Annotated in this window: 455 protein-coding genes, 3 tRNA genes, 1 other RNA gene and 3 pseudogenes (2 of these 462 running past the window's edge); 310 read left to right on the plus strand and 152 right to left on the minus strand. The window is 44.0% G+C overall.

The window, feature by feature from the left end; all coding sequences use genetic code 11:
* The 31 genes from rpsJ to dsbD form a co-directional block, all read left to right on the plus strand.
* A protein-coding gene (gene rpsJ / locus NHB34_RS00300; protein ID WP_011901899.1) for a 30S ribosomal protein S10 crosses the window boundary here: on the plus strand, nucleotides 1-277 show its 3' portion. 35 nt of this gene lie to the left of the window's left edge; 277 of the gene's 312 nt are visible here — the last part of the coding sequence; its start codon lies off the left edge, out of view; it ends in the stop codon at nucleotides 275-277.
* Nucleotides 278-475: 198 nt separating this feature from the next.
* The gene (rplC, locus tag NHB34_RS00305; protein ID WP_353428514.1) at nucleotides 476-1,132 is read left to right on the plus strand and encodes a 50S ribosomal protein L3; all 657 of its coding nucleotides are present in this window, start codon (nucleotides 476-478) and stop codon (nucleotides 1,130-1,132) included.
* Nucleotides 1,133-1,143: 11 nt separating this feature from the next.
* Nucleotides 1,144-1,764, plus strand: coding sequence for a 50S ribosomal protein L4 (gene rplD / locus NHB34_RS00310; protein WP_114639433.1), 621 nt, complete (start codon nucleotides 1,144-1,146; stop codon nucleotides 1,762-1,764).
* A complete protein-coding gene (gene rplW / locus NHB34_RS00315; protein ID WP_215374667.1) occupies nucleotides 1,761-2,075 on the plus strand; it encodes a 50S ribosomal protein L23 in 315 nt (104 codons plus the stop codon). Before rplD ends, rplW begins: the two co-directional genes overlap by 4 nt.
* Before the next feature lie 2 nt (nucleotides 2,076-2,077).
* Nucleotides 2,078-2,908, plus strand: coding sequence for a 50S ribosomal protein L2 (rplB, locus tag NHB34_RS00320; RefSeq protein ID WP_068947694.1), 831 nt, complete (start codon nucleotides 2,078-2,080; stop codon nucleotides 2,906-2,908).
* Between the two features lie 19 nt (nucleotides 2,909-2,927).
* A complete protein-coding gene (gene rpsS, locus NHB34_RS00325) occupies nucleotides 2,928-3,206 on the plus strand; it encodes a 30S ribosomal protein S19 (RefSeq protein ID WP_011901904.1) in 279 nt (92 codons plus the stop codon).
* Nucleotides 3,207-3,213: 7 nt separating this feature from the next.
* A complete protein-coding gene (gene rplV, locus NHB34_RS00330; RefSeq protein WP_215317762.1) occupies nucleotides 3,214-3,546 on the plus strand; it encodes a 50S ribosomal protein L22 in 333 nt (110 codons plus the stop codon).
* A gap of 8 nt (nucleotides 3,547-3,554) precedes the next feature.
* A complete protein-coding gene (gene rpsC, locus NHB34_RS00335) occupies nucleotides 3,555-4,382 on the plus strand; it encodes a 30S ribosomal protein S3 (RefSeq protein ID WP_353427529.1) in 828 nt (275 codons plus the stop codon).
* A gap of 2 nt (nucleotides 4,383-4,384) precedes the next feature.
* The gene (gene rplP / locus NHB34_RS00340; protein ID WP_011901907.1) at nucleotides 4,385-4,798 is read left to right on the plus strand and encodes a 50S ribosomal protein L16; all 414 of its coding nucleotides are present in this window, start codon (nucleotides 4,385-4,387) and stop codon (nucleotides 4,796-4,798) included.
* Nucleotides 4,799-4,812: 14 nt separating this feature from the next.
* Nucleotides 4,813-5,007 (plus strand): 50S ribosomal protein L29, encoded by a 195-nt coding sequence (rpmC, locus tag NHB34_RS00345; RefSeq protein WP_068947697.1) that lies wholly within the window; start codon nucleotides 4,813-4,815, stop codon nucleotides 5,005-5,007.
* A 12-nt stretch (nucleotides 5,008-5,019) separates the two neighbouring features.
* Nucleotides 5,020-5,289, plus strand: a complete 270-nt coding sequence (rpsQ, locus tag NHB34_RS00350) for a 30S ribosomal protein S17 (RefSeq protein ID WP_011901909.1) — start codon at nucleotides 5,020-5,022, stop codon at nucleotides 5,287-5,289.
* 182 nt (nucleotides 5,290-5,471) lie between these two features.
* Complete coding sequence (rplN, locus tag NHB34_RS00355) at nucleotides 5,472-5,840, plus strand: 50S ribosomal protein L14 (protein ID WP_173954853.1); 369 nt, start codon at nucleotides 5,472-5,474, stop codon at nucleotides 5,838-5,840.
* Nucleotides 5,841-5,849: 9 nt separating this feature from the next.
* Nucleotides 5,850-6,158 (plus strand): 50S ribosomal protein L24, encoded by a 309-nt coding sequence (gene rplX, locus NHB34_RS00360; RefSeq protein ID WP_173954854.1) that lies wholly within the window; start codon nucleotides 5,850-5,852, stop codon nucleotides 6,156-6,158.
* 16 nt (nucleotides 6,159-6,174) lie between these two features.
* Nucleotides 6,175-6,717 (plus strand): 50S ribosomal protein L5, encoded by a 543-nt coding sequence (gene rplE / locus NHB34_RS00365; protein WP_173954855.1) that lies wholly within the window; start codon nucleotides 6,175-6,177, stop codon nucleotides 6,715-6,717.
* A 9-nt stretch (nucleotides 6,718-6,726) separates the two neighbouring features.
* On the plus strand, nucleotides 6,727-7,032 hold the full coding sequence (gene rpsN, locus NHB34_RS00370) for a 30S ribosomal protein S14 (protein WP_114661482.1): 306 nt from the start codon (nucleotides 6,727-6,729) through the stop codon (nucleotides 7,030-7,032).
* A gap of 24 nt (nucleotides 7,033-7,056) precedes the next feature.
* On the plus strand, nucleotides 7,057-7,452 hold the full coding sequence (gene rpsH / locus NHB34_RS00375; RefSeq protein WP_353427535.1) for a 30S ribosomal protein S8: 396 nt from the start codon (nucleotides 7,057-7,059) through the stop codon (nucleotides 7,450-7,452).
* Between the two features lie 10 nt (nucleotides 7,453-7,462).
* A complete protein-coding gene (gene rplF, locus NHB34_RS00380) occupies nucleotides 7,463-7,996 on the plus strand; it encodes a 50S ribosomal protein L6 (protein WP_353427537.1) in 534 nt (177 codons plus the stop codon).
* Between the two features lie 13 nt (nucleotides 7,997-8,009).
* Complete coding sequence (rplR, locus tag NHB34_RS00385) at nucleotides 8,010-8,363, plus strand: 50S ribosomal protein L18 (protein WP_173954858.1); 354 nt, start codon at nucleotides 8,010-8,012, stop codon at nucleotides 8,361-8,363.
* A 17-nt stretch (nucleotides 8,364-8,380) separates the two neighbouring features.
* Nucleotides 8,381-8,899 (plus strand): 30S ribosomal protein S5, encoded by a 519-nt coding sequence (gene rpsE / locus NHB34_RS00390; RefSeq protein WP_114639443.1) that lies wholly within the window; start codon nucleotides 8,381-8,383, stop codon nucleotides 8,897-8,899.
* Between the two features lie 23 nt (nucleotides 8,900-8,922).
* Nucleotides 8,923-9,111 carry a 50S ribosomal protein L30 gene (gene rpmD / locus NHB34_RS00395; protein ID WP_353427541.1) on the plus strand — a complete coding sequence of 63 codons (189 nt, stop codon included), beginning with the start codon at nucleotides 8,923-8,925 and terminating at the stop codon, nucleotides 9,109-9,111.
* 27 nt (nucleotides 9,112-9,138) lie between these two features.
* Complete coding sequence (rplO, locus tag NHB34_RS00400; protein ID WP_353427544.1) at nucleotides 9,139-9,579, plus strand: 50S ribosomal protein L15; 441 nt, start codon at nucleotides 9,139-9,141, stop codon at nucleotides 9,577-9,579.
* Between the two features lie 17 nt (nucleotides 9,580-9,596).
* Nucleotides 9,597-10,934, plus strand: a complete 1,338-nt coding sequence (gene secY / locus NHB34_RS00405) for a preprotein translocase subunit SecY (RefSeq protein ID WP_353427546.1) — start codon at nucleotides 9,597-9,599, stop codon at nucleotides 10,932-10,934.
* A gap of 4 nt (nucleotides 10,935-10,938) precedes the next feature.
* On the plus strand, nucleotides 10,939-11,157 hold the full coding sequence (infA, locus tag NHB34_RS00410) for a translation initiation factor IF-1 (protein WP_068320132.1): 219 nt from the start codon (nucleotides 10,939-10,941) through the stop codon (nucleotides 11,155-11,157).
* Nucleotides 11,158-11,191: 34 nt separating this feature from the next.
* Nucleotides 11,192-11,308: a 50S ribosomal protein L36 gene (rpmJ, locus tag NHB34_RS00415; protein WP_012357167.1), complete on the plus strand. Its 117-nt coding sequence runs from the start codon at nucleotides 11,192-11,194 to the stop codon at nucleotides 11,306-11,308.
* Between the two features lie 24 nt (nucleotides 11,309-11,332).
* Nucleotides 11,333-11,698 (plus strand): 30S ribosomal protein S13, encoded by a 366-nt coding sequence (gene rpsM / locus NHB34_RS00420; protein ID WP_353427549.1) that lies wholly within the window; start codon nucleotides 11,333-11,335, stop codon nucleotides 11,696-11,698.
* Between the two features lie 18 nt (nucleotides 11,699-11,716).
* Nucleotides 11,717-12,124, plus strand: a complete 408-nt coding sequence (gene rpsK / locus NHB34_RS00425; protein ID WP_173954862.1) for a 30S ribosomal protein S11 — start codon at nucleotides 11,717-11,719, stop codon at nucleotides 12,122-12,124.
* Between the two features lie 116 nt (nucleotides 12,125-12,240).
* Entirely contained in the window at nucleotides 12,241-12,864 is a 624-nt protein-coding gene (gene rpsD / locus NHB34_RS00430) for a 30S ribosomal protein S4 (RefSeq protein WP_353427552.1), read from the plus strand.
* A 23-nt stretch (nucleotides 12,865-12,887) separates the two neighbouring features.
* Nucleotides 12,888-13,868: a DNA-directed RNA polymerase subunit alpha gene (gene rpoA / locus NHB34_RS00435; RefSeq protein ID WP_173954864.1), complete on the plus strand. Its 981-nt coding sequence runs from the start codon at nucleotides 12,888-12,890 to the stop codon at nucleotides 13,866-13,868.
* A gap of 16 nt (nucleotides 13,869-13,884) precedes the next feature.
* Complete coding sequence (gene rplQ / locus NHB34_RS00440) at nucleotides 13,885-14,280, plus strand: 50S ribosomal protein L17 (RefSeq protein ID WP_353427555.1); 396 nt, start codon at nucleotides 13,885-13,887, stop codon at nucleotides 14,278-14,280.
* Between the two features lie 68 nt (nucleotides 14,281-14,348).
* Nucleotides 14,349-14,705, plus strand: a complete 357-nt coding sequence (cutA, locus tag NHB34_RS00445; RefSeq protein ID WP_353427557.1) for a divalent-cation tolerance protein CutA — start codon at nucleotides 14,349-14,351, stop codon at nucleotides 14,703-14,705.
* 2 nt (nucleotides 14,706-14,707) lie between these two features.
* The gene (dsbD, locus tag NHB34_RS00450) at nucleotides 14,708-16,387 is read left to right on the plus strand and encodes a protein-disulfide reductase DsbD (RefSeq protein ID WP_353427559.1); all 1,680 of its coding nucleotides are present in this window, start codon (nucleotides 14,708-14,710) and stop codon (nucleotides 16,385-16,387) included.
* 39 nt (nucleotides 16,388-16,426) lie between these two features.
* Here dsbD and hemB read toward each other — a convergent pair whose 3' ends face one another.
* Together hemB and yihA are read right to left on the minus strand one after the other, a co-directional pair.
* Complete coding sequence (hemB, locus tag NHB34_RS00455; protein WP_353427561.1) at nucleotides 16,427-17,455, minus strand: porphobilinogen synthase; 1,029 nt, start codon at nucleotides 17,453-17,455, stop codon at nucleotides 16,427-16,429.
* Nucleotides 17,433-18,098 (minus strand): ribosome biogenesis GTP-binding protein YihA/YsxC, encoded by a 666-nt coding sequence (gene yihA, locus NHB34_RS00460; protein WP_353427563.1) that lies wholly within the window; start codon nucleotides 18,096-18,098, stop codon nucleotides 17,433-17,435. Before yihA ends, hemB begins: the two co-directional genes overlap by 23 nt.
* 113 nt (nucleotides 18,099-18,211) lie before the next feature.
* Between yihA and NHB34_RS00465 the strand changes: the two genes are divergently transcribed.
* Nucleotides 18,212-18,910, plus strand: a complete 699-nt coding sequence (locus NHB34_RS00465; protein ID WP_353427565.1) for a c-type cytochrome — start codon at nucleotides 18,212-18,214, stop codon at nucleotides 18,908-18,910.
* Nucleotides 18,911-19,000: 90 nt separating this feature from the next.
* Here NHB34_RS00465 and lysA read toward each other — a convergent pair whose 3' ends face one another.
* Nucleotides 19,001-20,299 carry a diaminopimelate decarboxylase gene (gene lysA, locus NHB34_RS00470; protein WP_353427567.1) on the minus strand — a complete coding sequence of 433 codons (1,299 nt, stop codon included), beginning with the start codon at nucleotides 20,297-20,299 and terminating at the stop codon, nucleotides 19,001-19,003.
* On the minus strand, nucleotides 20,299-20,577 hold the full coding sequence (locus tag NHB34_RS00475) for a lipoprotein (RefSeq protein ID WP_353427569.1): 279 nt from the start codon (nucleotides 20,575-20,577) through the stop codon (nucleotides 20,299-20,301). Before NHB34_RS00475 ends, lysA begins: the two co-directional genes overlap by 1 nt.
* Between NHB34_RS00475 and cyaY the strand changes: the two genes are divergently transcribed.
* A complete protein-coding gene (gene cyaY, locus NHB34_RS00480) occupies nucleotides 20,498-20,929 on the plus strand; it encodes an iron donor protein CyaY (RefSeq protein WP_353427571.1) in 432 nt (143 codons plus the stop codon). The two genes, NHB34_RS00475 and cyaY, sit on opposite strands and share 80 nt — an antisense overlap.
* 13 nt (nucleotides 20,930-20,942) lie before the next feature.
* Here cyaY and aroB read toward each other — a convergent pair whose 3' ends face one another.
* The 4 genes from aroB to NHB34_RS00500 are packed head-to-tail and all read right to left on the minus strand — an operon-like array spanning nucleotide 20,943 to nucleotide 24,366.
* Complete coding sequence (gene aroB / locus NHB34_RS00485; protein WP_353427573.1) at nucleotides 20,943-22,025, minus strand: 3-dehydroquinate synthase; 1,083 nt, start codon at nucleotides 22,023-22,025, stop codon at nucleotides 20,943-20,945.
* An 8-nt stretch (nucleotides 22,026-22,033) separates the two neighbouring features.
* The gene (locus NHB34_RS00490; protein WP_353427575.1) at nucleotides 22,034-22,558 is read right to left on the minus strand and encodes a shikimate kinase; all 525 of its coding nucleotides are present in this window, start codon (nucleotides 22,556-22,558) and stop codon (nucleotides 22,034-22,036) included.
* 12 nt (nucleotides 22,559-22,570) lie between these two features.
* Complete coding sequence (locus tag NHB34_RS00495) at nucleotides 22,571-23,671, minus strand: secretin and TonB N-terminal domain-containing protein (RefSeq protein WP_353427577.1); 1,101 nt, start codon at nucleotides 23,669-23,671, stop codon at nucleotides 22,571-22,573.
* Complete coding sequence (locus NHB34_RS00500; protein WP_353427579.1) at nucleotides 23,668-24,366, minus strand: hypothetical protein; 699 nt, start codon at nucleotides 24,364-24,366, stop codon at nucleotides 23,668-23,670. Before NHB34_RS00500 ends, NHB34_RS00495 begins: the two co-directional genes overlap by 4 nt.
* Nucleotides 24,367-24,486: 120 nt before the next feature.
* On the opposite strand from NHB34_RS00500, the gene NHB34_RS00505 reads away from it, so the two are divergent.
* From NHB34_RS00505 to hisD, 16 genes are all read left to right on the plus strand, one after another.
* On the plus strand, nucleotides 24,487-26,823 hold the full coding sequence (locus tag NHB34_RS00505) for a penicillin-binding protein 1A (protein WP_353427581.1): 2,337 nt from the start codon (nucleotides 24,487-24,489) through the stop codon (nucleotides 26,821-26,823).
* Between the two features lie 12 nt (nucleotides 26,824-26,835).
* Nucleotides 26,836-27,540 (plus strand): transposase, encoded by a 705-nt coding sequence (locus tag NHB34_RS00510; protein WP_353427583.1) that lies wholly within the window; start codon nucleotides 26,836-26,838, stop codon nucleotides 27,538-27,540.
* 184 nt (nucleotides 27,541-27,724) lie between these two features.
* The gene (locus tag NHB34_RS00515) at nucleotides 27,725-32,470 is read left to right on the plus strand and encodes a glutamate synthase-related protein (RefSeq protein ID WP_353427585.1); all 4,746 of its coding nucleotides are present in this window, start codon (nucleotides 27,725-27,727) and stop codon (nucleotides 32,468-32,470) included.
* A 46-nt stretch (nucleotides 32,471-32,516) separates the two neighbouring features.
* On the plus strand, nucleotides 32,517-33,980 hold the full coding sequence (locus NHB34_RS00520) for a glutamate synthase subunit beta (protein WP_353427587.1): 1,464 nt from the start codon (nucleotides 32,517-32,519) through the stop codon (nucleotides 33,978-33,980).
* A 9-nt stretch (nucleotides 33,981-33,989) separates the two neighbouring features.
* Complete coding sequence (locus tag NHB34_RS00525) at nucleotides 33,990-34,838, plus strand: ABC transporter ATP-binding protein (protein ID WP_353427589.1); 849 nt, start codon at nucleotides 33,990-33,992, stop codon at nucleotides 34,836-34,838.
* Nucleotides 34,838-35,638 carry a lipid asymmetry maintenance ABC transporter permease subunit MlaE gene (mlaE, locus tag NHB34_RS00530; protein WP_353427591.1) on the plus strand — a complete coding sequence of 267 codons (801 nt, stop codon included), beginning with the start codon at nucleotides 34,838-34,840 and terminating at the stop codon, nucleotides 35,636-35,638. The genes NHB34_RS00525 and mlaE overlap by 1 nt, the downstream gene beginning before the upstream one ends.
* A 21-nt stretch (nucleotides 35,639-35,659) precedes the next feature.
* On the plus strand, nucleotides 35,660-36,142 hold the full coding sequence (gene mlaD, locus NHB34_RS00535) for an outer membrane lipid asymmetry maintenance protein MlaD (RefSeq protein ID WP_353427593.1): 483 nt from the start codon (nucleotides 35,660-35,662) through the stop codon (nucleotides 36,140-36,142).
* A gap of 29 nt (nucleotides 36,143-36,171) precedes the next feature.
* Nucleotides 36,172-36,900: a VacJ family lipoprotein gene (locus tag NHB34_RS00540; protein WP_353427595.1), complete on the plus strand. Its 729-nt coding sequence runs from the start codon at nucleotides 36,172-36,174 to the stop codon at nucleotides 36,898-36,900.
* A gap of 58 nt (nucleotides 36,901-36,958) precedes the next feature.
* On the plus strand, nucleotides 36,959-37,600 hold the full coding sequence (locus NHB34_RS00545) for an ABC transporter substrate-binding protein (RefSeq protein ID WP_353427597.1): 642 nt from the start codon (nucleotides 36,959-36,961) through the stop codon (nucleotides 37,598-37,600).
* Nucleotides 37,601-37,615: 15 nt separating this feature from the next.
* The gene (locus tag NHB34_RS00550) at nucleotides 37,616-37,873 is read left to right on the plus strand and encodes an STAS domain-containing protein (RefSeq protein ID WP_353427599.1); all 258 of its coding nucleotides are present in this window, start codon (nucleotides 37,616-37,618) and stop codon (nucleotides 37,871-37,873) included.
* 23 nt (nucleotides 37,874-37,896) lie between these two features.
* Complete coding sequence (locus tag NHB34_RS00555; protein WP_353427601.1) at nucleotides 37,897-38,649, plus strand: ABC transporter ATP-binding protein; 753 nt, start codon at nucleotides 37,897-37,899, stop codon at nucleotides 38,647-38,649.
* Nucleotides 38,646-39,455 carry an ABC transporter permease gene (locus tag NHB34_RS00560; RefSeq protein ID WP_353427603.1) on the plus strand — a complete coding sequence of 270 codons (810 nt, stop codon included), beginning with the start codon at nucleotides 38,646-38,648 and terminating at the stop codon, nucleotides 39,453-39,455. Before NHB34_RS00555 ends, NHB34_RS00560 begins: the two co-directional genes overlap by 4 nt.
* 23 nt (nucleotides 39,456-39,478) lie before the next feature.
* Nucleotides 39,479-39,727 (plus strand): BolA family protein, encoded by a 249-nt coding sequence (locus tag NHB34_RS00565; protein ID WP_353427605.1) that lies wholly within the window; start codon nucleotides 39,479-39,481, stop codon nucleotides 39,725-39,727.
* A 52-nt stretch (nucleotides 39,728-39,779) separates the two neighbouring features.
* Complete coding sequence (murA, locus tag NHB34_RS00570; protein WP_353427607.1) at nucleotides 39,780-41,054, plus strand: UDP-N-acetylglucosamine 1-carboxyvinyltransferase; 1,275 nt, start codon at nucleotides 39,780-39,782, stop codon at nucleotides 41,052-41,054.
* A gap of 31 nt (nucleotides 41,055-41,085) precedes the next feature.
* Complete coding sequence (gene hisG, locus NHB34_RS00575; RefSeq protein WP_353427609.1) at nucleotides 41,086-41,712, plus strand: ATP phosphoribosyltransferase; 627 nt, start codon at nucleotides 41,086-41,088, stop codon at nucleotides 41,710-41,712.
* Nucleotides 41,713-41,718: 6 nt separating this feature from the next.
* Entirely contained in the window at nucleotides 41,719-43,041 is a 1,323-nt protein-coding gene (gene hisD / locus NHB34_RS00580) for a histidinol dehydrogenase (RefSeq protein WP_353427611.1), read from the plus strand.
* A 30-nt stretch (nucleotides 43,042-43,071) separates the two neighbouring features.
* Here the strand turns inward: hisD and hisC are convergent, their stop codons facing one another.
* A complete protein-coding gene (hisC, locus tag NHB34_RS00585; RefSeq protein WP_353427613.1) occupies nucleotides 43,072-44,139 on the minus strand; it encodes a histidinol-phosphate transaminase in 1,068 nt (355 codons plus the stop codon).
* 116 nt (nucleotides 44,140-44,255) lie between these two features.
* Between hisC and hisB the strand changes: the two genes are divergently transcribed.
* From hisB to tatC, 10 genes are read left to right on the plus strand one after another with little or no spacing between them, the layout of a single operon-like run.
* Nucleotides 44,256-44,843 (plus strand): imidazoleglycerol-phosphate dehydratase HisB, encoded by a 588-nt coding sequence (gene hisB, locus NHB34_RS00590; RefSeq protein WP_353427615.1) that lies wholly within the window; start codon nucleotides 44,256-44,258, stop codon nucleotides 44,841-44,843.
* A gap of 47 nt (nucleotides 44,844-44,890) precedes the next feature.
* Nucleotides 44,891-45,547 (plus strand): imidazole glycerol phosphate synthase subunit HisH, encoded by a 657-nt coding sequence (hisH, locus tag NHB34_RS00595; RefSeq protein WP_353427617.1) that lies wholly within the window; start codon nucleotides 44,891-44,893, stop codon nucleotides 45,545-45,547.
* A gap of 29 nt (nucleotides 45,548-45,576) precedes the next feature.
* Nucleotides 45,577-46,338 (plus strand): 1-(5-phosphoribosyl)-5-[(5-phosphoribosylamino)methylideneamino]imidazole-4-carboxamide isomerase, encoded by a 762-nt coding sequence (hisA, locus tag NHB34_RS00600; RefSeq protein WP_353427619.1) that lies wholly within the window; start codon nucleotides 45,577-45,579, stop codon nucleotides 46,336-46,338.
* Complete coding sequence (hisF, locus tag NHB34_RS00605; protein ID WP_353427621.1) at nucleotides 46,338-47,096, plus strand: imidazole glycerol phosphate synthase subunit HisF; 759 nt, start codon at nucleotides 46,338-46,340, stop codon at nucleotides 47,094-47,096. The genes hisA and hisF overlap by 1 nt, the downstream gene beginning before the upstream one ends.
* A gap of 50 nt (nucleotides 47,097-47,146) precedes the next feature.
* Nucleotides 47,147-47,563: a phosphoribosyl-AMP cyclohydrolase gene (hisI, locus tag NHB34_RS00610; RefSeq protein WP_353427623.1), complete on the plus strand. Its 417-nt coding sequence runs from the start codon at nucleotides 47,147-47,149 to the stop codon at nucleotides 47,561-47,563.
* A gap of 47 nt (nucleotides 47,564-47,610) precedes the next feature.
* Nucleotides 47,611-48,012 carry a phosphoribosyl-ATP diphosphatase gene (locus NHB34_RS00615; protein ID WP_353427625.1) on the plus strand — a complete coding sequence of 134 codons (402 nt, stop codon included), beginning with the start codon at nucleotides 47,611-47,613 and terminating at the stop codon, nucleotides 48,010-48,012.
* 15 nt (nucleotides 48,013-48,027) lie between these two features.
* Nucleotides 48,028-48,384, plus strand: a complete 357-nt coding sequence (locus tag NHB34_RS00620) for a histidine triad nucleotide-binding protein (RefSeq protein ID WP_353427626.1) — start codon at nucleotides 48,028-48,030, stop codon at nucleotides 48,382-48,384.
* A 36-nt stretch (nucleotides 48,385-48,420) separates the two neighbouring features.
* Entirely contained in the window at nucleotides 48,421-48,642 is a 222-nt protein-coding gene (tatA, locus tag NHB34_RS00625) for a Sec-independent protein translocase subunit TatA (RefSeq protein ID WP_353427627.1), read from the plus strand.
* 55 nt (nucleotides 48,643-48,697) lie between these two features.
* Nucleotides 48,698-49,174 (plus strand): Sec-independent protein translocase protein TatB, encoded by a 477-nt coding sequence (tatB, locus tag NHB34_RS00630; RefSeq protein ID WP_353427628.1) that lies wholly within the window; start codon nucleotides 48,698-48,700, stop codon nucleotides 49,172-49,174.
* A gap of 29 nt (nucleotides 49,175-49,203) precedes the next feature.
* Nucleotides 49,204-49,974, plus strand: coding sequence for a twin-arginine translocase subunit TatC (tatC, locus tag NHB34_RS00635; protein WP_353427629.1), 771 nt, complete (start codon nucleotides 49,204-49,206; stop codon nucleotides 49,972-49,974).
* 5 nt (nucleotides 49,975-49,979) lie between these two features.
* Here the strand turns inward: tatC and NHB34_RS00640 are convergent, their stop codons facing one another.
* Nucleotides 49,980-51,452 (minus strand): sel1 repeat family protein, encoded by a 1,473-nt coding sequence (locus tag NHB34_RS00640; protein WP_353427630.1) that lies wholly within the window; start codon nucleotides 51,450-51,452, stop codon nucleotides 49,980-49,982.
* A 208-nt stretch (nucleotides 51,453-51,660) separates the two neighbouring features.
* On the opposite strand from NHB34_RS00640, the gene NHB34_RS00645 reads away from it, so the two are divergent.
* The gene (locus tag NHB34_RS00645) at nucleotides 51,661-52,911 is read left to right on the plus strand and encodes a porin (protein WP_353427631.1); all 1,251 of its coding nucleotides are present in this window, start codon (nucleotides 51,661-51,663) and stop codon (nucleotides 52,909-52,911) included.
* A gap of 118 nt (nucleotides 52,912-53,029) precedes the next feature.
* Here the strand turns inward: NHB34_RS00645 and NHB34_RS00650 are convergent, their stop codons facing one another.
* Both NHB34_RS00650 and NHB34_RS00655 read right to left on the minus strand, forming a co-directional pair.
* Nucleotides 53,030-55,477 carry a tetratricopeptide repeat protein gene (locus tag NHB34_RS00650; protein ID WP_353427633.1) on the minus strand — a complete coding sequence of 816 codons (2,448 nt, stop codon included), beginning with the start codon at nucleotides 55,475-55,477 and terminating at the stop codon, nucleotides 53,030-53,032.
* 9 nt (nucleotides 55,478-55,486) lie between these two features.
* Nucleotides 55,487-57,295, minus strand: a complete 1,809-nt coding sequence (locus tag NHB34_RS00655) for a tetratricopeptide repeat protein (RefSeq protein WP_353427634.1) — start codon at nucleotides 57,293-57,295, stop codon at nucleotides 55,487-55,489.
* A 137-nt stretch (nucleotides 57,296-57,432) separates the two neighbouring features.
* Here NHB34_RS00655 and NHB34_RS00660 point away from each other — a divergent pair, with 137 nt between their 5' ends.
* Complete coding sequence (locus NHB34_RS00660) at nucleotides 57,433-59,622, plus strand: tetratricopeptide repeat protein (protein ID WP_353427635.1); 2,190 nt, start codon at nucleotides 57,433-57,435, stop codon at nucleotides 59,620-59,622.
* 25 nt (nucleotides 59,623-59,647) lie between these two features.
* Here NHB34_RS00660 and mscL read toward each other — a convergent pair whose 3' ends face one another.
* Nucleotides 59,648-60,070 (minus strand): large conductance mechanosensitive channel protein MscL, encoded by a 423-nt coding sequence (gene mscL, locus NHB34_RS00665; protein WP_353427637.1) that lies wholly within the window; start codon nucleotides 60,068-60,070, stop codon nucleotides 59,648-59,650.
* A 137-nt stretch (nucleotides 60,071-60,207) separates the two neighbouring features.
* Between mscL and petA the strand changes: the two genes are divergently transcribed.
* The 7 genes from petA (at nucleotide 60,208) to NHB34_RS00700 (ending at nucleotide 65,354) form a co-directional block, all read left to right on the plus strand.
* Nucleotides 60,208-60,810: a ubiquinol-cytochrome c reductase iron-sulfur subunit gene (gene petA, locus NHB34_RS00670; protein ID WP_353427638.1), complete on the plus strand. Its 603-nt coding sequence runs from the start codon at nucleotides 60,208-60,210 to the stop codon at nucleotides 60,808-60,810.
* A 10-nt stretch (nucleotides 60,811-60,820) separates the two neighbouring features.
* Entirely contained in the window at nucleotides 60,821-62,221 is a 1,401-nt protein-coding gene (locus NHB34_RS00675; RefSeq protein WP_353427640.1) for a cytochrome bc complex cytochrome b subunit, read from the plus strand.
* A 31-nt stretch (nucleotides 62,222-62,252) separates the two neighbouring features.
* Complete coding sequence (locus tag NHB34_RS00680; RefSeq protein ID WP_353427641.1) at nucleotides 62,253-63,026, plus strand: cytochrome c1; 774 nt, start codon at nucleotides 62,253-62,255, stop codon at nucleotides 63,024-63,026.
* Between the two features lie 90 nt (nucleotides 63,027-63,116).
* Nucleotides 63,117-63,728: a glutathione S-transferase N-terminal domain-containing protein gene (locus NHB34_RS00685; protein ID WP_108468304.1), complete on the plus strand. Its 612-nt coding sequence runs from the start codon at nucleotides 63,117-63,119 to the stop codon at nucleotides 63,726-63,728.
* 21 nt (nucleotides 63,729-63,749) lie between these two features.
* Nucleotides 63,750-64,157: a ClpXP protease specificity-enhancing factor gene (locus NHB34_RS00690; protein ID WP_353427642.1), complete on the plus strand. Its 408-nt coding sequence runs from the start codon at nucleotides 63,750-63,752 to the stop codon at nucleotides 64,155-64,157.
* Between the two features lie 17 nt (nucleotides 64,158-64,174).
* A tRNA-Thr gene (locus NHB34_RS00695) sits at nucleotides 64,175-64,250 on the plus strand.
* Between the two features lie 180 nt (nucleotides 64,251-64,430).
* Entirely contained in the window at nucleotides 64,431-65,354 is a 924-nt protein-coding gene (locus NHB34_RS00700; RefSeq protein ID WP_353427643.1) for a hypothetical protein, read from the plus strand.
* A 6-nt stretch (nucleotides 65,355-65,360) separates the two neighbouring features.
* Here the strand turns inward: NHB34_RS00700 and NHB34_RS00705 are convergent, their stop codons facing one another.
* Nucleotides 65,361-66,689 carry an MFS transporter gene (locus tag NHB34_RS00705; RefSeq protein ID WP_353427644.1) on the minus strand — a complete coding sequence of 443 codons (1,329 nt, stop codon included), beginning with the start codon at nucleotides 66,687-66,689 and terminating at the stop codon, nucleotides 65,361-65,363.
* 89 nt (nucleotides 66,690-66,778) lie between these two features.
* Between NHB34_RS00705 and NHB34_RS00710 the strand changes: the two genes are divergently transcribed.
* Nucleotides 66,779-68,188: a tetratricopeptide repeat protein gene (locus NHB34_RS00710; RefSeq protein ID WP_353427645.1), complete on the plus strand. Its 1,410-nt coding sequence runs from the start codon at nucleotides 66,779-66,781 to the stop codon at nucleotides 68,186-68,188.
* Nucleotides 68,189-68,383: 195 nt separating this feature from the next.
* On the opposite strand, the gene rmuC is transcribed toward NHB34_RS00710, so the two are convergent.
* The 5 genes from rmuC to hemA all read right to left on the minus strand — a co-directional run bounded on the left by rmuC (nucleotide 68,384) and on the right by hemA (nucleotide 73,376).
* The gene (gene rmuC, locus NHB34_RS00715) at nucleotides 68,384-69,670 is read right to left on the minus strand and encodes a DNA recombination protein RmuC (protein ID WP_353427646.1); all 1,287 of its coding nucleotides are present in this window, start codon (nucleotides 69,668-69,670) and stop codon (nucleotides 68,384-68,386) included.
* 21 nt (nucleotides 69,671-69,691) lie between these two features.
* A complete protein-coding gene (grxD, locus tag NHB34_RS00720; protein ID WP_353427647.1) occupies nucleotides 69,692-70,000 on the minus strand; it encodes a Grx4 family monothiol glutaredoxin in 309 nt (102 codons plus the stop codon).
* A 108-nt stretch (nucleotides 70,001-70,108) separates the two neighbouring features.
* On the minus strand, nucleotides 70,109-70,960 hold the full coding sequence (gene prmC, locus NHB34_RS00725; RefSeq protein ID WP_353427648.1) for a peptide chain release factor N(5)-glutamine methyltransferase: 852 nt from the start codon (nucleotides 70,958-70,960) through the stop codon (nucleotides 70,109-70,111).
* Between the two features lie 19 nt (nucleotides 70,961-70,979).
* A complete protein-coding gene (gene prfA, locus NHB34_RS00730; protein WP_353427649.1) occupies nucleotides 70,980-72,059 on the minus strand; it encodes a peptide chain release factor 1 in 1,080 nt (359 codons plus the stop codon).
* Nucleotides 72,060-73,376 (minus strand): glutamyl-tRNA reductase, encoded by a 1,317-nt coding sequence (gene hemA / locus NHB34_RS00735; RefSeq protein ID WP_353427650.1) that lies wholly within the window; start codon nucleotides 73,374-73,376, stop codon nucleotides 72,060-72,062.
* 53 nt (nucleotides 73,377-73,429) lie between these two features.
* Between hemA and NHB34_RS00740 the strand changes: the two genes are divergently transcribed.
* A complete protein-coding gene (locus NHB34_RS00740; protein WP_353427651.1) occupies nucleotides 73,430-73,708 on the plus strand; it encodes a hypothetical protein in 279 nt (92 codons plus the stop codon).
* On the opposite strand, the gene NHB34_RS00745 is transcribed toward NHB34_RS00740, so the two are convergent.
* The 4 genes from NHB34_RS00745 to NHB34_RS00760 are packed head-to-tail and all read right to left on the minus strand — an operon-like array spanning nucleotide 73,697 to nucleotide 78,302.
* A complete protein-coding gene (locus NHB34_RS00745; protein ID WP_353427652.1) occupies nucleotides 73,697-74,470 on the minus strand; it encodes a uracil-DNA glycosylase in 774 nt (257 codons plus the stop codon). The genes NHB34_RS00740 and NHB34_RS00745 overlap by 12 nt on opposite strands.
* Nucleotides 74,471-74,478: 8 nt before the next feature.
* Nucleotides 74,479-76,284, minus strand: a complete 1,806-nt coding sequence (locus NHB34_RS00750; RefSeq protein ID WP_353427653.1) for a PDZ domain-containing protein — start codon at nucleotides 76,282-76,284, stop codon at nucleotides 74,479-74,481.
* Between the two features lie 10 nt (nucleotides 76,285-76,294).
* A complete protein-coding gene (locus tag NHB34_RS00755) occupies nucleotides 76,295-77,035 on the minus strand; it encodes a DsbC family protein (RefSeq protein WP_353427654.1) in 741 nt (246 codons plus the stop codon).
* On the minus strand, nucleotides 77,028-78,302 hold the full coding sequence (locus NHB34_RS00760) for a UbiH/UbiF family hydroxylase (RefSeq protein ID WP_353427655.1): 1,275 nt from the start codon (nucleotides 78,300-78,302) through the stop codon (nucleotides 77,028-77,030). The genes NHB34_RS00755 and NHB34_RS00760 overlap by 8 nt, the downstream gene beginning before the upstream one ends.
* A 40-nt stretch (nucleotides 78,303-78,342) precedes the next feature.
* Here NHB34_RS00760 and ychF point away from each other — a divergent pair, with 40 nt between their 5' ends.
* Nucleotides 78,343-79,437: a redox-regulated ATPase YchF gene (ychF, locus tag NHB34_RS00765; protein ID WP_353427656.1), complete on the plus strand. Its 1,095-nt coding sequence runs from the start codon at nucleotides 78,343-78,345 to the stop codon at nucleotides 79,435-79,437.
* A 77-nt stretch (nucleotides 79,438-79,514) separates the two neighbouring features.
* Here ychF and NHB34_RS00770 read toward each other — a convergent pair whose 3' ends face one another.
* Nucleotides 79,515-79,865 carry a hypothetical protein gene (locus tag NHB34_RS00770; RefSeq protein WP_353427657.1) on the minus strand — a complete coding sequence of 117 codons (351 nt, stop codon included), beginning with the start codon at nucleotides 79,863-79,865 and terminating at the stop codon, nucleotides 79,515-79,517.
* 161 nt (nucleotides 79,866-80,026) lie between these two features.
* Between NHB34_RS00770 and NHB34_RS00775 the strand changes: the two genes are divergently transcribed.
* Nucleotides 80,027-80,560 carry a hypothetical protein gene (locus tag NHB34_RS00775; protein WP_353427658.1) on the plus strand — a complete coding sequence of 178 codons (534 nt, stop codon included), beginning with the start codon at nucleotides 80,027-80,029 and terminating at the stop codon, nucleotides 80,558-80,560.
* Here the strand turns inward: NHB34_RS00775 and trpC are convergent.
* Genes trpC through rpe form a run of 5 tightly spaced genes read right to left on the minus strand, consistent with a single transcriptional unit; the run spans nucleotide 80,541 to nucleotide 85,203 of the window.
* Nucleotides 80,541-81,344: an indole-3-glycerol phosphate synthase TrpC gene (gene trpC, locus NHB34_RS00780; RefSeq protein ID WP_353427659.1), complete on the minus strand. Its 804-nt coding sequence runs from the start codon at nucleotides 81,342-81,344 to the stop codon at nucleotides 80,541-80,543. The genes NHB34_RS00775 and trpC overlap by 20 nt on opposite strands.
* 33 nt (nucleotides 81,345-81,377) lie before the next feature.
* Nucleotides 81,378-82,403, minus strand: coding sequence for an anthranilate phosphoribosyltransferase (gene trpD, locus NHB34_RS00785; RefSeq protein WP_353427660.1), 1,026 nt, complete (start codon nucleotides 82,401-82,403; stop codon nucleotides 81,378-81,380).
* 22 nt (nucleotides 82,404-82,425) lie between these two features.
* A complete protein-coding gene (locus NHB34_RS00790; RefSeq protein WP_353427662.1) occupies nucleotides 82,426-82,989 on the minus strand; it encodes an aminodeoxychorismate/anthranilate synthase component II in 564 nt (187 codons plus the stop codon).
* On the minus strand, nucleotides 82,973-84,478 hold the full coding sequence (trpE, locus tag NHB34_RS00795; RefSeq protein ID WP_353427663.1) for an anthranilate synthase component I: 1,506 nt from the start codon (nucleotides 84,476-84,478) through the stop codon (nucleotides 82,973-82,975). Before trpE ends, NHB34_RS00790 begins: the two co-directional genes overlap by 17 nt.
* Entirely contained in the window at nucleotides 84,478-85,203 is a 726-nt protein-coding gene (rpe, locus tag NHB34_RS00800; protein WP_353427664.1) for a ribulose-phosphate 3-epimerase, read from the minus strand. The genes trpE and rpe overlap by 1 nt, the downstream gene beginning before the upstream one ends.
* 49 nt (nucleotides 85,204-85,252) lie before the next feature.
* Here rpe and apaG point away from each other — a divergent pair, with 49 nt between their 5' ends.
* The 3 genes from apaG to NHB34_RS00815 all read left to right on the plus strand — a co-directional run bounded on the left by apaG (nucleotide 85,253) and on the right by NHB34_RS00815 (nucleotide 87,770).
* A complete protein-coding gene (gene apaG / locus NHB34_RS00805; protein ID WP_173954930.1) occupies nucleotides 85,253-85,627 on the plus strand; it encodes a Co2+/Mg2+ efflux protein ApaG in 375 nt (124 codons plus the stop codon).
* A gap of 159 nt (nucleotides 85,628-85,786) precedes the next feature.
* Complete coding sequence (locus NHB34_RS00810; protein WP_353427665.1) at nucleotides 85,787-86,935, plus strand: MltA domain-containing protein; 1,149 nt, start codon at nucleotides 85,787-85,789, stop codon at nucleotides 86,933-86,935.
* Between the two features lie 58 nt (nucleotides 86,936-86,993).
* Nucleotides 86,994-87,770 (plus strand): enoyl-CoA hydratase, encoded by a 777-nt coding sequence (locus tag NHB34_RS00815; protein ID WP_353427666.1) that lies wholly within the window; start codon nucleotides 86,994-86,996, stop codon nucleotides 87,768-87,770.
* An 18-nt stretch (nucleotides 87,771-87,788) separates the two neighbouring features.
* On the opposite strand, the gene NHB34_RS00820 is transcribed toward NHB34_RS00815, so the two are convergent.
* From NHB34_RS00820 to bioA, 4 genes are all read right to left on the minus strand, one after another.
* Nucleotides 87,789-88,985 carry a M20 aminoacylase family protein gene (locus NHB34_RS00820; RefSeq protein WP_353427667.1) on the minus strand — a complete coding sequence of 399 codons (1,197 nt, stop codon included), beginning with the start codon at nucleotides 88,983-88,985 and terminating at the stop codon, nucleotides 87,789-87,791.
* A gap of 99 nt (nucleotides 88,986-89,084) precedes the next feature.
* Nucleotides 89,085-89,804, minus strand: coding sequence for a dethiobiotin synthase (gene bioD, locus NHB34_RS00825; protein ID WP_353427669.1), 720 nt, complete (start codon nucleotides 89,802-89,804; stop codon nucleotides 89,085-89,087).
* Nucleotides 89,804-91,048: an 8-amino-7-oxononanoate synthase gene (locus NHB34_RS00830; RefSeq protein WP_353427671.1), complete on the minus strand. Its 1,245-nt coding sequence runs from the start codon at nucleotides 91,046-91,048 to the stop codon at nucleotides 89,804-89,806. The genes bioD and NHB34_RS00830 overlap by 1 nt, the downstream gene beginning before the upstream one ends.
* Nucleotides 91,045-92,391, minus strand: a complete 1,347-nt coding sequence (gene bioA, locus NHB34_RS00835; RefSeq protein WP_353427672.1) for an adenosylmethionine--8-amino-7-oxononanoate transaminase — start codon at nucleotides 92,389-92,391, stop codon at nucleotides 91,045-91,047. Before bioA ends, NHB34_RS00830 begins: the two co-directional genes overlap by 4 nt.
* Nucleotides 92,392-92,480: 89 nt before the next feature.
* Between bioA and bioB the strand changes: the two genes are divergently transcribed.
* The 19 genes from bioB to lpxC all read left to right on the plus strand — a co-directional run bounded on the left by bioB (nucleotide 92,481) and on the right by lpxC (nucleotide 113,485).
* Nucleotides 92,481-93,518 (plus strand): biotin synthase BioB, encoded by a 1,038-nt coding sequence (bioB, locus tag NHB34_RS00840; RefSeq protein WP_353427673.1) that lies wholly within the window; start codon nucleotides 92,481-92,483, stop codon nucleotides 93,516-93,518.
* Nucleotides 93,519-93,536: 18 nt separating this feature from the next.
* Nucleotides 93,537-94,163: a 2-polyprenyl-3-methyl-6-methoxy-1,4-benzoquinone monooxygenase gene (gene coq7, locus NHB34_RS00845; protein ID WP_353428515.1), complete on the plus strand. Its 627-nt coding sequence runs from the start codon at nucleotides 93,537-93,539 to the stop codon at nucleotides 94,161-94,163.
* Between the two features lie 283 nt (nucleotides 94,164-94,446).
* Nucleotides 94,447-94,875, plus strand: coding sequence for a division/cell wall cluster transcriptional repressor MraZ (gene mraZ / locus NHB34_RS00850; protein ID WP_173956651.1), 429 nt, complete (start codon nucleotides 94,447-94,449; stop codon nucleotides 94,873-94,875).
* Between the two features lie 12 nt (nucleotides 94,876-94,887).
* Nucleotides 94,888-95,838 carry a 16S rRNA (cytosine(1402)-N(4))-methyltransferase RsmH gene (gene rsmH, locus NHB34_RS00855; RefSeq protein WP_353427674.1) on the plus strand — a complete coding sequence of 317 codons (951 nt, stop codon included), beginning with the start codon at nucleotides 94,888-94,890 and terminating at the stop codon, nucleotides 95,836-95,838.
* The gene (gene ftsL / locus NHB34_RS00860; protein WP_353427675.1) at nucleotides 95,835-96,101 is read left to right on the plus strand and encodes a cell division protein FtsL; all 267 of its coding nucleotides are present in this window, start codon (nucleotides 95,835-95,837) and stop codon (nucleotides 96,099-96,101) included. The genes rsmH and ftsL overlap by 4 nt, the downstream gene beginning before the upstream one ends.
* Nucleotides 96,098-97,870, plus strand: coding sequence for a penicillin-binding protein 2 (locus NHB34_RS00865; RefSeq protein WP_353427676.1), 1,773 nt, complete (start codon nucleotides 96,098-96,100; stop codon nucleotides 97,868-97,870). The genes ftsL and NHB34_RS00865 overlap by 4 nt, the downstream gene beginning before the upstream one ends.
* 5 nt (nucleotides 97,871-97,875) lie before the next feature.
* A complete protein-coding gene (locus NHB34_RS00870) occupies nucleotides 97,876-99,426 on the plus strand; it encodes a UDP-N-acetylmuramoyl-L-alanyl-D-glutamate--2,6-diaminopimelate ligase (RefSeq protein WP_353427677.1) in 1,551 nt (516 codons plus the stop codon).
* Nucleotides 99,426-100,868 (plus strand): UDP-N-acetylmuramoyl-tripeptide--D-alanyl-D-alanine ligase, encoded by a 1,443-nt coding sequence (murF, locus tag NHB34_RS00875; RefSeq protein ID WP_353427678.1) that lies wholly within the window; start codon nucleotides 99,426-99,428, stop codon nucleotides 100,866-100,868. Before NHB34_RS00870 ends, murF begins: the two co-directional genes overlap by 1 nt.
* The gene (gene mraY, locus NHB34_RS00880; protein ID WP_353427679.1) at nucleotides 100,859-102,028 is read left to right on the plus strand and encodes a phospho-N-acetylmuramoyl-pentapeptide-transferase; all 1,170 of its coding nucleotides are present in this window, start codon (nucleotides 100,859-100,861) and stop codon (nucleotides 102,026-102,028) included. The genes murF and mraY overlap by 10 nt, the downstream gene beginning before the upstream one ends.
* A 13-nt stretch (nucleotides 102,029-102,041) precedes the next feature.
* A complete protein-coding gene (gene murD / locus NHB34_RS00885; RefSeq protein WP_353427680.1) occupies nucleotides 102,042-103,661 on the plus strand; it encodes a UDP-N-acetylmuramoyl-L-alanine--D-glutamate ligase in 1,620 nt (539 codons plus the stop codon).
* Complete coding sequence (gene ftsW, locus NHB34_RS00890; RefSeq protein WP_353427681.1) at nucleotides 103,658-104,929, plus strand: putative lipid II flippase FtsW; 1,272 nt, start codon at nucleotides 103,658-103,660, stop codon at nucleotides 104,927-104,929. Before murD ends, ftsW begins: the two co-directional genes overlap by 4 nt.
* Complete coding sequence (gene murG / locus NHB34_RS00895; protein WP_353427683.1) at nucleotides 104,926-105,999, plus strand: undecaprenyldiphospho-muramoylpentapeptide beta-N-acetylglucosaminyltransferase; 1,074 nt, start codon at nucleotides 104,926-104,928, stop codon at nucleotides 105,997-105,999. The genes ftsW and murG overlap by 4 nt, the downstream gene beginning before the upstream one ends.
* Entirely contained in the window at nucleotides 105,996-107,432 is a 1,437-nt protein-coding gene (gene murC, locus NHB34_RS00900) for a UDP-N-acetylmuramate--L-alanine ligase (RefSeq protein WP_353427684.1), read from the plus strand. The genes murG and murC overlap by 4 nt, the downstream gene beginning before the upstream one ends.
* A 13-nt stretch (nucleotides 107,433-107,445) precedes the next feature.
* The gene (locus tag NHB34_RS00905) at nucleotides 107,446-108,432 is read left to right on the plus strand and encodes a D-alanine--D-alanine ligase (RefSeq protein ID WP_353428516.1); all 987 of its coding nucleotides are present in this window, start codon (nucleotides 107,446-107,448) and stop codon (nucleotides 108,430-108,432) included.
* Nucleotides 108,429-109,286, plus strand: coding sequence for a cell division protein FtsQ/DivIB (locus NHB34_RS00910; RefSeq protein WP_353427686.1), 858 nt, complete (start codon nucleotides 108,429-108,431; stop codon nucleotides 109,284-109,286). The genes NHB34_RS00905 and NHB34_RS00910 overlap by 4 nt, the downstream gene beginning before the upstream one ends.
* A gap of 10 nt (nucleotides 109,287-109,296) precedes the next feature.
* Complete coding sequence (ftsA, locus tag NHB34_RS00915; protein ID WP_353427687.1) at nucleotides 109,297-110,526, plus strand: cell division protein FtsA; 1,230 nt, start codon at nucleotides 109,297-109,299, stop codon at nucleotides 110,524-110,526.
* A 50-nt stretch (nucleotides 110,527-110,576) separates the two neighbouring features.
* Nucleotides 110,577-111,920, plus strand: coding sequence for a cell division protein FtsZ (gene ftsZ, locus NHB34_RS00920; protein ID WP_353427688.1), 1,344 nt, complete (start codon nucleotides 110,577-110,579; stop codon nucleotides 111,918-111,920).
* A 112-nt stretch (nucleotides 111,921-112,032) separates the two neighbouring features.
* Nucleotides 112,033-112,533: a peroxiredoxin gene (locus tag NHB34_RS00925; protein WP_353427689.1), complete on the plus strand. Its 501-nt coding sequence runs from the start codon at nucleotides 112,033-112,035 to the stop codon at nucleotides 112,531-112,533.
* 37 nt (nucleotides 112,534-112,570) lie between these two features.
* On the plus strand, nucleotides 112,571-113,485 hold the full coding sequence (gene lpxC, locus NHB34_RS00930; protein WP_353427690.1) for a UDP-3-O-acyl-N-acetylglucosamine deacetylase: 915 nt from the start codon (nucleotides 112,571-112,573) through the stop codon (nucleotides 113,483-113,485).
* Nucleotides 113,486-113,494: 9 nt separating this feature from the next.
* Here lpxC and NHB34_RS00935 read toward each other — a convergent pair whose 3' ends face one another.
* Entirely contained in the window at nucleotides 113,495-113,998 is a 504-nt protein-coding gene (locus NHB34_RS00935) for a hypothetical protein (protein WP_353427691.1), read from the minus strand.
* A 53-nt stretch (nucleotides 113,999-114,051) separates the two neighbouring features.
* On the opposite strand from NHB34_RS00935, the gene secA reads away from it, so the two are divergent.
* From secA to NHB34_RS00965, 6 genes are all read left to right on the plus strand, one after another.
* A complete protein-coding gene (gene secA, locus NHB34_RS00940) occupies nucleotides 114,052-116,817 on the plus strand; it encodes a preprotein translocase subunit SecA (RefSeq protein WP_353427692.1) in 2,766 nt (921 codons plus the stop codon).
* 159 nt (nucleotides 116,818-116,976) lie between these two features.
* Nucleotides 116,977-117,435: a (2Fe-2S)-binding protein gene (locus NHB34_RS00945; protein WP_353427693.1), complete on the plus strand. Its 459-nt coding sequence runs from the start codon at nucleotides 116,977-116,979 to the stop codon at nucleotides 117,433-117,435.
* Between the two features lie 11 nt (nucleotides 117,436-117,446).
* Complete coding sequence (locus tag NHB34_RS00950; RefSeq protein WP_353427694.1) at nucleotides 117,447-119,573, plus strand: molybdopterin cofactor-binding domain-containing protein; 2,127 nt, start codon at nucleotides 117,447-117,449, stop codon at nucleotides 119,571-119,573.
* A gap of 84 nt (nucleotides 119,574-119,657) precedes the next feature.
* Complete coding sequence (argJ, locus tag NHB34_RS00955) at nucleotides 119,658-120,893, plus strand: bifunctional glutamate N-acetyltransferase/amino-acid acetyltransferase ArgJ (protein WP_353427695.1); 1,236 nt, start codon at nucleotides 119,658-119,660, stop codon at nucleotides 120,891-120,893.
* A 14-nt stretch (nucleotides 120,894-120,907) separates the two neighbouring features.
* Nucleotides 120,908-121,765 carry an ATP-binding protein gene (locus NHB34_RS00960; protein ID WP_353427696.1) on the plus strand — a complete coding sequence of 286 codons (858 nt, stop codon included), beginning with the start codon at nucleotides 120,908-120,910 and terminating at the stop codon, nucleotides 121,763-121,765.
* A gap of 10 nt (nucleotides 121,766-121,775) precedes the next feature.
* Nucleotides 121,776-122,192, plus strand: coding sequence for an NUDIX domain-containing protein (locus NHB34_RS00965; RefSeq protein WP_353427697.1), 417 nt, complete (start codon nucleotides 121,776-121,778; stop codon nucleotides 122,190-122,192).
* Here the strand turns inward: NHB34_RS00965 and zapD are convergent.
* From zapD to NHB34_RS00995, 6 genes are read right to left on the minus strand one after another with little or no spacing between them, the layout of a single operon-like run.
* Nucleotides 122,189-122,941: a cell division protein ZapD gene (zapD, locus tag NHB34_RS00970; RefSeq protein WP_353427698.1), complete on the minus strand. Its 753-nt coding sequence runs from the start codon at nucleotides 122,939-122,941 to the stop codon at nucleotides 122,189-122,191. The two genes, NHB34_RS00965 and zapD, sit on opposite strands and share 4 nt — an antisense overlap.
* A gap of 26 nt (nucleotides 122,942-122,967) precedes the next feature.
* Nucleotides 122,968-123,576 carry a dephospho-CoA kinase gene (coaE, locus tag NHB34_RS00975; protein WP_353428517.1) on the minus strand — a complete coding sequence of 203 codons (609 nt, stop codon included), beginning with the start codon at nucleotides 123,574-123,576 and terminating at the stop codon, nucleotides 122,968-122,970.
* A gap of 17 nt (nucleotides 123,577-123,593) precedes the next feature.
* Nucleotides 123,594-124,103, minus strand: a complete 510-nt coding sequence (locus tag NHB34_RS00980) for an A24 family peptidase (protein WP_353427699.1) — start codon at nucleotides 124,101-124,103, stop codon at nucleotides 123,594-123,596.
* Complete coding sequence (locus NHB34_RS00985; RefSeq protein WP_353427700.1) at nucleotides 124,103-125,149, minus strand: type II secretion system F family protein; 1,047 nt, start codon at nucleotides 125,147-125,149, stop codon at nucleotides 124,103-124,105. Before NHB34_RS00985 ends, NHB34_RS00980 begins: the two co-directional genes overlap by 1 nt.
* Complete coding sequence (locus NHB34_RS00990) at nucleotides 125,140-126,234, minus strand: GspE/PulE family protein (RefSeq protein ID WP_353427701.1); 1,095 nt, start codon at nucleotides 126,232-126,234, stop codon at nucleotides 125,140-125,142. Before NHB34_RS00990 ends, NHB34_RS00985 begins: the two co-directional genes overlap by 10 nt.
* Nucleotides 126,231-127,520 (minus strand): CNNM domain-containing protein, encoded by a 1,290-nt coding sequence (locus tag NHB34_RS00995; protein WP_353427702.1) that lies wholly within the window; start codon nucleotides 127,518-127,520, stop codon nucleotides 126,231-126,233. Before NHB34_RS00995 ends, NHB34_RS00990 begins: the two co-directional genes overlap by 4 nt.
* A 117-nt stretch (nucleotides 127,521-127,637) precedes the next feature.
* Here NHB34_RS00995 and NHB34_RS01000 point away from each other — a divergent pair, with 117 nt between their 5' ends.
* Entirely contained in the window at nucleotides 127,638-128,150 is a 513-nt protein-coding gene (locus NHB34_RS01000; protein WP_353427703.1) for a methylated-DNA--[protein]-cysteine S-methyltransferase, read from the plus strand.
* Here NHB34_RS01000 and NHB34_RS01005 read toward each other — a convergent pair.
* Nucleotides 128,147-129,133, minus strand: coding sequence for a phytoene/squalene synthase family protein (locus NHB34_RS01005; RefSeq protein ID WP_353427705.1), 987 nt, complete (start codon nucleotides 129,131-129,133; stop codon nucleotides 128,147-128,149). The two genes, NHB34_RS01000 and NHB34_RS01005, sit on opposite strands and share 4 nt — an antisense overlap.
* 107 nt (nucleotides 129,134-129,240) lie before the next feature.
* Here NHB34_RS01005 and NHB34_RS01010 point away from each other — a divergent pair, with 107 nt between their 5' ends.
* On the plus strand, nucleotides 129,241-130,656 hold the full coding sequence (locus tag NHB34_RS01010) for a sodium:solute symporter family protein (RefSeq protein ID WP_353427706.1): 1,416 nt from the start codon (nucleotides 129,241-129,243) through the stop codon (nucleotides 130,654-130,656).
* 112 nt (nucleotides 130,657-130,768) lie between these two features.
* Nucleotides 130,769-131,788, plus strand: coding sequence for a 2-dehydropantoate 2-reductase (locus tag NHB34_RS01015; protein WP_353427707.1), 1,020 nt, complete (start codon nucleotides 130,769-130,771; stop codon nucleotides 131,786-131,788).
* Nucleotides 131,789-131,885: 97 nt separating this feature from the next.
* Here the strand turns inward: NHB34_RS01015 and NHB34_RS01020 are convergent, their stop codons facing one another.
* Nucleotides 131,886-132,653: a fumarylacetoacetate hydrolase family protein gene (locus NHB34_RS01020; RefSeq protein ID WP_353427708.1), complete on the minus strand. Its 768-nt coding sequence runs from the start codon at nucleotides 132,651-132,653 to the stop codon at nucleotides 131,886-131,888.
* Between the two features lie 54 nt (nucleotides 132,654-132,707).
* Here NHB34_RS01020 and NHB34_RS01025 point away from each other — a divergent pair, with 54 nt between their 5' ends.
* Nucleotides 132,708-133,643, plus strand: coding sequence for a glycine/sarcosine/betaine reductase selenoprotein B family protein (locus tag NHB34_RS01025; RefSeq protein ID WP_353427709.1), 936 nt, complete (start codon nucleotides 132,708-132,710; stop codon nucleotides 133,641-133,643).
* Here NHB34_RS01025 and NHB34_RS01030 read toward each other — a convergent pair.
* Nucleotides 133,640-134,644, minus strand: a complete 1,005-nt coding sequence (locus NHB34_RS01030) for a polyprenyl synthetase family protein (protein ID WP_353427711.1) — start codon at nucleotides 134,642-134,644, stop codon at nucleotides 133,640-133,642. The genes NHB34_RS01025 and NHB34_RS01030 overlap by 4 nt on opposite strands.
* Before the next feature lie 75 nt (nucleotides 134,645-134,719).
* On the opposite strand from NHB34_RS01030, the gene rplU reads away from it, so the two are divergent.
* From rplU to proB, 4 genes and pseudogenes are all read left to right on the plus strand, one after another.
* Nucleotides 134,720-135,031: a 50S ribosomal protein L21 gene (rplU, locus tag NHB34_RS01035; RefSeq protein WP_011902040.1), complete on the plus strand. Its 312-nt coding sequence runs from the start codon at nucleotides 134,720-134,722 to the stop codon at nucleotides 135,029-135,031.
* A 19-nt stretch (nucleotides 135,032-135,050) separates the two neighbouring features.
* On the plus strand, nucleotides 135,051-135,311 hold the full coding sequence (gene rpmA, locus NHB34_RS01040; protein ID WP_114639550.1) for a 50S ribosomal protein L27: 261 nt from the start codon (nucleotides 135,051-135,053) through the stop codon (nucleotides 135,309-135,311).
* An 87-nt stretch (nucleotides 135,312-135,398) separates the two neighbouring features.
* Nucleotides 135,399-136,499 (plus strand): GTPase ObgE, encoded by a 1,101-nt coding sequence (obgE, locus tag NHB34_RS01045; RefSeq protein WP_353427713.1) that lies wholly within the window; start codon nucleotides 135,399-135,401, stop codon nucleotides 136,497-136,499.
* 33 nt (nucleotides 136,500-136,532) lie between these two features.
* A pseudogene (gene proB, locus NHB34_RS01050) lies at nucleotides 136,533-137,312 on the plus strand (glutamate 5-kinase); the annotation flags it as partial.
* 41 nt (nucleotides 137,313-137,353) lie between these two features.
* Here the strand turns inward: proB and NHB34_RS01055 are convergent.
* Both NHB34_RS01055 and NHB34_RS01060 read right to left on the minus strand, forming a co-directional pair.
* Nucleotides 137,354-137,932 (minus strand): CNP1-like family protein, encoded by a 579-nt coding sequence (locus NHB34_RS01055; RefSeq protein ID WP_353427714.1) that lies wholly within the window; start codon nucleotides 137,930-137,932, stop codon nucleotides 137,354-137,356.
* A complete protein-coding gene (locus NHB34_RS01060) occupies nucleotides 137,932-138,531 on the minus strand; it encodes an RNA pyrophosphohydrolase (protein WP_353427715.1) in 600 nt (199 codons plus the stop codon). Before NHB34_RS01060 ends, NHB34_RS01055 begins: the two co-directional genes overlap by 1 nt.
* Nucleotides 138,532-138,579: 48 nt before the next feature.
* On the opposite strand from NHB34_RS01060, the gene NHB34_RS01065 reads away from it, so the two are divergent.
* Complete coding sequence (locus NHB34_RS01065; protein WP_353427717.1) at nucleotides 138,580-140,322, plus strand: proline--tRNA ligase; 1,743 nt, start codon at nucleotides 138,580-138,582, stop codon at nucleotides 140,320-140,322.
* Nucleotides 140,323-140,341: 19 nt separating this feature from the next.
* Here the strand turns inward: NHB34_RS01065 and ffh are convergent, their stop codons facing one another.
* Entirely contained in the window at nucleotides 140,342-141,724 is a 1,383-nt protein-coding gene (gene ffh, locus NHB34_RS01070; RefSeq protein WP_353427718.1) for a signal recognition particle protein, read from the minus strand.
* A 20-nt stretch (nucleotides 141,725-141,744) separates the two neighbouring features.
* On the opposite strand from ffh, the gene ccsA reads away from it, so the two are divergent.
* The 5 genes from ccsA to NHB34_RS01095 all read left to right on the plus strand — a co-directional run bounded on the left by ccsA (nucleotide 141,745) and on the right by NHB34_RS01095 (nucleotide 148,494).
* Nucleotides 141,745-142,593 carry a cytochrome c biogenesis protein CcsA gene (gene ccsA / locus NHB34_RS01075; protein ID WP_353427719.1) on the plus strand — a complete coding sequence of 283 codons (849 nt, stop codon included), beginning with the start codon at nucleotides 141,745-141,747 and terminating at the stop codon, nucleotides 142,591-142,593.
* A gap of 3 nt (nucleotides 142,594-142,596) precedes the next feature.
* The gene (gene ampD / locus NHB34_RS01080) at nucleotides 142,597-143,415 is read left to right on the plus strand and encodes a 1,6-anhydro-N-acetylmuramyl-L-alanine amidase AmpD (RefSeq protein WP_353427720.1); all 819 of its coding nucleotides are present in this window, start codon (nucleotides 142,597-142,599) and stop codon (nucleotides 143,413-143,415) included.
* Nucleotides 143,416-143,691: 276 nt separating this feature from the next.
* Nucleotides 143,692-146,655 carry a ribonucleoside-diphosphate reductase subunit alpha gene (locus NHB34_RS01085; RefSeq protein WP_353427721.1) on the plus strand — a complete coding sequence of 988 codons (2,964 nt, stop codon included), beginning with the start codon at nucleotides 143,692-143,694 and terminating at the stop codon, nucleotides 146,653-146,655.
* Between the two features lie 45 nt (nucleotides 146,656-146,700).
* Entirely contained in the window at nucleotides 146,701-147,894 is a 1,194-nt protein-coding gene (locus NHB34_RS01090; RefSeq protein ID WP_353427722.1) for a ribonucleotide-diphosphate reductase subunit beta, read from the plus strand.
* A gap of 333 nt (nucleotides 147,895-148,227) precedes the next feature.
* A complete protein-coding gene (locus NHB34_RS01095; protein ID WP_353427723.1) occupies nucleotides 148,228-148,494 on the plus strand; it encodes a hypothetical protein in 267 nt (88 codons plus the stop codon).
* Between the two features lie 202 nt (nucleotides 148,495-148,696).
* Here NHB34_RS01095 and NHB34_RS01100 read toward each other — a convergent pair whose 3' ends face one another.
* The 7 genes and pseudogenes from NHB34_RS01100 to NHB34_RS01130 all read right to left on the minus strand — a co-directional run bounded on the left by NHB34_RS01100 (nucleotide 148,697) and on the right by NHB34_RS01130 (nucleotide 154,474).
* The gene (locus tag NHB34_RS01100) at nucleotides 148,697-149,656 is read right to left on the minus strand and encodes a carbohydrate kinase family protein (protein ID WP_353427724.1); all 960 of its coding nucleotides are present in this window, start codon (nucleotides 149,654-149,656) and stop codon (nucleotides 148,697-148,699) included.
* Between the two features lie 58 nt (nucleotides 149,657-149,714).
* Entirely contained in the window at nucleotides 149,715-150,371 is a 657-nt protein-coding gene (locus NHB34_RS01105) for a DUF3426 domain-containing protein (protein WP_353428518.1), read from the minus strand.
* Nucleotides 150,363-151,280: pseudogene (prmA, locus tag NHB34_RS01110) on the minus strand (50S ribosomal protein L11 methyltransferase); the annotation flags it as partial. The pseudogene prmA and the gene NHB34_RS01105, both read right to left, overlap by 9 nt.
* 25 nt (nucleotides 151,281-151,305) lie before the next feature.
* Nucleotides 151,306-152,670: an acetyl-CoA carboxylase biotin carboxylase subunit gene (accC, locus tag NHB34_RS01115; protein ID WP_353427725.1), complete on the minus strand. Its 1,365-nt coding sequence runs from the start codon at nucleotides 152,668-152,670 to the stop codon at nucleotides 151,306-151,308.
* A 73-nt stretch (nucleotides 152,671-152,743) separates the two neighbouring features.
* Nucleotides 152,744-153,211, minus strand: a complete 468-nt coding sequence (gene accB, locus NHB34_RS01120; protein ID WP_353427726.1) for an acetyl-CoA carboxylase biotin carboxyl carrier protein — start codon at nucleotides 153,209-153,211, stop codon at nucleotides 152,744-152,746.
* A gap of 36 nt (nucleotides 153,212-153,247) precedes the next feature.
* Nucleotides 153,248-153,697 (minus strand): type II 3-dehydroquinate dehydratase, encoded by a 450-nt coding sequence (gene aroQ / locus NHB34_RS01125; RefSeq protein ID WP_353427727.1) that lies wholly within the window; start codon nucleotides 153,695-153,697, stop codon nucleotides 153,248-153,250.
* A gap of 249 nt (nucleotides 153,698-153,946) precedes the next feature.
* Nucleotides 153,947-154,474, minus strand: coding sequence for a TlpA disulfide reductase family protein (locus tag NHB34_RS01130; protein WP_353427728.1), 528 nt, complete (start codon nucleotides 154,472-154,474; stop codon nucleotides 153,947-153,949).
* A 26-nt stretch (nucleotides 154,475-154,500) separates the two neighbouring features.
* On the opposite strand from NHB34_RS01130, the gene mpl reads away from it, so the two are divergent.
* From mpl to mtgA, 6 genes are read left to right on the plus strand one after another with little or no spacing between them, the layout of a single operon-like run.
* Nucleotides 154,501-155,898: a UDP-N-acetylmuramate:L-alanyl-gamma-D-glutamyl-meso-diaminopimelate ligase gene (mpl, locus tag NHB34_RS01135; RefSeq protein ID WP_353427729.1), complete on the plus strand. Its 1,398-nt coding sequence runs from the start codon at nucleotides 154,501-154,503 to the stop codon at nucleotides 155,896-155,898.
* A 50-nt stretch (nucleotides 155,899-155,948) separates the two neighbouring features.
* Nucleotides 155,949-156,683, plus strand: coding sequence for a 3-oxoacyl-ACP reductase FabG (gene fabG / locus NHB34_RS01140; protein WP_353427730.1), 735 nt, complete (start codon nucleotides 155,949-155,951; stop codon nucleotides 156,681-156,683).
* 2 nt (nucleotides 156,684-156,685) lie between these two features.
* On the plus strand, nucleotides 156,686-158,728 hold the full coding sequence (locus NHB34_RS01145) for an RNB domain-containing ribonuclease (protein WP_353427731.1): 2,043 nt from the start codon (nucleotides 156,686-156,688) through the stop codon (nucleotides 158,726-158,728).
* Nucleotides 158,700-159,599 (plus strand): TonB family protein, encoded by a 900-nt coding sequence (locus NHB34_RS01150; protein ID WP_353427732.1) that lies wholly within the window; start codon nucleotides 158,700-158,702, stop codon nucleotides 159,597-159,599. The genes NHB34_RS01145 and NHB34_RS01150 overlap by 29 nt, the downstream gene beginning before the upstream one ends.
* Nucleotides 159,600-159,620: 21 nt before the next feature.
* A complete protein-coding gene (aroE, locus tag NHB34_RS01155) occupies nucleotides 159,621-160,526 on the plus strand; it encodes a shikimate dehydrogenase (protein ID WP_353427734.1) in 906 nt (301 codons plus the stop codon).
* A 30-nt stretch (nucleotides 160,527-160,556) separates the two neighbouring features.
* The gene (gene mtgA, locus NHB34_RS01160; RefSeq protein WP_353427735.1) at nucleotides 160,557-161,324 is read left to right on the plus strand and encodes a monofunctional biosynthetic peptidoglycan transglycosylase; all 768 of its coding nucleotides are present in this window, start codon (nucleotides 160,557-160,559) and stop codon (nucleotides 161,322-161,324) included.
* 20 nt (nucleotides 161,325-161,344) lie between these two features.
* Here the strand turns inward: mtgA and pyrF are convergent, their stop codons facing one another.
* On the minus strand, nucleotides 161,345-162,193 hold the full coding sequence (pyrF, locus tag NHB34_RS01165) for an orotidine-5'-phosphate decarboxylase (RefSeq protein ID WP_353427736.1): 849 nt from the start codon (nucleotides 162,191-162,193) through the stop codon (nucleotides 161,345-161,347).
* Between the two features lie 73 nt (nucleotides 162,194-162,266).
* Between pyrF and corA the strand changes: the two genes are divergently transcribed.
* Entirely contained in the window at nucleotides 162,267-163,232 is a 966-nt protein-coding gene (gene corA, locus NHB34_RS01170; protein ID WP_353427737.1) for a magnesium/cobalt transporter CorA, read from the plus strand.
* A gap of 24 nt (nucleotides 163,233-163,256) precedes the next feature.
* Here the strand turns inward: corA and NHB34_RS01175 are convergent, their stop codons facing one another.
* Genes NHB34_RS01175 through thiL form a run of 3 tightly spaced genes read right to left on the minus strand, consistent with a single transcriptional unit; the run spans nucleotide 163,257 to nucleotide 165,366 of the window.
* Nucleotides 163,257-163,751 carry a CinA family protein gene (locus tag NHB34_RS01175; protein ID WP_353427738.1) on the minus strand — a complete coding sequence of 165 codons (495 nt, stop codon included), beginning with the start codon at nucleotides 163,749-163,751 and terminating at the stop codon, nucleotides 163,257-163,259.
* A gap of 8 nt (nucleotides 163,752-163,759) precedes the next feature.
* On the minus strand, nucleotides 163,760-164,350 hold the full coding sequence (locus NHB34_RS01180) for a phosphatidylglycerophosphatase A (protein ID WP_353427739.1): 591 nt from the start codon (nucleotides 164,348-164,350) through the stop codon (nucleotides 163,760-163,762).
* A complete protein-coding gene (gene thiL, locus NHB34_RS01185) occupies nucleotides 164,347-165,366 on the minus strand; it encodes a thiamine-phosphate kinase (protein WP_353427741.1) in 1,020 nt (339 codons plus the stop codon). Before thiL ends, NHB34_RS01180 begins: the two co-directional genes overlap by 4 nt.
* Nucleotides 165,367-165,471: 105 nt before the next feature.
* Here thiL and NHB34_RS01190 point away from each other — a divergent pair, with 105 nt between their 5' ends.
* Nucleotides 165,472-167,793 carry an NADP-dependent malic enzyme gene (locus NHB34_RS01190; protein ID WP_353427742.1) on the plus strand — a complete coding sequence of 774 codons (2,322 nt, stop codon included), beginning with the start codon at nucleotides 165,472-165,474 and terminating at the stop codon, nucleotides 167,791-167,793.
* Nucleotides 167,794-167,921: 128 nt separating this feature from the next.
* Nucleotides 167,922-168,542 carry a barstar family protein gene (locus NHB34_RS01195; protein ID WP_353427743.1) on the plus strand — a complete coding sequence of 207 codons (621 nt, stop codon included), beginning with the start codon at nucleotides 167,922-167,924 and terminating at the stop codon, nucleotides 168,540-168,542.
* 36 nt (nucleotides 168,543-168,578) lie between these two features.
* Here NHB34_RS01195 and NHB34_RS01200 read toward each other — a convergent pair whose 3' ends face one another.
* Complete coding sequence (locus NHB34_RS01200; RefSeq protein ID WP_353427744.1) at nucleotides 168,579-169,337, minus strand: 16S rRNA (uracil(1498)-N(3))-methyltransferase; 759 nt, start codon at nucleotides 169,335-169,337, stop codon at nucleotides 168,579-168,581.
* A 44-nt stretch (nucleotides 169,338-169,381) separates the two neighbouring features.
* On the opposite strand from NHB34_RS01200, the gene tkt reads away from it, so the two are divergent.
* Both tkt and gap read left to right on the plus strand, forming a co-directional pair.
* Nucleotides 169,382-171,376 carry a transketolase gene (tkt, locus tag NHB34_RS01205; protein WP_353427745.1) on the plus strand — a complete coding sequence of 665 codons (1,995 nt, stop codon included), beginning with the start codon at nucleotides 169,382-169,384 and terminating at the stop codon, nucleotides 171,374-171,376.
* Nucleotides 171,377-171,424: 48 nt separating this feature from the next.
* Nucleotides 171,425-172,453, plus strand: a complete 1,029-nt coding sequence (gene gap / locus NHB34_RS01210) for a type I glyceraldehyde-3-phosphate dehydrogenase (protein WP_353427746.1) — start codon at nucleotides 171,425-171,427, stop codon at nucleotides 172,451-172,453.
* Nucleotides 172,454-172,585: 132 nt separating this feature from the next.
* On the opposite strand, the gene fur is transcribed toward gap, so the two are convergent.
* Nucleotides 172,586-173,041, minus strand: a complete 456-nt coding sequence (fur, locus tag NHB34_RS01215; RefSeq protein WP_173955007.1) for a ferric iron uptake transcriptional regulator — start codon at nucleotides 173,039-173,041, stop codon at nucleotides 172,586-172,588.
* A 154-nt stretch (nucleotides 173,042-173,195) separates the two neighbouring features.
* Between fur and NHB34_RS01220 the strand changes: the two genes are divergently transcribed.
* From NHB34_RS01220 to hemL, 10 genes are all read left to right on the plus strand, one after another.
* Nucleotides 173,196-173,807: an outer membrane protein assembly factor BamE gene (locus NHB34_RS01220; protein ID WP_353427748.1), complete on the plus strand. Its 612-nt coding sequence runs from the start codon at nucleotides 173,196-173,198 to the stop codon at nucleotides 173,805-173,807.
* Nucleotides 173,808-173,913: 106 nt separating this feature from the next.
* Nucleotides 173,914-174,714: a 4-hydroxy-tetrahydrodipicolinate reductase gene (gene dapB / locus NHB34_RS01225; protein WP_353428519.1), complete on the plus strand. Its 801-nt coding sequence runs from the start codon at nucleotides 173,914-173,916 to the stop codon at nucleotides 174,712-174,714.
* 44 nt (nucleotides 174,715-174,758) lie between these two features.
* Entirely contained in the window at nucleotides 174,759-177,431 is a 2,673-nt protein-coding gene (gene leuS, locus NHB34_RS01230; protein ID WP_353427749.1) for a leucine--tRNA ligase, read from the plus strand.
* A gap of 19 nt (nucleotides 177,432-177,450) precedes the next feature.
* Complete coding sequence (gene lptE / locus NHB34_RS01235) at nucleotides 177,451-177,978, plus strand: LPS assembly lipoprotein LptE (RefSeq protein WP_353427750.1); 528 nt, start codon at nucleotides 177,451-177,453, stop codon at nucleotides 177,976-177,978.
* 29 nt (nucleotides 177,979-178,007) lie between these two features.
* The gene (gene holA, locus NHB34_RS01240) at nucleotides 178,008-179,069 is read left to right on the plus strand and encodes a DNA polymerase III subunit delta (protein ID WP_353427751.1); all 1,062 of its coding nucleotides are present in this window, start codon (nucleotides 178,008-178,010) and stop codon (nucleotides 179,067-179,069) included.
* Between the two features lie 22 nt (nucleotides 179,070-179,091).
* Nucleotides 179,092-180,369, plus strand: a complete 1,278-nt coding sequence (locus tag NHB34_RS01245; protein ID WP_353427752.1) for a glutamate-5-semialdehyde dehydrogenase — start codon at nucleotides 179,092-179,094, stop codon at nucleotides 180,367-180,369.
* A 55-nt stretch (nucleotides 180,370-180,424) separates the two neighbouring features.
* Nucleotides 180,425-180,850, plus strand: coding sequence for a CopD family protein (locus tag NHB34_RS01250; RefSeq protein WP_353427753.1), 426 nt, complete (start codon nucleotides 180,425-180,427; stop codon nucleotides 180,848-180,850).
* Between the two features lie 48 nt (nucleotides 180,851-180,898).
* Nucleotides 180,899-182,356 carry a THUMP domain-containing protein gene (locus NHB34_RS01255; RefSeq protein ID WP_353427754.1) on the plus strand — a complete coding sequence of 486 codons (1,458 nt, stop codon included), beginning with the start codon at nucleotides 180,899-180,901 and terminating at the stop codon, nucleotides 182,354-182,356.
* Nucleotides 182,357-182,437: 81 nt separating this feature from the next.
* A complete protein-coding gene (locus NHB34_RS01260) occupies nucleotides 182,438-182,608 on the plus strand; it encodes a rubredoxin (RefSeq protein ID WP_071464595.1) in 171 nt (56 codons plus the stop codon).
* 46 nt (nucleotides 182,609-182,654) lie between these two features.
* A complete protein-coding gene (hemL, locus tag NHB34_RS01265) occupies nucleotides 182,655-183,950 on the plus strand; it encodes a glutamate-1-semialdehyde 2,1-aminomutase (RefSeq protein ID WP_353427755.1) in 1,296 nt (431 codons plus the stop codon).
* 6 nt (nucleotides 183,951-183,956) lie between these two features.
* Here hemL and NHB34_RS01270 read toward each other — a convergent pair whose 3' ends face one another.
* Together NHB34_RS01270 and NHB34_RS01275 are read right to left on the minus strand one after the other, a co-directional pair.
* Nucleotides 183,957-184,796, minus strand: coding sequence for a symmetrical bis(5'-nucleosyl)-tetraphosphatase (locus NHB34_RS01270; protein ID WP_353427756.1), 840 nt, complete (start codon nucleotides 184,794-184,796; stop codon nucleotides 183,957-183,959).
* Nucleotides 184,797-184,834: 38 nt separating this feature from the next.
* Entirely contained in the window at nucleotides 184,835-186,307 is a 1,473-nt protein-coding gene (locus NHB34_RS01275; protein ID WP_353427757.1) for a deoxyribodipyrimidine photo-lyase, read from the minus strand.
* A gap of 75 nt (nucleotides 186,308-186,382) precedes the next feature.
* Here NHB34_RS01275 and NHB34_RS01280 point away from each other — a divergent pair, with 75 nt between their 5' ends.
* The 10 genes from NHB34_RS01280 (at nucleotide 186,383) to NHB34_RS01325 (ending at nucleotide 195,156) form a co-directional block, all read left to right on the plus strand.
* Nucleotides 186,383-187,201 carry a YdcF family protein gene (locus tag NHB34_RS01280; RefSeq protein ID WP_353427758.1) on the plus strand — a complete coding sequence of 273 codons (819 nt, stop codon included), beginning with the start codon at nucleotides 186,383-186,385 and terminating at the stop codon, nucleotides 187,199-187,201.
* A gap of 114 nt (nucleotides 187,202-187,315) precedes the next feature.
* On the plus strand, nucleotides 187,316-187,855 hold the full coding sequence (locus tag NHB34_RS01285) for a YqgE/AlgH family protein (RefSeq protein WP_353428520.1): 540 nt from the start codon (nucleotides 187,316-187,318) through the stop codon (nucleotides 187,853-187,855).
* A 1-nt stretch (nucleotide 187,856) separates the two neighbouring features.
* Nucleotides 187,857-188,267, plus strand: a complete 411-nt coding sequence (gene ruvX / locus NHB34_RS01290; RefSeq protein WP_353427759.1) for a Holliday junction resolvase RuvX — start codon at nucleotides 187,857-187,859, stop codon at nucleotides 188,265-188,267.
* Nucleotides 188,268-188,310: 43 nt separating this feature from the next.
* A complete protein-coding gene (pyrR, locus tag NHB34_RS01295; protein ID WP_353427760.1) occupies nucleotides 188,311-188,811 on the plus strand; it encodes a bifunctional pyr operon transcriptional regulator/uracil phosphoribosyltransferase PyrR in 501 nt (166 codons plus the stop codon).
* Nucleotides 188,811-189,779, plus strand: coding sequence for an aspartate carbamoyltransferase catalytic subunit (locus tag NHB34_RS01300; protein ID WP_353427761.1), 969 nt, complete (start codon nucleotides 188,811-188,813; stop codon nucleotides 189,777-189,779). The genes pyrR and NHB34_RS01300 overlap by 1 nt, the downstream gene beginning before the upstream one ends.
* A 21-nt stretch (nucleotides 189,780-189,800) precedes the next feature.
* Nucleotides 189,801-191,162 carry a hypothetical protein gene (locus NHB34_RS01305; RefSeq protein ID WP_353427762.1) on the plus strand — a complete coding sequence of 454 codons (1,362 nt, stop codon included), beginning with the start codon at nucleotides 189,801-189,803 and terminating at the stop codon, nucleotides 191,160-191,162.
* A gap of 32 nt (nucleotides 191,163-191,194) precedes the next feature.
* Nucleotides 191,195-192,115: a DUF6492 family protein gene (locus tag NHB34_RS01310; RefSeq protein WP_353427763.1), complete on the plus strand. Its 921-nt coding sequence runs from the start codon at nucleotides 191,195-191,197 to the stop codon at nucleotides 192,113-192,115.
* An 8-nt stretch (nucleotides 192,116-192,123) separates the two neighbouring features.
* Nucleotides 192,124-192,930, plus strand: coding sequence for a DUF5672 family protein (locus NHB34_RS01315; RefSeq protein WP_353427764.1), 807 nt, complete (start codon nucleotides 192,124-192,126; stop codon nucleotides 192,928-192,930).
* Nucleotides 192,927-194,276: an O-antigen ligase family protein gene (locus tag NHB34_RS01320; RefSeq protein ID WP_353427765.1), complete on the plus strand. Its 1,350-nt coding sequence runs from the start codon at nucleotides 192,927-192,929 to the stop codon at nucleotides 194,274-194,276. The genes NHB34_RS01315 and NHB34_RS01320 overlap by 4 nt, the downstream gene beginning before the upstream one ends.
* A complete protein-coding gene (locus NHB34_RS01325) occupies nucleotides 194,269-195,156 on the plus strand; it encodes a glycosyltransferase (protein WP_353427766.1) in 888 nt (295 codons plus the stop codon). Before NHB34_RS01320 ends, NHB34_RS01325 begins: the two co-directional genes overlap by 8 nt.
* A 2-nt stretch (nucleotides 195,157-195,158) precedes the next feature.
* Here NHB34_RS01325 and NHB34_RS01330 read toward each other — a convergent pair whose 3' ends face one another.
* Both NHB34_RS01330 and NHB34_RS01335 read right to left on the minus strand, forming a co-directional pair.
* A complete protein-coding gene (locus NHB34_RS01330; RefSeq protein ID WP_353427767.1) occupies nucleotides 195,159-196,067 on the minus strand; it encodes a hypothetical protein in 909 nt (302 codons plus the stop codon).
* Entirely contained in the window at nucleotides 196,021-196,803 is a 783-nt protein-coding gene (locus NHB34_RS01335; RefSeq protein ID WP_353427768.1) for a hypothetical protein, read from the minus strand. Before NHB34_RS01335 ends, NHB34_RS01330 begins: the two co-directional genes overlap by 47 nt.
* A gap of 102 nt (nucleotides 196,804-196,905) precedes the next feature.
* Between NHB34_RS01335 and rfbB the strand changes: the two genes are divergently transcribed.
* From rfbB to waaC, 5 genes are read left to right on the plus strand one after another with little or no spacing between them, the layout of a single operon-like run.
* A complete protein-coding gene (gene rfbB / locus NHB34_RS01340; RefSeq protein WP_353427769.1) occupies nucleotides 196,906-197,964 on the plus strand; it encodes a dTDP-glucose 4,6-dehydratase in 1,059 nt (352 codons plus the stop codon).
* A gap of 14 nt (nucleotides 197,965-197,978) precedes the next feature.
* A complete protein-coding gene (gene rfbD / locus NHB34_RS01345) occupies nucleotides 197,979-198,932 on the plus strand; it encodes a dTDP-4-dehydrorhamnose reductase (RefSeq protein WP_353427770.1) in 954 nt (317 codons plus the stop codon).
* Nucleotides 198,933-198,944: 12 nt separating this feature from the next.
* Nucleotides 198,945-199,865, plus strand: a complete 921-nt coding sequence (gene rfbA / locus NHB34_RS01350) for a glucose-1-phosphate thymidylyltransferase RfbA (RefSeq protein WP_353428521.1) — start codon at nucleotides 198,945-198,947, stop codon at nucleotides 199,863-199,865.
* Between the two features lie 14 nt (nucleotides 199,866-199,879).
* The gene (gene rfbC, locus NHB34_RS01355; protein ID WP_353427771.1) at nucleotides 199,880-200,443 is read left to right on the plus strand and encodes a dTDP-4-dehydrorhamnose 3,5-epimerase; all 564 of its coding nucleotides are present in this window, start codon (nucleotides 199,880-199,882) and stop codon (nucleotides 200,441-200,443) included.
* A complete protein-coding gene (waaC, locus tag NHB34_RS01360) occupies nucleotides 200,443-201,480 on the plus strand; it encodes a lipopolysaccharide heptosyltransferase I (RefSeq protein ID WP_353427772.1) in 1,038 nt (345 codons plus the stop codon). Before rfbC ends, waaC begins: the two co-directional genes overlap by 1 nt.
* Here the strand turns inward: waaC and NHB34_RS01365 are convergent.
* Nucleotides 201,469-203,103, minus strand: a complete 1,635-nt coding sequence (locus tag NHB34_RS01365) for a TolC family protein (protein ID WP_353427774.1) — start codon at nucleotides 203,101-203,103, stop codon at nucleotides 201,469-201,471. The genes waaC and NHB34_RS01365 overlap by 12 nt on opposite strands.
* Nucleotides 203,104-203,210: 107 nt before the next feature.
* On the opposite strand from NHB34_RS01365, the gene NHB34_RS01370 reads away from it, so the two are divergent.
* Genes NHB34_RS01370 through trmB form a run of 4 tightly spaced genes read left to right on the plus strand, consistent with a single transcriptional unit; the run spans nucleotide 203,211 to nucleotide 206,319 of the window.
* Nucleotides 203,211-204,056: an undecaprenyl-diphosphate phosphatase gene (locus NHB34_RS01370; protein WP_353427775.1), complete on the plus strand. Its 846-nt coding sequence runs from the start codon at nucleotides 203,211-203,213 to the stop codon at nucleotides 204,054-204,056.
* A 23-nt stretch (nucleotides 204,057-204,079) separates the two neighbouring features.
* Nucleotides 204,080-204,535 (plus strand): DUF2721 domain-containing protein, encoded by a 456-nt coding sequence (locus NHB34_RS01375; protein WP_353427776.1) that lies wholly within the window; start codon nucleotides 204,080-204,082, stop codon nucleotides 204,533-204,535.
* A 32-nt stretch (nucleotides 204,536-204,567) separates the two neighbouring features.
* A complete protein-coding gene (locus tag NHB34_RS01380; RefSeq protein WP_353427777.1) occupies nucleotides 204,568-205,503 on the plus strand; it encodes a UDP-glucuronic acid decarboxylase family protein in 936 nt (311 codons plus the stop codon).
* On the plus strand, nucleotides 205,504-206,319 hold the full coding sequence (gene trmB / locus NHB34_RS01385; RefSeq protein WP_353427778.1) for a tRNA (guanosine(46)-N7)-methyltransferase TrmB: 816 nt from the start codon (nucleotides 205,504-205,506) through the stop codon (nucleotides 206,317-206,319).
* A 20-nt stretch (nucleotides 206,320-206,339) separates the two neighbouring features.
* Here trmB and NHB34_RS01390 read toward each other — a convergent pair whose 3' ends face one another.
* The 4 genes from NHB34_RS01390 to ribBA form a co-directional block, all read right to left on the minus strand.
* Nucleotides 206,340-207,818, minus strand: coding sequence for an NAD-dependent succinate-semialdehyde dehydrogenase (locus tag NHB34_RS01390; protein WP_353427779.1), 1,479 nt, complete (start codon nucleotides 207,816-207,818; stop codon nucleotides 206,340-206,342).
* A 123-nt stretch (nucleotides 207,819-207,941) separates the two neighbouring features.
* Nucleotides 207,942-208,463, minus strand: coding sequence for a transcription antitermination factor NusB (gene nusB, locus NHB34_RS01395; RefSeq protein ID WP_353427780.1), 522 nt, complete (start codon nucleotides 208,461-208,463; stop codon nucleotides 207,942-207,944).
* Nucleotides 208,464-208,471: 8 nt separating this feature from the next.
* A complete protein-coding gene (gene ribH, locus NHB34_RS01400; RefSeq protein WP_353427781.1) occupies nucleotides 208,472-208,984 on the minus strand; it encodes a 6,7-dimethyl-8-ribityllumazine synthase in 513 nt (170 codons plus the stop codon).
* Between the two features lie 24 nt (nucleotides 208,985-209,008).
* Nucleotides 209,009-210,142, minus strand: a complete 1,134-nt coding sequence (gene ribBA / locus NHB34_RS01405; RefSeq protein ID WP_353427782.1) for a bifunctional 3,4-dihydroxy-2-butanone-4-phosphate synthase/GTP cyclohydrolase II — start codon at nucleotides 210,140-210,142, stop codon at nucleotides 209,009-209,011.
* A gap of 121 nt (nucleotides 210,143-210,263) precedes the next feature.
* Between ribBA and NHB34_RS01410 the strand changes: the two genes are divergently transcribed.
* The 6 genes from NHB34_RS01410 to NHB34_RS01435 all read left to right on the plus strand — a co-directional run bounded on the left by NHB34_RS01410 (nucleotide 210,264) and on the right by NHB34_RS01435 (nucleotide 213,772).
* Nucleotides 210,264-210,566, plus strand: a complete 303-nt coding sequence (locus NHB34_RS01410) for a hypothetical protein (RefSeq protein WP_353427783.1) — start codon at nucleotides 210,264-210,266, stop codon at nucleotides 210,564-210,566.
* Between the two features lie 37 nt (nucleotides 210,567-210,603).
* Nucleotides 210,604-211,128 carry a hypothetical protein gene (locus tag NHB34_RS01415; protein WP_353427784.1) on the plus strand — a complete coding sequence of 175 codons (525 nt, stop codon included), beginning with the start codon at nucleotides 210,604-210,606 and terminating at the stop codon, nucleotides 211,126-211,128.
* 119 nt (nucleotides 211,129-211,247) lie between these two features.
* Nucleotides 211,248-211,454 carry a hypothetical protein gene (locus tag NHB34_RS01420; RefSeq protein ID WP_353427785.1) on the plus strand — a complete coding sequence of 69 codons (207 nt, stop codon included), beginning with the start codon at nucleotides 211,248-211,250 and terminating at the stop codon, nucleotides 211,452-211,454.
* Nucleotides 211,447-211,995: a GspH/FimT family pseudopilin gene (locus tag NHB34_RS01425; RefSeq protein ID WP_353427786.1), complete on the plus strand. Its 549-nt coding sequence runs from the start codon at nucleotides 211,447-211,449 to the stop codon at nucleotides 211,993-211,995. Before NHB34_RS01420 ends, NHB34_RS01425 begins: the two co-directional genes overlap by 8 nt.
* Complete coding sequence (gene ribD, locus NHB34_RS01430; protein WP_353427787.1) at nucleotides 211,992-213,134, plus strand: bifunctional diaminohydroxyphosphoribosylaminopyrimidine deaminase/5-amino-6-(5-phosphoribosylamino)uracil reductase RibD; 1,143 nt, start codon at nucleotides 211,992-211,994, stop codon at nucleotides 213,132-213,134. Before NHB34_RS01425 ends, ribD begins: the two co-directional genes overlap by 4 nt.
* Nucleotides 213,135-213,154: 20 nt before the next feature.
* Nucleotides 213,155-213,772 (plus strand): riboflavin synthase, encoded by a 618-nt coding sequence (locus NHB34_RS01435; RefSeq protein ID WP_353427788.1) that lies wholly within the window; start codon nucleotides 213,155-213,157, stop codon nucleotides 213,770-213,772.
* A 3-nt stretch (nucleotides 213,773-213,775) separates the two neighbouring features.
* Here NHB34_RS01435 and queC read toward each other — a convergent pair whose 3' ends face one another.
* From queC to tolQ, 7 genes are all read right to left on the minus strand, one after another.
* The gene (queC, locus tag NHB34_RS01440) at nucleotides 213,776-214,519 is read right to left on the minus strand and encodes a 7-cyano-7-deazaguanine synthase QueC (protein ID WP_353427789.1); all 744 of its coding nucleotides are present in this window, start codon (nucleotides 214,517-214,519) and stop codon (nucleotides 213,776-213,778) included.
* Nucleotides 214,520-214,530: 11 nt separating this feature from the next.
* Nucleotides 214,531-215,262 carry a tol-pal system protein YbgF gene (ybgF, locus tag NHB34_RS01445; protein WP_353427790.1) on the minus strand — a complete coding sequence of 244 codons (732 nt, stop codon included), beginning with the start codon at nucleotides 215,260-215,262 and terminating at the stop codon, nucleotides 214,531-214,533.
* The gene (gene pal / locus NHB34_RS01450) at nucleotides 215,263-215,766 is read right to left on the minus strand and encodes a peptidoglycan-associated lipoprotein Pal (protein ID WP_353427791.1); all 504 of its coding nucleotides are present in this window, start codon (nucleotides 215,764-215,766) and stop codon (nucleotides 215,263-215,265) included.
* Nucleotides 215,767-215,875: 109 nt separating this feature from the next.
* Nucleotides 215,876-217,177, minus strand: coding sequence for a Tol-Pal system beta propeller repeat protein TolB (gene tolB / locus NHB34_RS01455; protein WP_353427792.1), 1,302 nt, complete (start codon nucleotides 217,175-217,177; stop codon nucleotides 215,876-215,878).
* 3 nt (nucleotides 217,178-217,180) lie between these two features.
* Nucleotides 217,181-217,993 carry an energy transducer TonB gene (locus NHB34_RS01460; RefSeq protein ID WP_353427793.1) on the minus strand — a complete coding sequence of 271 codons (813 nt, stop codon included), beginning with the start codon at nucleotides 217,991-217,993 and terminating at the stop codon, nucleotides 217,181-217,183.
* A gap of 28 nt (nucleotides 217,994-218,021) precedes the next feature.
* Entirely contained in the window at nucleotides 218,022-218,441 is a 420-nt protein-coding gene (locus NHB34_RS01465) for an ExbD/TolR family protein (protein ID WP_353427794.1), read from the minus strand.
* A gap of 27 nt (nucleotides 218,442-218,468) precedes the next feature.
* Entirely contained in the window at nucleotides 218,469-219,125 is a 657-nt protein-coding gene (gene tolQ / locus NHB34_RS01470) for a protein TolQ (protein ID WP_353427795.1), read from the minus strand.
* 82 nt (nucleotides 219,126-219,207) lie between these two features.
* On the opposite strand from tolQ, the gene glyA reads away from it, so the two are divergent.
* Nucleotides 219,208-220,452: a serine hydroxymethyltransferase gene (gene glyA / locus NHB34_RS01475; protein WP_353427796.1), complete on the plus strand. Its 1,245-nt coding sequence runs from the start codon at nucleotides 219,208-219,210 to the stop codon at nucleotides 220,450-220,452.
* A 26-nt stretch (nucleotides 220,453-220,478) separates the two neighbouring features.
* Complete coding sequence (gene nrdR, locus NHB34_RS01480) at nucleotides 220,479-220,925, plus strand: transcriptional regulator NrdR (RefSeq protein WP_068320514.1); 447 nt, start codon at nucleotides 220,479-220,481, stop codon at nucleotides 220,923-220,925.
* Between the two features lie 59 nt (nucleotides 220,926-220,984).
* On the opposite strand, the gene adk is transcribed toward nrdR, so the two are convergent.
* The 6 genes from adk to NHB34_RS01510 all read right to left on the minus strand — a co-directional run bounded on the left by adk (nucleotide 220,985) and on the right by NHB34_RS01510 (nucleotide 224,975).
* Complete coding sequence (gene adk, locus NHB34_RS01485) at nucleotides 220,985-221,650, minus strand: adenylate kinase (RefSeq protein WP_353427797.1); 666 nt, start codon at nucleotides 221,648-221,650, stop codon at nucleotides 220,985-220,987.
* A gap of 89 nt (nucleotides 221,651-221,739) precedes the next feature.
* Nucleotides 221,740-222,498: a 3-deoxy-manno-octulosonate cytidylyltransferase gene (kdsB, locus tag NHB34_RS01490; protein ID WP_353427798.1), complete on the minus strand. Its 759-nt coding sequence runs from the start codon at nucleotides 222,496-222,498 to the stop codon at nucleotides 221,740-221,742.
* 20 nt (nucleotides 222,499-222,518) lie between these two features.
* Nucleotides 222,519-222,698: a Trm112 family protein gene (locus tag NHB34_RS01495; RefSeq protein WP_353427799.1), complete on the minus strand. Its 180-nt coding sequence runs from the start codon at nucleotides 222,696-222,698 to the stop codon at nucleotides 222,519-222,521.
* An 84-nt stretch (nucleotides 222,699-222,782) separates the two neighbouring features.
* Entirely contained in the window at nucleotides 222,783-223,868 is a 1,086-nt protein-coding gene (lpxK, locus tag NHB34_RS01500) for a tetraacyldisaccharide 4'-kinase (RefSeq protein ID WP_353427800.1), read from the minus strand.
* A gap of 17 nt (nucleotides 223,869-223,885) precedes the next feature.
* Nucleotides 223,886-224,335: a biopolymer transporter ExbD gene (locus tag NHB34_RS01505; RefSeq protein WP_353427801.1), complete on the minus strand. Its 450-nt coding sequence runs from the start codon at nucleotides 224,333-224,335 to the stop codon at nucleotides 223,886-223,888.
* Between the two features lie 13 nt (nucleotides 224,336-224,348).
* Nucleotides 224,349-224,975 (minus strand): MotA/TolQ/ExbB proton channel family protein, encoded by a 627-nt coding sequence (locus NHB34_RS01510; protein ID WP_353427802.1) that lies wholly within the window; start codon nucleotides 224,973-224,975, stop codon nucleotides 224,349-224,351.
* 314 nt (nucleotides 224,976-225,289) lie between these two features.
* On the opposite strand from NHB34_RS01510, the gene xseA reads away from it, so the two are divergent.
* The 3 genes from xseA (at nucleotide 225,290) to NHB34_RS01525 (ending at nucleotide 227,931) form a co-directional block, all read left to right on the plus strand.
* Nucleotides 225,290-226,504 (plus strand): exodeoxyribonuclease VII large subunit, encoded by a 1,215-nt coding sequence (xseA, locus tag NHB34_RS01515; RefSeq protein ID WP_353427804.1) that lies wholly within the window; start codon nucleotides 225,290-225,292, stop codon nucleotides 226,502-226,504.
* An 80-nt stretch (nucleotides 226,505-226,584) separates the two neighbouring features.
* The gene (locus NHB34_RS01520) at nucleotides 226,585-227,634 is read left to right on the plus strand and encodes a nucleotidyltransferase domain-containing protein (protein WP_353427805.1); all 1,050 of its coding nucleotides are present in this window, start codon (nucleotides 226,585-226,587) and stop codon (nucleotides 227,632-227,634) included.
* Nucleotides 227,635-227,763: 129 nt separating this feature from the next.
* The gene (locus NHB34_RS01525; protein WP_353427806.1) at nucleotides 227,764-227,931 is read left to right on the plus strand and encodes a hypothetical protein; all 168 of its coding nucleotides are present in this window, start codon (nucleotides 227,764-227,766) and stop codon (nucleotides 227,929-227,931) included.
* 111 nt (nucleotides 227,932-228,042) lie between these two features.
* Here NHB34_RS01525 and murB read toward each other — a convergent pair whose 3' ends face one another.
* Entirely contained in the window at nucleotides 228,043-229,080 is a 1,038-nt protein-coding gene (gene murB / locus NHB34_RS01530; RefSeq protein ID WP_353427807.1) for a UDP-N-acetylmuramate dehydrogenase, read from the minus strand.
* 126 nt (nucleotides 229,081-229,206) lie between these two features.
* Between murB and NHB34_RS01535 the strand changes: the two genes are divergently transcribed.
* The 7 genes from NHB34_RS01535 to NHB34_RS01565 all read left to right on the plus strand — a co-directional run bounded on the left by NHB34_RS01535 (nucleotide 229,207) and on the right by NHB34_RS01565 (nucleotide 233,265).
* Entirely contained in the window at nucleotides 229,207-229,692 is a 486-nt protein-coding gene (locus tag NHB34_RS01535) for a YajQ family cyclic di-GMP-binding protein (protein ID WP_353427808.1), read from the plus strand.
* Nucleotides 229,685-230,620: a site-specific tyrosine recombinase XerD gene (xerD, locus tag NHB34_RS01540; protein ID WP_353427810.1), complete on the plus strand. Its 936-nt coding sequence runs from the start codon at nucleotides 229,685-229,687 to the stop codon at nucleotides 230,618-230,620. Before NHB34_RS01535 ends, xerD begins: the two co-directional genes overlap by 8 nt.
* A 51-nt stretch (nucleotides 230,621-230,671) precedes the next feature.
* The gene (gene plsY / locus NHB34_RS01545; protein ID WP_353427811.1) at nucleotides 230,672-231,304 is read left to right on the plus strand and encodes a glycerol-3-phosphate 1-O-acyltransferase PlsY; all 633 of its coding nucleotides are present in this window, start codon (nucleotides 230,672-230,674) and stop codon (nucleotides 231,302-231,304) included.
* Nucleotides 231,305-231,357: 53 nt separating this feature from the next.
* Entirely contained in the window at nucleotides 231,358-231,729 is a 372-nt protein-coding gene (locus NHB34_RS01550) for an MAPEG family protein (RefSeq protein WP_353427813.1), read from the plus strand.
* 14 nt (nucleotides 231,730-231,743) lie between these two features.
* Nucleotides 231,744-232,544 carry a GTP cyclohydrolase I gene (gene folE, locus NHB34_RS01555; protein WP_353427814.1) on the plus strand — a complete coding sequence of 267 codons (801 nt, stop codon included), beginning with the start codon at nucleotides 231,744-231,746 and terminating at the stop codon, nucleotides 232,542-232,544.
* Nucleotides 232,528-232,746, plus strand: a complete 219-nt coding sequence (locus NHB34_RS01560) for a hypothetical protein (protein ID WP_353427815.1) — start codon at nucleotides 232,528-232,530, stop codon at nucleotides 232,744-232,746. The genes folE and NHB34_RS01560 overlap by 17 nt, the downstream gene beginning before the upstream one ends.
* 210 nt (nucleotides 232,747-232,956) lie before the next feature.
* Nucleotides 232,957-233,265, plus strand: a complete 309-nt coding sequence (locus NHB34_RS01565) for a high-potential iron-sulfur protein (protein WP_353427817.1) — start codon at nucleotides 232,957-232,959, stop codon at nucleotides 233,263-233,265.
* 52 nt (nucleotides 233,266-233,317) lie between these two features.
* Here NHB34_RS01565 and NHB34_RS01570 read toward each other — a convergent pair whose 3' ends face one another.
* On the minus strand, nucleotides 233,318-234,409 hold the full coding sequence (locus NHB34_RS01570; RefSeq protein WP_353427818.1) for an acyltransferase family protein: 1,092 nt from the start codon (nucleotides 234,407-234,409) through the stop codon (nucleotides 233,318-233,320).
* A 48-nt stretch (nucleotides 234,410-234,457) separates the two neighbouring features.
* Here NHB34_RS01570 and NHB34_RS01575 point away from each other — a divergent pair, with 48 nt between their 5' ends.
* The gene (locus NHB34_RS01575; protein ID WP_353427819.1) at nucleotides 234,458-235,003 is read left to right on the plus strand and encodes an HPP family protein; all 546 of its coding nucleotides are present in this window, start codon (nucleotides 234,458-234,460) and stop codon (nucleotides 235,001-235,003) included.
* 17 nt (nucleotides 235,004-235,020) lie between these two features.
* Here NHB34_RS01575 and NHB34_RS01580 read toward each other — a convergent pair whose 3' ends face one another.
* A complete protein-coding gene (locus NHB34_RS01580) occupies nucleotides 235,021-235,161 on the minus strand; it encodes a hypothetical protein (protein ID WP_353427820.1) in 141 nt (46 codons plus the stop codon).
* Nucleotides 235,162-235,318: 157 nt separating this feature from the next.
* Between NHB34_RS01580 and NHB34_RS01585 the strand changes: the two genes are divergently transcribed.
* From NHB34_RS01585 to NHB34_RS01650, 14 genes are all read left to right on the plus strand, one after another.
* Nucleotides 235,319-236,803 (plus strand): mannose-1-phosphate guanylyltransferase/mannose-6-phosphate isomerase, encoded by a 1,485-nt coding sequence (locus tag NHB34_RS01585; RefSeq protein WP_353427822.1) that lies wholly within the window; start codon nucleotides 235,319-235,321, stop codon nucleotides 236,801-236,803.
* Nucleotides 236,804-236,806: 3 nt separating this feature from the next.
* Nucleotides 236,807-237,937 carry a GDP-mannose 4,6-dehydratase gene (gene gmd / locus NHB34_RS01590; RefSeq protein ID WP_353427823.1) on the plus strand — a complete coding sequence of 377 codons (1,131 nt, stop codon included), beginning with the start codon at nucleotides 236,807-236,809 and terminating at the stop codon, nucleotides 237,935-237,937.
* Between the two features lie 21 nt (nucleotides 237,938-237,958).
* Nucleotides 237,959-238,933 (plus strand): GDP-L-fucose synthase, encoded by a 975-nt coding sequence (locus NHB34_RS01595; RefSeq protein WP_353427824.1) that lies wholly within the window; start codon nucleotides 237,959-237,961, stop codon nucleotides 238,931-238,933.
* Nucleotides 238,930-239,937 carry a UDP-glucose 4-epimerase GalE gene (gene galE / locus NHB34_RS01600; protein ID WP_353427825.1) on the plus strand — a complete coding sequence of 336 codons (1,008 nt, stop codon included), beginning with the start codon at nucleotides 238,930-238,932 and terminating at the stop codon, nucleotides 239,935-239,937. The genes NHB34_RS01595 and galE overlap by 4 nt, the downstream gene beginning before the upstream one ends.
* Nucleotides 239,938-239,953: 16 nt before the next feature.
* The gene (locus NHB34_RS01605; RefSeq protein WP_353427826.1) at nucleotides 239,954-240,886 is read left to right on the plus strand and encodes a glycosyltransferase family 2 protein; all 933 of its coding nucleotides are present in this window, start codon (nucleotides 239,954-239,956) and stop codon (nucleotides 240,884-240,886) included.
* Between the two features lie 5 nt (nucleotides 240,887-240,891).
* On the plus strand, nucleotides 240,892-242,415 hold the full coding sequence (locus NHB34_RS01610; RefSeq protein WP_353427827.1) for an oligosaccharide flippase family protein: 1,524 nt from the start codon (nucleotides 240,892-240,894) through the stop codon (nucleotides 242,413-242,415).
* On the plus strand, nucleotides 242,412-243,200 hold the full coding sequence (locus NHB34_RS01615; RefSeq protein ID WP_353427828.1) for a DUF268 domain-containing protein: 789 nt from the start codon (nucleotides 242,412-242,414) through the stop codon (nucleotides 243,198-243,200). The genes NHB34_RS01610 and NHB34_RS01615 overlap by 4 nt, the downstream gene beginning before the upstream one ends.
* A gap of 3 nt (nucleotides 243,201-243,203) precedes the next feature.
* Nucleotides 243,204-244,211: a glycosyltransferase gene (locus NHB34_RS01620; RefSeq protein WP_353427829.1), complete on the plus strand. Its 1,008-nt coding sequence runs from the start codon at nucleotides 243,204-243,206 to the stop codon at nucleotides 244,209-244,211.
* The gene (locus NHB34_RS01625) at nucleotides 244,208-245,092 is read left to right on the plus strand and encodes an alpha-1,2-fucosyltransferase (protein ID WP_353427830.1); all 885 of its coding nucleotides are present in this window, start codon (nucleotides 244,208-244,210) and stop codon (nucleotides 245,090-245,092) included. Before NHB34_RS01620 ends, NHB34_RS01625 begins: the two co-directional genes overlap by 4 nt.
* Before the next feature lie 27 nt (nucleotides 245,093-245,119).
* The gene (locus NHB34_RS01630) at nucleotides 245,120-246,064 is read left to right on the plus strand and encodes an NAD-dependent epimerase/dehydratase family protein (protein ID WP_353427831.1); all 945 of its coding nucleotides are present in this window, start codon (nucleotides 245,120-245,122) and stop codon (nucleotides 246,062-246,064) included.
* Between the two features lie 5 nt (nucleotides 246,065-246,069).
* Nucleotides 246,070-247,194, plus strand: a complete 1,125-nt coding sequence (locus NHB34_RS01635; protein ID WP_353427832.1) for a glycosyltransferase family 4 protein — start codon at nucleotides 246,070-246,072, stop codon at nucleotides 247,192-247,194.
* Nucleotides 247,195-247,199: 5 nt separating this feature from the next.
* Complete coding sequence (locus NHB34_RS01640; RefSeq protein WP_353427833.1) at nucleotides 247,200-248,042, plus strand: glycosyltransferase; 843 nt, start codon at nucleotides 247,200-247,202, stop codon at nucleotides 248,040-248,042.
* A gap of 122 nt (nucleotides 248,043-248,164) precedes the next feature.
* Nucleotides 248,165-249,151, plus strand: coding sequence for a glycosyltransferase (locus NHB34_RS01645; RefSeq protein WP_353427834.1), 987 nt, complete (start codon nucleotides 248,165-248,167; stop codon nucleotides 249,149-249,151).
* A gap of 46 nt (nucleotides 249,152-249,197) precedes the next feature.
* A complete protein-coding gene (locus tag NHB34_RS01650; protein WP_353427836.1) occupies nucleotides 249,198-250,568 on the plus strand; it encodes a hypothetical protein in 1,371 nt (456 codons plus the stop codon).
* A 28-nt stretch (nucleotides 250,569-250,596) separates the two neighbouring features.
* Here the strand turns inward: NHB34_RS01650 and NHB34_RS01655 are convergent, their stop codons facing one another.
* Nucleotides 250,597-251,637, minus strand: coding sequence for a glycosyltransferase (locus tag NHB34_RS01655; protein WP_353427837.1), 1,041 nt, complete (start codon nucleotides 251,635-251,637; stop codon nucleotides 250,597-250,599).
* A gap of 66 nt (nucleotides 251,638-251,703) precedes the next feature.
* Between NHB34_RS01655 and NHB34_RS01660 the strand changes: the two genes are divergently transcribed.
* The 32 genes from NHB34_RS01660 (at nucleotide 251,704) to NHB34_RS01815 (ending at nucleotide 287,070) form a co-directional block, all read left to right on the plus strand.
* A complete protein-coding gene (locus NHB34_RS01660; protein ID WP_353427838.1) occupies nucleotides 251,704-252,909 on the plus strand; it encodes a hypothetical protein in 1,206 nt (401 codons plus the stop codon).
* 150 nt (nucleotides 252,910-253,059) lie between these two features.
* Nucleotides 253,060-254,337, plus strand: a complete 1,278-nt coding sequence (gene tviB, locus NHB34_RS01665; protein WP_353427839.1) for a Vi polysaccharide biosynthesis UDP-N-acetylglucosamine C-6 dehydrogenase TviB — start codon at nucleotides 253,060-253,062, stop codon at nucleotides 254,335-254,337.
* The gene (locus NHB34_RS01670; protein WP_353427840.1) at nucleotides 254,337-255,011 is read left to right on the plus strand and encodes an NTP transferase domain-containing protein; all 675 of its coding nucleotides are present in this window, start codon (nucleotides 254,337-254,339) and stop codon (nucleotides 255,009-255,011) included. The genes tviB and NHB34_RS01670 overlap by 1 nt, the downstream gene beginning before the upstream one ends.
* Nucleotides 255,008-256,012 (plus strand): Gfo/Idh/MocA family oxidoreductase, encoded by a 1,005-nt coding sequence (locus tag NHB34_RS01675; RefSeq protein ID WP_353427841.1) that lies wholly within the window; start codon nucleotides 255,008-255,010, stop codon nucleotides 256,010-256,012. Before NHB34_RS01670 ends, NHB34_RS01675 begins: the two co-directional genes overlap by 4 nt.
* Nucleotides 256,013-256,040: 28 nt before the next feature.
* Nucleotides 256,041-257,171 carry a DegT/DnrJ/EryC1/StrS family aminotransferase gene (locus tag NHB34_RS01680; protein WP_353427842.1) on the plus strand — a complete coding sequence of 377 codons (1,131 nt, stop codon included), beginning with the start codon at nucleotides 256,041-256,043 and terminating at the stop codon, nucleotides 257,169-257,171.
* Nucleotides 257,164-258,204, plus strand: a complete 1,041-nt coding sequence (locus NHB34_RS01685) for an NAD-dependent epimerase/dehydratase family protein (protein WP_353427843.1) — start codon at nucleotides 257,164-257,166, stop codon at nucleotides 258,202-258,204. The genes NHB34_RS01680 and NHB34_RS01685 overlap by 8 nt, the downstream gene beginning before the upstream one ends.
* A gap of 19 nt (nucleotides 258,205-258,223) precedes the next feature.
* Nucleotides 258,224-258,922, plus strand: a complete 699-nt coding sequence (locus NHB34_RS01690) for a GNAT family N-acetyltransferase (protein WP_353427844.1) — start codon at nucleotides 258,224-258,226, stop codon at nucleotides 258,920-258,922.
* Nucleotides 258,923-258,933: 11 nt separating this feature from the next.
* The gene (locus NHB34_RS01695) at nucleotides 258,934-259,935 is read left to right on the plus strand and encodes an N-acetylneuraminate synthase family protein (protein ID WP_353427845.1); all 1,002 of its coding nucleotides are present in this window, start codon (nucleotides 258,934-258,936) and stop codon (nucleotides 259,933-259,935) included.
* Nucleotides 259,932-260,651: a formyltransferase family protein gene (locus NHB34_RS01700; RefSeq protein WP_353427846.1), complete on the plus strand. Its 720-nt coding sequence runs from the start codon at nucleotides 259,932-259,934 to the stop codon at nucleotides 260,649-260,651. Before NHB34_RS01695 ends, NHB34_RS01700 begins: the two co-directional genes overlap by 4 nt.
* Nucleotides 260,652-260,653: 2 nt before the next feature.
* Nucleotides 260,654-261,583, plus strand: a complete 930-nt coding sequence (locus NHB34_RS01705; RefSeq protein WP_353427847.1) for a polysaccharide deacetylase family protein — start codon at nucleotides 260,654-260,656, stop codon at nucleotides 261,581-261,583.
* Nucleotides 261,505-263,427 carry an asparagine synthase (glutamine-hydrolyzing) gene (gene asnB, locus NHB34_RS01710; RefSeq protein ID WP_353427848.1) on the plus strand — a complete coding sequence of 641 codons (1,923 nt, stop codon included), beginning with the start codon at nucleotides 261,505-261,507 and terminating at the stop codon, nucleotides 263,425-263,427. Before NHB34_RS01705 ends, asnB begins: the two co-directional genes overlap by 79 nt.
* Entirely contained in the window at nucleotides 263,424-264,548 is a 1,125-nt protein-coding gene (locus NHB34_RS01715; protein WP_353427849.1) for an N-acetyl sugar amidotransferase, read from the plus strand. Before asnB ends, NHB34_RS01715 begins: the two co-directional genes overlap by 4 nt.
* A complete protein-coding gene (locus NHB34_RS01720) occupies nucleotides 264,538-264,918 on the plus strand; it encodes a hypothetical protein (protein WP_353427850.1) in 381 nt (126 codons plus the stop codon). The genes NHB34_RS01715 and NHB34_RS01720 overlap by 11 nt, the downstream gene beginning before the upstream one ends.
* Before the next feature lie 6 nt (nucleotides 264,919-264,924).
* The gene (locus NHB34_RS01725) at nucleotides 264,925-265,761 is read left to right on the plus strand and encodes a class I SAM-dependent methyltransferase (protein ID WP_353427851.1); all 837 of its coding nucleotides are present in this window, start codon (nucleotides 264,925-264,927) and stop codon (nucleotides 265,759-265,761) included.
* Nucleotides 265,754-266,680: a class I SAM-dependent methyltransferase gene (locus NHB34_RS01730; RefSeq protein WP_353427852.1), complete on the plus strand. Its 927-nt coding sequence runs from the start codon at nucleotides 265,754-265,756 to the stop codon at nucleotides 266,678-266,680. The genes NHB34_RS01725 and NHB34_RS01730 overlap by 8 nt, the downstream gene beginning before the upstream one ends.
* Entirely contained in the window at nucleotides 266,677-267,354 is a 678-nt protein-coding gene (locus NHB34_RS01735) for a class I SAM-dependent methyltransferase (protein ID WP_353427854.1), read from the plus strand. The genes NHB34_RS01730 and NHB34_RS01735 overlap by 4 nt, the downstream gene beginning before the upstream one ends.
* Before the next feature lies 1 nt (nucleotide 267,355).
* Nucleotides 267,356-269,215, plus strand: coding sequence for an asparagine synthase-related protein (locus NHB34_RS01740; RefSeq protein WP_353427855.1), 1,860 nt, complete (start codon nucleotides 267,356-267,358; stop codon nucleotides 269,213-269,215).
* Nucleotides 269,216-269,224: 9 nt separating this feature from the next.
* Entirely contained in the window at nucleotides 269,225-270,991 is a 1,767-nt protein-coding gene (locus NHB34_RS01745; RefSeq protein WP_353427856.1) for a hypothetical protein, read from the plus strand.
* 165 nt (nucleotides 270,992-271,156) lie between these two features.
* Nucleotides 271,157-272,461, plus strand: coding sequence for a phytanoyl-CoA dioxygenase family protein (locus NHB34_RS01750; protein WP_353427858.1), 1,305 nt, complete (start codon nucleotides 271,157-271,159; stop codon nucleotides 272,459-272,461).
* 27 nt (nucleotides 272,462-272,488) lie between these two features.
* A complete protein-coding gene (locus NHB34_RS01755) occupies nucleotides 272,489-273,580 on the plus strand; it encodes an FkbM family methyltransferase (protein ID WP_353427859.1) in 1,092 nt (363 codons plus the stop codon).
* Between the two features lie 59 nt (nucleotides 273,581-273,639).
* Nucleotides 273,640-274,485 (plus strand): class I SAM-dependent methyltransferase, encoded by an 846-nt coding sequence (locus NHB34_RS01760; protein ID WP_353427860.1) that lies wholly within the window; start codon nucleotides 273,640-273,642, stop codon nucleotides 274,483-274,485.
* Between the two features lie 39 nt (nucleotides 274,486-274,524).
* Nucleotides 274,525-276,264 (plus strand): ATP-binding cassette domain-containing protein, encoded by a 1,740-nt coding sequence (locus NHB34_RS01765; RefSeq protein WP_353427861.1) that lies wholly within the window; start codon nucleotides 274,525-274,527, stop codon nucleotides 276,262-276,264.
* Complete coding sequence (locus NHB34_RS01770; protein WP_353427862.1) at nucleotides 276,227-276,952, plus strand: FkbM family methyltransferase; 726 nt, start codon at nucleotides 276,227-276,229, stop codon at nucleotides 276,950-276,952. Before NHB34_RS01765 ends, NHB34_RS01770 begins: the two co-directional genes overlap by 38 nt.
* Nucleotides 276,953-276,982: 30 nt before the next feature.
* Nucleotides 276,983-278,950 (plus strand): acyltransferase family protein, encoded by a 1,968-nt coding sequence (locus tag NHB34_RS01775; RefSeq protein WP_353427864.1) that lies wholly within the window; start codon nucleotides 276,983-276,985, stop codon nucleotides 278,948-278,950.
* Between the two features lie 63 nt (nucleotides 278,951-279,013).
* The gene (locus NHB34_RS01780; protein ID WP_353427865.1) at nucleotides 279,014-279,967 is read left to right on the plus strand and encodes a glycosyltransferase family 2 protein; all 954 of its coding nucleotides are present in this window, start codon (nucleotides 279,014-279,016) and stop codon (nucleotides 279,965-279,967) included.
* Between the two features lie 85 nt (nucleotides 279,968-280,052).
* Nucleotides 280,053-280,787: a class I SAM-dependent methyltransferase gene (locus NHB34_RS01785; protein WP_353427866.1), complete on the plus strand. Its 735-nt coding sequence runs from the start codon at nucleotides 280,053-280,055 to the stop codon at nucleotides 280,785-280,787.
* A gap of 1,347 nt (nucleotides 280,788-282,134) precedes the next feature.
* On the plus strand, nucleotides 282,135-283,055 hold the full coding sequence (locus tag NHB34_RS01790; RefSeq protein WP_353427867.1) for a hypothetical protein: 921 nt from the start codon (nucleotides 282,135-282,137) through the stop codon (nucleotides 283,053-283,055).
* A gap of 33 nt (nucleotides 283,056-283,088) precedes the next feature.
* A complete protein-coding gene (locus NHB34_RS01795; RefSeq protein ID WP_353427868.1) occupies nucleotides 283,089-284,039 on the plus strand; it encodes an NAD-dependent epimerase/dehydratase family protein in 951 nt (316 codons plus the stop codon).
* On the plus strand, nucleotides 284,039-285,214 hold the full coding sequence (locus NHB34_RS01800) for a glycosyltransferase family 1 protein (RefSeq protein WP_353427869.1): 1,176 nt from the start codon (nucleotides 284,039-284,041) through the stop codon (nucleotides 285,212-285,214). Before NHB34_RS01795 ends, NHB34_RS01800 begins: the two co-directional genes overlap by 1 nt.
* A gap of 1 nt (nucleotide 285,215) precedes the next feature.
* On the plus strand, nucleotides 285,216-285,977 hold the full coding sequence (locus tag NHB34_RS01805; protein ID WP_353427870.1) for a glycosyltransferase family 2 protein: 762 nt from the start codon (nucleotides 285,216-285,218) through the stop codon (nucleotides 285,975-285,977).
* 473 nt (nucleotides 285,978-286,450) lie between these two features.
* Entirely contained in the window at nucleotides 286,451-286,699 is a 249-nt protein-coding gene (locus NHB34_RS01810; protein ID WP_353427871.1) for a hypothetical protein, read from the plus strand.
* Between the two features lie 170 nt (nucleotides 286,700-286,869).
* Nucleotides 286,870-287,070 (plus strand): hypothetical protein, encoded by a 201-nt coding sequence (locus NHB34_RS01815; protein WP_353427872.1) that lies wholly within the window; start codon nucleotides 286,870-286,872, stop codon nucleotides 287,068-287,070.
* Between the two features lie 92 nt (nucleotides 287,071-287,162).
* Here NHB34_RS01815 and NHB34_RS01820 read toward each other — a convergent pair whose 3' ends face one another.
* Genes NHB34_RS01820 through NHB34_RS01830 form a run of 3 tightly spaced genes read right to left on the minus strand, consistent with a single transcriptional unit; the run spans nucleotide 287,163 to nucleotide 290,012 of the window.
* The gene (locus tag NHB34_RS01820; protein WP_353427874.1) at nucleotides 287,163-288,245 is read right to left on the minus strand and encodes a glycosyltransferase; all 1,083 of its coding nucleotides are present in this window, start codon (nucleotides 288,243-288,245) and stop codon (nucleotides 287,163-287,165) included.
* Nucleotides 288,246-288,283: 38 nt separating this feature from the next.
* Complete coding sequence (locus NHB34_RS01825) at nucleotides 288,284-289,048, minus strand: recombinase RecT (RefSeq protein WP_353427875.1); 765 nt, start codon at nucleotides 289,046-289,048, stop codon at nucleotides 288,284-288,286.
* Nucleotides 289,038-290,012, minus strand: coding sequence for a lambda-exonuclease family protein (locus tag NHB34_RS01830; RefSeq protein WP_353427876.1), 975 nt, complete (start codon nucleotides 290,010-290,012; stop codon nucleotides 289,038-289,040). The genes NHB34_RS01825 and NHB34_RS01830 overlap by 11 nt, the downstream gene beginning before the upstream one ends.
* A gap of 71 nt (nucleotides 290,013-290,083) precedes the next feature.
* Between NHB34_RS01830 and NHB34_RS01835 the strand changes: the two genes are divergently transcribed.
* The 9 genes from NHB34_RS01835 (at nucleotide 290,084) to NHB34_RS01875 (ending at nucleotide 326,372) form a co-directional block, all read left to right on the plus strand.
* Complete coding sequence (locus NHB34_RS01835; protein WP_353427877.1) at nucleotides 290,084-290,317, plus strand: hypothetical protein; 234 nt, start codon at nucleotides 290,084-290,086, stop codon at nucleotides 290,315-290,317.
* 488 nt (nucleotides 290,318-290,805) lie between these two features.
* Entirely contained in the window at nucleotides 290,806-291,711 is a 906-nt protein-coding gene (locus NHB34_RS01840; protein WP_353427878.1) for a hypothetical protein, read from the plus strand.
* 235 nt (nucleotides 291,712-291,946) lie between these two features.
* Nucleotides 291,947-293,584, plus strand: a complete 1,638-nt coding sequence (locus NHB34_RS01845; RefSeq protein WP_353427879.1) for a calcium-binding protein — start codon at nucleotides 291,947-291,949, stop codon at nucleotides 293,582-293,584.
* A gap of 5 nt (nucleotides 293,585-293,589) precedes the next feature.
* Nucleotides 293,590-294,996 (plus strand): tetratricopeptide repeat protein, encoded by a 1,407-nt coding sequence (locus tag NHB34_RS01850; protein WP_353427880.1) that lies wholly within the window; start codon nucleotides 293,590-293,592, stop codon nucleotides 294,994-294,996.
* On the plus strand, nucleotides 294,989-296,488 hold the full coding sequence (locus NHB34_RS01855; protein WP_353427881.1) for a hypothetical protein: 1,500 nt from the start codon (nucleotides 294,989-294,991) through the stop codon (nucleotides 296,486-296,488). The genes NHB34_RS01850 and NHB34_RS01855 overlap by 8 nt, the downstream gene beginning before the upstream one ends.
* Nucleotides 296,485-297,927: an HlyD family efflux transporter periplasmic adaptor subunit gene (locus tag NHB34_RS01860; RefSeq protein WP_353427882.1), complete on the plus strand. Its 1,443-nt coding sequence runs from the start codon at nucleotides 296,485-296,487 to the stop codon at nucleotides 297,925-297,927. The genes NHB34_RS01855 and NHB34_RS01860 overlap by 4 nt, the downstream gene beginning before the upstream one ends.
* Nucleotides 297,928-297,956: 29 nt before the next feature.
* Nucleotides 297,957-298,253, plus strand: a complete 297-nt coding sequence (locus tag NHB34_RS01865) for a hypothetical protein (RefSeq protein WP_353427883.1) — start codon at nucleotides 297,957-297,959, stop codon at nucleotides 298,251-298,253.
* Nucleotides 298,254-298,428: 175 nt separating this feature from the next.
* Nucleotides 298,429-309,738 (plus strand): hypothetical protein, encoded by an 11,310-nt coding sequence (locus tag NHB34_RS01870; RefSeq protein WP_353427884.1) that lies wholly within the window; start codon nucleotides 298,429-298,431, stop codon nucleotides 309,736-309,738.
* Between the two features lie 107 nt (nucleotides 309,739-309,845).
* Nucleotides 309,846-326,372: a cadherin domain-containing protein gene (locus NHB34_RS01875; protein WP_353427885.1), complete on the plus strand. Its 16,527-nt coding sequence runs from the start codon at nucleotides 309,846-309,848 to the stop codon at nucleotides 326,370-326,372.
* Between the two features lie 7 nt (nucleotides 326,373-326,379).
* Here the strand turns inward: NHB34_RS01875 and NHB34_RS01880 are convergent, their stop codons facing one another.
* Nucleotides 326,380-327,411 carry an ionic transporter y4hA gene (locus NHB34_RS01880; protein WP_353427886.1) on the minus strand — a complete coding sequence of 344 codons (1,032 nt, stop codon included), beginning with the start codon at nucleotides 327,409-327,411 and terminating at the stop codon, nucleotides 326,380-326,382.
* Nucleotides 327,412-327,555: 144 nt separating this feature from the next.
* Between NHB34_RS01880 and NHB34_RS01885 the strand changes: the two genes are divergently transcribed.
* Nucleotides 327,556-327,927, plus strand: coding sequence for a CbiX/SirB N-terminal domain-containing protein (locus tag NHB34_RS01885; RefSeq protein WP_353427887.1), 372 nt, complete (start codon nucleotides 327,556-327,558; stop codon nucleotides 327,925-327,927).
* Here the strand turns inward: NHB34_RS01885 and cobA are convergent.
* The 7 genes from cobA to NHB34_RS01920 all read right to left on the minus strand — a co-directional run bounded on the left by cobA (nucleotide 327,841) and on the right by NHB34_RS01920 (nucleotide 333,730).
* Nucleotides 327,841-328,701, minus strand: coding sequence for a uroporphyrinogen-III C-methyltransferase (gene cobA, locus NHB34_RS01890; protein ID WP_353427888.1), 861 nt, complete (start codon nucleotides 328,699-328,701; stop codon nucleotides 327,841-327,843). The two genes, NHB34_RS01885 and cobA, sit on opposite strands and share 87 nt — an antisense overlap.
* A gap of 71 nt (nucleotides 328,702-328,772) precedes the next feature.
* The gene (locus tag NHB34_RS01895) at nucleotides 328,773-329,372 is read right to left on the minus strand and encodes a DUF934 domain-containing protein (RefSeq protein ID WP_353427889.1); all 600 of its coding nucleotides are present in this window, start codon (nucleotides 329,370-329,372) and stop codon (nucleotides 328,773-328,775) included.
* Nucleotides 329,365-331,101: a nitrite/sulfite reductase gene (locus NHB34_RS01900; RefSeq protein ID WP_353427890.1), complete on the minus strand. Its 1,737-nt coding sequence runs from the start codon at nucleotides 331,099-331,101 to the stop codon at nucleotides 329,365-329,367. Before NHB34_RS01900 ends, NHB34_RS01895 begins: the two co-directional genes overlap by 8 nt.
* A gap of 79 nt (nucleotides 331,102-331,180) precedes the next feature.
* Nucleotides 331,181-331,552, minus strand: a complete 372-nt coding sequence (locus NHB34_RS01905; protein WP_353427891.1) for a hypothetical protein — start codon at nucleotides 331,550-331,552, stop codon at nucleotides 331,181-331,183.
* Nucleotides 331,553-331,585: 33 nt separating this feature from the next.
* Entirely contained in the window at nucleotides 331,586-331,810 is a 225-nt protein-coding gene (locus NHB34_RS01910) for a hypothetical protein (RefSeq protein ID WP_353427892.1), read from the minus strand.
* A 32-nt stretch (nucleotides 331,811-331,842) separates the two neighbouring features.
* Entirely contained in the window at nucleotides 331,843-332,766 is a 924-nt protein-coding gene (locus NHB34_RS01915; protein WP_353427893.1) for an amidohydrolase family protein, read from the minus strand.
* Nucleotides 332,744-333,730, minus strand: a complete 987-nt coding sequence (locus NHB34_RS01920) for a tripartite tricarboxylate transporter substrate binding protein (protein ID WP_353427894.1) — start codon at nucleotides 333,728-333,730, stop codon at nucleotides 332,744-332,746. Before NHB34_RS01920 ends, NHB34_RS01915 begins: the two co-directional genes overlap by 23 nt.
* Nucleotides 333,731-333,917: 187 nt before the next feature.
* On the opposite strand from NHB34_RS01920, the gene pcaD reads away from it, so the two are divergent.
* The 4 genes from pcaD to NHB34_RS01940 are packed head-to-tail and all read left to right on the plus strand — an operon-like array spanning nucleotide 333,918 to nucleotide 336,646.
* Complete coding sequence (pcaD, locus tag NHB34_RS01925) at nucleotides 333,918-334,724, plus strand: 3-oxoadipate enol-lactonase (protein WP_353427895.1); 807 nt, start codon at nucleotides 333,918-333,920, stop codon at nucleotides 334,722-334,724.
* Nucleotides 334,725-334,766: 42 nt separating this feature from the next.
* Nucleotides 334,767-335,345, plus strand: coding sequence for a DUF308 domain-containing protein (locus NHB34_RS01930; RefSeq protein WP_353427896.1), 579 nt, complete (start codon nucleotides 334,767-334,769; stop codon nucleotides 335,343-335,345).
* Nucleotides 335,346-335,381: 36 nt separating this feature from the next.
* Entirely contained in the window at nucleotides 335,382-335,561 is a 180-nt protein-coding gene (locus tag NHB34_RS01935; protein ID WP_353427897.1) for a hypothetical protein, read from the plus strand.
* Nucleotides 335,561-336,646, plus strand: coding sequence for an acyltransferase (locus NHB34_RS01940; protein ID WP_353427898.1), 1,086 nt, complete (start codon nucleotides 335,561-335,563; stop codon nucleotides 336,644-336,646). Before NHB34_RS01935 ends, NHB34_RS01940 begins: the two co-directional genes overlap by 1 nt.
* Here the strand turns inward: NHB34_RS01940 and yjgA are convergent.
* A complete protein-coding gene (yjgA, locus tag NHB34_RS01945; RefSeq protein WP_353427901.1) occupies nucleotides 336,643-337,170 on the minus strand; it encodes a ribosome biogenesis factor YjgA in 528 nt (175 codons plus the stop codon). The genes NHB34_RS01940 and yjgA overlap by 4 nt on opposite strands.
* Before the next feature lie 29 nt (nucleotides 337,171-337,199).
* Nucleotides 337,200-337,433: a helix-turn-helix domain-containing protein gene (locus NHB34_RS01950; RefSeq protein WP_353427902.1), complete on the minus strand. Its 234-nt coding sequence runs from the start codon at nucleotides 337,431-337,433 to the stop codon at nucleotides 337,200-337,202.
* Between the two features lie 57 nt (nucleotides 337,434-337,490).
* Between NHB34_RS01950 and NHB34_RS01955 the strand changes: the two genes are divergently transcribed.
* The 6 genes from NHB34_RS01955 to NHB34_RS01980 all read left to right on the plus strand — a co-directional run bounded on the left by NHB34_RS01955 (nucleotide 337,491) and on the right by NHB34_RS01980 (nucleotide 345,073).
* The gene (locus NHB34_RS01955) at nucleotides 337,491-339,110 is read left to right on the plus strand and encodes a GMC family oxidoreductase N-terminal domain-containing protein (protein WP_353427903.1); all 1,620 of its coding nucleotides are present in this window, start codon (nucleotides 337,491-337,493) and stop codon (nucleotides 339,108-339,110) included.
* A 40-nt stretch (nucleotides 339,111-339,150) separates the two neighbouring features.
* Nucleotides 339,151-340,029, plus strand: a complete 879-nt coding sequence (locus NHB34_RS01960) for an EamA family transporter (RefSeq protein WP_353428522.1) — start codon at nucleotides 339,151-339,153, stop codon at nucleotides 340,027-340,029.
* Nucleotides 340,030-340,181: 152 nt separating this feature from the next.
* Nucleotides 340,182-341,366: an ABC transporter substrate-binding protein gene (locus tag NHB34_RS01965; protein WP_353427904.1), complete on the plus strand. Its 1,185-nt coding sequence runs from the start codon at nucleotides 340,182-340,184 to the stop codon at nucleotides 341,364-341,366.
* A gap of 141 nt (nucleotides 341,367-341,507) precedes the next feature.
* Nucleotides 341,508-342,386, plus strand: coding sequence for a branched-chain amino acid ABC transporter permease (locus NHB34_RS01970; RefSeq protein WP_353427906.1), 879 nt, complete (start codon nucleotides 341,508-341,510; stop codon nucleotides 342,384-342,386).
* 2 nt (nucleotides 342,387-342,388) lie between these two features.
* Entirely contained in the window at nucleotides 342,389-344,314 is a 1,926-nt protein-coding gene (locus tag NHB34_RS01975) for a branched-chain amino acid ABC transporter ATP-binding protein/permease (protein WP_353427907.1), read from the plus strand.
* 30 nt (nucleotides 344,315-344,344) lie between these two features.
* Entirely contained in the window at nucleotides 344,345-345,073 is a 729-nt protein-coding gene (locus NHB34_RS01980) for an ABC transporter ATP-binding protein (RefSeq protein ID WP_353427908.1), read from the plus strand.
* A 118-nt stretch (nucleotides 345,074-345,191) separates the two neighbouring features.
* Here the strand turns inward: NHB34_RS01980 and NHB34_RS01985 are convergent, their stop codons facing one another.
* Nucleotides 345,192-346,106 carry a DUF6662 family protein gene (locus NHB34_RS01985; protein ID WP_353427909.1) on the minus strand — a complete coding sequence of 305 codons (915 nt, stop codon included), beginning with the start codon at nucleotides 346,104-346,106 and terminating at the stop codon, nucleotides 345,192-345,194.
* Between the two features lie 215 nt (nucleotides 346,107-346,321).
* Here NHB34_RS01985 and NHB34_RS01990 point away from each other — a divergent pair, with 215 nt between their 5' ends.
* Nucleotides 346,322-346,567 (plus strand): DUF3820 family protein, encoded by a 246-nt coding sequence (locus NHB34_RS01990; protein WP_353427910.1) that lies wholly within the window; start codon nucleotides 346,322-346,324, stop codon nucleotides 346,565-346,567.
* Here NHB34_RS01990 and NHB34_RS01995 read toward each other — a convergent pair.
* Nucleotides 346,564-347,649 carry a DNA/RNA non-specific endonuclease gene (locus NHB34_RS01995; RefSeq protein WP_353427911.1) on the minus strand — a complete coding sequence of 362 codons (1,086 nt, stop codon included), beginning with the start codon at nucleotides 347,647-347,649 and terminating at the stop codon, nucleotides 346,564-346,566. The two genes, NHB34_RS01990 and NHB34_RS01995, sit on opposite strands and share 4 nt — an antisense overlap.
* 496 nt (nucleotides 347,650-348,145) lie before the next feature.
* On the opposite strand from NHB34_RS01995, the gene NHB34_RS02000 reads away from it, so the two are divergent.
* Nucleotides 348,146-349,129, plus strand: a complete 984-nt coding sequence (locus NHB34_RS02000) for a lytic transglycosylase domain-containing protein (protein WP_353427912.1) — start codon at nucleotides 348,146-348,148, stop codon at nucleotides 349,127-349,129.
* 95 nt (nucleotides 349,130-349,224) lie between these two features.
* Here NHB34_RS02000 and NHB34_RS02005 read toward each other — a convergent pair whose 3' ends face one another.
* Nucleotides 349,225-349,572: an FKBP-type peptidyl-prolyl cis-trans isomerase gene (locus tag NHB34_RS02005; protein WP_353427913.1), complete on the minus strand. Its 348-nt coding sequence runs from the start codon at nucleotides 349,570-349,572 to the stop codon at nucleotides 349,225-349,227.
* A gap of 55 nt (nucleotides 349,573-349,627) precedes the next feature.
* A complete protein-coding gene (locus NHB34_RS02010; RefSeq protein ID WP_353427914.1) occupies nucleotides 349,628-350,824 on the minus strand; it encodes an MFS transporter in 1,197 nt (398 codons plus the stop codon).
* A gap of 260 nt (nucleotides 350,825-351,084) precedes the next feature.
* On the opposite strand from NHB34_RS02010, the gene NHB34_RS02015 reads away from it, so the two are divergent.
* The 6 genes from NHB34_RS02015 (at nucleotide 351,085) to NHB34_RS02040 (ending at nucleotide 357,227) form a co-directional block, all read left to right on the plus strand.
* A complete protein-coding gene (locus NHB34_RS02015) occupies nucleotides 351,085-353,319 on the plus strand; it encodes an NADP-dependent isocitrate dehydrogenase (RefSeq protein WP_353427916.1) in 2,235 nt (744 codons plus the stop codon).
* Between the two features lie 134 nt (nucleotides 353,320-353,453).
* The gene (locus tag NHB34_RS02020) at nucleotides 353,454-353,864 is read left to right on the plus strand and encodes a BLUF domain-containing protein (protein WP_353427917.1); all 411 of its coding nucleotides are present in this window, start codon (nucleotides 353,454-353,456) and stop codon (nucleotides 353,862-353,864) included.
* 81 nt (nucleotides 353,865-353,945) lie between these two features.
* The gene (msrP, locus tag NHB34_RS02025; RefSeq protein WP_353427918.1) at nucleotides 353,946-354,908 is read left to right on the plus strand and encodes a protein-methionine-sulfoxide reductase catalytic subunit MsrP; all 963 of its coding nucleotides are present in this window, start codon (nucleotides 353,946-353,948) and stop codon (nucleotides 354,906-354,908) included.
* A 13-nt stretch (nucleotides 354,909-354,921) separates the two neighbouring features.
* Nucleotides 354,922-355,485: a lipocalin family protein gene (locus NHB34_RS02030; protein WP_353427919.1), complete on the plus strand. Its 564-nt coding sequence runs from the start codon at nucleotides 354,922-354,924 to the stop codon at nucleotides 355,483-355,485.
* A gap of 25 nt (nucleotides 355,486-355,510) precedes the next feature.
* Nucleotides 355,511-356,419 (plus strand): MBL fold metallo-hydrolase, encoded by a 909-nt coding sequence (locus NHB34_RS02035; RefSeq protein WP_353427920.1) that lies wholly within the window; start codon nucleotides 355,511-355,513, stop codon nucleotides 356,417-356,419.
* A 37-nt stretch (nucleotides 356,420-356,456) separates the two neighbouring features.
* The gene (locus tag NHB34_RS02040) at nucleotides 356,457-357,227 is read left to right on the plus strand and encodes an SDR family NAD(P)-dependent oxidoreductase (protein ID WP_353427921.1); all 771 of its coding nucleotides are present in this window, start codon (nucleotides 356,457-356,459) and stop codon (nucleotides 357,225-357,227) included.
* Here NHB34_RS02040 and NHB34_RS02045 read toward each other — a convergent pair.
* Nucleotides 357,224-357,772, minus strand: coding sequence for a DUF2889 domain-containing protein (locus NHB34_RS02045; protein ID WP_353427923.1), 549 nt, complete (start codon nucleotides 357,770-357,772; stop codon nucleotides 357,224-357,226). The two genes, NHB34_RS02040 and NHB34_RS02045, sit on opposite strands and share 4 nt — an antisense overlap.
* A gap of 104 nt (nucleotides 357,773-357,876) precedes the next feature.
* On the opposite strand from NHB34_RS02045, the gene NHB34_RS02050 reads away from it, so the two are divergent.
* The gene (locus NHB34_RS02050; protein WP_353427924.1) at nucleotides 357,877-358,605 is read left to right on the plus strand and encodes a 16S rRNA pseudouridine(516) synthase; all 729 of its coding nucleotides are present in this window, start codon (nucleotides 357,877-357,879) and stop codon (nucleotides 358,603-358,605) included.
* Nucleotides 358,606-358,630: 25 nt separating this feature from the next.
* Nucleotides 358,631-358,930 (plus strand): 4a-hydroxytetrahydrobiopterin dehydratase, encoded by a 300-nt coding sequence (locus NHB34_RS02055; RefSeq protein WP_353427925.1) that lies wholly within the window; start codon nucleotides 358,631-358,633, stop codon nucleotides 358,928-358,930.
* A 2-nt stretch (nucleotides 358,931-358,932) separates the two neighbouring features.
* Here NHB34_RS02055 and NHB34_RS02060 read toward each other — a convergent pair whose 3' ends face one another.
* Nucleotides 358,933-359,148: a hypothetical protein gene (locus NHB34_RS02060; protein ID WP_353427926.1), complete on the minus strand. Its 216-nt coding sequence runs from the start codon at nucleotides 359,146-359,148 to the stop codon at nucleotides 358,933-358,935.
* Nucleotides 359,149-359,317: 169 nt separating this feature from the next.
* Between NHB34_RS02060 and NHB34_RS02065 the strand changes: the two genes are divergently transcribed.
* The 3 genes from NHB34_RS02065 to NHB34_RS02075 all read left to right on the plus strand — a co-directional run bounded on the left by NHB34_RS02065 (nucleotide 359,318) and on the right by NHB34_RS02075 (nucleotide 362,732).
* Complete coding sequence (locus NHB34_RS02065) at nucleotides 359,318-359,815, plus strand: (2Fe-2S)-binding protein (protein ID WP_353427927.1); 498 nt, start codon at nucleotides 359,318-359,320, stop codon at nucleotides 359,813-359,815.
* 10 nt (nucleotides 359,816-359,825) lie between these two features.
* Nucleotides 359,826-362,036: a molybdopterin cofactor-binding domain-containing protein gene (locus NHB34_RS02070; RefSeq protein ID WP_353427928.1), complete on the plus strand. Its 2,211-nt coding sequence runs from the start codon at nucleotides 359,826-359,828 to the stop codon at nucleotides 362,034-362,036.
* A 150-nt stretch (nucleotides 362,037-362,186) separates the two neighbouring features.
* Complete coding sequence (locus tag NHB34_RS02075) at nucleotides 362,187-362,732, plus strand: protein-methionine-sulfoxide reductase heme-binding subunit MsrQ (RefSeq protein ID WP_353427929.1); 546 nt, start codon at nucleotides 362,187-362,189, stop codon at nucleotides 362,730-362,732.
* A gap of 34 nt (nucleotides 362,733-362,766) precedes the next feature.
* Here the strand turns inward: NHB34_RS02075 and NHB34_RS02080 are convergent, their stop codons facing one another.
* On the minus strand, nucleotides 362,767-363,390 hold the full coding sequence (locus NHB34_RS02080) for an SOS response-associated peptidase family protein (protein ID WP_353427930.1): 624 nt from the start codon (nucleotides 363,388-363,390) through the stop codon (nucleotides 362,767-362,769).
* Between the two features lie 70 nt (nucleotides 363,391-363,460).
* Between NHB34_RS02080 and NHB34_RS02085 the strand changes: the two genes are divergently transcribed.
* Complete coding sequence (locus NHB34_RS02085) at nucleotides 363,461-364,276, plus strand: peptidyl-prolyl cis-trans isomerase (RefSeq protein WP_353427931.1); 816 nt, start codon at nucleotides 363,461-363,463, stop codon at nucleotides 364,274-364,276.
* Between the two features lie 32 nt (nucleotides 364,277-364,308).
* Here NHB34_RS02085 and NHB34_RS02090 read toward each other — a convergent pair whose 3' ends face one another.
* The 4 genes from NHB34_RS02090 to fdxA all read right to left on the minus strand — a co-directional run bounded on the left by NHB34_RS02090 (nucleotide 364,309) and on the right by fdxA (nucleotide 367,096).
* The gene (locus NHB34_RS02090; protein WP_353427932.1) at nucleotides 364,309-364,797 is read right to left on the minus strand and encodes a dihydrofolate reductase; all 489 of its coding nucleotides are present in this window, start codon (nucleotides 364,795-364,797) and stop codon (nucleotides 364,309-364,311) included.
* Between the two features lie 20 nt (nucleotides 364,798-364,817).
* On the minus strand, nucleotides 364,818-365,612 hold the full coding sequence (locus NHB34_RS02095) for a thymidylate synthase (protein ID WP_353427933.1): 795 nt from the start codon (nucleotides 365,610-365,612) through the stop codon (nucleotides 364,818-364,820).
* Nucleotides 365,613-365,681: 69 nt separating this feature from the next.
* Nucleotides 365,682-366,725 (minus strand): NAD(P)/FAD-dependent oxidoreductase, encoded by a 1,044-nt coding sequence (locus tag NHB34_RS02100; protein ID WP_353427934.1) that lies wholly within the window; start codon nucleotides 366,723-366,725, stop codon nucleotides 365,682-365,684.
* A 47-nt stretch (nucleotides 366,726-366,772) separates the two neighbouring features.
* Nucleotides 366,773-367,096 carry a ferredoxin FdxA gene (gene fdxA / locus NHB34_RS02105; RefSeq protein WP_068322070.1) on the minus strand — a complete coding sequence of 108 codons (324 nt, stop codon included), beginning with the start codon at nucleotides 367,094-367,096 and terminating at the stop codon, nucleotides 366,773-366,775.
* 95 nt (nucleotides 367,097-367,191) lie between these two features.
* Here fdxA and NHB34_RS02110 point away from each other — a divergent pair, with 95 nt between their 5' ends.
* Complete coding sequence (locus tag NHB34_RS02110; protein WP_353427935.1) at nucleotides 367,192-368,205, plus strand: D-glycerate dehydrogenase; 1,014 nt, start codon at nucleotides 367,192-367,194, stop codon at nucleotides 368,203-368,205.
* Between the two features lie 85 nt (nucleotides 368,206-368,290).
* Here the strand turns inward: NHB34_RS02110 and NHB34_RS02115 are convergent, their stop codons facing one another.
* The 5 genes from NHB34_RS02115 to NHB34_RS02135 all read right to left on the minus strand — a co-directional run bounded on the left by NHB34_RS02115 (nucleotide 368,291) and on the right by NHB34_RS02135 (nucleotide 374,380).
* The gene (locus NHB34_RS02115) at nucleotides 368,291-368,584 is read right to left on the minus strand and encodes a hypothetical protein (protein ID WP_353427936.1); all 294 of its coding nucleotides are present in this window, start codon (nucleotides 368,582-368,584) and stop codon (nucleotides 368,291-368,293) included.
* Nucleotides 368,585-368,596: 12 nt separating this feature from the next.
* On the minus strand, nucleotides 368,597-369,913 hold the full coding sequence (gene glp / locus NHB34_RS02120; RefSeq protein ID WP_353427937.1) for a gephyrin-like molybdotransferase Glp: 1,317 nt from the start codon (nucleotides 369,911-369,913) through the stop codon (nucleotides 368,597-368,599).
* Nucleotides 369,910-370,512: a molybdenum cofactor guanylyltransferase MobA gene (gene mobA, locus NHB34_RS02125; RefSeq protein ID WP_353427938.1), complete on the minus strand. Its 603-nt coding sequence runs from the start codon at nucleotides 370,510-370,512 to the stop codon at nucleotides 369,910-369,912. Before mobA ends, glp (NHB34_RS02120) begins: the two co-directional genes overlap by 4 nt.
* Nucleotides 370,512-371,648 (minus strand): GTP 3',8-cyclase MoaA, encoded by a 1,137-nt coding sequence (gene moaA / locus NHB34_RS02130; protein ID WP_353427939.1) that lies wholly within the window; start codon nucleotides 371,646-371,648, stop codon nucleotides 370,512-370,514. The genes mobA and moaA overlap by 1 nt, the downstream gene beginning before the upstream one ends.
* 107 nt (nucleotides 371,649-371,755) lie before the next feature.
* Nucleotides 371,756-374,380: an Rne/Rng family ribonuclease gene (locus NHB34_RS02135; RefSeq protein WP_353427940.1), complete on the minus strand. Its 2,625-nt coding sequence runs from the start codon at nucleotides 374,378-374,380 to the stop codon at nucleotides 371,756-371,758.
* Between the two features lie 462 nt (nucleotides 374,381-374,842).
* Here NHB34_RS02135 and NHB34_RS02140 point away from each other — a divergent pair, with 462 nt between their 5' ends.
* The 3 genes from NHB34_RS02140 (at nucleotide 374,843) to sppA (ending at nucleotide 377,588) form a co-directional block, all read left to right on the plus strand.
* Complete coding sequence (locus NHB34_RS02140; protein WP_353427941.1) at nucleotides 374,843-375,868, plus strand: RluA family pseudouridine synthase; 1,026 nt, start codon at nucleotides 374,843-374,845, stop codon at nucleotides 375,866-375,868.
* Nucleotides 375,865-376,569 carry an HAD-IA family hydrolase gene (locus tag NHB34_RS02145; RefSeq protein ID WP_353427942.1) on the plus strand — a complete coding sequence of 235 codons (705 nt, stop codon included), beginning with the start codon at nucleotides 375,865-375,867 and terminating at the stop codon, nucleotides 376,567-376,569. The genes NHB34_RS02140 and NHB34_RS02145 overlap by 4 nt, the downstream gene beginning before the upstream one ends.
* Before the next feature lie 71 nt (nucleotides 376,570-376,640).
* Nucleotides 376,641-377,588: a signal peptide peptidase SppA gene (gene sppA / locus NHB34_RS02150; RefSeq protein ID WP_353427943.1), complete on the plus strand. Its 948-nt coding sequence runs from the start codon at nucleotides 376,641-376,643 to the stop codon at nucleotides 377,586-377,588.
* A gap of 40 nt (nucleotides 377,589-377,628) precedes the next feature.
* Here the strand turns inward: sppA and NHB34_RS02155 are convergent, their stop codons facing one another.
* Both NHB34_RS02155 and NHB34_RS02160 read right to left on the minus strand, forming a co-directional pair.
* Nucleotides 377,629-378,399, minus strand: a complete 771-nt coding sequence (locus NHB34_RS02155; RefSeq protein ID WP_353427944.1) for an SAM-dependent methyltransferase — start codon at nucleotides 378,397-378,399, stop codon at nucleotides 377,629-377,631.
* A 31-nt stretch (nucleotides 378,400-378,430) separates the two neighbouring features.
* Entirely contained in the window at nucleotides 378,431-379,039 is a 609-nt protein-coding gene (locus NHB34_RS02160; protein ID WP_353427945.1) for a Maf family nucleotide pyrophosphatase, read from the minus strand.
* A 126-nt stretch (nucleotides 379,040-379,165) separates the two neighbouring features.
* On the opposite strand from NHB34_RS02160, the gene NHB34_RS02165 reads away from it, so the two are divergent.
* From NHB34_RS02165 to nagZ, 17 genes are all read left to right on the plus strand, one after another.
* Nucleotides 379,166-379,741 (plus strand): DUF177 domain-containing protein, encoded by a 576-nt coding sequence (locus tag NHB34_RS02165; RefSeq protein WP_353427946.1) that lies wholly within the window; start codon nucleotides 379,166-379,168, stop codon nucleotides 379,739-379,741.
* A 105-nt stretch (nucleotides 379,742-379,846) separates the two neighbouring features.
* Nucleotides 379,847-380,026 carry a 50S ribosomal protein L32 gene (rpmF, locus tag NHB34_RS02170; protein ID WP_011902241.1) on the plus strand — a complete coding sequence of 60 codons (180 nt, stop codon included), beginning with the start codon at nucleotides 379,847-379,849 and terminating at the stop codon, nucleotides 380,024-380,026.
* Nucleotides 380,027-380,107: 81 nt separating this feature from the next.
* Nucleotides 380,108-381,121 carry a phosphate acyltransferase PlsX gene (gene plsX, locus NHB34_RS02175; protein WP_353427948.1) on the plus strand — a complete coding sequence of 338 codons (1,014 nt, stop codon included), beginning with the start codon at nucleotides 380,108-380,110 and terminating at the stop codon, nucleotides 381,119-381,121.
* Entirely contained in the window at nucleotides 381,118-382,104 is a 987-nt protein-coding gene (locus NHB34_RS02180; RefSeq protein ID WP_353427949.1) for a beta-ketoacyl-ACP synthase III, read from the plus strand. Before plsX ends, NHB34_RS02180 begins: the two co-directional genes overlap by 4 nt.
* A 51-nt stretch (nucleotides 382,105-382,155) precedes the next feature.
* Nucleotides 382,156-383,091 (plus strand): ACP S-malonyltransferase, encoded by a 936-nt coding sequence (fabD, locus tag NHB34_RS02185; RefSeq protein ID WP_353427950.1) that lies wholly within the window; start codon nucleotides 382,156-382,158, stop codon nucleotides 383,089-383,091.
* Nucleotides 383,092-383,160: 69 nt separating this feature from the next.
* A complete protein-coding gene (gene fabG, locus NHB34_RS02190) occupies nucleotides 383,161-383,904 on the plus strand; it encodes a 3-oxoacyl-ACP reductase FabG (protein ID WP_353427951.1) in 744 nt (247 codons plus the stop codon).
* 103 nt (nucleotides 383,905-384,007) lie between these two features.
* On the plus strand, nucleotides 384,008-384,247 hold the full coding sequence (acpP, locus tag NHB34_RS02195; RefSeq protein ID WP_028819177.1) for an acyl carrier protein: 240 nt from the start codon (nucleotides 384,008-384,010) through the stop codon (nucleotides 384,245-384,247).
* Nucleotides 384,248-384,268: 21 nt separating this feature from the next.
* Entirely contained in the window at nucleotides 384,269-385,516 is a 1,248-nt protein-coding gene (gene fabF, locus NHB34_RS02200) for a beta-ketoacyl-ACP synthase II (protein WP_353427953.1), read from the plus strand.
* Nucleotides 385,517-385,566: 50 nt separating this feature from the next.
* Nucleotides 385,567-387,009, plus strand: a complete 1,443-nt coding sequence (locus NHB34_RS02205) for a DegQ family serine endoprotease (RefSeq protein WP_353427954.1) — start codon at nucleotides 385,567-385,569, stop codon at nucleotides 387,007-387,009.
* Nucleotides 387,010-387,144: 135 nt separating this feature from the next.
* Nucleotides 387,145-388,950, plus strand: coding sequence for a translation elongation factor 4 (lepA, locus tag NHB34_RS02210; protein WP_353427955.1), 1,806 nt, complete (start codon nucleotides 387,145-387,147; stop codon nucleotides 388,948-388,950).
* Nucleotides 388,950-389,756 (plus strand): signal peptidase I, encoded by an 807-nt coding sequence (gene lepB, locus NHB34_RS02215; RefSeq protein WP_353427956.1) that lies wholly within the window; start codon nucleotides 388,950-388,952, stop codon nucleotides 389,754-389,756. Before lepA ends, lepB begins: the two co-directional genes overlap by 1 nt.
* Nucleotides 389,757-389,762: 6 nt before the next feature.
* Nucleotides 389,763-390,554 (plus strand): ribonuclease III, encoded by a 792-nt coding sequence (rnc, locus tag NHB34_RS02220; protein WP_353427958.1) that lies wholly within the window; start codon nucleotides 389,763-389,765, stop codon nucleotides 390,552-390,554.
* A gap of 2 nt (nucleotides 390,555-390,556) precedes the next feature.
* Complete coding sequence (era, locus tag NHB34_RS02225; RefSeq protein ID WP_353427959.1) at nucleotides 390,557-391,492, plus strand: GTPase Era; 936 nt, start codon at nucleotides 390,557-390,559, stop codon at nucleotides 391,490-391,492.
* Nucleotides 391,493-391,498: 6 nt separating this feature from the next.
* Complete coding sequence (recO, locus tag NHB34_RS02230; protein ID WP_353427960.1) at nucleotides 391,499-392,230, plus strand: DNA repair protein RecO; 732 nt, start codon at nucleotides 391,499-391,501, stop codon at nucleotides 392,228-392,230.
* 12 nt (nucleotides 392,231-392,242) lie between these two features.
* On the plus strand, nucleotides 392,243-392,977 hold the full coding sequence (gene pdxJ, locus NHB34_RS02235; RefSeq protein WP_353427962.1) for a pyridoxine 5'-phosphate synthase: 735 nt from the start codon (nucleotides 392,243-392,245) through the stop codon (nucleotides 392,975-392,977).
* Nucleotides 392,978-392,986: 9 nt separating this feature from the next.
* Nucleotides 392,987-393,379 carry a holo-ACP synthase gene (gene acpS / locus NHB34_RS02240; RefSeq protein WP_353427964.1) on the plus strand — a complete coding sequence of 131 codons (393 nt, stop codon included), beginning with the start codon at nucleotides 392,987-392,989 and terminating at the stop codon, nucleotides 393,377-393,379.
* 38 nt (nucleotides 393,380-393,417) lie between these two features.
* Nucleotides 393,418-394,494: a beta-N-acetylhexosaminidase gene (nagZ, locus tag NHB34_RS02245; protein ID WP_353427966.1), complete on the plus strand. Its 1,077-nt coding sequence runs from the start codon at nucleotides 393,418-393,420 to the stop codon at nucleotides 394,492-394,494.
* Between the two features lie 78 nt (nucleotides 394,495-394,572).
* On the opposite strand, the gene efp is transcribed toward nagZ, so the two are convergent.
* The gene (gene efp / locus NHB34_RS02250) at nucleotides 394,573-395,133 is read right to left on the minus strand and encodes an elongation factor P (protein ID WP_353427967.1); all 561 of its coding nucleotides are present in this window, start codon (nucleotides 395,131-395,133) and stop codon (nucleotides 394,573-394,575) included.
* Between the two features lie 85 nt (nucleotides 395,134-395,218).
* A complete protein-coding gene (earP, locus tag NHB34_RS02255; protein ID WP_353427969.1) occupies nucleotides 395,219-396,289 on the minus strand; it encodes an elongation factor P maturation arginine rhamnosyltransferase EarP in 1,071 nt (356 codons plus the stop codon).
* Here earP and uvrC point away from each other — a divergent pair.
* From uvrC to NHB34_RS02280, 5 genes are all read left to right on the plus strand, one after another.
* A complete protein-coding gene (gene uvrC, locus NHB34_RS02260) occupies nucleotides 396,288-398,201 on the plus strand; it encodes an excinuclease ABC subunit UvrC (protein ID WP_353427970.1) in 1,914 nt (637 codons plus the stop codon). The genes earP and uvrC overlap by 2 nt on opposite strands.
* Nucleotides 398,202-398,247: 46 nt before the next feature.
* Nucleotides 398,248-398,823: a CDP-diacylglycerol--glycerol-3-phosphate 3-phosphatidyltransferase gene (gene pgsA, locus NHB34_RS02265; protein ID WP_353427972.1), complete on the plus strand. Its 576-nt coding sequence runs from the start codon at nucleotides 398,248-398,250 to the stop codon at nucleotides 398,821-398,823.
* Nucleotides 398,824-398,938: 115 nt separating this feature from the next.
* Nucleotides 398,939-399,014 (plus strand) — tRNA-Gly (locus NHB34_RS02270).
* Between the two features lie 48 nt (nucleotides 399,015-399,062).
* A tRNA-Cys gene (locus tag NHB34_RS02275) sits at nucleotides 399,063-399,136 on the plus strand.
* Between the two features lie 82 nt (nucleotides 399,137-399,218).
* Complete coding sequence (locus NHB34_RS02280; RefSeq protein WP_353427974.1) at nucleotides 399,219-399,689, plus strand: hypothetical protein; 471 nt, start codon at nucleotides 399,219-399,221, stop codon at nucleotides 399,687-399,689.
* A gap of 98 nt (nucleotides 399,690-399,787) precedes the next feature.
* On the opposite strand, the gene lexA is transcribed toward NHB34_RS02280, so the two are convergent.
* Nucleotides 399,788-400,507, minus strand: a complete 720-nt coding sequence (gene lexA, locus NHB34_RS02285) for a transcriptional repressor LexA (RefSeq protein ID WP_353427975.1) — start codon at nucleotides 400,505-400,507, stop codon at nucleotides 399,788-399,790.
* Between the two features lie 60 nt (nucleotides 400,508-400,567).
* Here lexA and NHB34_RS02290 point away from each other — a divergent pair, with 60 nt between their 5' ends.
* The 6 genes from NHB34_RS02290 to dnaB all read left to right on the plus strand — a co-directional run bounded on the left by NHB34_RS02290 (nucleotide 400,568) and on the right by dnaB (nucleotide 405,769).
* Nucleotides 400,568-401,644 (plus strand): asparaginase, encoded by a 1,077-nt coding sequence (locus NHB34_RS02290; RefSeq protein ID WP_353427977.1) that lies wholly within the window; start codon nucleotides 400,568-400,570, stop codon nucleotides 401,642-401,644.
* 134 nt (nucleotides 401,645-401,778) lie between these two features.
* Nucleotides 401,779-402,153, plus strand: coding sequence for a 30S ribosomal protein S6 (rpsF, locus tag NHB34_RS02295; RefSeq protein ID WP_173955183.1), 375 nt, complete (start codon nucleotides 401,779-401,781; stop codon nucleotides 402,151-402,153).
* A 59-nt stretch (nucleotides 402,154-402,212) separates the two neighbouring features.
* Entirely contained in the window at nucleotides 402,213-402,506 is a 294-nt protein-coding gene (priB, locus tag NHB34_RS02300; protein ID WP_353427979.1) for a primosomal replication protein N, read from the plus strand.
* 12 nt (nucleotides 402,507-402,518) lie between these two features.
* Complete coding sequence (rpsR, locus tag NHB34_RS02305) at nucleotides 402,519-402,791, plus strand: 30S ribosomal protein S18 (RefSeq protein WP_076022861.1); 273 nt, start codon at nucleotides 402,519-402,521, stop codon at nucleotides 402,789-402,791.
* A 13-nt stretch (nucleotides 402,792-402,804) separates the two neighbouring features.
* Nucleotides 402,805-403,257, plus strand: coding sequence for a 50S ribosomal protein L9 (gene rplI / locus NHB34_RS02310; protein ID WP_353427980.1), 453 nt, complete (start codon nucleotides 402,805-402,807; stop codon nucleotides 403,255-403,257).
* Nucleotides 403,258-403,315: 58 nt separating this feature from the next.
* Entirely contained in the window at nucleotides 403,316-405,769 is a 2,454-nt protein-coding gene (gene dnaB / locus NHB34_RS02315; RefSeq protein ID WP_353428523.1) for a replicative DNA helicase, read from the plus strand.
* A 19-nt stretch (nucleotides 405,770-405,788) separates the two neighbouring features.
* On the opposite strand, the pseudogene NHB34_RS02320 reads toward dnaB, so the two are convergent.
* From NHB34_RS02320 to NHB34_RS02365, 10 genes and pseudogenes are all read right to left on the minus strand, one after another.
* Nucleotides 405,789-406,166: pseudogene (locus NHB34_RS02320) on the minus strand (C40 family peptidase); the annotation flags it as partial.
* A 124-nt stretch (nucleotides 406,167-406,290) separates the two neighbouring features.
* Nucleotides 406,291-407,937, minus strand: coding sequence for a PhoH family protein (locus NHB34_RS02325; protein WP_353427981.1), 1,647 nt, complete (start codon nucleotides 407,935-407,937; stop codon nucleotides 406,291-406,293).
* 234 nt (nucleotides 407,938-408,171) lie between these two features.
* The gene (locus tag NHB34_RS02330; RefSeq protein WP_353427982.1) at nucleotides 408,172-408,639 is read right to left on the minus strand and encodes a peroxiredoxin; all 468 of its coding nucleotides are present in this window, start codon (nucleotides 408,637-408,639) and stop codon (nucleotides 408,172-408,174) included.
* 40 nt (nucleotides 408,640-408,679) lie between these two features.
* Nucleotides 408,680-409,597 (minus strand): polysaccharide deacetylase family protein, encoded by a 918-nt coding sequence (locus NHB34_RS02335; protein WP_353427983.1) that lies wholly within the window; start codon nucleotides 409,595-409,597, stop codon nucleotides 408,680-408,682.
* A 40-nt stretch (nucleotides 409,598-409,637) separates the two neighbouring features.
* On the minus strand, nucleotides 409,638-410,684 hold the full coding sequence (locus NHB34_RS02340; RefSeq protein ID WP_353427984.1) for a bifunctional UDP-4-keto-pentose/UDP-xylose synthase: 1,047 nt from the start codon (nucleotides 410,682-410,684) through the stop codon (nucleotides 409,638-409,640).
* 57 nt (nucleotides 410,685-410,741) lie between these two features.
* A complete protein-coding gene (locus tag NHB34_RS02345) occupies nucleotides 410,742-411,611 on the minus strand; it encodes a formyltransferase (protein ID WP_353427985.1) in 870 nt (289 codons plus the stop codon).
* Entirely contained in the window at nucleotides 411,612-412,574 is a 963-nt protein-coding gene (locus tag NHB34_RS02350) for a glycosyltransferase (RefSeq protein ID WP_353427986.1), read from the minus strand.
* A 41-nt stretch (nucleotides 412,575-412,615) separates the two neighbouring features.
* A complete protein-coding gene (locus NHB34_RS02355) occupies nucleotides 412,616-413,779 on the minus strand; it encodes a DegT/DnrJ/EryC1/StrS aminotransferase family protein (RefSeq protein WP_353427987.1) in 1,164 nt (387 codons plus the stop codon).
* 11 nt (nucleotides 413,780-413,790) lie between these two features.
* The gene (locus NHB34_RS02360; protein ID WP_353427988.1) at nucleotides 413,791-415,482 is read right to left on the minus strand and encodes a glycosyltransferase family 39 protein; all 1,692 of its coding nucleotides are present in this window, start codon (nucleotides 415,480-415,482) and stop codon (nucleotides 413,791-413,793) included.
* Nucleotides 415,482-415,859 (minus strand): Mth938-like domain-containing protein, encoded by a 378-nt coding sequence (locus tag NHB34_RS02365; RefSeq protein ID WP_353427989.1) that lies wholly within the window; start codon nucleotides 415,857-415,859, stop codon nucleotides 415,482-415,484. The genes NHB34_RS02360 and NHB34_RS02365 overlap by 1 nt, the downstream gene beginning before the upstream one ends.
* 79 nt (nucleotides 415,860-415,938) lie before the next feature.
* On the opposite strand from NHB34_RS02365, the gene NHB34_RS02370 reads away from it, so the two are divergent.
* Genes NHB34_RS02370 through NHB34_RS02400 form a run of 7 tightly spaced genes read left to right on the plus strand, consistent with a single transcriptional unit; the run spans nucleotide 415,939 to nucleotide 423,695 of the window.
* The gene (locus tag NHB34_RS02370) at nucleotides 415,939-417,195 is read left to right on the plus strand and encodes a pyridoxal phosphate-dependent aminotransferase (RefSeq protein WP_353427990.1); all 1,257 of its coding nucleotides are present in this window, start codon (nucleotides 415,939-415,941) and stop codon (nucleotides 417,193-417,195) included.
* Nucleotides 417,192-418,502 carry a homoserine dehydrogenase gene (locus NHB34_RS02375; RefSeq protein ID WP_353427992.1) on the plus strand — a complete coding sequence of 437 codons (1,311 nt, stop codon included), beginning with the start codon at nucleotides 417,192-417,194 and terminating at the stop codon, nucleotides 418,500-418,502. Before NHB34_RS02370 ends, NHB34_RS02375 begins: the two co-directional genes overlap by 4 nt.
* Before the next feature lie 16 nt (nucleotides 418,503-418,518).
* Nucleotides 418,519-419,961, plus strand: coding sequence for a threonine synthase (gene thrC / locus NHB34_RS02380; protein WP_353427993.1), 1,443 nt, complete (start codon nucleotides 418,519-418,521; stop codon nucleotides 419,959-419,961).
* Nucleotides 419,962-420,009: 48 nt separating this feature from the next.
* The gene (gene glp, locus NHB34_RS02385) at nucleotides 420,010-421,245 is read left to right on the plus strand and encodes a gephyrin-like molybdotransferase Glp (protein WP_353428524.1); all 1,236 of its coding nucleotides are present in this window, start codon (nucleotides 420,010-420,012) and stop codon (nucleotides 421,243-421,245) included.
* Nucleotides 421,246-421,263: 18 nt separating this feature from the next.
* On the plus strand, nucleotides 421,264-421,521 hold the full coding sequence (gene moaD, locus NHB34_RS02390; RefSeq protein ID WP_353427994.1) for a molybdopterin converting factor subunit 1: 258 nt from the start codon (nucleotides 421,264-421,266) through the stop codon (nucleotides 421,519-421,521).
* A 1-nt stretch (nucleotide 421,522) separates the two neighbouring features.
* Nucleotides 421,523-421,984 (plus strand): molybdopterin synthase catalytic subunit MoaE, encoded by a 462-nt coding sequence (gene moaE / locus NHB34_RS02395; RefSeq protein WP_353427995.1) that lies wholly within the window; start codon nucleotides 421,523-421,525, stop codon nucleotides 421,982-421,984.
* Nucleotides 421,985-422,027: 43 nt separating this feature from the next.
* Nucleotides 422,028-423,695 carry a carboxylesterase family protein gene (locus NHB34_RS02400; RefSeq protein ID WP_353427996.1) on the plus strand — a complete coding sequence of 556 codons (1,668 nt, stop codon included), beginning with the start codon at nucleotides 422,028-422,030 and terminating at the stop codon, nucleotides 423,693-423,695.
* 66 nt (nucleotides 423,696-423,761) lie between these two features.
* Here NHB34_RS02400 and NHB34_RS02405 read toward each other — a convergent pair whose 3' ends face one another.
* The gene (locus tag NHB34_RS02405) at nucleotides 423,762-425,393 is read right to left on the minus strand and encodes a SulP family inorganic anion transporter (protein ID WP_353427997.1); all 1,632 of its coding nucleotides are present in this window, start codon (nucleotides 425,391-425,393) and stop codon (nucleotides 423,762-423,764) included.
* Between the two features lie 4 nt (nucleotides 425,394-425,397).
* Nucleotides 425,398-425,799, minus strand: a complete 402-nt coding sequence (locus tag NHB34_RS02410; protein ID WP_353427998.1) for a DUF2177 family protein — start codon at nucleotides 425,797-425,799, stop codon at nucleotides 425,398-425,400.
* An 86-nt stretch (nucleotides 425,800-425,885) separates the two neighbouring features.
* On the opposite strand from NHB34_RS02410, the gene NHB34_RS02415 reads away from it, so the two are divergent.
* Nucleotides 425,886-426,326 carry a universal stress protein gene (locus tag NHB34_RS02415; RefSeq protein WP_353427999.1) on the plus strand — a complete coding sequence of 147 codons (441 nt, stop codon included), beginning with the start codon at nucleotides 425,886-425,888 and terminating at the stop codon, nucleotides 426,324-426,326.
* 83 nt (nucleotides 426,327-426,409) lie between these two features.
* Here the strand turns inward: NHB34_RS02415 and NHB34_RS02420 are convergent, their stop codons facing one another.
* Nucleotides 426,410-427,834, minus strand: coding sequence for a M23 family metallopeptidase (locus tag NHB34_RS02420; protein WP_353428000.1), 1,425 nt, complete (start codon nucleotides 427,832-427,834; stop codon nucleotides 426,410-426,412).
* Between the two features lie 128 nt (nucleotides 427,835-427,962).
* On the opposite strand from NHB34_RS02420, the gene NHB34_RS02425 reads away from it, so the two are divergent.
* A complete protein-coding gene (locus NHB34_RS02425) occupies nucleotides 427,963-429,099 on the plus strand; it encodes a mandelate racemase/muconate lactonizing enzyme family protein (RefSeq protein ID WP_353428001.1) in 1,137 nt (378 codons plus the stop codon).
* 94 nt (nucleotides 429,100-429,193) lie between these two features.
* On the opposite strand, the gene NHB34_RS02430 is transcribed toward NHB34_RS02425, so the two are convergent.
* The 4 genes from NHB34_RS02430 to NHB34_RS02445 form a co-directional block, all read right to left on the minus strand.
* Complete coding sequence (locus NHB34_RS02430) at nucleotides 429,194-431,206, minus strand: TRAP transporter fused permease subunit (protein ID WP_353428002.1); 2,013 nt, start codon at nucleotides 431,204-431,206, stop codon at nucleotides 429,194-429,196.
* Between the two features lie 90 nt (nucleotides 431,207-431,296).
* Nucleotides 431,297-432,247 (minus strand): TAXI family TRAP transporter solute-binding subunit, encoded by a 951-nt coding sequence (locus NHB34_RS02435; RefSeq protein WP_353428003.1) that lies wholly within the window; start codon nucleotides 432,245-432,247, stop codon nucleotides 431,297-431,299.
* 32 nt (nucleotides 432,248-432,279) lie between these two features.
* Complete coding sequence (locus tag NHB34_RS02440) at nucleotides 432,280-433,206, minus strand: dihydrodipicolinate synthase family protein (protein ID WP_353428004.1); 927 nt, start codon at nucleotides 433,204-433,206, stop codon at nucleotides 432,280-432,282.
* A gap of 12 nt (nucleotides 433,207-433,218) precedes the next feature.
* The gene (locus NHB34_RS02445; RefSeq protein ID WP_353428005.1) at nucleotides 433,219-434,148 is read right to left on the minus strand and encodes a 2-hydroxyacid dehydrogenase; all 930 of its coding nucleotides are present in this window, start codon (nucleotides 434,146-434,148) and stop codon (nucleotides 433,219-433,221) included.
* Nucleotides 434,149-434,233: 85 nt separating this feature from the next.
* Between NHB34_RS02445 and NHB34_RS02450 the strand changes: the two genes are divergently transcribed.
* Entirely contained in the window at nucleotides 434,234-435,175 is a 942-nt protein-coding gene (locus NHB34_RS02450; protein ID WP_353428006.1) for a 3-hydroxyacyl-CoA dehydrogenase NAD-binding domain-containing protein, read from the plus strand.
* Here NHB34_RS02450 and NHB34_RS02455 read toward each other — a convergent pair.
* Nucleotides 435,168-436,370 carry an MFS transporter gene (locus NHB34_RS02455; protein WP_353428008.1) on the minus strand — a complete coding sequence of 401 codons (1,203 nt, stop codon included), beginning with the start codon at nucleotides 436,368-436,370 and terminating at the stop codon, nucleotides 435,168-435,170. The two genes, NHB34_RS02450 and NHB34_RS02455, sit on opposite strands and share 8 nt — an antisense overlap.
* Nucleotides 436,371-436,421: 51 nt before the next feature.
* Between NHB34_RS02455 and NHB34_RS02460 the strand changes: the two genes are divergently transcribed.
* Nucleotides 436,422-437,102, plus strand: a complete 681-nt coding sequence (locus tag NHB34_RS02460; RefSeq protein WP_353428010.1) for a cytochrome b/b6 domain-containing protein — start codon at nucleotides 436,422-436,424, stop codon at nucleotides 437,100-437,102.
* 11 nt (nucleotides 437,103-437,113) lie between these two features.
* On the opposite strand, the gene NHB34_RS02465 is transcribed toward NHB34_RS02460, so the two are convergent.
* Both NHB34_RS02465 and NHB34_RS02470 read right to left on the minus strand, forming a co-directional pair.
* Nucleotides 437,114-437,566: a cytochrome c gene (locus tag NHB34_RS02465; protein ID WP_353428011.1), complete on the minus strand. Its 453-nt coding sequence runs from the start codon at nucleotides 437,564-437,566 to the stop codon at nucleotides 437,114-437,116.
* A gap of 78 nt (nucleotides 437,567-437,644) precedes the next feature.
* The gene (locus NHB34_RS02470) at nucleotides 437,645-438,316 is read right to left on the minus strand and encodes a site-2 protease family protein (RefSeq protein ID WP_353428013.1); all 672 of its coding nucleotides are present in this window, start codon (nucleotides 438,314-438,316) and stop codon (nucleotides 437,645-437,647) included.
* Between the two features lie 28 nt (nucleotides 438,317-438,344).
* Between NHB34_RS02470 and NHB34_RS02475 the strand changes: the two genes are divergently transcribed.
* The 4 genes from NHB34_RS02475 to crcB are packed head-to-tail and all read left to right on the plus strand — an operon-like array spanning nucleotide 438,345 to nucleotide 439,893.
* Nucleotides 438,345-438,512 (plus strand): hypothetical protein, encoded by a 168-nt coding sequence (locus NHB34_RS02475; protein ID WP_353428015.1) that lies wholly within the window; start codon nucleotides 438,345-438,347, stop codon nucleotides 438,510-438,512.
* 44 nt (nucleotides 438,513-438,556) lie between these two features.
* Nucleotides 438,557-438,694, plus strand: a complete 138-nt coding sequence (locus tag NHB34_RS02480; RefSeq protein ID WP_172793433.1) for a hypothetical protein — start codon at nucleotides 438,557-438,559, stop codon at nucleotides 438,692-438,694.
* Between the two features lie 9 nt (nucleotides 438,695-438,703).
* A complete protein-coding gene (ygiD, locus tag NHB34_RS02485; protein WP_353428017.1) occupies nucleotides 438,704-439,483 on the plus strand; it encodes a 4,5-DOPA dioxygenase extradiol in 780 nt (259 codons plus the stop codon).
* Nucleotides 439,484-439,515: 32 nt separating this feature from the next.
* Nucleotides 439,516-439,893: a fluoride efflux transporter CrcB gene (gene crcB, locus NHB34_RS02490; protein WP_353428018.1), complete on the plus strand. Its 378-nt coding sequence runs from the start codon at nucleotides 439,516-439,518 to the stop codon at nucleotides 439,891-439,893.
* Nucleotides 439,894-439,943: 50 nt separating this feature from the next.
* Here the strand turns inward: crcB and NHB34_RS02495 are convergent, their stop codons facing one another.
* The 7 genes from NHB34_RS02495 to NHB34_RS02525 form a co-directional block, all read right to left on the minus strand.
* Nucleotides 439,944-440,930 (minus strand): tripartite tricarboxylate transporter substrate binding protein, encoded by a 987-nt coding sequence (locus NHB34_RS02495; protein WP_353428020.1) that lies wholly within the window; start codon nucleotides 440,928-440,930, stop codon nucleotides 439,944-439,946.
* An 11-nt stretch (nucleotides 440,931-440,941) separates the two neighbouring features.
* Nucleotides 440,942-441,463: a chromate transporter gene (locus NHB34_RS02500; RefSeq protein WP_353428022.1), complete on the minus strand. Its 522-nt coding sequence runs from the start codon at nucleotides 441,461-441,463 to the stop codon at nucleotides 440,942-440,944.
* Nucleotides 441,460-441,999: a chromate transporter gene (locus tag NHB34_RS02505; RefSeq protein ID WP_353428023.1), complete on the minus strand. Its 540-nt coding sequence runs from the start codon at nucleotides 441,997-441,999 to the stop codon at nucleotides 441,460-441,462. The genes NHB34_RS02500 and NHB34_RS02505 overlap by 4 nt, the downstream gene beginning before the upstream one ends.
* 26 nt (nucleotides 442,000-442,025) lie before the next feature.
* Entirely contained in the window at nucleotides 442,026-443,003 is a 978-nt protein-coding gene (locus NHB34_RS02510) for a D-2-hydroxyacid dehydrogenase family protein (protein WP_353428024.1), read from the minus strand.
* Between the two features lie 14 nt (nucleotides 443,004-443,017).
* Nucleotides 443,018-444,391 carry an MmgE/PrpD family protein gene (locus NHB34_RS02515; protein WP_353428026.1) on the minus strand — a complete coding sequence of 458 codons (1,374 nt, stop codon included), beginning with the start codon at nucleotides 444,389-444,391 and terminating at the stop codon, nucleotides 443,018-443,020.
* A gap of 47 nt (nucleotides 444,392-444,438) precedes the next feature.
* Nucleotides 444,439-445,434 carry a tripartite tricarboxylate transporter substrate binding protein gene (locus tag NHB34_RS02520; protein ID WP_353428028.1) on the minus strand — a complete coding sequence of 332 codons (996 nt, stop codon included), beginning with the start codon at nucleotides 445,432-445,434 and terminating at the stop codon, nucleotides 444,439-444,441.
* A gap of 77 nt (nucleotides 445,435-445,511) precedes the next feature.
* Complete coding sequence (locus NHB34_RS02525; RefSeq protein WP_353428030.1) at nucleotides 445,512-446,282, minus strand: sulfurtransferase; 771 nt, start codon at nucleotides 446,280-446,282, stop codon at nucleotides 445,512-445,514.
* 86 nt (nucleotides 446,283-446,368) lie between these two features.
* On the opposite strand from NHB34_RS02525, the gene NHB34_RS02530 reads away from it, so the two are divergent.
* From NHB34_RS02530 to NHB34_RS02560, 7 genes are all read left to right on the plus strand, one after another.
* Nucleotides 446,369-447,373, plus strand: a complete 1,005-nt coding sequence (locus tag NHB34_RS02530) for a tripartite tricarboxylate transporter substrate binding protein (protein WP_353428031.1) — start codon at nucleotides 446,369-446,371, stop codon at nucleotides 447,371-447,373.
* Nucleotides 447,374-447,396: 23 nt separating this feature from the next.
* Nucleotides 447,397-447,948, plus strand: coding sequence for a carboxymuconolactone decarboxylase family protein (locus tag NHB34_RS02535; RefSeq protein WP_353428033.1), 552 nt, complete (start codon nucleotides 447,397-447,399; stop codon nucleotides 447,946-447,948).
* Nucleotides 447,949-447,966: 18 nt separating this feature from the next.
* A complete protein-coding gene (locus tag NHB34_RS02540; RefSeq protein WP_353428035.1) occupies nucleotides 447,967-448,824 on the plus strand; it encodes a pirin family protein in 858 nt (285 codons plus the stop codon).
* Nucleotides 448,821-449,987, plus strand: a complete 1,167-nt coding sequence (locus NHB34_RS02545; protein WP_353428037.1) for a class I SAM-dependent methyltransferase — start codon at nucleotides 448,821-448,823, stop codon at nucleotides 449,985-449,987. Before NHB34_RS02540 ends, NHB34_RS02545 begins: the two co-directional genes overlap by 4 nt.
* Before the next feature lie 295 nt (nucleotides 449,988-450,282).
* A complete protein-coding gene (locus tag NHB34_RS02550; protein ID WP_353428039.1) occupies nucleotides 450,283-450,729 on the plus strand; it encodes an energy transducer TonB in 447 nt (148 codons plus the stop codon).
* Nucleotides 450,730-450,742: 13 nt separating this feature from the next.
* Nucleotides 450,743-450,922, plus strand: coding sequence for a hemin uptake protein HemP (locus NHB34_RS02555; protein ID WP_353428041.1), 180 nt, complete (start codon nucleotides 450,743-450,745; stop codon nucleotides 450,920-450,922).
* A gap of 84 nt (nucleotides 450,923-451,006) precedes the next feature.
* Nucleotides 451,007-453,094 carry a TonB-dependent receptor gene (locus NHB34_RS02560; protein WP_353428042.1) on the plus strand — a complete coding sequence of 696 codons (2,088 nt, stop codon included), beginning with the start codon at nucleotides 451,007-451,009 and terminating at the stop codon, nucleotides 453,092-453,094.
* Nucleotides 453,095-453,106: 12 nt separating this feature from the next.
* On the opposite strand, the gene NHB34_RS02565 is transcribed toward NHB34_RS02560, so the two are convergent.
* The 6 genes from NHB34_RS02565 to ompA all read right to left on the minus strand — a co-directional run bounded on the left by NHB34_RS02565 (nucleotide 453,107) and on the right by ompA (nucleotide 456,818).
* Complete coding sequence (locus NHB34_RS02565; protein WP_353428044.1) at nucleotides 453,107-453,697, minus strand: mobile mystery protein B; 591 nt, start codon at nucleotides 453,695-453,697, stop codon at nucleotides 453,107-453,109.
* On the minus strand, nucleotides 453,691-454,149 hold the full coding sequence (locus NHB34_RS02570) for a mobile mystery protein A (protein WP_353428045.1): 459 nt from the start codon (nucleotides 454,147-454,149) through the stop codon (nucleotides 453,691-453,693). The genes NHB34_RS02565 and NHB34_RS02570 overlap by 7 nt, the downstream gene beginning before the upstream one ends.
* A gap of 198 nt (nucleotides 454,150-454,347) precedes the next feature.
* Nucleotides 454,348-454,706, minus strand: a transfer-messenger RNA (tmRNA) gene (gene ssrA / locus NHB34_RS02575).
* 64 nt (nucleotides 454,707-454,770) lie between these two features.
* Nucleotides 454,771-455,460, minus strand: a complete 690-nt coding sequence (locus NHB34_RS02580; protein ID WP_353428047.1) for an HAD-IA family hydrolase — start codon at nucleotides 455,458-455,460, stop codon at nucleotides 454,771-454,773.
* On the minus strand, nucleotides 455,457-456,146 hold the full coding sequence (gene ubiG / locus NHB34_RS02585; RefSeq protein WP_353428048.1) for a bifunctional 2-polyprenyl-6-hydroxyphenol methylase/3-demethylubiquinol 3-O-methyltransferase UbiG: 690 nt from the start codon (nucleotides 456,144-456,146) through the stop codon (nucleotides 455,457-455,459). Before ubiG ends, NHB34_RS02580 begins: the two co-directional genes overlap by 4 nt.
* A 99-nt stretch (nucleotides 456,147-456,245) precedes the next feature.
* A complete protein-coding gene (gene ompA, locus NHB34_RS02590; protein WP_353428049.1) occupies nucleotides 456,246-456,818 on the minus strand; it encodes an outer membrane protein OmpA in 573 nt (190 codons plus the stop codon).
* A gap of 158 nt (nucleotides 456,819-456,976) precedes the next feature.
* On the opposite strand from ompA, the gene gyrA reads away from it, so the two are divergent.
* The 3 genes in view from gyrA to pheA are tightly spaced (at most 4 nt apart) and all read left to right on the plus strand, a layout consistent with a single transcriptional unit that may run on beyond the window.
* On the plus strand, nucleotides 456,977-459,670 hold the full coding sequence (gyrA, locus tag NHB34_RS02595) for a DNA gyrase subunit A (RefSeq protein WP_353428050.1): 2,694 nt from the start codon (nucleotides 456,977-456,979) through the stop codon (nucleotides 459,668-459,670).
* Between the two features lie 4 nt (nucleotides 459,671-459,674).
* On the plus strand, nucleotides 459,675-460,772 hold the full coding sequence (serC, locus tag NHB34_RS02600; protein WP_353428051.1) for a 3-phosphoserine/phosphohydroxythreonine transaminase: 1,098 nt from the start codon (nucleotides 459,675-459,677) through the stop codon (nucleotides 460,770-460,772).
* On the plus strand, nucleotides 460,772-461,373 hold the 5' portion of the coding sequence (gene pheA, locus NHB34_RS02605; RefSeq protein ID WP_353428052.1) for a prephenate dehydratase. It continues 478 nt past the right edge of the window; 602 of the gene's 1,080 nt are visible here — the first part of the coding sequence; its start codon is at nucleotides 460,772-460,774; the stop codon falls past the right edge of the window. Before serC ends, pheA begins: the two co-directional genes overlap by 1 nt.

Consider the following 461,373-nt stretch of genomic DNA (forward strand, 5'->3'; position numbering starts at 1 on the left):
GTTTGATTACCGTTTGATCGACCAGTCTGCAGCTGAAATCGTTGATACAGCTAAGCGCACTGGTGCAGTTGTTAAGGGTCCAGTACCTTTGCCAACCCGTATTGAGCGTTTTGACATCTTGCGTTCGCCACACGTAAACAAGACTTCTCGTGATCAGTTAGAGATCCGTACCCATCTGCGTTTGATGGATATTGTTGATCCTACAGAGAAAACTGTAGATGCTTTGATGAAATTAGACCTCCCAGCAGGTGTGGACGTCGAAATTAAGTTGCAGTAATTTGTTGTTTCCAGTCTCGGCACTTGCCAAGACTGGGTTTTCGGGATAGAATCTAAGGCTCTGCTGAGTGAAATTTGGCAGATTTTGAGGTTTTATTAGCATTAAACACGTTGTAAGTTATTGATTTAGAAGTACTTTTACTTGTAAATCACTTAAATTAATTTTGCCGACCAATCGAAGTCGGCGTGGAGCATGAATATGAGCTTAGGCTTAATCGGCCGCAAGGTCGGCATGACCCGTCTTTTTACGGACGAAGGGGAAGCGATTCCTGTCACCGTAATTGACGTGAGCGACAACAGAATCGCTCAAATCAAGACCCAGGCAACTGATGGCTATGACGCTATTCAGTTGGCACACGGCACACGTAGAGCAACTCGCGTTACCAAATCAATGGCTGGTCACTTTGCTAAGGCAGGTGTATTGGCAGGTAATGCACTCAACGAATTTCATTTAGACGCAGCGAAAATTGCAGAAATGACACCAGGTCAAGTTGTACCTGCTGACGCTGCTTTTACTGCTGGTCAAAAAGTAGATGTGCAAGGCGTAACAATCGGTAAAGGATACGCAGGTACCATCAAGCGTTATCACTTCGCTTCTGGTCGCGCATCTCACGGTAACTCTAGATCACACAACGTACCAGGCTCTATCGGTATGGCGCAAGATCCAGGCCGTGTTTTCCCAGGTAAGCGCATGACTGGCCACCTTGGTGACGTTACACGTACCGTACAAAATTTAGTCATCGCACGCATTGATGCAGAACGTAATCTCATCATGGTTAAAGGCGCTATTCCAGGCGCTCCGGGCGGTAAAGTTATTGTTACTCCAGCGGTTAAAACACCGTTGAAGAAGAAATAGGGAGAGCGAATATGGAACTTAAGCTTCTCCAGGACAACGGTACTTTAGGTGCGGGCGTACAAGCTTCACCAGAAGTATTTGAGCGTGAATATAACGAAGCATTGGTACACCAAGTTGTAGTGGCTTACCAAGCAAATGCACGTAGCGGTAACCGTGCACAAAAAGACCGTGAGCAAGTTAAGCACACAACCAAAAAACCTTGGCGTCAAAAAGGTACTGGTCGTGCACGTGCTGGTATGAGCTCTTCCCCGCTGTGGCGTGGGGGTGGTCGTATATTCCCAAATTCTCCAGAAGAGAATTTCAGCCAAAAAGTAAACAAGAAAATGTACCGCGCTGGTATGAGATCAATTTTGTCTCAGTTGGCTCGCGAAGGTCGTTTGAATGTGGTTGATCAATTCAATCTTGATGCTCCAAAGACCAAAGTTTTAGCTGAGAAAGTAAAGGCAATGGGCTTGGATTCAGTCTTGATCATTGTTGATCAAGTTAGTGAGAATTTGTACTTGGCATCACGTAACTTGCATAAAGTTGCCGTGGTTGAGCCACAGCACGCTGATCCATTAGCTTTGGTTCAATACAAAAAAGTATTAGTAAGCAAAGCAGCGATCGCAAAAATTGAGGAGTTGCTGAAATGAGCCAAGTGCGTAAAAACGATCACAACCTGATGAAGGTTCTGCTTGGTCCTGTTATCTCTGAAAAAGCCACTATGGTTGCAGAGAAAAACGAACAAGTAGTTTTCCAAGTAGCTCGCGACGCAAACAAGACCGATGTGAAACAAGCAGTTGAGTTGCTCTTCAAAGTGCAAGTTGATTCTGTTCAAATCGTGAATCAAAAAGGTAAGCCTAAGCGCTATGGCCGTTTTGAAGGTCGTCGTGACCACACTAAGAAGGCCTACGTGAATTTGAAGCCAGGTCAAGAAATTAACTTTGAAGCGGAGGCGAATTAATCATGCCTTTGATGAAGACAAAACCGACCTCACCAGGTCGTCGCTCAATGGTCAAGGTGGTCAATCCTGACCTCCATAAAGGCAAGCCTTTTGCACCATTGTTAGAGCCACAGTTTCAAAAAGCGGGTCGTAATAACAACGGCCACATCACTACTCGCCATAAGGGTGGTGGTCATAAGCATCACTATCGTGTTGTTGACTTTAAGCGCAACGACAAGGATGGTATTCCAGCAAAAGTTGAACGCTTGGAATACGATCCAAACCGCAGTGCAAATATTGCATTGATCGTGTTTGCTGATGGTGAGCGTCGCTACATTCCTGCTGCTAAAGGTATGACTGTTGGTCAGGCAATCATGAATGGCTCTGAAGCGCCAATCAAGTCTGGCAACAATTTGCCAATTCGTAACATTCCAGTTGGTAGCACTATTCACTGCGTAGAAATTCTGCCAGGCAAAGGTGCGCAGGTTGCACGCTCTGCTGGTGGTTCAGCGGTGTTGTTGGCACGTGAGGGTGTATACGCTCAAGTACGTTTGCGCTCTGGCGAAGTTCGCCGTGTGTTAATCGAGTGCCGTGCCACTATTGGTGAAGTTGGTAACGAAGAGCACAGCTTGCGTCAAATTGGTAAAGCAGGTGCAAATCGCTGGCGTGGTATTCGCCCAACCGTACGCGGTGTGGCAATGAACCCAGTAGATCACCCACACGGTGGTGGTGAAGGTAGAACTGGCGAAGGCCGTGTACCTGTATCTCCATGGGGCACTCCAACCAAAGGTTATCGCACACGTCGCAATAAGCGTACAACTTCGATGATCGTTCAACGTCGTCAAAAACGTTAAGCGATAAGGATAAATAGATATGACACGTTCAGCTAAAAAAGGCCCATTTTGCGACGCCAGCTTGGTAAAAAAAGTTGAAGTTGCACAAGCCAACAAGGACAAAAAGCCGATCAAAACTTGGTCACGCCGTTCAACAATTCTTCCAGACTTTATTGGTCTGACGATTGCTGTGCATAACGGTCGCCAACACGTTCCGGTTTATGTATCAGAAAACATGGTGGGTCATAAGTTAGGCGAATTCGCCTTGACCCGTACTTTCAAAGGTCACGCTGCTGACAAGAAAGTAACGAAGAAGTAAGGGGATGATGATGGAAGTTAAAGCTATTCACAAGGGTGCCCGCATTTCCGCGCAAAAGACACGTTTGGTTGCTGACCAAATTCGTGGTTTGCCGATTGCGCGCGCATTAAACATTTTGAACTTCAGCCCCAAAAAAGCTGCCTTCATTGTGAAAAAAGTAGTTGAGTCAGCTATTGCGAATGCTGAACACAATAAAGGTGCCGACATTGATGAGCTCAAGGTATCTGCGGTAATCGTTGATAAAGCAACATCCTTGAAGCGTTTCACTGCGCGCGCTAAGGGTCGTGGCAATCAAATTGAAAAACAAACTTGTCACATTAGCGTGACCTTGAGTAACTAAGGAAAAATATGGGCCAAAAGATTAACCCTACCGGATTCCGACTCGCGGTAACGAAGAATTGGACATCACGTTGGTATGCAAACAATACTGACTTCGCAAAAATGCTAAAAGAGGACGTAGAAGTCCGTAGCTATTTGAAGAAAAAGTTAAAGAATGCATCTGTTAGCAAGGTTGTGATTGAGCGTCCAGCAAAGAACGCACGTATCACTATCTACAGTTCACGTCCAGGCGTTGTAATTGGTAAAAAGGGCGAGGATATTGAAGTTCTCCGCCGTGAATTACAAAAGCGCATGGGTGTTCCAGTTCACGTGAACATTGAAGAAATTCGTAAGCCAGAAGTTGATGCACAATTAATTGCTGACTCTATTACTCAACAGTTAGAGAAGCGCATTATGTTCCGTCGTGCCATGAAGCGCGCCATGCAAAGCGCAATGCGTCTTGGCGCACAAGGTATCAAGATCATGTCTTCTGGCCGCTTGAATGGTGCCGAGATTGCACGTCGCGAATGGTATCGTGAAGGCCGCGTTCCACTTCATACATTGAAGGCTGATATTGATTACGCAACATCAGAGGCTGAAACTACATACGGCATCATTGGTGTAAAAGTTTGGGTTTACAAAGGTGACACATTGGGTCGTGGCGCAGAAGCTCAAGTAGCTGCTCCAGCCGCTGAACCTGCTGCCGAAGAAAAGAAAACTCGTCGTGCTCCAAGCAAAACAGCTGCTCGTAAACCAGCTGCTGGTGCTGACAAGCCATTAGTTGCTGCTAAGCCAGCAGTAAAGCGCGTGCGTAAGGTTGAAACACCTGCCGCTGATGCGCAGAAGTCAGGAGAGTAAGCATGCTACAACCAAAGCGTCGCAAGTATCGTAAGGAACAAAAAGGCCGTAACACTGGCGTGGCAACACGCGGTAGTTCGGTAGCCTTTGGTGACTTTGGATTGAAGGCCGTTGGTCGTGGACGTTTGACAGCTCGTCAAATCGAGTCAGCACGTCGCGCAATGACCCGTCACATTAAACGTGGTGGCCGTATTTGGATTCGTATTTTCCCAGATAAGCCAATTTCACAAAAACCTGCTGAAGTACGTATGGGTAACGGTAAAGGTAATCCAGAGTACTACGTAGCTGAAATTCAACCAGGCAAAGTGCTTTACGAGATGGATGGTGTGGATGAGCAATTGGCGCGCGAAGCTTTCAAGCTTGCTGCAGCGAAGTTGCCTTTGCAAACTACTTTCGTAATTCGCCACTTAGGTTGATCGGAATAGAGATTATGAAAAATAAAGAATTAGCAGCCAAAGATCTGACTGCCTTAAACGCAGAGTTGACAGAGCTCTTAAAGACAAACTTTAAGCTCCGTATGCAAAAAGGCACTCAGCAACTGACAAATACCAGCCAATTGGGTAAAACGAAGCGTGATATTGCACGCGTAAAGACGTTTATTGCTCAAAAGACTGCTCAGAAATAAGGAAAAAGGGATATGACAGAATTATCTAAACCCTTGCGCCGCACCCTCGTGGGACGCGTTGTTAGTGACAAAATGCAAAAAACTGTGACCGTGTTGGTTGAGCGTCAAGTTAAGCATCCAGTGATTGGTAAGTACGTTGGCCAGTCCAAAAAGTACCATGCTCATGACGAAGCAGGCACTTACAAGATGGGTGATACCGTTGAAATTGCTGAATCTAAGCCAATTTCGCGTACTAAATCTTGGGTTGTGACCCGTTTGGTTGAAGCTTCAAAGGGTATTTAAGGTTTTTTATAGGGTTTTGGAGAAGATTCTTCCCAAAACCTTGTTTTTCGTAGTAGAATACAAGGCTTCTCTGGTTTTATTGGAGAAGCAGTGTTTTCATTAATTCCGGGTTTTAGCTTTCGTTAAAGCCCATAGACGGAACCAAGACTGTTTGCCTTTGGCTAATAAGTTGGGGATTAGAAATGATACAAACCGAAAGTAGATTGCAGGTTGCCGATAACACAGGCGCCAGTGAAGTGTTGTGCATCAAGGTATTGGGCGGCTCCAAGCGTCGTTACGCCAGTATCGGTGATGTAATCAAAGTCACTGTGAAGTCCGCTGCTCCACGCGGCCGTGTAAAAAAAGGTGATATTTATAACGCTGTTGTTGTTAGAACAGCTAAGGGTGTTCGCCGTCCAGACGGATCATTGATTAAGTTTGATGACAACGCTGCGGTATTGCTCAACGCTAAGTTAGAGCCAATTGGCACACGTATCTTTGGACCTGTCACACGCGAATTGCGTACTGAGAAGTTCATGAAGATCGTTTCTCTTGCCCCCGAAGTAATTTAAGAGGCTGACATGAATAAGATTCGTAAAGGTGATTCCGTCGTTCTGTTGACTGGCCGAGATAAAGGCAAGCAAGGAACTGTTACAGCCGTTCTCGACGACAAACTCGTTATCGAAGGCGTAAATGTTTACAAAAAGAGTGTTAAACCTAATCCAGCAGCTGGTGTTACCGGTGGCTTGATTGACAAGACTATGCCCGTTCACATTTCAAATGTGGCTTTGGTTGACGGTAACGGCAAACCATCACGCGTTGGTATCAAACTCGTTGATGGCAAAAAGCAACGTTTCCTCAAAACCACTGGCGCAACATTGAGCGCATAAGGGGCGGAGAGAAACTATGAGCACACGTTTTCAAGAGCACTATCAAGCTAAAGTAGTTGCGGATTTGATCGCCAAGTTCGGCTACAAGTCTGTAATGGAAGTTCCACGCATCACCAAAGTAACCCTGAACATGGGCTTGGGTGAGGCTGTGAATGATAAAAAAGTGATCGAAAATGCAGTTGGTGATTTAACTAAGGTCGCAGGCCAAAAGCCAGTTGTGACCAAAGCTAAAAAAGCAATTGCAGGTTTCAAAATTCGTCAAGGCTACCCTATTGGTGCCATGGTGACATTGCGTGGTCAACGCATGTACGAATTTTTAGATCGTTTTGTAACGGTTGCCTTACCACGCGTGCGTGACTTCCGCGGTATTTCTGGTAAAGCATTTGATGGTCGTGGTAACTACAACATCGGCGTTAAAGAACAGATCATCTTCCCTGAAATCGAATACGACAAGATTGATGCCCTCCGTGGTCTCAATATCAGTATTACTACGACTGCTAAGACTGACGAAGAAGCAAAAGCTTTGTTAGCAGCATTCAAATTCCCTTTCCGCAATTAAGAGGCTAACGTGGCAAAACTATCCCTAATTGAGCGCGAAAATAAGCGCGCAAAAACTGTAGAGAAGTACGCTGCTAAGCGTGCAGAACTCAAGGCAATCATTGCTGATAACTCACGCAGCGATGAAGAGCGTTATGAAGCTCGTTTGAAGCTACAAGCACTCCCACGTAATGCAAGCCCGATTCGTCAAAGAAATCGTTGTTCATTAACCGGTCGTCCACGTGGCACATTCCGCAAGTTCGGTTTGGCTCGCGGCAAGATTCGTGAAATCGCCTTCCGTGGCGAAATCCCCGGTTTAACCAAGGCCAGCTGGTAAGCGGCGAAAGAATTAGGAGAACTCATGAGTATCAGCGATCCAATCGCCGACATGTTGACCCGGATCCGCAATGCGCAAGCAGTGCAGAAGCCTTTAGTCACAATGCCGTCGTCAAAAGTTAAAGTAGCCATTGCAAAAGTTTTGCAAGATGAAGGCTATATTGAGAATTTTGAAGTCAAAGGCGAAGCAGCTAAGCCAGTGCTTCACATTGGTCTCAAATACTATGCAGGCCGCCCTGTTATCGAGCGTATCGACCGTGTATCAACACCAAGTCTGCGTATCTATAAGGGCCGTCATGACATTCCAGAAGTGATGAATGGCTTGGGCATTGCAATTATCTCAACCCCTCAAGGCGTAATGACAGACCGTAAAGCACGTGCAACAGGCGTGGGCGGCGAAGTTATTTGCTACGTAGCCTAAGGAGAGAAATATGTCCCGCGTAGGTAAATCACCAATCACAGTTCCAAAGGGCGCTGAAATCAATATCAATGGTGCAAACATTACTGTTAAAGGCCCGTTGGGCACATTGACACATAATTTGCATCCTTCTGTTGGTTTGAAACAAGAAGATGGCGTACTGACAGTTGTTTTGAATAATGACTCTCCAGAAGCTGGCGCTCAGTCAGGAACAGCACGCGCATTGGTTAACAACATGGTTGTTGGCGTTACCACTGGCTTTGAGCGCAAGCTTAGCTTGGTAGGCGTTGGCTATCGTGCTCAAGCTCAAGGCGAAACATTGAAGTTGCAGTTGGGTTTTTCTCACGACATTATTTACAACCTACCAAAAGGTGTAAAAGCTGAGACTCCATCGCAAACTGAAATCATTATCAAGGGTTCCAACAAGCAACAAGTTGGCCAGGTTGCAGCAGAAGTTCGCGCATACCGCTCACCAGAGCCATACAAAGGCAAGGGTGTTCGCTACGTGGATGAGGTTGTGCATCTGAAAGAAACTAAGAAGAAGTAAGCGAGATTAGAAAATGAATAAAGACGAATCTAGACAAAGACGCGCTCGGCAGACTCGTATTCGCATTGCCGAAGCTCAGGCAAATCGCTTAACAGTTATCCGTAGCAATTCGCATATTTCTGCACAGGTTTACAGCCCATGTGGAACCAAAGTTGTTGCAGCTGCCTCAACAATGGAAAAAGATTTGCGCCAAGCAATCAAAAACGGCGGTAACGCTGATGCTGCTAAACAAATCGGCAAGTTAGTTGCTGAGCGTGCTGTAAAGGCAGGCGTTGTGGATGTTGCTTTTGATCGTTCTGGTCACCGTTACCACGGCCGTATTAAGGCCTTAGCTGAAGCTGCGCGTGAAGCCGGCTTGAAGTTCTAATAGGTTTAGGAAAAAACATGGCAAAAATGCAAGCTAAGATGCAAAACGAAGAGCGTGATGATGGTCTTCGCGAGAAGATGATCGCTGTTAATCGTGTAACTAAAGTGGTTAAGGGTGGTCGTATTCTCGGCTTCGCTGCACTCACAGTAGTTGGCGATGGCGATGGTCGTATCGGTATGGGCAAGGGCAAATCAAAAGAGGTTCCAGTTGCTGTGCAAAAGGCAATGGACGAAGCTCGTCGCAAGATGATCAAGGTGCCTTTGCGTAAAGGTACATTGCAGCATTCAGTGATTGGTCAACATGGCGCGTCACGCGTTTTGATCTCTCCAGCTAAAGATGGTACTGGCGTGATTGCTGGTGGCCCAATGCGCGCTATTTTTGATGTGATGGGTGTAACAAACGTTGTAGCAAAGTCTCTCGGCTCAACAAACCCTTACAACATGGTTCGCGCAACGATTGATGGCTTAAGCAAGATGAGTACTCCTGCTGAGATTGCTGCTAAACGCGGTAAGTCAGTAGAAGAGATTCTCGGCTAAGACCCAATATTAGGAATCTACAAATGACAAAATCAAACTCCAAACTCAAATTGCAATTAGTACGCAGTTTGATCGGTACACGCGAAAGTCACCGTGCAACGGTGCGTGGCTTAGGCTTGGGTCGCATCAATTCAGTTTCTGAATTGGAAGACACTCCAGCTGTTCGCGGCATGATTAATAAAGTTTCTTATCTAGTGAAAGTCATTGGCTAACAACTAGCTAGTAAATAGGCGAAGAATATGCAACTCAATACACTCAAACCCGCAGAAGGCTCTAAGAAAGCGCGTCGTCGCGTGGGCCGCGGCATTGGCTCTGGTCTTGGTAAAACTGCTGGCCGTGGTCACAAAGGTCAAAAATCCCGCTCTGGTGGTTTCCATAAGGTTGGATTTGAAGGCGGTCAGATGCCTATGTATCGTCGTTTGCCAAAACGCGGCTTCGTATCTTTGACACGTCGTCACGTTGGTCAAATTACATTGAACGATTTAGCAAAAATCAATTTGCCAGAAGTGGACTTATTAGTTTTGAAAGCACACGGCTTTGCTGGTGAGCAAATCAATGCAGTGAAAGTCATTAAAACTGGCGAACTCAAGATTGCTGTAACCCTCAAGGGCATCAGCGCAACTGCTGGTGCAAAAGCAGCAATTGAAGCAGCTGGCGGCAAGCTGGTTGAGTTGGCTTAATAGGTCTTATCAAGTCTATGGCATTAGCACCAACCAATAGCGCAAGCGCTGCAACAGCAGGAGGCAAGTTTGGCGATCTTCGTCGCCGCTTGGTTTTCCTGGTGTTGGCTTTGCTCGTCTATCGTTTAGGTGCGCATATTCCAGTTCCTGGTATTGATCCAGACCAGTTGGCGCAGTTATTTGCTGGTCAAAAAGACGGTATCTTGGGAATGTTCAATTTATTCTCAGGCGGCGCTTTGTCTCGCTTCACAGTATTTGCTTTGGGAATCATGCCTTACATTTCTGCATCAATCATCATGCAGTTAATGACCATCGTTCTCCCATCATTGGAAGCATTGAAAAAAGAGGGTCAAGCCGGTCAGCGCAAGATTACTCAGTACACCCGTTATGGCACTGTATTCTTGGCAACATTCCAAGCATTAGGAATTTCTGTTGCATTACAGGCGCAACCAGGCTTGGTGATCAATCCAGGTTTGATGTTTGAATTAAATACAGTTGTTACTTTAGTTACTGGCACGATGTTCTTGATGTGGCTCGGTGAGCAAATTACTGAGCGCGGCTTGGGTAATGGTATCTCGATCATTATTTTCGGCGGTATTGTGTCTGGCTTACCAAATGCATTAGCCAGCTTATTGGAGCTTGTTCGTACTGGTTCTATGAACATTATTTCTGCTCTCTTAATCGTTGTGATCGTTGTTGCAGTAACTTATTTTGTTGTGTTTGTAGAGCGTGGTCAGCGCCGCATTTTGGTGAACTACGCTAAGCGTCAAGTTGGTAACAAGATTTACGGCGGCCAATCTTCATACTTCCCGTTGAAGTTGAATATGGCAGGCGTTATCCCTCCAATTTTTGCTTCCTCCATTATTTTGTTCCCTGCAACGATTGCTGGCTGGTTTACATCAGGTGAGCCAACTAATATGTTCAGCAGAATTATTAAGGACTTGGCTGCAACATTGGCCCCAGGCCAACCGGTATACACCATTTTGTACGCGGCAGCGATTATTTTCTTCTGTTTCTTCTATACCGCTTTGGTGTTCAACAGCCGCGAAACCGCAGAGAATTTGAAGAAGAGTGGTGCATTTGTTCCAGGCATTCGTCCTGGCGATCAAACAGCGCGTTACATCGATAAGATTTTGGTGCGTTTGACATTGGCTGGTGCAATTTATATGGTTCTGGTTTGCTTGTTGCCAGAATTCTTGGTGTTGAAGTACAACGTGCCGTTCTATTTCGGTGGTACTTCATTGTTGATTATTGTGGTTGTTGCAATGGATTTCATGGCTCAAGTTCAGTCATTTGTCATGCAGCAGCAATATGGCTCTTTGATGAAAAAAGCCAACTTTAAGATGGGCGCTTAACTGAATGTCTAAAGACGATGTAATTCAGATGGCGGGAGAAGTTGTAGAGAATTTGCCAAACGCAATGTTTCGCGTAAAGCTAGAAAACGGACATGTGGTTTTAGGGCACATTTCTGGAAAGATGCGGATGCACTATATCCGTATTCTGCCTGGAGATAAGGTGACGGTGGAGATGACTCCTTACGACCTGACGCGCGCCAGAATCATTTTCCGTGCGAAGTAAAGATTAAGTAGTACCTATTTTTAAGAGGTGAGTTATGAAAGTTTTAGCATCCGTTAAGTGTATTTGCAGAAATTGCAAGATCATTAAGCGCAAACGCGTTGTGCGCGTGATCTGTTCTTCAGACGCACGTCATAAGCAGCGTCAAGGCTGATCTGGTTAATTAAGAGGAAATCTCATGGCACGTATCGCTGGGGTAAACATCCCAAATCATCAACATACTGTTATCGGTTTAACGTCCATTTTTGGCATCGGCACAACTCGTGCGCGTCAAATTTGCAAAACCACAGGCGTTGCAATCGACAAAAAAGTTAAAGATCTTACTGACGCTGACTTAGAAAAGTTACGTGATGAAGTAGGTAAGTTCATTACCGAAGGTGACCTTCGTCGTGAAGTAACTATGAGCATCAAGCGTTTGATGGACTTGGGTTGCTATCGTGGCGTTCGTCATCGTAAGGGCTTGCCTGTGCGTGGTCAACGTACTAAGACAAATGCGCGTACTCGTAAGGGTCCACGTAAGTCTGGCATTGCACTGAAGAAATAATCAAGAAAGTTTATTGACATGGCACAACAAAAATCCGCTTCCGCTGCTGCACAGCGCGCTCGTAAGAAGGTTAAAAAGAACGTTGCTGATGGTATTGCGCACGTTCACGCTTCTTTCAACAACACGATTATTACGATCACTGATCGTCAAGGAAATGCGCTTTCATGGGCAACTTCTGGCGGCCAAGGTTTCAAGGGCTCACGTAAATCAACACCTTTTGCTGCTCAGGTAGCCGCAGAAGTTGCTGGCAAAGTAGCTATTGAATGCGGTATCAAGAACTTGGAAGTTCAGATTAAGGGTCCAGGCCCTGGTCGTGAATCAGCAGTTCGTGCATTGAACTCATTAGGCATCAAGATTACTGAGATTCAAGACGTAACTCCAGTTCCACATAATGGTTGCCGTCCTCCTAAGCGTCGTCGTATCTAAGCTGGGAAGTTGGTAGTACAAGTTTTAGTAGTTTTTTATTAAAGCCCACCGTTCGCCTGATTTAAAGGGCGAACTCACCGCCGGTCGAAAGACTGCGGCAAAGAAAGGAAAACATCGTGGCACGTTACTTAGGCCCTAAGGCCAAATTAGCTCGTCGGGAAGGCACCGACTTATTTTTAAAGAGCGCACGTCGCGCCCTGTCAGACAAGTGCAAGTTAGATACTAAGCCTGGTCAACATGGTCGTACATCTGGCTCAAGAACATCTGATTACGGCAACCAATTGCGTGAAAAACAAAAGGTTAAGCGTATCTATGGCGTATTAGAGCGTCAATTCCGTCGTTACTTCGCAGAAGCTGAGCGTCGTAAAGGCAATACTGGTGAAACATTGCTCCAGTTGCTAGAGTCACGTCTCGATAACGTGGTCTATCGCATGGGCTTTGGTTCAACACGTGCAGAAGCTCGTCAGTTGGTTTCTCATGGCGCCATTATGTTGAATGGTAGCGCAGTGAATATTCCATCGATTCAGGTTAAGCCTGGTGATGTTGTTTCTATTCGTGAAAAAGCGAAGAAGCAAGCCCGTATTACAGAATCACTCAATTTGGTTCAGCAAATGTCTGCAGTTACCTGGGTTTCAGTTGACGCAGCTAAGCTGGAGGGAACATTTAAGCAAGTGCCTGACCGCGAAGATATCAGCGGTGAAATTAATGAAAGTTTGATCGTCGAATTGTATTCACGTTAATTAGGCACTCTCAAGGAAAAAATATGCAAACAAATTTGCTCAAGCCAAAAATTATTTCTGTTGAAGCGCTTACTGCCAACCAAGCTAAGGTTGTTATGGAGCCGTTCGAGCGTGGTTATGGCCACACACTCGGTAATGCATTACGTCGTGTACTTTTGTCCTCGATGGTTGGTTATGCTCCAACTGAAGTAGCTATTGCAGGTGTAGTTCATGAATATTCCACTTTGGATGGCGTGCAAGAAGATGTTGTAAACCTCTTGCTCAACCTCAAAGGCATCGTATTTAAGTTGCAATCACGTGACGAAGTCACAATCAATTTGCGTAAAGAAGGCCCAGGCGTCGTTACTGCAAAAGATATTGATTTGCCACACGATGTAGAAATTATTAATCCTGATCATGTGATCGCTCACTTGTCTGCTGGTGGCAAGTTGGATATGCAGATCAAGGTTGAAAAAGGTCGTGGCTATGTTCCAGGTAACGTTCGTCAGTACAACGACGAAACTTCTAAGATTATTGGCCGCATCGTTTTAGATGCTTCATTTAGTCCAGTTAGCCGCGTTAGCTACGCCGTTGAATCTGCTCGTGTTGAGCAACGTACCGACCTCGATCGTCTCGTGATGACTATTGAAACTAATGGTGTGTTGTCTCCTGAAGAGGCGATTCGTCAAGCTGCTAGCATCTTGGTTGACCAATTGGTTGTATTCGCGGCTCTTGAAAGCAGCGAAGTTTCTGGCGATCTCGCACCAAGCCGCTCTTCAATGGTTGATCCAATGTTGATGCGTCCTGTAGATGATCTTGAGCTCACAGTTCGCTCTGCAAACTGCTTGAAAGCTGAGAATATTTACTACATTGGTGATTTGATCCAACGTACAGAGAATGAATTGTTGAAGACGCCTAATTTAGGCCGTAAGTCCTTGAATGAAATCAAAGACGTATTGGCTGCTCGTGGCTTAAGTCTTGGCATGAAACTCGAAAGCTGGCCTCCAGCCAACCTCGAGAAATAATTAGAAAGGAAGCATCATGCGTCACGGAAACGGCTTACGCAAACTAAACAGAACATCTTCACATCGCTTGGCGATGCTACGTAATATGTCCAATTCTCTTTTGGAGCATGAAGTGATTAAAACCACTTTGCCAAAAGCAAAAGAATTGCGCATGGTTGTGGAGCCTTTGATTACCTTGGGTAAAAAAGACAACTTAGCAAACCGCCGCCTAGCATTTAATCGCACACGTGATCGCGATATCGTGACTAAGCTCTTCACAGAGCTTGGCCCACGCTACGCAACACGTCCAGGTGGTTATTTGCGTATTTTGAAGTTTGGCTTCCGTCATGGCGACAATGCTCCAATGGCATTGGTTGAGTTGGTTGATCGCCCAGAAGTTGAAGAAGCACCTGCTGTAGCTGAAGAGGCATAAGTCTCGCAGCAAATAAGAAAGCCAGGCTTCGGTCTGGCTTTTTTCATTGATAGGTTTATAAATACGATATGTCTCAAAACCTTTCCGAGAAACCCCTGGCCAAGTCCAGCCAGCTATTAGTAGTGATCACCACCCTCCCGAATCTGGAGGTGGCTCAAAGCCTCGCACGCTCGCTTATAGAAGAAAAGATGGCAGCTTGTGTCCAGCTTACTAATGGCATTCAATCAATTTATCGTTGGGAGGGTAAGGTTTGCGAGGAATCAGAAGTGTTGCTTACGGCAAAAACAACTGAAAATCAATGGTTAGCCATTTCTAGTTTTATTCAAAAAAATCATCCCTATGATTTGCCTGAGATTTTGGCCTTTACTCCAGAACAATATTCGGAGCAATATGGCGCATGGGTCAGTTCAGAGGTAAATTCTTAGGTATGAAGTTGCATTCATTCATTGCAAGAGTTCTCACACTCTTCATTCTCGTATCCACTCAGCTATTTGCAGCCCCGGATTTTCTGCCTCCTGAAAAAGCGTTTCGGGTTGAGGCAACTTGGTTAGAAAATTCCAATCAAATCGAAATCGAATTTTTGCCTGCCAAAGGTTATTACATCTATCAAGAGTCCCTCAAATTTCAGATGGGACAAGAGACGGCAAAGTTAAACAACATCAGACCTTCATTACCAGCTGGGATTGAGAAGTTTGATGAAACATTTCAGAAAAAGCTACAGGTCTACAAGGAGCCATTTCTCGTTTTTCTAGATGGAAAAGTAAATGCAAGCAAGCCCATTCATTTGGAAGTGATCTTGCAAGGGTGTGCTGAAGCTGGCATTTGTTATCCGCCGATGACCCTAAGATTTTTGCTCTCGGGTCCCGGCGTTAAGGTGGCTCCAATCCCTGAGGTAATTGACTCGCAAGCACAGGGGCAAGTTTCTCCATCTTCAGAATTTACTTTGAGTGATTTATGGCGAGAGCGTGATGATGTCAATGCGATTGGCCGCTTTCTAGAAAATGCTTCAACCCATTATTTATTTTTAGCCTTCTTTGTTTTAGGTCTTGCCTTGGCATTTACACCTTGTGTATTGCCAATGCTGCCGATTCTATCGAGTGTAATTTTTGGGGTGCAAGATGGTAAGGCAATATCCAAGGGGCGTGCTAGTGTTTTAGCTCTTGCCTATGTCTTAGGTATGGCCTTGATTTATGCGTTGGCGGGAGTGCTAATGGCTGCTCTTGGCGGAAGCGTCCAGCGTGTTCTGCAAAGCCCCATTGCTTTAGTCGCCTTTGCTGTCCTGCTTTTGGCCTTATCTGGCAGCCTATTTGGCCTTTATGAACTGCGTCTGCCCCAAGCCTGGCATCAGCACATTGATCGTCTGGCAGGACGTCAAAAGGGAGGTAGCGTCTTTGGCGCCTTTGCCTTGGGGGGGATTTCTACCTTAGTTGCCAGCCCTTGCATTACAGCCCCTTTAGCGGGTGTTTTAGCTTTTATTGCTCAGAATGGTTCAATGAGTTTGGGTGCGGGTTTGCTCTTTGTGATGGCTCTCGGTATGGGCTTGCCATTATTTTTCATTGCGATTGAAGCGCGCATTTTGATTCCTTCAACTGGTATTTGGATGGTGTGGTTACAGCGCACCCTAGGCGTCTTATTGGTAGCAACAGCAGCTTGGATTGCATCACCTCTTTTTGAAAAAAATCAAAGTAATGAGTTAGTTCAAACGAATAACGGACAAAGTATTCGCCGAGTGGGAGATTTGTCTTTTGTTGTAGTGCATTCACTAGCAGAGCTTGATGCGCAATTGGTATTAGCAAAACAAGAACAGAAATTACTACTACTCGATTTTTATGCTGACTGGTGTATTAGTTGTAAAGAAATGGAAGTGAATACATTTGCCAATTCCGAAGTTAGCAAGCAGTTAAAGAAGTTAGTTTTAGTGCAGGCTGATGTGACTGCCAATAGTCCTGAGAACCAGGCATTGCTTAAGAAATTTGGCTTATATGGTCCTCCAGGAATTTTGTTTTTTAGTCAAAATTCTGAAGAGAAAAAAAACCAAAGGGTCATTGGCTATATGTCGCCAGAGCGTTTTATAGAGCGCTTACAGCAAGTGATGAAAACGCAGTAAGTAGCTAGCGAATAACAAATAACAGCAAATAAATAAAAGTTATTTGCTGTTTGCTTTAACCAAACGTGCTGCTTCTAATGCGAAGTAAGTTAGTACACCATCAGCCCCAGCGCGTTTGAATGCGAGTAGTGATTCCATCATGACGGCATCATGATCAAGCCAACCATTTTGAGCTGCTGCTTTAATCATGGCGTATTCTCCGCTGACTTGGTATGCATAGGTCGGGTAATCAAATGCTTCGCGCACTCGGCGCACGATATCCAAATAAGGCATGCCAGGCTTGACCATTACCATATCGGCGCCCTCATTAATATCAAGCGCAACCTCCCGCAAAGCCTCATCACCATTGGCGCAGTCCATTTGGTAGGTTTTCTTATCCGCCTTACCGAGGTTTTTTGCTGAACCGACTGCGTCTCTAAATGGGCCGTAGAAAGCAGATGCGTATTTGGCTGAATAAGCCATGATGCGCGTGTGAATCAAGCCCTGCTCTTCAAGCGCCTCACGAATTTTTCCGATACGGCCATCCATCATGTCGGAAGGAGCAACGATATCTACACCTGCTTGTGCTTGAGTAACAGCTTGTTTTACTAGAATGGCGGTAGTCTCATCATTCAGAATGCGACCTTGTTCATCCAGAATGCCATCTTGACCGTGACTTGTATAAGGATCAAGCGCAACATCCGTCATGATTCCTAAATTAGGAAAATGTTTTTTAAGTTCACGAACCGCATTCGGAATCAGGCCATTGGGGTTGAATGCTTCTTTACCATCAGGCGTTTTTAATGAGGCGTCTATTACGGGGAAGAGGGCGAGCACTGGAATGCTTAAATCAACACATTCTTGAGCAATTGGCATCAGCAGGTCTAATGAAAGACGATTTACTCCTGGCATAGAGGCGACAGCCTCAGATTTGCCTGAGCCCTCCAACAAGAAGACTGGGTAAATCAAATCACTTGCAGAAACACTATTCTCTTGCATGAGTCTGCGAGACCAATCATCACGACGCATGCGTCGAGGGCGATGATTAGGAAAATGGAGCAAAGCCTTAAGCTGGGATTTGATCTTCATGAGTTTGTGGTTCAAATAGCCATTGAATAATGAGATTATCTGCCTCTTCTAGGCCGATACGCTTGGTGCTTGAAAATAATTGTGCCGTAAGCTGATTGGATTCTCCGGTGCCATTGGGTAGCGCCGGATCGTATTGTTGAAGCTGTTTTTGGACCGCTTCGAGGGCATGCTTACATTCGCTTTTATTGAGTTTGTCGCATTTACTCAGTAGAACATGAATGGGTTTTCCGGTTGGGACAAACCATTGAATCATTTGTTCGTCTAAATCGGTGAGCCCTCGTCTAGAGTCCACGATGAGAATCATGCCAACCAATTGCTCTCGCTCTTGGAGATAGTCGCTGAGTAGGGTATTCCAGTGGTATTTGGTTTCGTGATTGACGGCTGCATAGCCATACCCTGGTAAATCGACTAAATAGGCTAAAAGCTCGTCTTTTGAGAAAAGACCAAAATAATTGATGTGCTGGGTGCGCCCGGGGGTTTTACTGGCAAAAGCAAGCCTTTTTTGGTTGCAAAGGACGTTAATTGCGCTTGATTTGCCCGCATTTGAGCGGCCGGCAAACGCCACCTCCCTCAGGGGGGCGGCAGGGAGGCAATGGGTGTCATTGACTGTGGTGGCAAATCGGGCTTGAAAGAGTTTAGACATGTCTAGAAGCTATTGTAAAATCACGCAAAATCATGAAATATCTCATGGTGTTGGGTAAAAGTTGTAAAAGTAGGGCCCAAACACTTTTAGGAATTTTTGCCAAGGTAAACATAATGCGTCAAACCTCCCAAATCTCCAAATCCACTAGCTTGCGCGCTGGTTTTATTGCCCTCTCTATTTTCGCCTTGATTGGTGTTTCTGGGGTGGCCATTGCAAATGATGCCGCTCCTGCCGTACCAGGCAAGCCTAAGGTCGATCCTGCAGCAGGTGAGGCACTGTATTCCAACGGAGACGCAAGTCGCGGTGTAACGGCTTGCTTAACTTGCCATGGTCCAAAAGGTCAGAGCGCAACTGCTACTTGGCCTAAGTTGTCTGCTCAGCATGCAGCATACACAACTAAGCAATTGAAAAACTTTAAAGATGGTAGCCGTGCTAATCCAGTAATGATGGGTATGGCCGCTACTTTGACAGAGCAAGACATGCAAAATATCTCTGCGTTCTTGGTTAAGCAGCCTGTATCGCAGGGTGTTGCTCAAAATAAAAACACCATTGAATTAGGTCAAAGCATTTACCGTGGTGGTATTGCTGCAAAAGGTGTTCCTGCATGCGCAGCTTGCCACAGTCCTAATGGTGCTGGCATTCCTGCTCAATACCCACGCTTGGGTGGTCAGTGGGCTGATTACACGAACGCACAGTTACTCGCGTTCCGCGATGGTGTTCGTAAAAACAGCAGTCAAATGACGACGATCGCTTCTAAGCTCTCTGATCAAGAAATGAAAGCAGTGTCTGATTACATCGCAGGCTTGCATTAAAACGTAGTCTTAAAAACAAAACCCCGCTGATCTAGCGGGGTTTTTTATTTACTCATTTTTAGTTCATTTCTGAATCTAAGAGCCTAAATATTATTTAGGCAAGATACTTTCAGTTGCAAAGAGATCTTGTGTATTTTCACGAGCACGAATGACATAAGCATTTTTGCCGTCCACCATGATTTCGGCAGGCTTGGGGCGCGTGTTGTAATTTGAAGCCATGACAAATCCATAAGCTCCTGCAGAGAGAATTGCTAATAGATCACCTTCATCGACTGCAAGCAAACGATCTCTTCCAAGCCAATCACCAGATTCGCAAACGGGGCCGACGATATCGTAGGTAAGGCTCTTGGTTTGTTTTGCTTGAACTGGAACAATGCCATGATGCGCTTCATATAGAGCAGGCCGCATCAACTCAGTCATGGCTGCATCTACGATGCAGAAGTTTTTTTCTGCCCCTGGCTTGAGGTATTCCACGGTTGTTAGCAAAACGCCAGCGTTGCCTACAAGGGATCTGCCAGGCTCTAGAACAACATCAAGATGGCCAAAGCCACGCTCGGCTACGCGGTTCAAGAGGGTGTTGGTGAAGTCGGTGATGTCAGGCGGGGTTTCATCGCTGTAAGCGATTCCAAGGCCACCACCTAAATCTAGGTGATGAATCACAATCCCTTCTTTTTTCAGTTGCTCAACTAGATCCAGCACTTTATCCAGTGCATCTAAATAAGGCGCAGTCGTAGTAATTTGTGAGCCAATATGACAGTCAATCCCTACCACATCAATTTGTGAAAGTAGTGATGCCTCACGATAGGTTTTCAATACCTCGTGATATGCGATGCCAAATTTATTTCCTTTTAAGCCTGTAGAAATGTAAGGGTGCGTTTGTGCATCTACATCAGGATTCACTCGTAACGAAATTGGCGCGCATAGTCCAAGTTCGGTAGCAACGCGATTAATTTTGTGTAGTTCTGCAATGGATTCGACATTGATGCATTTGACGCCTGCTTTGAGGGCGGCAGCAATTTCAGTTGCTGATTTGCCGACGCCTGCAAATACGAGACTTTTAGGGTCTGCGCCAATTGCTAGTGCACGTGCCAGCTCCCCGCCACTTACTAAATCAAAACCGGCTCCTAGTTCTTTAAAGCAATTGATCACCGCTAAATTGCTGTTGGCTTTCATGGCGTAATGAACGCGAGCACGACGTTTGCCATTGGAATCGATGCAGGCTTTGTCATACGCTTGATAAGCTTCAGTCAGGGCCTTTTTGCTATACACATACAGCGGCGTACCAAATTCTTTTGCTAAATCTGCTAAGGCAATATCTTCGGCAAACCAAGCGCCATTGCGTTCAGTAAAGCCAGATAAGCGAGGGAGTGGAAGAGTGTTGCTTGTCATTACTTGGCCGATGAAGAGGTGTTGTTGCTTGCTGGTGCAGTTGAGGTTTGGGGTGGATAGAGTTTTCCTTTGGGCTCTGGCTCAGTTGGTGCAGTTGGAGCTGGTGGAATATTTGGCAAATATAACGGCCCTCTAACCCCGCATCCAATAAGGGGTATTAGGATGGCTATACCAAGGGCTCTATAAAGAATCGTTATCATGAATGTCTCTAAACGAATGATTGAATATAGCACGCAGGCCCCCTTTATGAATGCAAATAGCCCTAACGTAGAAAGCATTGATGACAAACAGTTTCACCTACTGGGGGCGCAATTGTTGCATTCTATTGAAGTGGCTTTAGAGGCTGCTGATGATGAGCTTGATTTAGATCTAGATGTTGAGCGCCAAGGCGGTAATGTCATCAATATTCGTTTTCGGGATAAAAGTGTCATTGTGGTCAATACTCAGCCGCCTTTACATGAGATTTGGGTGGCTGCAAAATCTGGCGGTTACCACTATCGTTGGGCAGGCACCCTAGCACAACCAATGTGGCTTGATACCAAAACAGGCAAGGAGTTATTGGGTGATCTTGCTGAGTTTGCTAGTGCGCAAGCAGGCAAGCCAATCAAAATCCGCCTCATTAAATCCTAGCGTCTCTAGGGGTTTAAGCGGCTCCGGTAGCTTTCAAGGTTTCAAGAACCTGAGTATCAGGTACCCCCTGAATTTGGGCTTTGCCAATTTTTTCTAAAACGATATAGCGGATTTGACCGCTTTCAGTTTTCTTGTCTACTTGCATGAGTTCAAGATAGCGCTTCCCACCAAATTTTGGAGGGGCGATTGGAAGATTCATAGACTGAATAATCTTTTTTAATCGATCAGCCTCTGCTCTGGTGATGTAGTTCAGCCGGCAAGATAAATCAGCACCTAGCACCATGCCGCAACCCACTGCTTCACCATGAAGCCATTCACCATAGCCCATGCCTGCTTCAATCGCATGACCAAATGTATGGCCAAAATTTAAAGTTGCACGAATACCGCCTTCTCTTTCATCGGCAGAAACGACTGCAGATTTAATTTCACAAGAACGTAGAACGGCATGGCTCATTGCATCGGTATCGCATGCAAGTAGTGGCTTTGCATTTGCCTCAATCCAATCTAAAAATTGGGCATCGGCAATTGCGCCATGCTTAACGACTTCAGCGAGTCCCGCCGAAAGTTCCCTAGCTGGCAGAGTCTTCAGGGTATTTAAGTCGGCTATCACCGCGACTGGCTGATGAAAGGCGCCGATCATATTTTTACCCAGCGGGTGATTGATGCCTGTTTTTCCGCCTACAGAAGAATCTACTTGAGCTAATAAAGTGGTTGGCACTTGAATAAAGCGCACGCCTCGCATGAAACTAGCGGCTGCAAAACCAGTCATGTCGCCGATGACGCCGCCACCTAGGGCGACCAGCATGGTTTGTCTGTCAGCACCAAATTTTAGGAGGTCATCAAAAATGAGTTGCAGATTTTTCCAGTCTTTATAAGACTCACCATCAGGCAAAACAATAGTTCTTATTGTCTTACCAAAGGTTCCTAAAGTTTTGGTAAGACGCTCTGCATAAAAAGGAGCGACCGTAGTATTGGTAACAATGTAAATAGAGCTAGATTTTTCACAGGCCTTAAATAGTTCGGGTCGATCAATGAGATCGGCACCTATATAGATAGGGTAGCTACGATTGCCAAGATCTACTTCAAGTGTTTTCATGATGGTGTTCAAGCGGAAAGTTCAAGCTGCATGATGAGAGTATTAACTAGTTGGTTGACGCTGGGCTTGCCAGTTTCAATAACATGATCTGCAATTTCTCGATACAAAGGATCGCGAATTGCATAAAGATTTTCTAGAATTTTTTTAGCGTCACCATTACGCAATAAAGGACGTCCTTCACTGCCTTTGGTGCGATGCCATAGTTCAATTGGATTTGCGTGTAGATAAATAACAGTACCTTGTTCACTCAGTGCTTTGCGATTTTCGGGAAGCAGTACTGCGCCACCTCCAGTAGCTAAAACAATATTCTTTTCGTTTGTGATTTCTTGAATGGCTTGAGCTTCTCGTTTCCGAAAACCATCTTCGCCTTCCATTTCAAATATCACAGGAATTTTGACGCCACAACGTTCTTCAATAACGTGATCCGCATCTAAAAAGCGGCGGCCTAATTTCTTTGCAAGGACTTTACCAACGGTCGACTTTCCGGCACCCATGAGGCCGATGAGAAAGATATTGTTTGTCCTAGAGTTCACTCCTTGATTTTATTAGGGTTTATCAAGGACGGTGGGGGTTAGGAAAACTAAGAGTTCTGTTTTGTCTTGTAATTTTGATTTATGGCGAAATAAATAGCCAAGAAGGGGGATGTCTCCCAGTATTGGAACTTTAACCTCGTCTTCCCTCTCGGTGGTTTGGAAGATGCCGCCGATAATTGCCGTTCCCCCATTTTCCACCGTTACTTCCGAGCTGAGGCTTTTCGTATCAATGGCATAACCTTGTTCTGTTTTCATGCCAACGGTGTCTTTATTGATGCCCACCAGCATAGAGATTTTTCCGTCTGGATGAATCTTGGGTAAAACTTCTAAGCGAAGGTTAGCTTTGCGAAATTGCAATTTGCTGCCATTTTGTGAGGTGGTTTGATAGGGTAACTCGGTTCCTTGCTCGATAGTTGCCTTTACCTGATCCCCAGTCATGATGCGGGGGTTGGACAGAATTTTGCCTTGGCCTTCAGACTCAAGTGCCGATAGTTCGACTTGTAAAAGACGGCTGGCGTTTTTAGAGACTAGTGTAGCTGCTACTGCTGCCGGATTAAAACCATTTAGCCCAGAACCAGATAAATCGAAATTGCTATTTATTTTATTTTCTGGATTGCCATGGATGGGGCTTGCTTGGTGATTTAGCTTTGCTCCAAGCTCTCGAGCAAAGCGTTCATCTGCCTCCACGATGCGAGCTTCAATGAGAATCTGCCTGGGGCTGTTGATATGGTCGCCGCCAAAAGGAAGTGCCGCATCTTCACGGCGAAATTTTTGGAACGCCTGAATTTCCGCATGGGGCCCGATCCAATAAATGTCACCATTACGAATGATGCGCAAACCACGGCTAGCCAAAATAGAGTGAAGGGCGGTATGCCAAGGCGTATTTTGAAGATCCACCGTGATTCTTCCTTTGATGGATTCGCTTAGTAAAAAATTGGTATTTCCCAGTTTTGCCAGGATTTGCAAAAGTTCTGTTAATTCGATGTCGGTAAACTGCAGGCTAATTGGGGTCTGCAAATTTGGGTTTGCTTGGGTCGACCCAGTAGTCGGGGTGATTGGGAATACCACCAAGAGGGCTATCCAGAGATTGGCGATTTTGGATTTCAGGATCATTCTGAAATTGCCGCCTTGAGGATGAAAGATTTGCCTTGTGGGTGAGTGATCGTGGCAACCTCTTTATTGGCATTGCTAAGTCTCCAGTCACCCAGTAAAAGTCCCCCCATCTCCACCATTAATGTTGACTTGCTGTTATGAAAAAAAGCCCGATAAGTGCTACCTGCTTGGCTGACTCCTAAATAGCGCCAGCGGCTTATCTCGGCTTCGAATGGAAGGGGTGATGGCTTGCCTTTGGGGTGGGTCTGAACCTTATTTTTCTTTAATGAGTGAATACTTACTTCTAATTCATCTATTGTTTCATATATGAGATCTTCAGATTCAAGAATCTCCTCCCGTAATGTGGCCAACTCCTTTTTGAGCGCAGAAATATCTTGCAGAACCGCTTCAGGGTGGATATCCCCATCAGACTCTATTGGGCTTAAGGTAACAAATAGCCAAATTCCAGACGCTATCAGAATCCCGCCAGCCGCTAGGGCTGGCATGAGTTTTTTCAGGCCTTCTGGTATCGGAATTTGATCCTGAAAACCCAGTTGAGTTTTGGGTCTATTTTGAGGGCGATCCATACCATCCCAATCAGGGCGGTTTGGGCTATTTGATTTGCGAATTCCATGGGGGTCTGGAATAGCGGGGTCATCGCCGAGTTCGCTCAAAATAGCGTCAAAAGATTGTGAAGAGATTTTTCTAGCCGGCATGCCCCTTATTTTGGGAAACATTGTGTGAGAGAAAAATCAGCGTTAGTGGATTTTTTTGTCAGAAAACTCAGGTTTTGAATCTTTTAATGAATTAAGCTAAGCATCCTATAATTTGACCTTATGGCGCTACCCCCAAAAGATAAGCCGACGTTTAACAAACGCCCAATTCAACAGCCAAATCGACGTCCCCGTCAGCCCGGTGTAAATGCCGGTTCGCAACGGCAATCGTCGGGTAGTCCACTCATGAAAGCATTGCTCATTGTTGGCGTTGCTGTAGCTATAGTCGTAACACTTCTTTTGGGCTATGCCTTTTTGGTGGCAAAACCTAATCTGCCAAAAATCTCGGCCTTAACTGATTACAAGCCTAAAACACCGCTTCGCGTATATACCGCTGATAAGGTATTGATTGGTGAGTTTGGAGAGGAGCGCCGCAAGGTTATTCCGTTAAATGAGATTCCACTGAGCATGCGTAATGCAGTGTTGGCAATTGAGGATGACCGTTTTTACTCTCATGGCGGCGTTGATTATGTAGGTATTTTGAGGGCTGCGGCTACCAATCTACGAGGCCACTTGTCGCAAGGTGCCTCTACCATCACGATGCAAGTTGCACGAAATTTTTTCTTAAGTAATGAGAAAACTTTCAGTCGAAAAATTTACGAGGTGTTGTTGGCTTGGGAAATTGAGTCACAGCTAACAAAAGACAAGATTCTGGAAATTTATATGAACCAGATTTTCTTGGGGCAGCGAGCGTTTGGATTTTCGAGTGCGGCACAAATTTATTTTGGCAAAGATTTAAAAGACATTACGATCGCTGAATCTGCGATGTTGGCAGGTTTGCCAAAAGCACCATCTGCTTACAACCCAGTAACCAATTTCAAGCGAGCCAAGGTGCGTCAAGAATACATCTTGCAACGTATGCGAGATCTTGGATATATCAGTAATGAAGACTACCAAAAAGCAATGGCTGAAGAATTGCATATTCGTGGTCTTGGCAATGAGTTTGCCATTCGTGCTGACTTCCCAGCAGAAATGGTTCGTCAGTTGCTATTTAGTCAATATGGTGAGGCAATCTATTCACAAGGCATTGATGTTTACACGACTATTCTTAAGGCTGATCAAGATGCTGCATACAAAGCGGTGCGCCGCGGAATTTTTGAGTATGATCTGCGTCACGCTTATCGTGGCCCAGAAGGTTTCATAGATATTCCAGAAGATCCAATCAAACGACAGCGGGCAATTGATGAGGTACTGTTGGCTTACCCTCAGTTAGACGATTTGCAGTCGGGCGTTGTTTTAGATGTCAAGCCTAAAGAGATGCAAGTCATGATTGCTACAGGTGACACCATCACCATCAAAGGTGATGGTATGAAGTTAGCAGCCGCATCCATCACTGATAGCACTCAACCGAAAAAGCGTTTACGCCCTGGTGCTGTGGTGAGATTGCTGTCTGATGGCGGAGTTTGGAAATTAGCGCAATTACCCCAAGTCGAGGCCGCCTTTGTCTCTATGAATCCTGAGACGGGCGCGATACTTTCCTTGGTTGGTGGCTTTGATTTCCGTCGCAATCAATTTAACCATGTGACACAAGCGCTAAGACAACCTGGCTCTTCGTTCAAGCCGTTTATCTACGCTGCTGCGATTGAAAAAGGCTTCACCCCTAGCACCATGGTGAATGATGCACCACTATCAATTGGTAGTTTGGAAACAGGAAGCCAAGCCTGGGAACCAAAAAACTATGATGGTAAGTACGACGGCATGATGCGTTTACGTAATGCGTTAGCGAAATCAAAGAACTTAGTTTCTGTGCGGATTATTCGCGCCATTGGCCCTTCATATGCTCAAGAATATATCCAGCGTTTTGGTTTTGAACCAGAGAAGCATCCGCCATATTTAACAATGGCCTTGGGTGCAGGTTCAGTAACGCCGTTGCAAATGGCTTCTGCTTATAGCGTATTTGCTAATGGCGGTTATCGAGTCGATCCTTTTTTGATTGACAAGATGGTAGATGCAAAAGGCACTGTATTGTTTGAAGCAAAGCCTGCGAGCGTGGGAGATGGTGCACCCCGAGTATTAGATGCTCGCACAGCATTTGTGATGGATAGTATGTTGCAAGAGGTAACCAAAACGGGTACAGCAGCAAGTGCCCGTGGCAAATTAGGCCGCACTGATATTGCTGGCAAAACTGGTACAACCAATGAATCTCATGATGCTTGGTTTGCTGGCTACAATCCTAAAGTTGTTGCTATTGCCTGGATAGGTTTTGATAAGCCTGCTAGCTTAGGGGATCGCGAAACAGGCGGCGGATTGGCATTGCCTATGTGGATCTCATACATGGGAACTGCATTAAGAGATATTCCGCAAATTTCTCGTGAAGTACCGAGTGGCGTAACGCAGCTTGACGGCGATTGGTATGTTCCAGACTTTGCAACTAGTGGCGGTCCACGCGAACTGCAGTAATTTGTTATCACGATGGCTCGGCAAGCGCGCACAGTAATACCTGGCCAAGCAATGCATGTAATGGTTCGCGGCAATAATCGCGAAACACTCTTTTTTAAAGATGAAGATCGACGCATCTATCTTGAGTGGTTGCGTGATGCAGCAAGACAATTTTCTTGCTCTGTACATGCATTTGCGTTAATGCCAAATCATGTGCATTTATTACTTACTCCTCAAAATGAGGATTCGCTTGCAAAAACCATGCAGTCTTTGGGACGACGCTACGCGCAATATTTCAATCAACAACATCGCCGCTCGGGAACTATCTGGGAGGGAAGGTATCGATCATCCTTGATTGATCCAGATTATTTTTTACGCTGTCAGCGCTATGTTGAATTAAATCCCGTTAGAGCTGGTTTTGAATCCAGCCCACAAGATTCGCCGTGGACTAGCTTTGCCACCCATATTGGTGGAAATGCAGAGCCATGGTTGATAGACCATCCTCAATTTTGGGGATTGGGAAATACCCCTTTTGAGCGCCAGATGAATTGGGCCAATTTTGTTAAAGAGGGTGCCCCACATTGGGAGGATCGCCAAATCACAGAATCCTTGATTCGATCCAAGCCCTGGGTAAGCGATACATTTGCCAAGAAACTATTCAAAGATTCACCCGATTTGATTCAAATGCGCCATAGAGGGCGCCCAAAGAAAATAATCCCTTTAAATTCAGCAATATAGAGATTAAAGTGGGTTCTGGTATAGGGTCTAAAGTTTGACTCTGTCCCTAATTTAAAGAATTTGATCCCGTAAATATTAAAATAAATGGGACAGAGTCATTTTATTTCTATTGCATGAGTATGGGTATTCACCTATATTTGATCCTCCAAACGTAATCAGGCCTGCTGAGCCTCTCGGAAACACTATGACTACTCAAATAAATACTCAGATTCGTCCAGTTGCTCAAGGGATGTATGACCCACAAAATGAACATGATGCATGTGGCGTAGGATTTGTCGCCCACATCAAGGGTAAGAAATCCCATGAGATTGTTTCTCAGGGTTTAAAGATTCTTGAAAACTTAGATCACCGGGGAGCGGTTGGAGCTGATCCATTAATGGGTGACGGCGCCGGTATCTTGATTCAAATTCCAGATACTTTGTATCGCGAAGAGATGGCAAAGCAAGGCGTCACATTGCCACCATTAGGTGAGTATGGTGTTGGCATGATCTTCTTGCCAAAAGAGCATGCTTCACGTTTGGCATGTGAGCAAGAGTTAGAGCGTACTGTTCGTCTAGAGGGACAAGTTGTTTTAGGTTGGAGAGATGTGCCGGTTGATGTCAAGTTGCCGATGTCTCCAACAGTGCAAATGACCGAGCCATTTATTCGTCAAATTTTTATTGGCCGTGGTCGCGACATCATGACAACCGATGCGCTTGAGCGTAAGTTGTATGTAATACGTAAAACAGCAAGTCATGCGATTCAAGATTTACACCTAAAGCATGGCAAAGAATATTTCGTGGCATCGATGTCTGCGCGAACCATTGTTTATAAAGGTTTGCTGTTAGCAAACCAAGTTGGTGCTTATTACCAAGACTTGCAAGATCAGCGCACAGTCTCTGCATTAGCGTTGGTGCACCAACGTTTCTCAACTAATACATTCCCCGCTTGGGAATTAGCTCACCCTTATCGCATGATTGCGCACAACGGTGAGATCAATACAGTTAAAGGTAATGTTAATTGGGTAAATGCGCGAGAGGGCGCTATTAGTTCACCTGTGCTTGGCGATGATTTACAAAAATTATGGCCACTAATTTATCCAGGCCAATCAGATACTGCCTGTTTTGATAACTGTCTCGAGTTATTGGTAATGTCTGGATATCCATTGGCTCAAGCCATGATGATGATGATTCCTGAGGCATGGGAACAGCACACATTGATGGATGACAATCGTCGTGCATTCTATGAATACCACGCATCCATGATGGAGCCATGGGATGGTCCAGCAGCAATGGCATTTACTGATGGCCGTCAGATTGGCGCTACTCTTGATCGCAATGGTTTACGTCCTGCACGTTACTATGTGACCGATGATGATTTAGTCATCATGGCATCTGAAGCCGGTGTATTGCCAATTCCAGAAAGCAAGATTGTTCAAAAATGGCGTTTGCAACCAGGCAAGATGTTCATGATCGACATGGAACAAGGGCGCATCATCGATGACGTTGAGCTTAAGAACGCAGTTTCAAAAGCGAAGCCTTACAAGAGCTGGATTGATGCTGTTCGAGTAAAGCTGGATGAGGTTGATCCTAGCAAAGCCGATTTAGTGGATGAAAAAACCACGATTCGTCCAGCAGCTAAGTTGCTCGATCGCCAGCAAGCGTTCGGTTACACACAAGAAGATATCAAGTACCTCATGGCTCCAATGGCCATGAATGGTGAAGAGGCAATTGGTTCAATGGGTAACGATAGCCCATTAGCGGTTCTATCTAATAAGAACAAGCCTTTGTACAACTACTTCAAGCAGTTGTTTGCACAGGTAACGAATCCTCCAATTGATCCGATTCGTGAAAACATGGTGATGTCTTTGGTTTCTTTTATTGGACCAAAGCCAAACTTATTGGATACAAACAATATCAATCCGCCGATGCGACTAGAAGTTAGTCAGCCTATCTTGGATTTTGATGACATCACGAAGATTCGTCATATTGGTCACTATACCAATGGTAAGTTCCGCTCATATGAGCTCGATATTTGCTATCCAGCTGCATGGGGTAAAGCAGGCATCGAAGCAAGCTTAGCCTCTTTATGTGCAGAGGCTGCTGATGCTGTGCGTTCTGGCTATAACATTTTGATCGTAAGTGATCGTCAAGTTGACGAGAAGCACGTTGCTATACCTGCACTGTTGGCAACCTCAGCAATTCATCAACATTTAGTGCAAAAAGGATTGCGTACTAGTGTAGGCCTCGTGGTTGAAACGGGTAGTGCTCGCGAAACACACCACTTTGCACTCTTAGCTGGTTATGGAGCTGAAGCAGTGCATCCTTATCTCGCAATGGAAACATTGGTGGATATGGCTAAAGGCTTATCAGGTGATTTATCTGGCGAGAAAGCGGTCAAGAATTTTGTGAAAGCGGTTGGTAAGGGCTTGCAAAAAGTGATGTCCAAAATGGGCATCTCTACTTACATGTCATACACAGGCTCTCAGATTTTTGAAGCAATTGGTTTAAATCGCGACATCATTGATCAGTATTTCAAAGGCACTCCATCTAACGTTGGCGGTATTGGTGTGTTTGAGGTGGCTGAAGAAGCGCTGCGCATGCACAGTGCCGCTTTTGGTAATGACCCTGTCTTGACCAATATGCTTGATGCAGGTGGTGAATATGCTTTCCGTATTCGTGGTGAGAACCACATGTGGACCCCAGATACGATTGCGAAGTTACAGCACTCCACTCGTATTGGTGCAGAGAAGGGCTATCAAACTTACAAAGAGTACGCCAACATCATCAATGACCAAACAAAGCGTCAGATGACATTGCGCGGTTTGTTTGAGTTCAAGATTGATCCAAGCAAAGCGATTCCATTGGATGAAGTTGAGCCAGCAAAAGAAATCGTCAAACGTTTTGCAACGGGTGCGATGTCCTTGGGTTCTATCTCTACCGAAGCTCACGCTACTTTGGCAATTGCTATGAACCGTATTGGCGGCAAGTCCAATACCGGTGAGGGCGGCGAAGATCCAAATCGTTACGTAAATGAACTCAAAGGCATTCCAATTAGGAAGGGCGAATCTCTTGCTAGCATTTTGGGTGACGATGTAGTTGAGGCTAATATCCTATTGCAAGATGGCGACTCATTGCGTTCGAAGATTAAGCAGGTTGCTTCTGGTCGTTTTGGTGTGACCACTGAGTACTTACGTTCTGCTGATCAAATTCAGATCAAGATGGCGCAGGGTGCTAAGCCGGGTGAAGGCGGTCAATTACCAGGTGGCAAGGTTTCTGATTACATTGGTAAGTTACGTTTCTCAGTGCCAGGTGTAGGCTTGATTTCTCCTCCTCCGCACCACGATATTTATTCGATTGAAGATATCGCTCAGTTGATTCATGACCTCAAGAACGTCAATCCAAAATCTGACGTTTCTGTGAAGTTGGTTTCTGAAGTGGGTGTTGGTACTGTTGCGGCTGGTGTTGCAAAAGCAAAAGCAGACCATGTTGTGATCGCAGGTCACGATGGTGGTACAGGCGCATCTCCACTCTCCTCTATTAAGCACGCTGGATCTCCATGGGAGCTTGGTTTGGCTGAAACACAGCAAACTTTGGTTCTCAATGGTTTGCGTAGCCGTATTCGTGTGCAGGCTGATGGCCAAATGAAGACAGGTCGTGACGTTGTCATTGGTGCTTTGCTGGGTGCGGATGAGTTTGGTTTTGCAACCGCCCCATTAGTGGTGGAAGGTTGCATCATGATGCGCAAGTGTCATTTGAATACCTGCCCAGTTGGTGTAGCTACTCAAGATCCAGAATTGCGCAAGAAGTTTTCTGGCAAGCCAGAGCATGTGGTGAATTTCTTCTTCTTTATTGCAGAAGAGGCACGTGAAATCATGGCTCAATTGGGTATCAGAAAGTTTGATGACCTCATTGGTCGTGTTGACTTGCTAGATACTCGCAAAGGTATCGAGAACTGGAAAGTTCATGGCTTAGATTTCACTAAGATTTTTGCTGAGCCGCAAGTAGCAAGCGATGTTCCTCGCTATCAGGTGCTTACTCAAGATCATGGTTTAGCAAATGCGCTAGACAATATCTTGATTGAGAAGAGCGAGCCTGCTATCGAGCGTGGTGAAAAAGTTTCTTTTATCGTGCCAGTGAAGAACGTCAATCGTACTGTTGGCGCAATGCTTTCAGGTGAGGTGGCTCAACGTTATGGCCACGCTGGTTTGCCTGATGACACAATTCATATTCAGTTAAATGGTACGGCTGGTCAAAGCTTTGCGGCCTTCCTAGCTCGCGGTATCACTTTGGATTTAGTGGGTGATGGTAATGACTATGTTGGCAAAGGTTTGTCAGGTGGTCGCGTTATCGTTCGTGCTCCGCATGAGTTCCGTGGCGATACTTCTAAGAACATCATTGTTGGTAATACCGTTCTTTATGGTGCGATTGCTGGCGAAGCTTTCTTTAATGGTGTTGCCGGTGAGCGCTTTGCAGTGCGTAATTCAGGTGCAACCACAGTTGTTGAGGGCACTGGTGATCACGGCTGTGAATACATGACTGGCGGAACAGTGGTGGTGCTCGGTACCACTGGCCGTAACTTTGCAGCAGGTATGAGCGGCGGCGTTGCTTATGTCTATGACGAAGATGGTTTATTTGCCCAACGTTGCAATACCAGCATGGCTACTTTGGAAAAAGTGCTACCTACTGCTGAGCAGGTTGCCAAGATGCCTAAATCTGAGTGGCATGCTCCTGTTGATGTGAAAGATGGTGGCGAGCGTTTAACCGATGAGCAAATTCTGAAAGGTTTGATTGAGCGTCATTTCCGTTACACCGGCTCAGAGCGCGCGAAAGCGGTATTAGCCGATTGGGAAAATGCCCGCACTCGTTTTGTGAAGGTTCTCCCAACTGAGTACAAGCGTGCACTTGGTGAGCTTTGGGAAAAGTCACAAAAGAAAACGGTTGCAGCGTAATCAACATAGCCAAATAGATATTAAGAAAAAATACTAAGGATTAGATATGGGTAAGGTCACTGGATTCATGGAGTTTGAGCGCGTAGATGAAACATACGAAGCGCCTGCTAAACGTCTCCATCATTACAAAGAGTTTGTTGCAGCATTGACTGATGAGGAAGCAAAAGTCCAGGGCGCGCGTTGTATGGATTGCGGTATTCCGTTTTGTAATAATGGTTGCCCAGTTAACAACATCATTCCAGACTTTAATGATTTAGTTTTTCATAGCGACTGGAAAAATGCATTAGATGTTTTGCAGTCAACCAATAACTTCCCAGAATTTACTGGACGCATTTGCCCAGCACCTTGTGAGGCAGCGTGTACCTTGGGTATCAATCGTGCTCCAGTAGGCATTAAGTCAATCGAGCATGCCATCATTGATAAAGGTTGGGAGAGTGGTTGGGTTAAACCTCAGCCATCAAAAACGAAGACAGGTAAGAAGGTAGCGATTGTCGGTGGTGGTCCCGCAGGTATGGCGGCCGCACAGCAATTGGCTCGTGTTGGTCACGACGTCACCGTATTTGAGAAGAATGATCGTGTTGGCGGTTTACTGCGTTATGGCATTCCTGACTTCAAGATGGAGAAATGGCTCATTGATCGTCGTGTTGAGCAAATGCAAGCCGAGGGTGTGAAATTTGAAACAGGCGTTTTTGTTGGCAAAGAAGCAATTGGTGCAGAAGTAAAAAACTATTCAACCAAAACAGTTTCACCTGAGCAGCTCATGAAAGACTTTGATGCAGTAGTAATTACTGGTGGTGCAGAGCAGCCCCGCGATCTTCCTGTACCGGGTCGCGAACTTTCCGGCGTTCACTTTGCTTTGGAATTTTTGATTCCACAAAATAAAGAAAATGCAGGCGACTTTAAAAATGAAATACGCGCTACCGATAAGCATGTGGTGGTGATTGGTGGTGGCGATACTGGTTCTGATTGCGTGGGTACATCTAATCGCCATGGCGCAACAAAAATTACCCAATTTGAATTGTTGCCTCAGCCGCCAGAAGTTGAGAACAAGCCATTGGTTTGGCCATACTGGCCGACTAAATTACGCACTTCTTCTTCTCATGAAGAAGGATGTGATCGTGATTGGTCTGTAGGAACAAAGCGTTTTGAAGGTAAAAACGGCAAGGTTGAAAAACTCATTGGCGTACGCTTGGAGTGGAAAGACGGAAAAATGTCAGAAGTTCCAAATTCTGAATTTGAGATCAAGGCTGATTTAGTGCTTTTAGCTATGGGTTTTGTTTCACCGGTGCAGCAGGTGCTAAATGCATTTGGCGTCGAAAAAGATGCTCGTGGCAATGCAAAAGCAGCTGTAGATGGTCAAAACGCCTATCAAACGAATGTTCCTAAGGTATTTGCTGCGGGTGACATGCGCCGTGGTCAATCTTTGGTAGTTTGGGCTATTCGTGAAGGTCGTCAATGTGCCCAGGCAGTAGACCAGTATTTAATGGGGTCATCCGTTTTGCCCCGATAATGTGGGGATATGAATAGTCATCAACCAAGCGCATTGGATGTTAATAAATCCCTAGGTGAAGTGGTCGTCTCTATTAAAGACGTCGACTTTTCCTATGCGCCTAGCGAGAGACAAATTTTGTCGGGTCTCAATATGGAGTTCCGGCGCGGCCAAGTAGTTGCTGTGATGGGCGGCTCGGGCTGTGGCAAAACCACCATCCTCCGTTTAATTGGTGGACAGTTTTCTGCGCAGTCAGGACAAGTGCTATTTGAGGGTCAAGATGTAGGCAAGATGAGTAGCGATGAATTAATGGCTGCACGTCGTCGCATGGGAATGCTCTTTCAGTTCGGTGCTTTATTTACTGACTTAAGTGTTTTTGAAAACGTTGCGTTTCCATTGCGTGAACATACCAATTTAAGCGAAGAGCTTTTGCGCGATCTCGTGTTGATGAAGCTTAATGCTGTAGGTTTGCGTGGTGCACGAGATTTAATGCCATCACAAATTTCTGGAGGCATGGCAAGACGTGTTGCACTTGCTAGAGCCATCGCGCTAGATCCACCACTCATCATGTATGATGAGCCTTTTGCTGGTCTAGACCCCATCTCTTTAGGGATTACAGCACGCTTGATTCGGGACTTGAATAGCGCTCTGGGAGCCACGAGTTTATTGGTAACTCATGATGTTGAAGAGACATTTGAGATTGCAGATTATGTGTACTTTATTGCGAATGGAAAAATTGGTGCGCAAGGCACGCCAACCGAGTTAAGCCAATCCGCAGATCCTTTTGTAAGGCAGTTTTTGGATGCTGCACCAGATGGTCCAGTACCATTTCATTATCCAGGACAAAGCCTGGAAGAAGATTTTGGAGTGAGATCTTGATGACTGCTTTAGTAACCTCACTTCTCAATATATTTGGTGACCTTGGTTTTTTCATTCGTCGTAATTTAAGTAGCCTTGGTTTGTCAGCGCGCATGTTTGCAGCAGTGATTTGGCGCTCGGGCTTTTTATTAAAGAGACCACGTTTGGTGGTCGACCAAATTTTGTTTGTTGGCAATCACTCATTTGTCATCATTGCAGTCTCTGGTTTATTTGTTGGCTTTGTATTGGGTTTGCAGGGCTACTACACCTTAAATCGTTATGGCTCTGAACAGGCGCTGGGCTTGTTAGTTGCTTTATCACTCACTCGAGAGTTGGGTCCAGTGATCACTGCTTTATTGTTTGCAGGCCGCGCTGGAACATCTTTAACCGCCGAGATTGGTCTAATGAAAGCGGGTGAGCAGTTGAGCGCTATGGAAATGATGGCGGTTGATCCTTTGGGTCGAGTGATTGCACCAAGGCTTTGGGCGGGCATTATTTCCATGCCAATTTTGGCCACCATATTTACTGCAGTGGGCGTACTCGGAGGTTATTTTGTTGGGGTTCCGCTCATAGGCGTGGATTCTGGCGCATTCTGGTCTCAGATGCAGGGCGGCGTAGATCTCTTCTCTGACATTGGTAACGGCCTGATTAAAAGTTTGGTATTTGGTGTGGCGGTAACTTTTATTGCTCTTTATCAGGGCTATGAAGCTAAGCCAACACCAGAGGGTGTTTCGCAGGCAACAACACGTACTGTGGTGATTTCATCTTTATCGGTATTGGCATTAGATTTCCTGTTAACCGCGATGATGTTCTCGAATTAGAAAGAATAAACTGGGGCTCTTATGAAAAAAAGCGCAATTGATATCTGGGTTGGAATTTTTGTTGCCATTGGATTGTTGGCTGCATTATTTCTGGCATTGAAGGTGGGCAATATGAATGCCGTTTCCTTTGCGCCAACATATAAAATTTCTGCGCGTTTTGACAATATTGGCGGTTTAAAGCCCCGTGCACCCGTTAAGAGTGCTGGTGTGGTCGTTGGGCGTATCGCTAATATTTCCTTTGACGACAAAACATATCAAGCAACGGTTGTCATGACGATCGAAGATGCTTATAAGTTTCCAAAGGATTCTTCTGCCAAGATTTTGACATCAGGACTATTGGGTGAGCAGTACATTGGGCTTGAGGCTGGTGGGTCTGATGACATGTTGGCTAACGGTGAAAAAATTACCCAAACTCAGTCTGCAATAGTTTTGGAAAGTTTAATTAGTCAATTTTTGTATAACAAAGCGGCTGACAGCGGCCAAGACAAAAGCGCAACAAAATAATGCTTTTAGTGCCTAGCCTGATAAACAAGATGAAACGTTTTCTCTTGCTTTGCATGGCGACCGTGCTGGTTGGTTGCGCTTCTATTCCTGCTGGAGTAGAGCCTTCCCCCCAAGATCCTTGGGAGCCGTTCAATCGATCCGTGTTTGAATTCAATGAAGGTTTGGATGCCTATTTGTTGAAGCCCGTTGTTGCTGGATATCGATTTGTATTGCCTGAGTTTGTGCGCGAGGGCATTTATAACTTCTTTAGTAACTACAACGATATTTACACGGCGCTGTTTAATTTGTTACAAGGCAAACCTGGCTACGCTTTTAATGACTTTATGCGAGTTGCGGTGAACACCACGATGGGGCTTGGTGGTTTATTGGATTTAGCTACTCCTGGCGGTCTTGATAAACACAAAGAAGACTGGGGTCAAACGCTGGGTGTATGGGGTGTTCCAGCTGGCCCATATGTAGTTCTTCCATTTTTTGGGCCAAGCAATGTACGGGATACCTTTGGTACTGTTGCCGACTTAGAGTCAGATTATTTGTTTAGATTACTTCCAGACGTCGCTTTACGTAACAGTATTACAGGATTGCGTGTGGTCAATGCCCGTAATACTTATTACGAGGCAGGTGATTTATTGGATGGCGCTGCAATTGATAAATACAGCTTTATGCGGGATGCGTATATTCAGAGGCGTCAGTATCAAATCAACGAAGGTCGTGATGATGAAGAGCCGCAAATGCCTGTTTATGAAAATCCTTATGAGTAAGCAAATTGCTCAAGCGTCTAAAATAAGACTTCATTAAGTGAGTTGAAAGATAGTTCCCATGAAAAATGTCAAAGTAGTTTCACTATTTTTTGCACTAAACATCTTTTTGTTTTCAGGAGCCTCATTTGCGCAAACTCCTGATGCGGCCACGACTCCTGATGCGCTGATTAAGATGGTCGTTACTGATGTGATGGCTTCGGTGAAGGCGGATCCAGAAATTCAGAAGGGCAGTATTCCTAAAATTGTCGATTTAGTCGAAAAGAAAATTGTTCCCTACACCGATATGCGCCGTACCACTGAAATGGCAATGGGCCCGAATTGGAAAAAAGCAAGCTCAGAGCAACAAGCTCAACTCACCACGGAATTTAAAAATCTATTAATTCGCACTTACTCAGGTGCATTGAGTCAGCTGCGTGATCAGACGGTTCAATTTAAGACTCTGCGAGCCGCTCCAGACGACAAGGAAGTAGTTGTGAAAACTGTAGTTCTGGGTCGTGGCGATCCAGTTCCTTTAGATTACCGCCTAGAGAAGACCGACAAAGGCTGGAAGGTATATGACATGAACATTATGGGTGTTTGGTTGGTTGAGGCATATCGCAATCAATTCGCCAATCAAATTAGCCAAAATGGTATCGAGGGTCTTGTGAAATTCTTGCAAGATCGTAATAAGCAGTTAGCAAGCGCTAAGCCAGCGAATTAATCCAATCGTTTAAAGATGTCTTTCCAATTGCCCGCTACTGTTACGCAAAAAACAGCAACTCAGCTGGAGATAGAGGGATTACGTCATCTCAAAAGTCTCACTACTGTTGATTGCTCTCGGTTGAAGGATTTTGACTCTACTGTTTTAGCCGTTCTTCTGGCTTGGCGAAATAAGTTAAAAGAAGATAAGCAATCTTTATTTATTGAGCGTGCCCCAGAAAAACTAAAAGTGTTGGCCAAGGTGTATGGCGTTTCTGCCCTGCTAGGGATTTAAGTAAGGTAAGAGTAAGCAATAACATGCATTCAGCAATATTGATTCAGCAAATCTCAAAACACTACGGAGCTCTACAAGCATTAAATGATGTGTCTTTGATCATTGAGCCAGGCGAGTTCTTCGGTCTTCTTGGTCCGAATGGTGCTGGTAAGACCACCTTAATTTCAATATTGGCGGGCTTAGTTAAAGCTGATAAAGGTCATGCATCGATCTTAGGCGCTGATGTTCAAAAATCCTTTCGTGATGCACGTCGAATGTTGGGTGTTGTTCCACAAGAACTGGTTTTCGATCCCTTCTTTACCGTTCGCGAAACTTTGCGCTTTCAGTCTGGTTATTTCGGTATTCGTAATAACGATGCCTGGATTGATGAAATCATGGCTAGCCTGGATCTCACAGGGAAGGCTGATAGTAATATGCGCGCTTTGTCTGGTGGTATGAAGCGCCGGGTATTGGTGGCTCAAGCCTTAGTTCATAGACCGCCCGTCATTATTTTGGACGAGCCAACTGCTGGTGTAGACGTAGAGTTACGCCAATCTTTGTGGCAATTTATTAGCAGATTAAATCAAGATGGTCACACGATTGTCTTGACCACACATTATTTAGAAGAAGCCGAAGCACTCTGTAAGCGCATTGCTATGCTAAAACAGGGCAAGATTGTTGCATTAGATACTACTGCCAACTTATTGACCCGATATGGCTCAACCAAAAAAGATGGCGAAGGCAAAACTGATCTCGAAGATGTTTTTGTGAACATTATGTCGGGAAGCGCTCAATGAGTTCAATAAAAAAAGAGCAGCGCCAAGTCTTGAATAAACCAACTTTGGAGTATGGCAGCGGCTTTCCTACTTTATTGCGTAAAGAGATAAAGCGTTTCTATAAAGTGGCGTTTCAGACTGTCGCTGCACCTGTGTTAACCGCCATTCTGTATCTTATGATCTTTGGTCATGTGCTTGAGGGTAAAGAAGTGTATGGGCGCTTAAGTTACACAGCCTTTTTGATACCCGGTTTAGTCATGATGAGTGTCTTGCAAAATGCATTTGCAAACACCTCATCATCTCTTATCCAATCCAAGATAACGGGCAACCTCGTGTTCGTTTTACTAGCCCCGCTCAGTCACTTTGAGTTTTATACGGCTTATATTCTGGCGGCTGTTTTTCGGGGTATCGTTGTTGGTCTTGGCGTACTGCTGATTACGCTTTGGTTCAACGTCCCCACGCTAGAGTCGCCCATTTGGATTTTGGTGTTTGCCTTTTTAGGTGCTGCTATCTTAGGAAGTCTTGGTTTAATTGCAGGAATTTTGGCCGATAAATTTGATCAATTAGCCGCATTCCAAAACTTCATCATCATGCCAGCGACGATGTTATCTGGGGTTTTTTATTCGATTCATTCTCTACCAGCGGCGTGGCAAGTAGTGTCACATTTCAACCCTTTCTTTTATATGATTGATGGCTTTCGTTTTGGCTTCTTTGGTGTCTCAGATGTATCGCCTTGGACTAGCCTAGCAATTGTGTTTTGTTTCTTTGTGGCGGTATCAGCCATTGCCTTGCGCCTATTGCAAAAGGGCTATAAGCTCCGCCATTAATCATGTTTTATTAGGAGAGAAGTATGTTGCCAGCCCCAGAACAAATTGAGAGCTATATCAAGCAAGGTATTCAATGCGCCCATATTCAGGTTGAGGGTGACGGACAACATTTTTTTGCAACGATCGTGAGCCCAGAGTTTGAGGGTAAGCGTTTAGTACAGCGTCATCAGTTAGTTTATGCAGCCATGGGTGATCGCATGAAGGCCGAAGTTCATGCTTTGTCAATTAAGGCATTTACTCCAGAAGAGTTTGCACAGAACCCCTCGGCATAACAAATCAAATTTAATTAAGCAAACTCACTAAAGTTTTTACTGGAATTATTTAATGGATAAATTACGGATGGTAGGCGGGACTCCGCTGAAGGGCGAAGTCAAAATTGCCGGTGCAAAAAATGCCGCCTTGCCAATTTTGTGTGCTTGCTTGTTAACTGATCAACCTGTTGTTTTGCGTAATGTTCCAGATCTTCAGGATGTGCGCACGATGCTAAAACTTCTTCAGGAAATTGGCGTGACCGTGAGTTTTCCGGACGTAACAGATCGCAGCCATATTGTTTTGAATGCGGCAGTGATTAAGAGCTCTGAAGCAACCTATGAGATGGTCAAAACCATGCGTGCTTCTATCTTGGTTTTGGGCCCACTACTTGCAAGAATGCATAGCGCTAAGGTGTCATTGCCAGGTGGCTGTGCGATTGGTGCGCGCCCCGTAGACCAGCACATCAAAGGCTTAAAAGCCATGGGTGCCAGCATCAAGATTAAGAGTGGTTATATCCAGGCAGAAACAAAGCCCCCAACGGATCGCCTCAAAGGCGCGTCCATTCTGACCGACATGATTACCGTTACGGGTACAGAGAATTTATTAATGGCCGCTACCTTAGCTTCTGGCACAACGATTCTTGAGAATGCGGCTCGTGAGCCAGAAGTAGGTGATCTCGCAGAATTACTTGGCAAGATGGGCGCAAAAATTTCAGGGATCGGAAGTGATCGCTTGGTTATTGAGGGCGTTGAAAAATTACACGGCGCCGAACACTCAGTCATTCCAGATCGTATTGAAGCAGGAACATTTTTATGTGCCGTAGCGGCGGCTGGTGGTGAGGTGCTTGTTAAAGAATGTCGCCCGGATACTTTAGATGCGGTCATCGTGAAGCTAAAGGAAGCCGGTCTAAAAATGGAAGTTGGATCTGATTGGATTAAAGCTTCTATGCATGAGCGTCCTAAAGCGGTTAGCTTTCGCACTTCAGAATATCCAGCATTTCCAACAGATATGCAGGCACAGTTAATGGCAGTCAATGCCGTAGCAGCTGGCAATTCAACGATTACCGAGACGATTTTTGAGAATCGCTTTATGCATGTTCAAGAACTTAATCGTTTGGGTGCGGATATTGCTATTGAGGGCAATACGGCAATTGCGCAAGGTGTTGAAAGGCTCTCGGGTGCAACTGTGATGGCGACTGACCTGCGCGCTTCTGCCAGCTTGGTGATTGCGGGTCTTACCGCTCAGGGTGAGACGCAGGTAGACCGGATTTATCATCTAGATCGTGGCTATGACCGTATGGAGCAAAAGTTAACCCTTTTGGGCGCTAATATTGAGCGGGTCAAGTAACTTACTTGAGTAACTAGGAGATAATTGAGTCATGAAATTGACTTTGGCCCTCTCAAAGGGGCGTATCTTCGAAGAAACTGCTGAGATCCTATCTAAGGTTGGCATTGTGCCAAAAGAGGATCCAGAAAAGTCTCGCAAGCTCATTATTGAAACATCAAACCCTGATGTGCGTTTAATTATTGTGCGCGCATCAGATGTGCCAACTTATGTGCAATTTGGTGGTGCTGATTTTGGTGTAGCCGGCTTGGATGTTTTGATGGAAAAGGGCACAGATGGTTTATATGTTCCTTTTGACTTAAACATTGCAAAGTGCCGTATGTCTGTAGCAGTACGTGATGGTTTTGATTATGTTGCAGCAGTAAAACAAGGTTCGCGTCTCAAGGTAGCAACTAAGTATGTCAACTGCGCGTGCGATCACTTTGCTAACAAGGGTGTGCACATCGACACTATTCAGCTATATGGCTCGATGGAACTTGCCCCATTGGTTGGGATGGCTGATGCGATTGTGGATCTCGTTTCTACTGGTAATACGCTCAAAGCTAACGGCTTAGTTGAAGTAGAGCCGATTGCAGATATCAGCGCTCGCTTGGTAGTGAATCAAGCCTCATATAAGCGTAAGCGTGCTCAGTTACAACCAATTTTTGATTTATTGAAATAAGTTTCAATGTCATCTCAAGTTCAGGTCAAGCGACTCAATAGTAGTGATGCAGGTTTTAAAGAAACCCTGCTATCCAGTCTTTCTTTGCCGATGGCCGATGATGCGGCCATAGATGCCGCTGTAGTGAATATATTGTCAGCCGTAAAAGAACGAGGCGACAACGCGGTTCTAGAATTCACCAAGCAATTTGATCGACTCAATATTGCCAGCGTTGCTGAGCTCGAGATTTCTCGGAGCGATTTAGAGAAAGCTTATCAAGAGCTATCAACTGAGCAAAAAGATGCTTTAGATATTGCTGCGAAGCGAGTACGCGCCTATCACGAGCGTCAAAAAATGGAGACGGGTTGTCATTCATGGGAATACGAAGAGGCTGACGGCACCAAGCTTGGCCAAAAAGTAACTCCATTAGACCGCGTCGGGATTTATGTTCCCGGGGGTAAAGCCGCATACCCTTCATCCGTTTTGATGAATGCAATCCCTGCGAAGGTGGCTGGAGTTGCTGAAGTCATCATGGTGGTGCCCACCCCAGATGGCGCACGCAATCCTTTGGTGTTGGCGGCTGCATATCTAGCTGGTGTTGATCGAGTATTTACGATTGGCGGCGCTCAAGCCGTCGGCGCATTGGCTTACGGTACCAAGACCATTCCATCTGTAGATAAGATTGTTGGTCCAGGCAACGCTTATGTTGCTGCTGCTAAGCGCAGAGTATTTGGCACGGTGGGCATCGACATGATTGCCGGCCCTTCAGAAATTTTGGTTTTATGTGATGGGTCTACCAACCCTGATTGGGTGGCTATGGATCTGTTCTCTCAGGCAGAGCATGATGAGCAAGCACAATCCATTTTGTTATGCCCTGATGCGGTCTTTATTGAGCAAGTGCAAGCCAGCATTAATCGATTGCTGCCAGAAATGCCCCGAGCTAAAGTGATTGCCGTTTCGCTAGCCAATCGCGCTCTGTTAATTCAGGTAAAGGATATGGCGCAGGCCTGCGATATCGCCAATGCTATTGCGGCTGAACATTTGGAAATCTGCGCCGTTGATCAGCGAAAGTGGGCTGAGAAAATCCGTCATGCAGGCGCGATTTTTATGGGCAACTTCACCAGTGAATCTCTTGGTGATTACTGTGCGGGTCCTAATCATGTATTGCCCACAGCACGTACTGCTCGCTTCTCATCTCCGCTTGGCGTTTATGACTTTATTAAGCGCTCAAGCATGATTGAGGTAAGCGAAGCTGGTGCTCAAACTTTAGGTCAGGTGGCAAGCACGCTTGCGCATGGCGAAGGTTTACAAGCGCACGCACGCGCAGCCGAAATGCGCCTTAAGAAATAAACTTACTTAAGCAAAAATAAGCGATAAAAATTACGCAAGAATTTCTTTTAGAGCGGCAACGAGTTCGCCACTTTGTTGATCTGTGCCAATGGTAATGCGCAAAAACTCTTCAATGCGGAGCGACTTAAAGTGGCGCACAATAATGCCGCGATCTCGCAAGGCCTGATATAGCTTTTGACCAGCATATTTGGGGTGGCGAGTAAAAATAAAATTTGCCGTTGATGGAAGCGTATCAAATCCCAATGCATTTAATTGCTCAATTAATTTAGTGCGAGTCTGGATTACCTTGGCGCTAGTTTCCTCTAGGTGCTCTTGATCTTCAATTGCGGCAATGGCGCCAGCCTGAGCCAAGCGCCCCAGTGGATAAGAGTTAAAACTGTTCTTAACGCGCTCAAGTCCTTCAATAAGAGTTGGGTGACCCACTGCAAATCCCACGCGCAGTCCAGCTAGTGCCCTTGATTTAGAGAGCGTGTGTACTACGAGTAGATTTTCTGGGCAGTTAGCGCCGCGTAATAATGGGATGCAAGATTCTGTTCCGTAATCAACATAGGCTTCATCGATGATCAAAACAGAATCTTTATTTTTATTAAGTAATCTTTCAATTTCTGAGCGACCAATAGATCGACCAGTTGGCGCATTCGGATTTGGGAAAATCACCCCGCCATTTGGGGTCATGTAGTCATTGAGATTGATTTCAAAATCTCTCCCCAAGGGAATAGTTTTGTAATCGATTCCAAAAAGTTTGCAGTAAACCGGATAGAAACTGTAAGTTATGTCGGGGAAATGAACTGGCTTACTCTGTTTAAGAAGCCCAGCAAAAACGTGAGCCAGCACCTCATCTGAGCCATTCCCTAAAAAAACCTGATTTGGGTTTAGGCCATGCAATTTAGCGATAGCTTGTTTTAAGGCTGTACCCTCTGGATCAGGATAAAGGCGTAAATCCTCAGTTGTTTGCTGACTAATCGCAGAAAGTGCCTTTGGAGATGGCCCATATGGACTCTCATTGGTATTGAGCTTGACTAGTCGCTGCATTTGCGGCTGCTCCCCTGGGACATAAGGGGTTAAAGTTTGCACAACGGGGCTCCAAAAACGGCTCATGGGGATAGTCAACTTAATTTTTAATAATTTGGCAAAGGCTTATCTGTATTTCAATATCTTCTAGGAATGATATTATGAGGCTTCAATCAACACTTCGCCTCGCGGCGTAATGAAGCATGCGGCAAGCCGACGTTACCCGAAATACTTCGGAAACCAAAATACAAATTTCCATCAATTTGGATGGTACTGGTAAAGCTGAGCTGGCCTCAGGTGTACCCTTCTTAGATCATATGCTTGATCAAATTGCGCGTCATGGCATGATCGACCTCAAAGTGGTTGCCCAAGGCGACACCCATATTGATGATCATCACACTGTTGAAGATGTGGGTATCACTTTAGGGCAGGCTTTTGCCAAGGCAGTTGGCGATAAAGCGGGAATTACCCGTTACGGCCATTCTTATGTCCCTTTGGATGAAACCCTATCTCGTGTAGTGATCGACTTTTCTGGTCGTCCTGGCTTGGAATTTAATGTGCCTTTCACACGGGCACGTGTAGGCGAATTTGATGTTGATCTCAGTATTGAGTTCTTTCGTGGTTTTGTGAACCATGCGGGGGTGACTTTGCATATTGATAATTTGCGAGGCATAAATGCTCACCACCAAATTGAGACAGTCTTTAAAGCCTTTGGTCGCGCCTTGCGCATGGCTTTGACTATAGATCCACGGGCATCTGGCGCGGTTCCTTCAACCAAGGGAAGTCTTTAATCTCGATTTTTGCTTCTTCTTAGATCAGTGCAAAAGATAGGCTAATTTTGGCGCAAACCATTGCGATCGTTGATTATGGAATGGGCAATCTCCGTTCCGTATATCAGGCATTTCATCATGTAGCGCCTGATGAGAATGTATTAATTGCGCACAAGCCAGAGGAAATTCGCAATGCTGATCGTGTGGTCTTGCCTGGACAGGGGGCCATGCCAGATTGCATGAAGCATCTTGAAGAGTCAGGCCTTTTAGAGGCTTTATTAGAAGCATCAAAAGCCAAGCCTTTATTGGGTGTCTGTGTAGGCGAGCAAATGCTATTTGATAAAAGTGCAGAAGTGCGCCCTGGTGAGCAATGGACTTCTTGTTTGGGCCTGATTCCTGGCGAGGTGCGCCGTTTTGAATTAGCCGGCAAAAAGCAGGCAGATGGCTCGGCTTTCAAAGTTCCGCATATGGGCTGGAATCAAGTACGACAAGATCGTCAGCACCCCATTTGGAATGGCATACCAGATTTAACAAGCTTTTATTTTGTGCACAGCTACTATGTTGTGCCACAGCGTGCAGAAGATGCGGCTGGTTCTACAGAATATGGTGATTGGTTTACATCCGCGGTTGCAAGAGATAATATTTTTGCAACACAATTTCATCCAGAAAAAAGTGCAGAATACGGATTAAAGCTTTATCAAAATTTTGTAACTTGGCAACCCTAATTGTTTAATTATTTTTTTAGCGTCTCACTATGCTACTCATACCTGCAATAGATCTTAAAGATGGGCACTGTGTTCGATTAGAACAAGGTGACATGGATAAGGCGACTGTATTCTCTGAAGATCCTGGTGCGATGGCTGCTCACTGGATTAGCAAGGGTGCACGTCGTTTGCATTTAGTTGATCTCAATGGTGCTTTTGCTGGTAAGTTGAAAAATGAATCAGCAATTAAATCGATTCTGAAAGCAGTGGGCGATGAGATTCCGGTGCAGCTTGGCGGTGGTATTCGTGATCTAGAAACAATTGAGCGTTTATTGGATGATGGCGTGACTACGGTGATTATTGGGACTGCTGCGGTGAAAAACCCTGGCTTTGTGCAAGATGCTTGCACTGCATTTCCAGGTCATGTCATGGTAGGTTTAGATGCTCGTGATGGAAAGGTTGCTACAGATGGCTGGAGCAAGATTACAGGTCATGAAGTGATTGATCTTGCTAAAAAGTTTGAAGACTGGGGTGTAGAGGCAATCATCTATACGGATATTGGTCGAGATGGCATGCTCAAAGGCGTCAATGTTGATGCCACGATTAAATTGGCTCAAGCGATTCGCATTCCAGTGATTGCGAGCGGCGGCTTATCTAATAACAAGGATATTGAAGCTCTCTGCAAAGCAGAAGAAGAGGGCGTCATGGGCGTAATTGCTGGCCGCTCAATCTACTCAGGCGATTTAGATTTAGCAGCTGCCCAAAAGTATGCCGACGAATTAACGCTGAAATACGCAAAGAAAATTATCTAGTGCTAACCAAGCGAATTATTCCTTGTCTTGATGTGACTGCGGGAAGAGTTGTTAAGGGCGTTAATTTTGTGGGCTTACGTGATGCTGGTGATCCAGTTGAAATTGCGAAACGCTATAACACTCAGGGTGCTGATGAGCTGACATTCTTAGATATCACTGCAACATCCGATGGTCGTGATTTAATTTTGCACATTATTGAAGATGTAGCTTCACAAGTGTTTATTCCATTAACCGTTGGTGGCGGTGTGCGTGCAGTTGCTGATGTGCGTCGATTACTAAATGCTGGCGCCGATAAAGTCAGCATGAATTCTTCAGCAGTAGCCAATCCTGATTTGGTATCGGATGCTGCGGCATATTATGGCTCGCAGTGCATCGTTGTAGCAATTGATGCTAAACAGACCGAGGCGGGTAATTGGGAGGTGTTTACCCATGGCGGCAGAACACCCACAGGTAAAGATGTGGTTGAGTGGGCATGCGAAGTTACTGCAAGAGGCGCTGGTGAGATTTTGTTAACCAGTATGAATCGTGATGGCAGTAAAGATGGTTTTGACCTTGCCTTAACTGCGGCAGTAAGTGACGCTGTCTCAGTTCCTGTCATCGCTTCTGGCGGGGTCGGTAATTTGCAACATTTAGTAGATGGCATTAACAAAGGTCACGCTGATGCCGTTTTAGCTGCCAGCATCTTTCATTATGGCGAGTTCACCATTGGGCAGGCAAAGGAATATATGGCTGCCCAAGGAATTCCAGTGCGTATTTAGAGTATCGAAGTAGTATTCATTATTCAGGGGTTTCACTGTAAAGTTCAGGTATGACCCAATCCCAAAATATCCCAAAAAGTGCATTTACCCCGACTCCATCTATTCAGGCGGGCCCATGGCTAGACGCTGTTATCTGGAACGAACAGGGCTTGGTACCTGTTATTGCCCAAGAATTCGGCAGTAACGATATTTTGATGATGGCCTGGATGAATCGCGACGCCTTGTTAGAAACCTTGCGATTGGGTGAGGCGGTGTACTGGACACGTTCAAGACAAAAGCTTTGGCACAAGGGTGAAGAATCTGGCCATATCCAGAAAGTGAAAGAGATTCACCTAGACTGCGATGGAGATACGATTTTGCTGATTGTTGAGCAAAAAGATGGCATAGCTTGCCATACTGGCCAGCACAGTTGTTTTTTTCAGCGCTGGGACTCATCCAAGTCTGCTTGGGTGAATGAATCAAAGTAAAAGTATCTAACGAGATATCAAGGCAATAAAAGACATAAAATGAGCTTATGAGCAGTACTGCAAATAAACTTTCTAATTTAGATTCTGCATTGGCGCATTTGGCTGACGTGGTTGATCAACGTCGAGATGCTTTCCTGGCTGGCAAAGCTGATCCAAAAACGTCCTATACCGCTTTATTGTTTTCCAAAGGCGATGATGGCATCTTGAAAAAGATTGGCGAGGAAGCCACGGAAACCGTGATGGCTGCTAAAGATGTTCGCAGTTCTAATTTATCTTCAGAGCAGAAAAAACTCTTCGTTGGTGAAATGGCTGACTTATGGTTTCACTGCTTGATTGCACTCTCTCAATTTGAGTTACGCCCCGAAGATGTAATCGATGAGCTTGATCGTCGTTTGGGAACTTCAGGAATTGAAGAGAAGGCTGCCAGAAAAGCGGCTAATAAAGAGTAAGCCAAGAAGAAAAGCATGAGTCACGATCCAAATTGCCTGTTTTGTAAGATTTCTCAAGGAATGATTCCATCCTCAAAGGTATATGAGGATGAAGAAATATATGCATTTAAAGACATCAACCCAGCGGCGCCAGTTCATTTTTTAATGATTCCTAAAAAGCACATTCCCATGCTGGAATCAGCGGAAAGCGTGGATGCCCCCTTGCTAGGTAGAATGATGGAATTAGCACCCCGTCTTGCTAAAGAGCAGGGTTGTCGTCCTGGAAAAGATGGTGGGTTTAGGTTGATGGTGAACAACGGGGCGGATGGCGGTCAAGAGGTTTATCACTTGCATTTGCATGTGATGGGTGGACCCCGACCATGGAAGAAGTAAGGCAATAGATATTTAAGAATTGCAAGGAGATTAAAGATGGGTTCATTTAGCATTTGGCATTGGTTAATTGTTTTGGTCATTGTGATGCTGGTTTTTGGTACTAAAAAATTACGCAACATTGGCCAAGACTTGGGTGGTGCCGTTAAAGGCTTTAAAGACGGCATGAAGTCTGGCGAAGAGACCAAAGAGCAAATTGCGCAAAGCTCTGGCACTGCAGATAAAACTGTTGATGTGCAAGCTAAAGACGTAAATAAATAATTCTTATTACATATCGCATTAATTGAAACTCCTATTGGCTTATTGATTGCGATAAATGATTGATTTAGGGGTTTCAAAACTTGCGTTGATAGCAGTAGTTGCTCTGGTGGTGGTTGGTCCAGAGCGCTTGCCTAAAGTCGCCCGAATGGCTGGTAATCTTTTTGGGCGCGCTCAGCGCTATATGGCAGACGTTAAGTCAGAAGTGAATCGACAAATGGAGATGGAGGAATTTAAAAAATTCCGCGAAGAGAGTACCTCCGCTCTAAAAGAAGTTGAAAACAGTATTCACTCAGTTGCAAACGAAGCTAATGCTAATTTAACTGATCAAGCAGACATTTTTGAGACGAGCTTTGAAAAGCCCCCCTTAGATGAAAAAGAGGTACTTCGTAAATCTAAGCGACAAGGCCGCAATAGCTGGGGCGTAAGGCGAGCTGCTAGACCGGTTTGGTTCAAGCGTAGTTCTGGTATTCGGACAAGAGTGCAATCAGGTGCAGCCAGAATGAAGCGCTTTCACCATAGCGCTGGTAAATAACTAGCGTACAAAAACAACAAAATATTCGCATGACAGAAAACCATTCTTCTGAAGATTCAGGAATCCAGGAATCTTTCTTATCGCATTTGTTTGAACTGCGCGACCGCGTAGTGAAATCCGCCTTAGCGATTATTTCGGTTTTTGTTTGTCTCGTGTATTGGGCGCCTGATATTTTTCATCTGTTTGCACAACCCTTATTGCAAGCCTTGCCAGCAGGCGGGAAGATGATTGTTACGGATGTGACGGGATCATTTTTTGTGCCCATGAAGGTGACAATGTTGGTTGCATTTCTGATTGCTTTGCCGGTAGTGATGTATCAGCTTTGGGCATTTATTGCACCTGGCCTCTACATGCATGAAAGAAAGTTGATACTTCCATTGGTGGTCAGTAGCTATACCCTTTTTATTATTGGCATGGCGTTCGCTTATTTCCTGGTCTTCCCGACAGTCTTTAAATTCATGGCCAGTTATAACGCACCTCTTGGTGCGGAGATGTCTACTGATATCGATAACTACCTAAGCTTTGCAATGACTACCTTCTTGGCTTTTGGCATTACTTTTGAGGTGCCGGTAGTTGTAGTGGTTCTAGTACGCATGGGCATGGTTTCTTTGGAAAAGTTAAAAGAAATACGCCCATATGTGATTGTTGGCGCATTTGTTATTTCGGCAATTGTGACACCGCCAGACGTGTTATCTCAATTGTTGCTGGCAGTGCCTATGACATTACTTTATGAGTTAGGTTTATTAATTGCCAGGCTCTATGTACCTAAATCAACTGAGGATGTAGAAGTAAGCGGTTAGGTTAGTCAAGAGTCAAGTTCTGTAATTTCGGGGTCTATTTGTTTGGGAATGCTCTTAGCAAAAGTGGCGCTTAGCCAGTCAGTAACTTGATCAAAGCGATAACGTCTTTGGCGTAAATTGCCTTCAATTTCAAGGTCAGAGCTTGCGAAGACCTTTCCAGCTGCTAGCAGGGCGCGACGTTGTTGAATCGTTTCTATTTGAATGAGTCTTGGAAGTATCTTTGGCAACTCCCAGCGAATATCTACAACTACGCAATGCTCATGCTGTAATTGACTAACTTCACATAACAATAATTCTGCCTTACTAAAGTTAAATTGATTTGCGAGGACGATGCGGTGACAAAGCATGAGCCAACCCTCATCAAGTTTATGTTCGGAGTGGTGACTAATTGCTCTCTCAGCAAATTGGGCAAGCTCATACCAATCATTCTTAGTGGGATTTGGACAGCTCTTCAAAATTTTCGCCAATAGTTCTTCAGCTTCAGCTATTCCTTGCTGATGGGATTGCCAAACCCAATATGAGGCTTGTAAGCCCCGCACCTTTTCTTCTAACTTCTCTCGCTTACGCCAAAGATTGGCGCCTTTGCGATATTGCGCCTGAGGGTGGCCAAGATCAGCAGCTCGATCAAAACAGCGATCACTCTCTTGGGCGTTGTAGCCAGAAAATTGAGGACGTCGATAAATTTCACCCAAGGCGTACCACGCATCTCGATCACCATTTTTGGCAGCAAGCTCTAACCAGTAGGCGGCTTTTTTGAGTGATGCATTGGATTTATTTTTTGTGGCACCGTCTAGCTGGGCAAGACGTAAGCCAAGAGTAAGTTTTGCTGATGTAAGACCAAGTTCAGCAGCTTGAATGAGCGCTGCTTCATTTTGATTTTCTAGCCAATCGTTCCACAAAGAAGAGAGTGCTTCATTTTTGGGTTGCAGCTTAATGAGTAACTCTTTAGCTAATTGCGCGAAAGCTTGGTTGCTTTCTGCAACATCTATCAGAAATTGGCGGGCAGTTTTTTGCAAAGCACCTAGTTCGGGTGACTCAACACCATCGCCAAAGCCATTATTCTTTTTAAGCCATTCGCCAATTTGATTCTGCAGCTCTTGATGAACTGGATTGATGAGCAGACTAGCAAGTTGCCATTTGGCTTGAAGATTTATTTCGGGGGGCGCTGATGAAGATTTAGATAATTCCCACAAAATGTTCCATCCAAAGCCAAATCCTGGGGTATTAAAGGTCTGGTCAAGGGGGATGTTGGCAATTTGTCTTAAAACATCAGTTATTTGGTTCCCCGCCACGCTTTCCTGGCTAAACATTTGACCTTTGAGAGAAGAATAGGATTTTTCTAGCCAAATCAATGCATTAGAGGGTTGAATCGGGGTTTTGAACATACCCGTGAGGTAGGCTTCCGCTAGCTTTTGTTGTGCTAATACATCACCTGTTCGTGCAGAACTAAGGATTTTTAAGAATTCGCGGCTTGCCATATGACAATTTTGTCATTCAACACCCAATAAAGGCAAGAAATAGGAGTCTTGTTGCCGTGATACAACGAAGAAAGCCAAAAAACTGCCTTTTGACAAGCAAAAAGAACTCCTAAATGCCCCAACCCACAGTCTAATTGTTCAAAGGACGGAAAATTCATTGGTCCCGGCTTTATTTGGGCATTACTTTCAATTTATGGAGATTTACAGAATGAAAAAATCGCTATTAGCAGTTGCAGCTTTGGGTGCTTTTGCATCTGCTGCTCAAGCTCAGTCCAGCGTAACCGTTTACGGTATTTTGGACGTTGGTTATGTTGGTGGCAACACTCGTGTTGCTGATGGTTCAACAGGTCTAGTTACAAAAACCACTCAAAATTCTTTTTTAAATAACGCTGAATCTACTTCACGTTTAGGTTTCAAGGGCACCGAAGATCTCGGTGGTGGAGCTTCTGCATTCTTCACTGTTGAGCTTGGCTTATCTCCAGCCGACACTACTTCTGGCTTTAAGAGCTCTGCAACTACAGAAAACCGCCAGTCTTTTGCTGGATTGGCTAAAAAAGGTCTCGGTAACTTTGCAGTTGGTACCCAGTACACATTGCTTCACAATGCTGTTGCAGCCACTGACGCTGGTCAGACCAACAACATCTTGGGAGACATGATCTATACATCTGGTACTGGTAACGGCTCAATTGCTGCTGCTAACTTGGGTAACTACACCAGTGGTGCTTATTCAGCCGGTGAGTCATACACAATTCGCACTCAAAATACCTTGACTTTGAATACAGAGAATTTTGCTGGCTTCACAGGTCATGGACAGTTAGTAATGAATAACAACAACGCTTCTCAAACTACTTTGAGTGGCGTGAATGGTTATACTGGTGGCACAAACAACCAAAATGGTTGGGGCTTAGGCGTAGACTACACATGGCAAAAGTTGCTTGCTACTGTTAACTACCAAGCTTTTAGTGCCAAAAATTCATATAATATGAATGGCGGGGCTGTTAGCGTTGCCAACTACAACACTGCATTGTTTGGTGCTGGTCAATCCTCTATTTTGGGTAGCAACGTAAATGACAACCAGTGGTATGCAGCTGCCACTTATGATTTTGGTATCTTGAAGGCATATGCTCAGTACATCAATCGTAAAGTAACTGCAGCACAAAATACTGGTTACTACGCTAAGCGTACTGGTGAGCAAATTGGTGTTCGTAGCTTCATTACTCCAACAATTGAAGCATGGGCACAAGGTGGTTTAGGTAAAGAAACCACCTTTGGTGCTAGCAACCCAGCAGCTAATCTAACTTCATGGCAAGTTGGCTCTAACTACTGGTTGAGCAAGCGTACAAACTTATATGCAATCTATGGACAAGTTGGTACATCTAACGTTTCTATTGTGAACACAACAAATCCATCTAGCTTTAATGCAAGCAACTATGCGATTGGTTTGCGTCACACTTTCTAATTTGTTGCTAGCGTAGCTAGTTAAAAGTTAGATTTAGGTGTAATAAGCCCGCTATTTTATATAGCGGGCTTATTTTTTATAATTACTCAAAAATAGTTTTCTTTGTGATCGTTAATAATTATTTGTATCTCAGCTTATTGATCTGATTAATTAAAAATGCCTCTAAGGCCTTAATTGGGCTCAAATCATAAAAAAGTTTATCTTTTGACTGTTTCGCTTTTAGTCTAATTGTTTGGTTGAATTTATGGTCTTGGACAAGTTTTACTACCAAGTCAATATAGCAATCCTCATCATTTGCAATAAGCTCATCAAGCCCCATTCTTTTTAGTATTCCGCTGGCTAGCCTTCCCCGCATAAATAAACCTTCTCTGGTAACAATAGGTAAATCACACTCAATCGCCTGCATTGCAGTGTTAAAACCTGAAAATCCAATAGTGTCTAAAAATACAGCGGCGATCTTGAAGAGTCCATAAAGCAATTCAGATGATTGCCACGGAATGAAATGAACATATTCTTCAAAGATTAGCCCCTCATCTTCAAACACTTTTTGTAATCTATTCTTAAATAGAATGGAAATTGCCCTTTCTTTATTGGTAAAAAAGATAAATTGACATTTATTTAGGCGCTTGGCAATGGCCGTAAAGACCCAATCGAACTCTGGAGCATATTTAAAATGTGTTCCTGGGCAAATTAGGATTGGGTTTTCATAGGATAGGCCTAGCATGGGTAGGTCCGGGGTTTTTGGTGGGATATTTAAGCCTTTGTAGAAGCAGCCTAGGTTTGGCAGTTTAAGAAGTTTCTCTCTGTAATTGTGATCTGCATTTTCTGGCTCAAAATTTTCTGCTGAAACGTAGTAATCAATCGTTGGTAATCCTGTTGTTTCAGGGTGACCCCATAGGGAAATTTGAATTGGGCTTAAGCGTAGATTGGCTAACTGACATGTTAAAGGGTCCATGCCAATCTCTGGGTAAATAAGCGCATCAAGTTGAGCAATATTAATATCAGTAGCCCATTCTATTAATGCGGCACTTTTTTGAGTAAAGCTTGTGGCTAGTGATTTTGCAGTTTCGGTTTCAGAGTCGCAAAAATTACTTAGATAAAAGATATGAATTTCAAATTCTTCATGATTAAGATTCTCAACCAAACCTTTAACGATTGCGTTCCAAACGGAGTGGTTAAAAATGTGTTTACTAACGATCCCAACTCTAAATTTTTGTGATGAATCAGGCGATACATTTTTTTGGAGAAGATTATTTTCGCTCTGCCAATAGCTCATAACTCGATAACAAATGTCTCCATACCTTGAAATTATTTGATTGTTATTAATTTCTTGATAGGCCAAAAAGAATGGTTGACGGAGACCAACAGCCTTGTAGGCATCTGGAATATTGCCTTCGTTCAGCCAAGAGCCCAAATTATCCAATTCGAGGTTAAATTTAGCTCGAATGGAAGTTATTTCTTGATTGTTGGTTATTACGGGGGGGATGCAAGAAAATGCGAGGCACCATTTTGCCTCTGCATTTTTGGGGTCCAAAGATAAAGCCTTATGGAAATCAGAAATTGCCTGCTCTGTTTGACTCTGAGATTCAAAGCGATTTTGTAATTCGAAAAAGCTTCCGCGAGAAATGTAGAGAGCAGGCTTATCTGGAAATAATTTTATTGCCTTAGTAAGATCTTTAATAGCCTCTCCAAATTCTTTTAATTCCCCCTTGGCCAACCCCCTTATGGCATAGATATCAACTAATTTTGGATTTAATTGAATTGCTTCATTGAAGTGCTCAATGGCTTTGGGGTAATTGTCGATCTCATAAAATGCATGACCCATTTTGTAGTGGCATAGTGCATTATTGGGGTCAATCTCCGCAGCCTTGTGATAACAATTTAGTGCTTCATTTAGGCGGTGATTTGATTGGAGTGTTTGGGCGGTTTCAAGCCACGCACTTAAGTGATTTGGGTTAATTTTTAGGGAAACGTCAAAGCAGGTCAAAGCTTCATCTAAATGATTTTGTTCTCTTAAGATGACGCCTTTAGCAAGCCAAGCTTCAAACAGGCTGGGTTTAAGTTTTAATGCATTTTCTATGAACGGAAGCGGGTCACAAATATTTAGCGCTTTAAGGCTTAGCCCCTTATTTAATAAAGCCTCAGGAAACTGCGGATTTATTTCAAGGGCTTTATCAAAGGCTTCCAAAGCATTTTGATGCCGATGAAGGGCGGTTAAACTCATCCCAAAATTAACCCATGCCTCTGGGTTGGCTGGCATTAGTCTTGTTGCCTTCTCATGATGAAGTATGGCTTCTTGATGCTTGTTTGAATTTGCTAATGCTTTTGCAAGGTTATATTGCAGTGATGCGTCTTGAGGATTAAGGGCCGCAGCTTTTTTTAAGAACTTAGAGGCTTCTAGGTGATTTTCTTGAGATGCTTTAATTAAGCCAAGTATGTGAAGTGCAGGTAAATTATTTTTTTGGACTTGTAAGATCTTCTCTAGCAGCTTTTCAGCATATGCATAATCTCCTTTTTGAAAGGCCTGAATTGCCTGACCTAAAATCGAATCCAATGGCGTGCTCATAATTATTTTTTAGTTAAAGGATGCAATTTTTGTTTTTAGGTCTTGCATTACAGATTCAATTACATTTGCCCAATCATTTTTCCTTACCTGATTGTAAAGTCTGATTGTTGGATACCAGGGTGAATCGGTTTTATTTATTAACCAACGCCAGCAGGGTTCATAGCGATTCAAGATCCAAGTTGGCTTTCCCAGTGCAGCTGCAAGATGAGCTGTAGATGTATCGACTGAAATTACTAGGTCTAAATTTTCAATAAAAGCAGCGGTGTCAGAAAAATCTTTCAGTTCAGATGCGTAGTTAATTAGATTATTTTTTGGCCAAAAAACTTCTTTATCTCTCAACAATTCTGACTCAGCAGGATCGCCTTTTTGTAAGCTGAAAAATGTCACCCTATCAAGATGTTGTAGGGTGGAGATTGTGCTTAAGGGAATATTTCTTTGTTCATTGATGGCGTGAAGCTCAGGCTGATTGGCTCTGAAACCACCACTCCAGACAAGCCCTACACGAAACTGATTAAATTCCTTTAATTTTTCGCTCCAAGCCTGACTTTTGGCCTTATCGGCAAAAATATACGGAGATTTATGGGGTATAGATTCAAGATCTGTTCTTAATAGCAGTGGGGCACTCATTAAGGGCAGCTGAAAATCGTAATCATTTAAGTTTTCTGGTTCAACAACAATATTGATGTTTTGAGAAAGTGTCCTGATGGTTTGATGAAGTGTAAGTGGAGTAGCAAATGTAATATTTGCACCTAGCTTTTCAAGTTCCGGTATAAATCTGCAGAATTGAATGGTGTCTCCTAAGCCTTGTTCGGACCAAATCAGAATCTTTTTATTTTTTATATCCCCAATATTTGAGAGTCTTGGAAGCATGTTATAGGCTGTATTTAAGGGGCTATTTTCGATAAATGCACGTGCCTCAAAGTTTCTCCAGCCGTTGGTATAGTTACCAAGGGATAGCTCAACTAATGACTTATTCCATTGGGCCTGAAAATAGTTAGTTCGCAAGTCAATTGCCTTTTGATAGGCAAAAAGGGAGCCCTCATAATTTTTCAGCGCACTCAGTGTAATTGCCTTGTTGTACCAGGCCTCAGCGTATTGGGGATTTAGTGATATTGCATTCTCAAGCTGCTCTAGGGATGCCTGGTCTTGACCAAGCTCATGAAGTGAGCTGCCTTTATTAGACAAAGCTTCAACATAATTTGGATTGATTGCCAAGGCTTGATCATATAGCTTTAAAGCTTCCACATGTTGATGAAGCGCGCTTAGTGTAATTCCTTTGTTCACCAGGAGTTTTGGGGAATGGGGTTGAATTTCTAGAGACCTTCTATGTAATAAAAGAGCTTCTCGATAGTTTTTAAGAGCATGCAATACAAGGCCTTTGTTTGACCATGCCTCTGCATAGTTTGGGTTTAGTAATATCGCTTTATCATGATGATTAAGTGCTTCCTCAAATCGCTTAAGTTCATAAAGAACATTGCCTTTGTTTGACCATGCCTCTGCATAGTTTGGTTCAAATTTTGTTGCCTTAGAGTAGGCCTCAAGCGCTTTATCAAGATATCCCTGCTGGAAGTAAATATTTCCGAGATTGCTATATGCGATGCCGTTTTTCGGGAACGCACCTATAGAGCCATTTATAAATTTAATTGCTTGATCAAAATTTCCCTGTTGAGCATGAATGACCCCCAAGAATCTTAAAGCGTGATGATTCTTGGGCTCAATTTTTAGGGTTTGCTCTAAAAAAGGTATGGCCTTATTAAATTCAGCCATTTGTAAGGCTTCAATGGCTTTATTGAGCAGAAAAATAATTTTAGGGTCCATTGCTATTGCCAGACAATTTAATTGTTCAAGTATATATTCGAGTGTATATGTTTTGCCTTTACTTTAATTGCAGCATAAAAATGAAAGCAAATTGTTTATAGTCTTATGTATAAATTGGTGCGAATAAAAAGTTGCTAATGAACCGCGAAGAGCTAAATCAACTACTGTCCTTGGCCGAGGTTTATTTCCTTGAAAAAAAGGCTCAGCTTGCAGAAGTAATTCTCCATAAAATCCTTTTGGCATACCCCAAACATTCTAGGGCGAATGAATTACTTGCTTATATTGCGGGCGGCACTGGTAATCTCGATAATTATTACGCATTGCTTAAACTTTCTTGCGAGTCAGATGAATGTACGCCAACTGCTCTTTATTATTACGGCTCCACAAGTTTGGAAAAGGGATGCCTTGCTGAGGCAATCAAAAGTCTTAAATCTTCCTTGGAAAAAGCGGGTGATTTTTTTGAGGGTCTTCATGACTTGGCTACTGCTCAAGCAATGGTTGGAGCAAAAAGTGAAGCCTTGCAAAACTACCAGAAGGCGCTAGCCTTGAATCAAAGCTCACCCGAGCTATTCTTTAACTTGGCAAGACTATATGATGATCTGGGAGAATTAACTCTATCTTTAAAAAATTATGATGAGGCAATCAAGTTAAATTCGAATTACGTTGAGGCTTGGTGTAATAGAGGCATTGATTTGCGAAAAATGCTTCAGTTTCCTGAAGCAAAAAATTCATTTACTAGAGCATTACAAATTAACCCAAATTTTGTGGACGCCTGGATAAGTAGGGGGCTTACGTTCAGTGAAATGGGTCATACAAGAGAGGCCTTAGATGATTATGATCATGCTTTAAGACTTGATCCTAATAATGTAGTTGCTTTGGTTAATAAGGCATCGGTCCTGCATGATATAGGTCGTTATCAGGATTCTGTTCAAACTTATGATCGAGCATTGGCTCTTAGTCCAGACCTTCCATATGCATTTTCTGAGCGATTCCATATAAAAATGAAAATTGCGCAGTGGGATGATTATACGGAAAGCCTAAACATGCTTTGTAACCAGGTTTCACATGAAGGCAGGCCCTCAACCCCCTTTGCCGTGGTTGTAGCATCACACTCTGAGCAAATGAATTTAGAGGCCGCCAAGAGATATGTCTCGGATAAATTTCCCGCTAATAATTTAAGGCCAAAATTTAAGCCGCCTATTTCTGGTGGGAGGGTGAGGGTCGGATATTTTTCAAACGACTACTTTAATCATGCAACCTCTTTCTTGATGGCAGAATTATTCGAGCTCCATAATCGCGACAAATTTGAGATATTTGCTTTCTCGTTTGGCGAAAAACGCGATGATGAAATGCATCAAAGGCTACAAAATGCATTCGATCACTTTATTGAGGTGGGTCATCTTTCTGACTCGGCGATTGCTGACTTATCGAGGCAAATGGCTATTGATATCGCGGTTGATATTAAGGGTTTTACCCGGGCTGCCCGGCCAGGAATTTTCGCAAATTACGCCGCCCCCATTCAGGTTAATTATCTTGGGTACCCTGCCAGCATGGGGGCTGAGTATATTGATTACATCATTGCTGATCCGGTGCTGATTCCAGAAGAAAATCAGAGATCTTTCTCAGAAAAAATTATTTACATGCCAAATTCATACCAGGTAAATGATTCAAAGAGGGTGATCGCTGATGATGAATTCAAGCGCGCTGATTTTGACTTGCCATCTGATGCGTTTGTGTATTGTTGTTTCAACAACACTTATAAAATCACTCCAAATATTTTTGATAGCTGGATGAGGATTTTGAAATGTGTTCCTAATTCAGTTTTATGGCTTTTAGAGGACAACGCACTTGCAAAACAAAATATTCTTTTGGAGGCGAACAAAAGGGGCCTAGAAAAGGGGAGGATTATCTTTTCTACCAGAATGGATCTTCCAGGCCATTTAGCCCGCCACAAGTTGGCGGATGTTTTTTTGGATACCCTTCCTTGTTGTGCACACACTACGGCAAGTGATGCGCTATGGGCTGGATTACCCATAGTTGCCCAGGTCGGCGCAACTTTTGCCGGAAGAGTATCGGCAAGCTTACTAAGGGCATTGGATATGCCTGAGCTAATTGTCGAATCTGGTGAGCATTACGAGAGTTTGGCGATTCAACTTGGGCGCTCGCCTAATGATTTGCAAGCCTTAAGGGTAAAACTTAAAACTAATATTGAAAATAAGCCTCTTTTTAACACAGAATTGTTTATAAAAAATCTCGAGGCTGCTTACCTTTCCGTACTTGAGAGGAAATCAGCGCAATTAGCGCCGGATCATGTGTTCATCAATTAAAGCGGATCCTTTAGGCGAAATACCCTCATTTTTTTAAGCTATCACGGATCTCTCTTAGCAACACAACATCTTCTGGGGTTGGGGGTGCGGGAGGCGCGTCGATGATGCGAATCTTGTTTACAACTTGGACCATTTGAAAGATAACAAATGCGAGCAGGATAAAGTTGATCGAAATTGTAATGAAGTTGCCATACGCAAAGATGGGCACCCCAGCTTTCTTGAGGGCATCGAAGGTTCTGGGCACACCCTCCGGAACGTGCCCCAAAACAATAAACAGGTTGGTAAAGTCAATGTGGCCTCCTAAAAGGGTCGAAATGACGGGCATCACGATGTCATTTACTAGGGAGTCAACGATCTTGCCAAAGGCTCCTCCAATAATTACGCCGACAGCTAAATCGATTACGTTTCCCTTGACTGCAAAGTCTCGAAATTCCTTTAAAACACCCATAATTACTCCCTTTTTTGGATAAATAGCGATTAACCTGAGATTAACCCTATAACTTTCTTGCTTACCCTACTTTTTACTTTAAAATCCTACCTTTAAGCAATTTCCACCCATAAATACCCTTTTTAGGAATTTTGTAAATGAGTGACAAGCCCTGTATGGACAAGGATCGTCGTAATTGGCTGATCGCGACTTCCGCGGTTGGCGGCGTAGGTGCAGCAGCTGCCCTTTACCCCTTTGTAGATAGTTTTGAGCCATCTGAGCGTGCAAAAGCCGCTGGCGCAGCTGTTGAGATCGATATTACAGGCATGAAGCCTGATGAGATGCGTACTATTGAATGGCGTGGTAAGCCTGTATGGGTAATTCGCCGAACCCCTGAGCAGGTGGCTGAGCTATCTAAGCTTGATGGTGAATTAGCTGATCCAAATTCTTTGCGTGACCCTTCTCAATTTACACCCCCTTACGCTCAAAATCAGTGGCGCTCAATTAAGCCAGAGTACTTGGTAGTGGTGGGCATATGTACGCACTTGGGCTGTTCTCCAACCGCCAAATTTGAAGCAGGTCCACAACCATCTTTACCAAATACTTGGCCTGGCGGCTTCCTTTGCCCATGTCATGGCTCAACATTTGACATGGCGGGTCGCGTATACAAAAACAAACCAGCCCCAGATAACCTTGAAGTGCCGCCACATATGTATTTAAGCGATACCAAGATTCTGATCGGCGAAGATAAGAAGGCCTAAGGAGAGATAAATGGCATTTCAAGAAAAACAAGTTCCAGCTGATGCTCCTGTATCTCAAAAAGTATTGGCTTGGGTTGATTCCCGTTTCCCGCTGACATCTTCGATTAAGGCTCACTTAACCGAATATTACGCACCGAAGAACCTTAATTTTTGGTACTTCTTTGGCTCTTTAGCTATTGTGGTGTTAGCGCTTCAAATCATTACCGGTATTTTCTTGGTAATGAACTACAAACCAGATGCTGCAAAAGCATTTGAGTCTGTTGAGTACATCATGCGTGAAGTGCCATGGGGTTGGTTGATTCGTTATCTCCACTCTACTGGCGCTTCCATGTTCTTCGTGGTGGTTTATTTGCATATGTTCCGCGGCCTGATCTATGGTTCTTATCGCAAGCCACGTGAGCTTATTTGGATCTTCGGTTGTGCGATTTTCCTGTGCTTAATGGGTGAAGCTTTCTTCGGTTACTTGCTCCCATGGGGTCAGATGTCTTATTGGGGCGCTCAAGTGATCGTGAACTTGTTCTCCGCAATTCCATTCATCGGTCCAGATCTTTCATTGTGGTTGCGTGGAGATTATGTTGTTGGTGATGCAACATTGAACCGCTTCTTTGCATTCCACGTAATTGCCATTCCATTGGTATTGATTGGTTTGGTTGCTGCTCACATCATTGCTTTGCATGAAGTTGGCTCAAACAATCCCGATGGTGTTGAGATCAAAGAAAATCTTGATGCGAATGGTCATCCAGTAGACGGTATCCCATTCCACCCTTACTACACTGTTCACGATGTATTTGGTTTAGGTGTGTTCTTGATGGTGTTTGCATGTATCGTGTTTTTTGCTCCAGAAATGGGTGGTTATTTCCTTGAAGCAAACAACTTCATTCCTGCTAACCCATTACAAACACCTCCTCACATTGCGCCAGTTTGGTATTTCACACCTTTCTACTCAATGTTGCGTGCTACAACTTCAAACTTCCTGTTGCCTTTATGGATCTTCTTGGCAGTGATCTTGGGAATGTTTGCAAAGAGCACTAAAGACATTAAGCTGAAAGGCGTATGTGCTGCTATTGCTGTTATCTTGGCTGGCGGCTTCTACCTGTTTGATGCGAAGTTCTGGGGTGTTGTGATCATGGGTGGTTCGGTGGTGATCATGTTCTTCTTGCCTTGGCTTGATCAATCTCCTGTGAAATCGATTCGCTATCGTCCACAGTTCCATAAATATATTTATGGCGTATTTGTGGTGAGTTTCGTGATCTTGGGCTACTTAGGCATTCAGCCGCCGTCACCTGTATTTGAAAAGATTTCTCAGATTTGCACGATTTACTATCTGGGCTTTTTCTTGGCAATGCCGTTTTGGAGCAAACTTGGTACATTCAAGCCAGTTCCAACACGCGTTACTTTTAAGTCTCATTAATTCAGATCCCAGAGAGAAATTAGGAACTAGTATGAAACGAATTCTGCAAACTTTGATGGGCATCTGCAAGGTAACCGTAGTGGTTGCTGCCCTTGGTTTTGGTGTATTTGCTAATGCAAATGAAGGTGGCTTCCCTTTAGACAAGGCTCCAGAGCGTGTGAGTAGCAATGCTTCTTTGCAAAATGGCGCCAAACTATTTGTGAATTATTGTCTCAATTGCCACGCCGCTTCTAGCATGCGTTACAACCGCTTGCGCGACATTGGCTTAACTGATCAGCATATCAAAGATAATCTCATCTTGAATGACGCTAAAGTCGGTGATTTGATGACAATCTCGATGACTCCAAAAGAAGGCAAGGCTTTCTTTGGAAAGAATCCACCAGATTTGTCTGTTGAAGCACGCGCACGTGGTACGGATTGGTTGTACACCTATCTGCGTACCTTCTACAAAGACGATACAACCCAAACTGGTTGGAATAATTTAGTTTATCCAAGTGTAGGTATGCCGCATGTTTTATGGCAACTGCAAGGTGAGCGTGTAGCTAAGTTCGAAGAGCGCAAAGACCCGCACGACGAAGGCAAGATGGAGAAGGTATTTGTTGGGTTTGAGCAACTCACCCCTGGCACTATGAAGCCACAAGAATATGATGATAACGTTGCTGATTTGGTTGCGTTTATGTCTTGGATGGCCGAGCCAGTGCAGTTAGAGCGCAAGCGACTTGGCGTGGTGGTTCTCTTATTCTTAGCAATCTTTACAATCTTGGCTTGGCGCTTAAATAAGACCTATTGGAAAGATGTTCACTAAAAATCTGGTTGAGGACTTTAGAGCCTCAATCGCCTAGCAAGATTTGATGTTTTTTGTTGTATTGAAGCAGAAATTTAAGGAAATAAATTTATGATGGTGTTGTACTCGGGTACTAATTGCCCATTCTCGCAACGCTGCCGTTTGGTGCTTTTCGAAAAAGGCATGGATTTTGAAATTCGCGATGTTGATTTATTTAACAAGCCAGAAGATATTTCGGTAATGAATCCCTATGGCCAAGTCCCTATCTTGGTTGAGCGTGATTTAATTCTTTATGAATCAAATATCATTAATGAGTACATTGATGAGCGTTTTCCACATCCGCAATTAATGCCACCAGATCCGGTGGCTCGCGCACGCGCACGCCTCTTCCTCTTTAATTTTGAGAAAGAATTGTTTGTCCATGTCGCAGCATTAGAGAATGAAAAAGGTAAAGCTGCTGAAAAGACTCATGAAAAAGCAAGGTTGGCTATTCGTGATCGTTTGACTCAGTTGGCGCCTATTTTTGTGAAAAATAAGTACATGCTTGGCGATGAGTTTTCAATGTTGGACGTAGCAATTGCTCCATTATTGTGGCGTCTTGAGCATTATGGAATTGATTTATCGCGTAATGCAGCACCTCTTTTGAAATACGCAGAGCGTATTTTTAGTAGGCCTGCTTATATTGAGGCATTGACCCCTTCCGAGAAGGTAATGCGTCGCTAAATAGTGCCGTTCTAAGTCAGAATGCCTGACATTCCAAGCAATAAACCTTACCTAATCCGTGCCCTACATCAGTGGTGCACGGATTTTGGTTTTACACCATTCGTTGCGGTATTTGTGGATAGCAGGGTTGAAGTGCCGATGGAATACATTAAGAACAATGAGATTGTTCTTAACCTCTCTATTGAAGCCTGCCATCAACTTCAGATAGATAATGATTGGATAAGCTTTCAAGCTAGGTTTGGGGGTATCCCTAGAAAAATTATGGTACCAGTGAGCCATGTTTTGGCGATTTATGCCCGTGAGAATGGCCAAGGAATGTCATTCCCATTTGAACCCGAGAAAGTGCGTGATTTGCACATTGCTGATACCTCAGATGAAGGGCTGGATAAGCCAAATTTAGGAAAACCATCCTTAAGAATTGTGAAATAGGATAAAATACAAGCATTGCCCCTTTAGCTCATCTGGTAGAGCAACTGATTTGTAATCAGTAGGTGGTCTGTTCGAGTCGGACAAGGGGCACCATATCTCTTTGGTATTTAAACTCTCTAGATGTCATATACCAAAATCGGCTTTGATGCAGGCTTGATGTCCCTTAGGGGTACTCATATAGCTATATTTGATTATGCATTGCAGAATCAAAAAATCTTGGGAAATGAGTCAATCGTTTTCTATGATCGCCGTTCTGAATGCATTCAGCCGAGTGTGTTTCAAAAATTTCGGAATGAATTTAAGCTGGTTCCCTATGATCAATTTCAAGAGCTGAACTCAGTAGTTGAAACTGGTTTGATTGATGCAATGTACTTGATTAAATCTGGCGAACGAGATGACTACTATCTCTCTGGAGTTCCAAACCTTATTCACGCAGTATTTCCACAAAAATTACAAGAGATGCACGGGGACATTTATGCATTTGTATCAAAATGGTTAAGTGCAGAGTGCTCCAATAGAAAAATTCCGTACGTTCCCCATATTGTTAATTTGCCAAATGTTGGCACTTCTCTAAGGCCTGATATTGGCATTCCCAGTGACGCTACTGTATTTGGTTGTTATGGCGGCAGCGATAGCTTTAACTTGAATTTTGTCATTCAGACAATTGCAAACCTAGTTGAGGAAAACTCAAAAATTTACTTTTTATTTATGAATATTGATCCCTTCATTGATCATCCGCGGGTAATTTTTTTGCCAGGGAATCCGAATCCTAAAATTAAATCTAAATTTATTAACACCTGTGACGCCATGATTCATGCGCGTGGCATAGGCGAGAGTTTTGGCTTGGCCTGCGGAGAATTTTCTACCCATAATAAGCCAGTAATTACTTACGCGCTTTCCCCGCAGCGAAATCACATCGATGTATTGGGTAGAAAAGCAATTTTATATAGAGGCCCAGAAGATCTTCGTAGGATATTTTGGGATTTTGACAAAACGTGGGCCTCAAAACAAGATTGGGACTGCTATACAAAAGACTTTTCTCCCAATGCTGTTATGGCGAAATTTGATTCAGTGTTTTTATCAGATACGGCTATCAAAAAATGTGATATTGCCATAAACTTGTCTGACAAGGTAGTGGTCCAAGCAAAAAGATTAAAAAAGAAAATTCGCAGCCTATCGCGTAAGTTATATTTTTAGTTGGAATTATTTTTCTAATGCTACCGAATTTGTTTCTGGTAGATAAAAGTAAGCCGCCAAACCAGCGCAGGTTAAAAAGATAACTGGATAGCAAAGACCCGCTAAGCTACTTGCAAATATTTGGTTTAGCCAGGTCATAATTAGCGGTAATAATCCACCAATCCAGCCTGCAGCTAAGTTGTGAGGCAGTGTTGCGGCGCTATTGCGATTTTTTGCCGGAAATAGTTCTGCAAGTAAGGCAGTCTGTGGACCTACAGTAAGGGCCAGCAAACTAGAGAGTGAGACTAAAACTGCTGCTAAGCTCATAATGGCAATTGGTTCTGAATTTTGAATGTATAGCAGGCCTAAATATTCAAGTAACCCAAATGCAGGATATAAAAGAATGGCGCTAAGTATGATGCCGCAGAGCATGACAGTCTTTCTCCCGTATCTATCAGATAGCGATCCAGCAAGCACGATTAGAGGAAAAAGAGCAATCGACGATATTATGCATAGTTGATCAACCAGATTTGATTCTAAATTAACGGTTGTTTTTAAGAAAATTGCTACATAGACTTGGGTACAAAAAAATAAAATTGCTCCGCTTGATGAAATGCAAAAGAAAAGTAAAAACATTCTCTTGCGTATCTCTGGGGTTTTGAAATTATTAATTAATTGATACTGTGTTTGACTTTTTTCTCTAGAGATCTCTAAAAATACAGGCGTCTCCCCCACTGATTTTCGAACATAAAAAGCTACCAATAAAAGTAAAAATGAAATCCAAAATGGGACTCGCCACCCCCACGAGTAAAACTGTTCAAGACTAAGGTATTTTTGAAGTATCGCAATTTGTATTGTTGAGGCCATAATGCCTAGTGGCCCCATTAGCTGGAGGAAGCTCGTCTTAAGGCCTCTGTGAGCATTGCCGGCATGTTCCGCTAGATAAATTGCTCCGCCGCCGATTTCGCCACCTGCCGATATTCCTTGGAGAATTCTGAGTCCAATTAATAGAATTGGCGCCCAAATGCCAACCTGCGCATAAGTTGGCAGAAAGCCTATGCTAACAGTTGCAAGCCCCATCAAGATAATGGTGGTGATAAAGACCGGTTTTCTCCCGATCTTATCCCCTAGGGAGCCAAATATAGCTGAGCCTATTGGCCTAATGATCATGCCAATTCCAAATGTTGCAAGGCTGGCTAATAGTGCAGTATTTGGGTCGGTAGATGGAAAAAAAATAGACCCAAAAATGACTGCCAAATTTGCAAAGACCAGAAAGTCATACCATTCTAGGAAAGTGCCAAAGCAAGTTGCAATAGCTATTCGATTATACGAATAGTCTTTTGGTTGAATTGCCATATATGAATATTATTTGATTAAGTTTGTAGAATAAAATATAAGTCATTTAAGGTATGCAATTTCTTTTGCAGTAATGAATGAGGTGCTAGATGACTGTACGCGGCTCTATAGATGACGCTGTGGTACTCCATAGGTTGGGAAAATTGGAGGATGCTGATGAGATATATGCCTCTGTATTGGTTAAGGAGCCCTTTAATACTCAAGTTTTATCGCTCAGGGGTCTGATCGCTGAATCCCGCGGGAATTTAAGCGATGCTATTAAATACTTTGAGGCTGCAAATCAGATTAGGCCTGGTGATTTAAACATTTGCCTCCAGTTGGGTATGTTGTACTCCGCAAATAGAAATTTTGATGCTTCTAATCAATTGTATGAGGGAATTTCAAGCGTATATCCTGAAAGCATAGAGGTATTAGTTAATCATGGAAATAATCTTACAAAGCAGGGGCGTTATGAGGACGCTTTGGATAAATATAAAAAAGCCCTTCTACTTGAGTCAGAGTCCGCAAGAATAAATTACAACATAGGGGTAATGTACTTAAAATGTATGGATCCTGACAGTGCAGTGCCATATTTAGAAAAAGCAACTGATTTAGATCGGAAGTATTTTTCAGCATGGAATAATTTAGGAGTTGCTTTATCTCAAATAGGGGATCTTGAGGCTGCATTAGACGCATATCAGAAGGCTTTATCTATAGATGCGCAAGACATGGAAGCTTTATTTAATGTGCACTCCGTATGCTTGGACCTTAATCAGCCTGAATCTGCTATCGAAAGTTTAAAAAATGCTATTAAATTAGGAAATCCTGCTACCACCCTAAAATTTTTCTTGGCAATAATTTTGAATAGTTATGGCAGGGCGGCTGAAGGCAATGCCCTTTTGCAGTCAATATCTGATGATGAATCAATTAGGGCGGAGCAATCTTCTTGGGCTTACATAGAGAGTAGGGCGCAGGATCTACCACTTCTGGTGGGTACCGAGATCAGAACCTTTGAGCTTGCATTGTATAATGCAAAGTTAGATGGTCTCATTTTGGAGTTCGGGGTTTACAACGGTAAATCTATACGAAGGTTGGCCACCCTTGCATCGCAATCTATTCATGGCTTTGATAGTTTTGAGGGCATACCGGAGGCTTGGAATGATGAGCCTAAAGGTAGTTATAGTGCTTTAGGAAAACTACCTCATGTACCCAATCATGTTGTTCTGCATAAGGGCTGGTTTGATGAAACTTTACCAATTTTTATCGAAGAGTTTAGGGGCCCTATACGTCTTCTACATATAGATTGTGATTTATATAGCTCAACAAGAACTATTTTAAATTTGTTATCAAAGCAAATTCAGAAAGGCACTGTAATAGTATTTGACGAATTTATTGGCTACAAGACTTGGGCGGATGATGAGTTTAAGGCATTCATAGAGGCTACTGAAGAATATCATTGGGACTATCAAATTTTAAGTTTTAGCTTTGTGACAAAACAGGTTGCATTAATTATTAAATAAATTATTTAGATTGATTTTATGAAAAAATTAACCCAATTTCTTTGCGCGCTGATAACAATCCTAGTTCTGTCTGGTTGTGTCACCACCTCTGCTCAGGTTGGAACAAGTTGTGATTACAGCCAGGGTAAGTCTGTTTGGGAGTTGCCGATAATTTGTCAGGGTAGATAATTTTCGGCGACCGACTTGTTGTTTATTTTACGGTTGGATATCGTTGGACTCTTGAGAATACTCAACGAGTGAGGCCGACAAGTTTTTATTGGGCTTAACACCAAGTTCCCGCACTTTTTCCGCGGAGCGTATTAGGTTGCCTTTACCGGTTTTTAATTTATTAAAAGCATCGTGGTAGCTAGTCTGAGCCTGATCTAAGCGTTGACCAAGTTTTTCAAGATCATCAACAAACCCTACAAACTTGTCATAGAGGTTGCCGCATTGCTTGGCAATCTCTAGTGCGTTGCGATTTTGATGATCTTGCCTCCAAAGATGGGCTACAGTTCTGAGGGTGGCCATCAATGTGCTTGGGCATACCAATACAATATTTTTTGCAAGAGCCTCTTGATAGAGATTGGGCGCGGCCTTGAGTGCCAATAAAAATGCGGGCTCAATTGGTAAAAACATCAGCACAAAATCTACTGAGCCAATGCCATATAAGGAGCTATAGTTTTTGCTAGATAAGTCTTGTATATGCTGACGCAAGGATTGGATGTGTGATGCTAGTTCTCGCTCAGCGGCCTTCTCTTCTGTTGTTTCGACATGTCTTGCGTAAGCAGTAATAGATACCTTGCTATCAACAACTAGGCTTCTACCCTCAGGTAGCTTGATAACTACGTCAGGCTGCAGGCGCGAGCCATCGCTTTGTGTGTGACTATCTTGCACTATATATTCTTCGCCTTTGCGTAGGCCTGAGGACTCTAGAATTGATTCGAGCACCAACTCGCCCCAATTGCCTTGAACCTTAGAGTCGCCCTTTAAGGCTTGAGTTAAGGACCGGGTTTCATCCGACATTTTTAAATTGAGATTCGCCAATCGTTCAATTTCACTTTTGAGGGCATGTCTTTCACGGGCTTCATTGCCATAGGTATTGCTGACCTGTTCTTTGAATTCAGTGAGCTTAGTTTGCAATGGCTTGAGGAGTGCATCAAGGCTGGCTGCATTTTGTTCGGTAAAGCGCTTTGATTTGTCTTCCAGAATTTCATTGGCCAGATTTTTAAACTGGTTTGTAAGCGCTTCTTTAGCTTCGTTCAGCGCTTCAATTCGACCAAGTCCTTGTTTGCGCTCTGAGTCCAGTTCAGCCTCAAGGCGAATAGCGTTTTGCAGCGCTTGATCTCGCTCGGCTCTAAGGCCGTCAACTAAAGTGGTTTCAGCTCGGGTCTCAAACTCAATTCGTGCAATAGTGGAGCGCAGATTAAAAACATAAACCAAAAGGCCTGCACACAATCCCAGTGGCAGGCCAAACAGTAAAAGAGAAGCTAAATCAGAGGTCACTGAGTAGACGTAAAAACTTGATTAAGCTTTGACTAATTTTTGTAGTTCGCCAGACTGATACATTTCAGTCATGATGTCTGAGCCACCAATGAACTCTCCGTTGATATATAGCTGTGGAATGGTTGGCCAGTTAGCGAACTCCTTAATGCCTTGACGAATAGCAGCATCTTCTAAGACATTCACAGTGTGTAGCTTTTCAACACCGCTAGCGCGAAGAATATTCACAGCATTTCCAGAGAAGCCGCATTGTGGAAATTGTGCTGTGCCCTTCATAAATAGAACAATGGGATGGCTGGTAATAATTTCTTTGATTTGAGCTTGGGTATCCATAAATTCTTCCTAAAAAGCCTGATTAAATGTCTGAATTCGGTAAAAACGATCTAAAAATTTAATAGCTTTGATTTTAAGACTTAATCCAAAAAAAGACAGTTGCCAACCTTACTTTCTGGCTGAGGCAACCCTAAGATGTCCAGATAAATCTGGATGGGTTTGAATATCGCTTAAACCCGCAGTTTTCATCAATTCAACCACGGCATTAGATTGGTCATATCCATGCTCTACAGCTAGCAAACCCATTGGTTTGAGGTGATCCTTGGCGCCCCAGATAATTGCCTCAAGGCAACTAAGCCCAGTGGAATGATCCGTTAGAGCATCTGCGGGCTCAAATCGAAGATCACCCTCTATTAGGTGGGGATCTTGAGATGGAATGTAAGGAGGGTTGCTCACAATGATGTCAAAAATATTATTTTCTTTTAAGGCTTGATACCAACTGCCTTGAGCAAATTCAACGCGGACCTCTAGAGCTAGGGTTTTTGTATTTAAATTAGCGATAGCAATAGCTTCAGGAGATTGATCTGTTGCAAGGACTTGAGCATTGGGTGCTTCGTTTGCAATAGCTAAAGCAATCGCGCCAGAACCTGTACCTAAATCAAGGATCTTTGGATTCTGTGTGGAATTTTTAATTCGCTTGATTTCTTGGAGAGCGATATCAACCAGTAATTCTGTCTCTGGACGGGGAATTAGTACTCCTGGCGCAACTTGAAGCTCAATGTTGTGAAACCCTTTTTTGCCTATCAAGTAAGCCACTGGTTCGCCATGGAGTCTTCTGGATTCTAGCGTTTGCCATTCCTCCAGCGCTGGCTTATTCAGCTCCATTTCATCGTGAGAAATAATGGTTGACCGAGCTAGCTGGTAATGCTTATCAAGCACATGCGCCATTAAGAGATGTGCCTCATTGCGAGGCAGTGATGTACCGCTCAATAAAGTGCGCAGACTATAACTCTTACTCATTAATTGATTTGTAGATTATCTAGCTATCACCAAGTGCAGCAAGAAGTTCGGCTTGATGTTCGGATGCGAGTGCATTGCATAAATCATCCAAATCGCCATCCATCATGGCATCAATTTTGTAGAGCGTGAGATTAATGCGGTGATCAGTGATACGACCCTGTGGGAAGTTGTATGTACGAATACGATCACTTCTATCGCCAGAGCCGATCAGTGACTTACGGGTTTGCGCCTCTAGTTGATGCTTTTCTCGTTCGCGTGCATCCATGATACGTGAGACCAGAACCTTCATCGCCTGTTCACGATTACGATGCTGGCTGCGGTCATCCTGACATTCCACTACAGTTCCAGTTGGAAGGTGGGTGATGCGAACTGCCGAATCTGTTTTATTAATGTGCTGCCCACCTGCGCCAGATGCACGGAAAGTATCAATCCGTAATTCAGCAGGATTAATCTTGACAGCCTCAAGTTCATCCGCTTCCGGCATGACGGCAACTGTACATGCCGATGTATGAATGCGCCCTTGCGTCTCTGTCTGCGGCACCCGTTGCACACGATGACCCCCAGACTCAAATTTAAGACGTGAGTAAACCGATTGGCCTACTAAACGAAGAACGACCTCTTTATAGCCACCCAGATCAGATTCAGTAGCGCTCACCATCTCTACTTTCCAGCCTTGTCGCTCTGCAAAGCGGGTGTACATACGCAACAGATCAGCAGCAAACAGCGCACTTTCATCCCCGCCAGTGCCCGCACGAATTTCTAAGAAAACATTGCGCTCGTCGTTTTCGTCTTTTGGCAATAGAAGCTTCTGAAGACTGCCTTCTAGCTCCTCCATCGTGGCTAGCGCTTGCTTTTGTTCTTCGTCTGCAAAGTCCCTCATATCTGGATCTTTGCGCATTTCTTCAGCTGCTTGTGCATCGGCTTCGGCCTGTTTATACAAGCCAAATTGCTCAACTACCATTGCTATATCAGCATGTTCGCGCGTGAGTTTGCGGTAGGCATCCATATCTTTGGTTGCCTCTTCTGAAGTTAAAAGGGAATTGAGTTCGGCTAAGCGCGTATCTAGATGTTCCAGCTTAGCCCGCATGCTGGGCTTCATCTAATGTTCTTCTGGTTTGTTATGAGAGGCGAATAGTTTTGGCAGTAACTTAATCAAAGCGTCGCGCTCTGCGCCATTGGAGTGTTGTAGTGCATAAAGTGAGCCATGCAAAAATTTATTAGTAAGGCCTTGTGCCATCGCGCTCAACACTTCTTGAGGATCATCGCCACGCATGAGACGTTTCATGGCACGCTCGAGTTCAAGTTGTCTTAAGCGTTCACCTTGTTGTTGAATATCTTGGATCAGGGGCACTGCATTACGTCCTTGCATCCAGTGCATAAAATTGCCAACCCGATCTTCAATGATGGCTTCGGCCTGACTGACAGCAGCCTGACGAAGGTTAGCTCCCGTTTGAATCATGACCCCTAAATCATCAACGGTGTATAGGTATACGTCATCAAGCCTAGAAATTTCTGGCTCAAAATCACGGGGCACGGCTAAATCAATCATGACCATGGGTTTATGACGACGTTGCTTGAGGGCGCTTTCGACCATACCAAGGCCAATGATCGGTAATGATGAGGCTGTACTAGAAACAATGATGTCAAATTCATGTAGACGACCAGGCAATTCAGATAGTTTGAATGACTCTGCCTGAATATCTTGCGAAGCAATGGAGTCTGCCAGCTCTTGCCCGCGCTCGATCGTACGATTAGCAATCGCGACATTCTTGGGCTTGCGCGCTACAAAATGCGTTGCACATAAAGAAATCATTTCTCCTGCGCCAATAAATAGAATTTTTTGATCAGAAATCTTCTCAAAGATTCTTTCAGATAAGCGCACAGCAGCTGCGGCCATAGAAATAGAGTGGGCACCGATTTCTGTAGACCCTCGGACCTCTTTAGCAACAGCAAAGGTTTTCTGAAACAACTGATTTAAGTAAGTGCCCAATACACCAGCATCATTTGCAGTACGAACCGCATCTTTCATTTGCCCAAGAATTTGGGTTTCACCAATGACCATTGAATCTAATCCGCATGCCACCCTGAAGGCATGGCGAACGGCGTCGGATTGTGGCAATGAGTAAATATGTGGTTGAAGGCTGCTAGGGGCAAGCTGCTGAGTTTTTGCCAACCAGTCAAAAGTAGCCTTATGCAGAATGTCTGCTGCACTGGCATCATTTGCGGCGCAATAGACTTCTGTACGGTTACAAGTCGAGAGAATGGTTGCTTCGGGCAAGCCTGATTGATTCGCTCCAATCAAATGGTGGCGAAGATCGTGCAACGCTTCTTGAAGAAATTCAGGATCAAAGGCGACCTTTTCCCGAATGGCGACCGGCGCTGTGTGATGATTGATGCCGAGTGTCAACAACTTCATAATGGCAATTATAGATTTGATGCCCTCAATAATGGGCGCAAAAGGGGATAAAAATGGGTTTTTTGGCTTTTTTGCTAATCGGGGGTATCTCTGGTGCCTCTGCTTGGATTTTTTATCCAGGAAGCCTAAAAACACGTCCCAAGAACATTATTCAGGCTTCAGGCTTAAAAGGTTTGCTGGTTTCATCCCTTTTGGGGTTTATTGCAGCAGTTCTGAGTTCTTATATGGGCCAGTACTTCAATTTTTTTCAATCTGGACAAATGCTCGAGTGGGCAAGTGCAATTTTGGCTGCTTGCGCTGTTGGATGCATTTACACAACCTTAGCCAAATAAACTACCCTGAGTCTTTTCATCTTTTGCGGTTGCAGCCTTGACCCATTGGATTGGTTCCAGATGATGTGAAATGAGCCATTCATTGGTTTTTGTAAAGTGCCGACAGCTATCTTTGTCGTAGGGTGCTAAAAAAGGCAAATTGGTTTTGTATACCCCCAGTCCGGAGGGGTGGGAAGATTGCAAAATCAATTGATCATTAAATTCTGAAATTAGAGGTAATTTGCTTTGGGCATGCCCACCCCAAAGCAGCCATACCAAATGCGATTTTTGGCTTGATAGTGCAGATATCAATCGATCAATCAATCCCTTCCAGCCTAAATTGGTATGACTTCCAGCCTCGCCTAATTTAACGCTAAGGGCGGTATTCAGTAATAAAACTCCCTGCTCGGCCCAGTGATGCAAGTCGCCGTTTGGTAACGTGTCAAAACCCTCAATGCCGAGAGCTTTGTTGATATTGCGTAGTGAACTAGGAAACTCGCGTGAGTTCGGTGAGATCCCGCTTGGTATAGAAAATGCTAAACCTTGTGCCAGGCTAGGTGAGTGATAAGGATCTTGACCTAGGATAACTACCTTTACAGAATCAACAGGAGTTAATGTCAGTGCCTTAAAGAAATTTTGTGGCTCGGGCCGAATCATTTCTGGATTAGCATTTAATTCATGTTGAATATTGCTTTCGAGTAATTTCCATTCGGAGGTCTCAAAATAATTACCCAACAACTTACGCCAATCCTGTGGAATAGCATCTTTAGAAAACAAGAGCATCTTCTTTGTTACTCAGAAAGACCAGTGGAAGGGTTAATGGTGCAAGCGGGGCTGAGATCGTATTGCACTGGGAGTTGTGTGGGGCGCAACACTAAGATTCGTTCGTGCTCAAGATCATCCCGATAAAAACAAATAGAGATATTTTGATTCTCTGTCAGGCTGCTAAGCACCTTATCCCAGCGACCACTGGTGATGCGCTGACCATTCATGCTTGCCAAGAGGTCGCCTGCTGCTAATCCAGCCTCTTGAGTAGCACCGCCATCTAAGACATGGGTAATTTTAAGCCAGCCATTTGCATCAGAATGGCGTAATCCAAGTTGAAGCCTGATCTTCTCTAACTTTGTCTGCGCTTTCAAACTGACAGACACTACTTTTGACGAGATCCACTTCTGCAGCGGAATATCTTCAGTGCCATATACATAGCGTGATTTAAAGTCGCCCCATATCTTTTGAAACCTACTACCAAGCAGTTTCTCCAAAAGCATATCTAAACCTTGTTCGGCAATGCCATCAAAAGTTAAGCCATGCATTTGCCAAATCAGGCGCATTAAATCATCCAATGATTTTTTGTTTTTAGAAAATGTACGAATTTGTAAATCTAATCCAAGTGCTAGCAATGCGCCTTTGCCGTAGTAACTCACCACAGCATTGGGTGTGTTTTCATCGGCTTGATAGTATTTTGTCCAAGCATCAAAAGAGCTATCGGCTAGACTTTGTTTAAGTCTTCCTGGTCCGCGCAGAACGCTATTCCAATTGTTGCTCACCAACTGAAGATATTGTTCTAGATTAATTCGTTTACTTCTGAAGAGCTGAAGATCGTCATAGTAGCTAGTAAAGCCTTCAAACAGCCAAAGCAATTGCGTGTGGTTACTTTGTTGTAGATCGTAGGGTTGGAAAGCCTTGGGCTGAATGCGTTTTACCAGCCATGCATGAAAATACTCATGACTGCATAGACCTAGAAATTCACGATAAGCAGTTTCATCTAACGGAATCTGTTTTTGTGGGATTTGGTCTCTGCGGCAAAGTAGAGCGGTGCTATTTTGATGTTCAAGCCCACCGTAGCCATTGAGTACTGCATTAACTAGAAAAAGATAGTTGGTGAATGGCGCCTTTTTTGTTTTGGGCTCAAAAAAATTGATAGTGCTCGAACAAATTGCTTGTAGATCGTTCGCTAAACGGGCGGCATCAACAGGGTGTAAACATCCTTGTATAGCCATGCTATGCGGAACATTGTTTGAACTCCAATGAATGACTTGGAATTCACCCATGGCAACTGGATGATCAATTAAATCGTCAAAACTTTTGGCTAAGTAAAAACCAAATCCACGATCATCCGTTTTTACTTGTTGCAAGCTGGTCTGTATTGTCCAGTGCTCAGTAGAGGCGTCATCGGGAGCCGTAATTGCAAGCGAGCAAGGTATATGTTCTTGACCAGCAACCGCAAGACACACACTAGTGGAATTAAAGAATCCGCGTTCAGTATCTATATATGCCGCTCTGACCGAGTTATCAAATGCATATACCGTTGTAAGAATGTCAACTGGTTCATTGATATCTACAGGTAAACGCCACTGATTATTATCGATGCGATCAAGAGTGAATTTCTTTTTGCTTGAAGCACCAAAAGCTTCAATATGTTCAATATGTTTGGAAAAATCTCGAATTAAATAACTACCAGGAATCCATGCTGCCATTTTTACCACTTGCCCTTGGGGGCTTGGGTTGGCAATGTGTAGCTTTACCTTGAAGCGATGGCCGTGTAGGTCTGCAGGCCATACGGTGTATTGAATTGCTGGCAGATCAGATTTATTCATCAGCTTCTTCTTATTTGAGCGAATTAAATTTTTTCTCAATATCACTTACTTGAACTGCACCAGGAAAGCGACTGCCATCGGTAAAGAAAAGTGTTGGAGTGCCAGTAATGCCATAGGCTTTTGCAAACGCCAAATTTTTATCTAAAGGGTTGTTGCAGTCATTTTTACCAGCTGGCACAGTTCCATTGATCATCCAATCTATGTAGCTCTTATATGGATCAGTACTGCACCAGATTTGTTTAGATTTTTGAGCTGAGTCTGGTGACAAAATGGGAATGAGATAAGTGTAGATGGTGACGTTATCGAGTTGCTGCAAAGATTTTTCTAATCGTTTGCAATAGCCGCAGTTTGGGTCAGAAAATATCGCTAATTGGCGTTGACCATTGCCGCGGACCGTCTTTAATGCATTAGCTTGATTTAAGTCAGTCCATTTAATGCGATTGAGATCGGCTTGTCTTTGCTCTGTAATATTTTTACCAGAGGCAAGCTCAATAATTTCGCCCTGAATTAGATATTTACCGGAAGAGTCTGTGTAGAAAATTTCATTACCAACGAGAATTTCATACAGGCCGGATACAGGTGCTGCTGTAACGCTACGTACTTTTGCGTTAGAGCCAAGTTTCTTTTGAATCTCGGTTTTAATTTGTTGCTCTGTTTGCGCCAAAACAGGCTTTATAGTGACAAAGCTTATGCAAAGTAGTCCAACTATAAGTGCGACAGAAGATGGCAAACTAGACTTTAATTTATTCAAAATCAATTTCTCCTAGTGCGCGTTCTATAAGGCGCCGTTTAATGAAGTGACTCTTATTTACCAAGCCAAGACCCCAATTACGCAATTGCTTTTCTGTAGTACTAGTTCCGGAAAATAGTTTTTTCAACTTATCCGTCACCCACAATAGCGCATTGGTGTCACCCTGCCTTTGGCGTTCGTAACGACGGAGCAAAGTTAAGTCGTTTAATTTGCGAAAAGGCTCGCGCTTGCTAATAATATTGAGCAAGACAGCTACATCCCTTAATCCGAGATTGAGACCTTGACCCGCTAAGGGATGCATTACATGTGCAGCGTCCCCAATGAGGGCCACTTGAGGATTGGCTTCTGGGCCAATAAAACGTGTGGCTCGAATTTTGCGTAGCGGAAAAGCAGCAGGTGTGGAGTTGAGGGTAAGTTCACCCAGTTGTTTTTCTATAGCGCTATTGGCAATGAATGAAAAACGTTCTTGCCATTGAGATGGATTCAGTTGCAAAAGCTCTGATGCATTTTCAGGGCTGGTTGACCAGACCATCGATACTTGTTTATTTGGCAAAGGTAACATCGCCACAATATCTCCGCCAGGTAAAAACCATTGGAAGGCCGTTTCAAGATGAGGGTAAGTGCAAATCCAGTTTGCAACGACTGCAGTTTGCAAATAGCTTTCTTCGCTGGCGGTAATGCCGATCGCTGAGCGGATAGGTGAGTTTGCCCCATCCGCCGCGACAACTAATTGGGCATGAATAACCTCACCATTTTTTAGATGTAAGGTACTGCCCTGAGTGTTCACTTCAATTTTTTCAACGGCATCGTTAATGCGTTCGAGCTTGTTCTGAAAGCGACTTGCTTGATCAAGCGTATGCTCGATTAAATTTGACTCACCGATCCAAGCAAGTTGTGAAGTGCCAGCCTCAAATGCAGAGAGATGCAGTTGATCATTTCTTTCTCCGCGATCGCCATAGATGCGCATATCTCGCACAACTTGCAGGCGACTATGGTCGAGGGCATCCCATATTTGCAGGTGAGCCAGTAACTTCTGGGTGCTTGGTGAAAAGGCATAGATTCTTTGCCCCCACTGACTGCCTTGAGGTGCAGGGGTAGGGCTTCCTAAATCTGGGGCAATTTCTGCAGTGGTTAATCCCAGCTGGGCTAAGCCGAGGGCGCACGCTTTGCCAGCTATGCCTCCGCCTACTACGGCGACATCTACGGACCGTACTTGAGAGGGATTTAGCGGTTTTTTAGAGGAATGGGATTGTTGTACTTCTGACATAGCTCGATGATATCGAAACCAGCCCCATTACAATATGGGCATGTCTTTGAAATGTGGCATCGTCGGCCTGCCTAATGTCGGCAAATCTACCCTCTTTAATGCGCTTACCAAGGCTGGAATCGCAGCAGAAAACTATCCTTTTTGCACGATTGAGCCCAATGTTGGCGTGGTGGAGGTTCCTGACCCTCGCTTGGCTGCCTTAGCTGAGATCGTCAAGCCCGAGCGCATTTTGCCTGCGGCAGTCGAGTTTGTGGACATTGCAGGCTTGGTAGCGGGCGCCTCTAAAGGCGAAGGACTGGGTAATCAATTTTTGGCCAATATTCGTGAAACGGACGCCATTACCCATGTGGTGCGTTGCTTCGAAGATCCTAACGTGATTCACGTTGCAGGCAAGATTGACCCTATTGCGGACATTGGTGTTATAGATACCGAGTTGGCGCTTTCAGATTTGGCCACAGTTGAAAAAACGCTTGCTCGTTCAAGCAAGGCAGCTAAGTCTGGAAATGACAAAGAAGCAGCCGCTTTGGTTTCGGTGCTTACTAAAGTACAAGCCCATTTAGATTCTGCCCAACCAGTACGTAGTCTAAGTTTGACCGACGAGGAAAAAGTATTAATTAAGCCGCTTTGCTTAATCACCGCTAAGCCTGCAATGTATGTGGCTAACGTCAAGGAAGATGGTTTTGAAAATAACCCTCACCTAGAGGCCGTGAAACAACATGCCGCCAAAGAGAGAGCGCCAGTAGTGGCAGTATGTGCTGCTATTGAGGCTGAGATCGCAGATTTGGACGACGCTGATAAATCAGCATTCTTGGCTGATCTGGGTATGGATGAGCCAGGTTTAGATCGGGTGATTCGTGCTGGCTATGCACTTTTGGGATTGCATACTTACTTTACTGCGGGCGTTAAAGAAGTGCGGGCCTGGACAATTCATCAGGGGGATACGGCACCAAAAGCAGCGGGCGTTATTCATACAGATTTTGAACGTGGATTTATTCGCGCACAAACTATTTCCTACGACGACTTTATTCAATATAAGGGTGAATCAGGCGCTAAAGAGGCTGGCAAAATGCGCGCCGAAGGTAAAGAGTATGTTGTTAAAGATGGCGATGTACTTAACTTCTTATTCAATGTTTAAGACCTGAAGTCTCGGCCTAGAGCAAAACAAAAACCCTGCTAAAACTAGCAGGGTTTTTTGATTTCTAGCTTAATTTCTTAGGCTGATTTAAGTGCTTTCTCCAGGCATTTTGAGATGTCGTCATATCGTTTGATGGCGGCTTTAGTAGGAAGCACTTCTTTTTTGCGACCATCATCGTTTGATGCCATTTTGATATAGCCCATCGCAGCAAGATTCTTGAGGCGCCCATGTAAAGTGGCTTGAGAGCCCAGCTCTGATAGTGAAATGAGATCCCCCACCAAGACTACTTGTTGTGCCTGTGCTGCGGTAACAATTTTGTCGAGCAAACTTTTTTCAAGCGCATCCAGCTTCTTGCCGGGATTCATTCGATCAAGTGCGTCAATTAAATTTAAGAAGCGAAGATAAGCAGACGGCTTTTCAGTTGGCATAAATCAGATAATAAATTATTAGCTCTTAGGATAATGCCATTCTATTCCTAATTTGTAGCAGTTGCTATTGACTTTAGTCACAACAATCATCAACACTGACAATAATGTCAAATTTACTGTCAACTTATGCGCATTTCACAATGCTTATGCGTACAGGAACGATGAATGTAATCATCAGTGTATTTGCATACACACTTCTTTTTTATATCAATAGCTGGATAACTACTGAATTGGTGTTTGGGCTTGGCGTGAATTGGATTTACTTGCCAGCAGGCTTGCGATTATTTCTAACTTTGATATTTGGCTTACCAGGTGCGATAGGCATTGCAATAGCCTCGACTTTAATCAGTTATTACGGCGAGTTGTCATCAGATCTTGCGATTTGTATTGGCACGGGATTGATTTCTGGATTCGCTCCATACCTCGCCAGAATATTTGTCTTTAGCAATGTGAAGTTGGAGTCTGATTTAAGTAATCTGAATCTGCAAAAATTATTACTTTGTATTGTGATTTACGCTTTGATGAGTGCTGGCTTACATCAATATTGGTATGCCACCGTTGGGCTTGAAAACACCGGAAGTGTAAATCATTTCGCAGTCATGGCTATTGGCGATGTAATGGGGTCTATCTTACTCATTGCCTTAATAAAGTCCGGCTTAGACCTATTGAGGCGATTTAGAAGAATAGATCGCTAAGTGCCTTGCCTGGATCGGCGCTACGCATGAAAGCCTCGCCAACTAAGAAGGCATTTACGCTATTACTACGCATCAGTTGCACATCTTCGCGACTCAATATTCCAGATTCAGTAACCAAAATTTTGTTCTTGGGTATTGAAGGTAAAAGTGATAGGGTAGTTTGCAGCGTTACCTCAAATGTTTTGAGATTGCGGTTGTTGATTCCAAGGAGTGGAGTCTTTAATTCAAGCGCTTGCTCAAGTTCAGCTGCATCATGAACCTCCACCAATACGTCTAAGCCAAGCTCGTGAGCGCAAGCTTCAAGCTCTTTCATTTGGTTAAGCTCAAGACAGGCAACGATTAACAAAATTGCGTCTGCACCAATCGCTCGAGCTTCATAGATTTGATAGGGATCAATCGTAAAATCTTTGCGTAAAACCGGTATGTTGCAAGCGCCCCGAGCTTCTTGTAGGTAAGCATTGCTCCCTTGGAAATAATCCACATCGGTCAATACGGATAAACAGGCTGATCCATGTTTTTCATAGGACTTAGCAATTTCAGCGGGAATGAAGTGCTCGCGCAGAATGCCCTTGCTTGGGCTTGCTTTTTTAATCTCAGTAATGACCCCTGCATTACCTGCGGCAATTTTTTGTTCAATGGCACGAATAAAGCCACGCGGTTTTAGTTGTGGATCTTGATTATTAGCGTGAGCTTTTTCACGCTGACTTGCAAGTGAAATGCTCTTTAAGTTGTTGGCGACTTCAATTTTTTTAGTCGCAACAATTTTTTCTAGGATATCGCTCATGAAACAAAGGTAATTAAATAATGAATGAGGAAATCATTTGGATTGAGTGGACGCAACAAATGCATCCAATTTTTGACGGGCAGCACCAGAGCTAATTGCTGCTTTGGCTTTGGTGATGCCACTGGCGATATCTGGGGCTATCCCTGCTACATAAAGCGTAGCCCCTGCATTTAAGCAAACAATATCGCTTGCTGGGCCTGGTTTGTTATCAATTACATCAAGCATAATTTTCTTCGACTCTTCAGCATTAGCCACTTTAAAACTATTAGTCGGGGCAATGTTCAAGCCAAAATCTTTTGGATGAATTTCGTATTCGCGTACGACCCCATCTTTTAATTCACCTACTAGGGTTGGACCTTCAAGAGAAATTTCATCTAGGCCATCACGACCATAAACCACCAACGCATGGTCCATGCCTAGGGCTTGTAAGACTCTTGCCTGAATACCTACAAGATCTGGGTGAAATACACCCATCAAAATGCGCTTTGCATCAGCTGGATTGGTCAGCGGCCCCAGAATATTAAAAATGGTGCGTACGCCTAATTGTTTGCGAATAGGTACAACATTTTTCATTGCAGGGTGATGATTGGGGGCAAACATAAAGCCAGCGCCAACAGTAGAAATGCATTTGGCAACTTGATCGGCAGAAAGTCCCAAATTAACACCTAATGCTTCTAGAACATCGGCACTACCTGATTTGCTGCTAACGCTGCGGTTGCCATGTTTGGCAATCTTTGCACCAGCAGCTGCCGCAACAAACATGGCCGCTGTAGAGATATTAAAAGTGTGAGCACCATCACCACCAGTGCCTACAACATCGACTAGATGCGAGCGATCTTCAACATTCACAGCTGTTGCAAACTCTCGCATGACTTTGGCTGCCGCGGCAATTTCACCAACGGTTTCTTTTTTGGTACGCAGAGCAACTAATAAGCCAGCAACTAATTCAGGCGCCATTTCACCGCTCATGATGAGGCGCATCATATCGGTCATTTCATCATGAAAAAGTTCACGATGTTCGATACAGCGTTGCAGTGCTTCTTGTGGAGTAATTGACATAGTGCTTACCGAGGTTTCTTAATTACATTTGCAAAAAATTCTTGAGCAGGGCGTGACCATGCTCAGAGAGGATGGACTCCGGGTGAAACTGAACCCCTTCAACAGCCATCTCACGATGTCTTACGCCCATAATCTCCCCATCTGAAGAAGTAGCAGTTACCTCCAAGCATGCTGGAATTGAACTTTTTTCAATGGCTAGTGAGTGATAGCGCGTCACTTTAAATGGATTGGGTAAGTTTTGAAAAACACCGACACCAGTATGATGAATGTCATCAGTTTTGCCGTGCATCACTTTTTGAGCGCGAATGACTTTACCGCCAAATGCTTCACCAATAGCTTGGTGACCAAGGCATACCCCGAGAATAGGAAGCTTGCCAGCAAATTGCTTAATGGTCTCAACAGAGATGCCGGCCTCAGTAGGGCTGCAGGGTCCAGGAGAAATGCAAATGCGCGAAGGATTTAACTTGGCGATATCAGCAACGGCAATCTCATCATTACGAAAGACTTTGACCTCTTCACCTAATTCTGCAAAGTACTGCACAAGGTTGTAGGTGAATGAATCGTAGTTATCAATCATTAGGAGCATCAAGTCCTCCTTGAACCAAATCAGCTGCTGTGAGCACGGCACGCGCCTTGGCTTCAGTTTCTTTCCATTCGGCTGTAGGATCTGAGTCGGCAACAACGCCTGCGCCAGCTTGGGAATGCAACATGCCTTCTCGAATCACGCCAGTGCGAATTGCAATCGCTACATCCATATCGCCTGAGAATGACAGGTAACCTACGGCACCACCATAAACGCCACGTTTCACAATTTCCATTTCATCAATGATTTCCATTGCGCGAATTTTGGGTGCCCCAGATAAAGTGCCTGCTGGGAATGTCGCTCTTAGTACATCCATATTGCTCATATTGTCTAGAAGATCACCTTCAACTGAGCTCACAATGTGTTGTACATGTGAGTACTTTTCAATTGACATCGAATCTGTGACTTTGACTGAACCAGTCTTTGCAATGCGTCCGACATCATTGCGCGCCAGATCGATCAACATGACGTGCTCCGCAATTTCTTTGGGGTCAGCCAAGAGTTCTTTAGCTAGTCGCTCATCTTCCTCTAGGTTTGCCCCACGAGGACGTGTGCCAGCCAATGGGCGAATGGTCACAATCTTTTCTGCGGCACGTTTATCTTGGCGAACCAGGATCTCAGGAGAAGAGCCCACAATCTGCAGATCGCCAAAGTCATAAAAATACATATAGGGCGATGGGTTGAGTGAGCGCAATGCCCTGTATAGAGATAAGGGTGAATCTGCAAATGGCTTGCTAATACGCTGGCCTATAACCACCTGCATGCAGTCACCAGCCAAAATATATTCTTTGGTTTTGCGTACTGCATCTTCAAAATTAGTGGCTTTAAATTTGCGAATTAACTCAGTTTTTGTGCTTGCCAATGAGGGCGGCATGCTAACTTGTTTGCTAAGACATGCAAGTAATTCTTTGAGGCGTACTTGCGCCTTTTCATAGCTGTCAGTAATACTAGGGTCAGCATAAACAATGAAATAAATTTTGCCTGCAACATTATCGATCACAGCTAACTCTTCAGTCAGCATGAGTTGAATATCTGGCACGCCCAGTTCATCGGGTAAATCATATTTAGCCAAACGTGATTCGATATAACGAACGGTATCGTAGCCAAAATATCCGGCTAAGCCACCGCAAAAGCGTGGGAGCCCCGCTTGTACTGCAACTTTAAATCTCTTGAAATACGCGTCAACGAAATCTAGCGGGTTATCTGTGTTGGTTTCAACTACTTTGCCATCTGTGACAACTTCATTGAGTGGTTTTAATGGCGTACCAACAGTACGAACAATCGTCTTTGCAGGCAGACCAATAAAGGAGAAGCGACCAAAGCGCTCACCTCCTAAAACTGACTCAAGAAGGTAAGTATTTTTGCTGCCAAATGCTTGGCTAAGTTTGACGTAGAGTGATAGCGGGGTTTCTAAATCAGCCAGCACCTCTTTGACAAGAGGAATTCGATTGAAACCCTGCTTCGCTAGGGCATTAAATTCTTCGCGCAGCATTAGGCTTTTCCTGACTTTCCTAATTCAGTGCGCATTTCTTTGATGACTTGTTCGTAACTATCTTTTCCAAAGATTGCTGAACCTGCTACAAATGTATCAGCACCAGCATGAGCAACTTGAGCGATGTTGTCGACTTTGATGCCACCATCAACTTCAAGACGAATTTTTCGTCCAGTGTCAGCTTCATGGCGATCAAGCTTAGCGCGCACTTGTGCAATTTTTTGCAGAGTACTCGGAATAAAAGATTGACCACCAAAACCTGGGTTGACTGACATTAGCAACACTAAGTCCAATAATTCGAGAGTATGGTCGAGGTGATCAAGAGGTGTGGCAGGATTTAAAACAAGACCAGCTTGGCAGCCTTGATCCCGAATCAAATTTAATGTGCGGTTTACATGAGGACTTGCTTCTGGGTGAAAGCTAATTAAATTGGCGCCCGCTTTTGCAAAGTCGGGAACGATGCGATCAACGGGTTCAATCATGAGATGAACATCAATTACTGCAGGCGCATCATCTTTTTGGGCGTAAGGACGTATAGCCTCACAAACCAAAGGGCCAATAGTGAGGTTAGGAACGTAGTGGTTATCCATCACATCAAAGTGAATCCAGTCAGCGCCCGCCACTAAAACATCTTGGACTTCCTTGCCTAGACAGGCAAAGTCAGCCGACAAAATGGAGGGGGCAATGACAAATTGAGGATTTTGTGATGTTTTTTGGCTTTCCATCCCTAGATTCTAGCTTGCAGTTGGTCTTAGGATGGAGCAGAATTCCAGCATGAATCCTCATGAAATCAGCATTACGGTCAAGACCCAGTACCTTCCTGACCAATCTGACCCAGATAATCGCCAATTTGCCTTTGCTTATACGATCACCATCCGTAATACCGGGTCAGCCAGTATTCAGCTTATAGCCCGCCATTGGTTCATCACAGATGGGGATAACGATGTTCAGGAGGTAAAAGGCCTAGGGGTAGTGGGTCAGCAGCCTTTGTTGCGCTCAGGGGAGCATTTTGAGTACACCAGCTGGGCAACCCTCCCAACCCCTGCAGGAACCATGCGTGGTGAGTATTTTTGCGTTACAGAAGATGCCCAGTTTTTTCAGGCACCCATACCTGAATTTGCCTTAGTAATGCCGCGGACATTGCATTGATTTGATCCAATAACCAATAAGGCATTAAGGCAATAAAGCCCAATACATTATTTTTTGCCTTTGCCTGTCCATAAGACAATAAATAACAATAGTCCTAGCGCGATAGCGCCTTCAATGACAAACAGTAGCATTGGGTATTCATCAAGTAAATTGGCAATCATGATTTTGAAATATAAATGGCTTGAAGTAAGTGTAGTCGTAATTGCTGCAGTAACGACGATCACTTTGTTATCTTCCTGTTCCACCCCTCCAACAAGAGGAGCGGGATATCGAGTGAGTGGCTCAGGCGTAGCCCCTTCAACATACAGCTCATCAATCGCAAACTTTAGTGCAGTGTCATGGCAAGTTATTCCAGGGTGGCAGGAGGACGAGTTAATGCAAGCATGGCCAGCTTGGCAAAAGAGTTGTGAGGGCTTGCTCAAGCGCGGTTCACGCAACGGAGACATCAATTGGCGCCAGGTGTGTACCCAAGCTGGAAACGTCTCAAGCCGAGACACGCAAGCCATTCGTCGATATTTTGAAAACAACTTCCAAGCATACGAAGTCCGAAACAATTCTGGAGTGGATACGGGTTTGATTACTGGCTATTACGAGCCCGTAATGAATGGCTCTCAAACTAGGACAAATCTTTACAGCGTGCCACTCTATACCTATCCTACTGCCTGGAAAAAATCTAAACCAAATCCTGCTCCCACTCGCGCTGAATTGATGAGCTCAGGGGTGTTAAAGGGTTCAGAAATTGCTTGGGTTCAGGATCCCGTTGCTGCGGCGTTTATGCAAATTCAGGGTTCAGGAAAAATTCGTCTTGAAGATGGTCGGGTGATGCGCTTGGGTTTTGCGGGAACGAATGATCAACCATTTAAGTCTTTTGCACAGTGGTTGTTAGACCGCAAAGAAATCACGCGAAGCGAAGCTACGATGCAAGGAATTTCACAGTGGGCTAAACGCAATCCTGATCGCGTCAATGAAATGCTTAATGCAAATCCTCGTTTTGTCTTTTTCAAAGAATTGCCTAGTAATGTGGATGCGGATTTAGGGCCCACTGGTGCATTGGGTGTTCCATTGACGGGAGAACGTAGTATCGCAATCGATTTGCAAGCTATGCCATTAGGTGCACCTGTATTTTTGGCAACAACTAGACCATTAAGTAATCAACCACTTCAAAAGCTGGTTTTTGCTCAAGATACCGGCAAAGCCATTGTCGGCGGGGTGCGAGCCGATTACTATTGGGGATCGGGTGACGCAGCAGGTGAAGCAGCAGGTCGTATGAAGCAGAATGGCAGGATGTGGTTGTTATTACCGCGGTAATTAAAGTGATGCAAAAAAGATCAACAGAAATCAGAAACTAGCAAGTAAAAGGAAGTCGATGAGCTACCAAACAATTTTGACTGAAGTGGATGGCAAAGTTGCCACTATTACATTGAATCGTCCTGAAGTATTGAACGCGCTCAATGATCAATTAATGGATGAGCTTGGTGAAGCCTTGCTGAAGTTTGATGCGGATGACAACATTGGCTGCATTATTGTCACGGGTAGCGAAAAGGCATTTGCTGCTGGTGCAGATATCGCCTCTATGGCAAAGCGCAGCTTGCAAGATGTGTATCGACATAATTTTATTTCTCGTAATTGGGAGCACATGCAGAAAGTGCGCAAGCCTGTGATTGCGGCGGTTTCTGGATATGCATTGGGTGGTGGTTGCGAGCTAGCTATGATGTGCGACACGATCATGGCTGCTGATAACGCCAAGTTTGCACAACCTGAAATTAAGTTAGGCATCATTCCTGGCGCTGGTGGAACTCAACGTCTTCCTCGCGCAGTTTCAAAAGCAAAAGCAATGGATTTGGCTTTAACTGGTCGGATGATGGATGCCGCTGAAGCCGAGCGTGCTGGCTTGGTGTCGCGGATATTTCCGAAGGCGGAATTATTGAAAGAAGTTAAAGCAATCGCTAAAGATATTGCTGATATGCCTTTGCTAACAACCATGATGGTGAAAGAAGCTGTCAATACTGCATACGAGACCACACTATCGCAAGGCATTCATTTTGAGCGTCGCTTGTTCCATGCGTGCTTTGGAACTAACGATCAAAAAGAAGGCATGGCTGCCTTTATGGAAAAGCGGCCTGCTAAATTCACAAATTCCTAATGTTGAATTTAAAGCTGCTTAACTTTTCTCTAAAAAGCGTTGAGCTAATTTGACCCAGTAGTTCACTCCCACTGGGATCAAGGCATCATTAAAGTCATAGGATGGGTTATGCAGATGGCATGGACCCATACCATGCCCAGTCGATCGATGGTCGCCATCCCCATTTCCTAAAAAGACATAGCACCCAGGTTTTTCTAGCAACATAAAGGCAAAGTCTTCAGCGCCCATAGTTGGATCAATAGATGTATTGACGCGTTGTTTGCCTACTAGCTCAGTCATCACCTGGCTTGCAAACTCTACTTCAGTTGCATGATTGATTAAGGGTGGATAGTTTCTTGAAAATGTAATTTCAGCTTGGCAGTCAAATGCACCCGCAACATTATGAGCAACTTCTCGCAAGCGCTGTTCGATCAGATCTAATACTTCTAAAGTGAACGTGCGCACAGTGCCGCCAATAAAAGCGCTGTCTGGAATAACGTTACTGGTTTCGCCCGCATGAAATTGCGTTACTGAAAGCACTGCCGCATCTACAGGGCGTTTGTTGCGAGTAATAATGCTTTGCAAAGCTAATACCACTTGCGCGCCAGCAAACACTGGATCTGCGCTGTTATGTGGAAGGGCGGCATGACCACCCTTGCCAGTGACGGTAATCTCGAATGTATTACTTGATGCCATCATCGGACCAGCTGTTACACCGAAATCACCCTCAGCTAAACCTGGCCAGTTATGTAATCCAAATACTGCATCACAAGGAAATTGTTCAAATAAACCATCTTTGATCATTTCACGAGCCCCAGCACCACCTTCTTCTGCTGGCTGGAAAATAAAAATCATACTGCCTTTGAAATCACGATGATTTGATAAATATTGTGCAGCACCTAAGAGCATGGCAGTGTGCCCATCATGACCGCAGGCGTGCATCTTTCCAGGATTGCGTGAAGCGTGTGCAAAATTGTTGTGCTCTTGTAAGGGCAGTGCATCCATGTCTGCACGCAAACCAATCATCTTGCCAGGGCCTAGCTCTCCATCGAGTCGTCCGACGACGCCTGTTTTACCCATTCCTCTAAATACAGTAATGCCCCAGCTAGAAAGGGCTTCTGCAACTAAATCAGCTGTGCGATTTTCTTCAAAACGCAATTCGGGATGCGCATGAATGTTGCGCCGAATATCTTGTATTTCAGGAGCGGACTCAATTATTTCTGGAAGTAAATGCATTGTTTCATCTTATCCGAAACTGAATTGAAGTGCATCTCAAACAACGATATGCATGAGTATTTCTCGTATTAAAGCTGTATCTGGAGCTTGATGAGAAGTTTATGCTGCTGGTAGCTGAATATGCTGCGCAGCAAACTTCAGCGCGTCAATTGAATAGGGTTGATTACTGAGTTTTTGAAGATTTACTGGTAGCTTTGGTATCAACCCTAAGAAGGGGGTATTGATTCGGGATTGAAGCGTTTCAATATTGTCCTTCAATAAATCCATTTCGTGATCCAAGGTATTTGCAATCCATCCCGCCATGACAAGTTTGCGTGCACGAATAGCCTCGATCGTCAGTAGCGCATGATTGATGCACCCTAATTTCATACCCACCACCAAAATGACGGGTAGCTGAATTTGTTGGGCAAAATCACCCAGGTCGAATTTGTCATCAATTGGAACTAGAAAACCGCCTGCTCCTTCGACAACAACACAGTCTTTGTTCTTTTGTAGATCGTTGAAGGCCTTCAACATGGTTTCGAGCTCAAGCCGCATGCCATTTGCTTTTGCAACCAGATGCGGCGCAGCTGGTTTATCTAAAACATATGGACATAGATCGAGCTCACCTGGCTGTAGATTTGAAGCGATTCGTAGAGTTTCCAAATCTTCGTTGAGTGGCTGACCATTTTGTTCTGTATAGGTGCCAGCAACTACCGGCTTAAAACCAATAGCTTGTTTGCCTGATTCTCGTAACTTTAGAATTAGGGCGCCGCTTACTAAAGTTTTCCCAACCTCAGTATCAGTTCCAGTAATAAGGAATCCAGGTAATGTACCCATCAATAGGCTTTCTCAAGCACGCGTTGCTCGATTGAATGAAGTGTATTGATGAGTGTGCGTAGATCATCCTCGCTGTGATTTGCGGAAAAAGTAATTCTCAAGCGTGAGCTTCCTATCGGAACGGTGGGCGGTCTGATTGCCGGAATCCAATAGCCAGCTTCATCTAGTAATTTTGCAGCCATTAAGGCATTGGCGTTGCTACCTAAAATGATGGGCTGAATTGGTGTGCAGGAAAGTACTTTTTCCCAGTGAGAGAACTTCATTTCGGATTGCCAAATACTAATTAATCGATTTAAGTGGGCGCGACGTTGCGCGCCCTCATCGGACTCAATGATTTTCAGGCTTTGCAGCAAGGCATGCGCAATTGCTGGTGGAGTAGCTGTGCTGTAAATATAAGGCCGACCTTTTTGAACGAACCATTCGATAAAAGTATTTTTTGCACAGATAAATGCACCGCTAACTCCAGCCGCCTTGCCCAAAGTCCCGATATAAATAATGCGGTCAGAGCGAATTTGTTCTTGCTCTAAAACGCCGTGCCCTTGTTGACCTAAGACTCCAAAGCCATGAGCGTCATCTAATAGTAAAAGCGCATCGCATTGCTCAGCAATATTGAGTAATTTTTTTATAGGACCTAGATCGCCATCCATACTAAAAACGGCATCGGTCACAATGAGTTTGAGTGCTTTAGTATCCTTTTGAAGATCTCTAAGCAAGAGTTCGGGTTGGGTGTGATCGAAGAGTGTGACACTGGCATTGGATTGGGCACTCGCTAAACGAACGCCATCAATCAGTGAAGCATGATTGAGTCTGGCAGAGTAAATGCTGATATTGCCTCGCGGAGTCAGTCTTGCAAGCCCAGTAATAGCAGTCAGATTGGCAAGATATCCTGTGCTGAAAAATAATGCGCGTGAATTAGGAATGTGTTTAGCCTGAAACGCGGCTAATTGTTTTTCTAATAAATCATGTGCAATGTGATGGCCGCTGATTAAATGAGATGCACCGCTGCCTACACCGTACTTACGCGCACCTTCAGCCAAGGCTTCTATGATCTTGGGGTGATTAGCTAGGCCCAAGTAATCATTGCTACAAAAGGCCTTCAGCTCACGATTGCTAACCAATGCCTTGGTGTCGCAAGGCGTTTTAGTAATGCGCAATTGACGCTTCAATAATTGCAAATCTAAGTCTGCAATTTGTTCTTCAGCTAGCGTTAATGCCTTAAATGAATTGGCTGGCGATTGACTCATGAAAGCGCCTTATCCAAGGCTTTCTTTACAGATTGCCCCATTGCGTTAGTTTCTTCTTCAGAAAGAATGTAAGGGGGCATTACATAAACAGTATTGGCAATGGGTCGAATGAGAATCCCCTCAGACAAACTCTTCGCAAACATTTCGCGAGGGAAGGCTTGTAAATTTTTTATAGAAGATGGCTTGATATCAAATGCCAAAATCATTCCCTGCTGACGCCAGTGTTCTACTCGTGAATCAGTCTTTGCCCATTCAAAAGCTGTTGCCAGTTCTTTTGAACGAATTTGATTTTTCTCAAGCACGTTTTCAGATTCAAAAATTTCTAGACAGGCTAAAGCTGCTGCACAAGCAAGGGGATTTCCAGTGTAAGAATGTGAGTGCAAGAAACCTTGCTGAACTTGATCTTGGTAAAACGCTTGGTAAATTTTGTCAGTTGTCATGCAAAGCGAAAGCGGAAGATAACCACCGCTAATGCCTTTGGAAAGTGTCAGAAAATCTGGCCAAATGTTTGCATGTTCACAAGCGAAGAATTTACCGCTACGCCCACATCCTACAGCGATTTCATCGGCAATCAAATGTATGTCATATTGATCACATAATTTTCTTACAAGCCGTAAATATTCAGGTGAATGCATGGCCATCTGCCCAGCGCATTGCACTAATGGCTCAACAATGATCGCTGCAATATTTTCATGTTCTTTTTCAAATAGCTCTTGCAGTCTCTGTGCTGCATCTTTTGCAACGTCTTCAGCACTCATCCCATTTTTTGCTTTGCGAGCATCAGGAGATAGCGCAGTAAAAACATTTTGTAAAAGTGAACCATAGGCCTCACGAAAAATAGCGACGTCAGTTACTGCTAGTGCGCCTAATGTTTCTCCGTGATAACCGTTTTCAAGACAAACAAATTTTTTCTTGTTTGGTTTGTTGTTGTGCTGCCAGTAGTGGTGACTCATCTTGAGCGCGATCTCGACAGCAGATGCACCATCCGATGCATAAAAGACATGGCCCAAGCGATGCTGGGTCAGGGCAGATAATTTTTCAGAAAGCTCAACGACGGGTTGGTGAGTGAAGCCTGCGAGCATGACATGCTCAATTTTTTCTAGTTGTGCATGAATTGCTTGATTGATATGAGGGTTAGAGTGACCAAATAGATTGGTCCACCATGAGCTAATGCAATCTAAAAGTGCATTTCCCTGCTCGTCATATAGCCAAGCCCCTTTACCTTTGGTGATGGCGATCAGCGGAAAGGACTCATGCTGCTTCATTTGGGTGCAGGGGTGCCAAACGGCTGCCAAGCTGCGATCAATGAGGGTGGCTTGATTTAGATCGGAAATAACCTTCATATTTGATATTTGACCACTAGTTTTTCCTAATTTCGGCTTCCATCTGTTATGTTTATGCCTGAGATTCATCTATTTTCTGGAATTTACCCATGCTGGACGCTCAAACTGTAGAAAAACCCCTCACTCAGATCAAATCCAAGGCGGAATTGCGTAAAGAGCTTGATGCAGCAGGTGAATGGACTGTAGCCCAGGTGGAGGCTTTATTTGCTTTGCCTTTTAACGAGCTAATGCTCAAAGCTCAGGAGACTCATAAGGCCTATTTTCCTGAGGGTGATGTCGAGTTGGCAACTTTATTGTCGATTAAGACTGGCGGATGTCCTGAAGACTGCGGTTATTGCCCGCAAGCAGCTCGTTACGACACGGATGTAAAGGCAGAAAAGTTGATGGGTTTGGAAGAGGTTCTGGAGGCGGCTAAAGCAGCCAAAGCAGCAGGATCTAATCGTTTTTGTATGGGAGCTGCATGGCGTGAGCCCAAGGACCGCGATATTGAAAAAGTGACTGCCATGATCAAAGGCGTCAAGGCTTTGGGTCTTGAGACTTGTGCCACTTTGGGGATGTTAGAGGCAGATCAGGCTCAAGCCTTGTCCGATGCTGGTCTCGACTTTTATAACCATAATCTTGATACAAGCGAAGATTTTTATCGTTCGGTGATTTCGACGCGAGGATATCAGGATCGCCTAGATACGATTTCCAATGTGCGCTCAGCTGGGATGTCAGTGTGCTGTGGTGGCATCGTTGGCATGGGTGAGTCGCGTGAGCAACGCGCCGCCTTTTTGACGCGTTTAGCGAACTTAAGCCCTTATCCAGAATCCGTCCCAATTAATCATTTGGTGCCAGTTGCTGGCACACCATTGGCGGACCAAAAGCCCTTAGATCCCTTGGAATTTGTAAGAACGATTGCGGTTGCACGCATTACGATGCCCAAAGCACGAGTTCGCTTATCAGCAGGCCGCCAAGAGCTTGGAAGGGCTGTTCAGGCTATGTGTTTCTTGGCTGGCGCAAACTCTATTTTCTATGGTGAGCAATTACTCACTACCGGTAATCCCGAGGCGGAACAAGACCGCGCACTCTTGGCTGAGCTTGGTTTAAAGACGAAGCAAAGCTGCAAAGCAGAGGTCTTGGTTTAAGTTATTTCTTAGCAAATGTTGCCGATTGACCGTCTGATTATTGAGTTTGATACCGCTCTGCGATCAGTCGTTGGAGGTGCAAATGCTGGCCGCCCAACACCAGAATCTGAGTCGGCTGTAAAACATTCTCTTGACCCCACCGAGCGCAAACATGCGGCTGGATTAATGCGAGTAAATCACGTTGGTGAAGTTTGTGCGCAAGCACTGTATCAATCACAAAAATTGGTAGCGCGCGACCCTCAAATTCGAGCAATGTTAGAGCACTCTGCGCAAGAAGAAATGGATCACTTAGCTTGGTGCGAAACTCGTCTTAAAGAGTTGGATTCACATACAAGTTATTTGAATCCGTTTTGGTATGCAGGATCCTTTGCGATTGGCTTACTGGCTGGCTTAGCGGGCGATAAATGGAGTTTAGGTTTTGTTGCTGAAACAGAAAAACAGGTTGAGGCACATCTTGAAAATCATCTTGAAAAATTACCACTAGAGGACCAACGTTCTCGAGCAATTGTTGATCAGATGCGTATCGACGAGATTGAGCATGGGCAAGCTGCTTTACATGCTGGTGGCGCCACTCTCCCAGAGCCAATTCAGAAGGTGATGCAAGCAGTTTCGAAGGTAATGACCACTACCGCTTACAGAATTTAGTCATGAATAAAAATTCGGATTAAATTATTTTGAAAAATTGATAATAATTTATTAAATACTGGATATAAAAACAGTATATTTCGCAATATATCTAAGATAATTTCTTAAGTATATTTTCCAAGCCATTGTTTCAAGTAGCTATTTTATTTCTATTATTTTATCAACATACGACGCTAAGTGTTTGTAAACACTAGGAAAATTCCCAAAAAAAGACCCAAAAACACTTGACCCTCTTATGACGATCCTCTAAAGTGGGAGGAAGTGTGAAAAAGTGGGGTAAATGGTGTTTCAAGGTGCGTCAGCTCTCAATTTAGATGCAAAAGGTCGGATGTCGATTCCGGCAAAGCATCGTGACGCCCTTTTGGTGCAGGGAGAGGGTCGAGTTACTCTCACTAAGCACCCTGATGGCTGCTTACTTCTTTTCCCAAGACCAGAGTGGGAAAGCTTTCGATCTAGGGTTGCTCAACTACCGATGGACGCACATTGGTGGCGCCGTATTTTTTTAGGCAATGCCGCAGAGATTGATCTTGATAGCGCAGGTCGAGTGTTGGTTAGTCCAGAGTTGCGTGCTGCAGCAGGAATTGAAAAAGAAGTGATTTTGCTGGGCATGGGAAGTCACTTGGAGTTATGGGATGCAGCAACCTATGCTGCAAAAGAACAGGCTGCGATCGCACAAGGCATGCCTGAAGCACTCAAGCAATTTAATTTTTGATGACGGGGTGCTATGAACATAACTCATCGCCCAGTGTTACTGGCCGAGGCGGTGACGGCGCTGATCAATGGCCCGCTCATTCAGAATCAAAACTCAGCAAAAAATTTCTTAGTGATCGATGGAACCTTTGGTCGCGGCGGACATACACAGGCGTTATTAAAGGAGCTGCCAAACTCTGCACGCATGATTTCCTTCGACAAGGATTTGGATGCAATAGCAGTAGCAAAGCAGATCAACGATCCACGTTTAACAATTATTCACGACAGCTTTGCGCAGATGGATCAGTATGCTCAAGCAGAGTCCGTCGATGGCATTTTGTTGGATCTGGGTATCAGCTCTCCACAGGTAGACGAGGCGCATCGCGGTTTCTCGTTTCGTCGAGAAGGCCCGCTCGATATGCGCATGAATACCAATCAAGGTTTAACGGCTGCAGAGTGGTTAGAGCAAGCACCTCAAGAGGAAATCACACACGTGATTAAGACTTACGGGGAAGAGCGTTTCGCATTTCAAATCGCTAAGGCTATCGTAGCCAAGCGAGAACAAGGCTTATCTCCAAAAACCACTACAGAGCTCGCTAATTTAGTGGCAAGCGTAGTCCGTACTCGCGAAGCAGGCCAAGACCCTGCAACAAGAACTTTTCAAGCGCTGCGAATTTTTATTAATCGCGAGCTAGAGGATTTAGAGCAAGGCCTTAAAGCGGCATTGAAATTATTAAAGCCTGGAGCACGGCTTGCTGTAATCAGTTTTCACTCTTTAGAAGATCGAATTGTGAAACAGTTTTTGCAATCTCATTCGACAGTTGAAATACCGCGCGGTTTGCCAGTTCGAGAAAAAGATTTACCGCAGAGTGCATTAGAAATTATTGGGCGAGTTAAGCCAAGCGATGTCGAGGTAATTGAAAATCCCCGCGCTCGTTCAGCAATTATGCGAATCGCTGAAAAACGTATGGGGGTGAGCGTATGAACCGTGCTACTCTGACACTACTTGCATTGTTATTGATATGTGCTTTATCACTCGTAGCTGCACAGCAGCGAGCCCGCAAGTTATTTGTAGCTTTGGATCGGGCTCAAATTGAAGAGCGTAAGCTAAATCAAGAGTGGTTGCGTTTGGAATATGAGCAGCGCAACCTTTCTAAGTCTGCTCGGATACGAGATGCGGCACGCAATCAGCTGCGTATGGTCCCTATTACTCCTGAACGTACTTTGTACTTGAAGGAGACTCAATGAGGCCGGTTGGGTTTTCCACAACACCAAATCTCGTCTTGCGCTTACCGATGTGGCGCTCAAGACTAATGCTGTTCCTTTTATTTCTTGTTTTTATGATGCTTTTATTAAGAGCATTTTGGATTCAAGGTCCTGGGAATGCATTCTATGAGGCAAAAGGAGTGCGGGGTACGCAACGTGAGTTGGAGTTGCCAGCAAGTCGCGGCAAAATTTTGGATCGTAATGGTCAGGTGATTGCCACGAGTCTTCAGGCTAAATCTATTATTGCTTACAACGATACTGTGCCTGATGATTTGTCGGCAGACAAGTTACAAAAGCTTGCTAATTTATTGCAAATCAGTAAAGCCGACTTACGCAAGAAGTTGCAAGAAGAGCGTAAACAAGTTTTCTTGAAGCGTCAGGTAGATCCAGCGGTTGCGCAACAAATTATGCAACTGGAAATTCCAGGTATTGGATTAAATAATGAATATCGACGCTTTTACCCCGAGGGCGAAGCAATGGCTCACGTGGTTGGCTTTACGAATGTCAATGACAAAGGCCAGGAGGGCATGGAGCTCTCTAGAGAAAAAGACTTAGCTGCTCACCCTGGTCAAAGGCGTGTGGTGGTTGATCGACTTGGTCGTGTGGTTGAGGATATTGCCATTGAGCAATTACCTCAGAATGGTAAGGACCTGCAGCTTTCGATTGATAGCAAAATTCAGTTTCTAGCCTATAACGCTGTAAAGAGTGCAGTTGAGCAACATCGTGCAAAAGCAGGTGGGGCGGTAGTCTTGGATACGCAAACAGGTGAAATATTAGCCTTAGCAAATTACCCAAGCTACAACCCAAACGATCGTAAAAACTTAAGCGGTGAGCAATTACGTAATCGTGTATTGACTGATACGTTTGAGCCAGGCTCTACCATGAAGCCGTTGACCATTGCTATTGCATTAGAAAAGGGTGCTGTAGCGCCAAATACTAATATGGTGATTGGGGCTAAGTATCTTGTGGGACCAAAGCCAATTACCGATACCCATCCCTATGGCAACTTAACAGTTGCAGAGGTAATTCAAAAATCAAGCAATATTGGTACGGCAAAAATTGCAATGAATAACCTCTCTGCTGAAGAGATGTGGGATTTTTATACCGCAGTTGGTTTAGGACAGTCCCCAAAAATTGGTTTTCCGGGTGCCGTTGCTGGTACGGTGCATCCATACGCTAAATGGATGCCAACCGATCAGGCTCGTATTGCATTTGGTTATGGAATTTCTGCATCCTTATTTCAAGTAGCGCGTGCTTACACGATATTTGCTCGCAATGGCGAATTGGTGCCATTAACAATTGAGCGTAGCCCAGAATTTAAACCAGGCACTCGAGTGCTCTCAGCTAAGACAGCAATTGAGATGAGGGAAATGCTCGAGACAGTAACTGAGCCAGGCGGAACGGCAGTGAAAGCGCAAGCAGAAGGTTATCGAGTTGGCGGAAAAACAGGCACGGCTCATAAATTAGTAGGTAAGGGTTACGGCAATAAATACCGTGCGTACTTTGCTGGTCTTGCTCCAATAAGCGCGCCGCGAATTGTGGTTGCTGTCATGATTGATGAACCGACTGGCGGAAGCCACTATGGCGGTGATGTAGCTGCGCCGGTTTTTTCAACTATTGTTGGCGAAACCTTAAGAACGCTCAACGTGGTTCCGGATAGCAAAGTCAAACAAATGGCGCTTGATGATAAGAGTGCCTCAGAAGTTCGTACTGCAAATGCGCAGATTCAACATGCGGTCTTAAAACGATGAGGACTATGTTGAATATAAATCCCGATCATTTGATTGAGCACTTACAAACCTTAACAGACTCATCTGCAAAGGTGAGCGCTGATAGTCGTCAGATTCGTTCTGGGGATATCTTCTTTGCATATCCAGTTGGGCATGGCAATGGATTGCGTGATGGTCGACAATTTATTGATGCTGCATTAGAGGCTGGGGCAGCTTGTGTTGTATTTGATCCCCAAGATTCTGCTAATCGTTACGCTCGATATAGTGAGCATCCAAAATGCATAGCAATTGAAAACTTGGCGAAAATTGCTGGAAAGCTTTGCTCAGATTGGTACGGCAATCCAAGCAAACAATTAAAGATGATTGGGGTTACCGGAACGAATGGTAAGACTAGCGTTACGCAATGGCTTGCAAAAGCTTTAGATGCATCAAGCCATCGTACGGCAGTTCTCGGTACCTTAGGAACAGGCTTTCTTGGTGCTTTAGAAAAAACAGGCTATACAACTCCAGATGCCCCGAAATTGCAGACGCAATTGAAAGAGCTGTTGGTGGCAGGAGCAAACCAAGTGGCGATGGAAGTGTCATCCCATGCTTTAGATCAAGATCGAGTTGCAGGGACTGTATTTGAGTGCGCAGTTTTTACTAACTTGACTCAAGATCATTTGGATTATCACGGTAGCATGGCTAGTTATGCGCAAGCAAAAGCCAAGTTGTTTGCTCAGGCCGGATTACAGCATGCAGTTATTAATTTAGATGATGCATTTGGTCGTGAATTAGCTATGAATTTGTTGGCTAAAGACAAATTGAAAGTCTGGGCCTACGCCCTAAATAAAAATGCTTTCCAAGGATTTGAAAAGTTTGGCAATCGCTTGCAGAGAATCTATGCGTTGGATATTTCTTTAAGTCATTCGGGCTACGACTCTACATTTATACTAGATGGTGTTGGGCAAGTTGATTTAAATATTCCACTGCTCGGAGAGTTCAATATTAGTAATGCGCTTGCGGTTTGGGCAGCACTACTAACTCAAGGCTTCAGTATTGCTGAGGCAGGTAACCGAATAAGTCAATTGCAGCCGGTTGTTGGGCGCATGGAACTCATTTCGTTTAGCAAGCATGCTAAGGCGGCAGGGCTATTGGCGGTAGTGGATTACGCACACACCCCGGATGCTTTGCAAAAGACACTAAAAGCGTTGCGCCCAATCGCTGAACAGCGGGGTGGAAAAATTTGGTGTGTATTTGGGTGCGGTGGAGACCGCGATATTGGCAAACGTTCTCAAATGGGTACAGTTGCTCAACAGTTTGCTGATCAGATTGTGATCACCAGTGATAACCCAAGATCAGAAAATCCCTTGCAAATTATTCAAATGATTCGAGAGGGCATCAAAGTTTCTAGTGCCAACGTTCAAGAAATTCCCGATCGTGCGGCGGCTATCTTGACAGCAATCCGCCATGCTGATGCACGTGATGTTGTGTTGGTTGCGGGGAAGGGTCATGAAACCACCCAAGAAATCGGCGATAAGCGTTTTGATTTTTCCGATCAAGAGCATATTCGACTTGCAGCAGGGGGTTTGGTCTGATGAGTTCGATGACTACACTCGCAAAAGTCCACGCAATGTTGCCTGGAAGTCTTTTATTAAATATATCTGCGCAAGATGCAGAAAGATTAATGTTGTCCAGAGTTGGCACTGATAGTCGCCAGATAGACGCTGGAGAATTGTTTATCGCACTGGCGGGTGAGCGTTTTGATGCGCATGATTTCTTAGTCGATGTTGCTAACTCTGGGGCGGGTGCTGCGCTAGTGAGTGATGCAAAAAAATGTCCAGAAAACCTACCAGCTGTATGCGTATCCGATACTCGCATTGGTCTTGGTGAACTCGCAAAGGCGTGGCGCACAAGCCATGCGATCCCTTTAGCTTTGGTAACTGGCAGCAACGGAAAGACTACCGTTAAAGAGATGATCGCCTCAATATTTAGAGCAGCGGCTGGCGAAGCGCATACCTTGGTTACTAAAGGTAATCTTAATAATGAGATTGGTTTGCCATTAACGCTATTAAGACTGCGCTCAACGGATGCGCTTGCGGTGATTGAGCTTGGTATGAATCATCCTGGTGAGACTGCTCAGTTAGCTTCAATTGCTCAAGCCAATATCGCATTAATCAATAATGCGCAAAGAGAGCATCAAGAATTCATGCAAACCGTTGCCGCAGTTGCAGAGGAGCATGCGGATGTAATTCGGGCATTGCCAAAAGATGGAATCGCAGTATTTCCTGCTGACTCAGAATTCTCTGAGATTTGGAAAGCTGCTGCAGCTGATCGCAAGGTAATTGATTTTGCTTTAACAACTTCGCAGTCAAATTCAGATGCAGTAGTCAGTGGCTATCAGTTGCCTGATACAAAGGTGTTAGTTCAAGTTGGCACGCACTCTATTGAGATTCAATTAAATACCTTGGGTAGTCACAATGTGCGTAATGCATTAGCAGCAAGCGCTGTAGGGTTGGCTGCAGGAATATCGCTTGAAAAAATCAAGCAAGGGCTTGAAGCCTTTGCGCCAGTTAATGGGCGTATGCAGGTTAAATTTTCAGACTTGAAATACACCTTAATTGATGATAGCTATAACGCTAATCCAGATTCAGTTAGAGCTGCAATTGATGCATTAAAACAAGCTGACGGAGTAGCTTGGCTTGTTTTGGGTGATATGGGCGAGGTTGGCAATCAAGGGCCTGAATTTCATCGAGAAGTTGGTGCTTACGCCGCTGAGAATGAAGTGAGCAAAGTTTTTGCACTTGGAGAGCAATGCTTGCTCGCAAAGAACGGTTTCAACTCTGCAAAAGTGAGTGCAAATTCCAGCGCTATTCATTTCGAAAATATTGAGAAATTGATATTGCATTTACATCAAGAATTAGCTGCGCATTTAGCTAGTGGCGGGCAGCATTTAAATATCTTAGTTAAAGGTTCACGTTTTATGCGCATGGAGCGTGTAGTGCAAGCCTTATTAGAGGAGGCGAAAACATGCTCTTAGTATTAGCACAGTGGTTGCAAGAAGACTTTGGGTTTCTTCGTGTCTTTAACTACATTACTTTTAGAGCGGTTATGGCAACTGTCACAGCTCTATTGATTGGCCTTGCGGCTGGGCCTTGGGTTATTAGTAAGTTAGCTGCTTTAAAGATGGGGCAGGCGGTTCGTACCGACGGGCCACAAACTCATTTAGTGAAATCTGGAACGCCAACTATGGGCGGCGTATTAATCCTGATCGGCATATTTGTTTCTTGCATGTTGTGGGCAGACTTAAGTAATCGCTTTATTTGGATTGTGATGATTGTGACTGCTGGTTTTGGGGCGGTTGGATGGGTGGATGATTATCGAAAAGTAGCTCGAAAAGATCCAAAGGGAATGGCTTCTCGAGAAAAGTTTTTTTGGCAAACTTTAATCGGTCTTTTTGCCGCAATTTATCTTGCCTTTTCAGTATCTGAAGTAAATAACCTCAAAGTTCTGCAATTATTTTATGAATGGTTAAAGAGTGGTTTTGCTTTGGACTTGCCAGCTAAGGCTGACTTGTTGATTCCATTTTTGAAAGAAGTTAGCTATCCATTGGGGATGATGGGTTTCATCATTCTGAGTTATTTAGTGATTGTCGGTAGTAGCAATGCTGTCAATTTAACGGATGGCCTTGATGGATTAGTGATCATGCCGGTGATATTGGTTGGAGCTGCACTCGGCGCTTTTGCATATGTAATGGGGAATGCCATTTATGCGAAATATCTTCTCTTCCCATATATTCCTGGCGCTGGTGAGCTCATGATTTTCTGTGGGGCCATGGGTGGAGCCGGCTTGGCCTTCCTTTGGTACAACACGCATCCTGCCCAAGTGTTTATGGGTGATGTAGGTGCATTGGCATTAGGAGGTGCGCTCGGAACAATTGCAGTAATTGTTCGTCAGGAGATTGTGCTTTTTGTCATGGGTGGAATTTTTGTGGCAGAAACGCTCTCAGTAATGTTGCAGGTATTTTGGTTTAAGTTCACCAAGAAACATTTTGGCGAGGGGCGTCGTATTTTCCGTATGGCTCCTCTGCACCACCACTTTGAATTAGGCGGGTGGAAAGAGACACAAGTAGTTGTACGTTTTTGGATTATCACCATCCTCTTGGTGTTAATTGGTTTATCTAGTTTGAAATTACGGTGAACCAAATAAAGATATGTTTAATTTAGTTAATGTCTTCGCAAATCCCACCACCGTCTCAGACGTTGGTTACGAGGCTCCGCATCGCTTCTTGATTTTAGGTCTAGGCGAGTCTGGTGTGGCAATGGCGAAATGGTGTTTGCGAAATGGGGCGCTGGTACGACTTGCGGATACGCGTGACCGCTCAACGCTTGGTGAGCGTCAATTGGCTTGGCTTGCTGAGCTTGAGCTTGCAGGCCTGAAAGCCGCTAGCTTTGGCCCTCTAAGCGATGATTTGCTGAGTGACATTGATGTCATCGGTATTAGCCCAGGCTTATCTCCATTACAGGATCCAACAGAATCATTTTTAGTAAAAGCTCGTAAAGCAAAGATTGATGTTTGGAGTGAGATCGAATTTTTTGCTCGTGCAATTGCCTCCATAGAGCGTCTGGCACATGAGCAACAATGTGATTACACAACATCGGTGCTCGCTATAACTGGCACTAATGGCAAAACAACGACAACTGCATTAACAGGCCAGCTTTGTGAGCGGGCTGGAAAGAAAGTGGCTGTTGCAGGAAATATCAGTCCAGCAGCGCTTGATAAGTTAATGGAATGTTTAGACGCCGCTGATCAAATTGAAGATATGCCTGATATTTGGGTACTAGAGCTTTCTAGTTTTCAACTGGTGTATACCGATTCGCTAAATGCGACAGCGGCTACTGTCTTGAACATTACCCAAGACCATTTAGATTGGCATGGAGATATGTCTTCATATGCGCAAGCTAAAGCTAAGATATTTGGCGCTAATACTGTTTGTATTTTGAATCGAGATGATTCATTGGTCATGGATTTGCTTTCTGATGAGCAAAAATCTGAAAGAACTATTGTTACTTTTGGTTTAAATAGGCCGGATGAGCAGGGCGCTTTTGGTATTGAGCATGATTTGCGTGCTGGTGGAATTGATTGGCTTGTATGGGCCGAGATAGATGAGGATGTTGAGCCTCAACCAAAACGCCGTCGAAAGTCTGTGGCTGTAGAAGATGAGCCATTGCGTTTGAAGCGTCTAATCCCAGCAGATGCATTGCGTATTCGCGGACGCCATAATGCTTTAAATGCCCTGGCTGCACTTGCTTTAGCGCGAGCAGCTAATTTACCAATGAATGTTCTGTTGCATGGTTTACGTGATTACCATGGAGAACCTCATCGCGTTCAAAGTATTGCTGTCGTAAATGATGTTGAGTATGTTGATGACAGTAAGGGTACAAACGTTGGCGCAACCGTTGCTGCCCTTAATGGCTTAGGTAGTAATGAGTCTGGTAAGCGAATTTGGCTGATCGCCGGTGGCGACGGTAAGGGGCAAGACTTTAGTCCTTTACGTGAGCCTGCCTTGCGATTTGTAAAAGGCGTATTTCTGATTGGTAAAGATGGCGAAAAAATTGCTCAGGCAATTGGTAATGACATTTCCTGCGTAATAAGTGGCAATTTGTCTGCTGCCGTGAGTGCCGCAGCTGCTCAGGCAGTTTCAGGTGATTTGGTACTGCTTTCACCGGCATGTGCCAGCTTCGATCAGTTTAAAGATTATGTAGAGCGTGCTGAGGTTTTTGCATCAGAAGTTGCAGAGCTGGGAATGCGTTTCGAGGGGGCGCAAGCATGAACTTAAAAGGGAAGATGCTCTCTCAAAATCGTCTTGGCTTGGATCGTTTTTGGAATTTTTCTAGAGACGGCATAGACAACTTTCGTACGGGTTTGCGTGATGCAGTTTCTGGGGTTGAGCAAACCCGTTCACGAATGATGGAATATGACCAGTTATTAGTTTGGGCGGTTTTATCGCTCATGTTAATAGGCTTGGTAATGGTTTATTCAGCTTCAATAACGCTGGCAGATGGACCGAAGTATGCGAACTACAGTAGCAATTACTTTTTGATTCGTCATTTAATTTCCTTGGCAATTGCTACGGGAGTTGGTGTGTGGGTATTTAAGATTCCAAGTAAGGTTTGGGATCGTTATTCTCCTGTAATTTTTGGTTTCACAGTGGTACTACTGGTCTTGGTATTAATTCCAGGCGTAGGCAAGGGCGTCAATGGTGCCAGACGTTGGATTCCCTTGGGTATTATGAATTTTCAGCCTTCTGAGTTGATGAAATTTGCTGCAGTTATTTTTGCCGCAAGCTATACAGTGCAACGCCAAGAGTATTTACATTCTTTTTCAAAAGGGATGTTGCCTATGGGTATCGCAGTTGCACTTGTGGGAGGTCTCTTGATGAAAGAGCCAGATATGGGTGCATTTGTAGTTGTGGCAATAATCGCATTTGGCATTTTGTTTCTGGGTGGAATTAATGCCAAGTTATTTGGTGGCTTGCTTTTAGTTGGTCTTCTCAGTGGTGCTGCGATGATCGCTCTCTCACCATTTAGACGTGAGCGGATGTTGGCATTTATGGATCCATGGCAAGTCGATAACGCTGCTAATAAGGGTTATCAGCTCACACACTCATTAATGGCTTTTGGTCGAGGTGAATGGTTTGGTACAGGTTTAGGCGGTAGCGTAGAAAAACTGCATTACCTTCCTGAAGCACATACCGATTTCATCATGGCAGTGATTGGTGAAGAGTTAGGTTTTGTCGGTGTCGTAGTCATGATCTTCTTGTTCTATTGGATTGTGCGACGCGCTTTCATGATTGGCCGCACTGCTTTGCAACTAGATCGTAGTTTTGCTGGCTTAGCAGCAAAAGGCGTTGCCATTTGGATTGGTTGGCAAGCTTTTATCAATATGGGTGTGAATTTAGGTTTATTGCCAACAAAGGGCTTGACCTTGCCACTGGTCAGTTATGGCGGTTCAGGAATTTTGATGAACGCAGTAGCGATAGCAATGCTATTGCGCATTGATTATGAAAATCGCATTCTGATGCGCGGAGGGAAGTTATGACAAGACCCTCAATATTGGTGATGGCTGGCGGCACTGGTGGACATATTTTTCCGGGATTGGCGGTTGCCGAGTATTTACGTATTTGTGGTTGGAATGTTTCATGGCTGGGCAATCAAAATGGCATGGAATATCGTTTGGTTCAGTCATGCAATTTTCCTTTTGAGGCAGTTGAGTTTGGTGGTTTGCGTGGCAAAGGTCTAAAAGCCAAGCTAATGCTTCCAATGAACTTAGCCCGTGCTTGTTTTCAGAGCTGGAAAATTATGCGTCGGCTAAAACCCAGCGTTGTCTTAGGTATGGGTGGATACATTACCTTTCCAGGTGGTTTGGTAAGTAAATTCTTAAAGCGCCCATTGATACTGCATGAATCAAATTCTGTTGCCGGTAGTGCAAATCTTGCCTTGTCCAAAATTGCCATGCGTACTTTAACTGGCTTTCCCAATACGATGGATAAGGCTGAGTGGGTGGGTAATCCAATACGGCAAGAATTTGACCATATGCCTGAGCCCGCTTTACGGTACAGCCAACGTCAAGGACCGCTCTCGATTCTTGTCGTTGGTGGCAGCTTAGGCGCTGCTGCATTAAACGAAAATATTCCCGCTGCTTTAGCTTTAATTGCAAAAGACGCTCGCCCCAAAGTCATCCACCAAGCGGGTGACAAGCATTTGGCTGAATTACAAGCTCGATATGCCGAATGTGGAGTTGAAGCAGATATTCGTCCTTTTATCGATGACATGCCAAGTGCATATGCACAAGCTGATTTGGTCATTTGTCGCTCTGGCGCCATGACAGTTTCTGAGCTGGCAGCATGTGGCGTGGCTTCATGTCTCATTCCGTTTCCTTATGCGATTGATGATCATCAAACAGCAAACGCTCGCTTTCTATCGGATGCAAAAGCTGCTGTTCTATTGCCGCAAAAACAATTAAACCCTCAGGATCTAGCTGAAATGATTCAAAACATTCATCGTGAGGATTTGAAGGGGATGGCAGTGAGAGCTCATGCTTTGGCGAAGCCGCATGCTACTCAGCGTGTTGCTGAAGTCTGCGCTGATTGTGCGGGGGTTGGAATATGAAACATATTGTTCAGCAAATTCACTTTATTGGTATTGGCGGTGCAGGCATGAGCGGCATCGCTGAGGTATTGCTGAATCTTGGATATCAAGTTTCTGGATCTGACTTAACGGAAAGTGCAACAACAAAACGATTGCGAGAGTTGGGTGCAGTCATTCAGATTGGCCATGATCGAAAAAATGTAGGGACTGCAGAAGCGGTTGTAATTTCGACAGCAGTTGCTGGCAATAATCCTGAAGTTTTAGCTGCGCGGGCGGCAAAGATTCCAATCATTCAGCGGGCAGTGATGTTGGGTGAATTAATGCGGCTAAAACAGGGTATTGCAATTGCTGGCACCCATGGAAAAACTACTACTACCAGCTTGGTGGCTTCTGTATTAGCAGAAGGTGGTTTAGACCCGACATTTGTGATTGGTGGGAAGCTTAATTCTGCTGGGGCGAACGCACGTTTAGGTCAAGGCGACTTTATCGTAGTTGAAGCTGATGAGTCAGATGCATCGTTCTTGCAGCTATTCCCTGCAATGGAAGTGGTAACCAATATTGATGCTGACCACATGGACACTTATCAGCATGATATGGCTAGACTAAAGCAAGCATTTGTCCAGTTCATACAGCGGATGCCATTTTATGGTGTAGCAGTATTGTGTATTGATGATGCAAATGTGCGCGACATTATTCCTTTTGTGTCGCAACCAGTATTGCGATATGGCTTATCGGATGATGCGGATATTCGTGCAAGCGATGTTCGTGCTGATGGAACTCGTATGCACTTCACGGTTGAGCGTCGCACAGTTCGTCGTCACGGTAATAAACCTGGTCCACTTAATGTCACCTTAAACCTTCCTGGTTTACACAATGTGCGTAATGCTCTGGCGGCTATTGGTATTGCAACAGAGTTGGGCGTTAGTGACGAAGCCATTACAAAAGCACTTTCTCAATTTGGAGGGGTTGGTCGACGATTCCAAAGATACGGCGATGTTTCCTTGGCATCTGGCGGAAGCTTCACATTAATTGATGATTACGGCCATCATCCAGTAGAGATGGCTGCAACCTTGGCCGCAGCCCGTGGCGCCTACCCCAATCGTCGATTGGTGTTGGCGTTTCAGCCGCATCGCTTTACTCGAACCCGTGATTGTTTTGGCGAATTTGTTCAAGTGCTTAAAAATTTTGATGCCTTGGTATTGACTGAAGTTTATCCAGCTGGTGAAGCAAAAATTCCAGGGGCAGATGGTAAGAGTTTGCTGAAAGCCGCAATGGCTGACGATAAATCTACTCAATCTCTTTTGAACTCTGGTGCCGTTGTATTTGCAGCCAATGTCGCTGAAATGCCTGAAAAACTCAGTCAGATATTAAAAGATGGAGATGTATTAATTACGATGGGAGCCGGTTCTATATCTGCTTTGCCACATACACTGGTGGAGGTAAAGCATGTCTAAGAGCAATCTTGGTATGTGGGGCGATCGCGTAAAGGCGCAAATTGCAAACCTTAATGTCAAGTCTCTTGGACGAGTTGGCGTTTTGCTCGGTGGCCGTTCGGGTGAGCGAGAAATTTCACTCATGTCAGGTAACGGTGTATTAGAGGCTTTGACTACTAAGGGTGTTGATGCTCATGCATTCGATACTGGCTTACGAAACCCTACAGAATTAGCAGCGGAAAATTTTGATCGAGTGTTCATATCTTTGCATGGTCGCTATGGTGAGGACGGCACGATCCAAGGCTTATTAGAGCTACTTGAGTTGCCGTATACCGGTAGCGGCGTGTTGGCGTCGGCTTTAGCGATTGACAAGATAGCTACTAAGCAGATTTGGATCAGTAACGGCCTATCAACACCAGAGTTTGAAGAACTGACGGCTACCAGTAATTGGAGTGCGGTTGTCAAACATCTTGGTTTGCCTTTGATTGTTAAGCCTGCCCATGAGGGTTCTTCTTTGGGTCTTACTAAGGTGAAGTCTGCAGAAGAGCTTCCTTCAGCCTATGAGTTAGCTGCAAGTTTGGACACCAAGGTAATTGCTGAGACCTGCATTGTGGGCGATGAATTGACTTGCCCATTAGTAGGTCAAGGGGATAACGCAGAGGCTTTGCCAGTCATCAAAATTATTCCACCACAGGCAAATTACGATTTTCATAACAAGTATTTTTCAGATGAAACGAAGTACTTGTGCCCTACAGGGCTGGCGGCAGAGGTGAACGAGAAGGTTCAAGAGTTAGCTCTCGCTGCATATAAAGCATTGGGTTGCCGCACCTGGGGTCGAGCCGATGTGATGTTAGATCACAAAACTGGCAAACCCTATTTACTTGAAATGAATACATCACCTGGCATGACTTCTCATTCGCTAGTCCCTATGGCCGCAAAAGCAGCAGGCGTTGAGTATGCAGATCTAGTGCTTTGGCTATTGCTTCAGACAGTGCAACACAAAGAGGGCGTTGCTAGATGAGCAATTTCATGGACCGGTTTGGCGAAATCTTCGCCATGTTGATGTCTCCGCTTTGGAATTATCCCGAGCGGATGCAAAAACTCAGCCGTTTCTTGATGCAGTGTTTTGCAGTGATGTTGGTGCTTGGTTTATTAGTTTGGCTGGGGCAACGACCCGTGTTTACCTTAAAGCAAATTCAGATTGAGCCAGTAGTTGGTCAATCCTTGAAACATATTAATAAATCAATGGTGAAGCGTCAGATTGCTGAAACTGTTCAAGGTAATTTTTTTAGCGTGCGCTTGGAAGATGTGAAGCGCGGTTTTGAAAGTATGCCTTGGGTTCGCCATGCCAATGTTCGTCGTGTTTGGCCCAATGGCTTGATTGTCAGTATTGAAGAGCAGCAAGCTTTTGGCACCTGGGACGGCGTTGATAGCAACACCTTAATTAATAAATATGGCGAGTTATTTGCTGGTCGAGTTTCTGAAGTTCCTGATGGGGCAAAGCTAATTGATTTCCATGGGCCAGAAGATGCAGGTAAGGAAGTAACGAGCTTATATGAGAGAGCAAACAACTGGTTTAAGCCCTGGGGTACTGAAGTAGTGAGTTTGGCATTAACTGAGCGTTATGCCTGGCATATCAAGCTTTCAAATGGCATGAAAGTCGAATTTGGTCGTGATGAAGAAAGCTCCGATAAAAATTTAACAGAGGAGCGTGTGTCTCGGTTACTCAAGTATTGGCCGCAGGTTCAGGAAAGATGGGCAAACCGAGTTGATGTTGTTGATTTACGTTATGCAAATGGTTTTGCAGTTCATCTTGCTTCTGCAAGTTTGAAGAAGAGTGATCTTGACGGCAAAAAAAGTGAGCTGAAGCAATGAGGATATGGGAATGAGTAAAGACAATCGCGATTTATTGGTTGGTTTGGATATTGGAACCTCCAAGGTGGTCGCCTTGGTTGCTGAATTAGCGCCTGATGGTCAATTTAATGTTGTCGGTGTTGGTCAAACAGCCTCTAAAGGTTTGAAGAAGGGTGTTGTTGTCAATATCGAGGCAACTGTGCAGTCTATTCAGAAAGCGCTGGAAGAGGCAGAGATCATGGCAGATCGCCAGATCGTGCAAGTCTTTACTGGGATTGCTGGTAATCACATTGTTAGCTTTAACTCGAGTGGCATGGTCGCTATTCGAGATAAAGAGGTAAGTGCAGGTGACGTAGAGCGCGTACTTGAAACTGCCAAGGCTATCAATATTCCAACTGATCAACAAATTCTGCATATTCTTGTTCAAGAATTCATCATCGATGGTCAAGAGGATGTGCGTGAGCCGATTGGTATGAGTGGTTTACGGCTTGAGGTGAAGGTACATATTGTTACCGGTGCAGTGAGTGCTGCTCAGAATATCGTTAAATGTGTACGCCGTTGTGGACTGGAAGTTAACGATCTTATTTTGCAACCCTTGGCATCAAGCTTGGCAGTGTTGACTGAGGATGAAAAAGAGCTTGGCGTTGTATTAGTGGATATAGGCGGCGGGACAACCGATATCGCCATCTACTGTCAAGGGTCAATTCGTCATACAGCAGTGATTCCAATTGCTGGCGATCAAATTACGAATGACATTGCAATGGCATTGCGCACTCCAACAATTGATGCTGAAGATTTAAAAATCGCACATGGCATTGCTCGTCAAGAGATGGCTGATCCAGCGGCAATGATTGATGTTCCTGGTGTGGGAGATCGTGAGCCACGTCCTATGTCTAAGCAAGCTCTAGCTGCAGTGATTGAGCCACGTGTTGAAGAGCTGTTCACTTTAGTGAGGGGTGTGGTACGTGACTCTGGATATGAGGACATGGTTTCTTCAGGAATTGTTTTAACGGGTGGCACTGCGCTAATGCCAGGCATGGTTGAGTTGGCTGAGCAGGTGTTTTTAAGGCCTGCTCGTATTGGTACTCCTGAATATCGTGGCCATTTACATGAGGTCTTACGCAGTCCACGTTTTGCAACCAGCATTGGCTTGTTAATGGAAGGTCAGGCTCAAGTATTGCGTGGTCGTCGTGTATCTCAATCAGGCGCATTGCAAGGAGTCATTACGCGCATGAAGGAATGGTTTGCAGGAAATTTTTAAGTTGTTTTTCGTCGTCGTCAATGTAGTACGTTTTTTACCTAGGAGGGTATATGGAATTTGAAATGTTAGATCAAGAAGTTGCTGGCAAAACCATTATTAAAGTGGTTGGTGTTGGCGGGGCTGGCGGCAATGCAGTCCAACACATGATCCGTCGTGGAGTAAATGGCGTAGAGTTCATTTGCATGAACACCGATGCTGGCGCGTTACAGCGTTCTGAGGCATCTGTGAATTTGCAACTGGGCTCTAGCGGATTAGGTGCTGGCGCAAAACCAGAAATTGGTGCTGCTTCTGCTGAAGAAGCTCGCGCTCGAATTGCAGATGTATTGCAAGGCGCACACATGGTATTTATTACTGCCGGTATGGGCGGTGGAACAGGTACTGGCGCTGCCCCAATCGTTGCTCAAGTAGCAAAGGAAATGGGTATTTTGACAGTTGGCGTTATTAGTAAGCCATTTGATTTTGAGGGTGTGAAGCGCTTAAAGGTTGCTGAAAATGGCGCCGCTGAGCTTGAATCTTATGTGGATTCGTTGATTGTTGTGCTCAATGAAAAACTATTTGAAGTGATGGGTGAAGATGCTGAATTTGATAAAGCATTTGCCTGTGCGGATGATGTTTTACATAACGCGGTATCTGGTATTGCAGAGATCATCAATGTTCAAGGCTTGATTAACGTAGACTTTGAAGACGTTAAGACTGTGATGGGTGAGCAAGGCAAAGCCATGATGGGAACAGCGACAGTCTCTGGTATGGATCGCGCACGCTTGGCTGCGGAGGCTGCCGTTGCTTCACCATTGCTAGAAGGCGTAGATTTATCTGGTGCGCGTGGCGTATTAGTAAATATTACTGCTAGCCGTTCATTGAAGTTGTCTGAAACTCGGGAAGTGATGGCTGCGATTCGTGGTTATGCCGCTGATGATGCAACGGTAATTTTCGGTACGGTATATGACGATAGCCTGGGTGATGCATTACGTGTAACGGTAGTTGCCACTGGCTTGAACAATCCCCAAGCACGTCAAAGCAACCAACCAGAGGTTGTTTGGAGACAGGCAACAGGTACTCATGATGCAATTCCAACAATGGCAGACTTGAACAGTTTTGCCCCTGCTAGTGCCTCAGCTGCAATCAGTAAAGTAAGTCTTGATTCTGCATTAAGTACTAGCGCAGGAATTGCGATGACTGGTTCTGCGGGTGCGCCGGCAATGTCAGCACAGCCTGTAACGAGTACCGCAGTTGATTACAGTCAATATGATTTGCCACGAGTTTTTCGGAGTTCTCGTGAAGCAACTCCTGCGCCAACATTGGGCGCAGATAGTTCTCCACAAGCGAAGACCTTATTGGACAAAGGGGCTGATTACTATGAAATCCCTGCGTTTTTGCGTAAGCAAGCAGATTAATTAACTGCTCAATACAATAGGTAATTGTGAAATGTCAGCGCAGCGCCCCTCCGGACGACGAATCCTGCGCTTGCGTTGGCATGCTGACTAACAATTACCTATTGGAGACGCCATGATTGCTGTTGGACAAAAATTACCAAATGCCACTCTTTATGAGTTTTTTAATGAAGAGGCTGAAGGTTGTGCATTGGGGCCAAATGCATTTGAAGTAGAAAAAATTGCTGCTGGCAAAAAGATTGTAATTTTTGGATTGCCTGGCGCATTTACACCAACTTGTTCTGCCAAGCACGTTCCTGGATATGTCGAGAATTGCGATGCTATTAAAGCAAAAGGTGTAGATGAAATTTGGTGTGTTTCTGTGAATGACCCATTTGTAATGGGTGCCTGGGGGCGTGATCAAAAGGTAGGCAAAAAAGTTCGTATGCTAGGTGATGGTAGTGGCGAGTTCACCAAAAAATTAGGCCTCGAGTTAGATTTAACAGCTCGTGGTTTGGGTGTTCGATCAGATCGTTATGCCATGATTGTTGAAGATGGCGTGGTGAAATCTTTAGATCGCGAAGCCCCTGGTAAATTTGAAGTAAGTGATGCAGTTTCAATATTGAAGAAGCTGTAAATTTTAATAAACACCCCTTGAATTTAGAGAAGCGATCATGATGAAGCAAAGAACTATAGCGTCCCCAGTGAAAACTGTGGGAATAGGTTTGCACTCTGGTCGCAAGGTGACGATTGTGATTAAACCCGCACCAATAAATTCAGGGGTTCAATTTGTTCGAGTCGATACTGAGCAGCAGTCTGTTGTGCCCGCGACCGCAACGGCTGTTTGCGATACGCGTTTGGCGTCAGTTATTCAAAAAGACGGTGTTCGTGTATCGACTGTTGAGCACTTGCTTTCTGCTTGTGCGGGTTTAGGTTTAGACAATCTATTTATTGAACTTGATGGTGAAGAAGTTCCCATCATGGATGGTAGCGCTGCTTCTTTCTTATTCTTGATTGAGTCTGCTGGAATTGAAGAGCAAGATGCTCCGCGACAATTTGTTGTGATTAAGAAGCCGGTTGAAGTTCGAGATGGCGATAAACTTGCCCGCTTAGAGCCATTCTTTGGTTTTAAGTTGGATTTCACGATTGATTTCAAGCATCCTGCGGTGGATAAAACTGGACAACGTTTTGTTGTTGATTTTGCAGAGCATGCTTATCGCAGTGAAATTGGTCGCGCACGCACATTTGGATTCGCGCATGAGGTTGAAGCGCTTAGAGAAATGGGATTAGCTCGCGGCGGTAGTTTAGATAACGCAATCGTGCTAGATGAGCATCGTATTTTAAATAATGAAGAGCTTCGTTACGAAGATGAGTTTGTGCGTCATAAAATCTTAGATGCGATTGGTGACTTGTACTTAGTTGGGCACCCTATTGTTGGTGCTTATGTCGCAGAAAAATCAGGTCATGCTTTAAATAACGCACTGCTACGTAAGCTCTTGGAAGATCCAACTTCTTATGAAATGAGTACTTTTGCAGAAAACAAGGCACCAGCCGCGTATTCTCAAGAAAACCAGCCACTTTTTTTCTGAGGCCAATTTTTATTTCGGTCGATGTCGAAGCAATTTTTCCACGGTTTTTCGAAGTTCTGAGTCTGGTGCAAGTTTTTGTAATAAATCTTCCCAGGATTTTTTGGCAATCTCATTAAAACCCTTTGCTGGTCTACGATTTTGATTGCTTTCATTGGGCTGAATTTCCCACCGAGCAGGCGCAGGTTTTATCTTGACTTGAATTGTCACGCAGTGAACACCAAGTTTATATAACTCATTGATTAGGCTAGGTAAATTTTGTTGTAGGCGATTTCCAATGCTGGCGCTACTAACAAGTAAAAAAAGTGTATTTTCTTTGCTTGAACTCCATCCCGGCTCAATTTTCGTGCTTAGATGTTCGAGATCCAGTTTGGTTAGCGCCTCTTTGAGAGTAATTTTGAGCTTCGCAATACCTTCAGTTTTGGCCAAAATTCCACCTAAACCATTAGATTCACGTAGGTAATCCACCCATTCATGGGCAGTCTGCTTACGGGACGGTTTACGAGCAAAGTTCATAAAAAATGGGGTTCGGATGATAAACTCGAGGTCTTCATTTCATTCAATATCCCATGGTAATCGGTCTTCTTAAAACCCTGGTCGGCAGTCGTAACGACCGCCTATTAAAACAGTATCGCAAAGTCGTTGCCAAGGTAGCGGCTTTTGAGCCCAACCTCAAGGCTTTGGATGATGCTGCGCTTGCCGCAAAAACTGCGGAATTTAAATCTCGTTTGGCTGCAGGCGAGTCATTGGATGATATTGCCCCAGAGGCTTTCGCTGTAGTGCGGGAAGCTAGCGTGCGGGTAATGAAGATGCGCCATTTTGATGCTCAGCTCATGGGTGGTCTTGCTCTTCATCAAGGGAAGATTGCCGAGATGGGTACGGGTGAAGGAAAAACTTTAACCGCCACACTCCCTGTTTATTTGAATGCACTTACTGGTAAGGGTGTTCATGTTGTTACTGTGAATGATTACTTGGCGCAACGTGATGCCGAGTGGATGTCAAGTTTGTATAACTTCTTAGGCATGAAAGTTGGTGTGAATCTATCGCAGATGGATCACAAGACAAAGCAAGAAGCCTATGCAGCCGATATTACTTACGGCACAAATAATGAGTTTGGTTTTGATTATTTACGTGACAACATGGTGCAAGATCTAAGCCAGCGTGTTCAACGGGGCTTGGCTTATGCGATCGTAGACGAAGTTGATTCGATCTTGATTGATGAGGCGCGTACCCCATTGATTATTTCTGGTCAGGCGGATGATCATACTGATCTTTATATCAAGATTAATAAACTGCCTTCCTATTTAGAGCGTCAGATTGGCGAAGAAAAAGCGGATGGTACTGGTGTGGAAAAGCCCGGTGATTATTGGGTAGATGAAAAGTCTCAACAGGTTTACTTGACTGAGCAGGGTCACGATAAAGCGGAGCAGGTGCTAGTTCAGATTGGCGCTTTAAACGATGGCGATTCTTTGTATGCGCCTCAAAACATTACTTTGATGCACCACGTTTATGCAGCTTTGCGTGCACATACTTTATATAACCGTGATCAACACTATGTTGTTCAAAATAACGAAGTGATTATTGTTGATGAGTTCACTGGTCGCCTGATGCAAGGTCGTCGTTGGTCAGATGGTTTACATCAAGCAGTTGAGGCAAAAGAAGGTGTACCGATTCAAAATGAGAATCAGACTCTAGCAACTATTACTTTTCAAAATTACTTCAGGATGTACGGCAAGTTAGCTGGCATGACTGGAACAGCTGATACAGAAGCCTATGAGTTCAAGGAAATTTATAACCTTGAAACAGTAGTTATTCCACCAAATCGGATTAGTCAGCGCAAAGATCGCCAAGACCAGATTTATAAGTCTTCTCGCGAACGATATGATGCAGTGATCAAAGATATTGAGGATTGCTATCAGCGCGGTCAACCAGTCTTGGTTGGAACAACCTCAATTGAGAACTCAGAATTAATTGCTAGCTTATTAGATAAGCGCAAGCTACCTCATCAAGTGTTAAATGCTAAGCAGCATGCTCGTGAAGCAGAGATCATCGCGCAAGCAGGACGTCCGAAAATGATCACGATTGCTACCAATATGGCTGGTCGTGGAACCGACATTGTGTTGGGTGGTAACGTAGGTAAGCAATCTGCTCTGATTGAAGCGGATGATTCACTCTCAGATGATCAAAAAGCTGCCAAGATCAAGCAATTGCAAGATGAGTGGCAAAGCATTCATGATCAAGTATTGGCGGCGGGCGGCTTGCATATTATTGGTACAGAGCGCCATGAGAGCCGTCGTATTGATAACCAACTTAGGGGTCGTTCCGGACGCCAGGGTGATCCAGGTTCCTCGCGATTCTATCTTTCATTAGATGATCCATTGCTTCGTATTTTTGCGGGCGATCGTTTGCGCGCCGTGATGGAGCGCTTGAAGATGCCTGATGGTGAGCCAATTGAGGCGGGTATGGTGACTCGCTCCATTGAGTCTGCTCAGCGCAAAGTTGAAGGTCGTAACTTTGATATACGTAAGCAATTATTAGAGTATGACGATGTAGCTAATGATCAGCGTAAAGAAACTTATCGCCTCAGAAATGAAGTGCTTGAGAGTGCCGATATTGGTGAGCTCATTGCCAATTTGCGTGAAGACGTTCTCTGCTCTGTCTGTTCTTACTATGTCCCAGTCGAGTCAATGGAAGAGCAATGGGATTTGCTAGGGCTTGAAAATGTTCTAGCGAACGAATGGGGATTAACGGTCGATTTGCAGAAATGGGTTGAGGGTGCTGAAAGCGTTGATGATTCAGAAATCGTCGAGCGCGTTTTGCAAGCCGCTAAAGATGCTTATGATGCAAAAGTGGATCTAGCTGGTCGTGAGTCTTTTGCTGGATTTGAGCGTTCCGTTCTTCTCTATAGTCTTGACACTCATTGGCGTGAGCATTTGGCAGCACTAGATCATTTGCGCCAGGGAATTCATTTACGAGGCTATGCCCAAAAGGATCCCAAGCAGGAGTACCGTCGCGAGGCATTCGAACTCTATGGCGAACTATTGAATGTCATCAAGAATGATGTTGTTAAAAGCATCATGACGGTGCAAATTCGCAGTGCAAGCGAATTGGATCAGGCGTCCGAGTCTATGAATGAGGATTTGGCGAAGTTAAAAGATCTGCAATATCAGCATGCCGATGCCGACATGGAAGTCGCCGGTTCAACGGGTGATCGCGGTGCCTTGATTGATATTCAGCCAGCACCTGTTCGTACGGGCCCTAAAATTGGACGCAATGATCCCTGCACTTGTGGCAGTGGTAAAAAATATAAGAATTGCTGCGGTGCTTTAGCCTAAGCTGCTTATTTCTTTATTTAGAAAGGCTCAGAATACTGAGCCTTTTTTCTTGGTGAAATCCCTAGTTATTTGATGTGATGATTCTTGGCGATATCTGTCATGATTTGTAGGTTCTAAATCTATTTCTTGCTTGTTGCATATTCATTACTAGGGGGCGCTATGGCTGTAACGTTTACTCTCAATGGCAAAGCTGTAAATTTTGATGGAGATCCAGAAACCCCAATTCTTTGGGTCTTGCGCGACCACTTAGATGTCACTAGCCCTAAATATGGTTGTGGTGCTGGGCTTTGTGGAGCCTGCACCGTTCACCTAGATGGAGCGGCCATTCGTTCATGTTCCACACCTGTTTCAGTAGCTTCTGGCAAAAAAGTGACCACTTTAGAAGGCTTATCTCCAAAGGTTGGTAAAGCGCTTGCAGATGCTTGGACGGAGTTTGATGTGCCGCAATGTGGATATTGCCAAACAGGGCAAATGATGTCTGCGGCAGATTTATTGGCTAAGAATAAAAAGCCCAATAGTGATGACATTAAAAATGCTATAGCTGGCAATATTTGTCGCTGTGGAACCTATTCCCGTATTGAAAAGGCAGTCAAACGCGCTGCTGATAAATTGGCTTAAGGGGTAGAAACATGAAAAATCATTCATTAAAAAATGTAAGCCGTCGTCAATTTATTCAACACAGCGCTGCGGTTACTGGGACATTCATTGTTGGAATGCATCTTCCTATTGTTAGTGAAGCTGCTACTGCTGGTGTTAGTGCAGCGCCTGCATTAGCAAATGCTTGGATTCAAATTACGCCTAGTAATCAAATTACCTTGATTTGTGCTCGATCAGAAATGGGGCAGGACGTTTATACATCATTACCTGCATTGCTTGCAGAAGAATTAAATCTGCCACTCTCGATGGTAAAGGTAGAAATTGCTGGCGTTGCCCCAGTCTATATCAACGCAATGTTAGGCGGCCAAATTACGGGCGGCTCCACTTCTGTTCGTGAAGCGTTTGATAAGTTGAGAACGGCTGGAGCAGCAACGCGATCTGTTTTGATTCAGGCGGCTGCACAAAGATGGAATGTCGCTGCATCTGACTGTAAAGCTTTCAACGGTAAAGTGACCCACGCGAGTGGTAAGTCGGCAACATATGGCGAGTTGGCCGCAGATGCCGCTAAATTGCCGCTCCCAGAAAAGCCTGTTTTGAAATCTCCAGCTAGTTTTATGGTTATCGGAAAAGAGACCATGCGTCGCTTGGATACGCCTGTAAAAGTTGCTGGTAAGGCGGTTTATGGAATCGACGTCAAGATTCCGGGTATGGCGATTGCATCTTTAGCGCAATGTCCTGTGATTGGAGGCACTCCAAAATTTTATGATGCAACTGCAGCCCTAAAGGTGGCTGGCGTTATTAAGGTTGTACAAATTTCTGATGGCGTAGCTGTTTTGGCAAAAGATTTTTATGCTGCTCGTAAGGGTAGGGATGCTTTGAAGATCAATTGGGACGAAGGACAAAATGCAAGCCTAAGCAACGCAACTGTTCGCAAGTCTCTTGAGGCTGGACTATCTCAAAAAGGTGCGGTAATTAAGACGGTTGGTGATGTTAATAAATCCGCCTCAGGTGGAAAAGCGATTAGCGCGCAGTACTTTTTGCCATATTTGGCGCACTCCACCATGGAGCCTGTGAACTGCTCTGCAGATGTATCTAATGGAAAGTGCAGAATTATTGGGCCAATTCAGTTTCAGCAGGGTGGGCAAGCAGTTGCAGCTGCCGCCGCTGGAGTTAAGCCAGAAGATGTCACCATTGAAACTACTTTCTTGGGCGGTGGATTTGGTCGGAAGCTAGAGCTCGACTTTATTCGTCAAGCCGCAGAGATCTCAAAGGCAGCAGGCATGCCCGTGAAGATGCTCTGGACAAAAGAAGACGATATTACGCATGACTTCTATCGTCCAATGAGTATTCATCAGCTTGATGGAGTGCTTGGAGTTAATGGTCAGTTGGAGTTTATGAAGGCCAAGATGGTTTCTCAGTCAGTGACCGCACGCGCATTTCCTGGTTTCGTAAAGGATGGCTTTGATCCCTTTATGGTTGAGGGTTCAAACAATGTAACGTATGACATTCCTAATATGGAGATTACTAATGTCATAACTGATACTGGTCTACGAGTCGGTTATTGGCGCTCCGTAAGTAATGCATTAAATGCCTTTGCGATTGAGAGTTTTGTCGATGAGGCTGCAAAAGCTGCAGGGAAAGACCCAGTCGCGTTTCGGATGGCTTCGCTTAATAAACATCCACGAGCAAAAGCGGTTCTTGAGGCTGCTGTGAAGAAGTCGGGTTATACCGCTGGTAGTAAGCGATTTGGGGTAGCTCAGATGGAGTGTTATGAGACTTATTCAGCGTGCGTGATTGAGTTAGATGCTGCAACAACGGATACCAAGGTTAAGAAGATTACTTTTGTATCTGATTGCGGAATCGTGGTTCATCCAGATCAAGCCAGAGCACAGCTAATGGGTGGAGTTGTTTATGGTTTGGGTGCAGCTTTGGGTAACGCAATAACGATTGAGAATGGTCGCGTTCAGCAGTCAAATTTCAATAATTATCCAAGTCTTCGCCAAAATGAGGTCCCAACAATTGAGGTGCATTTGATCCCTAGCCAAGAAAAACCAGGGGGCTTGGGTGAGGTTGGGGTTCCACTAGTGGCACCTGCTCTAGCCAATGCGATTGCAGCTGCTACAGGCAAACGCATTCGAGAGTTGCCAGTAAAAGCCTGACCCGAGTAATTTTCGGTAGACTTAGATAAAGCGCGCCAAATACGGCGCGCTTTGTTTTTGAGCCTCATCTACAATTGTTGGACTATGACTGTTAATTTACCTCTCCCTCAAAAAGCTGATTTGAAGCCTGTAAAAGGCTTTGCCATGGGTATCGCAGAAGCTGGCATTAAGAAGGCTAATCGTAAAGATTTGCTTGTGATGACACTTGCACCGGGATCTCAAGTGGCTGGCGTGTTTACCTTAAATCGATTCTGCGCCGCCCCTGTTCAAGTTTGTCGTAAGCATTTAGCCGAGGATGGTGCCAAAGGTGAGATACGGGCGTTGGTGGTCAATACGGGTAATGCCAATGCAGGTACTGGAGAGCAGGGCATGAAACATGCACTGGAAACTTGCCAAGCTCTAGCCAAAGAATTAAAGCTTAACCCCGAGCAGATTTTGCCATTTTCAACAGGCGTGATCTTAGAGTCATTACCTATTCAGAAAATTATTAGTGCGCTACCTAGAGCGGTTGCTAATCTTGGTGAGGATCATTGGTTTGATGCTGCTGAAGCCATCATGACTACGGATACGCAGCCAAAAGCAAGTTCTTTAACCATTCAAACTCCAGCTGGGCCAGTAGTGCTAACGGGTATCTGTAAAGGCGCCGGCATGATTCATCCCAATATGGCAACCATGCTTGGCTTTATTGCAACGGATGCAGGTTTTGCTCCGGGATTGTTGACGGAGCTCACACGCGAAGTAGCAGATCTTTCATTTAATGCCATCACGATTGATGGCGATACATCTACGAATGATTCCTTCATCATCATGGCGACAGGCCAGTCATCGGTCAAGATTCAGTCGGCAAGCGATCCAAGTTATGCGCTCGTTCGTGATGCCTTGATTAGTCTTGCTAGAAAATTAGCTCAAATGATTGTGCGAGATGGTGAAGGCGCAACAAAATTTATGACGATCGAAGTGCTCGGTGGTAAAACTCCAGAAGAGTGTCGATTAGTTGCTAAGGCAGTTGCACATTCACCTTTGGTAAAAACTGCATTCTTTGCAAGCGATCCAAACTTAGGTCGAATATTGGCTGCGATTGGTTATGCTGGCATTCAGGACCTAGATGTCAATCGTGTCCAGATGTGGCTTGGTGATGTTTGGGTTGCTAAGAATGGTGGACGAAACCCTGAGTATCAAGAGGCTGATGGTCAGCGAGTAATGCAGGCTCCTGAAATTACAGTGAAGATTAATTTGGGTCGTGGCGATGCATCCCAAACGATTTGGACATGTGATTTATCGCATGACTATGTGTCCATTAACGCTGACTATCGCTCCTAAGCGGAACTGATTAAATGAATGAAAAACTAGAGCGTCTTTTAGAGCACCTTGAGACTTTTTTGCCGAAGCCGCTAACTGAAGAGCAGTGGCAATCATCTGCTGCGTTTAGATGGCGTCGTCGCGATAGTATCTTTGGCAGCATTGGCTTTCTACAACCGGTCAAACATGTTGCAGATATTACGTTTGAAGATCTACAGAACATTGATCGTCAACGTGATGCGATCCGAGACAACACAAAAAATTTCATACAAAAAAAGCCAGCAAATAATATTTTGCTAACCGGTGCAAGGGGTACCGGAAAGTCTTCTCTCATTAAAGCCAGTCTGCATGAGTTTGCTAGTCAAGGCTTACGTTTAGTAGAGGTAGAGAAAGAGCATTTAGCGGATCTCGCCGATATCACCGAGCTTCTCGCGGATCGCCCTGAGCGTTTCATCATTTTTTGTGATGATCTGTCATTTGAGGATGGGGAGTCAGGTTACAAAGCTATGAAATCCGCTTTGGATGGTTCCGTGTCAGCGCAAGTAGACAATATCCTGATCTACGCTACTTCAAATCGTCGCCATTTGCTGCCAGAGTATATGAAGGATAACGAAGGGTATGTTCATAGTGACGATGGCGAAATTCATCCGGGTGAAGTGGTTGAAGAAAAAATTTCTCTGTCAGAACGATTTGGTTTATGGCTTTCTTTTTATCCACCAAAGCAAGATGAATACCTTGCAATTGTCGCGCATTGGTTGGCACACTTTGGTTTGAGCGCTTCACAAATCGAGGCAGCTCGATCAGAAGCTCTAGTCTGGGCCTTAGAGCGTGGCTCACGTTCTGGTCGTGTGGCTTGGCAGTTCGCAAAACATTGGGCCGGCTCCCACGCATAAAGCGAATCTTTTGAAGCCAGTAGATCGTCCTATCACTGAAGTGGCTGCAGGCATCTTAATTGATGAGTCTGGTCGTTATCTTCTAGGTCAGCGACCTGAGGGAAAGCCTTATGCGGGTTACTGGGAAGTGCCAGGAGGGAAAATCGAAAAAGGAGAGTCTGTTTTTCAGGCCTTAAAGCGAGAGCTTCATGAAGAGCTAGGAATTGACATTCAATCTAGCGAAGAGTTGACAGTTCTTGAGCATGATTACCCTCATGCATATGTACGTTTGCATGTCAGCATTATTCGAAGATGGAGTGGCACCCCTAAGGGCTGCGAAGGGCAGGCTTTATCTTGGGAGACTTTAGGTGCTGAGAAGCCCTCAGTTGAGCCTTTACTGCCAGCCGCTTGGCCAATGCTAGAAAGACTGAGAGAGTTGTTGAATTAAAACTGACAGAGTGTCAGCTTAAAAGGAACATCTTTATTAGCAGGCTGTGGTTTTTTATCTCGATCGGCTTGCATGAAGCGAATTGAGAGTAGATATTTATTGGCGCTGATTTCTGAAAAGAGTGCATCATCTTCAACAGCGATGCGCATGAGTTGATAGACTTTTCCAGAAGGTGCTTGTTGAAAAGAGCCGTTATGCGCCACCACATCTTTTGCTTCGCCCGACTGACGGAGTAGGCGTAAAAATAATTGACAGGCATCCTGCCAAGGTAGCAAAGGAGCAATGTAACTTTCTAAAAGTTTACGTCGCTCAGTTGATGGACTATTTTTCCAGGCGTGATAACTAGGCAAATCAATCGGACTTGTTCCGCCAGGAATATTCAGACGAGTGCGAATACCATTGAGCCATTCGCTTTCAGAAATCATGGAATTTGGTCTGCCAGCTGATTGATTAATCTTGGAGGCAACCATGTCAATCTCGCCTAGAGTTTGCGCAAGAGCTTGCTGATCAACCTTTTGCGAAGACTTTAATCCGCTTAATGCAAATTTTTGTCGCTCAAATTCTTTTAAGAGCAAGGATTTGATATCGCCACGCGCGCCAATATCACCAAGATCAAACAAAATGGCAATGGCATTGTGATGTAACTCAGGATCATCTGACCGTGTGAAATGATTAAAGCGGGCGAACAAATACTCCAGTCGAAGCATGCTTCGAACTAATTCATTGAAGGGGTATTCGTAGACAATCACAAGCCCATATTTTATGACGAACTGTGTCAGCCCCCCTGAATTTGAAGGATTTTTTGGTTTAGTTGATTTACTTCCTCGGTCAACTGGCTCAGGCTGCCCTGATTTTCAATAACGAAATCAGCTTGAGCCAAACGACCCTCTCGGGAGGCTTGGGTTTGAAGAATTTTTTCAACTTCAGCCCTAGATAAATTGCTGCGCTGCATTACCCTGCTAATTTGGGTCTCTACGGGACAGTCAACCACAGCCAAACGGTCAATTAGGGGCAGCCAGCTACCAGATTCAAGCAAAAGTGGAACGACAAAAACAATGTAGGGAACGCCATTTTTAGCCATCTGGAAGGCTTGCGCAATCGTTTCTTGGCGTATTAACGGATGGGTAATGCCCTCTAGTGCTTTTTTGGCTTCTGGTTTAGAAAATACCAGGGTACGCATCTTATTTCGATCTAGAGCGCCATTGGCATCAATGTAATCTACCCCAAAATGCTCTCGAATTGGTTCAATTGCAGAGCCATTGGGTGCGGTGATTTGATGGGCGATGATATCGGTATCAATAATTCCTGCACCTAATTTAGCCAGTAAATCGCTAACAGCCGTTTTCCCAGATCCAATGCCGCCAGTAAGACCAATTAGGGGAATAACTCCCTTGAGCGCACTTAAGTTGGGCTGCTCAGTAAGAGGGCTTGTAGATGTTGTGGCCATAAGAGTTCAATAATGCCAGCAAAAACAAGAAAAGGGCCAAACGGAAAGGCGGACCTTAGGGCTTGTCTTTGGTAGCGTAGCCAAAGTGATCCTCCAATAAGGCCACTGATACAGGCGATCAGAAGAATGTTGGGTAAGGCGCCAATTCCAAGCCATGCACCGAGTGCCGATAGTAGTTTTGCATCCCCCAAGCCAATGCCATGTTGTTTCTTGCATAAGAAATACAGTTTATCTAGCGCCCACAGGACTGCAAAGCCAGTGAGTGCGCCCAAAAGGCTTGCCACAGGACTGGTTAATCCCGTGTGTGGTGGTGAGCCTATGACATTGAAAACGATGCCAATAGCCATCATCGGAATCGTGATGGTATTTGGCAATTGAAAAGAACGTAAATCAATATAGGCCAACAACAGGAGTGTAATGATGAGTGCAATCTTGACTATCACTAAGTAGGTCAATTCATCCATTAAACAATTTGCCCCAAATGAAATATTGGTAGGTATAAAACGATAACAAGACCGCCAATAATGATTCCAATTAAGATGATTAGCAAGGGTTCTAAGGTCTGACCTAGATTGTTTAATTGTTTGCTTAACAGGTCACTGAGTGTATTGGCACGTTTGCTAAGCATGTTAGCTAGCAGGCCACTCTCACTAGAAATATGCAACAGTTGCAGGGTTTCGAAATCAAAGAAACGATTTTGCGGATCTGCTTTTTGCAAGGCTTCCCCAAATGGCCAGCCCCGAGTGATGTGCTTGAAAATCTCGGCGCTAAGGTCGTGACTGGTCCAATGATTCGAAGACTCGGCGGTAACTCTTAGTGCATCTGGAAGAGGTAAACCAGATTCCAGTAAATGACCCAAGGTGCGACACCAGTATTGCAGTGCTGCAATACGGAGTAGCTTTCCTAATAATGGAGCCCGAAGTAACCATAGATCACATTTCTTTTGGAGCTGAGGGTATTTATTCCAGCCGATGAGAAAAGCAAGCACACAAGCAAGAAAGCAAATACTCATTACAAGAAAGTGACTGTGAATAATGGTGGATATCTGAATTAGGACCCTAGTAGGCATAGGAAGGTCGGCCTGAAAATTTTCAAAGACCTCTTTAAAAACAGGGATGACCCAGAGCATCATGACAATGAGTAATAAAAAACAAGATGTCAATGTGGTGATTGGATAAGTGAGCGCTTGTCTAATTTTTTGCTTGAGTTGAATTTGGGACTCTAGTTGTTGATTAATGATTTTGAGAGCTAGTTGCATATCGCCTGTCCTTTCGCTAACGCGAATAAGGTTGATCAGCTCTACAGAGAACAGGTTTCTTTGACTTGCTAGACTTTGAGAAAAGCTATTGCCTTTCTTGAGTTGTATTTGAATTTCTTGAAGCCATAGCTGTGAGTCTGTATCAGCGCTCGACTGAATAAGTTGCACGGCATTTAGAAGAGGTAAACCAGCATTCAGTAGAGTTAATAGCTGTTCTGAAAATGCCAACTGAGATTGAGCACTTAGCGCCACGAGTAAACTTCCGCGTTCAATGAGGCTTGGTCTATTAATCCTGAGTTGATGTAGTGCTGTCCAGCTTCGATCATGCTGACATATGTCAAAGAAGCATCTAAAACTTGCTCAACGCTTAACACTTCATGAATACCAATGCGACCAGAATACCCTCTTCCATGACAGGCTGTACACAGCTCAAGATTTTGATTGGAATGCTGGTTGAGTAATGAATCTTTGCAAGATACACAGCACGTTCTGACAAGACGCTGTGAGCTAACGCATAACAAGCAAGACTCAAGCAGCTCTTGCTCAATACCTAAGCTGTGCAATCTTGGTAAGACGCTTCTTGCATCGCGTGTATGCAAAGTACTGAGAACCAGATGTCCAGTTTGCGCTGCTTGAATTGCTAAATTTGCAGTGGCACTATCTCTAATTTCACCAATCATGATGATATCGGGATCTTGACGTAACAGGGCTTTGATAATGGTTGAGAACACAAGACCTGCGCGTGGGTGGTAGGCCACTTGATTGACGCCTGGTAAGCGAATCTCAATAGGGTCTTCAATGCTACACAGATTGCGGTGCGTCTGGTTTAGTTGATTCAGGCAGCTATAGAGGGTGCGGGTTTTGCCGCTACCAGTAGGGCCCGTTACGAGAATCAATCCATTTGCCTGGGCAATCGCAGTTTGTAATAAATGTAACTGCTCAGGTAATAAACCGATTTTATTAAGGTCAAGTTCTTCAATTTGACTATGTAAGATACGAATAACAGCTTTCTCACCATAAAGTGTTGGCAGTAAAGAGACGCGGCAATCAATTTGGGGATTTGAAAAATCCAAGCCAATACATAGTCGCCCATCTTGTGGGATGCGTTTCTCCGCAATATCTAGGCGCGCTAGTATCTTGATGCGGGTAATCAGTCGTTCATGAAATTCGATTGGGTATTCATATTGCGTTTGCAATAATCCATCGACTCGAATACGCACAAGACTACTTAGTGGGCGAGCCTCAATGTGGATATCACTTGCCTTGGCATGAAGCGCATTTTCTACGATCTCTTGCCAGGTGTGAATAATGAAAGATTCATCATGAATACCGATCAAACTAAATCTTGATCAAGATTGGGTCGGTAAAGTTTGACTGTTTTTACGCCTTGGTCGTCAAACTGAACAATTTCCATAACGATCCCACCAATTTTGATGCTGACATCATGATCTGGAATAGCCTCTAGCTTTTCGAGAATAAGACCATTTAAGGTGCGTGGACCTTCAAGTGGAAGGTTTAAATTTAATAATCGATTGAGGTCTCTTAGCGATGCTCCACCGCTTGCCAGATAGGTGCCATCTGCTAGCCAGTGAGGGTCTGTAGAGAGGTGTGAAAACGAGGTGGTGAATTCACCAATTAATTCTTCTACGATATCTTCAAAAGTCACTAAACCTAAAACCTCACCATACTCATTGACCACTAAACTAAGGCGTTGTTGGTTGTCTTGGAAAAATTGCATTTGCTGTAATACTGGCGTGCCACTCGGAATGAAATAGGGCTCGTTTAAAAGGGAGCGAAAGTCCTCGTGTTTCAAGACAGAGTCACCTAGTAATGACAGAGCTTTTTTAACAGAGAGGATGCCAACAATCCTCTCAGAATCGCCATCACAAACTGGTAATTTATTGTGATAGCAAGTTTCTAATTGCTGAACCACCTCATCAATGGGTCTGGAAAGGTCAAGCACTTCAATTTTTGACCTTGGGGTCATTACATCATCAACAGTAATGTTCTCTAGATTAAATAAATTCAGCAAAATATTGCGGTGATGGTTTGACACAAAGCGGTTTGATTCCAGGACTAAGCTGCGCAATTCTTCTTTACTCATTGTTCTACTATCAGAGGACGATTGCAGGCCTGAGACTTTCATTAATCCAGATACAAAACTATTGATTAGCCATAAGAGTGGGGTAAAGATAAATGTGAGTGGCAGAATTAGCCAGCCGACATTGGAAGCAATCTTTTCTGGAAAAGCAGCCCCAATCACTTTTGGTGTGATCTCGCTGAACACAATGATGAGTAAAGCAACCACAAGGGTCGCAATTGATAGAACAAGCCCGCTCTCACCAAATAGATGTAAAGCAATGCCAGTGACAAGAATGGGAAGAATGGTATTGATCAAATTATTCGAGATCAGTAATACCGAGAGCAAGGAATCAATTCGTTTAAGGAGTTTTTCGGCTAGGGCTGCTCCTGAATTTCCGCCATTGGCCATCGCTCGCAGTCGATGGCGATTGGAGGAAAGCATGCTAGTTTCGGCCATTGAGAAAAAGCCAGAAAGCGCAAGTAAAAACAAGACTAAAGCAGCCTGACTATAGAGTGGCCAAGCGTCAAAAAAGTTATCCATCTGTTTGCCTATGTAAATACAGGATGATTCAATATAGCAAAGTGAGGTGTCGCAGGCTATAGATCAAACTTGGTGAATTGCCTTCCTCTTTGCTGAAATTGTGTGAGAATCTTTCTGATGCCCCAGACAAAAGACTCCTTAATTGCAAAAAGCGCAAATTATTGCGTGATTGAGGCACCTTTTGGTCGATTGGGTATTGCAACTGAATTGGTGGACGGCAGCCTGATGTTGTCAAAAATTGACTATCTTCCGGTCACTAAGCCTTTGTTATCACCTCAGAATGCATTGGCTAAAGAGGTGGCTAAACAGTGCAAGGCGTATTTTAAAGACCCAAATTATCAATTTGATTTGCCAATGAAGCGATCTGGAACGGCACATCAACAAAAAGTTTGGCAAAGTATTCGGAAGATTCCGCCTGGAGAAGCCAGAACCTATGGTGAGATTGCAGGTGCAATTAAGAGTGGACCGCGTGCAGTAGGGACTGCGTGTGGTGCAAATCCTTTTCCATTAATCACACCCTGTCATCGAGTAGTTTCAGCCCAAGGTATCGGCGGCTTTATGAAAGAAAATACCCCCGGTCTTTATCGACAAATTAAAACTTGGCTACTCAAGCACGAGGGAGTGCTTTAAGCTCTGGCAAATTTTCTCAGAACTTTCGATGAGTAGTAGAAAAAACTTTTCATCAAGAGATCGCTATGAACAGCAAGACCAGTAAAAGTGTAAAAAGTCATTACCGTTCTTCTAGATAATTTCACTTCACTCTGATGATTAAATTTGGTGCGCTTAGCAATTTTGCTCAGTGTCATGACCGCTAGGCCAAAGGCTAGAAAACAGAAGCGGCGTATTCCGCTATCTTGTTTTGGAATCAGCAGAATGTATTGCATTGAATCTTGTAGTTTTTCATAAGCAATACGCAAGAGATCTGACTGGCTTATATCGGCAGGCTTCCAAGAAACTCCTCGAGCCTGATCCTCTGGAGAGTCTTTAAGGATGTTGGTCATTTGTAGTGCTTGACCAAAAGCAATTGCCAATCCTTCTCTAGCTTGAAGGCTTTTGGCAAATGCGGCGGAGTGATTGCTAAAAATCGTTGTTAAGAGTTCCCCGACGACCCCGGCAACAACATAACAATATTTTTCAAATTCTTTGAGGTCATTAAGTCCGGCTTGTGTTTGCTTGCCATGAAAATAAGACATCCCCTCTGACATAATGGCGACGCATTTACTGACTGCCACTTGATCTTCTTGAGAGCAGGTATGCAAAATTCTGAGAACAGTTGGGGTGTGGGCGATGAGATCGAGTTCATCGAGATTGCCATAATCTCGTAGTGCTAAGAGGCAGGCGTTGACGAAATCCTGTGTGGGTAAACGCTCTTGCACGCAATCTATAAATAATTTGGAGAGCTCTTGTTTCTTACTGACGCTTAAATTGGCTGCGTCTTCAATGGTATCGACAATGCGGCAAAGTAAGTAAGTGTTACCTACTACTTTTTCAATTGGTTCTGGAAGAAGGGGGATGGTGAGCGCGAAGGTTCTGGATACCGACCGCAAAATGGTCTTTTGGTATGCCAGATCTTCGGCTTGGGTGTTGGTAAGGCTTGATGTAGGCGATTGCACCCACCAATTATGTCAGACACGGCGCCAATAAATTATGGCTGCAATTCCTTACTGACAAAAGTGACATAGCCATATAATTCCATCAAATTCTTGAGGAGAAATCTGACGTGCTAATTTGGTTCGTCATCATCTACTGGGTGGTTTCTGTGGGCATCGGCTTATGGGCGGCTTTGCGCGTTAAAAACACTGCTGATTTTGCTGCAGCAGGACACAGCCTCCCAATGCCAATAGTGACGGCTACAGTTTTCGCAACCTGGTTTGGATCCGAGACAGTTTTGGGGATACCAGCAACCTTTTTAAAAGAGGGGTTGGGTGGCGTAGTTTCTGATCCCTTTGGATCTTCTCTTTGTTTAATTTTGGTTGGCCTATTTTTTGCTCGGCATCTGTACAACAGACGAATGCTAACGATTGGTGATTTCTTTCGAGAAAAGTATGGTCGTACTGTTGAAGTTCTGGTGACGCTTTGTATTGTTGTCTCATATTTGGGTTGGGTAGCCGCTCAGATCAAAGCCCTTGGTTTGGTTTTTAGTGTGGTTTCTGAGGGCAGTATTTCTCAAGCGGGTGGCATGATGATTGGCGCCGCCAGCGTTTTAATCTATACCTTGTTTGGTGGTATGTGGTCGGTAGCTATTACTGACTTTATTCAGATGATCATCATTGTGATTGGCATGTTGTATATCGGCGGTGAGATGACAGTCCAAACTGGTGGAATCAGTTCTGTAATTGAGCATGCTGCGGCAGCTGGGCAATTCAGCAATTTTTGGCCGGATATGAATTTGGCATCAATTCTGGGATTTGTCGCTGCGCTTTGCACCATGATGTTAGGCTCTATTCCTCAGCAGGATGTATTCCAAAGAATTACCTCAAGTAAAAATGTGAATATCGCAGTCAATGCGGCAATTTTAGGTGGCGTGCTCTATTTTATTTTTGCTTTTGTGCCGATGTACTTGGCGTATTCAGCAACCTTGATTAGTCCGGACTTGGTGAAGCAGTATCTCACTACTGACCCCCAAATGATTTTGCCGAAACTAATTTTGAATCATGCTCCCCTTATCGCGCAGGTGATGTTCTTTGGCGCTTTACTTTCTGCGATTAAGAGCTGTGCTAGTGCCACACTTTTAGCCCCATCTGTTACTTTTGCTGAAAATATTGTTCGAGGCTTTTTTAAGCATCTATCTGATCATGCGCTACTAAAAATTATGAGAATCACAGTGCTGTGCTTTGCCTTGGTCGTGACATTCTTTGCAGTAAATTCTGAGCTCTCTATTTTCAAAATGGTGGAAAGTGCCTACAAGGTGACCTTAGTGGCCGCATTTGTACCCTTAGCATTTGGGGTTTATTGGTCCAAAGCCAATTCTTTGGGGGGATTGCTAGCGGTAGTTGGTGGGTTGACCATTTGGATTAGCTGCGAAATTTTGGCGCCCAATGCAATCATGCCCCCTCAGTTAGCTGGATTATTGGCTAGTATTGCTGGCATGATTTTGGGCAGTTTGGTTCCAAAAGACGAGCTTAAAGCGGTTTAAAGCAATAAATTTGCAATAGCTGCTTAAAAAATAAGCAATTAAATTTGTTGCACCGCAAAACATTCACATTAAAATATCTTTAATTCAAAATTTTTATTCTTGTGGAGTTCCTATGAAAATTTGTGTGATCGGGGGAGGTGGCGCCATTGGCGGCTATCTGGCTGTCATGTTGGCCCGAGCGGGCAATGATGTGACAGTGGTTGCGCGTGGCGCAACACTTGCGGCAATTAAAGAGCGTGGTTTGGCGTTGATTATGGATGATCAGCCAGAGCCTTTGGTGGCCCAAGTAAAGGCAGTAGAAAAAATTCGGGATGCCGAGACTCCTGACGTTGTTATTTTGGCGGTCAAGGCGCATCAGGTAGAGCCAATCATTGATGATTTGGCTGCCATCATGGGCCCAGAAACCATCTTGATTCCAATGCAAAATGGAATTCCGTGGTGGTATTTCCAAAAGCTCGGTGGTGAGTATCAAGATCATTCGGTTGAAACGGTCGATGCTGGTGGACTTGCTAAAAAGGCAATTAATCCGAACAACATTATTGGTTGCGTTGTTTATCCGGCTACTTTTACACAAGCTCCAGGTGTGATTCGTCACGTGGAAGGTAATCGCTTCCCATTGGGCGAGCTGGATGGCAAGACAACGGATCGCATTCAGAAGATGTCTGAAATGATGACTGCCGCAGGGTTTAAATCGCCAATTTTGGACGACATTCGTTCTGAGATTTGGTTAAAACTCTGGGGAAATATGACCTTCAATCCAATCAGCTCGCTGACACACGGAACGCTTGAAGGCATCTGTCAATATCCATTGACTAAAGAGTTGGCGCGCAACATGATGGCCGAAGCACAAACGATCGCCGAAAAGTTGGGGGTTACTTTCCGTGTTGATATTGAGCGCCGTATTGCTGGTGCCGAAAAGGTTGGCAGACACAAAACATCCATGTTGCAAGATCTAGAGGCTGGTCGTAGTTTGGAGATTGATGCGCTCTTAGGATCGGTTATTGAATTAGGTCGCATTACTCAGACTCCAACGCCTTGTCTGAATACTGTTTTTGCTTTGACCAAATATTTGGATGAAAACGTACAGGCCTCTAAAGGTAGTTTGGCCTTGCCTTCAGTATCTGGTTACTAAAAATTATTTGATGTAATTTAAGTAATTTTTTTGTGCGGCAAACAAAAAGCCCTTGCTAAAACGCAAGGGCTTTTGCATTGTTGATGTAGATGCGTGTTTATTCGAAACGATTATCGAGTCTACCGACGCCATCAATAATGATGCTGACATTGCTACCAGGTTTCATAGATCCGACGCCTACAGAGGTGCCACAAGCAATGATGTCGCCAGCTTCAAGTGGAACATCTTGTGAAATCAGGCTAATCAATTTAGCGGGCGGGAAGATCATGTCTGCAACTGGATAATTTTGACGTTCTTGATCGTTCAAAATAGTCTTGATGGTGAGCTTGCTGGGGTCAACATCCGTAGTGATGTAAGGGCCAAATACACCAAAGGTATTAAAGCTCTTTGAACGAGTCCATTGAGCATAACCAGGATCGCGATTCAGAATTTCAATTGCAGTGACATCGTTGATGCAGGTGTACCCGAAAATCGCTTTTGCAGCTTCAGATTCATCTACTTCATGAATGCGTTTACCAATCACAATTCCTAATTCACCTTCGTAAACCACTTTTCCTGAATAAGATTTTGGTGTGCGAATCACTTGATTGGCTGCCAAGAATGAATTATTGCCTTTTAAGAAATACAAAGGTTCAGCAGGCACTGCATGCTCTAGCTTGGTAACAAGCGCATGAAAGTTATCGACCATCGCCACCATCTTCGAGGGGGTGCAAGGAATATCGATGGTGACATTTGCTAACGGGAGTGTTTCACCAGTAGCTTGTGGATTGTTGAACAAATCTCCAGAGTACACAGCGATTTGGTCGCCCTGAACTCTCCCTAATCCACTTTTGCCTTGATGCTGAAATCTGAGCCATTGAGCCATAATGTTTTCCTATAAGTTAAATATTTAATAGGCGATATCTTACAGGGTGGGCTGATGACTAAAGTCTCTGAACTAGTTTTTGCACCAGAATGGGATCAACCAGTTCGCTATATTGAACGTACTCGTAACTATTACTTGGGCTTGGGTTATGGCAATCCATATGTGTGGGCACATTACACGGAAGTTCCATTTAGCCCACTTAAGAAACCATTAAATCAATCGGTTCTGGCGTTAATTACGACTGCAGTTCCTTATGACGCAGAAAAAGGCGATCAAGGGCCTGGCGCATCCTATAACGCTGCCGCAAAATTTTATAAGCCGTATCAATGCTCTATCGATAAAGATGCTGACCTTCGTATTGCACACGTTGGTATTGATCGCAAAAACGCCAATATGGAAGATAGTCACTGTTGGTTTCCTTTGGGGGCTGCCAAGCAAGCAAAAAATACGGGCAGAATTGCTTCTCTATCGCCGCACTTTTATGGCTTACCCACCAATCGAAGCCAGCGACATACTTTAGAGATAGATGCTCCCATGATTTTGGAGATGTTGCGTGCTGATCATGTTGACGTAGCGGTATTAATTCCAAATTGCCCTATTTGTCATCAGAGTCAAAGTTTGTTGGCACGTTTTTTAGAGGCAGAAGGAATTTCTACGGTGGTGATGGGCGCTGCCAAAGATATCGTTGAATATTGTGGCGTGCCTAGATTTTTATTCAGCGATTTTCCCCTAGGAAATGCTGCAGCTAAGCCACATGACCCCTCATCTCGGCAGCTTAATTTTGAATTAGCTTTGCGTCTTTTAGAGGCTGCGCCAGCACCCAGAACAACCATGCAATCACCTTTGATTTGGTCTGCTGACCCGAGCTGGAAACTAGACTATTCAAATCTTGAGAGGCTCTCAAAAGAGGAGCTTACGCGACTGCGCGAAGAGGCTGAGCAGGCTCGCATTACTGCCCGTGAACTGCGCATGAAGAGCGTTGGGTCTTAAGTTTGTCTAGTGAGCGAGTAAACACACAGATCGCGTAGGGCGATAGTTGCATCATTGCTTGGAAAATCTTGAATACATTGCAATGCTAAGTCTGCTTCACGTTTAGCAGCAGTTTGCGTGTAATCAAGTGCACCAGAGTTTTGTACCGCACTTAAGATTTGCGTAAAAACGTCTTCTGGTAGATCTTGGTTTTGTTCAATTGCTGCGCGCACTAAGAGTTGCTCTGCATGCGTACCATTTTCAAGCAAATAAATTAATGGCAGAGTGGGTTTGCCCTCGCGCAAATCATCACCTGCATTCTTACCCATTTGAGCTGCGTTAGCGGTGTAGTCCAATAGGTCATCCATTAATTGAAAGGCGGTACCAATGTGCCTGCCAAATGCCGCCGCCTGTTCTCGTTGCGCATCACTGGCTTGCGCCAAAATTGCTCCGAGTTCAGTTGATGCCTCAAATAGTTTGGCAGTTTTGTAACGAATTACCTGCAGATAGCTTGCTTCGTCTACTTCAGGGTCGTTCATATTGAGCAATTGCAAGACTTCACCTTCGGCAATCGTATTGGTCGCATCAGACAGAATTTGCATGACGCGAAGATCGTTAGGACCAACCATCATTTGAAATGCTCTGGAATACAAAAAATCACCCACTAAAACGCTGGCTGCGTTGCCGAAGGCGGCATTGGCAGTTTCGCGACCGCGCCTGAGAGTGGACTCATCCACTACGTCATCGTGGAGGAGGGTGGCTGTATGGATAAATTCAACTACGGCAGCCATTTCTAGGGTGTGGGGCGTAGGTTTGCCGTTAGCCAAAGCTTTGGCAATTAACAGCAATAAAGCTGGCCTTACCCGCTTTCCACCGGCCTGAATGATGTAGGTAGAAATTTGGTCAATCAAGGCCACTTTTGAGGCTAAACGATCACGAATTACCTGGTCTAAGTCCTTGAATTCTAAGGAAACTGGTGCCAGGATTTGGCTTAGGTCATTGGTTTTGACAGTGCTCGTCATGCAAGATATAATAATCGGCTTAGCTTATCCAGGGTGGATTAGCTTAAATGTAGATATTAATTGAGGTTTCAAACCATGTACGCGGTCATAAAAACCGGTGGCAAACAGTATAAAGTTGCTGCTGGCGAAAAATTGAAAATAGAACAGATACCAGCGGAAATCGGCAGCGAAATCACTCTTGACCAAGTCCTCGCCGTTGGCGAAGGCGCTTCACTGAAATTAGGTGATCCATTGGTTAATGGTGCAGCTGTGATGGCCACTGTCGTCTCCCAAGGACGTCACGATAAAGTGACAATCTTTAAGATGCGCCGTCGCAAGCATTATCAAAAGCACCAAGGTCATCGTCAGAATTTCACTGAAATTTTGATCAACACGATTAAAGCCTAATTCAGGGTAGGAGAAAGATATGGCACAGAAAAAAGGCGGCGGATCAACACGAAATGGCCGCGACTCAGAATCGAAACGCCTAGGCGTAAAGGTTTACGGCGGCGAGCATATTAATGCTGGCAGCATCATTGTTCGTCAACGTGGCACACGTGTTCATCCAGGTGCAAACGTTGGTATTGGTAAGGATCACACTTTGTTCGCCTTGATTGACGGCCAAGTGGAATTTGGCGTTAAGGGCGCTTTGAAGAAGGCCCAAGTTTCAGTATTGCCTCGTTCATAAGGCGCCTGACTGAGACACGTTTGATTCAGATTTATTCCGAATTTAACTCTTAGGAACAGGCCTCGCTAAGCGAGGCCTTTTTTATTCATGAAATTCATAGACGAAGCGCGTATTGAAGTGATAGCTGGCCAAGGTGGTGCCGGTAGTGCTTCTATGCGCCGAGAAAAGTTCATCGAGTTTGGCGGTCCCGATGGCGGTGACGGCGGAAAGGGTGGTAGCGTCTGGGCTATTGCCGATCGCAATATCAATACCTTAATTGATTACCGTTATGCCAAAACGCATACCGCAAAAAATGGTGAGCCTGGCCGTGGTGCAGATTGCTATGGTCGAGCAGGTGACGATATTGAGTTGCGTATGCCAGTTGGCACCATCATTACTGATTACGAAACGGGTGAACCAATTGCGGATTTAACTACGCATGGCGAGCGCCTATGTTTGGCGCAAGGTGGTGTTGGTGGTTGGGGCAATATTCATTTTAAGAGTAGTACCAATCGTGCACCACGCCAGAAGACTAATGGCAAACCTGGTGAGCGTCGCAAGCTCAAGCTTGAATTAAAGGTCTTGGCTGATGTTGGTCTTTTGGGAATGCCCAATGCAGGTAAGTCGACATTGATTACTGCAGTATCCAATGCGCGTCCAAAAATTGCTGACTATCCATTTACTACTTTGCATCCTAATTTAGGTGTGGTGCGGGTTGGTAGTGAACGTAGCTTTGTGATTGCCGACATTCCTGGTTTGATCGAAGGTGCCGCCGAGGGTGCTGGCTTAGGCCATCGTTTCTTGCGTCACTTACAGCGCACCGGCGTGCTTTTGCATTTAGTAGACCTTGCCCCTTTTGATGAGAATGTTGACCCAGTGGCGGATGCAAATGCTATTGTGAATGAGTTACGCAAATACGATGAAGCTCTAGTCGAGAAACCACGCTGGCTTGTATTAAATAAGGTCGACATGATTCCTGAAGAGGATCGCAAGAAAGTGGTTGCCGACTTTGTGAAAAAGTTTAAGTGGACCGGCCCAGTTTTTGAGATTTCTGCTTTAACAGGTATGGGTTGCGAGAAGCTTTGTTATGCGTTGCAGGATTACTTGGACTCCGTACGACGTGATCGTGATGATGCAGAAGAGCGTGCCGCTGACCCACGATATCAGGGGCAGAGTGAAGAACATAGTTCGGATAAAACGCCTGACTAAATTAACCAAACTAATGAAGTATCTTTATTTGTTATGAGTCTGAAGCAAACAAAACGGATAGTTGTCAAAGTGGGGTCTAGCCTTGTTACAAATAATGGCGAAGGCTTAGATCATGCCGCTATTGCTAATTGGGCAGGGCAGATTGCGGAGTTGTTAAAGGCTGGCCATGAAGTATTGATGGTGAGCTCGGGCGCGATTGCGGAAGGTATGCAGCGCCTAGGTTGGGCTAAGCGTCCACAAGAGATTCATCAGTTGCAAGCAGCCGCAGCCGTTGGTCAAATGGGTTTGATACAGGTTTATGAAAGCTGTTTTGCGCAATTCCAATTACGTAGCGCGCAGATCTTGTTAACTAATGCAGACTTGGCGCATGCTGAACGCAACGCTAATGCTAAAGGCACTTTAGATACATTATTGAAGTTGGGCGTTGTTCCTATCATTAACGAAAACGATACAGTCGTTACTGACGAGATTAAGTTTGGTGACAACGATAGCTTGGCTGCTTTGGTAAGTAATTTAGTTCATGCAGACCTATTGGTGATCTTGACCGATCAAGGCGGTTTATTTACTGCGGATCCACGCCAGAATCCTGATGCCACTCTATTAAGTGATGCTACTGCTGGCGACCCTGCTCTAGAGAAAATGGCTGGTGGCGCGGGTAGCCAACTGAGCAAGGGTGGAATGTTGACTAAAGTGCTAGCTGCAAAGATTGCAGTTCAGACAGGTACATCAACCATAATCGCTTCTGGCCGTGAGTCAAGTGTTCTTACTCGCCTGATGGCTGGTGAGAAGATTGGCACTTATTTAAGCGCAAAATAGCCTTAAGCCCTAAATAGATTTAAGTACTTTTACTATTTCTACTCAACACCAAATGAGTTGGTTGGTTTAGTTCCTCCAGTAAATCTGCTGGCTCCATATCCATTTGGATTAAGTGCCTGAACAACCGTCTTAATATTTTTTTCTTGTGTGTTGAAGTTGCAGAAAGCGCCCTGCGCTAGAGATGCTTGGTAGCGATTAGGTACATTGCTTTGTATGGATTTCCAGCTTGAGAGTGGATTTTCTCTCCATGATCCGTTCTCCAGTGTGCCATAGAGGCGCCATTGGAAAGAATCGCAACGAATACCTTCATATTGAGCTTGTTGGCCACCGCTGGGGTTGGTCATTACAACGATATAGCGTGTTACGCCATCAGCTCCGATCGAGATGGAATCAGTGTCAACCGCAAACTTAAAAATCGTTTGTTGAGAAACGTAAAAGGGAGTGAGCGTTGTTGGGTTGGGTGGGTTTGCGGGCATCTTGGTGACGCCCTCCTTAAACACCATTGGCGCAAATGGATCTAAGCCACTTTCTATTGGATCACCAGCACAAGCCAATAGAGATAAAGCAAAACAAATACAAATCAGTATTTGGCTAATGCGTTGAAAGAGTGAACTCATCATTTTTGTTTATTTGATTTAGTAGATTCTTTGGAGTGGTCGTCACTCTTGGAGTAAAAGGATTGGAAGATATCGAGCGGCGTTCCCCAGGCGAGTTGCTGCATGCGAACTCCTTTGGCGAGGTAGCGTGCTAACTCGGAGAGAGCAAGTTGATAGACCTCGCGCTTAAAGCCGATGACAGCATCAAGTTGAATCCAAAACGGCACCCAACGCCATGCATCAAATTCAGGATGCTCAGTTGCACGCAAATGTATGTCGCTATCTAGACCAACAAAGCGCAGTAAAAACCAAATTTGTTTTTGACCTCGATATGCAGCGCGGTGAACACGAGTGGCATGTTGGCGGCGTAAATATTCCTCAGGGACGTCATAGCGAAGCCAGTCCCTAGTTCGTCCAATAATTTGGACATGTTCCGGTAGCAAGCCAACCTCTTCGTGCAATTCGCGGTACATCGCTTGTTCAGGGCTTTCGCCATGAGCTATCCCACCCTGTGGGAACTGCCACGAATGCTGCCCAACGCGTTTTCCCCAGAAAACCTCGTTACGGCTGTTAAGGAGGACAATGCCGACATTGGGTCTATACCCTTCACGGTCAAGCATGATCGCGCCCCAAATCCTTTAAAATCAATGATTTGATTATATCCATACATGAAAGCATCACAATCATTTCTCGCGACGCTAAAAGAAGCCCCCTCTGACGCTGAGGTGGTTTCGCATAAGCTCATGGTGCGTGCGGGTTTAATTCGCAAATTGAGCGCTGGTGTTTATAACTACCTACCCTTGGGATTAAAAGTAATCCGCAAGGTTGAAAATATTATTCGCGAAGAAATGAATCGTGCGGGTGCTATCGAATTGCTGATGCCGATGATTCAACCGGCAGAATTATGGCAAGAGACAGGTCGCTGGGAAAAAATGGGACCTGAGTTATTGCGCATCAAAGATCGTCATGATCGTGACTTCTTAATTCAGCCGACTTCTGAAGAAGTGATTACTGATTTGGCTCGTAATGAGATTAAGAGCTATAAGCAACTGCCAGTCAATTTTTATCAAATTCAGACGAAGTTTCGTGATGAGCGTCGTCCCCGTTTTGGCATTATGCGTGGGCGCGAGTTCAGTATGAAAGATGCGTATTCATTTGATCGTGATGCAGAAGGTTTGAAGAAGTCATATCAAATCATGTTTGATGCATACACTCGCATCTTCAAGCGAATGGGTTTGAAATTTCGTGCAGTAACCGCCGATAACGGCGCCATTGGCGGTTCTGGTAGCCAAGAGTTTCATGTGATCGCTGATACTGGAGAAGATGCGATTGTGTATTGCCCGAATTCGGATTACGCAGCCAATTTAGAGGCCGCTGAATCCTTGGCATTGATCGCTGCGCGTGCTTCTGCAAGCCAAGCGATGACAAAGGTACCGACACCTGAAAAAACCAATTGTGCTGACGTAGCAAAGTTCCTCAATATCCCCCTTGAGAAAACCGTTAAGTCTTTATTATTCGCCGCTGATCAAGAAAATGGTCCAGCAAAACTCTTTATGTTGTTGGTACGTGGTGATCATGAGCTTAATGAAGTTAAAGCAAGCAAAGTACCAGGTATGGCTGAGTCACGTTTTGCTACTGAAGCAGAAATTAAGCAAGCATGTAATGCCCCTGCAGGCTATTTAGGTCCTGTTGGCGTGAGTGCAAGCGTCACTGTTGTTGCTGACCGAACCGTAGCCAATATGTCAGATTTTGTATGTGGTGCAAATGATGCAGGCCACCATTTGACAGGTGTGAACTGGGGCCGTGATTTGCCAGAGCCCTTAGTGTTAGATATTCGTAATGCGGTAGTTGGCGATCCTTCTCCTGATGGCAAAGGTATTGTTGATATATGCCGTGGAATTGAAGTGGGTCACGTTTTCCAATTGGGTACCCGCTACTCTGAAGCGATGGGTTGTACTTACTTAGATCAGCAAGGCAAAGCCCAGCCGATGGTCATGGGTTGTTATGGCATTGGCGTAACTCGTCTGCTTGGTGCGGCTATTGAACAAGGTCATGACGAAAAGGGAATTATTTGGCCTATCTCGATGGCACCCTTTGAGGTGGTTATTTGCCCAATGGGTTACGAAAAGTCAGAACACGTTAAAGCCGCATCTGATCAGCTGCATGATGAATTGCTTGCTGCTGGCATTGATGTCATTTTGGATGATCGCAATGAGCGTCCAGGTGCGATGTTTGCCGATTGGGAACTGATTGGTGCGCCGTTCCGTGTGGTGATTGGTGATCGTGGTTTGGCAGATTCTCAGGTGGAATTTAAGAGCCGTACTGATGCAGATTCACAGAATGTGCCCTTGACACAAATTAAAGAAAAAGTGATTGCAGCCGTCCAGGCCGCAAAGACATCAGTCAATTAATTCTTCAAACTTGTTTTGATTATTTTTTAAAGAGACCGCCAATACCCTTGGCGGCTCCTTTAGCGGCCATAGCAGCCATGGTGCGCGCCATCTTGCCGCCCTTAAATTGCTTCATCATTGTTTGCATTTGCTCAAATTGAGCAAGCAGACGATTTACCTCCTGCACCTCTACGCCTGAGCCTGCGGCAATGCGACGCTTACGACTGGCTTTAAGTAGCTCGGGTTTTCTGCGTTCTTGAGGTGTCATGCTGTCGATGATGCCGCGCATGCGTTTGGTTTGTTTATCAGCATTACTTAACTTTGCTTTAGAGGCAGCCTGAGCCACTTGACTGGGAAGTTTATCCATCAAGCTAGCCATTCCGCCCATCTTTTGCATTTGCATCAGCTGATCGCGAAAGTCCTCAAGATCAAACCCGCCTTTAGAAATCTTGCTCGCTAACTTTTCTGCCTTTGCTACATCGACGTGTTGCTGTGCTTGTTCAACTAAAGCAAGAATGTCGCCCATACCCAAGATGCGGTTCGCCATACGTTCTGCATCAAAAGCTTCTAGGCCATCCATCTTTTCGGCTACGCCAATGAATTTCAGCGGAACACCGGTGACTTGGCGCACAGAAAGTGCAGCGCCACCACGTGAGTCACCATCTAGTTTGGTGAGAATCACACCAGTCAGTGGCAGTGCCTCATGGAAGGCTTTAGCGGTATTGACCGCATCTTGCCCTAGCATGGCATCCACCACAAATAATGTCTCGATTGGATTGAGGCTGGCATGCAATGTTTTAATTTCTTGCATGAGCGCTTCATCAATACCTAAACGACCTGCTGTATCAACAATCAAGACATCAAAGTAGTGACGGCGCGCCCAATCTAAAGCAGCAGCAGCAATATCGTTTGGTTTTTGATTGATGTCGCTGGGAAAAAATTCGGCACCAACTTGTTTGGTTACCGTCTCAAGCTGTTCGATCGCAGCAGGGCGATACACGTCACAAGATACGGTGAGTACTTTCTTTTTCTTTTTTTCTTGTAACCATTTGGCTAACTTACCAACGGAGGTGGTTTTACCTGCACCCTGTAAGCCTGCCATCAAAATGACTGCCGGGGGTTGAGTGGCTAAATTAAGCTCACCACTTTGATTGGTGTCGCCCGCCATCACTTGAGTGAGCTCGCGTTGTACAACTCCGACCAGTGCTTGACCTGGACTGAGACTACCTACAACCTCTTCACCCAGCGCCTTAAATTTAATTTGCTCTAACAAAGACTTCACTACGGGTAGGGCTACGTCTGCCTCCAGAAGGGCAAGACGGATTTCCCTTAGCATCTCAGCAGTATTGGCTTCGGTAAGGCGGGCTTGGCCTCGCATTGTTTTCACAACGCGGGATAGACGATCGGTGAGGTTTTCTAGCATTTATCGATTAGACTTTGTAGATGGATATTTTAGGTCACCCAGTGTACGAGTTGCTTCCTTCCGGACTCTATCTGCTTCTTCTGCTTTTTTTGAGCTTTAGCTCAAATGGTAAAGGCAAGTCCTCAGAGTCATCGCCGCTCATCCAAGCCTTTATTCTTCTGGCTCTGCTGGCTCACGGAATGCAGTTACATGACTCGGTATTTACATCCCAAGGTTTTGTTTTTGGGTTTGCGCAAGATTTATCACTAATTGCTTGGGTTGGATTGGCTTTCTACTGGTTTCAATCTTGGTTTTTGCCGATTTCCAGCTTGCGTTGGTTAGCCGTTCTTTTTGCATTCGTCTGCTCTCTTTTGCCAAGCGTATTTCCTGGAGCCTTGATTTCGCCAAGAGCAGTTTCTGATCCTTGGTTTAAAGGGCACTTTATTGTCGCCACGATTTCGGTAGGTTTGCTCAGTTTGGCTGCGATGCATGCCATGTTGATGAGCATTCAAGACCGAGCATTGCATCGTCAATTGGCGATTGTCCCCAATAGTCGAATTGCACTTTGGCTCGAAGATTTGCCGCCACTGATGACGATGGAAAGCCTTTTATTTAATTTGTTATATGTTGGATTCGCGCTTTTGAGCATGACCGTTTTTTCTGGTCTACTGTTTTCTCAAACGCTATTTGGTAGGCCACTGGTGTTTGATCACAAAACCATTTTCGCTTTACTCTCTTGGTTTTTATTTGCAGGCTTGTTGTTAGCTCGTTGGCGAGTAGGTTTACGAGGTAGGGCGGCGATTCGTTGGGTCTTAAGCGCATACTTTGCGCTGCTTCTTGCTTATGTGGGAAGCCGCTTTGTTTTAGAAGTCATTCTGCAGAGAGCGTAATCCTTGTTCAAGTGGCTTCTTTTAATTGCTGGCGCATACCTTTTCTATCGCTGGCTAAAAGGTAAAAAACAACTTCAGGCTGCTGATAAGAAAACCCATCATTCCTCGCCAAATCAGGCCCAGAAGGCAATTGATCCTGAAGTAATGGTGCAGTGTCAGCACTGCAAATTACACCTCCCTAAATCAGAAGCCAAGGCTTTTGAGGAACGTTTTTATTGTTCTCAAGAACATCTAAATGGACTCGATCAAGATGGTTGGGTTGGTTCTGCAAAATGGCGTCTTTCACCAAATCAAGATATCCGCCCAGAAGGAGTTTCACCAGATTTAGTGGTAATTCATCACATCAGTTTGCCGCCTGGTGAATTTAAAACGCAAAATTCTAGTCAGTACATCATTGATTTTTTTCAAAACCAGTTAGATGTGAGGGCGCATCCTTACTTTGAGGAAATTGCAGGACAAAAAGTATCTAGCCATTTTTTAATCACTCGAACTGGTGAATTGGTGCAGTTTGTATCTACTCAAAATAAAGCTTGGCACGCTGGGGTCTCTTCATTTATGGGTAGAGAAAAATGCAATGATTTCTCAATTGGCATTGAACTAGAGGGTGATGGGGACACGCTATTTGAAGATGCGCAATACCAAGTCTTAAAAACGCTCACTCAGCTATTGGCAAGTCGTTACCCTAATCTGCAATTTGCAGGACATAGTGATATTGCACCCGATCGAAAGACGGATCCCGGAACTCATTTTGACTGGAAAAAGTTCCAAAATGAGACAGGCATTTCCCCGGAAAACCTGCCTTACGGATTAACTCCTCGTTAGCTCCCAAATTTGTATGTGAGCATACGCTTACTTTTTTAGCCTTAAGTTAAAAAGGGCGAAAAGTAACGCACCAAAATGACCCCCAAAATAGGGCAATCCCTTAGTAAAAATACTAATAAATATTTGTAGGAAAAGACTTATCAAGATCTCAATATTTCCCTATACTTAGTAGCTAATTCAATTTACAACACTAGATATAGTGTTTAAATCCAGCAATACCTTATTGTTTTTTAACGATATTTTGTCCAAATAACTATATATAGACGCGGGAGCAACATGACATACGCAAATCCACAGACGGCAGGCCAAGCACCTGGTTTAAATAACCCAGGAATGAATCCTGCAGGGGCAATCAATCAAGCCCCTTCCGCCAGTTTTGTTGCTGGTGGTGTTGGTGGCACACAAGCGACCCAATTGTCCGATTACAAAATCATTCGCCGCAATGGTTCTGTTGTTGCATTTGAGCCATCCAAAATTGCCATTGCAGTAACTAAGGCATTTTTGGCTGTGAATGGTGGTCAAGGTGCTGCATCTGCGCGTATTCGTGAGCAAGTTGAACAACTAACGCACTCTGTTGTGCGCGCTTTATTGCGTAGCCGTCCTAATGGCGGCACTTTCCATATCGAAGATATTCAAGATCAAGTCGAATTGGCTTTGATGCGTAGCGGTGAGCACAACGTTGCTCGTGCGTATGTTCTTTATCGTGAGAAGCGTAATCAAGAGCGTGCCGCGCAACAAGAGGTTGCTCAAGAAGTTCAAACTGCAAATCAAGCGGCTGAGTCTGGTATTAAGGTAACCGACAATGGTGTAGAAAAGTGGCTTGATATGGCTGCATTGCGCACTGTGATTGAAGCTGCTTGTGAGGGCCTTGGCAACCATATCGATGCCAGCCCAATCATCACTGAGACCATTAAGAATTTATACGACGGCGTGCCAATGGCTCAAGTGTATGACTCCGCCATCTTGGCTTCTCGTACTTTGATTGAAAAAGACCCGGCGTATAGCCAAGTGACAGCGCGCATCTTGATGCACGTGATTCGTAAAGAGATCTTGGGTAAAGAAGTATTGCAGGGTGATATGCAGGCTGAGTACAGCACTTACTTTGCTAAGTACATCCATGAAGGTATTTCAGCGGAATTATTGGACCCTCGCATGAGCGAGTTTGATTTGCCACGCCTGGCTGCCGCTTTGAATGCTAGTCGTGATTTGCAGTTTAACTACCTCGGTCTCCAAACTTTGTATGACCGTTATTTCTTGCACATTGAAGATCGTCGTATCGAGATGCCACAAGCATTCTTCATGCGCGTAGCAATGGGCTTGGCATTGAATGAGTTAGATCGTGAGCGTCGTGCGATTGAGTTCTACGAAATCCTGTCCACATTTGATTTCATGTCCAGTACACCAACCTTGTTTAACTCTGCAACAACTCGTCCACAGCTTTCAAGCTGCTACTTGACGACTGTTGAAGATGATCTCGATGGCATTTATGAGGCATTGAAAGAGAATGCATTGTTATCTAAGTTTGCCGGTGGCTTGGGTAATGACTGGACCAATGTTCGTGCATTGGGTAGTCATATCAAAGGTACTAACGGTAAGTCACAAGGCGTTGTGCCATTCCTCAAAGTGGTGAATGACACAGCCGTTGCTGTAAACCAAGGTGGTAAGCGTAAGGGCGCAGTTTGTGCTTATTTGGAAACTTGGCACCTAGATATTGAAGAGTTCTTGGAGTTGCGTAAGAACACTGGTGATGATCGTCGCCGTACGCACGACATGAACACTTCTAACTGGATTCCAGACCTATTCATGAAGCGCGTCATGGAGAACGGTGAGTGGACTTTGTTCTCTCCATCTAATACGCCTGATTTGCATGACAAATTTGGTAAGGCTTTTGAAGAAGCCTATGTTGCTTACGAGCAAAAAGCAGATCGTGGTGAATTGAAGCCATTCCGTAGAATTCCAGCGCAGCAATTGTGGCGCAAGATGCTTGGCATGTTGTTTGAAACAGGCCACCCATGGATCACTTTCAAAGATCCATGCAATATTCGTAGCCCACAACAGCATATCGGCGTGGTTCACTCTTCCAACCTCTGTACTGAGATTACCCTCAATACAAACGATGACGAGATTGCGGTTTGCAACCTCGGTTCTGTGAACTTAACTGCGCATATGACTACCGATGCAAACGGTAAGTTGGTTCTTGATCACGAGAAACTCCAAAAAACTGTGCGCACTGCAATGCGTATGCTTGATAACGTGATTGATATCAACTACTACGCAGTAGCTAAGGCGCGTAATTCGAACTTAAAGCATCGTCCAGTAGGCATGGGCATCATGGGCTTCCAAGATTGCTTGCATATGCAACGCATTCCTTACGCTAGCGAAGAGGCCGTGAAGTTTGCCGATTCTTCAATGGAAGCGATTTGCTACTACGCATACCAAGCCTCTAGCGAATTAGCTGAAGAGCGTGGCGTATACAGTACCTATAAGGGTTCATTGTGGGATCGTGGCATCCTGCCGCAGGATACTGTAGCGATGTTGGCTGCTGAGCGTGGCGGTTATGTTGAGGTTGATACCTCCTCAACAATGGATTGGGCTAGCTTGCGTACTCGTATCAAGCAACACGGTATGCGCAATTCCAATTGCGTAGCGATTGCCCCGACCGCAACAATTTCAAACATCATTGGTGTTTCTGCTTGTATCGAGCCAACATTCCAAAACTTATTCGTGAAATCCAATCTTTCGGGTGAGTTCACAGTAGTAAATGAGTACTTGGTACGGGATTTGAAAGACCGTGGACTCTGGGATGAAGTCATGATTGCCGACCTCAAGTATTTTGACGGCACCCTGTCTAAGATCGACCGCATTCCCCAAGATCTCCGTGATTTGTATGCAACAGCCTTTGAAGTAGAGCCAAGCTGGTTGGTTGAAGCTGCTTCCCGCCGTCAAAAATGGATTGATCAGGCTCAGTCTTTGAATATCTACATGGCCGGTGCTTCAGGTAAGAAATTGGATGACACCTATAAGTTAGCTTGGTTGCGTGGCCTGAAAACAACCTATTACCTACGCACAATGGCAGCAACCCACGTTGAGAAATCAACTGTGGCTAGCGGTCAGTTGAATTCAGTTTCTAGTGGTGCTGAAGGTAGTGGTATGTCTGCAGCACCTGTTGAAGCAGATGGTCCGGTTTGCACAATGCGTCCAGGCGATCCTGGGTTTGAAGAATGTGAAGCATGCCAATAAGCAATTGGATTATTGGATAGAAATAAAAGAATTTAGGAGAAAGTTATGTTGAATTGGGAAGAGGAGGTAGCTCCAGCACTGGCGAAAGCTGGCCTTGCGCCACAACCAGTTGCGGTGGAGCCACAGCGTCCACAGCCAGATCAAGTAGCAATGGCTGCGCCTCAAGCTACTGCCCCAGCAGCACAAACGCAAAGTGCACCAGCCGCTGGTGGGATGGAAACCCGCCGGGTTAACGTGGCCGATAAGCGAGTGATCAATGCGAAAACTGACGTAAATCAGCTCGTTCCATTTAAATATAAGTGGGCTTGGGAGAAGTATTTAGCAGGTTGCGCTAATCACTGGATGCCACAAGAGATCAATATGAATCGCGATATCGCGCTTTGGAAAGATCCAAATGGCCTGACAGAAGATGAGCGCCGCATTATTAAACGTAATCTTGGCTTCTTTACTACTGCAGATTCTTTAGCAGCAAACAACATTGTCTTGGGCACATATCGTCAGATTACTGCTCCAGAGTGCCGTCAATACCTATTGCGCCAAGCGTTTGAGGAAGCAATTCATACTCACGCCTACCAATATATTGTGGAATCTTTAGGTTTGGATCAAGGCGAAATCTTTAATGCGTATCACGAGATCGAGTCGATTCGCGCTAAAGATGAGTTCTTAATTCCGTTCATTGATGTGCTTACTGACCCAACATTTAAGACTGGCACACTAGAAAACGATCAAAAATTGCTCCGTTCTTTGATTGTTTTTGCCTGCGTAATGGAAGGTTTGTTCTTTTATGTTGGTTTTACGCAAATACTTGCAATGGGTCGCCAAAACAAAATGACTGGTGCTGCGGAACAGTATCAATACATCTTGCGCGACGAGTCAATGCACTGCAATTTTGGTATCGATTTAATTAACCAAATCAAGCTGGAGAACCCGCAGTTATGGACTTCCGCGTTCAAAGACGAGATCAAATCGATCTTCGAAAAAGCGGTTGAATTAGAGTACCGTTATGCAGAAGATACGATGCCTCGAGGAGTGCTCGGATTGAATGCTCCGATGTTCAAAGGTTACCTAAGATACATTTGTAATCGCAGATGTTTGCAAATAGGACTTGACGCGATGTTCCCAAATGAAGAGAATCCATTTCCATGGATGTCAGAAATGATTGATCTTAAGAAAGAAAGAAACTTTTTTGAGACACGCGTTATTGAGTATCAAACTGGTGGTGCGCTTAGTTGGGAGTAGTTAGCTAGTTTTAAAGCGCACAACTGGCTAAATAGGAGATTAGACGGTTGGATAGTTTTAGAAGTCAGCAAAAACAGACTCAAATCCGAAAACCCTTGCTCAAGGGTCTATGGTCTACTCTCCCCATTTTTTCTAACAAATTTAAGAAGCCGTTGTCCTTCGGGGCTACGGCTTTTTTTCCGGGATTCATTAGCGTGCAGCACTTAGCATCAAGCCGCGCGCCGATGAATGGCTCGCTCGTCAACTCCAAAAGGTTGCAAAACCAGATGGAAATGAATGGTCGGGTCTTCTTAATGTAGTTTGTACTAATCCTCACGTGAAGGAGTAACACACATGGCAACAAAGAAAAAACCTGCTGCAAAGAAACCAGCTGCTAAGAAAAAAGTAGCTGCTAAGAAACCAGCTGCTAAGAAAGCAGCAGCTAAGAAGCCAGCTGCTAAAAAAGCTGCTAAAAAGCGCCCAGCTGCTAAAAAAGCAGCAGCTAAGAAGCCAGCTGCTAAAAAAGCTGCTAAAAAGCGCCCAGCTGCTAAAAAAGCAGCAGCTAAAAAGCGCCCAGCCGCTAAAAAGGCTGCTAAAAAGCGCGTAGCAAAAAAAAAGTAAGTAAGCCTGCTGCGAAGAAAGCGGGCTCTGCGGTAAAAAAGCCCGCGGCTAAGAAAGCTGAGTCAGCGACTAGTGCGTTGAATCCAGCTGCAGCTTGGCCCTTCCCAACTGGCACACGTCCTTAATAGACGGGTGTTATTAGAAGGGGTCTCTCACGAGACCCCTTTTTTATTGCCAGTAAATTAGCCGAAACGAACGAAGCTTAAAAGCTAAATCCAAATGCTGACTTAAACTGCTCGGCAATTTGAGTTTTGCTCAAGCGGTGATTTTGGGGTCCTTGATGAGCAATCTTGATTGAACCCATGAGACTAGCTAGTCGCCCAGTAGTTTCCCAATCCATGCCATTTTCAAGACCAAAGAGCAGTCCACCGCGAAATGCATCACCACATCCGGTTGGGTCAATTACTTTTGCCGCCGGAACCGGTGGAATAGTAATGCATTTACCCTCGGTATAGATTTCTGCGCCTTGAGCACCTTTGGTGACAATCAGCGCTTTAACTCTTTCGGCTATTTTTGCCAACTCTAAACCTGTTTTTTTGGAAAGCATCTCGCCTTCATAGTCGTTTACAGCCAAATAGCTGGCAATCTCGACTAATTCGAGGAGCTCTGGACCATCAAACATGGGTAAGCCTTGGCCTGGATCGAATATGAATGGAATGTTTGCATCTGCGAGCTGGTGGCAGTGCTCCCACATTCCTTGTCTGCCGTCTGGAGCAACAATTCCGAACTTTGCTGCTCCTTTAGCGTTTTTGTTGCGCTCTGCCACTACTGATGCCACTTGATTAAGATGCGATTCACTCATCGCTCCAGGATGAAAAGCGGTGATTTGATTATTGGTTTGATCGGTAGTGATCATCGCTTGGGCTGTAAAAGCGTTATCGATTTGGCGAATATGGCTCGAATCAATCTTGAGTTGCTTAAGATGATCCATGTAGGGGTTTGCATCTCCCCCAACAGTTGCCATGATGATTGGGTCGCCACCTAAGAGGTGGAGGTTGTAGGCGATATTGCCAGCACAGCCACCAAATTCACGGCGCATCGTTGGCACTAGAAATGCCACATTGAGGATGTGAATTTGTTCTGGAAGAATTTGATCGGCAAACTTGCCTTCAAAGTTCATGATGGTGTCGTATGCAATAGAGCCACAGATCAGGCTAGCCATAAGTTACTTTCTTTGGTGATGAAGGAGAAATGGTGTCTAAAAAGGTCTTGAAAATGTTTTAACGTGGGTAAATCACATGCACGCGATAACCAGCCGCACCTGGCGGTAGCGTAAACCGCAATTCTGTTTGAATGATCTCCCCTGTAGCGGCGCCATCTTTTAAAAAATGGACATGTGACTCTTGCCAAGCGGATGGCAACCACTCTGATGGAGTAAGTTGAATCGATTTAAGTTCAGATTCATCTGCATCAGTAAAGGAAACAACTAAATTTGGGAGTAAAACTGGGATTGCAAGACGATTTTGCACTGCAACTTTTAGGATAGATTGATTTACAGGCGTTTTAAGGTCCTCACGCGCGTTTTCAGGCGAAAGTGTTGCTGAAGTTATTTTCCATGCGAAAAAATCGCTTACAGGGCTGTTAAAACACTTTAATGCGCTACATAATTTTTGATCAATCGATTGCAAAACTGAAAAAGCACGAACTGCAACAGTATTTGATGTTCCATCGATGCGTGGTGCTAATGCAGGAATCAGAGAATTTCTGAAAAGATGCTCACCCAGCAATAGCAAGACCAGCAAAAAAAGACTCAGCAGAGTCAGTTTTAGATACCCCGATTGTTTAATACTTTTTTTTTGACTATGGGTTGAATATGCGCTGGCAACAGTTTCAGAAATGGGGCCAATCTTTTGTTTACGCTCCAGGGCGCCATGCAAGCAAACCCAGCCTTCACTCTCACGCCACACAGTAAGTTGAAGCCACTGGCTATAGGTGGCAATAACTTCATCTGCTTGGCGCGCAAGCACACCCGATAAAACAATTTGACCGCCTGGACGCATCTTATTGACTAATGCAGGAGCTAGTACCTGCAAAGGGTTGGCCAAAATGTTTGCCATCACAATGTCGTATTTAATTTCTGCTGCTAACTCTGGAGCACCTTCGGTTGGTAATACAAATCGAATCTCAGCGTGATTGATTTCAGCGTTGCTTTGAGCGGCAACCATCGCTTGAGGGTCGATGTCAGTACCAACTACAGGATTGCAGCCAAGCTTAGCTGCAGCAATAGCCAAAATGCCAGATCCACAGCCGTAATCCAACAAACTTTGATTTGCGAGATTCTGATATTCTTCTAGCCAAAGTAAGCATAAATGTGTAGTTGGATGACTACCTGTTCCAAAGGCAAGTCCAGGATCTACTGCTAAGCAAATTGCATTTGGATCGCTCGGTGCGTCATGCCAAGAGGGAACTACCCAGATCCGTTTTCCAATCTGAATGGGCGCAAACTGGCTCTGAGTTAAGCGAACCCAGTCTTGTTCTTCCACAGTTTTTTCTTGAGGCGCAGCTAGTTGGAAGCCAGCCTCTTTGAGGGAGGCTAATAGCTCTGGAATGAATTCCGCGGAGCCTGATGCATCGATTTCGGGGTTGAAGAGGGCGGTAACCGATGATCTATCCCAAGCTTGTACTTCAGGTGATAAACCTGGTTCGCCGTAGAGTGGGTTTTCGTCATAGCCACCTGCGGCATCATCTTCAACCGTTACAGAGAGCGCACCCAACTCGAGTAATGCATCTCCTAAAGGTTCGGCAGTCTCTGCTGCTACCGTGAATACCAGTTCACGATAAGACATGTAACGCTCTTATAGCTCGCATCAATTACGATTTGCCGCGGCTGGCAGCTTGTTCTTCTAAACGATGTTCAAGATAGTGAATGCTTGTGCCGCCCTCTATAAAGTTTGGATCGAGCATCAGTTCACGGTGTAGAGGAACGTTCGTAGTAATGCCATCAATCACCATTTCAGAAAGGGCAATTTGCATGCGACGAATAGCTTGTTCGCGAGTATTGCCGTAAGAAATAAGTTTGCCGATCATGGAATCGTAATTAGATGGAACCATATAGCCGCTATATGCGTGAGAGTCCACGCGAATACCGGGACCACCAGGCATATGGAATGAGCCAATGCGGCCAGGACTTGGGGTGAACTTGAAAGGGTCTTCCGCGTTAAGGCGGCACTCGATGGCGTGCCCACGGAACACAATATCTTTCTGGCGATAGCTCAGCTTTAAGCCAGCAGCAATCCGAATCTGTTCTTGAACGATATCCACGCCGGTGATCATCTCGGTAACAGGGTGCTCAACCTGAACGCGGGTATTCATCTCGATAAAGAAGAATTCGCCATTCTCATACAAAAACTCAAAAGTGCCCGCACCACGATAGCCAATTTTTCTGCAGGCATCTGCACAACGCTCGCCAATTTTAGCGATTAAGCGACGATCAATTCCTGGGGCTGGCGCTTCTTCAATTACTTTTTGATGGCGACGTTGCATAGAGCAATCGCGTTCACCAAGCCATATCGCATTTCCATGGGTATCTGCTAGAACCTGAATTTCTACATGGCGAGGTTTTTCTAAGAACTTCTCCATATAGACTTCTGGGTTACCGAATGCACGACCTGCTTCTTCACGAGTCATGTTTACAGCATTAATTAAATGCGCTTCGGTATGAACTACACGCATACCGCGACCGCCACCGCCACCAGCTGCTTTAATAATGACGGGATACCCCACTTTTTTTGCAGTAGCAATAATTTCTTTTGGATTGTCTGGCAACGCCCCATCAGAACCAGGAACGCAAGGCACACCAGCTTTAATCATGGCGCGTTTAGCAGAAACTTTATCGCCCATGAGTCGAATGGATGCGGCAGTTGGACCAATAAAAGCAAAACCCGATTTTTCAACGCGTTCAGCGAAGTCTGCATTCTCAGAGAGGAAGCCGTAACCTGGATGGATTGCTTCAGCGTCAGTTACTTCCGCCGCGGAAATAATCGCCGGCATGTTCAGATAACTTTGGGGTGAGGGTGCAGGGCCGATACATACGGCTTCATCAGCTAGTTTGACGTATTTGGCTTCTTTATCAGCTGTGGAGTACACCACAACGGTTTTAATTCCCAACTCGCGACAGGCGCGTTGGATGCGAAGAGCGATTTCTCCGCGATTGGCAATCAGAATCTTATCGAACATGTCGGCTCTGAGTTAGGTAAAGGGTTTGAAAAAATGAAAAAAGAATTAAGTGCAATGAATTGTGATTTAGTGCTTAAGCAATCACAAATAAGGGTTGATCAAATTCAACGCCTTGACCGTTTTCACACAGAATTTCTTTGATCACACCAGCCTTCTCAGATTCAATTTCATTAAGCAACTTCATTGCTTCAATGATGCAAAGTGTTTGACCAACTTTTACCGTGTCACCGACATTTACAAAGTTTGGAGACTCGGGGTTTGGCGCGCGATAGAAGGTGCCAACCATTGGTGAGCGGGCAACAAAGCCTTCTGCAACAGCGGGCGCTTCTGCAGCAGGCGCTTGAGATGTGACTGTTGGTGCCACAGGCGCTGCCGCAATAGTTTGTACTGGCGCAGGATTGGCATAGACAACCTGTCCTGTTGCAACTGGAGAACCGGAATTGACAATGCGAACACGATCTTCACCCTCGTTTACTTCTAATTCAGAAATGCCCGATTCAGAAACCAGGTCGATCAAGGTTTTAAGTTTTCTAAGATCCATATGAGTGCGTCCTCTCTTGAAATTCTGTAAATAAGCTTATTTATTTAAACGGGCAATTGCTGCCTGCAATGCAAGTTCATAGCCAATTGCACCAAGCCCGCAAATCACTCCTGTCGCAATGTCAGATAGGAAGGAGTGTTTCCGAAATTCTTCGCGCTGATGAATGTTGGATAAATGAACTTCAGTAAATGGAATGGCAACCCCAGCCAAGACATCACGCAGCGCTACGCTAGTGTGGGTAAAAGCGCCTGGATTAATGATGATGAAATCCACCCCATCTTGCTTTGCTTTCTGGATGCGATCAATCAATTCACCTTCATGGTTGCTTTGGTAGGTGTTCAATTCAATAGACTGGGCTTTTGCAATCTCGCCTAACCTTTGGTGGATATCTTCAAGGGTAGTTTTGCCATAAACCTCTGGCTCACGAGTGCCCAGTAGATTGAGGTTCGGGCCTTGTATAACGAGAATTGAAGCTTTTTTAGACATAGATCCCTATTTTTAGATGCAGTTAGGTGTCAATTGTTTAATTTGGCTTTTAGCCACCCACACTACTATTTGCTTCAGTTGTGATGGGTGAAAGTATACCTTCAGAAGTCTCTGAAAAGTTTAAAACTGGGCCTCAAAAATCAAATTTTCACTACTTTTACATGCAAATAATGAAAATTACCGAGTAAATTGCTTATTAATTAGGCAATTAATAAAAGATTGAAATTAGCTAAAATAGCTTAAAAACACTTAAAGTGTGCTTTTAATAGCTTTTTTCAGCTCATCTTCGCTTATTTTCCCTAATTTTGTGAAAGTAGACTTCCCGCTTGGGCTAATGATGATGGTGTAGGGCAGGGCTCCTTGAGAATTTCCCATTTGCTTTGCCAGATTGCTACCTTCCAATCCGCCAATAACGATTGGGTAGGAAACGGGGGTTTTTTGGAGAAATTCACGTATATTAGATGGTGAATCAATACCGATACCGACAAATAAGACATTGTTAGTGGCATATTCTTTGGAAATTTGATCCAAAGTGGGCATTTCTTCTACGCAAGGAGGGCACCATGATGCCCAAAAGTTGACTACCAACACTTTCCCTCGCCAATTGTCGGTATTGGCTGGTTTTCCTTCTGGCGTTTGCCAAGAATTAGCGAAAAATGCCTTGATGGACGGTTCGCTGGCTAGCCCAGATTGAGTGATCCATTGCGAAGTCAATATGCCCGCAAGAAGTGCCAATATGCTGACGCCTGCAATCACAATCCATTGTCTTCGGTTCATCTCCAGTCCTTCGCTAAAATTCGTTAATGCATATACATATTTTGGGCATTTGCGGCACTTTCATGGGTGGCATTGCCGCAATAGCTAGACAAGCAGGGCATCGCGTAACGGGTTGCGATGCCAATGTTTACCCCCCAATGAGCACGCAACTGGAATCCCAGGGTATTGAGCTGATTGAGGGTTTCTCGCCAGATCAATTATTGCAGTTTGAGACGATGCCAGATTTATTTGTGATCGGCAATGTGGTTTCGCGTGGCAATCCATTGATGGAGGCCATTCTGAATCAAGGGCTTCCCTATATCTCCGGCCCACAATGGCTTGGCGAGCAAGTTTTATATGGCAGACATGTTTTGGCGGTAGCAGGTACGCACGGCAAAACCACTACTTCAGCAATGCTCACTTGGATTTTGGAGTTCAATGGTTATCAGCCAGGGTATTTGATTGGAGGCGTGCCGTTAAATTTCACAGTCTCTGCACGTTTGGGCGACGGTCGATATTTTGTAATTGAAGCGGATGAGTACGACACTGCGTTTTTTGATAAGCGCAGTAAGTTTGTTCACTACAGACCGCGTACCGCTGTATTAAATAATTTGGAATTTGATCACGCCGATATTTTTGCGGACCTTGCTGCAATTGAAACCCAGTTTCACCATTTAGTACGCACTGTTCCAGGCGATGGATTATTAGTGGTGAATGGTGAGGAGCCTGCTTTAGAGCGCGTCATCACTAGAGGTGCATGGGCGCCGGTAGAGCGCTTTGGGCAAGACGCTGCTAACGAGTGGTCTTTGGTTTCACAAGAGGCCGATGGTTTCCTTGTTCGCAAAGCAGGCAAAATTGTTGCCACGGTGACCTGGGCGCCAGATTCTGGCGTAATGGGTAGGCACAATCAATTGAATGCGCTTGCTGCAATTGCGGCTGCAAACCATATTGGAATTTCTCCTGCAGATTCTGCGCGTGCATTGGCTGAATTTAAAAACGTCAAGCGTCGACTCGAGACCATTGGTGTTGCTAATGGCGTTACTGTTTATGACGATTTTGCGCACCACCCTACTGCTATTACAACTACAGTTGATGGTCTGCATCGACGTGTAGGTAAGTCCCGTATTTTGGCTGTTCTTGAGCCTCGTTCTAATACGATGAAGCTTGGCACGATGAAAGCCCAGTTACCTGATAGCTTGCAGCAAGCTGATCTAGTTTTTGCCTATGGCGCTAGTAGCGGTAAAGAGCCTTTGGGATGGAATTTGGCAGAGGTTCTCGCGCCACTCAATTCTAAAGAGGAAGTGAAAGCGCAAGCATTTGATGACCTAGATTCTCTCGTGCTTGCAGTGGCAAAAGAAGCTAAGCCAGGCGATCACATTTTGGTCATGAGTAATGGCGGCTTTGGTGGCGTACACCAAAAAATATTAAAAGCAATCGCAAGCTAAATTCATTTGCAGCAACTTCACATACAACTACAGATACTGAAAGTAAATTTATGGGTGATCGATTAAAAGGTAAGGTAGCAATCGTTACTGGAGCGGCTAAGGGCATTGGTTTTGCAACGGCTCAGCGTTTTGCGCAAGAAGGTGCAATTGTGATCGTTGCTGATATTAACCCTGAAGCGGTGAAAAGTGCGGTTGCACAAATCCCGAATAGCGAAGCACATGTCATGAATGTGACAGATCGCGCGAGTATTCAATCGGTCGTCGATCAAGTAATGCAACAGCATGGCCGTATTGATATTTTGATCAACAACGCAGGCATTACTCAAGATGCCCGCTTAATCAAAATGACTGAAGCCCAATTTGATTCAGTTATTGACGTGAATCTCAAGGGTGTTTTCAATTGCACTCAGTTGATTATTCCTCATATGTTGGAGGCTGGTTCTGGCGCGATTGTAAATGCATCGAGCGTGGTTGGTTTGTATGGCAACTTTGGTCAAACTAATTACTCGGCTACAAAGTTTGGTGTGATTGGTTTTACCAAGACTTGGGCGCGTGAACTTGGCCCCAAAGGCATTCGTGTTAATGCGGTATGTCCCGGATTTATTGCTACTGAAATGGTGAAAGCCATGCCAGAAAATATTCTGAAAGATATTGAAAAGCGTAGTTGGCTTGGCCGTTTGGGTACCCCTGAAGAAATGGCTAACGTGTATTTATTCTTGGCTAGTGATGAGGCTAGCTATGTCAATGGCGTGGCATTAGAAGCTAGCGGCGGAATTTCGCTATAAGCATGAATCTCTTATACGAAGAGGGTGGCGACATCAAAATCGCCACGGTGCAGTCTGCAACCGGAACAGGTGATGTAGAGTCTTGGCAGGCAACGAGCTTGTCTGGCAAAAAAATCAAGCTTAAAGCCAAAGAGGTTTGGCTGCGTTTTGAAAAGCCTGAAGCGCCCGCTGTGATGGATGAAGCAACAACACTATCCAAAGAAATTGATTTGCAGTTGTTATGGGATTGCGCGCCAGATGAAGAATTTGGTCTGGTAGATGTGGCTCACGAGTACTTTGGAGATCAAGCAACCATTCCTCAACAAGTTTCGCTAGCGATCGCATTGCAAGGTGCACCAGTTTTTTTTCGTCGTAAGGGTCGAGGCCGTTTTCAAAGAGCCCCTTTAGAGCAGTTACAAGCAGGTCTAGCTGCGCTTGAGCGTAAGCAAAAAGAATTGGAGCAACAGTCCCTGTGGCAACAAGATTTAGTAGCGGGAGCATTTCCTGAGGCTTTGAAGGCTTCTGCCAAGCAACTGTTATTTGTTCCTGATAAAAATAGCTCTGCATACAAAGCCTTCAATGCTGCTTGTGCAGAGACGGGTGAGTCGCCTGCGCAATTGATGATTCGTTGTGGGGCAATTGACTCTCCATTGGCATATCACCAAGGAATGTTTTTAAAAGCCTACTTCCCTAATGGTTCTGTGCATAACCCAAATGTAGGGGTTGATCAGGATGCTTATGAAGCGGCGATTGCAGAACTACCTCTTGCAGATGTCCAGGCTTTTTCTATTGATGACTCTGGAACCACAGAAATCGATGATGCGCTCTCTGTAACAGAATTGCCAGAGGGCGGTCATCGGATTGGCATTCATATTGCAGCACCTGGTTTGGTACTAGCTAGAGATGATGCGCTTGATGAAGTGGCCCGCAGTCGGATGTCTACGGTCTATTTTCCGGGTGACAAAATCACAATGTTGCCTGATACCGTCATTCAGAAATTCTCTTTAGATGAAGGGGGTTCAAGACCTGCTTTGTCGGTGTATGTGGATATTAATGCTGAAGGGGTTGCAAATCGAGAGACTATTCAAATGCGTGCGGAAATGGTTCCGATTGCTGCGAATCTGCGTCTTGAGAATATTGAGCATTTGGTTAGTGACGAGACTTTGTTAGATGCCGCCACCAAATATCCTTACAAAAAAGAGTTGGCAATTTTATGGCGAGCAGCAAAACACTTGCATGCAGGGCGTCAAGAGAAGAGGCTGGCTAGTGGATTGCGTGTAGAGCAGTTAGGTTTAATAGATCCAAACGCTTTAGCAAGAGATTTTCATTTTCAAATCAAAAACAAGGATGGGGTTGAGCGGGTAGAAATTACTCCACGACAGCGCGGTTCTATTTTGGATACGATTGTTGCTGAGTGGATGATTTTTTGTAATAGCGCATCTGGTCAATTGCTGGCAGACCATGGGTTGCCTGGTTTGTTTAGGACGCAAAAGGGTTGGGGACCAATGCGCACCCGTATGCAAACTACCCCTGGACCCCATGAAGGTTTGGGCTTGGACTATTACGCCTGGTCTACCTCACCTTTACGTCGTTACTCCGATTTGGTAAATCAATGGCAGTTACTGGCGCTGGCAAAACATGGCGTTACCGCCAAGATGGTTGCGCCGTTTCCGCCACGAGATGCAGTATTGATGGGGATTGCTGCAGACTTTGAATCCTCTTATCAGGCTTATGGTGAGTACCAAGATCGTTTGGAGAAATATTGGTGTTTACGTTGGGTTGCACAAGATGAATCCCCAAGAGATATTTATGTAAGACATTTAAAAGAGGGTATGTCGAGGGTTGAGCCCATACCTTTACATTTACCTATTCCAGAAATGGCAAGTCATCCGCGAATGACTAGAGCCCTTGTGAAGGTATCAGATGTAGATTTATTGCAATTGAGTGCAGCAGTCAGGGTCATCGAGATTGAGAAAGATGACCAAGGTAACCAAGGTAACCAAGGCGAAGAAAACCAAGTAACTCCAGCAGCCGGAGATGCGGAAGAAGATGCGAGCTTGGAATAAAACGATGCATTTTCCGCGTTTTGAAAAAATAGCAAGACTGATTTCTTATTTTCAAAATGCTTGGCGTAAACATCCCTTTCGCTTAGCGCTTTGTATTTCGCTCTTTATTCACATTGTTCTCTTATCGTTTCGCTGGGGTATGGAGGAGATTCAGAATCGTCGCCTAAATACCCCGTTGAGTGTAGTTCTAGTAAATGCCGGTAGTAAGTCACCTCCTATGCAGGCAAATAAATTGGCTCAAGCTAACTTGCAAGGAGGCGGGAAGTCTGAGGTGCAGGATATAACGGCTTTGCATCGAGCTAGATTGGGTGCTGAGAGCCGTCTCGAGGTCTTGGAGAAACAGCAAAAGCAAATGTTGACCAAACTCGATGAGCAACAAGCTCGCTCTGGTGGTCGCAAAAGTAGCGACGAGCAAAAAATAGTTCAGCAGTTCAATTCCCTTGAGGCTGAATTAGCCAAGCGATTGCAACAAGATGGTCGTCAGCCGCGCCGTAAAGTGCTAGCTGGCGCTAACACTAAAGCAGTAGTCTTTGCTCATTATGTTGATGCGATGCGCCAAAAGATTGAGGCTTATGGCAGTACGTTTTTCCCGCGTGCAAATGGACGAGCTTTATATGGCAGTTTAGTAATCGTAGTAAGTGTGGATGCACAAGGTCGAATTGCCAATAACGCACAGGGGAAAGATGGACTTTCAATTGGGCGTAGTTCTGGTAATCCTGAGTTAGATCGTCAAGCGCTTGCAATTGTCAGAGCTTCTGCACCATTTGGCCCTTTTCCAGTAGAAATGCGCAATCAAATTGATGTGCTTGATTGGGTCTCAACTTTTGACTTCACCCGAGAGAGCGGTAATCATTTGGAGTTGCGGAACTAATTCGCTTATTCTGTAAGCCTTATGACTTCAAATACCAGCCTAGATCTTCATACCGACCCCAAACTTTTTGTGGGTAAGGATGTCTACGCGGTTGCAGGAAATCCCATTTCGCATAGCAAGTCCCCAGTGATTCACCAATACTTTGCAGAGCAGGCACAGCAAGCCATGCACTATGGACGCTTGCAACCAGAATTAGATGATTTTGCAAAAGCAGCCAGGTCATTTTTTGCTGCTGGTGGCAAAGGGATGAATGTCACAGTGCCTTTTAAGTTAGACGCCCAGGTTTTTGCAGATCAATTAACGAATCGCGCACAGTTAGCTGGTGCTGTGAATACGCTATGGATTGAGGATGGCAAAATTTATGGTGACAATACCGATGGCGCAGGCTTGGTACGGGATTTATTGGCACAAGGAATTGATATTCACGCCTCACGTATTTTGTTATTAGGTGCAGGTGGTGCATCACGCGGTGTGATTAGTCCTTTGCTGGAGCATTCACCTAAATGCCTGGTGATTGCTAATCGCTCTACCGCCAAAGCAGATGAACTAGTAAAGTTATTTGCTGATTTAGCTGCATGCAAAGAGGTGGCGCTAGAGTCCCGCACCCTAGCTGATTTAGAAAATTCTCAAAAGACACCACATGCTTTTGATCTAGTGATTAATGCAACCGCTGCGGGGTTGACTGATGAATCACCTTTGAGTGAGTTGGCGGTAACGCAGGTTTTCAAGCCTGGCTCATTTGCTTATGACATGGTCTACGGTAAGACAACTGCCTTTATGAAGCAAGCATTACAGCGTGGCGCTCGTATTAGCGATGGCTTGGGAATGCTGGTAGAGCAGGCGGCTGATGCGTTCTTGTTATGGCGTGGTTTAGAACTTGCTTCAAAGATCGATCCGCGTGCTGTCCTAGCTAAGTTACGCAGTTAATCTACTTCATTACATTAATTCTCATCTTTAATGCGCTGGATTTTTTATCCACTCAAATGTTTGTTAGTTGGCTTTGTCGCCATGCAACTGTATTTTGTAATTCAGATTGGTTTATGGACCAGCCTAGATCCCAGTAGTACAGCCTTCCAGAGGGCGGAACGTTGGCGCCTATGCTCATGGCATTTCACATGCTCTATTCAATCTCGATGGGTGCCCTATGACAAGATTTCAAATAATCTTAAGCGAGCAGTATTAGTTAGTGAAGACGATATCTTTTTTCAACACAAAGGGGTGCGTGTTGAGGATATGCAAAAAGCTTGGGAGAAAAATCAACAACAGAATCAGGAAAGATTGCGCTCTGGTGCAAAGACTAAGGTTGCCTTACGAGGTGGGTCAACAATAACCCAACAATTAGCGAAAAATCTTTTTTTATCTTCGGAGCAAAATTATTTTCGTAAGGCTCAAGAGCTCATGATTACTGGGTTGTTGGAGTTAATGCTTTCCAAGCAAAGAGTATTAGAGATTTATTTAAATTCAGTAGAGTGGGGCGAAGGCATTTTTGGGGTTGGTGCGGCTTCCCAGCATTACTTCGCTACTAGCCCAGCAAATTTAGATATTGAGCAAGCTGCTGCATTAGCCTCAGCTTTACCGGCACCAAAGTGTTTCGATAAAGCACAATATTGCCGTAAGGCTAATATTCATTTTCCGACTCGGCAAGAATTCATTCTGGAGAATATGGGGCGCGTCGCACTAGCCCCAATCCCTCCAATCCCTACACCTAAAAATACTAAGCGATAAGTTTATTCACCCACTAATATTTAAAGTGCTTGGCTTGCCGCTCTTAGTGCGTCACGCGTGTTTGTTGCGACTACTCTTGCTGCTTGAGCAAAATCGTTTCCTGAGCTGGCATACAAAATTGCTCTAGAAGAATTGATGATCATGCCTGTCCCAGGTTTGCCTGCGATTGCGCCTGCTTTAACAGTTGCATCAATATCGCCACCTTGAGCCCCAATACCTGGAATCAGCAAAGGCATATCGCCCACGATTGCGCGAACCTTGGCAATTTCATCTGGAAAGGTTGCTCCAACCACCAGACCAATTTGCTTGCTGCTATTCCATTGGGTAGCAGCAAGCTTCGCAATATGAAGATATAGGGGTTCGCCATTTGGCGAAACATTTAAGAACTGTAAGTCTGATCCACCGGGGTTAGATGTGCGGCATAAGACGATGACGCCTTTACCTGTATGTTTCAGGTAGGGCTCGATCGTATCGAATCCCATATATGGGTTAACAGTTATGGCATCTGCGCCATAGCGTTCAAAGGCCTCTAGGGCGTAATGGTCTGCTGTACTGCCAATATCCCCGCGCTTGGAATCCAAGATTACTGGGATGTGGGGGTATTTATTCTTCAAGTGGTAAATCAGCTTTTCAAGTTGAGCCTCAGCCCTTTGGGATGCAAAGTAGGCAAATTGGGGTTTAAAGCAACAAACGAGGTCTGCTGTAGCATCGGCAATTTCACGACAGAACTCAAAGATAGCTTCAGGTTTGCCTTGAAGGGATTGGGGGAGGCGCTTGGGATCTGGGTCAAAACCTACGCACAGCATGCTGCCTTGGGAAGCCCATGCAGACTGGAGTTGCTGGTAAAAGGTATTTGAGCGAGAGTTCATTCGATTTGGCTTATTTTAATGAAAAGGTCATGATCTATAGGATAAACTAGCGCACATTCCTTAGGAGTTCACCATGATCAACTTGTTCGTCCTGCAAAATGGCCGCCTCTCTCAAGAGCAAGTGGAAGATCGCAATGAATTATTGCAGTATGCCAATCCTATTTGGATTGACGTGGTTGACCCAGAAGAGGAAGAACTGATCTGGATTAAAGAGGCTTTTGGCGTACTTTTGCCTGAGCTAGATGACTTGGGCGACTTAGAGGCTTCTGCTCGCTACTTCGAAGCAGATGATGGTCATCTTCATATTCGTACCGATTTCTTATTGGACGAAGAGGAAACCTCTCGCAACGTACGCGTCGCATTCGTGCTCACCAAGCAAGTGTTGTTCTCCATTCATGATGAAGATTTGCCAGTATTCCGCTTAGTACGTTTGCGCGCTCGTTTGCGGCCAGGATCTGTTAGCAATGCAAAAGATGTTTTGTTGGATTTGTATTCAACAGATGCTGAATATTCTGCGGATGCCCTGGAAGAGGTTTATGAAAACCTTGAGCAAGCTGGTAAACAAGTTTTACAAGACGACATCAATGATGCGGATGCAGAACAGGTTCTCGAGACGATTGCGAAGGAAGAAGATACCAATGGTCGTATTCGTCGCAATGTCATGGATACCCGCAGAGCCCTATCTTTCCTAATGCGTAGTAAGTTGTTATCTGATGAGCAACAAGAGGAAGCGCGTCAGATTTTGCGTGATATCGATTCACTCGAAAACCATACCGCCTTCCTATTTGACAAGATTAACTTCTTGATGGATGCAACCGTGGGTTTCATTAACTTGAACCAATCGAAGATTATCAAGATCTTCTCGGTGGTATCAGTAGCCTTAATGCCGCCAACTCTATTGGCTAGCATTTGGGGTATGAACTATAAACATATGCCGGAGTTAGATGCAACTTGGGGCTATCCAATGGCAATTATTGCCATGATTGTTTCTGCGATTATTCCGCTGTGGTACTTCTATCGCAAAGGTTGGATGAAGTAATTCACCACGTTTTTGCTGGTAGCGCTAGTTCTTGAGAAGTTTTGCTAATTCACTGAGAACGTAATCGCAGGCTTGTTCACGAATGTCGTGTCGATCTCCATCAAAGAGCATTGTTTTGGCATGCACTATATTTTCGCCTGCAGCATTACGAATGGCCCAAGCAAAGCAGACCATACCAACAGGTTTATCTGCAGAGCCCCCGCTTGGCCCCGCAATTCCAGTAATAGACACGGCTACATTGACTCCCGCATTGATCTGAGCGCCTTCTGCCATGGCCTTGGCAACTTCTTCGCTGACTGCTCCAAAAGTCTCCAGTAATTTGCTTGGAACTCCCAAACACTCCATCTTGGCTTCGTTGCTGTAGGTGATATAGCCACGTTCGAACCACTGGCTGGAACCAGCAATTTCCGTCAAGTTGGCGCAAACCAGTCCACCAGTGCATGACTCTGCGGCAGTCATTTTCCAGTTTTTTAATTGCAGAATTTCTGCAAGAGTAGTAACGATGTCGGAGGTGTTCATCAAGAGAATTAAATTAAATGCATGGCACTGATCTGAACTATTGCAAGCACCACAAGTGTGAATAGTGCTGCTGCAAAATCATCAATCATGATGCCAAAACCTCGCCACCATATTTGCGCTTGAGTTGATGGCGTATCTAAATTTTCTCTATTTTTAAAATGGCGATCAATCATTCCTATTGGGCCTGGTTTAACTGCATCAAAAAATCGGAATACAGCAAATGCCAAAATCTGCATCCAAAGATTGGTCGGCATGATGAATGCCAAGATGATCCAAAACGCAATCATCTCATCCCAAACAATGCCGCCAAAATCCCGCTTTCCTAATTCTTCGCTGGTAGATCCGCAGATCCAGCAACCCAAGATGAACCCAGCCCCTAAAATCCATAAGAGAGTAGACGTATCGGATAAAGGAAAAATATAGTCGGCAATTAAAAAGATGGCCCAAGCCCAAAGAGTACCTGCTGTACCTGGAGCCATGGGGCTGAGACCGCTTCCAAATCCAAATGCAATCACTCTATCCACATTTCTAAGCATCCACTTCAAGTTGGGTTTGAAAGTTAACTCTTGTGAGGTGGTGTTATTCACGATGTGATTCATACTGCAAAGTGATCAAAGGATTTAAGAAGATTTGCTGTCTCCGATGCCGAGAGAATTTTTCCATCTGAGCCTATTACATGAACTTGCGACGCATCATTTTTTTTGCGAATGATGCGACCGATACATGTCAGTGGTAAATGAAGTGCATCGCTTATTTCTAAAATAACTTGATGTTGATCTCTGGAGGCGGTAAAGCACAGCTCATAATCATCACCCCCACAAGCGGCAAACTGATTTTGAATCTGAATACTCTGTTTTTTTAAGGTAGCTGATTTTGGTAGACGATCTAAGAAAATTTCTGCGTCTACTTGCGACTGGCGCAAGATGTGTTGCAAATCCCCAAGCAGTCCATCAGAAACATCCAGTGCAGCACTAGCGATCCCTCGCAATCTAAGTCCCAGTTCAACCCTTGGGGTTGGTTGGTGCATACGATGTTCAATTTCCTGAAAATAATTTGCAGGAAGAGGAAGTTCATGACGCAGTGCAGCAAGAGTCAGCCTTGCGTCCCCTACTGTCCCCGAAACCCAAACTTCATCATCGACCTGAGACCCTGATCTACGAATGGCTTTTCCATGGGGCGTGCTGCCAAGAGCGGTGATGGAAATATTGAGAGGGCCCGCAGTAGTGTCGCCGCCAATGAGTGGGCAATGAAACTGATCGGCTATTGAAAGTAGGCCCTTGGAAAAAGCTTCCAACCATTGAATATCAATATTTGGTAGTGCGATAGAGAGCGTGAAGCCAAGAGGTTTAGCGCCCATTGCAGCAAGGTCTGAAAGGTTGACTGCTAGGGCTTTACGGCCTAATTGTTCGGCATCTGTACCCTTCAAAAAATGTCGACCTTCCACGAGCATATCGCTAGTCATAGCGATTTCTTCGCCTAGTGGCGGGTTTATTAGTGCGCAGTCATCCCCAATACCTAAATTGATCGCAGAATTTGGCGATCGCGAGCTGGAGGGCGTTTTGAAAAAACGCTCAATCAGGTCAAATTCACCTAAAGGCTGTGAGGAAGAGTGCATATCTCATTTTATGGCTCTTGGTACTGAGTTGCTCGAGAGGAATAGAATTAATAACCTATTTAGCTTTAATAGACAAAGAAACAAAACAAACTAGTGAGTTCGTTGATGAGTAAAGATAACAGTAAAGAACAACAAATTGCAGCTTTGAGACAGGCCGCGCTTCAGTATCACGAGTCTCCAGTTCCTGGAAAGATTGAGATTGCTCCTACTAAGCAACTCACAAATCAACGCGATTTAGCCTTGGCTTATACGCCAGGAGTTGCAGCACCATGCGAAGAGATTGTGAAAGATCCTGCGAATGCATTTAAGTACACCGCCAAAGGCAATCTCGTTGGTGTGATTACAAATGGTACTGCAGTGCTTGGATTGGGAAACATTGGCCCACTAGCAAGTAAGCCGGTGATGGAAGGTAAGGCGGTGCTGTTTAAGAAGTTTGCTGGCATCGATGTTTTCGATATTGAAGTCAATGAAAACGATCCCGATAAATTGGTTGAAATCATTGCTGCACTCGAGCCAACATTTGGCGGCATTAATTTAGAAGACATCAAGGCGCCTGATTGTTTTGTGGTTGAGCGTAAGTTACAGGCGCGCATGAAAATTCCGGTCTTTCATGATGACCAACACGGCACAGCGATTGTGGTTGCGGCTGCAATTCTCAATGGTTTGAAGGTGGTTGGCAAAGAAGTAGGCAATGTGAAGTTGGTGACTTCTGGTGCTGGTGCTGCCGCCTTGGCATGTTTAGATTTACTGGTGGATTTAGGCATTCCACGTAAAAATATTTGGGTTACTGATCTTGCAGGTGTTGCATACAAAGGTCGTAAAGAATTAATGGATCCAGAAAAGGAGCCATTCTGCCAAGAGACCGATTTGCGCACCTTGGATGAGGTGATTGCGGGTGCTGATATTTTCTTGGGTCTTTCTGCAGGCGGTGTTCTCAAGCAAGACATGGTGAAGAAGATGGCGGATAAGCCACTCATCTATGCCCTTGCAAATCCTACTCCGGAAATCTTGCCTGAAGAAGTGAAAGCGGTACGTCCTGATGCAGTGATGGCAACTGGTCGTACTGACTATCCAAATCAAGTAAACAATGTTTTGTGCTTCCCATTTATTTTCCGTGGTGCATTAGACGTTGGTGCAACCACCATTACCCGTGGCATGGAAGTCGCTGCAGTCAAGGCCGTAGCGGAATTGGCTCAAGCTGAGCAAAGCGAAGTTGTTGCCTCGGTTTACGGAATTGAGAACTTATCATTTGGCCCGGAATATCTGATTCCTAAACCCTTTGATCCCCGCTTGATTACGGTGATTGCGCCTGCAGTAGCCAAAGCAGCGATGGATGATGGCGTGGCTTCGCGTCCTATCAAAGACTTTGATGCGTACCGTAATCAGTTGCAACAATTTGTGTACCACTCTGGTACTTTGATGAAACCCCTCTTTAGTATTGCTAAGCGAGTTGCAGCAAACCAGAAGCGCATTGTATTTGCCGAAGGTGAAGACGAGCGCGTATTACGCGCAGTACAAATCATTATTGATGAGCATCTAGCTACCCCAATTTTGATTGGTCGCCCAGCAGTAATTGATCATCGTATTGAGAAATTTGGCTTACGCATGAAAGCGGGCGATGACTTTGAGGTTGTTAACCCAGAGAGTGATGCACGTTACCGCGACTTCTGGCAGACCTATTTAGGTTTGACTGAGCGCAAAGGTGTCACTGAGTCATTTGCTAAATTAGAGATGCGACGCCGTAATAGTTTGATTGGCTCAGTCATGATCATTAAGGGCATGGCTGACGGTATGATTTGTGGCACGGTTGGTAACTCTGCAACCCATTTGAAATACGTTGATGAAGTAGTTGGTCGCGAGCCTGGTGCAAAAGTATATGGAGCTATGTCAGGATTAATTCTGCCTGGCCGCCAAGTTTTCTTAGTGGATACTCACATCAACATCGACCCCACTGCAGAAGAGTTAACTGAGTTAACTTTGATGGCAGCAAGTGAAATGCGCAAGTTGGGATTGGTTCCCAAGGTAGCGCTGCTCTCCCACTCAAATTTTGGATCCAGTAACGCACCATCTGCAGTCAAAATGCGTGAGGTGCTTGCTTTGATTCAAAAAGCAGATCCTACGTTGGAGATTGATGGCGAAATGCATGGCGATAGCGCTTTGGATGAAACCATTCGTGCTGGCGCAGTGACTTCATCTGCCTTAAAGGGAGATGCGAACCTACTGGTATTGCCAAATATTGATGCGGCGAACATCTCGTATAACTTGTTAAAAACAGCGGCTGGTAATGGCATTGCAATTGGACCGTTGTTATTGGGTGTTGCGAAGCCAATTCATATTCTGACTCCGGCAGCTACCGTCCGTCGTATCGTGAATGTAACTACTTTGGCGGTTGTTGAAGCTGCTAGCAACGCCAGAGGCATTTCCTAAGTCCTTGTAATTTATGTAAGTTAGTGATAACTTACATAAATTAATTACATATAAATCAATGACTTATAAATAAGTATACGTATTTGGGCTTGATTTGATGGCGTGTTAAGGGTAACCTAGCACCCATCATGAATAATCGCTCTGAAAACACCAATATAGCCAGCTTCGAAGAACATAGCCGCGCTGAAAGTTGGGATAGCAACGATCGACTTGAAACAGAATCGTCTGCTGCCAATGTTTATGCACAAGGCGGTTTATCTCGTTTACAAACCTATGCAGCAAATCAAGTTTCGGGGAAAAAAGTGACAGCTTCTTGGCGTGCCGCTTTGGCCGTTCGTGATGCCGGACCACCGGCTATGTTGCGCAGTGTGCGCACTAACATTGTGCAATCGATTCGGGCATTTCGCACGCCTGATTTGCAGGAAGCGGCTACTGAACTCGGTCAACATTTTGTTTATGCAAATTGTGCAAATGCGATGACCAAGGGTGAGGTTCTCGAGGCAATCGCAATTGCGTATACCTTCACAAAACAGCAAGCTAAGAATTTTGATCCGCTGTTAGATGCATTGACCACTACTACTGACAAGGCGGGCCAACAACCTGGATTCGTGGTGGTGCTTGAAGGTTTGCCTTGCACGCAGAAATTTGACAAAGAAGCGCGCGAAACTTTGTTGGATGTATTCCGTGATGCTGTTGATTATTGGGCTGAGCGTCGCACGCCTTATCGTGTTTTCTACTCTTTCGCTTAATACAAAGATAATCAAACCCCGCACCATGAAAACGCCTCAACCGAGGCGTTTTTGCATTTCAGGGTTCCACACGCTATGCACCGCTGTAATGGCTACGACGCCTGCTGTTTCAGTGCGGAGTATTCGTTCACCCAAAGAAACGATTTGATAGCCAGCAGCTTGTGCTTGCGCTTCCTCCTCGGGCGAATGCCCTCCTTCTGGGCCAATCATGAGAATGATGTCTTGAGGTGCATTTTTAACAAGAACGGAATACAAGCTTTGAGTAGCATCCGGACTTAAAAGAAGCTTGAGGGCAGATTTGGGTTCTTTCAAATAGGCATCAAAATTATGAATCGGCTCAAGGGTGGCAAGCACGGTTCTATCGCATTGTTCGCATGCCGCCTGAATAATGCCTTTCCAATGAGCTAGGCGCTTTTGGGCACGCTCTTGATCGCTTGATCGGGTTAACTTAAGAATCGATCGCTCGCACTGTAAGGGGGCGATGACTTGGGCGCCTGTCTCGATGGCTTTTTCCACGATCCAGTCCATTTTGTCGCCCCCGGCTAGTCCTTGGGCTAGGGTTATGGCATAAGGCGTTTCCCGGTGGATGTCAGTGCGAATTTCGCTTAATTGGGCTGAGCCACTTTTTCCGCTTAGGGAGAGGAGTTTGGCTTTGGCGACCTGGCCGTTTCCATCAAAAATCGGGAAGGTCTCTCCAAGTTCAATTCGCCTTACGCGTAAATGATGTGCCACCTCAGGGGTAAGGGGGGTTGGCTTTTCGGAATCCCATGGTCCGGGAAGATAAAATTGAGGCATTACTGAAATATAGCCAATTTATTTTCCTCGAGACTATTTTTACGATGTCAAATCTTCAAATTCGCATGGCCAACGCCATTCGCGCCCTGTCTATGGATGCAGTTCAGCAAGCCAATTCAGGGCACCCTGGTATGCCAATGGGTATGGCAGATATTGCTGTTGGCCTATGGAATGAGCATTTAAAACATAACCCTACAGATCCTCATTGGATTGATCGCGATCGCTTTGTATTGTCAAACGGTCATGGTTCGATGTTGTTGTATTCCTTATTGCATCTTTCCGGCTATGACTTACCAATTGAAGAGTTAAAAAAATTCCGTCAGTTGCACAGCAAAACACCGGGCCATCCTGAATATGGCATTACTACCGGTGTAGAAACGACTACAGGACCATTAGGTCAAGGAATCTCTAATGCAGTCGGTATGGCATTGGCTGAGAAATTACTTGCTGAAGAATTTAATCGCCCCGGTCACAACATCATTGATCACTACACCTATGTCTTTTTAGGTGATGGTTGCTTGATGGAAGGTATTAGTCATGAAGTCTGTTCATTGGCTGGCACATTGAAGTTAAATAAGCTGATTGCGCTTTGGGATGACAACGGTATTTCTATCGATGGAAAAGTGGTCTCTTGGTTTAGTGAAGACACGCCAAAACGCTTTGAGGCTTACGGCTGGAATGTCATCCGAGATGTAAATGGTCATGATGCAGAAGCAGTTTCTAAAGCTATTTCGGTTGCCAAGAAGAGTGATAAACCGACACTGATTTGTTGTAAGACGGCGATCGGCCAAGGCTCTCCAAATATGGCAGGAACCGATAAGGTTCATGGTTCACCACTTGGTGCGGCTGAGATTGCAGCAACACGCGTTGCCTTAAATTGGCCTTATGCTCCATTTGAGGTGCCTCAAGATATTTATGCGGCCTGGGATTTTAAAAAGCGTGGTCAAGCGCTTGAGCATGAATGGAATAAAGAATTTCAGAGTTACAAAAGTAAGTTTCCCGAGCTTGCAGCAGAATTGCAACGTCGTATGCAAGGTGATTTATCAAAAGATTTCGCACCAATACTCAATCAATATTTGAAGACATGTCAGTCCAACGCCGAAACTGTTGCGACTCGTAAGGCCAGCCAAAATGCGATTGAAGCATTAGCTCCTGCGTTACCTGAATTCATGGGCGGTTCTGCGGACTTAACAGGTTCTAATCTCACTAATTGGTCGGCATGCAAAGCGGTGCGCGGTGATCAATGGGGTAACCATATTAATTATGGCGTTCGTGAGTTTGGGATGAGTGCCATCATGAATGGTATTGCTCTACATGGTGGATATATTCCATTTGGCGGCACCTTTCTGACATTCTCGGATTACAGTCGCAATGCAATTCGTATGGCGGCACTGATGAAGTTACGCAGCATTTTTGTCTTTACGCATGACTCAATTGGTTTGGGTGAAGATGGTCCAACCCACCAGTCTGTAGAGCATGTTGCGAGCCTGCGTTTGATTCCAAATCTTATGGTTTGGCGTCCTTGCGACACCACTGAGAGTGCCGTAGCTTGGGGCGCGGCAATCGAGCGTAAGAACGGCCCAAGCGCTCTGATCTTTAGTCGCCAAAATTGCCCGTTTGTGCCTCGCTCGGCAGCGCAAATCAAAGATATTGTGCGTGGAGGTTATGTGCTGCGTGATCCGCAATCTGGAAAGATCAATGCAGTAATTATTGCAACCGGTTCCGAGATTGCCTTGGCCTTACAAGCTGCTGAGCGATTAGAAAAAGATGGTCTCGGTGCGCGCGTAGTCTCCATGCCATCAACTACGGTGTTTGATCAAGAAAATGCAAGTTATAAATCATCAGTCTTACCACCAAATATTCCACGTATTGCGATTGAGGCTGGTGTGAGTGATTTCTGGTGGAAGTATGGCTGTGCTGCAGTGCATGGAGTAGACACTTTTGGTGAGTCTGCGCCTGCGGGTCAGCTCTATGAATATTTTGGTTTAACAGCAGATCAAATCTCGAAGACTGTAAAACAGTGCATCTCGAAAAAGTAATCTGGAATGCACAGTGCAAATGAATTCAATATTAGCTAGGGGAAATCAATGACAATTCGTGTCGCAATTAATGGTTATGGGCGTATCGGTCGCATGGTATTACGGGCTTTGTACGAAGATCAAGTCAATGGCAAGCCACGTCGTGATATCAAAGTGGTTGCAATTAATGCGATGGGCGATATCGCGATTAATGCCCATCTGACTCAATATGATTCAGCGCACGGCCGCTTTCCTGCTGAGGTTTCAGTAGATGGCGATCACATGGTGGTTAATGGCGATCGTATCAAAATGTTTTGCACACGTAATCCTGCAGAAACCCCATGGGGCGAATTAGGTGTTGATCTCGTTTTGGAGTGCACTGGCAAGTTCACTTCAAAAGAAAAAGCCATGATTCATATTCAGCAGGGGGCAAAGAAAGTATTAATTTCCGCTCCTGGTGAAAAAGATGTAGACGCGACGATTGTGTATGGTGTTAATCAAAATGTGTTGAAGCCAGGCGATGTCGTTGTGTCGAATGCAAGCTGCACTACAAACTGTTTAGCACCATTGGTAAAACCATTGCTAGAAAAAATTGGTATTGAATCTGGCTTGATGACAACCATTCATGCCTTTACAAATGATCAGGTATTAACTGATGTGTATCACAAGGATATGCGTCGGGCGCGTTCTGCGGTAAGCAGCATGATCCCAACCAAAACAGGCGCCGCTAAAGCCGTTGGTTTGGTATTGCCAGCGTTGGCAGGGCGCTTTGATGGATTTGCGATGCGTGTGCCCGTGATTAATGTCTCGGTTGTGGATCTCACATTTGCCGCAAGTCGCGCAACCAGCGTAGATGAAGTCAATACGATTCTGAAGGCGGCTAGTGAGGGTGAGCTTAAAGGAATTTTGGGTTTCAATACTCTGCCTTTGGTTTCGATTGACTTTAACCATGACCCACGCCCAAGTATTTATGATGCTTCGCAGACTCGTGTTTCTGCCGACGGCAAATTGGTCAAGGTATTGGCCTGGTATGACAACGAGTGGGGTTATTCAGTGCAAATGCTCAATGCAGCAGAAGCATTAATGGCCGTTAAGTAATAGTTAACAACAATAAGCATTTAATTAACGCTTATTGTTGTTAAAAGTCGTTAAAAAACAAAAAAGACCTCAATTTGAGGTCTTTTTCGCATCTAGGGCTGCCTAAATATGCTTAATTGATCCTAAAAGCACTTATTTTTGCTTATTTCGACAATTTTTCTTCTGGCAATGGCCGTACATGGCTAAAGCATGCTCTTGCAGCTTAAATCCTAGGTTTTTAGCGATATCCCGCTGCCTTTTCTCGATGGCCTCATCTACAAACTCCTCTACGTGCCCACAGTCTAGGCAAATTAAATGATCGTGGTGCTGGCCTTCATTGAGCTCATAGATCGCCCTGCTATCCCCCTTGCTAGACTCAAAATGGCTACGAAGCAATAAGCCAGCTTGTTCAAACTGTGTGAGCACCCGATAAACCGTAGCCAAGCCAATTTCTTGGTCTTCTTTGGCTAAAGCCATAAATACGTCTTCAGCGCTGAAGTGAGTACCGCTATTCTGGTGAAAAAAGTCCAAGATCTTCATTCGTGGACCTGTGGCCTTGAGGCCAATATCACGTAAATTTTCAGGAGTAGGGTTTTGGTTCGTATTCATGGGTTTGGAGGCTAAAATCAATGTCTTAATGATACGACCAGCTATGCAAAATTGCCTTGAACTTTTTAGCCACTTTTTGAATGCACTCACAAAGGGGCTTTTGACTTCCTCTAGGGGGGGAGTTGTGGCGATGGCTTTGTTGATGGGTCTTCTAATGAGCAGTTGTTCAACCGCGGTGGATGAGACTCAACGCGCTTGGATGAATAAAGTATTTCGACCATATGTTCCAGATGTAGTTCAAGGTAACTTTATTTCTAGTGAGCAATATGCCAAATTGAAAGTAGGCATGAGTCGTGAGCAGGTACGCCAAATTTTAGGTACTCCATTGTTAACAAGTTACTTTCATGCGAATCGTTGGGATTACGTATTTGAATTTAAGCGCGCAGGTCAGCGTGTAGGCAAAGAGCGTCATGTCACTGTGTATTTCGATGGTGACAAATTAGTGAAATTTGAGGGTGACGCATTGCCTACAGATGTAGAGTTGGTTGCAGAGATTGATAACTACGCTAAATCAAAGCGATCATTCTGGGATGTCATGACAGGTTCAAACAAGCCACCCGTGACCCCGCCATTGCAACAACCTGAGGTATTGGTGCCAAGCAAGACCGATAACTTATCAGCTGGCACTGCCATACCGCCGCTACCCCCTGAAGCTAAAAGCTCATTTTGGGACTTCTTTGGCTCTTCGAGCAAGTCTGAGACTAAGTCAGAAACATTGGGGCCAGGTGCTTTGAATACTCCACCTGCAAATGAAGTAAAGCAATAAATAGAATCGGCAAAATTTTTGTACTAACACCATGGGAAACCATAGGCATTTCAAAAACAGGCATAGCCTCTTGAAGCGCCTTTAATTAGAAGCGAAGAAACACATGATGAAAATTGCAATTGCTGGAGCCACTGGGCGCATGGGCAAAATGTTAATTGAGGCTGTCCTTAATTCTACTGATGCTCAACTGGTTGGCGCTCTTGATCATTCTTCTTGCTCCCAACTTGGTGATGATGCGGGCGCGTTTTTAGGTAAAAAGACTGGTGTGGTGATTTCATCAGATGTGGCTGCAGTTTTGGCGAATGCAGAGTTTTTGATTGATTTCACAAGACCAGAAGGAACAATGGCTCATCTTGCTGTGGCTGAAAAAACGGGCACCAAGATGATTATTGGTACGACAGGGCTTAGCGCAGATCAAATCGCCAATCTAAAAAAAGCATCTGCGAAATTGGCAATCGTATTTGCTCCCAATATGAGTGTTGGCGTGAATGCGACTTTTAAGCTTTTAGAAATTGCAGCCAAGATGCTGAATCAAGGATATGACATCGAAGTCATCGAGGCGCATCATCGTCACAAGGTAGACGCACCATCAGGCACAGCATTAAAAATGGGTGAAGTGATTGCAGAAGCATTGGGTGAGAAGCTTGACGACGTTGCTGTGTATGCACGCGAGGGCCATACAGGGGAACGTAAAGAAGGATCCATTGGCTTTGCCACGATTCGAGGCGGAGATATTGTGGGTGATCACACAGTGTTATTTGCGGGTGATGGCGAGCGCATTGAAATTAGTCACAAATCCTCCAGTCGTCAGTCATATGCACAAGGTTCATTGCGTGCCGCACGTTTCTTGCAAGGGCAACATTCAGGTCTATATGACATGCAAGACGTGTTGGGATTACGTAAGTAAAGCAAAAATAGAGTCAGAAGAATAAAAGAAAAGAGTTGTATTGAATGAGTAAGGATTACGACTATCGCGCAATTGAAGCAGCAGCGCAAGCCGATTGGGAATCTGCGCAAGCCTATAAGGTTGTAGAAAATGCAGTTGGTGCAGATGGCAAGAAAAAGCCAAAGTATTACGCATGCTCTATGTTGCCTTATCCATCGGGCAAGTTGCATATGGGCCATGTTCGCAATTACACGATCAATGATGTAATGGCTCGTCAACTGCGTATGCAGGGGTATAACGTTTTAATGCCTATGGGTTGGGATGCATTTGGTATGCCCGCAGAAAATGCTGCCATTCAGAATAAGGTTCCGCCTGCACAGTGGACTTACGACAACATCGCTTATATGAAAAAGCAGATGGCAGCGATGGGTCTAGCAATTGACTGGTCAAGAGAGGTTGCTACTTGTAGTCCTGATTACTATCGCTGGAATCAATGGCTCTTCCTGAAAATGTTAGAAAAGGGTATCGCCTATCGTAAGACTCAGGTAGTGAATTGGGATCCGATTGATCAAACCGTTTTAGCAAACGAGCAAGTGATTGATGGTCGCGGTTGGCGTTCAGGCGCTTTAGTTGAAAAGCGTGAGATTCCTGGCTATTACTTCAACATTACGGCCTATGCAGAGCAGTTGCTCTCTGGTTTAGATGGCTTGGGCTGGCCCGAGCGTGTCAAAACCATGCAGCAAAACTGGATTGGTAAGAGCCGTGGGGTGCGTTTCGCTTTCAAGCATGAAATTACGGATGCGCATGGTAATTTCATTCAAGATGGTTTGCTCTATGTTTTCACTACGCGTGCTGACACCATTATGGGCGTGACATTTTGCGCAGTAGCTGCAGAGCACCCGCTGGCAAGCAAGGCCGCAGAAAGTAATCCAGCGCTAGCCGCATTTATAGAGAAATGTAAAACTGGAAGTGTGATTGAAGCCGATCTGGCCACACAAGAAAAAGAAGGTATGTTCACCGGTTTGTATGTGACACATCCCTTAACCAATGAGCCAGTCCCTGTGTGGGTTGGCAACTATGTATTGATGTCGTATGGTGATGGCGCTGTAATGGGTGTGCCTGCTCACGATGAGCGTGATTTCGCCTTTGCGCTTAAATATGACCTACCAATTAAACAAGTGATTGCGCTTAAAGGCGAGTCACCCATGTTTAATTCCACTCGTTGGGAAGATTGGTATGCTCAGAAAGAGGGTGTTGTTTGCTTCAACAGCGGTAAATATGACGGTCTCTCTTACGATGAAGCGGTTAATGAGGTTGCCAAAGATTTGGGAGAAATGGGTATTGGTGAAATCAAGACTACCTATCGTTTGCGCGATTGGGGCATCTCTCGTCAGCGCTATTGGGGTACACCGATTCCGATTATTCATTGTGGCGATGAGCAAAACCCTGGCTGCGGTACTGTGCCAGTTCCAGAAGCCGACTTGCCTGTAGTGCTACCAGAAGATTGCGTGCCTGATGGCAGTGGCAATCCATTGAATAAGCGCGCTGACTTCTTAAATGTGAAATGTCCTAAGTGCGGGAAGCCTGCTCGACGCGAAACTGACACCATGGATACCTTTGTGGATTCTTCATGGTATTTCATGCGCTATACAGGGTCAGATGCCAAGACGATGGTTGATGTGCGCAATGAATACTGGATGCCAATGGATCAGTACATTGGCGGTATTGAGCATGCAATCTTGCACTTACTGTATGCGCGCTTTTGGACTAAGGTCATGCGTGATCTGAATTTGATCACGTTTGATGAGCCTTTCCAGAATCTGCTGACGCAAGGTATGGTGCTTAACGAGACCTATTACACCGAAGAGGCTTCAGGCAAAAAAACTTGGCTGAATCCTTTGGATGTTGAATTAGATCTGGATGAAAAAGGCCGCCCTCAGGGCGCCAAGTTAAAGGGAGATTCTTCTGGAGCGCCAGTCATGATTGGCGGTGTTGAGAAGATGTCCAAGAGCAAGAATAATGGCGTTGATCCCCAGGCTTTAATTGATCAATATGGCGCTGATACTGCTCGCTTGTTTGTGATGTTTGCTGCACCACCGGAGCAGCAACTTGAATGGTCAGGAGCTGGCGTAGATGGCGCTTCCCGTTTCTTGCGCCGCGTGTGGAATTATTCAAGTAGTCAAGCTAGTTTTGTTCGTGAAGCGAACGATGCGATACCAAGCAACTTAAATGACGCCGAAAAAGAATTACGTCGAGAATGCTATTCGGTGCTGAAGCAAGCCAATTTTGATTATCAGCGTCGCCAGTACAACACTGTGGTATCCGCTGCCATGAAAATGCTCAATGTTCTTGAGCCAATTAAGCTAGGTCAGGATTGCGCAATTAGTGCCCCAGTATTACGTGAGTGTCTCAGTATTCTGTTGCGTATTCTTTATCCGGTAGTGCCACACCTGACTCATGTTCTGTGGAAGGATCTTGGGTATGTCAACATGTTTGGACCTTTATTGGATGCTTCTTGGCCATCTGTTGATGAGTCTGCCCTCGTTCAAACAGAAATTACTTTGATGCTACAGATTAATGGCAAGCTCCGTGGTGAAATTAAGATACCAGCTGATGCCAGTAAAGAACAAATCGAAGCCTTGGCATTGCAAAGTGAACCTGCAAGCAAAGCCTTAAATGGTGGTGCGCCTAAGAAGGTGATTGTCGTTCCTGGCCGCTTAGTGAATGTTGTTGCTTAAACAGATAGAAAGCTAAGTCATGTCCACCAACCCACTTCGTCGCACATTACTTGGATTCATTGCTAGCATTCCTCTTAGCGGATTACAGGCTTGTGGCTACCGTTTGCGCGGGATGGTGGATTTACCTTTTAAAGCGATTGCGATCACAGGAAATCCTTCGCCACCTTTGCGCGCTGATATTGAAGCATCCATTTTGCAGGGGACAGACGCTAAGGTTGCAATTAACTCAAAAGATGCTGAACTGATTCTTGAAATCACGAATGATATTAATGGCCGTGAAATTTTGGCTTATAACTCGGCCGGTCAGGTTACCGCATATCGTTTAAATATTCGTGTGGGCTTTCGGGCGTTTGATAATTCTGGCGCCGAAATTATTCCAGATAGTGAGATTTATATGACTCGCGATATGGACTTCTCGAACACCACTGTGTTGGCAACAGACGTTCAGCAACAACAATTCTTGTCTTTAATGCGCAAAGATCTCTCCGTTCAAATTCTGCGACGTGTCTCTGCCGCTGCTAGAGCACCAAGAACTAAGTCGTTTTAAACAGAAAGACTTGGAGAATCTAGACTCGCATGGTTAAAGTCGACGCCTTGCAGGCACATCTCAAGTCACTGGGTGCAGGTGGCGCAATGTTGCCACTCTATATTTTTAGCGGAGACGAGCCACTATTGATGATGGAGGCTATGGATCAATTGCGCTTGACCGCTAAGAAACTAGGCTTTAACGAGCGTGAAGTATTGTTACAGGAGCGTGGATTTGATTGGAGTGCTTTATTAAGCGCAGGTCAAACGATGTCGCTTTTTGGTGATAAGCGCTGGGTAGAACTGCGCATCCCAACTGGGAAGCCAGGTCGTGATGGTGCTGATGCTTTGAGGCAGTTTGCAGCGCAAATGGAATCTCAGTCTAATGGTCCTGAGGGGCCAGATACAGTCGTCTGCATCGTACTTCCTAAGTTGGATGCCAAGACCAAAACTTCTGCTTGGTTTGGTGCCTTAGATGATGCAGGAATGGCAATTCAGATTGATTCGATTGATCGTGGAAATTTACCAAGATGGATTGCCGCTCGATTAAAAAAACAAAACCAAGAAGTGGAGAGTGGTCCAGAAGGTCAGCGTGCTTTGGAATTTATTGCCGATCAAGTTGAAGGTAATTTGATTGCCGCTCATCAAGAGATATTGAAGCTAGGGTTGCTCTATCCCACCGGAGTATTAACCGAGGAGCAGGTGCGCTCTGCCATCCTAAAGGTGGCGCGCTATAACGTATTTGAGTTAACTGAAGCGATGTTGGCTGGGGATTTGCCTAGATTGAATCGCATGCTTGATGGTCTAAAGGGTGAAGGCGAGCCATTGGTGTTGATTCTGTGGAGCGTCACCGAGGAGCTCAGATTGTTATCAAAGATAAAGGCTGCTAGTGATGCTAGAGAGTCAGTTCAGCAACTGATGCGCGTGAATCGAATTTGGGGGAATAAAGAGCGCTTATACCCAGCCGCCCTGAGAAGAATTCAGCCGCTGAAGTTGCGTAGGGCTATGCAAGTAGCTGCAGGACTAGACCGTCAAGTAAAGGGTTTATCTGCAGCAGAGTTGCCTGCAGACCCCTGGGATGGGCTACGTTTGGTAGGAAATCTACTGCGCTAGAAATTAGTAGAAAATAGCAAAGATGAGTACTGAAATTCATAAAATGATGCAAGACATTGGTCGCAGGGCACGTAGCGCTTCGCGCGCCATGGCTTGCGCTTCTAGCGAACAAAAGAATCAAGCTTTGTTGCATATCGCCAAGTTAATTCGTCAAAAAGCTAATGAGATTCAAAAAGTAAATTCAGGTGATGTTGAGCGTGCAAAAGCCAACGGTCAGGATACGGCTTTTGTAGATCGCTTAACCATGACACCCAAAACTATTGAAACCATGGCTTTGGGTCTTGAGCAAATTGTTTCTTTAGAAGATCCTATTGGAAAAATTACCGCCTTAAAGAAGCAAGCATCGGGTATCGAGCTTGGTCAAATGCGAGTGCCATTAGGCGTCATTGGCATCATTTATGAGTCTCGTCCCAATGTCACAATTGATGCTGCGGCATTATGTCTTAAATCAGGTAACGCAGTGATCTTGCGTGGTGGCTCCGAGGCGATTGATTCCAATACATTGTTAGCTCAAATCATTCAAGAAGGGCTTGCTGCTGCAAACCTTCCAAAAGATGCGGTTCAAGTGGTTGCTACAACCGATCGCAGTGCTGTCGGCGAGATGATTACGATGACACAATATATTGACGTCATCGTGCCTCGCGGTGGCAAGAGTTTGATTGCCCGTTTGATGGCCGAAGCACGCGTTCCAATGATTAAGCATTTGGATGGCATCTGCCATACCTATATTGATGCGGATGCTGATGTAGCCATGGCTATCAAGGTGTGTGATAACGCTAAGACTCAGCGTTATGCACCTTGCAACGCTATGGAAACCCTGTTGGTTAATAAGAACATAGCCTTAAAAGTGCTGCCTGATCTTTGCAAGATTTATCAGGACAAAGGTGTTGAGTTACGGGTGGACACTTTTACTCGCTCAACATTGGAGTCATGTGGTTTTAAAAACTTAGTTGATGCTACTGATGAGGATTGGCAAACAGAGTATTTGGCACCAATCTTGTCAATTAAGACTGTGGTTGATATGGATGAGGCTATGGATCACATTGAGCGTTATGGCAGCAAGCATACTGATGCCATCATTACTAATAATCAAGAAAATGCGAACCGTTTCTTGCGTGAAGTCGATAGCGCAAGCGTGATGGTCAATGCCAGCACACGTTTTGCCGACGGCTTTGAGTATGGTCTTGGTGCTGAGATTGGTATTTCAAATGACAAGCTACATGCTCGTGGACCAGTTGGTTTAGAGGGTCTAACCTCCCTGAAATATGTCGTCATGGGTCATGGCGAGATTCGCACTTGATCGTACTGAATTCATCATCAATTCACACTAAATACATACTTCGGCGCTGATCACTATGGCTAATGCCTACCTTTGGGTAAAAACCTTACACATCGTTTTTATTACGTCGTGGTTTGCTGGTTTGTTTTATCTGCCGCGGATTTATGTCAATCTAGCGGATGAAAAAAATACCCAAGCCTACTCTCGGCTCTTGGGAATGGCTGATCGCTTATTTAGGTTCATGACCATTTTGGCGGTGCCGGCTGTTTTATTGGGGCTCACGCTATGGCTTGGTTTTGGAATTGGCGCTGGAGATGTGTGGATGCATGCCAAAATATTCTTTGTAATTTTGGTAATCGGTTACCACCATGCTTGCTGGAGTTTGCTTAAGAAGTTTCGCGCCAATCTCAATACAAGATCAGGTATTTGGTACCGCTGGTTTAATGAAGTACCAGTGATTTTGTTATTGATTATTGTGGCTTTGGTGATTTTTAAACCTTGATCTTTAGCCCTTCAAGATTCTTTCTAACTTTTTAAAACTGCGAGCCTCATGAGATTTTTTGTTGTCTGCCCAGGCGGTTTAGAAATCCCGCTTGCACAGGAGCTGGCAGAGATTGCAGGCCGTCCAGACTGCAAGGCCTTAGGCGTCTGGGTGATCGATCAAACACCTACTAGCCCTACTGGAGGTATTGGCTTGTCAGGACCACTATCAGCAGCGATGGCGCTTAATTTGCATTCTAGAATTGCGAGCCGCGTTTTATTGCAAATGGCACAGGCTCCCTATAGGCAGGAAGATGATCTTTATAAACTTGCTGGCGGCTTAGCTTGGGAAGACTGGTTTAGCTCTAAACAAACTTTAAGGGTGGATGTCACAGCGCATCGTTCACCATTAAAGAGTTTAAATTTTGCAACACTCAAAATTAAAGATGCGATTGTGGATCGTTTGCGTGATGTCACCGGTGATCGTCCGAGTATTGACACAACCTTTCCGGATGTTCGGGTGCAGGCGCATTTGACTGCAACACAAGCTACCATCTATCTGGATACTTCTGGTGAGGCCTTATTCAAGCGTGGTTGGCGTGATGAAAAAGGTGACGCCCCGTTAAAAGAAAACTTAGCTGCTGGTATTTTGTCGATTACCGGTTGGAAACCAGGTCAAACTTTATTTGATCCGATGTGCGGTAGTGGTACTTTTTTAATTGAGGCGGCCCAAAAGGCTTTAGCGATACCGCCTGGAGCTATTCGTGCAGATATGTACGGAAATGATGCCAAACCCAGTCGCTTGGCTTATCGCCCATTGGTAACGTCTGCTCAAGGTTTTGGCTTCCAGAGACTTAAGCCATTTACTGAGGTAGGTGAAAAAAAACGTTGGGCTGCACTAAAAGAGGCGGCTCAGAATGAGATTCTGGAAAAGCGTAAACAATATTCTGATGTGCAATCTCTGGGAATTAGTGGTGGCGATATTAATGAAAAACTAGTGGCTATGTTTAAGGGGAATTGGCAACGTGCGCAGTTACCTGATCAAGCGGTTGTTCGTCAGATCGATGCGATGGCAAGCAAGCCACCAGCTAATTCAAAAGACGGTCTGATGCTATTGAATCCCCCTTATGGCGAGCGCTTGGTTATTAAAGGTGGTCGTGGCCAAGAGAGAGACTCTCGAGATGTCGAGAATGATTCTGGTGTGCCAGAGAATCGATTTGAACTCAATTTAGAGACTGGTCGGCAAAGCGCAAAGCGTTCCAGCCGAGAATCGCTGAAGAAGCTACAAGCTCAACAAGAGCAAGACCCTAAGTTTGTAGAATTTTTACGTCAATTTGGACAACATCTCAAAGATGCTTTTGGCGGATGGAATGTCTTTGTGTTGACTGCGGATATGGCTTTGCCAGGGCAGTTGCGAATTAAAGAGTCTAAGCGCACCCCTTTATTTAATGGCCCCTTGGAGTGTCGTCTATTTAAGTTTGAGATGCATCAAAAACGCCCTGCAATAAAGCAGTCGGGCGATGAGTGAAATGCTGAATGCGCTTTAAAATGGACCTAAAGTGTTTAGGAGCTGTGGTGTATCAGCCGCAGCAATTAGGAGGATAGCTCGATGGAATTTAAAACATATATGTGTCTTATTTGTGGCTGGGTTTATGACGAAGCCGCAGGTTTACCTGACGAGGGCATTGCTCCAGGAACGCTTTGGAAAGATGTTCCGATGAATTGGACTTGCCCAGAATGTGGTGCACGCAAGGAAGATTTTGAAATGATGGCGATTTAATTATTCGCCAGCTAATAACAAAGTAATTAAAGAGGTTGAGATCATAGTGAGTCAAAACGACGCCTTATTTGAACGCGCACAGAAAACCATTCCTGGGGGTGTGAACTCTCCGGTGAGGGCATTTCGTCAGGTGGGCGGTACCCCACGTTTTGTCGCTAGAGCACAAGGCCCTTATTTTTGGGATGCAGACAATAAGCAATATATTGATCTGATTATGTCCTGGGGCCCAATGATTGTGGGTCATGCTCACCCAGAAGTGGTTGAAACGGTTAAAAAAGCTGCTGAGACCAGTTTTAGTTATGGTGCTCCAACCGAAGGTGAAATCGAATTAGCTGAGCGTATTTGCCAATTGATGCCAAGCATTGAGCAAGTGCGCATGGTCTCTAGTGGCACCGAGGCAACGATGAGCGCCTTGCGTTTAGCTCGCGGTTACACCGGTCGCGACTTAATTATTAAATTCGAGGGCTGCTATCACGGCCATGCTGATAGCTTATTAGTCAAGGCGGGTTCGGGTCTGCTGACTTTTGCTGACTCAACTCAAAATGCGCCATCCTCTGGTGGTGTACCGCAAGATTTGGTAAAGCATACTTTAGTGCTGCCCTATAACGATGTTGCAGCAATTGAAGAGGTGTTTAAAAAGCAGGGCGATCAAATTGCAGCAGTCATATTGGAGCCAATTGCTGGCAATATGAATTTGATTCAACCATCTAAAGAATTTTTATCCGCTGTTCGTAATCTCACTAGCAAACATGGTAGCGTTTTAATTTATGACGAAGTCATGACGGGTTTTAGAGTGGCTCTAGGTGGCGCGCAATCTTTGCAGGGCATTGTTCCTGACTTGACTTGCCTAGGCAAGGTCATGGGTGGTGGCATGCCAATAGCGGCATTTGGCGGCAAAAAAGAGATCATGTCGAAATTAGCCCCTCTGGGTAATGTTTATCAGGCTGGAACATTATCTGGTAATCCCGTAGCGGTAGCTGCCGGCCTCAAAACACTCCAGATTATTTCTAGAGAAGGTTTTTTTGAATGCCTCACTGGCCAAACAGGAAAACTAATGGCGGGATTGAAGCAAGCAGCAGATAAAGCAAATATTCCGTTTTCAGTAGACAGTGTTGGTGGTATGTTTGGTTTCTATTTTGCTAAGGATGTGCCCAATTCATACGAGGCAGTTACCAAAACCAATATTGAAGCCTTCAAGAAATTTTTTCATCTCATGCTTGATGAGGGTGTGTATTTAGCGCCTTCAGCCTATGAGGCTGGATTTACATCGATTACGCATGACAATGATGTTGTGGGTGCAATTATTGCTGCGGCTGAGAAGTCATTTCAAAAGCTAAAGTAATTTTTATTACATTCTGAGTGGATGATCGTAACCATCCACTTGAATGATCTCTGAGTATTTCATATCTTTATTGGAGTTAGAGATCTCCATAGCAGTGAGTTTTCCACCCCATACGCAGCCAGTATCTAGGCCCACAACATTGCTCTCTCGTAAGAGGCCTAAGGTGGACCAATGACCAAAGTAAATCACAGTATCTTGCGTTTTTCTCTTCGGAACTTTGAACCAAGGAATATAACCTTTAGGACCATCTTCTAGGCCTTCTTTGCTTTCAAATTCCATTTTTCCACTAGGCGTACAAAAACGCATTCTCGTTAATGCGTTTGTGATGATTCTCAAACGATCATAGCCCTTTAGGGAGTTACTCCATTTATTAGGGGTGTTGCCATACATATTCCCTAAGAAGTCTTTATAGGATTTACTGCGCAATATTTTTTCAACTTCTTGTGCGTATTCGATGGTTTGTTGTAAATCCCATTGCGGAAGCACGCCAGCATGTACAGTGAGTACCTTGCCATTGCTTAGGGCGAGAGGACGTTTGCGGATCCAGTTTATGAGTTCTTTTCTATCTGGCGCATTTAGAATGGGTTCAACAGTATCTAGTCCACGAGTTTTACGAATACCCGCGTCTATCGCTAATAAGTGAAGATCATGGTTGCCGAGAATGCATTCTGCTCGGCCAGACTCTTGCAAAACCTTGAGTTGGCGCAATGCTCCGAGAGAGTCGGGGCCGCGATTCACTAAATCTCCTAAAAAAATCATTTTTGAATTTTTAGGAAGCTTTTTAACGAGGGCTTTTAGTGAGGGGGCGCATCCTTGTACATCCCCTACAACATAGATCTTGCTCATGCCTTATCTTAAATCTGAATGCTAGGGTCAGAACAAGATTAGCTAACTTTTTTAACAACGTTATACCGAACAAGGGTCTTCTTGCGTGCCTCATCATGATCAACCACGGGGTATGGATAGTCTCGCCCCAGCACAATGCCTGCGCTTTCAAGCTCGATATGGCCGGCTTGCCAAGGCGCATGAATAGATTTTTTAGAGAGTTTCTCTAATTGGGGTAGGTATCGTTTGATAAATTTCCCTTCCGAGTCAAATTTCTCGGACTGGGTAATGGGATTAAAGATCCTAAAATAGGGCTGAGCATCACAGCCTGAAGAAGATGCCCATTGCCAGCCACCATTATTGGATGAGAATTCGAAATCATTGAGATGTTCTGCAAAATACGCTTCTCCCCAACGCCAATCAATACCGAGATCTTTTGTCAGAAAGCTGGCCACAACCATACGTAATCGATTATGCATATAACCAGTTTGATTAAGTTGATGCATCGCCGCATCAACCAGTGGGTATCCGGTTTTACCTTCACACCAAGCATTGAAGAGTTTCTTGGCTGGCGCACCACTTTCCCAAACAATGTTGTCATAGTCGGGCTTGAATGAGACACCCTCTGCTAAGCGTGGATGATTAGCAAGAATCATGAAATAAAAGTCACGCCAAATAAGCTCACTTAACCAAATGGTGGCGCCCATACTGCCTGCCAGCATGCGACGATGCGCTTCTCGCACTAGGCCGCGAATGGAGAGCATTCCAAAGCGCAGGTGTGTCGATAGGTAGCTGACGCCCTTGACGGCTGGAAAATCTCGACCAATCTGATATTGATCAATGCGTGACAGAAAGTCTTCTAAAAATAGCTGACCTCCTTGAGATCCAGGCGGCAGATAGGTTTCAATGCCTGTTGAACAAAAGCCCATCGATTCTAGAGAAGGTAGTCCTAGATCTAGTTTTTTGGGAATCGAGACGAATTGTCCTGACTTAGGGTTGCATTCGAAGGCAGCTAAATCTTTTTCTTGCAGTGTCTTGAGCCAATTATTTTTGTATGGTGTGAAGACTGAAAAGACCGTATTGGAATTTGTAAGAATTTCTTTTTTCTCAAAAATCACCTGATCTTTGTAGGTCTCGAATTGAATGCCTAACTTTTCAAGTGAATTCTGGACTAATTCATCTCTATAAATCGCGCAAGGTTCATAGTCGTGATTGATGAATACGGTATCAACGCCGAGCTCTTTGGCAATTTGAGGAATGCATTCTGTCGGATTGCCAAAACGGACAATAAGTCCGCCACCAACCTGTCGAAGTTCCTCATCTATCTGTTTGATACCTTGCCAAATAAAGTCAACTCGACGGTCGTGTTTTAGACCCTTTGAACCTAGTTCACCTTGCAAAAGGGGCTTCAGAATTTCAGTGTCAAAAATGAAGGTAAGCCAGACTTGCTTACAGTTCACAAGAGCATGGTGAAGTGCCGCATTGTCATGCAAGCGAAGGTCGCGTCTAAGCCAAACAAGTCCTTTATCCATAGACCCTATATTAGGGCTAATTGATAAAAATTGTTTAGAGGAGCTCATTTAAAAAGGTTAAGATTTCAAGAAGCTATGGATACGATCTTTTTTGTTCTCTCGAAAGTAGTGCAGTTCTGCATAGAGCCCTTGAATTGGGCAATTCTTTTTATTAGTTTTAGCCTAATTTTTCTGATGCTGCGAAAGGTTGAGCTTTGCAAGCGTTTTCTCTTATTGGCACTTTTCGATCTGTTGGTAGTCGGTTGGTTGCCGACTTCTGAACTGGGTTTGAGGTATCTCGAGGGGATTATTCCAAAAACCTCACTTGCAGAGCTTTCAGAAAATGATTTGGGCGGAATCATTATTTTGGGTGGTGCAATTGAGGGCGGTCAGATCGCTGTCGATCGCGGAGAGGTATCCATATATTCTTCAGCTGAGCGTGTAACCAAGGCTTTTGAACTCATTCGAAAATATCCAAACTTGCCATTCATTTTTAGTGGCTACTCTGGCCGCATCAGCCCCAAGGGAATTTCAGAGGCGGATGCATTTAAACAGCTAATTCAAGAGCAGGGTCTGACTGAGCTGACAGACAAAACTGCACATTATGAAAATCAGTCACGAAATACCTACGAAAATGTTCTATACACGAAGCCAATGATTGAAGACTTCGGCAAAAAGAACGAGTCTGACAATTTGAGGCCATGGTTACTGATTACTTCTGCGAGTCACATGTATCGCTCTGCCAGGATTTTTGAAAAGCAAGGCATTGTCATTATTCCGGTACCGGTTGATTATCAGACGGCAGCAAACCTTCGCTGGACTGAGTTTGATTTAGTCGATGGCGCCCAAAATTGGAATAAGTTAGTTCATGAGCTTGTCGGACTTTTGGCCTATTGGGTTACCGGGAAAATCTAGATATTCGGTAAAATACTCAATATGACTTCGGCCAAAAACGCCCCTCATGATTCAGATCCTGGATCTTGGGTATCTTATTCGGCCGATCATTTAGCAAATCAATTTTTAATTGCCATGCCAGGCATGGTCGACCCCAATTTTGCTAATTCTGTTGTTTACTTGTTTGAACACAATGAGCGAGGTGCAATGGGCTTGGTAGTAAATAAGCCCACTGAAGTAGATTTAGCTACCTTGTTTGACAAGATAGAGCTCAAACTCGAAATTGCGCCTTTGCCTGAGCAGCCGGTCTATTTTGGTGGGCCCGTTCAAATCGAGCGCGGTTTTGTTTTGCACGAATCCAATCCCCATCTTTCCTATAGCTCTTCTTTAATTATTCCTGGAGGTTTAACAATGACAACCTCCAAAGATGTGCTTGAGGCAGTTGCTTTGGGAAATGGTCCAAGAAATTTTTTAATGACACTAGGTTACGCAGGCTGGAGCGCTGGTCAGCTTGAAGAGGAAATTACCTTAAATGGCTGGATGAATGTGCCCTTATCAAAGGAACAAATGATGGAAATTATTTTTAATACTCCATCAAGCCAGCGTTACGAGAAAACCGTTAGTCATCTTGGCTTTGATTTGTCCTCTCTATCTGGAGAGGCGGGGCATGCCTGAGATGTCAAGCTCATTAGTCAATCAGCCCATTACAGTAATGGCTTTTGATTATGGAATGCGTCGTGTGGGTGTCGCAGTTGGAAACTCGGTAACACAATCAGGACAGGCCTTAAAAACGATTGCTGCAGCAAACCTGGATACTCTATTTATAGAGATTCAGGGGTTAATAAAGGAATGGCAACCAGATCAATTGGTTGTTGGTCGTCCCTTGCATCCTGATGGTGCGGAACATGAGATGACTGCTAAAGCAATCCGATTTGGCAATCAGTTGCATGGACGGCTTAATTTACCAGTAGCTTGGGTAGATGAGCGCTATTCTTCGGTGGTTTTAGAGGCGGATACGAAGATGCGGGACAATCTAGATGCGCACTCTGCTGCCCTTATTTTGGAGCAGTATTTTGCGGAACAATAATTACTTGATATCGGTTGAAATTGAGAAGTATTGGAACGAATAAATGAATGCTGAATTGATGTACGAAAAGTTGCTGGTAGCAGTGAAAGAAAGAGTGCATCAGGGCTCTTTTGAGCTTGCTGGCTTGGCTATAGGTGGCGCTTGGATTGCCGAGCGTTTGGCCAAGGATTTAGGTTTGCCACACTATGGTGTGATTAATGTCGCCTTTCATCGAGATGACTATGCAGAAAAAGGAATGACTGCATTACGCACTGCCAGCACGATGACAACTCATCTTCCTTTTGAGGTGAGTGGCGCCAATATTGTTTTGATTGACGATGTCTTATTTACTGGCAGGACAGTTCGAGCTGCCTTAAATGAATTATTTGATTTTGGGCGTCCCGCACAAGTGGAATTGATGGTTCTTGCGGATCGTGGAAATCGCGAGCTACCAGTAAGCGCTAACTTTGCGGGCGAGCAAGTTCATGTATCTGATAGTCAAATATTAGTTTTAGAAAAAGATGCTGCTGGAAAATTGAGTTTTCAGCTTGAGGAGCATGAATAATGGGTGCTGAAAACAATCTTGTAAATCAATTTAATGCCGCTGGAGAGTTAACGCATCTTCTAACCTTGGAGGGTTTGCCAAAAGAGCAGATAGTTCATATTCTGGATACGGCGAAGCAGTTTGTCAGCGTTACAGATCCGGCAAGAGAGGTGAAGAAGGTTCCTCTGCTAAGAGGAAAGAGTGTCTTCAATCTCTTTTTTGAAAACTCCACTCGCACAAGAACGACTTTTGAGATTGCGGCTAAACGCCTCTCCGCTGACGTTATTAATTTAGATATTTCCACATCTTCTACCGCTAAGGGCGAGAGCCTGCTGGATACCATAGATAACCTTGTAGCAATGCAAGCAGATATCTTTGTTGTACGTCACAGTGTTTCAAGGGCGCCCATTGAGATAGCAAATCATGTGCCAGCGCATGTACACGTGGTAAACGCCGGTGATGGTAGCCATCAACATCCAACCCAAGGTTTGTTGGATATGTATACGATGCGTCACTTTAAGCAGGATTTCAAAGGCTTGAAAGTGGCTATTGTGGGCGACATTGTTCATAGTCGTGTAGCAAAGTCGAATATTCATGCGCTCACCACTTTGGGCTGCGAAGATATTCGGGCGATTGGCCCAGAGAGTCTATTGCCTAGCGATTTAGATATGTTAGGAGTAAAAGTATTCCACAGCATGGAGGAGGGTCTGAAGGATATTGATGTTGTGATGACTCTCCGTATTCAGAAAGAGCGCATGGAAGTAGGCCAGGTGCCAGAAGGGGATGCCTTCTTCAAACAGTATGGCCTTACGCCCAATCGTTTAGCGCTTGCAAAATCAGATGCCATCGTAATGCATCCAGGACCCATGAATCGTGGGGTAGAGATTGATTCTGCAGTTGCAGACGGTCCGCAATCTGTCATTCTTAATCAAGTTACTTTTGGAATTGCAGTACGAATGGCGGTGATGTCAATTGTTGCTGGCAACTAATCTTTTGTCTTGCTGATTAGCGTGAGTGAATTTTCTCAGCCTACTGAATTAAAGGGTTTTGTAAATCAACGTTGGTTAATTCTGTCGCATGGCTTTAATATGGATGGCCGTGCATCAAGCCAGACGATTACCGATAAAATGCCCTACTTATTAGAAGTGGGAATTCGGCTGACTGTATTTAGTGCAATTACTGGCATTAAAGATCAGCGCTTTCCTCACTACCAGTATTTAGCCTGGGGGCCATCAGCGTTTCGATTTGATTTTCGTCATTGGATCGCAAATCAATATGGTCGGGGTTTTATATACAAGGTATTGACAAGGACTGTTTCACTTCTATTGAGTCCATTAATTGGCTTAGAAAAGCTTGTACTAGGATATTCGAGTCAATGGTCTTGGGCATTGCCTGCATTTATTCATGGATATAGATTGATTCGAGAGGGTAAAGTCGATTTAGTGTATTCCACTGGTGGTGCATGGTCAGCACACTTGGCTGGCTTATGGCTTAAGAGGGTAACGGGAGTTCGGTGGATCGCTGAGATTCATGATCCGCTAGTGATTCGCAGCAGTCCAGCAGATGATGGTTTTGCCATTCCTCGTAACCGCGATGCTCGGTTTCGTTATTGCTTAGAAAAAAACATTGCCCATTTCGCTGATTATGTTTGGTGGTTTACCGATGGAGCGTTGCACTATGCCAAAGTTCGTAACCCCAACTTAAATAGCAAAGGTAATGCTCATGGGTTCATGGTGTTGCCAGGTGCGGAACCGCCAGGAGGCCTCAAGACAAATAAGGAACATCGCTATGGGGATAAGCTGCACTTATCTCATTCTGGATCACTAGCAAAAGACCGTTCGATTTCAACTATTTTGTCTGCGCTACACTCTTTGTTTCAAAAGTATCCAGAGGCACGTCAGCAAATATGTATCAATGTGTATGGCGCTCCACTAGATGCATTGACCAAAGAAGCGCTTGAGCAATATCACTATCACGATGTCCTAATTGATCATGGGAGACTTGAAAAAGATCCTTTGAGCGGTATCTCAGGCCGAGAAAGAGTTGTTCAGGAGTTACAAAAATCAGATGTATTAATACTCTTGCATGGAAATGACGAATGGTGTGCCGAATATATTCCCTCTAAGTTCTATGAATATCTTTGGGCTGGCCGACCAATTTGGGGAATCACTCATCGCAATCCGCAGCTTGATCAAATGCTTTCTGAAAGGGGTGCCTATTTGAGTCATCAGACAGATAAACTAAGCATTGAAATGGCCCTAGAGCGAATTTGGCTTGATTGGAGGGGTAGGCAACTGCAGATTCCCGAAGAGAAGCCTATAGATGTTAGGCAGGCAGTCGCTACAATCTTAAATACAATCTCGGCAAATTAACAGCCAAGCCCTCAACTTTAATGAACTGACCTATGTTGAACTTTGTCCTATATTGCTGCACTTTTCGCAAAGATCTGACAAGAACGGTTAAGCTTGCACAGAGTATTCAAAAGTATAATAAGACTCGAATTCCTTTTTATGTCTCTGTTCCCGGTGATGATGTAGAGCTGTTTAGGGAATACCTAAAAGACTTTGAAGCGATTGTTTTTGATGAGCTAGATATTTTTAGGGCAAACCCAAAGCTAGATATAAAAAAGCTCTATGAAATTCGTGGGGGGCTACGACAGCAGGTAATTAAGTCCGAGTTTTGGAGATTGGAGATCTCTGAAAACTATTTAGTCCTCGATTCTGATTGCATTTTTATTCGCGACTTTGATGAGAGCGACTTTATCGTCAAGGACGATATTCCTTATTCGGTAATTCATGAAGGGCGAGATGTTCTTCAGGCAACCGAGCGCTTTGGGCCAAAGAAAATTCGTCAACATTTCCTTGCTGACCGTGAGCCAATCAAAGCAGCTTTAAACCGTACAGGCGTGACCTATGACTTTGGCTACGCTCCATTTTTATGGAGTCGAAAAGTTTGGGAGTCGTTAGATAAGAATTATCTGACACCAAATCATATGAACTTTTTAGATGCAGTGCTTTTATGTGGCTCTGAGTTCACTTGGTATGGCGAGTCGCTAGTGAACTTTCGTGCCATACCCATATATCCTCGCGAGCAATTATTTATGCACTATCACTATGAACATCAATTATGGGCACATCAAATACTTGGTTACGATGAGAAACTGCTTGCTAATGATTATCTCGGAGTCGTATATCAGTCAAACTGGGAAAGTTGGGGGGATTACGGGCCATCTAACAAGAGCGTCATGTCCAGAATTTGGCGCACCTTCAAGCGGGCGCTAAAAAAGATTCAGTTCAAATTCTCATTGCTGTTAGGCTTCATTTAATTTTTTTGATGATGTTGAGTCTTCCTAATGTCACTTTATTATGTGTTGAGACTCGAGATCCCAATTTAGCCCATTGGGCAATAAAGCAATGTACAGAAAAAGCAAGCTTTTCCCAGGTTGTTCTGATCACAAACTTAGGGTTGCTCAAAGAGTACGAGCCGAATATTAAGTATGTTGCTGCGCCTAACATTCAGACCACTAAAGATTACTCCGATTTGCTACTTACGGGTATTGAAGAGTATGTGTCTGGTACCCATGTGCTGATAATCCAATGGGATAGTTTTATCATTCGATCGGATCTTTGGCAGGATCATTTTTTAACTTATGACTATATAGGTCCAGTTTGGCCTCATCACCCAGAAAATCCGGTAGGCAATGGCGGTTTCTCACTGCGTTCAGTTAAATTACTAAAAGCGATTAAACAGCCTGGCTTTGTAAAGAAACATCCAGAAGACTATTGTATTTGTGTGGATAACAGAGAATTTTTGGAGAAGAAATACGGCATCCATTTTGCTCCAGCCGAAATTGCTGAACAATTTGCTGTTGAGCGTTCTCTATGGCATCCTGCGTTTGGGTTTCATGGATTTTTTAATTTTGGTTATGTTTTAGATGATGACCAGCTAAGCTTATTTTTAAACCTAATGCCTGCCTCTGGAATGAGTGGGATTGATACCTACGACTTAATTACTTCTTTGCGTCATCAAAATAGAAATCAGCTTGCGATAGAAATAGCTGATAGAGTGAAATTCAAATGGAAAATGCGTAGGCACTTTTTCAAACTAAAGTGGTGGCTCTTGACCCAAAAATTTAAATGAAAATTCAAGAAAAGTACCTAGCTAACATTTCTGTTTTGAGCGCCTGTACTCTATTGTGGATATGGGTATTGCCAGACACAATCGCTTTGAGAAACATCCTGTTAGTCATCGGTGCAATAACTGGAATTCTAATGATTTGGCAAAACAGAAATCTATTTACACAACCAAGCATAAGGTTAGCCCCACTACTTTTGATCTCATGTATTTTTGTATGGGTTGCTGTTCATTACCTCTTTTTTTCAATCAATCCGCAATTAGAACTTTCTGAAATTAAAAGTTTATGGCTTCGAGCGTTTGCTGGTGCATTAATGGCAACCGGATTAGCAATTGCACTTCAGAGAAATCAGCATCTACAAAAATATTTTTTCTTTAGCTTATTTGCCGTCCCAATTATTAATTTGTTTGCTTATGTATATGCAAGCTATTTACATGATGGCTTAGTCAAACCAAATGAATTTGTAAGATTTCTATTTATCAAAATTGAAACAACATACTTTGGGGCAATAGCTTCTGCATTTGCTATCGCAAACTTAATTTATTTTTTGATATTTAGGAGGGGGAAGATTGGAGTCTTGAATTGCATGCCTTTTTTGATCGGGTTGGCTCTGGTGCTGCTGTCTTCATTAATTGTTGGAACTAAAAATGGTGTCGCAATATCCATCGCTTTATGTCTATTTTTTGGGGCGGTATTGTTTCTGGATGCTCTAAGGAATATTCGCAAGAGAAATGTATTAAGTATTTTCATTTGTGGATTAATTGTTGTGGTTGTCGCGCTAGTCTGGAAGGGCCATAAATCAACTGCTTACGAGGGTTGGGATACCCTGTTTAGCGATGCAAAAATTGCAGTGCAAATTGATAAGTATCACCAGTGGCAAAAAGGTGAACATCAATTTGAGCGGCCTACTAACGATATTGGGACGCTTGTGGTTGGTAATACATACTTTAGGCTGGCCTGGGCAACAGTTGGCTTGCGATTGATAAAAAATTACCCTTTTGGATATGGATCAATTAATCGATCATTTGTTGGCTTGCTTGATGAGGCTGGATTGGAGCATGTTCATCAAGGTCAAGTTCATAGCGGATGGATTGATTTTGGATTGGCCTATGGAGTTCCTGGTTTAGTATTTATTTTTTTAGCGATGTTGAGCATTATTTTGTTTGGATTAGTTAATCCATCTTTATTGAATTTATGTGGAGCGATGATTTGCGTAGCATTGATTCCAATGGGTATCATTGCTGAAATTACATATAAGCAATATTTTGAAGCAACTATATTTTTTCTATGTTTGGCAGCATCTCTTATTTTCCTAGAGAGATCATCGAATAAAAAATTACCAAATGATTAAAAATATTTGTCTTATAAATAATTACAACAATCAGAAATTTATTAGTGATTGTTTAGATTCGGTATTTACGCAGACCCATCCATTTGATCAAGTAATTATTGTTGACGATGGATCCACGGATAATTCACTACAAATTATTGATCAGTTTTTGCAAAAATATACCCATCTTAAATTATTAAAAAAAATAAATGAGGGACAATTTTCAACCTTTAATGCGGCATTGACTTTGCTTCCAGACAAGGCGCAGATTTTTTTATTGGATGGTGATGATATTTTCCCGAGAGATTATCTTGAGCAGGTATTAAGGCTGGTACGTAGTCAGCATTGGGATTTTGCATTCTGTGAGCAACAAAAGTTCATGGATGGCGCTCTATCGCCAACCTCTGTGGTTATTGGTAAAACGAAAGCGCATAAATTTTCTGTTACTAGTGCTTTAACAAGAAGTAGGCAATGTTGGATAGGGGCTCCTACTTCATGCCTTTCGCTCTCGAGCGATTTGTATAAAAAAATATTTCCCTATCCCCATATTCAAGATAAAAGTTTTTGGGCTGATAACTTAATGATCTATGCTGCTTCAATACTAGGTGCGAAAAAGATTTTTCTATCTGGTATTGGGATTGGTTGGAGAGTACATGCTAGCAATGACAGTAAAAAGACATATTCATCTGAAGATATAGAAGCGCGAGAGCGTGCAATTAACCGCGCCTTTGATTGGTATTGCTCCAAGTATCAAATACCTAGATATCCTGGGGTTGTAGAGTTTTTTAGGGAATATAAACTTCTTGGAGACTACTGGAGGAAACGTTTAGATCTGCCTGGGTACTATAGGATGTTAAATAGATTAGTGAGGGCTAGAGTAAAACAGTTGTTTAGAAGCTAAAGTTATGTACAGTGGGGCAAGTATTTTTTAAGTGGCCCCAGCACCGAAGTGGGAAGATTTTTTTGCTCTTCTTTGCTGAGTTCAGTTTGTCGATCATATAAGTCAAGCCCATTAAGAATTTTTCTCTGTATTTCTTGAGTAGATAAATTTTTGTATTGGCTCAAATTTTCAACATCGGTGATAGCTAAAACTTTGCTTAATATTTTTTCTTCATCCATGAAGTAGGAAAAATGCCAGCCTCCATTTTGAATATGGGGAAGACTGTCCTTTTGGCTCCGTAATTTATGCGGTAGTAACTGCCTTAGGGTGCTTAGATTGGTAAATATCGACCCATGGAAGAGATCTTTTGGGGCGGCATTTTGAATGTTGTAATAAAAAAAGAGCTGCTGGCAGCTAAAGCAAAGATGTTTTTGCAATGAATTGGGGTTGCTTAAAACATGTATGGCCTCATCAATTGCTTTTTTATTTGGAAATTCATCTAGATCGCTAAAGATGATGATGTCGGTTGGATCAAAGCGCCTTAAAGGTTTTAAAAGAGCATTCCTTTGGGAATCCTGTATTTTCCACAGCAATCGGGTTGGTCTGTTGCGATAACGTATGCGCTTTATGAGCCAAAAAAAAGAATTTAGGTTGATATGTTCTTGGTGATAAATGATCTTGGTTGCGTGTGGCAGCATGGAAATCACATCTTTATCCAAGCCAAACCCTTTTTCTTTGCCCGAAAAATCAATATTTGCCTCGCTGATGATGAAATAATCTACGGTCTCCCCAAGGTATTCAAGGCGCGCCTTGAGTAGATCCATCTCGTTATAAAACAAGAACGTATCAATCAGAAGGGGTTTGTGATTTGTATGCAAGCTGAAATTATTTTCTAGTGAATTGACCAAGAAATCGTTCTGGATCTTTTGCATCTAGATAGCCTTGCTCAAGATGCAATGATAGTCCTGGTATGCAGACTCCTAAATAGCGTTTGGGCTTCGACCAAAATTTTAGGCGCCGTGGAATTTGCTTGAGGAAGCGAGATTTAGGCAGCATAGATTGTTTGGTAATGACGCAAAAGTTGTCAAAATCAAAATCTTTTTTTGCAGTTTTGGTTATCGACCAAACATCAGCATCAGCTTTTAATGTCTTTCCAGTAATGGCAAAAGTCATGGTGGTGGAATTAGTGGTTCGCCAGATCTGGTGGTCGCCTTTCACAATTTCCGTTGACTCCGAGAAGCGATTTGCTTTGGCGTAAGGATTGAGGGGTGTGTTTGATAATTTATATTTATCTGAATGATCGTATAGGGTGACATAGTCGAAGTATTTCAGTCCTTCTTCTATTGCTTCTGGTGCGGCAGGAAGGTGAAGGTAGTCATCTTCAATGAAATAGAAAATATCGTCATCTTTGGCAAATTCAAGAGCAAGTTCGTATAGCTTCCAGAATGAACCGGGGTTACCAAGTTGTGTCTCTACAAATTTGTCAAAACGATATTCTGTATTAAGGTGCTTTAATAAATTTTCATCGCAATTGTCGGCGACACAAATCGATTCCCAATCTTTGAAGGTTTTAGAAAGATTCTTTAGGGAGTCAAACTTATTAATTCCGTCAACCTTAACCTTTGGGTAGCCTTTACTGCTAATTCGAAAAAGAATAATTTTGCGCATTAAAGGGCCTAATTTCTAATAAAATCAATCGGTTATAATAATCTGAATCGCTATTACCTATTTATGAGGTTAATAGCCACTCCTCTAATAATAAGGTTATTTATGATTTTAGTTACAGGTGGCGCGGGCTTTATTGGCGGCAATTTTGTGCTGGACTGGTTAAAGAGGCCAGTGTCTGAGGCCATCGTAAATCTTGACAAATTAACCTATGCTGGAAATTTAGCAACTCTTTCATCTCTGCGGGATGATGCGCGACATGTATTTGTACATGGTGATATTGGTGATAAAGCATTAGTCTCCAAATTACTGAATGAGTATCAGCCACGAGCAATTGTTAATTTTGCCGCTGAGAGCCATGTTGATCGCTCGATTCATGGCCCAACAGAATTTATTCAAACTAATATTATGGGTACTTTCAACTTGTTGGAGTGCGCAAGGGAGTATTGGGGCGCCTTAAGTGCGGATGGTCAAAAGCAATTTCGCTTTCATCATGTATCTACTGATGAAGTTTATGGCTCACTCTCAGCAACTGACCCCGCGTTTTCTGAAACTAATTCGTATGAGCCAAATAGTCCTTACTCCGCTTCAAAGGCCGCTTCAGATCATTTAGTACGGGCGTGGTTTCATACCTATGGACTGCCAGTGGTAACAACAAATTGCTCTAATAACTATGGCCCATATCATTTTCCAGAGAAGCTCATACCTTTGGTGATATTAAATGCGCTAAATGGCAAGCCATTGCCTATTTATGGGGATGGTCAACAAGTGCGTGATTGGCTATATGTCGGAGATCATTGCTCTGCTATAAGAGAGGTCTTGGCTAAAGGGGTGCTAGGTGAGACTTATAACATTGGCGGTTGGAATGAAAAGCCAAATATTGAGGTTGTAAAAACCATTTGCCAAATTTTGGATGAGCTTAAGCCTCGTACCGATGGTAAGTCCTACGCTGAGCAAATTACCTTTGTAAAAGATCGGCCGGGGCATGATCGTCGCTATGCCATAGATGCCGGCAAAATTGAACGCGAGCTTGGATGGCGCCCTGCAGAAACATTTGATACTGGCATTCGTAAAACGGTTCAGTGGTATTTGGATAATCCAGCTTGGGTTGAGGGCGTAGTCAGCGGGTCTTATCGTGATTGGTTGCAAAAGCAATACAGTTAATTGCTAAGACCGATATGAAAATCATTGTCTTTGGTAAAGATGGGCAGCTAGGAAAGGCCTTTCAGAAAATATTTGCGATAACGCCATTTTCTAAGATTGCTGAAATTCAGTTTGTGGGGCGTAGTGATGTTGATCTTGCAGACCAAGAGGGTATTCGACGCATTCTTAATGCCTTTTCACCAAGCATTATTATTAATGCCGCCGCCTACACAGCAGTCGATAAGGCTGAGGATGAGGTCGATATTGCCTACGCAGTCAACGCTAAAGCACCAGAAGAAATGGCTCAATATGCCGTTAAGAACAATGCAATGTTTTTGCACTATTCCACAGATTATGTGTTTGATGGAAAAAAGCAGGGGGTATATGTTGAGGGGGATCAGCGCAATCCTCTATGTGAATACGGTAGAAGCAAGGCTGCTGGAGAATTGGCAATTGAAACAGTTTTCCAGAAATCAACTTCTGGTAGGTTTGCCATATTTCGAACAAGTTGGGTATATGGAGATGGTGCAAATTTCATACGAACAATTTTGCGTTTAGCCAAAGAGCGTGATCAACTAAGAATCATTGCTGACCAATATGGCGTGCCAACAAATGCAGATTGGTTGGCCAGGGTAAGTGTAAATTTCTTATTTGATCAAAGCTTGCAATTGACTCCATTTCCTTCCGGTGTTTATCACGTGGTTCCCAATGGTGAAATAACTTGGTATGGTTTGGCAAATCTTGCGATCAAATCTGCTCTTGATCAAGGCATTGCATTGAAAGCTAAACCCGAACAAATTAGCCCTATTTTGGCTGTTGAATATCCATTACCCGCGCCTAGACCCCAGAATTCTCGATTGAGTAATGCGAAGCTTCACTTTCTGATTGAGCAACAGAATGATGTGACAAAATTAGAGCATTTGAATTACTCTTGGGAAGAAAGCGTACGCCAATATGTTTCTCAGCTTGCCCAAGATAGACTTATTTAAGGAATACGCATGATGGCAGCAAATCGTAAGGGCATTATTTTGGCTGGTGGATCTGGGACCAGACTCTATCCAGTTACGCAGGCGGTCTCTAAACAGCTGATGCCTGTTTATGACAAGCCGATGGTGTACTACCCTCTGACGACGCTGATGTTGGCTGGTATTCGCGACATTCTCTTAATTTCTACTCCTCACGACACCCCTCGGTTTTCTGAATTACTCGGTGATGGCTCTCAATGGGGTTTGAATATTCAATATTGCGTTCAGCCTTCTCCTGATGGATTGGCTCAGGCATTCATATTGGGCAAAAACTTTATTGGTAATCACACGAGTGCTTTGGTCTTAGGCGATAACATTTTTTATGGCCATGAATTAGTCAACAATCTAGAAAGTGCTGACGAGCGCCAACAAGGTGCGACTGTTTTTGCCTATCACGTGACCGACCCTGAGCGTTACGGTGTGGTGGAGTTTGATAAGTCTTATAAAGCTATTTCTATTGAAGAAAAACCTGTTGCACCTAAGAGTAGTTATGCGGTAACCGGGCTCTATTTTTATGACAATCAAGTGTGTGATATTGCAAGTTCGATCAAACCGAGTGCTCGAGGAGAGCTGGAAATAACGGATGTCAATCGCACCTATCTTGAGAGCGATCAACTAAGCGTAGAGATCATGGGGCGCGGATTTGCTTGGTTGGACACGGGAACCCACGACTCTTTATTAGATGCAGCAGGCTTCATTGCCACTCTCCAAAAACGTCAGGGACTCATGGTTGCGTGCCCAGAAGAAATTGCTTTTCGTCAAGGCTGGGTCGGGGCAGAAGAGGTCCAAAAAGTAGCATCACAGTTGAGTAAAAATAGTTACGGTCAATACCTTTCAAAAATCTTGCATGAAATGAAGAATGGTTCTGAGCCAATTTCGCTGACCTCTAAAAAGTAATTTTTATAAACCATATGCAAGCATCTAAACTCACTGTAACGCCAACTTCTATAAATGGAGTATTAATCATCGAGCCAAAGGTATTTGGTGATGATCGTGGTTGGTTTATGGAGTCATTCAATGCTCAAGATTTTGCATCAGCAACCGATTTAGATGTTCAATTTGTGCAAGACAACCATTCTTTTTCTAGTCGCTCTACTTTACGTGGCATGCATTATCAGTTAGAGAAAACCCAAGGCAAGCTAGTGCGCGTTGTTTTCGGTGCTGTCTTTGATGTTGCTGTTGACTTGCGTCAACAATCATCTACATATGGTCAATGGGTAGGCATTGAGCTAAGCGCACAAAATCATCGACAATTATGGTTGCCGCCTGGTTTGGCCCATGGATTTTTAGTTCTTTCTGAGACTGCTGAGTTTTTGTATAAGACAACAGATTACTATCACCCCCAAAGTGAAGTTTGCTTGGCCTGGAATGATCCTACTGTTGCTATTGAGTGGCCCCTTGAGGCGGGTGAATTACCAAATCTCAATGCAAAAGATTCAGCAGGTCTACCTTGGGAAAAAGCCCCGAAGTTTTAATGACTACATCGAGTGCCTCCCCAAATATATTGCTGGTTAAGCTTTCATCTTTAGGGGATGTTCTGCATAACTTGCCAATTGTTTGGGATATCCGCGCCCGCCTTCCTAATGCCCGCATTGATTGGGTTGTGGAGGAGGGGTATGCGCATCTATTGGAGCCACTATTAACTAATGATCACTTTCGCGGAATAGATCGCATCATTCCATTTGGATTACGCCGCTGGAAAAAATCAATATTGAGCTTGCGCACATGGCGTGAGTATTTCAGTTTTAGGCGTAATCTTCAGCGGGTATCTTATGACGTCATTATTGAAACCCAGGGTCTATTAAAGTCTGCTTTGGTATGTGCATTGGCTAAAAAAAGTCCTGATGCGGTGGTCGCGGGCTTAGCAAATGCTACGGAATACTCAGGTTATGAATCCATTTCAAAGCTGTTTTATAGCCAATCCGTTCAAGTTCCTTTTCGCTGCCATGCAATCGATCGCTCGCGTTATGTCGCATGCTCTGCTTTTGATTGGCCATTGATTGGTAGGGATGAAAATGTAGAGTTTTACCCTCAAAGCTTTATTGAAACTCTTGGCAATAATTCTGCAGTTCAATTTAAAAAGCCCTATGTCATATTTTTTCATTCAACCGCAAGAGCAGCAAAGCGCTGGGGTAATGAAGCTTGGGTTGATGTTGGCCAATGTCTTTCTAAAATAGGTTATCAAGTTGTGCTTCCATGGGGAAGTCCTCGCGAGAAAAAAGTAAGCGAGGAGCTTGCAGAACAAATTCCGAATGCGGTTATTCCCGAAGCATTTTCTATTGAGGAAGCCTTTGCAGTGATTGCAAATTCCTCGTTAGTTATTGGTGTAGATTCTGGTTTAACCCATTTAGCTGCAGTTCTAAATAAGCCAACCATCGAGATCTATTGCGACTCTCCTCGTTGGAAAACTGATGGTTACTGGTCTAGCAAGATTCGCAACTTAGGGGATATGAAGACTTCTCCGGCTGCTTCAGATGTTATTGCAGCCACTAATGAGCTTTTAGCGCAATAAACCGTTTATTGCTATCAAATCTTCGTCAGTTAATGAAGCAGCATGCGCTTTTAACTTGATTGCATTCAAGATGGTGCTATAGCGTGCTTGTTGCAATTGTGATCGAGTGGTAATCAGAGTATCTAAGGCAATCAATACATCAATATTAATTAAAGTTCCGACTTGAAAGCCTAGTTTGCTAGATTCTAAGGCAGAGGTTGATGAGCGCTCAGCCGCTTCAAAGGCCTTCACGCTTGCAAGACCTCCGTAGAAACCTGTGAACGCTGTTCGAGTATTTTGAGCCGCAGTACGGCGTGCATTGTCATAGTTTGCTTTAGCAGCATCAACCAGTGCCGCATTTTGCCGTATGACGGAACTATTAAATCCACCAGATACCAGTGGAATATTCATCTGTAGGGCTATAGTATTGTTGTACACATTGGTGTTTGCTGGTGTATAGCTATTAGGCGTGCCGTTTGAAGTATTGTAACCTGCAGTTCCCACTAGGTTAATGGATGGATAATTTGAGGCTTGAGATGCTCTATAAGTGCTTTCGGCAAGACTGACAGAAAGCTGATTGGCGAGCACATTAAAGTTAGCGCTTTCTGCTTGGTTAATCCAGTCATCAAGTGTTTGCCCGGGAGGCAGCTGTGGGTTCACGCTCTCTGCAATCGGATTTCCTTTGGAGTCTTTACTCTTGCTGCGAGGATCTTTTAGGACGCCGTGAATCTTGGTATCTTTTACTAATGGGCGAAGTGGTCCAACAGGGTGTCCAACCAGCTGTTCTAGAGCGCCACTTTTAACAACTAAGTCTGCTTGAGCGGCAATTTCTTGAGAGTTAGCGAGGTCAAGTGCAGCTTGTGCTGTGTTGACATCAACAATGGTTGCTAGGCCTGCATCATATTTAGCTTGTGCCGCATCTAATTGTTGCTTGATTAAACTTTTTTTGTTGCGATAGAGTTCAACATTATCCTGACTAGTTAGCGCATCAAAGTAAGCCTGAGAGACGCGAATAATTAAATCTTGTTGTGCTAGGTAAAAACGCATATCAGCGATCTTAGTATTTAAGTCGCCTTGTTTGAATGCCTCTAAAGCCGCAATGTTAAATACCGGCTGAGTAAGTGTGACAGTATAATTTTTTTGATCAAAGACTCGCGAGTTGCCGGGCCCAGCAGCCACTACTGTTTGTCCAACGCCATGCTGGTAGTAACGTGTGCCACCAGGTGTTGCATTGGCTTGTGGCAGGAGTAGGGAAAGACCTTGCCAATAGAGTTCTTTGCTGGCTTGATAGTTGAATCGAGCTGCATTCAGAACGGGATCGCTAAAGGCAGCATCTTGATACAGTTGAATTAAGTCAGTTAATTGACCTTTTTGGGCTGCTCCGATGCTACTGTTAATGCTCGAAGGAGCTCCACCGGCAGGCAATGCCGGTTTGCTTGGTGGGGGCGCAATTTGGGGAGGCTGCTCTAACTCAATCAGAGATGAGGGGCTGATAGACGTAGGGAGGACCGGTTTTACTGCTGTATTGGGACTTTGTGCCAGGGCTGCTGTAGACCAAGAGTTGAGTCCAAGAGCCTGTCCCACCATCAGGCCGAGTATGGTAATTCTAGAGGGTCGAAAGCGCTTTGGATTCATCAAATTCATCAAATTTTGGGGTGCATGAAGTTTAAGGCTAAATCGTCAACTAGGCTAATTTGAGCTTTATTTTGCCAAATAAGTGGCGCACTTTCACAACCCGATAAAATTTGGTTATGGATCTACTATTGCTATTTAAGGCTGTCATTCTGGGTGTGGTCGAGGGCTTGACAGAGTTTTTGCCCATCTCAAGTACCGGCCATCTAATATTGGTTGGAGACCTACTTGATTTCAATGATGAGAAAGGAAAGGCCTTTGAGGTCATTATTCAGTTTGGGGCAATATTGGCAGTTTGCTGGGAGTTTCGTCATAAGTTGACAAAGGTTGCCTCCTCCTTGACATTTAGTGCAAGTGCTCGTCGATTTGTGATTAATTTGTTGATTGCCTCAATACCAGTGATGGGCCTGGCTTTTATTTTTAGCAAGCATATTAAGGCGATCCTTTTTGCCCCCATTCCTGTCGCAAGTGCTTTTATTCTTGGCGCATTTATTATTTTTTGGGCTGAGTCACGCCAAGCAAACTTCAATGAAAGTTCATGTCGTATTCAGACGGTGGACGATCTCTCTTATCTGGATGCTTTTAAAGTCGGTATCGCACAATGTGCTGCATTGATTCCAGGAACTTCAAGATCTGGCGCTACGATTATTGGCGGAATATTGTTTGGATTGCCCAGAACTGTTGCCACCGAATTCTCATTCTTTTTGGCAATTCCCGTTATTGGTGGAGCAACTGCTTATGAGTTGCTAAAGCTGTGGAAGAATCCGGTGGCTATTTCTGGCGAATATACGCTCGCGATAGTAATTGGCTTTATCGCTGCATTTGTTTCAGCGTTTATTTGTGTACGATGGTTAATTCATTATGTAGCGCATCATAATTTCAAGCCATTTGCTTGGTATCGCATTGTGTTTGGGCTACTAGTTTTATTCACCGCATACGGCGGCTTGATTCAGTGGTCGTATTAATTTTGGGGAATTGAGGAAATTCAATGGATGTATCAATCGACGCAATTACCAATAACATTCAGCTAGCTCTAGCCCCAGTATTTTTATTGACTGCTGTTGCGACCTTATTAAATGCCATATCCGTTCGTCTCGCCAGAAATGTCGATAGAATGCGCGCCATCCAGCAGACACTTTTTTCTGGGGAGCTAAAAGACCTTAGGACAATTGAACACTTGCAACGCGAGGCAAATGAATCAAAAATGCGTGGTCGACTTTGTACTCTGGCAATCTTTTTTGACGTCCTAAGTGGTATTTTTATATCACTGACCGTGCTTGAATTATTTTTCTTTCAGGCAGGTGCGGTTAGGTCTTTACAAACAACGTATGTGATTTGGACCTTTGTTTTGGGTCTGATATCCTTTATGACATCTCTTTCAATTGTTTTGGCCGAAGTAGTATATGCCTATCGGTCTGCTGGCTGGAGCTCTCCTAAAAATTAGTAGTTTTACTTGATATTTAATAAATATAAAACATGAACAAAATCCTCATCACTGGCGGCGCAGGTTTTCTGGGTTCGCACTTAACTGAGAAGCTCTTAAAAGAGGGTAATGATATCTTGGTAGTGGATAACTATTTCACTGGGTCTAAGGCAAATTTAGAACATTTGTTGTCAAATCCCCGTTTGGAATTGATGCGCCATGATGTGACCTTTCCACTTTATGTAGAAACCAATCAGATATACAACTTGGCTTGCCCCGCATCGCCAGTGCATTATCAATATGATCCAGTCCAGACCACTAAAACGAGCGTTCATGGTGCGATCAATATGTTAGGTCTTGCTAAAAGAACCCGTGCCCGTATTTTGCAAGCCTCTACTAGTGAGGTATATGGGGATCCTGAGGTTCATCCACAGCCTGAAGAATATTGGGGAAGAGTCAATCCAATTGGTATTCGCTCCTGTTACGACGAAGGTAAGCGCTGCGCAGAAACCCTCTTTTTTGATTACAACCGCCAACACAATCTTGATATTAAAGTGGTGCGCATCTTCAATACCTATGGCCCTCGTATGCACCCTAATGATGGCCGTGTAGTGAGTAATTTCATTGTTCAAGCCTTACAGGGTAAAGACATCACCATTTATGGCGATGGTAGGCAGACCCGTAGCTTTTGCTACGTAGATGACTTAATTGATGCCATGGTCAAAATGATGAACTCAGAACAAGGCTTTACAGGGCCGGTCAATATTGGCAATCCTAGTGAATTCACAATGTTGCAATTAGCAGAGACAGTGCTCAAGCTCTCAGGCAGCAAATCCAAAATTATTCATCAGCCATTACCCTCTGATGATCCAAAACAACGTCAACCCAATATTGATCTAGCCAAAGCAAAATTAGATTGGCAACCAAAGGTCAATCTCGAAGATGGTCTGAAAGAGACGATTGCTTACTTTAGAAAGATTGTGGCGTAATTGGGTTTAGATGATGTCGATCAATCTGGAAAGGCATTTGAGCGCATTCGCTCATTTGTTCTTAGGGCGGGCCGAACCACTGCAGGACAACAACGTGCAATTGAGGAGCTAGGCCCGAAATTTCTCATTCCTTATCAAGATAAAAATCTAGATTTGGTTAAGGCATTTGGTGGATCCACAAAACCAAAGATTCTGGAAATTGGTTTTGGTATGGGCGAGACTGCCGCCAAGATCGCAGCTTTACGCCCAAATGATGATTTTCTGGGAATTGAAGTTCATCTGCCTGGGGTGGGTGCACTGCTAAAGCTGATTGGTGAAAATCAACTGACCAATTTACGCCTTATTCGTCACGATGCCGTTGAAGTTCTTGAAAATATGATTGCTCCTGATTCTTTGAATGGCATTCATATCTATTTTGCTGATCCTTGGCATAAGAAGCGCCATCATAAGCGTCGTCTGATTCAAGAAAAATTTGTAAAGCTCTTGGTTTCGCGTCTAAAGGCTGGCGGATATTTACACTTGGCTACTGATTGGCATAACTATGCAGAGCAGATGCTTTTAGTTTTGAATGCGGAACCCAGTTTGCAAAATACTTCAGATCAGTATGTTTCCGTGGAAACATTCTCTTCTGAGGATGCGCTTAAGTCTGAAGAATTATCTAAAGAGTTAAATGAATTTAAACCTACGATTGAGCAGTTAAACTTAAAACACTTGGGTTATGTTGAGAGACCAAGCTATCGCCCAGTAACCAAGTTTGAAAACCGTGGCATCAAGCTAGGCCACGGTGTATGGGATTTAGTCTATATTAAAAAGTAAGCGTTTATTACATTAAGAGGCTAAAGTGTAACGCAGACATACTTGAGCTCAAGGTATTCATCCATACCGAAGACACTACCTTCTCTGCCTAGGCCAGATTGTTTAACGCCACCAAATGGCACAACTTCGTTAGCAATAATTCCGCTATTGACGCCGACCATCCCGTATTCCAAGGCTTCTGCAACCTTCCAAATACGACCAATATCACGGCTGTAAAAGTAGGAAGCTAATCCATACTGACTATTGTTAGCCAACTGAACTACTTCTTCATCACTTTCAAAGCTAATGATAGGGGCAACTGGTCCAAAGGTTTCTTCATAAGTGATGAGCATGTCATTGCTGACGTTGTCCAGAACGGTAGGCTCGTAATAAGTGCCGCCTAAAGGAGAGGGTTTGCCGCCTGTAATCAGCTTGGCACCTTTATTTAGGGCATCGGCAATATGACGTTCAACTTTTTCAAATGCAGCCCGATCAATGAGGGGGCCCTGATGTATCCCTGCTTCCATACCATTGCCCACCTTAATTGCTTGAACGGCTTTGGCAAATTTTTCTACAAAGACGTCATGAATTTTCTTATGAACATAGATCCGATTGGCACACACACAGGTTTGACCAGAATTACGATATTTCGAGGCAATCGCACCTGCGACCGCAGCATCAATATCGGCGTCGTCAAATACGATAAATGGAGCATGGCCTCCTAACTCCAGGGCAAGTTTTTTCACGGTAGGTGCACACTGCGCCATCAAAATTCGACCTACTTCTGTTGATCCAGTAAAGGACAGATGGCGAACTGTTGGTGAGGCGCAAAGCGTTTTACCAACGGCAATAGATTGGTCGGCATCGGCAGTGACTATATTGACAACACCTTTGGGTATGCCTGCTCGCACTGCAAGTTCTGCAAGGGCTAAGGCTGATAATGGCGTTTGTTCAGCCGGTTTGATCACAATCGTGCAACCTGCTGCCATTGCTGGCGCAATTTTTCTGGTAATCATCGCATTAGGAAAATTCCAAGGAGTAATAGCGACGCAAACACCCACGGGTTGTTTGAGAACCATGAAGCGTTTATCACCCCAAATGGTTGTTGGTATTGTTCCAGATACTCTTTTTGCTTCTTCTGCATACCACTCGATAAAAGATGCCCCGTAGACTACTTCGCCAGTTGATTCTGGGAGAGGCTTGCCTTGTTCCAAGGTCATCAGAATCGCTAGATCCTCTTTATTTTGCAGAATGAGATCAAACCATTTACGCATTAGGCCAGCACGTTCTTTCCCGGTGATGCTTTTCCATTTCGGAAGAGCATCATCAGCGGCGGTAATAGCTTTCTCCGCATCTGCACCGCTTAAATTGGCTACCTGAGCGATGATCTCGCCAGTGGCTGGATTGTTAACAGGAAAATGGGTATTTAAGCTTGACTGGACCCATTCATTATTAATAAAGGCTTGCTCCTTAAATAGGCTTGAATCTTTTAGAAGGCTGCGAATATCAATTTTTTGCATGATGAACTTTTCCGATCAAAAGGGGTCTCTACTATTCTGAACGATTTTATCCCTAGAAGTTAAAAAACCTCACTTGCTATAGTAAGTGAGGTTCATGTTGCCTAGAAGAAAATTTTTTAGGAATTAACCTGCGTTTGTTTCAGCTGTGCGTAGTTTCTGTGCCAAGAGGTCTAAGACCCCATTAACGTATTTATGACCATCGGTGCCGCCAAATGTTTTAGCCAGTTCTACGGCTTCATTGATAGCTACCTTATATGGTACGGACAAGTCACAAGCGAGCTCATATGCGCCAATGAGAAGGGCAGCATGTTCAACGGGAGAGAGTTCATTAATGGGGCGGTCAAGAGTAGGGGTAATTAGCGCCTCGAGCTCATCAGCGCGATCCAAGACTCCAGTAAAGATACCCTGAAAGAGATCTAATTGACAGCGTTTGAATGCAGGGTCTTCTGCTAATTGTTTTGCAATATTTGCTCCATTAGGCAGGCTACCAGCGCGTCTCACAACCAGACTTTGATAAATTCCCTGGAGTGCATATTCTCGTGCGCGACGACGTGGTGTCAGAGAGCGCTTTGGTGCTGTAGATTTGCCATCGCCACTATCTTTCATGGCTTTTGCTTGAGCTGGATTTGGAGTCGATTTCGTCATATCAATAATTACTCTTCACCATCATTCACTTCGAAATTAATATCGGGCGTCAGGGCTAGCGCTAGATTAGCCATTTCCACAACAGCCTTAGCGCAATCAGCACCTTTTATATTCACACGCACTTGTGCTTGTTCGTCTGTATCGCAGGTGAGTACTCCGTTAGCAATCGGTAAACCAGAATCAATTGATATGCGCGTAATGCCTGCAGCAGATTCATTGGAGACCAATTCAAAATGATAGGTCTCCCCACGAATCACAGCGCCTAAGGCAACCAGCCCATCGAACTCACCAGTTTCTGCAAGCTTTTGAAGTGCAAATGGGATCTCTAGTGCACCTGGTACGGTAACTAGTTTGATATCAGATTGCGAAACACCTAGCGAGATGAGTTCACTAATGCAAGCGTTCGTAAGCGCAACACAATGGTCTTCATTAAAGCGTGCCTGCACTATGCCGATACGCAAATCTTGGCCATTCAGATCCGCTTCAAGTACGCCTACAAAATCGTTATTGGTATCGGTCATAGTGATCTTTTGCTAACAGATGAATTATTTGGGCTGATAAGGGATGTAGCCAGTCACTTCTAGTTTGTAACCAGAAAGACTTGGTACCGGGCTTGGGTTTGCTAGTAATCGCATTTTCTGGACGCCGACATCTTTTAGAATCTGAGCGCCAATGCCATAGCTTCGGAAATCAGTCTTGCGAGCTAAAGGTTTGCTTTCCTGGCCTTTTGCTTGATTCAGTTTTTGGAATTGCGCTAACCAGTCTTGGTCATTTGGCGCAGCAATTCCGGCAGCATTTAGTAAAACCGCAACTCCAGCAGGGGCGGTGGCAAGTTGTTGCAAAGCTTGTCCTAGAGGCCAAGAATGGGTGCTGACCTCAGAGTCTAAAAAGTCTAAAACGGTGAGAGGCTCATGAACGCGGACTAAAGTTTCTGGTGCTTCAGAGGGCTTGCCATGAACTAGCGCAATATGAATACAAGAACTCGGAGTATCGCGATAAATGATGCCTTCAAACTTACCCCATGGCGTAAGAAATTCACGAATACCTTCGCGAACCACAATACTTTCATGTTGGCTGCGGTATTTAATGAGATTGGCAATGCTACCAATTTTGAGTTGATGCTCTTTGGCAAATTCTATTAAATCTGGCAGCCGAGCCATACTGCCATCGTCCTTCATGATTTCACATATAACGGATGTCGGTGAGCAGCCTGCCATTGCGGCAAGATCGCAGCCTGCTTCTGTGTGACCGGAGCGGATCAGGACGCCTCCTGGTTGGGCCATCAATGGAAAAATATGGCCTGGCTGAACAAGGTCACTTGGCTTGGCATTTGGGGCTACAGCTGTTTTGATTGTGTGGGCGCGGTCAGCCGCTGAAATGCCAGTAGTTACCCCACTTGCCGCTTCTATTGATACTGTGAAGTTGGTACCCATAGAGGTGCCGTTATCGCGAACCATTAAAGGCAAATTCAGTTGCTGGCAACGCTCACGGGTCAATGTTAGGCAAATTAAACCTCGACCATGCTTTGCCATGAAATTTACAGCCTCAGCGCTGACATGGTCGGCGGATAAAACTAAATCCCCTTCATTCTCACGATCCTCTTCGTCAACGAGAATGACCATCTTGCCAGCACGGAGTTCGGCAACTATTTCTTCTGTGGAGGCTAGAGTATGCGGCATAGCTTTCTATTTTAAGCTTAGCGGGCGATTGTGGCGAGCCGGTCAGTAATACCCACCTTTTCTGACAAAAGGAGCCTCTAAATTTGGTATCGAGATCGATTACATCCTCAGAAAATGGCGTATGCGCATCAGCCGGAAGAATGATCGTCAAAGTGGTTTTATCTTGCTTGAGGCCTTGGTGGCAATGGGCCTAGTTACAGGTGTCTGGTTGAGCTCCATTCAGGCCTATCAGGGCTTAGCGTTACGCCTGTTAAAGCAAGAGCAAAAACAAGCTCTTTTGCGGCAGGAGTTCGATCGATATGAACTGGCTGAGCAAATGAGAGCCAACTCAATTAATGGTGGAGGTTTAAAACGTGACGCTACTCGAGTGCCTCATCGGCATCGCACTTTGCACTCTACTGCTAGGCCCGCTTTTACAAACTAGTGCTTCATTAGCGTTAAAACAAATTGAGTATGAAAAGATGAATTCAATGAATTTAGAAGCAGAACGTGGACTAGAGTTGATCGGTCGCGCCATTCGAATGGCTGGTTATCAAAATGCGAGATCTAGCGTAGCAAATAAGCATAGCAAGGGACAAAATTTGCCAATTGAGATTCAAACGAAGGTTGGATTTCAACAATCAGATTCATTAATCGTGAGACATGAGTTATCTGATGGAATTGATTTTGATTGTGTTGGAAATGTTTTAACAACCGATAGAACAAAACAGAACTTAACTTTTCAAAGATTTTTGGTTGATAGGCAGTCAGGATTATCAAAGGGCGCTAAAGCTAATGGCGGTTCGCTTGTCTGCCAATCATTAGATCGTCAAGGACGATTGCAAAATACGACATTAATGAATGGCATTAACTCCTTGGTAATTGATGAGTTAAATCACCATGTAAGCCATAAGCAAAGGGCCTTTAAGGTTCAACTAAATATGACGGATGGGGCCAATGTCCAAAGGAAGTTTGAGCGGATATTTACTACGAGAAACTTGCCATGATGTTGGCTTGGATGATTTCACTATTACTAATTTGTTCCTCTTTAATAGCGCATCTAGAGCAATGGTCAGCTTTAAAGATCACGCATGTAAATACTATTAAAACTACCCAAGCGCAATTCATGAAATCCGAGCAAGCTGTTATTGAATGTGAGAAACATATTTTGAATTTATTAAATCACTCGGAAAGAGATTGCAACATCCAAGCTACTGGAAAAAATATTTGGTTAATTTCCAGTATCGAAAAACCAGTAATCCAGGTGCACGTATATGTAGATGAAAATTCTGGGCTAGCTACTCGAATCAATTGGCGCCATGTATTTGAGTAAGTGTGGTGAGCTCGGATTTAGCCTGCTAGAGCTAATGGCCGTGTTATTGATTATCGCAATCACAGCAATGTTTGCTATGCCTTTGATCTATAAGCAAGTTGCAACTCGCGAGATTATGACGGTGGCTAGAAAATGGGTTGGGAGCGCTCAATTTGCACGCCAACAAGCATTCTTGACGGGTGAATCCGTTCGGATGGCGCCTCGCTCTAAGGATGACTGGAACCAAGGATGGGTCATACAGCAAGATTGCTCAAAGCAAAAGGGAGCTCTATGTGCCCAGCGAGTATTGATATCACAGGGAAATATAAAGCCCATCTTTTTTGCTGGCTCAGAGAAGCAATTTCGAGATCCTCATACAGGTGAGCTTGGCATTCGTTTTAATGTTGCAGGAGCCGCGAAAACTGCCAAAGGTGGATTTGTAGCTAATCGCTTGATATTGGGTCATATCCGAAAGCCTGGTTTAGAGAGACATCTTATTTTGGGTAGTGGCGGCAGATGGCGTATTTGTGATCCGGCCAAAGATGCTAGACGGTGCCATTGAATGGTTTAATAGACCCTATGTATACCGCTGTTGATCATCAATGGATGTCTGAAGCCTTGGCTGAGGCCCATAAAGCACTGTATTTGGCGAATCCAAATCCACGAGTAGGCTGTGTCATTGTTAAAGATGGACAAGTTATTGGCCGCGGTTTTACACAGCAGGTTGGTGGTCCTCATGCAGAGATTCAGGCGTTGGCTGATACAAAACTTAATGGTTTTGATCCGAAAGACTCAACTATTTATGTGACCCTAGAGCCATGCAATCACACTGGTCGTACGCCACCATGTGTTGATGCCTTACTTACTGCTAAGCCGGCAAAAGTGATTGTTGCGATGGTTGATCCTAATCCTCTTGTTGCTGGAAAAGGATTGGAAAGACTTAAAGCTGCAGGCATCGAGGTGCAATGTGGTCTGATGGAATCAGAAGCGCAAATATTAAATTGTGGATTTGTGTCAAGAATGACTCGAGGGCTACCATGGGTACGATTAAAAATTGCTGCGAGCCTTGACGGCAAAACTGCTTTACCCAATGGACAGAGCCAATGGATTACAGGGTCATTGGCCAGGGCTGATGGCCATCATTGGCGTGCGCAGGCCTGCGCGATTGTGACGGGGGTTGGCACGGTTAAAGAAGACAACCCTACCTTAAATGTGCGAGAGGTTGAAACACAACGTCAACCTTGGCGAATTATTATTGACTCAAAGCTAGAGACACCACTTGACGCAAACATACTAAATAATTCCTTGGAGTCTGGCGTCATGATTGTGTGTGCAAAGATAATTGATTCTGATACTCAAGAAAAAGTAAAGATTCTTGAATCTCGTGGAATTGAAGTGTTGACGATGTCAAACGAGTTTGGGAAAGTCGATTTACCAAAGCTTTTTGCTTACCTCGCGCAAGAGCGCCACATGAATGAAATCCATATCGAGGCTGGGTTTAAGCTTAATGGATCGATGTTAAGAGAAGATTGCGTAGATGAGTTGTTGCTCTACTACGCCCCTTTCTTCATGGGGGAGGTTATTGGCATGGCAAACACTACCCCTTTAGATTCACTTCAGTCTAGACAAGACTGGAAAATAATTGATCAAAGCCTGGTTGGCTCAGATCTTCGTTTGCGACTGATTAAATCCAAGCAATAAATAAGAATTAAAATCACCCCATGTTTACTGGAATCATTACCGCTGTTGGTCAAATTAAGAGCACACAAGTTAAAGGCGATGGGCTTCAATTGGTTATCGAAGTGCCATCAGGGTATCTTGATGATGTTGCGCTGGGCGATAGCATTGCTATTCAGGGTGCTTGCATGACCGCTACGCAATTCAATGGCAATACCTTTGCCCTAGATATTTCTCGAGAATCACTCAACAAGACAGTGGGTCTTGATAAAGTTGGCCCTGTAAATTTAGAGAAAGCATTGCGCTTAAATGATCGCTTGGGAGGTCATTTAGTAAGCGGACATGTTGATGGGGTTGGTGAAGTATTTCAATTTGCGCCAGTTGATAAAGACGCTTACGGCTCTTGGTTATTACGCATTAAAGCCCCAAAAGATTTAGCACCATTTTTGGCATACAAGGGATCTATCGTTGTTAATGGAGTCTCTTTGACGGTAAACACCGCTGAAGATACGGCAGATGCATGTATCGTCAACATCAATCTGATTCCCCATACTCTGCAAAGCACCACGCTTGGCAAATTACAAGCGGGTGATCGCGTTAATCTTGAAGTGGATTTGATTGCGCGTTATGTTGCGCGCATGCTTGAAGCTAAAAGTGGTTAATAGCTATTTAGTTTTCTGGTAGCGAGTGGGGTCAGCAACCTTAGCCTGTTCAAAACCGGCCTGCCTTAGTCTGCAAGACTCGCACTCACCACATGCCTGGCCTAAATCATTTGCTTGATAGCAAGAAACGGTTTGCGAATAGTCCACACCAAGTTGATTACCCAACTGAATGATCTGAGCTTTGGTGAGATTAATAATCGGGGCGTGAACCCTAAAGCGATTTTCGTTATTGATTGCTTCAACGCCAGCTTTGGTGGCTAGGTTAGCCATTGCTTCAAAGGAGGCAACATATTCTGGCCTGCAGTCTGGGTAGCCAGAGTAATCAACTGAGTTAGCACCATAAAAAATATCGAGCCCACCCAATGCTTCCGCCCAGCCTAAAGCAAGAGATAGCAAAATGGTGTTGCGTGCTGGCACATAAGTCACGGGGATTTCTTGATCATTGCTTGGAGCGGTAGGCACAGCAATTGAGGAATCTGTCAGTGCTGAACCACCAAAGCGGGTTAAATCTAGATTCACAACCTCATGACGAGCAACGCCGATTTGTTTGGCAATATGTTTTGCTGCGGCTAATTCTGAAGAGTGGCGCTGGCCATAGCCTACTGAGAGCGCATAAGGTGTATAGCCAAGATCTTTGGCTAGAGCCAAAACTGTTGTGGAGTCTAGTCCGCCTGAAAATAAAATAACTGCTGGTGCCCCAGATTTGCGGGGCGCAAGATTCTGAAATGCTGCAGACAATTTGGACATGTCTTATTAACTTACTTTGTTGCAGTAATCAGTTGTTGCGCATCTTTTGCAGCATCGGTATTTGGATATTTGGCAATAATCTCATTAAAGGTTTTTTTGGCAGCCGCTTTATTGCCGCTCTCTAGCTGGGAGCTTCCTAATGTCACCATTGCTGCAGGTATGCGCGAATGGTTTGGATAACGCTTAATGAGGTTTTGAAGCTGGCTAATTGCACCAGCATATTCTTTATTGGCATATTTGCTATTACCACTCCAGTAAAGTGCTAGGGGTAGGTAAGGGCTCTTCGGGTATTTATTTGTAAATACAGAAAATGCTTCATCAGCTTTCTTCAGGTTCCCTGCTTGAAATGCCTTCAGTGCATCGTCATATGCTTTTTTCTCGCTGGGCTGAATCGTACCAGTAACGCCTTCAATAGTTACTGTGCGCGGCTCAAAATTACCGAGACGGCTATCTAAATCTTGGTAATACGTTTTTTGGCTACTAGAAATATCTTCACCTTGTTTCTCAAGGTTTTCGATCTTGCCGCGCAGTTCGGCATTTTCAGCCTTAAGCTTATCAATTTCACCCTGCAACTCTAATTGTGTTGTGGCTAAAGACTTGCGTAAATCCAAAATGGCCTTACGCGCCTCGTCATCTGAGAATAGGGCCCAAGCGCTATTGGACCCACCTAGATAAATGATGAAAGCACTTAAACAAAACGCTCGTGAGAGCGTTTGTTTTTTATTGGAGAAGAATGCTTTCATTTAGTTTGTAATGTAAACAATGTCAGCACGGCGATTTTCTGCCCAAGCCGCTTCGTTATCGCCCTCAGCTTTTGGCTTCTCTTTGCCAAAGCTCACAGCTTCAATTTGATTATCCGAAACGCCCATCAAGTTCAATGATTTACGAACTGCATCAGAGCGACGTTGACCGAGGGCTAAGTTGTATTCTGCGGTACCGCGATCATCGGTATTACCCTGGATAATAATTTTCTGATTTGGGTTTGCTTTCAGATAGCTTGCATGTGCAGACAACATTTTTTGGTATTTGGTCTGAACGGTGTATTCATCAAAGCCAAAGAAAACACTTTTCTCAAATAAGGGGCTCTTAGGATCATTCCATGGCTGTGAGGCAAAATTACCGCTACCGCCACTTCCGTTTGCACCATCAACATCGTCTAGTTTTACGCTAGAGCATGCAGCCATTAACAAAGCAGTTGCGCTAATGAGTGCCCATGTTGCTGTGCGACGTGCGATAGAAACGTTCATGATCTTCCTTTTAACTAGCCTGGATATTTAAACTGATTGGCATTGAGCCGATGCCCATATTATGCCTCCAAGACTACAAAAAAGCCTATTTTGACCCTAAAAAGGGCATTTAATCCATAAATGGACCCCATGATGGCTGACGAACGTCAGACCCTGGAATGCTTAATACTTGCTTTGAGTTTCCATCGACGGAAACTGCCGCAAGAACTCGCTTGCCACCCACCTTGGTTGAGTAAAGAACATAGCGACCATTAGCGGCAAAAGAAGGGGATTCGTCGCTGGTGCCATCAGTTAATGCTTGTGCATCACCGGTAGCTAGATTCAGGATGTAGAGGCGATAGGCGCCGCCAACGTTAGCGATATATGCCAAGTATTTGCCGTCAGGTGAAATGCGTGGTGAAGTGACAAATCCTTGTTTGAAAGTCACGCGTTTGGCACCTTCAACTTGCTCGCCATCTGCGCTCATGCGATAGATTTGGGGGCTGCCACCGCGATCGCTCGTGAAATAAATATAGCGACCATCAGCAGAATACTGTGGCTCTGTGTCGATAGTACTGCCACGAGTTAAGCGATGTAAGCCGCTGCCATCGGCATTTATGCCGTAGATTTGAGTGTTGCCATCTTTTGACAATGACACGGCTAATTTCTTGCCATCAGGTGACCATGCTGGAGCGCTGTTATTGCCCTTTTGGTTGGAAAGAGAAATGCGTCGACCAGTCGCTAACTCATGAACGTAAATAACCGGTTTGCGATCCTCAAACGAAACATAAGCAACTTTCTTGCCATCAGGCGACCATGATGGAGAGATAATGGGTTCGCCACTATTCATAGCATTGCGAATATTCTGACCATCTGCATCAGAGATCACTAGGCGATAGCGCTTACCATCTTTGATTACATAGGAAAGACGTGTAGAGAAGACGCCACGCTCACCCAAGAGTTTGAAGATGATATCGTCGGCAATCTTATGGGCTGCTGCGCGTAGATTATCTGCAGAGGAGTTGAGATTTAAACCGCCCAAGCTCTGGGACTTACGAATATCAAATAGTTTGTAATGAATTTCAAATTGATTGCTACCAGTTTGCACAACAGAACCAACCACTAAGGCATCAGCGCCACGCGCGGCCCAAGATTTATAGTTTGGCGTGCCTTCATCACTCTCAACAGCATTGCCATTTTCGGTATTCTTGAAGTAGCCGCTGCGTGCTAAATCTTGACGAATAATTTCGGTAATGCTGGTTGGTAATTTACTCTCATCTTTAAAGCGCATCACCGCGATTGGATAGAGTGATTGACCTACGCCAGTGATTTCAATATTCATTTGCGCAAGCGCTGGGTTTGCAACGGTTGCAAAAGTTCCAGTAATGACAAAAGCGCTAAACCAATACAGTTTTTTTAGTTGTTGCAACATGCCTTAATCCTTGGGTTTGAATGTCAACTTCACTTCGCGTTGAGGAATTTTGCCATTGTCGTCTTTTGGTAGACTCTCAGCGCGCGATAGGGCTAGTAATACCGCACGATCCCATCCGGCATTACCGCTTGAGCTTATGAGGTTGGTGCTCAAAATAGCTCCATCTGGTGCCAAGTTCACTTGAATCACCGCCGCTGGATTGCCGCTTACAGACTCAGGATTAAATACGATCAAAGGCTTCACCTTTTTGATAACCTTGTCCGTCCAACCAGGAGGGGCGTTACCACCCCCGCCAACACCATTACCTGTAGTTCCGCCACTACCGCCCTCAGCCCCAGCCGCCGCTCTTAGTTTTGCCAACTGATCAGCGCGAGCTTTTTCTGCAGCTGAATTCGCTTTAGTTTCGGTAGGCGATTTTGCTTCTACTTTTTTGGTTGGCTCAACCTTTTTTGGAGGCTCTTTTTCTTTAGGCGGAGGCGGTTGTACAGCCTTAGGTTTTTCTTTAACTACTTCTTTTTTAGGAGGCTCTTTTTCTACTTTTGTTTTCTTTAAAGCAATATCAGCAGCCTCTTCCTTAACGATGGTTTTTACTTCTGGTTCAGGCGGGGTTACCACTTGCGGCGTGGTGTCCCAAAGTTCAACCTCTACTCCTGAGGGGGTGCTGTTATTCCAATTAATTCCAATGACTAAAAAAGCAAGCAATCCCAAATGCGCGATGAGCGAAAAGGTGAATGCGCGCTTGGTACTTTCCTCCTTAGTTAGACGTCCTCGCTTAAAAGGAGATATGGGATTTTGAAAAGAAGCTGCGCTATTCATTAATTAGCAAAATAAATACTTATCAGTTTTATTGGCTCTTTACTGCAAGACCAACACGTTTGACGCCGTTCTCTTTGAGCTTGGACATCACATTCATTACAGTCTCGTACTTGATGGATTTATCGGCAGCAAGTACTACAGGTTGATCGACAGATTTTTCTGCTTGTGTCCTGGCAAAGGCGCCAAGCTCAAATGGCGTCAGTGTTTGTACAGGCTCACCATCTTTGCGAACAATAACATTTTCATTGGCATCAATAGTCAGAAATACTGGTGGCAAGGACTGTACTTTTGCGCCCCCAACAGTGGGCAGGTTAACAACGCCAGGATTAACCATTGGTGCAGTGACCATAAAGATCACTAATAAAACCAACATTACGTCGATATAGGGAACGACATTAATGTCAGCCTTAGCACGACGCTTTGTTTTTCTCAAAGAAGATGCGGCCATGAAAGATTTATTTCTCTAGAAAATCGATTAACGTCCAGCACTCTGACGCTGCAAGATATTGGTGAACTCTTCAATGAATGTTTCAAAACGAATAGCAAGGCGATCTACATCAGTAGCAGCACGATTGTAGGCAACCACCGCCGGAATGGCGGCAAACAAACCAATTGCAGTTGCAATCAAAGCTTCGGCAATGCCAGGGGCTACCGCAGAAAGAGTGGCGTTTTGTACGTTTGCTAAGCCGCGAAAGGAGTGCATGATGCCCCATACCGTTCCAAATAGACCAATGTATGGGGATACTGATCCCACAGAAGCGAGGAAAGGGAGGTTTGCCTCAAGAGTATCCATCTCCCGCTGGTAGGTGGCTTTCATGGCACGACGGGCGGCATCGATTTCTCGTACTTTCATGAACTCTTGCATACCCGCTTCGAAGATGTGCTCTAAAACAGCATCACTGCGGGTATTGCGTTGCGCTGCTGCCAAAAGGGTATGTAAATCTCCACCAGACCAAAAATCACGCTCAAAACGCTCGGTATCTTGGCGTACGCCCCGCAAAATCGCTGTTTTCTTAAAAATGATGGTCCAGGAGGCGATGGACATACCTAGCAATAACAACATTACCAACTGTACTAATAGGCTGGCATTAAGGACTAGGGATAGGAATGAGAGGTCTTGTGTGGTGGTCATGGTGGATTTTGTATGATGTAGGTTAATTTTACTAACTTAATGAAGTATTTCTTTGCATTCCCAATCAACCGAGATTATTACCATGTTTGACCGCCAAAATACCTTAGCTAAAACCGACCCCCAGCTCTGGGAGGCCATCCAGAAGGAAAACAAGCGCCAGGAAGACCATATTGAGCTGATTGCTTCTGAGAACTACACTTCGCCTGCGGTAATGGCTGCCCAAGGCTCCCAGTTAACCAATAAATATGCTGAAGGCTATCCAGGTAAGCGTTATTACGGTGGTTGCGAATTTGTTGATGTGGCGGAGCAATTAGCAATTGATCGAGTTAAAGCGTTATTTGGCGCAGAAGCTGCAAACGTGCAACCGCATTGCGGTGCCTCTGCGAACCAAGCTGTGTTCTTAGCTTTCTTAAAGCCTGGTGACACATTTATGGGCATGAGTTTGGCCGAAGGTGGTCACTTGACTCACGGCATGGCTCTCAATATGAGTGGTAAGTGGTTTAACCCAATCGCTTATGGTTTAGATAAAAATGAAGAAATCGATTATGAGCAAATGGAAAAGTTGGCGCGTGAGCACAAGCCTAAATTAATCATTGCTGGTGCTTCTGCTTACTCCAAAAAAATTGATTTTGAGCGCATTGGCAAATTAGCAAAAGAAGTGGGCGCGATTTTTATGGTGGATATGGCGCATTATGCTGGCCTTGTTGCTGCTGGTGTTTATCCAAATCCAGTACCGCATGCTGATATCGTCACCTCGACAACCCATAAGAGTTTGCGCGGTCCCCGTGGCGGCATCATTTTGATGAAGGCGGAGCACGAGAAAGCCATTAACTCAGCAGTATTTCCTGGCTTACAAGGTGGCCCATTAATGCATGTGATCGCTGCTAAAGCAGTTGCATTTAAAGAGGCTGCAGAGCCAGGCTTTAAAGAGTATCAAAAACAGGTTGTAGCAAACGCCAAGGCTTTAGCTGAAACATTAATTGCTCGTGGCTTACGGATTGTTTCTGGTGGAACTGATTCACATGTGATGTTGGTTGATCTGCGTGCCAAGAAGATGACTGGTAAAGAGGCTGAGCGTGTTTTGGGTGAGGCACATATCACTTGTAATAAAAATGGTATTCCGAATGATCCAGAAAAACCAATGGTGACTAGCGGTATTCGTTTAGGTTCACCAGCAATGACAACGCGTGGGTTTAAAGAGGCTGAAGCAAGACAGGTAGGTAACTTTATTGCTGATGTTCTAGATAACCCGAATGATCCGGCAAATATTGCCAAGGTACGCGCTCAAGTTGCTGAGTTAACTAAGCGCTTCCCAGTCTACGGATAAAAACAAGAAGCAAAAGAAAGTAAACCTTGCGCTGCCCTTTTTGCCATAACGACGATACCCAGGTTTTAGATACCCGAGTCTCCGATGAGGGCGACACGATTCGTCGCCGTCGTCGTTGCGCAAAATGTGATAAACGTTTTACTACCTACGAGCGCGTTGAGTTGGCCCTGCCAGCGATAGTGAAAAAGAATGGCAGTCGCGTTGAGTACAGCCATGACAAACTTGCCAGTTCCCTTAAGCTTGCTTTGAGAAAGCGCCCAGTCTCATCTGACTCAGTCGACGAGTCTATCGCTCGCATTGAAGAAAAACTCCTTAGTCTTGGCGAAAAAGAGATTCCAAGCGAGCGCGTCGGTGAGTTGGTGATGCGAGAGTTAAAGCGTCTCGATAAAGTCGCATACATACGCTTTGCCTCTGTTTACCGAAGCTTTGCAGACATTGAATCTTTTGAGAGCGCTCTCAAAGAGCTTAAATAATTTCTAAATAAAAAAGACCGCTGATGCGGTCTTTTTATACCTAAAAACCTCGGCTTTAATTACTTTAGAACGGCGAAAATGGAGGTAGTGATTTCATCCACGCTGCCAGTTCCACTGACTTTGCGATAAGCAGGTGCTTTGACTTTATCTGTTGGGCTCGCTTGAGCTGCCCATGAAGAGTAGTAGTCAACTAATGGGCGGGTTTGATCGTCGTATACCTGCAAACGCTTGCGAACAGTTTCTTCTTTGTCGTCATCGCGTTGAATGAGTGGGTCACCCGTCACATCATCTTTGCCTTCAACTTTTGGTGGATTGAATTTAATGTGATAAGTACGACCTGATGCTGGATGTACGCGACGACCGCCCATGCGATCAATAATCGCATCAAAAGGTACGTCGATCTCTAGAACATAATCAATCGGAACACCAGCATCCTTCATGGCTTGTGCTTGAGGAATGGTTCTTGGGAAACCATCAAACAGGTAGCCTTTACTGCAATCAGGTTGGGTTAGTCGATCTTTAACTAAACCAATGATGATGTCATCGGACACTAGGCCGCCAGCATCCATAATTTTTTTAGCTGCTACACCAAGTTCGGTGCCTGCTTTAACCGCGGCACGCAACATGTCGCCAGTAGAAATTTGTGGAATACCAAATTTCTCGCAAATGAATTGGGCTTGTGTACCTTTTCCGGCACCTGGTGCGCCGAGCAAAATCAACCGCATTGTTTTCCCCTTAGAAGATCTGACATTGTCCCGTATTTAGTCGGAAATCAGCATGTCAACAGACTAGGATTATCCCCGAGAACCCATTTTTAAGGGGTCTTAAGCAGGGATCTGACTCTTTCTAGGTCTTCCGGAGTGTCTATCCCGGCTGGTGGACTCTCCTGTGCAATATGCACGGCTATACGATAGCCATTCCAGAGGGCGCGCAATTGTTCAAGCGCTTCAGCCTGTTCTGGTGGCGAAGGTTCTAAGCGGGTATAGGCCTGAAGAAAATCTGCTCGGTAAGCATAGATGCCCAAGTGCCGTAAATGAGTGATATTTTTTGCTAATGCTGTATCCCGAGCAAAAGGAATCGTTGCTCTTGAAAAATACAATGCCTCACCGCTGCGATTGAGAACTACTTTAACGACATTCGGATTTTGAATTTCTGCATCATCTTGAATGGGCACTGCAACAGTCGAGATTGCACACTCATGATGATCTGCAAGTGTTTGGGCAACTTGGTTGATGAGTTCTGGAGGAATGAGGGGCTCATCGCCTTGTACATTAACTACCAAAGCATTACTTGGTAGTTTTAACAGTTGTGCAACTTCAGCAAGGCGGTCTGTGCCTGTGGAGTGATCAGGACTGGTAAGTAAGCATTCAATGCGATGTTGATCACATGCCGCTTGTATTTCGGTGGAATCAGTTGCTACTACTACACTTTGTGCCAATGACTTTTTGGCTTGCTCAGCTACGCGAACCACCATTGGTTTTCCACCAATATCAGCTAAAGGTTTTCGTGGCAGACGTGTAGAGCCCAATCGGGCTGGTATGACTACAAGAAATTCAGGATGATTCGTTGACATAAATTGATTGCGTCAATATCTCAGAGGATCTCGTCAGCGCTCAGACTGCGGGCCTCTTCAACGAGCATGACGGGTACATCGTCTCGAATCGGATAGGCTAGGCGATCTGCCTTGCAGATGAGTTCATGGGTATTTGAATTTAAGTGCAGCTGACTTTTGCACAAGGGGCAAACCAAAATATCGAGTAAGCGTTTGTCCATAAATTGTTGTTAGTTAAAAAAGGAGTTTGTGTATTTGTATGTGAGAGTGTATCGGTATCTAGTGGTGCTATCAAATTTCAGGCATTACAGAGTGTAGCGTCTTGGATCAGGCCTTTGTAATATAGATTGCATCCATTCCACTAGAGCGTCTGGCAACTGTAAGGAAAGAGGCACAACCCAAATACGATCATCGTGAATATTGGCGCATTTCACGGCATCCTTTTCGGTAATTAGGATGCAATCAGCATTTATACCTGTGAAGAATTCTGGGGTGTAGTCCACATGGTCAGGCATTGGGAATTGTTTGCCAGTAATACCAAGTTTTACTAGATCATCAAAAAAACGTTTTGGATTACCAAGCCCTGCAACTATTGCAATATTCTTTGGTAAATAACGATCCGCAATTTGTTCGAAAGATTGAGTGTTTGTAGAGTTCTTTAGTTGATATGGTGTGCCAAGTTGACTTACCAAGTTGAAAGCGCGTCTACCTTGAAAGTACTCATCTTCGATACCAGTTTTTGATTGCTTGTTTGTATTGGTGTTGAGCGTCGCATCACGTTCGCGTGTAGCGGGTTCCCGTAGTGGACCTGCTGGTAATAAAAAGCGATTGCCTTCACCGCGGTTATCACGTACTACGAATTCAATATCGCGACCACCTTCACGCGCAGGCCAGCGCACTAGGCCACGATGCTGCAAACCATCATCGCTGATAATGACATTCACATCTCGATTCTCTTTAAGCAGTGCTTTGATGCTCTCTTTTCTACTTGGAAATACCCAAATCGGAAATTGGTTGTGAGTGCGTTTTGCAATCAGTACGGGCTCATCACCAACAATGCTTGGATCAGAGGATCTCTTTACTTGTAAGGGATGCTTTTGAATTGATGAGCCATATCCTCTGCTAATAATCGCAGGCTTCCAGCCAAGTTGATTAAGGCGCTCTGCTAAGGCAATGACGATGGGTGTCTTGCCTGTGCCACCAACTCGAATATTGCCCACGATAATGATTGGTACAGGGGCAGGCTTGGGGTGCGTGATATCTAAGTCAAGCAAAAGTTTTCGGATACGTATGATGCAGCCATGTAAATAAGCCAATGGCCAAAGTAGCAAGCTAGTAGGACCGCGTCTTTCCCAAAACTGTGGCGCGCGACGAAAGATCGATAAAGCCATGATGGTCAGTTTACGCTTTACTTCTTGGTTTGACTGCTAAAGACAATATTACTCAGATTTGCATCACGCGCAGCCTCTAGAGCGGTCATTACGGATTGGTGCGGAGCTTTGGCATCAGCATCAATATTGACTTGGGAGTTTGCACTACCGTTGGCATTAAGTTGCGATAGTGCATTACTTAGTTGTGAAGAGTCTGTAACCTTGCCATTGATTGCAAATCGACCATCTCGACTGACGGCAATATGGATTTGTTTGCTCTCCGCTTGGGCCTCATTACCATTAGCTGTTGGCAAAGTGATGGCTAATTCTTGATATCGTGTGAAGGTGGTTGAAATCATTAAAAAGATCAATACCACCAGCAATACATCAATAAATGGAATGAGATTAATTTCTGGTTCCGGAGAATCAGAAATTCTTCCTAAAGAAAATGAATTTCTTTGCTTTGATGGGCTGTCTAACCAACTCATTGTTTGGATTCGGTTAAAAAAGTTTTTTGAATAACTGCCGCGTGAATTCTTCACATTCACGCTGGCGTTGGTTAGCCATGGAGCGCAATCCGCGCCATGCAGCTAGCGCAGGAATGGCAATCAATAAACCAAACGCAGTGTTGTATAACGCTACCGAAATGCCATGCGCTAACTGTTGTGGGCTCCCTGCACCATCAATGGCGCCTTGGCTACCAAAGATTTCAATCATGCCCACTACGGTGCCAAATAAACCTAGCAGGGGAGCAATGGTGGCAATCGTAGCCAGAGCGCCAAGATAGCGATCAAACTTTAGCCAGGTTGACTGAGCCACCACTTGTAATTCTTCTAGTGCTACTCCAGTATTGCTACCCACAATTTTCTCTTTAAGCACGCAGGTGAGCAATGGGCTTGCTGGTGAATGAATGATCAGATTTTCTAAATGGGTGTCGTCCAGCTTCTGGTTGGAGGACTGATTGACCAGCTGATTTGCTGAACTGAATACAGATTCAAGCAGTCCCTCGGGGAAAATATGCGTGAATCGTAAGTACCAGTAGCGTTCAATCGCAATCGCTAGACCAATAATGGAAATAATGAGTAGGGGCCAAATAGGCCAGCCAGCTGATAGTAAGATGGAGTACATAAGCTCAGTACTTTAGCTGAATTGAAAACCCTAATTCATCTACCAAACCTGTGGATAACTCTGTGCAAAACTTTTCCATACATGTTTTGTAAGTGCTTGATTGATGGTGAATGGGGTTAGCAATAGTTAAAAGTAGCCGACTAAAGAGATGACTTTTATCTATATTAATCAATTACTTATAAATTATCTGTTGGATTTATGAGACGTTTAGGGTCAGTAATTACTTACTTATTGGGATTAAACCCACAGCGAATATGCTTCTGTGGATAGTTATTGCCTCCAAAGCCTGATGGCTTGGTAAACAAAGAGAAAAAATGTCGGAAATATCAAGAGAAATTCTGTCCGTTGGGGATCTAAACCGCGCCATTGCTCAATCTTTGGAAGAGCGGTTCGATACTGTTTGGGTTAGTGGGGAGATTTCGAACTTTAAGGCTTATGACAGCGGGCATTGGTATTTCTCATTGAAGGATGAAGAGGGTCAAATTCGCTGTGTGATGTTCCGGGGTCGCAATGGGCAGGTTGATTTTATACCCCAGTCTGGGGATTTGGTGGAGGTAAGCGCGAGTCTTGGAATGTATGTACCCAGAGGGGATGTTCAGTTAACCATTCAAACTTTGCGGCGCGCAGGCATGGGCGGTTTGTATGAGGCATTCATAAAGCTTAAGGCGAAGCTCGCAAAAGAAGGATTGTTTGATAATGATCGTAAGCACGAAATTCCGACGCATCCAAGATCGATTGGCATTATTACTTCGCCGCAAGCGGCGGCCTTAAAAGATGTGCTGAGCACATTAGCAAGACGAGCACCTCACATACCAGTTGTCATTTATCCAACCCTTGTGCAAGGTCCCGACGCACCCCCAGGAATTATTTATGCATTAAAAGCCGCTGCAAAAGAGAACGCCGTTGATGTAATTTTGTTAGTCCGCGGCGGTGGCAGTCTTGAAGACTTATGGGCTTTTAACGATGAGCAATTAGCATATGCGATTGCAAACAGCAAAATCCCAGTTATCAGTGGCGTTGGACATGAAACCGATTTCACCATTACTGATTTTGTGGCAGATCTTCGGGCTCCGACGCCCACAGGGGCTGCAGAGCTTGCGGCGCCACGTAGGGATCAGATGTTGCAAGAGCTAGATGCCATTATGCAGGCATTACTACAGCGCATCAACCAACGCATTGAGCGAGAAGCACAAACCTTAGATCAGTTGGCGTTGAGATTAAGTCACGCATTGCCGAATCCTGATCGTATGCGTGAGCAAATAATCACTCTACAAAAACGTCTCAATCAAGCTTGGTCAGTACGCATAGAGAACTGGAAACGTAATCATTCTCACTACCAGTTGCAACTTGAGATGCTCAACCCACAAAGAACGCTTGAGCGTGGCTATGCCGTAATTTTGAGCGAAGAAAATAAATCATTATTTGCGCTACGTAACCCCAATGAACTCCATGTTCATCAGAATTATCAGGTGCGATTAGCAGAAGGGCGGGCGGTAATTGAGGTGTCCCGAGTTGAGGCAGAATTGTGATGCTTGTAATTTGATGAGCCCAAGCATTTCTTGGCTGGTCGATTGGTTATTATACAAATAAATTTAAGTATAATAACCAAGTGAAAAGCAATCTTTATACCCCTCTTTCTTTGGTTGCACAAACGGCTTATGGTGAGCTACAAGATCAATTACGTATTCAGGGCATTGATCGTCTCAGGGCTCTTCCGGGTGCATTTCATAAGCAAATCCAAAAAGGAAAGTCTTATATTTATTATGGATATCGTGACATTGATGGTATTGGCAGGATGGCATATGTGGGGCCAGAGGATCAGCGGGTGTTGGAGTTAATAAGAAAACATCAAGAATTAAAGTTTAGTGATCTGCCGGAAAAAATTAAGAAACAGGCGAAGTCAGCTGAAGTGCTTGGATGTACAGGTACTTTGACCAAGCATTTTCGGGTTATTAACCGCCTTGTGCAGTATGGATTCTTTCAAGCTGGCGGCATTTTGATTGGCACACATGCATTTTTAGCAATGGGCAATATGTTGGGTGTTAAGTGGGGGGTCTCTAATTTGACAATGGATGTAGATTTTGCTCATGCAGGCAAGAATGTATCTATTGCGCTGGGGGCTAATGTCAAGATTTCGGTGCATGATGCACTTAATTCTTTGGAAATGGGCTTATTGCCCATCACCGAATTCTCGGGAAAAACTGGTGCTCAATATAGAAATCCAACTGACCCTGAATTGCGTTTAGATTTTGTGACGCCGCAAACGCGCAGCGGGGGAACAGTCATTCTGTCCGAAATGGGGTTAGCCCTAGAGTGTTTAAAATTTATAGAGTTTTCACTGGTAGATACGACGCAAGCTGTGTTGTTGTCAAAAGAAGGGGCATGTATTGTCAATATTCCAGCTCCAGAACGTTATGCAGTGCATAAATTAATTGTTTATGGCGAGCGACCAGTGAGCGACAAAGTCAAAGCCAATAAGGATTTGGGGCAAGCAGCCGCTATTTTTAAGGTGCTTTTTGATAATGGTAGTGTTGATCTCATCAGAGTCGCATGGAGTGATGCGGCTTCACGTGGTCCCGGCTGGTTAAGGCGCTTGAATCAAGGTAAAGAGGCTCTCTTAAAGCGCTATCCAGAATTGTTAGAAATTGCCAATGATTAGCCCATTCATAAGACATGCATCATTCGCACCTTTATGACACGAGAAAAAATAACAACGTTAAATGTAAGTAAAGCGAGAGCAGATTTTTATCGCCATATTGATCGGGTAGTCTAACCACATAAGCCAATCATGATTTCTGGCAAGCGAGCCAATGGTGTATTGATATTTAAAGAATATTGGAGCGCAATTCAGGAGACTTTATTTCTGTTGGTAAATCCGGATATGTGTAAATCAATTAAAGATGCAATAAGTGAGCTGCTTTTCCAGAAGCAAAAGTACTATCAAGTGGCAACTTAAAATTTTGTTTACAATCAATGTATCTTTAAAGATAATAAAAAAATCAGCGTAGCTAGCCTAAAAGAAAAAGCAGTTCGCATCCTGGGAATATGCACACACTGCGATAAGGCTTTAAAAAATATTAGGTTCAATTTCCAACTTGACGCCAAATTTACTATGCACAGCATCTTGAATGCACCTTGCAAGACCTAAAATATCCTCCGCAGTGCCACCGCCATGGTTAACTAGCACTAGCGCTTGATTTTCATAGACGCCAACATTACCCATGCGTTGCCCTTTAAGTCCGCATTGATCAATGAGCCAACCAGCAGCCAACTTGCGCTTATTGTCAGCATCTGGGTAGGAGACAAGTCCTGGGTGCTTGAGAATTAGGGTCTCATATTGCTCTCTGGCAACAATTGGATTTTGAAAAAAGCTTCCAGCATTACCAATTACCTTAGGGTCTGGAAGTTTGTGAGTGCGAATAGCACAAATAGCAGAAAAGATATCTTTCGCAGTTGGCGAAGAATTGTTCAAGAATTGTTTTGCAAGATCGGCATATTGAATTCGTGCTTGCCATTGTTTGGGGATTTTAAAAACCACCTTAGTCACAATAAAGCGATAGGGATGTTGTTTGAAGTAACTATTTCGATAAGCAAAGTGGCAGTCTTGTTTAGAAATTTTGACAAAAATATGCTCTTTGGCGTCATAGGCTTCAATCAGTTGAATATAGTCACCGATCTCTACCCCGTATGCGCCAATATTTTGAATGGGCGCCGCACCAACAGTGCCCGGTATCAATGCTAAGTTTTCTAGACCAAAAAAATTACGCTCTAGCGTCCAGGATACAAATTCATGCCAATTGACGCCAGCACCAGCTGCGATGATGGAATCTTCTTGATTGGTTTGCACAATTTCTATTCCAAGAATATTCATGAGCAAAGTTGCCCCCGGCAAAAACTTAGGAAAAATTACATTGCTACCACTCCCAAGTACACGCCACGGAATTTTTTTTTCGGTAATTTCGTCCATTACATGCGGAATTTGTTCTGCCGCAGTTATTTCGTAGGCAAGCTCGGCGCTAGCATCAAACCCGAAAGTATTACGACTCTTTAAATCAAGGTTTACGCTAGATTTGGCGGTAGATATCGAATTCTCGGTAGAAGTCATGCCACAATCTTATTCGAATGCGTGCTGGGTGCGTAGATAATTGCAAAATACTGAGAAATACCCAAAGAAATACTGTAAAAATATTAAATGAAGATATCAAATAAAAAGTGAATAAAGGAGTAGAAGATGCCTTCATTTGACGTTGTTTGTGAACCAGACATGGTTGAGCTCAAAAATGCCATTGAGCAGTCCAATAAAGAGATTAGTAATCGATTTGACTTTAAGGGCTCAGATAGCCGTGTAGAGCAAAAAGATGAGGCATTAATTCTATTTGCCGATGATGAATTTAAGTTAGGTCAAGTGCGTGATGTGTTGATTAGTAAGATGGCCAAGCGTAACGTCGATGTGCGCTATCTAAAAGATGACAAGACCGAGACGATCGGTGGAGACAAGCGCAAGCAAACCATGAAAATTCAGAAGGGCATTACTTCTGATCTTTCTAAAAAAGTAGTGCGTATCATTAAAGACAGCAAACTCAAAGTGCAAGCCAGTATTCAGGGTGATGCTGTGCGGGTTACTGGGGCAAAGCGTGATGACTTGCAGGCAACCATGACCCTCTTGAAAAAAGAGGTCACGGAAGCGCCATTGGGTTTTAATAATTTCCGTGACTAATGATGTGGTTAAGGATACCTACAAGATAGCGCCAGCTAGCCAAGAGGCGATAGAGCGCTTTTGCGATGCTTGCTGGCTAGAGGATGGGCTGTCAAAAAATAGTCTGTCAGCTTATCGAAGAGATTTATTGCTCTTAGCCCAATGGCTATATCAACAGTCAGGCGCAGATTTATATTCAGTCCAGGAGAAAGATCTCACAGCCTACATAGCCCACCGTCGTGCTGATAAGGCCACTACCGCCAATCGACGCCTTACCGTCTTTAAGCGTTTTTATCGTCATGCATTGCGCATGAACTTAGTCAAAAGCGATCCTTGTATTGGACTACGAGCGGCAAAGCAAGCTTTACGTTTTCCTAAAACGCTCAGCGAAGACCAGGTTACTGCTTTGCTCAATGCGCCTGACATTGAAACTCCTTTGGGCTTGCGTGATCGAACTATGCTTGAGCTGATGTATGCCAGTGGCTTACGTGTTTCAGAAATCGTTTCTTTAAAGACGGTCGCTTTAGGTTTGAATGAGGGCGTCGTGCGTGTAGTAAATGGCAAGGGCGGCAAAGAGCGTTTAGTGCCTTTTGGCGGTGAGGCAGGACAATGGTTAAGGCGGTATTTCGCAGAGGCGCGCACACCATTATTGGAGGGCAAATTAAGTGACGCGGTCTTTGTCGGGCGTCATACGGGAACCGTACTTACGAGGCAAGCCTTTTGGGCGCTAATTAAACGTTATGCTACGCTTGCCAATATCTCCGTATCCCTCTCCCCCCATACCCTAAGACACGCTTTTGCAACCCATTTGCTCAATCACGGCGCAGATTTGAGGGTGGTGCAGCTATTGTTGGGGCATGCAGATATTTCTACTACGCAGATATATACCCACGTTGCTAGGGAGCGTCTCAAATCAATTCACCAACAGCATCATCCCCGCGGCGCCTGATTTAAGGGCTTGCGAGATATCAAGATCTTCAAAAGTGATTAAGATAGGGCTATGACCTTTTCTTTAGACCTTTTATTAATTCCTATTGCTTATCTGATTGGCTCGATTTCATTTGCACTGGTGGTGAGTAAATGCATGTGCCTGCCTGATCCCTACTCCTATGGTTCTGGCAACCCTGGTGCAACTAATGTTTTGCGTACTGGCAATAAAGTGGCTGCAGGTCTAACGTTTTTGGGTGATGCCTTAAAAGGTTTTTTAGCTATTGTTCTTGCAAGGGCAGTTTTGGGTGACCCACCCCTAGATTCTTATTTAAATTCATGGGTGCTTTGTGGAGTTGTAATGGCGGTATTTTTAGGTCACCTTTTTCCGGTGTTCCATGGCTTTAAGGGCGGCAAAGGTGTAGCTACCGCTTGCGGGATTTTGTTTGGCATTAATCCTATTTTAGGTATCGCCACCCTGGGTACTTGGATCATTGTGGCCGTGTTTTTAAGATATTCTTCTTTAGCTGCTTTGGCGGCTGCTGTATTTGGCCCAATCTATTTTGTATTTTTGTTTGGCTTTCACCCAATAGCAATCGCTCTTGTAGCGGTCTGTATGCTGCTCATTTGGCGTCATAAAAGTAATATTCAAAACTTACTCAATGGCACCGAGACTCGTATCGGTTCTAAGAAGAGCAAAGCCTGATAAGTGAAAACCATTAACAAATAAAGCAAAAATCAAAGATTAAGGAGATATTTGTGACGATTGCCTATGCATGTATTTTGTTTATGGGTTTATTTCCTTATGTCGCCGCTGGCATTGCTAAAAAAGGTTTTCAGGAATATGACAATAGCCTGCCAAGACAATGGCTAGCTAAGCAGACGGGCTTTAGAGCGAGGGCCAACGCTGCTCAAGCCAATCTATTTGAATCACTTCCACTATTTTTTGCTGCCGTCATCATTGCTTCGGTGAGTAATGCACCACAAGCAAGACTTGATATTCTGGCGATTGGTTTTGTGATTGCTCGTATTACATACCTTGTTTGCTATGTCGCCAATTGGCCAACTACTCGATCAATCGTCTGGTTACTAGGCCTTATTTGTGTGATTGCCATATTCTTTCAGATCTAAAGAAAACTATTAAAATGACTGTGAAAAAAATACTCAGTAATGCACCCAAAAAAGTGGTTGCAAAGAAAGGCACACCCACTCAAGCTTTGGCTAAGAACGCTGCCACCAAAAAAACTGCAGCAAAAAAAGATGATGTAGGTACGCCACTTTCTGTTGTGATCAGACGTCGTATCGAAGCTCAGAAAGCCCGCTTTCATGCGAATGACAATATTTCTGCTTTCATTAAACCGGGTGAACTTGAGGGGCTTGTGGACGAGGTAGCCCAAAAAATGCAAGCCGTATTGGAGAGTTTGGTTATTGATACAAAGAATGATCACAATACTCAGAACACAAGTCGCCGTGTTGCCAAAATGTATGTGCAAGAGGTTTTCAGTGGCCGGTATGTGGATCAACCTACTCTCACAAAGTTTCCTAATGTGAGTAAGCTAAATGAACTCATGATTATTGGCCCAATTACTGTACGCAGTGCTTGTTCGCACCATCTATGCCCCATCATGGGCCGTATTTGGATTGGTGTGTTACCCAGCAAAGCTTCGGCATTAATCGGTTTGTCAAAGTATTCCAGGCTCACTGAGTGGGTGATGGGTAGGCCGCAAATTCAAGAAGAGGCTGTTGTTGAGTTAGCAGACATGCTCGAGAAAAAGATCAAGCCAATCGGCGTTGCAGTGGTTATGGATGCAGACCACTTCTGTATGCAGTGGCGCGGTGTAAAGGATCGCGACTCCAAGATGATCAATAGTGTGATGCGTGGCGCCTTTCTAAAGGATTCTAATTTGCGTAGAGAATTCTTGGCGCTGATTGATCGAAAGCAATGAAATCAATATGCTAAGGCTTCTGATCATCGGTCTTACAGCCCTCGTCAGTTTGACGGCTTGTGAAGGTATGTCAACGATTAATTGGGATCCCGCCAAAAATAACCCAACATCTTTTCGCAAAGATTTAAAAGAATGTCAGGAAGACTATCCTATTCAAAATTCTGGGGTTCATGCAAAGCAATGGATTGGTTGTATGAATTAAAAGGCTGGCAGCAGTAAGCCACGGAAGCGGGCCTAGGAGTTTAAATTAGTATGAGAATAATTCTCAATTAAATAGATAAGTAAATCAGTAGGTTATGTACACAGTAGCACTCTATACCTAAGTCCACTATGATCAGTTTTGGTTTTGAAAAGGCGCATGTATGCATGTGCGTATTTGTGTAATGTTCTTATTATATTTTTTGGAGAATCCATGAAATCAACCCGTCGCCAATTTATGATTTTGTCTGCCGCTGGCGCCTGCACTTTGGCCCTAAATGGCAAAGTTCAGGCACAAGCTATGGTTGCTGAGACTGATCCTCAAGCTGCTGCTCTAGGCTACAAAGCTGATGCTACTAAAGTAGATAAGGCGAAGTATGCAAAATATGCTGCAGGTCAAGAGTGTGATAACTGCGCGCTTTATCAAGGTAAAGCTGGTTCTGCATCTGGCGGTTGTTCTTTATTTGCAGGCAAGCAAGTTGCTGCAAAAGGCTGGTGCTCTGCTTATGCAAAAAAGGCTTAAACAGCAAAAGTGTGTAACTGTGGTAAAAATAAAAGCCACCTTCGGGTGGCTTTTATTTTGATCGCATCATTTCGCCCAATAAAAGGGTCCTTAAAACTGGAATTTTTAAAATTACAGTAGAAGCGGCAATGCTGATGAATAGGGGGCTAATGATTGAAATGCCAATGTGAAGAATGTAAAAGTGAATTGCATAAATACCAAGAGAAATTTTTCCACAGTATTCAACCATCTTGTTAATCAATGGCAAATTAGCCTCATAGAGTATTTTGCTCATATCCAGTGCGGCAAAGCTTCCACTCAATGCGATAACCAGGGGGTAGAATTTTGTGATTGATTGGCTTAGTAAGTTGTGTATCGAAGTGGGGAGGTGATTTACTGTATTACGATGCCAAAGTGGCGCTAATAAAATAAAAGCAGCATAAGGAATTATCCTTTTCCATTTTCCATTTTGCAGCATTGGGGATTGAGATGTAACTACCCCTAAAAAGAAGTAAATAAAGAAATTTTTTAATAAATCTCCCATTGCGTGAGGGAGATGATTTTTTACGATCAACCAAATCAGAAGAATAAAAATAAATTGATAAGCCATTTGGCGGGATGGAGAGGTCAAATATCTTTGAAATAGACGGCGAAGGGCTTGAATCCTTATGAGTGATGCAATCAGGATCTGAGCGAAGACCCAAAACAAAATGCACATGAAAATACATGGCAAAAACCAGAGCGATTCATCTGGCTGTTGAAAAGTAAGGTATAGATAGTTCAAGATACCTACATCCATGTGGTAGTAGAAATATTTAAAAATCGTCCAGCTAATAAATGGCAAGATCAGTCGAATGCAAGATTTTGTAAATCGCTGAATTGCGAGATGGAGATTGTTTTTTAGGTCTGCAAGTAATTTGAACTCAAGAATCCAATAAGAGGAGATCATGCCTGATATAAATACAAATAGCGGCATGTGAAAAGAATAGATGAGTCGAAAACCCAGACTTTCATCAAAATTATTTGGATAAATAATGTATTGGAAGGTGTGGCCTGTTACAACCAAAATGATGGCCACCCCCTTGTAAAAGTCAAAGAGTTGATTTCTAGACCGTAATTGAGGGATATTCGCCATTTGTTTAATGGATTGCGCCGGGTTATTCAAGTAGTTAAATGACGAATGAGCAGTTAAAGGGTGTTAAATTGTGACACTGTGGCCAAATTTTCTTTCAAATATCTCGCAAAACATTCCGCTTTTTATTTTGGCGGGGATCAGCCTGCGGTCTCTTGGGTGGAGAGACTCCGATGCGTTGGGGGTGCATTTTTAGGGCTTATGTTAGTGCTCACTATCGCAAAGAGTTTGGGCGAGCTTAGCGGTATAGGTGAGTGGCTGATGGCGTCTTTGGGGGCAAGTGCCTTACTGGTATTTGCCTTGCCTGGCAGTCCTATGGCTCAGCCTTGGGCTGTGATTGCCGGTAATACCCTTTCAGCTGTCATCGGTATTAGCTGCTTTCATGTCATTGACGAGCCTTTATTGGCCCTTCCAATGGCCGGGGCCCTGTCAATTTTGGGTATGTTTATTTTGCGTTGCCTACATCCGCCGGCAGCAGCGGTGGCCTTGATAGTGGTTTTGGGGCATATTGGTCATTACCGTTATGCCCTTTTCCCAGTACTGGTCGATTCAGTGCTGCTGGTTTTGGCTGGGGCGGTTTATAGCAATTTAACTGGCAAACTTTACCCCAATAGGCCGCCAAAATAGGCTAGGCAAGCCCTAGTTTATTTGACCTTAGTTGCCGCAATTGAGGCAATGCAGTCCTTAATAGTGTAGTTTTGGTATTTACCAGCATTCTCTTTGCGAATAGATTGGCCACACTCCGTTAACGAGTTGCGAAGATGGATTTTGGGGATATTGCTCATTTGTAAGCTCCTTGAAATTGTTTTGGTTTTTGCGGGGCGCAATTGTGCGCCTGTAATATGATTTTAATAAATCCCCATTCTTTGGTAAAAGGCAGCGATAAACCCTATAAAATTGGGTTTTATTTATAAAAAGCATGTCAATTGCTTTAAAACATTCATGGCTTTCGTGATTCCGGTCATTTTGTGCGGCGGTTCGGGTACTAGGCTTTGGCCTTTATCGCGATCTGGCTTTCCAAAGCAATTTTTGGTGCTTTCGGGCGACGGTTCATCTGAAAGTCTATTTCAGCAGGCGGTTAAAAGAATTCACTCTGTTGCTGGCAATCAAAATTCTCTAGGTAAGACATTGGTGGTGACCAATGAGGATCATCGCTTTTTGGTGTTAGATCAATTGCGCGAGATGAAATCCATCCATCCAGCTTTATTGCTTGAGCCAGTTGGTCGCAATACAGCCCCAGCATTAAGCATGGCCGCATTTTGTGCGCAGCAAATATCAGATAATGAGAAAGAGCGTGATCCAATTTTAGTGATTACGCCTGCAGATCAAACCATTCAAAATCCAGGCGCTTTTACGAGGGCCTTGCAAGACTGCGTTGAGGTTGTCGAGGCTGATACGCAGGCCATTGTTATTTTGGGTATTACCCCAACTGCACCAGAAACGGGTTATGGCTATATACAGCGCTCTGGCGCTAAAGATCAACACAGCGCTTATTCCGTAGAGCGTTTTGTAGAAAAGCCAGATCTAAAAAAGGCGCAAGAATATCTAGCAAACGGAAGCTATCTTTGGAATAGTGGGATGTTTGTTTTGCGCGCAAGCACTTGGCTGGCCGCGCTGAAAGAGTTTCGTGGGGATATCTTTACGGCCGCGCAACAAGCTTGGCTTAATAAAACTGAAGATAGCGCAGATGGAGTGAGCTTTATCCGTCCTGGCAAAGAGGAATTCAAGGCTATCCCTAGTGAATCGATTGACTATGCTGTGATTGAGAAGTGTCCTGGATCTCAGTTCCCAATCAAGATGGTTGAACTCGATGCAGGCTGGAATGATTTAGGCGCATGGGATGCGGTGTGGCAAGTGGGTCAGCAAGATCAAGATGGCAACGTCATTAGTGGCGATGCACTTCTCACTAATACCAAAAATTCTTTAGTACATGCAAGCAGTCGTTTGGTAAGTGTTGTTGGGGTTGAGAATTTAGTCATCGTTGAAACTGCGGATGCGGTGTTGGTTGCTGATCGCAGTAATAGCCAGGATGTTAAAAATATTGTTACTCAACTTGAGTCACAGGGGCGTGAAGAAAAGAATTTGCATCGCAAGGTAGCAAGACCCTGGGGCTGGTATGACAGCGTTGATGAGGGCGAACGCTTTAAAGTAAAGCGTATTCAAGTAAAGCCAGGTGCCAGTCTATCCTTGCAAATGCATCACCATCGCGCTGAGCATTGGATTGTGGTGAAGGGTATTGCGGAGATTACGAATGGCGATCGAGTGATTACTTTGAAAGAAAATCAGAGCACCTACATTCCTCAGGGACAAACCCATCGTTTGGCAAACCGTGGAAGTGAGCCATTAGAAATTATTGAAGTGCAGTCAGGTAGTTATTTGGGCGAAGATGACATCGTCCGCTTTGAAGATACATACGGAAGAAGTTGAGAGATGACAAGCAAACAAAAAGTAGCCCTCATTACGGGTATCACAGGACAGGATGGTTCTTACCTGGCTGAGTTTTTGCTAGAAAAAGGCTATATCGTTCATGGCATCAAACGCCGCTCATCTTCTTTTAATACCGACAGAATTGATCACATCTATCAAGACCCGCATGTGAACCATCGTGATCTGATCTTGCATTATGGAGACCTTACTGACACCAGCAATTTGGTGCGCATTATTCAAGAATGTCAGCCAGATGAGATTTATAACTTGGGCGCACAAAGTCATGTGGCTGTCTCGTTTGAGTCTCCAGAGTACACCGCTGATGTTGATGCGATGGGGCCGCTGCGCATTTTGGAGGCCATTCGCATTCTGGGTCTAGAGAAGAAGACTCGTTTTTACCAGGCATCTACTTCCGAGCTATATGGCTTGGTACAAGAAATTCCGCAAAAAGAAACCACTCCTTTTTATCCAAGAAGCCCCTACGCTGTAGCAAAAATGTATGCCTACTGGATTACAGTGAACTATCGTGAGGCTTATGGAATTTATGCATGTAACGGCATTTTGTTTAACCATGAGTCAAAGCGTCGCGGTGAGACTTTTGTAACCCGAAAGGTTACTCGTGGACTAGCCAACATTGCTCAAGGTCTGGAGAAATGTCTTTACATGGGTAATATTGATGCCCTGCGTGACTGGGGTCATGCCAAAGATTATGTGCGTATGCAATGGCTCATGCTGCAGCAAGAACAACCAGAAGATTTTGTCATTGCTACTGGTGTGCAATTTACCGTTCGTGAATTTATTGTCCGCAGCGCTAAGCAGTTGGGTATTACTTTGAGGTTTGAGGGTGCAGCTGAAAATGAAAAAGCAATTGTCGTTAGCATTGAAGGCGACAAGGCCCCCGCTTTGAAGGTGGGGGATGTGATTGTGCAAATTGATACGCGCTACTATCGTCCGACTGAAGTAGAAACGCTCTTGGGCGATCCTGCAAAAGCCAAAGCAAAGCTAGGCTGGGTTCCAGAAATCACGCTAGACCAAATGATTGTGGAGATGGTAGCTAGTGATTTAGATCAGGCCAAGCAACATGCCTTGCTACAAAAACATGGTTATTCAGTGGCGGTTGGTAAAGAAAATTAAACCTAAGAATAGCGTCACAGCATGTCTTCTAGACTGAATCAAAAAATTTATGTTGCGGGCCATCGCGGGATGGTAGGTTCAGCCATTGTCAGGAAATTAAAAGCCAAGGGCTATAGCAACATTGTTACCCGTACACACGCAGAGCTGGACTTAACCAATCAGGCCGCAGTCAAAACCTTTTTTGAGCAAGAAAAGCCAGAACATGTGTATTTGGCTGCAGCAAAGGTAGGGGGTATTCATGCCAACAATACCTTCCCTGCAGAATTTATTTATCAAAATTTGATGATGGAAGCCAATGTGATTCATCAAGCTTTCGTTAGCGGCGTTCAGAAATTACTTTTTCTAGGCTCCAGTTGTATTTATCCGAAATTGGCTCCACAGCCGATGACCGAGAATGCATTGCTTACTGGCAAGCTTGAACCTACCAATGAGCCTTATGCCATTGCCAAAATTGCTGGTATCAAATTGTGTGAAAGTTACAACCGACAGTATGGCAAGTCACATGGTATTGATTACCGCTCTGTGATGCCTACCAACCTGTATGGCCCTGGAGATAATTATCACCCTGAAAATAGCCATGTGATTCCGGCTTTGATTCGTCGCTTTCATGAGGCGAAGATTGCTGGGTTACCAGAAGTGGTGATCTGGGGATCTGGCACTCCAAAGCGTGAATTTTTATATGTCGATGACATGGCAGCTGCCTCAGTGTTTGTGATGGAATTAGATAAATCCAGATACGATAGCAATGTTGAGCCCATGGAAAGTCACATTAATGTTGGCTTTGGTAGTGACGTCACTATTTTGGAATTGGCGCAAGCTGTTGCAAAAGCGGTTGGGTATGAGGGTTCAATTGGCTTAGATTCAAGCAAGCCTGATGGAGCGCCTAGAAAGTGGATGGACTCAACCCGATTAAATCAATTGGGTTGGAAGCCCTTGGTTGGGTTGCACGAGGGCCTGGCCTTGGCTTATGCCGACATGAAGGTTCAATCAAAATGAATATTCTGCTAACGGGTGGGGCAGGCTATATTGGCAGCCATACTGTTATTGCATTGAGCGAGGCAGGGCATACACCCGTTATTTATGACAACTTTTGCAATAGCAATAAAAGTGTTGTTGAGCGCCTAGAGAAAATCATTGGAAAACCAGTTGCGATGGTTGAGGGTGATATTCGAGATACTCCTTTGTTAACCAAGACTTTGCAGAACCATGAAATTAATGCAGTAATTCATTTCGCGGGACTGAAGGCGGTTGGTGAGTCATCAATAATACCTCTGGAGTACTACTCTAGTAATGTCTATGGCACTTTATGTTTGCTAGAAGCAATGAACCAAGCTCGCGTCAAGAATTTAGTCTTTAGTTCTTCGGCTACGGTATACGGTGATCCGCAATATCTTCCATTGGATGAGCAACATCCGTTAAGCGCAACAAATCCCTACGGCCGCACAAAGTTGCATATTGAAGAAATTCTGAAAGATTTGAAAGCATCCGATTCAGAGTGGAATGTTTTATGTTTGCGCTACTTTAATCCCGTGGGTGCCCATGTCTCAGGCTTGATTGGCGAGGATCCTAACGGCGTACCTAATAACTTACTTCCCTTTATCGCCCAGGTCGCTGCAGGTAAGTTAGCAAAACTAAAGATTTTTGGTAATGACTACTCAACTCCAGATGGAACGGGGGTGAGAGATTACATTCATGTCATGGATTTAGCTGAAGGCCATTTAGCCGCCTTAAGTTATCTAGAGGGTCTGTCAGATTGGACGGCGATTAATCTTGGTACTGGGCAGGGCTATAGCGTTCTTGAGATGATTAAGGCCTATGAAATGGCCTCCAGAATTGAGATTCCATTTGAATTTACGCTGCGTCGTCCTGGCGATATTGCGGCTTGCTATGCCAGTGTAGAAAAGGCTAAGTCTGATCTAGGTTGGGTCGCCAAAAGAGGCTTAGAAGACATATGCGTAAGTTCATATAAATGGCAAACTTATCGCAGCTCCATTGCTTAAGTAGGCGACATCTTCAATGAAACCATTCGTTTCAGTCTGTATACCAGTCTATTCACAAATACCATTCCTACGAAAAACATTGGAGTCTATTCAAGCTCAAGAATTTACAGATTATGAGTTGGTCATATCGGATGATAGTCCCGATAGTTCTGTGCAAGAGCTGCTAAAGGATTTTGATTTTTCAGGCAAGTTAATTTACTCAAAAAATGCAATAGCCCTCGGATCGCCTGCTAATTGGAATAGAGCGGTTGATTTATCCAGCGGGGCGCTGATCAAAATCATGCACCATGATGATTGGTTTTCTAGTCCAGATAGTCTTGGCGAGTTTGTTAATTTAATAGGTGAGGATCAAAAAGTAGGTTTTGCTTTTTCTGGCGTGAACACTAAAAGACCATATTCAGATCTTTATACACATCAGTATGCAAGTCCTAAGAATATTGACGCCCTAAAGATTAATCCTATGCCTTTGATGCTTAGAAATTGTATAGGGCCTCCGAGCTCTACTATTATTCGGCGAGAGTACTTTAAAAGGTATCGTGAAAATTTAAAGTGGTTAGTTGATGTTTTTCAGTATGCAGAAATTCTGGACAAAACTAAATTTACTTTTACTTCAAAGGCATTGGTTTATAGCACTACTGATGCTGAACATCAAATTACTAATTCTTGTCAAAACAATCCAGGCCTGCTCATTTATGAGTACCTTTATTTTTTTGACCATATTAAAACGCTAGGTCAAATAAATCTGGACCCCTATGTTGCTTATCTCAATGAATTAGTCCTAAAGTATGAAATAAAACGAGAGTCAGAGATTCGTCAGTATGGATTTATGGGTGACATTCCTAGTCAGACTCTGAAAATTATTGGACTCCCTAGTTTGGGAAGACGATTAAAGCTGCTTGAGCTAAAAATTCGCAGAAAAGCGAATGATGTCTTGCGCGCCATGGTTTAACTATCTTGCGCTCTATTAAGTTAAGTCTCCTCACCAATTTCCTCAGTCAAATCTGGGGCGCTCTCATTGGCTTTTTATTTATTCCGGCCTATGTGCGGATTTTGGGTATTGAGTCATACGGCATCATTGGTTTTTTTGCTACTTTGCAGGCTTGGTTCGTTCTGTTGGACTTGGGTTTAACACCTGCACTTGGTCGCGAGATGAGTCGCTTCTTGGGGGGTGTTTATACCGCTCAAGCTATTCGGAATTTATTGAGAAGTCTTGAAATTCTTTGTATGACTATCGCCTTCATTATTTTGAGTTCGATTTATCTATCCTCAAGTTATTTTGGCTACGAGTGGTTCAAACCTGGGGAGTTAGAAGCCCAAACGATTCATCATAGTTTGATCATCATTGCAGCCTTAGTTGCCTTGCGCTACATCGAGGGCTTTTATCGCGCTGCACTTATTGGTTTGCAACTACAGGTTTGGTGCAATCTGTGGAATATTTTTCTAGCTGCCTTAAGAAATATTGGAGTTATTGGTGTTTTATTTTGGGTATCCCCAACACTAGAAGCTTATTTCCTATGGCATACGTTAGTCTCTATTTTGGCGGTGGGTCTTTATATCTATAAATTAAATAGATCCTTGCCTGCAGCCCCCCATCGCGCTCAATTCTCCTTGCCGGGGGTAAAGGGTATTTGGAAGTTTGCTGGGGGCATGGTTGCTATTAATTTCATTGCGATGATGCTGACCCAGTTAGATAAATTACTGCTCTCCAAACTCTTAGATCTCAATATTTACGGCTACTACATGTTGGCGGCAACTTTGGCTGGTATTTGTTATATGGTTGTTGGCCCAATTACGAGCGGTTTTTTCCCTTTTATGGTCGAAAAGTCAACGCGAGCTGAAGAGTTGGTTTTGATACGCTACTACCACCAAGGATCTCAGTTGGTTGCCGCACTGACTACACCGGTGGCTCTAGTTTTATTATTTTTTGCTGAACCCGCTATTTTTATGTGGTCTGGAAATATGGATTTGGCCAAAAATGCTGCACCCATACTATCGGTCTTGGTAATTGGTTGCTATTTAAATAGCTTGATGTGGATGCCTTATCAATTTCAATTGGCTAATGGCGTAACCCAAATTATTTTGATTGGTAATTTATTGGCAACTCTAATCTTTGTCCCTGGAATTTACTTCTTAGTGCCAATTTCTGGTGTGATTGGAATTGCGTGGTTTTGGGCTGTTATCAATTTAGGCTTTGTCAGCGTTATTGTGCCAATCATGCACCGTCAATTTTTGAGGGGAGAGATGTGGAAATGGTATCTCCAAGATACTCTATTGCCTCTATTGGCTGGTCTTGTTGTCATCCTATTGGCATACCTCTTGCGCCCTAGTGTTCTTGAAAATCGGCTACTTTGGTTTCTGTATTTGGCGGGCTCTGGCTTGATAGCAATCATTGCGACAACGTTGTCAGCTAATTTACTGCGAAAATATATTATTGAATTTGTTAAAAAAGGCCTGCATAAGCGGACGGTGCACGAATGAATTGGCAAACAACAAAAAATCGCATCCGGTGGTTTCTAACCTCGCAGTTTGGTATCAATCCCAAGGTGGCCTATCGATTCATTTGCGGTTTGCCCCGCTACTTTAGAGATTTAAATCGCTTTCAATCGCAGTATTCTGGTCGGCTAGATTATTACCCCGCACTAAATGATTGGGGTAAAGAGGGCGGCGATACCGACAGTGAATATTTTTGGCAAGATCTGTTAGTAGCGAGAATGGTGCACCAAGCAAATCCAGTAAAGCATGTTGATATTGGCTCGCGGATAGATGGTTTTGTGGCTCATGTAGCTGCATTTCGATCTATTGAGGTCTTTGATGTGCGACCAGTACGCAAAAAAATTCCGAATGTGAATTTTATTCAAGCGGATTTAATGAATCCGCTGACGGCTAAAACAAACTACTGCGACTCGATTTCATGCCTTCATGCCATTGAGCATTTTGGGCTTGGTAGATACGGCGACCCAATTGATGTTAATGGATATCAAGCAGGGCTTAAGAATATGGCTGCCTTATTGCAGGAGAACGGCACCTTTTATCTCTCAACGCCAATTGGTGTGAATCGAGTGGAATTTAATGCTAATCGAGTGTTTGATCCAAGGATCATTTTGGAAGAAGCAAAATTGAATTATTTGGAAATTAAAAAAATGATTGTGATTAACAATGATTGCAGTTCAAGTGAATACGAACCGCATAGCATTCCATTGGATGAGCTGGCATCTCAAAACTATGCATTAGGCATTTTTGTTTTTAAGAAGATGGGCGCATAGCTGGTGAATTTGCAATCTGATCTAGTGAGCGTAGTTTTGCCTGTTTATAACGGTGCTCAATATCTGTGCGAGGCAATTGATAGTATTTTGCAGCAGACCTATCGCAATTTAGAGCTCATTATTATTAATGACGGTTCAAAAGATAGCTCTCAGGAAATTATTAATTCATATGGCGACCCCAGAATTAGATCCTTCGAGCAATCTAACATTGGCCTTGCGGCAACCCTCAATAAAGGTATTAGCCTGGCTCAAGGCCCTTTGATTGCAAGGCAGGATCAAGATGATATGAGTTTTCCGGATCGCTTGGCAAAGCAAATCCATTTCATGAATGCCCACCCAGAATGCGCCATGGTTGGAGCTGCAGCGCAAATTTGGGCGGATGATGCCGTATCAGATAGATTGCATCGACACCCATGCTCCAGCGAAGAATTGCGTGCCGGATTAATTTTTTATAACTACTTTGTTCATAGCTCGGTGATGATGAATAAAGCGATTATTGAAAAAATGGGGGGCTATACAACTGATCCCAATCGTCAGCCGCCAGAAGATTATGAATTATGGTCGAGGATTGCTAGGCAGTATCCAGTTGCAAATCTACCTGAGGTTTTATTGGCTTACCGCGAGGTTGGTGGCAGTATGTCTCGAGATGGAGAAAACCCATTCTCTAAAAAATTGATCATGTTAAGTGCTGAGAATATTGCATGGGCTTTAGATAAATCGGTGGAGTCAGATGATGTTCAAGCTTTGGCGCATTTGATGCATCGTGTTTATCCACCAAAGCTGATGAAGTCCTTCGGCTGGAGAGGGGCCCAAAAGCTGTTGGACGCAGTAATGGCGGCTGTAGCCACCAAATCCCAATTAAATAGAGAGGCAATGCGCCCTCAAGAGCTATCTCTTTTAAAGCAACTACGCTTAAACTACCTAGACTCACTTACAGATGGACGATTGAATAGGCTGCTCTCGGGACAACTGAGGCTGCGGCTCAAAAAGCTCTTAAGGGTTGTTTCATGATCATTGCAAACCTCAATGGTGGCTTGGGCAATCAAATGTTCCAGTACGCCAACGCAAAAGCACTTGCTGCGCGAAAGGGGGTTGATTTTCTCGTCGATGTATCACTTTATGAGAAGCGGGTGATGCATCAAGGCTTTGAGCTTGGGCGTATCTTTGATCTTCATATCAGTTTGGCGAACAAATCAGATCTAAAAAAAGTGCTTGGTATTTTTCAGTCCCCATTAGCACACCGTATTTTGTCGCGCCTGCCGCTTCTGAGAAATCTTCCGAAAAAGTTTATCTGCGAACCGCACTTTGAGTATTGGGATGGCCTACAGAACTGTCCTGAGAATGCCTATATATTCGGTTACTGGCAGTCTGAAAAATATTTCCTAGATTACGAAGAGCAAATCCGTCGTGATTTCTCCTTTAAGCCATTTGTAGATTCAGTCAATATCGAGCTGGCTCAGAAAATCAAAGACTCTGCATGTGCTGTGAGTCTTCATATTAGGCGTGGAGACTTTGTGAGTAACCCCAAGGCTAATACTTATCACGGAGCTCTCCCGCCAAGTTATTACGCAAATGCTTTGAAGTGTCTATTAAAGGAGCTTCCGAATTTGGAGCTTTTTGTATTTTCAGATGATATTGAATGGGCTAAAGCTAATGTGGACTTTGCCACCCATCCAGTGCATTTCGTGAGCCATAATACCGGTGCCAACAGCTACCAAGATATGGCTTTAATGAGTTTATGTAATCATCACGTGATTGCCAATAGCTCCTTTAGTTGGTGGGGCGCTTGGCTAAATCCCTCTAAAGATAAAATCGTGATTGCGCCTAAGAACTGGTTCATTAAGCCCATCAATACCAAAGACCTTATTCCTTCATCATGGATTCGACTGTAAGTCTTTATGCCTAGATCAGCCTTTAACTTGCCTAAATCATCATCCACTTTACTCATTGGTGGAGCGGGTTTTATAGGCTCCCATTTGGCTCCATTACTAGCGCAGAACGGTCGGCAGGTACAAGTGCTAGGGCGATCTGAGATTGCCCAACAAAAAATACCGACCATTCAATATATACAAGGCGACTTTAATAATGCGGATTTACTTGAAGCACTAGTAAAGCAAAATAATGAAGTGGTGCATTTAGCTTATGCAACGGTACCCAATACTTCATTTAACGATCCACTGCTCGACCTGAATGAAAATTTACCGCCTGTGCTGCGCTTAATGCAGTTGTGTGCAAAGCATCAAAAACGATTGGTGCTACTGTCCTCTGGCGGAGCGGTTTATGGCCAGTCCCAATCAGTGCCAATTGCTGAGGATCATCCGACACTCCCGATCTCACCTTATGGACTCACTAAGCTCACCATTGAGCACTATGCCTATTTATTTAGCGTGAGCCATGGCTTGAGCTACATTTCCTTGAGGCCGGGAAACCCTTATGGCTTAGGCCAGATTCCATTTAGAGGTCAAGGGTTTATTGCGACTGCACTAGCCTTGATTGAGCAAAATAGGGCAGTACAGGTTTTTGGTTCGCAAGGCACTATTCGAGACTATCTTGAGATAAATGATTTAGCCGCTGGAATACTGGCTGCCATGGATCACGGGCAGGTTGGTCAGATTTATAACATTGGCTCTGGAGTTGGTCGATCCAATCTAGATGTTCTGAATACTCTAGCGCCTATTGTTGCTAAGCTTGGGTACGAAGTGCAAATAGAGCAATTACCAGCACGTCCATTTGATGTAGCAGTCAATGTGCTGGACTCGACTAAGCTGATGAGTATTTCAGGGTGGAAGCCAAAAATTGATTTGCAGGATGGCTTGGAGAGTTTAGTTGACTCATTATTTCTGGGTAAACCTAAGGCCTCATGAGAATCATGATGGTCTCTCGAAGTTGGCCTACCGTTGAGCGATCGGGCGTCAGTCTTGCAGCCCAAAAGCATGCCAAGATGCTTATTGATTTAGGGCATGAGCTGCATGTTCTTGGTTCAAATGCTGCTATTGAACAAGAGTCACTCAATGCCAAAAAATACTATATTCCCAGTTCTGGATCTGGGGCATTGTATGCTCCGGCAAAAGTGGATAAAAAGTTGCTACAGGACACAATTCATTCTATTTCCCCAGACCTGATCATCTTAGAGACATGGCAAACCGCTTTGACTGAGGCTGCGATCGATGTTGCCTACGAAAAAAAGATTCCTTCGCTCATGATTAGCCATGGAATTTCTATTCATCCTTATAGTAATACTGTGCGTAATTGGATTCGATATCTTGCTTGGCTCCCTTATCAGTATTTTTTCTTGACATCCAGAATGAAAAAGCTCACGGCGATTACCGCTTTGGATTTAAACGTCAAATCTCCTCGGTTTTATGATCGAGATCTAGCCAGATCACTTCATAAGCCCGTTTTTGAATTAACCAATTCTCCTGCAATAAAAGTGTTGTCTATAAAAGCACGCTCTGATCGAAGTAATCAAATTCTGGTGGTAGGTTATTTCTCTGAAGTGAAAAACCAGTTGGGGGCCTTAGCTATTTTGAATGAATTGCCCACATCTCTTACTATGAAGTTCGTAGGCAAAAGAGAAGGCGCCTACTATCTTTGCTGCCAGGAATTCGTAAAGCAACATCAACTAGAGGCAAGAGCAATATTTTGCGAAGACCATGAAGTTGATCTCGTTACTGAATTTAGTCACAGCATTTTGGTGTTACAAACCTCTATCACCGAAGCTCTGCCTATTACTTTGCTAGAGTCAATGGCTAGTGGAACGCCTTTTGTGGCCACACCCGTTGGTGCGGTGGCGGCACTGGAGGGCGGTCTTCATGCAAGCGAATTATCAAGCCATGTTAAGGCGGTAAATCAGTTGATAGCTGACGAGCTTTTATGGAGCCAACTGTCTGAGCAGGGTAAATCTTCCTGTGCCGAGCGGTATACCGATGCTAAAGTGCGGGAGCAGCTTTGCATTGCAGTGGAAAAAACAGTTGCTTTAGCGCTCAAGGGGTAAATCCATTGAATGTAAATCAATTTCCCGGTGGATTTACGGTACTCATGGCGGTTTATCGCAATGATGATGTTGAGCTATTTAATCGGGCAGTGCAATCAGTTTTTGCAAATACGTTGTTGCCCAATCACTGCCTAATTATGGTTGATGGCCCAGTGCCGGAGGCGTTAGATTCTGCAATTAGTTCCTTGGAAAAAGCTTATAGCCCAAAAATACAGTTCTTGCGACTGTCAAAAAATATTGGACTAGCTAAGGCTTTAAATGCAGGGATTGCACACATTCACACAGAATGGATCGTTAGGGCTGATGCGGACGATATGAATTTGCCTAATCGATTTTCAGAGTTAGCTAAAGCAATACAAGGAAATCCAGAGGTAGATTTGCTAGGAAGCAATATTCTGGAGGTCGATAAGGAAGGCAACTCTGTAGCAATACGAGAGGTACCCACTTCAGAGGTAGACATCCGTCAGTTTGTAAAATCACGTAATCCCTTTAACCACATGACAGTAGCCTATCGCCGTAGTGCAGTTTTAGAATGCGGAGGCTATCCCGATGTATACCTTAGAGAAGATTACGCACTCTGGTGTCAATTCTTAGTAAGACAAAAGAGAGTACTCAATATTTTTAAAGTATTGGTGCTTGCCACAGCTGGAAAAGAGATGTATGCGCGGCGTGGTGGGTGGAGATACGCCAAGGCCGAGTGGGAAATGCAAAGACTGCTTGTGGATTCAGGGCTCAAGGGCATTAGCCGCGGCTTATTAGATGGATTGTTACGGTCAATCATCTTCGTGATGCCCTCAAGGCTCAGAGGTTGTATCTATCATTATTTCTTAAGAAAATCTGCAATATGAGATGCGCTTAGAGATTTACGTAATGTAGGGCTGGTTTTGATGAGTGGTTCTAGGCAATCAAGCTGTTTGCTTATATTATCTAATATGTTTGTATATTAAATAACTATAAATGGCTTTAAATAATGAAAAATCATCAGCCAATCAGAATCTCAATTGTGATTCCAGTTTATAAAGGCGAATTTTGCCTTGGTAAATTAATTAAAGAGATAGAGCCTCTAACTGGCGTTCAAAATACTTCCGAAGGATCGCTTTTTATGGTGAGCGAGATTTTGCTAGTACATGATTGTGGCCCAGATAATTCTGATCAAACAATTGAAGAATTAATCTCAAGATATCCCTTTATTAAAGGTGTATGGCTTACAAGAAATTATGGTCAGCATGCGGCAACCTTGGCCGGAATGGCAAGTACAAATGGCGATTGGGTGGTGACGCTTGATGAAGATGGGCAGCAAGACCCATGTGATATTGGCAATATGCTGGACGTTGCGCTTAACAATTCACTGCAAATCGTCTACGCACGACCGACTAATATTCCTCCGCATGGATTTATCAGAAATTTTTTTAGTTCACTCGCAAAAAAAATAGCATTGAAACTGTTGGGCGGTGAGTATCAGGTAGGTGTTTTCAATAGTTTTAGATTGATAAATGGAGAGATTTCTAGAATTCTGGCTTCTTATTGCAGCAACGGAATTTATCTTGATATCGCCTTATTTTGGATTGCAAATCGAATTGGCTACTGCCCAGTTAAATTAAGAAATGAATCCCGAGATTCTGGATATAACTGCTTAATGCTGATCAATCATTTCTGGAGAATGATTCTCACAGCGGGTACTAGACCCTTGCGACTTATAACTTTCTCAGGTATTTTTTCTTTGTTTGCAGCAATGGGGGTACTATTTTACGTTCTTTATTCCAAGCTGATAGCGCAAACCCCGGTGCAGGGCTGGGCCTCAATTCTGATTTTTATATCATTTTTTTCTGGCTTAATAATGGTCTCGCTAGGGTTGCTTGCTGAATATCTAGCTCTTGCAGTTGGGATTGCAATGGGTAAGCCGCTTTATATGGTCTCTAGTCAGCCAACACGCAGAGCAAATTTTAATATGCAATAAAGTGGGCTCATGCGCAACACTGAATGGATCAACTCATATATAGCTAATGAAAAAATTAAATAATAAATTTATATACATAAGTTCAGTATGTGTAGTGGCTTTAAGCGTAGCAATTACTTGCTATATGGCGAGACTGCTCCGTCCTGCGGCAGATGACTATTGTTACGGAAGCATTTCCGCTGAATTTGGATTTATTGGTGGAATAGGTTATTGGTTTGATACGTGGTCCGGATTTTTACTTTCTGTATTTACCGGTTCGCTTTTTGTGGGCATACCTCTCGCTTTATTTCCCTATGGACTTGCATCGGCCATCCCTTTTATTTCTGCTGCCTTGGGTATGGGAATTATTGTAAATTTAATAGATCAAAATATTGCTGCTAATTCTCGTGAGAAATTAACTACAGTAATTTTTCTTGCGTTTGGATGGTGGACTTATTTATGGGCAACCCCGGCGATTAATCACTACCTACACTATTCAGTACTCCTGGCGAATGGGTTAACCTTTTGGCAAACGCTGAATGGGCAGTATGTCATTCAGTTGCAAATCTTAATAGCAGCCATAGTAATTACTCCACGAGTTTTTAAAAATTCACCTCTTTTATTAATGACAAGTGGCTTGATTATTGGATTAGTTTCCGGAACGGCTGGAACAACGCTTTCCTTGTCGCTTCTGCTGATTGGACTTGTACTTATTGCTGCGGCTAGATTTTTCAAGAGTGAGGCTTTGTGTGTAACGGGCAATTTTTGGATGCCTTTATGTATCGGCCTTTTGGTAGGTGTGATTGCTTGCCACATCTTTGTGCCAGGAAGCTTAATAAGGATGAGAGCGCTAAATATTCAGGTTGAAATGACGTGGACGTCATTAACTTCGATGGTGAAGATGTCTGTATTCGATGGTACGTTAAAGTGGATGAAGTCTTATTTCAATTACGGGGCTGTATTGTTTGGTTTTCTTACTTATGGCTTTTATTTTCTTCGAGGCTTTTCGTCGTACGCTCTTTCATCTAAAAATATTCTTAGCCTCTCTTTATTTTTCTCAATATTTGCATACTTGCAATGCTTGGTGAATAGGTTGGCTCAATTTTTTTCATACGAAGCTTACTGGCATTTTGTTAGTCCTACAATTTGTATTTTTATTTCGATATATTTTTTTGGGATTTGGGGCGCATTAGTAACGAGGTCGGTCAGTCTCATAAACCCCTTTAAGAGACTGCTTATAATTTTTTATGTGTTACTTTTACTCTTAAGTCTATATGTAAACATTTTTATGTGGAGCAAAATTCAGAATCGCTATGATCTGTGGATTTCTGGCCCTGCACCTGCGGAGGGGGTTTCTGATATCGAAGATAGAAATGGTTGGCAAATGCAATGTTGGAATAAGCTTATGGATTTAAGAGGTGAATCGAATTCAAGATAACAAACCCGTATTGAAAAAGTACTTTTAATTACTTTAGCCAGCGTGGTTTTTTGAAAAGCACAATACTGCGATAAATGTAAATGTAGAAAATGCAAAAAGCCAGTGTCAGCGCTTGTAAAGCAAAAGTGTTTTGCCACCAGATGGTTGCAGGAAAAACCGCCAAACTAGAAAACATCCATAAGAACGGGGATGTACGGGCGTTATCTGAAATCAGGGCATTTTCATTTCCTGGATCAACCCAGCGCGCAATACGCCCGTATATCAGCATGTGAAGATGGACCCCATCGGGAACGCCGGGGCTCATCTTCTTAATAAATTTCTTGCGCCAGATTGAAAAAATAGTTTCAAAGATGGGGTAGATATTAATCAAGGCTGCAAACCAAGGGGATACCGCAGAATTTCGCACTACCAATAAAACAGATAAAACACCAATGGAAAAACCCAGAAGATAAGCGCCGCCATCGCCAAGAAAAATGAGGCCTCTTGGATAGTTCCAAATGAAAAATCCCAGAATTGCTCCGATTGTTGCAACTGCAACAAATAGTAGAGTGCTGTCATTACTTCTGAACGCCACATAAGCAATTGCTGCCAGGCTAATGATTCCTACCATACAGGCTAGACCATTAAATCCATCAATAATGTTGTATGAATTTGTTAGCCCAGCAATCATGATGCAAGTCACAGCCAATGAAATGACTGGGTATTGCAGTAATGGATCAACCCAGGGTAGATCGATTGAATGCAGTATTGCTCCTAAAAAATAGCTTGCCAAAATGGCCGAACCAAAACAAGCGAGTAGGCGCATTCTTGGTGAGATATTTTTGGTGAGGTCTTCCATCAGCCCAAAGCAAAATGCTGGAAAGCTGCAGCCCAGGAGAAACAGCAGCAAAGTTGCGCTATAGGTATCTGATAGAAGTCTTATAACGCCCGCAAATAACAAACTCAAGAAGATAGCGAGCCCGCCAATACGGGGGACTGCTTTAGAGTGAAATTTCTGCGGACTGTTAAAATCAGTGTCTGCAGAAAAATTCTCATGAAGATTGCGATATCGAATGAAAAGTGCTGTCAAAAAGAACGACAATAAGAAGCAAGAGAATGAAGCAAACATGGTGGCAGTAAGCGTCTAGAATATAGAATGAGCCAATCTTATCAGAACCCACTAAATATTTATATTAAGAGTAATAAAGACCTAATATTGGGCTTTATTATGGGCTTATTGTTATTGCTAACAATATTTAAACAATCCATAGGATTGCCAATATTATTTATATTCATTATTGCTGTCGGTGGATTAATAAAGCCTTGTAAGGAATATTTAATAATATCTGGATTATTAATATTTAAGATTGTTATTATTGCAATAATAACAAAAAATAATCTACATGATATTAATATCGAAAATACCAAGATTTTATTTAGAAAAATAATTATTGATATCATTTTCCTATTTATGCTGTTTGTTGCTTTAAGAGATGAAACAAAAAAAGGGTTTTACTATTTTTGTATTGCCCTATTAGTTGCAGATTTAACTTTTAATGCTTACGCTCAATTATCTGGAGTGAGCTTTTATGGGACCCCTCTAGAGATAAGGCCCGGTGACTTGATTGGACGATCCGGCGGAGTTCTAAGTCACCCCTTTTATAGTATCGACATATCTTTGGTGGCTTTATTTTGTGGAATTTTCTTCAAGAGTCGCTTCGTTATATTGCTGGTTGTAGTCAACGTATTCATCAGCGGAGCTCAACGAGGACTAGTCTCTTTAGCGCTCATAGCAGCCCTTTATCTACTTTTTTATCTTAAGACAAAAAGAATCATCATCTATGGATTATCGGCCGCTTTTGTTCTGGGGGTATTTTTAGGTGTTGCTTACTTGGCAAGCCATAACCCAGAATTAACGGCTCATAATGAGCGAATATTTCGTTGGGAATATGGTTATGAAGTCATCACAAGCAATCTGTCAAATTTCAATAGCTATATTCGGTTGCAGCCAGAGATATTTCATCCAATATCAATCAATTTAATCAATTCGCCATTTAATCAAAACGAGCCACTATTCTTATTTAATGCTGAAGGGTATTATTTAACAGATATGGTAAATTATGGTTTGATACCAGGGTTAGTATCACTGTTTGTATTGTTTTGCATCTATATTATAAAGTGCTCAGAACTCCAAAATACAAAATCAATTGAAAGTTTAGCGCTGAGTGTCTTTTCCTACTTTATTTTTCTAGATTGCTTCTACTCTTACACCATTGGAGCAATTCTAGTCATCCTCTTCTATTGTATTTATCTTGCTCGTAGCCCTAACCCACTGAGAGCGGGCATTAGGGGGTGCTATTAAAAAATTATGCAGAATGTTAATAACTTTCGGTAAAGCGCCTTCGTATGAACTTATTGGTATGTGCGTGTTAAAAAATTTAACAGTATGTTGATTATTAAATCATTGTGAAAGCTCTTAGAATAGAGATCACCCTTATTAAAGGTTTAAGTTATGAATGTTGAGTTAAGGAAATTAAAAATATGCATTGTGGGCCTGGGATATGTTGGTCTTCCTTTGGCTATAGAATTTTCAAGAAAATTCTCAGTAATCGGATTTGATATTAACTCTAGACGTGTTGAGGAATTAAGAAATGGGGAGGATGCTACTAAGGAGGTAAGTCCTGGCTCCTTAGTAAATTTAAATTTACTTTTCACCGATGATGATGCTTTATTGAGGGACTGTAATTGTTTCATAATTACCGTTCCAACACCTGTTGATAAGCATAAACAACCTAATTTAAGACCCTTGCTCTCTGCAAGCAGAATAGTTGGGAAATCAATTGGGAAAGACGATCTTATAATTTTTGAATCAACAGTCTACCCAGGCGCAACTGAAGAGGAGTGTGTTCCAGTGATAGAGGAGGTCTCTGGACTTCTATATAACAGAGATTTTTTTGTTGGCTATAGCCCAGAAAGAATAAACCCTGGCGATAGGACTCGAACCCTTTCATCAATTAAAAAAATTACTTCAGGATCAAATCCTAAAACAGCAAATTTTGTGGATGAACTTTATAAGTCAATCATTGAGGCTGGGACATATCAAGCCGAGAGTATTAGGGTTGCAGAAGCTGCTAAAGTGGTGGAGAATACCCAGCGTGATTTAAATATTGCCTTAATGAATGAATTGGCAATTATATTTAATAGACTTGAGATTGATACTGAAGCTGTTTTAAAGGCTGCAGCAACAAAGTGGAATTTCATGCCCTTTCGTCCTGGATTGGTTGGTGGCCACTGTATTGGTGTTGACCCTTACTACTTAACACATAAAGGTCAAGCGATTGGCTGTTATCCTGAAATCATATTGGCGGGGCGAAGGTTGAATGATGGTATGGGGGCCTATATATCGTCACAACTTGTTAAGCTAATGATGAAGCATGGCATTCAGGTACGAAATTCAAAAATTCTTCTAATGGGTTTATCTTTTAAGGAAAATTGCCCTGATATTCGTAACACCAGAATTGTTGACGTTATAGCAGAGTTAAGGGATTTTGAATGTGATCTAGATGTCTATGACCCTTGGGTATTACCTGAGGAAGCTCTAAGAGAGTATGCCATCACGCTGACTACTGAGCTCAATCCTGCTAAATATGATGCAATTGTATTGCTTGTTGCACACGATAATTTTAAGGAAATGGGTGTTGATAAGATTCATGCGCTTGGAAAAGAGAAGCATGTTTTGTTCGATATTAAAAGTATCTTTCCAAGAGATCGGACCGATTTAAGGCTCTAATGTTGCTAATTATTCAAGCTCGAATGTCCTCGGTGCGTCTTCCGGGAAAGGTGCTTATGAATATTTCTGGGCGACCAATGCTTGAAAGAGTTTGCGACCGAGTACTGCAATCTAGTGGTGTTAAGAAGGTGGTTATTGCAACTTCCAACCATTCATCGGACGATCCAATAGAGCAATTCTGTCGTTTGCGAAATTTTTCCTATTTTAGGGGGGCGCTTGATGACGTGGCAGGAAGATTCCTGTCTGTAATTCAAAGAGAGGGGGCTGAAGAATTTATAAGAATTAGTGCAGATAGCCCTTTAATTGATCCCAAGTTAATCGATAAGGCAGTGGAAGAGTATAGGCGTGAAAATTACGATTTGGTTACAAATGTATTACATAGAACTTTTCCAAAAGGTCAGTCTGTAGAGATAATTCGGAGTACCTCGTATAAGCGCATGTGCTGTGATTTAATAGATCTTGATGATCGTGAGCATGTTACTAAAGCGTTTTACAGAAATTCTAGTGCTTACAAAATTAAAAATTTTTCAGCAGAGCTTCAAGCGGGAGAGTATCAACTTTCAGTTGATACTCTCGAAGATTTTGAAAGAATATCTACGATAGTTAATCTTTCAAGTGGGAAAGATGATGGCTGGCTGGATTTTGTAAAATTGATTGATAAGTTTGATCTATGAATTCACAGCTGCTTAAGGTTGGAATTATTGGTCTAGGAGTTGGTGAGCGACACATAGCTGGATATCAACAGGATGAACGATGTAATGTTGTCGCTCTGTGCGATTTTAATAAATCTAAATTGCTGGAGGTGGGGGGTAGGTATCCTGGAATTGATTTGTATGAAGATGCGAAAAGTGTACTGAGGAATCCTGAGATTGACGTTGTCTCTATAGCTACGTTTGACACCTTTCATTATGAGCAAATTATGCTTGCTATCCAGAATGATAAGCACATATTTGTGGAAAAGCCAATTTGCTTATTTCAGCATGAATTGAATGAGATAAAAAAAGCGCTTCAGAGTAAGCCACATATCCGACTATCCTCAAATCTCATTCTTAGACGTGAATCTCGCTTTGAGGAGTTATATAGAAGAATTGCTGCCGGTGATCTTGGTGAATTGTATTATTTTGAAGGAGATTATGACTACGGAAGATTGCTAAAGTTGACCGATAGCTGGAGAGGGCAGATCCCTTTTTACTCTGTAACCCATGGGGGTGGTATACATTTAATCGATCTTATTTTATGGTTATCTGGCCAAGTTCCTTGCGAAGTGTTCGCGTTTGGTAATCAAATCTCAACAAAGGGTAGCGCATTTAGATATCCAGATTTTGTGGCCGCTCTAATAAAGTTTGAGTCTGGTCTAGTTGCCAAAGTTAGTGCAAATTTTGGAAGTGTAATTCCACATGGACATAAGCTTTGTGTTTATGGAACAAAAGGCACATTTATTCACGGGCATGATGGTGCATTCTATTACTTCTCTAGAGATCCGCTGTTGCCACCTGAGATTGTTAAAGATTCATATCCGAGCGCAAACAAGGGTGATATGATTCCAAGTTTTATAGATTATATTTTGACTGCGAAAAGACCTCAAGTTGCCGAAAAAGAAGTTTTTGATGCCATGTCGACATCATTAGCAATAGAGCGCTCATTAAATGAAAAATGCTTAGTCAAAGTTGAGTAAGGGAGTAGATTTGAATATACCATTTGGCATGCCGATTATTGGCGATGAGGAAAAATTAGCCGTAATGAAGGTCCTTGAAGGCACAATACTAGTTCATGGCCCCTTAGCCACTAAATTTGAGGATGATTTCTGTGAGTATACGGGGGCACCCTATTCTGTAAGCGTCTCCTCATGTACGGCTGGAATGCATTTAGTTTATTTTGCACTTGGCTATGGTCCAGGGGATGAAGTCATCGTTCCTGCGCAAACTCATGTAGCAACCGCCCATGCAGTGGAATTAACAGGCGCAAAGGCAGTTTTTGTGGATGCCGAGATGGAAACTGGCAATATTGATATCAATGCAATTAAGTCGGCAATCACTGCAAAAACTCGTGCAATTGCTGTAGTGCATTATTTGGGCGTGCCAGCAAATATGCCTAGAATTGTAGAGATTGCTAAAAAACATAATTTATTCGTCTTGGAAGACTGCGCCTTAGCGCCCGGAGCAAAAATTGATAACATTCACGTTGGTCTTCATGGCGATGTTGGAGTATTTTCATTCTATCCGGTTAAGCATTTGACAACCGCTGAAGGTGGAATGATCATATTAAAAGATGAAAATTTTGCAAAGCGCTTGAGGCTATTAAAAGCTTTTGGTGTCGATAGAACCCACTCAGAGCGAAAAGAGCCAGGTCTTTACGACACGGTGGCCTTGGGATTCAACTATCGTATGAGCGAAATTCATGCTGCTATCGGTATTGAGCAAATAAAAAAATTGCCTGTATTTTTAGAAAAAAGGCGGCAAAATTTTGAGTTGCTTGAGAAAAATCTAATTGGAGCAAATGGGTTGAGATTATTGCCTCAACCGTTCGACAATCGCCTACAGAGTTGTCATTATTGCGCCGGAGTAATTCTTGATGAGGCTTTAATTTCGCGCCGCGGTGAAATTATGACCAAGCTTGGGCAAAAGGGCATTGGTACCAGCGTTTATTATCCGCAACCTGTCCCCAGAATGACTTATTATAAAAATAAGTATGGTTATGAGGTAACCTCATACCCTAATGCAACACGCATAAGCGATGGGATTATTGCGCTTACTGTTGCCCCCCATGTAACGCCTGAGCAGGTAGTTTATATGGCTGACGAGCTTAAAGAAATTATGAAAGATATAAATGGATAAATTTACAAACCTCAAAGGTAAGCGCATCGCAATCATTGGAGGCGCAGGATTTATTGGGCATAATTTAGCCCTCAAATTAAAAAGTCTTGGAGCGGAGCCTCACGTTGTAGATGGTTTGCAGGTGAATAACTTAGGGTATTACACAAGCGGTTACACAACAGATCCAAATGCTGAGCGTTATATCTCATTTATTAATGAGAGATTAAATTTGCTAAGACAAAATGAGGTGGGACTACACATTATCGACGTGCGCGATTACCACTTAATTAGTCATACACTTAATTCTATCAAGCCAGATGCAATAGTACATTTGGCAGCTATTGCACATGCCAATAGATCAAACAAAGATCCATTCTCAACCTTTGATCATAGTATGCGCACTCTTGAAAATGTTTTAGATGCAAGCAAGAGTAGTGGTACACATGTAATTTATTTTTCGTCATCAATGGTGTATGGAAATTTTGAAGGTAATGCAGTTACTGAAGATAGGCAATGCAATCCCTTGGGAATTTATGGCGCACTAAAGTACGGAGCGGAAAAACTAGTAATTGCCTATAACCAGGTATTTGGTTTGCCTTATACAATTATCCGGCCATCTGCTTTATATGGTGAGCGCTGTGTTAGTAGAAGGGTTGGTCAAGCTTTCATTGAGAATGCGTTAATGGGTCGACCTCTTACAATTAATGGCGATGGAACGGATGGTCTTGACTTTACTTACATTGATGATCTTGCTCAGGGTGTAATTCTTACAATATCCAAAGAAGAGGCTATCAACGAAACGTTTAACATTACATTCGGAAGCGCAAGGCAAATTAACCAAATGGCTGAAATAGTGTTGTCAGAATTTCCGGGCTTGAAGTTGATGCGTAATCCAAGAGATGGTTTGATGCCTGAACGTGGGACATTAAGCATTGATAAGGCTAAACAGCTGCTTGGATATGCCCCTGAGTATCCCCTTGAAAGAGGCTTTATTCAATATATTAAGTGGTACAAGGACTTCGCGGAGCATAACCCTAAATTATTTTCGGGATGAAGTAGTTTCATCATAAGCTATGAAAACTTTCGATAAGGATCAATGGCTAAGCTCAATTTTGGGGAAGAATGTATTTCAAGTTGACTCTAAATTCGCATCGCAACTAACTCCTTCACACTTGCCACAAGGCCCAGCGCTTGTGATGGTAAAAGTACCTGTCAGCAATATTCGGGATTGCAAACATTTACAGGGACTTAATTTTTTTCTAGTAGACACTAATATCCAGTTGCAAAAATTACGTGATAAAAGCGGTTTATTAGTGAATAGTATGAATGTAAGATTTGCAAATCCCTCTGATGAGGAGGCGATTTTAAAAATCGCAGCTAACTCATTTACCTATGATAGGTTTCATGGCGATCCTGGTATAGCGCACAAAACTGCTGAAAAAATAAAGGTAGAGTGGGCCCAGAATTACTTCAGGGGGTCTCGAGGTGACTGGATGGTTGTGGCAGAGGATGGTGGCATTGTTTCTGGTTTTTTGCAGCTATTACATGGTCAAGACGGTGTGCTTATAATCGACCTCATTGCAGTGGGTGCGAATTATCGCCATAAAGGAGTCGCCCAAAAGATGATTGGGTTTGCAATCCAAAATTGTGAAGCAAAGATTGATATTGTAAAAGTGGGTACTCAGATTGCAAATCTCCCCTCAATTTCTCTATATCTCAAAATGGGGTTTTATATTACCTCTGCACACTATATTTTTCATTGCCACCTATAAAAATTTCTTATATGAACTATAGTTTTAATCGAAACAACAAAGTGTTTATTGTTGCTGAAATTGGTAACAATCATGAGGGTAGCTTTGATCTAGCGTTGGAGATGGTGGAGGCCGCCGCAAAAACAGGTGTTGATGCTGTTAAGTTCCAAACATTCATACCAGCAAAATATGTTTCAAGCGAAGATTCTGTTAGGCTAGAAAGACTTAATAAATTTAAGCTATCAAACGAGCAGTATCTACAGATTGCTAAAAGAGCAGAAGAATTAGGAATAGTATTTTTTTCAACTCCTTTTGATCTAGAAAGTGCTGCATTTCTAAATAAAATTCAACCGATTTTTAAAATTTCATCTGGAGATAATAATTTCTTCCCATTGATTGAGGAGGTGGCATCTTATAAGAAGCCAACAATAATTTCCTCTGGCTTGGCAGATTTAGGTGCCTTAAAATATCTGGTTGATTTCTGGCACGGCATTGGAGGGAGGGATGAAAATTTAATTATCATGCATTGTGTCTCCAGCTATCCAGTCCCTGTTGATCAGGCAAATTTGCGGGCAATTTCAACCCTGAAAAATATTTTCCCAAATTTAATTATTGGATACTCGGATCATACCCTGGGTATCCAGGCTTGTGTTTTGGCTGTCGCAGCTGGTGCGGGAGTTATTGAGAAGCACTTTACCTTGAGCAAGAACCAGTCAGACTTTCGTGACCATCAACTATCTGCAGACCCTTTAGAAATGAGAAGCTTGGTAACTCAGGTTCGTGAAGCGTCAATTCTGTTGGGGAGTGGAGTAAAAAATTTGCAGCCTTGCGAAATAGATATGGTAAAGCTTATGAGGAGATCAATTGCTGCTTCTCACGCCCTTAATGCTGGACAATTGATTTGCAAAGAAGATTTAACATGGGTGAGGCCAGGTAATGGCTTTTCAGTTGGAAGGGAAAATGAGGTAATTGGTAAAAAAATTCTGCGAGATGTTATTCAGGGAGAGTTGATAACAAAAGATAATTTAATATGAAAAAAATAGTTATTCTGACCACTGAAACCATACACCATGCTTTTTTTGTAAAAGAGCTTTCCAGTTCTTTTGGTGAAATTTCTGTTTATTGTGAAAAGTCAAAAGGAAATTTATTTCCATTTAAAACAAGTCATCCATTTGAAATACGCCGAGATGAATTTGAATTGAATAAGTGGTTTTTTGGAAAAAAAATTTCCATCGCCGATATAGCACTTGTTAAGTCATTCGATTCTTTAAATAGCCCTCAGGCAATCGAAGCTCTATCAAAAGAGGAGGCTGTCGTCGTAATTGCATTCGGGGTTGGACGTTTGGGAAAGGAAATTATTAATTTATTTCCCGGAAAAATATTTAATCTACATGGTGGCGACCCGGCTCTATATCGTGGATTAGATAGTCATTTATGGGCTATATATCATCATGATTTTTCTTCCCTTGTTACAACACTGCATCGTCTGGACTTGGAATTAGACACAGGAAATATTGTAATGCAGGGGGACATTAAAATTTCTCGAGGAATGGCAATCGAGTCTCTTAGATCTGTAAATACTGAATTATGTATAACGATGGCACTTACCTTAATCGATTGTGCTTCAAAACTTCGTGAGGTACCCAGTCGAAAATTATTACATCTTGGCAGATATTATTCCGCCATGCCAACAGAGCTCAAGGAAATATGCGTAGGAAGATTTGAACAATATTCTCAGCAAGTAGTATAAAGATGACGCCAAATATCGCTCCATCAAATATATGTGAATTCCTGCACAAGGACAATCTCGTTATTTTTTTATTTCATGGGGTAATCAAAAAACAAATACATTCAGTTCGCAACTACACAATGAAGCATATAGAGGGAGAATTATTTGATGAGTATATGGGTAAACTAGCGCATCAGGGAAGTCCAATATCCATGAATATGGTTTTAGATCATTTAGATAAAAAGAAACCGTTTTCGCCAGGCTCCTTTGCCATAACTTTTGACGATGGTTTTGAAAATAATATAAGTGTGGCAGCACCAATATTGGAAAAATATAATATTCCAGCTATGATTTACTTGACTACTGATTTTATTCAAAATAATCGAATGTCTTGGATTGATCGAATTGAGTATGCCGTACAGAAAACCAAAAAAAGTAAAATTACTTTGCAAGTGAATGATAATACTTATCCCCTGAATCATGTTGATGAAAAAATTAATTTTTTAAGAGTCGTTAGAGAGTTAGTAAAAAAAACACCAACCTGCAACCCTAATTTATTTGCACATCAAGTATGTTCTGACCTTGGATTTCCTAGCAATATTAGCTCTGATGATCCGTTGGATTTAAAGTTATCATGGGATCAAATTCAGAAAATTCATAAAGATAATGGATTATTGAGTTTTGGGGGGCATAGCCATACGCATCCTATATTAAGTTTTCTTTCTTCAGATGACTTAAGTTATGAGTTAGATAGAAGTATTTCACTAATGAAACATATGGCCGATATTGATTCAACTCACTATTCTTATCCTGAGGGCTTGGCTCATTGCTATTCTGATGAAGTTATACGTGAGTTGAAGCAGCGGGGAGTTCGTTGCTGCCCAACTGCCATTCAGGGAAACAACTCGCTGGATATGGACCCATTCAAATTATTCAGAATTATGGTGGCTTAAATATGTGTGGAGTTGCTGGTTACTTTGGAACCAATCTAATTTCCAATGCTCGACTTGAGAGTTGTAAAAAGCTTATGGAGAGAAGGGGGCCTGATGGAAATGGCTACTTTTATAGAAAAGTTGGTAATGATAGAAATGCTCAAATATTACATTCTCGATTGAGAATCCTAGATCTAGATGATCGATCTAATCAGCCATTTTTAACTGATGACGATTGCTTAAGTTTTAATGGTGAAATTTATAACTATTTAGAGTTGAGGGATAGATTAAAAAAGAGTGGTGTGTCGTTCGCTACCGATGGAGATACAGAAGTTCTGGCAAAAGTCATACAAAAGTTTGGTGTTGATGGCCTAGATCAATGTGAGGGTATGTGGGCATTTGCGTGGCTAGATGAGTCTGGACTGATTCTTTCTAGAGATCGTTTTGGGGAAAAGCCTCTCTATATCTTAAAGGATGAGACAGGACTTTATTTTGGATCAGAGCCTAAATTTATTTTTGCGCTCATAGGTCACACACTTCCAGTGAATAAAAACCATCTATTGAGATACATGGTTAACGGGTATAAAGCATTGTACAAAAGTGGCGATACATTTTTTGAGGGCTTAAAAGAGGTTCCGCCAGGCTCAGTATTAAAAGTGGACGTTCATGGTGTGTGTGTCGAACAAAAATACTGGGTGCCAAAATTCAATCAGCAAATAGACGGGATGTCATTTGGAGATGCGGTATTAAATGCTCGTGAAGCCCTTATTAACTCGGTCGAATTAAGGTTGAGATCTGACGTTCCCATAGCATTTTGTTTAAGTGGTGGGATTGATTCAAATGCATTAATTGCCATAGCTAAAAAATACTTAAATTACGATGTTCATGGTTACACAATTATGAATACGGATGAGCGCTATGAAGAGCAAGAAATGGTTAATGCTTCAGTAAATGCGTTACAACTTAGACATACTGAGGTCCCAATCAATGAAAGTGACTTTTTAGATAATTTGCGGAAATTAGTTAAGTATCACGATTCCCCAGTTTCCACAATTACATATTATGCGCAGTGGCAGTTGATGGAAAAAATTGCTGAAGATGGTTATAAGGTTTCAGTATCTGGAACAGCTGCGGATGAATTATTTAGTGGTTATTTTGACCATCATAATTTCTACTTAGCTTCGCTAAAAAATTATTCGGATGAGCAATTATTGGCTCGCAAAAATTGGCACGAGGTTGTGGCGCCTATAGTTCGAAATCCTTTCCTGCAAGATGCAGATTGTTTTATTAAAAATCCTAATTTGAGAGACCATATTTTTTTAGACGCAGCAGTCTTTCTTTCATATTTGAATTCACCTTGGTTTGAGAGATTCGAAGAAGAGGAATATAGCAATATTATTTTACGAAACCGAATGAATAATGAGTTGTTTCATGAATCGGTGCCGGTTATTCTGCATGAGGACGATTTGAATGCAATGTATTACTCGGTAGAGAATCGCTCTCCGTTTTTGGATAGAAGATTATTTGAAGTTTGTCAATCAATTCCTACTAGACATTTAATACGTAATGGAAGAGCAAAGGCAGTTCTGCGTGAGGCTGTCAGAGGTTTGACTCCCGATATTATTTTAGATAATCCTAGGAAAGTTGGCTTTAATGCTCCAATTTTGGATTATCTAGACTTGAATAATCCAAAAATTAGAAGTCAAATTCTTGCAGATAGCCCAATTTTTCAGTTGATAAAGCGCGATTCTATAGAGGCTTTATTAAATAAAGCGCATTTGCCAAACAGTCAAAGTAAATTCCTCTTTTATTTTTTAAATGCAAAAATGTTCCTTGAGGAATTTTCCGCGCAAGGTATATTATGAAATGGTGTAAAAATTGTGTTTTGCCGGATACAAGACCGGGCCTTGTTATTGGAGAGGATGGTATTTGTAATGCCTGCAAAAATCACAATACTAAAAAGCACGTTGATTGGAAACAAAGAGAGATAAGTTTCAAAAAAATTGTTCAGAAGGCAAAGGCATCATCTGATGGATATGACTGTGTTATCCCTGTAAGCGGGGGTAAAGATAGTACATGGCAAGTTATTAAATGCCTTGAATATGGCTTGACGCCTTTGGCTGTTACTTGGAGAACTCCTGGCAGAACTGAAATTGGCCAGAGAAATTTGGATAATCTCATTTCACTAGGTGTTGACCATATTGATTATCAGGTTAGCCCAAAGCTTGAGTCTCAGTTCATGTTACGAGGCCTTGAGCGTTTTGGCTCTACCGCCATTCCAATGCATATGGCCTTATTTAATATTCCATTAAATATTGCTATTAAATTCAAAATTCCATTGGTTATTTGGGGCGAAAATTCAGCATTTGAGTACGGCTCTGATGATGATAGCTTGAGTGGTTATAGATTAAATTCGGCTTGGCTTTCTAGGTTTGGGGTGACGCATGGAACGACTGCAGCAGACTGGGTCGGAGATGGTTTTACACCAAAAAATCTCGCAGCATATTTTGGGCCCAGCCAGGAGTTGATGGACCATTCTGACTTAAATGCAATATTTCTTGGGCATTACTTTAAGTGGGATCCTGAGACTAGCTTGGCATCAGCAAAAGCTAACGGGTTTGAGTTTATAAGTGGGGGGGCTCGGACAGGCTTATATGACTACGCTGATATAGATGATAACTTTATCTCATTACATCATTGGATTAAATGGTATAAATTTGGCTTTACTAGGCTTTTTGATAATTTATCTCTTGAAATACGTAACAATAGATTAAGTAGGAATGAGGCTATTAAAATAATTGCAACTGCAGGTAATCAGAGGCCGAAAGACGATATTTTGAAATTCTGCAATTTCGTAAAAATAGACCCCAAAAATTTTTATGACATTTGCGAAAAATTTAGGAACTTGGATATTTGGAGTCACTCAGGTGGTCAATGGAAAATCAATAATTTCTTGATAAAAGATTGGAATTGGGATGCAATTTAAGCCTCTTGACCCCCCCAGAAAATTCGAGGTTTCTGGCGCTGGCCTGAAGTTGGAGCTTGCGGATTGCGGAAGCCTTGATCTAAATCCAGATGAGCAGGTTACATTCACGACTGATTCAGGCGGTCAGTATGACGTTACAAGAAAAAGCTGGGGGTTCTATGCCACGCCCTCCATTAATGGCCGACTAAAATCTTTTGGCTTGAGAGGTGCATTGGTTGTCTCGAAGTTTGGAAAAATTTTTTTAATGCTTGTTGAGGCTGGAAAAGAATCCGAATTTTTTACTTACATTAATTCAGATTTACAGAGCTTTTTATGTTGGTTAGACGAGGACCAAGAGGTTGAAAGAATTACAAGACTTTTGAAAAAATAATTTATCGTGAAAGTAAAAAACTTAATTTGCCCCATGTGCTCTCAAGAAGGTATTCAAAAGAAATTTTCTTACGATGCACCTCAAGATGTGGAGAAAAATTTTCCGATAGCCAATCAAGGGTCATACTGGAGAGAGATGTATTGTTGTAAAAATTGCGGTCATTTTCTTGAGAGTTTTGATGGGAACCAAAATAAGCTGTATTCAGAAGAATATGTTTCCTCTACATACCAAGATTTGATAGGTATTAAAAAAGCTTTCGACAGAATAAATAATCTTAGCCCATCTGAATCAGATAATATTGGGCGGGTAAAGTATATCGATGAATTTTGTAAAGAATATTGGAAAAGTAATGCATCCACATCAATCAATCTATTAGATGTTGGTGCTGGATTAGGTGTATTTCCATTTCAGATGAAAAAGATTGGCTGGGAATGTACTGCCATAGATATGGACGACCGTCTGGTAGAGCATCATAGAGGAGTGGTAGGCATCAAAAGTTTTTGTGGTGATTTAAGGCAGAATTCCTCACTTGGCTTATATAACTTGATTACCTTTAATAAGGTTTTAGAGCACATTGATAACCCAGTCGAAGTTCTTGCATACGCGGGGCAACTATTGTCAGATAATGGATTGATATATGTTGAGTTGCCTGACGGAGAGGCGGCTGCAAATGAGGGAAAGAATAGAGAAGAGTTTTTTATTGGGCACATACATGTTTTTAGCTTCTCGTCGTTTGCTTTGCTAGTTCAAAAATCAGGCTATCAATTGATATGTTGTGAGCGAATTAGAGAGCCAAGCACAAAATACACATTACGCGGTTTTATGAGGAAATATAGTGAATAATAAAGATACCCCAACAGTTGATATTGAAAAAGCAATTAAAAATTGCTATTCAACCTGGGGCGAGGTTTACTATGATGAATATTATGGTGATGGAGCTCCCTATCCCCCTGTCCATTTAAATTTAATCAAGTCTATACTCAACGATGCAGGTTCAAAAAGGGTGCTAGATGCTGGTTGTGGTCCAGCGTCTATGTTGAGGCACTTCTTACAAAAAGGGCGGGAAATTTACGGGTTTGATTTAACTCCTGAGATGGTACTTGAGGCTAAAAGAGTTATGGGACAGCTTGGGGTGCCTGAGTCACACGTATGGGAAGCAAGCGTATTAAATCCTTCTGGGTATTTTTGTGATTCAGCGAATGATGACAAGTATGATGCCATCGTAAGCTGCGGGGTGTTCCCTCACCTCAGGGAGGAAGACGAAATTGTGGCAATAAGCAATATTTACAATTCTCTTATGCCGGGAGGGTTGGCAATAGTCGAGGCTAGAAATGCACTTTTTTCATTATTTGCTTTAAATAGACATACCTATGAATTCTTCACCGAAAAGTTGATTCCCGTTGAGGAGCTTAGAGGTTTCGCCACAAATGAAGAAAATGTGAAATTAGAAGTTGCATTAGAGCAATTAAAGGCGCAATTAAGAACTGACTTACCCCCAATTAGAAAGGGTAAGGCGGGGGAGCTTGGTTATGATGAGGTCTTATCTAGACTACATAATCCTCTTGAGCTTGAAAGAGTGTTTAAAGAGGTTGGCTTTCAGGAAGTTGAAGTTGTTTTTTATCATTTCCATAGTCTTCCGCCGCAATTCTCAGGTTCAATCCGGAACTTGTTTTTACAAGGTAGCATAAATATGGAAGAAAATCCAAGAGATTGGAGGGGGTACTTTATGGCCTCTGCATTTTGTGTTGTCGCAAAAAAATGATCAAAAAAAATGGGTGGGATAATTATTCAATTTGGGAACATAGTTCTATAGTTAAAGAGCTATATAAAAAGAGGTGCAGACAAGAAATTCCGGAGATGACGTGCCATGCGCAGGCGATTGAGTTACTGAGGCCACATATTGTCGACGGAGATTCAGTATTAGATGTTGGATGTGGTAGTGGTTATTTTTTTCATTCTCTTGTTAGTAGAAAAATATCTGTAGAGTATTGGGGCATTGATTCATCATGCTCTCTTATAGATATCGGTCGTGAGGAGTTAGGAAAGTTTCAACTCCAACCTGACAAACTTCAAAATATCAGAATTGAAGATGTGGATGGAACCTTTGACCATATCATTTGCATTAATGTACTTTCAAACATTGATAATTATCACAAGCCGCTTGAGAGAATGCTCAAAATGTCTAAAAAGACTGTCTTGCTAAGGGAGTCAATTAAAGATAAATCAGAGTATGCCTATGTTCACGATCGTTATCTTGACTGCGGTGTGAGTTTAAATGTGCACGTGAATCATTATGGCCAGAATGAAATCCTGGAATTCATAGGTCGCTATGGATATGAAGCGCAAATAGTAACAGATTTGCGAACTGGCGGGAACTCGGAAATGGTTATAGATCATCCTCACTATTGGAAGTTTATTTTGGCTAAGAGAAGATAGTATGTCACGAATCGCTGGAATCATAAGTAGCACCCCTCTTAATTTGCGGGGTCTTATTTCAGAAATGAAGGCAGGTATTACATCCAATGTCGGGTGGAATGATGCAGCCATAAATACTGGAAAATTTGGGGTATTTATTTGGTCGGGTTGGCGAACTCCTGAAATTTTTCGATATGGAGCTACTGTTATAGCTATAGATGGGATTTTTTATAACCGACAGGAAATTGATTTATTAATCGGCGCTAAAGTTGATTGCAACGATACCTATAGATTTAATCAGCTTTACGGAATTTTTGGCTTTGAAGGCGCACTTCGGAAAATTAATGGAGATTTCTCAATCTCATTATTTAATGAAGATACCGAAGAGCTCTACTTAGCGCGGGACCGTTTTGGCGTTAAGCCACTTTACTATGTTAATTTTCCAGATCATTTCGCTTTTGCTTCAAGGCCTAGAGGATTGTTTTGTGTGCCAAAAGTTACCAAGGAGTTGAATAAGAGATTTGTTGCTGTTTTTGGAGGCGCTCATTATAGATATATAGATAATGTTTCTGAAGAGTCCCCCTACGAACAAATAAAACAGTTGCCCTCAGCACATTTTTTGAGAGTATTTAAGGGGCGCATAAATATTCAACGTTACTGGGATCTGTATGAGCAGCCTGATTTTAAAGATGATGCAGCCGATTTGGCTGCCCAATATCAGAGTCTACTGATAGATTCCGTTGAAAAGAGAATGGGCTCTTTGAGCGGAAGATCTGCGTTTACTCTCTCTGGAGGGTTGGATAGTTCTTCAATTTTATCTTGCGCCGTTCACTCTACCGGTCAAAAACAAATTGCATTTTCAAGTGTATATCTTGACAAAACATATGATGAATCTGAAGAGATTAAAAGTATGCTTGATTCAAAAGTTGAAATGTGGAATCCAGTAGAAATTAATGTATCCAATGTTTTCAATTTGGTTGATAGTATGGTTGGTGATCATGATGAGCCTGTTGCAACGGCAACCTGGTTATCGCATTACATACTCTGTAATGATGTCTCTAACGCGGGCTTTAGTAATCTATTTGGTGGCCTGGGGGGTGATGAATTAAATGCAGGAGAGTATGAGCACTTTTTCTTTCATTTTGCAGATCTTAAATATGCTAGAAAACAAGAGCTATATTCGCAAGAGGTTGAAAAGTGGGCTGAATACCATAACCATCCAATTTACCGTAAAAATAGATCTGTGGCGGAAGCGTCACTTCAGAGCAAGGTTGATATCGCTAAGTCTGGAGTGTGTAATCCACAGATTTACGAAAGCTCTAATTACCTAAATACAATCAACAAAGAATATTTTGATTTAAAGGAATTTAGACCCATAATGGATCATCCATTTGAAAGTTATTTAAAAAATCGTACTTATCAAGATATCTTTAGAGAAACAGCGCCTTGTTGTCTCAGGGCTGAAGATAGACAAACATCAAAATTTAACATTGATCATATTGATCCTTTCTTTGATCATAGATTGGCTGAGTTTATGTTTCGGGTGCCTGGCGAGCTAAAAATTAACAGCGGGATAACGAAGGTATTGCTTCGCAAGGCTATGCAGGGAATCCTTCCAGAGGAGACACGAAATAGGATTGCTAAAACAGGCTGGAATGCACCAGCGCATTTATGGTTTTCAACGGAAAAATTTTCAGAAGAGCTTGGTGATTTAATTAACTCTAGCTTCTTCAGGGATTTGCAAATCTACAATATAAGCTTAGTCCATAAATTATTTGATGAGCATAGAAAAATAGTTCATTCAAATGAAAGTACTGAGAATCATATGATGTTTTTTTGGCAATTAATAAATTTAACAGCCTGGATTAAGAGTATTAATTAGAAAAATATAATGAAAGTACTTTTTTTTTCGCCACACTCAATACCATGGAAGCATGCATTTCCAGAGGCAATTGTCGCAGATTCTTTGCATAACGCTGGTTGCGAAATATCATATTTCACATGTGGGGGTGCATTAGGAGATTATTGCATACCAAAAATATCTAAAATTACTAGCGATGTAAGAAATAGAAAATTAAAAAAAGCTTGTAAAGCTATATGCAGTGAGTGCCAAAGTGTTGACAAATATATAAGAAAGACCTTCAATTTGGGAGGGGCAACAATCCAAAGTGCTCTTAGTCAAGATTGTAAAGATGAAGTAGACCGCATAATCTCCAACTTAGATATTAGAGATGCATTTCAACTAAAGTATCGCGGAATAAGTATTGGAAAAATTGCTTTTTATCAAATAATACTTAGGCATAAGCTTATAAAGCTAGTAGTAAGCCCGGATTTAAAAGATCGATATTTAAGTGAGTTACGCGACACTTACTATTCTGCATATGCATTAAAAAATATTATTGAGTCAAAAAAAATAGATGCAATAGTTTTATATAATTCTATGTATTCTGTAAATAAGATTGTTGCTGAAGTTGCACGATATCATGGAATTGACACTTATTCTATCCACGCTGGAAGTAACTTATCAGAACGACTGCAGTCACTCATAATAAGTAAAGATGATGCCTATTCTTTTTATTCAAATCTAATACAAAATTGGCCCAAATTTTCTGGGTGCAATCACTCCCCGAGCGAATATAGAAAGGTGACAGAGCACTTTAAAGAATTGCTAAATGCTAAAAGTATTTTCACCTATTCAACCAAGAAATCATTAGTCACTAAATCTATTAGAGAATTTTTTACCATACCTGATAGAAGCAAGATTCTTGTTGCGACTATGGCTAGTTACGATGAAGAGGTTGCGGCTGAATTTATTGGTGCAAAAAAAATATTTGACGATGAAATTTTTGATACTCAAATTGATTGGATAAAAGCGCTAATAAATTACGCAGAAAAAAAGCAAGATATATTTTTAATTATTCGACCACATCCAAGAGAATTTACCAATAAAAGGGAAAAAACGACTTCGGAGCATGCACGACAGATTTTAGAGTTGGCTGCATCCAAGCTTCCCCCGAATGTTAGTTTTAATTTACCTGAAGACGGTATTTCTATTTATGATTTTATTGGTGAAGCTGATGTATTTCTAAATTCATGGTCGAATGTAGGGAAAGAAATAGCAATTTTTGGTGTTCCTGTTGTAATTTATTCAAAGAATAACCTATATTATCACCCGGATCTAAATTATATTGGATCAAACAAAATTGATTACTTTAAAAAAATTGAGGAAGCTATTGCCAATGGATGGAGTTTTGATTATGTGATGAAAGTTTTTAAATGGTATGTTTATGAGCAGCAAACTGCGCTAATTTCACTTCATTCAGTTTGCAATCTCAAAGAGGCTAACTGTAAGAGTTTAATTACCGTGGCGTTTGAAAAATTCTTAAAAATATTAGACCCGAGATTATTATACTTCTTTAATGTGCGTTTTTTCAGGAAAAACTACTTTGATGGAAGCGTAATTCGAGAATTGATTGAGTCGAGACGTAATACATTGCTTGATTTTTCAAAGGCGACTGACAATCAAAAAGAATATAATGAAATTCATTCGTTAAGAATTGAGTTTTTAAATATACTTAAAATGATGTATCCAAAAAAAACAATTTTACAAAAATCAAGAATTTATAACAACTTTATATCAAGTTTTACTGTTAATTAAAAGATAATTCACTAAAACCACCTTCTTTTTTCTAAGATGTATTATTATTTGGGGAGAGAATATCTAATGATGGGAAGCCCAAATTTACGCTGATATATTTGAATTATTTAAGAGTTTTCGTTAATTCGGATTAGAGTTATCAAAGATATTTTTTTTAATGCATTTTTGCTTACTATTGACTATTTGGCAGTTATTAATGATTATCTGAGGATTTTTGTGCGTTACCCTGAAATTGATTACTCCAAACATTCGGCATATGCCAATTTTCAGTCAGAATCATATGGCGATTGTTCATTAATTGCCTCTATGATTAGTGAGATCGATAATATAAACAATTCTTTTTCATCGTTGAATTTTGTAAATCATGGTGATGCGATGGATGCTTTATCAGAAATTCAATTATGTATCGATAAAATTATCAAGGATCCAGCGGGCAAAGATAAATCAATAATTGCAAAAGAGTGGCTAGATTCATCCCTTCGCTGGACTCTTTCTGATATTAGTTACGAATATGCTCGAAGAGTCTTTTCGGCCAGGGAATATGATGGCGTAAATCTTTCTCATGAGAGAAAGCAACAATTGGAGTTGTTGCGAAATCAGGGTATGTACATCGCAGATTTGTCGAAAAAAACGTATTCCCACATACGTGAGTTGGCTTTAAGACATAGAGATAAGTTGCGTCAACAGGCTCTGATGGATCCATTGAATCGTTCGGTGATGAATGCACCTTTTAATTCTTCATTGCTAAATGCGATTAAATTGGCGTCCAAGGAGGCTGGTATTATTGACGTATTAAGCGACTACAAGAAAAATAAGATGACAGTACTTGGAGCTGGACTAGAGTATTCTTGTGAAGAGCAAAGCTGGCATCAAGGTTTATATTCCGACGTAGGGCTAGCAGATAGCCCATTGAGATATTTGCATGTAGACGAAGGTGATTGTTTGCCTAAATCCATGATTTATATAACTCCTGTTGATGAGGAAAATGGACCTACTAGGGCAATCCCTCAATCGAATCTCTGGGGTAAATCTGATTTCTTATTTCGAATGCATAAAGCGCTTGATGCTACAGTAGGAGCGCGTTACGCAAATTACGTAAGAAAATCTCACTATCGACCAATTGCTCAACATGCTGAATTGCGCCGTATTTTTATGAGTCTTCCAAAACCATTTCAAGGCACAAGTCATTTTGGAGATGATTTATTGGTTGGTTCAGAGCTCACAGAAACTATGGAAAAGTTAGAAACTCCATATTTTAGTAAAGGTGGTAATGCTTTGGTCTTTGATGGCCCTCATTTATTGCATCGAGGTAGCCTAGTCAGGTCTGGAGAGCGAATGGCTATTCAGGTTATTTATCGCAATCAAAACTCAGAATCTATCAAATCATATCTTGCTGGTGATTCGTTATTTAAGGATCAATTGTCGCTAGCTAAGAAGTATGCGCGTAAATTTATTAAAAAATATCTTTAATTTATTTTCGCGATAGGAAGGGTATAGATGATTCGTGGCATTGTAAGATGGTTAAGGGCGCGAAGGGAGGCAAAGCTAATTCCAGCTAAAAAAGCCATCTTAGGTGCAGAAAGAATGATTGCGGTCGACGTGGGTTCTGCCGAAGGATTGCAACCTCATTGGCACTCATACCAAGGAATTGTGGACTTTTATCTCTTTGAGCCACACCAGGAAAGTTGTGAGAAGTTGAGATCAATTGTTTCTTCTTATCCTTATGCAAGCCAATTTCATATTTTGCCCATAGGTCTTTCGGAGTTTGGAGGTGAGAGAACTCTGTACATACTGAATTATCCAACTGGTAGTTCAATATACGCCATTAATGCCGAAAGTGAATTTGCAAGCCCAGATAATAGTTATGTATTTCCTATTCGTGAAGAAAAGATACAGACAGATTTTTTGGACAATGTGCTAAATCAGCATAAGGTTGATTGTGTCGATATCATCAAACTTGACGTACAAGGAGCTGAATTAGAAGTGCTTCGTGGCATGGGGGACAATCGGGGGAAGCAGTTATTATTAGCCGAAGTTGAGGTAAATTTATGTACGGGCGTGACTGACAATATTGGCCCATATCATGGTGCACCTAGTTGGGGGCAGATTGATGAATTGTTTGTGAGCAATGGAATGCGTTTGCTAGATCTCAGCGTTGCACGAGAATATCGATCTAAGGCTGGAGATAGTGATTGGTATCAGCGAAACATTTTTGATGTTTATGAAAATAGCCCCTCTCTCTCAGCGCGAGTATGGGAGGCCGATGTTGTCTATGTGCGCGACTGGAGGCAGTTGATTGCCAGCAATAATGCTGCAGCTATTCGTAAGCTTGCAGTTGCACTTTGTGGATATCGATTCTTTAGTGAGGCGTATTTCATGATTGAAAAAGCCGAAGAGGCCGGTATTTTTGAGGTCGAGGCTGCAAATGCTATTAAACACAATATTGCCGTTTGGCATCGTGCAAATCGAAATTTTTGGCAAGGTAGAGGTGCATTTTGGGGCGGTATTAGATCAATACTTCGCGCTATGCGGATTTCGCAGTTGCTACGTTGGAAACAGTATATGTGGTTTGACTATCCAAATGGATAGCATACACTAAAAGATTCCTTGATCAAGCTGAAGAAAAAATTAAATAGAAATTATTTAAAATGAAAAAACTCAATAAATTTGATACAGAAATAAAAAAATTAATTCCACCGTTAAGGAAAAATTGGAACTGGGGGAAAAGTCAGCGGGGGTATGTTAAACAGTTTTCTTCATATTTTATTGAATATATCTTTCCATATTTGTTAAAAAGTGCTCGCAATCATGGCATTTCATTGGAAAAATTATCAATTTTAGATGTGGGATGCGGCTGGGCGCCACTTGCAATTCCTTTTACCATATATGAGCAGTCGAGCAATGGTGGCGGAAATCGATATTTGGGGATAGATATTAGGGAGGATGCAATCGAATGGTTGCAGCGAGCCTACTCGAGCTATGACTTTGTAAGTTTTCAATTGCACGCTGCATCTCAAGAGGCTGACTATATTGGTGCCGAACATTCAAAAACTAAAACATGTGCCGAATCGGATGGAGTAGAGGCAAAATTTTCTATACCAAGTGATTTTTGTGCAAATATTCAGTGGAGTAGTTCAGTCTTTACTCACTTAACACCACAAGCGTGTCTTCAAGCCTTGATATCAATCAAGGGTAGCTGCCATTCAAGTGGGATACAGATTAATACTTGGCTCATAATTGACGATGAGAGCAAATACTCTCTAGCTGCCCAAATAGCCGATCGCCAATTACCTTTTGATTGTGGAGATTTTTTGACTTATTCAGAAGAGAATCCCTTGGTATGTACTGCCTATAAAATAGAATGTATTGAAAGAATGTATAAAGATGCTGGGCTGGAAATATTAAAAATTGATCGTGGTTCTTGGCGCGGTCCCACATATCAAAATAATCCAAAGCACTACCAAGATATTATCATCTCACGCATTCAAGATTGATGAGAAATTCCTACAAATGTGAGTATTGAACAAATTTAAATGAGTTCACATAGGCTTAGTCAAATTGTTACGGCATCCCCCATTTTTTTTAAATATGTATTTAAAAACTTCCCGCTAACATATGTGGCCTTAATTGGCATACTTTTAGGAGTTATTTTAGAGTATGCAGTTCTAAGCATTATGATTCCGCTTAGCGTGAGCGGAGGGGCTCAAAATATAAGATCAGTAAAAGTTATAGAGCTATGGAATGAGGTTGCTTATTTTTGCAGTATGCCAAATGATCCGGCAACATGGTTATGGATTTTTTTGCTGTTATTTAGCTTGCGAATGATTATTGGTCTTTTGCAAATCATATTAAACACAATTATCTCTAAAAAAATTCACGCCGAACTCTCGGCCTCCACCTTTGCAGCGGTAATATCAAAAGTTCCAATAAGCGAGATTTATAAACGCACAATAGGTTACTACATGGGTTTAGCCGGGGATGATGCTATTCGGGTGGGCCAGTTATTCTTTTCATTTGTTCAAATGTTGTCGGCATTATTAGCAGCTTTAGTAGGTTTGGCGGTATTGTATTTATATTCTGCAAATGTTTTTATTTTCACTGTTATATTTTTGTCTATATGTGGTTTCATTTTAGGGTTTTTACTTGAAAAAATATTAACTCTCAGTATTGAGTCTTCTAAATTTTCTCGGGAGGCATCAACAGCATTTATTGAGGCTTTTAATGGACTTAGATCTATAAGATCCATGGCTGCAGAAAATTATGTAGATGCGCGATATAAGAAAGCTGTTTACCGTTATACAAAAGTACTATTTAGGATTGAGGTATTTAATCATGCTTCTCGAACTATTCCAGGGTTAGTGCTATTGGTTGGGGGATTAGTTTTAATTTTCCCGGGGTCTGGATTGATCGAGAATGTCTCGATAGTATATTTTTTTGTAGTTACTACAATGTTGGTGAGAGTACTCTCATTTTTGGGTGTAGCAGTTTATTCTGGGGGGAAGCTCGCGGCTGATATAAGGGCTGTGCTTGATTTGAAGCAGATTATCATTGAGTCTGAAAAATATAAAGGCATTGAAACTAAAAATAGCCCTATAGAAACAGTTAATAAAATAGTCTTGTCAGATTTATCTTGTGGTTATATTGCAGGACAGCCAATACTAAGTGGTATTACGGCGCAAATGAAGCCGGGAACAGTTTATGCATTAATTGGCAAGTCTGGATCAGGAAAATCTACTCTGTCAGATATTTTATTGGGGTTGCTTCAACCCATGGCAGGGGGACTAGAGATAAGTGGTATTCCATTTGAGAGGCTTGATATTAACTCGATACGCCGAAGAATAATATTAGTTGAGCAGCAAACGCGTATATTTAGTGCAAGTATTAGAGAAAATATTACATTTGGATTCCCATCAACCGATAGTGGAATACGGGCTGCAGTTGATGCATCTGGATTAACCGAGTTTATAGATTCGTTACCATTTGGAATAGATACTGAACTGGACTATCAAGGGGGAAATTTGTCTGGCGGACAGCGTCAACGTATTGGGTTGGCACGAGCTTTAATAAGAAATCCTGATATGCTGATACTTGATGAGGCAACCAGCGCATTAGATCCACAAACAAGAGATGCGGTCTTGAAAAATTTAATGATGTTGTATAAGGAAAAAATACTCCTATTCATTACCCACGATAAATATTTAATTGAACTAGTGGATGAGATATGGCGCATTCATAATGGAAGGCTCGAAATTAGATCAAATGTTACCCCCTAATATAAATAAATCGTTCAAGAGTTTTCTATCCAAGATAATTAGAAATATCCCTCATGGCCGCATATCTTTCTCTCAAGAAGGGGAGGATTTAATCCTTTCAAGAATATTTCAAGTAATGGGAATAAAGAATGGTTTTTATGTTGATATAGGAGCTCACCATCCTTTCAGATTTTCTAATACCTACTATTTTTATAAAAGGGGATGGAGGGGAATCAATATCGATGCACTACCAGGAACTAAGAAAATATTTAATTTTTTCCGTCCTAGAGATATTACTATTGAATGCGGAATATCATCTATCGAATCTACGATGACATATTATGCGTTCAATGAGTCAGCATTAAATACATTCTCCAAGGAAGAGGCTCAGTCAAAAGAAAGCTCAAAATATAAAATAATTGATGAAATTCAAATATCTGTAACAACTCTAAAGAAAGTATTAGATAACTATCTGCCAATGGGTGCAAAGATTGATTTCATGTCAATTGATGTTGAGGGCCTTGATCATGAGGTTATTTGTTCCAATGATTGGTTAAAATATCGGCCTACCATCATAGCGGTTGAGTTGCTCAATTCATCTATTGAAGACATAAGAAGGCATCCCACTGCTGCTATATTGTTCCAACATAATTACAAGATTCTTGCAAAGACACACAATACCTTCTTCTTTTCTCAAGCTAACGCCTAAAATTTCCCCAAAGCATATATTGACTATTAAATGAAATATAGAGCTGACATTGATGGTCTTCGTGCCGTTGCAATCATCTCAGTAATTGGATTTCATGCGTACCCCAATTTGTTAAAAGGCGGTTTCACTGGCGTAGATATTTTTTTTGTTATATCAGGTTACCTGATTACAACAATTATTCTTAATGAATTAGAAAGCGGCGACTTTAAGCTAAAAGAGTTTTATATTCGACGCATTAGGCGCATATTTCCTTCATTATTGCTTGTGCTCCTGTCTTCTTTAATGTTTGGTTGGTTTGCACTTTTTGCTGATGAATACAAGCAGCTTGGTAAGCATATTTTTGGAGGATCCACTTTTATATCTAATTTCATATATTGGAAGGAAAGTGGATACTTTGATGATATTGCCGAGAAAAAACCTCTATTGCATTTATGGTCTCTTGCTATAGAGGAGCAGTATTATTTGGTATGGCCGTTGCTAATTTTAATCTTTTGGATCAAAAAAATAAAATTAGCAGTAATAATTTTAGCACTTATTTTTGCATCCTTTATCTTTAATATATTAACTGCCAAAGTAAATATAACCGCTGCCTTTTTCTTGCCACATACAAGATTTTGGGAATTAATGGTTGGTTCAATGGTAGCTTATTCAATGCTATATGCAAGCCAATACGCAAGATATTTATCTTTATGGAAAAAGTATCTTTTGAGCATTATCCATGAAAACCTCTTTGGTGCAAATCTTAGTAAATATTACATAGAATTGCCATCAATTATTGGTGGCATATTAATTATCGGATCAATTTTCTTAATAACTAAGGAATTTAAATTTCCTGGATGGTGGGCAACACTTCCGATAATGGGTGCTACATTCGTAATAGTTAGTTCACAGGATGCATGGATAAACAGAGTCATATTAAGTCATAAATTTATGGTTTGGCTTGGCTTGATAAGTTTCCCTTTATATTTATGGCATTGGCCTATCTTGTCATTTGCAAGAATATTAGAAGGTAAAGAACTATCTGCATGGACTAGTTCATTTTGCATTTTTTTATCCTTAATTTGCGCTACTATCACATACTACTTTATAGAAAAACCCATTAGATTTGCTGAAAATAAATATAAAGTTTTAATGCTTATGGCTTTAATGATTGTAATAGGCGTGAGCGGTTATATAGTCAGCAAGGAGAATGGTTATGATTTTCGAATTCAATCTCGTGAGATTATTCTGAAGCAGTTTGATTGGGACACTTTGTATAATAAAAGCGAGGAATGTCAAAAAAAATTCCCAGGGGGGGATTATTGCAATATCTCCAATTCTAATAGCCCTCCAAACGTAGCCATTATTGGAGACTCCCATGCGAATCATTTCTATTGGGGGTTAAGTGAATACTATAAAGCTAAAAATAAGAATTTAATTAATATGGGAGTTGGTGGATGCCCACCTTTTCTCGGTATCAGTATGAGTGGTCCAAGCACTTCGCCTAATTGCTATTCAAGAATGCTTCCAATATTTAACTATGTCCTAAACAATAAATCCATTGATACGGTCTATATTGCATTTTGGCATAACGCATATTTTGATAAACGATTAATTTATACAGATAATATGGGGAGTATCTGGGGCAATGATAATTATGAATATGTTTTTAAGGCTTTTGAGCGAACGCTTATGAAACTGCGTAGCCATGGAAAGCGTGTAATCCTAATTTACGATTTGCCAGATATGAAGGAAGGAATAAAAGATTGCTTCCTGAAAAGGCCCATTGTCCCAACAAAGATATGCACATTAGATGAATCTATATTTATTGATGACTATAGTCAGTATGATCGATTGATTAAAGATCTTGTTATTAAGCATAATCTTGAAATATTTGATGCAAGAAAATATATTAATGGAAACTTCCCGGTCGATAAGTATGGAGTGCCAATGTATCGAGACTACTCTCATTTATCCATAAATGGTTCTCTATTCTTTGCTGATAAATATTGGCAATAACTCATAGAACATTGCGTTTTAATTGACTATTTTTATTATTGGGGCTTTATTTAAAGACATGGTATGAAAAATAAGGATTATCATTCTCATGACTTTGCTCCAATAGTGCTGTTTGCATATAATAGACCAGAACATCTGTCTAAAACCTTAAGCGCTTTAGCAAATAATCCAGAGTTTTCTTTAAGTCCACTGTTCATATATTGTGATGGGGCAAAACGCTCTAGTGACCAAGTGAATGTGAATAAAACCCGAGTTATTGCAAATCAGTTCCCCCATCCTAACAAGGTCGTAATTGAGTCAACTCTTAATTTAGGTCTAGCTGCATCAGTAATACAAGGTGTTACCCAAATAACTAATAAATACGGGCGGATTATTGTTCTCGAGGACGACTTAATTGTCGATGTTTATTTTCTAAAATTTCTTAATCAGGCATTGAACCAATATGAAAATAATTCGAAAGTAATGCAGATTTCTGCATACATGTTTCCAATACCCATTTTTTCTCAAAGGGCTACTTCGTTGCTTTTGCCAAATATATCAAGCTGGGGTTGGGCCACATGGAGACGCGCTTGGAAAAATTTTGATCCAACATCTACTGGATGGGAGTTGCTTTTGAATAATAAAGCTATGAGGCAAGAATTTGATGTTGGTGGGAGTTATGCATATTCGGATATGCTGTTCAGGCAAGTATTAGGAGAGATAGATTCTTGGGCGATTCGTTGGAATTGGAGTGTTTATCTTTGCTCGGGGTTAGTTTTGTACCCCCCAGTTTCTTTGGTGAAAAATATTGGGTTTGATGGAAGCGGCACGCATTGTGCTGCTTTGGATATTGATGAGGTAAAATTTAGTTCTGGAATAAAAGATATTAAATTCCCTGAAGATGTACGTCGGTCTAAAGAGGATTTGTTCCATATCGAAGCTGCGCTAAAAAAGTTGAGCGGTCCAAGCTACATAAGATTCTTAAAATCAATTGCCAATAATTTTCGCCGTTTAAGGCTTAGGCATAATTTTTTATGAAATTATTACTCGTAATTAGTTATGATGTCTTTAGATCTAAGTTGATAAATTAAATCAATAGCAATTATCAATACATGAGGATTTTATGGATCACCAGGATCAACTATTAAATGAGAAATATGCGAGGTTATACGAGGGCTACTATGATAAGAATGAGTGGTTAGTTAAAAAGCGAAAGTTATCTGCAATCGATTCGGCGAGAAATATCATTGATGCGACTAACAAATCTACTAATTTAAGTCTGCTTGATGTCGGGGCGGGCGATGGCAATGTCTTGGCTGAGCTTTCGGGAACGGGGGTCTTTGTTAGGATGGTAGCCCTAGAGATTTCCGACAGCGGAATAGAAAAAATAAAATTGCGAAATATTTCAGAGTTAAATGAAGTAAAGAAATTTGACGGTTATCAAATTTCTTTTAAAAATAAAGAATTTGATCTTGGTATTGCCATACATGTACTTGAGCACGTCGAACATGAGCGTTTGTTTCTAAGTGAGTTGGGTAGAGTCTCCAAAAAAGCTCTCATTGAAGTGCCCCTTGAGCATGGATTCAATATTTGTCGCGCAATTTCAAATGGAAAGAAAACTGGACATATTAATTTTTATACGATAGAAACTTTGGCCAGCCTGTTGGAAACCTCCGGTTATAAAATTATTGAGAGCAAAGTGACAGCCCCTTCTGTTGAGTATGAGAAGCTTTTGTATGGAGCAAGTAGAGGTAGAGTGAAAAATATTTTGCGCAAAATTTTATTAAAATTTTTCCCTACCACTGCACCAAAATTTTTTACATATAACGGTTATGTATATTGCGACTGCCCTGATTAATTACAGGCTATTCTATACGGTCTTTCATGAATAAGTCGATTTACTTATTCTATGGATTGGTGTTGCTCTCATTCGGTCTAGTTGTGAATGTAGTGCATTTTGATCAAAACTTTCCACTGATCATAGTGTATCTATTAATAGGAATTATCTCGATAAAAGTTGTAGCCAAAAAGGATTGCGGGACGATGACGCAAGCGGCAGGAATTTTTTCCCCTTATTCTCTTTTCAATTTTCCCAATAAATGAGTTGGATAATGAGAGTATTTACTGGGGTGGAGAAGAATTTTCCGAAGAAGCTAGGTTACTTGGCGTACGCACTTCATTATTATTCGTATCCCTTTTTTGGATGGCATTATAAGTAAGATTTTCATCAAGCAATTTAGGCCATCCATTAATTAATATGTCATTTAATATTTACGCTTTATCGGCTCAAAATATAAAGTGGTTTTTAGTTCTTTCATCTGGCGGACTATTCATTTTTTTGAGATTTTTGATCTTCACATATATTATTATTTGTTAAGGGCGGTGAATTTAGTGAGGGGATAAATATTGAATCTAAGGCTGGCTACCTTTTCGTTGGATTTTTTTTTAAGCTCTATGTTATTAAATATGAGTTAGACTTATATCCTGTTGTGCGCAAAAAAAGTACACCATAAAGTATTTTTTAGGCTAGGGTTGCTTTTTTCAGCTTCGCCAAGCGGAATTTCACGGTTTCTTGTGGGCGCTCTCTACATACCACTGGTTTTGACATTCCTGATGAGGCAATAAAAAAATCATATATGTACGCCTCAAGATTTTTACTTATTTCCAAGTTTATTACTATCGGAATTGTTTTTTATATTCCCCATTCTTGAGATATTCAGGGAATTTTCATTTTTTGAATATCAGAGCGGGGGCACTTTGATGCATTCCAAATGTTCATGAGGGCATTAGATGCGGGCGAAATGAACTACATCTATGGATCTCTAGGAGCACTATTTTTTTATTCCAAGATCTATTTGGCCCTCAAAGCCGGTAAAATCAGACATCGAGATTTCTCTGTTGGTAGATTTGAGGTTGGAAAATGTATCCTTGCCAATCATAGGGGAATTATATTAGGCGCACCATTAATGAGGTTATTATTCAAAAAAATTGATTCAATTTACTTAAAATACAAACACAGCTCCTTATCAATTGACCATTTAATATATTTTCAGTTTGTGGGCTCGGTTGTTTATAATATGAGGGGTGGCTTTCTTTCATCTTTTGCATTTACCGTCAGTATTCTCATGACTTAGCTTCTAATCAGTTTGATAATTGACAATAAAATGCTTATAGCGTTAATTTTTCTAATAAATAAGATGCTTATATGCTTACTAAAATTGGCTCACTTTTTATCGCTTTGCGAACATTATTTACCCTCAATCGCGATCTAGATTTGATTAAGATTAACCAGGGGTTAATATTATCTAAAATGAACTTAAAAAAACCCCACTCTAGTTTGTCTAATTATGAGTTCAAAGTGTTTTCTCAGTGGGGTGAGGATGGAATCATACAGCATTTAATTCAGAATGTTTTTATTAAAAATAAAAATTTTATTGAGTTTGGTGTCGAGGATTTTTTTGAGTCAAATTGCCGTTTTTTGCTACAAAAAGACAATTGGGATGGATTTGTAATTGATGGATCAAGTCGAAATATTAAGAGACTTAGAAATTCATATTTTTATTGGAAGCATTCAATAAATGCATTGTGCTCATTTATTACCCGAGAAAATATAGAAGAGCTTCTTTCGGTAAGTGGTTTTGATAAAGATATTGGGCTTTTGTCGGTTGATATTGATGGGGTGGATTATTTTGTCTTAGAAAAACTTACTACCTGGACTCCACGAGTTTTGATTGTAGAATTTAACGCAATGTTTGGGATGAATAGAGCGGTATCAGTACCGTATTCATCGGATTTTGTGCGATCAAATATGCACCACTCCAATTTATATTATGGTGCTAGCTTGCCAGCCTTTATTCATTTAGCTAACAATATGAATATGGCATTGGTAGGTGTTAATTCTGCTGGTAGTAATGCATTTTTTGTTCGCAGAGATTTATTGAATGAGAGTGTGTCAGAAGTATCTATTGGCAACTGTTTTGTTGGGGCTAAATTTCGTGAAGGTCGTGACGTAAACGGTGCTCTTATTTGTCAATCTAGTAGAGAGGAATTAAGTTCAATTATGCAATTGCCTTTAATAGACGTCATTACTCAAGCAACTTTAAAAGTTGGGGATTTGGCATGTTAGCAAAAGATCATCTATGCGCGGGAATATTCGGTATTGAATACATTGAATAGACAGTCAATTTGGATAACTGGCGCCAATGGTTTTATTGGACGCAACCTTGCGCCGCTGCTTGCGGGCCTTGGTTATAAGGTTTTTGGATTAGGGCATGGCGCCTGGCCGGCTCGAGATGCTTTGGGGTTTGGTGTATCACAATGGGTTGATGGATCTTTAGTTGCTGAAAATCTTGATTTATTAGCAAAATCATCCTGCATACCCGATAAGATTTTTCATCTTGCCGGAGGCTCTTCTGTTGGAGTGTCATTAGAAGCGCCTTATGAGGATTTTTGTCGTACAGTCACTGGAACGGCAAATTTGTTAGAGTGGATTAGGTTAAATGCACCTAAGTCCAAGTTGATTGCAGTCTCTAGTGCAGCTGTTTATGGGGATCTTCATAAACACGTTGTTTCGGAGAGTGCTAAATGTAATCCATGCTCCCCTTATGGGCATCATAAATTAATGATGGAAATTCTTTGTCAAAGCTATGCAAAGACATTTGGAGTTAATGTTGTTATTGCAAGGCTATTTTCAGTCTATGGTAAATTTTTGCAAAAACAGTTGCTTTGGGAGCTGTGTACCAAACTTTCATTAGGCAATGCATCAATTACGCTCGGCGGATCAGGTGAAGAAACAAGGGATTGGGCAGATATTCGCGATGTAGTTATTGCTTTGCAAGTTGTAGGTGATTTAGCATCTAATGAGTCTCCAATAATAAATATTGGAACCGGCCTAGGTGTCAGAGTTAGGGAGGTGGTAGAACTTGTGCTGAGCTCTTGGCCCCACAGATCGAAAATTTTATTCAATATGAAAACTCGCAAAGGAGATCCGTTTAGCTTAATTGGCGATTGTAGGCAATTGAATTCGTTGGGATTTTCCTCGCAATTTCCCGTCCAAATTGGAGTGCCAAATTATGTTGAATGGTACCTTAGGCACATGAAAATTAGATAATGATCACTATTGCATTTAACTATATTGATGGTCGAATATGGCGGGGTGGACATCAATATATATTTAATCTTGTTAGTGCGCTGTCGAGTTTTTCTCCTGATCGTGTTCGTTCTATTATTTTTGTTGGTACTGATATTGCCGTTGAAGATCTTAGAGTCTTTGAGGGAATTGAGAGGGTCAAGGTAGTTAGAAATCAGACTTTTAACTCTAGTAGAAATAATCTACGTTTATTCAAAGCAATTTTATTTGGGTCCGATAATGAGGCGCTGAATATTTTTTTAGAAAATAAAGTTGATATTGTTTTTGAATCAGCGCGATTTTATGGTTGGCATTTTCCACTTCCAGTCTTGACTTGGATTCCAGATTTTCAGCATCGATATTTAAAAAAGCTATTTGGCTGGCAAGCATATTGGAAAAGAGAAATTGGCTTTCGAGTGCAGGCACTATCTGGTAGACATATCATGTTAAGTAGCGAGGATGCTAGAGGAGACTGTGAAAAATATTACCCAATAACCAAGGGTCGCACTAGCGTGGTACGTTTTTGTGCTCCCCCACCTAAATTGCCTAGCATAGAGGAGGCATCTAGGATCGTTGAGGTATATGGATTGCCAAAGCATTTTTTCTTTTTGCCTAATCAGTTTTGGGCCCATAAAAATCATATCTGCGTAATTCGTGCAGTATCCATACTTAAGAAACGTGGAATAAGTGTAGTTATTGTATGCTCTGGGAAGCAGGCCGATGAGAGGGACCCTCACTATTTCGAAAAAATTCAGCGGCATATAAATTTCAATGGTTTAGGGGATAGCCTAAGATTGCTTGGTATGATCCCTAGTGCACACATAATGGCTTTGATGATGAAATGTGCTGCCTTAATAAATCCATCTAAATTTGAGGGGTGGAGCACTACTGTTGAGGAGGCGAAGGTAATTGGGGTCCCTATAATTTTGTCTGAGCTGCGTGTGCATAAGGAGCAATGTAATAACGCATTTTTTTTTGATCCAGATGCACCGGATCAATTAGCCAACATTTTAGAGAGTTTTAATTCCTCCACTCATGGATTTGGCGATATTGGTGGGGGTCACTTTGCTGAGGTAGCGGAAATCAATTTTAATAAATTTTCAGAAGAGTTTACTAATTTGATAGAGCAACAAGTACAAATACAAAGAGGCTCATAAATTGCTAAAAATATCAGTCATTACCGCCTCATACAATAATTGTGGGACAATACAGCAGACATTAGACTCCGTATTATCTCAGACCTATCCAATTGTTGAGTATATAGTTATTGACGGCGGCTCAACTGATGGCACCTTGAAAATCCTTGATTTATATAAATCAAAATTGGATGTTTATATCAGCGAACCAGACGGCGGTATTTATGATGCCTTAAATAAAGGGATACTTCACAGCACTGGTGATATTGTTGGGTTTTTGCATGCGGACGATTTATTTGAAAGCGACGATGTTCTTGATAAGATTGCAAACGTTTTTAATGTCTCTAAGGTGGAGGCGGTATATGGAGATCTTGTATATGTTCGTAAAAATGATACTTCCAAAATTGTACGATATTGGAAATCCTGCGAGTTTAACGAGATATTTTTACATAAGGGTTGGATGCCACCTCATCCAACCCTTTATATAAGGCGCTCCGTTTATAAAAGATTGGGAACCTTTGATACATCTTATCTTATAGCGGCTGACTATGACTTAGTATTGCGGTTTTTTGGCAAAGGGAAATTATTTTCATCTCATATACCGGAGGTGCTGGTTCGTATGCGTCATGGCGGTATAAGCAATAAATCAGTTAAAACAATTATTAAAAAGTCTTTAGAGGATCTTTCTATATTAAGGCGAAATCAAATTGGCGGAATTTTAACTTTAATAAGTAAGAATCTATTAAAGTTGGCACAGCTTATTCCAGGTCAAACGAAAAAATAAGTGCAGAAATTTTTTACTATTGAATTGGATTCTTGCTTTACAGACAAGCACATAATGTGATCCGGGATATAGTCGCAAATTATTGATCTTAGCTAAGGCGCCTACTTTGCTCTAGATATCTCATTACTGTATCAGTCTTAGACCATCTTCCGGGTTGCATAATGATGGGCATACTTGCTCCTGAATTGAGTAAATTCTGCGCTCCACCTATGCGCATCGAGTAACCCCTTATTCCTTTGATAACAAACTCATCAAGCTCAGCAATTCTGACAATTCTTTTTATAGATTCGATTGACTTGCCCAGAACCCAGACTGCTGCGTGATGTTGCCCTGCGCGATCAATGCTAACCACGAGGTATTCCTGCTCTTCAGGAAGTTCTTTTAACTACTTAGTCAAAGCTAAATGAGATCTTTGACTTAGATGTAGCCATTTCCCTGTCGAGTATTGATCGGCCTTACTTTTTCTCGGGAGGATGAATAAACTCTCAATTGATCGCCGCTTTACTGAAGAGGTGTATAAGTTATCGATAAATTCGGATGGTAGTGATGCGAAGGAGATAGAAACGCTCATCCAAATGGTGGAATATATCAAACCCTATCGTCGGCGTAACATTTTAGTGTCTCAGCTTAAGCATATTAAAGCAGAATTTAAAAAACCATACGCATTGATCTTAGATGCGTATAAACAAGTCAAACCTTTGGCAACTAAGGATCCAACTTAAGAGGAGTTGGGCTATTTAAAGGTTCGCCTGTCTGATTGGCTAGAAAATATTCAATTCCCTCGTGTATTGATTGCTTGCTTCCTCCAATTGAATTAAGAATACAGTGCAATAAATCCAGAGAGCAAATCGAGGAAGGTATTGTCCAGATTCGGTAAGAGCGTTTTTTAAAGATGATGCAATTGGGTGGAGTGCAGCGCGCCAGTGATGAGCTTAATCGCGCCATGATTCGAGCTATAGATAAGTGCCGTAAGCACCATGAGTGGGGCCTTCAGAACTGGACAGAGCAATTACCTAGTGATGATGCTAAGCAGCTCACTTCAGAGTGGGGGCTTATTTATTTAAGAATGAGACGTATTCGTAAAGAAGAATGAGTCCGTTTTGTGGATTTTTAGTTGATCAGGTAGGGTAAAGATGCGCCCGCTAATGCCGTATATCAAGCTTTGGTGGAGGATATTTTCAAAGGTTAGTAAAGACGAAACCACTTTGGTGTTTGGAATTTTACAATTCTCCAATACAGCCAAGTATAAAAAATAACATATATACAAAAGAATGAGAAAAGCATCATCGTAGACTGATAGAAGAGGATCCCTGGGGCTATAGCCGAAGAGCACAATACCCAGAGAAAAGGTGATGTTTTGGAGTTTGCGGTCTGGGCTGCTATGGCGCTCCCTTTCCCCCCTGTGTTAAGTACCCGTCTAAAAATTAGTGAATGAAAATGTATGCCATCAGGGTCCCCTGGATTCTTTCCCTGATGAATTTTTCGGCGATAGATTGTAAATAAGGTTTCTGTGATTGGATAGCCATTTACGAGTAATGCAAACCATGGAGAGATCTCATTGTGACGTACCACCATTAAGATGCTAATAATTGCAATCCAAAAGCCAATCAAATAAGCTCCACCATCTCCTAAGAAAATTAAGCCACGAGGGTAGTTCCAAATAAAAAATCCCAAAATCGCTGCGGCCATTGTTATGCTTAAATAAACTAGAGGAAAGTCGTTAAATTTAAATCCTACGTACCCCAGTGCTAATAGGGTCATGATGGCTACCATACTTGCTAGTCCATTAAAACCATCAATAATGTTATAGGCATTTGACAGCCCAGTAATGGCAAACGTAGTAAATAGCATTGCAATTAAGGGAACTTGGAGAACGTAGTCAAAACCCCAGACATCAAGGGATGTAATTTCTGCTCCCAGCCAATGGCTTGCTGCAAGTGCCCCAATAGCAATGGAAAGCAATCTTGCCCTAATGCTGATGGATTTGGTGATATCTTCAGCAAAGCCAATTCCAAATGGGAGGATTGCGCATAGAATGAATATCAACTCTATACTTTGGCCATCCTTTCCAAGCCAGCGCAATGCAGTCGAAAGAATGATTCCTAAGCCAATCCCCAGCCCTCCAATTCGAGGTACAGAAAATTCATGAAATTTTTGTGGCCCACTAAGGTCATGATCTGCTGAGTAGAGTGCATGCAACCTCTGGGTGCGAATAATCAGAAGTGTTGTGATGAAAGAGGTAAAAAAGGCCAATAGAATTCCAGACATGGCTTGATTATAGATTCTAGATGCTCTCAATTTTTCATTTATTGCCCAAGTATGTGTCTAAGCTTCATGGTCTGCGTTTGCTTATCCAAAGAATTGAGCATCTCAGCATATTTGGGCTCGCCTTTTCCATTTTGATGTTCGTTTTTGGTATTTTCTGGAATTGGCTGTTTGATGCCTTTTAAGGATTCTATTTTCAAAAAATCTGGTATGCAGATGCCAAATGCGATTCTTGCACATTGCTGCAGGGCTTTATATCTGAGCATTCTTCTAGGCATTTTTTGCCAGATTTCATGATCTTGACTTACTTCCGAGAGGTATTCTCGAACCGTGATGGGCCATATGCGGTCTGATCGACTGATTGTGCATTCGCCCCAAAATGGCAGTTCACCTACCTTGCACGGTGATTCAGCAAAACTGATCCCTCTAAAAGCCTGTTGATTGTTAATTAATTTGATCCAGGCATCAATACTTAATGATATGTTCCAGCCTTCAGGGTATTTGTGGGCAAGAATTTCTCTATGAAGTGGGTTGAGTGAATATTTTTGGGCGGTTCGAATAAGTGCCAATACAACATCTTCCGGCATATTGTGAAATTGCGAAAGCCAAGCTTCAATTTCTTCTGGATGAATACTGATCTTTTGAGATAAGCATTTAATTTCAGCTGTAAGTATTCTTGTATACCTCTCCCCTGGCATGGCTGGACTAACCCTGATTGATGATAATGATTCTATGGGTGACCTATTTTTTTCTGCAGAGAGTTCTTGCGATTGTTCTTTCTCTAAACCATCCGTTCTATTTTTCATCTTTAGCCCCTAATGAATTTCTATCGTCATTCTGAGTATCTTTAATAACCAACCTTCGAGAATTTAGAATGGGTATTTTGTAGGCTTCGCAGATGGTAGGATGCTCTGCTTCAAGCCTTTTACTATCAAGCTTGAAGCTAGGCTTTGGCGCCTTCCAGGTCGCTAATACTTTCCCCTCAAAGGTGAGCGTTTCTGCCTCTCCCATTTGTTGCATGATCCTTTGTTTAATAGACGAGACTTCATCTTCGCTCAGCTCGATATGTTTATTAAGTACGTGTAATCGTTTGACGAGTTCAAGCGCTTCTTGTCGTGCTTCTATGGACTTGGTAGGGTTACCTTTTTTAAAGAGAATTTGGCAATCCTGTATATTGCTTGGTGGTGGGGCAGAATTTTTTAGAACATGCTCATTCCAAAAGTGTTCTGCTTTTTGAAGAACAAGGCTTTCTAAATCGTGATCTCGCTGGAGCTGATAGATGCGAAAATCACTATTGCCAAAGAGGACTGCAATATCGGCCTGATCAATCCCCGTAATGGCCATATACCAAATACATTGGCATAAATAACTCATCGGCACTTCATCGCTACCCACTTGCCCCCATTCTGACTTGGCAAAGCTATTGGCCGTTTTGCATTCCAAAATCTTGGTGGGCAAACGATCTGCGCCATCACCCAAAATAAAACGATCGATATGCGCAGCCATATAAGAGTGCTGTGGATGAATATGCGCGCTTTCATCATGTAGTAAAAGTGCTCCAGTAGCTCTGGCATATTCCTGCGCGATAAATTCTTCGGCATAACTGCCAAATCGTAAGGGCAAGGAGTCTTTGGTAGAAACCTCCTTGCCGGTCTTTTCTAGCCAAACCTGCAAGGGGGTTTTAAAGCGGGATAAACCCAAAATGGCACCGATATCGGAGCCACCTATGTATTTAGTTCGATCCACGGTAAAATCTTGATTAATAAGCATTTTTTATATCCAATTAAATATTAAATATTACGTTACTGATATATTTAATATCATTATAAGGTATTTTTAGATTGATTACAAGCGGTCAAATTAAAGCTGCCAGAGCATTATTGGGGCTCACCGTTGCTGAACTGGCAAAGACTGCTGGAATTGGATTTACAACAATGGTTCGCTTGGAGTCGGCTGATGGGGTTCCATCTGGAAATGTAAAAACCCTCAGCTCGGTTAAGTCTGCAATTGAAAAGGCTGGGGTTGAATTCATTGGCACACCAGAAAGTGGCGCTGGGGTTCGCTGGCGACCCTAATCTCTCAGTTGCCATCGCTAGATTGGCGGGCAACAAAATCAGTAGCAAAGCAACCCTCCATTGCAATCTGATGAAAACTGAGCGCTACCAATTAACGCCTTTTGTAAAAGCTCCCCCTTCGCATGCAAAGTTTTTTGTTTTCAATTACAATGTCAGCATTAGTTACTTAAAAATGATTGACTACGTGCAATCAGCGATGCATCTAAAGACGATTAGATGGTCACACTAAAGCAGCTGATCTTGCGGACATGCAAGGCGTGACGAACATGCCAGTAGCAACAGACACATATCTGTGAAGTAAAACGGCTCGGACAATGAGCGCGTGAATTACAAACCCCGGACAGTGGGTGTGTGCTTCAGACGGCAAGCACCTTTGTAAATCAAATCAAATTTTTTGAATTAAATAGCGCCACAGGTGCGTCCATTTTTTGGCGCTTCTGGTGGCATATCAATTGATTTTGCTTATTTAAGCAGAAAGAGCATTTTTTATGAACGCAAATAAAGCAGTAAACCATCAGGGCCAAACCGGCCCTAAAACCCAGTTGGGTAAACAAGCCTCAGCCAAGAACTCGCGTAAAAGTGGGATCTTTGTAAAGGGGTATTTAGAGTGGGAGGATATTGAGCAAAAGCAGCAAATTCATGAGGCGTTGTGTGAGCAGTGGGGTGCTCATGATCCCACTAGTCAGCTCTTCATTACCACCTTTGAACAAGCTAGTCTAGAGTGTGAGCGTATTATGTACGCACAAAAACTCAAGATTGATGCCACCATGATGCAACTCGATATTGCCAAAGAATTTGCAAGGTTAGCCAATCTTGATGACCATCATGCCTATCTACTACCTTCTTGGTATTTTATGGAGGATGACGAGGAAAAATTATGGAGTATTTTTCTCCATCAGGTTTGGCTACAAGCAAAAGATCTGCAAAGAAACTTTCGCGATTCGCTCATCCCCAAAATACCGCAAGACTATCCACAGCTTTACGAGTACATCATGGATGGGCAAGCGGCAAATGCCTCATTTGTGCAGGTACTGGGTAGTCGCTTTTTGCAAAGTGTGCCCACCTTAAACCTAGCAAAGCTCATGAATGAGATCTCGGAAAAATATCCGCATCATCTTCAGTGGGCGCAAGATCCCAGGCGCTATCAAGTGATAGTTGATGGACTTAGGGCCAATTTGCTTTTAGAGGCATTGGATTTAGAGAAAAGCTCGCGTTATATGACGAGCATTCAAAATCGGATGCTCAAAGCAGTGCAAGCTTTAACAGCACTTAAGCAAATGCGTGCCGATAGTCACAATCCGGTTATTGAGCTTGGGGGTCCTGCAGTGAAGCTTGGGCACTCTAACCGGCGGCGCAAAGACTTGGATGAAGGGGATGAGGCGGTGGCGGCCTAGAGTGAATTAGGTGCAGGGGCGATAAACAGGTCATTTTGCAAAACGAAATGGCCTGTTTACCCTGCAAATAATGGTCAATAAAGCCCTTTTAAAGGCATTTTTCTTGTCGAAAATAGCAAAAATGCCTTTAAAATTAATAATTAACCTCCATATGATTGTAAATATTCGCTGTTAAGAAGTGCGCTATTAGCAATTAAAAAGGTAGAACAAAGGCAGACAAAGTGGATTTAGCAAAATGGCGCAGATTAATACGCTAGTCAATGCAGCTCGGGCAGTGGTGCAAACTACTGGCTCTGCTGTAGGTGTGTCTGCCGCTAATGCCAATTTAGTGGCGGTGGCCGGCGCCCTCTCAGGAATGCAATTATCGGGCTATGAGGTAGTTAACCCGCAGATGTTTGTTAGCGTTCCGGATCCTGTTGATGCCCTAGATGCCCTAGTATCCATGGCTAGTGATATCTCACATGTTATTCCTAGCCCATTTCAATATGAAGGTTTTGATCCAAATATTGCTGCGGGATTAGTGGGGCCTGATGCAACATTCAATTTTCAGGATCCCTTTTTTGCCGAGATAATTTCGCAAACAGCGCCCGATAGTGAATCAAGTTGGGGTGGTTTGTTGCTCGAATCAAATAGTTTGTATGATCCTAGCCACCCAGATGGCGGGGGTATGGGACCCGAAGCGCCGATTCATCATGACCCTGCTGCTGGTTCGCAAGATACGAGTGTAATTTTGGCTGATACTGCGCAGAACAATAATTCAAATGGAGTAGATAGCAGCATTAGTCATGTGCAAAGCGCTATTTCCCAAGCCGCCAATACTGCCGCTGCGAATATTAACTATGCATCTTCATTGTCGAATTATGGGTACGGCTCTAGTTATGGTTACTTGGTAGAGCCAAATGGGTTTGTTTACCATAGTAGTGGAAGTGGGGATGTGATTGAAGGCAGCGCCTTTGCAGATACTCTATTTGGCTCAAGCTCCGGTGGGGATACGTTAAGCGGTGGCGCAGGAAATGATACGTATGCAATCTATGCTTCTACCACTCAAATAGTGGAGCTTGCTGGTGGCGGTGCGCATGATACGGCTTATATTGGGGTTGATAATTACCAAGGCACCAGTGGTATAGAGCGTATTGTTGCTTTAAATACTCAGTCCTATGCAGATCATGCAGCAGTTAGTGGGCCTTATATTGCTGGATTGGATTCTGGATGGCACCTGTATGGATCAACTGATGCGCAAACCTTAATTGGTTCTTATGGTGCCGATATTCTCAATGGTGGCGGTGGTGCTGACTTGCTTATCGGCGGGGCAGGCGATGATGTGTATTCATACACCGGTAGTGAAACTATTATTGAAGACGCTAACCAAGGCCATGATATTGTGCAAACCTCTGCCAACTTAAGCTTGGCAAATAATGTAGAAGTTGGACTAGCCCTAAGTACTGCGGGGGACGTAAATATTACCGGCAATGAGCAAGACAACTTATTGATTGGTAATGGAGCAGCAAATAATTTGAGTGGCGGATTTGGTGCCGATACTTTGATTGGCAATGGTGGAGATGATGTATACACCGGTGGTGCAGGTGCGGATACTTTTATTCTCAATAGCCAAGATAGTTATATGGGTGAGATTACGGACTTTCACTCCGGGCAAGATCATCTTGCCCTTATTCATGCTGACCCCACTGTGACTTTATCAATGGCCCCTAGCGATGGCTTTACTGGCGTAGCCGGTCAGCTTTTGGTTACGGATGGTGGATTGCAGGTTGATTGGAATGGTGACGCTCTATTTGATTCTGTATTGCTGATTAATGAAGCCCCAGTCCTATCTGATTTTACGGTGATTGACCCCAATCACATTCCGCAATTTTAGACTTTATGACGACACAAAGTCTTGAGGCATCTGCTCAGTTAAGTGGGAAAAATTTGTATGAAAGGGTAGTTGAGTATATTGGTCGTGGTCAATATGCTAACGCGATTGAAGAGCTTAAATTAGTTGATAAAAAAGTTTTACTTTCTAGTCATGCGCTCCTTAATGCTTATGGGGTAGCCTTAAGAAGTACGGGTAAGCCAGAAGCGGCAATTCAGATGTACCATTTGGCGCTTAAGTTAGATAGTCAACATGGCGGCACTTGGTCCAATTTAGGAAATGCTTTAAAAGACGCCAATTACCCGGCAGCCTCAATTGTTGCTCATAAATGTGCGCTAGATATTGCGCCAAGTCCAGAGGGTAAGTTGTGGCATAACTATGGCATTGCCTTGGCTATGGCAGGTGAGCATCAAATGGCAATTAACGCACTAGAAAAAGCGCTGAGTATTACCCCTGAGAAGCAAGGCTTACGCTGGGACCTAGCCCGTTCACAGTTGGCGCTTAAAGATTACCAAAATGGCTTTAAAAACTACCAATATCGATGGGATATGGAGGAGGCGCCACCCAAGCGCGTATTCGGTAAAGAATGGGATGGTTCTCCATTAAAGGAAGATTTGCTGTTTGTATATGCAGAGCAGGGTTTTGGTGATTACATACAGTGCGCTCGCTACTTGCCATTATTACTTGAAAAAGCGCCGAACATGATCGTTGAGGTGAAGCCAGAGTTGCGCATATTACTGCAGCATTCTTATCCGCAAATTACGTTTGTTGAATTTGTCGACAAAAAAATTGAGCGCGAAGCAGGTTTCATTGTTTCCTTGTTAGATGCGCCACGGTTTTTCCCCAACGAACCCATCCCTTTTGTTGGCGGGTATTTAAAACCATTACCTACTACACATCAATACGAGACTCGTTTAGAGCAACGATTAAATGATCCTCAAGCCTTAAAGGTGGGTGTGATTTGGTCTGGTAGTTTAACTTTTAAGCGCAATAAATATCGTTCCGCACCAGTAGAGTGGTTTTTTAATAATCTGGTTTTACCAAAGATAAATTTATTTTCATTGCAAATCGGGCCGCGGTCTGATGATTTAAAAAAACTGCCTTTACCATTAATATCAACCGAACTACTCCCACATATAAAAAACTTTAACGACACCGCACAGATACTACAAAAGTTGGATTTAGTAATTATGACTTGCAGCAGTACTGCACACTTATGTGGCGCTCTAAATGTGCCTTGTTGGGTGTTATTGGATAGTTCTCCACATTGGTTGTGGGGTCCACAAGGTGCCAGCTCTGATTGGTATCAAAGCCTGAAATTATTTAGACAGCAATCACCGGGAGATTGGAGATCGGTTTTTGATCAGGCTAGTGCTCAGTTGATTTCTTTAGGAATGCAAAAAAAACATGACTGACTCTCCGATTGTAAAAATTCTTCGTGACCCACTGCTTTCTCGCACTATCACTGCCGCAGTAATTGCCGATGGTTTGCTGCTTCTACCATTCTTTTTTACTTCCAATTTATTTAGCAAAATTTTGCCTTCAGGCAATATTTCTTCTTTGATAGTGTTACTAATTTTTTCTTTGGTAGCGTTACGCCTTAGTAATAACTATGACCGCTTGAGAACTGCTGGTTTGCTATTGATTCGTCGACGCATGCTGCAATTCTTGGCGCCACAAGAGGGAATTTTGCTCTTTGCACGAGGGCGAGAACTGACGCCTCATATTCGATTGCTCCAATCGATTGTCATTTCTCTGCGCTCTGGTGATTTTGTGGCAGTTGCTGGTGCTGCACTGCAAGTATTTTTTCCAATGGCTGTATTAATTTTGACGTTATTTGTTAGTTTCAAACTATTTCTTCTAATTCTCATTTTCTTATTGGTCTATGGATATGTTTTTCAATTTAAGCTAGCCCAACAAGCTAAGGGGGTGCAGGCCGATCGTATTGCCGGTGTTCGTCAAAGCTGGTTTTATCGCTGGATGGGATCATCGCCACGAAGAATGCGTTTTTATTTTGCTACGCCAAAATTAACCTACTCACCCTGGGAGGGCGCAGGAGAGGCAGCAAGAATGGGAACTTTTAAGTATTCTGCATCTTTATTGTTGTTATCTTTGGCGGCTTTTTTAATCATTGCCGATAATTTACCAACGGGATTTTTATTGCCTATTTCATTCTTTTCGCAAAGACTTTTGCAGCCTGCTGAGCGAATAAGACAAACTTCTATCATTTTTAAAATTTTTACGTTAGCCGCTGCTAATCCACCTAAACCATCGGTGATTGTCGCAACTGAAAAAGGCTCCAAAAAAGAATCAAGTGTGGTTTTGGTTGATGTAGTTGCCTCTGAAGATACCCAATCAGTAGACCCCAAAAAGAAAGTAGATAGTTTGCAATTTGTAGCGCCACTGGAAATTCATCAGGGTGAACTAAAGTTAAGGCTAAGCGATTCATTTGAGATTCCTGCGGGGCAAATTTGTGTAGTTTCTGCGGGTGTTGGGCAAGGTAAGACTTTACTGCTGGAGTCCATTTTAGGCATGCGTCCAATGCATACAGGACGCATTGATTTGAAGACTCAGTATGCTCAGCCCTGGGATTTAATTCGCTATATGAATCAAGCAGAGTTCTATGATTCAAGTGAAGAACAATCGTACTATACGGTTCGTCTGGGCGATATTAAAAAGGTATTGAGTAATACCCCCGGTCAATTATTGGTAATTGATGACCCCATGATGGGAATGGATGCTCGTGCACGGAATCAAGTCGTGCAAGCCCTAATTGAAGCTAAGGCCGCTGGCGCAACCATGGTGATTGCTTCAAATGATCGTCAATTAGTTGATATCTCAGATTGTTGGTTGACGATTAACGACACGGGTGAAATGCAATTACGCAAGAAGGAAGCTAGCGCTTGAAATTAACACGGCTTTTTTGGCGCCTTCTATCTAAGGTACTCACTTGGATTAGTAGAGCTTTTCGTCGCTTGACGCATTTCGTGCATCGTTATCTAATTACACCCCCAAGACGCAAAAAATTATTGCGCCTTGTTGCCAGAACTAATTTCTTTTTAAAGCATTTTAATCAAGGCTCACGATCATTTTTAGCCATTCGTCGCAATCGAAATGCAGTAACAACTGGATTATTTTTGGCAGTTCTCTTGGTCCCATTAAGCTCATCCGTTAACTTAGTTGGCCAGTTAGGGTTTGTAAAAAAGAAGCTGCCTGTTGAGACTTTAGAGGGGGGAATTATCCTCGAGGTCAACGTAGTAGATGGGCAATTTGTTAATCAAGGAGATGTTTTGGCATTGTTGGATGAACCTCGGATTAATTCAGAGTTAACCTCTCAGCTAAATAGTGCGGCAGCAAAAGCATGTAAGTTGGAGCGTTATAAGGCGATAGTTGAGTTAACCGATTTTCAGAATCCGACAAATGTTGATTTAATTCCGCAGCAATATATTGAGCGCTATTGTGTGCATGAGAAAAAAGTGGCCGATGGCTTCGTGGCATCCTATAAATCACGTATTGCGTTTGCTCAAGGCCAGCTAGATCATACTAATGAGGATATCCAGCGCCTCGAAAAGTCAGTATCCAATGAAGAGCGTCGTCTGCAAATTCAAAGAGAAATCTATTCTAAAAAGAAAGATTTAGTGAAGCAAAATTTTTATGCTGAGGCTGCCTTGCTCGATCAAGAAAATCAGCTGATCAATGCCAAACAAAGTCTCGAAAGTAAAAATATTGAGCTCTCTGATCGTAAAAACAAGCAACTGGATTTGCAAAGGCAGATTTTAGATATACGCTCTGAGTTTGGTGATAAAAATCGCGCTGACTATGCCGCATTGATTTCAGATTTTGAATCTCAGTATGCAAGTTTGAAATACACCTATCGCTCTAGCCAGAACTTGCGTATCACTGCGCCGCAAACAGGCTATGTGACGAACCTAAAAAAATTACGCCCGGGGATTTTGTTGTCGCCTCGAGAGCCGCTTTTGGAGATTGTGCCCACGGGTGAAGATCTTGTAGCTTTTGCCAGCTATAAGCCAGCCGATCATGCCAATATTCAGGTGGGTCAGCAGGCGGTGGTTAGGTTACAGACTCATAATCAAAGCCTTTCCCCAGAATTTCACGGAAAAGTTATTTCAGTAACAGCTGATGTTGCTCAAGAAAATCCAAATATGCCGCCCATGTATGAGGCGATTGCAGCCTTTTCATGTGACGAGCATTGTCGTAAAGAGGGTTTTTTGACGGCTGGAATTCCGGTTGATATTTACGTTCTAGGGCCGCGCCGATCTCTGCTATCCTACTTAATCAATACTATGTTTAGAGCAGGTCGGGCAGTCCTCTCTGAGCCAAATTAATCTTAACTACTTGGTATAAAAGGAAAATTATGAGTTTAGAAGGTGCAGATGTTTACATTGATGGAATTGGCTCCATTTTTTTTAATGGTCAGGTTTTAAAGGTAGATTTACTGACCTTATATCCAGACCCAAAGGAGGCCAATAAGATGAATCCTCGTTTGGCGGGTCGCATAGCGATGCCGATAAATGCTGCTGTGCAGCTAAGGGATGGGCTTAATCGTTTGGTGGCTGATTTACAAAAGGCTCAAGAGCAAAATCAAAAAGCCAGTACAGCAGCTGCTCAAGGGTTGGAGTCTGATGGCGCCGAGAAAAAATCAAAAAAGTAAATATCCAATAAAATCAATATGTTATAAAAATAGCCCCACAAAGGGGGGTTTTTAAAAAAGTCTTTTTAATTACAAAAATTAAAAAGACTTTTTTGCTTAAAAATACTAGAATGGTTAATATATAAATGTCGTTTTATTGACGGTTTTAAGTCAATTATTTGGATAAAAAGTAAATATGCCTACTGCAAATTCAGCCCCATCATTTTTAAATATTGGTGACGGAATAACAGGTGTTCAATTTGGGGGTAATGGTGTTTACTCCTACGCAACGAATTTGGCTGTTTTGCCAAACGGTTACATTCTTTCTGCTTTATCCACCAACTCTGTAACCAACCCGCCTGTTGGTGTGGCGCTGTTTGATACTAATGGTAATTTAGTTGCTGGTTTTGGTACTGCTGGCGTTGTCACAATGCCAACGACATCGTATGCGTCTAATTTTCCAACGATTGCAATTGATGCAGCAAATAGTAAGTTTGTTTTAGCTGGTTACCAATCAATTACTAAATATAACTTTGATGGCACAAAGGATACAAGTTTTGGAGTCGGCGGTACTTTAACCGAAAGTTTAGGGTCCACATGGAGTGATATTGCTTCTGTTCAATTTGATGCTAGCGGCAAGCTGCTAGTTGCAAATAACAATGGTACATTAGCGCGCTTTAATGCAAATGGGTCTGTAGATAGTTCTTTCGCAAACAATGGTGTTTTAACTGCCAGCGTTGATTTGGCTGCTTTGCAAGCGGATGGAAAGATCTTAATCTCAAATTGGAGTGGCGTTTTAACACGCTATAACCAAGACGGCACCATTGATTCAAATTTTGCATCTACCACTGTTGCCGCTACCCGCATCTCTTCTTTGCTCAGCGGTGGTTACTTTAACCCTTCGGGACTGCTCCAACAAGCCGATGGAAAAATTGTTATTAGCGGTAATGTGAGTAGTTCCAGTATTTCCGGTTCTTATACCTCACAGTTTGCGATTGCACGATTTAATGCTGATGGAAGTTTAGATACTACTTTTGCTGGAACGGGTATCAAAGGCATTCCATTTAGTGGCACCAATTATACTCAAGCAACCGCTCTGGATATACAACCTGATGGAAAAATTTTAATTGCCGGCAATGCATACGGCGCAAGCGTAGTCCGTCTTAATGCTGATGGCTCTTTTGATAATTCTTTTGGTAATGGTGGATTTAGCACTGTTTCCCCCAGTATAGGTATCGGTAGGGTTTGGGATATTGCCTTACAGCCTGATGGAAAAATTATTCTATCTGGAGACGGCAACTTAGGTTCTGAAGTTGTTCGTTTGACTTCTACAGGTGCTTTAGACACTTCGTTTAGCGCCAATCCTATTGGCCAGAATACGCAGATTACCGAGATTGCGTATAAGGCTCTCTCAAGCCCTGTGCCGCTAGCACCTTCAGGATTGATTGTGAGCGATGCGGGATTGGCTTCTCAGGGTAATTATGGCGGATCTAGTCTGACGCTAACTCGTCATGGAGGCTCTAATGCTCAAGATGTATTTAGTTCGTTTGGCGGCCATCTATCTGCATTGAATCCTGGCTCCTTATTGCTCGATGGCGTAAATATTGGTTCAGTGTCACAAAATTCTGGTGGCACTCTGACTATTAATTTCAATGCCTCTGCTAATCAAAGTCAGGTTAACACTGTACTCAGTTCTATTGCGTACGCTAATACTTCCAATTCGGTTTCTGGCAATATTCAACTGGATTGGACTTTCTCAGATGGAAATACTGGATCTCAGGGAACTGGTGGAGCGCTTACAACAACAGCTTATACCACTGTAGTTGCAACCTCTTCTAGTAACTCCCAAATCTATGTTGACTTGGCGCTCAATCCTCGTAACAGCGATTATTTATCCAGTTCTACATCGGTTCACGGTGGTCCTAACGGTTTTTACTACGACTCCAATCAAAATACATGGAGCTCTCAGTACTATCGATGGCCAGATCCAAGTAATCCTTCTTGGGTAACAAATCAAGTTACGCTCTCGGCTAATGGCAATGCGCCAATTTTGCCTGCTGTAAGTCAATTACAGGCAATCGGCGAGCCTTTGTATTATGGATATTGGACCAGTCAAACAGTTGGTGGTAACACTGTTTGGACTCAGCAATCAGTTATCAATGATGCAAGGTCAGATTTAGGTCTTTTGCGTATTAAGGCCGCGGGTAATTATGCGACTGCGCAGCTTGACTTTGCTCCTTGGGTAGATGCTTCTACTAAACCAACTTACTTTTCGCTGTCCGCTAGTGGAGTGCAGCAAACTGCAAATTGGGTCAGCTTGCCTTCGGTTTGGGATTGGAATCCAGTAACACAAACTAGTAGCGAAATTACGGGGCTAAAAGCTAAAGTTGTAGCTAATAGCACTACGGGTTATTACGATTTACTGATTGGGCATTTTGATTCGGCGGGCAATATTTTAAATAATCTGACTGGCTATCAGATGACCGAAGTTTTGCAGCAGATCAATTTAATTGATACTAATACCGCTCCGCATCAAAGTGCTTATTCATTCTCAGTTGATGTTAGTAACAACGCCCAGGTAAATAATTTATCCTCAGCCACTTGGTATGGCGCGTCGCAAAGTGGTCAGGCCGATCAAACAACGATTTATTTTGATAATTTAGCTCCAACCCCTAGCACCCTTTATGTCGCACAAAGCAGTGTGTACCTAGCAATGAATGGTACCGGCACTGGAAATGGCATTGGTAATACAGCTTCACATCAATGGCAAGGCGTCGTTGATTCAAAATTGCTATCGAGTTTTACCGCGACGGTCAATGGTAGCCAAGTTCAAATACTAAATATTGAATCAGGATGGAATGGTTATGAAATAGACCTTGCTAGCCCTGTCGGGGTGGGTCAAACCGTAACCATTACCTATACTCCGCCAGCGGGAACGGTTGGTATTAATCAAATCGATGGCGTTGTTCAGGATGAGGCAGGCAATGATGCAAGTGCTTTTACCATTTCCGGAACAATGGGAGCCCTCAATACTGGGGTAGTAGTAAATGCTGCAACGGTAGCTGGATTCACAAACGACGATAACCTAGGTTCTAGCCATTACTTCAAAGGCACTGGTCCTGAAATCAATAATGCAGAGAGCATTACCTTGGTTTCTTATAGTGGTGGACAAGCAACCTTTCAATTTAATTTACCTTTCTTACCAAATGGAAATAATGGTTTAGACGGCATCACGATCGCTGGAGCGACATCTATTCGTTCACAATTTGAAGCGGTGGTGAACTTTAAGGCTGGGACCAGCCCATTTTTACCAGGCTTTTTTACCGCCACAAACCTAACTATTAATGCGAGCTCACTGCCAAATGGCGTGAGGTCTTACCTTGATGCCATTAACAACAGCCTTTCTAGCCTTGTTAGCTTCAAGAATACGGCAATCGGTAACAACGGTAGTCAACTTATCGTATCGCAGGAAACCTTCGCAGGTGCAGCCGGAACAATACTTGCTGACAACTTGAGTAATGCTGCAGGGTTTATTGGTAACGACACGTTTTTTACTGGGAATGGTAGCGACACAATTTACGGGTATGGTGGTAACGATAGCTTTATCTCAGGAACTGGTACCGATACTCTAGATGGCGGCTTTGGTGCCGATACTGTTTCTTTTGCTGGCACTGCTGGCGTATACGCTCGGCTCGGAAATTTATTAGCTACGAATGTGCCTGATAGTTATGGAGCTGCTACCGGTAGTAATTTGAGTAGTACTTTAATTTCGATTGAAAATCTGATTGGTAGTGGTTACAACGACACTCTTTATGGCAATCAGGCCAACAACGTGCTCGATGGTGGTGGCGGCGGTAACGATAGTTTGTTTGGCGCCGAAGGTAATGATACTTTGGTTGCCGGTATATCGGGTAATGATTATCTAGATGGTGGTACTGGCCTTGATACTGCATTATTGAACGGTGACTCATCTCAGTGGAGCTTGGCTTCCTACAGCGGTTCTCAGTTGGTGATGTCTAAAAATAATGGTCAGCAAGTGACCATTACCAATACTGTCGAAAATATTACCTTTAGCAATCCTAATGCCTCGGGTACAACATACGTTTATGACGTTGCGAGCATTCTTGCTACTGGTCAGTTGCCCTCTATCGTTGGTCCTACGCCTGGAGGTCAAAATACATTTGTTGGTACCGTAGGTAATGATTATCTATATGGCAACAATAGTAATGACACGATGTGGGGTATGGCGGGCAACGATACCTTGCGTAGTGGCACTGGTAACGACACTTTAATCGGTGGAAGTGGCAATAATGTGCTGGTTGGTGGTGATGGTAATGACATCTATTCAGTCAATTTTGTATCGCCCTATACTGTTAATGGGCAGACCGATTCAACCGCATTTACTGGCTATTTTAATACTGGTAGCAACCTATCTAGCCAAACCATTATTGATAGCGCTGGCGTTGATACACTAAGCGTTGTTGTCAATGATCCAGCAAGTTACAACGCCAATTATTACTTTAATATCCGGCGTGGTGGCGCTAATGGCTCTGATTTATATGTTGGAATTCGTGATGGCTCGCAGTGGTTAGCAGGTCAAGATGCTTGGTTTGGCAAGATCACAATTGCCGGGCAGTACGACTGGAATGGCCTTACCTATACCGGCAACAATACTGTTGAAAATTTAACCGTATCTGGAAACATGCTTAATGGTACGGCCAATATTGCTGTTGGTGCCGGATCAAACTTGACCACTTTATTTGGCACAAGTGGGGTGGATTTTCTTGCAGGGTTTGGTGGCGGAAATACCATTTTTGGCGGCGATGGTAATGACATAATCGCAGGTAGCCGTCTAGATACTCAAGTAGAGCTTGATGTTTATAACCAGCGTTTTGGCCTGACTGGAGCCAATGCGGTCACGCTTGATACGAATACCAATACTGGTGTTATTGCTCTCTCAAACGCTGGCACGCTTCTTGGAGATACGCTTTACGGTGGCGCTGGTAATGATACTCTTAATGGGTATTATGGTAACGACTATCTAGATGGTGGTACTGGTACAGATGTTCTAAAGGGTTGGGAGGGCAATGATACCTATGTAATTGATAACGCTGGCGATATTGTTAATGAAACCAGCGGTATCGATACGATCATCACTAGCCTTGGTGCTTTAGATTTACGTAATTCACAATACGCCGGAGTTGAAAATCTCACTTCAATTAGTGCTGCTGGATCTGCCAGCACACTTTATGGTAACTCTGGTAACAATGTGATTATTGGCGGTGCTGGTAACGACACGATTGATGGTGTTAGCGGAATTGATACCTTAATCGGTGGCGCTGGCAATGACACAATTATTTGGCATAGCTTAAGTGGTTCAGTTGATGGAGGCGATGGCGCTGATCTTTTGCAATTGGCGCCTGACTGGAATATCAATTCATTAAACCTGACTAATGCATCAATTAGTAATGTAGAGAATGTGCTTTATTCCGGCGCTAACAGTTTTACTCTAACTGGCAACTCTGGCAACAACACCCTCACCACAGGCTCTGGTAATGACACCTTAGATGGTGGCCTAGGTAATGACACCTTAATTGGTAATGCTGGTAATGACACTTATGTCATGACCTTTGGTGCTAATACCGTTACCACTAACGGTGTAGATACCTTAGTTACTACCGGTGGTAGTGATACCTTTATTGATTACTCTGGAGCATCAACTCTTAAAGTTAATCCTACTGGAACTGCTGCGACCTTTACCTTTACGGAGCGTGGCACAGATGGCAATATTTACACTCGCACCTATGCCGATAGCTTTGGTAAGCAACTACTTTCTACGCAAACCCTGATTGGTAATTTTGCTAATGAGGGCACTCAGGTGACCATTGGTGTTAATGGCTACACCACACTGGGTTCTAATGGCAGTCAAACCTATAAGACCTATACGGAAGTTGCTGGCAATACGGTGTATTCCTATAACGCCAACTACAACCAAAATAATCTCTTAATCGGTAGCATCTATAGCGACACCATGACTGGTGGCGCAGGTAGCGATTGGATTGAAGGCGGCTCGGGCAATGACACTATTTTTGCTAGCGGCGGATACGATCGGGTTGATGGTGGCCTTGGTAATGACTTTATTAGTTACTATGCCCTGGATAATCTGAGTGCTGGTGTTAAAGGGGTTATGGTGCTCGCTACCGATCAGGGGTCGGCAGCATCGCTTAACGATTATTTTGTCTTTAAGAACCAAAACTACACTAGCTTTACTAGTTCTAACGTTAATACATTATTAGCTAGTGGTAGTGCAGACTATTTGCAATCAGTCGAGACCATTGCTGGTACGGCGCAGTCTGACCTCTTTATTGGTGGTTACTCTAGTGATTGGTTTGTTGGCCGTGGCGGTTTAGATACCTTCTATGGCGGTAGCTCTGCTGAGCGCGGTACCGATTGGGTTGATTACAGCAGCTCAGTCTTTACCATGGGCATTACTGCCAACTTAGGCGTGAGCACTGGCACCACCAATCTGACTTTAGGTGGTATTGCGATTGGTACTCAGACCAATACGATTACCGGTACCGTCAACACCCAGATGGGTCCAGACACTCTGTACAACATCGAGGGTATTAAAGGTACTAGTTACAACGATACTTTGATTGGCTCGACAGCGGGTAACTGGCTGCGTGGTGGTGCTGGCAACGATGTGTTGATCGGTGTGAGCAACGGATTGCCGGGCGCTTTGGTAGATAGCGCTACGGATTGGGCAGACTATTGGGATAACACTTCGGGCATCACCGTTAATCTTGGCGTGGGCACAAACGCTGCCAGCTCCTTAAATACTGCCTTTATCTCAGGCGTTGCCATTAGCGGCCTGTCTTATGGTACGGCAACGGGTGGCGATGGTAACGACACCCTGATTGGCATGACTGGTGTGCGTGGCGGTTTTGGTAACGATATCCTTATTGGCGGCGCAGGTAATGACTTCTTGTCTGGTGGCCAAGGTAGCGACACCCTCATTGGTGGCGCGGGTAGCGACACGGCTTCTTATAAGTGGGCTAATGGCAGCGTCGTAGTGAACCTAGGCGTTGGTACTTATAACTACTCGGCTTATAACTACGGTAGCGGTATTGACTTTAATGGCCAGACTTGGGGTACCGCTTCAGGCGCTGATGGCTATGACTATTTAGTAAGCATTGACCGTGTGATCGGTTCGCGTTTTGATGATACCTTGATGGGCAATGGTGGTGATAACGTCTTTAGAGGTTTAGACGGTAACGATACGATTGATGGCGGTGCTGGTAGTGATTGGATCAGTTACTCTGAAGCGCTTATCACCAATAATAGCGCTACTGGCAGTTCTGCTGGTATTACAGTAGACCTCTCTAGCACCAAAGATGCTAATGGTTACATCAGCGTAACGGTTGCCGATGGTAATGAGCTCTTAGCGAGTGCTGGTACCGATAAGCTCAAAAGTATTGAGAACATCACCGGGACTATCTATAACGATACCCTGATCGGTGATGCGGGTGAGAACACTTTACAGGGCTATGGCGGTAATAACCTTCTGAAGGGTGGTAGTGGTAGTGATACCGCTGACTATAAGTGGAATAATGCCGGCATTACCGCTACCTTAAACGATGCTGGTATTAATAATGACGCCGTACAAAATGGTACGGTGACCAGTAGCGCAGGTAATGATGTGCTTTACAGCATTGAGAACCTTCGTGGTTCTGAGTATGCCGACACCATTACGGGTAATAGTGGTACAAATACAATTGATGGCGGTGCGGGTAATGACACCCTTGATGGTGGCGCTGGTATTGATACGCTCTCTTATCGCTCTGCCTTAGGAGGTGTTACTGTTGACTTAGGTGATGGTACAGCGCGTACCGCAACAGGTGCAGCCGGCACGGATGTGATTAGCCGTTTTGAGAACCTGATTGGTTCTGCCTATAACGACACGCTTACTGCTTTTACTGGCGGCAGTAGCATTGATGCGGGCGCAGGCAATGACACCCTGATTGGTAATGCGGGCGATGATATCTTGCGTGGTGGCAAAGGTAATGATCTGATTAGTGGTGGCGCCGGCACCGATCGTGCTTTGTTTGCTGGTTTGTATACGGACTATAGCTATGTCATTAACACTGCAAACACCTCAGATGCCTATGCTGGAGTCACGCTAACTGGTGTCGATGGTAAAGATGTAGTTAAGTCTGATGTGGAGTACATTTCATTTGATAATAGTAGTGGTTTGGTCCTAGATGTCGCTCAATCTGTGCGATATGGAACCGCTATTTTTGTTAGCGATGGTATCGGTAATGTAGGCAGTTCAAATCCCACCATCACCGGCACTACCGCCAACGACATCCTTACCGGTACTTCTGTTGCCAACCAAACCCTGATTGGTTTGTCAGGTAATGACGTATTAGATGGTGGTGGCGGAACAGCTGCTGGTAGCGCTGGTGGTGATACGCTTATCGGCGGTCAAGGCAATGATACCTATGTGGTGTACTCCTATGCTGATAAGGTGATTGAAGACTACTATGCTGGTACGGATACGGTGCAAGCACGCGTCAGTTACATTTTGCCAACTAATGTTGAAAATCTCACGATGACCTACTTTAATAGTGGGCTCACCTATTTGGGATTAGGTAATAACTTAGATAACTCGATGACTGGTGGTGCTGGTGCTGACAAGCTGTATGGTCGCGATGGTAACGATGTGATCAGTGGTTTATCGGGTAATGATTATCTGTCCGGTGGCAACGGCAACGATACGCTGTATGGTGGTGATGGTAATGATGCACTGTATGGCAACAGTGGTACCGATACATTGTATGGTGGCGCCGGTAACGATATCCTCGACCCAGGAACAGGTTATTACGAAACCCTCGTGGGCAGCGCAGGCGATGATATTTATATCATTAATGATATTAACTTTAACTGGTCATCCAAAATTATTGAAAACGCTAATGAAGGCAATGACACCGTCATTACTTCTAATGGTTCGTTCACCTTGGCTGATAACGTCGAGAGCTTAGCGTTTGTTGGGGTGACTGGTGGCAATGGTATCGGTAATAGTCTAGCCAATACGATTGTTGGTAACACGGGTAGTAATACGCTTGATGGCGGTGCTGGTGATGACGTCTTGTATGGTGACACTGCTAATACCAGCTTATCAGACGGCATGGCGGGTGGCACAAACGATTATCTGATTGGCGGAGCCGGTAATGACGTGCTTTGGGGTCAGTCCGGTGACGATACCTTAGACGGTGGCACTGGTAGCGATACGATGTATGGTGGTGCTGGTAACGATACTTATTATGTTGACTCTGCTGGTGACTATGCAATCGACGCTGCAAACTTAGCGGCAGGCTCTAATGGTGGCCTCATTAATACCGGCGGGGTAGATTGGATTTACGCTACAACCACGGTTGAGATGAGTGATACCAATCACTTCCGCTACGTTGAGAATGTGCGTTTGCTCGATACGGCACCAGCTTTTACGATGACGGGTAGTGATTACTACAGCACGCAGTACGCAGGCATCATTGGTACTGCAACGAATAATATCTTGCAGGGTAATCAGTACGACAATTGGTTTAATGGCCTAGCCGGAGACGATACGATTACCGCTGGCGGTGGTAATGATGTGATGACTGGCGGCTTAGGTAATGACACCTTAGATGGTAGCTACGGCAATATGGATATCATCATCTACGGCACCGACAATATTTACGACACTATTAGCAAAAATGATGGTCGTTATGGCTATGACTTAGTGGCCACCTTAACCAATCATAATGGCGATGGCATTAAAGCCAACCTGAATTACTATGACTATCGCTTTGATGCTAACAATGTCATTAAAGCCTATACCGTAACGGGTAGTGCAAACGTCAACTCTGGTACGGACTTGGTATATAACATCGATGGCATTATCGGCACCAACTTTAATGACACGATTGTGGGTACCGATGGCGATAACTTTATTAATGGCGGTCGTGGTAACGATACTTTAGTTGGTGGCTATGGTTTTGACTGGATCGGTCTTGGTGGTAACGCAAACTATGGCATGACAGTTGATTTAGGTGCGATCCGCTTGGCTGATAATAGCGTGGTGAGCTTAGATTGGTCTAAATACCAATCTCAAAGCACTGCCTTAGTGATCAATTTGGCAAATTTAAGTACTGCTGCAAACAGTTATTACGATGGCACAACTCATAGTTCAGCTACCTTTAATGCTAATGGCGGTAACGGCCTTGGCACTTTAACCGCGTGGGGCTTTGAGGGTATTGCACTATCTGATAACAATGACACCTTGTATGGCACTACCGGTAATGATTATGTACAAGGTGGCGGTGGTAATGATGTGATGTTCGGCGGTGATGGTAATGACGTGTTATTCGGTAATAGCATCACTTCGGGGATGACTGCTTCAACTGATGCCACACATGATCAAGATACCCTTTATGGTGGCTATGGTAACGACACCTTGTATGCTGGTGGCAGCAGTAGCACGCTACTCGGTGAGAGTGGTGACGATAGTCTGATTGGTGCTTATGGCAATGACACCTTGCTAGGTGGTGATGGCAATGACTATATCAACGGCGCCGAAGGTAATGACGTACTCAATGGCGGTACAGGATATGACAATATCTACGGCGGCGCTGGTAATGACGTGCTGATTGGTGGTGGTTCGTATGATTGGCTCTATGGTGGTACGGGCAATGATACTTATCTGTATACCGGTAATGAGTACATTGGCGAGAACTATAACGAAGGTATTGATACGGTATTGGTAACTGCTGGTACTTATTACATGGGTGGCAATATTGAAAATGCCGCGCTGGCTAATATGCCAGGAGCTACGCCAAACTTGATGTCCTTGCCTAGCAATCTGTATGGCAATGAACAAGATAACGCGCTCTTGGGTAACACCGGCGATAACCTACTAGTAGGCAATGGCGGCAATGACACGATTGCTGGTTATGGTGGCGAAGATACCATTTATGGCGGTTATGGCAACGACCTGTTTGCGCTTACCTTAGATCCAACTCATAGCATTGATCCCTCAACGCTCAATGGCTTTGGTGGCACGATCATGGACTTTAACCGCTATGGTGAGAATGATCACTTCTTGCTCAACTTTATAGCGGGAGGCTCTGGTAATACAGGCTTCCACTATCAACTCAACGTTGGTTATGGTGCTAGCTTTATCAATGGCTCAGCCCAAAGTGATGGCACGCCAGAAGCCATGATTACCTATGACCCAGGATCAGGTTTATTGCAAATTGAGTTCCAGCATGAAACTAGCAGCGGTAGTGGTCAGTGGACCTATGCTGGCGATAATGGTAACACCAACTTATCCTTTATCGTCAATGGTGCCAATGATTACACAGCAGCAACGAATATTAGTGCAGCGAGCTTTACGATCGATCCAAGCATCGATCTAACGCACCCCATGCAAGATCCAAACTCGTACTGGGGAACGCATCAGGTGTGATGATCTATTAGGGTGCGATTAAGCACCTTAATAGATCTTAAATACTATAAATCTGTTGCCAGCGCTGAGATACTAAACTCAATAAGAATAAAAATATTTAAGTATTTATGGCAACATCCTACGGATCCTCTAATGATCTAATTGTTATCAGCATTCCGGGAAATTATGCGATTGACGGAGGCGCAGGTAACGACACGATTGATTTAAGCGCGATTACTAGCTCTATTAATCTTAATTTAGAGTATGCCAACTATCCGTGGACAATAACTTTTGATGGATACCAAGTAGCCGTTCAAAATATTGAAAATGCTATTACTGGATCCGGTAATGATTGGTTGGCTGGAACATCAGGGGTAAATACACTAAACGGTGGTGCTGGTAATGATGTGTTTGCGGCAGCAATTGCTGCTGATTCATTGTTTGGTGGCGATGGCGATGATAGCTTCTCAGGTTCAGCTACGCTTTCAGGGGTGCTCACTTCTCCGGCCAATGTTTACATTGATGGCGGTGCTGGTGTTGATTCGATTGACTACAGCAGCACTGGTACTAAGCTGCAAATCAACTTAGCCACTAACTCTGCCCGATATTTGAATGACGCATTAACTGTCGTTCAAACCGATACTTTGTTGAATATTGAAAACGTCAAAGGCGGTTCTAATGTAGATACCATTATCGGTAATTCATTGGCAAATACCATCAGCGGTGGAAATGGTAACGACACTTTAACTGGTGGTCTTGGAAATGATACTTTCTACTACCAAACTTTTTACACTCCCAATATTGGTATTGATCGAATTACGGATTTTTCTAATGGCGATGCAATTGCTGTAGAGGCTACTAATCTTACGATTGTTAATAATCGCAATCAGTCTGCATTATTGGCGGGAGAGGTATATGTAGTTAATGGAGCAACCACTAGCTCTGTTTATATAGGAACTGATTCATCTATTGGTTATGATATTCAAATAGATCTTGCCGGGTCTTTTTCTAACTCTAGTTTTAAGACCCAAGGAAATCAAATACTATTCTCGGATCTCAATGGCGCCAACACCGCACCAACTTTTGCCGTTGGTAATGGCTTTAAACCCAGTGGACTGGTTGTCTCTGGAAGGCTGCAAAGTGTAGTTCAAAGCGATGGAAAAATTATCGTCGTTGGCTCAATTAATGATAATTTTTATATCGGCCGATATACTGCTGAAGGATCGCCGGATCTTACATTTAATGGCACCAGTGCAAAGATTATTGATTTTGGTGGCATTGATGTTGCAACTGATGTTGCCTTGCAGGCAGATGGAAAAATTGTAGTAACTGGCTCGACATCTTCAGGCAATAACTTTGCTGTTGCTAGATTGAATGCTAATGGTACTTTAGATACTACTTTTAATTCTGTCGGATATAAAACGATAGATTTTATTGGTAATGATTACTCATATGGGGTTGCTATACAGCGTGATGGAGCAATAGACATCGTTGGTAATTCGATGTCAAATTTTGCGGTCGCTCGTTTAACTAGCTCAGGAGCTTTAGATACTACTTTTTCTAGCGATGGTTTGGTAAAAACACCTGTAGCTGGTCTTTCAAATAATCAAGCAAATGCAATTGCAATTCAGTCGGATGGTAAGTTAGTAGTTGCAGGAATAGCTTACTCTGGCAGTGCTGAAATTTTTGGTATTGTTCGCTACAACACTGATGGAACATTAGATCCTTCTTTTTCCTCTGATGGTATTGATACTCAAAGTTTTGGAAGCAGAATTTATGGGGTTTCGATACAAATTGATGGCAAGATTTTAGTTGCCGGAACTACTAGTGGTAGCAGTGGGGCATCGCTGATTCGATACAACCCTGATGGTAGCCTAGATACAAGCTTTAATGGTAGTGGAAAGCTATCTTTACCATCCGGTTCTAAGTTTAATTCATTTGGCGGCATGGAGCAGCAGCCGGATGGAAGGATTCTGATTGTAGGAAGCTCAACGAGCGGTCTTGAAACTGTTGACTTTACAGTTGCGCGAATCAACCCTAATGGTACTCTAGACACTTCATTTTCCGGTGATGGTTATGTAAGGCTAGATAATAGGAGTGGTACTGATGTAGCATACAGCGTTGTAACTCAACCAGATGGCAAAATTGTCATCGTTGGAACATCTCCAAACTCACAGCTTTCTTTTGCGAGATTAAATATTGATGGCAGTACTGATGTTACTTTTGGCTCGCCTGATTCATTAAGTTACGCGCCTACTTATGTTGAGGGCAATAACCCTCAATTTATAAGCCCACAACCACCAGCATCTAACCCCTATATCAGCATTTATGATGCTCAACTAAATGTAACAAGCTATAACGGCGCATCTATTTCGCTTACGCGACATGGGGCTAGTAACGCCGAAGACCATTTTTACTTTTATGACCGTGGTAGCTCGATTGATTTGGTTAGTGGAACGCGCATAGTTCTTGGCGGCACAACAGAGGTTGGCGTGGTCACCACAAGCGGCGCTGGCTCTGCAACAATTACTTTTAATGCAAACGCAACAAACGATTTCGTTAATCAAGTATTACAGAGCTTGCAATACAGCAATACTAGCAATGCCCCTCCTGCTAGTGTACAGATTGATCTTGTATTTAATGATGGAAATACTGGTGCACAAGGTACCGGCGGTGCAATGAGCGCCACAGGTACTGTGAATATGAATATCACCCCTGTAAATGACAATCCAATTATTACCTCGGCTTCATCTTTTTCTGTAGAAGAAAATTCTACAAATACATTTTTTTATATAAACGCTATAGATCCTGACGGCGGAGCAATCAGTAGTTGGCAGGTATTAAATTTTGATGGCGGCGCGCTTCCATCGGCGTTTTCTTTTGATCCTGTAACCCATATTTTATCAGTTGTATCACCGCTAGATTATGAGGCGATACCAACATATCAGTTGCGCGTAGTAGTAGGTGACTCAACTGTGTTTGGTACCACTACTACCCAAACTTTAGCTGTTAACGTTGATAACGTAAATGATGCGCCAACATTTGGTGTTGGAGATGGAATCGTACCTTTTGTTGGGGAGCAAATCTCTGCCCAAGCTCTTGATATAGCGCTTGATGCTAGTGGAAAGATTATTATCGTTGGTAATGGGGGTCTATCTGGAGCTATGTATCCAGACATGTGGGGTGCTCGCTATAACCTTGATGGAACCCTGGATACTTCATTCTCTTCTGATGGTTGGTTAACAACCACAATTACTGCGTCGCCAACTAATTATCAAAATAGTGTTGCTTGGGGTGTTGCCGTAGATGCTTTTGGGAAAATTATTTTAGGCGGTAGTGCTTATAGATCTATTGATTCAACTGTATCTGATTTTGCTGTTGTTCGTTATAACGCTGATGGATCGCTGGATACAAGTTTTTCTTCTGATGGTTGGGCTACCACTGCAATAGGTAGCGGTAGAGACTATGCGTACGATCTTGCTATTCAGTCTGATGGAAAAATTGTTCTTGCTGGCGAGAGTTTTAATGGAACCACAAGTGATTTTGCGCTTGTACGGTTTAACTCAGACGGTAGTTTGGATAATTCATTTTCTTATGACGGAAAAGCTGGCAGTGATTTTGGCTCAAAACAGGAAATTGGCCAAGCCCTTGCTATTCAGTCTGATGGAAAAATATTGGTGGCTGGTTATGCCTATCAGCTTGGCGGAAATTCAGCCAATCAAATTGTCCGTTATAACGCAGATGGAAGTATTGACACTACTTTTTCTGGCGATGGAATAAGTTCAGATTCAATTAATTCTGGTAGTGAATATTTTTATAGCGTTGCTATTCAGGCGGATGGCAAGATATTGGCAGGAGGGTCAAGTAATAACGACTACTCTTTGATTCGTTACAACAGTAATGGCTCTCTTGATACTAGCTTTTCAACCGATGGAAAGTTAACTACAGATATTGGGGGGTCTGATCAGGTTCGTAAAATTCTAGTTCAATCCGATGGAAAAATTATTGCTGTTGGTACAGCATATGGTTCCAGTAGAGCCATAGGGTTGGTTCGTTATAACGCAGATGGTTCATTAGATGGTTCATTTGGGTCAAATGGTATTGTCACTACTAGAGTTTCTAGTAGTGAATCAGGCATGGCAGCGGTTTTACAATCCGACGGAAAAATTCTGGTTACTGGGGGAGGCGTCACTGTTCGTTATAACACCAATGGCGTATTGGATTCTTCCTTTGATTCAAACAATATTCTCAATGGTAGACCGGTATACCATGAAAATTCTTTGCCTGTAGTTTTGGATGCTGATGTCAATATTTCTGATGATGACCTTAATCGACTTGGATATAACAACGCCACCTTAACAATTATTCGTCATAGCGGCGTAAATTCAGACGATTATTTCACTAGTAACTTTAATGCCGGACCTGGCAATTCAACATTAAGTCCATTTTCGCCAAATGCTCCGTTGGTAGTGGATGGCATTGTGATAGGCAATGTCGCAACAAATACCGGCATTTTGTCTTTGGTTTTCAATGCAAATGCTACTCAAGCGCTTGTTAATTCTGCACTTCATCAAATTACCTACAGTAATTTAAGTGACACACCTCCATCTAGTGTTCAATTAGATTGGACTTTTAGTGATGGCAATGGCGGCCTTCAGGGATCTGGTGGTGTCTTATCTACCACTGGAAGTATGTTAGTAAGTATCGTTTCTGATGCCGAAGCATCGGGGACACTATTGCTAAATGGTGTTTTTGAAGAGGGCGCCACAATTACCTCTGTTATCTCTGGTTTAACTGATCCAGACGGGTCCATTGCTCAATATGCATATACATGGCAGGAATATAGTGGTGGGCAATGGAATACTCTCTCTAGTGGTTCATCACAGCTTAATATTCCATCCGATCAGAGTTATGTTGGCAAGAATGTTCGACTAGTTGCTCAAACAACTGATGTTTATGGTGGAACGACTCAGTTCATCAGCGCTAATTACATAGTCGCAAACGTTAATGATTTACCTACTGGCGGAATTGCCATTCCTAGTACGCCATTTAAAGATTCAACAATTATGGCAACGGTTGATCCCATCGGCGATCAAGATGGATTGGGCTCGATTACTTATCAGTGGCAGGCGGGAACCTATCTTAACGGACAGGTTGACCCTATGGGTTGGATCAATATTTCTGGTGCTAACAGTACTTCCTATTTAGTAACATCTGGGGTTATAGGTCAGCCGCTAAGACTAATTGCTAGTTATACAGATGGATATGGGCATTTAGAGACAGTCCAGTCAAATATTTCAAATGCAGTTGTTTCCCAAAATCTGATTATGGGTAGCGATCTGGGTGAGCTTTTGAGCGGAACGATTGCTCCAGATTATATTGATGCAAAAGATGGTAATGATACTGTTTATGGATTTTCCGGAAATGACATTCTGTTTGGTGGATTTGGCAATGATACCCTCGATGGTGGCGCTGATAATGACACTTTAGATGGTGGCGTTGGTAATGACACACTCTATGGTGGCTCTGGTAATGACACCTTAATCGGCGGAGCTGGTTTAGGTGTTGATGTACTTGATGGCGGCATTGGCAATGATAATCTTCAGCTAGGCTCTGATGGTGGCACCGCATTAGGCGGAGATGGTGATGACACTATTACTGGCAAAGGCTTATTGGATGGTGGCGCTGGTAATGACGTAATCCGTCAGCAAACTAGAGATGAAAGCTTAGCCCTCGCAAGTAATAATGTCATTCTTGGTGGTGATGGCAACGACCAAATTCAAGTAACAGAATTTTTTGCGACTGTAGATGCTGGTACGGGCGATGACATCATCACTATCCATGAAAATAATGGAACTGCAGCAGACTCTACTGCTGGTTTTAATATTCAGGGCGGCACTGGATATGACCAGCTAGTGATTGATGGCTATGCTGGTGGCGCTTGGGGTAACTGGACTTTACCTGCAACTTTTGGTGGTGTTGAGCGAATTACCTTTAAAAACACACAAGCCCTCAATACGCAATTTGGCTTTGTTGTGGCGGACTCTAATATTGCCGCAGGCCAAACTTTAGTTATCGATACTTTAAATTGGGATATAAATTTAAGTCATTCAGATAGCGACTGGGTTGGACTTAAGATAGATGCATCTCGCGAGACCAATGGCTATCTCAATATCACAGGGACTACAAAAGCCGATTATTTAATAGGTGGTGCATTAGCAGATACTTTCCAGTCAGGCGATGGCAACGATACCCTAATTGGTGGTGCAGGCAATGACACGCTTGATGGCGGAGCTGGCGATGATACTTTAACTGGTGGTGCGGGCAATGACACCTTATATGGTGGTGATGGTACAGATACCGCTATTTATGCGGGCAACTCTTCTGCCTACACTTGGACTAGGTTAATTGATGGTGCAAACCAGAGTTATGTGTCTGTTATTAATAATCAGACGCAAGAACAAGATGTGCTCTATTCTATTCGGTATCTAAAGTTTGATAATCAGCAGGTGACCTTGCGTGAGGCGGGTGTAATGTTGCAGGGTACTAGTATTGCTGATTCTTTAGTTGGAACTGATGCTGGTGATGATGTTCTCTTTGGCAATGCCGGCAATGACACTTTATTTGGCTTGGCTGGAGATGATACCCTCGATGGTGGCGCTGATAATGACACTTTAGATGGTGGCGTTGGTAATGACACACTCTATGGTGGCTCTGGTAATGACACCTTAATCGGCGGAGCTGGTTTAGGTGTTGATGTACTTGATGGCGGCATTGGCAATGATAATCTTCAGCTAGGCTCTGATGGTGGCACCGCATTAGGCGGAGATGGTGATGACACTATTACTGGCAAAGGCTTATTGGATGGTGGCGCTGGTAATGACACGATTACGCAAACCTGGATTGACTCCAACTATAGAGATGCCACTACAAGCATCTTAGGCGGGGATGGCAATGACTCATTAAATATTTGGGAGTTCTTTGCAACTGTAGATGCTGGTGCGGGCGATGATGTCATCACAATGGTTGGTCATGGCACCGGTGTTTTTGGAGAGGCAAACCTCAATGTTCAAGGTGGTTTAGGCTATGACCGATTAATTATTGATAATTTTGTTGGCGGCGGCTCCGGAAATGATTGGGTGTTACCTTCTACATTTAGTGGCATTGAGAGAGTTACCTTTGTTAATAGTGCCGCATGGAATACCCAATTAGGTTTTGTATTAGCAGATTCTAATATTACCGCTGAACAAACATTAGTCATTGATGTAAATAATTGGAATAATAGCTACGATTTTTCTAGCGGTCTTAAAGTTGATGCATCTCGCGAGACCAATGGCTACCTTAACATCTCTGGCACCGTATCCAAAGATTATTTAATAGGTGGTGCATTAGCAGATACTTTCCAGTCAGGCGATGGCAACGATACCCTAATTGGTGGTGCAGGCAATGACACGCTTGATGGCGGAGCTGGCGATGATACTTTAACTGGTGGTGCGGGCAATGATGTCTACTTTGTAGATACTTCGAGTGACTATTTGATTGAAGGCGCCAACCAAGGTGTTGATACAGTCTATACAACTGTTTCTTATAGACTGCAAAGTAATTTTGAGAATTTAGTTGCCAATTCGTCGATCGGTCTTGTTCTTGTCGGTAATTCTCTGACCAATATTATTACTGGAGGAATAGGGAATGACATTTTAGACGGTGATCTAGGCGTTGATACTCTGATTGGTGGGGTGGGTAATGATACCTATTTTGTAGATAATTCTGCTGATGCCATATTCGAAAATAATGGCGAAGGTATTGATTTGGTTTTCTCTAATGTTTCTTATTCTTTAGGAAACAATATAGAAAATTTAACAGCCGATGTTGCAGCTACAGCTGTTCGTTTAGTCGGCAATGAATTGGGTAATATGATTACCGGTAGCTCTGGAAGTGATACGCTCGATGGCGGTGGCGGTATGGATACTCTGATTGGTGGGGCTGGTAACGATACCTATTACATTGATAACACTGGTGATATCGTCATAGAGGGTAGTTCTGCTGGTAACGATTTTATTTATTCAAGTGTCTCCTATACATTAGGCGCTAATTTAGAGGGGATTTTTGGCTATGGAAATGCCGATCTCAGTCTTGCTGGTAATTTTGACAATAACATTATTACTGGTGGCGTGGGTAACGATACATTGCGCGGAGACTTGGGTAATGACACCTTAGATGGTGGTGCGGGTACTGACTTTGCTATTTTTGCTGGTACTCGCGATAACTATTCCATTACTCTTGGCCCTAATGATCTCACTCTAGTTGGGCCTGATGGCACTGATGTGGTGAAATCATCGGTTGAAACAATTCTTTTTGATATGTCGCCCCAAGTCCAGATTGATGTGGGCTTAACTATCTCCAAAAGACAAGTTATTACAACAATTTTGGGTGGTGATAATGGCGGTACTATTTCCGGCACATCTGGATCTGATGCCATTCGAGGCGGCATTGGTAGTGATACTATTTTTGGGTATGCTGGGGATGACGTCCTTTATGGCGGAGGAGGAGACGACTACATCAATGGTGGTCTCGGCAATGACACCATGGATGGTGGGTCTGGCAATGACACCATTTATGCTGATGATGCTGGCGATGTTGTCTTAGGTGGTAGTGGTATCGATACTGTTATTACTACTAGCTTGGTTTATTCCCTCGGAGATTCTGCCCGTGTATCTGGCGTTGAAAACCTTGCTTATGGTGGAGCGGCTAATGTTACCTTCACTGGCAGTGCTGATATCAATATTATTACTGCGGGTCAAGGTAACGACATACTGACCGCCATTAGTGCAAATGGGCTTGATGGTGACACTCTTTTTGCTGGTGCTGGCGATGACACATTGATTAGCTCTGTTGGCAATGATGTATTGCACGGTGGCGCTGGCACTGATATTGCTGTGATTAATTCACCGGCTGGTGATTTGGGCTCTTGGAGCTATCAGTATTCAATCGATGCCATTATGATTGCATCATCCTCGGGTAGTGATGTTATTTATAGCGATGTTGAGTACGTCAAATTTAGTGATGGAAAAATTCTTTCCGTACCAACCTCTCTTCTAAATAGTCAAGCTGTGTTTGTGCAACAGGGTACCGATGCCCCCGAAACAATGACTGGCACTTCCGGAATTGATGTGATTGCTGGTAATGGAGGCAATGATGTTATTTATGGACTTGGTGGTAACGATACGATTGATGGCGGTTCAGGTAACGATACGATTGATGGGGGTGATGGTAATGATTCTCTCGCTGGCGGACTTGGTAACGATACGATAGATGGTGGGTTAGGTTTAAATAGTATTTTTGGCGGACCAGGTGATGATGCGATTACGATTCACTCAAGCTCTGATCAGATTGATGGTGGTGATGGAGTTGATACTGTCCTGTTGGCAAGTGATTGGCCAACGGGATTGGCATCTTTAAATTACAGCCTTTATGGCGGCAATAATCAAAACATTGAAAATGTTACCTATCTTGGCGCTAGTGATTTTTCTATTACTGGAAATGCATTCAACAATCTTTTAGTTGGGGGCTCTGGTAGCGACACTCTTCGTGGCGGTAGTGGCTGGGATACCCTAGATGGTGGTGGTGGTAGCGATTTTGCGGTATTTTCTGGTACACGTAATGAATATCAAATCACGATTGGCGCTGGTGCTCTTACATTAGTTGGGCCTGATGGCACTGATATTGTGCGATCTTCTGTTGAGACATTATTGTTTGATGGATCTCCATTGACTCAAATTGATGTTGGTTTGAGTATTACAAAAGGCCAAGTCATCACAACAACCTTGGGTACTTCTGCTGGTGAGTTAATTACGGGGTCTGCTGGGTCTGATGCTATTCGAGCTGGTAATGGTGACGATACGGTAAATGGACTTGCTGGCGATGATGTTTTATATGGCGATGCTGGTAATGACACCCTTATCGGTGGTAAAGGCTCAGACACAATCGATGGTGGTTCTGGTGAGGATGTTGTTTTCTATGTGGTGCCTGGATTAAATGCTAGCCAGCAAGATCCCAATGTTGTTGGTGATAGTCTTAATGGAATTAATTTAACTTCAGAACCTTCTTCGAGCAATCTTATTGTTACTGGTGGTGGTGTTGCCGATCGCCTCACTAATGTAGAAATCATTGTTGCTACTAATGCGGCTGATAATTTAGATGGATCACCAAATACTTCTGGCATTGGTCTGATTGGTTTAGGTGGTGATGATGTCATTAAAGGTGGCTCAGGTAATGACGTATTGCAAGGCGGTACTGGTAATGACACTTTAATTGGCGGTGCTGGCGTCGATACCATGTTAGGCGGACCTGGTAACGATATCTATTATGTTGATAACGTAGGAGATATCGTAAAAGAGAGTCCAACGCATGTAGATTACAGCAATGGTAATGCTCCTGTAATTGACCCCACTTGGTACACCGCTGATCCAGGCTCATTGAGCTTAATCAGTGATCCATTAGATCCTAATGCAGGATCTAATTTACAACTTATTGGCGGTGGTATAGATACGATTCGAACCACCCTAAATAGCTATGCATTAAGTCTCGTTTCTATCAATACAGCGACAGGACTTATTGGAGAGGGTATTGAAAATCTCGAATTTATCGGCACTGGTAACTTTAGCGGTACTGGTAATAATCTTAACAACACTCTCACCACTGGCTCTGGTAACGATTCTTTAGATGGTGGCCTAGGTAATGACACCTTAATCGGTAACGCTGGTAATGACACCTATGTCATGAGCTTTGGTGCTAATCGCATCACTAACAATGGCGTAGATACCTTAGTCACTACTGGCGGTAGCGATACCTTTATTGACTACTCCGGAACATCTACTCTTAAAGTTAACCCTTCTGGAACTGTCTCAACCTTTACCTTTACTGAGCGTGGCACAGACGGCAACATCTATACCCGCACTTACGCTGATAGCTTTGGCAAGCAACTGCTCTCTACGCAAACACTCATTGGCAATTTTGCCAATGAAGGTACGCAAGTGAGCATTGGTGTTAGTGGCTACACCACCCTAGGCTCTAACGGTAGCCAAACGTATAAGACCTACACAGAAGTTGCTGGTAATACGGTGTACTCTTATAACGCCAACTACAACCAAAATAATCTCTTAATCGGTAGCATCTATAGCGACACCATGACTGGTGGCGCGGGTAGCGATTGGATTGAAGGTGGCTCAGGTAATGACACTATCTTTGCCGGCGGTGGATACGATCGGGTTGATGGCGGCTTAGGTAACGACTTTATTAGTTACTCTGCCTTCGACAATCTGAGCGCTGGTATTAAGGGCGTGATGGTCCTGGCAACCGACCAAGGATCAGCAGCATCTCTAAACGACTACTACGTCTTTAAGAACCAAAATTACACCACTTTTAACAGCGCTACGGTTGATACGCTGCTCGCTAGTGGTAGCGCTGATTATTTACAGTCGGTGGAGACTATTGCTGGTACTGCCCAATCCGACCTCTTTATTGGTGGTTACTCTAGTGATTGGTTTGTAGGCCGTGGTGGCTTAGATACCTTTTATGGTGGCAGCTCTGGTGAGCGCAGTACTGACTGGGTTGACTACAGTAGTTCAGTCTTTACGATGGGCATTACCGCTAATTTAGGAGCCAGTAATAGCACTACTAACCTGACCTTGGGTGGTATTGCGATGGGTACTCAGACTAATACGATTACCGGCATCGTCAATACCCAGATGGGTCCAGATACCCTCTATAACATCGAAGGTGTTAAAGGTACGAACTATAGCGATACCTTGATTGGCTCCACAGCAGGGAACTGGTTACGCGGCGGTAATGGCAATGATGTCTTAATTGGTGTTGGCAATGGTTTGCCAGGCATTTTGGTTGAGAGTGCGACTGACTGGGCTGATTACTGGGATAACACTTCTGGCGTAACCGTTAACCTCGGTGTGAGCAGTAATGCCGCATCCTCTTTAAACACTTCGACTATTGCTGGTGTATCCATTAGCGGCCTGTCCTATGGTACGGCTACAGGTGGCGATGGTAACGACACCCTGATTGGCATGACTGGTGTGCGTGGCGGTTTTGGTAATGACATCTTGATCGGTGGCACCGGTAATGATTGGCTCGCTGGTGGTCAGGGTAACGATACCCTGATTGGTGGCGCAGGTAATGACACTGCTTCTTATAAGTGGGCCAATGGCAGTGTCGTTGTAAATCTGGGCGTTGGTACTTATAACTACTCAGCGTACAACTACGGTAGTGGTATTGACTTTAATGGTCAAACTTGGGGTACTGCTTCTGGTGCTGATGGCTACGACTATTTAGTGGGTATTGACCGTATCGTCGGCTCTCGCTTTGACGATACCTTAACCGGTAACAGTGGCGATAACGTCTTTAGAGGTTTAGACGGTAACGATACGATTGATGGTGGTTCCGGTAGTGACTGGATCAGTTACTCCGAAGCACTCATTACTAATAATAGTGCTACTGGAAGCTCTGCCGGTATTACGGTAGATCTGTCTTCTGCTAAAGATGCCAATGGCTACATTACGGTAACCGTTGCCGATGGTAATGAGTTGCTAGCGAGTGCTGGCACAGATAAGCTCAAGAGCATTGAGAACATTACTGGTACGCAATATAACGACACCCTCATTGGTGATGCAGGTGAGAACACCTTGCAAGGTTATGGTGGCAATGACGTTCTTAAGGGCGGTGGCGGTAACGATACGGCCGACTTTAAGTGGAACTCAGCGGGTATTGTTGCAACCCTAAATGACGCAGGTCTGAATAACGATGCCGTACAAAATGGTACGGTGACTAGTAGTGCAGGTAATGATGTGCTCTATAGTATTGAGAGCATCCGTGGTTCTGAGTACAACGACACCATCACCGGTAATGCGGGCTCAAACACAATCGATGGTGGCGCTGGTAATGACACCCTTGATGGTGGCGCTGGTATCGATACGCTCTCCTATCGCTCTGCCTTAGGTGGCGTGACAGTAGACTTGGGTGACGGCACAACTCGCACGGCTACTGGCGCAGCAGGTACTGATGTAATTAGTCGTTTTGAGAACCTAATCGGTTCTGCTTATAACGATACCCTTACCGCCTTTACTGGTGGCAGCGTCATTGATGCTGGTGCTGGCAATGACACCATTATGGGTAATGCGGGTGATGATATCTTGCGCGGTGGTAAAGGCAATGATCTGATTAGTGGCGGTGCTGGTACCGATCGAGCTTTGTTTAGTGGGTTGTATACGGAGTATAGTTTTATTGTTCGAGGGGCTGATTCATCTGGAATGCTCGCTGGCATTACATTAAGTGGGGCGGATGGAACTGACGTAGTAGCAAGTGGGGTTGAATTTGTTCAATTTGACGGCTCACCTAACTACGAAATTGATGTTGCTCAAAGCGTGAAATACGGAACTGTAGTGCTGACTCAAAATAACTCCAGTCTTCTATCCGATCCCACCATCACCGGCACCACCGCTAACGACATCCTCACCGGTTCCTCTGTTGCTAACCAAACCCTCATTGGTTTGGCAGGCAATGACGTATTAGATGGTGGTGGTGGAACAGCTACTGGTAGCGCTGGTGGTGATACGCTTATCGGCGGTCAAGGCAACGATACCTATGTGGTGTACTCCTATGCTGATAAAGTCATTGAGGACTATTACGCTGGTACCGATACTGTCCAAGCACGCGTCAGTTACATCCTACCAACTAATGTTGAAAACCTCACGATGACCTACTTTAATAGTGGGCTCACGTATTTAGGATTAGGTAATAACTTAGATAACGTTATGACAGGTGGCGCTGGCGCAGACAAGCTCTATGGCCGCGATGGTAATGATGTACTCAGTGGCTTATCTGGTAATGATTATCTTTCTGGAGGTAATGGTAACGATACCTTGTATGGTGGCGATGGTAATGATGCGCTCTATGGCAATAGTGGCACTGATACTTTATATGGTGGCGCCGGTAACGATATCCTCGATCCAGGTACAGGTTATTATGAGACCCTTGTGGGCGGCGCAGGTGATGACATTTATATCATTAATGACAATAACTTTAATTGGTCATCCACAATTATTGAGAACGCCAATGAAGGTAACGATACCGTCATTACTTCCAATGGCTCGTTTACCCTAGCGAATAACATTGAGAGCTTAGCGTTTGTTGGGGTGAGTGGTGGTAATGGCACTGGTAATAGCTTGGCTAATATTATTGTGGGCAACACCGGTAGCAATACGCTTGATGGCGGTGCTGGCAATGACACCTTATATGGCGACACTGCCAATACTAGCTTATCGGATGGTATGGCTGGCGGCACGAACGATTACCTCATCGGTGGTGCAGGTAACGATGTTCTCTGGGGTCAATCGGGTGACGATACACTCGATGGCGGCACTGGTAATGACACGATGTATGGTGGCACTGGTAACGATACTTACTATGTTGACTCTACCAGTGATTATGCAATCGATGCTCCAAACTTAGCAGCGGGCTCTAATGGCGGTCTGATTAATACCGGCGGGGTAGATTGGATTTATGCCACTGCGACTGTGGAGATGACCGATACCAATCGCTTCCAATACATCGAGAACGTACGCTTACTTGATGCCGCGCCAGCCTTTACGATGAGTGGCAATGATTACTACAGTACTAGTTATTTAGGCGTTATTGGTACGGCTAGCAATAACATCCTTACCGGTAACCAGTATGACAACTGGATTAATGGCCTAGCAGGTGATGACACTATTAACGGCGGTGGCGGTAACGACGTGATGACCGGCGGTCTGGGTAATGACACCATAGATGGTGGTTATGGTGAAGCTGATGTGCTCGTTTACGGTACCGGCAGTATTTACGACACTATTAGCAAGAATGATGGTCGTTATGGTTATGACTTAGTGGCTACCTTAACCAATCACAATGGCGATGGTATTAAAGCGAACCTGAATTACTACGACTATCGCTTTGATGCCAATAATATGATCCAAGCGTATACCGTCACCGGTAGCGTTAATGTGAACTCCGGTACCGATCGGGTGTACAACATCGATGCCATTATTGGCACCAACTTTAATGACACCATTGTGGGTACTGACGGTAATAACTTCATTGAAGGTGGCCGTGGTAACGATACCTTAGTTGGTGGCGGTGGCTTTGACGTTCTGGGCTTGGGTGGTAACTCTAGCTATGGCTTAACGGTTGACCTGGGCGCAATGCGTTTGGCTGATAACACGGTGGTGAGCATGGACTGGAGTAAATACCAGTCGCAAAATACTGCGCTAGTAATCAACTTGGCAAGCTTAAGTACTGCTGCTAATAGTTATTACGATGGCACTACCCATAGCGCTGGCACCTTTACCAATAATGGTGGCAATGGTCTTGGCACGATTACCGTCTGGGGCTTTGAAGGTATTGGGCTGTCTGAGAACAATGACACGCTTTATGGCACCACCGGTAATGATTTTGTGCAAGGCTTTAATGGTAACGACTTGATGTTCGGTGGCGATGGCAATGACATCTTGTATGGTGATGCCCAAACTACTGGAATGCTCGCTGGTACTGATGGTGCGCATGATCAGGATACGATTTATGGCGGCTATGGAAACGACACCTTGTATGCTGGTGCTGGGGCTAGCACGCTACTTGGTGAGAGTGGTGACGATAGCCTAGTCGGTGCGTATGGTGGTGATACTTTGCTAGGCGGTGATGGCAATGATTACCTTAATGGCGCCGAAGGCAACGATGTACTCAATGGTGGCACGGGTTACGATAATCTGTATGGTGGTGCTGGTAACGACGTCCTCATTGGCGGCGGTTCGTTTGATCAGCTCTATGGCGGTGCAGGTAATGACACTTACCTGTATACCGGCAATGAGAATATTGGTGAGAACTATAACGAAGGCATCGATACAGTATTGGTAACTGCTGGTACCTATTACATGGGTGGCAATATTGAAAATGCCGCGCTTGCCAATATGCCAGGAGCTACGCCAAACCTGATGGCCTTACCTAGCAATCTGTATGGCAATGAGCAAGATAACGTGCTTTTGGGTAATACCGGCGATAACCAGTTATCTGGTAATGGCGGTAGTGACACGATTGCTGGTTATGGTGGCGAAGACACCATTTATGGTGGCTACGGTAATGACTTATTTGCCCTGACGCTTGACCCAACCCATAGCATTGACCCATCAACCTTGAACGGTTTTGGCGGCACGATCATGGACTTTAACCGCTATGGTGAGAATGATCACTTCTTGCTTAACTTTATAGCGGGTGGTTCTGGTAATACAGGCTTCCACTATCAACTCAACGTCGGTTATGGAGCTAGCTTTATTAATGGCTCAGCCCAAAGTGATGGCACGCCAGAAGCCATGATTACCTATGATCCAGGATCTGGTTTATTGCAAATTGAGTTCCAGCATGAAACCAGTAGCGGTAGTGGTCAGTGGACCTATGCTGGCGATAACGGTAACACCAACTTATCCTTTATCGTCAATGGTGCCAATGATTACACAGCAGCAACGAATATTAGTGCAGCGAGCTTTACGATCGATCCAAGCATCGATCTAACGCACCCCATGCAAGATCCAAACTCGTACTGGGGAACGCATCAGGTGTGATGATCTATTAAGGTACTAAACTCAAAAATAAATACTCAAAGAAGATAATCAGGTGAACAACACCTTGTAATAAGGTAGTTCTACCAATCGCCAGCGTTAAACCCCCAATAAAGAAGGTCAAATACATTAGGGTGATATTTAAGCTGCTAATTCCCAAGCTAAGCGGTAGGTTAAAGAAAATTGCAATGGCAGCAATCGTTGGAATGGATAGTCCAATACTGGCTAGGGCGGAACCTAAGGCTAGGTTTAGGCTGCTTTGAAGGCGGTTGGCTCTTGCTGCTCTTACTGCAGCAAAGCCTTCTGGTAACAGAACTAGCATTGCGATTGCAATACCTACAATCGTTTTTGGCGCGCCTGCAGCTTTGACTCCCGCTTCAATTGCTGGACTTAGAAGTTCCGCTAAGCCAACAACCACAACTAACGACAGAAGCAACAAAACAATGCTAACCATTGTTTTGAGGTTACTTGGTTTTTGGGCATGAACATTCATATCCGTTTTTTTGTCTTCGGCTTTAGGCAGGTAGTAATCGCGATGGCTGATAGTTTGGAAGAATAAGAAAGCAGCATAGAGTACGAATGAGGCAATGCCTGCAAACGCTAGCTGACTTCGAGTGAAGTCTGGGCCCGGCGTGCTGGTTGTTACTATTGGCATTACTAGAATGAAGGTTGCCAATGCAGTAAGAACCGCTAATGCTGAATTTGTGCCTTCATTGCGAAAAGACATTTCATGATGGTGTAAGCCGCCAATGAAGATGCAAAGACCAATTACGCCATTAATCACAATCATTACTGTTGCAAACACGGCATCTCTAGCAATAAATTGCGATCCATCGTGGCCTGAGATCATCATTGAAATAATTAAGGAAACCTCAATAATCGTGACAGCAATCGCTAAAATCAATGCACCATAGGGTTCACCTGTTTTATGGGCAACCACTTCAGCATGATGAACCGCCGATAGAACGCCGCCAATAAGAGCGAACGCCATCAATGCGATAAACCAAGTTTGACCATTAAGTTGACTGAGTAAAGTTGCCATAGAAAATATTATTAAGGGTAATAAGTAATTAATCTAAAAAATGCTAGCCCATTAAATTAAGCGGACATTTTGAAAAGCAATTAATATGACTTCATTATCCAACGATTAGTTCGTTTTATTAAGATTTCTAGATATTGACAGAAAATGAAAGCAATCATTCTTTTTGGCCATGGGGCTCGTGATATTCGCTGGCGTGAACCTTTTGACCGTTTGGCTGCTTTGTGGCGTTCGCAGCATCCCGATACGCCAGTAGAGTTGGCTTTTTTGGAGATGATGCAACCCTCATTAGAGGAGGCGGTAAGCGCTCTAAGTATTGTTGGCGCCTCTCAAATCATCGTGGTTCCGGTATTTTTTGGCCAAGGCGGTCACTTGCGCAATGACTTTCCAGCTCTGCTAGCTGCTTGTCAAGAAAAGTATCCCGAGATTATCTTAAGCGCGACGAATGCTGTTGGCGATGATTTGGCTGTCTTGCAGGCCATCGTGGATTTTGGAGGTAGGGCCCTCCGATTTTTCTAATGCATGACCAATCATGATTAGAGCTGGAGAGGTGTTGTCAAACCAATCATCCGCATAACCAGCTGCAAGTTTTTCTAGGGTGCTAGACCACAAACGCTCACGACTGGTGCTGACAGCCTCCAGGATGTGGACTGGTGTGTTATTGCCGTGAAAAGACGCATTATTTACAAGGCTTTGTTCGATTAACTGCTTTGCAATTTTGGCTGCATCTTTGCGCCCCATGTAATACACCAGAGTATCGGCATGAGGATTGACAATTGGTTGGATTGCGCATTGATTGGAGTTGGGCGCATTCTCGGTAGCTTGCGCTAAAGTAATGAATGCAACGCTTCTGCTAATGCCGCGTAGGGTAAGTGATTGTTGAATGCTTGCCGCCCCTGCTAATGCAGCAGTAATGCCAGGTATCACTTCAACGCTAATACCTTCTTGTTTGAGGACGGAAATTTCTTCATCGGCTCTACCAAAGAGCATCGGATCGCCGCCTTTAAGGCGGACAATAATTTGATGCTTTTTAGCTGCATCCACTAAGCGTTTATTGATAAATTGCTGAGCCGATGAGAGCTTGCCACAACGCTTGCCAACAGCCACCTTTTCAGCTTGTGGACAAAGCTCTAGCATCTCTAGATCAACTAGAGCATCATAAAAAACAATATCGGCTTGCTCTAAGAGCTTTGCTCCGCGAACTGTGATGAGATCTACTGCGCCCGGACCAGCGCCAACCAAGTACACCTTGCCAAGTGCATTGTTTGTTTGGTTGATGAAGTCTGAAGTCATGGGGCTTTTTATATAGTAAACGCGCTTTTAAGTTTTACTTTGATTTTTTCGTTGTACTTTATTTATATTTTCTATGTAGCGCGAGTAGATCTTGTGCCGCGCCAGCTATTTTGAGTGGTCACTGTAAATAAATCAAATTGCTTTAAGGCGACATCTAGGTTTTGATCCAAACGCAGTGAAAAACTATCAAAGCCAACGCGAGCACCTTGTAAAAGTTGATCGATCAGCACATCGCCGATAGCGCGGATTTCACCGGTCCAGGAAAATCGATCTCGCAATAAGGCCGCCGTACTAAAGCTACGACCATCCCTAAAAATGGGAAAGTGTGCCGCCACTAAAGGCCATGATTTTTTCCCCGCCTCAATCACATCTACATATTTAAGAACGTCATCGTCGGTAGCGAACCATACGCCAATCTGACCATTTTGGATTTTCGCGATGACGTCGGGCTCTTGATACTGCGAATTAATGTGGCTTAGCCACCAGCTAAATGGTACTAATACCCCTTTGTTTGCATACTCTAAATAGGGAAGCGATGAATTTGCGCCTTCATTTTCGTTTTTATTATTAATGCCGCTCCAGACTTGCCAATCATTAGGGGTCAAGGTGGGTTTACCGCCTTTAGGAAAATGCAATATCTGCTCATGAGAAGCGAGATTGATTTCACTCATGATGCATCCTTTTCGGTGACTTGCCACTCTTTTTTATATTTTCTTTCTTGTTTTTGTAAGCCACTTCTTTGAATGGTGCTAAGCCAATACGGCGATAGGTCTCAATAAAAGGCTCTTCGTCATTGCGGTACGCCACATAAGTATTGATGAGGTTGGCAATCACATCGGGGATCTCGTCGGCATAAAAAGATGGTCCAATCACTTTGCCAATAGCGGCATCATTACCTTGTTCACCACCTAAGGTGATTTGATACCACTCTTCACCATCTTTATCGACACCTAAAACACCTATATTGCCTACGTGGTGATGCCCGCAAGAGTTAATACATCCGGAAATGTTTAATGAGATATCACCCAGATCAAATAAGTAATCTACATCATCAAAGCGCTCTTGGATTGCTTTAGCGATTGGCAGAGATTTAGCGTTAGCCAGTGAGCAGAAATCTCCGCCTGGGCAAGCGATGATATCGGTTAGCAGGCCAATATTTGGGAGAGCCACTTTTTGTTTTTTAGCCTCTTGCCAGAGCTCGTAGAGCTTAGATTGCTCAACATCAGCTAGTACGAGGTTCTGTTCATGGGTAGCACGCAATTCACCAAAACTATATTGGTCCGCTAAGTCAGCAATAGCTAGCATTTGAGCTGTAGTGGCATCACCAGGGGCAACAGTACCATGAGGCTTTAGTGACAAGATGACGCTCGCATAGCCTGGCACTTGGTGGGGTTTAACATTGCGCTCTAGCCATCTGGCAAAAGAGGGTTTGGCCTCTTTATCAGAATCACTTACTAGATTAATAACTTGTTCTGCACTTAGTGACTGCAAGCTCTTATAAGCTGGTTTTGTGAAATGCTTGGCTACGCGATCCCATTCAGCTTGAGTAAAGTTGTCGTCACCATTTTTTATATGTATCCATTCGCCTTCTACTTGACGAGCAAATTCTTCGGGGCTCAAGGCCTTGATCAGGATCTTGATGCGCGCCTTGTAGAGATTGTCTCTGCGACCAAAGCGGTTATATACACGCAATAAAGCAGTGAGGTAGCTTGGTAGTAGTTGCCAAGGCAAGTTTTGTTTAATGAGTGAGCCTAAGATGGGCGTGCGACCCATACCACCACCTGCATAGATGTCAGCAGTAAGCTCGCCATTATTAATATCTTTGCTTTTCTTGAGTTCAATACCAACGTCATGACAAAGCAAAATGGTGCGATCTTCTTTTGCGCCATTGATAGCAAATTTAAATTTACGAGGCAAGTGTGCAAATTCAGGATGTAGAGTGGACCACTGACGCAGTAGCTCGCAAATAGGTCGTGGATCTACATATTCATCGGCAGCAACGCCGGCAAAGGCATCGCTCGTAATATTACGAATGCAATTGCCTGAAGTTTGAATGGCATGCATTTCTACTTTGGCTAGCTCAGCCAGAATATCGGGGGTGTCTTCCAGGGTTACCCAGTTGTACTGAATATTTTGACGAGTTGTGAAGTGGCCATAACCACGATCGTACTTTTCAGCGATGTGCGCCATCGTGCGCAACTGTTTGGAGTTGAAAAGACCATAAGGAATGGCAACGCGCAACATATAAGCATGGCGTTGGTGATACAAGCCATTCTGCAAACGCAGGGGGCGAAACTCTTCTTCCGCCAAGCTACCATCAAGTCGACGGGCAACTTGATCACGAAATTGTGCAACCCGTTGATTTACAAGGGTTTGATCAATGTGGTCATATTTATACATAGCCCACGATTGTCATATTTGACAGATATTTCTACAAATACTTAAAAATCCATCTTATATAACTAATAGCTATATAGATTTAAAGGCCAATTTCTCTGTAATGCCTATATAGATTGGCGATAGAGGCAAAGCCTAGAGTGACGATGAGTATCGAGAAAAGATACCCCGTCGTTAGATAGTTAAAAACATTGAGTTGAACCGCAATGACTGCTGCGACAAAGACTCCAATTGCACCCAAAAGGACTGTCTTAAAGTGCGGAACAAATGCCCCCAGGGAGATGGCAATAAAAACGAGGTAGAGGTCTGACACCAATTGATCGGCAGCAACAAAGATCGAATTAGTTAATTCAGGGTTGATGAACTTACCGGCTACTGCAATTACCAGGATGGCCGCCAAAACTGCAAAGTTCAATTTTGCATTAGTGAGTAGAGTTTTGAGTTGACTATTCATCTTGCATTTCTAGTTTGCGCTGTACTAGGCCTATTAGCCGCCATTGCCACTAAAAACTAAGCTCATGCTTAGCCATAGTACTAAAAATGCAATCAAAGTAGTGAGCCCGATTTTTTTCAGGAAGTAGTCAAGGCTATCCATATAGACTTCATCATTACGCCCAAACCAAGAGTCAAAGCGTTTCCACACTAGGCGCCCAATAAATAAGGGCAAGAGCATGCCAACAATGCCAAGTATTACGGTAAGAGTGGTGTTCATATTGAAAGCTTTCGATGATGTATTTTGTTTGATTAATGCTTTAGTGCTGGAAAGTCATACAGCATACAGGGGTTATCAACCAGTATAGATTTTCTTAAATTTGGATCGTTTACCCAATCACCGAGTAGATCACAAAGGTCCGCATCATGCGGCATTTGTTTCTTGACCATGACATGGGGCCAATCACTTCCCCAGATGAGTCTTTTGGGGTTTGCATTAGTGACTGCATCATTCATTGGGCGCATATCAGAGTAGGGGAGATTGCCATCGCAAATACGATATGGCCCAGTCATTTTGACCCAAGCGCGCTCATTCTTTAATAGTTCCAGCAAGCCCTGAAACCCTCTGTCATGTACACCATGTTTCGCATGGCTATAACCAAAGTGGCCAAATACCAGATCGACCGGGAAATCTTCAAGCACTTTCGCAAGGTTGGGGTATTCATTGACATGCATGAGTAGTTCAAGGTGCCAGCCAAAGGGTTTAATTTTGTTTGCGAGTTGCTTGAGATTTTTAATGGGCAACCCCGCACTTGGATCAGCAACATCAACAATATTGCAACGAATGCCACGCACCCCAGCTTGATGAAGACTTTCTAATTCTTTATCGGTAGTTTCATTTGGATTGCTAGAAATAACAGCCACGCCCCGAAATTGCTCCGGGTATTGTTTTAGTGCTGCCAGCATGGCGCGATTATCGGTTCCATAAACACTAGGTTGCACCAGCACTGCACGATCCACCTGCAGCATCTTTAGTAAGGATCGATATGTCTCTAATGTTGCGTCAGGAGGTGTATAGATACGCTCGCTTACATATGGAAACTCTATCGCTGGACCACAGACGTGCGCATGACAATCAACCGCCCCAGACGGAAACGCAATCTTAGGTGATCGTATTTCCGAATCAGGGGCTTGGCATAGTGGCGCCGAAGTATTACTGCGGTTCAATATTGGCATCTTTCGCAATCTTTTGATACTTAGCCATTTCATCGCGCACAAACTTACTAAACTCACTAGGGCTCATTGGTGTTGCTTTGATGCCTTTGGTCTCATAAGCATTTTTAACCTCAGGATCTTGCATTGCTTGATTAATGTCGGTATTAATCTTTTTCACAATGTTTGCAGGTGTGCCTGCGGGCGCCCAAACGCCAAACCAAAGAGCGATTTCAAAATTGGAATAACCTTGCTCAGCGATGGTGGGGATATCAGGAACTGCAGCGTTGCGAACTTTGCTAGTGACACCTAGGGCGCGCAACTTGCCGCCTTTCAATTGGCCGATTGCAGTATCAAGCGGCGCCATATAAAAAGCAGTGCGACCAGACATCGTATCTTGAATCGCTTCTGGTGAGCCTTTGTATGGAACGTGTACTAGTTTGATGCCCATCATTTGATTGAAGTATTCCGCTGCTAAGTGGGTGGAGCTGCCAACACCAGCAGAGGCAAAAGTCACTTCACCAGGTTTGGATTTAGCAGCAATCACTAAATCACGAATAGTTTGATAGGGGCCATCAATTGCTGTCACCATGACATACGGTGTTTGTCCCAGTATGGCAACATCAACCAAACTCTTGAGCGGGTCATAAGGTAGCTTTTTGTAGATGGCAGGATTGGCTGCGTACGAAGCAGACTGAACTAATAAGGTATAGCCATCTGCTTCAGAGTTCACAACAACACCAGTTCCAATCAGCCCGCCAGCGCCAGGACGATTTTCAATAATGACCGGCTGCTTCCAAGTTTCGGTCAGGCTCTTGGCAACTATACGGCCGGCAATGTCAGCGCCAGATCCAGTAGTTAGCGGAACAATCATTTTGACTGTGCGATTGGGGTAGTTTTGGGCGCTTGCCAGAGAAGTTCCAAAACACAAACTAAGTATGGCGCCCAGAATGGCTAGAGTTTTACCTGTCTTAAATAGATTACTCATGATGTCTCCTATTAATCCTGTTATAGATTCAATATTGTTGTTTTTATAAGTTCTGCATTATTTCATTGGATAATCTAACATGGTCCTAGCGAACTATAAATAGAGATAAATAAAGCATAGAAAACAATACCCATACGCATAAGTGACATATGGCTTATGGGCGCATGAAATCAAAAGGTGGAGACAAATGACCCAGTTGCAAGATGTAAAAACGGTCAAAGTAAATGGCGTAGACATAGCCTATCGATTTGACGGTCCTGAAAATGGCCCTGTATTAATGATGGCCAACAGCTTGATGGCCAATGGCAGCATGTGGGACTGGAATCTACCTGCCTTTACTGACCATTTTCGTGTGCTGCGCTACGATAAAAGAGGGCATGGGCAATCTTCAGTTGTTCCTGGTCCTTACTCAATTGCGCAACTAGCCGATGACGCTATTGGCTTGCTAGATGCACTCAAGATTAAAAAAGCCCACTTCATGGGCTTATCGATCGGCGGCATGATTGGGCAGCAATTAGGTGCTCGCTATCCTGAGCGCATTTTGTCACTATCGCTTTGTAATACCGCGAGTGAAATGCCTCCACGAAGTTTGTGGGAGGATCGATTCCAGACTGCGCGTACTCAAGGACTTGCTGGTTTAGTAGATGGAACGATTAATCGTTGGTTTACTGCGCCATTTATTGCTCGTGCTCCTGGTGATATTGAGAAAGTACGCCAAATGATTTTGGCAACAAATGTGGATGGCTATATTGGCTGCGGCAGTGCTGTGCGTGATATGGCGCAAAGCACGATGCTGCTGAAAATTAAAGCTCCTACTCTGGTGTTGTCAGGACGTCATGATCCCGCTTGCACGGTAGATCAAGGCATAGTACTCAATCGCCTGATTGATGGCTCACGGATGGTTATTATCGAAGATGCAGCGCATTTATCTAATATTGAACAGCCTATTGCCTTTAATAAGGCTGTAAGTGAGTTTTTGGATTCAGTCACTTAATAAAAATATAGATTCGCATAATTTATTCAAAGAGAGGGTGGTATGGCCAATTTAACTGTTGAGCAAATTAATGAAATTCGTAGTGCAGTCATGGGCGCTGCAGCAAAGGTGCCTGGCACATTGATTGGTATTGGCATTTTGCTCATTATTTTAGGAATGATCGGTATCGCTGGTCAGACCCTTTTCTCATTGGTATCTGTTAATGTATTGGGAATCTTCTTATTTGCTGGTGGTGTGCTTCAAGGTATTCATGCTTTTCAATCTGCGGGATGGAAAAGTGTGAGCGTTCAATTATTGTTTGCTGTGTTGTATATCGCCAGTGCAATTTATGTTTGGGCGTTTCCGATTCCGGCGCTTGAGGCGATTACTTTGTGGCTTTCAGCGATCTTTTTTGTCACTGGCTTCTTGCGCTTAGTTTCTGCATTTCAGCATCGCCATTTTGCTCAGTGGTTTTGGCTTGCTTTATCCGCGGTAATCTCGATCTTGATGGGCGTTCTGATTATGAATAGTTTCCCATCCTCAAGCCTCTGGTTGCCTGGACTATTGATTGCGATTGAGTTGCTGCTACAAGGTTGGTCATTGTTATTCTTGGGCTTTGCTGCTAAGTCTTTAACGAAGTAAAGCTTTATTAGTAAATCATCATAAAGAGCAGATGTCATGACAATGAAAAAAACCGATCTTTATAAAAACCTCGCCTTGACAACTGCTCAGCGCATGAAGAATGCTGCAAAAACTCCTAAGCCAGGTGTTGCTGAGGCAAATGCCAAAACCAAAAAAGATCTAGCAAAGGCGAATCCTTTGTTGGCATCGTTGATGCGCAAGGATAAAACAAAGTAGTGCAATCAAAGAAACATTTTTTACTGATTGATTTCTTAAAGACCTTTGCTGCTTTAATAATCATCCTGCATCACTTCTCCAGTTATGGTCAGATCGCAGAAGATGCGCGACTGCTCTTGCCGGGATTAATAACGTGGCTATTTGAGTATGGTCGCTATGCCGTACAAATCTTCTTGGTGATGGGTGGCTACTTAGCCGCTCAATCGCTTACCCGGACTAGTAATCTAAAAAACCCACAGGCGGTACTGAAGACGATCTTCAATCGTTACTTGCGTCTATTTACGCCTTACGTCGTTGCTCTTCTGGTAACCATCGCATGTGCATGGGTGGCACGCTTCTGGGTTCAAGATGAGTTTGTAGGTGAATCTGAATCGATGGGACAGTTTTTAGCTCATCTCTTCTTCTTACAGGGAATCTTGGGATTGGATTCGATTTCTGCAGGAGTTTGGTATGTTGCAATTGACTGGCAGCTCTATGCCATATTTGCCATCATGCTATCCCTCTTTCCTGGATATCGCTCCCTCATGTGGATCTTAGCGATGCTATCTGTGTCATCGCTGCTATTCTTTAACCGATCTGGAGCATATGAAAACTATTTCATCTACTTTATAGGGGCTTATGGTTTAGGGGTGCTGGCACAGCTTTCTAAGAGCTATCACGACCCAATGGTGAATCGTGTTGCCAAGCTCTTTTTTATCGCAATCGGAATCATTATTTTGATATCCAGTTTCCACCAGCTATGGATACGAAATATTCTGGCTTACACAGTAGCGATTGCATTGATTCTCTGGGGTGATGTTGCATATAAAGATCATAGTAATGATCAAAGGCGCAGTCATGAGAGCAGAACTCATAAATTGGTTAACGCTATTCTCTGGGGAAGCAGACGTTCTTACTGTGCTTTCTTAATCCACTTTTCTTTTGTGCTGCTTGCTAATACTTTGTATATCGCTTGGGGTATGAATCAGCGACATGATGGATTCTTGGCAATTGCAATAATGACTATTGCGGTGGCAGCTAGCTGGATGGCGGCAACTTTGCTCTATCGCTGGGTCGAAGTACCGTCTCGCAACTTAAAGCTCTAGAGCCCCATTTCTTTTAAAACACGAAAGATCTCCCTGTATGCCTTGGGAGGTTTGTTTTGTTCTTTTTCTTTGCGGGCATTGCGGATCAATGTGCGCATATTCTGAATATCCATATCGGGATATTGCTCAATCATTTTGGTAAATGCTTCATCGCTGGCAATCAGACGATCACGATAACCTTCCAGAAAATGTAACTTTGCTGTTTCTGCCTTACTCACACCTTGGATTGCATCAAGACGCCTTTGGATTGCCTCAAGCTCTTCATCATCCAAAGCGCGCATTAGCTTTCCTAGATATTGCTTGTGGCGACGAATAGCCTCAAAGCTTTTAATTTTGTTGGTTTCCGCTACAGCGTTCTTAATGGCCTCATCCAATGGAATAGTTTTTAGTGCATCGCTGCTTAGAGCAGCCAAAACTTCTGCCAATTTTTGACGTTCTGTCATTTGACGCTTTAACTCAGACTTGCTTGGGCCCTCGTCAGCATCGGCAAGCTTGGGAGTGCGGTTTTTCTCGTTTAAATGCATTAAGCTATTTTATAAGAGTATGGTTTGCTTTACTCCTTATCCATTTTTTGTTTGAGTAACCTTAAGTCCACGCTAGAAAATAACTGACTTCTGCCTATTGTTGTTGAAGGCTTTAGTCTTCCCGACTGCACATATCTTCTCAGCGTGGGAATTGAAATCTCTAAATATTCTGCAGCTTCTTCGGCTGAAAAAGCTTCAGTCTTAAGGTGCCCAAATATTTGATAATGGGTATATTCTTGATCTAGTTTGCAGTTTGTTTCCATTCTGATTTTGATTTTATTGAATAATAGAGACCATTATTAAAGGGTGGTTTGTAGGGTATGACCCAAAAAAATATTTACGACTACATCATCATTGGTGCGGGTAGCGCTGGCTGCATGCTAGCCAAGCGCCTTACTGAAAACCCCAATAAGAAAGTATTGCTCATCGAAGCTGGAAAGAGTGATAACTATATATGGATTCATATTCCAGTTGGTTATCTGTATTGCATTGATAACCCAAGAGCAGATTGGCGTTTTAAGACGGTTGCAGAGAAGGGTCTTAATGGCCGTTCATTGCTTTACCCTCGCGGTCGTGTGCTTGGTGGTTGCTCATCGATTAACGGCATGATCTACATGCGTGGTCAAGTTGGAGACTATGAATCTTGGGCGCAAGCAACCGGTGATGACGCATGGTCTTGGGAGAATGCACTCAAGCGCTACAAGTCTTTTGAGGATTATCACAGCGCTGCGAATCAATGGCATAGTAAGGGCGGTGAGTGGACGGTATCCAAACAACGTCTGCGTTGGCCCATCATGGATCGCTTCAAGGATGCAGCTGTTGAGGCGGGCATTCCAGCGTCTGATGACTTTAACCGTGGTGATAACTTTGGCGTAGGATACTTTGATGTGAGTCAGCGCAAGGGTTGGCGCCTCAATACATCAAAAGCATTCTTAAAAGATGCCCTGAAGCGTAGCAATTTAACCGTGATTACTGAGGCAGTGGTGACCAAACTCAAAATCGATCCAAATACTAAAAATTGTTATGGTGTTGAATATCAAAAAAATGGCACTTTATGCGAATCACGCATTACCCAAAATGGTGAGGTGATATTAAGTGCTGGCGCCATTGGTAGCGTGCAAATCTTGGAGCGCTCTGGTATTGGCGCTGCTGCCCATCTCAATAAATTAGGTATTCCAGTACTTGCAGATCTACCTGGGGTTGGTGAAAACCTTCAGGACCATTTGCAATTACGGATGGTTTACAAAGTCAATGGTATCAAGACGCTCAACACCAAAGCCAATAGGCTTTTTGGCAAGCTGATGATTGGTTTGGAATATCTACTGAAGCGCTCGGGCCCTATGTCGATGGCGCCTTCACAATTGGGGGCGTTTGCTTACAGCTCGCCAGAGCAAAAGAGTGCCAATGTGGAATACCATGTACAGCCCTTATCGCTTGAACGCTTTGGTGAGGACTTGCATTCCTTTAATGCGTTTACAGCAAGCGTGTGTAACTTGCGACCGACATCGCGAGGTAGCGTGCACATAGCCTCAACGGATCCTGAGGCGCCACCCATCATCAATCCAAACTATCTATCTACAGATGAAGATCGTAAGGTCGCTGCAGAGTCTTTGCGCTTAACCCGTAAGATTGTCGAGCAAGCTGCTCTTGCTCCTTATTCGCCGGAAGAGTACAAGCCCGGTAAGCAATATCAATCGGATGATGAGTTGGTGAAGGCAGCCGGTGATATTGGTACAACGATTTTTCATCCGGTGGGCACCTGCAAAATGGGGCGCGTTGATGATCCGATGGCAGTGCTAGATTCTGAGTTGAGGGTGAGGGGAATTGGCCATCTGCGTGTTGTGGATGCATCTGCTATGCCAACCATTACCTCTGGCAATACCGCAGCGCCAACCATGATGATCGCGCAACGCGCCGCAGAATTGCTCACGCGTGAATAATCCCCAATCAGTACCTCAGGAGGTGCAAAAGCACTATCAATTGCCCCTGAGTCACTTGTTACTAGCTTTGGCGATTGTTGCAGTCTGGGGAACTAACTTTGTAGTGATCAAAATCTCGCTGGCGAGTTTTCCGCCATTTGTATTCGCAGCGCTGCGTTACATCTTTGCGTTCTTGCCAGCAGCATTCTTTTTTCCTAGGCCAAAAATTTCTTGGATCAATTTGTGTGTTTATGGCGTCGCAGTTGGGGTGGGCCAATTCGGGATTTTGTATTTCGCAATAGACGGCAATATTTCTCCGGGTTTGGCTTCTTTGGTTATTCAGACCCAGGTCTTTTTTACAATTGGCTTTGCCATGCTCTTTGCTAAAGAGCGGCTAAAGTTGTATCAGACGATTGCAGTGGCAGTGGCCATAACTGGGCTTGGCATTATTGCGGCTCATACGGATGCCACTACAACTGCCTTAGGTTTGGCTTTGGTTGTCTTTTCAGGATTTTCTTGGGGGGTTGCTAATACCGCCAGTCGCCAAGCAGGTGCAATCAATATGCTTGCCTATGTAGTCTGGGCCAGTCTCTATGCAATTCCTCCGCTAGTGTTAATGACAGTAATCTTTGAAGGCGGTTGGCCTGTTATTGGTCAATCTCTTATTGATGCACCAATAGGCGCCTGGTTGGGTGTCTTGTGGCAATCTTGGGGTAACACTTTGTTTGGCTATGGTGCTTGGGCATGGCTCTTATCAAAGCACCCTGCAGCGGTTGTGGCTCCAGCCCCTTTATTGGTACCCATCTTTGGGATGGGGGCATCCGCTTATTTCTTGGGTGAGCCGCTACCCCCATGGAAGATCGAGGCTGCAGGGTTAGTAATCACTGGCTTAATGGTGAATTTGTTTTGGCCAAACATTCGCAATCGATTAGCGAAATAAAGTCCTCTATAAGACTTCAGAAATGGCTAATGTAAAACCCTAATACAAAGCCCTTTTTTTGCTATTGCAATAACAGTAAGATAACTCTTCGTTATGCGTAGTACCTATAAAAAAGTTTTATTTCAATAGTATTTTTTAGTCATGGAGACTTTATGAAGATTCGTCATCACATTTTTGCGGTAGCTGCTACTGCACTGCTTGCAACCGGTGCATATGCTGCCGATATTAAAGTTGGTGTTTCAGGTCCATTCACTGGCGGCTCATCCTCAATGGGTGTCAGCATGCGTGATGGTGTGCGCCTTGCAACAAAAGAGATTAATGCTGCTGGTGGTATTAACGGCAATAAAATCGTGCTAGTAGAGCGCGATGATGAGGCTAAAAATGAGCGCGGTGTGCAAATCGCACAAGAGTTAATCAATAACGAAAAAGTTGTAGCAACTTTGGGATTTATTAATACTGGCGTTGCGTTGGCATCCCAGCGTTTCTACCAAGACGCTAAGATTCCTGTGATCAACAACGTTGCAACAGGCACTTTGATTACTCGTCAGTTCCCTAATGCTCCAGAAAACTATGTTTTCCGTACTTCTGCAGCTGATAATATTCAAGCCCCAATGATTGCAAAAGAGGCAGTTGAAAAGCGTGGCCTCAAGAAAGTAGCAATTTTGGCTGACTCTACTAACTACGGTCAGTTAGGTCGCGAAGATTTGGAAAAAGCATTGAAGGGTTATGGCGTGACTCCAGTTGCTACTGAGAAATTCAACATCGGTGACGTTGATATGACTTCTCAATTGCTCAAAGCTAAAAATGCTGGCGCTGAAGTTATTTTGACCTATGCAATCGGACCAGAGTTGGCACAAATTGCTAATGGTATGGGTAAGTTGGGCTGGAAGAAGCCAATGATTGGTAGCTGGACATTGTCTATGGCTAGCTTTATTGATACCGCCGGCAAGAATGGTAACGGTGCTGTAATGCCTGAAACCTTTATTCAGCAACCTGCAACTACTCCAAAGCGTAAAGCGTTTGTGGATGCCTATTTGAAAGATTTCAAACCAAAGAATGGCATCATCGCTTCCCCTGTATCTGCTGCTCAAGGTTACGACTCAGTCTATTTGCTAGCTGCCGCAATTAAGCAAGCTAACAGCACAGAGGGACCAAAAATCTTGGCCGCTTTAGAGAATCTCAACACTCCAGTTGATGGTGTTGTCATGACCTATAACAAGCCATTTAGCAAAGCTGACCACGAAGCTATCAAGGCAAAAGACGTAGTGATGGGCGTTGTAGAAAATGGTCGCGTGGAATATTTGCATGCTGAGGATGCAGTAGCGAAGAAGAAGTAATGCTTCTGAGATTTGCAGGCAATAGAATCTTATTGCACTGCAACATTTGATATACCAAAGCGCCGCCCAAAAAGCGGCGTTTTGCTTACAATGTCGGATTCGTCAATAAAACAGTAGTACTAATACATTTAGGCAGACACAATGGACATGCTTGCACAAATCCTTTCAAGCGGAATCGCAGTGGGGATGATCTATGCGGTTATCGCTTTCGGTTTCCAGCTTACCTTCGCCACTTCTGGCACTTTGAACTTCGGCCAAGGCGAAGCTTTGATGTTGGGCGCACTAGTTGGTCTAACTTGTGTGGATACCTTTGGCATGAACTACTGGGCCATGATTCCTGTAGTGTGCTTATTTGGCATGATGCAAGGTAGTTTTGTAGAGTGGATCGGTGTACGCCCTGCAATCAAAATTAAATCCGAGTTTGGTTGGATTATGTCGACGATTGCGCTTGGTATTATTTTCAAGAACGTAGCAGAAAATATTTGGGGCCGTGATGCATTGCCGTTTCCAGCTCCTTTGCCAATGGAGCCAATGAATTTCCTTGGAGCAAATATTCTCCCTATGGAAATTTTGGTGGTAGTTGGCGCATTAGTCATGATGTTGTTGGTGGAGTTCTTTAACCGCAAAACGATTTATGGCAAGGCGGTTGTGGCAACAGCAAATGATCGTGATGCTGCTGGTTTGATGGGTATCAACACCAGCCAAGTAATTACTTTTTCCTATGCGCTGTCATCATTGACCGCTGCATTTGCAGGCGTATTGATTGCACCGTTAACCTTAACTGGTGCAACCATGGGTGGTGCGCTCGGCTTGAAAGCATTTGCAGTGGCAATTATTGGTGGCCTCTCAAGCGGCCTTGGCATTATTGTTGGCGGCCTTATCTTGGGAATTGTAGAAACCGCCACTGGCTTCTATGTATCAACTGGTTATAAAGATGTGCCAGGATTAATTTTGCTATTACTAGTATTGGCATACAAACCATCTGGCCTCTTTGGTAAATCTGCAATTAAGAAAGTTTAATAATGAAGAAGTCTCTACTCCCTCTATTAATTGCGATTGCGGCACTCTTTTGTTTGCCACTATTTATTCATAACCCGTACTACATTCACTTAGTTGAAACGATTCTGATCTACACCATCCTCTTGTTTGGTTTGGATATCGTAGTAGGTTATGTTGGTCAAGTGTCTTTGGGTCATGCTGCTTTATTTGGTATTGGCTCTTATACCGCTGGTGTTTTGTATTTCCACTTTGGTTGGACTATTTGGGGAACCTTGCCAGCATCCATCGTAATCACCTCGATTTTTGGGGGCATCTTGGCATTGCCAGCGCTAAAGGTAATTGGCCCTTATTTAGCGATGGTGACCTTAGCTTTTGGAACGATTGCCCAGATTCTCATTAATGAAATGACCTGGATGACGGAAGGCCCATTGGGTATCAAGATTCCAAAGCCAGATCTCATGGGTGTTCCAATGACTAAGGCAGAATACTTCTGGTTAGTCTTGGCGGTTTTAGTAGCCTCTATGGTGGTAGTGGATCGCTTTGTGAAATCGCAAATTGGCCGTGCATTTGAAGCATTACGCGATAGCCCGATTGCTTGTGACTGTATGGGTGTTTCCGTATATCGCTTTAAGGTGATCGCATTTGTGATCAGCGCAGCCTTTGCTGGTTTGGCTGGTTGCTTATATGCGTATTCAGAGCAATACATTTCGCCAAACACCTATAACAATGAATTAGCAGTTCTTTTCTTGTTGGGCATCATCATGGGTGGCCGTAAGTCACGCCTAGGTGCATTGATTGGTGCAGCGATTATTGTGCTGTTACCGAAGTTATTGGACGACATTAACTTGTTCCGCATCGTTGCATCGATTATTGCGATTGCTGTGGTGGTTGGTGCTGGTTTAGCACTCTCTAAGAAAGTAACCACTCCAAGACGTGTTGCTGTTCCAATTGCTGGTGTAGTCGGTTTAGCTGCATTCTCATTCTGGCTCAATACCATCTCTGACTGGCGCTTGAGTATTTTCGGCTTCATGATTTTGTTGGTGGTGTACTACTTGCAAAACGGTATCGTTGGTTTTGCGAAGAGCTTCTATCAGTCGATTACTGGTAAAGCAAAAACTACTCGTGGCGGTGAAGTTGAGGCGGTGGATGATTCCATTAGCTTTATTAGTGCTGTGGGAAGTCAAAACGCTGGCGTAGAACTCTTAAAGGTAGATGCTGTATTGATGCAGTTCGGTGGCCTGAAGGCGCTGAACAACGTTGACCTCAGCATTAAGCGTGGCACTATTCATGGCTTGATTGGCCCTAACGGCTCTGGTAAGAGCACCATGATGAACGTGCTCACTGGTATCTATGTGCCAACTGCAGGTAATGTTTTATATGCGGGCCAGAGTGTGGTTGGTAAGACCTCTTCTGATATTGCTTTGTCTGGCATTGCACGTACCTTCCAAAACGTACAACTGTTTGGCGAGATGACTGCTATTCAGAATATTTTGGTTGGCTTGCATCACACCTTCAAATCTAATATGTTGGAGATTGCTCTTGATCTACCACGTTACAAACGTGAATCTGCAGAGGCTCATGCTCGTGCAATGGCTTTGCTCAAGTTCGTAGGTTTGGATGATTTGGCGAATGAAGAAGCGCGTAACTTGCCATACGGTAAACAGCGTTTGCTCGAAATTGCTCGTGCATTAGCGCTCGACCCAGAATTGCTGCTCTTAGATGAGCCAGCTGCTGGCTTAACAGCACCTGATATCAAAGAGCTCTTGCGTATTATTCGCAAGATTCGCGATAACGGCATTACCTTTATCTTGATTGAGCATCACATGGATGTGGTGATGTCAGTCTGCGATACCGTTTCTGTATTGGACTTTGGTCAGAAGATTGCAGAAGGTAAGCCAGCGGAAGTTCAGGCAAACGAGAAGGTGATTCATGCCTACTTGGGTACTTAATCACTAGAACAATATTGAACGGTAAATACCATGTTATCTATTAAGAATCTTGAAGCAGGCTACGGAAAAGTTAAAGTTCTCCACGGCATCAATATTGATGTGCCTAAAGGGCAAGTGATTACTTTGATTGGCTCAAACGGCGCTGGAAAAACTACCACAATGCGTGCGATCACTGGCATGATTAAACCAACCGCTGGTGAGGTAAGTTTGGGTGGCGAAAAAATTGATGGTTACGACTCTCATAAAATCGCTCGTTTAGGTTTGGCTCATAGCCCAGAAGGTCGCCGCGTATTTACAACAATGTCGGTGACTGACAATCTATTGCTTGGCGCATTTCCGCGATTTACAGGAAGCCGTCCAAAGGGTGACATTAAGAACGATCTAGAAAAAGCGCTAGAAATGTTCCCGCGCTTGAAAGAGCGTCGCAATCAATTGGCGGGTACTTTGTCTGGCGGTGAGCAGCAGATGTTGGCTATGGCTCGCGCAGTCATGTTGAATCCAGAAATCATTCTCTTGGATGAGCCTTCAATGGGCCTCGCACCAATTTTGGTGGAAGAGGTATTCAAAATCATTTCTAATCTGAAGTCTCAAGGTGTAACCATGTTGCTGGTTGAGCAGTTTGCAGCAGCAGCTTTGAATGTTGCTGACTATGGTTATGTATTAGAGAACGGCAAGATTGCGACTCATGGACCAGCAGCTAAGCTCAAGGATGATCCAGCCGTGAAGGCAGCCTACCTGGGTGGAGCAAGTAGTCACTGAGTTGTAACTTCATCGTAGTTGCTGTTCTTAAACCTAAAGCTTAAATAAAAAGCTATCACGTAAAAAGCCCTTTCATAAGGGCTTTTTTCATATCAATTCAATTGTTCTTGTTGATTTATTAATTCAACTGAAAGCCTACCTTGAGGATGTATTCATTTACGGTATGGCTATCCCAAACGCGGGCATTAGAGCACTCTGCTTCGCCACCACCCATACAGGTGCCACCAGCGAGTTGATAACGCCATGCACCTGTGACCCACCAGTCTTTAGCGGCATAGTGCAGATTAGGTCCGATAAATGTGGCGCGCTGGACTTGATTGCGTAAGTTGAGCTCAGAGTAGTCATTATGGAAGCGCGCTTCAACACCTGCTGACCATTTCGGGGCAAATCGATAACTGGCTCCAACTAAGATATCCAACATAGACTCTGGGACATTGCCGTTCTCAATAAATTTGAGGCGCTCATTAGCAACTACGATATTGCTGGCGACCACTAAGCGATCATCAATAAAGTTCGATTGCAGCAACAGGCGTGCCTCAATCTCATCTTTATTTCTTCCCCAACTGGGTTCAAGATAGAGCCCTACTCCAACAGGTGAAGTAACTGGATTCGTAATGCGATAGATGGCCTCTAGAGATCCGCCTTCGATTCCACTTCTTCTATAGGGTGTCGAAGGATCATGGGAGGAAGGAACGCCATAACCGCCAGTACATGTAGGGGCATCTTCACACGCTTCGGGATTGGTGTAATTTTGGTTGGCACTGGTGTAATACGAATTAATGTAGCCTGCAACTTGTAAATCATTGGTAAGGCCATACTCTAATTCTGTTCTGGCAGTCCAGGCGTCATATTTACCCGCAGCTTGTTGTTGATTCAGTTGCAGGCGCTGCTCGAATTCTAAAGTTCCCTTGGGCTGTAAATCGAGTGTGTAGATCCAGCCAAATACGCCTTCACCAGCATTTGCAAATGAGAAATGTAAGGCGGCAGCGAGAAAGAGGCTGAAGGCGAGTAATCTTTTGATAGTTAGTTTCATAGAGGATCGTCATCTTTTTGAGAGTTGATTGAAAGTATTCGAATGGGTAATTCGAATTGGTTTCCAATATAGCAAATCAAATAAGAATGATTCTCAAATAGGTATAAGACCATTACTCAATAAATGGCTACTTGAGTATGGGATTAGATTTAAAAAAGCAAACTATGCGCTGTCTATTTCGCTGTTTATTTCTATATGGCTTGTAAGATGAGGGGATGAATTCGCAAGCGTTGGAAAAATTGGTTGTAATGAAAATGCCATTTGGTAAGCATGCGGGTCGTGCCATTGCCGACTTGCCAGGAAATTATTTGGCATGGTTTGCGCGTGAAGGATTTCCAAAGGGTGAGCTAGGGGAATTGCTCGAGTTAATGCACACGCTTGATCACAATGGCTTGCGTGGACTGTTGGCGCCTATAAAAAATTCATACACTGCGCAAAAATTACAAAACGTGCGCGATTAATTTGCTTTTGAGCGAACGATGACTGTTACGCGCTTGCGCTCATATGTGACCCCATCACTAGCTGGTGGACTGCTTTGACTGAGCTCAATTCCAATCTGAGTTTGCGTCTGGAGTTGACTAGCAATCAGCTTTGCTAGCTCAGCATTCTGATCATGTTGAACCTGAATGCTAGCTACTTTGCCTGCTCTGATGCTATTGAGAATGGCATTTATCTTCTCTGCTGAATAGGTATCAAAGAACACGGGATACCAACCACCTACTGAGTCTGTATTCTGCCCAGCCTTACCGGCGTTGTGCTTGGCTGGCGTTGGATTATTTTTGTTTAATTCAGATGGAATCGGTAGCTGAAAGTCGATACCTGTTTTATTCATCAATTCCGCATACGAAATCGGCGGAGTCATGAGAGCTTCATTGGTATTGTCAATCCAATAAGCCCATGCAGTATTTTTGCCAGGGTCATAAACTAACTTATATAAATGCGTTGGTATCATGACATGACTTCTGCCAATGCTTCCTTGATTTCCGGTTGAGCCCGTGAAAACATAAATATCACCCGTGGCCCTTTTGGCGTAATGCCGCGTGGGCTCTTCAACATTTTTAGCCCAAATGCCCTGATTATTTTGTCGAGCCTGGGGCATCATATTAGCCAAGGAGAAGGACTGAGCCATTGCCCGTTCATTGCTCATATCGCCTGCTGGCGCATTATGACCTCGGTCATAGCCACTTCCCCGATAGTCAGAGAGTAGCGCCCTTTCAGTAAACGGGAGTCTGGCTTCTTCATAGAACTGGTTGGTTCTTCTGGGGTGTGGCGCTGAAAACTGCTCCCGATTGAGCTTCTGTACAACATAGATCGGCTTTTTATCTTGGGGAGAGTAGTAAACCGCAAAGCTATCAAAACAGAGATCTCGCCCTGCTTGGGGGCTTATAGGGATGCGCTGGTCTGGAAATAGGCTTTTGCACTCATCAAAAAGGGCTAAAGCACTTAAAGGGTTCGCCAAGTAGCCAATGAGGGCGAGCAGACTTACTAAGCGAAAGAGCCGGAGTAAGGGGGCTTTGGAAAATAGTTTGTGATTCCAGTTCATGAGCATCAGTGTAGGGCCTTGGTCTACATCAGTCTTGGCATTCGCCCAATGGCTAGTATGAATTCATGAAATTTTTAGCTTGATTGCTAGGATTTTGCCCGCATATATAAGCATCTGATAGTGCTTTGCAGCAATATGGCTGGGATACTACCGGTAGAAAATATTAAGAGCTTTAATACTAGATGTATTGTTTTTGTGAGTAATTTTTGATTTCAGATAGCAAAAAAGTCTGAAATTTAGGAATTTTTTATAGAATGAAATTAGCCCCCGCTAACTTACATAAGTAATTGATTTATATGGGTTAATTGATGATTTTAAGAGATATATTCGGGCTCACCCTTAATATCAAAACCAAAAGTTATTGAAATATTGTTCTTTATTCTTGACTTGATATAAGAACCTTTTTAGGATGAGCCATGTTTTTAAATTATTGCGATGCAACATAAAACCAGTCAGTAAAAGTATTGTGGGTTTATAGGGTGTCGCAAACCAGTAAATGAGTAAATGTGTAACGAACAATTTAACTGAGATGCAGAAGTCGCAACCAGCTATGCTGGCTGCAAAAGACCTGCTGGCCCACGCTATGGCTCCGGTATACCGGGTCATCAATGGCCTACTGGTTGTTACGGTATTTATGGTGGTGGGACTATGGCTCTCTGGTAATGGTACCAATGCAGGCGCTTTTGACTTGGCCCGCATTTTGGTTCCAGACGAAGCACGCCATATTGTGTGGAGCAATGGTTTTGGCATGCTTGACCAATACAAGACTAATGAGCCTGCTGCCACCGCATCTGACACCGATATTGCTACGGTGATTTATCAAAAATCAGGGAATTATGCATCGGGCTTGCAGAGCGCTAAGCAACAAACGATTGCACTGCTGATGCCTTCAGTTGCCCAAGTTCAGGTGCGATCTATTTCTCATTTGGCAGATCGCATTCCAGCGGCGAAAGTTGATCCTGAAGCCTTAGATAGTAATTTGATGGGCTCTATTCAGAATCAGCGCGCAGTAGCAAATTTCTTTGAGAAAAAGTACAGCCTTGATCGCAGCAAGATTGAAGAGTATGTTTCAAACACGATCTTGATTGCAAAAGAAGTTAATCTTGATCCTCTTTTGTTGCTTGCGGTGATTTCAGTTGAATCAAACTTCAATCCGAATACAAAGAGCCACGCTGGCGCTGAAGGTCTGATGCAGGTCATGACATCAGTACATCGAGAAAAATATGCCTTATATGGCGGAACCCAAGAGGCTGTGAAACCAGAAGTGAACATTCGGGTTGGCGCGTACATTCTGAAATACTTAATTGCTACTGCTGGTTCTTTGCGTAATGGTCTCAAATTCTATGTAGGCGCCGCTAACGCAGAAGATGATGGTGGTTATGCTGATAAGGTGTTGGCAGAGCGCAATCGATTGATTGGTCTATGTCAAACCAAGTCTATGAATCGTCTGACCTTAAATGGAAAGCCTCTTCGTTCTTAATTATTCAACTATTAAGGCGTAACGTAGATAAACAAAAAGCCACCTTCGGGTGGCTTTTGTATTTTGAACTTTATCTTGAGTTATTTAGCGTAGCCTTAATTTACGCCATGTAATTCCACATCAAACACCAGCGTGGCATTGGGGGGAATCACTCCACCTGCACCACGAGCGCCATAGCCCATCTCAGCGGGGATAATCAGAGTACGTTTACCACCCACTTTCATGCCCGCAACACCTTGATCCCAGCCCTTGATAACGTGACCAGCGCCTAATGGAAAGCTAAACAACTGTCCGCGATCAAGCGAGCTATCAAACTTTTGACCTTTATGGTCTGGGGCATTTTCATCGTAGAGCCAGCCGGTGTAATGCACATCAACATGATTGCCTGCGGCAGCTTCTTCGCCATCGCCAACGACAGTATCGATTTTCTTGAGTTCAGACATGATCTATTCCTTGATGTATTTCGATTGGGTCAAATGACTGGCTAGTATAGGTGCATCAGGCCTGATGAGTCTTGTGCTGTTGCAGTCCGAGCCATGCTAAGGCAATTGCAGTAATTGCGGCGGGTATGAGTGATCCTAAGTTCAAAATATCCCAGCCTTGAGAGGTAATCAGGGCGCCCGATCCAAAAGAGGTAAAAGCCATGGTGCCAAATACAAAGAAGTTAATAGCGGCTTGTGCCTTATCTCTCTCGTTGGGTTTGTAGGCCGTCATGGCTAGTGAGGTAGAGCCAGTGAATAAAAAATTCCAGCCTACGCCAAGTAAAAAGAGGGCAATGAAAAATTGATGCAGATCGGTCCCGCTCAAAGCGATGAAGATGCATAGGAAATTTAGACTAACGCCAACCCCCATAATTTTGAGAGTACCAAAACGTTGAATCAGTGCGCCGGTAAAGAATCCTGGTGCGAACATGCCGATGACGTGCCATTCCAAAACTAGGGCGGTATCAGAGAATGGTAAGCCGCAAATTTGCATTGCTAGCGGTGTAGCGGCCATCAGGAGGTTCATCACGCCATAACCCAGCGCTGCTCCAATGACTGCTACTAAAAACACAGGCTGACGCAAAATGACATTGAGGGGCCTGCCATCAGAGAGAGCATGCTGGGTTTTGAATTCTTCTGGGAAGTGAATAAATTGCATCACAAGCATTCCCATGACGGCTGCAATCGATAGGGTTAAGTAAGCACCCAAGAAAGCAGTCTCAAATACATTTCGGGTCCATGAAGCAAGATTAGGGCCGATCACAGCTCCCAAAATACCGCCAGCTAAAACCCAAGAGACCGCTTTATCTCGCTGACTCACTTCAGTGAGCTCTGCCGCCGCGAAACGATACAGTTGTCCGTTGGCGCTATAGTAGCCAGCGATGAATGTGCCGATCACCAATAGCCAGAAGTTTTTGCTGAATGCCGCGTAGGCACAAAGAAGTGCAGAAAACGCTGCAACCATAAGACCAAGCTGAAAAGAAATTTTTCGCCCGAAGTGATTTTGTGACTTAGCTACAAGAGAGGTTGAAAAAGCAGCGCCAACCACATAGCCCATGACAGGTAAAGTTGCCATCCAGCTTAGGGGTGCCAGACTGAACCCAACTAAGCCATTAATGGCGATAAAAGTAACGTTATTGGTCAGGAATAGACCCTGGCAAATAATGAGTAAGCATAGGTTCTTATTTAGTAAGGGGTGCTGGTTACTGGGCATGGCATGCAGTTTACGAGGAATTGAGCGTGGCTGCCGTCTCGGTGGATTCCCTTAAATTGGGCAATATAGGCGGTTTTTGGGTGAAAAACCTCAATTTATGCCAACCCCAATGATTTAAAATTGATCTCTCGCCTCATTGGCAAAAGGGTGCGTTTTAACAGTAAAACAAGCCAACTAAAAGTGCTTTGCAAAATGCGGAATATGAGAGTGGCAGGGTAAAAACCTGACTCTGTAAATTTATCAATATTGAGGAAACGTTAATGGCTTCAGAGAAATCAAAGATTGTTTACACGCTGACAGACGAAGCGCCACTATTGGCGACTTGTGCATTTTTGCCGGTTATTCGTACTTTTACAGCGCCAGCCGGGGTGGAGATTGTCAAGAGTGACATCTCAGTTGCTGCTCGTATTTTGGCTGAGTTCTCTGACTGCTTAACAGATGCCCAAAAAGTTCCTGATAACTTGGCTGAACTGGGCAAGATGACTTTGCTTCCAGACACCAACATTATTAAGTTGCCAAATATTAGCGCCTCCGTGCCGCAATTAGTTGCAGCAATTAAAGAGTTGCAAAACAAGGGCTACAAGATTCCGAATTTCCCGGATGATCCAAAGACTGAGGAAGAAAAAGCGATTCGTGCTCGTTACTCGAAGTGCTTAGGTAGCTCGGTAAACCCAGTATTGCGTGAAGGTAACTCTGATCGTCGTGCGCCACCCGCTGTAAAGCGTTACGCACGTAAAAACCCGCACTCTATGGGCGAGTGGAGCCAAGCTTCCCGTACACACGTTTCTCATATGCATGGCGGTGACTTCTACTCTAGCGAGAAGTCAATGACGATGACTAAAGCTTGTGATGTGAAGATGGATTTGGTTACTAAGAGTGGCAAAACCATTGTGCTCAAGCCGAAAGTCTCTTTGCTTGCTGGTGAAATCATTGACAGCATGTACATGAGCAAAAAAGCCTTGTGCGAGTTCTACGAAAAAGAAATCGAAGATGCTTATAAGACTGGCATGATGTTGTCCTTGCATGTGAAGGCAACGATGATGAAAGTGTCGCATCCGATCGTCTTCGGTCACGCTGTGAAGATTTTCTATAAAGATGCATTTCAAAAGCATGCAAAGTTGTTTGAAGAGTTGGGTGTGAACGCCAACAATGGTATGAGCAGCTTGTATGACAAGATTAAAACCTTGCCAGAGTCTAAGCGTGAAGAAATCATTCAAGATTTACACGCTTGCCATGAACACCGTCCTGCGTTGGCAATGGTGGATTCAGCAAAAGGGATTACCAACTTACATTCTCCAAGCGATGTGATTGTGGATGCATCCATGCCAGCCATGATTCGCGTAGGCGGCAAGATGTGGGGCGCAGATGGTCGTTTACACGACACCAAGGCGGTTATCCCTGAGAGTACTTTTGCGCGTATCTATCAAGAAATGATCAATTTCTGTAAGACGCACGGCAATTTTGATCCAAGAACCATGGGTACAGTACCAAACGTTGGTTTGATGGCTCAACAGGCTGAAGAGTATGGTTCACACGACAAGACATTTGAGATCCCAGAGGCTGGCGTGGCTCGTATTGTTGCTGATGACGGCACTGTATTGCTTGAGCAAAACGTAGAAGAGGGCGATATCTGGCGTATGTGCCAAGTGAAAGATGCCCCAATTCGCGACTGGGTGAAGTTGGCAGTCAATCGTGCTCGCCTCTCGAATACTCCAGCAGTATTTTGGTTGGATGAGTACCGCCCACACGAAGCTGAGTTGATTAAGAAAGTCAAAACATATCTGAAGGACTATGACCTTGAGGGTGTAGATATTCAGATCATGTCTCAGACTCGTGCGATGCGTTACACACTTGAGCGCGTCATTCGCGGCAAAGACACGATTTCTGTAACCGGCAATATCTTGCGTGACTACTTAACTGACTTGTTCCCAATTATGGAATTAGGAACCAGTGCGAAGATGCTTTCCATTGTTCCGTTGATGGCGGGTGGTGGCTTATTCGAAACAGGCGCTGGTGGTTCTGCACCGAAGCATGTACAACAACTGGTAGAAGAAAATCACTTGCGCTGGGATTCACTGGGTGAGTTCTTGGCCCTAGCGGTTTCGCTTGAGGATATTGGCGATAAGACAGGTAATCCTAAGGTGAAAATCCTCGCTCGCACACTTGACGAGGCTACTGGTAAGTTGCTGGATAACAATAAGTCGCCTTCACCACGCACTGGCGAGTTGGATAACCGCGGCAGCCAATTCTATTTGGCAATGTATTGGGCAGAGGCATTGGCCAATCAGACTGAAGACAAAGAGTTGGCAGCGCATTTTGCACCTTTGGCAAAAACCTTGGCTGAAAATGAGCAGAAGATTGTTGAAGAGCTCAAGGCGGTTCAAGGTAAGCCAGCAGATATTGGTGGTTACTATGTTGCTGACTCTGAGAAATGCAAAGCGGTCATGCGACCAAGCCCAACATTCAATGCTGCACTGAAAGCGGCAAGGGCGTAAATAGGAATGCACCAACTTTAAGCATTAAGAAATTAGGTGTAAGCGATAATAATTTCTTCTATTAATTAGAGTTATTATTTGAAGGCAAACTTTCGGGTTTGCCTTTTTTATTTTCAGTCTCTACAAAAAATTCAATGGCAAAACCAAAAGACCTAGTTGAGTTAAGTTATCTGAGCGAAGCAGTCTCAGATATGTCTTTTCTTGGCTTGATGCGACTCTTGGAATCTGCGCGAGCTTTTAACCAAAAAAATGGTGTGACGGGCATTTTGTTTTATGACAATCAGCAATTTGGCCAAATCATTGAAGGCGAGCGTGCCAACATCATGAAGGTATGGAAGCGCATTCAGGAGGATGATCGTCATCATCGTATTGAGTTGCTTGAGATTCGCGAAATTTCAGAGCGAAGCTTTCCTGAGTGGCTGATGCGCTTTTATGGCGGTGAAACGCTGGTTCGAGATTATCCAGTCTTGGCGGGCATGGTTGCCGGAATGGATAAGCACAGCTTGATCTTGCTCAATAAGATGCGTGCTGCCCAAGGACAGTAGACCTGATCACACTTGGGGCTGGGTCAAGCAATAAATTCCCATCAGTAGCACAATAGATCCATTGTTTGAGTGGGGTCTACCATGGGTTTTAAAGACAAATCGATTCTTGCTAGCGATATCACGCCTAGAGAAATTTTTGAAAATCGACGGTCATTAATCAAGACTGCAGCAGCAGGCGGCTTTGGTATGGCCTTAGCCTCTTGGTTTTCTCGTCAAGCATTTGCATCGAGCCCCGAAAAATTAAGCGCCACTCTAAATGCTGCATATAGCTCTAAAGAAGAACCGACACCCTATAAGTATGTGACAAGCTATAACAATTTTTATGAGTTTGGTACTGATAAATCCGATCCCGCTGCTTATGCCAGCACATTGCAAACCAGACCATGGGCTATCTCGATAGAGGGCTTAGTAAAAAAGCCGCTCACTCTCGATATCGATGCACTTTTAAAGTTAGCCCCAATTGAGGAGCGCATATATCGTTTGCGCTGCGTCGAGGGTTGGTCGATGGTGATTCCTTGGGATGGATACTCTCTATCAAAGTTAATTAATCAGGTAGAACCTTTGGGATCAGCAAAGTATGTAGAATTTATTTCACTAGTAGATCGCAAGCAAATGCCAGGAGTCAAAAGCAATATTTTGGATTGGCCCTATCGCGAGGGTCTGCGTATGGATGAGGCAATGAATCCGCTGACCTTGTTGACATTGGGTTTGTATGGTGAAGTATTGCCTAAGCAAAATGGTGCTCCAGTTCGAATAGTCGTACCCTGGAAATATGGCTTCAAAAGTGCGAAATCGCTTGTCAAAATCCGCTTTACTGAGGAAATGCCAAAGACTAGTTGGAGCCAATTTGATTCAAGAGAGTATGGTTTTTACTCCAATGTAAACCCACAGGTTGATCATCCGCGCTGGAGTCAGGCGACAGAGCGTCGAATTGGGGATCCCAAAGGAATGTTTGCGCCAAAAATCAAGACGCAAATGTTTAATGGCTACGCAGACCAAGTGGCGAGCATGTATGCTGGCATGGATCTCAAGAAATACTATTGACACTATTCATGCCATGATTAAATTTAGTCGTCTACTTTTTGCACTAAACCTTTGTTTGCTATGCTCATTAGGCGGTGCTCAAGAGTCTGCTGTAAAAACTATTCCCACCCTTGATGTGCCTCGCTATATGGGCACCTGGTATGAGATTGCAAAATTCCCGAATTGGTTTCAGAAGAAATGCGTTAGCAATACCCAAGCCATATATTCAGTCAGACCTGATGGCAGTCTTAAGGTACTCAATAGTTGTAAGACTGCAGATGGCGAAATCTCTCAAGCTGAGGGAACGGCAAGGCAAATTGGAGCGAGTGATTCGCCTAAGCTGGAGGTGCGTTTTGCCCCCGCTTGGCTATCCTTCTTGCCAATGGTTTGGGGTGACTATTGGGTAATTGATTTAGATCCTCAATATCAAGTGGCGGCAGTCAGTGATCCTAGAAGAGAGTATCTCTGGGTTTTATCAAGAACCCCGCAGATTGATAAAAAAGTCTACGATGCGTTATTGCTGCGCTTACAGAATCAGCAATTTGATACTCGTAAGTTAGAGCTCACTCAGCAGTTACCTGCCCCAAGTAAAAATTAAGAAGAATTCATTGAAGCCGTATTCATTGCCTGTCGGAATTGAGGTATTCGAGAGAGGGTGGTTATCAGCCAATAACATTTTTCATTTTGGCGATGATGATGTCTCATTGGTTGATACTGGTTATGTTGCTCATCAAAGCATGACATTGGGTCTTATGCACAATGCTCTGGATAAACATCAACTCAATACCGTTAATAAAGTTGTCAATACTCATCTGCATTCCGATCACTGTGGCGGTAACGCCGCATTAAAAGTGGCATACGATTGCCAGATTTATATCCCCGCCGCTGAGGCCGAAGTGGTTCGTAATTGGAATATGGATTTACTCAGTTATCAAAACTTGGGACAAGATTGCCCGCAATTTAGTTGTGATCATGTATTAATACCAGGTCAGAGTATTGTGCTGGGGCGATATACATGGAATATCCTGGCTGCACCAGGACATGATCCTCATTCGGTGATGTTGTATCAAGAGCAACATGGCTTGTTAATTTCTGCAGATGCATTATGGGAAGAAGGGTTCGGTGTCATCTTCCCAGAGATGTGGGGTGAGTCAGGATTTGAAGAAGTGGCTCAAACTCTGGATTTAATAGAAGGCCTAGCGATCTCTCTGGTAATTCCGGGGCATGGAAGACCTTTTGTTGATGTGGCTACTGCTTTAGCTACGGCGCGATCTAGGTTGGATTATTTGGCCTCAGATCCTGATAGAAACGCTCGCCATGGCGCAAAAGTATTGCTGAAATATAAATTATTAGAGTGGCGTAATAAAGAGCTTTCATTGGTAAACCAGTGGATCTCTAGAACACCCGCTTTAAATAGCGCCGCAAAGCAATTAAATATGGATATGGATGAATTTTGCATATGGCTTTCTCAAGCATTGGTCAAGTCAGGTGCTGCCACTATCGAGGATAATTACTTGGTAGATAAGTCTTAAATGAGCTTATAAATAATTAAAGGATGACAAAAGGAATATGGAACATACTGTTTTGGTAACCGGGGCAACCGCTGGATTTGGTGAGGCAACTGCTAGACGTTTTTTAGCGCATGGGCATAAGGTTATTGCTGTTGGGAGAAGGCAAGAACGCCTTGATGCTATCAAAGCTTCTTTGCCAGCAGATCAACAGAAACGTTTGCTGACCCTATCAGTAGATGTCTGCGATAGCGCCAAAGTGGATAAGCTAGCCAGCACCTTGCCAGCAGAGTTTGCGAACGTAACGGTGTTGGTTAATAACGCTGGCTTGGCATTAGGTCTTGAGCCTGCGCACCAAGCATTTTTGAGTGACTGGGATCGAATGATTGATACCAATATTAAGGGTTTGGTTCACATGAGTCGTGCATTTTTACCAGGCATGGTTGATCGTAAGTGTGGCCACGTCATTAATCTGGGTTCTGTGGCTGCTAATTATCCCTATCCTGGTGGGAATGTCTACGGCGGTACAAAAGCATTTGTGAAGCAATTTAGTTTAAATTTGCGCGCCGATCTAATAGGCACGCCTGTACGAGTAACTTGCATTGAGCCAGGCATGTGCGCAGGTACGGAGTTTTCAAATGTACGCTTTAAAGGCGATAATGACAAAGCGAGCAAAGTCTATACGGGTGTGAAAGCTTTAAGTGCGGATGATGTTGCTGAAGCGATTTATTGGTCAGCTACTTTGCCAAGTCATATGAATATCAATGTATTAGAGCTCATGCCAGTGCAACAAGCTTTCAATGCTTTCAATATTCATCGTGGAGAGCTTTAAGAGTTTTTATCTTTTTCTTGCCAGCGGTAAAACTTGGGATAGACACGCATCACCACTGGGCCATTGAAATCCCAAGATTTACAGGTTCCAAGATAGAGAGGCGGTTTGTTTTCATCAGGATCAAATAGTGCCCCTGGTATTGCTTGGAAGGCTGCAGTGGCTAAGCTGTTGAGTAGCTCACGTAAGTGGGTACAACCCGCGATGCCGCCAAGATGGGTTTGAATCGTTTTTCTCCAGCCCTTACCTAGTCGCTCACCAATCAGCGCATTCATAGGAGGAATTGCTTGGGGGCACTCGGGATGAGGGTGACCATCCATCACTACTTCAATATCTTGAATTACCAATTCATCATTGAGCGTGACTCTAACCCACATGTCATGAAAGGCTTCGCCAGGTTCCCAAGTCTTTGTGCCTGTTGTAAATGGAGTCGCTTTGTAGTCTTTGAGATGCCCTTCAATATCCCACAAGCCATCTTCTCGTGCATAGCCTTCAAACGTGATTTCTCGGGTATGAAGAGGTGATCTAGGTTTCGGAGATGAGAGCATGGTCATGAACTAAAGAATGCGTTGAACTCAATGATAATGAATTGCACTAAAACTTGCCATGCAAGTACGTCACAAAAAGCACTCTGTAGTATGCTCTGCAGCATATGGCAAAACCAATTTCTCTTGAAAAAATTCTCTTTAGCCAAGGTTTTGGTACACGGCGCTATTGCGCCGATTTAGTCTATGCAGATTTAGTAAAAGTAAATGGGGTACTGGCTGAAGACCCAGAAGAGCGAATCGACACCGAAGGTCTCATGCTCAATGTGGATGGCAAAGATTGGGAGTATCACGAGAGGGCTTACATTGTTTTTAATAAGCCGATGAATTATGAGTGTTCACACAAGACTACGCATCATGCCAGTGTCTATAGTCTTCTGCCTGCGCCTTTTGTAGAGCGCGGTCTTCAGTGTGTTGGGCGACTAGATTACGACACCACGGGATTATTGCTGATTTCAGATGATGGGCAATTTATTCATAAAATGACAACGCCCAAAAGGAATATTGGCAAAGTCTATGAGATCACTGCGGCAAACGCGATTACGCAATCCCAGGTTGACCATCTGCTTAATGGCGTCGTTTTGGATGACGATCCAAGACCATGTTATGCCACTGCATGCCATCCAATTTCTGAAAATGTATTGGCAATGACCATAGTTGAGGGAAGATACCACCAGGTAAAACGAATGATGGCTGCGGTTGGTAACCATGTAGCTAAATTGCATCGCACACAAATCGGTGCGTATCGGATACCAAAGGACCTGCCAGAAGGTCAGTGGCGCTGGCTTTATCCAGACGATCTACGCCAGTTGTCTCAAAGCGTGGATGCAAATTAAGTCTAACTAATTGAGGTTTAACTAAGTGAAGCTTACTAAATTGCCAAACGATTTTGATTTTGAGAAAAATCTACCTTTATGGAAGCGAGATGCTTCGGGTATTGCGATTGAGCGCAATTTTGTTTTTAAGGATTTTCAGCAAGCATTTGCTTTCATGACATTATGTGCAAAGTATGCTGAAGAAATAGATCATCATCCAGATTGGTCCAATTCTTGGAATCGAGTTAACGTACGCTTAAGCACCCACTCCGAAAATGCATTAACGCTATTAGATGTGCAGATGGCTAAAGCAATGGATGGCTTTGCCATTCAAGTGCAGGGCTAGCATCAGTGCTCATCACTTTCTTGATTCTCTTCATTGAGGCTCATCAAGATTGTCGCAAGTAGGCCATAGACTACTTCTGTAGAAATCATCCCATCTTCATCTAATTCGTCAATGAGGTCATTTAAGCAGTCTTCGGTAGGCTCATTGAGTAGGGTCATGGCGCATTCACAGCCATAGTTAAAGTCTTCGTCGTTTTGGTCTTGGTGGTCGTTTGTCATAGATATCCCTGTGAGAGCTCTCAGAATAGCAAATTACCCGAGGGCTGCATACCAAATACCACTATTTGAAATGCACTACAAAGCGAGGGTGTGAGCCTGATTTCGTGTGCAAGCGCACAATTTTGATAATGATTTATAGTAATTTGAAAAATATAACAAAGGAGGCAGTATGCAGCTCAATATCAATGGCCAAGTCCACAATATCGACGTAGAGCCAAATATGCCCTTGCTGTGGGCAATCCGGGAAGTAGTAGGTTTAACTGGTACGAAGTATGGGTGCGGTGTAGCGCAATGTGGTGCTTGTACTGTTTATATGAATGGTGAACCAGTGCGCTCTTGCTCCATTCCAGTATCAGCTGTTGGCGCCGCCAAAATTACGACCATTGAATCGCTATCTAAAGACAATACCCATCCCGTCCAGAAAGCTTGGATTGCTCTAGACGTGCCTCAGTGTGGCTATTGCCAGTCTGGCCAGGTAATGGCAGCTGCTGCCTTACTTAAACGAATTCCAAAGCCGACAGATGCTGATATTGATAATGCGATGTCAAACGTTTGTCGTTGCGGTACTTATCAAAAAATCCGCGACGGTATTCACGTGGCATCAGGTCAGAAAAAATTAGCAGAAGTATTGGCGCAGTATCAGGCTTCACCAGCGACGCGTGGTTAAGGAGAAGAATATGACACTAAAAAATACTTCACGTCGCGATTTCATTATCAAAGGTGCCGTCCTAGGCGGAGGCTTAATGCTAGGTATTGGTGCCTTGCCAGAAAATGCTTTAGCTCAGGCTGGTGCTACATATGACCCCAATACACCTACCATAGCTGGTGATGCAGAGGTCAATGCCTGGGTCAGCATCAAACCAGATGACACTGTGTATATTCGTATTGCTCGTTCAGAGATGGGGCAAGGTACTCGCACTGGCTTAGCGCAGTTGGTGACTGAAGAGTTGGAGTGCAACTGGAAGAAAGTGAAAACCCAGTCAGCAACACCAGGACAAAGTTTGGCTCGCAAACGGGTATGGGGTGAGCATGGCACTGGCGGTAGTCGTGGCATCCGAATTTCTGAAGATTATGTTCGACGCGGTGCTGCAGCTGCTCGCATAATGTTGCTTCAGGCAGCCGCAAATCAATGGAATGTTCCTGTTACTGAATTAACTGTTGATAAAGGTGTAATTACGCATATTCCTTCAGGACGCAAAACTACTTATGGAAAAGTCGCTGAGCTCGCATCTACATTAACGCCCCCTGATCCAAAGTCGATTGCCTTAAGAGATCCACGCAAATGGAAGGTGGCTGGTCAACCTTATGCACGGATTGATACCGCTAGCAAAGTAAATGGCTCCAAGGTATATGGCGCAGACTTGCTGATGCCTGGAATGCTGTGTGCTTCAGTAAAGTCCTGCCCAGTATTTGGTGGCAAGCTCGTAAGTTATGACGAGGCAAAGATTAAGGGAATGCGGGGCGTCAAGGGCGTTGTGCAGATTAACGATAGTACCGTTGCGGTTGTAGCTGATACCTGGTGGCGTGCAAACACTGCTTTAAATGCTTTACCAATCGTTTGGGATGAGGGTAAAGCCGCAAATGTGTCTCAAGACGATATTAATAAGATGTTGCGCAGCGGCTTAGATGAGCAAGGCGATTTTTGGCAGCGCAAAGTTGGAGACGCGCCTGAAGCAATTAATAGTTCAGCCAAAAAAGTTGAGGCGATTTACTTCACGCCATATCGTGCGCACGTCACGATGGAGCCAATGAATGCAACTGTCAAGATTAGTGGCGATCGTGCTGAGGCTTGGGTACCAACACAAAATGGTGAAGGTTCATTAGCTGCATTGTCTGAGGCTACTGGTATTCCTTTGGCTAACTGCGAAGTCTACAAGTTAGACTCCGGATGTGGTCTTGGTCGTCGCGGTTCTACACAAGACTTTGTAACTTATGCGGCCAAAGTGGCACAGAAGTTTCCGGGGACGCCTGTAAAGGTCTTGTGGAGTCGCGAAGAAGATATGACTCATGATTACTATCACCCAATTGCGATGGCAAAGATGAGTGCTGGTATTGATGGTGGCGGCAATATTACCGGTATGCATATCAAGGTGGCAGGGCAATCAATTAACGCCACATTGGCACCCGCTGCAATTAAAAATGGAAAAGATGAGCGGCAATTACAAGGGTTTTATGAAAATGGCCCTGATGCTCAACTTGGTTATACCTTCCCAACTCTCTTGACTGAGTACGTCATGAAAAATACTCATGTCCCAGTGGGTCCATGGCGTGGCGTGAATACAAATCAAAATGGCATCTTTATGGAGTGCTTTATGGATGAGTGCGCTAAAGCAGCCGGTAAAGATCCAGTGAAGTTCAGGCAAGCAGTGATGCAAAATCATCCGAAGCATTTAGGGGTGCTCAATGCTGCTGCTGAAAAAGCAAACTGGGATAGGCCTCTACCCGCAGGCACTTACCGTGGCGTCGCTCAATTCATGGGATATGCGAGCTACTCAGCCTGTGTTGCTGAAGTTTCGGTGGATGGAAAAATGGTCCATGTGAAACGCTTGGTATTTGCCCTGAATTCAGGTCACGTCGTTAACCCTTACTTAACTCGTGAGCAGATTGAAGGTTCTGTAGCGATGGCATTAGGAGCTATTTTCAATCCAGAAATCACCGTTGAAAATGGTCGCATTAAGCAGCAGAATCTCGACTCTTATCCTATGCTGAAATTGTCTTCAACTCCTAGAATCGAAACCGTTTTAGTGCCTACTTATGATTTTTGGGGTGGTGTAGGCGAGCCAACTATTTGCGTTGTTGGTCCTGCAGTTGCTAACGCGGTATCTGCTGCTATTGGCAGACCGGTACGCAATTTCCCTCTGTACAAGGAAGGCTTGAGTCTGGCTTAGTAGTCTGTCTAGTAATTTCATTTGTAGTATCAGACTCCATCAGTTGAATGATTGATGGAGTCTTTTTATTTCAGCGTGATGCCTTTTTTGTATTTGACTTACTATTGAGTCATGCAGGCCAGAATCCATATCATCAAAAGCGTTCTATTTTTGATTTCTCTAATCCCCTTAGGGCGCCTGCTATGGCTAGCCAGCGATGATGGATTAGGCGCAAATCCGATCGAATTTATCACCCGATCAACAGGAACTTGGGCCCTAGTATTTTTGTGTATTGCCCTTGCTATGACTCCCATAAGAATGTTTACTGGCTCTGCATCTTGGATTAAGTTGCGTCGTATGTTGGGGCTCTTTTGTTTCTTTTATGCCAGCTTACATTTTGTAATTTGGCTTTATTTAGATCAAACCCTCGATTTACAAGCAATGATTCATGACGTACTTAAGCGTCCATTTATTACGATGGGATTTTTGAGTCTCGCACTGTTAATTCCTTTGGCACTGACATCCAATCAATGGTCGATTCGTAAGCTAGGCAAGAATTGGGCCTTATTGCATAAATTAGTTTATGTCATTGCTTGCACAGTAATTGTTCACTACTGGTGGCATAAGGCCGGAAAAAATGATTTAGGTACAGTCGCTATTTATGCTGTTGTCATCGTGGGCTTGCTCTGTTTACGCTTGCCAATCATTCGTAGGTGATTCGTAACTTAAGATTCATAAAATGAATGAGATCTTATTCCGCGAAGACAAGTTCCGGAATTGAGTCTAAGTTTAATAACTCAAGAGCAGAATCTGGGGTGGCATTAAGCCAATGATCAAAAAGATCGGGCCGCAAAGGTACGACCGTACGCTTTTCATCCTCGGGCTTATGGCAACGTCGCATCAATGGATGTTCGCTAGCGTCAATCGTTAGCATCGAGAACGAGACAATTAATTCACCAGTTTCAGGTTCTGTCCAGGTATCCCAAATGGAGGCAATTGCCATGGGTTCGCGATTGGCTTGACTAATTTTTGCCCTAACAGCTTTGCCAGATTCGTAGCAGGGTTCATAAAATGCGTCCGCCAAGGCTAAAGCGAAGTGGCGTTTAGTCCATGCGTATTTGTAGGAGGGTTTTTGACTCACAGTTTCTGAGCGGGCGTTATACGTTTTTCTGCTAAATTCCTCATCTTTTGCCCACGTTGGAACCAGTCCAAAGCGCGCTGGTCCAATAGCAGTGCGCTGAGTATTGTGACTTTTCAGAATAATCATTCCCGGGTAGGTGGGAAAGACATCATGACTGCTTGATGCTGGCAAATCCAGGTCAAAGTGAGTCTTGACCCAATCAGTGTTGGCGGTGGTGAGGTATTGAACACACATAAAACTATTTTACTGACGGTTATCTTGAGATCAACTGTTACCATTGAGTCTCTATAGATAAGAGGTTCTCATGAGAAAACTAGTATTCAAAAGCCTATTACTCACTGCGCTTGTTAGTGCAACAGGCTCGATTTATGCACAACAAAGTGGCTTGCCAATAAATGCCGCTGCATCAGTGAATGGCGTCATCATTACCAATGATATGGTTGAGCAAGGAATTAGAGTTGCTTTATCCCAGGGCCAAAAGGATTCCCCTGAGTTACGTAAAGCGGTGATTGAAAAATACATAGAGGTGCTATTACTTTCGCAACAAGCTGAAAAAGATGGTTTGGCGAATTCGGAAAAAGCCAATACACAGCTTGCTATGATTCGCCAAAACTATTTAGCTGATTTGGAGTTAGCTACTTTTATGGAGAAGAATCCTGTTACCGATGCTGATGTTCGTGCCGAGTACAACAAGCAAGTGGCATCTTTGGGTCCACAGGGCATGATTGTGGAATACAAGATTAGCGATATTGCTGTGGCAACCGAGGCAGATGCTCAAGCCGCAATGAGTCGAATTAAAAAGGGTGAGTCATTTGATAAGGTTGCTCGCAGTGCTTCCTTAGCTCCGAATAAGGCTCAGGGTGGGGCGGCTGGCTGGGTTCAGCCTGGCCAACTCCCTCAGCCACTCTCTGTCGCCATTGTCAATCTCAGCAAAGGTCAAGTATCTGCTCCGATTCAGATGCAGCAAGGCTGGTATTTAATTAAGCTGGAGGATAAACGCTCAAGCAAACCGCCTAGCTTTGAGCAGGCAGAAAAAGCCGTCCGAGCAGGTTTGATGCAGAAAAAGCAATTTGAGTTTCTCTCCCAGATCGCCAAAGATTCTAAGATCGTAGTGCAGTAAAAAAGGCCCTTCGGGGCCTTTCGATTTTCTGCTTACTTGCGCTCTAGCGTGAGAAAGGCGAAGTGAATATCGTTTTCGGATCCCGGTACGCGCTCTACCTCTTTCCAGTCGGATGTGTTGGGGATTTCAAAGAAGGTGTCGCCGCCTTCTACATCAATATCAATTTCCGTTACATATAAACGGTCAGCTCTATCGAATCCTTGTTTGAATAACTGTTCTCCACCAATCACAAACACCCTAGGAAACTCAGCAAGCCTAGTGAGTGCCTCGTCTAGCGAGCCCGCAAGCTCTGCGCCTGCAGGCGCATAGTCAGCATTACGGCTGATGACAATATTGCGACGCCCTGGCAATGGACGACCAATAGACTCCCAAGTTTTTCTTCCCATGATGACAGGGTGACCCATGGTGACACGTTTAAAAAACTGGAGGTCGGCTGAAATTTTCCAGGGCATCTGATTGTCTCGGCCAATCACGTGGTTACGTGAACGAGCAACAATCATGGAGATGGCAGGTTGAGTCATAAGAGGGATAAAAAAGAGGCTTAGACAGCTACAGGAGCTTTGATATGGGGGTGAGATTCATAGCCAACGATCTCAAAATCCTCAAACTCATATTCAAAAATGGAGTTCGGTTTGCGCAGGATATTGAGTTTTGGTAACGGGAAAAAATCTCTGGATAGTTGCAAATTAACTTGCTCCAAATGATTGCTATACAAGTGACAATCTCCGCCGGTCCAAATAAAGTCACCTACTTCTAAATTGCATTGTTGCGCCATCATATGGGTCAATAGAGCATAACTAGCAATGTTAAATGGCACACCTAAGAAAATATCCGCACTGCGCTGATAGAGTTGGCAAGAAAGCTTGCCATTGGCAACATAGAACTGAAAGAAAGCATGGCATGGCGCTAATGCCATACGTGGAATATCGGCTACGTTCCACGCAGAGACAATAATGCGACGTGAGTCAGGATTCTTTTTGATGGTCTCAACAACTTCAGAGATCTGATCGATATGCTGACCATTTGGCGCTGGCCATGAGCGCCACTGATAACCATAGATAGGACCAAGATCGCCATCTGGTGCAGCCCATTCATTCCAGATAGAGACACCACGCTCTTTGAGCCAATTATTGTCCGTGCTACCTTTGAGGAACCAGAGCAATTCATAAATGATGGACTTGAGGTGCAACTTCTTGGTTGTCACCATTGGGAAGCCATCCGCCAAATTAAAACGCATCTGATGCCCAAATACAGAGATCGTGCCTGTGCCGGTCCTATCGGACTTTTTGACGCCCTTAGCAAGGACTTCTTTCATGAGATCGTGATATTGGCGCATAGGGTAGTGGTTAAATTAAGTGCTAATTAAGGTGCTAAATACGATTAATTATTTACGAATAGGGATAGCTTACTCGAATGTGGGCGACTCTACCCCAAGGGCTTTATGTAGCTTGGTAGAGGTGGTGGTGTATTGCAGTTGAATCGGCTTTTCTGGGTTTAAATAGGCGGCTGCGGCAAAGGCAGCTAAGGCAGCCTCATGAAAGCCTGACAAAATGAGTTTTTTCTTTCCGGGGTAGATATTGATATCACCTACTGCATAAATACCCAGAATGCTAGTCTGAAATTTTTCAGTATCAACAGCAATCTGCCTGCGGTCTATATCTAAACCCCAGTCGGCGATTGGACCTAATTTTGGAGAGAGTCCAAAGAAGATCAGGAGATCATCTAAAGCCAATGATTGGGTAGCGCCATCAATATCTTCAACGGCAATACTAGTCAACATTCCACTCTGAATTTGAAGTTCGGTAATTTGCCCAATCAGCAATTGAATCTTTCCCCGATCACAGAGTTCGCGCATTTTTGCGATTGACTGGGGCGCTGCCTTAAATTCATTGCGACGATGAATAAGGGTGACGCTTGCTGCAGTATTAGCAAAATACAAGGCCCAATCTAGCGCAGCATCCCCGCCACCACAAATAACGATGCGCTTACCTATGAATTGCTCAGGCTGTTTAACATGATAGAAAACTTGTTGACCAACTAGAGGTTCAATACCCTCAAGATTCAGTAGTCTTGGCTGAAAGGCGCCAACACCAGCCGCAATAAACACCGTTTTGGAGAGAAAGGATTTATTTTCTGAAGTGATTAATAGAAATCGTCCATCTCTTTGTTGTTCAAGGCTAGCCACCTCTTGCCCTAAATAGAATTGGGGTTTAAATGGTTCAATTTGTTTTAGTAGATTACGAACCAGTTCCCGACCAGTGCATACAGGCAACGCAGGAATATCGTAAATCGGTTTATCTGGATAAAGCTCAATGCATTGACCACCAATTTCCGGCAAAGCATCAATGACGTGGGCTTTAATTTCTAGGAGGCCAAGTTCAAAAACTTGAAAGAGTCCCACAGGGCCGGCGCCAATAATGACTGCATCAGCTTCTGTGGGGGAGTGCAAAAGAATTCTCTGATTGAATTAGTGCAATAAATTACCGCACTGATGATTTACTTCACCAACTGATCGAGTTTATTTTTAACGTCTTTCCACTCTTCAGCATCCGGCAGCGCTGCTTTAGATTTGGTGATTGAAGTCCATGATGGTGATAATTCTGCATTGAGCTTAATGAAAGCTTGTTGATCACCCGGCACATCATCTTCCGCATAAATCGCATTTACTGGGCACTCAGGAACACACACTGCGCAATCGATGCACTCGTCTGGATCGATGACTAGAAAATTAGGGCCTTCGCGGAAGCAGTCAACAGGGCATACATCAACACAGTCGGTGTATTTGCAGCGGATGCAGGATTCGGTAACAACGTAAGTCATGATCTTGGTTAATAGACCCCAAAGAGGCGGTTTCTGAGTTGTAAAACCCCAATTTTAGCCGAAATAGCCCCATCTAATTGAGGTAAAGTTCCTCTATGAATACAACGACCAATACCCAAAATAGCAGTGCAAAACCCAAAATCCTCGTCGCTAGGGCTATTTTCCCGGAGGCTTTAGCCAAATTAGAGGAGGCCTTTGAAGTTCGCTCCAATCAAGAAGATGTGATTTTTACGCCCGAGCAGTTACAAAAGGAACTCTCAGGAGTAGTAGGGGCTTTAGTTGCTGGCAGTGAGCGTATTGACGCAGCAGCACTGGCAAATGCCAAGGATTTAAAAGTCGTAGCCAATATCTCAGTGGGCTATAACAACTTTGACGTAACTGCAATTACTGCTGCAGGAATCATGGCGACCAACACTCCAGATGTCCTGACTGACACTACAGCTGATTTTGGTTTTGCTTTATTGATGGCAACCGCTAGAAGAATTACCGAGTCAGAGCATTGGGTAAGAGCCGGTCATTGGGATAAATGGTCGATTGTGAATAACCCACTTGGTATGGACTTGCATCACAGTACGGTTGGCATTATTGGGATGGGGCGCATTGGTCAAGGTATTGCAAAACGCGCGCTGGGATTTGGGATGAATGTGATTTATCACAATCGCAGCCGTTTATCTGAAGCTGATGAAAAAACCTATGGTGCAAAGTATGTTTCTAAAGAAGAGTTATTGCGCACGGCTGATCACGTTGTCTTGGTTTTGCCATACACACCAGAGAGTCATCACACCATAGGCGCCAAAGAAATTGCGCTTATGAAACCCACGGCAACCCTGATTAATATTGCTCGCGGTGGCATTGTGGATGACTTGGCATTAGCTCAAGCATTGAAAGAGAAAAAGATTTTTGCTGCTGGCTTAGATGTTTTTGAGGGTGAGCCTAAAGTTCATCCAGAATTATTGAAGCTAAGTAATGTCGTGCTAGCGCCGCATATCGCTAGCGCAACAGAGAAGACCCGCAGAGCCATGGTGGATTTAGCAATTGAGAATGTCATAGCGGCACTATCTGGAAAAAAACCACCAAGCTTGATTAATACGGAAGTTTTTAAAGGCTAGTTCAATCGCGAGTAGTTCTGGTAATCCACAAAATAAAAATGCCGAGATAGCTCGGCATTTTTATTAAATCTAGTGAGGCTAAAAATTATTCAGCTTCAATTTCTTCTGGGAGCTCGCGCAGTGCAAGTTCAATACCGCCAAATTTTCCTGCAACCCAGTTATAGACCTTGCAGGCTATCCACAGTAAACCAAAGCCTAGTAAAGCATTGAGAATCAAGGCAGACAGAACCGTAAAACCAGGAATGGCGCCATCACGAATAAAGGCAACAAATAAAGCCAGCAAAACGATTGGCACCGAGAAGCATAAATAAACCAAAACAAGTGTTTTGGCCGTATGGGTTGGATCGAGGAAGGCGAGTTCTTTTTTGGTGAGTTTCATGATGGTGCAATCTTAAATCAGTCCATCAAAAAGTGCTATATCTACCCACTCACCAGCGGCAATATTTTCTTGATCATGACCCAAGATGACAAAGCAGTTTGCCTCGCTCATGGATCGCAAAATGCCTGCACCTTGGCTACCCGTGAGCCTTACGCTGGGCTTGCCAGCTGAGTTGCGACCAAGAATGGCGCGCTGGAATTCTGTGCGACCTGGTTTTTTCCGAATTGGGGTTTCTGAGATAGCTTGTAGAACTGGAACCTCTGTTTGGCTGGCGCCATTGAGTTGCAATAAAGCGCTACGAACAAATTGATAAAAGGTCACCATGACCGCCACAGGGTTGCCTGGCAGGCCGAAGAATAAGGTTCTGCTCTCGGCGGTCTTGCTAGGGACTGCTCTAAGTGTTCCAAATGCCATTGGACGACCTGGGCGCATCGCAATTTTCCAGAAGCCAACATCCCCGAGTTCTTGCATGATTTGTTTTGTGAAATCCGCTTCGCCAACGGACACTCCGCCCGAAGAGATGAGCACATCAGCTTTTGAGGCTGCATCAATAAAGGCGTTCTTAAGTGAGACGGGGTCGTCACGCACAATACCGCAATCAATAATCTCAAGGTTGAGGCGATTGAGTAGACCAGTCAAGCTATAGCGATTGCTGTCATAAATACTTCCAGCATCCAAAGTTTGACCCAAAGAACGAAGTTCGTTGCCCGAAGACAGAATCGCCACTTTCAGTTTGCGCTTGACTTGCAAGCTGCTTATTCCGAGTGAAGCAGCCAAACCCAAATCCGATGGTCGCAATAATCTTCCAGCTGCAATGGCCGCTCTCCCTTTTTGTAAATCTTCGCCACGCAGGCGGCGATTCTCGCCAGCTTTTAGTTGCTTGGCATTGAAGCTAATATGCTCTGCGTCAAGCTTAGTCGTAAATTCCTGAGGGATGACCGTATCGCAATCACTTGGCATCACGGCGCCAGTCATGATCTTGAGGCATTCACCACTGGCAATTTTTCCTGTGTGGGGTTGGCCAGCTAGGGCTGTACCCACAACGCGTAGGCTGATTTCTGCTTGACTATCGTCTAGGCATTTGCCATTAAAAGCAAAGCCATCCATGGCGGAGTTATCTGTAGCTGGCACGTCGATCGGTGAGAGCAAGTCTTGCGCAAGAATGCGATTAATAGCTTGATCAAGGGGAACGGTGTCAATGGCATCGGGACGATTGATAGCTTGATCTTCTTGCAAAAGCGTATTCACTAGGTCGGCTATCGCCTTACGCGCTTCATCTACATGAAGTGATGAGGTGAGTAATATTGGATCATTAGGAGATTGACTCATGATGAAGCCTCAAGAGACTGCAATTCTTCTGGGGTATTGGCATTTGCAAAAGCTTGGGCGTTATCGAAGATGACTGTTCCACTTTTTAGTTCTTTGAACCAGCGATCAATTTTGAGATCACCTTTATCTAAAAAAGAAATTAAAGAGTCTTGTAAGTTGGCACGCATTAAACAAAAAACGGGTTGCGCCCAAACCTTGCCATCAGCCTCTTTGCTAGATGTGTAGACTAAATCTAAATTTGCTTGCTCTAGCTCGCTAGCGAGTTTGGTAGCTAAATCCTCGGGAAATAAAGGGGAGTCGCATGGTGTCGTCAGTAAGTATGGGGTCTTGCAGTTTTTGAGTCCCATCAAGAAGCCCGCGAGTGGGCCTGAGAAGTCAGGAGTCTCGTCCATGATCACCGGGTAACCATAAACGGCGTACTTAGTGATATTGCGATTGGCATTAATCAGGATGGGCCCAACCTGCGCTTTGAGTCGCTGGATAGTCGTCTCAATTAAAGGTTTTCGATGAAAAGGAATGAGTCCTTTATCAATACCGCCCATGCGTTGTGCTCGACCACCAGCTAGTATCAAGCCTGTAATTTGTTCAGCCGAAATCATTAGCCACCTATGTAAGACATTTCAACTTTGCGACCACCTGTTGATTGATCGGCAGTGTGTGAGCCGCGAATTTCTGAATAGTGATCATCGCGGGTAGACCAAGTGTTCATGATGGCATTGGCAATTTCTAAATCACTTTTGCCAGAGCGCAGTAGTGTTTTGAAATCAAATCCTGAATTTGCAAATAAGCACAAATACATTTGACCATCTGTAGAAATTCTGGCGCGAGTGCATTCATGACAAAAGGTTTGAGTGACGCTGGATATCACCCCAATTTCGCCTGAGTCATCTTGATATCGCCAGCGTTGCGCTACTTCACCTGTATAGTTTGGCTCAGCTGATACCAATGGAAATACTTGATTGATTCGAGCAATGACTTCTTTCGAGGGAAGTACTGCTGTCATGTCCCAGCCATTCGAGCTGCCCACATCCATGAATTCAATAAAGCGCAAAATGATGCCGCTGCCTTTGAAGTGCTTGGCCATTGCAACGATCTCGTGATCGTTCGTACCTTTCTTCACAACCATATTAACTTTGATGTTTTTAAATCCTGCTTCTTGTGCTGCGGCAATACCATCTAAAACATCGGCAACAGGAAAATCCACATCATTCATTTGTCTGAAGACGGCATCATCCAAGCCATCAAGACTTACAGTGAGTCTTTGTAAGCCCGCTGCTTTAAGTGCTGCAGCCTTCTTTCGCAAAATACTGCCATTGGTTGTTAAGGTTAAATCTAATGGATTGCCTGCTGGAGTCCGAATGGTTGCTAGCATTTCAATAAGCACTTCTAAATTTTTGCGCAGCAGAGGTTCGCCACCAGTCAAACGAATTTTTTCAACACCTAAGTCAGAGAAAATAGTTGTGAGGCGCGTAATTTCTTCGAAGCTTAATAATTCTTTGTGAGCCAGGTAAGGATAGTTTTGATCAAATACTTCCTTAGGCATGCAGTAGGTGCAGCGGAAATTACAACGATCAGTTACCGAGATGCGGAGATCGCGTAAAGGTCGACCTCGGGTGTCTTTGGTTTGACCATGAGGGGCGCGCAATTCTGTGCCGATGCTTGGCAAAAGACCTTTGCCTTCATCAATACGAATAGGAATAACTTTGGATGGGTTGGGAATTGCTTTTTCGACCATATCCCCAATTATGGCGTTGAAACCCGCTTTCTGCCAAACCGCCCAATTTCCTTTTGGGATATCGGGCGGATTAGAGAAAAGTTAGGGCATTGACCGCTTTAGATCTCTTAAACGGTTTTTTCTTGACCGCCAGTTTCCACTAAGACCATCGGACCTTCTGGAAGTGTTGCAGCTGGTTTAGGTGTACGCCCTAAATGATGAGCAACGGTTTCCGTCTGAATTTGTGTTTGTACTTCTGCATGTTTAGATGCATCAGTAGCAACCCAAACCATACCAGCAGATTGCACTACGCTATGAAGCGGAGTTTCTTCAAGTGCTTGGAAAGCCACTTTTGGAAGCTCTGGCACAGGCTTAGTGATCACTTCAATAGAAGTTGTGGCGACAGCTACTGTTTGAGCAGATGACGGAGCATTTTGCTCGGAGCGAGATTCACGTGGTGGACGTGAGGAGCGCTCAGAGCGTCCTTGCCTCTGACCTGCAGGCTTGGTATTGCTAAAGCTGTTCACAATGTTCTGAATGGGCATGCTTGCAGACGCACCGGCCATTCCTACGGGAGGTCCTCTAAATGGGCTAGCAGATGCAGTGGATGCTTCTGGAGATGCGCTACCATTTTCAGAACGCTCGCCACGGTCACCGCGATCATTACGATTGCGTCCACGACCACGACGATTGCGTCCACGACCACGACGCTCTTCACCATCAGCACCAGTAGCAACTTCATTGCCAAGTGCAGCCTCTGTTGCAGGTGTTACTGCTGCAGCGTTAGCCTGGTTGGCTTGATTACGGTTTGCATTGTGCTCAGGCTTTGGACTGTTTTGATTGCCTTGGTTACGATTACCGTTGCGATTGTTACCGTTACGATTATTGGAGCCTTCAGTATTTGCACCATCTGCAGCGTTAGCAGCAGGGCGCTCACCACGGCGATTGCGTCCACGGTTGCGGTCACGGTTGTTGCTATTGCGACCCTGATTGCGCCCACGATTACCACTTGTTGCTGGTTTATCTTCTGCTGCAGGTGAAGACGAGAAGAGTTTTTTAATAAAACCAAAGAAACCACCAGAGCTCTCAGAAGTAGTCTTTTCTGCGCGCGCAGGGCGTGGCTGACCAATTGGTGCCGGTTGTGTTGGGGTGATGCCCTTAACAGCAGCCTCTGGACGCACTTTGATATCCGCATCCTTGCGACTTACAGTCGTGTCGGTCTCTAATTCACGCGCAGCTTCTTCGGCCATCACATAGCTGGCTTTTTGATCATCTAAGCGAGGATCATCATGGCGTAAGCGCTCAAGTTTGTAATGTGGTGTTTCCAAATGTTTGTTTGGAACTAAAAGAACATTCACTTTGAAGCGGGTTTCGATCTTGATCACTTCAGCACGTTTCTCATTCAAGAGGAATGCAGCCACTTCAACTGGCACCTGCGTATGAATCGCCGCAGTGTTTTCTTTCATAGCCTCTTCTTGAATGATGCGCAGTACTTGCAATGCAGAAGATTCAGCATCACGAATATGACCAGTGCCATTACAACGTGGGCAGGTTACGTGGCTACCTTCAGAGAGTGCAGGACGTAAACGTTGGCGTGACATTTCCATCAAACCAAACTTCGAGATCTTGCCCATTTGTACGCGGGCGCGATCATGACGCAGGGCATCGCGTAAGCGATTCTCCACATCTTTCTGCGCCTTGCTTGATTCCATGTCAATGAAGTCAATCACAATCAAACCACCCAAGTCACGCAGACGTGCTTGACGTGCGATTTCATCGGCGGCTTCTAAATTGGTACGAGTAGCAGTCTCTTCAATATCAGAACCACGGGTTGCACGAGCGGAGTTGACGTCTACAGAAACCAGTGCCTCTGTATGGTCGATCACAATTGCGCCACCAGATGGCAATGGAACAGTACGTGAGTACGCAGTTTCGATCTGATGCTCGATTTGGAAGCGAGAAAAGAGCGGCACATCATCGTGATAACGTTTTACTCTTGGCAAGTTATCCGGCATCACGACTGACATGAAAGCAGCGGCTTGCTCATAGATATCATCGGTATCGATCAAAATCTCGCCGATATCTGGCTGGAAGTAATCACGGATTGCGCGAATGACTAAGCTAGATTCAAGGTAAATGAGTAGCGGGGCGGAATTGCCTTTAGCAGCCTCATCAATTGCTTTCCATAGTTGGAGGAGGTAGCTTAAGTCCCACTGCAATTCAGTGGCGTCACGTCCAATGCCTGCTGTTCGGGCGATGATGCTCATCCCTTCAGGCACTTCCAATTGAGCCATCGCCTCACGGAGTTCTTGACGGTCTTCACCTTCAATGCGACGAGAAACGCCGCCTCCACGTGGATTGTTTGGCATCAATACTAAGTAACGTCCAGCAAGGGAGATAAAGGAGGTCAATGCGGCACCTTTTTGGCCGCGCTCTTCTTTTTCTACCTGAACAATGATTTCTTGACCTTCACGCAGGGCATCCTTAATAGAAGCGTTGCGAACATCAATACCTTCCTTGAAATAGGCTCTGGCAACTTCTTTAAATGGCAAGAAGCCATGACGCTCTTCACCATAATTGACAAAGCAGGCCTCAAGGGAGGGCTCAATGCGGGTAATGACACCTTTGTAAATATTGCCTTTGCGCTGTTCGCGACCGGCAGCTTCGATATCGATATCGATTAGTTTTTGGCCATCGACGATGGCAACGCGCAACTCTTCTTGTTGAGTTGCATTAAATAACATGCGTTTCATAACACTCTCCTGTTGGGGAGGTGGAAGTAAGCGCGCTGCGTTAGGTGACAGATTAAATGCCGCTTTGGGCTAGGCCTATAGCGGTGTATGAGTGTGGAACATGCAAATCTAGGCACTTTTTTGCCCAGTTCACCCAGTTAACGGTTGGTTAAATCGGTGCCACACTTGACGATCGCCGCAGAGACCTCCTTTAGGTCATCAATGCAGGCGCGCGCCTGAAAACTGTCTTCTAATCGCGGGTCGCGGCATACGGCACACCAACCCTGCGCCTCATTCAACAGGGGAGGGGCAACCCCGGGAGTCTATTTAAGGGCGACTCCAAGCTCCAATATTCATACCGAAGTTCGGTAGGGATCTAGTCAAAAATCGGCTAGAGCGTTGATTATACGGCACAAGTTGAATCAGAATGGGGTATTGTTGAGTCCCTTGGCGCCTTTTTTGGGGTGGCCAGAGAAATAAACCATGAAATCCAACCCAGTTTCCAAGCCTAGCGCAGCCCAAGCTCGATCTCCAGCCGCAGTCCATTTACAGACTATTGGCCCAGAAGAGGCTGGACAACGTCTAGATAACTATTTGCTGCGTTGGGCAAAAGGAGTCCCCAAAAGTCACGTTTACCGGATTATTCGCTCGGGCGAGGTGCGGGTAAATAAGAAGCGCGCAGAACCAACCACTCGTCTGGTTGAGGGTGATGTGGTCCGAGTGCCCCCTGTCAGAATTGCTGAGCCAGCGCAAATGGCTAGCGTTAATGCTGCGCAAACCAAGTCACGTGCCCATGCTTATTTAGACAAAATGCCAGTTTTGTTTGAGGATGAGGCGCTTTTAATTGTGGACAAGCCATCAGGGCTCGCAGTCCATGGTGGGTCTGGAATTGCTTTGGGGGTCATTGAGACTCTGCGGATCGCTCGCCCAGAACTGAAATTTTTGGAATTGGTGCATCGTCTAGATAGAGACACTTCTGGAGTGCTATTGCTAGCTAAAAAACGTAGCGCTTTAGTGGAGTTGCATCGTCAGATACGTGAAAACCAAACAGATAAGCGCTATTACTTGCTTGCCCATGGTGAAATTAAACAGGGTGCGCAGGTGATGCAACTTAAATATCCACTGCATAAATACTTGTTGGCCAATGGTGAGCGCCGAGTGCGCGTTGATCCTGAGGGCTTGCCAAGTCATACCGCTTTACGAGTGACTAAAGTGATGCAGCGAGATGATGCTGCGATAACTTTGGCAGAGGCCCAATTAAAAACAGGCCGCACACATCAAATTCGAGTGCATCTTCAAAAATTAGGACACGCTATTTTGGGTGACGATAAATACGGCTTTGAAGATCGAGATAAGCAGATCAAGTCTAAGCGTCTGTATTTGCATGCGCATCTTGCTGGTTTTACGCATCCACGGACTGGTGAGAAGATGCGCATTGAATCACCTATTCCAGCAGAATTTACCGCCATGATGAAAACCTTTGAGCAAGTAAATAGTATTCAAGAATGACGTCAACAGAAAAAATCGAGAAATCTGAAAAAGCCGATCGTCGTTATGACCTGATTGTTTGGGATTGGGACGGAACCATCATGGATTCCACACCAACCATCGTGCATTGCATTCAGCAAGCATGCCGCGACTTAGGATTTAAAGAGCCTGATGATACTTTGGCAAGCTCTGTGATCGGTTTAGGAATTCAAGATTCTTTACGCAGGGCGGTTCCATGGATTGAGCCCCGACATTTTCAGCAATTAACAGATCGTTTTCGTTATCACTATTTGGCGAAAGACCATGAATTGGATTTATTCGTTGGTATTCGTGAGCTCTTAGAGGAGTTAAAAGCAGATCAGTTTTTATTGGGTGTCGCTACAGGTAAGTCACGAGTGGGACTGAATCGATCGTTAAATCATCATCAAATTGGACACCTCTTTCATGAGACGAGAACCGCTGACGAATCGTTTTCTAAGCCCCACCCAGCAATGTTGCTTGAGTTATCGGACGTGACCCAAGTGCCAACACGGCGCATGCTCATGATTGGCGATACCACTCATGATTTGGATATGGCAGCCAATGCTGGGGTTGATGCAATTGCGGTGACCTATGGTGCGCATCCACCAGATACCCTCAAGGCATCGCCATCATTGGCACATGTCGATGATGTTGCTCAGTTATCGCAGTGGCTAAAAGATAATGTTTGGCTTACGAACTAAGTAAGCAAGAAGATCAATAAGACAGATTAATGCAGCAAAAAGCATAATGATGGAAATTCGAGGGAAGCAAGATGGAAAATAATTCAAATCCAAATTGGGAGCGCCAAGCGCTTGAGCACTTACTTTTAGAAAATCTTAAAGAGACTCGTAAGGCTCGTCGCTGGAAGGCGATATTACGAGTGCTAACACTCTTGGTAATCGTTGCAGTACTCTTTGCGGTATTTGATTTTCATTTGCCTGGTCGCGGCATGAGTGTTGATAGACATACTGCCTTAGTAACCTTAGAAGGAGAAATTTCTTCAAGCACCATGGCTAACGCAATGGATATCAATTCTTCATTGGTATCCGCCTTTGAAAATGTCCATAGTGCTGGTGTAGTTCTACGTATCAATAGTCCAGGTGGTTCTCCTGTACAAGCGGGGATGATTAATGATGAGATTCATCGCTTGCGCAAGCTCTATCCAAACAAACCTTTTTATGTAGTTGTTGAGGATATTTGTGCCTCTGGTGGCTACTATGTCGCAGTAGCGGCTGATCAAATATTGGTAGACAAGGCAAGCCTAGTTGGGTCGATCGGTGTAATTATGGAAGGCTTTGGGTTCACTGGGCTTATGGATAAGTTGGGCGTAACTCGTCGCATGATTACTGCAGGCTCAAATAAAGGCATGCTCGATCCATTTAGCAAAGAAGAGCCGAAACAGGTTGAGATGGTGAAGACAATGATCGATGAGATTCATCAACAATTTATTCAGGTAGTGAAAGAGGGTAGAGGCTCGCGTTTAAAAGATGCTCCTGAATTATTTTCTGGGCGCATTTGGAATGGCGAGCAAGCTGTTAAGCTTGGTTTGGTTGATGGCTATGGCACAGTCGATTCGGTTGCACGTGATATTTTCAAGGCCCCTGATGTACTTGACTACACCATGAAAGAGAATTTTGCGGAGCGTGTTGCAAAACGCTTTGGTGCTGAAGCAGGTGCCGCTGCAGGTAAAGCTCTAGTGAAGACACCCGATCTTAAGTAAGCAACTGAGTTAAATAGCTAGAGAATTTCAGTAATTAAATCTAGGCCAATAGTAGAAATACCGTTGGCCTATTTTGTAATGATGCACAGGCAGCCTCATTCGGATAGCGTTTACGCCACTCAGCAATCGATAAAGTGGCAATCATTTCTGAGGGCAAACTCAAATCCACTCCAAGACAAAGCTGTGTTTGTGGCGACAGTGAGTTGATGCAAGCCATGAGCATTGCAGTATTGCGATAAGGAGTTTCAATCCAAATTTGAGTCTGCTGTAGTTTGCGGGATTCTGTTTCTAGTTGTTTCAGCTTGCTTGTGCGTTCATGCACGTCATGAGGCAGGTACCCTTGGAATGCAAATCGTTGACCATTCAAGCCGCTTGCCATTAAGCCAAGCAAGATTGAGCTAGGACCTACAAGCGGTTTGACTTGGGCACCCAGTTTATGGGCAGCAAGCACGAGCTCTGCGCCTGGATCAGCTACACCAGGAACGCCAGCTTCTGACATCAAGCCCATATCGTTGCCAGCTAGCAGTGGTTTTAATAAATCAGCAGGCTTGATTGAGTCGCCATACTTTGCATTGCGCGCGGCACCACGCCACTCACTCATATGCATTTCTTGAATGGTGCAAGCAAGCGGCGAAGCGCTATCTATTGCTTTTAAAAGCGCGCGCGCGGTCTTTGCATCTTCGACGATCCAGTGTTTGAGTTTGGATGCACAGGCAATTGTTTCGGCAGGCAAAACCCAAGGCAATTGTTCGATGCGACCCTCATTACCTAAAGTGTTGGGAACCAAGAAAAGTGTGCCAAGTTTTGCCATGAATAATTTGTTGGATTGCTTGCTATGCGACTTACTTCTTGGGCGGTATTGCAAAACCTGCATCACGCAATAAGCCTGTTAGCGCAATGAGAGGAAGGCCGATGAGGGCGGTAGGATCATCGCTTTTGATGTACTCCAGTAAGCTGATGCCTAAACCTTCAGACTTGGCGCTGCCTGCGCAGTCATAAGGCTCTTCCGCGAGTAGGTAGTTTTCTAAAACTGCATCTGGTAGTTTGCGAAAACACACTTCAGTGGGAACGCTTAGCGTCGTTTGCGTATCACCTTTCATTAAACATAAAGCAGTGTGAAACGTCACTACTTGCCCGCGCATTAATTGCAATTGCGCCATGGCTCTCTCAAAGTTGCCTGGTTTGCCAATCGCTGCACCGCAAAGATCGGCAACTTGGTCAGAACCGATTACCCAAGCTTCTGGATGTTGTTTGGCAACAGCCTCTGCTTTTGCATGTGCAAGACGCTTTGCTAACTCCAGTGTGCTTTCACCAGTTAGCGCGGTTTCATCAACTTTTGGAGAAATTACTTCAAAGGGAATGCGAAGACGAGTTAGTAGCTCACGACGATATGCCGAAGTGGACGCCAAAATCAGTGATGGGTTTTTGGAAGTGTTGGTGGTTTGACTCATTGCTGCGTATTTTCAACGGACTGCGGCAGAAAGGAAAGCGATAAAGAAAAGAAGAAATCAAGAAAAGAAGAAATCTGCGGGGGAACTTGCACGCAGCTTTTAACTCTCTTGATTTAGACTGACGCCATGGATCGAAATCACGTTTTACCTCAAGTTCAATTGTCTGCAGAGCCAAATGCTTTGCGGCGGGTTGATTTTTGTGCCCCTCAGTCCTACAGAGGTGCTGGTTTTTTAAGCATTTCAGACTTACCAAGGGTGGCAGAAGAGGTATCCACTGTTCAAACTGGGGATGGCTTTAATTGGGATATTCAAACTCACTTTGAGCATTTTCCTGGTAGTGAGCCCCATCAAATTATGGAGTTAGCTATAAAAGGCAGGCTGCATTTGACTTGCCAGCGCTGTTTACAGGGCTGTGCGGTCGATCTAGACGAAAAACGCCGCTTTATTTTCTTGGCGACAGAATCCCAGGCGGATGACTATCCGCTTGAAGATGAGGAACAGGAGCCCTTAGTGGCTAGCCAGCAATTTAATCTCCTAGAGACTATTGAAGATGAGATTTTGCTTTCTATCCCCTTGATTCCTAAGCATCCCGAGGGATTTTGTGAGCCTCATGCACCGGTTTTCGGGGAGGGTGATGGCGATGAAGCCCTAGCTGAGCGCGAAAATCCCTTTAACGTCTTGAAAAATATGAAGAAAAACTGAGAGTAATGCTTAAAAATAGGGTGTTGTTTCAAGCTCTGTTTGCAGATAAATCAAGCATTTAGACGCTTTTTCGTGCTAGAATGACGCCTTGCTTAGGAGTTCATTATGGCCGTTCAACAAAATAAAAAATCACCATCCAAACGTGGCATGCATCGTGCGCACGACTTTTTGACCGCACCTGCCACGGCTGTTGAAGCCACAACTGGTGAGGCACATTTGCGCCACCACATCTCACCTAACGGCTACTACCGTGGTCGTAAAGTAGTTAAAACTAAAAACGACTAATTTTTAGTCCAAATAGATCGAAGCGGCTCACTTACAGCCGCTTTTTTCTTAGATAAATCACTTGTAGCAATCAATGAGTTTATGAGCATTACTCTTGCTATTGATGCCATGGGCGGAGATCATGGAGTTGTCGTGACGGTTCCCGCTGCATGCGACTTTTTAGAAAAGCACGCCGATGTCAATATCGCCCTAGTTGGTGATCCGGAATTGATTCAGCAAGTTTTAAGCAAGTCTTCTAAGGCTCCGACGGAGCGCATTCAAATTATTCCTGCTAGTGAAGTGGTGTTGATGGATGATCCCATTGAAGTTGCTTTGCGTCGTAAAAAAGACTCTTCCATGCGTGTGGCCATTGAGCAGGTAAAAGAGGGTGTTGCAGATGCTGTGATTTCTTCTGGCAATACTGGTGCACTTATGGCGATTTCTCGCTACATACTTAAAACACTTGATGGCGTTGATCGCCCTGCGATTGCGACAGCAATTCCGAATGAGTTGGGGCGCGGTACCACCATGTTGGATTTGGGCGCGAACGCAGACTGCGAGCCTATGCATTTGCTGCAGTTTGCCCAGATGGCTAATGTGATGGTTCAAGTGGTGGATGGCAAACAAAATCCTTCGATTGGCTTGCTAAATATTGGTGAAGAAGTGATTAAAGGTAATGAAGTGGTTAAGCAAACCAGTGAATTACTGCGCCAAAGTAATTTGAATTTCTACGGTAATGTAGAAGGCAATGATATTTTTAAAGGCACCACGGATATTGTGGTGTGTGATGGCTTTGTTGGTAATGTCGTACTCAAGGCTAGCGAAGGTCTAGCCAAAATGATGAGCGGCATGATTCGTGAAGAATTTAATCGTTCTTTATTAACCAAATTGATGGCAATTTGTGCAATGGTGCCTTTGCTGCGCGTTCGCAAACGGGTTGATCATCGTCGCTATAACGGTGCGGTATTGTTAGGCTTGCGTGGTTGTGTGATTAAAAGTCATGGTTCAGCCGATCGTTTTGCGTTTGGCTTTGCATTAGATCGTGCTTATGAGGCGGCTAAAAATCGCATGGTTGAACGCATTGCTGCAGCCTTTGTTGCGGAGACAACGATATGAGTATTTATGCAAGAGTAGCTGGCACAGGAAGCTATCTTCCAGAGCAACGCCTAACTAATCAAGATTTGGTTGAGCGCCTTGCTAAATCCGGTTTAGAGACAAGTGATGAGTGGATTACCACTCGTAGCGGAATTTCTGCGCGCCACTTTGCTGCAGAAAATGAATTAACCAGTGATTTAGCTGTAAAGGCGGCACAGGCTGCTTTGAGTAGTGCTGGAATTACTTCATCTGATTTAGATCTCATCATCTTGGCTACCTCCACCCCTGATCATTTGGGCGGTTTTCCAAGTACGGCTTGTGTAGTGCAAGATAAGTTGGGCGCTCACACCGCTTGTGCAGCGTTTGATGTGCAGGCTGTATGTGCAGGGTTTACTTATGCACTGGCGACAGCAGATGCTTTTATTCGTGCCGGCTCTTATAGGAAAGTGTTGGTGATTGGCGCTGAGACTTTCTCTCGAATCCTGAATTTCCAAGATCGTGGAACTTGCGTATTGTTTGGAGATGGTGCTGGCGCAGTAGTGCTTGAAGCTTCAAATGAAGCTGGCATTCTTTCCACAGCATTACACGCAGATGGAAGTCAACGAGATATCTTGTGTGTACCGGGACGTTCTGGTAATGGCGCAGTGCATGGTTCACCATTTATGACCATGGACGGCCAAGCAGTTTTCAAGCTAGCTGTAAAAGTATTAGAGCAAGTTGCTCATGAAGTTTTAGAAAAAGCAAAACTAAAGCCAGAACAAATCGACTGGTTAGTTCCTCATCAGGCGAACATTCGCATTATGGAAGGCACTGCTAAAAAAATGGGAATGTCCATGGATAAAGTCATTGTGACAGTTCATGAGCATGGCAATACTTCAGCAGCCTCTATTCCATTGGCTTTAGATGTTGGTGTGCGCTCTGGTCAAATCAAACGAGGACAGCATCTTTTATTGGAAGGTGTTGGCGGTGGTTTTGCTTGGGGTGCAGTTGCTCTCAAATATTAAGTCCTTGAATATCTAATTCTTCTATTTCCTTTATTTTTGTAAATTTCACTTATGACATTCGCATTCGTATTTCCAGGCCAAGGATCACAATCAGTGGGTATGCTCAATTCAATTTCTGAGCGTCCTGAAGTCCGTGCAATATTACAAGAGGCTTCTGAAGCGCTAGGTGAGGATGTGGCAAAACTCATTGCCGAAGGCCCAGCAGAAGCGCTTGCTTTAACAACCAACACTCAACCAGTGATGTTGACTGCTGCGGTAGCCTTTTATCGTGCTTGGCTAGCTGCGGGTGGTGCTACACCTAGGGTCATGGCGGGCCATAGCTTGGGTGAGTACTCTGCTTTGGTTGCGTCAGGAGTAATTTCTTTTAAAGACGCTGTTCCATTGGTGCGTTTTCGCGCTGAAGCAATGCAAACTGCGGTTCCAGTAGGTACTGGCGGTATGGCGGCAATTTTGGGTTTGGATGATGCGGTTGTGATCAAGGTTTGCGCTGAAGCAAGCGCAGCTTCTGGAGGTGTGGTTGAGGCAGTGAACTTTAACGCACCAGGGCAGGTAGTTATTGCTGGAGCAAGTGATGCGGTAGCTAAAGCATGTGAATTGTTAAAGGCTGCTGGCGCTAAACGTGCGTTGCCTTTGCCAGTATCTGCACCATTTCACTCTTCTTTATTACAGCCTGCTTCTGAAAAGCTAAAAGGGTACTTGGAGAATATCGAATTCAAGACGCCAACGATTCCAGTGATTAATAACGTTGATGTTGAAATCCTGAATGATCCTGTTGCGATTAAAGATGCATTAGTGCGTCAGGCAGCTAAACCAGTGCGCTGGCAAGAAACTATTCAGGCAATGGCTGCCCAAGGCATTGCGCAAGTCGTTGAATGCGGTCCTGGAAAAGTATTGGCTGGTCTTACAAAGCGCATTAACGATCAAGTGACTGGTATTCCAGTATTTGATGAGGCGAGCCTGAATGAAGTGCTTGCCACCGTAAAATAAGTTTGACCAAATAAACGAAATAAAAACAAAATACAAGTACAACCACAACTATAACTACGGAACACAAATATGAATCTCGACTTAAGTGGACAAATTGCTTTAGTAACTGGAGCCTCACGTGGTATTGGTCAGGCAGTGGCAGATGAGTTGGTGAAGTGTGGTGCAAAAGTCATTGGCACAGCCACCACTGCTGAGGGTGCTAAAGCAATTGATCAGAGATTAAAACCTTCTGGTGGCGCCGGATTGGCATTGAATGTCACTGCGCCAAATGCATGTGAAGAGATTATTGACCAGATTGTTAAAGAATTTGGTGGTATCAATATATTGGTGAACAATGCTGGCATCACTCGTGACAACTTAGCTATGCGCATGAAGTCTGAAGAGTGGACCGACGTGATTGATACAAACTTAAGTGCAGTGTTTCGTTTGTCTCAAGCAGTATTGCGCCCAATGATGAAGGCGCGCGCTGGTCGCATTATCAATATCACTTCGATTGTTGGCCACATGGGAAATCCAGGTCAAGCGAATTACGCTGCAGCTAAATCTGGTGTTTCTGGAATGACTCGTGCACTTGCGCGTGAAATTGGTAGTCGTAATATCACTGTCAATTGCGTAGCGCCTGGATTTATTGATACCGATATGACCCGCGCTTTGAGTGAAGAACAGCAAAATGCACTAAAAGTAAACATTCCATTGGCCCGTTTAGGTAGCCCAGAAGATGTAGCTCAAGCAGTAGCGTTTTTAGCCTCTCCAGCTGCTGGTTATATTACGGGTAATACCCTACACATCAATGGCGGACTCTATTTAGCCTAACGGCAAAGCATGGATTTAGTCATTTTTTGGCGGTTTTGCTAATTCGGTCCGCCAAACTGATAAAATCCTTTTCATCGTTTTTTTACAACCCTTGGGGGACTTAATGGACAACATCGAACAACGCGTTAAGAAAATCGTCGCTGAGCAATTGGGCGTCGCTGAAGGAGATATCAAAAATGAATCTTCTTTTGTGAATGACCTAGGCGCTGACTCTCTTGACACTGTTGAGCTGGTAATGGCTTTGGAAGATGAATTCGGTATCGAAATTCCTGATGAGGAAGCCGAAAAAATCACCACAGTTCAGCTCGCGATCGACTTCGCTAAATCAAAAGCTCAGGGTTAATTCCCGAGTTTAGGTATTACTGTGTCAGCATCAAAGGGCCGACGCCGGGTTGTAGTTACCGGCCTTGGCCTCATCTCACCTGTTGGTAATTCTGTTGATGTAGCTTGGTCTAATTTGCTTGCGGGCAAATCAGGCATTGCGACCATCACCAAGTTTGACCACGCTCCACTAAGCGTTCATTTCGCTGGAGAGGTGAAAGATTTCAATGTCGAAGAATATGTTTCTGCCAAAGAGGCACGCCATATGGATACATTTATCCATTACGGCATCGCTGCTGGCACACAAGCTATTCGCGATAGCGGTATAGAGGTTAATGAACAAAACGCTGAGCGTATCGGCGTGATGGTGGGTTCAGGCATTGGCGGTTTGCCAATGATTGAAGAGACAGGTGCTGAGCTCTTGGCTCGCGGCCCTCGTCGCATTTCCCCATTCTTTGTTCCTGGCTCCATCATCAATATGATTTCTGGGCACCTCAGCATTTTGTTTGGCCTCAAAGGTCCAAACGTTGCTGCGGTTACAGCATGTACGACTGGATTGCACAGTATTGGTTTGGCTGCGCGTTTGATTCAGTATGGTGATGCTGATGTCATGATTGCTGGCGGTGCAGAGTCCACAATTTCCGCATTAGGTGTTGGCGGCTTTGCTTCAGCAAGAGCACTTTCTACACGTAACGATGACCCAGCGACCGCATCTCGTCCTTGGGATAAGGACCGTGATGGATTTGTCCTTGGCGAAGGTGCTGGTGTTTTAGTACTTGAAGAGTACGAACACGCCAAAGCACGGGGCGCAAAAATTTACTGTGAGTTACGTGGTTTTGGTATGAGTGGTGATGCGTACCATATGACAGCTCCCAATATGGATGGTCCACGTCGTTGCATGGTGAATGCGATGCGCGATGCTGGCTTAAATCCGGATCAAATTCAGTATGTAAATGCCCACGGCACTTCAACCCCTTTGGGCGACAAGAATGAAACCGAAGCAATCAAAGCTGCATTGGGTGACCATGCTAAGAAGACTTTGATTAACTCAACCAAGTCAATGACAGGTCACCTCTTAGGTGGTGCTGGTGGCTTGGAATCTGTATTTACGATTCTGGCTCTCCACCACCAGAAATCACCCCCCACCATCAATATCTTCAATCAAGATCCAGAGTGCGACTTGGACTACTGCGCCAATACCGCTAGGGATGTGAAGATTGACCATGCAGTCAAAAACAACTTTGGCTTTGGTGGTACTAACGGCACCTTGATTTTTGGTAAGCTGCCCTAATATTCTATTTATCTCCACTTTTTGGTTTTTACCAAGTAGGTCCTAGCATTATGAAAAAGCACTTTATTGCGCTCTTGGCTATTTTGAGTCTGGGGCAAATGTCGTTTGTTCCACCCGCTATTGCGCAAAACCCACGCGTCACAATTCCTGATTTTGCGGATTTAGTCGAGCGCGCGAGTCCCGCCGTGGTCAATATTCGCACCACTGAAAAGGTCATGGTTCAGCAACAAGGTGGCATTCCAGGAATGCCTGAAGATCAAGCAGAATTCTTCCGCCGTTTTTTTGGTGTGCCTATCCCAGGAATTCCAAATGGCCCCAAGCAATCACAACCTAACTCAGGTAAACCACAAGAAGCTGATCGTGGTGTTGGCTCTGGTTTCATTATTGAATCCAATGGTTTGATTCTGACAAATGCACACGTAGTTGAAGGCGCCACTACGATTTATGTCACCCTTACCGATAAGCGCGAATTCAAAGCTAAGTTACTCGGCATGGATAAGCGTACCGATGTAGCGGTTGTCAAAATTGAAGCACGTGATTTGCCTAAATTACCTTTGGGCGATTCTTCAAGGGTGCGAGTTGGTGAGTGGGTGCTGGCAATTGGCTCACCATTTGGTTTAGAGAACACCGTCACCGCAGGGATTGTTTCGGCTAAGAGTCGCGATACTGGTGATTACTTGCCCTTTATACAAACAGACGTTGCGGTCAATCCAGGTAACTCTGGTGGGCCCTTGTTAAATACTGCTGGCCAAGTCATTGGGATTAACTCTCAGATCTTTAGTCGCTCTGGCGGTTATATGGGAATCTCTTTTGCCATTCCAATTGATGAGGCAATGCGAGTTGCTGATCAATTGCGTACCAATGGAAAAATGACGCGCGGTCGCATCGGTGTTGCACTTGGCGAGATGACTAAAGACGTTGCCGAGAGTTTAGGTTTAGGTAAACCCCGTGGTGCATATGTGCGTAACGTTGAGGCAAATGGCCCTGCTGCAAGTGGCGGCATTGAAGCGGGTGATGTCATTCTCAGTTTTAATGGTCGAGATATTGCTAAATCAACGGACTTGCCTAGAGTTGTGGGTGATACTAAGCCTGGCACGCCTGTTACCGTTCAAGTTTGGCGTAAAGGTACTACTCGTGACTTAACAGTAACGGTTTCTGATGGTGAAGCTGCTCAGGTCGCAAGCAAAAAATCTGAAGCGCCTACCAATGGTGGAAGCGTCAATACTTTGGGTGTAGCGGTCAGCGATGTATCTGATGCCAAAAAGAGGGATCTCAATATCAAAGGCGGTGTCGAAGTTACTGGTTTGGGTGATGGTCCTCTAGCCAGAGCGGGCATACGTCCTGGCGATGTCATTATTCGAATTGCAGATACTGATATCTCAGGCGCTAAGCAGTTTGAGGCTCTTGTAAAAGGTCTGGACGCCAATAAGGCTGTCCCAGTCTTTATTCGCCGTGCTGACAGCACTTTGGTAGTGCCTGTAAGGCCAAAATAAGGCATTTTTGCCTAAAAAATGGGCACAGGCGCCTTTAGGGCGCCACCCATTACAATCCTTTTAAGACGACTTTTTGCAGCGCATCATCCTGGTGCGTTCTGACAAGGCGTTTTTGGAATTACTAATTAAGACGCTATGGATTTAATCCGCAATTTTTCTATCATCGCTCACATCGATCACGGCAAATCTACGCTCGCCGATCGCATTATTCAACTTTGTGGCGGTCTCTCTGATCGCGAAATGGAAGCGCAGGTGCTCGATTCAATGGATATCGAGCGTGAGCGTGGCATCACGATTAAGGCGCAAACTGCAGCGCTCAATTACAAAGCCAAAGATGGCAAGACCTACAACATCAATTTGATTGATACACCAGGGCACGTTGACTTTTCATATGAAGTCAGTCGATCTTTATCAGCATGCGAAGGTGCCTTGTTGGTGGTTGATGCGAGTCAAGGTGTTGAAGCGCAAACGGTTGCGAACTGTTACATGGCTCTTGAGTTGGGGGTTGAAGTTGTCCCGGTTCTCAATAAGATCGATTTGCCACAGGCTGATCCCGATCGAGCTAAAAAAGAAATTGAAGATGTGATTGGCATCGATGCATCTGAGGCGGTAACCTGCTCAGCCAAGACGGGCATGGGTGTAGCAGATGTCATCGAAGAGATGATTGCAAAAGTGCCGCCGCCAAAAGGTGATGCATCAGCACCATTGCAAGCCTTAATTATTGATTCTTGGTTTGATAACTACGTTGGTGTTGTCATGCTGATCCGAGTTGTTAACGGAACCTTAAAGCCAAAGGAAAAGATCACATTAATGGCTAATGGCTCAACCCATTTGGTAGAGCATGTCGGTGTATTTAGTCCGAAATCAGTAGATCGTCCAGATTTATCTGCAGGTCAAGTAGGCTTTGTGATTGCTGGTATTAAAGAACTAAAAGCTGCAAAAGTCGGCGATACCGTGACTCATGCACCAGGACAGCAAGGTCGAGTTCCTGCTGCTGAGCCGCTACCAGGTTTTAAAGAAGTGAAGCCACAAGTGTTTGCTGGTTTATATCCAGTGGAAGCTAGTGAATACGATCAGTTACGCGAGTCACTTGAAAAACTCAAGCTTAATGACGCGTCGCTTTTGTATGAGCCTGAAGTATCTCAAGCATTGGGATTTGGCTTCCGTTGCGGTTTCTTGGGACTACTCCATATGGAGATCGTGCAAGAGCGCTTAGAGCGACAGTACGGCATGAACTTGATCACAACGGCGCCAACTGTGGTGTATCAAGTTCAGCAATCCGATGGCACCACCATCATGGTGGATAACCCATCCAAGATGCCCGAGGTTAGCAAGATTGATACGATTCTGGAGCCGATCGTCACAGTGAATCTCTACATGCCTCAGGAGTATGTCGGCTCGGTCATTACCCTGTGCGTTGGTAAGCGCGGTATTCAGACGGGCATGAACTATCTTGGACGCCAAGTACAGCTGACATATGAATTACCAATGGCTGAGATTGTGTTGGATTTCTTTGATCGTTTGAAGTCGATTTCTCGTGGCTATGCTTCGATGGATTATGAGTTTAAAGAATATCGCCCAGCAGATGTAGTGAAGGTTGATATTTTGATTAATGGGGATCGCGTAGACGCACTCTCAGTAATCGTTCACCGCAGCAACAGTCAATCCCGCGGTAGGGAAGTAGTTGCCAAAATGCGGGGCATTATTCCACGTCAAATGTTTGATGTGGCGATTCAGGCAGCCATTGGCAGCAATATCGTCGCTCGTGAAAACGTCAAAGCATTACGTAAGAACGTGTTAGCAAAGTGCTACGGTGGCGATATCTCGCGTAAGCGCAAGCTCCTTGAGAAGCAAAAAGAAGGTAAGAAGCGCATGAAGCAAGTAGGTAATGTGGAGATTCCACAAGAAGCATTCTTAGCAATTTTGCAGGTAGAAGATTAATGAATTTTGCTCTCATCCTCTTCATATTGGTCGTTGTTTCAGGCATTGCTTGGGTTGCTGACCGAGTTTATTTTGCGCCCCAAAGAAAAGCGGCTGGAATTGAACGCATGCCACTGTGGTTGGAGTACACCGCAGGATTTTTCCCTGTTATTTGTGCTGTATTTGTATTGCGGTCATTTATTGTTGAGCCCTTTAAGATTCCATCGGGTTCTATGATCCCAACGCTGCAAATTGGTGATTTTATTTTGGTAAATAAATTTACCTACGGGATTCGGTTGCCAGTGATTAATCAAAAAGTGATTGATTTGGGTTCGCCCAAGCGTGGGGATGTGATTGTCTTTCGCTATCCACGTGATGAATCCGTTGATTACATTAAACGTGTTGTGGCTTTGCCTGGTGATGTTGTCACATACGAAAATAAGCGTTTAAGCATTAATGGCCAACCTTTGCAATACAGTGGCGGTGAGTCTTATCTAGATCCAGAGAATATGCGCTATGCCAAGCGTTTTACAGAAAGCTTCTCTGTTGATTTAGGTGGCAATCGTCATGAGATTCTGAATGACCCGGATCGTCCTGCGACTGTTTTTCCAGCAGAGCGCTTCCCGGGTGCTGAGTTTTGTCAATACCAGGCATCGGGTTTGACTTGCAAAGTTCCTGCGGGTCATTATTTTGCGATGGGAGATAACCGTGATAACAGCGCAGATTCTCGTTACTGGGGATTTGTGCCAGACAAGAACTTGGTGGGTAGAGCCTTCTTTGTTTGGCTCAATCTAGGTAATCTTGGTCGTATTGGTGGCTTTCAATAAAACATCATGAATGCGCGCGCCGTCATAGAAACCGCACCGCTTCAAGAGCGATTGGGTTACAGCTTTAAAAAACCAGAGCTGCTGAACCAAGCATTGACGCATCGCAGCCATAGCAAGAAAAATAATGAGCGCCTAGAGTTCCTAGGTGATTCGATATTAAATTGCGTAGTCGCTGAAATGCTCTATGAGCGCTATTCTGATTTGGATGAGGGTGATCTGTCTCGCGTGCGCGCCAATCTAGTCAAGCAGCAGGCCTTATATGAAATCGCCCAAACTCTATCGCTATCAGACTATCTGCGTCTAGGTGAAGGTGAGTTAAAGAGTGGGGGCTTTCGTAGGCCATCCATTTTGGCTGATACCTTAGAAGCCGTAACGGGCGCAATCTTTTTGGACGGTGGCTTTGATGCTGCTAAAACCTGCCTAAGAAAACTCTACTCAATCATTCTGTCGCAAGTTGATCCAAAAACATTGGGTAAAGATGACAAAACGCTTTTGCAAGAATGCCTGCAAAGCTATCAATTACCATTACCTACCTATAACGTCACTGGCACTAGTGGTGCTGCGCATAATCAGCAATTTGAAGTTGAGTGCTTGATACCAAGTCTTAAGGTTTCTGTAAAAGGTGAGGGTGCTTCTCGTCGAGCTGCTGAGCAGTCTGCTGCAAAAAGTGCCTTACTTGCTGTTTTGAAGGCATTGCCACAAGATTCTCGCAAGCCAAAGAAAACGCGCTCTGCTAAGAAAAAAGCCGCCAAGAAAGAGGCGACTGAAGAGCAATTGAATTTGAAGTTGAAGGGCTAACTGTGTTTAGATGCGGCACTATTGCAATTGTTGGACGACCCAACATGGGAAAGTCTACTTTGCTCAATGCATTAGTAGGTCAAAAGATCAGCATCACTTCCCGTAAAGCGCAAACTACGCGTCACCGAATTTTAGGAGTTCAAAATCGTGAAGAGGCGCAATTTATCTTCATTGATACGCCAGGATTTCAGACGCGTTTAATGAATGCCCTCAACAAGGCTTTGAACCGGACGGTTACTACCGCTTTGCAAGATGTTAATGTGGTGTGCTTTGTTGTTGAGACTGGCTATTTTGGCGAGGATGATAAAAAAGTTCTGAAACTTTTGCCTAGCGATATACCAGTGGTATTGGTATTAAATAAGTTAGATTTATTTAATAGTCGTTTTCAGGCGCCATCAGAGCGCGATCAAGCTTTGCTCAATTTCATTAAGGAAATGGCAAAGCCTTGGTCTGAATTGGGTGGCCACGAAGATCAGAAGTCAGAGTTCGCAGAGATTGTGCCAATGAGCGCAAAGAGCCCAGGCGATATACAGCGATTGCTAGATGTGCTTGAGGGTTATTTGCCTGAAGGTGACCCGATTTACGATGGTGATACGGTTACCGATCGTAGCGAGCGCTTCTTGGCTGCTGAAATTTTGCGCGAGAAAGTATTTCGTTTTACAGGCGAAGAGTTGCCATATACATCTACTGTGGTTATTGATCAATTTAAGATGGATGGCAAGATGCGCAGAATATCTGCGACCATTTTGGTTGATCGCGACAGTCATAAGGCGATGATCATTGGTCAAAAAGGTGAGCGCCTAAAGAAAATTTCTACCGATGCCCGTATTGATATGGAAAAACTGTTTGATGGAAAAGTTTTTCTGGAGACATGGGTGAAGGTGAAGCGTGGTTGGGCGGATGATCGCGCTGAGTTACGGGCACAAGGGCTGGAATAATTTCCCATGGCCTCGATTCGTGTTACTGACGAACCCGCTTTTGTATTGCACAGTATTCCTTATAAAGAAACCAGTCTCATTTTGGATGTCTTCACGCGACAGCATGGTCGTATGGCGCTCATCGCTAAAGGGGCAAAGCGCCCTCATTCCACATTAAGGCCAGTATTGCAGCGTTTTCAGCCACTCTTGGTCTCGTGGAGTGGAAAGTCAGAGTTGCGTACCCTAACCAAATCAGAGTGGGTGGGTGGTATGCCTTCATTGGTAGGCGATGCGCTCCTTTGTGGCTTCTATCTCAATGAATTGCTGGTGAAATTTTTGGCACGAGAAGATGAATATGAAAAGCTTTACGATCGCTATGCAGAAACAATTAGTGCTTTATCAGCTCTAGAGGAATCAAAGGGTTTAGAGGAAATTCTGCGTCCATTTGAACTGTCTTTATTACAGGAAACCGGTTATGCTGCAGCCCTTGATCGTTGCGTCGAGACAAATGAAGCGCCAATAGATCATGGTCAATATGTCTATCAACCAGAAAAAGGTGTGCGACCTGTACAGGCGGATGATCCTGGGCATTGGCCTGTGCTGAGTGGTAAATCTTTATTAGCAATAGCAGTTGGCGACTTTACTGATCCGGTAACGCTCTCAGAAAGTAAGCAATTGATGCGCTTTCTTCTGGGCTTGCATTTACAAGATCAAGTACTGACGACTCGTCAAATTCTGATTGATCTCAAGAAAATCTAGTACTCTATTGACATGACTTCAGCACATCCTTTGGAACTCGGAATTAATATCGATCACGTAGCAACCTTGCGCAATGCGCGGGGCACTGTTTACCCAGACCCTATTAAAGCGGCGCAATTGGCGGAAGAAGCAGGTGCTGATCTGATTACTTTGCACCTTCGTGAGGATCGCCGTCATATTAAGGACGCCGATTTAATCGCTTTGCGACCCTTGATTAAAACGCGCATGAATCTCGAGTGCGCAATTACCCCTGAAATGCTCAACATCGCTTGCAAGGTCAAGCCTCATGATGTTTGTTTGGTCCCAGAGAAGCGCGAAGAGGTCACTACCGAAGGCGGTCTTGATGTTTTGGGGAAATTTGATCTCGTCAAGGCGGCTACCAAGCAATTGCAAGATGCGGGCATCCGGGTATCGTTATTTATCGACCCAGAAGAAAATCAAATTCAGGCGGCTAAAGATGTGGGTGCTACTGTAGTGGAGTTGCATACTGGTCGGTATGCAGATTTATCTGGCACTCAACAAGAAGCTGAGTTAGTGCGTATACGTAAGGCAGCACAGTTTGGTAAAAGTATCGGATTAAGAGTGAATGCAGGCCATGGGTTGCATGAGGGCAATGTCATGCCGATTGCAGCGATTGCCGAATTATCAGAATTAAATATCGGGCATGCGATTGTCGCAGAAGCATTATTCAAAGGCTGGCAACAAGCAATCAAGGATATGAAGGCCTTGATGATTCAGGCTAGATAAAGCAAATCTATGATTATTGGCATTGGCACGGACATTCTGCAGATTGAGCGCTTACAAGCTGCTTACGATCGCACCAATGGTCGCCTAGCCGAAAAGATACTGGGACCTGATGAGATGTTGGTTTTCAAACATCGACTTGCTAGGAACCATAAGCGAGGCATCGCCTTTTTAGCAACTCGTTTTGCTGCCAAAGAGGCCTTCTCAAAAGCGATAGGCTTAGGTATGAGAATGCCAATGACGTGGCGTTCTCTGCAAACTTTAAATGAGCCAAGCGGTAAACCAGTAACAAGCTACTTAGGCGCCTTGGCCCAATTCATGCGGGACAAAAACTGGGAGGCTCACGTTACGGTGAGCGATGAGCAAGACATGGCGATTGCGCATGTCATCGTCACTCAGAAGTAAGTCAAATAATTTAAAAAGAAAAAACACAAGAGGAATCAATGAGTAAATCGACCATGAAGCCAGGCCCCATTACTTTGGATGTGGTGGGTCAGGAGCTCAATGCTGAAGATCGTCGTCGTATTTTGCATCCACTTACCGGTGGGGTGATTCTATTTGGCAGAAATTTCAAGGATCGTAAGCAATTAACGAAGTTAACTGCAGACATTAAAAAAGTTCGTCCCGATGTATTGATTTCCATAGATCACGAAGGTGGCCGCGTCCAGCGTTGCAGAGCAGATGGTTTCACGCACCTGCCAGCCATGCGCAAATTGGGAGAGCTTTGGCTTGCTAAAAATCAGTCCACTCATACTGCAGAATCTGCAGCTCAGGCAATGGCAGCAGCAACTGCTTGTGGTTACGTGCTTGCTGCTGAACTTCGTGCTTGTGGGCTAGATTTCAGTTTTACACCCGTTTTAGATTTGGATTTCGGTCGCAGTGGTGTGATTGGTGATCGTGCATTTAGTCGTGATCCGCAAATTGTTTTTGCTTTAGCGAAGAGCTTAAATGAAGGCCTGCGTCTAGCGGGTATGGCTAACTGTGGTAAACATTTTCCTGGTCATGGTTGGGCAGAGGCAGATTCTCACGTAGCCATTCCAGTGGATGAGCGTTCACTTGCAGAAATTTTGAATGACGATGCAAAACCTTATGAATGGCTTGATTTGAGTTTGGCTGCGGTCATGCCAGCGCATGTCATTTATCCGCAAGTTGACCAAAACCCTGCAGGTTTTTCTAGAATTTGGCTGCACTCGGTACTACGCCAAGAGCTTGGCTTTGAAGGCGTCATTTTTAGTGACGATCTCTCAATGGAAGGAGCTAGCGTTGCAGGATCGGTGGTGAAGGGTGCTGAGATGGCCTTAAATGCCGGATGTGATGCTGTGCTCATTTGTAATCGACCTGACTTAGCAGATCAACTGTTGGGCAGTCTTCAGGTTTCCAAAATTAAGCAGGCCGAATCCGCTGTGCGTTTGAATAAGCTAATGCCGATCAGTCCAGCGCCTTCATGGGCGGAGTTGCAGGATGAAGCTCAATATCGGCATGCTAAGGGGCTATTAAAGCAATTGAAGTTAATTAGCTGATTGATTGATGTATTTAACTGCGCGCTAGCAAGAAAAAAGCCCGGCATGCCGGGCTTTTTGTCTTTTGTGGCTTGCTAATTAATTAGCACGGCTACGGTATTCACCAGTGCGAGTATCAATTTCGATCTTGTCGCCAGTGTTGCAGAACAAAGGCACTTGCAATTCATAGCCAGTGGCTAGTTTCGCAGTCTTCAAAACCTTGCCTGAGCTGGTATCACCCTTCACTGCAGGTTCTGTATAGGTGATTTCACGAACGAGTGAGTTTGGCATAGCAACAGAAAGTGCCTTACCTTCGTAGAAGACAACTTCACATGGCATACCTTCTTCGAGGTAGTTCAATGCATCACCCATGTACTCAGACTCGACTTCATATTGATTGTAGTCACCATCCATAAATACGTACATTGGATCGGCGAAATATGAGTAAGTGCATTCTTTCTTATCCAAAATCACTACATCAAACTTGTCATCAGCTTTGTAAACACCTTCGTTAGGCGCGCCAGTTAACAAGTTCTTAAATTTCATTTTCACAACAGAAGAGTTGCGGCCAGAGCGGCTATATTCTGCTTTTAAAACGACCATGGCATCAGTGCCGATCATCACTACGTTACCAACGCGGAGTTCTTGTGCTGTTTTCATCTTGCTATTCCTGGGTGCAGAGTGTTTTCTGCGGTTTTTATCAAAAACAAGATTGTAACCGCCCGCAGGGCTTTACTACTCGGGTTTAGCTGGTAAACCGCAATAGACGGGCTGTCAAGCCACCATCCCCTTGTTTTTGGAGTAATAGACTGCGCCATGCTTTTGCGTAAGCACTCCACTGGTCTAGCAAGCCAAACCATTCGTTGGGCATCGCCCAAGTCATTGCCGCAATGATGGCTAAGCGCAATTCTTGATTTGCCTCTTCAAGATAGAGGTCTAAAAATGCCGCCAATTTGACTTCGTGAGCACGATCTTCTTGAGGGTAAATGTGCCATATAAAAGGTTTGCCTGCTAACTGCGCCCTAACAAAAGAATCCTCACCCCGGACGATATTGAAATCGCATTGAGATAGAACCCAGTCGTATTCATCTTGAGAAACAAATGGAATCGATAGCAATTGCAGATTGCTTGGTAGTCGAAGTGCTTGTTGGCCATATAGATTTAATTGTTCAGCATGGCCATGCGTTAGCAAAACATCAACATCTTCATTGAGTGAGCTCAGGTTTTCAAGCCATTTACGTAGTGGTGCACCTGGATAGCAAAACACGCTGATGCGTTTTGCATGCGGGCGAAGTTTTGACCAAGTCTGTTGAAGTGCTGAGGGAATGTTCTCTCTATTTACCTCGCCATCTAGTGGAATGGGGTCAACCAAGATGCCGCCAGCAGCATCCTGAAATCCTGGGAAGAAAAAGTATTTGGAAATGCCATGTGATTGTGGCGATGCTTTGCCATGGAAATCCAAAATCCATGGTTCGGCGCTCAAATATTCCAAATTAATAATGATGGGCTTAACCGGGGCTATGAATAAGCCTGCAAGGTAACGTTCAGGTAGGTCGCACCCAAATGCCTCAATCACCACATTTGGGGTCTGGACTGGATGTCTTGTATTGTTAAAGCTGGCCTCCCAGGGTTGTATATCGATGCGTTCTTTTATACTTGTATCGGTGCCAGAGGCGATTAGATTCAGGGTCGGTAGATCATCGCAAAAAATACGTACCTCTTGCTGATGAAGACTTGATAAGCTACGTGCTAGACGCCAGCAAACGCCGGCATCACCATAGTTATCTACGATTTGGCAGAAAATATCCCAACGCATGAGCAATTCGCTTTTTGAAACCCTTCAGCAGGATGTTAAACGGCTACCCGGATTGCCGGGGGTATATCGCTTCTTTGATGAAGCGGGGAATATTCTGTATGTTGGCAAAGCTCGTAACCTTAAAAAACGCGTTTCTAGTTACTTTCAGCGAACCCAGTTATCACCTCGCATTGAATTGATGGTGGGCAAAATCGCGCGTTATGAAACTACTGTAACTCGTACTGAAACTGAAGCCCTTATTCTAGAGAACAATCTCATTAAAGAGTTGGCTCCGCCGTTTAATATTTTATTTAGAGATGACAAGTCTTACCCCTATGTGATGTTAACGGGTCATGAATATCCTCGTTTAGCTTCTTATCGAGGGAAGGTTGACAAACGTAACCAATATTTTGGACCTTTCCCAAATAGCTGGGCGGTTCGTAATAGCGTGCAGATATTGCAAAAGGTGTTTCGTTTACGTACATGCGAGGACTCTGTATTTAAGAATCGTAGTCGCCCTTGCTTATTACATCAAATTCATCGCTGTAGCGCCCCCTGCGTTGGTCGCCTGAGCGTAGAGCAGTATGCTCAAGATGTCGCTCAAGCCACGCGATTTTTAGAAGGTGATCATCGCCGCGTTCTATCTGAGCTTGAAAAAGAAATGCATGCACACAGTGATGCCATGGAATTTGAGATGGCAGCAGTACTGCGCGATCGCATTGCTGATCTTTCGAGTGTGTTGCAGCAACAAGCCATGGATGCGGTTGCTGAGGGCGAGGGTGATGTAGACATTATTGCTGTTGCGCAAATGGAAGGGATGGTTTGTGTGAACCTAGCAATGGTTCGTGGCGGTCGTCATTTGGGTGATAGAGCGTATTTTCCTAAGGGCTTGCGGACGGCCTCAGGCGAACTTCCACCACCATCAGAAATACTAGAGGCATTTATTGCACAACATTATTTAGAAGATGCTGTTCATGATGGAGCTGGTGTTAGTTTGATTCCACCAGTTTTTGTTTTAAACCATCCATTACAAACTGCAGGTGATGATGTCCGTCAATCTAGTGATGATCTTCCAGAAGATTTACATGTTTTATTAAACGCGCAGGCTGGCAAGAAAATCACTTTCTTGCATCAACCTCAAGGTCAGCGTCGTCATTGGTTGGCTATGGCTGAAGGCAATGCAAAGATCGCATTAACTAAGCGCTTAGTTGAAACAGGTGGACAACTGGCTAGAGCCAGAGCCTTGGTTGACATATTGGGCTTAGATTTGGAGGGCCTAGAACATCTTCGTATCGAGTGTTTTGATATTAGCCATACTTCAGGTGAGGCAACCCAAGCTTCATGCGTCGTCTATGCCAAGAATGCAATGCAATCTGGTGAGTATCGCCGCTTCAATATTCATGACGTTACTCCAGGCGATGACTATGCAGCGATGCGCCAAGTCTTGCAGAGGCGATACGCTAATTTTCAGGAGCTTCCCCCAGAAAAAATGCCACAGGTGATATTGATTGATGGTGGTAAAGGTCAAGTGGAGGTGGCAAGACAGGTGCTGACCGAATTCGGTATGGATGTGAGTTTGATTGTTGGTGTTGCAAAAGGCGAAGGTCGCAAGGTAGGCCTAGAAACCTTAATTTTTGCGGATGGTCGCAAGCCTTTGGAGTTAGGGATTGATAGCGCAGCCCTTTTATTGGTTGCGCAAATTCGGGATGAGGCGCACCGTTTTGCTATTACCGGAATGCGCGCTAAACGTGCCAAAGCTAGAACAGTTTCACGTCTTGAGGAAATTGAGGGTATTGGTGCCAAACGACGTCAAAAACTGCTGGCTCGATTTGGAGGCCTTAAAGGGGTGGCTAATGCAACTGTTGAAGAGATTGCAAGTGTAGAAGGGGTATCTCTCACTCTGGCCGAGCAAATTTATCGCCAGTTGCACTAATGATGAATTCAGGCATTTAAACAAGTATTTGGTTTATGCTTGTAGCATGCCGTTCAATCTACCTATCGCCTTGACTTGGTTGCGTGTAGCAGCCATCCCATTATTGGTAGTGATTTTCTATCTCCCAAATTCTTGGTTTACACCATTTGAGAAAAATATAATCGCAGCGATCATATTTATTTCTGCGGCGATTACCGATTGGTTAGATGGATTTTTGGCTAGGCGTCTTAAACAAGAATCTGCTTTTGGCCAGTTTTTGGATCCCGTTGCCGATAAACTAATTGTGGCTGCTGCGCTGTTAGTGCTGCTTAATATGGATCGCGTACAGGTTTGGGTAGCACTTGTGATCATCGGGAGAGAAATCACGATATCCGCCCTCAGAGAGTGGATGGCTTTATTGGGTGCGGGTAAAAGTGTAGCGGTTCACATGGTTGGTAAATTGAAGACCACCGCACAGTTAGTGGCGATCCCATTTTTATTAATAAATGACACGCTCTTTGGTTGGCTTGATTGTGCTAGGTTGGGTACTTGGTTGATTTGGGTTGCTGCTTTTTTAACCCTTTGGTCCATGTTTTATTACCTCAAGAAAGCCTTGCCGCAATTAGTCGGGAAAGTCGACTGAGCTTTCTAACGCCCAGCCAGCAAGGCTGTAGGGGCATATTTAAGCTATCAATCATTCCCCGTGTGCAGGAAAAATGCTTTCTTTTGGATTGTTTGTTAAACTATCGCCCTGTTATGCGGGAATAGCTCAGCTGGTAGAGCGATACCTTGCCAAGGTATAGGTCGGGAGTTCGAACCTCCTTTCCCGCTCCAAGTTCGATGGGAAGCTCTTCAAAGCTTCCCATTTTTGATTCAGGATCTGGCGCGTTGGCCGAGTGGTTAGGCAGGAGCCTGCAAAGCTTCGTACGGGGGTTCGATTCCCTCACGCGCCTCCAGTGATTTCACTTGACGAAAAGGGCGTATCACCTAAAATACTTTTAGTATATTTAAGGAAGTCGCACTCACCCTAAAGGCGAAATGAAACCAATGAACACTATGCATTCCTTGAAACTCAGCGTGCTTGCCCTGTCCCTATCTGCGCTATTGGGCGCTTGTGCAAGTTCTGGTGATTCACCCACAGGAACGGCCCAAGAAGTTCAAGAAATTCAAACCCAGTTGTTAGGAGATATGCCATTACCAGCTGCCTCAAAAATTATTGGAGCAGATTCATTAATTATTGGCCGCGGTGATAACTGGGTTGGTCGAGTAGTCCTTTCGGGTGTGCAATCGCCAACTGATATTTATGCCTTCTTTCAATCTGAGTATCCACGCGCAGGCTGGACAACGGTGAGCGCTGTTAAATCAAAAACCAGTATCTTGGTATTTACAAAGGGTGATCGTACTGCCACGGTTGAATTGAATGAAGGATCCTTAACAGGTCCAAAGACACTGATAACGATTACTTCTTCGCCTAAGAATGCAAATGTGATCGCGCCAAGTAAGAGGTAATTAGCAAGAGTAGAAGCAAAAAATAGAAACAAAAGACAGTCAATAAAAAAGCCTCCGTATTGGAGGCTTTTTTATTTCTAACCTAAGCTTGGCAATGCTTATAGACCTTCAGCTCTAATGAGTCCTACAGCTTGACCCTCAATCGCAAAGTTAGGTTGACGACCATCTACCAAAATGTTTTTAAAGTCTGGATTTTCAGCTTGTAACTCAATCACCATGCCGTTCGCAGTTTTCTTCTGTTGCCAGCGCTTCACAGTCACTTCGTCATCAAGGCGCGCAACCACGATATCGCCATTACGTACTTCAGTTGTTTTTCTAACGGCTAAATAATCACCGTCCAATATGCCTGCATCGCGCATACTCATGCCCTTTACTTTTAATAAGTAATCGGCACCTTTGCTAAATAAACTTGGATCAATCGGCACCTGTTTTTCAATATGCTCAACAGCCATGATCGGAGAACCAGCAGCAACACGACCAATGAGTGGTAATGTCAGTTGTTGTAATGCACCTGAGGGTAAAGATAGTTGACGATATTTATTCGCATGTTGCATTTGATTGAAGCGCTGCGGAATACGAATACCTCGTGAGGTTCCTGGAGTGAGCTCGATGTATCCTTTTTTCGCAAGCGCTCGCAAATGTTCTTCGGCTGCATTTGCAGAAGCAAATCCCAATTGCGTCGCTATCTCTGCTCGGGTTGGTGGTAAGCCACTCTCATCAATTGCTTTGGTAATGAGATCCAAAATCTCGCTTTGACGAGGGGTTAACTTAGGGAGGGCAGTCAGCTCCTCTTGGTATTCGACTGTGTTTATGTCCATACTGGGATTGTATACAGCCCTTTTTCTGATTTCAAGGGATTTAATGGGGATAATGGCGTTATGAGTCAAATTCAGAATCATGTGAAAAACTCTTCCCACATCCTAGTCTTGGGAATGGGGGGGACGATTGCAGGCCTAGCTTCAAATCCAGACAGCAACCCCCTGCAATATGAAGCAGGTCAGGTGGAAATTAGTGCCTTGCTGGCCCAGATTCAATCGGCAATTCCTGGGGAGATTGGCTTAGTTTCAGAGCAGCTTGCCAATATCAATAGCTGCAATATGTCTGAGCCATTATTAACACTTTTGGGCAGGGCAGTTAAAGATGCTCTTGATAATTCAAGGGTTGAAGGGATAGTGATCACTCACGGTACAGATACGATTGAGGAAACTGGACTGTTTTTACAACTGGTTTGTGGAAGATTTGCTCAAAATTTAGGCAAAAGAGTAGTGCTGACTGGGGCCATGTTGCCTGCAAATGCGTCTAATGCTGATGGCCTTAAGAATCTCTTGGACGCGATTCATTGGGCGGCTAGTCCTTTAGATAACTCTCCAGGGGGTATTTATGCTGTTATGGGGGGTCGAGTATGTATGGCAATGGATTTAGCCAAGCGCCATACCACCGCCTTAAATGCCCCTATTCAGTCTTCACCTAGTAGTCCTGTAGGTTTGATTAATCCCTCCTGGCTATCAGGCGTTAAAGCGGCTGAGATCGCTTGGCACGAAGATTTATCCATTCCCGATGGGGATGTCTGGCCATGGGTTGAAATTCTGACTAGCCATACTGGTGCACGCTCTGAAACCATCAATCTTTGGCTAGAAAGCAAGGTGCAGGGCTTAGTGCTAGCGGGAACTGGAATGGGAAGTCTTCATGAGCAATGGCTTGAACCCCTTTCTAAGGCTTCAAAGCAGGGGGTTGCGATAGTGAGAGCATCTCGTCCTGGGGCTGGACAGGTATTGCCCAATATTCCAGAAAAAGACTTTGCAGGTTGCATAGCTGCAGGTAAGTTTTCAGCGCCTAAAGCCAGAATCGCTTTGCAGTTAGCCTTATATGCTGAAAAACAGGCTAAATCCGCTGGTAAATCCCTGACTTGGCAGGATTTTTTTGCTAGAATAGCGGTCTTGCCTGAAATCGGGTGAGCACTGAAAAGTGGCTGTAAAGTCGTTGTAAGCAGCACCTACAATTTGTTACTACCTTGTCACACTGGCGCTGATTTCGTAACCATCAGAAATTAGCAAGACGCCCAGGTGACTTTATCCTTAAGGAGTGTTTGATGCGTCATTATGAAATCGTCTTTATCGTCCATCCGGACCAAAGCGAGCAAGTGCCAGCGATGATCGATCGCTACAAAGCTACATTAGCAGCTGCGGGCGGCAAAATTCATCGTATTGAAGATTGGGGTCGTCGTCAGATGGCTTACATGATCGACAAGCTTGCAAAAGCCCACTACGTTTGCATGAACATTGAGTGCGACCAAAAAACTTTGGAAGAGCTCGAGCATGCGTTCAAATTTAACGATGCTGTTTTGCGTCACCTCATCATCAAGACAAAGAAAGCTGAAACTGAGCCTTCCATCATGATGAAAGAAGTGCAACGTGAAGAAGCGCGCAAATCAGCTCAAGCCGACGCTCCAGTAGCGGCGGAATAAGTTCGAAATTTGAAGAGGAATACAAAGACTAGAAAACGTATCAGAGAAGCGGAGCGGCGTTGAATCATTTAACCCTCACTGCAATCTTGGTATCTAAAGACGCGATTCGATTTACACCAGCAGGAATACCTGTAATGCATTGCCAGCTAGAACATAGCGGCCAAGCAAACGAGGTAGGAGTGGCTAGGAAAATTCAGATGAATGTTGAAGCCATTACGATTGGTCCAATACAAAAGGATCTTGAAAGAATGGACTTAGGAACTGAGGCGGTGTTTGAAGGATTCTTAGCCCCGAAGACTCTACGTAATCAAAGACTTGTTTTCCATATTACCCATATTCAATTAAAAAGTTAAAAGGAAATCATCATGGCGTTTGGAAAGAAACCCGATTTCAAAAAGAAACCTGCTCAGAACCCATTGTTCAAGCGCAAGCGTTATTGCCGTTTCACTGTTGCTGGCGTAGAACAGATTGATTACAAAGATGTAGACACATTGAAGGACTTCATTGGCGAAAACGCCAAGATCACTCCTGCTCGTTTAACAGGTACAAAAGCGAAGTATCAGCGTCAGTTGGATACTGCTATCAAGCGTGCCCGTTTCTTGGCTTTGTTGCCATTCTCCGATCAACATAAGAAATAATTGGGAGCCCTCAATGCAAATCATTCTTTTAGAAAAAGTAACAAACTTGGGCAACCTCGGTGACGTCGTTCGCGTTAAAGACGGTTACGCTCGTAATTTCTTAATCCCACAACGTAAGGCTCGTCGTGCGACTGAAGCAGCGATTGCTGATTTCGCGACTCGTCGTGCTGAGTTGGAAAAGCTGGCTGCTGACAAGTTGGCTGCCGCACAAGCTGTTGGCGTGAAGCTCAAGGACTTGGTTTTGGATATCGCTCAAAAAGCGGGTGTTGATGGTCGCTTGTTTGGTTCTGTAACCAACCACGACATCGCTGATGCTTTGAAAGCTAAAGGCTTTACGATTGAGAAGTCTTCAATCCGTTTGCCAACTGGTCCTTTGAAGATGGTTGGTGATCACCCAGTAGCAGTAGCGGTACATACCGATGTTGTAGCTGATATCACAATTCGTGTAATCGGCGAGCAAGCTTAAGTAATACACTAGCCTCATGGCTGAATCCCGCTCACGTACCGTTACGTTGAACCCTGGCATGATGGGTTCTGGGGATTCAGTTGTGCAGGCCTTAAAAGTGCCCCCGCATTCTGTAGAAGCTGAGCAATCACTGCTCGGTGGTCTACTTATCGATAACTCTTCTTGGGATAACCTGGGTGGAGTATTAAACGATAAAGATTTCTATCGTCCTGAGCATGCTTTGATCTACAAGGTCATTGCGCGGCTCATTAGCGATAATCATCCTGCCGACGTGATTACGGTTTATGACGCTGTTAAGTCTGAACAGGGCGGTGATTTAGTTAGTATTGATTACTTAAATTCATTAGCGCAGAACACACCAAGCGCTGCGAACATTAAAGGCTATGCCGACATTGTTCGTGATCGAAGCATTCTGCGTCGACTTATCGAAGTGTCTGACAGTATTGTGAACTCCGCTTTTGTTCCTGAAGGGCGCACAGTCAGAACGCTCCTAGATGAAGCTGAGTCCCGTATTTTGCAAATCGGCGAAGAGGGTAGCCGTAAGGCAGATTATCTCGAGATCGAACCGCTCTTAAAAAGCGTAGTCGCCCGTATTGATGAGTTATATAACCGTCAAGGTGGCAGTGACATTACCGGTATCGCTACCGGCTTTATTGATTTAGATAAACAAACTAGTGGCCTGCAAAAAGGCGATTTGGTTATTGTTGCTGGAAGACCTTCAATGGGTAAAGCTCAGCCGCTAGATGCGAAGATCAAAACGATTGATGGTTGGAAGTTGATGGGCGACCTTCGCTTTGGTGATCGCCTGGCATCGGTTGATGGTCAGTTTTCCATGGTGACTGGCATATACCCTCAGGGTATTAAGCAGATCTACAAGGTTACTCTTTCGGATGGTCGCCAAGCCGAGTGTTGTGATGAGCATTTGTGGCGCGTGATGTATCGTGATTGGTCTGAGCCACGCGTAATCAACACCAAGCGTTTAATGGAAATGCTGCAGTGTGTGCGCTACAAAAATAGATTATGGATTGATCCAGTCTCTGGAGACTTTGGGCATTCGAATGCATTGCCAATTCATCCATGGGTATTAGGTGCATTATTAGGTGATGGTACTTTAGCTCTTTCGCACAAAAGTGTGTCTTTTTCCACTAAATCTCCTGAGCTCGTAGAGCGCATGAATATGCTTGCAGGCTATGAAATGGAGATGGTGCATGCAGGCGCTTACGACTGGAGAATTGTCTCTAAAGAGAGGGTTGCGGTAAATGGCACTAGACAATATGTATCTAAAAATTACTTTAGAGCTGCCCTAGGAGATGTGGGTGTTTTAGGTTGCAGAAGTTTTGATAAATTTATCCCCACTACTTATTTAGAAGCGAATAGAAATTCCCGCCTTGCTTTATTCCAAGGTTTGATGGATACGGATGGTTGGATTGAAAAGTGGGGATCTATTCGTTTTTGCACTGCAAGTAAACAACTATCAGAGGATGTGGCTACCTTAGCGAGATCTTTGGGTGGTTTCTGCTCAATCGCCACTAAGCAATCTAGTTATACCTATCTAGGCGAAAAGAAACAGGGTCGTTTGACCTATGTTTTAAATATGAGCTTTGATGCCGGCTTCCAAGCATTTACTTTGCCTGAGAAGAAAGAAAGATTGAGAGCAAGCTGGGATCGTCAACGTCGTTTGACGTTCAGAAGTATTGAGCCGTCGAGAGTGGCTCAAGCACAATGTATTTCTGTAAGTCATCCTCAAAGGACTTACATTACTAATGATTATGTTGTTACGCATAACACAGCGTTTGCACTCAATATCGCGGAGAACGTTGCTTTGGCAGAAGGTTTGCCAGTCGTCGTCTTCTCTATGGAGATGTCAGGTGAGCAATTAGCAGCCCGTCTATTGGGCTCTGTAGGGCGCGTTGATCAAGGTCGTATGCGTACTGGAAAATTGCAAGATGATGAGTGGCCACGTGTTACTGATGCCATTGCTCGATTAAGCAACACACAGATTTTGATTGATGAGACTGGCTCACTTTCTAGTTTGGAATTGCGTGCTCGTGCTCGCCGCATTGCTAGAAATTTTGGCGGCACATTGGGCCTGGTAGTGATTGATTATTTGCAGCTCATGAGTGGCTCAGGCTCAGAAAACCGTGCTACGGAGATTTCTGAAATCTCTCGCTCATTAAAGTCTCTCGCAAAAGAATTGCAATGCCCTGTTGTTGCGCTTTCGCAGTTAAATCGTGGATTAGAGCAACGCCCAAATAAGCGTCCAATCATGTCTGACTTACGTGAGTCTGGTGCGATCGAGCAAGATGCTGACTTGATCATGTTTATTTATCGCGATGAGGTGTATCACCCAGATACGACTACCGATAAAGGTGTGGCAGAGATCATCATTGGTAAACAGCGTAACGGCCCTATTGGTACAGTGCGCTTGAGCTGGCAAGGGCCTTTTACTAAGTTTGATAATTTAGCGATAGGTTCTATAGGCTACTCATCTGGCGGTTACGAGCCGTTCTAACAGAATCTCACTTCGAGGTGATGCGTCTAGCCTCAGTAAATTTTGCGGCCCAATAGGGTGAGGTAATGTAGTCAATTCGTACCGTTCCGCCTGCACTCGGTGCATGCACAAATCTTCCTTGACCAACATAAATTCCTGCGTGTGAGTATTTTTCACCAGTAGTGTTAAAGAACACTAAGTCGCCTGGAGCGGGCGGACCGTTTTCAATGCTAAAACCTTGTGTACTCATTTGCTGGGTGGTACGTGGCAATTTAATTCCAGCGGCTTTGTTGTAGACGTAAACGATTAGTCCACTGCAATCAAAGCCTCCCTTAGGGGTGTTGCCGCCATAGCGATAAGGGACATCTACCAAACCAATTGCAGCAATCGAAATGCCTTCTGTACCAACACTGGTATCTTGTTTAAATTGAGCAACTTTAGCTTGATTGGATTTACTGCCAAAGGTGCTACATCCCGCTAAGAACAGCATGGTACAAATAAAAATGCCGCACCCCAGGAGAGTGCGGCATGAGAGGGCTTTTTTAAAGTGCGTCAGCAGCATGATCCGCAAGACGTGAACGCTCGCCACGCGCCAATGTGACGTGACCGCTATGGCGCCAACCCTTAAATCGATCGACCACATACGTGAGGCCAGAAGAGCCTTCGGTTAAGTATGGTGTATCAATCTGAGCAATATTACCTAGGCATACAATTTTGGTTCCGGGGCCAGCGCGAGTCACTAAAGTCTTCATTTGTTTTGGAGTTAAGTTTTGCGCTTCATCAATAATGACAAATTTACTCACAAATGTTCTGCCACGCATGAAGTTCATGCTTTTCACTTTAATGCGCGAACGAATAAGCTCTTGAGTCGCAGCGCGACCCCATTCCCCAGCATCGTCATTACGCTGCAGGACTTCTAGGTTGTCATCAAACGCCCCCATCCAAGGCTGCATTTTTTCTTCTTCAGTTCCAGGTAAAAAGCCAATGTCTTCACCCACAGGAACGGTCGCACGAGTAATGATGATTTCGTTATAGCGCTTGCTATCGAGGACTTGCTCAAGACCAGCAGCCAATGCCAGCAAGGTTTTGCCAGTTCCCGCTTGACCCAATAAGGTAACAAAGTCGATATCTGGGTTCATCAGTAGGTTCATGGCGAAGTTTTGTTCGCGATTACGCGCTGTCACGCTCCAGACATTATTCTTCTGATGTGAAAAATCTCGCAAGGTTTGCAACAAGGCAGTTTTGCCATTGATTTCTTTAACGTGTGCGTAGAATGGTGTCGAGCCATCAGGATTTTCTTGATAAACAAATTGATTTACTAACATGCTCGGCACATTTGGGCCGGTGACGCGGTAGTACATGGTTCCTGATTTGGAATCCGCCCAGCTCTCCATATCTTTGCCGTGTTTTGGCCAAAAGTCCGCAGGTAATGACAGCACACCTGAGTACATCAAATCGCGATCTTCTAATACTTGATCGTTAAAGTAATCTTCAGCAGGTAAGCCTAGGGCACGTGCTTTAATGCGCATATTGATATCTTTGGATACCAATACCACTTCTTGGCCATTACGCGTTTTTTGCAGTTCACTTACCACTGCCAAAATCAGATTGTCGCCTTTACCTTCAGGAAGTCCTTCTGGTAATGCTTGGGTAGAGAGTTTGGTTTGGAAATACAGGCGACCAGAAACATCTTGGTTACCCAATTTATTCAATGGAATGCCGTCATCTAGGGTGCCACTGGTGCCAGCAATGAGTTGGTCTAAGGAGCGACTAACAGTACGGGCATTACGGGCTACCTCAGTCATGCCTTTCTTGTGATTGTCTAACTCTTCCAAGGTGGTCATTGGTAGATATAGATCATGCTCAGAGAAGCGGAACAGAGAGCTTGGGTCATGCATCAACACATTGGTATCGAGCACAAATAAACTGGGTGGTCCTGTGCGAATGACGCGTTTTGGTTTTGCAGGAGCGCTTACCTTGCCTTCGCCTCTTGCAGGGCTGCGATCCGCTTTAATCTTTTCTAGAGCAACCTCTGCAGCTGATAAATCCTCTTCCGCATCATTCACCCACTCAGCTGTATCAAGCGCAACTGTTTTTGCTGGTGCAGGACGTTTCTTTAAATCAGGAGTGTCCTTGCGGCTCAGTTTTACTTGATCAGCAATTTGGGTTGGGATGGGTGGCAATGGCATGCAGACTCTCCTAAAAGAAAAAACCGTCAAGCGGGGTGCATTGACGGTTTATTGCGAAACTAGTTGTAAGTGCATCAGAAAAACGGAGGGGGTGGTTCCCCGTACCTGCTGTGAGTTGCTCAGGCTGTTGATTCAAACGGATTGTCAGACTTTCCCGTCGTTTACGGTGCATGTAGACCACTTTACCCCAAATTTTGGGGTTTGCAAGCACCTCGTATCAAATTGTTGTAAAAATCAATTAGCAGCTTTGGCAGCCTCTAAAACTTCAGCCACATGGCCTGGTACTTTAAGGCCGCGCCATTCTTTGACTAACATGCCGCTTGAGTCAAATAGGAAGGTGCTACGTTCAATGCCACGCACTTGTTTGCCATACATATTTTTCATTTTGATGACACCAAATAGTTGGCAAAGTTTTTCATCGGTATCAGCAACCAACTCAAAAGGTAGACCTAATTTGCTACGAAAATTATCGTGTGATTTAAGGCTATCCCGAGAAACGCCGACCACTAGAGTATTTGCCTTGGTAAAAGCTTCAATGTTGTCGCGAAACTCTCCAGACTCAGCAGTGCAGCCAGGAGTCATATCCTTAGGGTAAAAGTAAAGAACCAACTTTTTTCCTTTAGCGGAATCTGGCGTAAATGTAAGACCGGATGTCGCAGGAATCGCGCATGCTGGAATGGGTTTGCCGATAGCTACTGTCATGATGATTCCCTTTTTAATATGTCTCTAGATTAATCTTGATTTAGTTATTTTGAATAATTAATTCACCGCTTCGATTGGGGATTTCCCCCCAGGTCAGTGGTAATACCGCTATTTTATCGAGTTGATTCGTTGCTTTCCAAGATTTGTGGAGTTTGCCCATAGTAACGAGGTCGTGGCCTTGGTTTAGCCACCCCATCAGCAGCTTTTCAAAGGCTGGCAAGAGCTTTTGCCCTTCAAGTTCAGCATGCAATGTAAAGACTTGATCGTTGGGGTTGCTCTTGGTGATTTCCAAGATCTTGTCTGCCGCACCAAACTCATCAGCACCATCAATGCCAATGAGTTCATCAAATGTGGGAAGGGTTGTTGGATATTGCACATGCTTGGCATTGCCAGAAGATAGTGCCAGACGATAGGGCATTAGATTGGGTTCGGCGCGACCATCGGATGAGTATTGAATACCCCATTGATCTAATTGCTCAAAAGCGGCCTCATTCATTTGCCATCCAGCAGCGCCATACGTTACTGGCGCATGCCTAAATATTTCTATAAAGCGATCCCAGCTTCTTTGCATCATCGCTTTTGTCCATGATGCGTCTCGGTGGCGAACTGCATCTTGCCAAGCAACATGATCCCAAGTGTGAATACCGGTTTCATGTCCAGCTTGATCAATTGCACGCATTTGTGCAGCTGCTTTTTTCCCAATATCTGGGCCAGGAAGCAATACCCCATAAAGCAAGGTTTTGATTCCGTAGTGCTCAACTACTGAGGTGCGACTCACTTTGCTCAGGAAGCCTGGGCGAAAAACACGCTTAAGTGCCCAGCCAGTATGGTCTGGACCAAGGCTAAATAAGAAAGTAGCTTTTAAATCAAAGCGCGCTAGGGTTCGCGCTAGATTGGGCACACCCTCTTGGGTGCCGCGTAAGGTATCTACGTCAACCTTGAGAGCAATCTTTGCCATGAATCCGAGTTGTTTGCTTTTGCTTTACGTTTATATTTGTTTATTCTTTATCAACTAGTGAGCGTGCTTTTTCCACATCTTGGCGATAAGCCTCAAAAATATTCTTGAGAGCATCAGCCATGGTCGTGGTTGGTTTCCAACCCAGTTCGCTCATGGTGTTGGCAATTGCAGGCACCCGATTCTGAACGTCTTGATAGCCTTCACCATAGTAGGCGCCTGAAGTGGTCTCAACAATCTTCACATCGTTTGCTGTTTTAGCGTACTCAGGAATGCTACGCGCAATATCCAGCATTTGATTTGCGAGTTCACGAACGGAGTGATTATTTTTTGGGTTGCCAATGTTATAGATTTTGCCGTTGGCTACACCATCTTTATTGTCGATAATGCGCATTAAGGCATCAATGCCATCATCAACATAAGTGAAGGCCCGTTTTTGAGCCCCACCATCTACTAAGTTAATCGGTTCGCCGCGAACAATGTGACCTAAGAATTGTGTGACTACGCGTGATGAACCTTCTTTGGGTGTGTAGATGCTGTCTAGGCCAGGACCAATCCAATTAAAAGGGCGGAACAAGGTAAAGCGAAGACCTTCCATGCCGTAACCCCAAATTACGCGATCCATTAATTGCTTAGAGCAAGCGTAGATCCAGCGTGGTTTACTGATAGGGCCATACACCATGCTTGAAGATGATGGGTCAAATTCACTGTCTTCACACATGCCATAAACCTCTGAGGTTGATGGAAATACCAAATGCTTTTTGTATTTAACAGCCGAGCGAACGATGGGAAGATTTGCTTCAAAATCAAGCTCAAATACTTTGAGCGGTTGCTGTACGTAAGTGGCGGGTGTTGCAATTGCAACGAGAGGCAAAATAACATCGCATTTACGAATGTGATACTCAACCCATTCTTTATTGATGGTGATATCGCCTTCGAAGAAGTGCATCCGGGGGTGATTGATTAAATCTCCTAAGCGATCATTCTGCATATCCATGCCATAGACATCCCAGTCGGTTGTCTCGAGAATGCGCTTTGAAAGGTGATGACCAATAAAGCCATTAACACCAAGAATGAGTACTTTTTTCATCTTTACTGCCTCGTATTAATCAAATGTGCTGCTTCTGAATTGTTTCTAAATCTATTCTTATTTGTCTGCGGGGAGCCATTCTAAGATCTCTAGGGCTTGTTGGTCGCCACAAATGCCGAATACCCGATTATCAACCACTTGGATACCTAAAGCCCCTAGATTGAGCTTGTCTGGAAAAGGACCCTTTAGGCTGGTGCGGGCAACAATCATCATTTTGCTGTCATGTTCTATAAAAGCGCCTGGATAAGGGGGTGCAACTGCCCTGACAAGGTCGTGAACCTGCTTGGCAGTTTGATCCCAGTGAATCTGGCCATCAGCGGGCTTTCTGCCGCCAAAATAGCTCCCTTTTTGCAAATCATTGGGTTTACGGGGGACATTCCCATGTAAAAGGGCGGGGAGTACTTCATGAATGACCTTGACTGCTGCGTCGCTAACTTTGGCAAATACCTCAGTGGCAGTTTCATCAGGGCCAATGCTCACTGCCAACTGATCAACAATATCACCCGCATCCGGTTTTTCTTCCATGATGTGCAGGGTGGCGCCCGTTTCAGTTTCCCCATGGAGAATCGCCCAGTTGACGGGAGCACGTCCACGATATTTGGGGAGTAATGATCCATGCATATTGAGCGCTGCGATTTTGGCGCATGCCAGAATCTGCGCAGGAATCATGTAGCGATAGTAAAACGAGAAAATGTAATCAGGGGCAAGCGCTTGGAGTTGTGGAACAAGCCCAATCAATTCATTTGCACTTGGCGTGATGAAGGGAATACTGTTTTCTTTGCAGAGCTTGGCTACGCTACCAAACCAAACATTTTCATTGGGATCATCTTGATGAGTGACGACAAGGTCAATCTCAATGCCGGCTTTGAGCAGTTCTTTTAGGCAGTTAACGCCAACATTGTGATAAGCAAAGACAACTGCGCGCAATTACTTTTTCTCTAATACCGTTTGCACAACATAACGGGGGCGATTACGGATCTGTTGGTAAATGCGGCCGATGTATTCACCTAGTAAGCCAAGACCAAAGAGCATCACACCAATCAGGAAGAAGGTGAGCGCAAACAAGGTAAAGACACCCTCTACCTCAGCGCCTAGTACAAAGCGACGAACTAAGAGGTAAGCAAATAGGCTGCCGGCAGCAAGGGAGAGAAGCATGCCAAGGATCGAGAAAATCTGCAAAGGCATGATAGAGAACCCAGTCACTAAATCAAAGTTCAGACGAATGAGTTGGTACAGGCTGTATTTGGATTCACCTGCAAAACGCTCTTCATGTTTAACGGTGATTTCAACAGGATTAGCTGCAAAGGTGTACGCGAGTGCAGGAATAAAGGTATTGTTTTCATCGCATTGACGCACTAGATCAACAATACGCCTGCTATAGCCGCGCAACATACAACCTTGATCAGTCATGGTGATACGAGTAATGTTTTCACGCAAACGATTCATGGCGCGTGAAGCAAATTTTCTAAAGAAGCTATCGCGACGATCGGCGCGAATAGTGCCAACATAGTCGTGTCCAGCAATCAGCTGCTCAACCAGAGCATCAATTTCTTCAGGGGGATTTTGTAGATCCGCATCTAAGGTAATGATGTATTCACCTTTTGCGTATTCAAAGCCAGCCATGATGGCCATATGTTGGCCAAAATTACTGTGGAATAAAACTGCTCTTGTGACATCAGGGCGAAGATCAACCTGTTTAGCCAATATGCCAGCAGATCGATCCTTGCTGCCATCGTTTACAAACACAATCTCATAAGAGATGTTGCGCTTGGCGGATACCGCATCTAATGCAGGGTAGAGTCGATCAAATAATGCCTGGAGGCCATCTTCCTCGTTGTATACAGGAATAACAACACTTAGCTTTGGGTTGGCAACTAATTTAGCAGTCATGCCGCAATTTTGCCTGATTCTGGGGATTTGACCCAATAAAGCTATTTTTTGCAGTGTTTCTGCAGGATTCCAATGAGTGCGCTTGCAATGCGAGCAATATCTGGGTCTTTCATACCTGGAAATAATGGCAGCGTCAGAATAGATTTACCAATACGTTCTGCAACGGGTGTGGAACTGGTTTGGTAGCCTAAATTTTTATATAAAGTAAAACCGGTGATGGCAGGGTAGTGAACTCCAGTTCCAATACCGAGTTCTTTGAGTTCCGTCATGATTTGTGCGCGATCGCAATCGAGTTGTTCAAGTGGAAGCACAACTTGAAACATGTGCCAATTGCTACCAGTAAAGTTTTCTACTGGTAGCTCTAATCGTAAATCAAGGCCAGTAGAAGTCAGTTCATTGCGGATCGCATCAAAGTACTGACGAGCTAATGCAGTGCGTCTGGTTTGGTACGTAGGTAATTGTTTGAGTTGTTGCAAGCCGATAACGGCATTCACGTCTGTTAGATTGTCTTTGCCACCCAAGACATCTACATCCATGCCATCCATGCCTTGGCGGGTCAGTCCTTGTAGACGAAATTTCTCGGCAAGCTTTGCTTCATCAGCATTGTTTAAAACCAGGCAGCCGCCTTCAATAGTGGTGAGATTTTTATTGGCCTGAAAACTAAAGCTCACCAGATCGCCAAAGCTCCCAATCTTCTTGCCTTGCCATTGAGAGCCAAAGGCTTGCGCAGCATCTTCGATAACGCGCAATTGATGTTGTTTAGCTAGTGAGTAGAGCTTATCCATATCAACAGGTAGTCCTGCAAGATAGACTGGCATGATGGCTTTTGTTTTGGATGTAATAGCACTGGCTACTTTATTGAGATCGATATTGCGTGTGACGGGATCGATATCCACAAAAACGGGTTTTGCACCGACGCTTAAGATGACATTGGAAGTGGCAACCCAAGAAATGGGAGTGGTAATGACTTCATCGCCTTCGCCTATGCCAGCCACTTGAAGCGCAATCTTCATTGTCGCAGTGCCATTGGCAAAGCAGCGCACAGGACGCCCGCCAAAGTATTGGCTAAGAGCAGATTCAAACTCAGCGAGCTTGGGTCCTGAAGTAACCCAGCCAGAACGCAAAACTTCAGCGACCGCATCAATCGTTTCTTGATTAAAGTTTGGTCGTGTAAATGGGATAAATTCGAAGTTAGCGCTTGACATGATGCTCTATCTTACTGTGTTGCATTTGAGTTGTCGGGGTGCCTCACAATCACTCGTCGTGAATCACGCCCCACCTCTTGCATAGGCAAGTTTTTCGCTTGGAGTTCAATAAATACTTCGGGCACCATCATGGCGTAGGCACTCTGATCTTCTTGCCAGCGAGTAATGAAAGCTTCCATGGTTGGGATCCAAAGATCAGGTTCTTGATTGACGCCAAACTCAAGCTCGTCTGGTGATTGCACCATGATCATGGTTCTGCCCAAATAGAATGGCACTGTGTGATCAAGTAAACGAACAGAGTAAAAGTTCACTTTTTCTGGAATAGAAGACTTCACTTGATTAACTAAATCAATTCCAGAAACTGCACGGCCTAATGTTTCATGGCCAGTGCCAGCAATGATGGCGCACAAGAAAAAGCCCCACGCAAAACTCACAATGCTTTGAATGCCATTGCGTTTAGATTGAAAGCTTGCATAAAGGCTGAATGCAATCAAGACAATGAGTGCGGCAATAATCCAATGCACATACTGGGCATAGGCCTCAACTTCATCTGGTCTAGCTTGCTTACCAATATTAGATAAAAACAGAAAGCCGATGCCAGCCAATACGGCAAATCCAATAGTTTGAAAGCGCCAGGTAAAAGATAAAGAGTTGTTCTGATCCAGTAAGTGGTCGAGGCGGTTACCGATTAATAATGCAAGCGCAGGAAAGACGGGGATGATATAGCCAGGTAGCTTGGATTGGGAAACACTAAAAAACGCGAAGATCACAAGAAACCAGCAGCTCAATAACCATCCGCAAGAGAATGTTTTCGAACGCTCTTGCCATGCTTGCACAATAGAACCTGGAAGTTGCGCTACCCAAGGCAGAAGCCCAATTAGTAGCAGTGGCACAAAGTAATAGATGGGACCTGTTCTGCTATGGGCATCTTGGGTGAAACGTTGCAGGTGTTCATGAATAAAGAAAAATTCTAAGAACTCTGGATTGCGTTGTGCTACCAACACAAACCAAGGTGCAGTGATGGCTAAAAATAAAATCGTTCCAGTAAATAAATGCAAGCGCATCCAAATTTTCCAATCCCTTGCGCTAATGGAGTAGATTACAAAAACCATGGCGGGTATGGCGGCACCAATTACGCCTTTAGATAGCGTTGCCAGTGCCATGAAAATCCAGCATGCCCACATCCAATGGCGACGACTCGATTGAGTGTGTGCAGTTTGCGCAATCAAAAGACTACATAGCGAGGCAACTAAAAAAGCAGACAAGCCCATATCTAAAGAATTGAAGTGTCCACTAATGACCCACATGGGACTCGAGGCTAAAACAACTGCCGCCAGCCATCCCGCTCTGGCGTTATAAATCTTTGCGCCAGTAAATCCAATTGCCAAAATAGTTAAGAAGCCTGTGAGGGCAGTCCAGAGTCTGGCTTGCCAATCACCAATCCCAAATAACTGAAATGTGGCAGCAGTTGCCCATATTTGGAGTGGTGGTTTTTCAAAATACTTGTAGCCGTTATAGCGAGGAGTAACCCAATCGCCTGTGACGAGCATTTCTCGAGCCATCTCGGCATATCGTCCCTCGTCCGAAGGAATCAAATGGCGGTAGTTAAGGGTTCCAAACCAAAGCGCTGCATAGATTAGCAATAGCAGCAAAATCTTGCCGGGGTGTAAGGCTGATGACTGCCGAATTTGGCTAAATTGCATTAGCTAGGCTCCACAATCAAGGCCAAAAGGACTTTTCGGCCTTCACCAACCAGGATGTTGTAGGTACGGCAGGCTGCTTGTGAGTCCATGATTTCAAAGCCAATTTTGGCCAAAATCAGGTTTTTTAAGAGCTCAGGCCGTGGAAATTGCTGGCGACTACCAGTGCCAATCAGAATCAATTCTGGCTTTAGATTAGCTATTTGGCTGAAATGGTTGACCTCAAGGTCGCCAAAAGATTTCACAGGCCACTCCAGGGTTTCGCCATCCGAGCTCAAAAGGACGCTGTGCTTGTATGGAGTTTGGTTGATCTCCACGTAGCCATCGCCATAGCCAGTGATCGTATTGGCTCCAGAATGGGGGTCAGATTGAAGCTTCAAGTGCACTCTCTGTCATAATTAGGAGGATTATAGCTAGCTGTTTTTTCCGAGATTTCAAGAACTTACCCTGTAATTTATTGTGAAACCCATCCTAAAGTCCCAAAAACTCGATAACGTCTGTTATGACATTCGTGGGCCTGTGCTCGAGCTTGCTCAGCGCATGGAGGAAGAGGGTCACAAAATCATCAAATTAAACATTGGAAACGTAGGGGTTTTCGGTTTTGATCCTCCTGAAGAGATTCAGTTGGACATGATCCGCAATTTGAGTAATGCCTCCGCATATTCCGATTCCAAGGGTATTTTTGCTGCACGTAAAGCCATCATGCAGTATTGCCAAGAAAAAGGTATTCAAGGTGTAGCGCTCGATGATGTCTACACCGGCAATGGCGTTTCTGAACTCATCGTGTTGTCGATGAATGCACTCTTAAATGATGGTGATGAAGTATTGGTGCCAACACCAGACTATCCTTTGTGGACTGCCGCTGTCAGTTTATCGAGTGGCACCCCTGTGCACTATCTTTGTGATGAGTCAAAAGACTGGGCGCCAGATTTAAATGATTTGCGTAAAAAAATTACACCTAAGACCAAAGCGATTGTGGTGATCAACCCAAACAATCCAACGGGTGCAATTTATTCAAAGGAAGTATTGCTTGAGCTCACGCAGATTGCTCGTGAGCATGGTTTGATTTTGTTTGCTGATGAGATTTACGACAAGATGTTGTATGACGGCGAGAAACATATTTCTTTAGCCTCCTTATCTACCGACGTAGTCATCATCACCTTTAATGGCCTTTCCAAAAATTACCGCTCATGCGGTTATCGTGCTGGTTGGATGGTGGTCTCGGGCGATAAAGAGATGGTGCGAGATTACATTGAAGGTCTCAATATGTTGGCGTCAATGCGGCTCTGTGCAAACGTTCCTGGTCAGTACGCTATTCAAACTGCGTTAGGTGGGTATCAGAGTATTAATGATCTGGTTAGCGAGGGCGGCCGTTTAGCTAAGCAGCGCGATCTTGCTTGGAAGCTTATTACCGATATTCCTGGCGTGTCTTGCATAAAACCAAAATCTGCCTTGTATTTATTTCCAAAGCTCGATCCTGAGATTTACCCAATTGAAGATGATCAGCAGTTTGTTGCTGATCTTTTAAAAGAAGAAAAAGTATTGTTAGTGCAAGGTTCTGGATTTAACTGGGGTAAGCCTGATCATTTCCGCGTAGTGTTCTTGCCTCATGAAGATGTATTAAAAGAGGCGATTGGACGTCTTGCGCGTTTTCTCGAGCGTTATCGCAATAAACATGGCCGTAAGGCTTCTACAACTGCAGCAAAGGCATCATGAAACCGATTCAAGTAGGTCTGTTAGGTATTGGCACCGTTGGTGGTGGCGTGTTCACTGTTCTCGAACGTAACCAAGATGAAATTACTCGCCGCGCAGGTCGTGGCATTCGTATTAATACCATTGCCGATCTCAATGTAGATCGCGCCAAAGAAATCGTTAAGGATCGTGCGCAGGTAGTAAATGACGCTCGTGCGGTGATTAAGAACCCTGAGATTGATATCGTTGTCGAGTTAATTGGCGGTTATGGCATTGCTAAAGACTTGGTTTTGGAGGCAATTGCTGCTGGTAAGCATGTGGTTACTGCAAATAAGGCCTTGATTGCTGTTCATGGCAACGAGATCTTCAAAGCTGCGCATGAAAAAGGCGTAATGGTTGCTTTCGAGGCTGCTGTTGCTGGCGGCATTCCGATCATCAAGGCTTTGCGTGAGGGCTTAACAGCCAATCGCATTGAGTGGATTGCCGGCATTATTAATGGCACCACGAATTTCATTCTTTCTGAAATGCGTGATAAAGGCTTGGACTTTGAAACCGTATTGAAAGAAGCCCAACGCTTGGGTTATGCAGAGGCTGATCCAACTTTTGATATTGAAGGCGTTGATGCCGCGCATAAAGCAACCATCATGAGTGCAATTGCATTCGGTATCCCGATGCAGTTTGAAAAGGCGCATGTTGAAGGCATCACAAAATTAGCGGCAATTGATATTCGTTATGCAGAGCAATTGGGTTATCGCATCAAGTTGCTTGGTATCGCTAAAAAAACAACTTGTGGTGTTGAGTTACGTGTGCATCCAACATTGATCCCTGCAAAACGTTTAATCGCTAACGTAGAGGGCGCAATGAACGCGGTTCAAGTATTTGGCGATGCAGTGGGTACTACTCTTTACTACGGTAAAGGCGCTGGATCTGAGCCAACTGCCTCTGCAGTGATTGCAGACTTGGTGGATATCACTCGTTTGCTTAGCGCAGATGCTGAGCATCGCGTGCCATATTTGGCTTTCCAACCAGATGCTGTGCAAAATACACCCGTCTTGCCGATTGGCGAGATTACAACAAGCTACTACTTACGTATGCGCGTAGCTGACCAGGCAGGTGTGCTTGCCGACATCACCAGAATTTTGGCATCACATGGTGTATCTATCGATGCGCTCTTGCAGAAAGAGGCAGATGAGGGTGAAAGTCAAACTGATTTAGTGGCATTGACTCACGAGACTAAAGAGAAAAATATGCTCGCCGCAATTAAAGAGATTCAAGAGCTCAAAACAGTTGCTGGTGAAGTAGTGAAGATCCGTTTAGAAAATCTGTCTTAAGCAATTAAACATCAACATGCGTTACCAGTCCACTCGTGGCAATAGTCCACAACAATCTTTTTTAGAAATTCTGCTGGGTGGATTGGCGCCAGATGGCGGTTTATATCTCCCAACTCAGTATCCGCAAATTACGCCTGCTCAATTAGATGCTTGGCGTGGATTGTCATACGCTGACCTCGCTTATGAAATCCTGAGTCTATATTGCGATGACATACCTGAGGCGGACTTGCGTGCTTTGTTGCGCAAGACCTATACAGAGCAAGTCTATTGCAATGGTCGCCCACAAGATTATGCGAAAGACATCACACCATTGCATTGGTTAGGCGAAGAGTATGGCACTCGCATCGGCTTATTAAGTTTGTCTAATGGCCCAACATTAGCTTTTAAAGATATGGCGATGCAGTTATTAGGCAACTTATTTGAGTACGCCCTTAAACGTGCTGGCCAACAGCTGAATATTTTGGGTGCTACCTCGGGTGATACCGGTAGCGCCGCAGAATACGCTATGCGCGGCAAAGAAGGCGTCAAAGTATTTATGCTCTCTCCGCGCGGCAAGATGAGTGCATTTCAGTCGGCGCAAATGTATTCCTTGCAAGACCCAAATATCTTTAACTTAGCAGTAGCCGGGGTCTTTGATGATTGTCAGGATATTGTTAAGGCGGTCAGTAACGATCACGCCTTTAAAGCAAAGAATCAAATTGGCACAGTGAACTCGATTAACTGGGGGCGTGTAGTGGCACAGGTGGTCTACTACTTCCAAGGCTACTTGCTAGCAACTAAATCCAGCTCTGAAAAAGTATCGTTTACCGTTCCATCGGGCAACTTTGGTAATGTCTGCGCCGGTCATATCGCACGCATGATGGGCCTACCAATTGAGCATTTAGTTGTAGCCACCAATGAGAATGATGTTTTAGATGAGTTCTTCCGCACTGGCGTTTATCGTGCTCGTAAATCTGCAGAGACTTTGCATACATCCAGTCCGTCTATGGATATTTCAAAGGCTAGTAATTTTGAGCGCTTTGTTTTTGACTTTATGGGTAAAGACGGAAAAGCAACCGCAAGCATGTTTAAGCAAGTGGATGAGTCCGGTGGCTTTGATATCTCTAAAGAGGTAGTCTTCAAAGAGTTGGGTCAATATGGATTCCAGTCTGGTCGTAGTACCCATGCTAATCGCCTAGAAACTATTCGGGATATTGAGAATAAATACGGCATCATGATTGACACGCATACGGCTGATGGCGTTAAGGTAGCGCGCGAACATTTACAGGCTGGTGTGCCAATGATTGTTCTGGAGACAGCTTTACCAATTAAGTTTGAAGAAACCATTCAAGAGGCTTTGGGTCGTCCAGCAGAGTGTCCTCCTGCATTCCGGGATATCAAATCAAAGCCTCAGCGCGTAGTCAATATTGACGCCGATGTAAATCAAGTGAAAGATTTTATTGCTACACATCTCAATTAAACATCTAGAGATAAGCCAGTAATAAGCATTGTTATGAATAAGCCACCGATGTTGACCGCACAGCAGGCTTTAGAGCATTTGCTCTCACATGCAAAGCCTGTTCATGAAAATGAAAATGCCCCAGTGCAAGCCGCCTTGGGTCGTGTGCTCGCTGAAAATGTGCAGTCTCTAGTAGACGTTCCGCCTTTAGATAACACTTCAATGGATGGATACGCGGTTCGCGCCACCGATACCGCTACACCTGGTCAGGTGTTGCGAGTTGCGCAGCGTATTCCAGCAGGTTCAGTTGGCACGCAATTAGAGCCAGGCACTGCAGCGCGTATCTTTACTGGAGCGCCTGTTCCTCCTGGTGCAGATGCTGTCGTAATGCAAGAGGACTGCGCCATATTAGAGGGGTCTGCAGACCAGGTGCAAGTGAATATAACTCCAACGCTTGGGCAGTGGATTCGTCGTCGTGGCGAGGATCTGTCTGCTGGAAAAACAGCGCTGGCCGCAGGTATTTTCTTGAGGCCGCAAGAATTGGGAGTGGCTGCTTCAGCTGGCTTGACCCATTTGAATGTAAAGCGGCGCGTAAAAGTTGCTGCATTCTTTACTGGTGATGAATTAGCGCTTCCCGGAGAGTCGTTAAAACCAGGCGGTATTTATAACTCCAATCGAGACACCTTGTTGGCTTGCCTGCGTGCTTTAGGTTGCGATGCAAGTGATTTAGGTATTGTCCCTGACCGTCTTGATGCAACTCGTGAGGCATTGCGACGTGCGAGTAAAGATCATGACCTCATCATTACTTCTGGTGGAGTGTCTGTAGGTGAGGAAGATCACATTAAGCCTGCGGTGACTGCTGAAGGTAGATTGGATCTTTGGCAGATTGCAATTAAACCTGGCAAGCCTTTGGCATTTGGAGCTGTTCACAAAGCAGACCAAGCCAATGGCGCAAATACTGATGAAGCATGGTTTATAGGTTTGCCTGGCAATCCTGTATCCAGTTTTGTGACTTTCTTATTGTTTGTAAGGCCCTTTATTCTCAAATTACAAGGGCGTAAGTCAATTGCTACCCCATCCTACTTTGTGCGCGCCGACTTTGATTGGTTAAAAGCAGATCGCCGTAATGAATTCTTGCGCGTCAAAATGAACGAGCAGGGCGGCCTTGATTTATTCCCCAATCAAAGCTCTGGGGTGCTTACTAGTGCATCTTGGGGCGATGGATTAGTTGATTGTCCTCCTGGGCAAGCAATACACAAAGGTGATTTGGTGAAGTACATTCCCTTTGATGCACTTCTCAAATAATCAGTTTACGATTAGTCCATGAAACTTGAATTACGCTTTTTTGCTTCTTTGCGTGAAGCCTTGGGCTTATCGCAGGAGACTGTTGAGGTACCAGAGGTAGTTAAAACGGTATCTCAGCTTCGTGCACATTTAATTACACGTGGTGGAGTTTGGGCCGAAGCCTTGGCAGAAGGAAGGCCATTGCGCTGCGCTTTGAACCAAACTATGGTCGATACCAATACTGCCCTAATAGATGGTGCTGAGATAGCATTTTTCCCGCCAGTAACCGGAGGTTGATGTGACTCAGCCATTGATCCGAGTTCAAGAAAACGACTTTGATGTCAGCACAGAGATTGCGGCACTTCGAAAAGGTGATCCTAGAGTTGGAGCAGTCGTTACTTTTCTGGGTACCGTTCGTGATTTAAATGATGGCAGTCAAGTTAAGGAAATGACCTTGGAGCACTATCCGAGCATGACTGAAAAAGCCTTAGAGGAAATTGTTGCTCAGGCTAAATCGCGTTGGGATATTTATCAGGCTCTAGTCATCCATCGTGTAGGTCCATTATTGCCGGAAGATCAAATTGTGTTAGTTGCAGTCACTAGCGCGCACAGGGGTGAAGCATTTGCTGCTTGTGAATTCATCATGGATTACCTTAAGACTGCAGCCCCGTTTTGGAAGAAAGAAGAAACGCCCGATGGTGGTCGTTGGGTGGACGCTAGAGTCACAGATGAAGCTGCCATGGCGCGTTGGAAAAAATAATTTATTACCTTTGTAAAGACAAATTTATTTTTAGGAATTGCAAATGAAAAAAATCCTTGTACTCACATACCTATTTGGCGCAATGGCATTCAATAGCTTTGCTAGTACAGAGCGACCCACAGCAACTGTAGAGACCGGTTCTTTACAAGGCACTACTGAATACAACATGAATGTCTTCAAAAACATTCCTTATGCAGCGCCACCAGTAGGCGATCTACGTTGGAGACCTCCTCAGCCAGCAGCCTCATGGAATGGCACACGTGATGCCGGTCAGTTTGGCGAGTCTTGCCCGCAGCCATATGTAAAGAATTTAAGTACAGGCCTTGCTTTGCCTGGCAATGAAGATTGTTTAAAGCTAAACGTATTTACGCCTCAAAAACCTGGTAAGGATTTGCCGGTGATGGTATGGATTCATGGCGGTGGCTTATTGGTTGATGGCGCAAGGGATGCACAATTTACGCCCATTAACTTAGTCAAAAACGGTGTCATCGTCGTCACTTTTGATTACCGCTTAGGTTCATTAGGATTCTTTGCTAGCAAAGAGCTGATTGCTGAAGCCAAAGCAAAGGGTGAGCCAGTAGGCAACTACGGCACTATGGATCAAATTGCAGTGCTGAAGTGGGTAAAGCGCAATATCGCTGCCTTTGGTGGCAACCCAAACAATGTAACTATTTTTGGCGAATCTGCTGGTGGCAGAAGTGTTACTTGGTTAATGGTTTCTGATGCAGCTAGAGGCTTGTTTCATCGAGCGATTGCTGAGAGTGCGCAGCAAAGCCCTATTCGGGGCATGACTGAAAAGCGTTTAGGCATGGCGCCTGAAACTGAGATTTCTGCAAACCTGATGAAGGGAGTAGGCGCAAAATCTTTAAAAGAGCTTAGAAGTCTTCCAACTCAGAAGTTGGTGTTAACTGCAGCTGACTTTGAAAAAGGGGAATTTGGTGGACCATTTATTGATGGTCAGATTCTCAAAGGTGATCCAATTCCTCTGTTTGCGGCAGGCCAACAGGCGATAGTGCCTTTCATGATTGGCACCAATTCTTGGGATTCAAGCTTTTTAGTTCCAGGTCAACCTTCTATGGCGGGTCTTGCCAAGATGCTGCGTGAAGATCCTAAGATTCTGACTCAGCTATATGGCAATGTTCAAGATAAGTGCATCGCTTCTTCTGATGCAATGGGCGATATGTTCTATCGTGGTAGCACCAAGTTGTTAGCCGATAGCATGAATGGCATTGCTCCTGGGTACGCCTATTACTTTGATTACCTAACCAAGAACATTCGTGCTGCTTATCCAGGCGTCCCACATACTTTTGAAATTAGTTATGTGTTTGGCAGCTATCCATTAATGTCTCAGGCTCCAAAGATTGCAGAGTCTTCTGCCAATCGTTGCGCACGTATTGAGCAGGCTACTATGGAGTTGAAGAAAAAAGGCATTTGGTCTAAATACTGGTATCCCATTACCGATAAAAATGATCCACAAGACATTGCCATGTCTGAAAAGATGTCTGCTATCTGGGCGCAATTTGCTAAAACAGGCAATCCAAATTTGGAGGGTCAAGCAAATTGGCCTATCTACAATTTGAAAACAGATGTGATGCGCAGTTTTTCAGAAAACAGCGAGACAATTACTGGCTTACTGAAAGAGCGGGTTGATTATCAGATGCTGCATTTAAGAGAGATTTATTCGCTTGAACGATTAAAGAGTGCGTTTTAATTAAACCCCTCAAAGTCTCTAGCTTCGCAAACTAAGCCACCGCTCCAGGTGGCTTTTTTACGCTTGTTAGGAGTGCGTTACTGCTGCAATTCCAGTGGCGAGATCTGGATATAAGCAATCCAATTCTAGGGTTTGCAAATAGCCACTACGTTGGGCCATTTCATGGGGTTGATGATCGAGACCGCAGATAATCAGTTTGATGTTCCGAATTTTGCATAAATGCGCTAGTTCAGAGATTGCCTCCATTCCGGAGGTATCAATATAAATAACATTCTTAAGATCGAGAAGCAGTATTTGTGATGGAAGCTTTTGCTCAATTTTCTCAAGTAGTTTTACTGCACCAAAAAAGATCGCGCCATAAATACGATAAGCATCAATTCTTCCTTGATAGTTTTCTAATGCAGGGTATTGTTGAGTGTCAGCCTGTTCGCATCTAGAGAGGCTAGATATTCGGTAGATGAAGGTAATAAAAGCAAAGAGTAGGCCTACCTGAACTGCGATGGTGAGATCAAGAATGACGGTTAAGGTAAATACACTCAGAATAGTGAGTTGATAAGGCAGGCGGAACTGTTTAAGGTCAACAAATTTTCGCCACTCGCCCATATTCCACGCAACAAACATCAGAATGGCAGCCAAGCTTGCTAAGGGGATGTCTTTTGCCAATGGAGCTGCAAACAGGATAATAATTAATAAGGTGCAGGCATGAACAATTCCGGCGATGGGCGTTGTTCCACCACTTTCAATATTGGTGACTGTTCTGGCGATTGTGCCGGTGGCTGGCATACCGCCAAAAAATGGGCTGACCAAATTCGCTACGCCTTGTGCCATCAGTTCTTGGTTGGAATCATGGCGATCATGAATTAAGCTGTCTGCAACACGCGCACAAAGTAAGGACTCAATTGCGCCAAGTAGTGCCAGAGTCAAGGCGGGTGTGACCATATATTGTGCCGTGCCCCAGCTAATTGAAATCCACTCGAAGTGTGGAAGGCTTGACGGAATCCCACCAAAACGACTACCAATTGTATCGACTGGCAAATTAAATAAGCCAGTGATGAGTGTAGCGATTACCATGGCCACAACCGTTCCCGGAATATGTCCCAGCCAACCTAATTTTTTCTGTATGAGTTTCCAGGCCACAATGATCATGAGGCTGAAGCAGGCAATACCTAGTGCAACAATATTCACAGTATCAGCAGCTGCATAAAGGGTTTGCAACATTGGAAAAAATTGCGCTGGCATTTTCTCAACCGTCAGGCCAAAAAAATCCTTAATTTGAGAAAGGCCAATTAAGCACGCTATACCATTGGTAAAGCCAATAATGACGGCAATTGGAATAAAGCGCACCAAGGTGCCTAATCTCATTAGACCCATCAAGAATAAAAATACTCCAGACATTGCGGTGGCAAGCAATAAGTTTGGAATGCCATAACGCTCGACAATGCCGTACACAATAACAATGAATGCTCCAGCTGGCCCACCAATCTGCACTCGACTGCCGCCCAAGAGGGAGATCAGTCCACCGGCAACAATAGCAGTGAAGATGCCAGCTTCTGGTTTGAGTCCGCTGGCAATTGCAAAAGCCATCGCCAAGGGGAGGGCGACGATGCCAACAGTGATCCCGGATAAAACATCTTTGGCTAAAAGACTGCGGTTATATCCTTTAAAGGCGTCCAGAATTTTTGGATGGAAAATGAGCATGGCTTTAAGAGAATCGATTGCTTAACCAATATGTGATGCCAGAACAAAGGGCGGTCGCAAAAGACCCCCAAGCGATATCAATGAATGCCAGCTTAGTTGGGAAATTTCGAATGACAGCAAGATTGGTGAGGTCGTAGGTCATGTAGCAAAACAAGCCGAATAAGGCACCATATATCAGGGTATCGGAACATGATTGCTTTGATAGGGCAGGGGCAATTACAAAAATACAGACCCCAAGAGCATAAATTAAATAGAAAGCTAGGGCTGCTATGAGTTTGGGTTCGCTAGCCATCAAGTCACCCATCTCATCGCGATATAGGTTTTTTGCTATCCCTAGAAGCCAGATTAAATCTACTGTTACCAGGGTCACTAGAAACGATACATAGATGCCAAAATATTTGAGCAATTAATTTACCCTTTGATCTTTTATAGGCCAATAATAAGCATTATGATGGAAAGAGTAGATTAGTAGCTAATTTAAAGGAGATGGGTATGTTTAAGCATTTATTGGTACCGGTTGACGGTTCAGATATCAGTAAAAAGTCACTCAAAAAGGTGGCAGAACTTGCTAAAGCAGACGGCGCAGCCGTAACTTTAGTTTACGTTTCTGATCCCCTTCCGCCCTTGGTCTACTCTGACAGCACAATGGGATATGGAATTTCTGCTAATGAGCACAAAAAAGTTTGCGAAGCATATGCAAAAGACGTGTTCAAAAAAGCGGCAACTACCCTAGGTGCTAGCGTTAAAGCAAAGACTTTGCATATTTCAAATTCCAATCTATCTGAAGGCATCTTGGATGGCGCTAAGAAAGCGAAAGCTGATGTGATTGTGATGGCTTCACATAAGCGCACTGGTATTAAAGGAATTTTATTGGGCAGTGAGACACATGAAGTGATCGTGCACTCTAAGTTGCCAGTATTGGTTTTGGGTTAAGTCAACGCCATATCCTGAGGCGGTAAATATAAAGGGGTTCATTTGAACCCCTTTATTTATTCAGCAGCATCAATATGTTCTATTTAGCGCGTGATTGGACTGCCTAAAAGCAAAATCTCTCTTGTGAGTTGGCCGCTCTCATTGTCTCGCATAGACCATAAATCCAGTTGCGTTTTAGACCCATAAGGATCAATGTAGATGCCATCTTTTCTGAGCTCAAAGTGGAGGTGTGGTCCTGTTGATCTACCGGTTGAGCCAACATACCCAATTTCAAAACCTCTCCTGACCTCGTTACCTAATTCAAGCTCATTGTTGTAGTTGCTCAAATGCGCGTAATAAGTGTGATAACCACCTGGGTGCTCTAAAACAATGAGGTTGCCAAAAGCGCCGCTAAAGCCAAGGTGCACAACTTTGCCATTAGCAACACTAAATACTGGCGTTCCTACTGGGGCTGCATAGTCGATGCCCATGTGCGCGCGGTAACGTTGTTTTGTTGGGGCTGGTTTAGTTACAGCGGTATTGATTTTGGGGCGCTTTACACCGCCAGCACGCACCATACCAACGCCTCGCGAGATACGCCTATAGCTAAGTGGATTTGTCCAGAATGAGCGCTCTAGCGCTTCACCGCTTCCCGTAAAAAATGCCCCAGGAATATCATTGCGATTCACCCAAAATGCACTTGAAAAAATTTCATTATTACTTGGGTCAATAATTTCCACGGCCCAGATCTGCGCCCATCTCTCACGATCACCAAAATCAATAATTAGCCGCACTAAGCTATTAGTATTTTCAAGGGAATTATTGTCTTCAGGGTAAATTTGTTTAATGATGGAGTTCAATTCCCATACCAGCTCAACTGGTAATTTATCGCCCAATTTTCGTTGATCATAAAGAACTTCTTTCAATGGCACTTGAATCTCGGAAAGATTCTTAGATTCATTCTTCAGTAAATCTTGTTGTAGCAAAAATCCACCAAAAGCAGATGGGGTAAAAGTCCAAACTTCTGTCTTGCTATCCTGAATAGGGCCATTCATGATGCTTAGAGAGTCAAAGCGATTACGAGTAGTGAAGGCTACGGCGTACGGTATGCAATTTCCACGCATACGCTCAAAAAATGGTTTTGTTTGACTTTTGAAAAACTCAGAAAATTGGCGGTTATCAATGCCAATCGATGCGGGTAGATTGTCTTCATTGAAATTACGCCGTAGGCAACCTTGAACCACACGGTAGTCTAGATTGGCATCGCTATCAAGAATGAGTTCATTGGGGTCTTTTCGTTGAAAAAGACCTGGGTTAAGGCTCATGCTAGAACTCTTGGAACTCGCCCCAGCAGATTTATCTTTGAAGCCAATTTGCTTCGTGCTTTGAACGCTTAACTTTTTGCGTGCTTGGTTTGCTTGAGTCTGTGCCAAAGGGCTAGAGCCTACATATAGACCGATCAGCATGCAGACAAAGGGGTACTGCAATCTCTTCGCAAGCCAAGATGGGGATAACACTTTTTTGTTCACACCATGATTATCTAATAATGTTGCAAGTTGTCCCGGAAATGATGTTGTGGTGCAATAAATTCGCCTAACTTGCCGTAAACCGAGTATTTCAATACTGGCTACAATGTTTTTTTCATAAAGGAGTTTAGATGCCAATCATCGAATCCATTCAGGTTGCATCAGTAGCGGTGCCGCTAGATAAAGTGACCTCATTTTCAACTCGGACCGTATCTGAGCGTCACTATTGCCTTGTTAAAGTGCGTGACAAAGATGGCAATCAAGGCATTGGATTTTGTTATGTTGGTAGTGCGGGCGGTGATATTGCCAAGATCGCAGTTGAGCAACTACTAGCCCCAAAGTTAATTGGTCAAAATAGCCATCGCAGTGAAGGTTTGTGGATGGATATGTATAACGAATCCATTTTGCAGGGCCGTACTGGTGCAGTGATGCGCGGCATTTCTATTTTGGATACCGCTTTATGGGATTTAAATGCCCGTTCAGTTGGTTTACCTCTGCACCAATATTTGGGATCTGTAGTGGATGATCGCGTTCCTGCATATGCTAGTGGTGGCTACTACTTGGATGGAAAAACTCCTGCAAAGCTTGGAAAAGAAATGGAGTCCTATGTCAAACAGGGCTTCAAAGCCGTAAAGATGAAAGTGGGAAGACTTTCTCCGGTTGAAGAAGAGGCTAGGGTAAGAGCTGCTCGTAAGGCAATTGGCGAAGACATTTTGCTGACACTAGATGCCAATAATGCTTGGCGAGATCTGCCAACGGCGCTGGAGTATGTCAGACGGTTTGAGGCCTATAACCCTTATTGGATTGAGGAGCCTTTTTCTCCAGATGCTATTGATTTGCATGCTGCCTTAGCTCGTCAAACCACCATTAATGTGGCAACAGGAGAGATGGAGGCAGGGCGTTGGCGTTTTCGGGAGCTAATAGATGCAGGTGGCGCTGCCATTTTGCAATCTGATGCTGCCGTGTGTGGAGGTATTACAGAATGGCGCCGCATCTCTGCTTACGCTGACGCCAAGGGGGTCACGGTTTGTCCGCATTGGATGCATGATTTGCATGCCCCGTTGGTAGCGGCAACTCCAAATGCTCGGTTTGTTGAGTTTTTCTTAGATGATCAGGTATTGAATTTCCGTCGCTTAATTAATAAGCAGCTAACTTTTAAGAATGGGGATTTGATTTTGCATAAAACCCCTGGGTTAGGGTTTGAGTTTGATGAAGTGGCGATTAAGAGGTATGCCGGTAAAGATGCTTGGAAGAAGATTTCCAAATAGCTCTTTAACGCTTGGACTAAAGTAATCAAATCAACCAATAGACAAAGCCCGCAATTTTCACAATTACGGGCTTTCGTTTAACTGAAAAGTAAATTTATGCAGCTTTAGGGCGTAATTTGAAATGGCGAATGATTTGAGTGATCAGCACTAAACCAAAACCGACGAAGCCAAACAAATCTGCCTCAGTAGATGGGTAGGCGAGCGCTACACCTGATGCAACCATGATGATGCGCTCAAACACTTTGGTTTTTTCAATAAACCATCCTTGAAGTCCCCCAGCAAGGCAGATGATGCCCACTACTGCGGTAAATGAGACCCATCCAATTTGTGACCAATCGGCTTTTTCTAGCGCATCAGTAGAGCCCATGAGGAGCAAACTTACTCCAGACTTATCGAGAACAAACATAAATGGAACCAAGATTGCTGGAGCAACATATTTCCATGTCTGTAAGGTAGTTTTATAAGGATTACCTTTACAGATTGCCGCTGCCGCAAAGGGTGATAGAGCGGTTGGAGGAGAAACTTCAGATAGTACTGCGTAATAAAAGATAAACATATGCGCTGCAAATGCTGGAACACCCAAGTTAATGAGGGCGGGTGCCGCAATCACTGCGCAGATGATGTAGGAAGCGGTTACAGGAACAGCAAGACCTACCACCCAAACAACCAGTGCTGTGAAGATAGTGGTTAGCAGTAATGAGCCGCCTGCGTATTGAATCACTATAGAGCTAAATTTCAGACCAAGGCCCGTCAAAGTAACGGTACCAACAATTAGCCCTGCTCCTGCGCAAGTTGCTGCAATGGCTAGAACACCTGTCGAGCCCGATGCTAGTGCCTTAGTCAGGTTGGAATTGTAGAGCCCAGACAGAATAGGTTCTTTGCCTTTAAACCATGCCCATGGAATGATGGCAGTATCTTCTCGCAACATGCTCGATAGTGCCGAGACAACGGTTGCCCAAAATACGGCCATGACTGGTGAGAAGCCGAGCAACATAAACACCACGATAGAAATCAGCGAGAAGAAATGAAACCAATATTTCTTAGTGAGTTGCCATGCGGTTTGCACGGACTCGAAATGAATGCTCTTCATTCCATATTTGCGCACATCAATCTCTACCATGACAAATAAGCCTAGATAGAACAAGATGGTGGGAATAGTAGCCATCAAAAGAACATCTAGGTAGGAGATTTTGAGGAAGTCCGCAATTAAGAATGCAGCAGCGCCTAATACTGGCGGCGAGATAATTGCGCCTAGTCCGCCAGCAGCTAATAGTCCACCCGCTGCATTTTTTTCGTAACCCACTTTTTCTAGCATGGGTGCAGCAACAGAGCCTACAGTAACAGTTGTGGCAACACCTGATCCGGATGGGCCGCCTAGCAAAAATGAAGACATCACAATTGTTCTGCCAACTCCCGAGGACTTGCCGCCCATCGCCGCAAAAGAGAAGTCGATAAAAAACTTTCCAGCGCCAGTAAATTGCAGGAACGCTCCGAAAATAGTAAAGAGAATAATCAGCGTTGCGGAAACATCTACTGCAGTTCCATAGATGCCCTCTAGCGTCATGTACATGTAACCGACTAGACGATCAAGGTCATAGCCTTTATGGGTCCATGGAGCTGGTAAGTGATTACCAAAGAGTGCATACAGCAAAAATAAGACCGTAACGGTTACTAGGATCATGCCGTTTGCGCGTCGCACGCTTTCCAGGATAAGCAGGATTAAAGCAATTCCGACAAGGACATCTGTTGGGTTAGGTGCGGTATTGCGATCCATAAAATCATCGCCACCACTAAGTATGTAATACGAAATCGCGATAGACCCGAGTGCAAAGACAATATCCCAAGGCATTAGGCGATTCTTAAAGCGAGCTGCAATAGGGAAACTTAAAAAGACAAGAAATAAAACTAATGCAACGTGGATGACCCGCAATTGTTGAGTGGGTACGATTGAGTATGCAGCATATAAGTGAAACAGAGACATGCCAACTGCCACCAAGGTGATGAACTTAGCTAATAAACCTTTGTAGTCATTAGAGTCACCTTCCTCTTGCTTGATAAACGCGTCTAGTTTTTCTTGTGTCTCGTTATCGATGACGTTTTGATTCATGTCTCAACCTATTATTTATATTAATTGCGTCTTGATGTGCTGCATTAAATCAAAAGGGGCGAGATTAACTCACCCCTTCTTCAACTCTTTTTAGTTAACTTTGATGTTCTTTTCTTTGTAGTACTTTAGTGCGCCTGGATGGAATTCAACAGGCGATGCTTTGGCTTTTTGATTCTCTAAGAGCACATTCATGTATTCCTGGTGAGTACGAACGAGATCGATTTTGTTATCAAAAATGGCTTTAGTAATCTTGTAAGCCTGGTCATCTGGCATATTGGCATTGACTACTAAGATGTTGGCAACCGCCGCTACCTTATTATCTTTCGCCATGCCGCTATAAGTCGCTTTTGGAATGAGGGCATCAAAGTACAAATTGCCATATTTCTTGTTCATGGCGCCAACTTCAGCATTGGTATCAACCATCACAATCTTGGTTCCAGGAGTGTTAGCCAGGTCGGTCACTGCTGCGGTTGGAAGTCCGCCAACCCAGAAGAACGCGTCAATTTTGCGATCTTTCACAGCATTAACTGACTCAGCTACGCTTAAGCGCTCGCGTTTGACATCTTTGTCTTTATCTAAGCCAGCAGCTTCAAGCAAGCGAAACGCCATCACTTCGGTTGCGCTACCAGGGGCACCAGTGCTGACGCGTTTACCTTTGAGGTCTTTCATGGTCTTAATGCCTGTTGAGTCAACGGTCACTACGTGCATGAGGTTCGGATATAAAACCACTAAAGTTTTCAGGTCTACCTTCTTGCCGCTGAATTTGCCTTCGCCGGTTTGGGCATCTTTAGCAGCGTCTGCCATGGAAAAGCCAACATAAGGCTTGCCGCTACCAATCAGATTAAGGTTGTCGACAGATCCGCCAGTAACTTCAGCTGTTGCGGACATGCCAGGAACCTTACTTGATAGTACCGAGGCTAAGCCGCCACCCATAGGGTAGTAAACCCCACCAGTACCACCAGTTGCGATAGAGATATTTTGGGCTTGAGCGCTCATGCATAAAAAGCTGAATGAGAGTGCAATGACTTTTAATAATTTCATATTGTTGTCTCCTAAAAGTGTAATGAACTACATTAAAGACCAGGCATGCTGAAATTAATTTGCTTTAACTCGCTGATCAACTGTGTTTGTTGCTCAGTGGTGAGTTGCATAAGAGGTGGGCGAACGCGCAACCACTCAGAGTCATTGCTGAAATGCGCTACAGCAGTTTTCATGCCGGCAATCATTTGGTATTTAGCAAAGACACTACGCACTTTATCTAAGCCCGCTTGACGCTCATCCGCATTAGATTCGCGCCAATGTGCTGCAAGGTCGGCAATAGCATGTGGGTTTACGTTAGCAGTTGCAGAGATGCAGCCAACGCCACCCGCACGTAAAGTGCGCATGAGGAAAACTTCGCTACCTGCATAAACGCGGAATCCAGAAGGAGCTAATAACTTGATCACAGATTCGGTATACGCCCAATCTCCAGAGCTATCCTTCATGCCTACTACAGTTTTTGGGTACTCTTTTGTTAAGCGCTCTAGCAAGGACAGGCTGAGATTGATCTTAGTGACCGGTGGAATGTTGTAGATATAAATCTGTAAGGCGGCATTGCCGACCTTCTGAATCACTTCAGAGAAATAGGCAAAAAGACCATCGTCGGTTACATCTTTGTAATAGAAAGGTGGCAACATCAATACGCCTGCGCATTTCAGATTGACTGCATGACGTGTCATATTGACTGTGGCATCAATAGAGGTTGCACCAGTACCCGGCATCATGTGTGCAGGATTTAATCCACCTTCCACGAGCGCCGTGAGCGTGCTCATTTTTTGTGGCGCTGACATGGAGTTTGCTTCAGAGTTTGTGCCAAAGATCGCTTGGCCAACACCATTTGATTCAAGCCATTTGCATTGCTTTAATAATTTTTGGGCATCAGGGTTGCCATCGGCCTTAAATGGCGTGAGTACTGGTGAGAGTACCGCTGGCAATGTAGAAGGATGCAAGGTAAGTGGCATGCTGACTCCGATTTAATAATGAACTTCTGACAGAAGTGGTTGTTGTGTAAAGAAAGCCTCTAAATTATCTACTGCTAATTTTGTCATAGCTACCCGTGTTTCCGAGGTGGCACTACCGATATGGGGTGTTAACAAGACATTATCAAGTTTTAAAAACGCTGGGTTTGGATTTGGCTCATTATTAAAGACATCCAATGCAGCGCCAGCTATCCTTTTATGTTGCAGTGCATATAAAAGCTCTGATTCATTAATGACGCTTCCTCGCGCAATATTGATCAAATACGCATTGGGTCCAAGCGACTCTAGAACTGTTGCATTGACTAGATTGTCAGTATCGGAAGTTGCAGGGCAGGCTAAGAAAAGCACATCGCAAGCGCTAGCTAAGTCGATGATATTTGGGTAATAGGTATAAGGAACTGGTTTTGGATTGGGGCCAGAATAGGCAATCTCAACCTTAAATGGCTCCAGGCGTTTTGCGAGATCCTGGCCAATGCGACCCATGCCCACAATCCCTACCTTTTTTCCAGCCAAAGTAGTTGTTAATTGAAATAGCCCTTTGGCCCAAGCTCCACTTTTGACATGCTCTTGAGACTCTGGAATACGACGCATGAGACTTAGCATCATGCCGATAGCAAGCTCGCAGACAGCGTCGTTCAGAACCCCAGGGGTGTTGGTGGCTTTGATTCCTTTTGACTTCAAGTAGTACAAAGGGAGATTGTCATAACCCACGCCACATGTAGAGACTAGGCGAACGCTTGGGATTTGTTTAACCAAGGCTTCAGGCAGTTTGGTATTGGATCGAACCAGAATGGCTTCAAAATTACCGGGTGGAGGTGGTGCAGAGGGATCCGCATGTCGGGTAGGGGTAAACCGACGATCAATTTCCGCTTGCATAATCTCAGGGAAAAAGCCGACCTGTAACACCGAATTGACGGGAATCATGGTTGTCTCAAATTTTTATTGGAATAATGACCTCATTGTATGAGGAATTTTAAAAAGAGGTCTAAGCCTCTCTAGGAGAACATTCATGTTATTTACCCCAGCAGAAACCAAAGTGGTTGTCGTGGGAGGTGGGACGATGGGTGCCGATGTTGCAGCGGTTTGTGCGCGTGGCGGTTGTGCTGTTCAAGTAGTGGAGCCAACAACAGAGCGTCGTGCTTTATTGCCTGATTACTTTGTTAACACAATGACTGAATTAGGTTACGAGAATCGCATTCATTTGTTAACAGTTGCAGGCACTCTCGAAGAGGTTGATTGGTCTGATATTGATTTGGTAATTGAGTGTGTGCCTGAGCGCTTAGATATCAAGCGTGAGTTATTTGCAAAGTTGGAGCAATACGCTAAACCAGAAGCGGTACTAGCAAGTAATAGTACAAGCTTTCCGATTAGTGAAATTGCACAAGGATTAAAAACTCCAGCTCGCATGATTGGCCTACACTTTTTTATGCCAGCACATTTAATTCCTTGTGTTGAAGTCATTTATGGCGCAAAAACTTCGCCCATGGTTGCCGATAGTCTCACCCGTTTAATGACGGCATGTGGCATGGTTCCCGTTACCGTCAAAAAAGATTTGCCAGGCTTTTTGGCTAATCGGTTGCAACATGCCTTATCGCGTGAAGCATTTGCTATGGTCGACGCTGGAATTTGCACCCCTGAAGATATTGATAAAGCAGTGCGTTATGGCTTTGGTTTTCGCTACATTGCTGCTGGACCTGCTATGCAGCGCGATCATGCCGGCCTGGAAATACATGCGGCTGGAGGCACGACGATTTATCCGACCCTCAATAATTCATCAACTATTGCAAAGTGCTTGAGCGATCGAGTGGAAAGCGGTAAGTTTGGCATGAAGACTGGGGAAGGTTTTTATTCTTGGACGTCTGAGTCGATTAAGGCTGAACGTGAGCGCTATCAAGATGCCTTGCGTGAAGGCTTAAAAATTATTCAGAAAGAGTTGCCAAAAATTAAGTGATATCGTGAATGTGAAACTTGTGTAGATTTGGCGCAAGTTTGTAGGTGATCAACACCACTGCAAGCGTAGCGACACCACCAAAAATAATGGAGGGTACTAAACCTAAGAGACTGGCCGCAATGCCAGATTCGAGGGCGCCTAACTCATTAGATGAGCCGATAAAAATTCCATTAATTGCGCTAATGCGACCGCGCATATTATCTGGCGTTGTCAGTTGCACAATGCTGCTTCGTATGACTACGGAAACAGAATCACAACATCCTGAGGCAAATAAGAAGAATGCACATACCCATAAATGGGTGGATAGACCAAAGCCAATAATGGAAATTCCAAAACCAGCGACCGATAGCAGTAAGTATTTGCCTGAGTCATTGAGTATTGGATGTTTGGCTAGGTAGATTCCCATGAGGACGGATCCCGCAGCAGGAGCGGCACGCAAAATACCAAGGACCTCCGGCCCTGCATGAAGCACATCACTAACAAAAGCTGGAAGAATGGATACTGCGCCACCAAATAGTACCGCGAACATATCTAGCGCCATGGTGCTCAAGATAAGCTCATGCTTTCTGACGTAATCAAATCCCTGCATAAAGCTTTTAAGGAAGTGGGTAGATTGAGGCGAATGCTCTTGATGCGCTTTAATCAAAGTAACACCATAAAGACTAACGAGTCCAAAACATGCGGCTAGGGCATAGGTCCATGTGAGATTGGTAAAGCCAATCATCAGGCCGCCTAAGCCAGGTCCTGCTACTACGCAAATTTGGAAAGAAGCGTTTCCATATCCCATGTATTTGGTAAGTTGCTCGCGCGGAATAATTTGCCCGAATAGCGCTTGGTAGGAGGGGCGCAGTAATGCTCTAGCAACACCAATAAAACCAACTGCTGTGTAGATTAGTGGTACGGGTGGAGATACCCAATCTAATGCGATGGCACATAAAAATAATGCAACGAGTACATGGATAATGGCAGCGATCGCAGAGATCACTTTACGAGAGTAGTGGTCTACCGCATGACCCGAGTAGAGCGCCAAAGCAAAGTAAGGTACGAGCTCTGCAAGCCCAATTAGTCCGAGTGAAATCACGCTATGGGTAATTTCATAGAGATGCCAGCCAACTGCCACCATCGTGATTTGATAACTTAGGGTGGCGCCAATACGGTAAATCAGCAGGGTTTTAAATGCTTTGCTTGGACTCATGTTTGAATGAGTTTACGGGAATTTCTGCACCATCTGATTTATCCTTAGGCTATGAAGAAGATTATTCGCGTTTGGGATTTGCCGATTCGACTATTCCACTGGCTGCTAGTGGCATGCATCATTGGGAGTCTGATCACTATTCATGTATCTGATAGTGCGGTCGAATTACATGCCTACTTTGGTTACTGCATATTGACTCTCTTGGTCTTTAGGGTGATTTGGGGATTTGTTGGATCCAGGCATGCACGCTTTAGCTCATTTATCCCCAATCGCCAATCAATCCTCAATTATCTTGAGGGTAAATCTCCACAATTTTTGGGGCATAACCCTATTGGGGCTCTATCCGTCTTTGCATTGCTATTTGCGCTGAGTGTGCAAGTGGTGACGGGTTTATTTGTAGATGATGAAATCGCATTCCAAGGGCCTTTTGCAAAATATGTGCCCAATGCAGTGGTATCGATCTTGTCCGAGATTCATGAAGGCAATCAGGTGGTGATCTACGCTCTTATTGCCCTTCATATTTTGGCGATTTGGTACTACAGAAAATTCAAAGGTGAAAATTTAGTCAAGCCTATGATTACAGGCGATAAAGAAATTGACCCAAGCGAGGAGGCAAATTATTTGCCCTCTGACTTGGGTCATAACTCCAAAGATGGAGTATTGCAACGGGTATTGGCTTTGCTACTCTTTGTTCTAGTTGCCGTTGCGATTTCTTATTTCATTACGCGATAAGTTCTTTCCAATTATTTTTTCTTGAAATCATCGTGGCAGCCTTTGCAGGTTGCGCCGGCTGCACCAAATGCTTTCTTGATACTTTCTAGGTCACCAGATTGCGCAGCAGTATTGAGGTTGGCAACAGCAAGCTGCATTTTTTCGGATGCAGCCTTGAACTTGGCGTTATCAGACCAAATATCTGCTTGCGCTTTGCCACCCTCAGTGCCTTGGCCAAAAGCTTGCCATGGCAAAGTAGACAGCGTGGCCACAACGGCAGCATTTTTTGTAACCTCATCTTTGTTGTAAGGGGCTTCACCTTTTACAACAGCACCAATTTTTCCAAATGAATTCGCTAAGACTGTGAATACACTCTGACGATACTTGATGGCATCTTCTGGTTTTTGAAATTGAGCGAATGCAAAACCAGCGCTTACTGTTAATGCGCCAGCTAAGCCAAACGAAATTACTTTTTGCAGTTTCATGCGGGCCTCTTAAGTGTTATGTGGTGAATGGGGGCTGTCTAGATTGAAATTAGCATACTCTAGATTATTGGGATTTGCTCAATAGCCTGAAAACAGCATCTGCAGGGGGTAAGTGAGTAGATAAACAATACTCTTAAAAAATGCCATCAAGGGGTCCATCCATAGACCACCAATAACCCCAGTAAATACTAGACCCAAGACAATAAAAAATCCCCAAGGCTCTAACTTGCCAAAAGCAATAGATTGTTTTGCTGGTAACAAGCCAGAAAGAATTCGTCCGCCATCTAAGGGTGGTAATGGGAATAGATTAAAGACAAGCAAACCAAGGTTCCAAAGGATGCCCGCCTGAGCCATTGCAATAAAAAACTTTTCATCGATCCCTAGCCCAACGAGCAGAATTAAAAGGAATGCCCAAATCATGGCTTGGATAAAGTTAGAGCCTGGTCCTGCAAGGGCGACCCAAACGGAGTCCATTCTTGGATTGCGTAGGCGACCGAAATTGACTGGCACAGGCTTAGCGTAACCAACCAAGAAGGAGGACCCCGCCAAAATTAATGCCAGCGGAATCAGGATAGTCCCTACGGGGTCAATATGTTTGGCGGGATTGAGGCTAACTCGCCCCAACATATATGCTGTGTTATCCCCAAATTTTCGGGCAGCATATCCATGGGCTGCTTCGTGGATCGTAATGGCAAAAATCAAGGGAATCGCATTAATGGCGACAGCTTGGATAGAATAGTCGGTAATCATGGCAATATGATATCCATAGGAGCTCAAAGTGACTGACGATAAGAAATCTGCATCCAAAACCCCCGCAAAACCTGTTGCTGCCAAGCCGCCAGCCCGTCCGCCAGCCCCTAAAGGCCCATCTGGCCCTGCCGGAAGGCCTCAGGCTGGCTTTGGAGGTGGAAAAGGCATGATGCGCAAGGCCGGGCGCGGTCGATAGTGGATAATTACATTCATTATTAATCTGTTTACAGAGGATTTAGCATGAACGAATGGCATAACGAATCTAAAGAAGAAGTTAACAAAAAGATCATTACTTTGATTGTGATGTTGGCCGCTGCAACTAGCTTGGCTATTTTGTTTGCGTTGGTGGCTGCTCATACTGGTTACGTATTCGGTTAATTAGTATTAATGACTAGCCATCGCCAACCTGCAATATTTGCTGGCCATGGCAGTCCGATGTATGCCATTGAGCACAACCGCTATACCGCGGCTTGGACTGCGTTAGGAAAATCGCTGAAGCGTCCTGACGCCATCTTGGTAGTATCTGCGCATTGGGTTACTCGAGGAACTTGGGTTACCGCAATGGCAAACCCCAAAACGATTCATGATTTTGGTGGCTTTCCTCAAGCACTCTTTGAAATTCAATATCCGGCACCAGGATGTCCCGCACTCGCTGATCGTGTCAAAGAGTTATTAAATGTTCCCGTAGTACTTGAAGAAAACGAGTGGGGTATTGATCATGGGGCCTGGTCGGTACTCAAGTACTTTTATCCCAACGCCGATGTGCCTGTAGTGCAGCTAAGCTTGGATGGGTCCATGTCGGCTCAGGAACATTATGATTTGGCGCAGCAGTTAAAGCCTTTGCGTGATGAAAATATTCTGATTCTCTCCAGTGGCAATGTGGTGCATAACCTTCGCACAATTCATTGGCAAGATGATGCACAGCCTTACCCATGGGCTAAAGACTTTAATGAGTTCTTTGCCGCACAACTACATGCTAAGCATCACGAACCCTTAATTGAGTGGGAAAAGTATGGTGAGGCAGCCCATCTTTCGATTCCCACGCCGGAACATTATTGGCCCGCTTTATATACCCTAGCTTTACAACATGAAGATGAGGGCGCATCAATTTATACAGATGGAATTGAAATGAGCTCCATCAGTATGTTGGGTTTTTCAATTCAGTAAACGCAAGAAAATATAAAACGAGAAGATAAATTATGTGGCTATCTATTCTTGCAATATTTTTCGGTGCCGGTTTCGGTGCTTTGTTAAGAGCAGGGTTTAATGTTCTGACTGTTAGCGCTGCTTCTGTTATTCCTTTGGGCACGTTGCTCTCGAATATGGTGGGTGGATATTTGGTTGGTTTGGCAGTTGCCTACTTTGGCAACAATCCACAGTTATCACCCGAGTGGAAGTTACTCGTTGTGACTGGCTTCTTAGGCGGTCTTACAACCTTTTCCAGCTTCTCTGCTGAAGTGGTTGGCTTTATTCAACGTGGCGAATTTACTTGGGCCTTAGGCACAGCGATGTTACACCTTGTCGGCTCTTTGATATTGACCTTTTTGGGTATTCTGACTTATCAAGCATTGAAATAAAAAAGGGGCATATAAGTCTTATAAGCCCCCGATTGAATAGATCAAATGATTTATTCTGGTTTGATATTGGCTGTTTTTACAACGCCACTCCACTTCGTAGACTCAGATTTAATGAGTGCCGCAAAATCAGCTGGTGTACCGCCACCAATTTCATTACCTTGTGACAGCATTAACTCTCTCAATTGAGGATCTTTGAGGGCTTCATTCGCTGCGGCATTGAGTTTATCGATAATGGCCTTAGGTGTACCTTTGGGTGCGATCAGGCCTTGCCAGTTCAATACCTCTACTTTTGGGTAGCCTGCTTCAGCAAATGTGGGGACATTGGGCAGCAATGGTGAGCGTTTTTTACTGGTAATGGCAATGGCGCGCAATTTATCACCCTTGATGCTAGGCATTGCGGAATACATCTGATCAAACATCATGGAGACATTGCCTGCCATAAGGTCGGTTAAGCCAGCTGAACCACTTTTGTAGGGAACGTGAATCATATCGATCCCCGCACTCTGCTTGAATAGTTCGGCAGATAACTGATGGCTTCCGCCAATTCCGCCTGATGAGTAAGTTAATACTCCAGGCTTTGCTTTTGCTGCCTCTACAATTTCTTTGACGGATTTAAATGGAGAGCTTGGGTTAACAACAAGTACGAGCGGACCTTTTTCAATCAAAATAATAGGTATTAAATCAGTTTCTGGGTCATAGCGCAGGTTGCCAAATAAAGTTTTATTGACGGCCATCGGTGCAAAGTTGCCCATGCCAATGGTGTATCCATCTGGGGTTGCTCTGGCAATAAACTCAGTGCCGATATTACCGCCTGCACCTGGTTTGTTGTCCACAATAATGGGTTGCTTGAGAATCACGCTCATCTTCTGGGCAATTTGACGACTCCGTGCATCTGAGCCGCCACCAGCGCCATAAGGCACAATGAAATTGATGGGCTTGTTTGGATAGCTTGACTGTGCAAAAGCAGTTGGCGCAAAGAGCGTGACTATTCCTAACAGTGCTAGGGTCAATGATTGAATCGGTTTTAGTAGAGTCATATTCGCTTTCTTTAAATCAATCCCAGAATGCCCAGAAAGGCGCCAATTGCAATCAGATACAAAGGATGCCACCTTGTGAATAAGGTAGTAGCAATTGTGCCAAGCGTCAAGATATAAGCAGCAGCGCCTTGATTAATTTGTAAGGCAATTTGTAAGGCAGATGAGAGTACCAAGCCAATTGCTAATGCTGCAGCTGCGTATTGAATAGATTTTTTGTGGCGAGCGTTCTGAATACCCAAAATCAAGCGCTGTAAATAGTAAATCAAAATAGATGATGGCCATGCTATGGCTAGAGTAGCAACCAGTGCGCCAATTACGCCATAAATATGCCAGCCCAATAGGGTGACTGTCATAAAGTTAGGGCCAGGCGCCGCTTGCGCAATTGCGAAGTAATCTGAGAATGTTTGTAAATCAATCCAATGTTCTTGATTGACAGCCAAGTTTAGGAGAACTGGTAAGAGTGCATTGACGCCACCGAAGGCAATCAAAGAAAATGCCGAGAGCTTTAAGAAAAGGCTGAATAAAATACTCATTCTTGACCGGCCTTTTTCCAGGCAAGAGCAAGAGCCAATGGAGATGAAATCAGCACTACCCATCCCAAGCCTAAATGAAAATAGCTAGCGGTAATCATGGTTAGCGCAACCACCAATAGCATTGCTGGAAAACGAAACTCATCTTTTAGCATTTTGAATCCAGTTGATGCGATCAGCCCAACCCCCACTGCGGAAATCCCTCGCAGCAATCCTTTAACAGTTTCTAGGTAGCTGTAATGTTCATATAAAACAGCTAGTAGCATTACGATGGAAATAGGGCCTAGTGTTAAGCCAAGTACGCTAGCGATGGCTCCACGAGCACCCCCAAAGCGAGAGCCAACGCAGACAGCGAGATTCACAATATTAGGTCCAGGAACGATCTGACAAATACCCAGAATCGCACTGAATTCTTCTGACGTCAGAATTTTGTCTCGCTCTACCAGCGTTCTTCTGGCCCAAGGTAATACGCCTCCAAAACCGGACATGCCAATTTTGCTAAAGCTAATAAATAACTCAAGAGGTGTCAGTGTTTTCAAAATAATTGAGCTTCTTGATTAAGGCTTTAACTTGGCTTATAGGGGTGTGGAACCGGCTTGTTCTCAATCCATGCCTCTAGAGTTTCAGTAATACCTTTAGCGAACGCTTCAAAAATAGGCTCAGCAATAAAACCAAGATGCGGGGTAACTAAGAGATTTGGTGTATTGCGCAAAGGATCGTTTGCTGGAAGAGGTTCAATATCAAATACATCAATGGCTGCCTGGCCGGGTCTACCTGCAGCTAATGCTATTTGTAGGTCACTCATATTGATGAGGGCAGAGCGCGAGGTATTTACCAAGATTGAATCTGGACGCATTAGCGATAATTGATCTGCGCTGATTAGACCTTTGGTTCCTGGTCCAGCTACTAAGTGCATGGAAACAATTTTCGAGGTAGACAGTAATTCATCTAGGCTGACTGCTTTAGCATTTTCAGCGGCAGCACGTTCTGGAGTCATGCGCGGACTCCATGCTACAACCTCCATGCCAAATGCAGCGCCAACGCGAGCAACGCGACTACCAATAGCGCCTAAGCCCATGATCCCTAGGCGCTCACCTGCAAGCATGGGTAGAACAGATAGTTGATCGCGCCAGCCACCGGATGCCATCAGTTTATTTTCTTCAATCAAACGTTTTGATGCGCCAAGAATCAATGCCCAAGTGAGTTCCGCGGTTGTGTCCTTTGAAGGGCCTCCTGGTGAGCAGGCAATTGGAATGTTGCGAGCTACTAAAGCAGATGCCTCTAGGGTGCCATTGCGCTCGCCAGTAAACATCAAAAATTTCAACTTAGGCAAACGCGCGATTATCGCCTCATTAAATGGAGAGCGATCCCGTACGATGGCAATGGCATCCGCATCCTTTACTGCTTCGTAAAGTGCTTCATCGCGTAAAGGATCATGATGAAAAATCAGATTTGCTTGCTTCTCTAATTTTTCCCAGTTTGAGAAACGTCTTAATGCGCGCTCGTAATCTCCAAGAATGACGATATTAGGCAGTGAGCTCATAAATGCTTTCTAAATTAATCTGGTGTGCAAAGGCTAATAATCTGCTTGAGATCAGAGGCTTGCCCTAATTTCCATAAAGCGGAGATTAGTTGGCGCGTTTTTTCTTTACCAATGACTGGCTCTGCAAGGCTAGTAAATTTTTGTTCTAGATTGGCATCGCTCATTGGGTTTTCCAAAGAGCCAATCGCATTCTTCACAAAAATGTGGACTTCTTTGCCATTTTTCAAGAAGGCTTTGACGTCAACCGATGCTTCGCTAATCGAAGTGTCTGTAGTCGCATTGACCTTAGCGCGTAAAGCGACAACATCAGGGCGGTTCACAATATCATCTGCGTACTCACCTTCACCCGCTTGACCAAAGATTAAGCCAACGGCGCAACCATGGTAGACGCTAAATTTACCCTCAAGACCATCTTTCGGAGTCTTTTTGCCAGTGAGCTCTAAGACAAGAGGGTGAGCGCGCAACTCAATACGTTCAACGTCTTCGGCTTTGACGCCTTGGGCGCGTAACTGTGAGCAGGCATCAATTGCAGGGTGAATCACAATGCCACATGCGAATGGCTTGTAAGTATTGAGTGAAATCTCAAACGACTTGCCTAGCTCACGATCAATTTCTGACCAGTCGCATTTAGTGGAAACAGTCTGCATATAGCCGCGACCTGCCTCAAGCGCTTTTGGACTCGCAGTAAAACCATGTTTTGCAAGCAAGGCAGAAATTTGCCCTGCACGTGCAGCACCACCAGGATGAAAAGGTTTTGTCATGGTGCCAAACTGCTCGCGCACACCGACTGGTTGTGAGGCAGCGATTCCTAATGCCATCATTGTCTTTTGTAAATCTAGACCCATTAGACGTGCACAGGCTGCCGCAGAGCCGAGCGTGCCAGTGGAGCCTGTGATATGCCAGCCGCGATGGTAGTGATCAGGATACATCGCATTGCCAACACGACAAGCCACATCAATACCAAGAACCAGTGAGTCGATGATTTGACGGCCATTCGCGCCAATATGTTCACCTAGCGCCAAGATGGCAGAAGCAACTGGGCCTGCAGGGTGAATAACTGTTTTCAGGTGGGTATCGTCAAAGTCAAAAGTGTGGGAGCTAATACCATTAATTAATGCTGCACCACCCATATCTACTTTGTCTTTCCGGCCTAGGATACTGGCTTGAGAAGCAGGCTGAAATTCGCGAACGGCAGCTAAGGAAGACTCCACGCTTTCATGATTCGCTGCACCAATAGCGCAACCAAGCCAATTTAAAAATGTGCGATGCGCCTCATGATCCACTTCAAGCGTCCATCCTTGGCTTGGGTGAGAGTGAACAAACTCAGCAAGCGTTTTGGTAACTGGTGGCGCATTGAGATCTGCGGCTGCGGCAATAGCATGGGACATATGGGTTCCTGTGAAGATGTATTGGAGATTAGTTGTAATTTATTGAATTATTCAATTTCGATATTGCGATCTTTGGCAACTTTTGCCCAGCGTGCAATATCTTCTTTAATATAGTTAGCAAATTGAGTTGGACTCAAAGGCATGAGTGTCATGGCTTCATTCGTCATTTTTTCTGAGAAGTCTGGGCTTGCAAGAACTTTGTTGAGTTCGGTATTGAGTTTTGCAACAACGGCGGGAGGTAAGTTTGCGGGACCTACGATACCGTACCACTGCTGGCCATCAAAGCCATTAAATCCGAGTTCTTTAAAGGTAGGAATATTTGGGGCAGCAGAACTTCGTTTAGCACCGGTAACAGCAAGCCCTCGGACACGATTCGTATTGATATAAGGAAGAGCGGCAAACAGTGTGGGAAACATTGCTTGTGTTTGTCCGGCCAATAGGTCGGTGTAAGCGGGACCAACACCTCGATAGGGAACGTGAACCATGAAAATGCCAGCTGCAAGTTTTAACTGTTCCATTCCAAGATGGGTTAGGGTGCCTGGGCCTGCAGACCCATAACTCAATTTGGCAGGATTCTTTTTGGCGTAATCTACAAACTCTTTAAAACTCTTTATTGGCAATTCAGAATTGATGACGAGCACATTTGGTGTGGCTCCAATCATGCCGATCGGTGTGAAGTCTTTGATGGCATCATAGGGTAGCCGGCGTACCGCTGGATTTGTTCCGTGAGTACCTACATAGGCAACCATCAGGGTGTAACCATCTGCCGGTGCTTTAGCGGTAGCTTGTGAAGCGATTGCGCCTCCACCGCCACCCATATTTTCAACAACAACAGGTTGACCAATTGAGCGGGAGAGTTTTTCGGCAACCGATCGGGCAATATTATCTAGTCCACCGCCAGCGGCAACTGGTGCAATTAGCTTAATTGGTTTGACTGGGTAAGTAGGGGCTTGCGCATACGCGTTTAGATTTAGGAGCAAGCCTAAAACGACAAACAAAAAGGATAAAAAAATCGGCTGTTGCCGATAAAGGGTTTTAGACATGTCTCAAGCCTAGATTGGTTATTTAATAGTTTTTGTAACGCCTGGCCATTTTACTATTTATGGCTGATTTTGGTGTTTTAGCTGGTTTTGATCTTTTTTCGAGTGGAACGATCCAAGGAGATTGAGTCTAGGTTGGGTTCTAGGGCTTCGCGCGTGTCAAAAACGAAGCAACTACCTTGGTAGTGGGCTGACCCCACCTCTTCAAAGTATTTCAAAATTCCACCTTCAAGCTGGTAGCTATGCTCCATGCCAATTTCTCTCATATAGAGACCAGACTTTTCGCAGCGGATGCCGCCGGTGCAAAAACTCACCAAGGTTTTGTCAGCTAGCTCATCTTTATGTGCAGAAATAGCGGCAGGGAACTCGGTAAATTTTTCGATATTGAAATGTAATGCGTTTTCAAATGTGCCGTAGTCCACTTCAAATGCATTGCGAGTATCAACCATGACTACTGGTCTACCAAGATCGTCAGTTCCACGATCCAACCATTCTTGTAATTTTTTTGGTGAAATGAAATTTGCTCGACCTTTCTCTGGCTGAATGCTGGGATGATTCATACGAATGATTTCATTCTTGAGTTTGATCAGCATTTTTTTGAAAGGTTGCTCATCTGACCAACTTTCTTTTGCCTCAAGCGGTGCAAATCTAGAGTCTGCTCGTAACCAATCTAGAAATCCACGAAGTGCATCAGGCTTGCCAGCCAAGAACATATTGATACCTTCGCCGGTGAGCAATATAGTCCCCTTGAGTTCGCGACTATTGCATTCATCCAGCATTTTTGTGCGCAACTCAGTCAGACCATCAAGGCTGACGAATAAATAGGCGGCAATATTCAGTATCGGTTTCATACATTTCTCTTGGTGACATTGCCATTATCGAGCAAATAGCCTCAATGGGTGTTAATCTTCCAGCATTCACTATAGGAGACAAATTTATGAATCTGACTGCTAAATTGGGTATGAAAGCCCTTCAGAGCATGCTAACCATTGCGATTGCTTTCGGTATCAGCAATCTAGCATCAGCACAGTCCTCTGGTGCTTGGCCAACGCAAAAACCGATTAAGCTGGTTGCGGTATTTCCGCCTGGTGGTTCTGTTGACCAGGTAGCTCGCATATTGGCTCCTGTCTTGCAGGCTGAGTTAAAGCAAAATGTCATCGTTGAAAATGTGGGTGGCGCATCGGGCGTGATTGGTACCGCTGCTATGACGCGTTCTGATCCTGATGGCTACACTTTTGCGGTGGTGTTTGATACACACGGCGTTAATCCTAGTCTTAAAGACAAGCTCCCCTATGACACGATTAAAGATATTGCTCCTGTCATTTTGGTTGGTACCTCACCGATGGTGTTGGTAGCTAGTAAGAATTCCGGTATTACTAGTTTTAAGCAGTTAGTAGATCAATCTAAAGCGGGTAAAAAATTCAGCTATGGTTCCATTGGTATTGGAAGTCTTGGGCATCTTGCGATAGCGCGTTTAGCTAAGCAGGCGGGATTTGATTGGAATCACATCCCTTATCGTGGCGGCGGCCCATTAATGCAAGACGTATTGGGTGGTCAGGTGGAGTTAGCAGTAGGTTCAGAGTTTTTGGTTAAGCCCCATATTGAAAGTGGCGGCGTCATTCCTTTGGTCATTACGACCGCAAAACGTTCTCCTGCTTTGCCTAATGTGCCAACCATTTCTGAGAGTGGCTTCCCTGGTTTCAATGCTCCTGCTTGGTGGGCGGTTTTAGCGCCAGGTAAAACACCTCCGGCAGTGATTGATGCGATGAATAAAGCGCTCAACAAAGCACTCAAGAGCCCAGCGGTTGCAGAAAAATTCAAAGCACAAGGAATTGAAGTGGTCGGCGGAAGCCCAGAGACTTTACGCGACTTTATTGGTAAGCAAATCGCGATTTGGGGTAAGTTTGTTATTGAAAACAATATCAAAGAAACGGCCCAATAAAAGTTATCTAAATAAAGGTATTTATGTCAGAACGTTTAATTCCTTATCAGCCCATGGATTTGGCTGAACCAGCAGAGTTGGTTGCGGCGATTCGTAAGCGTCGTGGCGGTCAATTTATTAACTTAGATCGCATGTTATTGCATAGTGTGCCGATCGCAGAAGGCTGGAATCACTTCATTGGCGAGATTCGTAATAACTTATCTCTGGATCCAAAGCTACGTGAATTGGCGATGTGTGGTGTAGCTGTTTTAAATGGTGCCGAGTATGAGTTCTTTCATCATGCGCCCCCTTTTAAAAAGGCTGGGGGTACGGAAGAGCAAGTTCAGGCTTTGCGCTTAATTGGGCAAGCCAACTTTCCCAAGAATCTATTTACCCAAGTCGAGAATGATGCGGCAGATCTGACATTTCAGATGACACGTAATATCAAGGTTGATCCTGAGTTAATGAAGCGCTTGCAAAAGGCCTTGGGCAGCACAGACACCGTAGAGTTGGTGACAGTCATTGCCGCTTACAACATGGTTTCTCGTTTCTTAATCGCGTTAGATGTGAATCCAGAAGATCATCCACCCGCTTAGCCAAGAAAAAGACACACCATGATTCGCAACATTCAAACAGTGATTCCCGGTATTGCCACCTCTGATGGTGCAGGAGTGAAGTTGCGTCGCAGTCTTGGTGGTCAGCAACAAATTCGACTAGATCCCTTTTTGATGCTTGATGAGTTTTCATCGAATGATCCAAATGATTATGTAGCTGGCTTTCCGCCACACCCTCATCGTGGGTTTGAAACAGTGACATATATGCTTGAGGGTCACATGCTGCATGAAGATCACTTAGGTAATCAAGGACATCTAAAGACTGGTGGCGTGCAGTGGATGACCGCAGGGCGCGGCATTATTCATTCCGAGATGCCTCAGCAAGTGAGTGGTGCAATGCGAGGCTTTCAGTTGTGGATCAACTTGCCAGCCAAAGAAAAGATGAAGCCAGCAGGTTATCAAGATATACAAGAAGAAAGTATTCCAAAGGTATCGCTTGATAATAGCGGCTCTGTGAAAGTTATTGCCGGCAGTTTTCGGTATGGCAGTCAAACTATTACCGGACCAATACATGGCATTAGTACGGCACCTGTATTTCTGGATGTGCACTTACCTCCAAATGCCGAATTTGAATATTCTCTACCAAAAGAGCTCAATGCTTTTGTATATGCGTATGAAGGCGGATTGGAAGTTGGCGATCCTTTGAAGGTTGCCCCAAAGCAGGCTGCAATTGTCTTGGGTGAGGGCAATCAACTGAAGGTGAAGGCGGGCGCTGAAGGCGCGCAGTTTATCGTGCTTGCCGCTTTGCCTTTGCGCGAACCGATTGTGCAATATGGCCCCTTTGTCATGAACACCCGTGCCGAGATAGAGCAGGCCATTGACGATTATCAAAACAATCGTTTTGTATTTTTCGAATGATTTATTGGAATGAGGGCGGGCAACAACGATCCGCAAAGTGGCATTCTGAAAATGGTATAGCTCCCCATCAAAAAATCCAGATTGGCGACGATACCTTAACTGCAGATGCAGCTTATCGTTTGGCTTGTGAGGGGACGGCCATTTTGTATCGCGGTGATTTTCAAAATGCAAGGCAGTTACTCCAGGCTCTCGTGCGAAGGGTGGATAAGCCTTCTAAGAAATCAAAAAGGGTTAGTAAGGGCTCTAAAGATGCAGAAGCCAAAGAAAAAAGTCCTCTAGATCTTTTTAATTTACATCGCTTGTCACAATCGCAACGGGCGCGCATTTTAGGAATGCTATTGATTCAGTTGGAGGCGAATCACTCTATCCCGCTTAGGCGTGCTCCTGATGTCGCTCAAGCCTGCCTAGGGGCATACGGGCCTCAAACACAGCCTTACATTATTTCTTTACGGGAGTTATTGGGCGTCATTAGCGCTCATGAATGGCGCAAGAAAGGTGTTCCCGTTCTCGTAAGGGAAGATGAGGAGATTCGCATTCATCCGCACTATGGCGTGTTTTCTCCTGTACGTGGTGAATACATTGAGCTAGTCTTAAAGGCGCCATTGCCAAAGGCGCTATTAAAAAGCTCTACTGCATTTGATATCGGGGTAGGTACTGGAGTTTTATCCGTTGTGCTGGCCATACGAGAAATTCAAAACATCATTGCAACCGATCAAAATGACCGAGCAATTGCTTGTGCTAAAGATAATATCGAGCGTCTTCACCTAAGCAATCAAGTGAAAATTCAAAAAACCGATTTGTTTCCAGATGGCAAGGCTGCCCTCATTGTTTGCAATCCACCTTGGTTGCCTGCAAGACCCAGTTCTTCTTTAGAACAAGCGGTATATGATCCGGGCAGCCAGATGCTAAAGGGTTTTCTTATTGGGCTGAAAGATCATCTTTTGCCTGAAGGTGAGGGATGGTTAATTCTTTCGGATTTAGCCGAGCATCTTGGTTTGCGTTCTCGAGAAGAGTTGCTCAGCTGGATTGATGATGCATGTCTAACTGTGATTGATCGCCTTGATACTAAACCTCATCATCCAAGGGCGTTTGATCAAGATGATGCTTTATATGCAGCAAGATCAAAAGAGGTTACTAGTCTTTGGCGTCTAGGAATAAAGTGATAAAAATATCCCTATAGCTTCTATCCTCGTTCATCTCATGGTTGTTAATACTGCAGTTCATTCATAAAATTATCTTAACTGCTGGAATTAAAAGCAGGCCATACTGAGAATTGCGTAGTGTTATTGCATACCTCTTGTAATACATGATTGATTTGTTTGAGGTTTAAATTTGTACCGTAGTTCACAACATCAAAATAACTTAGTAGTTCTTCTTGTCATCTTCCTTCATGTTTTGCTTTTATTAGGAGCATTCTTGTTGGATATACGAAAGAGGGTGGCATTGGATTTGGGGTCGATGACAGGCCCCATATTTGTAGATTTGCACCAAAGCATCAAGTTAAATGCTCAAACTAAGAAATCCGATGTGGGGGCTCTGAACTCTGGGGCACTCAATAATCAAAAATTAACCGATGCTGAAGGCGGCCGTACCCATAGCCCTCGAGCTCTAAATGGTGGTGGTGTGGAGGATTTACACCCAACAAAAATTGACGGTCCTAAGCCGCATTATCCGATTGCTAGTAGACGCCTAAGAGAAGAGGGGGATGTTTTGGTGAGGCTATGCATAAATTCTCGTGGCGAAGTTGAAAAGGCGCAGATTCAAAAAAGTTCTGGGTATCAAAACCTAGATCACTCTGCCTTAAGTGCATTATCAAAATGGCGTTTTGCGGCTTCATCCCAATTACTCAATAGCAGCTTTGCAGAATGTTTTCGTTTTCCTGTGCGCTTCACCTTGGAGGGGTGATGAGGGATGAAAAATGATTGAAATCGCAGAGCCTATTGTTGAGAACAAGGTTAAGCCAGTCACACTGGAATTTCCCAAAACAATTTCTAGTGCTGCGCTGCTAGGCAAGCAGAATCAAATATTTATTGTCCATGATGGCCAGCGATATCAGCTACGCATCACGAAGTTAAGGAAACTTATTCTGACGAAATAACTTTTTAACAATCTACTAGCCAGCAATAGCATTTTCATATGCATATAGCCAGCGATTTTTTACTAATGTCACTGGAGGTTGTATATGAAACATCAGTTTATTGGGGGATCCCTTGGCGATCACAATAAGATTGCTTGGATATCATCGATCGCACTGCTTTATGGAAGTATTTTTTCAGGTTCTGCAAAAGCGCGTGATGCCGAATTGCCAAGAATCGATATTGTTGGCAGGGAGGAGAGCGCGGCACATAAAATTCCTGGCACGGTTGATGTTATTTCGGAGAAGCAACTTGAAATACTGCAGGCGCCCTCACTTCAGGATGCTTTAAGAACTGTTCCAGGTGTGAATGTCAGAGGGGATGAGGGTGGTCTTGGGTCTATCCCGAACATCGGGCTGCGAGGCCTGAATCCGAGTCGTAGCTCCAAGGTGCTTCTTTTGGAGGATGGTGCTCCAATTCAGCCTAGTCTATTTATCTCTAACGCCTCTTACTACAGTCCTCCAATCGATCGAATTAGTAGGATCGAAGTTTTAAAGGGCGCCTCTGGCCTACAGTATGGCCCCTCTAATATTGGCGGCGTTATTAACTATCTCAGTAAAACGCCCGCATCAGGCATTAAATTGACTGGCAAAGTTGGTAATTTTGGATATCGACTTGCAGAGCTCGAGGCTGGAGGAAAGTCTGATTCAAATGGGGCAATTGGTGGCATCAATCTCATTCAATCCGAATCTAATGGTTATCAAAATAATGGATTCAAGATGTATGACGTGCTCGTCAAAGGCGGTCTACAGATTGATCAGAATCAGTGGTTGAGTCTTAAGTACACTCACTACGATAACAATATCAATACTTCTTATGTAGGACTTCGTCCTAATCAGTATGCCGCCAACTCTGGCATAAACCCAGCCCCCAATGATCGATTTATTACTCAGAGAAACGCAGTAGACATCAATCATTCTCTCGAGATTAATTCAGATACCAGGCTCAATACATTGCTGTACTGGAGCAAATTGGACCGAGATTACTGGAGACAATCTATCCTGGATCGCAATCAAGATGCAACGGTGTTTAAGCCTTGCAATACGGGTGCTGACTGTCAGGCAGGGAGAAATCGAGAGTTTCAAATGTTGGGCTTAGATTCCCGTTTGATCCATGGGTATAAAGCCTTTGGAATCTCAAATGAAATGGAGTTGGGAGTTCGATTGCATACTGAGTCTCAGTCAAACCAAGTTGTGGCATCTCAAACTTTAGCTCACTCAGGTCGTTTGACTATGCACGAAGAGAATAAGGCTAACTCTATTGCTTTGTATGCTCAAAATCGATTCTTAATCACTCCAGATTTTGCGATTATTCCTGGTGTTCGGGTGGAGAGTTACAACCAAAATCGATCTAATGTGATAACCAACAAAAGTGGTAGTGCTAAGAATATAGAAACTGTTCCGCAGATTGGTGCTACTTGGCAGCTAGTTCCGCAGGCGCAGATCTATAGCAGTATTTATAAGGGCTTTGCACCTGCGCAATTGGCTACTGCTATTGATGACAAGGGGGTGGATCAGCAGCTCGCACCAGAGCGCTCTACTAATATCGAAATGGGAGTGAGGGGTCGTTCTGGTGGTTTTTCATATGACTCCGCCATTTTTAGTATGGATTTTAGTAATCAGATCGTTAATCAAAGTCTTGCATCTGGAATATCTAAAGCGAATGGTGGGCAGAGCTTGCACCAAGGCGCTGAATTATCTCTTGGATATCAAATTAGCGGGGGTTGGAGTATTAACACGAACGCAACTTACATCCCTGTAGCGCGTTTTGTTGGAACCAATTCTTTGGGTAAAGATGGAAAACGAATTCCCTATACGCCAGAGTTAACTTCGAATCTTGGAGTGAATTATCAAAAGAATGGGTTTAATACTTTACTATCACTCAACTACGTCTCCAAACAGTATGCGGATTCTGCAAATACTATTACGCAAAATACAATTGGAACAATTGGTGAGGTGCCAGCTTTTGCAACTGTAAATTGGAGCGTTAACTACGACATTAACAAAGAATGGAAAGTATTTGGCGTAGTGAATAACCTTTTTGATAAAAGATATATTGCCAGTCGAAGTCCTGATGGAATTTTTCCAGGGGCACCGCTTAACTTTCAAGCTGGTATGAGTTATCAATTTAATTGAATGAGAACATCCTTACTCTCTAGCAAATTGAAGTAGTGGCGCAATATCGTGATTATCAGCGGCACGAAGGGCTAGCAAGTATCGCTGACGTGTAAGACTTGGGGTGGTATTAGAAGAGTTACTACCCCAAGAAAATTTTTCGCCACCGAGATTGATAATTAACGCATCAGCAATCAGACGCGCATGACGACCATTGCCGTTAGGAAATGCATGAATTAAAACTAATTGATGATGAAAGCGAACTACGATTTCATCAATTGACATCGTTTTATTCTCAATTTGGTATCTTGTGTTATCCAAAAGGTTCTTTAGAGCAACGGCAATCTGAGTCCAGTCGACACCAATACTCTTGCCGCTCTTTCTAAATGTGCCAGCCCAGCTCCATGTTTGATTAAACATGCGGCGATGTAATTCGCGCACTAAACCTTCATCTAATTTCTGAAGGATCTTTTGGCGGAAAATCCAATTGGCACCTTCAATAATATTGAGCTCTTCCCAAGCATTTAAATCCGCTTGAGTGCAAATATGTGTCGGAATGAGACCAACTGCCTCATCTGCATCAATTGGAGTAGCGCCTATTGGATACTCAAACTGCATCACCATAGATTCCTTCTAGAGCCATCCAAGATTTCTTTTGCTAGAAGTTGAAGCTGTTTTTCACTTGCCACCTCCTCCACCGCTTGATTTTCTAGGCTCATTGAATGAGAAATGGGAAGCAGGCGTTCTCGTGCTAGCGCATGGGCGCGATCTACTAGGATTTCCTGGAGGGGTTTGCGTGGCACTAGGTTGTATTGCAGCTCGCAATCTAATGCGTTGGCTAGTTTACGCAGACTAGCAAGGGTAATCTTATCTTCGGCCTCAGCTTTCTCGAACTTCGCAATACTGGCTGGGGTAACGCCTAGCTTGCGAGCCAGCGCAGAAGCTGACATCCCCAAGGACTCGCGGATAGCTTTAGCCCACCCATCTCCCGGGCGGGTTAGGGCGCGAGTATCTCTTAACTTCGCAAGCGCTGAATCCATTTGATGGAGCTGTAAATTAGCAAATTTCTTTTTCATATTGATACCTTTAAGTATTAATAGCATAATTTAATTATAACCTATAGGCATAAAATAAAATACAAATAAAATACTTATAGGTATAAATTAATTCAATGATATGGGACTATATCGAGGTTGTATAGCCACACAACCCCCGGTATTCAAAGAAAAAACGCCACCCTAATGGGCGGCGTTAGGCTATTGCATACTTCAAATTGGTGGAGTCGGCGGGAATCGAACCCGCGTCCGCAAATCCTCCACAACAAGTTCTACATACTTAGTCATATCATTTGATTTAATCAGCAAGGCACGGATTGACACGTTTCTGGCTGACGATTCACTAGGTTTTCGTACTATTCTTCGTGACGCAAAATAGTCTTATCTCTTGTATATGACCCTGATGTAGCTTGCGCTACCTGATCCAAGAGAGAATCAGTTCAGGGGCAACCGCAATTAAGCGGCTAGTGCGTAACGTTCGTCGTTAGCAGTTATTACATTCCCATTGATTTACGAGATAACGGGTCCTCGGTATGCCCTTGATGCTTTGCAATCCACGTCGAAACCATGTCGACCCCGGAGTTCACGCATAAGAACCCACATTTTAAAGCTGATAACGTTAATTTGCTAAAGAATGTTGCGTTAATCCCTATTAGGGAAAATGATTTTTAGTAACTCTAAGGGGGTATGGATCAGGTAATCTGCACCCCAGTCTTGCGGTGCTTCCTTGCAACCACAATAACCATATGCTGCCGCAACAGTTTTCATGCCAGCCGCTTTTCCTGCGATGACATCACGAATATCGTCCCCAACATACAGTGATTTTGTAGGATCGATATTGGCTAATTTGGCAGCATGCAAAATCGGCTCTGGATGCGGCTTGGAGTGGGGGGTAGTATCGCCAGAGACTGTGGAAATCGATCTTTGGTTTAAGCCCATGAGCTCAACTAATGGGTTGGTAAAGCGCTGACTTTTATTGGTGACTATTCCCCAAGGAAGTTTTGCTTGATCCATCTGATCAAGTAGGTGATCGATGTCGTCAAATAGCTTGCTATCAACCAAAAGTGCATTTTCATAGTTGGAGAAAAACTCATCTCTTAAGGTGATGAAATCCGGATGGTCTGTGCCAATACCAAAAGCACCCTCTAGCAATCCTCGTGCACCCGCAGAGGCATAGGGACGAAGAAATTCATAAGGTTTGGGGTCTAAATTGCGAGCCAAGAGCAGTTTGTTGGTAGCTGCCACGAGGTCTGGGGCGGTGTCCGCTAAGGTTCCATCTAAATCAAAAAATACCCCATGAAAGGGGCTGCTAAATTGACTCAAGCGACTCATTTGCGGACTGCAATCATATAGTTCACGTCCACATCGTCGCTTAGGCTGTACACCTGAGTAATTGGGTTGTAGCTCAAACCTTTCATGCCCAGCAGTTCCAATCCCGCTTGACGAGTAAAGGTAACCAACTCCGAAGGCTTAATGAATTTAGTGTATTCGTGAGTACCTTTGGGCAGTAATTTCAGGATGTACTCAGCCCCAATAATCGCAAATAAGTAGGATTTTGGATTCCGGTTGAGGGTACTAAAAAATAGAGTGCCACCAGGTTTGCAAAGTTTGGCGCAGGCACGCACCACAGATGCTGGGTCGGGTACGTGTTCTAGCATTTCCATGCAGGTGACTACGTCATATTGCTCAGCTTGTTCGTCTGCCAAGTCTTCTGCAGAGATTGAGCGATAAGTGAGGTTTGCGCCAACTTCTAATGCATGAAGTTCTGCAACCTTTAACGCTTTTTCGGATAAATCGATACCAGTTGTAGTGGCCCCAGATTGAGAAATGGATTCAGCCAAAATGCCGCCGCCGCAACCTACATCCACTACTTTTTTACCTTCAAGCGAGACAAAGGATTGAATCCAATTTAATCGCAATGGATTAATTGCATGCAATGGCTTGAATTCACTATTCGGATCCCACCAACGATGGGCTAGGGTGCTAAATTTGGCGATTTCTGATTGATCGACGTTCATGTTGAGGTTGCTATTAATGCCAAAAAAGATGTTGATGTGATGAATATAGCGGAAATAAAAAAGCCCGCTTGAAGCGGGCTTTTTTACAAGTAAAGTGAATTACTTAGCTGCTGTACCAACAACTTCGATGTCAGTACGGCGGTTCTTAGCACGGCCTTCAGCAGTTGCGTTTGATGCAACTGGATTGCTCTTGCCTTTAGATTCTGTGTAGATACGGCTACCATCAACACCCTTGCTTACGAGGTATGTCTTAACAGATTGCGCACGACGCTGACCGAGAGCCATGTTGTATGCATCTGTACCAACGCTATCAGTGTTACCAACAGCGATGATCACTTCCAACTTGATTTTCTTCAAGTCAGCAGCGATTTTGTCCAAAGTAGCTTTACCTTCTGGTTTCAAATCAGATTTGTTGAAGTCATAAAGTGTGTCAGCTTGCAAAGTGATTTTGCTTTGGCTAACACCAGAAGCAGCACCACCACCAGTCAACGCACCATCACAACCTTTAGCTGCTGTTGCAGGTGTCCAGTTGTTATCGCGCCAGCACAATGTGCCATCACCGTTTTTCCAGTTTAGTGTGCCGTTGCCGTTTTCCCAGTTATCAGAAGCCATTGCCGCAGAAGCAGAAACGGTAATAACAGAAGCGAGCAACACTTTTAGGGTTTTGTTCATTTTTAGTCCTCAAAAATCTCTTTTTAATTAAAGTCAAACTTAAATGTAATTCGCCCTACCTTAAAGCCAAAACTGCAAAGCGACACATCTCAATTTCATACAAACTGACAGAATCTTAGCATAGCGCCCCTCTGTCATCAAAATGATATTATTTCTAGATGGAACAAGCCGCTAAAGAAACACTACCAATATCCCTTGAAGACGAAATGCGGCGGTCCTATTTGGACTACGCAATGAGCGTCATCGTCGGCAGAGCCCTGCCAGACGTGCGTGACGGCCTCAAACCGGTTCATCGCCGGGTTTTGTACGCAATGTATGAATTAAACAACGATTGGAACCGAGCTTACAAAAAATCTGCCCGTATAGTTGGCGATGTGATCGGTAAATACCACCCACATGGTGATTCTGCGGTGTATGACACGATTGTTCGTATGGCCCAGGACTTCTCTCTGCGCTATATGTTAGTTGATGGCCAGGGTAACTTTGGCTCTGTGGACGGCGATAACGCTGCTGCAATGCGGTATACCGAGATCCGCCTGCGCAAGATTGCCCATGAGCTTTTGGCTGATTTAGACAAGGAAACCGTCGATTTTGGGCCAAATTACGACGGTAGCGAGAAAGAACCCCTGATTTTGCCGGCCAAAGTGCCGAATTTGCTCATCAATGGCAGTTCTGGCATCGCTGTAGGTATGGCTACCAATATCCCTCCCCATAACTTGGATGAGGTGATTTCAGCCTGTTTGCACGTGCTGCACAACCCAGAATGCTCAATTGATGAGCTGATTGAGATCATTCCAGCCCCCGATTTCCCAACTGCCGGCATTATTTATGGCCTTCAAGGGGTCCGTGAGGGTTACCGAACTGGTCGCGGTCGGGTGGTAATGCGTGCCAAGACCCATTTTGAGGATCTCGATAAGGGTGCCCGTCAGGCGATCATCGTCGATGAGTTGCCTTACCAAGTAAATAAGAAAAACTTGCTCGAGCGAATTGCTGAGCTGGTAAATGAGAAAAAGATTGAGGGTATTTCTGATTTACGTGATGAATCAGATAAATCTGGCATGCGCGTTGTGATTGAGCTTAAGCGCGGTGAAGTGCCTGAAGTTGTCCTTAATAACTTATATAAGAGCACTCAATTACAAGATAACTTCGGCATGAACATGGTGGCCTTGGTAGATAACCAGCCTCGCTTGTTAAATCTGAAGCAGATGCTTGAGTACTTCTTGCAACACCGCCGTGAAGTAGTAACTCGCCGTACGATTTTTGAATTACGAAAAGCACGTGAGCGCGGCCATGTTCTTGAAGGTTTGGCGGTTGCGTTAGCAAATATTGATGAGTTCATCGCGATTATTAAAGCAGCTGCAAATCCTGTGATCGCTAAGCAAGAGTTGATGGGTAAAGCTTGGGATTCTTCTATGGTGCGCGAGATGTTGGCACGTGCTGAGAGTGATACACCAGGCGGCCGCAATGCATATCGCCCAGAAGGTTTGCTGGCTGAGTACGGCATGCAAAGCACTGGCCTCTATCGTCTCTCAGATAGTCAAGCGCAAGAAATTTTGCAGATGCGTTTGCAACGCTTGACTGGTCTTGAACAAGACAAGATTGTGAATGAGTACAAAGAAGTCATGGCAGAAATTGCTGACTTGTTGGATTTGTTAGCAAAACCAGAGCGTGTGACCCAAGTGATCGAGGATGAGCTGAAAGAAGTTCAATCTGAATTTGGTGCCGCGGGTACAGATAACGGTCGTCGTTCATTTATTGAGATGAATGCAACTGAACTCTTTACTGAGGATTTGATCACACCACAAGATATGGTGGTGACGCTTTCTCATACTGGTTACATGAAGAGTCAACCGCTCAGCGAGTACCGTGCACAGAAACGTGGTGGCAGAGGTAAGCAGGCAGCTGCCACAAAAGACGAGGACTGGATTGACACCTTGTTCGTGGCCAATACACATGACACGATTTTGTGTTTTTCAGATCGTGGACGCATGTACTGGCTCAAGGTATGGGAAGTTCCACAAGGAAGTCGTACATCACGTGGTAAGCCGATCGTCAATATGTTCCCATTGATTGAAGGCGAGAAGATCACTGTGATTTTGCCGATCAAGGGTTATCAAGACGATCACTTTGTATTTATGGCTACCAGTTTAGGTACGGTGAAGAAGACTCGTTTGTCTGATTTCTCTAACCCACGTAAAGCCGGCATCATCGCGGTTGATCTGAATGAGAATGATTTCTTGGTGGGCGCTGCTATTACCGATGGTAAGCATGACGTCATGCTGTTCTCAGATGCCGGTAAAGCAGTTCGCTTTGATGAAAACGATGTGCGTCCGATGGGTCGTACTGCACGCGGTGTGCGCGGTATGAACTTGGGCGAAGGACATCAAGTGATCGCCATGTTGGTGGCGCCCGCAGAGGCAGCAGAGGGTGCCCAAACAGCAGTGGTTGATGAGAACGGCGTTGATATTCCAAGCAGTGTATTAACTGCAACTGAAAATGGTTACGGTAAGCGCACTCCAATCGCTGAATACACACGTCATGGTCGTGGCACAAAAGGCATGATTGCGATTCAAACCACTGAGCGTAATGGCAAGGTAGTTGCTGCAGCTCTCGTATCACCAGAAGATCAAATTATGTTGATTACTACTGGTGGCGTCTTAGTTCGCACTCGTGTATCAGAGATTCGTGAAATGGGTCGATCCACTCAAGGTGTGACGTTAATCAACGTCGATGAGGGCACTCGTTTATCTGGCTTGCAGCGTATTGCTGAAAGCGATTCCGATGAAGATGATGCTGAAGATGTTGAAGAGGGTGATGCATCTGTTGACCCAGTAGCTGATCAAGATCAGTAACGCAATGACTTTTGACCGCCGCATCTTTAATTTCGCTGCGGGGCCAGCTACTCTGCCTGAAGAGGTGTTGAAGCAGGCGGCCGATGAGATGCTCAATTGGCGTGGGCTTGGCACGAGCGTGATGGAGATTAGCCATCGCAGCAAAGAGTTCATGGAAGTTTACGAAGAGACTTTGCAAGATCTTCGTACGCTGATGCACATACCGGATACATATGAGATCCTGCTTTTGCAAGGCGGTGGCCTTGGACAAAATGCAGCTATACCAATGAACTTAATGCCTTTAGCAAAGAATGGCCCAAAGGCAGATTTCTTGGTAACCGGCATTTGGTCTGAAAAATCTTATAAAGAGGCGCAGAAGTACGGCACTGCAAATCTAGCAGCATCATCTGCCGCAGAGAAATTTAATACGATTCCAGCAAGATCAACTTGGCGGCTATCAAGCGATGCAGCGTATGTGCATTACTGCGCTAATGAAACCATTGGTGGTGTTGAGTTTCCTGATGTACCCGATGCTGGAAATACCCCATTAGTTGCAGATATCTCGAGCAACATGCTCTCCAAAGAGGTGGATGTTACTAAGTGTGCTGTCTGGTTTGGTGGAGCGCAAAAGAACATTGGACCTTCTGGTGTCACGATTGTGATTATTCGTAAAGATTTGATTGGTCATAGCATGGGTATCACGCCAACCATTTGGGATTGGGCTATCCAAGCTAATACCCAATCGATGATCAATACACCTCCCACTTTTGCGATTTATATGGCGGGCTTGGGTTTTAAGTGGCTCTTAAAGCAAGGTGGCGTCAAAGCAATAGAAAAACGCAATCAAGAAAAAGCAGATTTGCTTTATCAGTTTATCGATCAAAGCAGTTTGTATGAGAACCGCGTGACTAAAGCATATCGCTCACGTATGAATGTCACCTTCTTCTTAAAAGATGAGAATTTGAATGCGGAGTTTTTGGCGCAATCCAATGCCGCAGGTTTAGTTGCATTGCGTGGTCACAAAGCTGCCGGTGGTATGCGCGCCAGTATCTATAACGCCATGCCAATTGAGGGTGTAAAAGCCCTGGTTGAGTTTATGCGCGACTTTGAAAGGCGGGCTTAATGAGCACTGAAGAACAGCGCCTAGCGCCACTACGTGAAAAGATTGACGCACTCGATGCGCAGATTTTGGATTTGCTGACTCAGCGCGCAAAGGCAGCGCAAGAAGTGGGTCACGTTAAAGGTGGATTTGCTTCGCCAGTCTTTCGTCCTGAGCGTGAACGTCAAGTTGTTGCACGTTTGCAAGAGATTAACCAAGGCCCTTTATTGCCCGATGGTATTGCTGCAATTTGGCGTGAAGTCATGTCTGCTTGCCGTGCCTTAGAGGCTCGTCAAACGATTGCTTATCTCGGGCCTGTAGGAACCTTCTCCGAGCAAGCGGCGCAAAACTATTTTGGCCACTCGATTGCTGGTTTGCCTTGCGCTAGTTTGGATGAGGTGTTTAAGTCGGTAGAGAAAGGCGCTGCACAATTTGGTGTGGTGCCTGTAGAAAACTCAAGCGAAGGTGCGATTTCTCGCACACTGGATTTGTTATTAGATTCTTCCATGCGAATCAGTGGCGAAGTTGTTTTGCCTATCCGTCATCACTTATTAACAAAGAGTGGCAACTTAGACGGTGTGACCACTGTCTGCGCTCATGCGCAAGCTTTGGCTCAATGTCAGCA

This window comes from Polynucleobacter sp. MWH-UH19D, from assembly GCF_040409795.1.
In the GTDB taxonomy this organism is placed as follows: domain Bacteria; phylum Pseudomonadota; class Gammaproteobacteria; order Burkholderiales; family Burkholderiaceae; genus Polynucleobacter.

Coding starts and splice junctions, on each gene's coding strand:
- rplC (WP_353428514.1), top strand. CDS start 476: ATGAGCTTAGGCTTAATCGGCCGCAAGGTCGGCATGACCCGTCTTTTT.
- rplD (WP_114639433.1), top strand. CDS start 1,144: ATGGAACTTAAGCTTCTCCAGGACAACGGTACTTTAGGTGCGGGCGTA.
- rplW (WP_215374667.1), top strand. CDS start 1,761: ATGAGCCAAGTGCGTAAAAACGATCACAACCTGATGAAGGTTCTGCTT.
- rplB (WP_068947694.1), top strand. CDS start 2,078: ATGCCTTTGATGAAGACAAAACCGACCTCACCAGGTCGTCGCTCAATG.
- rpsS (WP_011901904.1), top strand. CDS start 2,928: ATGACACGTTCAGCTAAAAAAGGCCCATTTTGCGACGCCAGCTTGGTA.
- rplV (WP_215317762.1), top strand. CDS start 3,214: ATGATGGAAGTTAAAGCTATTCACAAGGGTGCCCGCATTTCCGCGCAA.
- rpsC (WP_353427529.1), top strand. CDS start 3,555: ATGGGCCAAAAGATTAACCCTACCGGATTCCGACTCGCGGTAACGAAG.
- rplP (WP_011901907.1), top strand. CDS start 4,385: ATGCTACAACCAAAGCGTCGCAAGTATCGTAAGGAACAAAAAGGCCGT.
- rpmC (WP_068947697.1), top strand. CDS start 4,813: ATGAAAAATAAAGAATTAGCAGCCAAAGATCTGACTGCCTTAAACGCA.
- rpsQ (WP_011901909.1), top strand. CDS start 5,020: ATGACAGAATTATCTAAACCCTTGCGCCGCACCCTCGTGGGACGCGTT.
- rplN (WP_173954853.1), top strand. CDS start 5,472: ATGATACAAACCGAAAGTAGATTGCAGGTTGCCGATAACACAGGCGCC.
- rplX (WP_173954854.1), top strand. CDS start 5,850: ATGAATAAGATTCGTAAAGGTGATTCCGTCGTTCTGTTGACTGGCCGA.
- rplE (WP_173954855.1), top strand. CDS start 6,175: ATGAGCACACGTTTTCAAGAGCACTATCAAGCTAAAGTAGTTGCGGAT.
- rpsH (WP_353427535.1), top strand. CDS start 7,057: ATGAGTATCAGCGATCCAATCGCCGACATGTTGACCCGGATCCGCAAT.
- rplF (WP_353427537.1), top strand. CDS start 7,463: ATGTCCCGCGTAGGTAAATCACCAATCACAGTTCCAAAGGGCGCTGAA.
- rplR (WP_173954858.1), top strand. CDS start 8,010: ATGAATAAAGACGAATCTAGACAAAGACGCGCTCGGCAGACTCGTATT.
- rpsE (WP_114639443.1), top strand. CDS start 8,381: ATGGCAAAAATGCAAGCTAAGATGCAAAACGAAGAGCGTGATGATGGT.
- rpmD (WP_353427541.1), top strand. CDS start 8,923: ATGACAAAATCAAACTCCAAACTCAAATTGCAATTAGTACGCAGTTTG.
- rplO (WP_353427544.1), top strand. CDS start 9,139: ATGCAACTCAATACACTCAAACCCGCAGAAGGCTCTAAGAAAGCGCGT.
- secY (WP_353427546.1), top strand. CDS start 9,597: ATGGCATTAGCACCAACCAATAGCGCAAGCGCTGCAACAGCAGGAGGC.
- infA (WP_068320132.1), top strand. CDS start 10,939: ATGTCTAAAGACGATGTAATTCAGATGGCGGGAGAAGTTGTAGAGAAT.
- rpmJ (WP_012357167.1), top strand. CDS start 11,192: ATGAAAGTTTTAGCATCCGTTAAGTGTATTTGCAGAAATTGCAAGATC.
- rpsM (WP_353427549.1), top strand. CDS start 11,333: ATGGCACGTATCGCTGGGGTAAACATCCCAAATCATCAACATACTGTT.
- rpsK (WP_173954862.1), top strand. CDS start 11,717: ATGGCACAACAAAAATCCGCTTCCGCTGCTGCACAGCGCGCTCGTAAG.
- rpoA (WP_173954864.1), top strand. CDS start 12,888: ATGCAAACAAATTTGCTCAAGCCAAAAATTATTTCTGTTGAAGCGCTT.
- rplQ (WP_353427555.1), top strand. CDS start 13,885: ATGCGTCACGGAAACGGCTTACGCAAACTAAACAGAACATCTTCACAT.
- cutA (WP_353427557.1), top strand. CDS start 14,349: ATGTCTCAAAACCTTTCCGAGAAACCCCTGGCCAAGTCCAGCCAGCTA.
- dsbD (WP_353427559.1), top strand. CDS start 14,708: ATGAAGTTGCATTCATTCATTGCAAGAGTTCTCACACTCTTCATTCTC.
- hemB (WP_353427561.1), bottom strand. CDS start 17,455: ATGAAGATCAAATCCCAGCTTAAGGCTTTGCTCCATTTTCCTAATCAT.
- yihA (WP_353427563.1), bottom strand. CDS start 18,098: ATGTCTAAACTCTTTCAAGCCCGATTTGCCACCACAGTCAATGACACC.
- NHB34_RS00465 (WP_353427565.1), top strand. CDS start 18,212: ATGCGTCAAACCTCCCAAATCTCCAAATCCACTAGCTTGCGCGCTGGT.
- lysA (WP_353427567.1), bottom strand. CDS start 20,299: ATGACAAGCAACACTCTTCCACTCCCTCGCTTATCTGGCTTTACTGAA.
- cyaY (WP_353427571.1), top strand. CDS start 20,498: ATGAATGTCTCTAAACGAATGATTGAATATAGCACGCAGGCCCCCTTT.
- NHB34_RS00475 (WP_353427569.1), bottom strand. CDS start 20,577: ATGCTTTCTACGTTAGGGCTATTTGCATTCATAAAGGGGGCCTGCGTG.
- aroB (WP_353427573.1), bottom strand. CDS start 22,025: ATGAAAACACTTGAAGTAGATCTTGGCAATCGTAGCTACCCTATCTAT.
- NHB34_RS00495 (WP_353427577.1), bottom strand. CDS start 23,671: ATGATCCTGAAATCCAAAATCGCCAATCTCTGGATAGCCCTCTTGGTG.
- NHB34_RS00500 (WP_353427579.1), bottom strand. CDS start 24,366: ATGCCGGCTAGAAAAATCTCTTCACAATCTTTTGACGCTATTTTGAGC.
- NHB34_RS00505 (WP_353427581.1), top strand. CDS start 24,487: ATGGCGCTACCCCCAAAAGATAAGCCGACGTTTAACAAACGCCCAATT.
- NHB34_RS00510 (WP_353427583.1), top strand. CDS start 26,836: ATGGCTCGGCAAGCGCGCACAGTAATACCTGGCCAAGCAATGCATGTA.
- NHB34_RS00515 (WP_353427585.1), top strand. CDS start 27,725: ATGACTACTCAAATAAATACTCAGATTCGTCCAGTTGCTCAAGGGATG.
- NHB34_RS00520 (WP_353427587.1), top strand. CDS start 32,517: ATGGGTAAGGTCACTGGATTCATGGAGTTTGAGCGCGTAGATGAAACA.
- NHB34_RS00525 (WP_353427589.1), top strand. CDS start 33,990: ATGAATAGTCATCAACCAAGCGCATTGGATGTTAATAAATCCCTAGGT.
- mlaE (WP_353427591.1), top strand. CDS start 34,838: ATGACTGCTTTAGTAACCTCACTTCTCAATATATTTGGTGACCTTGGT.
- mlaD (WP_353427593.1), top strand. CDS start 35,660: ATGAAAAAAAGCGCAATTGATATCTGGGTTGGAATTTTTGTTGCCATT.
- NHB34_RS00540 (WP_353427595.1), top strand. CDS start 36,172: ATGAAACGTTTTCTCTTGCTTTGCATGGCGACCGTGCTGGTTGGTTGC.
- NHB34_RS00545 (WP_353427597.1), top strand. CDS start 36,959: ATGAAAAATGTCAAAGTAGTTTCACTATTTTTTGCACTAAACATCTTT.
- NHB34_RS00550 (WP_353427599.1), top strand. CDS start 37,616: ATGTCTTTCCAATTGCCCGCTACTGTTACGCAAAAAACAGCAACTCAG.
- NHB34_RS00555 (WP_353427601.1), top strand. CDS start 37,897: ATGCATTCAGCAATATTGATTCAGCAAATCTCAAAACACTACGGAGCT.
- NHB34_RS00560 (WP_353427603.1), top strand. CDS start 38,646: ATGAGTTCAATAAAAAAAGAGCAGCGCCAAGTCTTGAATAAACCAACT.
- NHB34_RS00565 (WP_353427605.1), top strand. CDS start 39,479: ATGTTGCCAGCCCCAGAACAAATTGAGAGCTATATCAAGCAAGGTATT.
- murA (WP_353427607.1), top strand. CDS start 39,780: ATGGATAAATTACGGATGGTAGGCGGGACTCCGCTGAAGGGCGAAGTC.
- hisG (WP_353427609.1), top strand. CDS start 41,086: ATGAAATTGACTTTGGCCCTCTCAAAGGGGCGTATCTTCGAAGAAACT.
- hisD (WP_353427611.1), top strand. CDS start 41,719: ATGTCATCTCAAGTTCAGGTCAAGCGACTCAATAGTAGTGATGCAGGT.
- hisC (WP_353427613.1), bottom strand. CDS start 44,139: ATGAGCCGTTTTTGGAGCCCCGTTGTGCAAACTTTAACCCCTTATGTC.
- hisB (WP_353427615.1), top strand. CDS start 44,256: ATGCGGCAAGCCGACGTTACCCGAAATACTTCGGAAACCAAAATACAA.
- hisA (WP_353427619.1), top strand. CDS start 45,577: ATGCTACTCATACCTGCAATAGATCTTAAAGATGGGCACTGTGTTCGA.
- hisI (WP_353427623.1), top strand. CDS start 47,147: ATGACCCAATCCCAAAATATCCCAAAAAGTGCATTTACCCCGACTCCA.
- NHB34_RS00615 (WP_353427625.1), top strand. CDS start 47,611: ATGAGCAGTACTGCAAATAAACTTTCTAATTTAGATTCTGCATTGGCG.
- NHB34_RS00620 (WP_353427626.1), top strand. CDS start 48,028: ATGAGTCACGATCCAAATTGCCTGTTTTGTAAGATTTCTCAAGGAATG.
- tatA (WP_353427627.1), top strand. CDS start 48,421: ATGGGTTCATTTAGCATTTGGCATTGGTTAATTGTTTTGGTCATTGTG.
- tatB (WP_353427628.1), top strand. CDS start 48,698: ATGATTGATTTAGGGGTTTCAAAACTTGCGTTGATAGCAGTAGTTGCT.
- tatC (WP_353427629.1), top strand. CDS start 49,204: ATGACAGAAAACCATTCTTCTGAAGATTCAGGAATCCAGGAATCTTTC.
- NHB34_RS00640 (WP_353427630.1), bottom strand. CDS start 51,452: ATGGCAAGCCGCGAATTCTTAAAAATCCTTAGTTCTGCACGAACAGGT.
- NHB34_RS00645 (WP_353427631.1), top strand. CDS start 51,661: ATGAAAAAATCGCTATTAGCAGTTGCAGCTTTGGGTGCTTTTGCATCT.
- NHB34_RS00650 (WP_353427633.1), bottom strand. CDS start 55,477: ATGAGCACGCCATTGGATTCGATTTTAGGTCAGGCAATTCAGGCCTTT.
- NHB34_RS00655 (WP_353427634.1), bottom strand. CDS start 57,295: ATGGACCCTAAAATTATTTTTCTGCTCAATAAAGCCATTGAAGCCTTA.
- NHB34_RS00660 (WP_353427635.1), top strand. CDS start 57,433: ATGAACCGCGAAGAGCTAAATCAACTACTGTCCTTGGCCGAGGTTTAT.
- mscL (WP_353427637.1), bottom strand. CDS start 60,070: ATGGGTGTTTTAAAGGAATTTCGAGACTTTGCAGTCAAGGGAAACGTA.
- petA (WP_353427638.1), top strand. CDS start 60,208: ATGAGTGACAAGCCCTGTATGGACAAGGATCGTCGTAATTGGCTGATC.
- NHB34_RS00675 (WP_353427640.1), top strand. CDS start 60,821: ATGGCATTTCAAGAAAAACAAGTTCCAGCTGATGCTCCTGTATCTCAA.
- NHB34_RS00680 (WP_353427641.1), top strand. CDS start 62,253: ATGAAACGAATTCTGCAAACTTTGATGGGCATCTGCAAGGTAACCGTA.
- NHB34_RS00685 (WP_108468304.1), top strand. CDS start 63,117: ATGATGGTGTTGTACTCGGGTACTAATTGCCCATTCTCGCAACGCTGC.
- NHB34_RS00690 (WP_353427642.1), top strand. CDS start 63,750: ATGCCTGACATTCCAAGCAATAAACCTTACCTAATCCGTGCCCTACAT.
- NHB34_RS00705 (WP_353427644.1), bottom strand. CDS start 66,689: ATGGCAATTCAACCAAAAGACTATTCGTATAATCGAATAGCTATTGCA.
- NHB34_RS00710 (WP_353427645.1), top strand. CDS start 66,779: ATGACTGTACGCGGCTCTATAGATGACGCTGTGGTACTCCATAGGTTG.
- grxD (WP_353427647.1), bottom strand. CDS start 70,000: ATGGATACCCAAGCTCAAATCAAAGAAATTATTACCAGCCATCCCATT.
- prmC (WP_353427648.1), bottom strand. CDS start 70,960: ATGAGTAAGAGTTATAGTCTGCGCACTTTATTGAGCGGTACATCACTG.
- prfA (WP_353427649.1), bottom strand. CDS start 72,059: ATGAAGCCCAGCATGCGGGCTAAGCTGGAACATCTAGATACGCGCTTA.
- hemA (WP_353427650.1), bottom strand. CDS start 73,376: ATGAAGTTGTTGACACTCGGCATCAATCATCACACAGCGCCGGTCGCC.
- NHB34_RS00740 (WP_353427651.1), top strand. CDS start 73,430: ATGGGTTTTTTGGCTTTTTTGCTAATCGGGGGTATCTCTGGTGCCTCT.
- NHB34_RS00745 (WP_353427652.1), bottom strand. CDS start 74,470: ATGCTCTTGTTTTCTAAAGATGCTATTCCACAGGATTGGCGTAAGTTG.
- NHB34_RS00750 (WP_353427653.1), bottom strand. CDS start 76,284: ATGAATAAATCTGATCTGCCAGCAATTCAATACACCGTATGGCCTGCA.
- NHB34_RS00760 (WP_353427655.1), bottom strand. CDS start 78,302: ATGTCAGAAGTACAACAATCCCATTCCTCTAAAAAACCGCTAAATCCC.
- ychF (WP_353427656.1), top strand. CDS start 78,343: ATGTCTTTGAAATGTGGCATCGTCGGCCTGCCTAATGTCGGCAAATCT.
- NHB34_RS00770 (WP_353427657.1), bottom strand. CDS start 79,865: ATGCCAACTGAAAAGCCGTCTGCTTATCTTCGCTTCTTAAATTTAATT.
- NHB34_RS00775 (WP_353427658.1), top strand. CDS start 80,027: ATGAATGTAATCATCAGTGTATTTGCATACACACTTCTTTTTTATATC.
- trpC (WP_353427659.1), bottom strand. CDS start 81,344: ATGAGCGATATCCTAGAAAAAATTGTTGCGACTAAAAAAATTGAAGTC.
- trpD (WP_353427660.1), bottom strand. CDS start 82,403: ATGTCAATTACTCCACAAGAAGCACTGCAACGCTGTATCGAACATCGT.
- NHB34_RS00790 (WP_353427662.1), bottom strand. CDS start 82,989: ATGCTCCTAATGATTGATAACTACGATTCATTCACCTACAACCTTGTG.
- trpE (WP_353427663.1), bottom strand. CDS start 84,478: ATGCTGCGCGAAGAATTTAATGCCCTAGCGAAGCAGGGTTTCAATCGA.
- rpe (WP_353427664.1), bottom strand. CDS start 85,203: ATGGAAAGCCAAAAAACATCACAAAATCCTCAATTTGTCATTGCCCCC.
- apaG (WP_173954930.1), top strand. CDS start 85,253: ATGAATCCTCATGAAATCAGCATTACGGTCAAGACCCAGTACCTTCCT.
- NHB34_RS00810 (WP_353427665.1), top strand. CDS start 85,787: ATGATTTTGAAATATAAATGGCTTGAAGTAAGTGTAGTCGTAATTGCT.
- NHB34_RS00815 (WP_353427666.1), top strand. CDS start 86,994: ATGAGCTACCAAACAATTTTGACTGAAGTGGATGGCAAAGTTGCCACT.
- NHB34_RS00820 (WP_353427667.1), bottom strand. CDS start 88,985: ATGCATTTACTTCCAGAAATAATTGAGTCCGCTCCTGAAATACAAGAT.
- bioD (WP_353427669.1), bottom strand. CDS start 89,804: ATGGGTACATTACCTGGATTCCTTATTACTGGAACTGATACTGAGGTT.
- NHB34_RS00830 (WP_353427671.1), bottom strand. CDS start 91,048: ATGAGTCAATCGCCAGCCAATTCATTTAAGGCATTAACGCTAGCTGAA.
- bioA (WP_353427672.1), bottom strand. CDS start 92,391: ATGAAGGTTATTTCCGATCTAAATCAAGCCACCCTCATTGATCGCAGC.
- bioB (WP_353427673.1), top strand. CDS start 92,481: ATGCTGGACGCTCAAACTGTAGAAAAACCCCTCACTCAGATCAAATCC.
- rsmH (WP_353427674.1), top strand. CDS start 94,888: ATGAACATAACTCATCGCCCAGTGTTACTGGCCGAGGCGGTGACGGCG.
- ftsL (WP_353427675.1), top strand. CDS start 95,835: ATGAACCGTGCTACTCTGACACTACTTGCATTGTTATTGATATGTGCT.
- NHB34_RS00865 (WP_353427676.1), top strand. CDS start 96,098: ATGAGGCCGGTTGGGTTTTCCACAACACCAAATCTCGTCTTGCGCTTA.
- NHB34_RS00870 (WP_353427677.1), top strand. CDS start 97,876: ATGTTGAATATAAATCCCGATCATTTGATTGAGCACTTACAAACCTTA.
- murF (WP_353427678.1), top strand. CDS start 99,426: ATGAGTTCGATGACTACACTCGCAAAAGTCCACGCAATGTTGCCTGGA.
- mraY (WP_353427679.1), top strand. CDS start 100,859: ATGCTCTTAGTATTAGCACAGTGGTTGCAAGAAGACTTTGGGTTTCTT.
- murD (WP_353427680.1), top strand. CDS start 102,042: ATGTTTAATTTAGTTAATGTCTTCGCAAATCCCACCACCGTCTCAGAC.
- ftsW (WP_353427681.1), top strand. CDS start 103,658: ATGAACTTAAAAGGGAAGATGCTCTCTCAAAATCGTCTTGGCTTGGAT.
- murG (WP_353427683.1), top strand. CDS start 104,926: ATGACAAGACCCTCAATATTGGTGATGGCTGGCGGCACTGGTGGACAT.
- murC (WP_353427684.1), top strand. CDS start 105,996: ATGAAACATATTGTTCAGCAAATTCACTTTATTGGTATTGGCGGTGCA.
- NHB34_RS00905 (WP_353428516.1), top strand. CDS start 107,446: ATGTGGGGCGATCGCGTAAAGGCGCAAATTGCAAACCTTAATGTCAAG.
- NHB34_RS00910 (WP_353427686.1), top strand. CDS start 108,429: ATGAGCAATTTCATGGACCGGTTTGGCGAAATCTTCGCCATGTTGATG.
- ftsA (WP_353427687.1), top strand. CDS start 109,297: ATGAGTAAAGACAATCGCGATTTATTGGTTGGTTTGGATATTGGAACC.
- ftsZ (WP_353427688.1), top strand. CDS start 110,577: ATGGAATTTGAAATGTTAGATCAAGAAGTTGCTGGCAAAACCATTATT.
- NHB34_RS00925 (WP_353427689.1), top strand. CDS start 112,033: ATGATTGCTGTTGGACAAAAATTACCAAATGCCACTCTTTATGAGTTT.
- lpxC (WP_353427690.1), top strand. CDS start 112,571: ATGATGAAGCAAAGAACTATAGCGTCCCCAGTGAAAACTGTGGGAATA.
- NHB34_RS00935 (WP_353427691.1), bottom strand. CDS start 113,998: ATGAACTTTGCTCGTAAACCGTCCCGTAAGCAGACTGCCCATGAATGG.
- secA (WP_353427692.1), top strand. CDS start 114,052: ATGGTAATCGGTCTTCTTAAAACCCTGGTCGGCAGTCGTAACGACCGC.
- NHB34_RS00945 (WP_353427693.1), top strand. CDS start 116,977: ATGGCTGTAACGTTTACTCTCAATGGCAAAGCTGTAAATTTTGATGGA.
- NHB34_RS00950 (WP_353427694.1), top strand. CDS start 117,447: ATGAAAAATCATTCATTAAAAAATGTAAGCCGTCGTCAATTTATTCAA.
- argJ (WP_353427695.1), top strand. CDS start 119,658: ATGACTGTTAATTTACCTCTCCCTCAAAAAGCTGATTTGAAGCCTGTA.
- NHB34_RS00960 (WP_353427696.1), top strand. CDS start 120,908: ATGAATGAAAAACTAGAGCGTCTTTTAGAGCACCTTGAGACTTTTTTG.
- NHB34_RS00980 (WP_353427699.1), bottom strand. CDS start 124,103: ATGGATGAATTGACCTACTTAGTGATAGTCAAGATTGCACTCATCATT.
- NHB34_RS00995 (WP_353427702.1), bottom strand. CDS start 127,520: ATGGATAACTTTTTTGACGCTTGGCCACTCTATAGTCAGGCTGCTTTA.
- NHB34_RS01000 (WP_353427703.1), top strand. CDS start 127,638: ATGCCCCAGACAAAAGACTCCTTAATTGCAAAAAGCGCAAATTATTGC.
- NHB34_RS01015 (WP_353427707.1), top strand. CDS start 130,769: ATGAAAATTTGTGTGATCGGGGGAGGTGGCGCCATTGGCGGCTATCTG.
- NHB34_RS01020 (WP_353427708.1), bottom strand. CDS start 132,653: ATGGCTCAATGGCTCAGATTTCAGCATCAAGGCAAAAGTGGATTAGGG.
- NHB34_RS01025 (WP_353427709.1), top strand. CDS start 132,708: ATGACTAAAGTCTCTGAACTAGTTTTTGCACCAGAATGGGATCAACCA.
- NHB34_RS01030 (WP_353427711.1), bottom strand. CDS start 134,644: ATGACGAGCACTGTCAAAACCAATGACCTAAGCCAAATCCTGGCACCA.
- rplU (WP_011902040.1), top strand. CDS start 134,720: ATGTACGCGGTCATAAAAACCGGTGGCAAACAGTATAAAGTTGCTGCT.
- rpmA (WP_114639550.1), top strand. CDS start 135,051: ATGGCACAGAAAAAAGGCGGCGGATCAACACGAAATGGCCGCGACTCA.
- obgE (WP_353427713.1), top strand. CDS start 135,399: ATGAAATTCATAGACGAAGCGCGTATTGAAGTGATAGCTGGCCAAGGT.
- NHB34_RS01055 (WP_353427714.1), bottom strand. CDS start 137,932: ATGAGTTCACTCTTTCAACGCATTAGCCAAATACTGATTTGTATTTGT.
- NHB34_RS01060 (WP_353427715.1), bottom strand. CDS start 138,531: ATGCTTGACCGTGAAGGGTATAGACCCAATGTCGGCATTGTCCTCCTT.
- NHB34_RS01065 (WP_353427717.1), top strand. CDS start 138,580: ATGAAAGCATCACAATCATTTCTCGCGACGCTAAAAGAAGCCCCCTCT.
- ffh (WP_353427718.1), bottom strand. CDS start 141,724: ATGCTAGAAAACCTCACCGATCGTCTATCCCGCGTTGTGAAAACAATG.
- ccsA (WP_353427719.1), top strand. CDS start 141,745: ATGGATATTTTAGGTCACCCAGTGTACGAGTTGCTTCCTTCCGGACTC.
- NHB34_RS01085 (WP_353427721.1), top strand. CDS start 143,692: ATGACATACGCAAATCCACAGACGGCAGGCCAAGCACCTGGTTTAAAT.
- NHB34_RS01090 (WP_353427722.1), top strand. CDS start 146,701: ATGTTGAATTGGGAAGAGGAGGTAGCTCCAGCACTGGCGAAAGCTGGC.
- NHB34_RS01095 (WP_353427723.1), top strand. CDS start 148,228: ATGGCAACAAAGAAAAAACCTGCTGCAAAGAAACCAGCTGCTAAGAAA.
- NHB34_RS01100 (WP_353427724.1), bottom strand. CDS start 149,656: ATGGCTAGCCTGATCTGTGGCTCTATTGCATACGACACCATCATGAAC.
- accC (WP_353427725.1), bottom strand. CDS start 152,670: ATGTTCGATAAGATTCTGATTGCCAATCGCGGAGAAATCGCTCTTCGC.
- accB (WP_353427726.1), bottom strand. CDS start 153,211: ATGGATCTTAGAAAACTTAAAACCTTGATCGACCTGGTTTCTGAATCG.
- aroQ (WP_353427727.1), bottom strand. CDS start 153,697: ATGTCTAAAAAAGCTTCAATTCTCGTTATACAAGGCCCGAACCTCAAT.
- NHB34_RS01130 (WP_353427728.1), bottom strand. CDS start 154,474: ATGAACCGAAGACAATGGATTGTGATTGCAGGCGTCAGCATATTGGCA.
- mpl (WP_353427729.1), top strand. CDS start 154,501: ATGCATATACATATTTTGGGCATTTGCGGCACTTTCATGGGTGGCATT.
- fabG (WP_353427730.1), top strand. CDS start 155,949: ATGGGTGATCGATTAAAAGGTAAGGTAGCAATCGTTACTGGAGCGGCT.
- NHB34_RS01145 (WP_353427731.1), top strand. CDS start 156,686: ATGAATCTCTTATACGAAGAGGGTGGCGACATCAAAATCGCCACGGTG.
- NHB34_RS01150 (WP_353427732.1), top strand. CDS start 158,700: ATGCGGAAGAAGATGCGAGCTTGGAATAAAACGATGCATTTTCCGCGT.
- aroE (WP_353427734.1), top strand. CDS start 159,621: ATGACTTCAAATACCAGCCTAGATCTTCATACCGACCCCAAACTTTTT.
- mtgA (WP_353427735.1), top strand. CDS start 160,557: ATGCGCTGGATTTTTTATCCACTCAAATGTTTGTTAGTTGGCTTTGTC.
- pyrF (WP_353427736.1), bottom strand. CDS start 162,193: ATGAACTCTCGCTCAAATACCTTTTACCAGCAACTCCAGTCTGCATGG.
- corA (WP_353427737.1), top strand. CDS start 162,267: ATGATCAACTTGTTCGTCCTGCAAAATGGCCGCCTCTCTCAAGAGCAA.
- NHB34_RS01175 (WP_353427738.1), bottom strand. CDS start 163,751: ATGAACACCTCCGACATCGTTACTACTCTTGCAGAAATTCTGCAATTA.
- NHB34_RS01180 (WP_353427739.1), bottom strand. CDS start 164,350: ATGAATCACATCGTGAATAACACCACCTCACAAGAGTTAACTTTCAAA.
- thiL (WP_353427741.1), bottom strand. CDS start 165,366: ATGCACTCTTCCTCACAGCCTTTAGGTGAATTTGACCTGATTGAGCGT.
- NHB34_RS01190 (WP_353427742.1), top strand. CDS start 165,472: ATGAGTAAAGATAACAGTAAAGAACAACAAATTGCAGCTTTGAGACAG.
- NHB34_RS01195 (WP_353427743.1), top strand. CDS start 167,922: ATGAATAATCGCTCTGAAAACACCAATATAGCCAGCTTCGAAGAACAT.
- NHB34_RS01200 (WP_353427744.1), bottom strand. CDS start 169,337: ATGCCTCAATTTTATCTTCCCGGACCATGGGATTCCGAAAAGCCAACC.
- tkt (WP_353427745.1), top strand. CDS start 169,382: ATGTCAAATCTTCAAATTCGCATGGCCAACGCCATTCGCGCCCTGTCT.
- gap (WP_353427746.1), top strand. CDS start 171,425: ATGACAATTCGTGTCGCAATTAATGGTTATGGGCGTATCGGTCGCATG.
- fur (WP_173955007.1), bottom strand. CDS start 173,041: ATGAATACGAACCAAAACCCTACTCCTGAAAATTTACGTGATATTGGC.
- NHB34_RS01220 (WP_353427748.1), top strand. CDS start 173,196: ATGAGCAGTTGTTCAACCGCGGTGGATGAGACTCAACGCGCTTGGATG.
- dapB (WP_353428519.1), top strand. CDS start 173,914: ATGAAAATTGCAATTGCTGGAGCCACTGGGCGCATGGGCAAAATGTTA.
- leuS (WP_353427749.1), top strand. CDS start 174,759: ATGAGTAAGGATTACGACTATCGCGCAATTGAAGCAGCAGCGCAAGCC.
- lptE (WP_353427750.1), top strand. CDS start 177,451: ATGTCCACCAACCCACTTCGTCGCACATTACTTGGATTCATTGCTAGC.
- holA (WP_353427751.1), top strand. CDS start 178,008: ATGGTTAAAGTCGACGCCTTGCAGGCACATCTCAAGTCACTGGGTGCA.
- NHB34_RS01245 (WP_353427752.1), top strand. CDS start 179,092: ATGAGTACTGAAATTCATAAAATGATGCAAGACATTGGTCGCAGGGCA.
- NHB34_RS01250 (WP_353427753.1), top strand. CDS start 180,425: ATGGCTAATGCCTACCTTTGGGTAAAAACCTTACACATCGTTTTTATT.
- NHB34_RS01255 (WP_353427754.1), top strand. CDS start 180,899: ATGAGATTTTTTGTTGTCTGCCCAGGCGGTTTAGAAATCCCGCTTGCA.
- NHB34_RS01260 (WP_071464595.1), top strand. CDS start 182,438: ATGGAATTTAAAACATATATGTGTCTTATTTGTGGCTGGGTTTATGAC.
- NHB34_RS01270 (WP_353427756.1), bottom strand. CDS start 184,796: ATGAGCAAGATCTATGTTGTAGGGGATGTACAAGGATGCGCCCCCTCA.
- NHB34_RS01275 (WP_353427757.1), bottom strand. CDS start 186,307: ATGGATAAAGGACTTGTTTGGCTTAGACGCGACCTTCGCTTGCATGAC.
- NHB34_RS01280 (WP_353427758.1), top strand. CDS start 186,383: ATGGATACGATCTTTTTTGTTCTCTCGAAAGTAGTGCAGTTCTGCATA.
- NHB34_RS01285 (WP_353428520.1), top strand. CDS start 187,316: ATGCCAGGCATGGTCGACCCCAATTTTGCTAATTCTGTTGTTTACTTG.
- ruvX (WP_353427759.1), top strand. CDS start 187,857: ATGTCAAGCTCATTAGTCAATCAGCCCATTACAGTAATGGCTTTTGAT.
- pyrR (WP_353427760.1), top strand. CDS start 188,311: ATGAATGCTGAATTGATGTACGAAAAGTTGCTGGTAGCAGTGAAAGAA.
- NHB34_RS01300 (WP_353427761.1), top strand. CDS start 188,811: ATGGGTGCTGAAAACAATCTTGTAAATCAATTTAATGCCGCTGGAGAG.
- NHB34_RS01310 (WP_353427763.1), top strand. CDS start 191,195: ATGTTGAACTTTGTCCTATATTGCTGCACTTTTCGCAAAGATCTGACA.
- NHB34_RS01315 (WP_353427764.1), top strand. CDS start 192,124: ATGATGTTGAGTCTTCCTAATGTCACTTTATTATGTGTTGAGACTCGA.
- NHB34_RS01320 (WP_353427765.1), top strand. CDS start 192,927: ATGAAAATTCAAGAAAAGTACCTAGCTAACATTTCTGTTTTGAGCGCC.
- NHB34_RS01325 (WP_353427766.1), top strand. CDS start 194,269: ATGATTAAAAATATTTGTCTTATAAATAATTACAACAATCAGAAATTT.
- NHB34_RS01330 (WP_353427767.1), bottom strand. CDS start 196,067: ATGCAAAAGATCCAGAACGATTTCTTGGTCAATTCACTAGAAAATAAT.
- NHB34_RS01335 (WP_353427768.1), bottom strand. CDS start 196,803: ATGCGCAAAATTATTCTTTTTCGAATTAGCAGTAAAGGCTACCCAAAG.
- rfbB (WP_353427769.1), top strand. CDS start 196,906: ATGATTTTAGTTACAGGTGGCGCGGGCTTTATTGGCGGCAATTTTGTG.
- rfbD (WP_353427770.1), top strand. CDS start 197,979: ATGAAAATCATTGTCTTTGGTAAAGATGGGCAGCTAGGAAAGGCCTTT.
- rfbA (WP_353428521.1), top strand. CDS start 198,945: ATGGCAGCAAATCGTAAGGGCATTATTTTGGCTGGTGGATCTGGGACC.
- rfbC (WP_353427771.1), top strand. CDS start 199,880: ATGCAAGCATCTAAACTCACTGTAACGCCAACTTCTATAAATGGAGTA.
- waaC (WP_353427772.1), top strand. CDS start 200,443: ATGACTACATCGAGTGCCTCCCCAAATATATTGCTGGTTAAGCTTTCA.
- NHB34_RS01365 (WP_353427774.1), bottom strand. CDS start 203,103: ATGAATTTGATGAATCCAAAGCGCTTTCGACCCTCTAGAATTACCATA.
- NHB34_RS01370 (WP_353427775.1), top strand. CDS start 203,211: ATGGATCTACTATTGCTATTTAAGGCTGTCATTCTGGGTGTGGTCGAG.
- NHB34_RS01375 (WP_353427776.1), top strand. CDS start 204,080: ATGGATGTATCAATCGACGCAATTACCAATAACATTCAGCTAGCTCTA.
- NHB34_RS01380 (WP_353427777.1), top strand. CDS start 204,568: ATGAACAAAATCCTCATCACTGGCGGCGCAGGTTTTCTGGGTTCGCAC.
- NHB34_RS01390 (WP_353427779.1), bottom strand. CDS start 207,818: ATGCAAAAAATTGATATTCGCAGCCTTCTAAAAGATTCAAGCCTATTT.
- nusB (WP_353427780.1), bottom strand. CDS start 208,463: ATGACGAAATCGACTCCAAATCCAGCTCAAGCAAAAGCCATGAAAGAT.
- ribH (WP_353427781.1), bottom strand. CDS start 208,984: ATGACCGATACCAATAACGATTTTGTAGGCGTACTTGAAGCGGATCTG.
- ribBA (WP_353427782.1), bottom strand. CDS start 210,142: ATGCCGCATACTCTAGCCTCCACAGAAGAAATAGTTGCCGAACTCCGT.
- NHB34_RS01410 (WP_353427783.1), top strand. CDS start 210,264: ATGCGCATCAGCCGGAAGAATGATCGTCAAAGTGGTTTTATCTTGCTT.
- NHB34_RS01415 (WP_353427784.1), top strand. CDS start 210,604: ATGAATTCAATGAATTTAGAAGCAGAACGTGGACTAGAGTTGATCGGT.
- NHB34_RS01420 (WP_353427785.1), top strand. CDS start 211,248: ATGAAATCCGAGCAAGCTGTTATTGAATGTGAGAAACATATTTTGAAT.
- NHB34_RS01435 (WP_353427788.1), top strand. CDS start 213,155: ATGTTTACTGGAATCATTACCGCTGTTGGTCAAATTAAGAGCACACAA.
- queC (WP_353427789.1), bottom strand. CDS start 214,519: ATGTCCAAATTGTCTGCAGCATTTCAGAATCTTGCGCCCCGCAAATCT.
- ybgF (WP_353427790.1), bottom strand. CDS start 215,262: ATGAAAGCATTCTTCTCCAATAAAAAACAAACGCTCTCACGAGCGTTT.
- pal (WP_353427791.1), bottom strand. CDS start 215,766: ATGAACGTTTCTATCGCACGTCGCACAGCAACATGGGCACTCATTAGC.
- tolB (WP_353427792.1), bottom strand. CDS start 217,177: ATGTTGCAACAACTAAAAAAACTGTATTGGTTTAGCGCTTTTGTCATT.
- NHB34_RS01460 (WP_353427793.1), bottom strand. CDS start 217,993: ATGAATAGCGCAGCTTCTTTTCAAAATCCCATATCTCCTTTTAAGCGA.
- NHB34_RS01465 (WP_353427794.1), bottom strand. CDS start 218,441: ATGGCCGCATCTTCTTTGAGAAAAACAAAGCGTCGTGCTAAGGCTGAC.
- tolQ (WP_353427795.1), bottom strand. CDS start 219,125: ATGACCACCACACAAGACCTCTCATTCCTATCCCTAGTCCTTAATGCC.
- glyA (WP_353427796.1), top strand. CDS start 219,208: ATGTTTGACCGCCAAAATACCTTAGCTAAAACCGACCCCCAGCTCTGG.
- adk (WP_353427797.1), bottom strand. CDS start 221,650: ATGCGGTTGATTTTGCTCGGCGCACCAGGTGCCGGAAAAGGTACACAA.
- kdsB (WP_353427798.1), bottom strand. CDS start 222,498: ATGTCAACGAATCATCCTGAATTTCTTGTAGTCATACCAGCCCGATTG.
- NHB34_RS01495 (WP_353427799.1), bottom strand. CDS start 222,698: ATGGACAAACGCTTACTCGATATTTTGGTTTGCCCCTTGTGCAAAAGT.
- lpxK (WP_353427800.1), bottom strand. CDS start 223,868: ATGGCTTTATCGATCTTTCGTCGCGCGCCACAGTTTTGGGAAAGACGC.
- NHB34_RS01505 (WP_353427801.1), bottom strand. CDS start 224,335: ATGAGTTGGTTAGACAGCCCATCAAAGCAAAGAAATTCATTTTCTTTA.
- NHB34_RS01510 (WP_353427802.1), bottom strand. CDS start 224,975: ATGTACTCCATCTTACTATCAGCTGGCTGGCCTATTTGGCCCCTACTC.
- xseA (WP_353427804.1), top strand. CDS start 225,290: ATGTCGGAAATATCAAGAGAAATTCTGTCCGTTGGGGATCTAAACCGC.
- NHB34_RS01525 (WP_353427806.1), top strand. CDS start 227,764: ATGATTTCTGGCAAGCGAGCCAATGGTGTATTGATATTTAAAGAATAT.
- murB (WP_353427807.1), bottom strand. CDS start 229,080: ATGACTTCTACCGAGAATTCGATATCTACCGCCAAATCTAGCGTAAAC.
- NHB34_RS01535 (WP_353427808.1), top strand. CDS start 229,207: ATGCCTTCATTTGACGTTGTTTGTGAACCAGACATGGTTGAGCTCAAA.
- plsY (WP_353427811.1), top strand. CDS start 230,672: ATGACCTTTTCTTTAGACCTTTTATTAATTCCTATTGCTTATCTGATT.
- folE (WP_353427814.1), top strand. CDS start 231,744: ATGACTGTGAAAAAAATACTCAGTAATGCACCCAAAAAAGTGGTTGCA.
- NHB34_RS01565 (WP_353427817.1), top strand. CDS start 232,957: ATGAAATCAACCCGTCGCCAATTTATGATTTTGTCTGCCGCTGGCGCC.
- NHB34_RS01580 (WP_353427820.1), bottom strand. CDS start 235,161: ATGAGCAATATCCCCAAAATCCATCTTCGCAACTCGTTAACGGAGTGT.
- NHB34_RS01585 (WP_353427822.1), top strand. CDS start 235,319: ATGGCTTTCGTGATTCCGGTCATTTTGTGCGGCGGTTCGGGTACTAGG.
- gmd (WP_353427823.1), top strand. CDS start 236,807: ATGACAAGCAAACAAAAAGTAGCCCTCATTACGGGTATCACAGGACAG.
- NHB34_RS01595 (WP_353427824.1), top strand. CDS start 237,959: ATGTCTTCTAGACTGAATCAAAAAATTTATGTTGCGGGCCATCGCGGG.
- galE (WP_353427825.1), top strand. CDS start 238,930: ATGAATATTCTGCTAACGGGTGGGGCAGGCTATATTGGCAGCCATACT.
- NHB34_RS01605 (WP_353427826.1), top strand. CDS start 239,954: ATGAAACCATTCGTTTCAGTCTGTATACCAGTCTATTCACAAATACCA.
- NHB34_RS01615 (WP_353427828.1), top strand. CDS start 242,412: ATGAATTGGCAAACAACAAAAAATCGCATCCGGTGGTTTCTAACCTCG.
- NHB34_RS01625 (WP_353427830.1), top strand. CDS start 244,208: ATGATCATTGCAAACCTCAATGGTGGCTTGGGCAATCAAATGTTCCAG.
- NHB34_RS01635 (WP_353427832.1), top strand. CDS start 246,070: ATGATGGTCTCTCGAAGTTGGCCTACCGTTGAGCGATCGGGCGTCAGT.
- NHB34_RS01645 (WP_353427834.1), top strand. CDS start 248,165: ATGAAAAATCATCAGCCAATCAGAATCTCAATTGTGATTCCAGTTTAT.
- NHB34_RS01650 (WP_353427836.1), top strand. CDS start 249,198: ATGAAAAAATTAAATAATAAATTTATATACATAAGTTCAGTATGTGTA.
- NHB34_RS01660 (WP_353427838.1), top strand. CDS start 251,704: ATGAGCCAATCTTATCAGAACCCACTAAATATTTATATTAAGAGTAAT.
- tviB (WP_353427839.1), top strand. CDS start 253,060: ATGAATGTTGAGTTAAGGAAATTAAAAATATGCATTGTGGGCCTGGGA.
- NHB34_RS01670 (WP_353427840.1), top strand. CDS start 254,337: ATGTTGCTAATTATTCAAGCTCGAATGTCCTCGGTGCGTCTTCCGGGA.
- NHB34_RS01675 (WP_353427841.1), top strand. CDS start 255,008: ATGAATTCACAGCTGCTTAAGGTTGGAATTATTGGTCTAGGAGTTGGT.
- NHB34_RS01680 (WP_353427842.1), top strand. CDS start 256,041: ATGCCGATTATTGGCGATGAGGAAAAATTAGCCGTAATGAAGGTCCTT.
- NHB34_RS01685 (WP_353427843.1), top strand. CDS start 257,164: ATGGATAAATTTACAAACCTCAAAGGTAAGCGCATCGCAATCATTGGA.
- NHB34_RS01690 (WP_353427844.1), top strand. CDS start 258,224: ATGAAAACTTTCGATAAGGATCAATGGCTAAGCTCAATTTTGGGGAAG.
- NHB34_RS01695 (WP_353427845.1), top strand. CDS start 258,934: ATGAACTATAGTTTTAATCGAAACAACAAAGTGTTTATTGTTGCTGAA.
- NHB34_RS01700 (WP_353427846.1), top strand. CDS start 259,932: ATGAAAAAAATAGTTATTCTGACCACTGAAACCATACACCATGCTTTT.
- NHB34_RS01705 (WP_353427847.1), top strand. CDS start 260,654: ATGACGCCAAATATCGCTCCATCAAATATATGTGAATTCCTGCACAAG.
- NHB34_RS01715 (WP_353427849.1), top strand. CDS start 263,424: ATGAAATGGTGTAAAAATTGTGTTTTGCCGGATACAAGACCGGGCCTT.
- NHB34_RS01720 (WP_353427850.1), top strand. CDS start 264,538: ATGCAATTTAAGCCTCTTGACCCCCCCAGAAAATTCGAGGTTTCTGGC.
- NHB34_RS01735 (WP_353427854.1), top strand. CDS start 266,677: ATGATCAAAAAAAATGGGTGGGATAATTATTCAATTTGGGAACATAGT.
- NHB34_RS01740 (WP_353427855.1), top strand. CDS start 267,356: ATGTCACGAATCGCTGGAATCATAAGTAGCACCCCTCTTAATTTGCGG.
- NHB34_RS01745 (WP_353427856.1), top strand. CDS start 269,225: ATGAAAGTACTTTTTTTTTCGCCACACTCAATACCATGGAAGCATGCA.
- NHB34_RS01755 (WP_353427859.1), top strand. CDS start 272,489: ATGATTCGTGGCATTGTAAGATGGTTAAGGGCGCGAAGGGAGGCAAAG.
- NHB34_RS01760 (WP_353427860.1), top strand. CDS start 273,640: ATGAAAAAACTCAATAAATTTGATACAGAAATAAAAAAATTAATTCCA.
- NHB34_RS01765 (WP_353427861.1), top strand. CDS start 274,525: ATGAGTTCACATAGGCTTAGTCAAATTGTTACGGCATCCCCCATTTTT.
- NHB34_RS01770 (WP_353427862.1), top strand. CDS start 276,227: ATGGAAGGCTCGAAATTAGATCAAATGTTACCCCCTAATATAAATAAA.
- NHB34_RS01775 (WP_353427864.1), top strand. CDS start 276,983: ATGAAATATAGAGCTGACATTGATGGTCTTCGTGCCGTTGCAATCATC.
- NHB34_RS01780 (WP_353427865.1), top strand. CDS start 279,014: ATGAAAAATAAGGATTATCATTCTCATGACTTTGCTCCAATAGTGCTG.
- NHB34_RS01785 (WP_353427866.1), top strand. CDS start 280,053: ATGGATCACCAGGATCAACTATTAAATGAGAAATATGCGAGGTTATAC.
- NHB34_RS01790 (WP_353427867.1), top strand. CDS start 282,135: ATGCTTACTAAAATTGGCTCACTTTTTATCGCTTTGCGAACATTATTT.
- NHB34_RS01800 (WP_353427869.1), top strand. CDS start 284,039: ATGATCACTATTGCATTTAACTATATTGATGGTCGAATATGGCGGGGT.
- NHB34_RS01810 (WP_353427871.1), top strand. CDS start 286,451: ATGAATAAACTCTCAATTGATCGCCGCTTTACTGAAGAGGTGTATAAG.
- NHB34_RS01815 (WP_353427872.1), top strand. CDS start 286,870: ATGATGCAATTGGGTGGAGTGCAGCGCGCCAGTGATGAGCTTAATCGC.
- NHB34_RS01820 (WP_353427874.1), bottom strand. CDS start 288,245: ATGTCTGGAATTCTATTGGCCTTTTTTACCTCTTTCATCACAACACTT.
- NHB34_RS01825 (WP_353427875.1), bottom strand. CDS start 289,048: ATGAAAAATAGAACGGATGGTTTAGAGAAAGAACAATCGCAAGAACTC.
- NHB34_RS01830 (WP_353427876.1), bottom strand. CDS start 290,012: ATGCTTATTAATCAAGATTTTACCGTGGATCGAACTAAATACATAGGT.
- NHB34_RS01840 (WP_353427878.1), top strand. CDS start 290,806: ATGAACGCAAATAAAGCAGTAAACCATCAGGGCCAAACCGGCCCTAAA.
- NHB34_RS01845 (WP_353427879.1), top strand. CDS start 291,947: ATGGCGCAGATTAATACGCTAGTCAATGCAGCTCGGGCAGTGGTGCAA.
- NHB34_RS01850 (WP_353427880.1), top strand. CDS start 293,590: ATGACGACACAAAGTCTTGAGGCATCTGCTCAGTTAAGTGGGAAAAAT.
- NHB34_RS01855 (WP_353427881.1), top strand. CDS start 294,989: ATGACTGACTCTCCGATTGTAAAAATTCTTCGTGACCCACTGCTTTCT.
- NHB34_RS01865 (WP_353427883.1), top strand. CDS start 297,957: ATGAGTTTAGAAGGTGCAGATGTTTACATTGATGGAATTGGCTCCATT.
- NHB34_RS01870 (WP_353427884.1), top strand. CDS start 298,429: ATGCCTACTGCAAATTCAGCCCCATCATTTTTAAATATTGGTGACGGA.
- NHB34_RS01875 (WP_353427885.1), top strand. CDS start 309,846: ATGGCAACATCCTACGGATCCTCTAATGATCTAATTGTTATCAGCATT.
- NHB34_RS01880 (WP_353427886.1), bottom strand. CDS start 327,411: ATGGCAACTTTACTCAGTCAACTTAATGGTCAAACTTGGTTTATCGCA.
- NHB34_RS01885 (WP_353427887.1), top strand. CDS start 327,556: ATGAAAGCAATCATTCTTTTTGGCCATGGGGCTCGTGATATTCGCTGG.
- cobA (WP_353427888.1), bottom strand. CDS start 328,701: ATGACTTCAGACTTCATCAACCAAACAAACAATGCACTTGGCAAGGTG.
- NHB34_RS01895 (WP_353427889.1), bottom strand. CDS start 329,372: ATGAGTGAAATCAATCTCGCTTCTCATGAGCAGATATTGCATTTTCCT.
- NHB34_RS01900 (WP_353427890.1), bottom strand. CDS start 331,101: ATGTATAAATATGACCACATTGATCAAACCCTTGTAAATCAACGGGTT.
- NHB34_RS01905 (WP_353427891.1), bottom strand. CDS start 331,552: ATGAATAGTCAACTCAAAACTCTACTCACTAATGCAAAATTGAACTTT.
- NHB34_RS01910 (WP_353427892.1), bottom strand. CDS start 331,810: ATGAACACCACTCTTACCGTAATACTTGGCATTGTTGGCATGCTCTTG.
- NHB34_RS01915 (WP_353427893.1), bottom strand. CDS start 332,766: ATGCCAATATTGAACCGCAGTAATACTTCGGCGCCACTATGCCAAGCC.
- NHB34_RS01920 (WP_353427894.1), bottom strand. CDS start 333,730: ATGAGTAATCTATTTAAGACAGGTAAAACTCTAGCCATTCTGGGCGCC.
- pcaD (WP_353427895.1), top strand. CDS start 333,918: ATGACCCAGTTGCAAGATGTAAAAACGGTCAAAGTAAATGGCGTAGAC.
- NHB34_RS01930 (WP_353427896.1), top strand. CDS start 334,767: ATGGCCAATTTAACTGTTGAGCAAATTAATGAAATTCGTAGTGCAGTC.
- NHB34_RS01935 (WP_353427897.1), top strand. CDS start 335,382: ATGACAATGAAAAAAACCGATCTTTATAAAAACCTCGCCTTGACAACT.
- yjgA (WP_353427901.1), bottom strand. CDS start 337,170: ATGCATTTAAACGAGAAAAACCGCACTCCCAAGCTTGCCGATGCTGAC.
- NHB34_RS01950 (WP_353427902.1), bottom strand. CDS start 337,433: ATGGAAACAAACTGCAAACTAGATCAAGAATATACCCATTATCAAATA.
- NHB34_RS01955 (WP_353427903.1), top strand. CDS start 337,491: ATGACCCAAAAAAATATTTACGACTACATCATCATTGGTGCGGGTAGC.
- NHB34_RS01965 (WP_353427904.1), top strand. CDS start 340,182: ATGAAGATTCGTCATCACATTTTTGCGGTAGCTGCTACTGCACTGCTT.
- NHB34_RS01970 (WP_353427906.1), top strand. CDS start 341,508: ATGGACATGCTTGCACAAATCCTTTCAAGCGGAATCGCAGTGGGGATG.
- NHB34_RS01975 (WP_353427907.1), top strand. CDS start 342,389: ATGAAGAAGTCTCTACTCCCTCTATTAATTGCGATTGCGGCACTCTTT.
- NHB34_RS01980 (WP_353427908.1), top strand. CDS start 344,345: ATGTTATCTATTAAGAATCTTGAAGCAGGCTACGGAAAAGTTAAAGTT.
- NHB34_RS01985 (WP_353427909.1), bottom strand. CDS start 346,106: ATGAAACTAACTATCAAAAGATTACTCGCCTTCAGCCTCTTTCTCGCT.
- NHB34_RS01990 (WP_353427910.1), top strand. CDS start 346,322: ATGAATTCGCAAGCGTTGGAAAAATTGGTTGTAATGAAAATGCCATTT.
- NHB34_RS01995 (WP_353427911.1), bottom strand. CDS start 347,649: ATGAACTGGAATCACAAACTATTTTCCAAAGCCCCCTTACTCCGGCTC.
- NHB34_RS02000 (WP_353427912.1), top strand. CDS start 348,146: ATGAGTAAATGTGTAACGAACAATTTAACTGAGATGCAGAAGTCGCAA.
- NHB34_RS02005 (WP_353427913.1), bottom strand. CDS start 349,572: ATGTCTGAACTCAAGAAAATCGATACTGTCGTTGGCGATGGCGAAGAA.
- NHB34_RS02010 (WP_353427914.1), bottom strand. CDS start 350,824: ATGCCCAGTAACCAGCACCCCTTACTAAATAAGAACCTATGCTTACTC.
- NHB34_RS02015 (WP_353427916.1), top strand. CDS start 351,085: ATGGCTTCAGAGAAATCAAAGATTGTTTACACGCTGACAGACGAAGCG.
- NHB34_RS02020 (WP_353427917.1), top strand. CDS start 353,454: ATGGCAAAACCAAAAGACCTAGTTGAGTTAAGTTATCTGAGCGAAGCA.
- msrP (WP_353427918.1), top strand. CDS start 353,946: ATGGGTTTTAAAGACAAATCGATTCTTGCTAGCGATATCACGCCTAGA.
- NHB34_RS02030 (WP_353427919.1), top strand. CDS start 354,922: ATGATTAAATTTAGTCGTCTACTTTTTGCACTAAACCTTTGTTTGCTA.
- NHB34_RS02040 (WP_353427921.1), top strand. CDS start 356,457: ATGGAACATACTGTTTTGGTAACCGGGGCAACCGCTGGATTTGGTGAG.
- NHB34_RS02045 (WP_353427923.1), bottom strand. CDS start 357,772: ATGCTCTCATCTCCGAAACCTAGATCACCTCTTCATACCCGAGAAATC.
- NHB34_RS02050 (WP_353427924.1), top strand. CDS start 357,877: ATGGCAAAACCAATTTCTCTTGAAAAAATTCTCTTTAGCCAAGGTTTT.
- NHB34_RS02060 (WP_353427926.1), bottom strand. CDS start 359,148: ATGACAAACGACCACCAAGACCAAAACGACGAAGACTTTAACTATGGC.
- NHB34_RS02065 (WP_353427927.1), top strand. CDS start 359,318: ATGCAGCTCAATATCAATGGCCAAGTCCACAATATCGACGTAGAGCCA.
- NHB34_RS02070 (WP_353427928.1), top strand. CDS start 359,826: ATGACACTAAAAAATACTTCACGTCGCGATTTCATTATCAAAGGTGCC.
- NHB34_RS02080 (WP_353427930.1), bottom strand. CDS start 363,390: ATGTGTGTTCAATACCTCACCACCGCCAACACTGATTGGGTCAAGACT.
- NHB34_RS02085 (WP_353427931.1), top strand. CDS start 363,461: ATGAGAAAACTAGTATTCAAAAGCCTATTACTCACTGCGCTTGTTAGT.
- NHB34_RS02090 (WP_353427932.1), bottom strand. CDS start 364,797: ATGACTCAACCTGCCATCTCCATGATTGTTGCTCGTTCACGTAACCAC.
- NHB34_RS02095 (WP_353427933.1), bottom strand. CDS start 365,612: ATGCGCCAATATCACGATCTCATGAAAGAAGTCCTTGCTAAGGGCGTC.
- fdxA (WP_068322070.1), bottom strand. CDS start 367,096: ATGACTTACGTTGTTACCGAATCCTGCATCCGCTGCAAATACACCGAC.
- NHB34_RS02110 (WP_353427935.1), top strand. CDS start 367,192: ATGAATACAACGACCAATACCCAAAATAGCAGTGCAAAACCCAAAATC.
- NHB34_RS02115 (WP_353427936.1), bottom strand. CDS start 368,584: ATGAAACTCACCAAAAAAGAACTCGCCTTCCTCGATCCAACCCATACG.
- glp (WP_353427937.1), bottom strand. CDS start 369,913: ATGAGTCAATCTCCTAATGATCCAATATTACTCACCTCATCACTTCAT.
- mobA (WP_353427938.1), bottom strand. CDS start 370,512: ATGATTTCGGCTGAACAAATTACAGGCTTGATACTAGCTGGTGGTCGA.
- moaA (WP_353427939.1), bottom strand. CDS start 371,648: ATGGTCGAAAAAGCAATTCCCAACCCATCCAAAGTTATTCCTATTCGT.
- NHB34_RS02135 (WP_353427940.1), bottom strand. CDS start 374,380: ATGAAACGCATGTTATTTAATGCAACTCAACAAGAAGAGTTGCGCGTT.
- NHB34_RS02140 (WP_353427941.1), top strand. CDS start 374,843: ATGAAATCCAACCCAGTTTCCAAGCCTAGCGCAGCCCAAGCTCGATCT.
- NHB34_RS02145 (WP_353427942.1), top strand. CDS start 375,865: ATGACGTCAACAGAAAAAATCGAGAAATCTGAAAAAGCCGATCGTCGT.
- sppA (WP_353427943.1), top strand. CDS start 376,641: ATGGAAAATAATTCAAATCCAAATTGGGAGCGCCAAGCGCTTGAGCAC.
- NHB34_RS02155 (WP_353427944.1), bottom strand. CDS start 378,399: ATGGCAAAACTTGGCACACTTTTCTTGGTTCCCAACACTTTAGGTAAT.
- NHB34_RS02160 (WP_353427945.1), bottom strand. CDS start 379,039: ATGAGTCAAACCACCAACACTTCCAAAAACCCATCACTGATTTTGGCG.
- NHB34_RS02165 (WP_353427946.1), top strand. CDS start 379,166: ATGGATCGAAATCACGTTTTACCTCAAGTTCAATTGTCTGCAGAGCCA.
- rpmF (WP_011902241.1), top strand. CDS start 379,847: ATGGCCGTTCAACAAAATAAAAAATCACCATCCAAACGTGGCATGCAT.
- plsX (WP_353427948.1), top strand. CDS start 380,108: ATGAGCATTACTCTTGCTATTGATGCCATGGGCGGAGATCATGGAGTT.
- NHB34_RS02180 (WP_353427949.1), top strand. CDS start 381,118: ATGAGTATTTATGCAAGAGTAGCTGGCACAGGAAGCTATCTTCCAGAG.
- fabD (WP_353427950.1), top strand. CDS start 382,156: ATGACATTCGCATTCGTATTTCCAGGCCAAGGATCACAATCAGTGGGT.
- fabG (WP_353427951.1), top strand. CDS start 383,161: ATGAATCTCGACTTAAGTGGACAAATTGCTTTAGTAACTGGAGCCTCA.
- acpP (WP_028819177.1), top strand. CDS start 384,008: ATGGACAACATCGAACAACGCGTTAAGAAAATCGTCGCTGAGCAATTG.
- NHB34_RS02205 (WP_353427954.1), top strand. CDS start 385,567: ATGAAAAAGCACTTTATTGCGCTCTTGGCTATTTTGAGTCTGGGGCAA.
- lepA (WP_353427955.1), top strand. CDS start 387,145: ATGGATTTAATCCGCAATTTTTCTATCATCGCTCACATCGATCACGGC.
- lepB (WP_353427956.1), top strand. CDS start 388,950: ATGAATTTTGCTCTCATCCTCTTCATATTGGTCGTTGTTTCAGGCATT.
- rnc (WP_353427958.1), top strand. CDS start 389,763: ATGAATGCGCGCGCCGTCATAGAAACCGCACCGCTTCAAGAGCGATTG.
- recO (WP_353427960.1), top strand. CDS start 391,499: ATGGCCTCGATTCGTGTTACTGACGAACCCGCTTTTGTATTGCACAGT.
- pdxJ (WP_353427962.1), top strand. CDS start 392,243: ATGACTTCAGCACATCCTTTGGAACTCGGAATTAATATCGATCACGTA.
- acpS (WP_353427964.1), top strand. CDS start 392,987: ATGATTATTGGCATTGGCACGGACATTCTGCAGATTGAGCGCTTACAA.
- nagZ (WP_353427966.1), top strand. CDS start 393,418: ATGAGTAAATCGACCATGAAGCCAGGCCCCATTACTTTGGATGTGGTG.
- efp (WP_353427967.1), bottom strand. CDS start 395,133: ATGAAAACAGCACAAGAACTCCGCGTTGGTAACGTAGTGATGATCGGC.
- uvrC (WP_353427970.1), top strand. CDS start 396,288: ATGAGCAATTCGCTTTTTGAAACCCTTCAGCAGGATGTTAAACGGCTA.
- earP (WP_353427969.1), bottom strand. CDS start 396,289: ATGCGTTGGGATATTTTCTGCCAAATCGTAGATAACTATGGTGATGCC.
- pgsA (WP_353427972.1), top strand. CDS start 398,248: ATGCCGTTCAATCTACCTATCGCCTTGACTTGGTTGCGTGTAGCAGCC.
- NHB34_RS02280 (WP_353427974.1), top strand. CDS start 399,219: ATGAAACCAATGAACACTATGCATTCCTTGAAACTCAGCGTGCTTGCC.
- lexA (WP_353427975.1), bottom strand. CDS start 400,507: ATGGACATAAACACAGTCGAATACCAAGAGGAGCTGACTGCCCTCCCT.
- NHB34_RS02290 (WP_353427977.1), top strand. CDS start 400,568: ATGAGTCAAATTCAGAATCATGTGAAAAACTCTTCCCACATCCTAGTC.
- rpsF (WP_173955183.1), top strand. CDS start 401,779: ATGCGTCATTATGAAATCGTCTTTATCGTCCATCCGGACCAAAGCGAG.
- rpsR (WP_076022861.1), top strand. CDS start 402,519: ATGGCGTTTGGAAAGAAACCCGATTTCAAAAAGAAACCTGCTCAGAAC.
- rplI (WP_353427980.1), top strand. CDS start 402,805: ATGCAAATCATTCTTTTAGAAAAAGTAACAAACTTGGGCAACCTCGGT.
- dnaB (WP_353428523.1), top strand. CDS start 403,316: ATGATGGGTTCTGGGGATTCAGTTGTGCAGGCCTTAAAAGTGCCCCCG.
- NHB34_RS02325 (WP_353427981.1), bottom strand. CDS start 407,937: ATGCCATTGCCACCCATCCCAACCCAAATTGCTGATCAAGTAAAACTG.
- NHB34_RS02330 (WP_353427982.1), bottom strand. CDS start 408,639: ATGACAGTAGCTATCGGCAAACCCATTCCAGCATGCGCGATTCCTGCG.
- NHB34_RS02335 (WP_353427983.1), bottom strand. CDS start 409,597: ATGGCAAAGATTGCTCTCAAGGTTGACGTAGATACCTTACGCGGCACC.
- NHB34_RS02340 (WP_353427984.1), bottom strand. CDS start 410,684: ATGAAAAAAGTACTCATTCTTGGTGTTAATGGCTTTATTGGTCATCAC.
- NHB34_RS02350 (WP_353427986.1), bottom strand. CDS start 412,574: ATGACTGCTAAATTAGTTGCCAACCCAAAGCTAAGTGTTGTTATTCCT.
- NHB34_RS02355 (WP_353427987.1), bottom strand. CDS start 413,779: ATGTCAAGCGCTAACTTCGAATTTATCCCATTTACACGACCAAACTTT.
- NHB34_RS02360 (WP_353427988.1), bottom strand. CDS start 415,482: ATGCAATTTAGCCAAATTCGGCAGTCATCAGCCTTACACCCCGGCAAG.
- NHB34_RS02375 (WP_353427992.1), top strand. CDS start 417,192: ATGAAACCGATTCAAGTAGGTCTGTTAGGTATTGGCACCGTTGGTGGT.
- thrC (WP_353427993.1), top strand. CDS start 418,519: ATGCGTTACCAGTCCACTCGTGGCAATAGTCCACAACAATCTTTTTTA.
- glp (WP_353428524.1), top strand. CDS start 420,010: ATGTTGACCGCACAGCAGGCTTTAGAGCATTTGCTCTCACATGCAAAG.
- moaD (WP_353427994.1), top strand. CDS start 421,264: ATGAAACTTGAATTACGCTTTTTTGCTTCTTTGCGTGAAGCCTTGGGC.
- NHB34_RS02400 (WP_353427996.1), top strand. CDS start 422,028: ATGAAAAAAATCCTTGTACTCACATACCTATTTGGCGCAATGGCATTC.
- NHB34_RS02405 (WP_353427997.1), bottom strand. CDS start 425,393: ATGCTCATTTTCCATCCAAAAATTCTGGACGCCTTTAAAGGATATAAC.
- NHB34_RS02415 (WP_353427999.1), top strand. CDS start 425,886: ATGTTTAAGCATTTATTGGTACCGGTTGACGGTTCAGATATCAGTAAA.
- NHB34_RS02425 (WP_353428001.1), top strand. CDS start 427,963: ATGCCAATCATCGAATCCATTCAGGTTGCATCAGTAGCGGTGCCGCTA.
- NHB34_RS02430 (WP_353428002.1), bottom strand. CDS start 431,206: ATGAATCAAAACGTCATCGATAACGAGACACAAGAAAAACTAGACGCG.
- NHB34_RS02435 (WP_353428003.1), bottom strand. CDS start 432,247: ATGAAATTATTAAAAGTCATTGCACTCTCATTCAGCTTTTTATGCATG.
- NHB34_RS02440 (WP_353428004.1), bottom strand. CDS start 433,206: ATGCCACTTACCTTGCATCCTTCTACATTGCCAGCGGTACTCTCACCA.
- NHB34_RS02445 (WP_353428005.1), bottom strand. CDS start 434,148: ATGATTCCCGTCAATTCGGTGTTACAGGTCGGCTTTTTCCCTGAGATT.
- NHB34_RS02450 (WP_353428006.1), top strand. CDS start 434,234: ATGTTATTTACCCCAGCAGAAACCAAAGTGGTTGTCGTGGGAGGTGGG.
- NHB34_RS02455 (WP_353428008.1), bottom strand. CDS start 436,370: ATGAGTCCAAGCAAAGCATTTAAAACCCTGCTGATTTACCGTATTGGC.
- NHB34_RS02460 (WP_353428010.1), top strand. CDS start 436,422: ATGAAGAAGATTATTCGCGTTTGGGATTTGCCGATTCGACTATTCCAC.
- NHB34_RS02465 (WP_353428011.1), bottom strand. CDS start 437,566: ATGAAACTGCAAAAAGTAATTTCGTTTGGCTTAGCTGGCGCATTAACA.
- NHB34_RS02470 (WP_353428013.1), bottom strand. CDS start 438,316: ATGATTACCGACTATTCTATCCAAGCTGTCGCCATTAATGCGATTCCC.
- NHB34_RS02480 (WP_172793433.1), top strand. CDS start 438,557: ATGAACGAATGGCATAACGAATCTAAAGAAGAAGTTAACAAAAAGATC.
- ygiD (WP_353428017.1), top strand. CDS start 438,704: ATGACTAGCCATCGCCAACCTGCAATATTTGCTGGCCATGGCAGTCCG.
- crcB (WP_353428018.1), top strand. CDS start 439,516: ATGTGGCTATCTATTCTTGCAATATTTTTCGGTGCCGGTTTCGGTGCT.
- NHB34_RS02495 (WP_353428020.1), bottom strand. CDS start 440,930: ATGACTCTACTAAAACCGATTCAATCATTGACCCTAGCACTGTTAGGA.
- NHB34_RS02500 (WP_353428022.1), bottom strand. CDS start 441,463: ATGAGTATTTTATTCAGCCTTTTCTTAAAGCTCTCGGCATTTTCTTTG.
- NHB34_RS02510 (WP_353428024.1), bottom strand. CDS start 443,003: ATGAGCTCACTGCCTAATATCGTCATTCTTGGAGATTACGAGCGCGCA.
- NHB34_RS02515 (WP_353428026.1), bottom strand. CDS start 444,391: ATGTCCCATGCTATTGCCGCAGCCGCAGATCTCAATGCGCCACCAGTT.
- NHB34_RS02520 (WP_353428028.1), bottom strand. CDS start 445,434: ATGTCTAAAACCCTTTATCGGCAACAGCCGATTTTTTTATCCTTTTTG.
- NHB34_RS02525 (WP_353428030.1), bottom strand. CDS start 446,282: ATGAAACCGATACTGAATATTGCCGCCTATTTATTCGTCAGCCTTGAT.
- NHB34_RS02530 (WP_353428031.1), top strand. CDS start 446,369: ATGAATCTGACTGCTAAATTGGGTATGAAAGCCCTTCAGAGCATGCTA.
- NHB34_RS02535 (WP_353428033.1), top strand. CDS start 447,397: ATGTCAGAACGTTTAATTCCTTATCAGCCCATGGATTTGGCTGAACCA.
- NHB34_RS02540 (WP_353428035.1), top strand. CDS start 447,967: ATGATTCGCAACATTCAAACAGTGATTCCCGGTATTGCCACCTCTGAT.
- NHB34_RS02545 (WP_353428037.1), top strand. CDS start 448,821: ATGATTTATTGGAATGAGGGCGGGCAACAACGATCCGCAAAGTGGCAT.
- NHB34_RS02550 (WP_353428039.1), top strand. CDS start 450,283: ATGACAGGCCCCATATTTGTAGATTTGCACCAAAGCATCAAGTTAAAT.
- NHB34_RS02555 (WP_353428041.1), top strand. CDS start 450,743: ATGATTGAAATCGCAGAGCCTATTGTTGAGAACAAGGTTAAGCCAGTC.
- NHB34_RS02560 (WP_353428042.1), top strand. CDS start 451,007: ATGAAACATCAGTTTATTGGGGGATCCCTTGGCGATCACAATAAGATT.
- NHB34_RS02565 (WP_353428044.1), bottom strand. CDS start 453,697: ATGGTGATGCAGTTTGAGTATCCAATAGGCGCTACTCCAATTGATGCA.
- NHB34_RS02570 (WP_353428045.1), bottom strand. CDS start 454,149: ATGAAAAAGAAATTTGCTAATTTACAGCTCCATCAAATGGATTCAGCG.
- NHB34_RS02580 (WP_353428047.1), bottom strand. CDS start 455,460: ATGAGTCGCTTGAGTCAATTTAGCAGCCCCTTTCATGGGGTATTTTTT.
- ubiG (WP_353428048.1), bottom strand. CDS start 456,146: ATGAACGTCGATCAATCAGAAATCGCCAAATTTAGCACCCTAGCCCAT.
- ompA (WP_353428049.1), bottom strand. CDS start 456,818: ATGAACAAAACCCTAAAAGTGTTGCTCGCTTCTGTTATTACCGTTTCT.
- gyrA (WP_353428050.1), top strand. CDS start 456,977: ATGGAACAAGCCGCTAAAGAAACACTACCAATATCCCTTGAAGACGAA.
- serC (WP_353428051.1), top strand. CDS start 459,675: ATGACTTTTGACCGCCGCATCTTTAATTTCGCTGCGGGGCCAGCTACT.